Source organism: Marisediminicola sp. UYEF4 (genome assembly GCF_040546025.1).
Classification (GTDB): Bacteria; Actinomycetota; Actinomycetes; order Actinomycetales; family Microbacteriaceae; genus Marisediminicola.
In genome coordinates this window covers 1-453,686 of sequence record NZ_JBEPNA010000001.1, presented here as the reverse complement: position 1 = coordinate 453,686, position 453,686 = coordinate 1, and the positions used below count along the sequence as shown (strand labels likewise).

Below are 453,686 nucleotides of genomic sequence, written 5' to 3'. Positions count from 1 at the left end.
TGGCAGGTGATCTTCCTGCTTGTGCCCTTCCTCAGGTTCTTCAGATCGCTCCAGGCCCTGCGCCTGTTTCGCCTGGCACGCGTGGGGCGCCTGGGCGGCATCGTGTCGGCGAGTGTCCGGGGCACGCGCTCCGCCGGGCGGCTGCTGACAAGCCGCATCGGGTGGTTGGTGGCGGTGACTGCTGTCGTCGCGCTCGGATCAAGCCAGCTCCTGTACGCGACGGGCACGTACGACAGCTACGCGGATGCCCTCTTCGAGGCTGCCCTGACAACGGTGACAGGATCGGGAATCACGTCGACCGACGGGTTCCCGAGGGTGCTGCACATCACGTTGGCGACGCACTCGGTCGCCGTGTTCGCCACCCTGGCGGGAACTCTGGGGGCCTTCTTCCTCCGCGGAACAGCCCCGGTCAGCGAAGAGCCCGATCCCACATAATTCATGGGCGCTCGGCGGATGCCCGGAGCGCCTCATACACCGGACGCAATACCTCGGCGAGCGGACGCGAGCGCACCGTGACGTCCACCGGCGGAAGCTGATCCACCAGCAGCGCGCCGCCCCTGGAACTCCGTCGCACGGGAACAGGCGTGGGCGAGACAAAGAAGGTGTCGAGCACTTCCGTGAGGGGAGCACCCGCGCGTGCCTCGTTCCCGCTCACGGAGTCTGCCTCGTGCATCCGCCCCAGCAGATCCTCTCGTTCGCGTCCGCGCCAGGCAAGAATGCGGAACGGGTCATCATCGAACTGTTCGGCCAGCAGATAGAACACTGCCGCCAGATGCTTGCACGGCACTTCCCAGTCGGGGCAGGAACAGTCCAGACTCAACTCATCGGCGCCGCGAGGAAACAGCGACAGACCAACCGCGGTGAAGACCTCTTCAATATCGGAGGGCATCTCGCCGGCCAGCAGGGAGGCCACGTACCAGGCGTTCCCGGCGAGAGCCTCCTCCACCGATGCCCACTCGGCCTTACCGAATGCCGTGATACCGATGCGAACCCGGTACGGCTTCGCCCGCGACCCCTGTACCCTCGCGACGACAGTGCCGGCATCGATGTCGAGGGAAATCACCTGCCCGCGTCGGGCGTAGTTGCGACCGCGCTGCAAGCGGCCTCCCACGCCCAGCCCTTCCAGCACCTCGATGAATCGCCCGGACCACCAGCTGGTGCCGATGGCGCCGCGAACGCTCCGGGCCCTGACGCCACCTTCGACACTGCGGGGGGCCGACGGCGGGAAGAAAGGAGAATCGTAGCGGCGCCTACTCACCGACGGCCTCCTTCGACAGGGCGAACAGGTCGCGCAGTCTCGCGGTCGACAGCTCGGTGAGCCACCCCTCGCCATCACCGACAACCATATTCGCCAACGCTTTCTTCTCTTCGATCATGGTGTCGATCCGTTCCTCCAGCGTGCCCCGGCAGATGAATTTGCGCACCTGCACGCTCCGTTTCTGCCCGATCCGGAACGCCCGGTCCGTGGCCTGATTCTCGACGGCGGGGTTCCACCAGCGATCGAGGTGAATGACGTGGTTAGCGGCCGTCAGGTTGAGTCCCGTACCGCCGGCCTTCAGCGAGAGCAGGAAGATGGGTGGCCCATCGCCTGACTGGAATCGTCGCACCAACTCTGTACGGTTCTGCCGGGAGGTGCCGCCGTGCAGATAGGCGACGTCGGTGTCGAAGCGGGCCGCGATGTGCGGCATCAGCATCTCGGCGAACTCGGTGTAATGGGTGAAGCACAACACCTTGTCGCCCTCGGCCAGAATCTCCTCCAGGATCTCCTCCAGCCGGATGACCTTGCCGCTGCGCTGACCGATAGCCGAGCGATCGTGCAGCAGCTGGGCCGGGTGGTTGCAGATTTGCTTGAGTTTCGCCATCGCGGCCAGCACATTTCCGCGACGTTCGATTCCGTCCGATCCTTCAATCTTTTCCATCATGTCGTCGACGACCGACTGGTAGAGCGATGCCTGCTCGCTGGTGAGCGTGTAGTACTGCTTGATCTCGATTTTCTCCGGCAGGTCATCGATGATGGCAGGGTCGGTCTTGACGCGCCGCAGGAGGTAGGGCCGGGTGATCGCGCGCACCCGCTGGGCTGCCACGTCGTCGCCGTACCGTTCGATCGGGATCGCGTAACGGGTGCGGAACAGCTCCGCCGAGCCCAGTAACCCGGGGTTCAGGAAGTCCATGATCGACCACATCTCGGCGAGCCGGTTCTCCACCGGGGTGCCGGTCAGGGCGATCCGATGGTCCGCGGTGAGCCGTTTGACGGCCTTCGCCGCGCGGGACAGCCGATTCTTCACCGCCTGGGCCTCGTCGAGTACGATGCGGTTCCAGGTGTGAGCTTCGAACTGCTCGACATCGCGGGTCAGCGTCGCATAGGTGGTAACCAACATATCGATGCCATTCAGGGCTCCGTCGAAGTCGTCGCCGCTCAGCCGGTCCGAACCGTGGTGCACGTGCATCCGCAGCCCGGGAGCGAATTTTGCGGCCTCGGCCTCCCAATTGCCGATCAGCGACATCGGACACACCAGCAGCGTAGGGCCGGCCTCGCGATGCGCCTGCCGGCGCACAGCCTCCAGTGCCAGTAGCTGAACAGTCTTACCGAGCCCCATGTCGTCGGCCAGGCAGCCGCCAAGGCCGAGATCCGCGAGAAAATGCAGCCACGCCAACCCGCGTTCCTGGTAGGGGCGCAGAGTCGCCTGGAAGCCCTCCGGCGGGTCGACAGGTTGGATGCTCGCGTCGACCGAGCCGTCCAGCAGTGCCCCCAGCCACCCCTCGGCGCTGACGTCGATGACGTCCAACGGCAGTTCCAGGTCGTCGGGATGAGTGGCGACCAGACGCAACACCTCCGCGACCGTGCCACGCCCCTCGCGCTCGCGCTGGAGGAACTCGATGCCCCGGCGCAGTTGATCGGAGCTGAGCGTGACCCACTGGCCGCGCAGCCGCACCAGCGGAGCCTTCGCCTCGGCCAACGCTGCGATCTCCTCTTCGGTGAGGGTGTGCTCGCCCATGGCGAGGCTCCAGGTGAAGTCACAGAGCTGATCCCGCCCGAACGTCGCCGGCCGGCCCGTGTCATCGCCCATGGGGCTGGCTGCCGACAGCTTCAGACCCAGTTTCGCCCGACGATCCCACCATGAGGGCAGCAGTACCCCGAACCCCGCCTCGTCCAAGGCGGGCGCGGCCTCGTGAAGAAACGCGAATGCGGATTCCGAGTCAAGGTCGAGCGCCGTGGGTCGCGACTGGCGCAGCCCAGGTTCCAGGCCGGGGTAGATACGGGCGGCCTTACCCAGTTCTCGGAGCAGCACTTCCTGTGGGCGCCCGAGCCAACGAGTCAGTGCCCCGTCGTCCTGCCAGACCTGTTCGGCCCGGACCATCAGGCTGGGGTCCGCGGAGGACTGCAGCAGAAACTCCAACCGCCATGGTGGCGTGTCCTCCGGGGCTGTGATCGCTGCTGCTGCACCATCGGTGTCATCGGCCCGCGGGAGTCCTTCGTCCTCAACGTATTCTGCGCCGGGAGCCTCACTGAGCCGGAAGGTTGCGCGGGCCGGGGCGTCTGCCTCCCGCGCATACTCGGCCCAGGGTGCCAACGACCGCTCCAGCTCGGCCAGCGCCGTCTCCGGAACACGGATGCGTGCATCGGCCGTGCGCAGCGCCCCCAGCCAAGCTTCACCGGCGCGAGGTTGCAGGGGCTTTGGTCCACGACGCGGCGGCAACATCGGCAGATCGTCCGGCAATCGGCGGCGAACCGCGGCGTCGGTGAGGGTGTCGAGCGCCACCGCGATCAATTCACTAGAGTCTTCAGAGCCCGGCTCTGCCCGAAACGCGGGCGGTGTGGCAGCTACCAGGTCGCCGAAAACGAGCGCGTCAGGCCCACGCAAGACGGCACGCCACCGCGCGTCGGCCACGGCGGACGCATCGGTGACGTGGGAAGCCCAAGTGATCTGCGGGAGCACCCGGCCTCGTTCCGCGAGCTCGTCTGCGAATCGCGCCAGCTCGCCGAGGAATCGCGCCGAAGGCGCAATACGCACGTCATGTAGCGGCGTCGGCTCATCGTCCGGGAAGTCCTCGGGGAACAGTGCCGAGGCCAATTCCGCGCCACCAGGCTCAGCCGCGATGGCAGCATCTCCGACAGCACTGTCTGTGAAAGGCGGAGGAGCAATGGCCGTGAGCGCCGCCGGTTGGACCCATACGACGGGCACCGTCCACGGCAACAGGGACGGACCGGTCGAACTCAGCGGTCGCGGAGTGATCCGCACGAGTTCGGGAGAGTCCAGTGGCGAGCGCCGGAGCGAGGGCAGCAACAAGGTGGTGGTGCCGGCCTCGCCGGCTTGTATGGCCGCGACGACATCTGCCGAGGCCGCGAAGGGATGTGGCCGGGCCGCTTTCAACGCTTGACTGGGGGTCTTGACTGTCTTTTCGGAGTCTTCGGCCCACAGTCCGAGGCCATGGTCGAGCGACCAGAACGCGTGAAGCACCAGCAAGCGCATCGCCTCTCATGACGGGGGAGGCTTTCAGGCTAGTCGAGGTGCGGGGTTCGCGAGTCGGGAACGTAACTAGTCCGATTCTTTCTCGGAATCGAATCGATAGTGGATCGGGCAGAGGGTAGGCAGTTGGCCTAGATCACGATCGCTTGTTCGGGAGTCCGATCTGGCCTACGCGCTACTCGCCCGGACCGAACTCCGAGACGAAGCGCAGCATCCGCGCTTGCTCAACGACGCGCTGAGGGCCGCCTCGAACAACAACACCGCGGAACAAGAGTCCGAGACTTTGCCCCGCATTCAAACGGAGCAAAGTTCGGACTTCTCACTTTGGGTGGACCCTAGGAGATTCGAACTCCTGACCTCCTCGATGCGAACGAGGCGCGCTACCAACTGCGCCAAGGGCCCGCAGTGCCTTTACGATATCAGGATTCCGAGGCGCCGATGCGCGCCCCGGCGCCGTGGCGAGCCGGTCGAGCTCAGACGGCGCGACGGCGGCGCAGAGCCTCGTCGAGGTTGGTGATGGTGCTCGCGGTCTCGTCGACGATGCCCATTCTCGCGAACCTGCTGTCGGCGGCGGCGGGACGGACGATCGGGATGACCTTCTCGCTCCGCTCGGCCGCGCGCGCGGCACGCTCGGTCTGCTCCGCCTCGGCGAGCAGCCGGGCGCGGGTCTGCGCGATCGCAGCATCCGAAACGACGGGCTGCGCCGGCGGCTTCGACAGATAAAGCGGCTTGGGCACCGGGACGGGCGTCCAGGCCGGCGCGCTTGCGGGGGTCGACTGCTGCTGCTCGAGCGAGAAGTCGACCAGGCGGCGCGGCGCCGGGCGGTCACGCAGCTCGAAGGCGAGGCGGTGCCGGTCGCGAGCGACCGCGGCCATCGTGCGCAGCAGCAGGCCGGATGCCGTGGCGGCGAGCGACCCGCTGGCGACGAGGATCGTCGAGACGCCGGCGGCGATCGGTGCGAATCCGAGGCCAACGGTCGCGAGCGACAGGGCGAGCAGCACCGTCGTCGCGGCGCGGGAGCGTTGCAGGCGCCTCGCGGCGGGCGACGTCGCCACAAGCGTCGACGCGATCGCCGGCTTGAGGGTTGCGAGTGTCTGCGCCGCGGCGCGGCTCATCGCCGTCTCGCGGGCACGTTCGACCGCTCGGGCCCGCTCGAACTCCTGGCGGAGCAGCTTCTGCTGGGCAGCGACGCTGCGGGCGGTCGCTTCCACGCGCACCGGCTCTGGCAGCTCGGCCGTCTCGGCCAGAATCCGCAGGGTCTGCTGCAGCCGCACGGCGTTGCGTTCGGTGGAGAGGTACTCGCGCCGACGAAACCAGGTCGGGATCAGGTAGACGAGCCAGAGCACCGCGGCGAGGGCAATGACGACGCTTGATCCAATACCCTCGAGTCCCATGACTACACGGTAGGTGCCGGGAGCGAAATACTGCCCGATTCGTGAAGGTGTGTCAGCCCGACGCGCCGAGCCGCAGCGGAACCCCCGCCGCGCCGCGGTCGCTCTCCGGAATCACGGCGTTCGCCGCGGGAACGCGGCCATCCATCCAGCGCCTGAGCACGCCCGTCGGGAGCTCCTCGACGACGAGCGCGAAGCAGAAGTGGTCGCGCCAGTCGCCGTTGATGTGGATGTAACGACGGCGGAGGCCCTCGTAACGGAAGCCGAGCTTCTCGACTACCCGCAACGAGGGAACATTCTCCGGCCGGATGCAGATCTCCATGCGGTGCAGGCCCGCACTGAAGAAGCAGAAGTCCGTCGCGAGCGCCACCGCGGTGGGGGTGACACCCTTGCCTGCAAACCGCTCCGACACCCAGTATCCGATCGTCGCCGACCCGAGCGAGCCGTAGGTGATCGACGATACGTTCAGCTGGCCCGCGAACTCGCCGTCATATTCGATCGCAAACGGGAGCCCCAGACCGGCGCGCGCGTTTGCTTGCAGGCTGCGGATGCTGGCCCGCGTGTCGAAGCTCATCGGGCCGTGCGGGTTGGTCGCTTCCCATTTGCGCAACCAGCCACGGTTGTCGAGCAGCTCGCGTTCGAGCGCGCGCGCGTCACGAAGACGGATTGGTCGGATCGTCACCGCACCTTCACGCAATGTGGGAATCGGCGTCGCCATTTCGTCAGTCTAGGTTGCCAGCGAAGTCCTTCAACCACGGACGGAGGTCGGGCCCGAGATCCTCGCGCTCGACCGCAAGCTGCACGATCGCTTTGATGTAATCGAGCCGATCTCCCGTGTCGTAACGGCGCCCGCGGAAGACGACGCCGTAGACGCCGCCGGTCTCCGGTGCCGCCGCCATCGTCTCGAGAGCGTCGGTCAGCTGAATCTCGCCGCCCTTGCCGGGAGGAGTCTCCTCGAGGATGTCGAAGATCTCCGGTCGCAGGACGTAGCGCCCGATGATGGCGTAGTTCGAGGGCGCGGTACCCGGTGCCGGCTTCTCGACGAGTCCGGTGATACGCACGACATCCTCGGTGTCGGTCGCCTCGATCGTCGCCACGCCATACATGTGGGCGAGCGACGGGTCGACCTCGAGCAGCGCGACGACGCTCGCGTTGCGCTTTCCCGACTCCTCGATCATGCGCGTCAGCAGCACGTCGCGGGGGTCGATGATATCGTCGCCGAGAAGCACGGCGAACGACTCCCGCCCGACGTGCATCTTCGCGCGGAGGACCGCGTGGCCCAGCCCCTTGGGGTCGCCCTGGCGCACATAGTGCATGTCCGCGAGGTCTGTGGAGAAGTTGACCTTCTGCAGACGGTCCGTATCGCCCTTACGTTCGAGGGTCGCTTCGAGCTCGCCCACGCGGTCGAAATGGTTCTCGAGGGCGTTCTTGTTTCGCCCCGTGATCATCAGAACGTCGTGCAATCCTGCACCAACGGCCTCCTCGACCACGTACTGGATGGCCGGTTTGTCAACAACCGGGAGCATCTCTTTCGGCATAGCCTTGGTTGCGGGAAGGAACCTCGTTCCGAGTCCCGCTGCGGGAATAACTGCCTTGGTGATCTCAAATGCCATGGCCCAAGGGTAGTCGCTCGAAGGTTTCTCGCGAATGAATACTTCCGTCTGCCCTAAGATTGCGAGCATGACGGGCGACGCGGGCCACCAGAAACGCGCCCTGAGGGTCGAACTTCGAGAACGTCGCCGCCAGTTGACCGACCGGGATCGCGACACCACCACGGCCGCCCTGACCAGGCATCTGGTCACGCTCGCCACCGACCTTGGCGTCACGTCGATCGCCGCCTACCTGTCCACGAACGACGAGCCCAACACCCGCCCCTTCGTGGAGTGGGCGATCGGCCGGGGCATCCGCGTGCTCGTGCCGGTCTCCAGGGACGACGGCCTACTCGACTGGGCCGTGACCGACGGGCGGCAGGAGACCGAGGGGCTGCACGGCATGCCGGAGCCTGTGGGCGAGTTGCTCGGGCCGATCGCGATCAACGACGTCGACCTCATCGTCGTGCCTGCGGCGGCCGTCGACCGGTCCGGTATGCGAATGGGCTGGGGCCGAGGATACTTCGACCGCACCCTCGGATCGATGGAACGCTGCCCGCCGGTCTATGCTGTGGTATTCGACACGGAGCTGGTCGACTCGGTGCCCATCGAGGTGCACGACAAAAGCGTGGACGGTGTCATCACACCGAGCGCGATCGTCACCTTCTAGTTCCCACCGGCATCAACACGGAGGTCCTCGTGCCCACCTATTCCTATCGCTGCACCGAGTGCGAGAACGCATTCGACATTCAGCAGGCGTTCACCGATCACTCGCTGACCGAGTGCCCCGCCTGCCACGGCCGACTCCGCAAGGTGTTCAGCGCGATCGGCGTGAGCTTCACCGGCTCGGGCTTCTACCGCAACGACTCGCGCGCCGACCAGACCTCCGCGGCCAAGAAGTCCGAGTCCTCGGGGTCGAGCAAGTCGGATGCCGGCGCCGGCAAGTCGGATTCCGGATCAGGTAAGTCGGATGCGGGCTCGGGCGGCTCGGGGTCGTCAAGCTCCGGCAGCTCCGGCTCGTCTGGCTCGTCTGGCTCGTCTGGCTCGTCTGGCTCGTCTGGCTCGTCTGGCTCGTCTGGCTCGTCTGGCTCAGGTTCGTCCTCGTCGGCCAAGCCCACCGCATCCGTCACGAAGTAGGGGTATTCATGATCAACGGTTTCAAGGAATTCATTCTGCGCGGCAACGTCATCGACCTGGCCGTCGCGGTGGTCATCGGCGCGGCCTTCACGGCGATCGTCAACTCGCTCGTCGCCGGCATATTCAATCCGGCGATCGGCGCGCTGTTCAACGCGAAGAGCCTCAGCACGGCACTGGTGCTCACCATTCCGACCACCTCCGGAGAGCCGGCGAAGCTCATGTTCGGCGCGGTCATTGCTGCGGCGATCCAGTTCCTGATCGTGGCCGCCGTCGTCTACTTCGCTCTCGTGCTGCCGATCAACCACCTCAAGAAGGCCGCGTTCCTCAAGCAGAAGCACGAGGAGGAGGCGACTCCCGCCGATCTCCCGCCGACCGAGGCGGAGCTGCTCACCGAGATCCGTGATCTCCTCGCCGGGCGCCCCTCCCCCGAGGGAAACCACAGCCAGCAGGTCTCCCACTAGGCGGGCAACCGGTCGGCAGTCGACGGTGGCGGTCACAACGCGCCATCGCCGACACACGCGCCTCCAGGCGAGGTTCAGCCGTCCTGATGTCCGCCCGTTCCATGTGTTCGAAGTGCAATTCTCGGCGAGAGTACGGGTTGTGGCTCTTGCGAGACGCACGGAAGCACCGATTCACGTACTCTCGGCGACGGCGCCCGGCAGCGACGACGACGCTGGCGGTCACAACGCGCCATCGCCGGCACACGCGCCTCCCGGGGAGTTTCAGCCGTCCAGATGTCCGCCCCTTCCATTTGTTCCGCGTGCAAGTCTCGCCGAGAGTACGGGTTGTGGCTCTTGCCAGACTCACGGAAGCACCGATTCACGTACTCTCGGCGACGGACTCGTCAACCCCCAGTGGGGTGTCAGCCCCAGTGGGGCGGCTTGTCGGCCTTCAGCCGCTCGTCGTTCTCGTTGTCGAGGTGACGCGCGGGCTCGCTCTGCGGCGCCGGATCGCTGCCCGGGACGGCCTCGGTCGTAACGCGCCGACGCCTGCGCGTTCCGGATGCTCGCGCGACGCCTGTCGCGTCGCCGCCGGCCGAGGGTCCCCCAGAAACACCGCCCGACACGGCTGCGGAGCCTGGCTCGTCGCTACTGGAGTGGGCGGTCAATGATCCGGATCGGCTCGGTGCGCGGCGCCTCGCTCACGCCGAGCATCGTCGCGATGCGGTCGGCGACGGCGTCGGGGTTGCTGAAGAGCTCGAAGGAGTGCACGCGCAGGTAGTGCCAGCCGAGCCGACGAAGCATCTCGGGGCGCAGTCGCAGCGACTCGCGCAGGCTCGACGCCTGACCGCCCGATCCGCTCATGAGCCGCGAGTCGGTCTCGATCGTGAGGCACATGCCGCCGTGCGAGGCGACGAGTCCGAGTTTGCCGCGGTGCCCGACGGCCACGCGGAGGCCGCGAACACGCAGGCGGCGCGCGAGGTCCACGAGCATCGGATCGGTGCTCGGGGTCGCGATCTCGTCCAGGCGCCGTGCGGACGCGTCCGCGAGGATCTCGGCGAGCGCGACCGCGCCGTAGTTCATGCGCGATTCGTCGATGTCGGATGGCTCGAAGCAGGTCACGATCACCATCGAGCGCCGGGCGCGGGTCATGGCGACGGAGAGCAGTCGCTCGCCACCCGGATGCCCGAGGGCGCCGAAGTCGGACAGCATCCGTCCGTGGGGTGTGCGTCCGTAGCCGATCGAGAAGATCACCCGGTCGCGGCTCTCGGCCACCGCCTGGTCGATCGTCGTGACCGTGAATGGCTCCTCGGAGTCGCCGAGGAGGAACTCGTTGAGCTCCGGGCGGGTTGCGACGGCGGTCAGCACCGCCTGCTGAACCCGCACGACGTGCTTGGCGCTCGCGGTGATCACCATGAGGGATTCGCGGGGACGGGTGGCGGCGTGCTCGAGCACGAGCTCGACGACACGCTCCACCTCGGCGTCGACACTCTCGACCGCCCCGGAGTCGGGATCGGGCATTCCGTGGCCGTTGGGCACGAAGTCCAGTCGCAGGCTCGGGTGGCCGAGGAACGACCCCGCCCACGGCAGCGAGTCGATCTTGCCCGCATAGAATCGTCGGTTGACGAGCTCGGCGAGGTCCTCGCCGCCAGCCCGGTAGCTGCGGGTAAGCGAGAGGGTGGGGAGCAGAGCGCCGAGCCGGGCAAGCGCGGAGTCGGCGTGAGTGGCGTCGAGGTCGGGCTCGGCCGGGGGCGGCTCGGCCTGCTCGAAGTCGTCCGCGATCGAGATGCGGAACGGCACGGGCGTCTGCGTCACGGGGTCGCCGAACGCGACGGCCTGCTTCGCCCGACGAATCGACCCGACGCTCTCGGCGAGGCTCATCGCGCCGGCATCCACGAGGATCACCGCGTCGATGGACATCGCGTCGGTGATGCTGTCGACCTCGTACGGCGAGGCGAGCCAGACGGGCGCGATGGCCCGGGCGAGGTGCGGCGCGACATCCTGCAGGATCGACGACGTGATCGCCGGACGCCGCAGTGCCATCTTGAGCGCGGCAGCCTCGTCCGGCCAGTCGACGAGCCCGATCTTCCAGTTCTCCGCGAGCTGCCAGCCGAGCAGCTGGGCACTGCCCGCGGCGTGTGCCTCGTCGACGAGGCGGAAGTCCGCCTCGAGCCGGTCGAGCACCGACGTGTTGGCGCCGAGCAGGGCGCGATCGGATTCGAGCAGCGACTCCAGGGCCGACTGCCACCACGCCAGCTCGAGTTCGGACGCGACCTCGTCGGCCGGCACGTGCCGCGAGGCGAGGTCGGCGATGAGGCCGTCCAGCTCGAGCATCCGCAGTCGCTGGCGAATTTCCACGCGCTCCTGCAGGTTGTGCAGCACATCGGATTCCGCGGCGAGGGCCGTCAGCCGGTCGCCGAGCTCGGCGATGGGCAGGTTGACGAGCTGTTCGCTCGGCACGGTGACCTTGAGTGGGCGGTCGAGCGACGCGAGGTCCTGCTCGACGCGCTGCCAGGCAGCCTGCACGTCGGCGATGCCCACGGGGATCTCCGGCGGCGCCCCCTCGGCGACGAAACGCTGCCAGAGCAGCCGCTGCTGCTGGATGCGCACGAGGCTGTCATGAAGATCGCCGATGTGCACACCGGGGCGCACGTACTCCCGGGCGAGCTTCTTCAGGCGGCGGCGGTTCGCACCGGACATCTCGGGCGAATCCCGACGCGCCGCGGTGGCGGTGATGAGCTCGCTCAGCGAGCGGTCGAACACGACGGGCAGGAACCGGTCGAGAGTGTCGCGGATCTCAGTGAGCAGGCGCAGATAGACGCCGAGCTGCGAGATGTTCGCGAACGGGCGCATGTGGGTCGCGCCGATGAGCTCGCCGGCGCGCACCAGCAGCCGGGGCAGGTCGGTCTGGTGCAACCGCTTGGCGAGGGCATGGGCACCGCTCGCCTCCTCGCTCGTCACGAAGGTCGCCCCGTACCAGGGCGAGTCGCCCGGCCCGTACTTGAACTCACCGAGCTGCGCGGCGTGCACCATCGCGTTCGCGGCTTCGACGCGCTCGCTGGCGAGGGCCTCGACCGAGCTGCGGCTGAGGCGCACCGTCGTCGACGGCGGCTGGGGCAGGAGGGCGAGGCGGGACAGCTCGCTCAGGCAGTCGAGCACCGAGATGCTGAGCACGGCGTCGTCCTTGGCGATGGCGCCCCGGTAGTCGAGCAGCACGCGGCGCAGTCGCACGAGCGCCTCGTCGACCTCCCCGATCTGCGGGTGCTTCGCCTTCTCGTTGCGCCCGATCGACTTGATCAGGTCGCGCCGGAGTGTCGACGGCGCGACGGCGAGGCCGCCAAGTCCGATGTCGCCGAGACGCGCGCGGATGCCGGACAGGCTCGAGCGGCGAGGGCTGACCACGAGCACGCGCTTGTTCTGCGCGACGAGGCTGCCGATCGCGTTGACGATCGTCTGGGTGCCGCCGGTGCCGGGAAGCGTCTTGACGACGACGGAGTTGCCTGCGGCGATCTGCGCGACGACATTCTCCTGCTCGGCGTCGGCGTCGAGTAGCAGCGTGTCGGTCTCGGGCGAGCGGAGGTCCTGGTGCTGGGGCTCGACCGGAGCGAAGCCCTGCTTCACGCTCCAGCGGGCGTTGGCATTGCCCGCGAGCGCGTCCAGAATCGGATGCTCGAGTTCGGCGGCATCACGCACCATGCGGTTCTGCACGTCGGCGAACGACGAGACGACGAGCCTCGGCTGCACGTTGAACCACTCGAGGTGCGAGGTGAGCCCGCGCAGCCGGTCGATGACCGGGTTGGGCTTGAACGAGCCGTCGGACTCGGCGAGCGCTGCGAACGCGGCGGCGTCGAGCTCGATGTCGAACTGGGCCTTGAGGGCGCGCTCGAGCTCGGGGTTCAGGACGGCGACACCGCGCAGGCGCACTTCGAAGTCGCGGCCGTAGCGGCGGATGGCGAGCGGGCGCAACAGGATTGGCGCACAGAAGTCCTCTGACGCGAATTGCCACTCGGCGATGCCGATGCCGAGGTGCACGGAATCGATGCCCCGGGCAGTGGCGAGCTCGACGCCCTTGGTCGCGATCGCGCCCGCGGCCATCTTCGCCGCGCGGAGGGCGAGATCGTCGCGGATGAGGCTGGAGAGCAGGGTCGTCTTGCCGGTGATGAACTGCGCGAGCCCGCCCGGGTGGGTGGTGCTCAGCTCGATTCGGGTACGGGGGGCATCGACGAAGTGGAGCAGCGGCGAGCGACCGCCGACGCGGGACAGCTCGTCGCGCCAGCCCGTCCAGGTCGGCTCGGCGACATTTCCGAGCCGGTAGGACGGGTCGCCCGACACGAGGGAGTGGGGAGTGGTCACTTGTCTCTCCGCATGGGTGGGGTTCTCGTCGGATTCGGACAGGGAGTCCCCGGTCTCTTCTCGTTTCTCAGCACGCCACACACCGATACCTTAAGGGGGGAACGCGCAATCCGCTGGGAGCAGGCGTGGAGTTTCTCAGGACACGTAAAATGCTCGGCATGCTGGCACTCACCATTCTCGAGTTGACCGCGGTCGGCGCCTCCAGTGCGGTCGTCGGGGCCGGCGTCGGGGCCATCACCATCGGGCTGCTGTTCGCGGCCGCGCTCGCGGTCGGTTTCGTCGTGCTGGTGCGGCGCGGCCGGGCCGCACGCACCGCCCCGAAACGGGATGAGATCGGCCGCCGCGCGAACATCGCGCTGGTGCGTCTCGACGACGAGGTCGCCTCGATGCGGGACGAGCTGGGCTTCGCCGTGGCGCAATTCGGCGATGCGCGCGCCTCCGCGCTCGCGGCGGCGTTGGACAGCGCGAGCGCGAACCTCGCGAGCGCCTTCGCGCTCAAGCAGCAGCTCGATGACTCCGTTCCCGACACCCCCACCCAGCAGCGCGAGTGGAACGGCCAGGTCCTGATGCTGTGCGAGACGGCGAGCGAGCGGCTCGCGGCCGAGCGTGCGGTCTTCGACGCCCTTCGCGGCTCCGAGCGCGACGCCCCGCGCGACCTCCAGGCGGTGCGCGAGCTGATCGACCGGGAGCAGAGCCGGCTTTCCGGGGCCCGCGAACTTCTTGCTCGCCTGCACTCCCGGTACGCGCCGGCCGCCATCGCGCCGGTGCGCGACACCCCCGACGAGGCGGAGCGGCTGCTCCACGCCGCCCGGACCAGCGCCGCCAGCGCGGCGGAGAACCTCGACGAGACGGGGGCGACCGCAGTGTCGGCGTCGATCCGCTCGAGTGAGCAGCACGCCCGCCGCGCGGGGCAGCTGCTGGACGACATCGAGCGGCACGCCGCCGCGCTGGAGTCGGCGAGCACCCGGCTCGCGTCGCACATCGACGAGGCACGCTCCGAGGTCGCCGCGGCCAGGGCGGTGCGCGACGCCCCGCCCGACCCCGCGACCGGTTCGGCCATCGTCGAGGCGATCGCGTGGGTCGAGCGCACCCTCGCGGAGGTGACGACGAACGGTGCCGCGGATCCGGATGCCGCCATCGCGCGTATCCAGACGACCGTCGACGCGCTCGACACCGCCCTCGCGGGGGCACGCACCCAGCAGCAGCGGCTGACCCACGCCCGCGAGGCCCTCGACGGCGCGCTGCTCACCGCGCGGAGCCAGATCGACACGACTCGCGCCTACATGGCCGGGCGGCGGGCGGGCGCCGAGGCGCGCACCCGCCTGGCCGAGGCCGAGCGACTGCTCGCGCTCGCCGAGGCCGAATCCGACCCCGTCATCGCGCTCGACACGGCACGCAGCTCGGCCACCTATTCGCGGGATGCCGACGCGCTCGCGCGCTACGACCTGCTGTGAGCGGTCCAACCGCATCCGCCCCGCACGTCGTGGTCGCGCTGCGCGAGCGCGCGACGACGCCCGCCGGTGACCGCGCGCTGCTCGTCGGCGTCGTGGCGGAGGCAACGGGCGTCACTCTGGCCGAGGTGGAGGTCTCACGGCGGTGCGCGCGATGCGGGGGCGACCACGGCCGGCCGGTGCTCGTCCGCTGCGGCGAACGCGGCATTGAGGGCATCGACCTGAGCCTGAGCCGTGCCGGGCGATCCGTGGCGATCGCGGTGTCGTTCGCCGGGCCCGTCGGCATCGACATCGAGAGCGTCGACGCGGCCGCGCAGTCGGGGTTCGACGACGTCGCGTTCGGACCGGCCGAGCGCGACCGGCTGGCCACGGCCGGCCCCCCGGAGCTCCGCACGGCGATGTGGACCGCGAAGGAGGCAGTGCTGAAGGCGACGGGCGACGGCCTGCGGGTGGACCCGCGCGAGCTCGAGGTGGCGTTCGCGGGCCGAATGCGAAGTGCGCCGCCCCGCCCCGCCCTCGTCGGTTGGCCGGGCTCTCCGGTCCCCGTCGGGTCATTTCAGCTCAGCGCGCTCGACGCCGGCCCCGGCCTGGTCGGCACGATCGCCGTGATCGCCGACGCGCGGCCGGAGATCCACCTGCTCGCGCCTGACGCGCAGGCCTGATCAGAGCGGCGGCAGCGCCCTGCTGAACACCCAGCGGTCGACGAGCTGCTCGATGACACCGTCGTCGGCGTAGCCTGCGAAGAAACTCACGAATCCGGCGGTGGAGATGCCGGCATGGCGGTGCGCAGCGACGAACGCACGCAGCGCCTCGAAGAACCTCCGGTCGCCCAGCTGCACCCGCACGGCATGCAGGGCGAGCGCCCCGCGCTTGTAGATCCGGTCGTCGAACATGTCCGCCGGACCCGGATCGCCGACCACGAGGTCTTGGGGCAGCGCGGCGACCACGCGGTGGTGCTCGGCGACGCTCCTCCCGATCGTCGGGCCGCCACTCTCCTCGGCCCACAGCCATTCGGAGTAGCAGGCGAAGCCCTCGTGCAGCCAGATGTCGCGCCACCGGGTGATGGTGAGGCTGTTGCCGAACCACTGGTGGGCGAGCTCGTGGGCGATGAGCCGGTCGCTGCTGTGGGCGCCGTCGATGTGGTTGCGCCCGAAGACGGCGAGGCCGTGCGCCTCGAGCGGGATCTCCAGCTCGTCGGCGGTGACCACGACGGAGTACGACGAGAACGGGTACGGCCCGAACCGGTCGCCGAACAGCGCAAGCATGTCGCCGAGGCGCTCGAAGTCGACCGCGACCACGCGGGCGAGGTTCGGCGGGAAGTAGGCGGTCTGCACTACCGGCACGGTTCCGAGTTGCGCGGAGGTGTACCGGCCGATCTGGATCGTCGCCAGGTAGCTCGCCATCGGCTCGAGCGTGTCGAAGACCCAGGTCGTGCGGCCGGAGCGTGCCGTGCGGGAGATGAGTTCCCCGTTCGCCAGCACCGTGTAGGGCGACTCGCAGGCAAGCGAGATGCGGTAGGTCGCCTTGTCGCTCGGATGGTCGTTGCAGGGGAACCAGGATGACGCGCCGTTCGGCTGGCTCGCCACGAGCACTCCGTCGGTGAGCTCCTCCCACCCGAGGTCGCCCCAGCGGCCGCGGATCGGGCGCGGCGCCCCGCGGTAGCGCACGACGATCTCGAACTCGTCTCCATCGTCGATCGCGGTGTCGAGCGTGACGGTGAGCTTGCGGCTCGCGTGTGTGGTCTTGCGCGGCCGCTCCCCGTCGACGGTGACCTTCTCCACGCTCAGGCTGGCGAAGTCCAGGCTGAATCGCTCCAGCCGCATGGTGGCGCGAGCCGTGATGACGGCCGTCGCGGAGAGCCGGTTCGTGGCGACGCGGTAATCGAGGGCGAGGTCGTAGTGCTCGACGGTGTAGCCGCCATTGCCCGTCGCCGGAAGGTACTCGTCGCCGAGGGAGGCGGAGCCGTGGCTCGATGATCTGGACGGCACAGGGGTCAAGTATTCCATGGCGGCGCGTGCCACGGCGCGATCGGGTTGCCCGCCCAGAGCGACCCGCCGGGCACCCGCTCGCCGCGCATCACGAGCGAGGCGGGTCCCACGGTCGCGTTCTGGTCCAGCGACGCGGCCGGGAGGATGACGGTGTGCGGGCCGAGCGTCGATCCGGCGCGCAGCTCCACGCTGTCGAGCTGCATGACCCGGTCGTGGAACAGGTGCGTCTGCACGACGCATCCGCGGTTCACGGTTGCCCCATCCGCGATGGTGACGAGGTCGGCCTCCGGCAGCCAGTACGACTCGCACCACACGCCGTGGCCGACCGTCGCGCCGAGCGTGCGCAGCCAGATCGCGAGCGCCGGGGTGCCGGTGGCGGCCGAGGCGAACCAGGGGCGGGCGACCATCTCGACGAACGTGTCGGCGACCTCGTTGCGCCAGATGAACGATGACCAGAGCGGATGCTCCGAGACCGTGATCCGGCCGACGAAGACCCACTTCGCGCACGTGGTCACCCCCGCCGCGACGGCGCCGGCCGCGAGCATCACCACTCCCGAGAGTGCGACGGCCGCGCCGAGCCCGAGCACCGACCAGAGCACGTCGAGGGTGACGAGCACGCCGAGCGCGATGAGCGCCGTCACGATGACCGGGACGATGCGCAGCACCTCCCAGAGGGCACGCGCCACGCGGAGGCGTGTCGGGGGGTGGAAGGTGCGCGCCTCGTCGAAGTCGGTGACGGTGCGTCGCAGCCGCACGGGCGGGTTGCCGAGCCAGCTTGAGCCCCGCTTGGCCTTGCGCGGGGTCGCGGACAGCACCGCGACGAGGCCGTTGCGGGGCACCGTGCGGCCCGGGCCGATCATCCCGCTGTTGCCGAGGAACGCGCGCCGGCCGATCTTGGCGCGTCCGATGCGCAGCCATCCGCCGCCGAGCTCGTAGGTGGCGACCATGGTGTCGTCGGCGAGGAAGGCCCCTGGCGCGATTGTGGTGAGCGCCGGGATGAGCAGCACGGTCGAGGCCTCGACGTTCGCGCCGACCTTCGCGCCGAGCGCCCGCAGCCAGAACGGCGTGATGAGGCTCGCGTAGAGCGGGAACAGCAGGGTCCTCGCGCTGTCCAGGATCCGCTCGGTCATCCACACCTGGCATCCGATGCGGCTGCGCACCGGGAAATGTCCGTCGACGAGGCCGATTCCGAGCAGCCGCACGACCGCGATGACGGTGAACGCAAAGGTGAGCCCCGCGACGACCGTCGCGAGCGGGGTCGCGAGAACGGCGCGGGTGACCGCCTCCGCCGGGCTCTGCGCCTGGCCGATCGCGGCACCGACGATGACGACGCCGAGCAGGGCGGCGGATGCGGGCATCGCGGCCATCGTCACCGACCCGACCGTGTAGGCGATGAGCCAACGGGTGCCGCGCGGCGGTCGCTCCGCCGGCCAGGACTTCTTCGCGGAGCCGACTCGACCGGCCGGGGAGCCAGCCCAGCGCTCCCCCGCCGGTACTCGGCCGGAGACGGCGGAGCCCGGCTCGACCTCGGAGCCGCGGCCGATGCTCGCCCCTCCGAGCAGGGTGCTGCGCGAGCCGACCCTGGACTCCGCGCCGATGTGCACGTGCCCGAGGCGCAGAATGTCGCCGTCGACCCAGTACCCGGAGAGGTCGGCCTCCGGTTCGACCGACGCCCCCTGCCCGATCGACAGCATCCCGGTCACCGGCGGCAGCGTGTGCAAGTCGACGCCGACGCCGATCCGGGCGCCGAGCGCCCGCGCGTAGTAGCTGATCCAGGGCGCCCCGGCCGCGCTCGCGGGGTTCACGAGCAGCGCGACCTGCTCGGCGAGCCACAGCCGCAGGTGCACCGATCCGCCGCGGCGGTAGTCGCCGGGCACGAGTCCGCGCAACAGCAGCCGGGCGGCCACGACGGTGAGCGCCATCTTGCCGGGCGGGGTCACGAACACGACGAATCCGACGCCGATCCACCACCACGACAACTGCGGCACGAACTCGAGCTGCCCCCAGGCCGCGAGCAGGTTGTTCGCCGCGGCGAGGTAGACGAGCCACCTCGCCCCGGCGAGGATATGCAGCGGGATGCCGAGGAGCGTCTGCGCGATCCGGCTCGCCATCGGCGTCGGCAGCACCTCACGCGACGTCGCCCGGATGTGCGGCACCCGACCGTCGAGCTCGTCCGCGAGGGAGCCGATCCGCGGGTGGTCGTAGATGTCCGAGACACGGGTGTCGGCGAAGCGCTCGCGGATGGCGGAGACCAGCTGGGCAGCGGAGAGGGAACCGCCGCCCTGGGCGAAGAAGTCGTCGTCGGGACCCGCCACCGGAACGCCGAGGATCGCGGTCCATTTTTCGGCGAGCCAGCTCGCCGTCGCGGTCAGCCCCGTATCGGCCGGCTCCCCCACGGTGGTCGGGAGCGGCCAGGGCAGGGCCGCGCGGTCGACCTTGCCCGAGGTCTTCGTCGGGAGGGAGTCGACGATGGCGAGCAACGGCACGAGCGCCGCCGGGAGCTCGGCGCGGAGGCGCTCGACTGCGGCGACCCGGTCGAACAGCACCGCGGGTTCGGTGAGGGCAAGATAGCCGACGAGAAGATGGTTGCCGGATGCCGAGGTCTGCACGGCCGCCGCCGCGCCGGCGACGCCGTCGAGACCCTGCAGGGCGGCCTCGACCTCGCCGAGTTCGATCCGGCGCCCGCCGAGCTTGACCTGGTCGTCGGCGCGGCCGACGAAGACGAGCCCGGCGGCGTCGAAGCGCACGAGATCGCCGCTGCGGTAGGCGCGATCCCAGCCGAGCGAGGGCATGGCCGCATACTTCACGGCATCCATTCCGGCGTCGAGATAGCGGGCGAGGCCGACCCCGCCGATGATGAGCTCGCCCGTCTCCCCCTCGGCGACCCGCTCACCCTCGGCGTCGACCACGGCGAGGTCCCAGCCGTCGAGGGGCAACCCGATCCGCACCGGGCCGTCGCCGCCGAGCAGTGCGGCGCAGGCCACGACGGTCGCCTCGGTGGGCCCGTAGGTGTTCCACACCTCCCTGCCGCGCACCGAGATGCGGTCGGCGAGGTCGGGCGGGCAGGCCTCACCGCCGAAGATGACGAGCCGCACGAGTTCGAGCGACTCCTCCGGCCAGAGGGCGGCGAGGGTCGGCACAGTGGATACGACGGTGATGCCGTGGGCGATGAGCCACGGTCCGAGGTCGACTCCGGAGCGCACGAGCGAGCGCGGGGCCGGAACGAGGCACGCGCCGTTGCGCCACGCAAGCCACATCTCCTCGCAGGAGGCGTCGAACGCGACCGAGAGCCCGGCGAGAACGCGGTCGCCGGGACCGATCGGCTCCTCGGCGAGGAAGAGCCCGGCCTCGGCGTCGACGAACGCGGCGGCGGAGCGGTGGGTAACGGCGACCCCCTTGGGCACGCCGGTTGACCCGGAGGTGAAGATCACCCAGGCGTCGTGGTCGGGCGTCGGCGTCTCGATCCCCGCGGGGCGGGGCTGGTCGGATGCCTCGGCGCTCGTCGGTCTCGCGACGCGCGCCGCGATGGCGCTCGTCCGCTTCGTCATGCCGGCCAACCCGGCATCCGGCAACTCCGCGCCGGCCCAGCCGTCCGCCGACCCGGCAGCCGGCGCGCGACCCGCGCCGTCACCGTCCGGGCGAGCCTCTGCGCCCATCGCGTGCGGGTCCGGCGCGAGCATGCCGTCCGCACCGATCACCCCCACGACGCCGGCCTCCCCGAAGACGAGCCGCGCGCGCTCCTCGGGATCGTCCGCGTCGACGGGAACATAGGCGGCTCCGGTGACGAGCGTCGCCAGAATCGAAACGTACAGTTCACGCGATCCGGACGGGATCCGAATGCCCACCCGGTCGCCTCGGCGCACGCCGCCGTGAGCGAGTTGCGCGGCGCGGTCGCTGACCATCCGCACGAGCTGGCGGTAGCTCACTCCCCCGTCGGCGTCGAGCAGCGCGAGGGCATCCGGATGCCGCACGGCGGTCTCGGCGAGGATGTCGACGAGGGTGCGGGCCTCGGTCGCGCGGGCTCCGGCCTGAAGCACGGTCTGGTCGTTCGGGATCACGCTCATCTCGCACCCCTCCGGTCGGCCATCAGGTCAATTCTGGCGCATCGGTACAGGCCGCCCGGACGGCCGGTCCCCCATTGCCGACCCAGCATGCTGGTCGCTCGACGAGCCCGGCGATGCGACACAGCATCCACTCGCCCGACAGCATCCACTCGCCACGCCGAAAGCAGGCATTCCAACGCACGCAACGCAGGAGAATCGGCGACATGCCGAGTCGTACGACGGCCGAGACCGGCGTGTCCGCAGCGACTCCTCTGTTAGACAACCGAGCCGCGACAAACCGACCACCCGTCCAACGTGAGCACGCCGGGCGGACCGAGCGCGCCGGGCGGACCGACCCAGCGTGACCCCCGCGCTAAGCGCCCTACTCGCGCGCGAGCTCCCCGAGCAGTGCGGTGACCCGTGCGCTGATCTCGTCGCGGATGCCGCGCACCGTTTCGACCGACTCGCCGGCCGGATCGGCCAGCCCCCAGTCGAGGTAGCGCTTGCCGGGGTAGATCGGGCAGGCGTCGCCGCAGCCCATGGTGACCACGACATCCGCCGCCTGCACGACATCGTCGGTGAGCGGCTTCGGAAACTCCTCGGCCATATCGAGGCCGAGCTCCTCCATCACCGCGATCACCGCTGGGTTCAGCTCGCGCGCCGGAGCGGAACCCGCCGAGCGCACGTGCACGCTGCCGCCGGCCAGGTGCTTCGTCAGCACCGCCGCCATCTGCGACCGACCGGCGTTCTGCTCGCAGACGAAGAGAATCTCGGGCACACCGACGCCGAGAGATCCCTTCGCCTGCGCGAGCGCCGTCAGCCGGTCGGTTGCGAAGCGCACGGTCCGCGACGCGAGGTGGGCGGTGACCGTGGACGTGCGAAGCAGGGCCGTGTACGACTCGAGCACGTAGCGCTCGACGGTCTCGGCGCCGAAGACGCCGGCGAACTTCGCAGTGAGCTCGCCCGCGAGCCGCTTGAGGTACTCCTCGGGGTAGCTCAGCCCGGGTAGTGCCCGCCTGGCCCCGATTCCGGCATCCGTCATCGTCAGACTGTCGCGGGGAGGAGCTCGTCGAGCAGCTTCACGATGCGCGCCTTGATGTCGTCGCGGATCGGGCGCACGGCCTCGATGCCCTGACCCGCCGGGTCGGCCAGCTCCCAGTCCTCGTAGCGCTTTCCGGGGAAGATCGGGCACGTGTCGCCGCAGCCCATGGTGATAACCACGTCGGACTCCTTGACCGCGTCGGTGGTGAGGACCTTGGGAACGTTGCCGGTGATGTCGACGCCGTCCTCGGCCATCGCCTCGACCGCCGTCGGGTTGATCTGGTCCTTGGGCTCAGAGCCCGCCGAGAGCACCTCGACAGCCCCAGCAGAGAGGTGCTTGAGGTAGCCGGCGGCCATCTGGGAGCGCCCGGCGTTGTGCACGCAGACGAACAGGACGGTGGGCTTGTCGGACATGGTGACTCCTCGGCTCGGTGTATCTCTAAGCATAGATGGCCGTCTATGCAATGGGGGCGAGGCGGCGACAGTTCAGCAGGAGTTCACCTGACGGCCGGGAGATCCATCTGCTCGAGCAGCGCGCGGACGAGCCGGTCGACCTCGTCGCGCACCGCCCGCACCCCCTCGAGCGACAACCCGGACGGATCGTCCAGGTTCCAGTCGAGATACCGCCGCCCGTCGTACACGGGGCAGGCGTCGCCGCAGCCCATCGTGATGACAACGTCGGCGGCGCGCACCACCTCATCGGTGAGCGGCTTGGGGAACTCCCCCGCGAGCGGCACCCCGATCTCGTCGAGCGCCGCGACGACCCGCGGACTCACAGCCTCGGCCGGCGCCGAACCCGCCGTTCGCACCCGCACCCGATCGCCCGCGAGCGAGCGCAGGATCGCGGCGGCCAGCTGCGACCGGCCCGCGTTCTGCACGCACACGAACAGCACCTCGGGTGCGTCGCGCGGGAGCAGGTCCTCCGCGCTCGCGAGGGCACGAAGCCGATCGGCGGCAAACCGTCCGGTGAGAGAGGGCAGGTAGCGGGTGATCCGCGCCCGACGTGCCAGCAGCTCATAACTCTCGCGCACGTAACGGTCCACCGTCTCTGTCGAGAAGATGCCGCGGAACTGCAGTGCGAGATCGCTCGCGATGCGCTCGAGCACTCGCGGCGCGGTCGGCGCCGACGACACCGGGTTGAGCAGCTCGGACACCTCGTCCACTCGGTCGGGCGAGACGGAATACCAGACGAGTCGGCCATCCCGGCTCCGCTCGAGCAGCCCCTCCTCGGCCATGACCCGCACATGATGACTGACGGTCGGCTGGCTGAGCCGCAGTTCGTCGGCGAGCTGGCCGACCAGAGCGCGCCCGTCTGCGCTGTCGAGAATGAGGCTCAGCAGCTGGATGCGGGTCGGGTCGGCCATCGCCTTGAGGGTTCGAGCAATCTGCTCCGCGGCGTCCCGGTCGAGCGAGGCGGGCGAATCGCCAAGGCTGGGCATGGCGGCGAGTCTATGCGACCGGCGGAGTCACACGCGGAGGCCCGCCCCCGGCCGGACCGTGGCGCTCAGGCGCAGCATCCGCCGCCCGAGCCCCCCGCATCGTCCGTCGAGCACACGCCCGTCGCCGGAAGCACCAGCTGCACGGCGGTGGCCGCGGCCACGTCGCCGGAGAGCCAGGCCACGATCGAGCGGACCTGCTCGTAGCCGGTGCCGAGCAGAAAGGTCGGCGCGCGCCCGTAGCTCTTCATGCCGACGATGAAGAAGTTCGGTTCCGGATGCCGAAGCTCGACGAACCCGTGCGGCGGGGCGGTGCCGCAACTGTGGAGGTTCGGGTCGATCATGGGCGCGAGCCGTCGGGGAGCCTCGACGATGTCGTCGAGGTCGAGGCGGATCTCTCGCAACATAGACAGGTCAGGACGAAAGCCCGTCGCGCCCACGATGTTGTCGGTCGCGATCTCGAAGGGCTCGCCGCGGCGGATGCCGACGATCACGACCTCGCCGCCGGGCGAAGAACCGGCCGGGCGCAGCCGCGCAATTTCGAATCGGTCCACGAGCGCGACCTCCCCGTCGGCGACGAGCGCGGCGACCCGCGCGCCGATCGAGGCGCGCCCCTGAAGATCGTCATCGGGCGACGCGGAGACCCGGGCGGCACCCGACCTGCGCACGACCCAGGTGACACGCGTGGCCGGCTCCCCCCGAGCCAGTTTCGCGAGGGCGATGAGGGTATTGGCGGCGGAGTGCCCGGCGCCGACGACGGTCGTGTGCCGACCGGCGAAGCGCGCGCGATCGGTGCCGAGAACGTCGGGCAGGGCGTGAACGAGCTGGCCGGCGATCCGATCGGCACCCAGCGGCTCGAGGCCGTTCGACGAGAGGCCGTTCGGCGAGGCGTAGGTGCCCGACGCGTCGATCACCGCGCTCGCGGTGACCTCCTTCAGCTCCGCTCCGGTGCGGATACGCAGCACGAACGGCGTCGTCGACCGGCCGGCCGAGCGGGTGCGGTCCATCCCCTGTCGGCTCACGGAGACCACGGTGGATCGCGTGTGCGTGCGCGAGGCGACGGTCTCAAGCGACGCGAGCGGGGCAAGGTAGCGCTCGATCAGCTCCGCGCCAGCGGGCAGTCGATCGGCGTCGGGCTCGACCCAGTCCGTTGTGGCGAGAAGCCGACGGGCGGCCGGATCGATGAGGAAGCGCCACGGGGAGAACAGGCGCACGTGCTTCCACGCGGCGACGCTGTTCGCGGCGGAGGCGCCCGCCTCGTAGATGCGGAAGTCGATGCCGCGCTCGAACAGGTGCGCTGCTGCTGCGAGGCCGACGGGCCCCGCGCCGATGATCGCGACGGGTAGCCCGCCGAGGAGCGGTGTGCGCAGCACGGGCCGGCTGAGTTCTCGGAGCGTCATGCGTCCCGCCTTCCATCGAAGTGCGTCGATGTTCGGCATCGACGTTCCGAGTCTCGTCAGCACATCGATCTTTGTCAATATCGAACAAAATGAATATTGAGGAGCATCAATGTCAGTAGGCTCCGTGACATGTCCTTCACGAACATGCTTCCGGTCTCCGACGTCGTTGCGTGCTGCGCACCGCTCACCCGCGAGGCGATGACGGCCGAGCACGCCGACGACCTTGCCCGGTCGCTGCGGGCGATCGCGGACCCGGCTCGGCTCCGCCTCATCTCCATCGTCGCCGCGTCTGCGAACCAGGAGGCCTGCGTGTGCGACCTCATCGAGCCGATCGGCCTGAGCCAGCCGACGGTGTCGCACCACCTTAAGATCCTGACGGATGCTGGATTCCTCAGCCGCTCCAAACGCGGCACGTGGGCGTTTTACCGGCTCGTTCCCGGTGCCCTGGACTCCGTGGCACGCCTGCTTGTGACCGCGTGAGCCTCGGGCGGCGATTGATCGCGGAGTTCCTCGGCAGCCTCCTCCTGGCGGCGATTGTCGTCGGATCCGGCATCGCAGCCCAGACGCTGTCGCCGGGGGATGTCGGGCTCCAACTGTTCGAGAATGCAATCGCGACGGCGTTCGGACTGTTCGCGATCATTCTCATCTTCGGCCCGGTGAGCGGCGCGCACTTCAACCCCGTTGTCTCACTTGTCGATTCCGCCCTCGGCCAGCGCCCGTGGAGCCAGACCCTGGCCTACATCCCCGTGCAGGTCGCGGGCTGCATAACGGGCGCCGTCGCGGCGAACCTGATGTTCGACGCGCCACCGGTCTCCTGGAGCGAAACCGACCGGTTGACGGGCGCGCACTTCCTCTCCGAGATCGTGGCGACCGCCGGGCTGGTGCTCGTGATCTTCTCCCTCGTGCGGTCCGGCCGCGCACAGTTCGCCCCCGCAGCGGTCGGCGCGTACATCGGGGCCGCGTACTTCTTTACCAGCTCGACAAGCTTCGCGAACCCCGCAATCACGGTCGGCCGAATGTTCAGTGACAGCTTCGCCGGCATCGCACCGGGGTCCGCCCCCGGCTACATCGCGGCCCAGCTCCTCGGCGGCGCGGTCGGCTGGTTCTTCGTCCTGCTTCTCTACCCGAGCGATAGTGCGGCCACGCTCTCGGCCGCCCGGCAGGACGCCGCGACCGCCTCCAGCGCGTTGGCACCGGCGCGGGTAGATCGCGAGAGCACGGTGCCGCCCATTCCAGGTCGCGAGAGCACGTTGCCTCCCGGCCGCGAAAGCGGGTTACAGCTCACCCCAGACCGCGACGGCGCCTGAGTCCGTTCGCGGCAGCACGGCCCCATGTCCGACGCGGGCTCAGACGGAGAGGGCGCCCCCGGCCGCCTCAGGAGCGCCCGCGTCCTCGCCTTCGGCGGCCGTCTCGCGGACCAGGAAGTTCTCGATGTCGAAGAGATTGTCGGCGCGGCGGACGATCGCGAGCAGCGTCGACATCGATGCGACCTCTTCCACCTGCTCCTTGAGGAACCACAGCATGAACTGCTCGCCCAACGCGTCGTTCTCCCTACGCGCCGCGGCGAAGAGGGCCTCGATCTGCTCGGTCACCCTCCGCTCCTGCTCGAGCGCCAGTGCGATCGGCTCGGTTTCGGTCGCGAAGTCGTTCACGACCGCGGGTACTCCGGGAATCTGGATGCCGAGGTCGCGATCGAGGCGGTACTGCACGAGCATCATGGCGTGATTGCGCTCTTCGAGCGACTGGCGATAGAAGTGCTTGGCCAGCTGCGGGAGGTCGCGGTTGTCGAACCAGACAGCGATGGCGATGTACTGCTGCGAGGCAGCGAACTCGTTGCCGATCTGTTCGGTGAGCAGCTGGTCGAAGGTCGAGTTTGTCATGGTGACGACGCTACTCGGTGCGCTCGCCGAGGTCAGCCAGCTCACTCCCCTCCCGCTTCCCGACGCCAGCCCGCTCCCGCCCCCCAATCCCCACGCCAGCCCGCTCACTCCTCCGCGGCTCTTCCCCGCTCGGCGCGCCAGTCACGCATCGCCGAGCTCGTGCTCCGCATCTCGATCGGCACCTGGCGGGGGTCGATGTCGGGCGGCGGGATCAGCCAGTAGCGCGCGCCGCGTCGGACGACCTCCCAGTGCGCGTTGTGGAGCAGCAGATGGTGATGCTTGCAGAGGAGTATGCCGTCAGCGACATTGGTCTTGCCCCCGTCGCGCTCCCAGTGCTCGATGTGGTGGCACTCACACCACGAGGGCGGTCTCTCGCATCCCGTGACCATGCAGCCGCCGTCCCGCACCGCGAGGGCGATGCGCTGGGCGCGGGTGAACAGCCTCTGCTCCCGCCCGACGTCAAGCGGCTGCCCGTCTCCGTCGAGGCGGATCATCGTGGTCCCTCCGGCGCACGCGGCCCGCTCGATTGTCTCGATGGACACCGCGTCGGCCTGCGCCTCGAGACGTCCGTGTCCGGCGCGCTCGGTGAACGCCGTCGCCGTGACAAGGACGCGCACTACCGGCGCCCCGCTGCCGAGCAGTTGGCTGGAATCGGCATCCGCCCCCTGTCGCAGCAGCTGGACGAAGACGTCGGAGGCGAGCTGCTCCGTGCTGCGGGTGTCGGCGAGAATGCGCTGCGCCTGCATCTCGGACTCGCCGCTGACGAAGCGCGGACCGCCCCGTCTCGGCGAGGTGGCGCGGTCGTAGAGTTCGCCGACGGCGGCACTCGTCTCGGGATCCATGTCCCACACGAGCCTCGACATCCCATTGGGAAGCCTCCGGAACCGTAACGACCGCTGCTCATGGCGCGCCGCCTCGCGGTCGGCGATGCCCGCCTCGTCGAGCTCATCGCGCAACTCGCGCGCACGTCGGAAGAGGCGGTCGGCATCGAGCGCGCGCGCTTCGTCACACAGGAGCGCCGCCGCCTCGGCGAGGCGCTGCTGCGGCACGTTCTCGCTCGGCCGCCCGAGACCATTGCGGATCGCCTCCGCCGCCGCAACCGGGAGCGTGCCCGCCGTGACCGCTCGGCCGACGCAGTGTAGCCACGGGAGAAGCGACTCGACCAGCTCGCCCGTGGCCGGGTCGACGACGGGAACGCCAGCCGCGGCGTCCGCCGCGTCAGAGGCGATCTGGCCAATCTTGATCGCCGTGACAGCATCGCGTGCGGTCGATCCGGTTGTCACGCGGACCAGCTCCTCGGGTGTGCGGTGCCCGGTACGCTGCGCGAGGCCCAGCTTTCCCAGAGCGGGAGCAGAACGCCGCGCGACCTCGCCGGCGAGAACCGCGGACAGTGAGTTCGCCAGCCGCTGCTGGTTCGCGCTCAGTCGCGTGAGCTCGAGGAGCGTGGCATCGTCGACCTCGCGATAGTCGGCGACGTCGAGCGACAACGCCGATTGCGCTTGGATCACCGCACTGAATGCGGGGGCGAGGGTCGCGGTCGGGGACATGAATCAATGATCCCAGTTCGAAGATACGTTCGAAAGTCTTTCGAATAACTTCGGAAAAAGTGGGGCTGGGGAGGAGAAGTCAGGCGCCCCCGATCGCCGCCTCCGCCGCGACCCAGCCGAGCATCGCGCACTTCACGCGCATGACGTACTTCGACGTTCCGTGGAACGCGATCGCGTCGCCGAGCACATCCTCGTCGGGCTCGCCCACGCCTTTCGAGCGCATCATCTCCCGGAAGACCGCGACCTTCGCGACGAGTTCCGCGGTTGTCAGCCCGGGTGCGATCTCGGCGAGCATCGACGCGGATGCCATCGAGATGCTGCATCCCGCGCCCTGCCAGCCGAACTCGGCGATCCGGTCGGAGCCGGGCTCGAATGCGATCTGCACCGTGATCTCGTCGCCGCAGGTCGGGTTGCGTTCGGACCGCTCCACGTCGGGCGACGAGAGCACCCGATCGCCGACGCGACGGCGCGAATGGTCGAGGATGATCTCCTGATACAGACCGGCGAGCGGATCGGCCATCACGCCTTCCCGAGGTCGGATGCGGCCAGGTCGGATGCGGCGAGGTCGGATGCAGCCGGAGCGGGCGCACCGAAATAGGCGCGCACGTCGGCGACCACCGAGAGCAGCAGGTCGACCTCGGCCGCGGTCGTATAGAGGTAGGCGCTCGCCCGCGTCGTCGCGATCAGTCCAAGCCTGCGGTGCAGCGGCTGGGCGCAGTGGTGTCCGACGCGCACGGCGAGCCCGCGCGAGTCGAGAAACTGCCCCACGTCGTGCGCGTGAACCCCGGCGACGTCGAACGCGACCAGGCCGGCGCGCGACGATCCGGCGCCTCTCCCGACGATACGGATGCCGGGAATCGCGGCAAGCCCGCGGAGCATCCGCTGGGCGAGCTCCTCCTCCCACGCCTCGATCCGCTCGAGGCCGACCGACTCGAGATACTTCACGGCCTCGGCCAGCGCGACAGCCTGCGACACGGGCTGGGTGCCCGCCTCGAACCGCTGCGGCGCCGGGAGGTACTCGGCGGAGTCCATCGTCACGGTCGTGATCATCGACCCGCCCGTGCGGAACGGCGGCAGCGCGTCGAGCAGCTCCCTGCGCCCGTAGAGCACGCCGATTCCGGTCGGACCGAGCATCTTGTGGCCGGAGAAGGCGAGGAAGTCGACGTCGAGCTCGGCGACATCGAGTCGGCGGTGAGGCGCGGACTGGCAGGCGTCGAGCACGACGAGAGCGCCGACCGCGTGGGCCATCGCGCTGAGTTCGGCGACGTTCGCGACGAACCCGGTGACGTTCGACACGTGCGAGAAGGCGAAGACGCGGGTGCGGTCGGTGATGAGGTTGCGCGCGTCCTCCACCTCCCAGGTGCCGTCCACGCGAACCGGCACGAAGCGCAGCGTCGCCCCGGTGGTCGCCGCGAGCTCCTGCCACGGGACCAGGTTCGCGTGGTGCTCGGCCTCGGTGACGAGGATCTCGTCGCCCGCGGCAAGAGCGAAGCGGGCCGCACCCGGCCCGCCGCGCCCGCGGCTCGCGTTAGCGAACCCGTACGCGACGAGGTTGATGGCGTCGGTCGCGTTCGAGGTCCAGACGATCTCCTCCGGCGCGGCCCGGATGAACGCCGCGACGGTCGCGCGCGCGTTCTCGAACAGCTCGGTCGCCTCGCCCGCGGTGGTGTGCGCGCCGCGGTGCACCGCCGCGTTGTGGTGCAGCAGGAACTCGCGCTCGGCGTCGAGCACCGAAAGCGGGCGTTGGGCTGTCGCCCCGGAGTCGAGGTAGGCGAGCGGCTCTCCGTTCACGGTCGCCGTGAGCGCGGGGAAGTCCCGGCGGATCAGTTCGACGTCGTGGTGGGTGAGGTGTGGGGCTGTGGAGAGCACTGACTACCTTCTCTTTGCGGGCGCATTTGCTAGCAACCAGTCTCCCCCGGATTCCATTCCGGGAGAACGCCCCCGAGCCGCGAATGCGCTCAGTAGACGGTGTAGCCGCCGTCGATCGTGAGCACCGACCCGGTCATGAACGACGAGGCGTCGCTGGCGAGGAAGACGATCGCGGGGCCGAGCTCGTGCGGCTCCCCCACCCGCTGTTGCGGGGCGTCCTCGATCCAGAACCGCCGGTTTCTCGGATCGTCGACGGGCGACATGTCGGTGCGCATGTAGCCGGGCGCCAGCGCGTTGACCCGCACCCCGAACGGCGCCCATTCGGCCGCGAGGCTCTTCGTCAGGTGGTGCACCGCCGCCTTCGAGGCGTTGTAGGCGGGTTGCCACTGCGGACGGTTGACGATCTCGGCCGACATCGAGCCGATGTTGACAATCGCGCCCGCGCCCTTCGCGACGAGGTGCCCGCCAATCACCTGCGAGCAGAGCCACACCCCGTCGACGTTGACGCTCATCACCTCGCGCCACTCCGCGTCGGTAACCTCGAGGGCTGGTTTGTGAATGCAGGTGCCGGCGTTGTTGATGAGAATGTCAACGCCGCCGAACGCGTCGATCGCGACCTGCAGAATTGCCTCGACGTCCGCCCGCACGGTGACATCCCCGAGGGCCACGACGGCCCGCGAGCCGACCGCCTCGACCTCGGCGACGACGGATGCTGCCGCCCCGGCATCGCGTCCGACGATCACGATGTCCGCTCCCGCCTCGGCGAGTGCAACAGCGAACGCGCGACCGAGGCCGCGGGTCGATCCGGTGACGACCGCGACCCGGCCGTCGAGGCGAAACTTCTCCATCATGAGGACTCCCTTGTCGAACCGCGCGGAGTGCGCGCTTCTGATCGTACGACCGGGTCGGCCCGGCCGTGCGGCCTTGGCATAGCGGAGTGGGGTGCCCGTGATGACGATGGCCAGCGAGGTCATCGTGCAGATCATATTTCGGCAAGACCATCGCGCAGGTAGTGCATCGGGCCGACCGTGCCCGACACGGCCGTCGCGAGCGCCTGGAGGTGCGACACTTCGCCGGCATCCTTCGGGTCGGAGGCGTTGCCGCGGACGAGGTCGAGGGCGTGCCTGGATCCGCTCGCCTGCTGCGACGATTTGCATCTGGTTGAACGCGACGGCCCGTCTGCTCGACGAGCACTTGTCCACTCCAACGGGCAGGATGACACAGTGATTTCCCGTCGTCCCGCCGCGACGCTGCAACTTCCGGCTACTTGGGGGTCAACCCTGGGGCGGCCGCGCCGCCCAACCCGGAACGTAACTCCTTCTCAACACGACCCTCTGGCGCCCAGACCGCTTGCCTGCGGTCCATGATCGACACGACGACGACGTGCGGCAGAGTGAGCGCCGAGATCAGCACGAGGTACAGGCCCAAGAGCGCCCCACCGTTCAGCCCGGCGCGGGGCACCACGAGGAACAGGACGACGAGCAAGACGAGCGCCACGATGGTGATCGGGGCGGACTGCACCGCGAACCGGCGCGCCACCACCGAGAATCGTCCCGCCGACAGAGGCTCACGCGATCCCGGATCCAGCAGCGACAGGCGCACGATGTGGCGCAGTGAATGCCACAGGCAGAAGTAGAGGCCGATCGCGAGGATCGGAGGCACGACAGCGAAGAACACCGCCAGGAGCGCCACCTCGCCGAGGTCACCCCACCACGCGCGCCGGCCCTCTGGCGTGCCCCAGCGGGCGCGGGCGGTTGCGGCGAAGGTGATCGTCCCGAGCGCCAGAAGGCCGGCAATGATCAGAATGCGCAGCAGCTCGCTCTCGAAGAACGGGGTCAGGTCGCCGGCGGGTGCGGAGATCACACCGGTCGTGTCTTGGAACACCCCGAGATATACAGCGGGCGCCGCGACGAGCGGCACGACCATCGGCAGGGCCCCGCGCACCGTGAGCATCCCCGCCCTCGCCAGGCGGGAGGGCAGACCCGTCCCCATCCGCGTCCCCTCGACGAACAGGTCGCCCTGCCCCCAGTGGAACCAGGTCGTGAGGATGAACAGGGCGAACGCGAGCACCGGGTGCAGGAACCACAGCAGCACGACCGCGCCCCCGACGAGAAGATAGAGCAGCACGACGAAGGCCATCCCCCTCGGCTCGGGTGCGCGCCGCGCGAGCCGCGAGGGCACTAGGTGGTCGAGCGCGCCGTGCGGCAGCCCGAGCAGCACGAGGCTGATCGCGAACGGCACGTACTGAACCACCTCCGGGATGCGCACGCCCGCCGCGACGACAACGATGAGCGCCGCAAACAGGGCGTCGACGGGGCGGAACAGCCGCCGGCGTGCCGTGTGCCAGAGCGCGCGATCACCGTCGATGAGCCGTACCCAACGCCCCGAGGGAGCGGACCCCCCTCCTCGCGAGCACCTTCGCCGCCGACCGCAGGAACGGCAGCTTCGGCAGGGCGAGGATCAGCCGAGCGTGATCGAGTGCGCCGCTGCGCTCGGTGAGGAACCGCACGAGGCTCGCGGTGCCGACCCGCCCGAACATCAGAGCGAAGATGTGCGGTGCGCGTTCCGGGTGATCGGCGAGGAACCGCAGGAAGACCGCGTCGAGGAGGGAGCAGGTGGGGTCGGCCACGGCCCGTGTCGGGCGCACTCCGCCGGCAGAGTGTGCCCGGCCTCCGGCATCCGCTCGGCCACCGGCGTCCGGCTGCGCAATGCCGTGCCGCACGGCGACCCGTCGCTCGCGGATCAGCCGATCCACGAGTTCGCGGCTGGCCCGCTGGATGCCGAGGAAGGTGTAGCCGGTGCTCGGCCGGGTGGCGCCGCCGCGCATGCCCGCGGCCGTGACCCGCGCAGAGATCCGGCGCCCGAACCGGTGGTCGGTCATCGGGATGTAGCCCCGCTCGGCGCCGGCGACGACGAACTCGGTCGACTCCAGCCCGAACTCGGCGAGCAGATACTCCTCGATCTCCCGGCGATAGCTCCCCTCCCCGAGGCGCGGCTCAGACATGTAGACGTTCTCGACGAGCGCCTCGAACGGTGAAGACGGCAGCACGTACATGAAGCGGAGTCCGCGGGACTGGTCGACCGCGAAGTCCATCAGACGGCATTCGCCGGGGTCGAACACCGGCCTGGTGGCCACAATATGGAGCCCGACGAATTGCTGCGGCACCCAGGTCGAGGTCTCCTTGACGGCCACGACTGTCTCACTCGAGAGCGAGAGCCCCCGGCTGTCGATGACCTCACGAGCCCAGACGGTCCCTCCGGCCGTCGACACCGCCACCAGATCGACGGCAATTTCCGCGGCCGGGCCGTCTGCTGCGGGATCCCCCGCATCCCGGTACTCCCCCGCGCGTTCGCCGAGGCGAAGCTCGACGTTGCCGAATTGCGCGATCGAGGCGAGCGCGAAGGTGTAGAAGTCGTTGGCGGCGAGGCACAGGTAGGGCGTGGCCGGCGCTGCGGCAGTCACGGTCCCTGCCGCCGTCCGCACCTGCCACTCGTCCCACCGGGAACGGGCGAGGTGGGTGAACGGGGTGGGTTCGACGTCCCAAAAGCACCAGGTGCGGTCGTCCGCGTAGTGCGTGCGCGCGTCGATCATGAGGATCGGCCCGGCCACCCCGGCCTGCAGTAGCGCGAGGCAGGACGAGAGACCCGCGCACCCCGCTCCGAGGATCACGACGTCATAGATGGTCGATGTGCGCCGGAGCATGAGAGACTCTGGCACGGTGGCGGGCGTGCCCCGGGGGGCGGTGCCGGATGCTGTGAGACCGCTGAGAGCGGATCCCTCCACCTCGACAGCGCCACCCCGTTGCACGTCAGTAATCCGCTGCGGCTAGCGCGTGCGCGGGGCCGTGACGAACTCGTCGTGCGACGATTCGACGCGGGCGAACTCGGGGTCGTCCGCGAACGACTTGATCCTCGCCACCTGGAAGATGATGATCGCGTACGCCGCCTTCGCGATGATGTCGGCGACTGAGTACCCGATCTGCTTGCCGACCCAGGCATCCGCTCCGGAGATGTTGAGCATAGGCAGCAGGTAGGCGATCGGGTAGACGCCCCAGCTGAGCAGCAGCAGCCACCGCAGGTTGCTGAGCGAGCGGCGAACACCGTCCGGCTGGAGGTCCAGCGACTTGGTGAGCTGCACGAACAGCACGTAGAGGATGTAGAGGAACGGGAGGGTCGACAGCAGGCCGAAGATTCCGCGCACGCCGTTGTCGCCACTGATCTCGCCGGGGTACCCGAGGATGATCATCAGGGCCGCGGCCGGGACGAGCTTGAACAGGAGCTGCGACTGCACCTTGCGCGCGAGGGCGAGCACGGCGACGAGTTCGACGAGCAAGAGCGGCACCGTGAGCAGCCAGTCAACGTAGCGGTAGCCCTCGTTGAATGACGCGCCCGCTGCCTGCGTGTAGGTGCCCGCGCCACCGGCGGCGTCGGTCACGAACGCAGCCTTGAACGAGTCGAAGATGCGGAAGTAGTGGTAAGCCGCGATCCCACAGACGATGATCGCGACCGTGATCGCGTTGCGATAGCGGGGAAGGATGCGCGGGAGCGATATGAGCAAGAACAGCGCCGTGAACAGCTGCGACGCGATCACAAGCGAGAGAAAGTTGTAGACGGTGTCGAATTGGCCCTGCGACAAAGCGTCGGGAATCACGTAGTCCTCCATCGGACGATCGAGCTTCCAGCGGGATGCGTGGACACGGACTCGACCAGTTACCTTAGATACTAAATGATTTACATACTCAGGCAACTATCTGTTTCGCTCTCGAACTATCGGGCTAAAGTTGATGTCTTACCAAGTGGGAGCGGCCTCCGATCGCCCCCGGAAGGGGTCATGGCCGAGGACCGCATGCGCAGGCACACCCTCACGGGATTCCCTGACGCTGCCATCCGCCTGCTGCTGGCATTCGAGGACGACCGCCAGCACATCGCCTCCGATCACGGAATCTCCTCGATCGAGCTGAAGAGCCTGTTCCGCATTGCCGCAGCGGGCAGCCTCACGCCCAAGCAACTGGCGGAGAAGCTCTCCATGACCAACGGGGCGATCACGGGCATCTCGACCCGGCTTGTTGCCGCGGGGTTGCTGCACCGGGTCGCTCACCCCAATGATCGGCGGAGCCTCTACCTTGAGCTCACCGAGGCCGGACACCGCGCAATGGCCGCGATCCACGCCGACTTCAACGAAATGGTGAGCGACGCCACGACCGGCATCACGGCCGATGAGCTCGAAGTGACCGTGGAGACGCTACGCCGCGTCACTATCGCGATCCGGGCGCGCCTGCAGGCCGACCTGGGTTAGGCGTCGCACCGGGCAGAACTCGCTGTCACCCGACGGCATCGGTAGCCTGTGGGGATGCCGCCGCCCCCAGCATCCGCCCTGTCGTCCGATCTTCCGCTGCTCGGCCGTGGCGCGATCGTCACTGGTGTATCGCGGCGGCGCGGCATTGGATTCGCCGTCGCCGTTCGGCTTGCCGAGCTCGGCGCGAACGTGTTCATCCACCACTACTCGCCGAATGACGCCGAGCAGCCGTGGGGCGCAGACGACCTCGATGAGGTGCGCGCCGGCATCCGCTCCGCGCTCGTCGATGGGGCCTTGTTCGGCGACCTCGGCGCCGACATGGCCGATCCGCTGGCTCCGTCGCGCATCGTGGATGCCGCCGTCGCGGCCATCGGCCCCGTCCGCATCCTGATCAGCAACCATGCCAAGAGCGGAGGTGACGGTTCCCTCTTCGATATGACGCCCGACAGCCTCGATGTCCACTGGCACGTCAACACGAGGTCGACGCTCCTGCTCACCCGACACTTCGCCGAACAGTTCTCCGGGGCGGCTGCGGGCGAGCGCATGACCGCGCCCGGCGTGCGCTCCGCATCGCTGCGCCCTGTCGACGAGTTCGCGACCGGACGGGTGATCTGGATGACCTCCGGCCAGCACGACGGCCCCATGCCCGGCGAGGTCGCCTATGCCACAAGCAAGGCCGCGCTCGCCGGGATCACCGCGACCGTCGCGAGCGAGCTGCTCGACCGCGGAATCCTGCTCAACACCGTCAACCCGGGACCCGTGAACACGGGCTACCTTGACCCGGAGACAACCGACCGACCGCTCGACGACCTGCTGGCGCAGCTCGCGACGACCCCCTTCGGGCGCTTCGGGCTGCCGGGCGACCCGGCACGCCTGATCTCCTGGCTCGTCAGCGATGAGGCACGCTGGGTCGTCGGCCAGGTACTGACGACGGACGGCGGATTTCGGCTGTAGCGCCGCGGCCCGCCGTCTGATGAGAATCTGACGTGAGGACGCACCGACTCGCTGCGGGCTCACCTCGGTTGGTCGCGCAGCGGACGACGGGCGACGAAGAAGGGAACAAGTCCATAATTTCCGGCTCCGAGCATCGCTGGGGCCTTCCTCCACGAGACTGAGAGCGCCAACTCCGACGCCCAGCAGAGTAGAAGAACTCCCCCAAATATCAGCCACGTCGGCACGGTGGCAGCAAGACCGCTGTCGATGTCATTCCGAAGAATAATGCCGGACGGAAGCTCATCACGCCACCTCGGCACCGTCACGACAACGATCACGACGAGAGGAGCCACACCGATCCGGCGGCAATCGCATCCCGAGCCCGCACCAATCGTCTCCGCGTAGGCATCGAGTCAGGCTATCGACGTGTGGACCTCGGGCCGACATGCCCGCTCACGCACACATTCAGCAGCCGCCCACCGAAAAACGGTGCCCCTGGAGGGACTCGAACCCCCAACCTAATCCTTAGGACGGACTTGCTCTTCCATTGAGCTACAGAGGCCAGCGAGTCGAGTTTAGCCGTTCACGGATGCCCCTTACTCACCCCGCTCACTCAGCTCACGCAACAGGCGGCGCGCTACGCCGCTGGCGCCAGGTACTCCTCCCATTGCGGCAGAGCCCGCTCGACCCCGCGCACCAACCAGGTGGTGCCGTGCGGGGGCCGGGGGTGCACGCGCAGGGTCCAGCCCATCTCCGCCGGAGTGCGGTCGCCCTTGGCGTTGTTGCATTTGAGGCAGCAGGCCACGAGGTTCTCCCACGAGTCCGCTCCCCCGCGCGACCGTGGGAACACATGGTCGATCGTCGTCGCCGACGCGGCGCAGTAGGCGCAGCGCTGGCCGTCGCGCCGCAGCACGCCGCGGCGGCTGACCGGAACGCGTCGGTTGGACGGGATGCGCACGTACCGCCTGAGCAGGATCACCGATGGCCGATCCCACGACTCGGTCAGCCCGAACACCGGGTGCTCGGCATCCGCGGCGATGATCGTCGCCTTGCCATTCATGACGAGCACGAGGGCTCGCTTGAAGGAGACGACGGCGAGGGGCTCGAACCCCGCGTTGAGGACCAATGTGCGCATTCTCATCCAATCGACAAGTCCCCGCACGGCTTGCGGGGATTCGAAGCGTCGAGGGGTACCTCCGGTGGGGAGCATGCAGGCAACAAAAAAGGCACCGTCGAGTAGACGGTGCCTAGGTGGTTGCGCGCAGTTGAACGCTGCGCTGGCTGCTGTGCCGTATGAAGTGCAGGGCGCGAACATCCACGGTTTGGATGCTGCGACTGTGTGACATTCGGCTCTCCGATAGAACTGGTGGAACTCCAAGGAGTTTAGAATAACCCAGAAATCTGCCCCCCGTTCCCGCGGGCGCGCCGGTTCACCGGCCGTTCACCGCGGGGGCGACCCGACGACAAGAACTGCCTAGATGCCGACGTAAACGTGGATGGCGACCTCGTTGGGCAGCTCGAGGCCGTCGCCGAAGCCGTCGACCTCGACCAGCACGTACGAACCGGCGGCCGAGAACTTCGCCTTCGCGCCGGGCATGACGCCGGCGGTACGCAGCTGCTCGAGCAGCTCGCTCTCGTACTGCACCGGCTCACCGAGGCGGCGAATCACGCCCGTGACGGGGCCGACTGCGCCATGGACGAGGTTCACGATGTTCACGACCCCGTCGTAGAACTTGGCGGAGGCGGGCTCCCCCAGCTCCTCGAGCCCCGGAATCGGGTTGCCGTACGGCGAGTAGGCCGGGTGATCGAGCATCTCGATGATGCGACGCTCAACCGATTCGCTCATCACATGCTCCCAGCGACAGGCCTCCTCGTGCACGAGCGCCCAGTCCAGGCCGATGATGTCCGCGAGGAGGCGCTCGGCGAGGCGATGCTTGCGCATAACGTGCACGGCCCTCGACCGTCCCTCGATGGTGAGCTCGAGGTGGCGATCGCCCTCGACCACGACGAGGCCGTCGCGCTCCATCCGGCCGACTGTCTGGGACACGGTCGGCCCGGAGTGCCCGAGCCGCTCGCTGATCCGCGCTCTCAGCGGAACGATTTTCTCTTCCTCGAGCTCGAAGATGGTGCGCAGGTACATCTCGGTGGTGTCAATGAGATCTGTCATCGAGCCCTCTCCATTGCCGAATGCACACAGGTAAGCCTAACCTGACGGCCGCCGCGCCCGGCTCGTGGGCTGCCGCGCGCGGCTCGATAGAATCGGTGCATGTCGCAGATCACCATTCCCACCGACCTCCTGCCCGCCGATGGACGATTCGGATGCGGCCCCTCGAAGGTCAGGCCGGAGCAGCTGGCCTACCTCGCCGGCGCGGGAGCGGGCATCCTCGGCACCTCGCACCGGCAGGCGCCGGTGAAGAGCCTCGTCGGGCGAGTGCAGGGCGGGCTCGCCGAGCTCTTCCGCCTGCCCGACGGTTACGAGGTTGTTCTGGGCAACGGCGGGTCCACCGCATTCTGGGATGCGGCGGCGTTCGGGCTGATCGAGAAGCGCAGCCAGAACCTCACCTTCGGCGAGTTCGGGTCGAAGTTCGCCGCAGCTGCGGCAGCCCCGTTCCTCGAGGCGCCACACGTGATCAACGCCGCGGCAGGATCGCTCAGCCAGGTCGAGGTGCAGCCGGGAATCGACGTGTACGCATGGCCGCACAACGAGACCTCAACGGGTGTCATGGCCCCGGTCGAGCGGGTGCACGGCGACGCGGGGGCCCTCACCGTGGTCGATGCGACGAGCGCGGCGGGCGGCATCGACTTCGACGCGGCCCAGGCCGACGTCTACTACTTCGCCCCGCAGAAGAACTTCGCGTCGGACGGCGGGCTGTGGTTCGCGCTGTTCTCCCCCGCCGCGCTCGAGCGGGTCGAGACGGTCGCCGCGAGCGGCCGCTACATTCCCGAGTTCCTGAGCCTCAAGAACGCGGTAGACAACTCGCGCCTCAAGCAGACCCTGAACACCCCCGCGCTCTCGACCCTGCTGCTGCTCGAGAACCAGATCGAGTGGATCAACGGCAACGGCGGACTCGCCTGGGCGAACGCGCGCACCACCGAGTCGTCGTCGGCGCTCTATGACTGGGCTGCGAGCGTCGACTACGCGACACCGTTCGTCGCCGACCCTTCCTACCGCTCGCAGGTCGTCGTCACGATCGACTTCGACGAGCGCATCGACGCGGCAGCAGTCGCCAAGGTGCTGCGCGCGAACGGCATCGTCGACACGGAGCCCTATCGCAAGCTCGGCCGCAACCAACTGCGGGTCGCGACATTCGTCGCGATCGAGCCGGATGACGTGCGCCAGCTCATCCGCGCGATCGAGTTCGTCGTGGGTAGCCTGTAACTATGCGAATCTGGCTCAAGGATGCCGATCGGCGGCCCGACCCGGCGCCAGTGAAGACAGACGATCGCAAGGCAGTGCTCGTGGGAACGGGCGCCTGGGTCGTCGCGCTCGTCGCGCTCCTCGTCGTGATGCCGACCGCGGAAGGCGACAACCGATGGTGGCTGCTGACCTGCGCGATCGGCGTCGGGCTGGGGCTTCTCGGGCTGATCTACACCCACCACCGCCAGCGCTGAGGACTATCCCCGGACGATCTCGTCGTCGTCCATGACGTGATCGTCGAGGTCGCCGACGACCGGGTCGTCGTCGTCTGACTCGTCGTCATCATCATCATCGTCGTCGTCGTCGTCGTCGACGGCATCCACGTCGATATCGTCGATGTCGACCCCATCGAGGTCGCCGGCATGAAGCACGGATCCGCGCGAGACGGCTTCGTCCTCGTCGCCGTCGGACTCGTCCTCGTCCGTCTCGTCGTCGGACTCCTCATCATCGGAGTCGTCGGATGCCGCGGCATCCTGCGACGCCCGGTACTCCGCCAGTCTGTCGACCCACGGCACCCAGTCGGGCGCGAGAATCGCGTTGTCGCCTGGCATGAGCTCGACCTCGAGCACAGTCGGCTCGGCACCCTCGACGTGGGCGATGCTCGCGGTCCAGTGCCAGCCGGGGTAGCCGACCATCTCGCATTCGAAGAACACCGAGATTGCACCGTCGCCCTCGTCCGCGAAGCCCGCCGGGGCCCCGATGGTGTCGGCCGACGTTATCTCGAGGAGAGCCTCGCGGGCCAGGTCGAAGTCGGCCTGGGTCGCCTCGCGCTCAGGCATCAAGCTCATCGGCTACCCGGCGTAACATCGCCGCGATCTTGTGGCTGTGGCTGGAGTCGGGGTAGCGGCCGCGCTTGAGGTTCGAGCCGATGCCGTCGAGGAGCTTGACGAGATCCTCGACGATGATCGCCATGTCGTCGGCCGGCTTGCGGCTCAGCTTCGCCAAGCTCGGCGGAGCCTCGAGCACGCGCACCGACAGCGCCTGAGCACCGCGCTTTCCGTCGGCGATGCCGAATTCGAGCTTGGTACCGGCCTTGACCGTCGTACCAGCGGGCAGCGCGGAAGCGTGCAGGAAGACCTCCTGGCCTTCATCCGACGTGATGAAGCCGAAGCCCTTGTCGTCGTCATAAAACTTGACCTTGCCGGTTGGCATGGCTGCACCTCTTTCTTGTGGCTGGAACCTCCAAGCCTACGGGCACTGGCGTACCTCTATTCTTGTGCTTGTGGCAAAACAAATTCCGGTATCCGTTAATCGCGCTGAGCGAGTCCTCGCATACATGATGGTGGCGGTGATCGTGATCTCGATCGCAGCGTTCCTCGCGATCATCATCGGAACAGCCACGGGCATGGTCGGGGCGGACTTCGCCACCGGCGTCTGGCCCGCCGTCTTCGTTGCCCCGTTCTTCGGCCTGCCATTCGCGATCGTGCTTCTGGTCGCCCTCGTGATCGTGAGCGCGAAGCGCCGGTCACGCGAGGCCGCCGAGGCGCAGGCGCGAGCGCCCCAGAAACGCCAGCGCCCATCGCAGGGCAGATAGGCGTGCTCGATCCGACGATGGCGACGGATTGCCGCGGGCCTCGCCCGTGAGCGACACCTTCTCGCTCGCGACTCGTCTGCGGGCAATAGACAACGCGCGGCTCGCCGCGGCGGCCCGGGCACGGGAAATCCGCGTGAGCGGAATCAAGGACTTTTTCGATCTCGCCGAGGCGCTGCTCGATCGGACAGCCGTGCAGCAGCAGCTGACCCACCTCGACCGCGGCACCCTCGCGACGATCGCGGCCATCGCCGAGCTGGGGTCGCGCTCGGGCGGCTCAACGGCCGCGGAGGTCGCGGCGCTGCTCGACAGCTACGCCGAGGCACCGACTGAGTCCGACATCGCGATGCGCGCGTCGACGGCGGTGTCGCTGCTGCTCGCCGACAGTGAGACGGACGCCGCGGGGATCGAACGATTCACCGCCTACGACAGCGTCGCCGAGCAGGTGCGCTCCTGGCCTGCCTTCGGTCTGCCCGGTCTGCCCGAGCTTGCGGCCGGCCTGCCTCTCGCGGCGCTCGAGCCTGCCGCGGAGACCGAGTTGCGCTTCATCGACCGCGTTGCCTCAGAGCGCGCGTTCGCGGCGACCACCGGCATCACCGAGCTCCTCGTCGAGCTCGAACGTGAGCCTGCACGTGAGCTGGCCAAGGGCGGCATCGCCCTGCCCGACACCAAGCGGCTCGCCAACGCAATGGCCGTCGACCTTGCCGGTGTCGGCCGGCTGCTCGCGATCGCCGACGACGCTGGACTCGTCGCCCGCGAGGGCGGATTCTGGCTCATCACCGACGCGGGTGGGGCGTGGCTGATGGAATCCTCCGGCGCACGGTGGCGCACGCTCGCCGCCGGCTGGTACGAACGGCTCCCCGCCGACATCCGCCGGCTCCTCGGCGAGCGCAGCCATTCGCTCTGGGGCGCTGGCCTCCGCCGGTTCGTCGACTGGCTCTACCCGGCGGGCGGGGACTGGATGGACGAGCGCATCGCCGCGTACACCGGAGCCGCCGAGCTCCTCGGCATCACCGCCAATCACGCCCCGAGCAGCCCGGGCCTCGCCCTGTTCGCGACGGGGCTGGATGCCGCGCAGACGGCCATGGCGCCGCTCCTGCCGCGCGAGGTCGAGCAGGTCTACCTGCAGCACGACCTCTCGATCGTCGCCCCTGGTCCCCTGACGCCGCAGGTCGACGGTCGCCTTCGCTCCCTCGCGGATGCCGAGAGCCGCTCGCTCGCGTCGAGCTACCGCGTCTCGGCCTCGAGTATGAACCGGGCGATGGCGGCCGGCGAGTCGGCCGCGAGCGTGCGCGAGTTCCTCACGGGGATCTCGCTCACGGGCATCCCGCAGCCGCTCGACTACCTCATCACCGAGGCATCCACCCGGTACGGACTGCTGCGTGCCGGCGCGCTACCCGAGCGAAACATCAGGGATGCGCTCGAGGTGAAGAGCTATCTCCGCAGCGACGACGCGCAGTTGCTCGACACCGTTCTCGTCGACCAGAACCTCTCGGTGCTCGGCTTCACCCGGGTCGCGTCCGACCGGCTGGTCAGCCGCTTCCCGCTCGAAACCGTGTTCTGGACCCTCAGCGACGCTCGCTACCCGGTTGCGGCCGAGAACTCCGACTCGGAGATCGTCGCCCTCCGCCGCCGGCGCCACGCGAGATCGGCCGGCGCGGTCGGGCCCGACCCCATCGAGGAGCTGATCGAGCGGCTGCGACTCGGCGGCGACAGCGAACTGGGGGAGGCGGCGGATGCCTGGCTCGCCCGGCAGCTCGACACGGCGATCCGGCTCAAGGCCGCCCTCACCGTGAGCGTGACAATGCCCAACGGGACTGTCGTCGACTACCAGCTCGAACCGACGAGCATCGCCGGCGGTCGGCTCAGGGCGCGCGATCGTCGGTCGGCGATTGAGCGCACCCTGCCGCTGTCGAGCATCGCGAGGGTATCCCCTGCGGCCGACGCTCCCTGACAATCCTCAGGACGCGGCATTCGCCACACGCGGCGCGGTTAGACTTCCGGGGTGAATTCAGCAGCCGAGCCCGCGACCGCGCCACAGCTGCCCGGACCCCTCATCGTTCAAAGCGATCGCACCGTCCTGCTCGAGGTGGCGCACCCCCAGGCAGAGGATGCGCGCCACGATCTCGCGGTGTTCGCCGAGCTTGAGCGGGCCCCGGAGCACATCCACACCTACCGCATCACGAGGCTCGGCCTGTGGAACGCCCGCGCGGCGGGCCACGAGGCCGCCGACATGCTCGCCACCCTCGAGCGTTATTCGAAGTTCCCGATTCCGCAGGCCGTGTCGATCGACATCGCCGAGACGGTGGCCCGCTACGGCCGGCTCGTAATCGAGCGGGACGCCGACGGCGTGCTCACCCTCACCGCAACCGATCGTGCCGTGCTCGCCGAGATCGCGCGCGGGCGGAAGGTCGCGAACCTGCTGCTCGAGCGGCGCGGCGACAACGGCTTCGTCATGCAGCCGTGGGCGCGTGGCGAGCTCAAGCAGGAGCTCCTCAAGCTCGGCTGGCCCGCGGAGGACCTCGCCGGCTACACGCCGGGCACCCCGCACGAGATCGAGCTCGACCACTCCGGCGGGTTTCACCTGCGGGAGTACCAGAACGAGGCGGTCGAAAGCTTCTTCAAGCACGGCTCCGGCGTTGTGGTGCTTCCATGCGGCGCGGGGAAGACCCTCGTCGGCGCCGGCGCGATGGCAGTCTCGAAGACCACCACCCTCATCCTCGTCACCAACATCGTCTCCGCCCGCCAGTGGCGCTCGGAGCTCCTGCGCCGCACGACGCTCACCGACGACGAGATCGGCGAGTACTCCGGCCAGTCCAAGGACGTGAAGCCGGTGACGATCGCGACGTATCAGATCCTCACGGCCCGCCGGAAGGGCGAGTACGCGCACCTTCAGCTGCTCGACGCGCTCGACTGGGGCCTCGTGATCTACGACGAGGTGCACCTTCTGCCCGCGCCGGTGTTCAAGCTCACCGCCGACCTGCAGGCCCGGCGCCGCTTGGGCCTCACGGCGACGCTCGTGCGCGAGGACGGGCGCGAGGGCGACGTGTTCAGCCTCATCGGCCCGAAGCGGTTCGACGCGCCCTGGAAGGAGATCGAGGCCCAGGGCTTCATCTCCCCGGCATCCTGCTACGAAGTGCGCATCAACCTGCCCCAGCAGGAGCGGCTCGAGTACGCGGCGGCGGCGGACGACGTGCGCTACCGTCTCGCGGCGACGGCGCCGGCGAAGCTCGACGTGGTCCAGCAGCTCGTCGAGCGGCACACCGGCGAGCGTATTCTCGTGATCGGGCAGTACCTCGACCAGATCCAGGAGCTCGCCGATGTGCTGGATGCGCCGCAGCTCACGGGTGCGACGCCCGTCGACGAGCGGGAGCGGCTCTACCAGGAGTTCCGTGAGGGCATCACCAAGATCCTCGTCGTCTCGAAGGTCGCGAACTTCTCGGTCGACCTGCCGGAGGCGACCGTCGCAATCCAGGTGTCCGGCTCGTTCGGGTCCCGGCAGGAGGAGGCGCAGCGCCTCGGCCGGCTGCTGCGCCCGAAGGAGAGCGGCCTTCCGGCCAATTTCTACACGCTCGTCGCACGGGACACGGTCGACCAGGACTTCGCCCAAAATCGGCAGCGCTTTCTTGCGGAGCAGGGCTACAGCTACACGATCCTCGACGCGCACTCGCTCGACGAGGCGGCGGCCTAACCGTCAGGTGCGGCGCTCGTAGCGCAGGAAGAGCATGTCTCGCGCGGTGAGCACGTGCAGGAGCGCCATCTCGCGCGCCGTCGCGGCCTCGCCGTGCGCGATGCGGCCCGCGGGACCACCCTCGAGCACCGGGCTCATCGTCAGGCAGATCTCATCGACCCTGTCGGCCTCGATGAGCGCGCCGAACAGCTGCGGCCCTCCCTCGCAGAGCATCTGGGGCAGACCCCGCGCGGTGAGCTCCGCGACCAGGCGGTCCGGCTCCACCCGCTCCTCTCCGCAGACGAGGACGTCGGCGACGTCGGCGAGCGCCTCTCTCGCCGCGGTCGGAGATGCGGCCGAGGTGATGACGATCGGCCGCACGACGGCATCCGCGAAGAACGGATGCGACGGCGCGAAGTCGAGCCTCGACGTGACGAGCGCGACGGGCGGCTGGGCCGCGAGAGCGTGCGCGACCCGCCAGGCGGCATCTTCGTCGTCCACCCGCACGCCGCTGTAGCCCTCCGCCCGCACCGTTCCGGCACCGACGACGATGACGTCGCACAGCATCCGCAGGGTGTCGAACACGAGCTTGTCGTCGTCGTTGTTGAGGCCGCCGCTGACCCCGTCGCGAGTGACGGCCCCGTCGAGGCTCTGGATGAAGTTCACGCGCAGCCGCGGCATCGCGCGGTCGGCGACGCGGTAGCGCTCGATGAGCTCGTGCCGGTCGAGCATCAGGCGATGTTGTGGCGCAGATACACCGGCTCACGGAATCCGAGAATCCCCTCGGTCATTCGCACGGCGTCGACCGCGGCGCGCACGTTGTGCATGCGCACGATCCGGGCGCCCTGCAGGATGCACGCGACGGCGGCAGCGATCGACCCCTCGATGCGCGCGCCGCGGTCCCTCCCGATGGTCTCCCCGACGAAGTCCTTGTTCGACACCGCGACGAGGGTCGGCAGACCGAGCGCCGTGATCTCGGCCAGGCGACGGGTGATCTCGAGCGAATGCCGAGTGTTCTTGTTGAGGTCGTGGCCCGGGTCGACGATGATCCGCTCCGGCGGCACCCCGAACCCGGTGGCGAGCGCCACCCGCTCCTCCAGAAAGGCGAGCACCTCCGCGACGACGTCGCCGTACTGCGGCGCCGGGTAGGCGGTGCGCGGAGCCGCGAGGCTGTGCGTGATGACGAGCGTCGCCTCGCTGTCGGCGACCACCTCGGCCATGCGCGGGTCGCTCACGCCGGTGGTGTCGTTGATGACGTGGGCTCCCGCGCGGATGCCCGCGAGGGCGACTTCCGGATGGAACGTGTCGACGGAGATCACCACCCCCGTGCCGCTCAGCGCCTCGACGACGGGGACGATCCGGTCGATCTCCGCCGCGATCGGCACGGCGGGGCCAGGAGCGAATTTGACGCCGCCGATGTCGACCCAGTCGGCGCCCTCGGCGATCGCGGCCAGCGAGGCGGCGATGGCGGCGTCGAGCGCGAAAGTCGCGCCCCTGTCGTAGAACGAGTCCGGGGTGCGGTTGATGACGGCCATGACCGCCACCTCGCGGGAGAAGTCGAAGGCGCGGCCCCCGATGGTGCGCAGCGGCTGGCGGAGCTCTGGGAGCGTTATCCCGGAGGCTGGTGAGAGGTGCATGGGGCCATGCTCCCACTTCTCGGCGCGCCGCGAGACGCTGGCAGAACGCACACCGATCGTCCACAGAAATATCCCAGCTAACGCGCAGATACTACGTACATGAGCGATGGCCCCAGAATCCTGATCGTCGATGACGAACCCAACATCCGTGACCTACTGACCACCAGCCTCCGCTTCGCCGGCTTCGCTGTGCGGGCGGTCGGAAATGGCGCCCAAGCGATCTCGGCGGTGCTCGAGGAGGAACCCGACCTCATCATCCTCGACGTGATGCTGCCCGACATGAATGGCTTCGGCGTGACCAAACGCCTCCGTTCCTCCGGGTACACGTCGCCCATCCTGTTCCTCACCGCCAAGGACGACACCGAAGACAAGATCACCGGCCTCACCGTCGGAGGCGATGACTACGTCACCAAGCCGTTCAGCCTCGACGAGATCGTCGCGCGCATCAAGGCGATCCTGCGCCGCACGATGGCGGACGAGGAGGACGCCGTCATCCGCGCCGGTGAGCTGACGATGGACCAGGACACCCACGAGGTATCGATCGGCACGGAGCAGATCGAGCTCAGCCCCACCGAGTTCAAGCTGCTGCGCTACCTCATGCTCAACCCGAACCGGGTGCTGTCGAAGGCGCAGATTCTCGACCATGTCTGGGAGTACGACTTCAACGGCGACGCGGGAATTGTCGAGAGCTACATCTCCTATCTTCGCCGCAAGCTCGACCAGTTCTCGGCCGAGCCGGTCATCCAGACCAAACGGGGCTTCGGTTACATGCTGAAGGCAGCCAAGGTCTGACCCGGCAAAGGCTGACCCCCAGTTTCGTGGCCTAGCCTGACGTTCTATGTCCGATGCCCTGAGCGACCGGTGGAACTCGATTTCGCTGCGCACCAAGATCACCAGTGTGACCGTCCTGCTGGTCACTCTCGGCCTGCTTGTCGCGGGTGCCGGCACGATGACGGTGCTGCGCAACTACCTGCTCGAGGGTGTCGACAGCAAGATTGCCGAGACTGTCACCCAGCTGCGGGTCGATGCGCTGTTGATGACAGAGTGCGCGACCCAGGGTCCAAACGACTACTACGTTGCGATCGTCAACGACACCGGCCGGGTCGTGTGCCACAACGGCCAGGACGACCCGCCCATCCTCGCCGAGATGACGAGCGACGACATGAGCCGCGACGAGGTGCGCGCCTTCACCCTGTGGGATGACGACCGCAGCACCCAATGGCGCGCTGTCGCGGTGCCGCAGCGCAACGTGCAGACGAGCGAGTCAGTCGGACTCATCGTCGCTCTCAATCTCGACGAGACCAATAGCATCATCGCGCGATACGCCGGCATCTTCCTCGGCTTCGGGCTCTCGGTCGTGGTGCTCGGTGCCGCCCTGACGAGGCTGCTCGTGACGACAACATTCGCGCCGCTGCGTCAGGTCGAGGCCACCGCCGCGGCGATCGCCGACGGTAACTTCAGTGAGCGGCTGCCCGGCGCGACGCCGAACACCGAGGTCGGTCGCCTCAATGGCTCGCTCAACACGATGCTCGCGCGCATCGACCGGGCGTTCGGCGACCGCGCGAAGACCATCGAGCAGATGCGGCGGTTCGTCGGCGACGCGAGCCACGAGTTGCGCACCCCGCTCGTGTCGGTGCGTGGCTACGCGGAGCTGTACCGGATGGGCGCACTGACGACCCCCGACGAGGTCGCTCAGGCGATGGAGCGCATCGAGAAGGAGGCGATCCGAATGGGCGAGCTCGTTGAGGACCTGCTCGAGCTCGCGCGCATCGACGAGGCGAAGCCGCTTCAGATGAAACCCGTCGACCTCGTCCCGATCGCGTACGACGCTGCCCTCGACGCCATGGCCTCCTCCCCCGATCGCCCGATCAACGTCGTCTTCACCGAGCCGGAACTCGAACCGGAACCGCTGGGTGCCGCGGAAGCCGTAGAGGAGTCCGTCACAGCGAGCAGGACCGCCGCCGTACTCACGAGCCCGATCTCCTTCGCCGGGGCTCAACTCTCGCGCCTGCGCTCGCGACGCCCCCGTCAGGCGCCCGCCGAGGACGTCGTGCACACACCCGACCTGCAGCAGACTCTCGACACCCCGGCGATCGTGCTCGGGGAGGAGAACAAGATCCGCCAGGTAGTCACCAACCTGCTCGGCAACGCCCTGCGATTCACCAACCCCGGCAGCCCGATCGAGATCGGGGTGTCGGTCGACCCTGTCCGCCAGGTCGCCTTGCTCGACATCATCGATCACGGCGAGGGGATCCCCCCGCAGATCCGCGACAAGATCTTCCAGCGGTTCTGGCGCGCCGACACCTCGCGCACCCGGGAAACTGGCGGCAGCGGCCTCGGGCTCGCGATCGTCTCGGGCATCATCATCGCGCACAAGGGATCGGTCGACGTCTTCGAGACGGAGGGAGGCGGCGCCACCTTCCGGGTAGAGCTTCCTCTCCTCCCCGAGAACTAGACGCCACCGCCGCCCACAGCGCGCCCCTGACCGCGGCATTCCTCTTCCGCCACGCCTAGCGTGTGGACAGCCAGGCGGGCCCGCCCGGCGCCAACGAAGGAGGCGTGATGACCCGCTACCAGGTCGACAGCGAGGCAGTTTTCACAACGACGGGGGCAGTGCGCTCGTCGATGGGGAGGATCGAGGCAGAGGTGGGCGGGCTGCTCAGCCAGCTCGTGAACCTGCAGGCATCCTGGAGCGGCGAGGCCGCCACCGCGTTCCACGGCGTCGTCACCGAGTGGCGGGCGACGCAGCAGCACGTCGCCGAGGCGATGGACTCGATCAACAGCGCACTCGCGCAGGCGGGGCAGCAGTACGCCGATATCGAACAGTCGAACGCACGGCTCTTCCTGCGCTGACGCACTGGCCTCGGCAGTCGTCGCAGCGCCGTTAACGCACGAATGGGCGGCACCCGCGAGGGAACCGCCCATTCAGGTGCTCTGGACTTAGAAGTCCATGCCACCCGAGGGGTCGCCGGCCGGGGCCGGGTGACGCTCGGGCTTGTCGGCTACAACGGCCTCCGTGGTGAGGAACAGGCCCGCGATCGACGCTGCGTTGAGCAGCGCGGAGCGGGTGACCTTCACCGGGTCGTTGATTCCGGCAGCCAGCATGTCAACGTACTCGCCGGTCGCGGCGTTGAGGCCGTGTCCGGTGGGCAGGTTGCGCACGCGGTCGACCACGACGCCGGGCTCGAGGCCGGCGTTGAGGGCGATCTGCTTGAGCGGCGCGTCGATTGCGACACGAACGATGTTCGCACCGGTCGCCTCGTCGCCCGTGAGGCTCGTGACGGCTTCGCTCTCGAACGCGACCTTGCCGGCCTGGATGAGTGCGACGCCACCACCGGCGACGATGCCCTCTTCGACGGCGGCCTTCGCATTGCGAACGGCGTCCTCGATGCGGTGCTTGCGCTCCTTGAGCTCGACCTCGGTCGCGGCTCCGGCCTTGATGACTGCAACGCCGCCGGCCAGCTTGGCCAGGCGCTCCTGCAGCTTCTCGCGGTCGTAGTCGGAATCGGTGTTCTCGATCTCGGCGCGGATCTGCTTGACACGTCCGGCGATGGCGTCGACTTCGCCGGCTCCCTCGACGATCGTGGTCTCGTCCTTGGTGATGACGACCTTGCGGGCGCGTCCCAGCAGGTCGAGGGTCGCGTTCTCGAGCTTGAGGCCGACCTCCTCGGAGATGACCTGGCCACCGGTGAGGATGGCGATGTCCTGCAGCTGCGCCTTGCGACGATCTCCGAAGCCCGGGGCCTTGACGGCAACCGACTTGAAGATTCCGCGGATCTTGTTCACGACGAGGGTCGCGAGTGCTTCGCCGTCAACGTCCTCGGCGATGATGAGCAGCTGCTTGCCCGACTGGATGACCTTGTCGACGATCGGCAGCAGGTCCTTGATGTTCGAGATCTTGCCGTTGACGATGAGGATGTAGGCGTCTTCGAAGACGGCTTCCTGGCGCTCGGGGTCGGTCACGAAGTACGCCGACAGGTAACCCTTGTCGAAGCGCATGCCCTCGGTCAGCTCCAGCTCGGTGCCGAACGTGTTCGACTCCTCGACGGTGACGACGCCTTCCTTGCCGACCTTGTCGATCGCCTCCGCGATCAGTGCGCCGATCTCGGGGTCGCCGGCAGAGATGGACGCGGTGGCCGCGATCTCTTCCTTGGTCTCGATTTCCTTCGCGCCGGTGACGAGCGCCTCGATGACCGCGTTGACGGCCTTCTCGATGCCGCGCTTGAGGGTGATCGGGTCGGCGCCAGCGGCGACGTTACGGAGGCCTTCGCGAACGAGGGCCTGGGCAAGGACGACCGACGTGGTCGTTCCGTCTCCGGCGACGTCGTCCGTCTTCTTGGCTACCTCTTTGACCAGCTCGGCGCCGATCTTCTCGTACGGGTCGTCAAGTTCGATCTCCTTGGCGATGGAGACACCGTCGTTCGTGATGGTGGGTGCGCCCCACTTCTTCTCGAGCACGACGTTGCGGCCGCGTGGGCCGAGGGTCACCTTGACTGCGTCGGCGAGGATGTTGAGGCCGCGCTCGAGGCCGCGACGGGCCTCTTCGTTGAAAGCAATGATCTTTGCCATGTGTGTTTCTCGTCCCTCCGGGGCGTCGTAAAAGCTGCAACACGGTTGGCACTCCCGTGGAGGGAGTGCTAAACGATTCTGGCACTCTCCCCCGGAGAGTGCAAGTGAGCCCGGGGAGGGTCAGCCGACTGCGGGCGCGGGATGCTCGACCGACCCGGCCAACGGAATCAGCTCGATCCACGAGTTGCCGGGCGCGAGCTTGATCGCGACGCCGCTGTCGGCGACGAGCGCGATCGTGCCCGTCGCGGACTTCTTCGTCCAGGTGCCATGCACCGTGGCGCCCCCGGAGGAGACCCAGGCCTCGCCGGAGCCGATCAGCTCGGTCTTGGGGATGTCGAACGCCTCGGTGATGGGCACGCGCAGAACGACGACGTTGGTCGCCTTCAGCTGGGCGCCGTTCGCGTCGACATCCACGGCGCCCCGCTGGCTGCGGAGGAACGCGGAGGTCGACGCATCCCACGCCCAGGTGCCGAAGCTGTAGTCCGAGAACCGGTAGTTCACGGCGCCGGTGGGGGTGCCGATCCGCACGGCAGTCGACGACGGGAGGTCGACGGCGAAGCCGAACTGCCGGCGCGGAGCCGCCAGATCGGTGTGCTCGGCGAGCAGCTCCTTGGCCTTCACGTGCACGTTGTGCGGTGCGGGCTTCGCGCCGGAGCGGTAGAAGGTCGCCTGGGTGTCGGGCTGACCGTGGATGGCGTTGTACACGGGTGTCTGGCGCATGAGCGCGACAAACCGCTCCTGGCCGCCCGAGTAGGCGACGATCCCGCCGAGGGGCGAGATGATGTCGGGATCCATCGGCCGGATCGACCGCACCGGGCCCAGCACATCGGGGATGTCAGAGTGCCACACCCCGACGTAGCGGGTCATCCCGCCCTCGACCAGTTCCTCGAACACGAGGTCGGTGCGGTCGAGCGCGATTTGCGGACGCGCGAGGGGATGGTTGTCGATCTTGGCCGCGATCGAGGCGTGGTCGAGCGTGCCCTCCGGGACGATGAGCCCACGCAGCGGGGCGGTGTCCGTCGGCGGTGGTGTCTCGCGAGGCGCTGTGGCGCTCGGGCGAGGGCTGGGCCGCGCCCCTTGGGTCTTCGCCGGCTCGGGGTCGGCGGCGCAGCCCGCGAGCATGGCGACGCAGAGCACAACGGCGATGATCGCACCGTGGCCGGAGTTCCTGCGGAGCGGGCGCATGGCCATACCCCCGTCAGCCTGCGATTTCCAGGTAATCCGAGCCGAGCAGAACCGTGATCGGCGACTCCGGGTAGTCCGCGCTGAGCTGCGCCTCTCCGATGCCGAGGCTCGCGACGAGCGCTAGCGCTGCACCCTCGTTCGCAGGGTCGCCGTAGTAGACGACCGTGGCGGTGACGTCGTTCGATGCCGCGTTGTCACGGCTTCCGACGGCGGTGCTGTCGGCGCACGGCCCCTCGGCGACCGTGTCGGGGCCCGCCGCCCCGCACCATCCCTCGGCGACGAGCGTGTCGCCCGCCGACGCGGCGAGTCCGGCCGTGGAAGTTCCGTTGAGCACGGCGATCGAGACGGCGGGGTCGAGCAGGGGCTCGACCGGCGCGGCAGTCTCGGACGCCTCGGGCTCCGCAGGCTCTTCGCCCTCGCCTGTCGCAGGCGCGTCACCGGCTGGCGCCTCACTCGCCGTGAACGGGAGCTCGAGGTTGATCGAGTCGGTGAACGCCGCAAGCGCCACGACTCCGGCCAAGACGAGCACGCCGGTAGCGAGCGCGGCCCAGGCGAACCCGATCCAGCCGCGCCCCTGCCGGGCCGGGGCCCGGTGGGCGCCCACCCGCGTGAGGTCGTCCGGGATCTCGTCGAAGCGATCGGTGGGAGTTGCCTTGGCCATAGAGCACGTGGTCCTAGTCTTCGATTCGCCCGCGGCCGGCTGCCTGTCGGCCCGACTGGGCCCGGCTCCCGGTGTGGGTGGAGCGTTCGCTCGTTCGAGCGTCCCTGACCCGCTGCAGTCTCCTGACAAGCATCGGGTCGTGAACGATCGCGGCCGGGGAGTCGATCAGCGAGTTCAGCAATTGATAATACCGGGCCGCCGACACCCCGAACTCGCGGCGGATTGCTTCCTCTTTTGCGCCGCCGTGGCGCCACCACTCGTGCTCGAAACCGAGGATCGCTTCGTCCCGACCGCTCAGCGGTGCCGCGTCGACAGCATCCGGCACCTCGGCCGGCTCAGGCTGTGTTTCCACGCGCTACCTCTCGATTGCGGACCGGTCGGGCGCCCGGGGCCAGCATAGGGCGCGCCCGCTGATTACTCGTGCTCATCCGAGCCCGTGGCGGCCCGGTACATCATGACGTGCGGCAGCCCCGCCTCGACGTAGATCTCGCCGAACGCCTCGAAGCCGTAGCGCGCGTAGAGCGGAGCGATGTACTCCTGCGAGTGGAGCAGCATCGACTCGTGGCCGTGCCGTTCGATCACGCGGTCGATGAGCAGCCGCGCGAGTCCCTCGCCGCGACGGTCGGCACGCACGACCACGCGGCCGAAGAGCCTCCTCGCGTCGAGGTGGCTCGCTTCCCCGTCCACGATCACACGCAGGTAGGCGGCGATACCGCGCTCATCCGCGACCCACAGGTGTCTCGTCTCGGGTTCACTGTCGCGGTCGTCGAGCTCCTCCTCGTCGATCTTCTGCTCGAGAAAGAAGACATCCGTTCGGAGCTTCAGGAACGAATACAACTCGGAAGTCGTGAGTTCGCCCCACGACTTCTCTACTACGGAACAATCGGGCACGCAGCCGAGTTTAATGGGCGTACGGATCATTCTCGAAAGGCATAGGCAGATGACCACCCACGAAGGCAATTTTCCCCTCCAGAAGACCGAGGACGAGTGGCGCGCGGAACTCGACGCGACACGGTACTCCATCCTCCGTGAGGCCGCGACCGAGCGCCCGTGGTCTGGCGCGCTCCTCGATGAGAAGCGCGAGGGCGTCTACACCTGCGGCGCGTGCAACGCCGAGCTGTTCCCGAGCGGCACCAAGTTCGACTCCGGCTCGGGCTGGCCGAGCTTCTGGGAGGCTGTCAACCCCGACGCCGTGGGGCTCATCACCGACCGCAGCCTCGGCATGGTGCGCACCGAGGTCGTCTGCGGCACGTGCGGATCGCACCTCGGCCACCTGTTCGACGACGCGACGCAGACGCCGACCGGTGACCGCTACTGCATGAACTCGCTGTCGCTGAACTTCAAGGAAGAGACGAAGTAAGCACCCGGATGACTGCCCTGGATGCCGCGAGACGGCGACGCTCTCGTCCGCTCGTCACCGCAGCCGCCCCGAGCACGGATGAGCTGCTGCCCCTGATCGAGGGTGCGGCGAGCGTTGCCGACCACGGGGCGCTGCGACCCTGGCGGATCATCGAGCTGCGCGGCGACGCCCGCCGGCGGCTCGGCGACGCACTTGCGGCGGCCGGCGGTGCGACCGGGGCGGGGGCGGCAAAGATCGCGGCGAAGCCGCTGCGTGCGGAGCTGTTGCTCGCGATCGTCGCGTGCATACGCACGAGCCCCAAGGTCGCGGCTTGGGAGCAGGAGGCGACGGCAGCCGGCGTCGGCCACCTGCTCTCCCTCCTGCTCGACGAGGCCGGCTGGGGCGTCATGTGGCGCACCGGACCGCTCACCCGCAGCGAGGAGGTTCGCTGCGCCCACGATCTCGCCGACAATGAGCAGCTGCTCGGCTGGCTCTACGTCGGCGGCATACCCGACGAGCCGAACGAGGCCCCGAAGCCGCGCATCGATCCGCGGGAGTTCGTCAGCGCCCGGTGACGTCGGCGTGCGTCGACCGGCTGCCGCCCCGCCGGTCGGTCCCTGTGACTCAGCGCCGCCCGATCGGGCGCGACGGGATCGTCGCGATCCCGACCGCTACGAGCGTGAGCGCGGTGCCGAGCACGGTCGTCCAGGCGATCGGATGCCCCGCGACCGGGACGACAATATCGAGGGCGAGCGACGCGATCAGCTGGCCGGCGACCGCGCCAAGCCCGAGCAGCAGCACCCCCGTGTGCTTCACGACGATGATCGCCAACCCGATGAACAGGACGCCGATGAGCCCGCCCGAGTACAGCCAGGGGTTGGCGGGCCGCGACGACGGCCACTCGGCGAACGCGAGGTGCACGGCGCCGGCGAGCATGAGCACGAGAGTCCCCGCCACGAAGTTCATGAGGGTCGCGGTCATCGCAGAGCCGGCGACCACACGCACCTGCCCGTTCGCGGCCTGCTGCCATCCGAGGCCGATCCCGGCGAGCAGCGGCAGCAGTACCACCCAGAACTCCGTGTCGGCACGCAGCTGTGCCGACACCGCCCAGCCGACGGCGATCAGCGCGAGGATCGACCCGGCGAGACGCGTGACCGTGATCGCGGTTGGAGCCATGGTACCCAGTCCGAGTCGGTCGACGACGAGCCCAGAGGCTGTCTGCCCGCTCACGACCGCGATCGTGAACAGGGCCACGCCAAGCGCTGCGGCCGACAGACCCTGGGCGAGTACGAACGCGCCGCCAGCGACTCCCCCGCCGAGGTACCACCACGGGGTGGCGCCGGAGCGAACCGCCCCGATGAGGCGCCGTGCTCCCGTGCGGCCCGGCGGCCACACGGCGAGCACGATGAGCAGTATCAGCAGTCCCGAGCCGAACGAGATGATCGCGGTGAGATAGCCGTCTCCGAGACCCTCTGACAACTCGCTGTTGACGCGCGACTGGGTCGCGGTGAGCACCCCGACGAGCACGGCTCCCGCCACGAAAACGATGAGCGCCGGCGAGCGATCCGGCACGGACAGTCCCGCCACAGCGCCCCTCATTCCCCATCGCACTCGCCGCCGCGGCTCGCGGCGAACGGAATCCCAACCTACGGCCTCGTGGGTACGATGGAGTGCTGCACCGCGCGATGCTGCGTCCGCCCCCTTAGCTCAGTTGGCCAGAGCACCGCTCTTGTAAAGCGGGGGTCGTCGGTTCGAATCCGACAGGGGGCTCTTCAAAAAAATGGTGTTCAGGCCGTGCTTTTGTTGAAATTGATCTTGCCGCACGTCCCTGTTTCACGCCCGCGCCGGCCACTGAACCCATAGCCACCCCAACGCCCGCAGCTTCCACCTTTCCCCATCTTCCCTGACACGAGAATAGAAGTGGTTCAGGCTGCTGTGGGTGTGAGGGTGACGTCGTAGCCGAGGTCGCGGAGTTGTTTCAGGGCTCGGTTGGCGGTCCTTTCGGGGTTGAGTGTGGCGTGGTGGTTCGGGCCGAGGTCGAGGTAGGTTTCCCCGGTTTTGGCCATGTTCCAGACGGCGATGAGGATGGTGTGCTCGATCGCGACGACGGCCTTGATCGGCCCTCGGCGGGCGGCGATGCGCCGATATTTCGCGGCGAGGTGGCTGTCCTTCTTGCGTGACGCGCTCATCGCGGCGATGCCGAGGGCTGCTTTCAGGTGCCGGTTCCCGGGTCTGGTGCGGGTGGATTTGACTCGGCCGGCGGACTCGTTCGAGCCGGGACAGACCCCGGCCCAGGAGGCGAGGTGCCCGGCGGTGGGGAACACGCTCATGTCGGCGCCGGTCTCGGCGATGATGACGTCGGCGACGCGGGTGGAGACTCCGGGGATCGTGGTCAGGGCGTCGCGGAGGACACGAAAGGGTTCCATCACCACCTCGATGCGGGCGGTGAGCTCGTCGATCATCGCGGTGTGCTGGTCGAGTGCGGTCAGGTGCAGGCGGATCAGGAACGCGTGGTGGTCGCGGAACCAGCCGGTGAGGGCCTCGACCAGCTCCGGGGTCTTGGACCGCAGGCGCGCCTTGGCCATCCCGGCCAGGACCTGCGGGTCGCGTTCCCCGGCGACCAGCGCGTCGAGCATTGCCCGGCCGGAGACGCCGGTGAGGTCGCTGGCCACCGAGGACAGCTTGATCCCGGCATCCTCGAGGACCTTCTCGATTCGTTGGATCTCCCTCGCCCGCTCCCGCACGATCGTGGCCCGCATCCGGGTCAGATCGCGCAGCTCCCGGACCGGTTCCGGCGGCACGAACGAGGAACGCACCAGCCCGTGGGCGGCCAACTGCGCCAGCCAGGCCGCGTCGGAGACGTCGGTCTTCCGCCCCGGGAGATTCCTCACGTCGCGGGCATTGACTAGGGTCACCGGCAGCACCTCCTCGAGGAGGTAGTAGAACGGCTTCCAATAGTCCCCGGTCGCCTCCAGCACCACCGTGCTGACCCGGTTCGCGAGCAGATGCTCCCGCAACTCCAGGATCGCCGACGCGGTCGAGCCCCACGTCGTCACCTTCTGCTCGAACGTCCCGGAGCGTTTCCCGGGAACCCGAACACATACCTTCGCGTCACGCTTGGAGATATCGATCCCGGCGGCGCGTTCGTGAATCACGTCCATCGCTGGCCTCCTCGCCATCAACCCAACTGTTCAAGGTCGCCAGCCGCGGGAGGGGTTAGGGATATTCAGGAATCTGACACTCGTGCTCGAAGCAACAATCCACGGTTCCCGTGGGAAACCCCTCCTGCCACGCTGAATTACAAGCTCACAGCATCAAGGAAAACCCGGCATCACCACGGCAAGCAGCACCATCATCCGCCCACCGACCCCGCCGCGCCAGACCCGAAAACGCAAGCCGACAACAAATTCTCCCCACCCACGGCGCCGCGCAGCGGCTGCACCGCTGAATTGCGAAAGCAATTGAGCTGGCGGCGCCGCACGCCGCTCCCAGCGTGCTTGGAACGAACCCGCCGGCAAAGAGTGCAGCCTGAACAGCGGGATTGTCCGTTTGGCGAACCCTGCATGTCGGACCAGCCAGAAGCTCCACTGGCGCGACAAAGGAAGCGCCCGATCCAATCGCAGAGGGTAGTTTTTTATATCTACTTAGATATACTGAGCGTAAGGAGGTTCTGATGGCTGCGTCAACATTGCTACGTTCATCCCGCCTCACCAGCGGGATTAGCCAGGGTGATCTTGCGGCGCGCGCGAAGACAAGCCAACCGGAGATCTCGACGATCGAGAACGGCAAGCGAATCCCGACGGTTGATACGCTCGAGCGACTTCTTCGCCAGACTGGCCACCGAATCATCGCCGTCCCCGGTTCAGGAACGGATGCTGCCGAGACCGCGGATCGCATCGCATCCGCAAACTCGAAGGACGAAGCGCTGCGCGCCTTCCTCGACTACTCCGACAGTTTGGCTCGGGCGGTCGGTGTCGATCGGGTCGTCCTCGGCATCGCCGAACCCCACTCGACCGGCTCGCTCGCATGGGATGCAGCATTAGCCGCCCTCGTCGACTACTGGTTGAACAAGTCCAGACTCCCGAAGCCCGATTGGATCACGGCGGCATCCCGCACGCTGACTAACCCCCAGTCGCCTCAGCTCGGTGAATACGACCTCGCGCCCCAGCCGGTCGAGGTGCCCCGAGAGTTTCTCCGCAGAAATGTATTGCTGGAGCGATCGACCCTCGAAAGCGTCTGAGCTCATGCAACTGGACCGACAGGACCTCATCGACGGCCTGAGCGAGCTTGTGCGCAAGGCTCGGACGAATGGCCTGACTGGGGTATCCATTCGCATCCTCGGCGGAGCTGCGTTGCGGCTCGGCCACTTCGATCGCGCGACGACCTCCGACATCGATGCGCGGATCGAACCTCTAGAGCCACTGGTTCCGATCATCGAAGAGATCGCCCGAGATCGGGGTTGGCCTATCGATTGGCTCAACAACAAGGCAGTGATATTTATCCCGACGTGGGGGCAACAGGTCGATTGGGAACCAATCTTCGACGACCCAGACGTGTCCATCGCGATCGCTCCCATTGATGCGCTCTTGGCGATGAAGCTAAACGCGGCCCGTCCCGGTCGGGACACCGAAGATATCGCCAAGCTTCTCGCACTCAACGACATCAATTCGGTGTCGGCCGCCGAGGATCTGTTCGAGAGCTTTTACCCCGGCGACGGCCTACCCGAGCTCACGATTCGACTGCTCGAGCGCATCATCCAGCTCGGACTTCCCGCCAAGCCACAATCGCCGCCAAAACCGGACTTCACCTAGGACCGCGCCCGGCCTCACCTGGCGCGTCGTACTCTCTAAGCAGAATCCACTGTGACCCATCCAAGGAACGGGCGTGACGAACGCGCCGACCCATTTACGATTTCGCGGATGCCATCCAAGATTCGATCGCACCACTGGGCGACTTCAGGTGATGTGCCGGTAGTCAACTCACCAGCTAAGAACTCGTTGACCTCATCCGCACTCGACATTGACAAATAGATGACGGTCTGATGCCAAGCAAACGGAGCATTGTTGTCTGAGACCGCTCTGCCCACGCTTTGCCCACACCTCTGTGGGCGCCATAGTTATCGAGAAGCATCCACGTCAACCAACAACGTTAAATTTCCGGGGTTTTGATCGATTCGTGCGCCGTTTCAGCCGTCCAATCCGCTCTTGTAAAGCGGGGGTCGTCGGTTCGAATCCGACAGGGGGCTCACACAACGGGCCAAAGATTTGGCGCGTTGTGCGAGCCCGTCTTTTCACATGGTGTGAACTCCTGATCTCACGCCCGCGACTGAGTTCCCACCCCGGCCCGTCCACGCTGATGCCGAGGCGCAGGCTACCCGGCAAATACCCGGCGTGATCTGGGCGAAAGCCCAGCAGCGCGAGCTATCGTCGCGGAAGGCGCCGCACTCGGAGTGGCTCCGTACTGTCGCCCCGGGAGGGCCCTCTCATGCCACACGACACCGTCACTGGTCGCCGCATCTCCACCTCCGTTCTCGTCATCGGCACCGGAGGTTCGGGGCTACGGGCCGCGATCGAGCTGTCCGAGCGGGGAGTCGACGTTCTTGCCGTCGGGAAGCGCCCCAAGAACGACGCACACACATCGCTGGCGGCGGGCGGCATCAACGCCGCCCTGGCCACGATGGATGCCGAAGACAGCTGGCAGCAGCACGCAGCAGACACCATCCAGGAGAGCTACTTTCTCGCCAATCCACACACGGCCGAGATTGTGACGAAGAACGCAGGCCGCGGCATCCGGGACCTCGAGCGATGGGGCATGCCGTTCGCGCGCGAGAATGACGGGCGCATCAGCCAGCGATACTTCGGCGCCCACAAGTACCGTCGCACCGCTTTCGCGGGGGACTACACGGGTCTCGAGATCCAACGCACTCTCGTCGCCCGCGCCGCCCAACTCGAGGTGCCCATTCTGGATTCGGTGTACATCACCCGAATCCTGGTGCGTGACAACGTGGTGTTCGGCGCTTATGGCTTCGACCTGCGCAACGGCAGCCGGGTGACGATCATCGCCGACGCAGTCATCATTGCTGCCGGCGGACACAACCGCATCTGGCGTCGCACCTCCAGCCGCCGAGACGAGAACACGGGCGACTCCTTCAAGTTGGCGGTGGATGCCGGCGGCCGACTGCGCGACGCCGAGCTGGTTCAGTTCCACCCGAGTGGCATCCTCGAGCCGGAGAATGCCGCCGGCACCCTGATCAGCGAGGCGGCACGGGGCGAGGGCGGGGTTCTGCGGAACGCACTCGGCGAGCGGTTCATGGTCAACTACGACCCCGAGCGCATGGAACTGTCCACCCGCGACAGGGTCGCGCTTGCCGCCTACACCGAGATCAAAGAGGGGCGCGGCACAGCGAAGGGCGGCGTGCTGCTCGACATTTCCCACCTGCCCCGCGAGACGATCATGACGCGCCTGCCGCGCGTCTACCAGACCATGCTCGAATTGCAGGTACTGGACGTCACCACCACCGCGATCGAGATCGCCCCGACCGCCCACTACTCCATGGGCGGCGTGTGGGTGCGACCGGACGACCACTCCACCGATGTCGTCGGGATGTACGCCATCGGCGAGGCATCCAGCGGTCTGCACGGAGCCAATCGGCTCGGCGGCAACTCGCTCATCGAGCTGCTCGTCTTCGGCCGCATTGTCGGACAGGCTGCGGCCGAGTACAGTGCGGGGATCGTCTCCCAGAATCGATCGCAGGATGCGATCGACGCGGCCGCGCGCGAGGTGACCGACACTCTCGCCTCCGACGGCCAGGAGAATGTGCGGGCGTTGCAGCGCGACATCCGCAACACCATGACGGACTTCGGCGGCGTGGTGCGCGACGAGGCGGGGCTGCTGGAAGGGCTGCGCCAGTTGGACGACCTCGACGATCGCCAGAGCCGAATCGGCGTGCATCCGGATGTCGCGGGCTTCTCCGGCCTCGCACACGCCTTCGACCTGCGCGCCTCCCTCATGGCCGCGCGGGCAACCCTGGCCTGCGCGCTGGAGCGCCGGGAAAGCCGCGGTGCTCACAATCGCAGCGACTACCCGGGCATTGACCCCGCCCTGCAGGTGAATCTGGTGTGGTCAGCCGATGGCTCTATTACGCACGAGCAGATCCCGCCGGTGCCGGCCGAGATCGCGGCACTCATGGAAGACGTCACCCAGACCGGCAAGTTGCTCGAGTAGCAGAGCACCGCATGACGTTCGTTGCCACTCGCGCCGCTGGCCTCGCCCGGCTCGCCGACTTTGTTCCGCGTGCCGGTCGCGCCTACGCCGCCGAGCGCAATCTCGACCGAGGCCCCGAGGATCGCACGAACGTGTCGACCCTCTCCCCCTGGGTGCGACACCGGCTCGTCACCGAAGCAGACGTGGCGGAGGCGGTACTGCAGCGGCACTCGCTCGATGCGGCCTCGAAGTTCGTGCAGGAGGTCTACTGGCGCACCTACTGGAAGGGCTGGCTCGAGCTGCGACCGAGCGTCTGGGCCCGATACGCCGCGGCCGTGGAGCCCGCGCTCGCGGGGCTGAGCGCCGCACAGCGCACGAGCTACGACGCGGCCGTGACCGGGCGCACGGGTATCGAGGGCTTCGACGACTGGGCACGCGAGCTGGTCGGCACCGGCTATCTGCACAACCACGCACGCATGTGGTTCGCGAGCATCTGGATCTTCACACTGCGTCTGCCCTGGTCGCTCGGAGCCGACTTCTTCATGCGGCACCTGCTCGACGGCGATCCCGCCTCGAATACGCTCTCCTGGCGCTGGGTGGGCGGGCTGCAGACTGTCGGCAAAACCTACCTTGCGACGACTCAGAACATCGAGTTCGCCACCGACGGGCGGTTTCACCCACTCGGGCTCGCCACACACGCCATCGCGATCGACGACGACGCGCCACTGCCCACGCCCCTGGCGGCGCCGCAGCCCGAGCCTCTGCCCGCCAGCCGGGTGGCGTTGTTATTGCACGAGGACGACCTCCACGCCGAGAGCCTCGCATCGGCCCTCGGGGCGGCCGGAGCGCAGGTCGTCGCGGTGGCGGCGCCGAGCGCCGGCGAGCCGCGGTCGCCGTTGCGAGCCGATGATTCCACGGCTGCGTCCGTGCCTGCGCCGTCATCGCCACTCGTGGACGCGTTCACGGCCAGCGCACTCGCTGATGGCCGCGACCGCGCCGCCGCGTACTTCGCGACCGACGCCACCGCACTCGACGCTCTCACGACATCCGCCGTTCTGCCCTGGCTGCGGGCACACAACGTGACGGCGCTCGTCACCCCGTATGCGCCTGTCGGCACTGTGCGCGATCGGCTCGATCGACTCGCCAGCGACCTCGCCGCTGAGGGGGTCACGCTCACCCGCCTGCTCCGCCCGTGGGACGGCCGAGCCTGGCCGCATGCCACGCGTGGGTTCTTCTCCTTCCGCGAGCGAATTCCGGCACTTCTGCGCGAACGGGAGATCGACGTGAACCCGTGATGATGGTGGGCATACTCCCCTCCCAGCGGACTGCCGCTCTATTTCACGGCGATGATCTGCACGAGGCGGATGTCCGGATCCGCGCCGAGCAGCTCCGGACCATACTCTGCGAGTGCGGCCGGGATCGCACCGTTGAGGTGGGCCTGGCGGGCATCCTCAGACTCGAAGGTGTCGAAGATTCCGAAGGTCTTCTCGTCGACCCTGAAGGCGTACCACGTGACAGTGCCCGGCTCGCCGTTCACGATCTCTCGACCGCTCTCGAGGAAATCCCACACCTGCTGCTCCTTGCCCGGCTTGGCTTCCACCAGTGCCAGTACTCCCAAGCTCAGCGCCATTACCATCTCCTTTGATTCGCCGCGCGGGTCGCGCGCAATCGAAGTCTAGGGAGGCAGGATGCGACCGGCTAGGGAGCCGGAGCCGGAGACGGCGAGGGCGAGCTCGACGACTTCTCCGAGAACATCGCGCCGTCCGCCTCGGCAATGAACTGCGCGAACGCGGTCGCATCGTTCGGGACGCCCGTGTATCGCACGCCATTCACCAGCACGGTGGGGGTTCCGAACTGGCCCTGCTCGTTGAGCAGGTCGGGGTTGCTGACGGCCCGCTCGGTCACGGACGCGGTCCAGCTCTCGAATCGGTCCTCTTCGATGCAGTCCGCGACGCGCGACGCCCGCGCGACTCCGGCATCCTGAGCGAGCTTGATGAGCTGTTGGTCGTCGAGGCCGGCGGTCTGCTCCTCCGGCTGGTTCTCGAACAGCGACGTGTCGAAGGCGAGGAAGTCGTCGGGAGCGTAGTTCGCCACGCATGCGGCGGCATTCATCGACCGGCTGGAGTAGCGGGAGCCGAGCGAGGCCCGGTCGAGGATCGCCACAGGGTGGATCTCGAGGGTCGCCGCCCCCTGCTCCACGAGGGTCTCAATCTGCTCGCCATTGGTCTCGTCGAAGATCGCGCAGACGGGGCACTGGTAGTCGACCCAGATCTGGATTTCGAGCGCCTCGCTCTCGGGATCCGGGCTGCTGACGGTCGGTTCTTCCCCGGCCTCCAGCGCGGGGGTCCTCTCGACCTCGAAGTTCTCCCCGACCAGCACGCCGTCGCTGGCCATGTTCAGCGGGCCGGATGCCGGGGGCTTGATCGAGTTGATGATGACCAGGGTGACCGTCGCGACGATCGCCAGCGAGACGAGAATGAGTCCGCCCTGAAGGAACAGGCGCCCGCGGCGCTCCTTCTTCCTCTGCAGGTCACGCCGCGCCTTGGCCTTCTCACGTGCGGCCACTCGCCTCTGATTCTTGCTGAGCTGGCCTTCGCCGGTGCCGTCGTTTGTCATTAACCCTCACCTTGAAACCAAAGAACTGCCGGCTCAGCCTAACCACCCCGACTGGGAGCGACCTACCCCAGTTCGGGCAATCCCTGCCATAATGGGGATGTTGAGCACTGTCGCTCGCACCGGGACGCCACGTCGTCCCACATCCATTCACGAAGGATCGTCCGGCACGTACCTGCCGGTGAAGGAGAAAGATAACCATGGCCACAGTCACTTTTGACAAGGCAACCCGCCTCTACCCCGGCTCCACTATTCCGGCAGTGGACGCCCTCGACCTCTCGGTCGCCGATGGCGAGTTCCTCGTCCTCGTCGGACCGTCCGGCTGTGGCAAGTCCACCTCGCTCCGGATGCTCGCCGGACTCGAAGAGGTCAACGACGGACGCATCCTGATCGGCGACCGCGACGTCACGGACGTTCCGCCGAAGGACCGCGACATCGCGATGGTGTTCCAGAACTACGCGCTGTACCCCCACATGACCGTCGCCGAGAACATGGGCTTCGCGCTCAAGATCGCCGGTATCAACAAGGATGAGCGTGCCAACCGCGTTCTCGAGGCCGCCAAGCTGCTCGACCTCGAGCCCTACCTCGGCCGCAAGCCGAAGGCACTCTCCGGCGGCCAGCGCCAGCGCGTTGCCATGGGCCGCGCGATCGTGCGCCAGCCGCAGGTGTTCCTCATGGACGAGCCGCTGTCGAACCTCGACGCCAAGCTCCGCGTGCAGACCCGCACGCAGATCGCGTCGCTCCAGCGCCGTCTCGGCGTGACCACGGTCTACGTGACCCACGACCAGACCGAGGCGCTCACGATGGGCGACCGCATCGCGGTTCTCAAGGACGGCATCCTCCAGCAGGTCGGAACGCCCCGCGACCTGTACGAGAAGCCGAACAACGTGTTCGTTGCCGGCTTCATCGGCTCGCCCGCGATGAACCTCTTCGAGGCGAACATCGTCGACACCGGCATCTCGTTCGGCACGGCGATCGCTCCCGTCGAGCGCGAGGTTCTCCAGACGAGCACCGGAAAGAAGGCCACGATCGGCGTCCGCCCCGAGGACATGATGGTCTCCACGACGGGCGAGGGCCTCTCGGTCGAGGTCGACCTGGTCGAAGAGCTCGGAGCCGACGGCTACCTCTACGGTCACGCGGACATCGAGGGAAGCCGCGTCGACATCGTCGCGCGCGTCGACGGACGCATCCACCCGCACGCCGGCGACACGGTCTTCATCACCCCGGAGCCCAAGCACATCCACGTCTTCGACGTGGAGTCGGGCCTTCGCCTCAACAAGCCGATCACCGTCTAGCAGCACAGCACCACCGGTCGAGCCTGTCGAGATCTGCAGTACACGAGATCTCGGCAGGCTCGCCTTCGTTCGGCCCCTCAACTCAGTCAGGATCATTCCATGAGCGGCTCGCTCAACATCACGTCGGCCATCGTCGACCCCGCATTGCTCGACCTGCCATGGAACCGTCCGCTGGACACCTGGCCTGAAGACAGCATCGCCGCGCTGCCCAAGGGGATCTCCCGGCACCTCGTGCGCTTCGTTCATCTCAGCGGCTACGTCATCGCCATCAAGGAGACCTCGGTCGAGCTCGCCCGCCGCGAGTACGAGCTGCTCCGCAGCCTGCAGCGACTGGATGTGCCCTGCGTCGACCCGATCGCGGTCATCACCAACCGAACCGACGACGACGGCGAGCCCCTCGAGGCCGTTCTCGTGACGCGGCACCTCAAGTTCTCGCTCCCCTACCGGGCCCTCTACTCGCAGCGCCTGCGCGACGACACCGCCACCCGCCTCGTCGACGCCCTCGCGGTGCTGCTTGTGCGCCTTCACATGATCGGCTTCTTCTGGGGCGATGTGTCGCTGTCGAACACCCTCTTCCGTCGCGACGCCGGCGCGTTCGCCGCCTACCTCGTCGACGCCGAGACGGGCCAGCTCTACAACGGGCTCTCGAACGGGCAGCGCGAGAACGACCTCGAGATCGCCCGCGTCAACATCGCCGGCGAACTGCTCGACCTCGCCGCGGGCGGGCGCACCGACGACTCCCTCGACCCGGTGGAGGTGAGCGACGGCATCGTCGCGGCGTACCGCAGCCTCTGGACGGAGCTCACCGGATCCGAGTCGTTCGCGTCGTCCGAGCGCTGGCGCATCAGCCAGCGCGTCGAACGCCTCAACAACCTCGGCTTCGACATCGAGGAGCTCGCGATCAAAACGGACGACACGGGCACCCAGGTGCGGATCCAGCCGAAGGTCGTCGACGCCGGGCACCACTCCCGGCGCCTGCTGCGGCTGACCGGCCTCGATGCGCAGGAGAACCAGGCCAGGCGGCTGCTCAACGACCTCGACTCCTACGCCGCGACCCTCACCGGTAGGGACCTCGACGAGGAGATGGTCGCGCACGAGTGGCTCGCGACGGTGTTCGAGCCCGTCGTGCGCGCGATCCCGAGGGATCTCAAGGGGCGCCTCGAGCCCGCGGAGATGTACCACCAGATGCTCGAGCACCGCTGGTACCTGTCGCAGAACGAGAGCCGCGACGTGCCCCTTGCCGAAGCGGTCGGCTCCTATATCGAGAACGTTCTGAGGTTCCGCCGCGACGAGGCGACCATGATCGATCCAGTGACGGACACACTGACGCTGCCCGTCGAGGTCATCGACGAGGACGACTGGCGCGCGCGGGTCTGACGCCGCAGCCGCTTCACCCGCGTCACCGTTCGCGCCCGCAGCTTTCATCATTCAGGAGTGACAGGGCGGCCAGCCGCAGTATCTTCGGCCAGATGACTCACATCCGACAGAAAATGCGCCAACCCACCTGTGTGACGCATTTCATGAGGCTGCCGGTCTCGTCGGCGTCACTGCAACCGCCAGACTCCTGAATAATGAAAGCCCAGTCGAGCGCGGGCTGGGCGCTACTTCTTCTTGGCCCGCAACTTCGAGATCTCGTACAGCGTGACGGATGCCGCGATGCCGGCATTGAGCGACTCGGTCGACGAGTTGATCGGAATCGACACGATCGCGTCGCAGGTCTCGGTCACGAGGCGCGACAGGCCCTTGCCCTCGCTTCCGACGACGATCACGAGCGGTTCCTTGGCCCAGGTCAGCCCGGGCAGCTCCACGTCTCCCCCGCCGTCGAGGCCGAGCACGAACACGCCGCGCTCCTTGAGTGCCTTGAGGGTCTGGGTGAGGTTCGCGGCCATCGCGACGGGCGTGCGTGCGGCGGCGCCGGCGGAGGTCTTCCACGCGGATGCCGTGAGCCCGACCGACCGGCGCTGCGGCACGATGACGCCCTGGCCGCCGAAGGCCGCGACGGACCGGATGATCGCGCCGAGGTTGCGCGGGTCGGTGATGCCGTCGAGGGCGACGAACAGCGGCACCTGGCCGCGGGAGATGACCTTGTCGAGCAGCTCGATGGGGTGCGCGTACTCGTACGGCGGCACCTTGAGGGCGACGCCCTGGTGCACCGAGTCGAAGCCCGCGAGGCGGTCGAGTTCCGGGCGCATGACCTCGAGGATCGGCAGGCCGCGCTTCGTGGCGAGGTTGAGGATCTCCTTGACCCGGTCATCCACCTCGATCCGCGTGGCGACGTAGAGGGTGGATGCGGGGATGTTCGCGCGCAGCGCCTCGACGACCGAGTTGCGGCCGGTGACGACCTCGATGTCCGCGGCGGCTCCCGAGGAGCCGGCCGGCTTGCCGCGACGCTGCTGCGGGCGCTGCGTGTTGTCAGTGCGCGGGGCGCCGCCCGAGCGCCCGCCGGCACCGACGAAGCGCTCCTGGGCGGCCTTGCGCTTGCCCGCGGGGTGGTACGGCCGGTCCTCGGCCTTGGGGGTGGGCTTCTTGCCTTCGAGCGCCTGACGCCCCTGGCCGCCCGAGCCGACCTGCGGGCCCTTACGGGTCTTGCGCACTGCTCCGGCGCGTGGCTTGTTGCCGCTGCTCTTCATTATTCAAAACTCCAATTGGGCCCCGTCGGGGTGTCTTCGATCTGGATGCCGGCGGCGGCCAGGTCATTTCTGATTCGGTCGGCCGCGCCGAAGTCGCGTGTGGTGCGTGCGGCCTCTCGCTGCTCGAGTAACGTCCGCGCGAGTGCATCGAGCGCCGAGGCTGCGCGCGAGTCGTCGTCACGCTGCCATTCGGGCGAGAGTGGGTTGATGCCGAGCACCTCGGTCATCGCGAACACCTCTCCGCGCAGCGTTGCGGCGACGGCGAGGTTCTCGGAGTCGAGGGCGGCGTTCCCCGCCCGGACGTGCTCGTGGAGCACCCCGAGCGCCTGGGGAATGGCGAGGTCGTCGTCCATCGCGAGGGCGAAGGCCGCGGGCACGATCTCGACCCCACCGCCCTCGAACCGGGTGCCCGCGAGTCGGCGTTCGGCGCGGTGCAGGAATACCTCGATGCGCTCGAGGGCCGCTTCCGCCTCGATCAGCGAGCCATCGTGGTAGTCGATCGTGGACCGGTAGTGGGCGGAGCCGAGATAGTAGCGCACGACGAGCGGCGCCGCGTACTCAAGGAACTCGGCGGCGAAGATCGAGTTGCCGAGAGACTTCGACATCTTCTGTCCGGTGACGTTGACGAGCCCGTTGTGCACCCAGTAGTTGGCGAACGGGCGGCCGGCGGCGCTCGACTGGGCGAGCTCGTTCTCGTGGTGCGGGAAGCGCAGGTCAAGGCCTCCGCCGTGGATGTCGAACTGGTCTCCGAGGTACCGCGATGCCATCGCGGAGCACTCGATGTGCCAGCCGGGTCGGCCTGCACCCCAGGGCGACGGCCACGATGCCGAAATCGGCTCGCTGGGCTTCGTCCCCTTCCACAGGGCGAAGTCACGCTCGTCGCGCTTGCCCCGCGGGTCCGCGTCGGCGGCCGCAATCATGTCGGCGGGCCGCTGGCGGGTGAGCTCGCCGTAGGCGGGCCAGGAGCGGGTGTCGAAGTACACGTCACCGGAGGCGTCGTCGGCCGGGTACGCGTGCCCCCGCTCGACGAGCTCGACGATGAGATCCTGCATCTGCTGCACGCTCGCGGTCGCACGCGGCTCGTAGGTCGGGGGCAGGATGCCGAGGCGGGCGTACTGCGCGCTGAATTCCAGCTCGTAGCGGTAGGCGAGCGCCCACCACTGCTCGATCGTGCCGGAGGCGCGGTCGAGGATCTTGTCGTCAATGTCGGTGACGTTGCGCACGAGGGTCACATCGAAGCCGCGGTAGGTGAGCCACCGCCGCCACTGGTCGTAGACGAGGGCGGAGCGGAGGTGTCCGATGTGCGGCGAAGACTGCACCGTCGGACCACAGACGTAGATGCCGACGTGCCCCGGGGTCACCGGTGCGAAGTCGAGCAGGGTCTGTGACTTGGAGTCGTAGAGGCGCAGGGTCACTGGGACAGCTTAACGACTGCGCTGCACGAGGGCGGTAGCGACGACGGCGATGCCGTCCCCCCTGCCGGTGAAGCCGAGCCCGTCGGTCGTCGTCGCCGACACGCTCACGGGCGCGCCGACGAGGCCGCCGAGGTGGGCCTCGAGCTCGGCCCGGCGGGCGGCGAGCTTCGGGCGGCGCGCGACGACCTGCACCGCAACGTTGCCGATCTCGAATCCCGCGCCGGTCAGGATGGCGACCGTCTCGCGGAGGAAGATGTCGCCGTGCGCGCCCGCGTAACGGTTGTCGTCGGTGCCGAACCGCGAGCCGATGTCGCCGAGGCCGGCGGCCGACAGGAGCGAGTCGCAGATCGCGTGACTGAGCACGTCGCCGTCGCTGTGGCCGGAGAGCCCGGGCTCGCCGGGCCAGTGCAGGGCGCCGAGCCAGAGGGGGCTGCCCTCGTCGAAGGCGTGCACGTCGATCCCGACGCCCGTGCGGACGGCCGCGATGCTGCCGCCGGACTCGCGGGCCAGTGCCTCGGCGCGGCGGAGATCCCACGGGGTGGTGATCTTGAAGGCGAGCACGTCGCCCGCGATGATCGAGACCGGATGCCCGGCTGCCGCGAACAGTGCCGCGTCGTCGGTGTACTCCTCGGTCGCGGCGGCGTAGGCGGCGACGAGGTCGGCGCGGGGGAACCCCTGCGGGGTCTGCGCGGCCACGAGTTCGGACCTGTCGAGGCTGCGCACCACCGCGCCGGCGGCATCCGCCTGTTTGATCGCGTCGCTGATCGGGAGGGTGGGGATGACTCCGGCTCCGGTCTCCTCGACCGCCGACGCGACGAGCTCGAACTGGATCGACGGGGTGAACGCACGGGCGGCGTCGTGCACCAGCACCGTGCGCACCGACCCGTCGAGCGCAGCGAGGCCGGCAGCGACAGACTGTTGCCGGGTGCTGCCGCCAGCGACGACCGTGAGGTGGTCGCCCGCGTCGCCCGCGACGCCCTGGCAGAGCACGCGCGCCTCGGCGAGCTGCTCTGCGGGCGCGACGACGACAACCTGCGCCGGTGCGCGCATGCCGAACACCGGGCGCAGGGCGCGCTCGAGGATCGACGTGCCCACGACCGGGACGAGCGCCTTGGGCGTGCCGAGTCCGAGGCGGGTGCCGCTTCCGGCCGCGACGATGATCACGCCGATCGCCCACTCGGGCACGTGCTGTTCGGTCGGGATGGTTATGACGCGAGGACCTCGTCGAGAACGCTCGAGGCCTTCTCTTCGTCGGTCTTCTCTGCGAGCGCGAGCTCGGAGATCAGGATCTGGCGTGCCTTCGCGAGCATCCGCTTCTCGCCGGCCGACAGCCCACGGTCCTGGTCGCGGCGCCACAGGTCGCGAACGACCTCAGACACCTTGATGACATCCCCGGAGGCGAGCTTTTCCAGATTCGCCTTGTAGCGCCTTGACCAGTTGGTCGGCTCCTCGGTGAACGGCGCGCGGAGCACGTCGAACACGCGGTCGAGGCCTTCCTTGCCGATGACGTCGCGGACGCCGACGAGGTCGACGTTGTCCGCGGGCACTTCGATGGTCAGATCACCCTGGGTCACGTTGAGCTTGAGATACAGTTTCTCTTCGCCCTTGATCATGCGGGTCTTCACTTCGGTGATTGTTGCTGCACCGTGGTGGGGGTATACGACGGTTTCGCCGACCTCAAAAAGCATTGATGGAACTCCATTCTGCGGAGCCTAGTTTACCACAGCGATTTCCCAGTAAGGATGGCCTTACCTCGAGGCTTGACAAAACCCTCGGTAGGCTAAACTCGGGCTCGAATTCTCTTGCGGAACGGCGGCTGAATTCCCACTCTCGATTTTGCCTATCGACTATCTGTCTCCGGAGGGACCTGTGCGACTACGCGCGACATCCATTGTGCTTGCGGGCCTCATTGCGGCAAGCCTGTCCGGGTGCACATTCGGCGCGGTCCAGGCCACGCAGCTCACCTATGACCCCAGCGACGGGATCGGCGCCGAGGTGGGCGACGTGCAGGTGCGCAACGCACTCCTCCTCACCGAGGACGGTGAGACAGCGGCACTCGTGGTCGCCCTGGTCAACTCCGGCGACACGGGCGTGCAGCTCGCCGTGTCGTGGGACGCCGAGTCGGGACGCGTCGAGCGAACCGTCTCCGTGCCCGCTGGCGAAACAGTATCGCTCGGCGCCGAGGCAGACGTGTTGGCCCTCGAGGGCGTCGACGCCCAGCCGGGCTCGCTCTTCCCCGTCTACTTCCAGTACGGTGACGAGGAGGGCCAGGAGCTGGACGTTCCCGTGCTCGACGGTGCGCTCAACGAGTACGCCGACCTCGTCCCCGGCGAGTAACAGGCAGCGGGAGGCGGGCATCCCGCCTGCTCAGCCCTCGAAGCGGTAGCCGAGGCCGCGCACGGTCACGAGCATGACCGGCTCGCTCGGCACGCGCTCGATCTTCGACCGGATGCGCTTGATGTGCACGTCGAGGGTCTTGGTGTCGCCGAAGTAGTCGGCGCCCCACACCCGGTCGATGAGCTGGCCGCGGGTGAGCACGCGGCCGGAGTTGCGCATCAGCAGCTCGAGCAGCTCGTACTCCTTCAGCGGCATCGCGAGCTCCCGACCGCTCACGGCGACGGTGTGGCGCTCGAGGTCCATGCGCACGTCGCCACCCTCCAGAACATCACCGCGGTCCTCTTCGAGGTCGATCCGGCGACGCATGACCGCCCGGATGCGCGCGAGCAGCTCCCGGGTGGAATAGGGCTTGGTGACGTAGTCGTCGGCGCCCAGTTCGAGGCCGACGACGATGTCGACCTCGCTGTCCTTCGCCGTGAGCATGATGATCGGCACCTGCGAGCGGGTACGGATCTCCCGGCAGACCTCGGTGCCGGGAAGCCCGGGCAGCATGAGGTCGAGGAGAAGGAGATCGAAGGCGCCGCGGTCGAAGGCGTCCAGGCCCGCCGGGCCATCCTTGGCGATCGCCGTCGTGTAGCCCTCCCGTTCGAGCAGGAAGGCGAGGGGCTCGCTGAGCGATGATTCGTCTTCGATGATGAGGATGCTGGTCATCTCTTGTCTCCTGCTGTTGCCATGGCGCGGGATGCTTCCGGCAGTCGAATTGTGAAGGTGGAGCCGCGCCCGAGCTGGGACCACGCCCGCACGTCGCCGCCGTGGTTCTCGACGACGTGCTTGACGATGCTGAGCCCGAGGCCGGAACCGCCGGTGCGGCGGGACCGGGCGGGGTCGGTGCGGAAGAACCGCTCGAAGACCCGGTGGAGCTCGTCCTCGGGGATACCGACACCCTGGTCGGTGACCGCGATCTCGACCACGCCGTCGGAGTTACGCACCCCGACACCGACCCTCGAGCCGCGCGGGGAGTACTGGATCGCGTTGGCAATGAGGTTGTGCAACGCGGTCACGAGGAGCGCCTCGTCCCCGTAGACGAGCGCGCCGGTGTTCTTCCCGCCGACGACCGTGACGTTGTTGGCCTCGGCGGCAACCTTCGTCTCGTCGAGGGACAGGGAGACGACCCGGTCGATGGAGACGATCTCGGCCTCGGTGAGGGCGTCAGCGGCCTGCAGGCGGGAGAGTTCGATGATCTCCTGCGTGATCCGTGCCAGCCGCTCGGACTCCTTCGTCAGCCGCTTGGCGAATCGGCGCACCTGGTCGGGTTCGCTCGAGGCGGCCTGCAGTGCCTCGGCGAGCAAGCCGACGGCGCCGATCGGGGTCTTGAGTTCGTGGCTGATGTTCGCAATGAAGTCGCGGCGCACGGCGTCGAGTCGGTGCGATTCGGTGCGGTCCTCGGCCAGTAGGAGCACGTAGCGCGAGCCAAGCCGGGCCACCCGGACCGACAGCACGATGTTGGCCTCGCCGAACGGGCCGCGGGAGAGTTCGACTTCGTCGGTGAGCGCCTCGCCGCTGCGCCGCACCCGGTTGACCATCTCGGTGAGCTCCGGATGCACGAGGGAGTTGTTCCCGACGAGCCCGAACGCGAGCGCCCCCGGCGACGCCTTGACGACGACATTGGAGGGGTCGACGACAATGCCGGCAGATTCGAGTGCGTCGATGACCGCGTCGACCCCGTCGGGCACGCTGGAGTTCACGACGTCGTGCGCGCGCTCGCCCCGCAGTGCGGCGAAGTGCATCAGGCTGACCAAGCCGGTGCCCACGAGGAATCCGAAGGCCAGCGACACGGGCACCAACCAGGTGGAGTCCATGTGAACAGATTAGTAACTCTGCTCGGCCCGCCTGACTGCCGATGCCCGGCCGACCGGCTACTTTGGGTAAAGTTCAGCCGAGCATCACCAAATGTTAACCGGCATCGCGCAGGGTAGGTTGGATTGGTCGGGTGCCGTACGTCCGCCACGAAGGGGAAACATGCGCGAAGTATTCCAGCAGGAACTGCGCGAGGTGCAGGACCGTCTCGTTGAGATGGCCACACTCGTCGAGTTCTCGATCGAGAACGCGACCCGCGCGTTCAATGAGTCAGATGTCACGCTCGCCGAGAAGGTCATCGCGGGCGACAGCAGGATCGACAGCGCCGCGAAGGCCCTCGATGAGCTCGCCATCAACATCCTCGCGCGGCAGCAGCCCGTCGCCCGGGACCTCCGCATCGTGGTGAGCGCCCTGCGGATCAGTGCGTCTCTCGAGCGGATGGGTGACCTCGCCGAGCACATCGCGCAGCTTGCCCGGTACCGCTTCCCGGAGAAAGTCATTCCGAAGAGCCTTCGCTCGACGTTCCACGAGATGGGCACGCTCGACGTCGCGATCGCGAAGAAGCTCACCGAGCTGCTCAAGTCGGAAGACGTGATGCTCGCCGAGGAGATCCGCAACGAGGACGACCGTATCGATGAGTTGCACGTGAGCGTGTTCGACGCGGTACTCGGTGAGACCTGGAAGGGCGCGGCGGTCGACACTGTCGACGCGACCCTCGCGAGCCGGTACCACGAGCGCTTCGCCGACCACGCGGTCACGATCGCCAAGAACATCCAGTACCTCGCGACCGGCGACCTCGTCGGATCCGATAGCTGAGCACACACCGCCCCCGGGCGAAAAAAAAGGGGAGAGACGCACGCGGCGTCCCTCCCCTTTTTCGTGCTGCTGGCTACTTCTTGCCCTGCGCGGCCACCGCGGCGGCCCCGGCGGCGGCGGCCTCCGGGTCGAGGTACCGGCCCGGCTTCACGGGAGCGAAATCCGTATCGAGCTCATAGAGCAGTGGGATGCCGGTCGGGATGTTCAGGTCGGCGATGTCGGCGTCGGAGATACCGTCGAGGTGCTTCACGAGGGCGCGCAGCGAGTTGCCGTGGGCGGTCACGAGCACGTTCTTGCCCGCGGCCAGGTCGGGCTTGATGTCGGACTCCCAGTACGGCAGCATCCGATCGATCACGAGCTTCAACGACTCGGTGCGCGGAAGGTCGTCGCCGAGAGTCGCGTAGCGGGGATCGTGCGCCTGGGAGTACTTGTCGTCGTCGTCGAGGGGAGGCGGCGGCACGTCGAACGAGCGGCGCCAGGTCTTGAACTGCTCCGGTCCGTACTCGGCGAGGGTCTGCGCCTTGTCCTTGCCCTGCAGGGCGCCATAGTGACGCTCGTTCAGGCGCCACGACCGGCGCACGTCGATCCAGTCGCGGTCGGCGACGTCGAGGGCGATGTTGGCGGTCTGGATCGCGCGCTTGAGCACCGAGGTGTGCAGGACGTCGGGAAGCATGCCGGACGACACGAGCAGCTCGCCTGCGCGGCGGGCCTCCTGCGCGCCGAGGTCGCTCAATGGCACATCCACCCAACCGGTGAAGAGGTTTTCCTGATTCCAGGTGGACTGCCCGTGGCGCAAAAGAATGAGGGTGTAGGTCATGCGGCAAGCTTATCGACGGCCCGGGTTCCGATCGCGAACCGGTCGCAGGGGAGAATGGGGCAATGCCCATCGGTTCAGTCACTCGCGGCACGACGGGCACGAACCGCCTGCGGCGCGTGGACCGGTGGATCGCGCAGCTCCCCGCGTTCCTGAGCGAGCCCGCCCCCCTTGTCGTCGACCTCGGGTTCGGCGCGTCGGCCACGACCACGCTCGAGCTGCACCACCGCCTCGCCCGGCTGCGCCCTGCCGTCGAGGTCGTCGGGGTCGAGATCGACCCCGAGCGGGTCGCGCGGGCGACGGTGTCTGCCCGGCCTGGAGTCGCGTTCCGACTCGGCGGGTTCGAGGTTCCACTCGGCGGCCGCTCGGCGAACGTCATCCGCGCCTTCAACGTGCTGCGCCAGTACGACGAGTCGGGGGTTCTCGAGCAGTGGCGACGGATGACCGCGCGGCTCGCGCCGGGCGGCGTGCTCGTCGAGGGCACCTGCAACGAAGTCGGCCGGGTCGCCAGCTGGGCGAATGTCGGGGCAACCGGCCCGACCAGCCTCACGGTCAGCCTCCGGCTCGACGGGCTGGAGAAGCCCTCGATCGTCGCCGAGCGGCTGCCGAAGGCGCTGATCCACCGCAACGTGCCGGGCGAGCGCATCCACGATTTCCTACAGGGCCTCGACCGCCACTGGCAGTTCACTGCGGCGCTGGCGAGCTTCTCGCCGAGGCAGCGCTGGATCGGCACCGTGCGCGGTCTCGCCTCCGACGGCTGGCCGGTGCTCGGCGGGCTCAACCGGTGGAGGCTTGGCGAGCTGACCGTGCCGTGGTCGGCGGTCGAGCCGCTCGACTTCGACTGGCACGCGCGGTAGCTGCGCCCACCCGGAGGACCCCTCGCTAGGGCTCGGGGAGCGACTTCCTCGCGTCGCTGGCGTTCATGCCCGTCGCGGTCAGGAGATCGACGATGAGCGGGCGGATCAGCAGCACGAGCACCGACTCGGTCAGCTCCGACCCGGGCAGGACGGCCTCCGGCGACAACCGCCAGGCGACCTCGGTGAGATGCTCGCGCGCCTGCTCCTGATCAGTCCGCAACAGGCGGATGCCCGTCCGAACGTCGGTGATGAGCGTCGCGAGTTCCGGCCTCTCCCTGCCGTCGCGCACGAGGAAGTCGGCTCGGCGGGTGATGATCCGCAGATGCCTCGAGGCGAGATCGAGGCAGCTCAGCAGTCGCCACTGGGCGCGCAGCTCTGGCAGGTGCCGACGCAAGAACGGGGAGATTCTCGCGATGCCGATCGCCGAACCGAGCGACGTCGTCCACTCGTCGATGATCTGCTGCGTGCGGCGCAGCCGGGTGAGCGCGAGGTCCGCGGCCGGCTCGTCGGCAGTCTCGAGCGCGACGACGAGGGTGCCGAGCGCCTCGTCGAGCGTCGCAAACAGCTTCTTCGCGTCGCGCTCGGCCGCACGCCGGGGGTCGCGCGGAATGAGCGCGGTCACGAGGAGCGCCACGACGCCGGCGACAACGCCATCGAGGCTCCGGACGAAGACCCCTCCCTCCGGCGGCGGAAGCACCATCACGAGCATCGACTGCACCCCCGCCGCGACCGCGAACGCCGCGCTCGGCGAAATGAACCTCGCCACGAGCAGGGTCATCACGAGCACGAGAGCGAGCTGCCAGGTTCCCGACCCGACGAGGATCAGCATGAGCTCGCTCAGGCTGATGCCGATCAGGATGCCGACGACGATGTCGAGAACCCGCCGCGGGCTCGCATCCCGGGCGAAACCGAGGGCGGTGATCGTCACGGTGACCGCGACGACCGGGGAGTCGTGGCCGAGCAGGAAACGGGCGATCAGAAACGACGCGGTGGCGGCGACCATGATCTGCACGGCCGCGGGGATCGAGTTGCGAACCCGGCGCAGTCGCTGGGTCAGCTCGATGCGGCGCCGCAGGGACCGTTCGAGCCGTCGCATCGCGCCATCGGCCGAGCGGGAGGCCGCCATGTCAGCGGCGCACGGCACCGAGCCGCGGGATCCGCGGAACACCGGCCGTCGCACCCGCATCCGGAGGCACGATGATCTCCTGCGCCGCCGCGACCCTCGTGTCACCCGTGGCGACCGTGAGTGTGCTGGCCGGGTCGGCGGAGCGCTTGAGCACGGCGAGAGCGATCGGCCCGAGCTCGAAGTGGATCGCCGAGGAGGTGACCTTTCCGACGGACTTGTCGCCGAGCATCACCTCGTCGCCGGGCTGCGGCAACACGGCATCCGATCCGTCGAGGTGCAGCATCACGAGGCGGCGGGGCGGATGCCCGAGGTTGTGCACCTTGGCCACGGTCTCCTGGCCGCGGTAGCAGCCCTTCGTGAGGTGCACCGCGGAGCGCAGCCAGTCGAGCTCGTGCGGGATGCTCCGCTCGTCCACCTCGGTCGCGGCCCGCGGGCGCCAGGCTGCGATCCGGAGCGCCTCGGCCGCGAGAAGCCCCGCAGCGGGCCGCGTCGCCGCGATCTCGGCGAGGGCGGTGCGGGGGACGATGGTCTGGGTCCAGTGCCAGTCGGCAGCCGGATGCCCGTCAGCCGCGGCGTACTGGTGCCCGCCCGGCGCGACCGACGTCCACGGGTCACGCCAGATGAGCGGCACCCCGGCGGGGGCAGCGGCCGGGAGGCCTGCGTCGCCAACGGCGCCGATGACGGCGAACTCGGCGGAGCGGTCGGTCGGCTCGACCCTCAGCATGAAGCGCATTTTGGTGAGCCAGTCGAGCAGGCCGGGAGCCTCGGACGCTTCGAGCAGCATCCACAGGGTCTCGCCGTCGTCGAGCAGCCCGACCGCGTACTCGAGGTGTCCGTGCTGGTCGAGCAGCAGCGTCTCGCTCGACTCGCCCGGCCGCATGCCCGTGACCGCCTGGCTGGTGATCGAGTCGATCCAGCTCAGCCGGTCACTTCCCGAGACCGAGAGCACGGCTCGGTGCGACAGGTCCACGACCGCCTCGCCGCGGGCGAGCGCCCGCTGCTCACGGAACGGGTCGCCGTAGTGGGCGGCCACGCCCGCGTCTGCTCCGGTAGCCTCGACGGCGCCGGGGAGCCCCAGAAATTCACTCGTCACGGGACAGCCTTCCTGAGGCGTGGGTGCGCAAACCCTGGCCGAGCGCGGCGATGTCCCAGGCCCAGAGCAGGTGGTTCTCGACGAGTCCGTAGAGCCGCGTCGAGGCCGCGTGCTCCTTGGAGTTGACCGAACGCAGCACCGCGTCGGTCGCGAGGTCGATGCGGGGCCCTTTGACCTCGCCGATGTAGAGCTCGCTCACGCCACCGGGGTGGAGGATCGACACCTCGATGTCGAACGCATTGCCCGGGTTGCGCAGCGTCTCGACGGCGCTCGCGGTCGTGAACGGCGTCACCCCGACGCCGGGCAGGAGACCGGGGCCGGGGTCGGCCTCGGTCGCGGGGCGACTGAGCCGCCAGTAGCCGGTCTCGGTCGCGAGCGGCGTCAGGCCCTCGTCGAGGAGCCAGGTGTACGAGGTGTAGTTGAGGTGCGGGAGGCCGTCGTGGCTGAAGCTCAGCCGGTGCCCGAACTCGTAGTTGCGGAGGCCGTCGCCGGTGTCGTAATTGACCACGCCGGTGCCCTCCCAGACGCCGAGGAGCCATGAGAGCGGGACCAGCTCGGCGGGAAGATTGGAGTCGAGTTCGATCATGACAACTCCCGGATTGCGGTGGGCGTCAGCGCTGGCCCTTGTAGAGGTTGTAGACCACGAGCACCGAGATGTACCCGATCGACAGCGACGCGAGCACAAGAAGGCCGACGAAGAACAGCTCGATTGCGAGGAGAGACATGATCCGATTCTAACCTCACCCGGCGGCGACGAGGCTCAGCACGCCGGTCGCGGCGGCGAGCACGAGGATGGCGCCGCCAACACTGAGCATGATCCGGTCGACGAGCCCCTTCTTCTGGGTCGTCGCGACCTGGATGACGAAGGTCATCAGCACGGCCGATGCCATGGCGACCGGAATCCAGACCAGGTACTCGTCGGTCGGGGCGAAAACCCCGATGAGGAGCGCTCCGATCGCCGCCGCAACCCACACGGGGATCGCCGTGCTGAGGTGAGCCGCCATGCTCCAATTGTGCCCTACCGCCCGCACTTCGGTGTGCGGCGGCGACTTCGCCGCGATGCCGGGTCTCCCTGGACTTATAGACTGCAGACTCGGCCCTTCTGGAGGACGCGTGGCACAGCTGTTGATATTGACCCCTGCGGTCAACAGCGAGGTGCTCCCCGCCCTCGGCCTGCTCAGCCACAAGACACGCCAGATCCCGGCGGAGCCCGCGCAGCTGATCAACGCGCCGAGCTGCGACCTGCTGCTGGTCGACGCCCGCCAGGACCTTGCGAGTGCGAAGTCGCTGTGCAAGATCCTCAAGACCACCGGCATCAACGTGCCGCTGCTGCTCGTGCTCACCGAGGGCGGGCTCACGGCCGTCAACGCGGAGTGGGGCATCGACGACGTCATCCTCGAGAACGCCGGTCCGGCGGAGGTCGACGCCCGCATCCGCCTCGTCATCGCTCGCCAGTCGCAGGACCAGATGAGCCATAAGATCCACGCCTCGGGCGTCGTGATCGACGAGGCGAGCTACTCAGCGAAAGTCCACGGGCGTCCGCTCGACCTCACCTTCAAGGAATTCGAGCTTCTGCGCTTCCTCGCCACGCACCCGTCGCGCGTGTTCACCCGCGAGCAGCTGCTCAGCGAGGTGTGGGGCTACGACTACTTCGGCGGCACCCGCACCGTCGACGTGCACGTGCGGCGCCTGCGCGCGAAGCTCGGCGACCTCGAGTCGCTCATCGGAACCGTGCGCAACGTCGGCTACCGGTTCAACCTGCACGACGACGACGAGCTCCGCGGCCAGTCCGTCCATGCCTGACCTGCTCATTCCGCTCGACCCGACCGTGGCCGAGCACGCCAACCGTCTCGCGCTGCTGATCGCTGCGGCGACACGCGCCGACGGGCAGCCGCCGTTCTCCGACCAGTCCCTCGTGGACCTGTGGGCGGGGGCGAGGCTCGGCGCCGCCATTGAGGTCGACGGCGTGATCTCGGGCATCGCGATTATGACGACGGGAGCTGCGCCGGCGGAGGCCGAGATCGTCGTGAGCCCGGACCGCCGACGCCGCGGGCTCGGCGCGCGCCTGCTCGCGGATGTGCTGGCCCGGTCGGGCGGCAACGCATTGATCTGGGCCCACGGCGACCACCCGGACGCCCGCAGCCTCGCCGCCCGCTCCGGCCTGGAGCCGGTGCGCGAACTGCTGCAGCTGCGGCTGAGCCCGGTGCGCGCGCCCGGCGGCGCCACCGAGGTGCGCGCCTTCCAGCCCGGCGCCGATGACGCCGAGTGGATCGCACTCAACGCGCTGGCCTTCGCCGACCACGCGGAGCAGGGCGCCCTCAGCCAGGCCGACCTCGACGCGCGCAAAGCCGAGTCGTGGTTCGAGCCGGCCGACTTCCTGATCGCCTCGGGCGACGACGGCTCGATGATCGGATTCTGCTGGCTCAAGGTCGAGGGCGGGATCGGCGAGTTCTACGCCGTCGGGGTCTCCCCTGCCGCCCAGGGCCGCGGCCTCGGCAGGGGCCTCGTCGCCGCCGGTCTCCAGCGGCTCGCAGCGCGCGGCATCCGCGAGTCGAACCTCTACGTTGAGGCGGAGAACACCGCGGCCGTTGCCCTGTACCGTTCAGTCGGTTTCGTCGATCACTCGATCGACATCCAGTACTCGTCGCGGCCCGCCAGCGCGAGCTGAACGGCACCTGCGCGCGCGGTTCACACCCCGTTAGCGAATTCGCACAGGGGCGGCGGCGGCATGCTGTCATGATGGTCGGATGGACAGCGACATCTATCCCGTGGTCGCCGCCGTCGGCGCGGACTTCCTTGACGACGAGTACGACGACGAGTGGACCTGGTCCGACACGGGCGCCCTCGCGCCCGACCGGTTTCTCGACCGCGAGCTGAGCTGGCTTGCGTTCAACACCCGGGTTCTCGAGCTCGCCGAAGACCCCGACCTGCCGCTCCTCGAGCGGGCCAACTTCCTCGCGATCTTCGCGGGCAACCTCGACGAGTTCTTCATGGTGCGCGTCGCTGGCCTCAAACGCCGGATCGTGACAGGCCTGGCCGTTCCGACGAACGTCGGCCGTGCTCCGGGCGACGTGCTGAGCGACATCGCCGCGCGCGCCCACGAGCTGCAGACCCGGCACGCCGCCGCCTTCACCGACCTCGTGAAGCCCGCCCTCGACGAGGCGGGCATCCACATCGAGACCTGGGCCGACCTCGGCCCGGCCGACCGGGTGCGAGTCGAGGAGATCTTCTCGTCGCAGATCTTCCCGGTGCTCATGCCGCTCGCCGTCGACCCGGCACATCCGTTCCCCTACATCTCCGGGCTCTCGCTGAACCTGTCGGTGCGCATCCGCAACCCCAAGACCGACCGCGAGGAGTTCGCGCGGCTCAAGGTGCCGCCCGTGCTCGCGCGCTTCGTGCAGCTGCCGGATGACGGAAGCGGGATGCTGCGCTTCATCCCCCTCGAAGACCTCATCTCGAATCACCTCAGCCACCTCTTCCCCGGAATGGAGATCCTCGACCACCACGAGTTCCGGGTGACGCGCAACGAAGACGTGCAGGTCGAGGAGGACGAGTCGGAGAACCTCATCCAAACGCTTGAGCGCGAGCTGCTGCGGCGCCGCTTCGGCCCGCCGATCCGGCTCGAGATCACCGACGACATGGACCCGGTCACCCTCGACCTGCTCGTGCGGGAGCTCGGGATCACCGACCAGGAGGTCTACCGGCTGCCGGCGCCGCTCGACCTCGCCGGCCTGTTCGACATCACGAAGATCGACCGCCCGCAGCTGAAGTACCGCAAGCATGTTCCGACGACGGCGACCCAACTCATGCCGACCGAACCCGGTGCTGGCGCCGACATCTTCGCGTCGATCGCCCGGCAGGACATCCTGCTGCACCACCCCTACGAGTCGTTCGCGACAAGCGTGCAGGCGTTCCTCGAGCAGGCCGCGTCCGACCCCAATGTGCTCGCCATCAAGCAGACCCTGTACCGCACGAGCGGCGACAGCCCGATCGTCGAGGCGCTCATCAACGCGGCCGAGGCCGGCAAGCAGGTGCTCGCCCTGGTCGAGATCAAGGCGAGGTTCGACGAGTCCGCGAACATCAACTGGGCCCGCAAGCTCGAGAAGGCAGGAGTGCACGTCGTGTACGGCATCGTCGGCCTGAAGACCCACTGCAAGCTCGCGCTCGTCGTTCGCCAGGAGGACGGGCGCCTGCGGCACTACAGCCACATCGGTACCGGCAACTACAACCCGAAGACCTCCCGCCTGTACGAAGACCTCGGCCTGCTGACGGCGGACGACGTCGTCGGCAAGGACCTCACCAGGCTGTTCAACGAGCTCTCCGGCTACGCGATCGAGAAGAAGTTCAAGCGCCTCCTTGTCGCCCCTCTGCACCTGCGCAAGGGGCTCATCAAGGCCATCAGGGCCGAAACTGCGGCCGCGCTGGCCGGCTCCCCCTCCGGCATCCAGATCAAGCTCAACTCGATCGTGGACGAGGCGGTCATCGATGCGCTGTATGAGGCGAGCAACGCCGGTGTGCCCGTTCAGATGGTCATCCGCGGCATCTGCACGCTCAAGCCCGGCGTGCCCGGGCTCAGCGAGAACATCACGGTGCGCTCCGTTCTGGGGCGCTACCTCGAGCATTCCCGGATCTTCTCCTTCCACAATGGCGGCGACCCGAACGTCTATATCGGCAGCGCCGACATGATGCACCGCAATCTCGACCGCCGGATCGAGGCGCTCGTTCGGCTCACGAGCCCGGAACACCTGCGCGCCGTCGAGAGCCTCTTCGCCCTCGCGATGTCGGAGGACACCGCCGCGTGGAAGCTCGCGGGCGACGGCACCTGGACCAGGCACCACCTCGCCGCCGATGGCACGCCGCTGCGCGACATGCAGAACGTCATGATGAGACGGATTTCCCAGCGCAAACGCCCGGGGGTGCGCCGGTGACCCTGACCGTGCCGTCGACGGTGGTCGCCGCGGGCGTCGTGTGCTGGCGGATGACGGGCGGCAAGGCACGCGTGCTGCTCGTGCACCGCGCCAACCGCGGAGACATCTCCCTCCCGAAGGGCAAGCTCGAGCCCCGCGAGTCGCTGCCCGAGGCGGCCGTGCGCGAGACGCTCGAGGAGACGGGCCTCGCGGTCACCCTCGGGGCGCCGCTCGGCGAGACCGAGTACCCTCTGCCGACCGGTCGCGACAAGATCGTGCACTACTGGGCCGCGGAAGCGACCGAGGCCGCCATTGCGGCGTCGAACTTCGTGCCCAGTTTCGAGGTCACCTCGACCGAGTGGGTCACCCTCAAGGCGGCCCGCGCGATGCTCAGCTACGAGCGTGACAGGGAGCTCATCGACCGGTTTGCCGCGCGGGTCGAGAACGACACCCTTCGCACCTTCGCGGTGGTCGCCCTCCGCCACGGCAAGGCCGTCCCCGCGAGCTCCTGGAACGGCCCCGACTCCACGAGGCCGCTCGAGCATGCCGGCATCGAGGAGGCCAGGGCAGCGGCACGCGCGATCGCCGCCTACCGACCGACGAAGCTCATCAGCAGCACCGCCGCTCGCTGCATCTCCACGATCGAGCCGCTGGCGACAATGCTCTGGCTCGACGTCAAGGCGACGGCCGCGATCAGCCAGGACGCGCACGAAGACGGCGTCGCGAATGTGCACCGCGTCATCAGCAAGCGCGTCGCGAAGAGGGACACCGCTGTGCTGTGCAGCCATGGGCCCGTGCTTCCCGAGATCATCGACGAGATCGCTGCGTGCGCCGGCAGCCCCCGCGGCGCGGAGCTGCGCCACGCGTCATCCCTCGCGACGGGCGACTTCGCCGTCGTGCACCTGTCGGTCGCCGATCCGACCGCCGGGATCGTCGCGGTCGAAGTGCACTCCCCCGCCAGTTTCTGACGCCCGTAGCGGGTACGGCGTTCGCGGGTTGTTCACCTTCCGTTCACCAAAACAGTCGAACGTGGTCATGGGCACTGAGTAACGTCACGTCGTGGGCCAGCACCGGCCCACCACAGCAAACAGCACCTCCCGAAGGGAACATCGTGAACTCCACACGTCTCGGCCGCGCGGCCGTCATCGCCATAGCCGGCACCATCCTGCTCTCCTCCTGCGCAACCAACGAGGGCGGGGCCACGCCGACCGAGTCCGACTCGGGCTCCGAGCTCACCGGCACCCTGGTCGGCGCGGGTTCGTCCGCCGTCGGCGCGGCGCAGGAGACCTGGATCGCCGAGTACCAGACGGCCAACGAGGGTGTCACCATCAACTACGACCCCTCCGGCTCCGGAGCCGGTCGCGAGACCTTCCTCGCCGGCGGCAGCGACTTCGCGGGAACCGACCGCGCATTCAACGACGAAGAGGTCGCCGCCGGCGGCTTCGCCGCGTGCGCACCCGACAGCGGCATCGTGCAGCTCCCGCTCTACGTCTCGCCGATCGCCGTGATCTTCAGCCTCGACGGCATCGACTCGCTCAACCTCGACCCCGCGACCATCGCGGGCATCTTCGCCGGCGAGATCACGTCGTGGGATGCGCCGGAGATCGCCGCGCTGAACGAGGGCGTCGAGCTCCCGGCGACGAGCATCACCCCCGTACACCGCTCGGACGACTCCGGCACGACCGAGAACTTCACCGACTACCTCGCTGCAGCCGCCCCCGATGTCTGGACCTACGAAGCCGACGGCGTCTGGCCGATCGAGTCCGGCGAGGCCGCACAGGGCACCTCCGGTGTCGTCGACGCGGTGACCAACGGAACCGGCACCATCGGCTACGCGGATGCCTCGCGCGCCGGTGAGCTCGGAACCGTCGCCGTCCAGGTCGGCGCCGAGTTCGTCGAGTACTCCCCCGAGGCCGCAGCGGCCATTGTGGACGCCTCGCCGTTCATCGAGGGACGCCCCGACTTCGACCTCTCGATCGAACTCGACCGCACTCCCGACAGCGACGCCTACCCGGTTGTGCTCGTCGCCTACCTCGTCGGCTGCGAAACGTACGCCGACTCCGACCAGGGTGCGCTCGTGAAGGACTACTTCACCTACATGGCGAGCCCCGAGGGCCAGGCGGTCGCCGCGGCAGATGCCGGTTCGGCTCCGATCTCCGACACGCTCTTCGAGAAGGTGACGGCTGCAATCGACATCATGAGCTAGTAGCGTAAACCGCGTCGACTGGCTGCGGCGACCGTGTCTTCGACACGTGTCGCCGCAGCTTGCCGATTGGGCCCCGCCCCTCAGCCTCCCCCCACCCCCAGCAGACGGGCCGCAGGAAGAACCACCATGACAGCAGCGATACCACGCGCGAAGGTCCGCCCCGCAGACCGCATCTTCTCCGGCAGCACCCTCATCGCCGGGGTGCTCATCCTCGTGGCCCTCGCGGCCGTCGCCCTGTTCCTCATCGTTCAGAGCATCCCCGCACTCGTTGCCGACCCGGCCGAACTCGAGGGATCCCCGACGAGCTTCTGGGCCTATGTCGCCCCCCTCGCTTTCGGAACGGTCTGGGCCGCCGCCATCGCGCTCCTCATCGCCTTCCCACTGTCAATCGGCATCGCTCTCTTCATTTCGCACTACGCCCCCCGCCGCATCGCCCAGGGGCTCGGCTATGTCATCGACCTCCTCGCCGCAGTTCCCTCGGTCGTCTTCGGTCTCTGGGGCATCAAGGTCCTCGCCCCGTTCCTCACGCCGTTCTATGACTGGCTCGTCACCAACTTCGGCTGGTTCCCGCTGTTCGCGCCGCCGGTCTCCGGCACCGGCCGCACCGTCCTCACCGTCGCCATCGTGCTTGCCGTCATGATCATCCCGATCATCACCGCGCTCTCGCGGGAGATCTTCCTGCAGACCCCGCGACTGCACGAGGAGGCGGCGCTGGCCCTCGGCGCCACCCGTCTCGAAATGATCCAGATGGCCGTGCTTCCCTTCGGCCGCGCCGGTATCGTCTCGGCCGCGATGCTCGGGCTCGGCCGAGCACTCGGCGAGACGATGGTTGTCGCCATGGTGCTCTCGCCCGCGGTGGTGATCAGCTTCGTCCTGACGAGCTCGACGAACCCGTCCACGATCGCAGGAAACATCGCGCTGAAGTTCCCGGACGCGTACGGTGTCGGCGTCAACGCGCTCATCGCGACGGGCCTCATTCTCTTCATCATCACCCTCGTCATCAACTCGATCGCCCGATTTGTCGTCAATCGCCGCAAGGCGTTCTCTGGAGCGAACTAGTGACCACCTCCATCGCACCGGCGACCACCGGCATAACCAACACGCTCACCGCCAGCAGGCTGCCCAAGTGGGCCACGTGGGCGATCCTCGCCGGATGCTGGGCGGTCGCGGCCGGGGTCTTCGCGATCGTTCAGCTCAGCACAGGCGGCGACTACTCGATCGTCGGTGCGGTCTTCTTCGGCACCGTGCTGTTCAACATCATGCTTTTCGTACTCTCCTTCCTGGTCGAGGGGGGCCGCCAAGCGCGCAACAGGCTGGTCACCTCGCTCGTCGTCACTGCGTTTCTGATCGCCCTCATCCCGCTCCTGTCGCTCGTCTCGACCGTGCTCGGTAACGGGCTCTCCCGGTTCGACCCCGCGTTCTTCAGCCAGTCGATGCGCAACGTCGTCGGCGAAGGCGGCGGCGCACTGCACGCAATCACGGGCACACTCCTGATCACCGGCATGGCCACCGTCATCTCGGTTCCCGTTGGGCTGCTGACCGCCATCTACCTCGTCGAGTACGGGCAGGGTGCCGTCGCGCGTGCAATCACCTTCTTCGTCGACGTGATGACCGGCATTCCGTCGATCGTCGCCGGACTGTTCGCGTTCGCGTTCTTCTCCCTGATCACGAATGATCCCGGCATCCGGTTCGGATTCGGCGGCGCGGTGGCACTGTCGCTGCTCATGATCCCCGTTGTCGTGCGGTCGTCGGAGGAGATGCTGAAGATCGTTCCCAACGAGCTGCGCGAGGCCGCATATGCCCTCGGCGTTCCGAAGTGGCTGACGATTCTCAAGGTGGTCATCCCCACGTCGATCGCGGGAATCACCACGGGCGTCACGCTGGCGATCGCCAGGGTGATCGGAGAGACCGCACCGTTGCTCATCATCGCCGGCTTCACGGCGAGCATGAACTACGACCTGTTCAACAACCGAATCATGACCCTGCCCGTGTTCGTGTACACCCAGTACTCGACGCCAGGCACCGACGTGCAGTCCTACCTCGACCGGGCCTGGGCCGCAGCCCTCACCCTCGTGCTCATCGTCATGGCCCTCAACCTCATCGCCAGGCTTATCGCGAAGTTCTTCTCGCCCAAGCTCGGCCGCTAACACTGCACCCGTCAGACCTAAAGGAAACCTGTGTCAAAGCGCATTGAAGTGAACGACCTCAACGTCTACTACGGCAAGTTCAAGGCCGTAGAAGACGTCACCCTCACGATCGAGCCGCGAACGGTCACGGCATTCATCGGCCCGAGCGGGTGCGGCAAGACCACGTTCCTGCGCACGCTCAACCGCATGCACGAGGTGATCCCCGGCGCGTATGTCGAGGGTGAGGTCATGATCGACGGCAACAACCTGTATGGCCCGGGAGTCGACCCCGTTCTCGTCCGCCGCCAGGTCGGCATGGTGTTCCAGCGTCCGAACCCGTTCCCGACGATGTCGATCCGCGAGAACGTGCTCGCGGGCGTCAGGCTCAACAACCGGCGGATGTCGAAGTCCGACAGCGACGGCCTCGTCGAGGAGTCGCTGCGCGGAGCGAACCTCTGGAATGAGGTCAAGGACCGCCTCGACAAGCCCGGCTCCGGCCTGTCCGGCGGCCAGCAGCAACGCCTGTGCATCGCGCGCGCGATGGCCGTCTCGCCCGAGGTCATCCTCATGGACGAGCCCTGCTCGGCGCTCGACCCGATCTCGACTCTCGCGATCGAGGACCTCATTGAGGAGCTCAAGAAGGACTTCACGATCGTCATCGTGACCCACAACATGCAGCAGGCGAGTCGTGTCTCCGACCGCACCGCGTTCTTCAACATCGCCGGAACCGGCTACCCCGGCAAGCTCATCGAGTACGACGACACGACGACGATCTTCTCCAAGCCCAGTATCCAGGCGACAGAGGATTACGTGTCAGGCAAGTTCGGGTAGGCCCCGGCAGACGAATGCCCCCGCGACCTCATGGGCACGGGGGCATTGCTGCGCTGCGGGTCAGGCGTCTTCGATTACCACGATCGGCGTCGTCGTCGGCTGCTCGGAGCCGCCCTTCGGCTCCACTGTCACGCCGACGGCGCTCGCCTCGCCGATCGAGCCCTCGAGTATTCGCCAGTCCTGCTCTGCCGACGCACTGAAGGTGCCTGCGCCGACGGCGCCGGATTCGCCGATGTACCAGAGCTGGTAGACGCGGTCCCCGGTGAGCTCGGGGAGGGCGTCGAACATCATCGCCGAACGCTGGAGCGACTCGGACCAGACGAGGGTGGCCGTTCCGCCGCCGCTCACCGACGACTCGGAGCGTTCGACATCGGGCGCGGCTGTCAGTTCCGCGAGGTTCGCGGCTTGGGCCATCGCGTCCTGGTAGGTCGCGTCGGTGAACTGCTGCCCCACGACAGTCCCGCCGGCGAACAGCGCGACGGCCGCCGCGGCCGCAACGAGCATCGTCATGGGCCTGCGGTACCAGCGGGCGTGTGCGCGTGTTTCGGCGCTGCGGCTGGTGCCTGCGGCAATCTTGCGGATGCTGGCTTGGTGCTCGTTGGTGGGGACGGCGTCGGCCGCGACGGTCGGAAGCGGGGGCACGGCGACAAGCGGCGTGACCGCGGCATCCGTCTCCGCGTGCGAGGCCCGTTCGTTCCCGAGCTGAGGGGTGGCTGAAATCAGCGCCATCAGGTTGGCCTTGAACTCGGGCGATGGGGTCACCGGCGGGGACGCGAGTCCCAGCATCATTGCAGTGTTAGACAATTCGGTCACCTCCGTTCGGGCTTCTTCTGATTGGGCAAGGTAGTTTTCGACGGCAGCCCGTTCGGACTCGTCAAGGGCGTTGAGTGCATACGCCCCGGTGAGGAGGTGCAATTCATCGCGTTCGGTCACGATGCGACTCCCAGTTCATCGCGAAGTCTGATCATGCCGTCACGAAGGCGGGTCTTCACCGTGCCGATTGGCACCTTGAGGAGCGTCGCGACCTCGCTGTGGCTGTAGCCGCCGTAGTACGCGAGGGAGACGGCCTGACGTTGCAATTCGGTCAATCGCGCCATGGCCTCCTTCACCCTCTCGTGCTCGATGGTGACTTCAACTGTTTCTGATACGTGATCGTACTCCGGGGCAAAGTCCCGGATTCCGACTTTGGTGTCGCGATCCCGGGAGGACTGCGACGATCGGATTCTATCGACGGCACGCCTGTGCGCCATTGTCAGAATCCACGTTGACGCGCCACCCTTGTTCTCGTCGAAACGAGAGGCGGTCTGCCAAATCTCCAGGAAGACTTCCTGGGCTACTTCTTCGGACTGTGCGTGATCAATGAGCAGACGACGGATGAGACCGAGAACTCGGGGGGCAACGTCGTCGTACAGCCGACTGAACGCCTGCTGATCGCCGTCCGCGATGCGATGCAGAAGTGCCTCCTTCGAGACGCTCTCCACGTCGGACGCAAAGTCCTTACTGGGTTCACTGATGCTGGGCACGAGTCTAAGCATGCCAAACATTCCCCACCATCGCGTGCGCCGCGGGTGCACCACACGCGATTGTCATGCTCTTGATTCGCAGCGGACGCCAGATTGGATTGGTCGGCGGCACGCATGAGCAGGCTGTGAGGGTGTGGCCGAACCGCAGAACGCCTCTCGGCGTGCGGCCGCTCTAGGCGGCGAATATTGGAGCCCGGGGTTACTGCGGTCCGGCCATGGCCCGAAGGCCAAGTACCAGTCTAAGCACAGCCGGCTGCGTCAATCCAGTGTGCCGCTTCGCCACGAGCGAGCGCACGCGGTGAACTCGCTCGCAGTGTGCGAGAGGCGCAGCGCCTTGGTCGTGAGCTCCGTCGCGCGCGCCGGATCAGTGACCTCGATGTCGTCCGCGACGCTCGCCGCTCCGGTCGACGTGACGCGGCAGAACGCGGCCGCGCGGTCCAGTGCGATGCCGAAGTCGCCGTCGAATACCCCTCGCAGGATCTCGTCCGCGAGTTGGATGATCTCGGCCGGCCCGGTCGGGCTCGTCGCCCCGGCGACCACGGGGTCGATTGTCGCGGCCATCTCGGTGCCGCGCTGGTAGTAGAAGCTCGTGCCCTGGGCATCCTGTCGGATGAGGGCCCGCATGAGGTAGATGCGCCAGAGCGCCCCCGGCAGCGATCTCGCGCTCGCGCGCGACCAGAGTTCGGCGATCGCATCGATGCCGTGGTCGTCGGTGTAGGCGACGAGCCGCTCGACGACTCCGGGGTCGGAGCTGAACCGCACGCGGGCGAGCAGCGCGTGCGCCGTCTCATGGGCGACACGGCTGATCTGGGCTGGGTCGTCGCCGCCCATCATGCTCTCGAACTTTGCGCCCGAGAATTGGGTTGGCTTGTGGAACTCGTCGGTCATCGCAGTCCAGACTATGCCAGTCGCCGCGCGGCCCGAAAAAGCCCGGTAGATTTGTCTGGCAGGGGCCTCTAGCTCAGTTGGTAGAGCATCGGACTTTTAATCCGCGGGTCGTCGGTTCGAGTCCGACGGGGCCCACCCTCTCGACCGTGTCGAAACCACATACCTCTTTGACACACATCGAATAAGTGTGACAATGGCGCTATGCCCAAGTCGCTCCCGGTCCTCGACGACATCTCGCCGATCTGCTGCGCGCCGCTCGCCTCCACGCCCGAGTTTCCGGTCGAGGATGCCGTGCGGTTGGCGATCCGGTTGAAGGCGCTCGCCGACCCGACGCGGCTCAGGCTGATCGCGTTCATGCTCAGCCAGCCCGGCCGGGAGGCGTGCACCTGCGACCTCGCTCCCGTCGTGGGCCTATCGGAACCGACCGTGAGCCATCACCTCAAGACGCTCGAGAGAGCCGGCCTGGTCTCGAAGGAGCGCCGCGGCATGAGCGTGCACTACGCGGTAGAGACCAACGCCATCCGCGCCATGGGCGTCGCCATCCAACTGGATGACGGCGACCAGACCGACAGCCGATCATGCAGCGCATGACCCAACGAGCATGACCTAAGGAGAACACCGTGCCCACAATCCGTATCTACGAAGCCGCCCTCTGCTGCGACACCGGCGTCTGCGGAGCCGACGTCGACAAGTCGCTCGTCGAGGTCACCGCGAACGTGCGCAACCTCCAGGGCCTCGGCGCCGACATCGCCCGCCACAACCTCGCCGGCGACCCGACTGCCTTCACGAGCGACGAGACCGTGCGCGGATTCATGCACACCGTCGGGTCGAAAGGCCTGCCCCTCACCGTCGTCGATGGCGTCACCGTCGCCACGGGCGCCTACCCGAGCCTCGAACAGCTGCGCGAGCTCGCCGGCCTCGGCGGAGCAGCCAACTCCACGGGCGCAGCCAGCTCCACAGGCGCCATGCCGCGAACGGAGCTTGGCCTGACGGAATCGTCCGGCGGATGCTGCGGCGGCGCGACCGGCTGCTGCTGACACCGATGAAGTTTCTGGAGCACCCTCCGAGGTTCCTGTTCTTCACCGGCAAGGGCGGTGTGGGCAAGACCTCTGTCGCCTGCGCCACAGCACTGGAACTCGCCGGCCGAGGACTAAACGTGCTCCTCGTGAGCACCGATCCGGCCTCGAACATCGGCCAGGTCTTCGGCATCACGATCGGCAATACGATCACGCCGATCGACGGGATCCCGCGCCTGGCCGCGCTCGAGATCAACCCCGAGCAGGCCGCCGAGGCCTATCGCGAGCGCATCATCGCGCCAGTGCGCGGGCTCCTTCCCGACAGCGAGCTCGCTGGAATCGCCGAAAGCCTCTCCGGTTCGTGCACGACGGAGATCGCGTCGTTCGACGAATTCACCAGCCTGCTCACCGATGACACCTCCTACGGCGAGTACGACCACATCGTCTTCGATACGGCGCCGACCGGTCACACGATCAGGCTGCTGCAGCTGCCCGGCTCCTGGACGGAGTTCCTCGATGCCGGCGAGGGCGACCCGTCCTGCCTCGGCCCGCTGTCCGGGCTCGAGAAGCACAAGACCGTCTACGCGCAGGCGGTTCGCGCGCTCGCGGATCCGTCGCGCACCCGTCTGGTGCTCGTCAGCCGCGCGCAGGCGTCATCCCTCGCCGAGATCGATCGCACGTTCAGCGAACTCAACGAGATCGGTATCGCCGGCGGTTTCGTCGTCGTCAACGGCATCCTGCCGACGCTTGCGGGCGAGGAACCCCTTGCTCAGGCCGTGCAAGATCGCGAGGCCGCCGCGATCGCGGCGATGCCCGACACGATCGCCGGACTCCCCCGCGACCTCCTCGAACTGAGGTCCGGCAACATGGTTGGCGTCGCCGCGCTGGGCCAGCTCTTCTCCGCGGCGGTATCCGCCGAACCCCCCGCCGGTGACCGCGATGTGCGGGAGCTTGCCGACGCGCCACTGCGACTCCTCGTGGACGACCTCGAACGCGACGACCACGGCCTTGTGCTGTGCATGGGCAAGGGAGGAGTCGGCAAGACCACCATCGCCGCGGCGATCGCGGTCGCGCTGGCCGAGCGCGGGCACGACGTGCACCTCACCACGACAGACCCGGCCGCCCATCTCACCGACACCCTGCACGGCAGCATCCGCGGGCTCACGGTTTCACGCGTCGACCCTGTCGAGGCGATCAGGGACTACCGTGAGCACGTCATGGCCACGAAAGGCAAGGATCTCGACGCCGACGGCAAGGCCGCGCTCGCCGAAGACCTGATGTCGCCCTGCACCGACGAGGTCGCCGTCTTTCGGGAGTTCTCCCGTGCGGTCCACGAGTCCCGTCGCAAGTTCGTCGTGGTCGACACCGCACCGACCGGCCACACCCTCCTGCTACTGGATGCTACGGGCTCGTACCATCGGGAGATCGCCCGCCAGGTCGGCGACAGCATGCCGTTCGTGACGCCGCTCATGCGACTGCAGGATCCGGATCTGACCAAGGTGATTCTCGTCACCCTGGCCGAGACGACGCCGGTGCTCGAGGCGGAGGAGCTGCAGCAGGACCTCGAGCGGGCCGGAATCCATCCCTGGGCGTGGGTCGTGAACAACTCCATTGCCGCCGCGCACCCCTCCTCGGCGTTCCTGCGCCAGCGCGCCGCGAATGAGCTCGTACAGATCGACCGTGTTCGCGCAATCACCAATCACGTCGCCATCGTGCCCCTTCTCGCGGTTGAGCCGATCGGCGAGGCGCTCCTGGCCGACCTGACTGACGGCCTCGCCCAGCCGGCGTAGCCCGTGAATGGACACACCTCTCTTCGGGCGGCCTGCTCACCCGGCTGAGCTTCAGCTGGTTGAGCAGGCCGCGCAGCGACCGTGTCGAAGCCACGCGACTGCGGTCGGTTTCGACACGCACGCCAGGGCGCGCTGCTCAACCGGCAGAACCCGGCCCCTTGTTCAGGACGGGTGTGGCATCGGCAATCTTCCGCCGCGCCTCGGGGTGCGGGTCGGGTCGATGCGTGCAGGTGGGATCAACCAAGGCACGTTGTCGATGACCTGCACTGTCCAACCGTTGTGGATCACGTGGTGGTGGCCGGTGCACAAGAGGATCCCGTTGTTCAAATTCGTTGGCCCACCGTTCGACCACCAGTGAATGTGGTGCGCCTCCGTGTAGGACGGAGGTTTCCCGCAGCCGGTGACGGCGCAGCCGCCGTCGCGTTCAGCGAACGCGATCCGCTGGGCGCGGGTGAACAGTCGTTTGCCGACGCCGAGGTCGAGGACCTGGCCTTTTCCGCCGAGGACCGCAGGAATCAGCTCTGCGTCCGCGGCGAGAATCCGGGCGGCACTGGCGGTGATGGGCTCCTCGACGCCGTCCAGCTGGGCGACACCAAGACCGGTCTGGAGCTGCTCCAGGGTCATCCGGATGACCAGGGTGGTGTGCGGGAGGGTTCCGGGGGCGGTGGTGCAGCCCATCATGTGCCGGGCCACATCAATGAGGGCGTCGGCCGCGATCCTCGGGATGGTACGCGGGTCCTGGAGCTCGATGTGGTCGGCCGAGCAGTTGTCGCGGTCCACCCCATCGTCGCCGTGGCTGTGGCCGCCCTTGGCTCCCGCCGCGCCGTTCACGGCGGACTCCGCCTCGAACCGCACCGTGCGCAGGGCGTCGCCGACCATCGCGTCGATCATCGTGCGCACATACCCGGCACCGAGCGGGTCGAGGTCGATGGTGCACCGCTCCAACCCGTTGCCCTGCTTGGACCACCGCAGCGACCGCAGCGCGATCAGCGCCTCCTCCCTCGGTGCGACCCCGTCGGTGTCGAGCGCGTCACGCCAGGCGACCGAGAGCTTCCGCACGGTGTCCGCTGGATGGGCGGCGGCGAAGTCGACCAGCTCCGACTCGGCGGCGACCAGGTGCTCCGGGAGGGCGCGTGGGGCGGCCTGGGTCAGGCTGGTGATAATCGCCTGCGCCGCATCGACCTGCACCGCACCGGTGTTGACGGCGTCGGCGACGAGCGGGAACGGGGCCGGGAGACGCTCCCCGAGCAGGGACACCGGGGCGGTGGTGGCCTCGCCCAGCCGCACTGTCTTCCCGGCCTCAGCGAGGGTGATCCGGCCCAGCTCGGTGAGCAGCGCCGCGGGGGAGGTATGCCCGGAGGACTTCGCGAGCCCGCCCTGGCCGAGAGAGGGGCGCGACCGGACGCTGAGTTCTCCGGCGGCCCGGACCAGGAGGGCATCGACCTGGCGTTTCAGGTCGTAGCCGGACCGGATCGCCCGGAGCAGGCCCGCGTCGGACATGGACTCGACATCCAGTTGCGCAGGAGCTACCACGATGGCCTCGCCGAACGAGCCCGTCACCGGATCCGGGTGCTCACCGACTTGGTCACCGAATCCGGTCAACGCACCGGCCCAGACTGACACGCACGAGTGAGCACTCGCGGCGAGGAGATCGGTTGCTTTGGACATACCCACACATTGACAGATGCCACCGACATTGCTGACGGACTGTAAACCATAGCCTGATCTGGGGTAATGCCTGTGGATAACCCTCGCGACGGGGGACCTGTGGAGGAGGAGTCACGGGCGTCCGGCCCGCATTCCAACACGGCCACGGGCGGCCTGCTCACTCAACCGCGCTAGCGCGTTTCGGGCAGGTGCGCCTCGACGGCGCCTGCGACGACCCGCGTGCCGAACATGGGCTGGTGTGCGGTCGCGGGGCCGCCACCACGTCACCGGAGATCAGCGGGAACGTACTCCCGTGCCACGGACACTCGACGCACGGCTCGGCGCTGGCGGTGCGCTCGCCACTGGCTAGGCTCCCGTCGCTCAGCGGCCCGGAGAGGTGGCTGCAGGTGTCGGAGAGCACCATCACGTGCTCGCCGCGCCGATAGACGACCAGCAGCAGCTCACCGACCGTGCACCGAATCAGGCGCCCCTCAGCGAGGTCGGACAGAGCACCGATGGCGTGCCACCCTCGCGGAAAACGGTCGACGATGTCGGCGGCGCGGTTCATCCCGGCAGCCTGCCGGTAGCTGAGGTGCCCGCCCGGGAAGGCGGCCGCCGACACGAAGGCGAGCCCCGTGAAGCTCAGCACCTTGCCGCTTCCGTGGCGCCCCCTCGCCCGCTGAACGAACGAGGCCGCGAAGAGGCCAGTGGCGACGAGGTTGGCGGCCGAGTGCACGATGCCGACCCGCAATTGGCGATCGTGCAGCCGCGCCCAGTCTGCGTATCCGGCCAGTCCGCGGGAAGCGCGCCGGCAGCCCCCACGCCGACGACCACCCGGGCGGCCCGGGTCGTGGGTTGCATCAGGTCGAGGATTGCCGCCACACCCACACGCCGTGCAGCGTGTCGCGCACCCACTGCGGCCGGTCGACGCACGGCGCGAACGGCCCGCTACTTCGTATCGCGCTGCTTCTCGTCGCTGTGATCGGCGTCGACGTATTCGCCAGCTTCCTCGTCAGCGTCGATCTCAGTGCCGGCGCCGTGGTCGACCGGAGTGACGTAATCACCCTTCTCATCCATCGTCATCGGTACGGTGTCCTCGCTTGGTACGTGCTCGTGCACGGCCCCGCTCACATAGCTGCCCTGGTCTTCGCTGGCGAGCGGCTCCTCTATCGTGCCGTCGCCCCTGTCAACCGGATGCACGTAGTCCGCGGCTTCGTCGGCGGTCGGCACCGCTGGCTCGTGGGTGTGCTCTGACTCGTTTCCATCGTGATGTGTCATGGGATCCACGGTACGCCAGCCGCCTGATCATCAACAGGGCTTGCCGAGGAGAGGTCAATCAGGGCAAGCAACGCCCGTCCGTAGGCGTCGGCGGCATCCGACCCGGTGAACGACACCGTCTTGCCCGCAATGACCGCCTCGACCCGGTACACGGGATCGTCGTCCTCGCGGTCTGTGGCTCGCTGGAGGCTGCGGAACGTTGCGCGGAGCAGGTCGCGCAGCTGGTCCTCGCGGGGAAGCCACAGGGCATCCTCGAGGTCGACCGAGTCAAGCGCCCACTCGGTTGTGCCATTGAAGCCGAGGATCGTGCCGGTCGGATGCTCGTAAGCCTCCACTGTCATCTCGCTCACCGTGAAGACGTCGGCGTCGACCTCGGGTCGGTCGATGCGGAACGCGTCCCCCGAGGCGGGATGCCACACGAGTCCGGAGTCGTGCAGCGCCCTGGCCAGTTCGGTGGAAATCATGGGCAATTATGCCCACACGAGGCTGGATGTCGGATGGCCGGTCGACGACGTCGCCGGTCAGCCGACCACCGTGCCGAACGCGAGGCCGAGGAGGTAGGTCGCGGCCGCGGCGCCGTAGCCAATCGCGAGCTGCCGCAGGGCGCGCTTGAGCGGCGGACCGCCCGACAGGATGCCGACGACGGCGCCCGTCGCGAGCAGAGCGACACCGACGAGCACGGCGGCGATGACGAGCGCCGCGATGCCGCTGATGCCGAACAGGAACGGGATGATGGGGATGATCGCGCCCGACGCGAAGAAGCAGAAGCTTGTCGCGGCGGCCTTCATCGCGGTGCCGACGGCCTCGTGGTCGTCGCCGCCGTCGCTCGAGTCGCGCAGCGCGTGGTCGGCGAGCATCTCGCCCGCGCGCGCGGCGGCCTCCTCCGGGGTCATCCCGCGGGCCCGGTAGACCAGCGCGAGCTCATTCGCGTCGACGTCGAGGTCGGGAACGACGTTGCCCGCGCTCGGGTTGGGTGTAGATGATTCGAGCAGTTCGCGCTGCGACCGCACCGAGACGTACTCCCCCGCTCCCATCGAGAGGGCGCCGGCAAGCAGCCCGGCCACGCCGGTGAGGAGTACCGCGCCGGGGGCAAGGCCGCTCGCGCTGACCCCGGCGACCAGGGCGAGGTTGCTGACGAGCCCGTCGTTCGCGCCGAAAACGGCGGCACGGAAGCTTCCCGAGAGCCGGCTTCGGCCGCGCGCGGCCAGTCCGCGCACGACTTCCTCGTGGATCCGCTCGTCCGCGGCCATCGCGGCCGTCGCATCCGCATCCATCTCATAGGGCGACCGCGACTCGGCCCGTTGCGCGAGCGCCAGCACGAAGACCGACCCGAACTGGCGGGCGAGGAAGCCCAGCACCCTGGTGCGCGTGTCACCGCCACGGCGCGGTTCCGCGTCGTCGCCGAGCAGGGCGATCCAGTGCTGCTGGTGGCGCCCCTCGGCCTCGGCGAGCGCAAGGAGGATCTCGCGCTCCTCGCCGGAACGCCGCCGCGCGAGATCGCGGTAGACGGCCGCCTCGGCGCGTTCGTCGGCGAGGTAGCGCCTCCACCGCCGGATGTCGGACGGGCTCGGCTCGCGAGCCGTTCCGCCGACCTCAGGACTGGAGGGCAGTGGCGCTACGTTCATGGTCCTCCGGTCGAACACGGCGGCGAGGAAACTGGCCCCCGATCAACTACCCAGAATAACGGATGCCCCAACCCAAGCTCCACGTCTGCCCCGGTTCCAGCCAGCGCACCCCCTCACCGCTATTGAAGGCGTTCGCTGGTGCGGTCATCGGCTCGACCGCGATCGCGAGGCCGAGCTCCCCGTCCCGCGGGAACTTTCTGTTCGTGAACACCTGCACCCAGGCGAATTCCGGGTCGCGCGAGAGCTCGACGAAGCGGCCGTCCGGCGCGGTCAGCCGATGGGTGGCACCCGAGCCGACCCCGCCGAAGCCGTCATCGAGCTGGAGGTCGCCGACCCGGCCGCCGGCCCTGAGGTCGTGGCCGGTGCCGTCGACCGCGGTCACCGTGACCGGGTTGAGACGGTCGTCGACTTCGATGTGGGTCGTCGCCGGGAGTGTGAGGGTGAGGTCCTCGACGGGCACGTCGCCGAGGCGCAGGTACGGGTGCGCGCCGACGGCGACGGGCGCGCTCGCTGTGCCGACGTTGTGGATGCCGTGCGTGACGGCGATCCCGTCGTCGGTCAGCGCGTAGCGCACGGTCGTCTCGAGCTGGAACTTGTAGCCATGCTGCGGGAACACGGTCGCCGCGAGGGTCACCGCGTCGTCGCTGCGTTCGGCGACACGGTAGCCCGTGTTGCGCAGCAGTCCGTGGATGGCGTTGCCCCGCGGGGCCTCGGTGAGGTCGAGCTGCTGCGCGCTGCCATCCAGCATCCACGCGCCGTCGCGGACACGGTTCGGCCACGGGACGAGCACGATGCCGGAGCCATAGGGAGGGAGGGCAGTGTCGGGGTAGGTCTCGACGAGATCGATTCCGTCGACCGAGAGGGCGCGAAGGCCAGCCGCCAGCTCCGTTATGATTGCCCGTGATTGCCGATTCCCGCTCGTCCTCGTGAGTGCGAATTGTTCCCCGGTGGGTGTGCTCATGCGCCCAAGACTAGGGGAATACCGGCGCTCGTCTGTTGAGAGAAACAAGGCTGATGGCTCCCATTACGAAGCGCGAATATGTTCTTGCCGACGGACGGGAGTTGATCTATTTCGATGACGCCGATTCGACGCTGAGCCCGCATCGCAAGCCGGACGCGCGCGTGCTCGATCCTCGTCCGGCCACCGCGACGATGCGCCAGGACGTCCTGACCGGGGAGTGGGTGTCGATCGCCTCGGCGCGGCAGAACCGCGTATTCCTGCCGCCGGCGCACCTCGACCCGCTCGCTCCCGCAACCGACACGAACCCGTCGGAGATCCCTGACAACTACGACGTTGCGGTGTTTGAGAACCGGTCGCCGTCGTTCGGTCCCGAACTGGGCGACGTGCCCGCCGCCGGGAGTGTCGGCATCGGCCGCACGCATCCGTCCATCGGCCGCTGCGAGGTCGTCTGCTTCAGCCCCGAGCACGAGGGGTCGTTCGGCAGCCTGACCCAGTCGCGCGCGCGCACGGTGATCGAGGCGTGGGCCGACCGCACCGCGGCGCTCTCGGCGCTGCCGGGCATCGAGCAGGTGTTCCCGTTCGAGAACCGCGGCGAGGAGATCGGCGTGACGCTGAGCCACCCGCACGGCCAGATCTACGCCTACCCCTACGTCACCCCGCGCACCCGCCGCCTGATCGACCAGGTCGACGCGGTGGGTCCCGACCTGTTCGAGCAGATCCTCACGAGTGAGCGCGCCAGCGAGCGGGTCGTCCTGAGCGGCGAGCACTGGACGGCGTTCGTGCCGTTCGCGGCGCGCTGGCCCATCGAGGTGCACATGCTCCCCCACCGCCACATCCCCGACTTCGCCGCCACCAACGAGGCCGAGCGCGACGAGCTGTCGAGCATCTACCTACGCCTCCTGCGCGGCATCGATGCGCTCTACGACACTCCGACGCCCTATATCGCCGCCTGGCACCAGGCACCGGTCACCGAGAAGCGCGACGAGATCCGTCTCATGCTCCAGGTCACGTCGCCGCGACGCGCCGAGAACAAGCTCAAGTACCTCGCCGGGTCCGAAGCCGCGATGGGCGCCTGGATCGGCGACGTCGCGCCGGAGCAGGCCGCCGCATTCATCCGGGAAGGAATCGCGAAAGCATGACCGACATCAGGGACGAGGTTCGAGCGGGCTTCGCTGAGACCTTCGGGTATGAGCCGAGCGGCCTGTGGTCTGCCCCCGGCCGGGTCAACCTCATCGGTGAGCACACCGACTACAACGAGGGCTTCGTGCTGCCGTTCGCGATCAACCGGCGCACAATCCTCGCGCTCGGCCTCCGCTCCGACCGGATGCTGCGCATCGCGAGCTCATTCGCGGACGAGCTCGTGGAGCTCGACCTCTCCGAGCTCGACACCGACAACCTGCACGGCTGGTCGGCCTATCCACTCGGCGTCGCCTGGGCGCTCGGCGAGCACGGCGCCGACCTCGCAGCCGTTCCCGGCTTCGACATCTTCATCGACTCCGACGTTCCCGTCGGTGCCGGGCTCTCGTCGTCGGCCGCGATCGAGAGCGCCGTCGCGCTCGCCCTCAACGATGTCTGGCATCTCGGGCTCGACCGGCGCACTCTCGCGCGCGTCGGACAGCTCGCCGAGAACAAGGCCGTCGGCGCCCCAACCGGGATCATGGACCAGTCGGCATCGCTGCTCGGCGAAACCGACTCGGCCGTCTTCCTCGACTGCCGCACGCTCGAGTCGGAGGTCGTCGACCTCGGCTTTGCCGCGGCCGGGCTCGAACTGCTCATCATCGACACGGGCGTCAGCCACTCCCACGCGACCGGGGGCTACGCCGACCGCCGCGCGTCCTGCGAGCTGGGCGCGAAGCTGCTCGGGGTCACCTCTCTGCGCGAAGTCACCGTCGACGACCTCCCACGCGCTCGCGAGGTTCTCGACGAGGTGACATTCCGTCGGGTGCGGCACATCGTCACCGAGAACGAGCGCGTGCTCGATACCGTGCGCACCTTGCGCGAGAAGGGCCCGCGGGCGATCGGCGACCTGCTCGATGCATCCCACCGCTCGATGCGCGACGATTTCGAGATCTCGGTGCCCGAGCTCGACCTCGCCGTGGAGACCGCGACGATGAACGGCGCCCTCGGCGCCCGGATGACCGGCGGCGGGTTCGGCGGTGCCGCGATCGCGCTCGTACCGACGGATGCCGTGTCGAGATTGCAAGTCGCTATCGATGGGGCGTTTGCCGAGCACGGATTCGGGCAGCCTGATACTTTCGTGGTGAGCGCTGCCAAGGGAGCCAGTCGCGACTAGCGGCGCGCTGCGCCACAATCCTGGAGACCCTTGTGGCCATTTCCCTTGCTCGTTCCGTTCGCGTCGCCGTGTCGATCGGCGCCCTGTTGGCGCTCGCCGGCTGCACAAGCGCTCCGGCGACCGCGCCGGAACCCGAGCCCAGCGCCACGGTCGAGCCGTCGCCGGAACCCACACCCGAGAAGACGGCGAAACCCGACGACGTGCTCTTCACGGTGTCGGCGAAGGTGCGCGCGATCGACGGGACGACGCTGGAAATCTCGATCACCGGACGTGAGCCGGTCGCCTCGACCGACACCGCGGCCGCGCCACTCGTCGAGGACTTCGTCGAGCAGTGCACAGCCCTGGAGGGGCGAAGCGTGTCCGACGCATCCGCCCCGATCTCGGAGGAGTCCCTCGCGAAGTTCGGCAGCAGCCTGATGCGCATCGACCTCGCGAGCAGCCCTGAGGGCGAGACTTTCGTTGCCCCGGTCGACCTTGCGCTCGGCAGCCCGTACTACGCGAAGGTCGCCTCCGGTGACAAGGTCCAGGCGATCGACACCACGACGACGTGTACGGGGCGCTATCAGATGACCGGGTCCGGGGCGGGCACCGCGATCACCAACTACGAGAGCGGCCGCACGCTACCGGACCTCAGCCAGTGGGCCTACGGTCACTACGGATTCACCGTGCCATTCGAGTCCGGCGCCACGATCGAGGCCTGCCGGGTCGTCGTGACCGAGCTCGCGACGCCGGCCGTTGAGGATGTTCCCGGCTGGGATCCGGGGTCCGACGCCACGGGGATCTCCTGCGGGATCGGCTACCGCGGCGAGTAGAGTCACCGCCGCTGACCACGCCGGTTTGCGTCGCGCGCGAACGCAACCGAGGAGATCCGGCACACACGCCGAGTTTCTGGGCGTCGCAACACGGTGAGTCGCCGGATCTCCTGCGTTGCGTGCGGTTGCCGCGAGCCAGACAGCGTCAGCGAAGCCGCTCGGCCGCCTCCACCACGTTGACCAGCAGCATGGCGCGCGTCATCGGACCGACTCCGCCGGGGACCGGCGAGAGGTACCCGGCGACACCGGGAACAAGCCGCCCCGGTACATCGGGTGCGGCCCATCTGCATCCTTGTCCGGACCCATCCGCTCCGACCTAGCCGAGCCCCTCGGCGTAGGGATCGGCGATGCCCACATAGCGGGTCTCGAGGTACTCCTCGATGCCCTCCACGCCGCCCTCACGCCCCATTCCCGACTGCTTCACACCCCCGAACGGCGCCGCAGGGTTCGAGACGATTCCCGTATTGAGGCCGAACATCCCGACCTCGAGCTCCTCCGCCAGCCGCAGGCCCCTGTTGAGATCCCTCGTGAACGCGTAGGCGACGAGCCCGAACGGGGTGTCGTTGGCGAGGCGGATCGCCTCGGCCTCAGTCGAGAACGTCACGATCGGCGCGACCGGCCCGAAAATCTCCTCCCGCAGGATGCCCGCGTGCGCGGGCACGCCCGTGAGTACCGTCGGCTCATAGAAGTACCCATCACCGTCGATCGGGTGTCCGCCGAGTGCGAGGGTCGCCCCATCCGCGATCGCGGAGGTGACGAGCTCGTGGACCTTCTGCCGGGTCCCCTCGTCGACGAGCGGACCGAGCTTCGAGGAGGGGTCAGTGCCCCGCGCCACGGTGTGCGCCCGCATCCGCTCGACGAGACGGGCGGTGAAGTCCTTCGCCACTCCCTCCTGCACGAGGATGCGGTTGGCGGCGGTACAGGCCTCGCCGCCGTTGCGGAGCTTGGCGAGCATCGCCCCGTCGACGGCCTTGTCAAGATCGGCGTCGTCAAACACGATGAGGGGGGCGTTGCCGCCGAGCTCCATCGACACTCGCAGCACCTGCTGCGCGGCATCCGCGATGAGGCGCCGACCGACCTCGGTGGAGCCGGTGAAGGAGAGCTTGCGCAGGCGCGGGTCGCGGATGAGCGGACCGGTCACAGCGCCCGCGCTCGCGGTGGGGATGACATTGAGCACGCCGGCCGGCAGCCCAACATCGGCGAGCACCTGAGCGAACAGCAGCGACGTAAGCGGGGTGAGCGCGGCCGGTTTGAGCACCATCGTGCAGCCCGCGGCGATCGCCGGGGCGATCTTGCGCGTCGCCATCGCGAGGGGAAAGTTCCACGGCGTGATGAACAGGCTCGGCCCGACGGGGCGCTTCATGACCAGCAGTCGGCTCGTCCCATCGGGCGCCATCGCGAACCGCCCGCTGATGCGTGCGGTCTCCTCCGAGAACCAGCGCAGGAACTCCGCCCCATAGGCGACCTCGCCCCGTGACTCGGCGAGGGGCTTCCCCATCTCGAGCGTCATCAGCAGCGCGAAGTCGTCGGCCCGCGCGGTGACGGCCTCGAATGCGCGGCGCAGGATCTCGGCCCGCTCGCGTGGCGCGGTCTTCGCCCAGGCCTGCTGGGCGGCGACGGCGGCGTCGAGGGCCGCCGCTCCGTCGTCGGCGGTCGCGGAGGCGATCGTGAGCAGCGTGCGACCCGTAGAGGGGTCGATCACGTCGAGGGTTCCGCCGTCGCTCGCGTTGCGCCAGGCCCCGCCAATGTAGAGGCCGGTGGGCAGCGACGAGAGAAGGGCCGCCTCGGTGGCGGGGGTGGGCGGATTTGTCACAGGGCGGCCTCCAGGATGCGGATGATGTCGGATGCGACCGGCACGCGCGGGTTGTTGCCCGTGACCGAGTCAGCGAGGGCGTCGTCGGCGAGGGATGCGAGGTCGGCGCCGGTGACCCCGAAGGAGCCCAGCGTCGCGCGCATTCCGACGCGCCGGGCGAGGCTGGCAACCTCGACGATCGCGGCCTCTGCGTTGGCGGCCGTCGAGGCTGCCGTGTCGCCGACGCCGAGGGCGAACGCCACGCGGGCGAGGCGCCCCTCGCGTTCGGGGAGGTTGAAGCGCAGCACCTCCTCGATCACGATGCAGAGCGCGAGGCCGTGCGGGATGTCGAACCGGCCGCCGAGCGGGTGAGCAATGCCGTGCACGAGCCCGAGGCCCGTGTGCGAGAACCCGACCCCGGCTATGTGGGAGGCGAAGAGCAGCTGCGAGCGCGACTCGATGTCGGCTCCGTCGGCCACCGCGCGTGGCAGATACTCGGCGACGGTCGAGATGACTTGCAGAGCGATGCCGTCGCTGTAGGGATTCGTGCGCAGCGCGATGTACGACTCGAGGGCGTGGGTGAGGGCGTCCATGCCCGTTGCAGCGGTCGCGCGCGGCGGGAGCCCGACTGTCAGCTCCGGGTCGAGCACGGCGGCCCTCGCGAGGGCGCTCGTCGATCCGACATAGAACTTGCGGTGCCCAACGACGTCGGTGATGACGCCGAAGGCGTTCACCTCGGCACCGGTCCCCGACGTCGTTGGAACCGCAATGATGGGCAGGGCGTCGTTCGCGAACTCGTTGCGGTAGTCGAGCTCGATGCCGCGGTGCGGGTTCACGGCACCGAGCGCGATGCCCTTCGCAGCATCCATCGACGATCCGCCGCCGACGGCGACGAGCGCGTGCACGTGGAGGTCACGGGCGAGGTCGCTGCCCGCATCCACCGAGGTCGTGGTGGGGTTCGGACTCACGCCGTCGAAGACCGACACGTCAACGCCGGCCGCCTCGAGCGACGCGCGCACGGCCGCAACGACGGGAGAGGCCGCGAGGAATGAGTCGGTGACGATGAGGGCGCTCAAGGCGCCCGTCGCCGCCGTGATCCGGCCGACCTCGGTGACTCGGCCGCAGCCGAAGTAGGCGAAGGGCTTGGGGTCGAGATTGAGTTCCATGTCGCCGAGCGGGACGCCCTGAGGAGGAAGGATGCTCATGCGGACACCTCCGTCGCGCGGCGCAGCGGAGTGCCAGCGAGGTCCTCGTAGAGCTTGAACGGCGTCATCTCCCCGGCGCTGTCGCCGTATTGCGCCTTAGCGCGGCGATAGATCTGCTCGACGAGTCCCGACAGCTCTGCCGGAACACCAACAGAACGGGCGAGGTCGATCGAGAGCCCCAGGTCTTTGCAGGCGAGCGCGATCGCGAACCCTTCGTCATAGTCACCATCGTCGAGGATCGACAGCACGTCGTTCTGCACGAAGTTGCTGTTGGCGGGGCTCGCGATGAGCGACCGGCGCAGCACCTCGAGGTCGACGCCGGCCTTCGTGCCGATCGCCAGCACCTCCGCCGTGGCGACGAGATGCGAGAACCAGAGCTGGTTGATCATGAGTTTGACCGCATAGCCGGTGCCGGCCGCGCCGACGTGCAGGATCCGCTCCGGATCGCCCATCGCCTCGAGCACGGGGCGCACTCGCTCGACGTCGCTGGGGTCGCCACCCACGAAGATCTGCAGCATGCCGCTCGCGGCGCCGACCGACATCCCCGAGACCGGGGCGTCGAGGATCCGCAGGCCGCGATGCGGGTTCTCGGCGCGAACGCGCTCCGTAACCTCCGGCACCGACGTCGACATGTCGATCCAGGTGCCGCCGTCGGCAATACCCGCGAGGATGCCACGCGCGCCGAACGCGACCGCTTCGACGTGGCGGGGAGTTGGCAGCATCGTGATGACGATGTCGCTGCCGGAGGCGACCTCGGCGGGGCTGTCCGCCCATGTCGCGCCGCCCGCGACGAGCTCATCGGCCGATCCGCGCCGGATGTCGTTGACGATCAACGGGAAGCCTGCCTTCTGCAGGTTTCGTGTCATCCCCGATCCCATATTGCCGAGTCCGATGAATCCGATGGTCATCGAAGTGGGTTCAGTCATTTCTCTCATTCTTTTTCTGCGAAGGGTTCCGTGCGGATCGGGCGTCCGGCTCAGCCGACGTTGATCCAGGTGGTCTTGAGGAAGGAGTACGCGTCGAGGGCGTGGAGCGAGCGGTCGCGACCGGCGCCCGACTGCTTGATGCCGCCGAAGGGGGTGATGACGTCCGAAACGTCGTAGGTGTTGACCCAGACTGTGCCGGCCCGCAGGTCGCGGGCCGCGCGGTGGGCCACCGAGCCGTTCGCCGTCCAGACGCTCGCGGCGAGGCCGTAGTCACTGTGGTTCGCGACACGGATGCCCTCGTCGACCCCGCGCACGGTCGTCACCGAGAGCGCCGGCCCGAAGATCTCCTCCTGACCGATTCGCGACGCGTTGTCGACGCCGTCGAAGATCGTCGGCTCGACGTAGTAGCCCTCGGCGAGTCCGTCCGGGTGCACGCGGTTGCCGCCGTGTACCGTCGCGCCCTCCGCGCGCGCGACCTCGATGTACTCGAGCACGCGGGCGAGCTGCACCTTGCTCGCAATCGTTCCGATCTGCGTGGCCTCATCCAGCGGATCGCCGAGTACGAGCGAGCGTCCGACCGCGATCACCTCCTCGAGGAGCTCGTCGTGCACGCGCTCGTCGACGATGAGACGGCTGCCGCCGTGGCAGGTCTGCCCGGCGTTGTAGAAGATGCCCCACGCGACGGCGGAGGCACACGCCTTGATGTCCTCGACGTCGGCGAGCACGAGTTGCGCGGACTTGCCGCCGAGCTCGAGTGACACCTGCTTGCCGTTGGACTCCCCCGCATAGGTGAGGAATCCCTTTCCAACCTGGGGTGACCCGGTGAAAGCGATCTTGTCGACGAGATCGTGGCGTCCGAGCGCCTGGCCGGCGACGCGGCCGAGTCCGGGGATCACCGAGAACACCCCGGCGGGGATGCCGGCCTCCCGCCCGAGCTCGGCGAGCTTGAGCGCGGAGAGACTCGTGAGTTCGGCAGGCTTGAGAACGACGGAGTTTCCTGCGGCGAGCGCAGGGCCGACCTTCCAAGCGGAAATGATGAGCGGATAGTTCCACGGCACGACTGCTCCGACGACGCCGAGCGGCTCGCGGCGCACCAGGGCGATCGCGTTCTCGGGCGTGGGGGCGATCTCGTCGTAGACCTTGTCGAGCGCCTCGGCGTACCAGCGGATGGTGCGGGCGGCGTTCGGCACGTCGACACGGCGCGCATCCCCGATCGGATGCCCGGAGTCGATCGACTCCAGAAGCGCGAGCTCATCGAGGTTCTCGAGCATGAGTTCCGACAGCCGCACAAGAACTCGCTGGCGCTCGCGGCGGTCGGCCCTCGACCAGAGGCCGGACTCGAACGCGGCACTCGCGGCGCGCACCGCGTCGTCCACGTCGATGTCGCTCGCGGCGCTCACGTGGGCGAGCAGCCCGCCGTGCCGAGGGGCGATGGATTCGAAGGTTCCCCCGTCACGCGCGTCGCGGAACTCCCCATTGATGAACAGCCTGGTCTCGGGGGTGAGCGCGTCGGCCGCCGCGTGCCAGCGGCCGATCGGATGCTGCGGTGTGCTCATACGGTGTAGCGCCTTACTGCGTCGTAGTCGATTTGGGCTCCGAGCCCCGGGTGCTGGGGAACGAGCAGGTCACCGTGCTCGTCGATCATGAGCGGGGCCATGAAGAAGTCTCTCCGCTCCGGGGTCCACCCCGGCGGGTCGAACGGGAACTCGATGTACGGTCCGGCATCCACTCCAGCGGCGACATGCAGGTTGGCGAGCAGGCCGAGCCCGTTGCTCCAGGTGTGCGGGGTGAACTGACGGTGGCGCAGGTTGGCGCACTCGGCCACCTGGCGGGCGCGATACATCCCCACCGCGAGAACCACGTCCGGCTGGTAGATGTCGAAGGCGTCGCTCTCGACGAGGGTCATCATCTCGCCAATCGAGCGCACCATCTCCCCGCCCGAAATTTGGATGCCGACCTGGGCGCGCACGCGTTGTGCGCCGGCGACGTCGACCTGCGGCAGGGGTTCCTCGAGCCAGAGCACTCCGAGGTCGTGCAGCTCGGCGGCGACACGCTGCACCTTCGCGAGCGGGAGGGCCGCATCGATGTCGCCGGACATGCGCCACATCTGGTTGAGGTCGACCATGAGGTCGAAGTCGTCGCCGACCGCCTCCCGCGCGGCGCGGACCGCGCTGATGCCCTCGGTGAGGCGGTTGCGCGCAATGCGGATTTTCATGGCCTTGAAGCCGAGCTCGCGTGCGGCGAGCGCTGACTCCGCACGGGCTCCGGGAGACAGCAGCTCCCCCGATGAGGCGTAGGCGGGCAGCCGGTCCCTCGCCCCGCCGAACAGCGTGCTCACCGGCACACCGGTGACCTGCCCGATGATGTCCCACAGCGCGGCCTCGAGCGGCCAGTAGCGACCGCCGTGAAAATTAATGGTCTCGATGCGGCGCACCTGGTTGAGGATCTGCAGCGGGTCGGTGCCGAGGAAGAGGCTCTCGAAGGCCTCGAAACCGTCCATGGTGTCGCCGGACCCGACACCCGTGATTCCCTCGTCCGTCTCGACCTCGACGAGCGTCGCGGGGAATGACGTGCGCGGCGTCGGATCCCACGCCGCGTGGAACGGCGGATCCAGCGGGAGGCTGAGCCTCGTGAGCCGGATAGCAGTGATTCTCATGTGTGTGCGGTGCTCCTGGTTGTGTTCAGGCTCGAGGCGTGAAGAACGGGTTGGTCGGGGTGTTGCGGGCGGCTATCACATCAGCGGTCGCGGGGAGTGAACGCGACCCGTTCTGGATCGCCGTGCGGGCAGATTCCCGGTTGTTCGCGTAAACCTGTTCCGCGTCGTCGGCGGCGGGGTTGACCCAGACGGCTGCGATGATGACGTGGCTGTCCGCCTGCTCGGGGCTGATGGTGCCGTCGGCAAGGGCATCCGCGACTCCGGCGGCGATCCCCGCCTGCGCCGGGCCCCAGATGAGGAGCCCGTGCGCGTCAGTCGCCGGAGCCGCCTTCGTGACGAACAGGGTGAGGGGCTTGACCGGCAGCGACGGGCGCAGCACGGTCACGAAAGGCACGTGCCCATGGCTGGGGGTGGCGAGGGCAGTCGCCCACGCCACCCCCGCCGGCCCCTCGCGGTGGCCGAAAACCGTGTTGACGTGGGCGGCGTTGACGCCGGCGCCAATGAAGCTCTCGCCGAGCTGAAGGGCCTGGGCCATTTAGATCAGACCCATCTCTTCGAGCCAGTCCGTCGCGATGTCTTCCGGGTCTTCACCATCGACGTCGGCGAGGGCGTTGAGGCGCTGCATCTCCGCCGTGGTCAGCATCGGGGCGACCTCGGCCATCACGTCGGCGATCGCGGGGAACTCATCGAGCGTGCTCTGCTTGAGAGTGAATCCCCCCTGATAGACGGGGAAGAAGGACTCGTCGTCCTCCATCACCGTGAGGCCGAGGGCGCTGATGCGGCCGTCGGTCGCGAAGACCTCACCGAAGTTGCAGACGTCTCCCTTGGCTGTGGTGTCATAGATGACGCCGGTGTCGAGAAGCGCCACGTTGGAGTCGGGAACGTCGATTCCATACGCGGACTTGAGCCCGGGCCAGCCGTCGTCTCTCGTCGAGAATTCGGATTCGATGCAGAATGTCTGCTCGTCCTCGGGAAGAGCGGCGATCTCGCTGAGCGAGGTGACTCCGAGCTCGTCGCCCTTGTCGGAGAGGATGGCGAACGCGTAGGTGTTGTTGAACGGTGCCGGGTCGAGCCAGGCGATGCCGTTTGCAGCATCCGCTTCTTTCGTCGCGTCGAACTGGGCCTCTTCGCCCACGACCGGCGCCGTGTTTCCGTTGTAGGTGATCCACGACGTGCCGGTGTACTCCCAGTAGCCGAGGAACTCGTCGCTCTCGAGAGCCGAGCGCACGTTCGCCGAGCCGACGACCGTCGTGTTCGCGGAGGTGTCTGCCCCATTGGCGTTGAGCAGCTGGCTCGTGATGTGCGCGAGGATGTACTGCTCCGAGAAGTCCTTCGCGCCGATCTCGCCGCTGAGACCGCTGAGTTCGCCTCCCGCACTGCCCTCCTCGGCGGCGGGCGAGCCGGCCGAGCAGCCTGTGAGGGCGACGGCGCCCGCGGCGAGCACGCCGATCAATGACATGGTTCGGTTGTTCATGTGTTTCTCCTTGGTTTTTCGGGAACTGTGATTGGTGGAACTTCTCAGATGCCACGCGGACGCAGAAGGTCCTCCGCGATGCTGGCGATCCAGTCGATGAGCAGCGCGATGCAGGAGACGATGACGGCCCCGGCAATCAACACGGGAAAGCGCTGCAGTTTGAGGCCGTTGACGATCATGTCGCCCAGCCCGCCCGCGTTGATGAACGTCGCGACGGTGGCCACACCGACCGCGAAGACGAGCGACGTGCGCAGCCCGGCAAGGATGACGGGGACCGCGAGCGGCAGCTCGATGCGCGTCAGGACCTGGCCCGGCGTCATGCCCATTCCCCGCGCGGACTCGGTGACGTTGGGGTCGATCTGCGCCAGCCCGACCATGGTGTTGCGGAGCACGGGTAGGAAGGAATAGGCGACTAGCGCGATGAGCGCGGTCTGGAATCCGATCTGCCAGATGATGGCGAGCAGGATGATGAACCCGATTGCTGGGGTGGCCTGCCCGATGTTCGCGACCGTGAGAATCGTGCCCCGCAACAGCCGTGACGTCGTGCGGCTCGCGATGATACCGGTGGGGATTGCGAGGATTGCGACGAGAAAGGACGCCGCGAAGGTGAGCACGAGGTGTTCCCGGGTGCGCAACAGGATGTAGTCCCAGTTGAGGGTGCGCTGCATGATCGAGTCGAGTGGGATAGACGCGATCCAGAGGTAGAGCGCGAGCAGCACAGCGACGATGACGATCGGCGTGAGCATCCGGCGCAGGGACCAGAACCGGACGCGCACCGGTGTCACCGTCGGGATCGCACCGGTGAGCTGGACCTCGACTGCGGTCTGGACGGCCACGGTCAGCGCTCCCCGGCGGGGATCGCGTCGGCGCCGAGCACGGCCGAGATCTGGTCGACCGAGATCGACGCGACCACCCGCAGTGCGTCGTCGGTCACGCCGATCGCCGGCGCCCCGGTGAGCACGAGAGCGTCGAGTGCGTCGCGCAGGGTCTCGCTGGCGGGCACCGTGACCCGTCCGACGGCGGCGCTCGCGGGCCCCAGCCTGGCTTCCGTGACGGGGATGAGAGCGAGCCGCTTGAGCGCCGCTCCGTGCCCGATGAACGACGCCACGTAGTCGTTCGCGGGCGTGGTGAGGATGTTGGCGGGCGTGTCGAACTGCTCGATTTGCGACCGGTCGCTCAGGACCGCGATCCGGTCGCCCAGTCGGACGGCCTCATCGAAGTCGTGCGTGACAAAGATGATCGTCTTCCCGATCGTCTCCTGCAGGCGCAAGAACTCGATCTGCAGCTTCTCCCGGGTAATCGGATCGGTCGCACCGAAGGGCTCGTCCATAAGCATGACGGGCGGGTCGGCGGCCAGGGCCCTGGCCACACCGATCCGCTGCTGCTGCCCGCCCGAGAGCTGCTTGGGGTACCGGTCAGCGAAGGTACCGGGATCGAGCTGCACGACCGACAGGAGTTCGTCGACGCGACTGGCGATCTTCGCCTTGGACCAGCCGAGCAACCGGGGCACGACGCCGATGTTCTCGGCGATCGTCATGTGAGGGAAGAGCCCGATCTGCTGGATGACATAGCCGATGTGGCGACGCAGCTCGTTGGGGTCGAACGAGAGAACATCCTTGCCATCGATCTGTATCGACCCGGAGGTCGGCTCGATGATGCGGTTGATCATCTTCATCGTCGTCGTTTTACCGCATCCGGAAGGACCGACGAACATGATCAGCTCGCCCGGCCGAACGTCCATGGAGAAGTTCTCCACGGCTGGCGCCGCCTGGTTCGGATAGACCTTGCTCACCCCGCTCAGCTCGATGTGCGCGCCACTCGTGTTCTTCACGGTCGTGATCGACGTCGTGGTGGCGATCGTGGCGGCCGCGGAGGAGGAGCCGATGAGCTTATTCGGGCGGGTGTCGTCGTGGGGGTGAGTGGGGCCGGCGGGAGTCGAGTCGGTCATGTCAGGCACGCAGCCCCTTCGAAGTCGTGTACTTGGTGATTGTGTTGAAGATCGCGTCGACGAGCAGCGCGAGGAGGATGACACCGACGGTGCCGGTGAGTGCGTAGTTCAGGGCGTTGCGTGAGCCCAGGGATGACAGGCCCTGGAAGATCATCTGACCCAGCCCCGGCCCCCCGACGTACGCGCCGATGGCGGCAATGCCGATCGTGAGCTGAGCGGCGACCCGCACACCGGTGACGATCACCGGCCATGCCATCGGCAGTTGCACCGACATCAGCACTTTGACCGGACTCATGCCCATCCCCTTTGCGGACTCCATGATCGCCGGCGCGACCTCGCGAAGCCCCACGACGGTGTTCCGGATGATCGGCAGCAGCGAGTAGAGGGTGAGACCGATGAGGGTGGGGATCCAGCCGAGGCCGAAGATCGGGATCATCGCGGCGAGCAGCGCGAGCGAAGGGATGGTGAGGATGACGGCGGCCGAGGTCACTGCGAGGGAGCGCCCGATCGGGCGGTCCCAGACGAGCAGGCCGACGCCGACGCCGATGATCGTCGCGAAGGTCAGGGCGAGGGCGACGACGAGTAGATGCTCGCCGACAAGGGCGAGGATGTCGTCGTACTTGCGACCCCAGAAGGTCAGCAGTGCGCCGAAATCGAATTCCGTCACGGCCGTGGTGCTCCTCACTCGTCATTGAGCACGGCGTCTGCGGCGAAGTGGTCCCCCGAGCCGATTCCGTGAATGAGGCGAGACTACGGGGACTGCGACATTATGCGCAACTCTCGTTGTGCGAATGTCAACTGGCCTCTAACGTGAAGGTATGAATGATCAACCTGCTCCCCCGCGGCGCAACTCAGCTGGCCTGCGCCGCGACCTCGACCTGCTCGAAGTACTCGGGTCGCCCGAGGGCCAATCCGCCGGCGGGCTCGGCGTCGTGCGCATCGCCGAACTCGTCGGTCGCGACAAGGGGCAGGTATCTCGCACTCTCGCGACCCTCGCGGAAGCGGGCCTCGTTGCGCGCGACGAGCACAGCCTTGGCTACCGACTGGGTTACCAGCTTTACGCGCTCGCGGCACGCACGCTCGAGTCGCAGCTCGTGCGCGAGGCCGCGCCATTCCTACGCCGGGTCGTCACCGCCACGCACGAGACCGCGCACCTCTGCGTGCTTCGTGGCGACAACGTGCTGACCCTGGCGAGCGAGCTGAGCGAATATGCGTTCAGGGGCATAGGTTGGGAGGGGGTCAGTGTGGCCGCCTGGCGAACGTCGTCGGGGCGAGTGCTCATCAGCGATTGGCACAAGGATGACTTGAGCCGATGGTACGACCTGCACGGCCACGACCGCGCCGTGACGGGACCCGTCTCGCCGGTGGTGCGGCAAGCCGAGGCGTTCGCGGCCGCGCCTACGGTGGAGGGCACCCCGGTGATCACCGACTTCGCAAGCCTGCTCCACGAGGTCGAGCGGATTCGGTCGAGAGGCTTTGCCACGGTCGACGAGGAGTTCGAACTGGGCGTCGTCGGCGCCTCCGCACCCGTCTACGACTTTCGGGGCAACATCGTTGCGGCCATCAATCTGAGCGCGCCCAAGGTGCGTCTCGGTTCGCACCTCGACGAGGTCGGTGCTCTGCTCGCGCGGATCGCCGGCGAGCTCTCGATCCATCTCGGCGGGACGCCGCGCCGCCGCTGACCACGCGGGTTGGCGTCGCGCGCGAACGCAACCGAGGAGATCCGGCACACACGCCGAGTTTCTGGGCGTCGCAACACGGTGAGTCGCCGGATCTCCTGCGTTGCGTGCGGTTGCCGCGAGCCAGACAGCGTCAGCGAAGCCGCTCGGCCGCCTCCACCACGTTGACCAGCAGCATGGCGCGCGTCATCGGACCGACTCCGCCGGGGACCGGCGAGAGGTACCCGGCGACATCCGCGACGCCAGGGTCGACGTCCCCGCGCAGCCGCGCCGTGCCGGTGCTCTCGTCGACGACGCGGGTGATGCCCACATCGAGCACCGCAGCGCCAGGCTTGACCCAGTCCGGCTGAATGAGCCCGGCGACGCCGACCGCCGCCACGACAATGTCGGCGCGACGCACCTCGCTCGCGAGGTCCACCGTGCGGGAGTGGGTGAGGGTGACGGTCGCGTCGATGCCCTTGCGGGTCAGCAGCAGCCCGAGCGGACGTCCGACCGTGAGCCCACGCCCCACGACGACGACGTGCTTTCCCTCGATCGGAACGTCATAACGGCGCAGCATTTCGACGATTCCTGCCGGGGTACACGGCAGCGGGGAGTCGAGCTCCCCGGCGACGCCGAGCACGAGCCGCCCCAGGTTCGTCGGGTGCAGCCCGTCGGCATCCTTGTCCGGATCCATCAGCTCGAGCATCGCGTTCTCGTCGAGACCGGCGGGCAGCGGCAGCTGGATGATGTAGCCGGTCACCGACGGATCGGCGTTGAGCGCCGCGATCGCGTCACGAACCTCCGACTCGGATGCCGTGGCGGGCAGGTCGACGCGGATCGACTCGATTCCGACCTCGGCGCAGTCCCGGTGCTTACCCGCGACATAGGAGAGGGAGCCGGGATCGCTTCCGACCAGCAGCGTGCCGAGGCCCGGCGCGATGCCGGCGGCCTTCAGGGCGCTGATCCGACCGGTGAGTTCGGCCTTGACAGCAGACGCGGTGGCGACGCCGTCGAGCCGAACCGCTACCACTTCTCGAGACCGGGGTAGAGCGGGAATCCCTCGGTGAGGGTGAGCACGCGGGCGCGAAGTGCCTCCACGTCGGGGTCGGGCAGAAGGGCGAGGGCGATGATGTCGGAGACCTCGGTAAACTCGGCGGCCGCGAACCCACGGGTGGCGAGGGCCGGCGTGCCGATGCGGAGACCGGAAGTGACCATCGGCGGGCGCGGGTCGAACGGCACCGAGTTGCGGTTGACCGTGATGCCGACCGAGTGCAGCACGTCCTCGGCCTGCTGGCCGTCGAGCGGAGAGTTACGCAAGTCGGCGAGCACGAGGTGCACGTCAGTGCCCCCGGTGAGCACGTCGACCCCCGCCGCGGCGGAGTCGGAGGCCATGAGGCGGGCGGCGAGCAGCTGCGCGCCTTCGATCGTGCGCTCCTGGCGGTCGCGGAACTCCGGCTGCGCGGCGAGGAGGAACGCGGTCGCCTTCGCCGCGATCACGTGCATGAGCGGTCCGCCCTGCTGGCCGGGGAACACATTCGAGTTGAGCTTCTTGGCCAGGGCCATGTCGCGACTCAGGATGACACCGGATCGCGGGCCCGCGAGCGTCTTGTGAACGGTCGACGACACGACATCCGCGTAGGGAACGGGCGACGGGTGCAGGCCCGCCGCGACGAGACCGGCGAAATGGGCCATGTCGACCCAGAGCACCGCGCCGACCTCGTCGGCGATCGCACGGAAGGCGGCGAAGTCGAGCTGGCGCGGATAGGCGGACCATCCCGCGATGATCACCTTCGGCTTGTGCTCGATCGCCTTGTCGCGCACGACGTTCATGTCGACGAGGAAGGTGTTCGGGTCGACGCCGTAGGAGACGGAGTTGTAGAGCTTGCCGGAGAAGTTGAGCTTCATGCCGTGCGTGAGGTGGCCGCCGTGCGCCAGCTCGAGGCCGAGGATGGTGTCCCCCGGCGTCGCGATCGCCGACAGAACCGCCGCGTTCGCGGTGGCTCCGGAGTGGGGCTGCACGTTGGCGAATTCCGCGCCGAACAGGCTCTTCGCACGCGAGATCGCGAGGCTCTCCGCGATGTCGACGAACTCGCATCCGCCGTAATAACGACGCCCAGGGTAGCCCTCGGCGTACTTGTTGGTGAGCACCGAGCCCTGCGACTCGAGTATGGCGCGGGAGACGAAGTTCTCACTCGCGATCATCTCGAGCGTTCCGCGCTGGCGGCCGAGCTCCTGGCTCAGCACGGCGGCGATCTCGGGATCGACGACCGACAGGGGCTCTGTGAACGTGGAGGGAAGGCTGTCGGACACGGTGGTGACTGACTGTGAAATGGACACTGGCGGCTCCTTGTGACGGATCGAGCCCGAACAGGCTCGAGTACTCTTCGTCGTGGCCCAGGCGTACGGCCACCAACCGTGTCAGTCGCTCCCCGATGGATGCCCATCTCAACGCCAGTTGCGACGAGACGACTCTACCGGCTCGCGCCGTGTCGGGCCACTTTCGCAGCCACGGACGAGCATCTATGCCGGAGACTGTCAGGGTGCCCAGTGAGCAGAATGTGACCCCCCGCCGCTCGCCGGTGGGTTTCCGCCGAAATCTCATGCGGCCGGAGGACTCCGAGCGCACCGACCGGGTGACCTACATCGAGCTGTTTTTCGATCTCATCTTCGTCTTTGCCCTCACCCAGCTCTCCCGCCACCTCTACGAGAACCAGTCGATTCTGGGCGCGGTGGAATCCGCGGTGCTCGTCCTCGCCCTGTGGTGGGTGTGGGTCTACACGACCTGGGTGACAAACTGGCTCGACCCCGCACGCCTGCCGGTTCGCGGCGTGGTGATCGGGCTCGCCCTCGTCGGCCTCGTCATGAGCACGTCGATCTACGAGGCGTTCGGCGACCGCGGCCTCGCCTTCGCGCTCGCCTACGTGACGCTGCAGCTCGGGCGTACGGTGTTCATGGTGCTCGCGGCCGCCCGTCACGACGCGGAGCTGCACCGGGACCTCGCGCAGGTGCTCGTCTGGCTGTCCATCGCGAGCGTCTTCTGGATCGCCGGGGCGCTGCTCCCGCTCGCCTACCGGCTTCCCGTCTGGGTCGCGGCCCTCGTGGTCGAGTACCTGTCGGCCACCCGCAGCTTCCGCATCCCCGGTATGGAACCTGGGCGCCTCGGCGACGGGAGGGTGTCCGGAGCCCACATCGCCGAACGCAGCGCCCTGTTCGTGATCATCGCCCTCGGCGAGTCCTTCCTCGTCACAGGCTTCGCCTTTGTCGAGCAGGAGTCCTCCGTTGCTGGCGTCGTCGGCGTGATCACGGCCTTCGTCAGCGCCGTCGCGATGTGGTGGCTGTACTTCGACCACGGCGAACGGGCGGGGAGCATCTCGATTGAAAACGCCGACCGGCCCGGCAGGCTCGCCCGCGTCGCCTACACCTACGTGCACGCGCCGATCATTGCGGGCATCGTTCTCGTCTCGGTCGCCGACAAGGAGGTGCTCGGGCATCCGGATGCCGAGATGGAACTCGCCACGGCGATCACGATCATCGGCGGCCCGGTGCTCTACCTGGTCGGGTTGCTGCTGTTCCGCTGGGTCGTGGCCAGGGAGCTGCTGGGGTCCTACCTCGTCGGCGTCGCTGGGCTGCTCGCCCTGTTCGCCGTCGCGTTTGCGTTGACCCCGCTCACGCTCGGCGTCGTCGTCACCCTCGTGCTTGTCGCGGTCGCATCGGCAGAGACAATCGTCCGGGTGCGGCACGGCACCGACGACGCCGAGGCCGGCTGAGGGTCAGGCGTTGCGCGCCGCAGTCATCCGGCGGCGGCGCAGCACGCGATCGCTCACGAGGATGAGCACGACGGCGGCGGCGATGACCGCGGCCTCGATGAAGGGCAGGATGCCGAGCCCGAAGCCGTCGTAGATCAGGCCGCCGATGAGGGCGCCTCCCCCGATGCCCACGTTGAACGACACCGTGAACCAGGCCGATGCGAGGTCGCGGACCCGCGCGGACGCGGTCTGCAGCATCCGCGTTTGCAGCAGGGCCGGTCCGCCCCCGAAGGCGATCCCCCAGACGACGATCGCGGCGATGACAAGCCAGGTCGTCTCGGGGAACAGCCCGATCACGAGCACCGCCAGTGAGGCGACCGCGAAGCTCACGGCGAGGCTGGCCCGGGGGAACCGCGACGCGACGAGCCCGACGAGGACGAGCCCGACGGCTCCGGCGCCGCCATAGACGAACAGGAGCGCACTCACGCTGTCGGGGCTGAAGCCGGCGACGGCCGTGTAGTACGGAACGATGAAGGTGTAGAAGAGGTAGTGCCCGATCATGAGCGTCGCGGTGATGGCGCAGATCACCACGACACCGAACACCGAGGGGTCCTTGCGCCCCGGCAGCCGGATCTCACCCGTGTGTAGATCTTCGACGTGCGTGACCGGCGGAAGGAAGATCACCACGAGCACGGTGAGAATGGCAACGAGGCCAGCCATCGCCGTGAAGGCGAGCTGCCAGCCCAGCGCCTGCCCGAGCGCGGTGCCGAGCGGAATCCCCAGCACGAATGCCGTCGTGGCGCCGGAACTCGTGATCGCGACGGCCCGCCCGAGCTGCTTCTTGGGCACGAGGTAGCCCGCGTAGGCGCCGACCACGGACCAGAACAGCCCGTGTGCGAGTCCGCCGACGACCCGCGCGATGACCACCACAGCGTAGTTCGGGGCGATCGCGACAACAAGGTTGGTGATGGAGAACAGGCACAGCACGATCACGATCAGCGTCTTGCGTGGAACGCGACGGGTCATCGCCGTGAGGAGCGGCGCGCTCAGCACGACCGTGCCGGCATAGAAAGTCACGAGCAGGCCGATGCGGGACTCGGAGACGCCGAGCCCCTTGGCGAGGTCCGGCAGGAGGCCGGTGGGCAGGAACTCGCTCGTCACGCAGACGAAGATCGCTCCAGCGAGGATGAACAGGCCGATCCACGGGAACGGCTTGTCAGCATCCGTCAGTCCGGTGGGGCGAGTGTCGGGCGCGGTCATAGGAAGAGGAACTTTCCTGTGGGTGTGGAGCGTGACGCCGTCCGCGGGATGGAGCGGTGTGGCGCCATCGTGACAAGAGTACCGCAGGGGCCAATACGCTGGGCAGGTGACTCACTCCCCGACCCACTGGATCCTCACCCTCGTCTGCGAAGACCGTCCAGGGATCGTGCACGCGATCAGTGGCGCGATCGTTTCGGCCGGAGGCAACATCACCGAGTCGCAGCAGTTCTCCAGCGACGGCACCGGCACCTTCTTCATGCGCCTGCAGGTCGAGTCCGACGCGCCGCGCGAGCGATTCGAGGCGGCGCTGTTGCCGGTCACGCAGCGGTACACGATGATCTGGCAGCTCGACGTCGTCGGACGCCCGCTGCGCACGCTCGTGCTCGTCTCAACCGCGGCGCACTGCCTCAACGACCTGCTGTTCCGGCAGCGGGCGGGCCAGCTGCCGATCGAGCTTCCGCTCGTGCTCAGCAACCATGGCGAACTCGCCTCCCTGGCCGAGTTCTACTCCGTGCCGTTCGAGGGGCATCCGGTCACGAATGCCGCCGAGAAGGCCGAATTCGAGGAGCGGATCCTGCGCGCCGTCGACGAGCACGACATCGAGCTCGTGGTGCTCGCCCGGTACATGCAGATCCTGTCGCCGGAGCTGTGCGCGCGACTGGGCGGCAGGATCATCAACATCCACCACTCCTTCCTGCCCGGGTTCAAGGGCGCGAACCCTTACAAGCAGGCCCACCAGCGCGGCGTCAAGCTCATCGGCGCGACGGCACACTTCGTCACGAGCGACCTCGACGAGGGACCGATCATCGAACAGAACGTCGTGCGCGTGGACCACTCGCGCTCGACGCTCGAGCTCGTGGCGATCGGTCAGGACGAGGAGTCGAGAACGCTCAGCCAGGCGGTGAAGTGGTTCGCTGAGAATCGAGTTCTGCTCGATGGGGACCGCACGATCATCTTCAAGTGAGCGCCGCGCACGACCCTCACCACCCTCGAACTGCCCACTTATGTCGCCTCCAAGCCCCCTGAAGGAGTTCCCTGAAGCAGCGTTTTCGGGCAACTCGCGCAGATCGCTGGGCGGCACAGGTGGCCGCGCACACAGAAGCGGCGGGGACCGAAGTCCCCGCCGCTTCAGGATGCTGCTACTTGATCGTCACCGGCGCCGAGGTGGCGGTTCCGTCCGGAAGGTCATTCGCGGTCGCGGTCACGACGACCGTGAGCGCTGCGCCCTTGTCGGCCGAGGCGACCTTGTACGTCGACTTCGTCGCGCGCGGGATGTCGACCCCGTCGCGCTGCCACTGGTAGCCGTACCGGAGGCTGTCCGCGTCCCACTCGCCGGCGGTGGCCTTGAGCTTGCCACCGACCACCGGGTCGCCGGAGATGACCGGCAACACCGTGTTGGCTGGGCCGACCGGGTCACCGGTGACAACCTCGAGCAGGGTGGATGCTCCCGTGCCGCCGTAGCTGATCTCGCCCAGGTAGCTCGTCGACGGGGTGAGGCCCGACCACGATGCCGTGACGGTCGTCGTGACGCCCTGCTGGCCCGCGATCACCGGCGGCGCGAGCGTGAGCGGCGCGCCTCCGGGGGCGACCGCGAAGGTCGTCAGGTCGAACGCGGTCGCCGTGCTGGCGGAGTACACGTCGACATAGACGAGGTAGGTGCCGGCGGCCGGGTCGGAGATGTCGACACGCTCATCGGCGTCTCCCGTCGCTGACTGCCAACCGGTGATCGGCGTGCCCTTCTTGTCGACCAGGTACACGGTCAGGTCGAGGTCGGCCGTGTCGTCGATCGAGTCGAGGTCGAACCTGGCGAGGGATGTCCCCGCCGGAATCGCGACGCTGTAGTCGAACGCGGCTCCCGTGACGCCGGAGCCGGAGTGCTCCTTCTCCACACGGTTCGGGTCTGCCTGCAGTGTTCCGGCGGTGAGCCCGGTTGTCGCGAGCGCGATGTCGCCGTTGCCACCGGGGGTGACCTCGATGTCGACGGAGCCGGATACGCCCTCGCCGCTGGCGTTGCCCGGCGACACGATCGTCACCGGCTGCACCGCGACGGGGCTGTGCACGACAGTGTCGCCGCTCACCCAGTCGATGGCGCCGGTCGCGAACGTGTCGAGGGCGGCATCCGTCCTCGCGAACGTCACCGTGTACGACTTGCTCTCTCCCGCCGCGGCGAAGTCGAGCGTGGCGGGCTCGACCGTCGCCGAGATACCGGAGAGTCCCGAGACGGATGCGCTGAAGCTGCCGGCCTGGGTGGAGGTGACCGTGCGGGTGATCGTCTCGGGGGCGGTGAGGGCCCCGATGGCGATCGACGCCAGGTTCAGATTGCTCGGGTCGATCGGCAGCACCGTCGGGTCGATGACGTCGTACCCGGCGCCCTCGATGTACGACAGCCAGTCGCTCGTGCCGTTCAGGTAGAGCAGGCCCGGCGCGAAGAACTTCGTCGGGTCAACGTGGCCGGCGCCCTGGGCGAACGGATCGGTGATGCCATTGTCGTTCTCGTCGACCGTGTTGTACGCACTCGTCATCATGGCGGACTTGATCTCGGCGGGCGTCGCGTTCGGCTTCTCACCGAGGTACAGCACGGCGAGACCGGCGATGTGCGGTGACGACATCGACGTTCCGGAGAGGAACGCCCAGGTCGGCGCCGCGCCCTCGGCGTTGGCTCCCGAGGCGAGGATCGCCACGCCGGGCGCGGAGATGTCGGGCTTCAGAATGTCGCTGCCGTCGGCCAGCACCGGTCCCCGCGACGAGAATCCGGCGACCTGTGGGGTCGGAACACTCTCGGCGGTGAGGTTGTCAGGCTGGAATGTCGCTGTCGCCCCCGGCGTCGCGGCGTAGGCCGAGATCGCCGAGTAATACTGCGCGTTGAGGTGCACGGTCGGCACCGAGTGCGCGTCGAGGTCGAGCGAACTCGGCGTGACGTTCACGAGAACCATGCCGATGCCGCCCGCGCGCTTGACCTCGGCCGACTTGTCGACCCTGGCAATGACGCCACGCTCGCAGAGCACGATCTTGCCGGCGGTGAGAGCCGGGTCGAGCCCGCCGGGGAGGCAGAGCGCGGGAGTCGCGGCGCCGTTGACGGCGACGGACGTCGCCGTGACGAGCGGGCCGGTGAGCGCCGGGGAGCCCGTGCGGTCGACGGTGACGGATGCTCCCGCGTAGCTCGCTCCGTTGCCGAGCTGCACCGTCGCTTCCCAGGTGGGAATCGTCGAGGCGGCGACGGTGGTGATCCACGGCGCGGCGTTGTCGAGGGTGGATGCTCCGGGGCCGGAGTTACCAGCGGAGGCGGCGACAAAGATGCCGGCCGCGGCCGCCCCGAGGAAGGCCTGGTCGGTCGAGGACACCGTCGACGTTGCCGCCCCGCCACCGATCGAGAAGTTGATGACGTCGACGCCGTCGGCGACGGCCGCGTCGATTCCGGCGAGGAGGTCGCTCGACGCGCATCCGTCATCGTCGGTCGCGGCCGGGTCGGCACCGGACCAGCACACCTTGTACGCGGCGATCTTCGCGGCCGGGGCGACGCCCGAGACCTGGCCGAAGGCGGCGCCGGCGACGAACGCGTCGACGTTGGTGTTGCCGACCGCGGTCGAACCGGTGTGCGAGCCGTGTCCGTCTCCGTCGCGTGGAGAGAGGTATTCCCCCGCCTCGGCGCTGCCGATGTTGGCCTGGCCGAAGCCGTTCACGAAGTAGCGGGCTCCGATGATCTTGGTGCTGCAGTCGTCCGTGCCGAACTGGGGGCCGGTCTGGCAGACACCGGCGAAGGTGCCGCCGTCGGCCTTGGCGAAGGAGGTGAGGCCCGCGCCCGAGTAGAACGGGGCGGTGCCCGCCGAGGTACCTAACGGGGACCCGGCGAATGAGGGGTTCTCGGGGGCGATGCCGGTGTCGAGCACACCCAGCACGACGCCCTCGCCCGCGGTGGCGACGCCGCCGGTCGCGTTCCAGACGCCGTTCTCACCCGACAACCCGAGGAAGTCGGTCGAGGTGGTGGCTGCGGTGATTTTCTTGAGCTCATCCTTCTCGAGCCCGACAACGTTCTTGTCGCGGGCGAGGCGCGCGGCCTGCTCGGCGCTGAGCGTGGCCGAGAAGCCGTTGAGTGCGAGCGTGTACGAGTACTCGACGCTGGCGTCGACGGAGGCTGCGACGTCCTTCTGCTTGCCGTTCAGGTACGCCTTGTAGTTCTTCACCGAGCGCTTGCTCGCGTTGAGCTGGTCGCCGTCGCTGGGAGCGGTGCGCTCCAGCGAGCCGGTGCCACCCGTGTACGTCGCGGCGGGCGCGTCGGCCAGCGTCACGATGTAGCGGCCGGGCTCGAAGGCCACCTGGCGATCGCTCCGGATGAGGCCCTCGGATGCCGAGGCGGACAGCGCTCCCGTCGAGGCAAGCCCCGCGGTGAGCAGGGTGCTCGCCGCGAGGGTCGCAATAATTCGACGGAAACGAACGCGGGAGGGCGCGAGGCCCGGATATGTGCTCACTAACAGTCCTTAGAAATGACGAACGGTGATGTCGAGCAACAGTCGGGTCTGTGCGCTGTCCACACGATAAGCACCTGCCCCCCGAATGTGGGTGGAACGTGACCTGTTCGTTACGTGAGATCTTCTTCGCCGGAGCCATTGTCAGGCAATTGCGAGCACTGCACCGGAATGATGTTCATGGGGGCTCCCACCACCCCTCTCGAGGAGACACCGTGAACATCGCGCATCGACGTCGAGCCGCCTTCGCTCTCGGCGGGCTATCCGTGGCGGCGACGCTCGTGGGCTGCACACCGGCATCCGGCACCGCTACCCCGGGCGCGGCCGATGCGTCGACGGCCACCGGCAGCTATGCCGACGGCGAGTACTCGGCCACCGGCGAGTACCAGAGCCCGGGCGGCGCGGAGTCGATCGAGGTGACGGTGACGCTCGAGAGCAACGCCGTCACCGAGGTGACGGTCACCGGTAATGCGACCGCTGGCAACGCGCTCCGCTACCAGACCGAGTTCGAGGACGGCATCGCCGCCGAGGTCGTCGGCGTGAACATCGATCAGCTGGCGGTCGACAAGGTCGCCGGCTCCTCGCTCACGAGCGACGGATTCAACGATGCCATCGCGCAGATCAAGGCTGACGCCGACGCCTAGCGTCAGCTTCGACGCGATCGGCACGCGCTGGCAGATCGACAGCGCCGAACCGCTCGGAGCACCACTCGAGGCCGCCGTGCGCGCCCGCGTCGAGGAGTTCGACCTCGCCTGGTCGAGGTTCCGCAACGATTCCCTCGTGCACCGGATCTCGGTCTCCAGCGGCAGCTTCGAGCTATCGCACGACGCGCCGGCCATCCTCGACCTGTACCGCACGCTCTACGAGTGCACGGACGGCGCCATGACGCCGCTGGTCGGCCGGGCGCTCGAACAGTGGGGCTACGACAGCGCCTACTCGCTACGGCCGAGCGGCGACATCTCCCCCGTTCCCCGCTGGGAGGAGGCGATCTCCTGGGACGGCCGCTCCCTGCACACCGCGCGCCCGGTGACGCTCGACATCGGCGCGGCCGGCAAGGGCTACCTCGTCGACCTCGTCGCCGAGGTCCTCGTCCGGGGCGGGGTCACCGCATTGACGATCGATGCGAGCGGCGATCTCCTGCACCGCGGCGGGCGGCCCCTGCGGGTCGCGCTCGAGCATCCTCTGGACCCGAGCAAGGCGGTCGGCGTGGCCCTCCTCGGCGACGGGGCCCTGTGCGCATCCGCCTCAAACCGGCGCGCGTGGCCGGGCGCGCACCACCTCATCGACGCGCTCACCGGGGCGCCGACCCGGCGGGTCATTGCCACCTGGGTGACCGCGAGCTCGTGCCTCGTCGCCGACGGGCTCGCGACCGCGTTATTCTTCGGAGAACCGGAACGGCTCGCCCGCGAGTTCGACTTCGAATGGGTGCGGATGCTGCAGGGCGGTTCGCTCGAGCAATCATCCGCATTCGACGGGGAGATCTTCGCATGACCGCCTGGCTCGATCGCGTCACCGGACGCGTCACGATGTACCGCCTCGTGACACTGCTGCTGGGGATCACCGGCATCGCGGCGCTCGTGTTGTCCGTGCTCGGCGAGCTGTTCTATACGCCGCTCGAGCTGATCGCGAGCGCCGCTGTGGCCCTCGCGAGCACGGTCGTGGCCAATCGCGTCTTCGCCCTCGTCTTCCGCACGATGCCACATCTGGAATCGTCGATCATCACGGGACTCCTGCTCTTCTTCCTGTTCCTCCCGTCCCTCGAGCCGGCCGAGCTCGGCACGCTCGCCATCGCGGGAGTGCTCGCGACGGCATCCAAGTACCTGATCGCCGTGCGCGGCCGCCACATCCTCAACCCGGCGGCGGCCGGCGCGAGCCTCGTCGCCGTGCTTCAGCTGCCGTCGGCCGGCTGGTGGGTCGCCACCAGCTCGCTGCTGCCGGTCACCCTCATCGGCGCATTCCTCGTGCTCTATCGCACCAGACGGCTGAGCATGGGCCTCGTTTTCGTGGCCGTGAGCGCGTCGATCCTCGTCGCGCGGCTGACCGCGAGCGGGCAAAGCGTCGCCGAGTCGGTGTCGACCACCTTCGCGTCGTATCCGATCATCTTCTTCGTCGGCTTCATGCTCAGCGAGCCTCTCACCATGGCACCCCGACGGTGGCAGCAGCTCACGATCGCGGCGCTCGTCGGCGCGTTGTTCACGGTGCCGTTCATGATCGGCCCGGTGTTCCTGTCGTTCGAAACCGCGCTCGTCATCGGCAATGCCCTCGCCTTCCTCGCCGGGCAACGCCGCGGGATCCGACTCTCCTACCTCGGCAAGACGCAGCTCACGCCGACCTCGTGGGAGTTCAAGTTCCAGCCGGAGCGGCCGGTCGCGTTCCGTGCCGGCCAGTACATGGAGCTGACCGTGCCGCATCAGCGGGCCGACGCACGGGGCAGCCGGCGCTTCTTCAGCATCGCCTCGGCACCGACGACCGACGGCCCCGTCGCCTTCGCGCTGCGGGTGGCGCAGCCGGGCAGCAGCTTCAAGCGGGCGCTCCTCGACCTGAAGGCGGGCGCGCGCGTGCGTGGAACCGCGGTCGGCGGCGACTTCCTGCTCCCTCGCGATGCCTCGAAACCCGTGCTCCTCATCGCCGGCGGCATCGGTATCACCCCGTTCCTGAGCCAACTCGGCCGCGATCACGCGGCGGGCGTCGAGCGCGACACCGTGCTCGTCTACGCCGTCAGCACGCTCGAGGAACTCGCCTTCCGCGAGGAACTCCGCGAGGAGCGCGTACTGCTCGTGAGCCCGGCCCGGCCGGACGACCTGCCGTCGAGCTGGCGTTGGATCGGCGCCGGACCCCTCTCGAGCGAACTGCTTGCCGCCGAGGTGCCCGCCTTGACGGCTCGCGCCGCCTTCGTCTCCGGCTCGCCCACCTCGATCGCACGGGCTCGCGCGGCGCTGCGCGGCGCCGGTGTGAGACGCGTGCGGACGGACTACTTCACGGGGTACTGACCCGGCAGACCGGCGTCACCACCCGACCCCGGAAGTCGCATTCGGTCACAAATTGCCCCACTTCGTCACCTGCGCGCGCGGCCGCGGCGCGGTGCGTAGGGTCGGACAACCGCGGGTCGGATAACCGCGACAGCCAACCGATGGGACGAGAATGACCGCCACCACAGCAACCGCCACCGCAGCATCCGCCCTCTCCGACCGGTGGCAGGGCCAGCGACCTCCCGCGGCCGCCGAGGCGTGGCTGGACCGCGCTCGGGAGGTGGCCGACATCCTCGCGGCGGACGCCGTCGAGCGGGACCGCGCCAATCTCCCGCCGAGGGCCGAGGTCGACCTGCTCAAGCGCTCCGGGCTCGTCACGCTGCTCGGCCCGATCGGGCACGGCGGGGGCGGACAGACCTGGGAGACGGCATACCGGGTCATCCGGATCGTTGCGAGCGCCGACGGCTCCATCGGCCAGTTGCTCGGCTACCACTACCTGTGGGCATGGGCCGCGCGGCTTGTCGGGACCGACGCCCAGATCGCGGCGGTCGAGGAGCTCTACACCGCCGGCAACTTGCTCTTCGGCGGTGCCGTGAACCCCCGCGACGGCGACCTGACGATCACCGACGACGGCGATGAACTCGTCTTCAACGGCCGCAAGTCGTTCTCGACCGGCGGACGCATCTCGGACCTGACTGTGCTCGAGGGCGTGCTCACTGGCACCGACACCCACATTTTCGCCATCGTGCCGACGGACCAGCCCGGGATCGCGTTCGCGGGCGACTGGGACAACCTCGGCCAGCGCCTCACCGAGTCTGGCTCGGTCGAGATCCGCGACGTGCGCGTCGACTGGGCCGCTGCCGCCGGGTTCACCGAGAAGGTGTTCCAGCCACTCGTCTACAACACCCTCAACGTGCCCACCATTCAGCTCGTCTTCGCGAACCTCTACCTCGGGATTGCCGCGGGTGCAATTGCCACGGCCGCCGGGTACACCCGCACCTCGACGAGGGCCTGGCCCTACGGCGGCGACGACAAAGAGCGCGCCACTGAGGAGTGGTACATCCTCGAGGGGTACGGGCAGCTGCAGTCCACGCTCTGGGCGGACGAGGCGCTCGCGGATCGCGCCGGATCGCAGATCAGTGCCGTGCTGCACGACGATCGGGGCAACCTCACCGAGCGTCGGAGGGGCGAGATCGCCGTTCTCGTGGCCGCGGCGAAGCTTCGCGCGAGTGAGGACGGGCTCGAGGCGGCCGCACGCGTGTTCGAGCTCACCGGGGCCAGGGCGAGCGCCAACAGTGTGGGACTGGACATCTTCTGGCGCAACCTGCGCACGCACAGCCTCCACGATCCGCTGCCCTACAAGAAGCGTGAGGTCGGCCAGTATGTGCTTCTCGGCGAGATCCCGGAGCCAAGCTGGTACACCTGATCGGTTAGTGTGGGCCCGCACTCCGGGCCCACGCCTGTCGCTGGGAAGTCAACCCCGCGATGCGTGTCAGTGGCCGGACCTAACCTGTGTGACGGACCACCTGATCAGGTGGTCGCCCGTCGGAGAGAGCCATCAATGTCGATACTGCACGACCCCTTCCTGGAAGTGATCGCTGTGGGCGCCGAGGCATGGCGAGTGTGCGACGGGCGAATTGACCCCGCCGACGCGACGCGAATCCTCGGATTCGTCGAACGCCGACATGACCACTTCGAGCTCCTCCGCATCGGTGGCGCCTCGGCCGTCTGCGAGCGCTTCGACTGCCTCGACGCCGCCCTCGACGACCTCAGTCGTCGACTGAGCGGCGTCGCTTCCGCGCCCGCCGCCTGAGCCGCAGTCGGAGCCGGACCGCCGACCCCCGCGTCGCTCCGGCTTTCATCATTCAGGAGTATGGGGCCAGTTTCGGCTGTCGAGCCCCGGGATTCCGGGGTAGGTGCCCGTCATAACCCCCACAACTCCTGAATAATGAAAGCTGCTAGATCAGGCCGAGATCGGTGACCGCGGCCCGCTCATCGGCGAGTTCCGCGGTCGAGGCGTCGATGCGCCGGCGGGAGAATTCGTCGATCTCGAGCCCGGAGACGATCTGCCAGTCGCGGCCCGACGAGGTGACCGGGAACGAGCTGACCAGCCCCTCCGGTACTCCATAGCTGCCGTCGGAGGGCAGCGCGGCGGAGGTCCAGTCGCCCTCTGGCGTGCCGTGCACCCAGTCGCGCACGTGGTCTATCGCCGCATTCGCTGCGGAGGCGGCGGAGGAGGAGCCGCGCGCCTCGATGATCGCGGTCCCTCGCCGCGCGACCGTCGGGATGAACTCGTTCTCGACCCACGTGCGGTCGAGCTCCGGAGCGCGGCCGTCGATGAGCGCGTGGCTCAGGTCGGGGTACTGCGTCGCCGAGTGGTTGCCCCAGATCGTGACCCGGGAGATCGCCGCGACCGGGGCGCCCGTCTTGCGCGAGAGCTGGGACACGGCGCGGTTGTGGTCGAGCCTGGTCATGGCGGTGAAGCGCGACCGCGGCACATCCGGCGCGTGCGAGGCGGCGATGAGCGCATTCGTGTTCGCCGGGTTGCCGACCACGAGCACGCGGATATCGTCGGATGCCGCGGAGTTGATCGCGCGGCCCTGCGGCCCGAAGATCGCCCCGTTCGCGGCGAGCAGGTCTGCGCGAGCCATGTCGGCGGTGCGCGGGCGGGAGCCGACGAGCAGGGCCACGTTGGCGCCCTCGAAGGCGAGGCTGGCGTCGTCGAAGACGTCGACGGATTCCAGCAGCGGGAAGGCGCAGTCATCCAGCTCCATCGCGACGCCGGACGCCGCGGCGACTGCTTGCGGAACCTCGAGCAGACGGAGCCGCACGGGAGTGCCGGAGCCGAGCATCGCGCCGGACGCGATGCGGAAGAGCAACGCGTAGCCGATCTGCCCGGCAGCCCCCGTGACGGTCACCGTCGTCATGGTGTCAGCCCAACCGCGCGGCGAGGTTCTTGTCGAGCGTGTCGAGGAACTCCTCGGTCGTCTGCCACTTCTGCTCCGGGCCGACGAGAAGCGCGAGGTCCTTCGTCATGGCGCCGGACTCGACGGTCGTGATGACGACGTCCTCGAGGGTCGCGGCGAAGTCGATGAGGGCCTGGTTGCCGTCCAGCTTTCCGCGGTGCGCGAGCCCGCGTGTCCACGCGTAGATCGACGCGATCGGGTTGGTCGAGGTGGGGCGACCGGCCTGGTGCTCGCGGTAGTGGCGGGTGACGGTGCCGTGCGCCGCCTCGGCCTCGACGACGCTGCCGTCGGGCACGGAGAGCACCGAGGTCATCAGGCCCAGCGAGCCGAAGCCCTGCGCGACGGTGTCGGACTGCACATCGCCGTCGTAGTTCTTGCAGGCCCAGACGTAGCCGCCCTCCCACTTCATGGCCGAGGCGACCATGTCGTCGATGAGGCGGTGCTCGTAGGTCAGGCCGGCCGCGGCGAAACTGTCCTTGAACTCGGCCTGGAAAACCTCCTCGAAGATGTCTTTGAAGCGACCGTCGTAGGCCTTGAGGATCGTGTTCTTCGTCGAGAGGTACACCGGGTAGTTGCGGCTCAGGCCGTAGTTGAGCGAGGCGCGGGCGAAGTCGACGATCGACTCGTCGAGGTTGTACTGCACCTGGGCGACACCGTCTCCCGGCGACTGGTACACCTCGAACTTGAGCGGCTCGGAACCGTCGTCGGGGGTGAACTCGACGGTGAGCTTGCCCTTGCCGTGGAAGCGGAAGTCGGTGGCCTTGTACTGGTCGCCGAAGGCGTGGCGGCCGATGATGATCGGCTTGTTCCAGCCCGGCACGAGGCGCGGGATGTTCGAGATGATGATCGGCTCGCGGAAGATGACGCCGCCGAGGATGTTGCGGATCGTGCCATTCGGGCTCTTCCACATCTTCTTCAGGCCGAACTCCTCGACGCGCGCCTCGTCGGGCGTGATGGTCGCGCACTTGACGCCGACGCCGTGCTTCTGGATGGCGTGGGCCGCGTCGATCGTGACCTGGTCGTCGGTCGCATCGCGGTGCTCGATGCCGAGGTCGTAGTACTCGAGGTCGATGTCGAGATACGGGTGGATGAGCGTGTCTTTGATTGCCGTCCAGATGATGCGTGTCATCTCGTCGCCGTCGAGCTCGACGACCGTACCTTCAACTTTGATCTTCGACAAAAACGCGTCTCCCTGAGTCTGTTGTTCCGTCATGCAATGGGCCGCTGGTCAGCTTACCGGACGGCGTAACTATCTCGACATCGAGATAGTTACGAGGGCCTGGGGCAGGCCAGCGCGACGTCATCCGGCGAACATCCGCTACCCCCCGTTCACCGAGCCCCACTAGCCTGTGAGGATGGGTGCGCTGAAACTGGAAGAACTGTCCGCGAAAAACGCCGTCGAGGCGAACAACCTGTCCCTCAAGCCCGGGCAGGAACAATTCATCGCCCCCGTGTCGTACGCGATGGCCGGACCGTTCCTCGACCCGAACACCGGATGGTCGCGGGTGGTGACCGACGAGGACGACGGAGTCGTCGGGTTCATCATGGCGAACTTCGATCCGGACGTGCTGGAAGACGAGTTCCGCAGCTGCATCTGGAGAATGAACGTCGACGCGGGCGCCCAGGGCAAGGGAGTCGGGCGCTTCGCCGTCGAGGCAACGGCCGACGAGGCGCGAAAGCGCGGCTTCGACCGCCTCACCGTGCTGTGGGAGCCGGGCGAGGACAGCCCGGAGGAGTTCTTCCTGCGTGTGGGTTTCGTCGTCGTCGGCGACACACCCTACGGCGAGAAGATCGGCGCGCTCGCGCTCTAGTGGTGCTCGCGGATGACTTCGTGTCGCGCGTGGTCGAGGTCGTCGGGTCGATCCCGGCAGGGCGGGTCATGACCTACGGTGACGTCGCCGCCGCGATCGGTTCGCGCGCGGCGCGCGGAGTCGGCTCCGTGCTGGCGCACTACGGCTCCGAGCTGCCGTGGTGGCGGGTCATCCGTGCATCCGGGCATCCGGCGCTCGACCACGAGGCCGAGGCCCTCGAGCACTTCCGCGCAGAGGGAACGCCGCTCGTCGCCCATGCGGGCTCCGGCAGCTACCGGGTGCGGCTCGACCTCGCGCGGCACACGCCCGAGTAGGCGGAGCCGGTCAGCACTCCACGATGTTCACGGCGAGGCCGGCCCGCGAGGTCTCCTTGTAGTTCTCCGACATGTCCCGGCCCGTCTGGCGCATGGTCTCGATGACCGTGTCGAGCGACACAAGGTGGGTTCCGTCGCCCATGAGCGCCAGGCGGGATGCTGAGACCGCCGTCACTGCCGCGATCGCATTCCGCTCGATGCAGGGCACCTGCACGAACCCGCCGATCGGGTCGCAGGTGAGGCCGAGGTGGTGTTCCATCGCGACCTCCGCGGCGTTCTCGACCTGGGCGGGGGTGCCGCCGAGGTGCGCCGTGATCCCGGCTGCGGCCATAGAGCAAGCGGATCCGACCTCGCCCTGGCAGCCGGCCTCGGCACCCGAGATCGACGCGTTCATCTTGCAGAGCGACCCGATGGCGCCGGCGGTGAGAAGGTAGCGGCGGGACTGTTCCGGGGTCGTCATCCCCCTCATCGTCATCGCGTAGTAGCCGACGGCGGGGATGATGCCCGCCGCCCCGTTCGTCGGCGCCGTGACGACGCGAGCCCCGGCCGCATTCTGTTCATTGACGGCGATGGCGTAGCACTGCAGCCATTCCACCGCGGTGTCGGTGTCGCCGGTCGATTCCCGCTCGCGCAGGTGCGCGGCGATCCCCGCGGACCGTCGCGGCACCCGCAGCCAGCCGGGAAGCACTCCCTCGGTCGCCATGCCGGCCTCGACGCACTCCCGCATCGCCCGCCACATGGCATCCAGTCGGGCGTTGACCTCGTCCTCCGTGGCGACCGCGAGCTCGTTGGCGAGCGCGATGTCGGCGATCTCGAGCCCGGTCGCGGTGCAGTAGGCGAGCAGCTCGGCCGCCGTGCGGTACGGGTAGGGCCCGGGTGCGCGCTCCGGCGCGGGGCCGCTGCCGTCGCGCTCGATGAATCCGCCCCCGACCGAATAGTAGAGCACGTCGTGGAGCACATGGCCCGCCCCGTCGATGGCCTCGAACCGGATGCCGTTGGGATGCGCCGGCATCCGGGTGAACGGTTCGTAGCGCATATCGGTCGCGGTGAGCGCGATGGCGGGGCCGCCGAGCAGCGCAAGACCGCCCGCCACCAGAGCCTCGTCCCACGCCCGCGCGACGAGGGCGGGATCGACGAGCGCCGGGTCCTCACCCCTGAGTCCCGCGGCGAGCGCGCCGAGGGTTCCGTGGCCGACGCCCGTCGCGGCGATCGATCCATAGAGAGTCATTCGGAGTCCGGATGTCTGCGGCAGCAGGTCGCCGGACTCCAACTCGCGGGCGAATGCGGTTGCGGCCCGCATGGGGCCGACGGTGTGCGAACTCGACGGTCCGATGCCGATCGAGAACAGGTCGAGAGCCGAGACCCGCTGCACTAGAGCACGTCCGCTCGATGCCCGGACCGGCTGACGCCAGCACCCTCACCCATTGGCTTAATCATCTCGTCCGACTCCCTCGTCCCAGACAGGCTATCCCGGCAGCCGCCGGACCCCGCGCCGGCCCGGGCGCGAAGTGGGACTTTCGACCGATGACTGCCCGCTGCCCGGCCGATTGACTGGTCCCACCCAACCCGGAAGGCGGTGATCCTCGTGCGCGCTCTCCTTGTGGCCGCCGCCCTCGCCGCGGCAGCGCTCGCCCTCAGCGGATGCACGATCGCCCGGCAGTTTCTGCCGTCGCAGACCGAGTCGCGCTTCCAGGACTTCACGTCCTTCCAGAGCGAGGCCGGGGAGGAGTTCACGTCGCTGGTCTGGGTGCCGACTGATGCGATCCTGCTGGCCACGAAGGACTCCGACCATGAGCCAGGGCGGATGCTGAAGTTCAACAGCGAGACCGGGGTGACCGCCGATGGCTGCGTGCCCGGCCTGCTCGATGGGGAGGCACCGTTCGAGACGGTCTGGTGGCCATCGGGTGAGGCGCTGACCGGGATCGTCTGCAACGAGACCTGGCGGGTGTTCGGGGTCGGCGGCACCTGGTACGCCTGGACGCAGTGACCGGTCAGACGAGCGAGTCCCGCCAGGCCGCGTGCAGCTGCGAGAAGCGACCGGTGCCGGCGATCAGGTCGCGCGGCGTGCCGTCTTCGACGATACGCCCGTGCTCCATGACCAGAACGCGGTCGGCGATCGCGACCGTCGACAGGCGGTGGGCAATGATCACGGCCGTGCGGTCGGCGAGCAGGGTCGTGAGGCCCTCCTGCACGAGCCTCTCGCTCGGGATGTCGAGCGACGCCGTCGCCTCGTCCAGGATCAGCACGACGGGGTCGGCGAGGAATGCCCGCGCGAACGAGATCAGCTGCCGCTGGCCGGCGGACACCCTCCCACCGCGCTTGTTCACGTCGGTCTCGTAGCCGTCGGGCAGCGCCTCGATGAACTCGTGCGCTCCCACGGCCGTCGCGGCCGCGACGATCTCCTCCCGCGTCGCCTCCGGCTTGCCGAGCGCGATATTCTCGCTCACGGAGCCGGAGAACAGGTACGCCTCCTGGGTGACCATGACGATCGCGCGACGGAGATCCTTCGGGTGCAGCATCCGCAGGTCGAGCCCGTCGAGCGACACCGCGCCGGAAGTCGGGTCGTAGAAGCGCGAGATGAGCTTGGCGAGGGTCGACTTGCCCGCCCCGGTCGAGCCGACGAGGGCGACGACCTGCCCGGCCGGCAGCTCGAGGTCGAACTCGGGCAGCACGACGCTGCCCTCCTTGTAGGCGAACTCCACGCCGTCGAAGCGCACACGCCCCTTCGCCCGCCACAGGTCGACGGGACGGGTCGGGTCGGGCACGCTCGGGGTCTCCTCGAGCACGCCGGAGATCTTCTCGAGCGCCGCGGCCGCGGACTGGTACGAGTTGTAGAACATCGCCATCTCCTGCGCCGGGGCGAAGAATTGCCGGGTGTAGAGCAGCGCCGCGAGCAGCACGCCGATCGCGAGCCCTCCGTCGGCGACGCGGAGTCCGCCGGCGAGCAGCACGATCCCGAGGGCCACGTTTCCGATGAGCACGAGTCCGGGATCGAACACCCCGAACAGCTCGATGACGCGGGCGTTGCGCTCCCGGTACCCCTCGACGAGCTCGGCGAACTCCTCCTCGTTGCGCTTCTCCTTGCGGAACGCCTTGACCGCGCGGATGCCGGTCATCGTTTCGACGAAGTGCACGATGAGGCGCGCCGACGCGACCCTCGTCTGACGGAACACTCGCTGCGACTGCACCTGGAACCAGCGGGCGAGGAATGCCAGCGGCACAAGGAAAACGACCAGCACAACACCGCTCACCCAGTCGATCGAGAACAGTGCGGCCGCGATGAAGATCATGTACAGGGCGCCCTGCACGAGCTGGCTGATTCCCGAGTCGAGCAGCTCCCTGATCGCGTCGAGGTCGCTCGTTTGGCGCGCGATGATCTTGCCGGAGGTGTAGCTCTCGTGGAATTCGAGGCTGAGCTTCTGGGTGTGCAGGAAGACACGCTTGCGCAAGTCGATGAGAATCGCCTGGCTGACCCGTGCGGCCAGCACGGTGTACCAGGCAATAAGCCCAGCGCCGATGACGCCGGTCAGCAGGTAGGCGGCGACGACCAGCACGAGGGGCGTCGCTCGGCCCTCGAGCAGAGCCGGGAGCCCGCGGTCGATGCCGATCGCGATGAGCCAGGGCCCGGCGACCTGCGCGATCGTGCTCACGACGACGACCGCCATGGTGAGCACGAGCCTCGCCGTGACCGGGCTGAGCAGCGATCCGAGGAGCCGGATCGACCGGCGGCGGATGTGGCGGCTCTCCGCCGCGGAGAAGTCTCCGCGCTCCTCACCATTCACTCCGACGACGCTCATGCGTGCGCCTCCTTCAGTTCGCGTGCCTGTTCGTCTTCGAGACTGGAGATCACGAAGCGGTAGTGGTCGTTGGTGGCGAGCAGGTCGGAGTGCCGCCCGACCGCGGTCACCCGCCCGCGCTCGAGCAGGGCGACACGGTCGGCGAGCATGACCGTCGACGGCCGATGGGCCACGATGAGGGCCGTCGTCGACGCGAGCACCCGGCGCAGCGCGGCCTCGACGAGCGCCTCCGTGTCGACGTCGAGCGCCGAGAGCGGATCGTCGAGCACGAGCACCCGTGGCTTCGCCGCTACGGCGCGCGCAAGGGCGAGCCGCTGGCGCTGCCCGCCCGACAGGCTCAGCCCCTCCTCGCCGACCATGGTGTCGACGCCGTCGGGCAGGTCGTCGACGAACCCTGCCTGCGCGATCTCGAGCGCCTCGGCGAGCTCGGCGTCCGTGCCCTCCGGCCGTCCCAGCAGCACGTTGTCCCGCACGGTCGCCGAGAACAGCGTCGCGTCTTCGAAGGCCATTGCGATGTGGCGGCGCAGCTCGGTGCGCTCGAGGTCGCGGATGTCGACGCCGTCGAGGGTGATCCGCCCGCACGTCACGTCGTACAGCCGGGTGGTGAGCGCCGTCATCGTCGACTTGCCAGACCCGGTGAGGCCGACCAGCGCCATCGTCTGCCCCGGCTCGAGCGCAAGGTCGATGCCGTCGAGCAGGTCGGCGTACTGGGCGGGCGAGTCCGGGTAGCGGAAGTGCACGTTGTCGAAGACGAGGCGCCCCTCTGGCGAGGCGATCGTCGCCGGGCTCTCGGGATCGGTGATGGTGTTGATCTCGTCCATCACCTCGAAGAAGCGATCGGCCGCGGTGCGCGCGTCGAAGGTCATCGACAGCAGGTAGCCAATCGACTCCACCGGCCAGCGCAGCACTGTCGCCGTCGCGAAGAACGCGACGAGCTCGCCCGGAGTGAGCTGTCCGTCGGCGGCGAGCCAGACCCCGCCGAGCAGCGAGAGGGCGAAGGTGACGTCGGGGACCAGCAGCAGCCACAGCCAGATGCCGGCGATCGCCCTGGCCTTCTCGATCTCGGTGCCCCGCAGGTCCTCGGCCTGGGAGGAGAAGTTCTTGAGCGCGTGGGAGCCGCGCCCGAACGCCTTGAGCACGCGGATGCCGTGCACCGACTCCTCGACGGCCGTCGCGAGGTCGCCGGACTGGTCCTGGCTGCGCCGGGACACGATCGAGTACTTCTTCTCGAACACGTAGCCGTACACCCAGAGCGGGATCGAGCAGGCCGCGAACAGTACCCCCAGCATCCAGTTGATGGAGATCAGGAACACGAGTCCGATGAGGATCGTCAGCACGTTGACGACCAGAAGTACCAAGCCGAACGAGACCCAGCGGCGGATCAGGTTCAGGTCGCTGATGGCCCGCGAGAGCAGCTGGCCGCTCGGCCAGCGATCGTGGAAGCTGACCGGGAGATCCTGCAGCTGCGCGTAGAAGCGGTTGCGCATGCCGGCCTCGACGTGGGTGCCCGGCTGCAGCACAAACCAGCGGCGCAGCCAGATCATCGCGGCCTCGAGCACGCCGAGGGCGAGGACGATCGCGACCGGCCACCAGATCTGGCTGGAGTCGCCGTCCTGCAGCGGTCCGTCGACGAGGCCGCGAAGAACCTGCGGGATCGTCAGGGCGACGAGCGCCGCGACCATCGCGGCCCCCATTCCGAGGTAGATGCGCGGCAGGGCGCTCTTCGCGTACGGGTAGAGCCTCACGATGGAGGCGAATGTCGTGGCTTTCTTGCGTGGCCCTGGCAGGGTAGGCACAGTGGTTCCTAGCGTCATCGGCCCCGGGATCGCCGGGGATTCGAAGTGGTGCGGTGTAAGGGAGGTGCGTGCGGCACGGACGGTCGGTCCGGCTGGCGCACGTGCCGCGGACGGCGGCTAGATCGAACGGCTGGCCACGTTAGAGGCCGGAGCGTCGACGCGCGGCGGCGGGCACGATGGGTGCGGTGGCGTGTGCGATGCTCGTCATGGCGTCCTCCTGGTCACGTATATTCTTCCGTTGGCCACCAGTCACGCGTCACTCCCGGGCAGCCCTCCAGAGTATTCCTCTGCATGCCGAGGATGCAACCTTTTTCTCGGTGGGGCTGCTGCCCGCGTCAGCGGATCCGCACCGACAGGCAGGTGACACAGCCCTCGAGCTTCTCGAATTCGCTGATGTCGACCGTGACGACGCGGTAGCCCCTGTCGGCGAACAGCCTGGCGGTCAGGGGGGCGGATGCCGCCATCAGCACGGCATCCGGGGCCAGCACGACAACAGCCGCCCCGGTCTCCTCCGGCACCTCGAGGAAGCGGTCGAAGAGTTCCGGATGCTCGACGAGCGGGGCGTGCCCGATGGCGGTGCCGTCGGGCAGCGCAGTGACGGCGCTCTTGAGGTGCAGCACGCGGGTGACCGGAACCGTGACGACCTCGAATCCCTCGTCGGCGGCGATGGCCGTGAGCTGGCGGATGCCCTCGGCGTTCGTCCGGCCGCCGCGACCGACGTAGACGTTGCCGCCGATCTTGAGCACGTCGCCGCCGTCGAGGGTACCCGGGAGGTCGATGCGGCGTTCGACGAGCCCCAGACCCGCGATGACAGCTTCGACGCCCGCGATCTCGGGGCGCCGGGACAGCGCGCCGGGACTCGTGAGCACGGCGACCCGGCCGAGCATGACCACGGCGTCCTCGACGAAGACAGAGTCGGCGAGGGTGTCGTCGGCAGCCACCTCGATGATCTCGAAGCCGGCATGTGCGAGCGCATCGACGTAGCCGCGCCACTGCTCCACCGCGAGGGCGACGTCGACCGGGGTGCGTGCGATGTGGGTGACCTCGCCGCGCGCGAGAGCGACCGCCGGAGGGCGCACGAGCGCACGAGGCGAGGGAGCGACGACATTCTGGGACATGCTGCGACACTACCCACCCCGCAGGCCACACGAGGAATGCAACGAATATCGTCGCATTCTTCGCGTTCCACAGTAGTTTTGAGTAGTTTTGAGTCATGAACACGACGGTATTCGAACGAAATGCGCCGAGCGCGGCCGCGATCGACCATTCCCTGGCCGGGGTGCGGCGTTCGCCGTTCTGGCTCGAGGATGCCGCGGCCCCCACGTACCCGCGCCTCACCGGCGGGCTCGAGTGCAACCTCGCCGTGGTCGGCGCGGGCTACTGCGGCATCTGGACCGCGATCAAGGCCAAGCGCGCCGACCCGTCACGCCGCGTGGTCGTGCTCGAGGCGAAGACCGTCGGCTGGGCCGCATCCGGTCGCAACGGCGGCTTCGTCGAGGCGAGCTTGACCCACGGCGAGGACAACGGCGCCTCCCGGTTCCCCGCCGAGATCGACCGACTCACTGAGCTGGGGCTGGCGAACCTCGACACGATCGAGACGACGGTCGCCGAGCTCGGCATCGACTGCGATTGGGAACGCAATGGCGCGATCGACCTCGCCGTCGAGCCATACCAGCTCGAGGCGCTGCGAGAGCGGGAGCTCACACCCGACCAGTTCTTCCTCGACGCGTCCGAACTCGCGCGGGAGGTGCGCTCCCCCACCTATCTGGGCGGCGTCTGGAACACCCGCACCTCGGCGCTCGTGCATCCCGGCAAGCTCGCCGCCGAGCTCGCGCGGGTCGCGTCGGAGCTCGGCGTGGAGATCTTCGAGCACAGCAAGGTCGACGCCGTCGTCACCCGCGACTCCGCGCGGGTGACCCTGCCGACGCGCACCGGCTCGGTGGTCGCGAGCTCGGTGGCACTCGCGACGAACGTGTTCCCGTCGCTGCTGCGGCGCAACAGGCTGCAGACCGTTCCCGTCTACGACTACGTGCTCATGACCGAGCCGCTCTCCGCGGAGCAGCGTGCGTCGATCGGCTGGTCGAACCGGCAGGGGCTCGGCGACGGCGCCAACCAGTTCCACTACTACCGGCTCAGCGCCGACAACCGCATCCTGTTCGGCGGGTACGACGCGATCAACCACTTCGGGCAGCGGGTCGACCCGCGCTACGAGAACCGGCCAGAGTCATACCGCCGGCTCGCGAGCCATTTCCTGACGACGTTCCCCCAGCTGGCCGGCATCCGCTTCTCGCACCGCTGGGCCGGACCCATCGACACGAGCACGCGATTCTGCGCCTTCTTCGGCACCGCGCGGCAGGGGAGGATCGCCTACGCCGCCGGCTTCACCGGGCTCGGTGTGGCGAGCACGCACTTTGCCGCCGACGTCATGCTCGACCTGCTCTCGGGCACGCCGAGCGAGCTCACCGAGCTCGAGATGGTGCGCTCGCGACCGCTGCCGTTCCCGCCGGAGCCGGTCGCGTCGATCGGCATTCAGCTGACCCGGTTCTCGCTCGACCGCGCCGACCACAACAATGGGCGCCGCAACCTGCTGCTGCGCGGGCTCGACGCGGTGGGCCTCGGCTTCGACTCCTGAGTGGGGCGGCTCGCGCCCGGTCGGCGCTGGCGGCTGCATCATTCAGGAGTCGGACGGCGAGGGCGGCTGCATCATTCAGGAGTCGGGCGGCGAGGGCTGCTGCATCATTCAGGAGTCGGCGCAGGAAGTCGCCGATCCTGCGGTGCTGGAACAGCTAAATCAACGGGTGCCGCGCTAAACACGGTCGCCGCCGGCATCAGACTCCTGAATGATGACAGTCCCACCAGGCCTAAACTCCTGAATGGTGAGAGTCCGGCCGGGCCTGAACTCCTGAATGATGGGAGTCCCACCAGGCCTGAACTCCTGAATGATGGGAGTCCCGCCAGGCCTGAACTCCTGAATACGGATGCAGCGGCCGCGCGGCCCTAGTGGTAGAAGTGGCGCTCGCCCGTGAAGTACATGGTCACGCCGGCCTTCGCCGCCGCGTCGATGACCTCCTCGTCGCGCACCGAGCCGCCGGGCTGCGCGATTGCCTTCACGCCGGCCTCGAGCAGGATCTCGAGTCCATCGGCGAACGGGAAGAATGCGTCGGATGCCGCGACGCTGCCGGCCGCGCGGCCGCCCGCGCGGTTCACGGCGAGCCGGCAGGAGTCGACCCGGTTGACCTGTCCCATGCCGACGCCGACGGACGCGCCGCCGGCGGCGAGCAGGATTGCGTTCGACTTGACCGCGCGCACCGCTCGCCAGGCGAACTCGAGGTCGGCGCGGGTGGCGGCATCCGCCTCGGCGCCGGCGACGAGCTGCCAGCCGGCGGAGGAGAAGTCGTCGAAGACGTCAGGGTCCTGCACGAGCAGCCCTCCGGAGATCTGGCGGAACTCGCGCTCGTCGCGCCGGTAGCCGTCAGGCAGCTGCAGCAGACGCAGATTCTTCTTCGACGCGAGCACCTCGAGGGCGGCCGGCTCGAACCCGGGCGCGATGACGACCTCGGTGAAGATGTCGCGCACCTGCTCCGCCATCGCGAGCGTCACGATGCGGTTGGCCGCGATGACGCCGCCGAATGCCGAGACGGGGTCGCACTCGTGGGCGCGGATGTGCGCAGCGGCGATCGAGCCGCTCGAGCCGCCGGCAACGGCGATCCCGCATGGCTGGGCGTGCTTGATGATCGCGACGGCCGGCTCCGAGAAGTCGTAGGCGGCACGCACGGCCCCGTCGGCGTCGACGTAGTTGTTGTACGACATCTCCTTGCCCTGCAGCTGGGTCGCCTGGGCGACGCCGGGCCACTCGCGCGTGTAGAGCGCGGCGGCCTGATGCGCGTTCTCGCCGTAGCGCAGCACCTGCTTCAGCTCGTAGGTGGCGGAGACGGATGTCGGGAACGCGGCCTCCATCACGGGGTGGGCCGCGCGGATGCCGATGTTCGCGGCGAAGAACTCGGCCACGGCGGTGTCGTACGCGGAGGTGTGGGCGAACGCCTCGCTGGCGAGTCGCTGGCGCTGCGCGAGGGTCGTGCCACCGAGGGTCACGGCCTTGATGATCTGCGGGTAGCTCGCGGGTGAGACCGCGATCGCGATGTTGGCGTGGTTCTTCGCCGAGGCGCGCATCATCGCGGGGCCGCCGATGTCGATCTGCTCGACCGCGGCGTCGCCCGTGACACCGGAGGCGACGGTCTCGACGAACGGGTAGAGATTGACGACGACGAGCTCGAACGGGCGGATGCCGAGTTCGGCGAGCTCCGCCTCGTGGCTCGCGAGACGCAGGTCGGCGAGGATTCCGGCGTGGATGAAGGGGTGCAGTGTCTTCACTCGCCCGTCGAGGGACTCGGGAAAGCCGGTGACCTGGCCGACCTCGGTGACCGGATGCCCGGCATCCGCGATCGTCTTCGCGGTCGACCCGGTCGAGACGATCTCGACTCCCGCCCCGGCGAGGGCGGCCGCGAGTTCGAGCAGTCCGGTCTTGTCGCTCACGGAGATGAGTGCGCGGGTGATCGGGATCGCGTCGCGTTCCCGGTAGTCGGAGGGGGCGTGGCTGGGGGCACTCATGAGTGGGATAGCTCCTCGAGGTTGACGGTTCCGTTGGCGATGTCCAGCACGGCCTGCACGAGAAGCTCGCGCTCGACGAGTTTGATGCGGTCGTGGAGAGTCTGTTCGGTGTCGTCGGGCGCGATCGGAACGCGCCGCTGGGCGATGATCGGCCCGCTGTCGACGCCGTTGTCGACGACGATGACGCTCGCGCCGGTCTCGGCGACACCGGCCGCGATGGCGTCGCGCACCCCGTGCGCCCCGGGGAACTGCGGGAGGTAGGCCGGATGCGTGTTGATCAGCCGGGGGGCGAGCGCCGCGACGACGCGGGGCGGGAGCAGGCGCATGAAGCCGCTGAGGATCACCAGGTCGGGGTTCCAGAACCGCACCTGCGCGAGCAGCTCATCGCCCCACGAATCACGGTCGGCAAAGCTCGTGAAGGGCACTGTGAACGAGGGGATTCCGAACGCCTCGGCATGTTCGAGACCATCGGCCTGGCGGTCGGCTCCGATCGCCACAACCCGGGCCGGGTACTCGGCATCTTCAGCCGCTTCGAGGAGGGAGCGGAGGTTGGATCCCGCGCCGGAGATCAGAACAACCAGTGACAGCACCCGCCCAGCCTACCGACACCGGCGGGGGCGGCCTTCACCGGATGCCGGGTGGATGCGGTGAGGGGCGCGGTTTCACAATCGCGATCTCCTCCGTGCTGGCGTCCGGCTCGGCGGAGTGGGGGCGCGGGGAGCCCGACTCTGAGGGGTCGGCGGCATCCGCGTCCGCGGCGTCCCGCTCGGCGGCATCCGCGTCCGCGGCATCCGACTCGGCCGTGCCCCGCTCGCCCGGGTCAGGGTCGCCCACATCCCGACGCACGCTGTCGCTGTCCTCCGGCCAGTGGCTCCAGCGCGGCCGCCGCGCGGCCATCTCCCCCGCCCGCAGGCTGCCCACAAGCAGCGCGATCGCGGCTGGGACCCCGATCTCGAGCGCGGCGAACCCGCCGACCAGAAGCCATGACGCGCCGACATCCGCGAGCCGACCAGGGCCCGCCGCGCCCGCCGAGACCCACGCGAGCGCGCCGAGCAGGGCGCCGCCCGCGACGCCCATGGCAAGGCCTGTGCCGATGAGCCAGCCGTACGAGGTGAGGCCGGCACGCACGAGGCGCGGGCGCAGCACGATGGCCGCGAGGAATCCCGCGAGCACCGGAACGAGCAGGCCGACGAATCCGTAGGCGGTTTCGCCGGTAGGGAGCGCGCCGAGCAACGGAACCGCGGGCACCGGGCCGAGCACGGTGCCGAGCGGGCTCACCGTCGAGCCGGTGCCGATCGCGAATCCGGGGCCGATGAACCAGCTTGCCGCCCAGATGACGAGGTTGGGGAGGAGGGCAAGCTGGGCGACGGTGAGGGCGGCGCCGCCGAGCACGCCGGACTGCACACCCTCGTAGATGGCGATGATCTGTCCGTAGCTCACGGCAATGAGCGCGGCGACCGCGAGGGCCGACACCGCGAGGATGATGCCGGATGCGGCGGCTCCCCCGGTCAGGGCGAGCGTGGCAGCGGGCCTGAGACGCCTCTGCCGTTCGTCGATCCAGGCCACGATGCGCGAGAGCGTGACGCCTGTCGCAGCGGGACGGTCGCGGCGGCGGCTCACCTCGGATCCGACGGCGATGCCGAGGGCGAAGACGAGAGTGGGCAACACAGTGCCCTGTGCGATCGACGGGGTCGCCGCAGGGTGCAGCGCGGTGAGGGTGACCCCGAGGCTCAACACGGCGAACGCGAGGATCGCGACGATGTGTCCGACGTGGCGGTGCTCGGTCTCGCCGATGCGGCGTCCGGCCCGCACGGCGAGCAGCACGGTGATCAGGGCGAAGCCGAGCGGCGCGATCGTGAGCACGATCGTCTCGCCTGCCGCAGCGAAGCCGATGGAGGCTGCCACCAGCGGATCGAGCACGAAGGCCATGTCGGTGCCGTGGCCGAGCAGCCAGACGTCGACGGCACCACGCCAGAAGACCACGTAGTCGACTTGCAGCCCGTATTGGAACGCCCACATCAGGGTGAGCGGGGCGAGCGGGATGCCGATGCCGACACCGACGACGAGCAGGGCCTCGAGTGCGGCGAACAGGGCGGTGAGCGGACGATTCATCGCCTGCGACCCTACCCGCGCGACGCGTCGACTCAGTGGCGGCTCGCTCGGGATCGGCACATTTCCGCTCGAGCGCCCCGCCCGTGCCACGCAGAAGGGGCCGGCGCGACGCCGACCCCTTCCCGTGCTGCCGTGCTGCCGTGCTGCTACAGGCTCGCGAAGACCTCACGCATGATCGATGCGGTCTCGGACGGCGTCTTTCCGACGCGCACTCCGGCGGCCTCGAGGGCCTCCTTCTTTCCCTGCGCTGTGCCGGCACCGTCGGAGACGATCGCCCCGGCGTGCCCCATGGTCTTGCCCTCCGGCGCGGTGAACCCGGCGACGTAGGCGACGACGGGCTTGGTCACGTTGGCCTGGATGAACTCCGCCGCACGCTCCTCGGCGTCGCCGCCGATCTCGCCGATCATGACGATCGCCTTCGTGTCGGGGTCGGCCTCGAATGCCGCGAGGGCGTCGATGTGTGTCGTGCCGATGATCGGGTCTCCGCCGATCCCGATCCCGGTGGAGAAGCCGAGGTCGCGCAGCTCGAACATCATCTGGTACGTCAGCGTGCCCGACTTGGAGACGAGTCCGATCGGGCCCGGTCCGGTAATCGTCGACGGGATGATGCCCGCGTTCGACTTTCCGGGGCTGATGATGCCGGGACAGTTCGGCCCGATGATGCGGGTCGCGTTGCCGTTCGCCTTGGCGTGCGCCCAGAACTCAGCAGAGTCGTGGATCGGGATGCCCTCGGTGATGACGATCGCGAGCTCGATCTTCGCGTCCACCGCCTCGATGACGGCGCCCTTCGCGAACGCCGGCGGGACGAAGATGACCGACACGTTGGCGCCGGTGGAGGCCATCGCCTCGGCGACGGAGCCGAAGATCGGCAGTTCGTGCCCGCCGATCGACACCGTGGTGCCCGCCTTGCGCGGGTTCACCCCGCCGACGATGTTGGAGCCGGACTCGAGCATCCGTCCGGCGTGCTTGGTGCCCTCCGAGCCGGTGAGGCCCTGAACGATGATCTTGGAGTTCTCGTCGAGAAAAATCGACATGCTGTTCCCTATTCCTTCGGTTCGACGGGTGCGCTCAGCGAGCGGCGTAAGCGAGCTCGGCGGCCTTGTCGGCAGCTTCGTCCATGGTGTCCACGACGGTCACGAGCGGGTGCCCGGCGTCAGCGAGGATCTGGCGGCCCTCGACGACGTTGTTGCCGTCGAGGCGCACGACGAGCGGCTTGGTCGCCGCGTCGCCGAGAACGGCGAGTGCGCCGACGATGCCGTTCGCGACGGCGTCACACGAGGTGATCCCGCCGAAGACGTTGACGAAGACGCTCGTGACCTGCTCGTCGCCGAGAATGACGTCGAGGCCGGCGGCCATGACCTCGGCGGATGCTCCGCCGCCGATGTCGAGGAAGTTGGCCGGCTTCACGTGGCCGTGCTTCTCTCCGGCGTAGCTCACGACGTCGAGGGTCGACATGACCAGGCCCGCGCCGTTGCCGATGATGCCGACCTCGCCGTCGAGCTTCACGTAGTTGAGGTTCGCCTTCTTGGCCTTCGCCTCGAGCGGGTCCTCGGATGCCGTGTCGACGAGCGCCGCGTGGCCCTCGTGACGGAATTCGGCGTTCTCGTCGAGGGTGACCTTGCCGTCGAGCGCGACGATGTCGCCCTCCTCGGTGAGCACGAGTGGGTTGACCTCGACGAGCGTGGCGTCCTCGCCGACGAAGACCTCGTAGAGCTTCACGATGACGGGCGCGATCTTCGGCACCAGCTCGGCCGGGAAGCTCGCGGCGGTCGCGATCTCGGTCGCCTTCGCGAGGTCGATGCCCGCGATGGGGTCGACCTCGACCTTGGCGAGGGCCTCGGGGCGCTCGACCGCGAGAATCTCGATCTCGACACCGCCCTCGTAGCTTGCGAGGGACAGGAACGAACGGTTTGCCCGGTCCAGCAGCACCGAGAAGTAGAACTCCTGCGCGATGCGCGCTCCGGCGGCGACCATCACGCGTCGCACGACGTGGCCCTTGATGTCGAGCCCGAAGATCGCCTTGGAGACCTCTTCGGCATCCTGCGGGTTGTGGGCGACCTTGACGCCGCCGGCCTTGCCGCGTCCGCCGATCTTCACCTGCGCCTTGACGACGACGGTTCCACCGAGCTTCTCGGCCGCCGCACGTACTTCTTCGGGGCTGTCGGCGATGACGCCGGCCAGCACGGGAACGCCATAGGACTCGAATACGTCCCTGGCCTGGTACTCGAAAAGATCCACGCTGTTTGTCCAATCCGCGGGTCGGTAATAACGAATGTGCCACCGTCCGGACGTCACAATACCTTGACGTCGAGATACTTGGGCCCTTGGAACTCTACTCTCCTCGCCGCGACCGGCCGGCTCATGCCGCCACGCGGCACACAGCGGCACCGGCTACGGTGTCAGCCATGACCGCGGAGCGAGCTGGGCGAGGTCTTGCCGACATCGGAGCCGAGGCCGTTCTGATCGCCGGTGGTGGGCGCGCGATCCTCCTTCAGGTGGCCAACCCCGCGATCGGCCACGCGATCGCCCGGCACAGCCGTTTCGCCGACGGTCCCATGGATCGCCTCCGGCACACTCTCGGCTATGTGTACGCCATCGTCTATGGCAGCCCCGCCCAGGTAGCGGCGGTGCGGGAGCGGGTCAACCACAGGCACGCGGCGGTGCATTCGGAGCCCGGCGCCGCACCCCCGTACGACGCGACGGATGCTGCGCTGCAGCTGTGGGTCGCCGCGACGCTCTATGACACCGCCATGCTCGTGCACGAGCGGCTGATCGGAACTCTGTCCGACGCCGACCGTGACCGGGTCTACGCCGACTACGCGGCCATCGGAACGGCGCTGCAGGTTCCGCCGGAGCTGTGGCCGGCCGACCGGGCCGCGTTCGCGGAGTACTGGCGATCGCAGCTGGCCGGCCTGCACGTCGACGCGACGACCCTCGGCGTCGCCGAGTCGCTGCTCTACCCGCGGACCGGTCCCCTCTGGCTGCGCCTGGCCATGCCGCTCGCGCGACTGGTGACGGCGGGGCTGCTGCCCCCGGGCATCCGGAACCAGCTTCGCTTCGCCTGGGGTCCGCGGCGGGAGCGGCGCTTCGAGCTCGCGGTCGCGGGAATGCGGGCGGTCAACCGCCTGCTCCCGCGCCGGCTACGCCAGTGGCCGAAGAACGCCCTACTGCGCCAGATCCACTGAGCCGACCCGGGCGCGCTGCTCGATCGGCAGCATCATGCTGAACTTCGTGCCAACGCCCTCTACGCTGCGCACACCCATCTCGCCACCGTGCGCGGTCACGATCGCCTTGGTGATGGTGAGCCCAAGCCCCACCCCGGGCACCGCATTGCGCGTCGCGGTCGAGGCGCGGAAGAAGCGTAGGAACAGCTGGTCGATTTCGGCCTCGGGGATGCCCATGCCGGTGTCACTGACGGTGACGACGACACGGTGTGCCTCGCCGTTCAGCGAGACGGTCACGGTGCCTCCCGACGGGGTGAACTTGATCGCGTTCGAGATGAGGTTGTCGCAGGCCTGCCCGAGCCGCACCGAATCGCCGCGCACCATCCCGCCGTCGACCATCTCGACACTGAGGTTGACACCGGCGCGGGCGGCGGCCGGGCGCGCGGAGTCCACAGCGGCCGACACGATCGGTGCCATCGACTGCACGTGCGTCTCAAGGTTGAACTTGCCCGACTCGACCTGCGCCGTGAACAGGAGGTCGCCGACGAGAGTCAGCAGGCGGTGTGCGTTGCGCTCTGCAACGCCGAGGTACTGCAGCTGCGTCTCGGTGAGCTCCTCGTCATCGTCGTCGCGCATCAGCTCGAGGTAGCCGAGGATCGAGCTCAGCGGGGTGCGTAGCTCGTGCGAGATTAGCCCCACGAAATCGTCCTTCAGCTTGGCGACCTCGTGCGCCTTCGTGCGGTCGTGCGCGACGAACAGGTAGCCCACGGTCTCACCGTCGTCGTCGAGCCTCGGGGTGACACTCAGCTCGACCGGGAGCTCGCTTCCGTCGGCGCGACGGTAGGTCCACTCTCGCACCTCGGCACTGCCGAGCCTCGCCTCCTCGACCAGCGCTGAGAAGCCGGGGTTGAGCACGGTCGCCCCCGCGGGGTAGTTCAATTCGCGCGCACGGTCTTCGAGCTCGTCGGCGAGATGGAACTCGTCGACGTGCCGCTTGTCCTCGACCTGGTCGGCGTCGATGCGGAGCATGAGCGCCGCTCCCGGATTCCACGCGTCGATCATGCCCGTGAGATCGGTGCCGATGACCGCCTGCTCCGTGACGGCACCCCAGACCCCGCGGAACATCCGCTGTGCCTGCCGCAGGCGCGCCTCGCTTTCGGCGAGCTGGTTCGTTCGCAGCTCGTTCGACTCCAGTGCGCTCTTGCGCTCCTCGGCGAGGCGCCGCACCGACGACAGCCGCAGCCTCGCCTGGCGGGACAGCTCGTTGATCACCGCCGCCGCAATCGTGAACACGGCGGCCGAAAAGGATGCGCGCAACAGCACGGACAGCGTCGAGCTGTCGCTCTGCCCGGCGACCGAGGGGAAGATCAACACGATCGCCGTGCCGATGAAGGCGAACCAGATGTGCTCCCGGCCCTCCTCGGCGGCGAACCAGATGATCGGCAGGATGATGAGCGCGGAGTAGCTGGAGAGCCCCTCCCCCGTGCCGAAGCGCAGGAAGCCGATAGCGATGAGATCGATCGCGGGCACGAGCAGCGCGAACTTCGCAGTCGGTGAAATGGCCGTGAGCACACCGGCGAGCACCGTCGCGAGCACCACGGCGACAGCGGCGGCGACTATTGAGGCGAGGCTCGTGACCGACTCCGGCATAAAGGCAACGATCACGACAGCGACGCCAAACAGGATCGTCGTCGGCGCTTGCTTCAGCAGCGGCGACGGATTCGGTGTGGCGAGGCGGTTGGCAACGGCCGTGAGCGTCACAGCCTGGCCGTCGACGACTGGGTAAGTTCGACGAGTCGATCGGCCAGTTCGCGTGGGCTGAACGGTTTGATCAGGTACTCCACGGCTCCCGCATCCCGGCCGGCGGCGTGCGCTGGCTCGTCGGCGGCGGCGGACAGCATCACGACCCGCGTGCCGGAAAGCTCGTCGTCATCGCGGATGAGGCCGCACAGCTCGAGACCGCTGAGGCCGGGCATCGAGACATCCGTCACAAGCAGGTCGGGTTTCAACGCGCGCACGAGCTCCCACGCCTCGGTGCCGTCGACCGCTGCGCCGACAAGTTCGAGTCCGGACTTGCGCACGGCGATCCCGACGAGAACGCGAATGTCGGGATCGTCGTCGGCGACGAGTACCCGTGCCTTGCGTGGCGGCACTGCCTCATGCGAATCTGACATCCCAGCCCCCCAGCCAACCTACTGACGCCAAATATACGCGCGTCGCCCCCTCTCGCGCCGGCACCGCACCGCCGTTGCCGGTGATCCCGGGCATCACGACTCGAGGTTGCGGGAGATCCGCCAGTGGTTGAGGTCGTCGCACCTGTCGTAGTCAACTTCGTCGACGAGGGCGTGGATTATCGACAGGCCGCGGCCCGACTCCTCGAGTTCCCCCGGCATGGAGGGGGCGACGAGGCTGATGTTGCCAGCGAGGCCGGAGTCGGTGAGGCTCGCGACGATCCGGTCTGCGGTGATCTCCACCGTGAGGGCACAGCTCACTCCCTCCCCGCCGTCCGCATGCCGGATAACGTTCGAGGCGAGCTCGATGAGCGCGGTCTCGAAGCTGAACCGATCGCGCAGCGAGATCTGCGGCGCGCTCGACCACACCGACTCGAGCATGTCGTGCACGGTGTCGACGTCGTCCGGAGGGGCGAGCATCGACAGCGTGTGCACGCTGATCTCAGTCATCGTTGAACGCCGTCTCGGCGCTGTCGTACGCGGTGAGCAGGCGCTCCATGTTGGTCAGCTGCAGGACGAGCTTGACTTGGTCGTTCGGCGCCGCTATTCGCAGGTCGCCGCCGGCCTGCCGCGCGGTCTTGAGCCCGTTGATGAGCGCGCCGAGCCCGGACGAGTCGATGAACTCGATCCCCGCGAGGTCGACGGCGATGCGGTTCTGTCCGCTCGAGACGGCCGATCCGACGTGGTCGCGCAGGCACGAGGCGGTGACCATGTTCAGCCTGCCGTCGAGCTGCAGCACCGCCACGCCATCGCCGAGATCCTTGACTGTGATGTCCATTAGTGGGGTGACTCCTCCGATAGGTAACCCGAGTAGCGGGCAGCGGGAAACAGGACGCTGAGAATGATGAGGTCGAACACGACCCAGACCACGTTGACGATCGTGCCGACTGGTTCACCGAAGCCGAGAATCAGCCGCACAATTCCGACGACCGCGGCGATCGCAAGGATTGCCGCGACGATGATTTGGAGGCGAATGAGCTTCCAGTTCGCACCGCCCTGGCGGGTCTTCTCCGTCACAACGAAGTCGAGCGGCCGCTGGAAATACACGTTCGCGACGGCCGTCGTGCAGGCCCGAATCCAGACGGGGAACAACGCGAGGCTGTACTGCTGGCCGCGCCAGGTCGAGATTCCCCGCCCGGTCACGGCGAACAGCACCTGGCTCGCGATGATGAAGGGCAGGAACCGCAGGAAGAACTCGAACGCCGTCGTGCTGACCGGGAGCACCCCGAAAACGAGGAAGATGACCGGGGCGGCGAAGTAGGCGATCGCGGCGAATCCGCTCAGATAGCTCCACATTGTGGAGAAGTACATGAGGCGCTGGGCGAGCGACATGCCGCGCTGAACGAGCGGGTTCTCCCGCAACAGCACCTGCATGGTTCCCTGAGCCCAGCGCAGCCGCTGCTTGAGGGCGGTGCCGAGGTCCTCCGGGGCGAGGCCGATCGCGAGCGTCTCGTGGTGGTAGGCGCTCTTCCACCCCATTCCGTGAAGCCGCATCGAGGTGGCCATGTCCTCGGTGACGGAGATGGTCGCGAGCGGCATGAGCGGCTGCGCCTCATCCGAGCGGTCGACGTCGATGGAGCGGAGGAGGGCCTGCACCGAGGTGAGCGCTCCGAGCGGCGACAGGTCGCGTGACGCGAGAGTGTCGACGTTCTGGTTCACATCGATGAGGGCATCCCAGTCCCCGTCTGTCTCCATGCGCAGCGCGTCGATCGCCTCGATGTCGCGGGCCATCAGTTCGAGGTCGTCGGCGACCAGTTCACGGGAAACCTCGGTGATCTGGCGCTGCAGTTGGTATGTAGCGCTGCCGAGCGGCTCTCCGGCGGCGATCGCGGCGCGTGTGGCGGCGATCGCGGCCGAGACCTTGCCGAGCGCGGCGTCGACGGTGGCGTCGGCGGCGCCATCGGTGCGACGTGCCTCCTTGAGCACCCCCGCGGCTCCCTTGAGCGCCTTGAGCACCGCGCGCTCGACCTCACGCACGTACCGCACGATACCGAGTTGCATAAGCGCCTCCCGGCGCAGGATCGCGTTCGAGCCGCAGAAGAACGCCGCATTCCAGCCGTCCTTGCCCTGCTGGATCGGGCCGTAGAACAAGGGGGCCTGGCTGCCGAGGGCATCTCTGTCGTCGACGTTCCCGAACACCTGCGGCGTCTGCACGAGGGCGACGAGCGGGTCGTCGAAGTAGCCGAGGGTGTTGTCGAGGATCTCGGGCAACGGGATCTGGTCGGCGTCGAGAATGAGCAGGAATTCGCCGGATGTCGCCATGAGCGCGTTGTTGAGGTTGCCGGCCTTCGCGTGCAGCGGGCGATTCTTCCAGTCGTCGCTGCGGGTGATGTACCCCAGTGCGGCCGCCTCGGCCGCCTCGCGCATCTCGTCGCGCTTGCCGTCGTCGAGGATCCAGGTCGAGTGCGGATAGCGGATGTCGAGCGCGGCGCGCGCGGTGCGGATGACGAGCTCGACGGGTTCGTTGTAGGTGGTGATGAACACGTCGACCGTGACGCCCGGCCGCGCGGCCGCGGGAGCGTCCCTGGGGAGGGAGCGCCACATCGTGAGTCCGTAGAGGCTCACGTCGATGAGGCTGTAGGTCTCGGCCAGGACGAGCGGCAGCGCGACCCACCACGCGTCCCAGTTGAGCGAGAAGAACAGGCGCCAGGCAATGTAGTTGATTCCGACGATCACGGTGACGACGATAAGCAGCCGCATCAGGAGGAGCCTGGCGAGATCGCGCCGGTCCGTCGCTGTTGTCTGGTCCACCACGACCATGCCGTCCCCCTTGGTGCAGCACTCGTCCCCCACGAGTGATGCTTAAGATTAGCCGCTCAGCCGTCGCCACGCGGGAAATTGCGACACCCCGTTCGGGGGCGCGGCCGCAGGTTCAGTCGGCGTCAGGCGTCGCGCCGCAGGGCGACGATCGTCACGTCGTCGGGATTCTGCTCGAGCCGCGCCACAGAGGCGATCGCGTCGACGAGCTCCCGCGCGCTGCGGGTCGACCTGGCAATCGCGGCGACCTCATCGACGGCGGTCAGGGTTCCGTCGTACAGGTCGAGCACTCCGTCGCTGAAGCTCACGATCGTCTCTCCGCGCCCGAGCACGGTTTCGAGCCTCGCCCAGCCGTCGTCGGCGAGCGCGCCGAGCGGGAAGTCGAGCGACGAGAGCCGCTCGGCCGTTCCATCCGCTCGCACGACGAGGGTCAGCCCGTGGCCGGCATCCGCATAGCTGACCAGGCCGTCAGCCGCGCGCACCCGCGCGTGGAAGAGTGTCACGAAGGTGGCCGCTTCGCTCAGCTCTGTTGCGAGGCAGGTCGCGAGGCGCTCCAGCGCGATGATGGGGTCGTCCCTGCGAGCGGCGCTCCGTACGACTGCCCTCGCGGTCGCGGCGATCATGCCGGCTCCGACCCCCTTGCCCATCACGTCGCCGATCGTCAGCGCAATTCCGCCGTCGATCGGATACCAGTCGAAAAAGTCGCCGCCGACGCTCTTCGAGGGGATGCACACGCCAGCGACCTCGTAGCCGGCGAGCGACCCTCCGTCCTTGGGCAGAAGGGCACGCTGCACGACAGCGGCCTGGCTGAGCTCACTGGCGGCCGCCTCCTCCCGCACCCGCACGATGCGCAATTGCTTTCGAGCCTGGCGTGCCAGCTCGTTGACAACCGCGGCGGCGGCACCGAACGCCACGGGGTTGAAGGCGGCCCGGAAGAGCTCGTTGGGGTTGCTGTCGACGTCGGCCGCAATCAGGAGAGGCACGATCACTGAGACGAGGGCTCCGAGAGCGGCGAAGGCGATGAAACGGCGGCCCTCCATTGCCGCGACCCAGACGACGGGGAGAATCGCGAGCGAGGCGAAGATCGACTGGCTCTCACCGGTGGCAAAGCGCAGCACCCCGATCGCGACGAAGTCAGCGGCCGGGATGAGGATCTCAAGCCGTTTGAGGGCCGGACGTGCCGTGATGACGACCGCGAACACGGTGTTGGCGAACATGATCACGGCTGCGGCGGCTAGGCCGGGCACGCTCGTCACCTCGAGTGACGGCACGACGACGCTCATGATGACGGCGACGCCGAAGAGGGCGAGGGTCGGAAGCTGTTTGACCAGTGGCGACGGTGCATCCAGCCCCAGGCTCCGGAGCATCCGCACGCCGTTCAGCCTGACCCCGGCGGCGAGGGCGGACGGCACCGTAACCGTCACGTCAGATCTTCTCGATCGGGCTGATCTTGATGAGCAGGCGCTTGCGGCCCGCGACGTCGAACTGCACCTCGGCGATGCTCTTGGTACCACTCCCGCTCACCGCGCTGACGCGGCCTTCGCCGAAGTCGAGATGCCGGATGCGGTCGCCGGGCTTCAGGGTGAGATCGCCGTTGTCCCGAACGGTGTTCGTCACCCCGCTTGTCCACTCGGTCTTCGGCCGCGCGGCGTTGCGGGCGGCGCGCGCGAGGGCCGTTGCGCCCGGCGCACCGGCGTCGAGGGAGTAGTCCGAGGTTCCGCTGCCGAGCGCGGGACCGGTGCCGAAGCCCGCCCGGTTCGCGTTGATGGCGCGCGGCTGGGTTCCCCCGCGGCTGTTCGCCATTCCGGGAGACTGCCGCCAGTCGATCAGCTCGGCCGGGATCTCCTGCAGGTAGCGGCTCGGCATCGCCACGTTGACCTCGCCGAACTGCGCCCTGGTCATCGCGAGTGACAGGTACAGGCGCCGCCGGGCGCGGGTGATCCCGACGTAGAAGAGGCGGCGCTCCTCGGCCGGCCCTCCCGGCTCGCCCGCCGACATCCGGTGCGGAAGCAGGTCTTCCTCGACGCCCGTGAGAAACACGGCCTCGTATTCGAGTCCCTTCGCGGTGTGCAGGGTCATGAGCGAGACGGTGCCGCTCGAGTCGTCCAGATCGTCGGCGGCCGCGACGAGCGAGGTCTCCGTGAGGAAGTCGATGAGGGTGCCCTCGGGGTTGTTCTTCTGGAATTCCTTGGTGACCGCGACGAGCTCCTCGACGTTCTCGGCCCTCGCCTCGTCCTGCGGGTCGCGGCTGGCCCGCAGCGCCTCGACGAACCCCGTCTTGGTCAGCAGGGCGGTGAGGATGTCGGAGACCGGCGCGGTGTCGGCGGTGAGCGCAACCTCGTCGAGGATCGCGCCGAGCCGCAGGATCGCGCCGGTCACCTTCGGGCCGAGGCCGAGCTGGTCTGCCTCGCGCATCGCCTCGCGCAGGGTCTTCTCCGACTTGTCGGCATGGCTCTGCAATGCGGCCTCGGTCGCCGGGCCGATCCCGCGCTTGGGCGTGTTCATGATGCGGCGCAGCGCCATCGGGTCGGCGGGGTTCGCGACGGCGATGAGATAGCCCATCACGTCCTTGATCTCGGCCCGCTCGTAGAACTTCGTGCCGCCGAGCACGCGGTAGGGCAGCGCCGAGCGGATGAACACCTCCTCGAGCGCTCTCGTCTGGGCGTTCGTGCGGTAGAAGACGGAGATGTCGCGGTACTGCACACCGGTCTCGTGGAGGGTGACGATCTCGTCGGCGATGAACTGTGCCTCGTCGTGCTGGCTGTATCCGGTGAACCCGACGATTTTCTCGCCGTCCCCGACGGTTGTGAACAGCTTCTTGTCCTTGCGGTCGAAGTTGTTCGAGATGACGGCGTTCGCGGCGCTGAGGATGTTCTGGGTCGAGCGGTAGTTCTGCTCGAGCAGCACGACCTTGGCGCCGGAGAAGTCCCGCTCGAACTCGACGATGTTGCGGATGTCCGCTCCGCGGAAGGCGTAGATCGACTGGTCGGAGTCGCCGACGACAGTGAGCGAGGCGGGCGCGAGCTCGCGGGTCGCCTCGCGCAGCTCCCGTCCGTCGAATCCGGTCGCGCCGGCGAGCAGGTCGGTGCGCGGCGCCCGGGTCAGCTCGCGGATGAGGGCGTACTGGGCGTGGTTGGTGTCCTGGTACTCGTCGACGAGGATGTGCCGGAAGCGCCGCTGATAGAGCGCCGCGACCTGGGGGAAGGCCCGGAACAGGTAGACGGTCTGCCCGATGAGGTCGTCGAAGTCGAACGCGTTCGCGCTCGAGAGGCTGCGCGTGTAGGCCCGGAAGATCTCAAGGAACATCGCCTCGGTCGGGTCGTTGAAATTGGCGCCGCGGGCGAACGACTCCACATCCTGCAGCTCGTTCTTGAGCTTGGAGATCCGACCGGATGCCGAGCTCACCGTGAAGCCGAAGGTGTCGGCGTTCAGGTCCTTGATGATCCGTTTGAGCAGCGCGCGGCTGTCGGCGGAGTCGTAGATCGTGAAGTTCTTGGTGAAGCCGAAGTGCTCGGCCTCACGCCGGAGGATGCGCACGCAGGCCGAGTGGAACGTCGAGATCCACATTCCCTCGGCACCCCGGCCGACGAGTTCCTGAACGCGCTCGCGCATTTCGGCGGCGGCCTTGTTGGTGAAGGTGATCGCGAGGATCTGGCTGGGCCACGCCTCGCCTGACTCCAGCAGACCGGCGATGCGGCGGGTCAGCACGCTCGTCTTGCCCGAGCCTGCCCCCGCGACGATCAGCAGGGCGGGGCCGCGGTACTCGACGGCGACGCGCTGCGCCGGGTTGAGTCCCTCGAGCAGGCGGGACTGTCCGTTGCCGGGCTGGGCGGGGTCGAGGATGAAGGTCATGACCGGTCAATTCTAGGCGGGGCCTCCGACACCGCCCCGCGCGGTGGGCAGCGAGACTCTGCGCTGTGCTCTTTCATTATTCAGGAGTGACGGGCAGGCAGCGGCTGCATCATTCAGGACTTGAGGGACGGAAACCGTTCCCATTGGTCGCGATTACAGCCAGGCCCCCCGAGAACTCGGGCCAATGCGGTCACCGCCACATCCTGTCGGCCCGGTACCTCCTGAATGATGAAAGCAGAGTGGCCGCAGATCTCCTGAATAATGAAAGTGGGGGTCAGGCTGGGGTGACCAGGTTCCTGCGCACCTGCAGGGCGAGGTCGGGGTGGTCTGAGAAGACCCCGTCGATTCCGGATGCCAGGATCAGGCCGAACTCGGTCGGCCAGTCACCGTGGTCCGACGCGGCCCCGTCGCCGCGATGCCCGAGGTGCAGGAATTGGTTCTCCGCCCGCAGCGTCCACCCGTAGATGAGCAGTCCGGCCGCGTGCGCCCGCTCGACCAGGTCGGTGGAGCTCACCACGCCGGCCTCGTCCTTCTGCAGGAGCAGTTTCTTGCTCACGCTGATGCCGTCGACGTGCCGCCGCAACTCGCCGAGTCCCTCATCGGTCAGCGACGACGCGTAGCTCGCGTGCGGCCGGTCGAACGGCACCCCCTTCGACTCGACGAGGTAGATGAAACGCCCGCCGACCCCGCGCTCCCGGAGCCTGTCGAAGAAGGTGAGCTCGAAACTCTCGATCGTCAGCCGCGGGTCGTTCGTCCATCCGGCGGCCTCGAGCGCACCGACCAACAGCGCGTCGAGGGGCAGGCCGATCCCGGCGAAGTAGCTCGCGTGCTTGATCTCGAGTACGGCGCCGACCTGTCGCTCCTGCTCGTCGAGCAGGGCGAGCAGATCTTCGAGCCGCATGATCGGCTCGGTGCCGCTGTGCACCAGGCTGGCGAAGCGGATGCCCGGCAGCGGCTCGGTTGCGCGCAACGTGCTGAGCTCGGCCCAAGTGAAGTCCTCGGTGAACCATCCCGTGCGGGAGACGCCGTCGATGCTCTTTGTCGTGCGGCGGTCGGCGAACTCGGGCTGCTCCGCGACATCCGTCGACTTCGACATTTCGTTTTCGTGCCGGATAACGAGCACTCCGTCGCGCGAGGCCACCAGATCGGGCTCGACCGCGTCTGCGCCGTGCTCGATCGCCACCCGATAGGCCGACTCGGTGTGCTCCGGGTGGTAGCCGCTGGCCCCGCGGTGGGCAATCACGAGGGGCGCGTCGGGTCCGAGAAGGTTCACCCCACCAGCGTATGGGCAGGCAAAGGCTTGCTAACCTGCACGTCATGGGCGTTTGCGTGAATTGCGGGGGTGCGCTTCAAGACAGGTGGAAGTTCTGCATCTTCTGCGGCACACCGGTCTCGAGGGCGCCGATCGGCGACCCCGCCGTAGATCCCGCCGCAGATCCCGGGCGTGAGCCGGATAGCGACCCCGCCGCAACGACCGACGCCGACGCCGAACCGGAAGCGGAACAGCCCGCCGTTCATCTCGGTCGCAAGCCAGAGATCACCGGGCCGGTCCACGATGGACCCGACTGGGAGCCTGAGCCGGTCCGCCCGCCGATCCCCTCCGCGATCCGCACTTTCGTGCCGGTCGAGATACCGAACGAGGACGAGGACGACCCGGCCACCCGCCAAATCCGGCCGAGGTTTCGGCCGCGCCGCATCGACATTCCGCTGCTCCTCGGCATCGCGCTCGGCATCGCCGGCTTCGCGCTCATCATTTACATGATCGCCGTGCTGAGCGGGCAGGGGTAGCGTGCCCTCCACCGCGGCGCACGAGCCGACGCTCGAGATCCCGCTGCGCTTCGGCACCTACCGTGCGCGCTATCTCCTCGCGATCGGCCTGCTGTTCGCGGGCGGCATCGCACTGCAGCTCTCCTCCGCGTACACCCTCGGGTTCACTCTTGCCGGCGCGGCGGCGACGGTCGCCGGGTGGATCGTCGTGCCCGCTCCCGGCTGGCGGCGTGCGTTAGTGGCGGGCCCCGCCCTGTTCGGCGTCATCGCGTTACTCGGTGGCGCCCAGTCAGGAGGGCTCCTCGCGCTCACTCTCGGCGGGTGGCTCATCGTGCGGATGCGTCCACTGGTGAGTTTCGTGGTGCTCGGCGCACCGGTGGCGGCCGCCTACGGACTTGCCGGGCTGTTCCCGCAATACGGTTACGGCGCAGTGGTCGGCGGCGTGCTCGGGCTGGTTCTCGTCGGCTCCGCCTGGCTGGCCCGGATGATCGCGGCATCGCCGTTCGCTCAGCGCCGAATCCTCACACACGGAATCCGAACAAACGTCCCGTAAAATAAATCTCGACGATGGGTCCCCCCCACTCACAGCGAAAGAGGAATCGATGGCCACATCAAATCCCGCCTTCAAGAACACGCCAGCTTTCTCCGCCGGCGCCACCAAGGGCATCCAGCTCTCCCAGAACCTCAGCGCCGGGCAGCTCGATGACCTCTACGGTCGCCCCTCCGCCACCTCGGTCGACACCGACCGGATGACCTACGAAGACACGATCGTCAAGACGGTCATCTCGTTCGGATTCGTGCTCGTGGGTGCCGCCGTCGGCTGGTTCATCCCGCTGCTGATGATCCCCGCCGCGATCGCCGGCTTCGTGCTTGCCCTCGTCAACATCTTCAAGAAGAAGCCGTCTGCGCCGCTCGTGCTGAGCTACGCGGCCGTGCAGGGCGTCTTCGTCGGCGGCCTCACGATGTTCTTCGAGTCGCAGCCGGAGTACTCAGGAATCGCCGTGCAGGCGGTGCTCGCGACCTTCACCGTCGTCGGTGTGACGCTCGCGCTGTTCGCGAGCGGCAAGATCCGCGCCTCGGCGAAGGCCACAAAGATCTTCCTCATCGCGATGGTCGGCTATGCGGCGTTCTCGCTGATCAACTTCGGCATGATGATCTTCGGAGCCACCGACCAGCCGTTCGGCATGCGCAGCATGGAGATCTTCGGAATTCCGCTCGGCGTGATCCTCGGTGTCTTCGTGATTTTGCTCGGCGCCTACTCCCTCGTGCTCGACTTCGACGGTGTGCAGCAGGGCGTGCGCAACGGTGCTCCCCGCGCGTACGCGTGGAAGGCAGCGTTCGGCATCGTTCTGACCGTCATCTGGCTGTACATGGAGATCCTGCGTCTGCTCGCGATCCTGCGCGGCAGCAACTAGAAAGCAGCGCACGTCACACCGAAAGGGCCGCCCCTCGGGGCGGCCCTTTTTTTGTGTGCTGATGACCAGTCAGCGACCGCGGACGGCGCCGTCGGTGCGGAGCGCCGCAGCGTACCCTGCGGTATTGCCGAGCGCGTTCGGGTGGAACGCGGCGGGGCTGGCCAGGTCGAAGCTGATGTACGACTCGGCCGAGCCTATGCCGTGCCCGGCGAACTCGTCCGTGACGTCGGTGAGCGACACCCTCGGGTTGCCCGTCGCGGCGACGGCCCCGGCGATGACCGAGTTCAGCGCGTCGGTCGCACTGTTCACGGGGCCCACCAACGGGCTCGGGAAGCTCGGGTCGAACAGCCGCGGATAGTTGAGCACGACGATCCGCGCCTTCGGGAACGCGGCGGCGACGGCGGAGTAGGTGCCGACGAGCTTGGTACCGACGCCCGGCAGGTTGGCGCTTGCCGTGTTGACCGCGAAGGCGCAGAGCGCCGATGTCGGATCGGGCGCGCAGGCCGCAAGCACCTGGTTGGAGCCGGCGTCGATGCCGCCCACCGTGATGGTCACGAGTGACGCCTTCGATTCGACGCGGTCGTCGATGTCCGCGAGCTGCGCAATCGTGGCGGTCGTGTCCGCGCCGGAGCAGGCGAAGTTCAGAGCCTCGCGATAACTGCTCGATCCCGCGGTGATCGCCGGGTAGCTCGAGGACACGCTCTGCAGACAGGGCCCCGGCAGCCACGGGGCCGCACCCTGGCCGGAGGTGAACGAGTCTCCGATGGCGACGTACGAGCCGCCGGCGGAACCGTTCGGTGCGGCGCCCGGCGAGGCGGAAACGGGGGCGACGGATGCGGCCACGACCAGGCCGAGGGACAGGAGCGAGACGGCGCCGAGGCGCGGCATGAAGCGGATTCGGGATCGCTGAGTTTGGGTCATGCGCTCAAGCTATTCCTCCGGGCGCGCCCGCCACAACGGGTAGCTCGGCCGGAACAGGTCTAGCGCATCGCCCCGGCGGCTACTCCCACTCGATCGTGCCCGGCGGCTTGGACGTGACGTCGAGCACCACACGGTTCACACCGGCCACCTCGTTCGTGATCCGGTTCGAGATGCGCGCGAGCACGTCGTACGGCAGGCGGGTCCAGTCGGCCGTCATGGCGTCTTCCGACGACACGGGGCGCAGCACGATCGGATGCCCGTAGGTGCGGCCGTCACCCTGCACTCCGACCGAGCGCACGTCGGCGAGCAGCACGACAGGGCACTGCCAGATATCGCCGTCGAGCCCAGCCGCGGTGAGCTCGGCGCGGGCGATCGCGTCTGCCTTGCGCAGCAGCTCGAGGCGATCGAGGGTGACCTCCCCGACGATGCGGATGCCGAGGCCGGGGCCGGGGAACGGTTGGCGGCCGACGATGACCTCTGGCAGCCCGAGCTCGCGGCCGATCGCCCGCACCTCGTCCTTGAACAGGGCGCGCAGCGGCTCGACGAGCTCGAACTTGAGGTCTTCCGGCAGTCCGCCGACGTTGTGGTGGCTCTTGATGTTGGCGGTGCCGGTGCCGCCGCCGCTCTCGACGACGTCGGGGTAGAGGGTGCCCTGAACGAGGAACCTGATCTCGTCGCCGCCGGCCGCCGCCTCCCGCGCGAGCGCCTCGGCCGCGCCCTCGAAGCTGCGGATGAATTCGCGGCCGATGATCTTGCGCTTCTGCTCGGGGTCGGTGACCCCCGCGAGGGCGTCCATGAACTGCTCGACAGCATCCACGGTCACGAGGCGGACGCCGGTGGAGGCGACGTAGTCCTCCTCGACCTGCCGGCGCTCGTCCTGCCGGAGCAGCCCATGGTCGACGAAGATGCAGACGAGCTGGTCGCCGACGGCCTCGTGCACGATTGCGGCGGCGACGGCGGAGTCGACCCCACCGGAGAGTCCGCAGATGACCCGGGCGGTGCCCACCTGCGTGCGGATGCGGGCGACCTGCTCGGCGATGACGCTGCCGCTGTTCCAGTCGGCCGGGATACCCGCGGCGGTGTGCAGGAAGTTCTCGAGCACCTTCTGGCCGAACTCGGAGTGCTTGACCTCGGGGTGCCACTGCACGCCGTAGAGCCTGCGCTCGTCGCTCGCGAAGGCCGCGACGGGGGTGGATGCACTGGAGGCGAGCACGTCGAAGCCGGCCGGCGCCTTCGACACGGAGTCGCCATGGCTCATCCAGGTGGTCTGGGCGGCGGGCTGACCGCCAAGCAGGCTGCTGTCGTCACCGGTCAGAGTGACCGCGGTGGCACCGTATTCGCGCAGGCCGGTGTTGCTGACCTCGCCGCCGAGCTGCTGGGCCATGACCTGGAACCCGTAGCAGATTCCGAGAACGGGGATCCCGAGGGCGAGGATCCCGGCATCCAGAGTCGGGGAATTCTCCTCGTACACGCTGGACGGCCCGCCGCTGAGCACGATGCCGACCGGGTCCTTCGCCATGACCTCAGCCGCGGTGATCGTGTGCGGCACAATCTCGCTGTACACGTTCGCCTCGCGCACGCGGCGCGCGATGAGCTGCGCGTACTGGGCACCGAAGTCGACCACGAGGACGGGTCTCTGCTGGGTCTCGCTCAATTGTTTGCCTCCACGCGCGCCGCGCGTTCTTCGAGTTCGGTGATTTCGATGCGGGTGCGACGGGTGATGAAGTGTTCGACGATGAACGACAGGAACGGCACGACGCCGCCGGCCGCGATCGCGAGGAAGCGGGAGAACGGCCAGCGCATGATGCTCCACAGCCGGAAGTCGGCGAAGAGGTAGACGACGTAGAGCCAGCCGTGGGCGATGAGGATCGCCGTGCTGAGGTTGAACGCCGTCACCGTGTCGACGGGAACGAGCGCGAAGAACCCGTTCGGGCCGCCGAGTTCCATCTCAAGCTGCAGGGGCGTGTACTTGAACACGACCTCGAACACGAGCAGCAGCAGGAGGGCGCCGGTGGCGTACGCGGTGACGCGGTAGAACTTCAGGGCCCCGCGAATTCGCGGCAGATCAGACGTTTTGGGCGTGAGAGGCATTGCCTTAGTTTACTTCTGCGCACGCGGGTCGGATTCGCCGGCCGGCTCAGTCTTGAGCGCCGCCTCCTCCGTCTCCCGCTCCCACGCATCCCGCACCAGCCGGTACCACATGAACACGGCGAATCCGGCGAAGACGACCCACTCGGCCGCGTAGAAAACGTTGAGCCAGTTGAGGGTGACGGTCTCGATCGGGGTGGGCGAGTCGATGGTCGCGAGGTTTCCCGGGGCCGAGTCCTGCACGATGTATCCGCCGTACGCGCTGCCCTCGAACCCGTCCCACTCGTTGATGAGCGCGGAGGGGGCGAGAGCGCTCCGCTCGCCGTCCTCGAACTCGGTCTCCTGCGGGGCTTCCCCCGCCAGGTAACGCCCCGTCACGCTGGCGGGCCCGCCCGAGAGGGACCGCAGGGCCGCGTCGGCCGCCGCCTCGGTCGGCGCCCAGCCGACCGCGACGGCGACGGATGCCGAGTCGGCTGTGACGAGGTGCCCGACGACCCAGAATCCCGTTTCGCCTCCGTTGACCCGGTTGCTGATCACCGAGAAGTCTGCCTCGATGAGCTCGCCGCTCACCTCGACGAGCTGGCCGTTGGCGCGCTGCGTCGTCGGCTTCTGCGGCTCTGCCACCTCGGACAGCGGCAGGACCGTCTCGGACTCCCGCTCGACGACCTGTCCGGAATCGATGCTGCGGGAGAGCTGCCACTGCCCGAGCGCGGCAAACGCCGCGGCCACGACCAGGGCGAGCACGAGCAGGGCGATCCACTTGGGACGGCGGGCGACACTCCACATGGTCAGTACTCCGGATCCGTCGGGCGCCGGCTGGGCATGTCCGACTGCTGTGCGGCCTGCTGGGCGACGGTGTCGTTCCGTCCGTCGTCGAAGTCGTCGGATGCCTCGTCGCGGTCGGATGCCTCGTCGGCCGGTGCCGAGCGGGACGCGTCTGAGACCTGGGCGACGGTGGGAGAGAACTCGTCCGCGGGCACGGGTGCTCCTGACATCGCGGCTTCGACGAGGGCGATCGCTCCGGCCCTCGCCTCGGCCCGGGCCTGGTCCCTCTCGCGCACCTCCCGGCGGGTCTTCGTGGTTCGGAGCACGACGGCGCCGATCCGCTCGGAGTTCGCGGCGAGGATCGGGCCCATGACCGACATGATGAGCACGTAGAGGCCCGCGAACGGCACAATGCGCTCGTCGAGGCCCGCGCTGAGCGAGAGGGTCGCGAGGATGAGCGCGAACTCGCCGCGGTTCTGCAGGATCACCGTCGCGTTGATGCCCGCCTGCGGGCCGAGCCCGTTGATCCACGCGATGAACTGGCCGGCAGCGATATTGAGCACGACGGTCATCAGCACGGCGAGCGCCACAGTACTGAGCACGGAGCCGAAGGTCGAGACGTCGAGGGTGAGGCCGAAGTTGAGGAAGAAGAAGGCACCGAACAGGTCGCGCATCGGCAGTGAGAGCGACTCGATCCGCGCCCGCCAGCGGGAGGCGCCGAGCACGAGCCCGATCATGAACGCACCGATCGCATCCGTCACCCCGAGGATCTCGCCGATTCCTCCGAACAGCACCGCGAGCCCGAAGAAGAGGATGGTGAACAGCTCGTCGTCCTTCGTGCGGATGAGGCGCGAGACCACGCGACCGCCCCAGCGGGCGATCGAGAACATCACGATGATGAAGAGGAAGGCGATGCCGAGCTTGACCACGACCGGCCAGATCTCGGTCTCGCCGCTGAGCACGACGGAGACGATCGCAAGGTAGACGGCAATGAAGACATCCTCGACGACGGTGACGCCGAGGATCATGGGAGTCTCGCGGTTCGGGAGCCTCTTCAACTCGATCAGGAGCTTCGTGACGATGGCGCTCGACGAGGTCGCGGTGATGCCGGCGATGATGAGGGCCTCGCGGGTGCCCCAACCGACCAGGAATCCGAAGGCGAAGCCGACACTCATGTTCACGAGGATGTACGAGCCGCCGGAGATGAGGAGCTTGCCTGCGTTGCCGACGAACTCGTCGAGGTCGAATTCGAGGCCGAGGTTGAACAGCAGGAGGATGAGGCCGAAGACCGCGATGAACTCGATGTTGCCGGAATCGAAGTTGAGCGGGAACCAGCCGGTGGACGGGCTCGCCGCAAGCCCGACGATCATGTAGATCGGGATCGCGGGCAGCCCGACGAGCTTGCCGACCCGGCCGAGCACGTACGCGATGAGCAACAGCAGACCGAGAACGATCAGCTGTTCACCCAGGTGCATCGCCTAGCCGCCGGGCGCGGAGTCGACGGCGACCGGGGGGCGTGGCGCGAATTCTCCGGATCGGTAGAACTTGAAGGCCTTCGCGACCTTCTCCGGTGAACCGGCCACGACGAGGGTGTCGCCGGGGAAGACTGTGAAGTCGTCGGCGGGGGCCGGGTTGGCGGAGTCCCCGCGCACGACCGCGACGACCATGAGCCCGACGACCCCGCAGGCCGCGAGGGCACCGACGTGCTTGCCTGCGATGTGGTCGTCGTAGTCGACGGTGAACCAGTCGATGCTCAGGCCGGGGATCTGGTCGAGGGCGTCGATTCCCTCCGTGATTCGTGTGCCGCCGAGCAACTCGGCGAGCGTGTGCGCCTCGTCCTCGCTCAGGCGCAGAGAGACCTTGGCCGCATCGGATGTGTCGTCCTCGTCGGCGAAGGTGATGAGGTCGCTGTGGCCTGACCTGTGGCTGATCACGCCGACCTTGCCACCGTCATCACTGACAAAGGTGTGCAGCACTCCGACTCCGGGTAGTTTGACCCGTCGAACATCGACCATGGGGGCAGGACTCCTTGCGGGTGGTTGGGAACCCGTCGAGTCTACCCGGCGCCGTCTGAGCGGATCCTGCCGCTACGTGGCGCTCACGATGTCGGGAGCCTCGAGCCGCACCCGGTCTGCTGAGGCGTCGTCGGGCATGGTCTGGCTTTCGCGTTCCGCGGCAACCCGCTTGAGGTAGTTGTTCACTTCCTTGTCGACGCGCTCCTGATCCCAGCCGTGCACACGCGCCATCAGCGCCGCGGCGACGGGCGCCGCGGAGACGCCGCGGTCCCACGCCTCGATCGAGATGCGGGTGCGACGGGCAAGCACGTCTTCGAGATGGAGCGCACTCTCGTGCGAGGCGGCGTAGACGACCTCGGCGCCGATGTAATCGTCGGCGCCCGGCAGCGCCTCGCCGAGCGAGGGGTCTTCGCGGATGAGGTCGAGAAGCTCGTCCGTCATCGTGCCGTAGCGGTTGAGGAGGTGCTCGATCCGCACCTTGTGCACGCCGAACGCCCGCGCGATCTTGGCCCGCTTGTTCCACGCGGCCGTGTAGCCCTCGGCGCCGAGCAGTGCGATGTCCTCCGTCGCGCTCGGCGGCACGTTGGCATCGAGCGCCGCGACGGCCTCGTCGATCGCATCCTTCGCCATGATCCGATAGGTCGTCCACTTGCCGCCGGCGACGACGACGAGGCCGGGAACGGAGTGGGCAACGATGTGCTCGCGCGAGAGCTTCGATGTCTGGTCGGACTCGCCCGCGAGGAGCGGCCGCAGCCCGGCGAAGACGCCCTCGACATCGTCGCGCGTGAGCGGCACCGCGAGCACCGAGTTGACGTGCTCGAGGATGTAGTCGATGTCGGCGGCGGTCGCAGCCGGATGCGCCTTGTCGAGGTTCCAGTCGGTGTCGGTCGTGCCGATCAGCCAGTGGCGGCCCCAGGGGATGACGAACAGCACGCTCTTCTCGGTGCGGAGGAGCAGCCCGAGCTTGGACTGGAAGCGGTCGCGCGGCACGACGAGGTGGACACCCTTCGAGGCGCGCACCTTGAACTGGCCTCGCTCGCCGACCATGGCCTGGGTGTCGTCCGTCCACACGCCCGTCGCGTTGACGACCTGCTTCGCGCGGATGTCGAACTTCTCGCCGGTCTCGAGGTCGTGGGCATGCACGCCGACGACGCGCTGGCCGACCTTGATGAACCCTTCGACGCGCACTCGAGACGCGACGTGGGCGCCGTAGAACGAGGCAGTGCGCGCGAGCACGGAAACGTAGCGGGCGTCGTCGACCTGCGCGTCGTAGTAGGTGATGCCGCCGATGAGAGCGTCGTTCGCGAGGCTCGGCGCCATGCGCATAACCTGGCGCTTGCTCAGGTGCCGGTGGTGCGGCACGCCGGGCGGGCGGCCTCCGGTGTAGCTGAAGATGTCGTAGAGCAGCATCCCGGCGCCGACGTAGACGCGTTCGATGACGCGCTTCTGAAGCGGGTACAGGAATCGCACGGGCTTGACGAGGTGCGGGGCGAGCCGCTGCAGCAGCAGACCGCGCTCCTTGAGTGCCTCGCGCACGAGTCGGAAGTCGAGCTGCTCGAGGTAGCGGATGCCGCCGTGCACGAGCTTCGAGGACCGGCTGGAGGTGCCGCTCGCCCAGTCCCGCGCCTCGACCATCCCGACCCGCAGGCCTCGGGTCGCCGCATCGAGCGCGCTCCCGGTGCCGACGATCCCGCCGCCGACGACGAGGATGTCGAGTTCTTTATCTTTCAGCGCGTTGATCGCGGCCGCGCGGTCCTCCGGGCCGAGCTTCGATGATCGGGTAACCGTCTTGAGCGTGCTCACTGCTGCCTCCCGGTGCTTGACGCCCGGCCTTCTGTTGCCGGGGCTCCCATCCAACCTATCTGGCGCTATACGGTGCGACAACGACTTCGACGCGCTGGAACTCCTTGAGGTCGGAATATCCGGTGGTCGCCATCGAACGACGAAGTGCGCCGACGAGGTTCATGGTGCCATCCGCAACTGTGGACGGGCCGAAGAGGATCTTCTCGAGAGGAGCGACCGAGCCGACAGACACACGGTGACCGCGCGGCAGTTCGCCGTGGTGCGCCTCGGCGCCCCAGTGCCAGCCGCCGCCGGGAGCATCCGTGGCGCGGGCCAGCGCCGACCCGAGCATCACGGCATCCGCACCGACCGAGAACGCCTTGGCGATGTCGCCGGAGGTGCCCAGCCCGCCGTCGGCGATGACGTGCACGTAGCGGCCTCCCGACTCGTCCATGTAGTCGCGGCGCGCGCCCGCGACGTCCGCGACGGCGGTCGCCATCGGGGCATGGATGCCGAGGGACTTGCGCGTGGTGGAGGCGGCGCCGCCGCCAAAGCCGACGAGCACGCCGGCTGCGCCGGTGCGCATGAGGTGCAGCGCCGGGGTGTACCCCGCGGCGCCGCCGACGATGACGGGCACGTCGAGCTCGTAGATGAACTTCTTGAGGTTGAGCGGCTCGTGGGTCTTGGACACGTGCTCGGCACTCACGGTGGTGCCTCGAATGACAAAGAGGTCGACGCCCGCAGCGACGACGGTTCCGTACAGTTCCTGGGTGCGCTGCGGTGAGAGAGCGGCGGCGACGGTGACGCCGGCGGCGCGGATCTCGGCGAGCCTCGCGGTCACGAGCTCCGGCTTGATCGGCTCGGAGTAGATGGCCTGCATGCGCGCGGTCGCGGCGGCGGCGTCGAGGGTGCGGATCTCCTCGAGCAGCGGCTCCGGGTTCTCGTACCTCGTCCACACCCCCTCGAGGTCGAGCACGCCGAGGCCCCCGAGCTGGCCCATCCGGATGGCGGTCGCGGGCGACACGACCGAGTCCATCGGGGCCGCGAGGAACGGGATCTCGAACTGGTAGGCGTCGATCGACCACCCCACCGACACATCCTGGGGATCTCTGGTGCGGCGGCTCGGCACGATGGCGATGTCGTCAAAGGCGAACACCCGGCGGGCGCGCTTGGCACGGCCGATTTCTACGTCAGTCACGGGCCCAGCCTAGTTGCCCTCGCGTTTGGCTCCGGCATCCGCTCGTCCCCTGGGGCAGGGCCGATCGGGCAAGCTGGGGTGATGACCGACCTGACCTGCGACCCGCTCGACGCACTCCGCGCACGCACGAGCGCGAAGTGGACCACCTTTCCCGGCGACGTGCTCCCCCTGTTCGTCGCCGAAATGGACTTCCCGATCGCCGCGCCCATCGCCGAGGCCATCATCGCCCGGGTGCTCGCCTCAGACACGGGCTATGTCGGGTCGCCGGCGCCCCTCGGCGCCGCCTTCGCCGGGTTCGCCGCGCAGGCCTGGGACTGGCAGGTCGACCCGGCACGGGTGCGCACGACGACGGATGTCAGCGTCGCGATCGTGGAGACGCTGCGCCGGGTGCTCGACCCGGGAGACGGTGTGATCATCACCCCGCCCGTCTACCCGCCGTTTTTCGACCTCGTACCCGAGGCGGGCGGCACGGTCGTCGAGGTGCCGCTCGTCGACGACGGCGTCGCCCACACGCTCGACCTCGACGGAATCGACGCGGCCTTCGCCGCCGGCGCCCGCGCTCTCCTGCTCTGCAACCCGCACAACCCGCTCGGGCTCGTCCACTCCCGCGCATCCCTCGAGGCCCTCGCGGAGCTCGCCGACGGGTACGGCGCGACGGTCGTGAGCGACGAGATCCACGCGCCGCTCGTGCATGCCGGCGTGCGGTTCCATCCGTTCCTCTCGGTGTCGGATGCCGCGCGCGAGCGGGGCGTGTGCGTCACCTCGGCGAGCAAGGGCTGGAACATCGCCGGCACCAAGTGCGCGATCATGGTCGCCGCGAGCGACCGGGGCATGGCGACCCTCGACTCGATGCCGTACGAGGTCGGGTTCCGCACGAGCCTGCTCGGCCTGCACGCCTCGGTCGCCGCGTTCGAGCAGGGGCGGCCGTGGCTGGATGCCGCGCTCAGGGCCATCGAGTCCAACGCCGACCTGATGCGGGAGCTGATCGACGAGCACCTGCCCGACGTCGTCTTCCGCCGGCCCGCTGCGAGCTACCTCGGCTGGCTCGACTTCCGGCCGCGAGGCTGGGGCGACGATCCCAGCATCCGCGCCCTCGAGTCCGGGCGAGTTGCCCTCAACGCGGGGCGCACCTTCGGCCGGCAGGGTGTTGGGTTCGCACGGATCAACCTCGCCTGCTCGAGCGAAGTGCTGGTGGAGGCGGTCCGCCGCCTCGCCGCCGCCTGATCAGCGGCCGGGTGTCCGCGGGCGAGTGCTTTCATTATTCAGGAGTGAGGGCTGATTGCTGGCCGAATCGGCCTCCTTGGGTCCACGCGCGGCTTTCATTATTCAGGAGATTGGGCCTGCGGCGGCCGCCGTCGTGTGAGCCGGATGCCGGATTCCCGGGCAATTACCGGACGGGCCGCGCTGCAGCATCCCGAATCGGCCGGCTGACTCCTGAATGATGAAAGCCGCCCCGGCCGGCTGACTCCTGAATAATGAAAGAGAAGCGGGGGTGGGGATTAGCGCTGGTAGTTGGGTGCCTCGACGACCATCTGGATGTCGTGCGGATGCGACTCCTTCAGCCCCGCGGCGGTGATCCGCACGAACTTGCCCTTCTGCTTGAGCTCGGCGATCGTGCGCGCACCGGTGTAGAACATCGACTGGCGCAGCCCGCCGATGAGCTGGTACGCGACGGCGGACAGCGGACCGCGGTAGGGAACCTTGCCCTCGATGCCCTCGGCGATGAGCTGATCGTCGCCCGACACGTCCGCCTGGAAGTAACGGTCGCGCGAATACGAGGTCTTCTTGCCGCGGGTCTGCAGCGCGCCGAGCGACCCCATGCCGCGGTAGCTCTTGAACTGCTTGCCGTTGAGGAAGATCAGGTCGCCGGGGCTCTCGTCGCAGCCGGCGAGCAGCGAGCCGAGCATCACGGTGTCGGCTCCGGCCACGAGCGCCTTCGCGATGTCGCCCGAGTACTGCAGCCCGCCGTCGGCGATGACGGGGATGCCGTGCTCGCGGGCGGCGAGGGATGCCTCGTAGACGGCGGTGACCTGGGGAACGCCGACTCCGGCGACCACCCTGGTCGTGCAGATCGACCCAGGACCGACGCCGACCTTGACAGCATCCGCCCCGGCCTCAATGAGCGACTGCGCGCCGGACCTCGTGGCGACGTTGCCGCCGATGACGTCGATGTGCGCGAAGCCCGGGTCGGATTTCATGCGGCGGATGATGTTGAGCACGCCGGAGGAGTCGCCGTTCGCGGTGTCGACGACGATGACGTCGACGCCCGCCTCGGCGACCGCAGTGGCCCGCTCCCACGCGTCGCCGAAGAAGCCGATCGCGGCGCCGACCCGCAGGCGGCCCTCGGGGTCCTTCGTCGCGTTGGGGTACTTCTCGCTCTTGTCGAAGTCCTTGACCGTGATGAGCCCGCGCAGGCGGCCGTCGGGGTCGACGAGCGGGAGCTTCTCGATCTTGTGCTGGGCGAAGATCGCGAGGGCCTGGTCGGGGTCGATGCCGACAGGGGCGGTGATGAGGTTCCGCGTGGTCATGACGTCCCGCACGAGCGTCGTTTCCTTCTCGAACGGCGAGACGAAGCGCATGTCGCGGTTGGTGATGATGCCGACGAGCCGGCCGTCTCCCTCGACGACGGGCAGTCCCGACACGCGGAACTCGCCGCACAGGGCATCCACCTCTGCCACGGTCGACTCCGGCGTCGTCGTGACCGGGTTCGTGATCATGCCCGACTCGCTGCGCTTGACCTTGTCGACGTGGGTCGCCTGGTCCTCGATCGAGAGATTGCGGTGCAGGATGCCGATGCCGCCGTTTCTGGCCATCGCGATGGCCATTCGCGACTCGGTCACCGTGTCCATGGCGGACGAGAGCAGAGGAGAGGAGAGCGTGATGCGGCGGGTGAGCCTGGAGGACGTGTCCGCTTCGCTCGGGATCACGTCGGTGTGGCCCGGAAGCAGCATCACGTCGTCGTAGGTGAGGCCGATGAAGCCGAAGGGATCTGGCTGGTCCATGAGTCTCCCGGGGATTGCGAGCGGTGGGTGGATGCTCCGGTATGCGGCGTCGAATCCGGTATTTGATCTTAACGGTTTACCGATCCACCTATTCCCCGTCCATAATGAGCGAACACGTTTATGTCCCTCCCTGAAACATGAGGGACACATTCACTCGATAACGTCAACGACGACGGCTGGCCTCAATCCGAGAGATTCCCTTGATCTCGGTCGCCTGCTCCTGGAGGTTTTGTGCCACTCACCATTCGACGAGCAACGTCTCTGATGAGAATCATCGGAGTCGTGCTCGGAACAACGATCGCAATGCTGATCCTGGCTCTCTCTGTCGGCCTCGCGCCGGCGAGCGCCGAGTCGACTCCGAGCCCCAGCCCGTCGCCAAGCGGCGACTTCACCAGCACGTTCACGATCGGCGGGCTCATCCGCGACGGGGACACGCCTCTCGAGGGCGTCGAAGTGCGGGTCGAGGGTCAGGGATTCGACGAGATCGGCGTGACCGGTCCGGATGGACGTTGGGTCGTCCCCGTTCCCGAGCAGGGCGAATACACCGCGACATTGCTGCCCGACACCCTCCCAGAGGGCGTCGCCCCCCGCGACCCGGACAACATCACCCGGGACGTGAACCTCTCCACGACCAACACCGTCAACGTGCTCTTCCCGACCGGCGAGGGCACGGTCGCGCAGAACAACATCGCCCAGACGATTCTCACGAGGTTCATCTACGGGCTCAACTTCGGCCTGCTGCTCGCCCTCGGCGCGATCGGCATCTCGCTGATCTACGGGACGACGAAGCTCAACAACTTCGCGCACGGCGAGATGGTCACCTTCGGAGCCGTCATCTTCTTCCTGTTCGGCACCTCGCTCGGCATCCCGCTCATCCCCGCGATCGCGATCACGCTCGTGCTGAGCGCCTTCACCGGCTATGCGCAGGATGCCTGGCTGCACCGGCCCCTGCGGAAACGCGGGGTGGGACTCGTTCAGGCGATGATCGTGACGATCGGCCTGTCGATCTTCGTGCGCTACGTCTTCCTCTTCTTCCTCGGCGGAAACATCGAGACTCTCGACACCGGGCTCACCCAGAACGTGACCATCGGCCCGGCAACGATCACCCTCGCCTCGCTCGTCAGCATGGGCGTCAGCATCGTGATGCTCGGACTCGTCGGCCTGTTCCTCACCCGCACCCGGGTCGGCAAGGCCACACGGGCCGTGAGCGACAACGCGTCTCTCGCCGCAGCATCCGGTATCAACGTCGACCGCATCATCCGCATCGTCTGGATCCTCGCCGCAACCCTGACCGGGCTCAGCGGCATCCTGTACGGCATCTTCCGCCAGGTCAACTGGAACATGGGGTTCCAGATCCTGCTGCTGCTGTTCGCGGCGGTCACCCTCGGCGGCCTCGGCAGCGCGTTCGGCGCCCTCGTCGGGTCGCTCATCATCGGGATAGTCACCGAGGTGTCCACCGTGTGGATCCCGAACGACCTGCGCTACGCCGTCGCGCTACTCATTTTGATTCTTGTGCTCCTCGTGAGACCCCAGGGCGTACTGGGTCGCAAAGAGCGAGTGGGCTAGGAGGCCATCATGGACTGGGGACAGATTCTCGATACGGCCGCCGGTGAGCTACTCAGCCCGGTCACGGCTGCGTACGCACTCGCCGCAATCGGCATCGGCGTGCACTTCGGCTACGCCGGACTTCTCAACTTCGGCCAGGCAGGATTCATGGCGATCGGCGCCTACGGGTTCGTCGTGCCGACGCTCGTTCTCGACTTTCCCGTCTGGGCGGCGTTCCTCACCTCGATTGTGGCGAGCGTGCTCTTCGCTTTCCTGCTCGGCATCCCGACCCTCAGGCTCAGAGCGGACTACCTCGCAATCGTGACGATCGCGAGCGCCGAGATCGTGAGGTATGTCGTCTCGACGACCGGCCTCACCGATGTGACCGGTGGCGCGGCGGGCCTCTCTGGCTTCAGCGGCGGCTTCAACGCGCTCAACCCGTTCCCCGACGGCATCTACGGCTTCGGCCCGTGGACCTATACCGAGAACCAGCTCTGGGTCCGCGTCGTCGGCTGGAGTCTCGTGGCCCTTGCGTCGGTGCTCGTCTTCCTGCTCATGCGCAGCCCGTGGGGTCGCGTTGTCAAGGGCATCCGGGAAGATGAGGATGCCGTGCGCAGCCTCGGCAAGAACGTGTATGCCTACAAGATGCAGGCCCTCGTGCTGGGAGGCGTCTTCGGTTCGCTCGCCGGCGTGATCTACGTGCTCCCCCGTGCAGTGCAGCCCGCCAACTACGGCACCACGCTCACGTTCTTCATCTGGACGATGTTGCTGCTCGGCGGGGCCGCCACCATCTGGGGCCCGATCGTCGGCGCGATGATCTTCGCGGCACTGCTCACGCTGAGCGACGGTATCCTGCGAGGGCTCATCAGCGCCGACATCGTCACTTTCATCAGTGGCACTCAGGCCGGCCAGATACGTTTCATGATCATCGGGGTCGTACTCATGCTGCTTGTGATCTTCAGACCCCAGGGAATCTTCGGGAACAAGAAGGAGCTGTCGTTCAATGTCTGACACGATCGTGACTCATCCGCTCGTCGACGGGGCTGTCGGGCCCGGCTGCAAGAAGGTCGACCCGATCGTCGTCGCCGACGGCGTCACTCGCACCTTCGGCGGCCTCACCGCCGTGGATGTTGCACACGTCGAGATCCCGCGCCACGCGATCACCGCGCTCATCGGGCCTAACGGAGCCGGCAAGACCACGTTCTTCAACCTGCTCACGGGCTTCGACAAGCCGAATACCGGCGAGTGGAGCTTCGAGGGCCACAGCCTCGCCCGGGTGCCCGCGTTCCGCGTCGCCCGCAAGGGGATGGTGAGAACCTTCCAGCTCACGAAGTCGCTCGGTCGGCTGAGCGTGCTGCAGAACATGCTGCTGGGCGCGACCAAGCAGCCCGGTGAGAACGTGTTCACCGCGCTCATCAAGCCGCTCTGGAGCAAACGCGAGCAGGCGATCACGTCCAAGGCCGAGGAACTGCTCGCCCGCTTCAAGCTGCTCGAGAAGAGCGAGGACTATGCGGCATCGCTCTCCGGCGGTCAGCGCAAGCTGCTCGAAATGGCGCGGGCCCTCATGAGCGACCCGGTGCTGATCATGCTCGACGAGCCGATGGCCGGAGTGAACCCGGCGCTCACCCAGTCGCTCCTCGGCCACATCAAGCAGCTCAAGTCCGAGGGCATGTCGGTGCTCTTCGTCGAGCACGACATGCACATGGTGCGCCACATCTCCGACTGGGTCATCGTGATGGCCGAGGGCAAGGTCGTCGCGGAGGGTCCCCCTGACCAGGTCATGAACGACCCGGCCGTCATCGACGCCTACCTCGGCGCGCACCATGACACCGACCTCGGCGACATGACGGGGGTCAACCCCGTGATCGAGGCGAATGACGCCGCCGCGGAGCACGCGGCCAAGAAAGAGGGCGCGATCTGATGTCGGACACAGTCAGTACGACCACGGGAACGGCCCCCACCATGACGGGCGAGCCGGTGCTGTACAGCACTGACCTCGTCGCGGGGTACATCCCCGGAGTGAACATCCTCAACGGGTGCAACATCACGGCCTACCCGGGCGAGCTCATCGGCATCATCGGCCCCAACGGAGCGGGCAAGTCGACGTTCCTCAAGGCCGTGTTCGGCCAGGTGAACATCCGCAGCGGCACGATCCACCTCAAGGGCGACGACATCACCGGCCTGAAAGCCGACAAGCTCGTCACCAAGGGCGTCGGCATGGTTCCGCAGAACAACAACGTCTTCCCGACGCTGTCGATCGAGGAGAACCTCGAGATGGGCCTGTTCCAGCGCCCCAAGGTCTGGGCGGAGCGCTTCGAGTTCGTCACGGAGCTGTTCCCCGAGCTCGCGAGTCGCCGTAAGCAGCGAGCGGGCTCGCTCTCGGGCGGCGAGCGCCAGATGGTCGCAATGGCCAGGGCGCTGATGATGGACCCGTCGGTGCTGCTGCTCGACGAGCCGTCCGCCGGCCTCTCCCCTGTCCGTCAGGATGAGACGTTCCTGCGGGTGCACCAGATCAACCGCGCCGGAGTCTCGGTCATCATGGTCGAGCAGAACGCACGACGCTGCCTCCAGATCTGCGACCGGGCCTACGTGCTCGACCAGGGCAAGGACGCCTACACGGGAACCGGGCGAGAGCTGCTGAAGGACCCGAAGGTGACCGAGCTGTACCTGGGTACCCTCGCAGCCGACGTCGACGCCGACAAGAAGGCACGCGGGGTCTGAGCCGCTCCTGACGCCTCGAAGGCCCCACGACCGAGGTATCTCGGTCGTGGGGCCTTTTCTGTGGGCTCAGGCGGGCACGGAGCAGCGTGCCGTGCGCACGACAGAGGGGCCCGACCTCTCGGCCGGGCCCCTCCGGGGTTCGTGCGTGGTGCTGGTGCGAATTACTCCGCGAGGCTACCGAACTCGGCGTTCAGCGGCACGTAGCGGTTGTCCGCTCCGTACTGGTAGATACCGACATACGCCTCGGTCGGGTCGCCGTTGTCATCGAAGGTGATCGGTCCCGAAGGGCCGTCGTAGTCGATGTCTTCGCCGTCGCCGATGAGTGCGAGGCAGTCCGCGAACGTCTCGCACTTCTCGCCACCCTCGGAAACCGACTTGAGGTTGTCGCGGATCGTGGTCGGGTCGTCGCTGCCGCCCTGTGCCGCGGCAAGCGCGGCGAGGATGACGGCGTCGTAGGACTCGGCCGAGTAGCTGAAGTCCGTGAGGGCCGGGTCGATCTCGAGCAGACGCTCGCGGAACTCGTCGCTGGCGAAGTTGCCCGGAAGGGTTCCCTTGGCGCCATCGAGGGTTCCCTCGGGGAACTCGTAGCTGTTCGAGAGGTTTCCGTCGACGAAGTAGACCTTGTCAGACGCGAAGCCCTGCGTGTTGACGAGCTCGGGGATGATCGAGGCGGTCTCGGCGAAGGCGATGACGGCAACCGCGTCGGGACCGCTCGCGAGCACCTCGTCGACGATCGACGTGAACTGCGTGTCACCGGTGTTGTAGGGGACCGAAGCGGTCACCTCGCCGCCGGCGTTCTCGATGGCGATCGTGGCGTTCTCTTCGAGGCCGGTTCCGTAGGGGTCGTTGATGTAGATGATGCCGATCTTCTCGGCACCGTCACCGACCATGAGGTTACCGAGCACGCGGCCCTGGAGCACGTCGCTCGGGGCGGTACGCCAGTACCATCCGTCGTCGGCGTACTCGGAGAAGTCGGGCGAGGTGTTCGCGGGCGAGATCTGCACGACACCAGCCGCGATGAGCTGGTCGACGAACGTGAACGACACACCGGATGAAGCGGCGCCAACGACGATGTCAGCGGCCGCGTCAACGAGCTCGCCGGCCGATTGCGTTGCGATGTCGGTGTCACCATCGCCGGAGTCCTTGTGGATGACCTCCACGTCGAACTCGAAGTCTGATTCGCCGATCTCGGCTGCGGCCAGGTCGACGCCGGCGAACTCGGGCGGGCCGAGGAACGCGAGGTTACCGGTCTGCGGAAGTACCGTTCCGACCGTCAGTACGCCGTCAGCGGCGCGACCGGAGGTTGCGGGACCGTCGCCCTCGTTGTCTTCGGCGGGCGTGCTGGCACAGGATGCCAGCAGCATGATGCTCGCGGAAGCCACCGCGAGTGCCTTGATGCCCGTCGCGAAGGCGTTCGAGCGGGAAGGATGTGAGCCCTTCAGGAATGCGCTCATTGTGCTCCTTGATGTTGTGATTGCAGGCATAGAAATACCACGCCTGTTCTCTGAAGGTATAGAGGCGGGCGCGCGGGCACAATACAACGGCGTTACAGGCGTGTAACGCGACTAAATCGTTACATTTCATCATCCGGATGATCAACCGCGGCGGTACTCGGCTGTCCGCACCGCGAAACTCGACATTTTCGTGCGTCGTCAGGTGAGCAGGGGAACGTTGCGCCGTGCAGCCCTGCCGCTCCGGATCATGTCGAAGGTCAGAACCGTCAGGGCCACCCAGACGAGGCCGAATCCGACCCAGCGCTCCGGCGGCATCGCCTCGCGGAGCACGAACACCCCAAACGCGAACTGGATCAGTGGGGCGAGGTACTGGATCAGCCCAAGCGAGATGAGCGGAAGCCGCCGTGCCGCGCCCGCGAAGAGCAGCAGCGGAACGGCCGTGATGACCCCCGAGCCGACAATCAGGATCGTGTGCGCCACGCTGACGGTGCCGATCGTGAGGCCCGTGGTCGCCGCGACGAGCGCGAGTTGGAGGATGGCGACGGGGGCCAGCCACGCCGTCTCGAGGGCGAGCCCGCTCACGGCGTCCACCCGGGGGCCGACGCGTTTCTTGATGAGTCCGTAGAACCCGAACGACAGCGCGAGGGCAAGCGAAATCCAGGGGAACTCGCCGTACCCGATCGCGAGCACGAGCACCGCGACGAAGCTGATGCTCACCGCGACCCACTGCAGCGGCCGCAGCCGCTCGCGCAGCACGAGCACGCCGAGCAGAACCGTGACGATCGGGTTGATGAAGTACCCCAGCGCACCCGCGAGCACGCGGTCGGTGAGCACCGCGAAGATGTAGACCTGCCAGTTGACATAGATGAACGCGCCCGCGAGCGCCATCGTGAACAGGAGTCGCGGCGTGCGCACGATCAGCGCGACGGCCGTCCATCGCCTCGTCGCGCTGAGCAGGATCGCGCAAAAGACGAGCGAGAACAGGATGCGCCCGGCGACGATCTCGAACGGGCCGGTCGGGGCGAGCAGCAGGAAGTAGACCGGGAGCAGACCCCACAGCCCGTAGGCGGAGACCGCCTGGATGAAACCGGCCCGGCGCGTGGCCGCGATCGACTCCAGCGGGGACTTAGGTGTAGCGGCAACCGGCACTCCGAAATGCTACCCCGGGTACGACGAAGGCCCGCCCGGCGAACCGGACGGGCCTTGCGAAGAGGTGCTGGTGTTAGCGGACGACGACCGCGAGCACGTCGCGAGCCGAGAGCACGAGCAGGTCGTCCCCGCCGTACTTCACCTCGGTTCCGCCGTACTTGGAGTAGATGACCCTGTCGCCGACGGCGATGTCGAGGGGAACGCGGTTGCCGTTGTCATCGATGCGACCCGGTCCGACCGCGACGACCTCGCCCTCTTGGGGCTTCTCCTTCGCGGTGTCCGGGATGACGAGACCGGAAGCAGTTGTCTGCTCCGCCTCGACCTGCTTGATCACAATGCGATCTTCGAGCGGCTTGATGGAGACCGACACAGTTGACCTCTTTCTCAGTGCTAAATGGCTTTTGGGTTGGCACACTCATGGTGAGAGTGCCAGAAGTAGCTTACGGGTTTCGTTAGCACTCCCGCAATCGGAGTGCCAGTGAGAGGGTCGACCGGAGTGGAAGAATGGGGCGATGGAGACCTCCGAGCTGCTCGAAGTGCTGTCCGCCGACGGGCTTCGGCTGCTCGACTCGCTCGCCCCCTACGACGCCAAGGCCGACGTCGTGCGCGCGGTGAGCGAACTTCGTGCGGCGGGGCACTCCCCCGGCATGGTCGCGGCGGTGCTGAACCAGTCGAAGCTGCGGGCGAAGGCCGGCGCCAAGTTCGGGGCGTTCGCCGAGCGGATGCTGTTCACCGAGGCCGGACTTGAGCAGGCCACCCGCCTGAGCGTCGCGGCACTTCATGCCGGGCGTTTCCGCGACGCGGGCGTCTCCTCGGTCGCCGACCTGGGCTGCGGGATCGGCGCGGATGCCCTCGCCCTGGCCGCGCTCGACCTGCGGGTGACGGCGGTCGAGCGCGACGAGGTGACCGCGGCGATCGCCGCCTACAACCTCGCCCCGTGGGACAACGTGACCGTGGTGCACGCGGATGCTGTCGCCGTGCCGCTCGACGACGTCGACGCGGTGTTCCTCGACCCCGCCCGCCGCACCGCCGGCCACCAGAACACGTCGCGGCTGCGCGACCCTGCCGATTTCTCGCCGCCTCTCGATTTCGCGTTCGGCCTCGGCGAGCGGATGCCGACGGGCATCAAACTCGGCCCGGGTGTCGACCGTGACCTCATTCCGGCCGGCGCCGAGGCCCAGTGGATCTCCGTCGACCGGGAGGTGGTCGAGCTCGGGGTGTGGTTCGGCGGGGCCGCCCGGCCCGGCATCGGGCGTGCCGCGCTCGTCATCGGCGACCACGGCACCGCGGAACTCACCGCCGCCGCCGACAGCGAGGATGTCCCGACGGGCGGCATCGGCCAGTACGTCTACGAGCCCGACGGCGCCGTCATCCGGGCCCGGCTGATCGGCGACCTCGCCCGGCAGATCGGCGCGCGCATGCTGAGCACCGGCATCGCCTACCTGACCGCAGACGAGCTCGTTGCGACCCCGTTCGCACGCGCCTTCACAGTCATCGAGGTGCTGCCCTTTGACGAGCGCACCCTCAAGCGGGAGCTCGCCGCACGCGGCATCGGATCCTTGGAGATCAAGAAGCGCGGCGTCGACGTCGATCCCGCGCAGCTGCGCAAGAAGCTCGCCCTCAAGGGCAGGTCAAGCGGCACACTCATCGTCACGCGCGTCGCGGGGCGGCACTGCGCACTGCTGGTCGAGCGGGCGTAGCGCGCGCGGGCTGCGCCGCGCCGTCACGTCACGCACGCGCCGCGCCGTCACGCGCCGCGCCGTCACGCGCCGCGCCGCCCCGCGCCGCCAACGAGCGTGCCTGTTCGCGTCGAGTGTGCCTGTAGGACAAGTCACACTCGGCGGCATCAGTCGCCCTCGGCGCAAGGAGGCACACTCGCCGCAAGGAGGCACACTCGCCGCCAGCGGCCGGGCCGGGGCGGCACCGCGCACTGCTGGTCGAGCGGGCGTAGCGCGCGCGGGCTGCGCCGCGCCGCCCCGCGCCGCCCCGCGCCGTCACGTCACGCACGCGCCGCGCCGTCACGCGCCGCCAACGAGCGTGCCTGTTCGCGTCGAGTGTGCCCGTAGGACAAGTCACACTCGGCGGCAACAGTCGCCCTCGGCGCAAGGAGGCACACTCGCCACCAGCGGCCGACCCGGGGCGGCACCGCGCGCTGCTCGTCGAGCGAGCGTAGCGCGCGGTAGCCGACCCCGCTGAGCGCGGATTAGTAGTCGTAGTTGAAGCCGTCGGAGCTGCCCACGCTGAAGACGATGATCCAGAACACGAGCGCGACAAGCGCGATTCCGACGCCGATGAAACCGGTGATGAGCGCGGTGAGCCAGAACGGACGAGCCGGGGCTCCCTCGCGGTTCTTGCCGAGGAAGCCGAGCACGATGGCGGCTGCGGGGATGAACAGCCCGAGGATCGAGCCGATAATCGGCAGAATCGCGATCCCGGAGCCGAGTAGTCCGACGATTCCGGCGATCATTCCGATGAGGCTGAGTGTCTTCGTCGGGGCCGGCGAGCCGTAGCTGGGCTGCCCAGAGCCGCTGGGCTGCCCAGAGCCGCTGGGCTGCCCGTAGCCGCTGGGCTGCCCATAACCGCTGGGCTGCGCATACCCACCCGGCTGCGCCGGCTCGGAGCCGTAGGGCACCGAGCTGGGCTGCGCATACCCGCCGCCCTCGGGCGCGGGGGGAACCGGCGGTGGAGTGGTGGACTCGGGGGGTCGATTCGGATCGACAGGACCGTCGTCGCGGGGATCAGACATGTGAGGCTCCTTACAACGGCAATAAAAACTCAAAGGTTCTCACAGCATTCCCTAGGTCCGTGCGACTGTCAAACGCTTGCAACGCCTCGGGCGCGACGCCACTCAGGCCTGGATCGAGGTGACCGGAAGCGTTGAGTCTGCCGAGAAGCCGAGGCCGGACGGCGCGTGCCCCGCCATGATGAGCTGCGCCCCGAGCGCGGCGATCATCGCCCCGTTGTCGGTGCACAAGGCCAGTGGCGGGATGCGCAGCTCGATGCCGGCCTCGTCGCAGCGTTCCGCCGCGAGCTCGCGCACGCGCGCGTTCGCCACGACGCCGCCGCCGAGCAGGAGCCTCGGCACCCCGAGATCGAGGCACGCGGCGACCGCCTTCGCCACGAGCACGTCGGCCACCGACTCCCGGAAGGAGGCGGCGACATCCGCAATGGGCACGGTCTCCCCCGCATCGCGCTTCTGCTCTACCCAGCGAGCGACGGAGGTCTTGAGCCCGGAGAACGAGAAGTCGTAGCGATGCCGCTCGAGATCCTTCGCCTGGCTGAGCCCGCGGGGGAACCGAATGCTGCGCGGGTCGCCGCCGACGGCGGCCCGGTCGATCTGCGGCCCGCCGGGGTAGGGCAGGCCGAGAAGCCTCGCGACCTTGTCGAAGGCCTCCCCCGCCGCGTCGTCGATCGTCTCGCCGAGCAGCTCGACGTCGGAGACGAGGTCACGCACGAGCAGCAGCGAGGTGTGGCCGCCGGAGACCAGCAGCGCCACGGTGGGTAGTTCGATCGCTGTTCCATCCTCGCGGAGCACGTCGGCGCCGACGTGACCGACCAGGTGGTTGACGGCGTAGAGCGGGCGGTCGAGCGCCACGGCGAGCGCCTTCGCCGCGCCGACCCCGACCATGAGTGCGCCGGCGAGCCCCGGACCGCTCGTCACGGCGACGGCGTCGATCTCGTCGAGGCCCACGCCCGCCTCGGCCAGTGCGGCGGTGATCGCGGGGCTGAGCGCCTCGAGGTGCGCCCGCGCGGCGATCTCGGGCACGACCCCGCCAAACCGGGCGTGCTCCTCCATGGAGGAGGCGATGACGTTAGCGAGCAGGGTGCTGCCACGCACGATGCCGACCCCGGTCTCGTCGCAGCTCGTCTCGATGCCGAGCACGAGGGGCTCGGCGGCAGGCTTTGGCATCTCGGCGGCGCTCACGCGAGCACCGTTCTCGGGCTCTCGAGTCTGAGGCGCATCACGATCGCATCCATTCCGTCCGGCTGGTAGTAGGCGACCCGGACGGCGATTTTCTCGAAGCCGAGCGAGGCGTAGAGCGTCTGCGCGCCCGGGTTGTCGGCGCGCACCTCCAGGAAGACCTCCTGCACTCCGCGGCTGCGCGCCTCGGCGACCAGCGACTGCACGAGGAGGCGGCCGAGGCCCTCCCGGCGCGATGCCTCGCCAACCGCGATCGTCTGCACATCCGCCTCCCGGGCGCCGCGGGGAGCGAACAGGCCGGCGTAGCCCGCGATTGCCTCGGGCGTCTCCGGTCGAAATGCGACGAGGTAGTAGCACTGGCGGTTCGCGAGCTCCGAGCGCATCCCGTCGCGCGACCAGGCGTCGCTGAGGAAGCTGCTGTTCTCGATGAGCATGATCCGGTCGAGGTCGCCAGCGCCGGCCCGCCGCAGCTGCCACACCATCAGCTGACCCGCTTGGGGCCGGCCGACACGACCGCGTCGGGGGCGCGGAGGTACAGCGGTGCGGCGCCTGCGAACGAGCGGCCAGCGGCGAACATCGCCTCGGCGAGCAGGCCGAGGGCTGCCGCCGACACCTCGGCGGCGTCGAGCCGCTCGTAGGAGCCGTAACCGGCGACGGCGGCCGCGAGGTCGTCCGGCCGGACGAGTCCCGCCGGTTGCGCCCTGTCCGGGATCCCGGCGTCGTCCACGCCGCGGTAGGCGGACCAGTAGACCTCGCGCCGCCGGGCATCCGTCACGACGAGCACCGGCCCGGTCGCCCCGGCCGCGTAGTGGGCGAAGGCGATCGCGTCGTGGCTCACGACGCGCACGAGCGGAGCATCCGCCCCGAGGGCGAAGGCCTGCGCCGCCGCGATGCCCACCCGCAGCCCCGTGAACGGCCCGGGGCCCATGCCGGCGACGATTCCGGACAGCGCCGCGATCGGCACCCCGCACTCGGCGACGCACTCGGCGATGAAGGTGCCAATGATCTCGGCGTGCCCCCTCGTATCGGCCGAGGAGCGTTCCGACAGCACACCGCGCGTGCGGTCGACGACCGCGACGGACGTTCCGGCTGAGGTGTCGATCGCAAGGAGCATGCCGCCAGTTTAAGCGAACGGATGCCGCTCCCAGCGCGGCCCGAGCGGCCGGATGCTGACCTGACGCGGCTCGGGCCCACCGAGGTCCTCCGCCTGCACGGAAGCACCGCCCGCGCCCGTCGGCCGCGCGATCGAGACCTCGAGCAGCGAGTCGCTGATCCCGTCGAGCATCCCCGCCGCCCATTCGACGACGACGATCGAGCCGTCGAAGTCGATGTCGAGGTCATCGAGTTCGGCCGCGCCGTCGAGCCGGTAGGCATCGACATGCACGAGCGGGGCGCCGCCGTCGGTGCGCGGATGCGTTCGGGCGAGCACGAAAGTCGGGCTCGTCACCGCGCCGCGCACCCCGAGCTCGTCGCCGAGCCCGCGAGTCAGGGTCGTCTTTCCCGCCCCGAGCTCGCCGTTCAGGGCAACGATGTCCCCCGCCCGCAGCTGGCGGGCGATGCGGCGCCCGAGTCCGGCCATCTCCTCCGGCGTCTGGATCTCGAGCCGGATCATGAGGTGTAGCGCCGTTCGATCCGGCCGCCGAGCCGGGTGACGATCTCGTAGTTGATGGTGCCGGCCGCGTCTGCCCAGTCGTCGGCCGACGGAACTCCCGTGCGCGGGTCGCCGAAGAGCACTGCACGGTCGCCGACCGCGACGGCCGCGTCGCCGACGTCGACGACGAACTGGTCCATCGCGACCGTGCCCGCGATGCGGTAGGTCGTCCTGTTGATCGAGACGGGGCCGATGCCGGATGCCTGCCGCGGGATTCCCTCCGCGTAGCCGAGCGGCACAAGCGCGAGGGTTGTCTCCCGTGCCGTGCGATAGCGGTGGCCGTACGAGACGCCGGTGCCGGCCGGCACCCGCTTGACCGACACGATCCCCGCGCTCAGCTCGAGGGCGGGACGCAGGCCCAGCTCGACCGAGCGCCCGTCGTCGTAGGGGGTCAGCCCGTAGATTCCGATGCCGAGCCGCACGAGGTCGAAGCGGGCCGACGGCATCCGCAGGGCAGCGGCGGTGGAGGCGAGGTGCCGCAGTTGCGGCGTGAGCCCCGCCGCGCCGGCGAGCGCCGAGGCGTGCTCGAAGGCCTCAAGTTGTGCGAGGTCGTCGGTGTCCCCGGCGTTTGCGAGGTGGCTGAACAGGCCGCGGACGCGCAGCGCACCGCCGCGCTCATGCGCCGCGGCCACCGCGAACAGCGCCTCGCACTCCGCGAGCGGCACTCCGCCGCGGCCGAGGCCCGTGTCGACCTTGATGTGCACGAGCGCCGGTGCTGCCCGGGATGCCGTCGCCGCAGCCTTGTCGAGCTGCGCCAGTGAGCCGATGCCGATGTCGATGCCCGCATCGATCGCCGGCGCGAAGTCGGCGTCCGGAGCGTGCAGCCAGGTGAGGATCGGGGCATCGATGCCTGCGGCGCGCAGGGCGAGGGCCTCGGCGATCTCGACGACGCCGAGCCAGTTCGCTCCGCCCTCGATCGCGGCCCGCGCGCTCGGCACGGCGCCGTGGCCGTAGCCGCCCGCCTTGACGACGGCCATCGTGTGCTCGGCGCCGATCCGGCCACGCAGCAGCTCCACGTTCGCCGAGATGGCGGACAGGTCGACGCGCGCCTCGCGCAGCGGCCGGGCACTCACGAGTCGTGCCCCTCCGCGATGACCCAGGCGAGCGCGATGCCCGCGTCATGGGTCAGCGTGAGGTGGATGCTGGAGATGCCGCGCTCGGCCGCGATCGCCGCGACAGCTCCGTGCAGTTCGAACGAGGGGTTGCCGAGCTCGTCGGCGACGACCCGCATGTCGTGCCAGCGCACGCCTGCCGAGTCACCGATGGCCTTGATCAGTGCCTCCTTCGCGGCGAACCGGCCGGCGAGCGAGCGCAGCGACAGCATCCGCTCCGGGGTGGATCGCTCACTCTCGGCAAACAGGCGCGGCACGAGGCCGGGGGTGCGGGAGGCGGCACGCTCGAACCGCGCGAGCTCGACCACGTCCACCCCGATTCCCACGATCACGGAGCCATCCGCATCACTCGACCGTGACGGACTTCGCGAGGTTGCGCGGCTGGTCGACGTCGAGCCCCTTGGCGGCGGCGAGCTCCATCGCGAAGATCTGCAGGGGCGCGACGGCGAGCAGCGGCTCGAACAGCGTCGAGGCGAGCGGGATCGGGATGACGACGTCGGCGTAGGGCAGCACGGCGGCGTCGCCCTGCTCGGCGATCGCGAGGATGCGCGCGCCCCGTGCCCGGATCTCCTGGATGTTGGAGACCACCTTGGGGTGCAACGAGTTCTCGCCGCGCGGGCTCGGCACGACGACGAACACGGGCTGGCCGGGTTCGATGAGCGCGATCGGGCCGTGCTTGAGCTCGCCGGCGGCGAAGCCCTCGGCGTGAATGTAGGCGAGCTCCTTGAGCTTGAGGGCGCCCTCGAGCGCGACCGGGAATCCGGCGTGGCGGCCGAGGAACAGCACCGCGCTCGTGTCGACCATCCAGCCGGCGAGCTCCTTGATCTTGTCGTGCTGCAGGAGCACTTCCGCGAGCTGTTCGGGAACGGCCTGCAGCTCCTCGAGGAGCCCCGCGATCTCGCCCGTGGTGAGGGTGTTGCGCACGGCGGCGAGGTGCAGGGCGAACAGGTAGAACGCAGCGATCTGCGCCACGAAGGCCTTTGTCGAGGCGACCGCGACCTCGGGGCCGGCGTGCGTGTACATGACGGCATCCGACTCGCGCGGGATCGTCGCACCCTGGGTGTTGCAGATCGACAGGGTGCGGGCCCCGGCGTCGACGGCGTACTTGACCGCCATGAGGGTGTCCATGGTCTCGCCGGACTGGCTCACCGAGATGACGAGGGTCTTCCCGTCGAGAATCGGGTCGCGATAGCGGAACTCGTGCGAGAGCTCCACATCGACGGGGATCTTCGCCCACTTCTCGATCGCGTACTTCGCGAGCATGCCGGAGTAGGCGGCGGTGCCGCAGCCGAGGATCACGATGCGGTTGATCTCCGCGAGGGAGTCGCGCAACGGCTCGAGCTCCGCGACGTGCACGGCCCCGTCGGTGATGCGGCCGAGCAGTGTCTTGGCGATCGCCTCCGGCTCCTCGCTGATCTCCTTCGCCATGAAGCTCGACCAGCCGCCCTTTTCCGACGCGGAGGCGTCCCAGGCGATCTCGAACTCGTGGGAGTCCACCGGGTTGCCGTCGAAGTCGGTGATCGTGACGGACTCGGCTCGGATGCTGACGATCTGGTCCTGTCCGATCTCGACGGCGCGGTGGGTGTGCTCCACGAACGCCGCGACATCCGATCCGAGGAAGTTCTCGCCGTCGCCGAGCCCGATCACGAGCGGCGAGTTGCGGCGCGCGCCGACGACAACACCAGGCTCGTCGGCATGCAGCACGAGCAGGGTGAACGCGCCATGCAGCCGCGCGACGACGTTGCGCAGGGAAAGTGCGAGGTCGTGGGTCTTCTGGTATTCGAAGCCGACGAGGAACGCGGCGACCTCGGAGTCGGTCTCGCTCGTGAAGACGGTCTCCGGGTGCTGCTCGATGAGCTCGCGCTTGAGCTCGGCGAAGTTCTCGATGATGCCGTTGTGGATGAGGGCGAGCCTGCCGTCGTCGCCGAGGTGCGGATGCGCGTTCTGGTCGGTCGGACCGCCGTGCGTTGCCCAGCGGGTGTGGCCGATGCCCGTTGAGCCGTTCGCCAGCGCCCGGCCGTCCAGATCGTCGATAAGCATCTTGAGCTTGCCCGCCCGCTTTCGCGTGTGCAGGGCGCCATCCGGATCAATGACCGCGATTCCGGCGGAGTCGTATCCGCGGTACTCGAGGCGACGCAGGCCCCCGAGCAGGACCTCCACCGACTTGGCGCTTCCGACATATCCCACGATTCCACACATGGAGTCGATGTTACGGGAGCAAACCCGGCACTACGCGCTCGGGCTAGTCTTGGGGCCTATGGCTGAGCACGGATCCGGGCACGCGCCGAGCAACGGCAACGGCTCCCCCTTCATCGAAATCGATCGAGCGAGCTGGGCGGAACTCGCGCCGGCCACGCCGCTCCCCCTCACCCCGAACGAGATCGTCGAGCTGCGCGGACTCGGCGATGTGCTCGACCTGCGCGAGGTGAGTGAGGTGTACCTGCCGCTCAGCCGGCTCATCAATCTGTACGCAGCGAGCGCAAAGCAGCTCCACCGGGCCACAAGCGACTTCCTCGGCAAGCGCGCCGAGAGCACCCCGTTCGTGATCGGAGTGGGCGGCTCCGTCGCGGTCGGCAAGTCGACGATCGCGAGGCTGCTGCGGGAGCTCCTTGCCCGCTGGGACGACACCCCCCGGGTCGAGCTCATCACCACCGACGGCTTCCTCCGCCCTAACGCCGAACTCGAACGGCTTGGCCTCATGGGCCGCAAGGGCTTCCCCGAGTCGTACGACCGCCGCGCGCTGCTGCGATTCGTCAGCAAGATCAAGAGTGGCGCGGAAGAGGTGCGGGCACCGTTCTACTCGCACCTGAGCTATGACATCGTGAGCAATGCCGAGATCGTCGTGCGCCGCCCCGACATCCTCATCGTCGAGGGCCTGAACGTGCTGCAGCCCGCGACGAGGACGCACCGCCTTGCGGTGAGCGACCTGTTCGACTTCTCGGTCTACGTCGACGCGCGCAGCAACGACATCGCCCGCTGGTATGAGGAGCGTTTCCTGAAGCTTCAGCAGGGCGCATTCGCGAACCCCAAGTCGTACTTCCACCGTTACGCGACGCTGTCGCCGGACGAGGCGCGGGCGACGGCTCGGGACATCTGGGACCGGATCAACGGTCCCAACCTGGCCGAGAACATCCTGCCCACCCGCTCCCGGGCGACGCTTGTGCTGCGCAAGAACGCGCAGCACGCCGTTGACCACGTGCTGGTGCGTAAGATCTAGCCGCCCTCACTCGCCGAAAGTGCTCACTCGCTCCGAAAGTGCCCGTTCCTGCGGGCACACTCGGCCGCGACAGGCACGCTCGGCGGAATACCCGCGTGACTGTTAGCGCGGCGGGCACCGATGGCGCACTCAGCCACCCAACCGCGGCTGTACCCGCACCACCCCTGCGCGGCGGCACTACCCGCGCCACCCGCACTCGGCACTACCCGCCCCACCCTCGCTCGGCTCTACCCGCACTCGCCGAGAGTGCTCACTCGCTCCGAAAGTGCCCGTTCCTGCGGGCACACTCGGCCGCGACAGGCACGCTCGGCGGAATACCCGCGTCACTGCGCGTCAGCGGCGTCAGCGGCTACAGAGCGAGCTGGTCCCGCACGATGTCGGCGAGCTCGTGGGCGATGCGGTCGGCGGTGGACTGCTCGTTTGCCTCGACCATGACCCGCACAAGGGGTTCGGTGCCGGATGCGCGCAGCAGCACGCGCCCGTTCGTCCCGAGCTCGGCCTCCGCCGCCATGACCGCCGCCGCGACGACCTCGTTCGCGGGGAGGGCACGCCGGTCGACACCCGTCACGTTGATCATGATCTGCGGATAGACCGTCATCACCGAGGCGAGCTCGGCGAGCGACTTCCCGGTGCGGGCCATCTCGGCCATGATGTGCATTCCGGTGAGAATGCCGTCGCCGGTCGTGGCGAAGTCGCTCATGATGACGTGGCCGGACTGCTCCCCGCCGAGGCTGAGCCCACGCTCGTTGAGCGCCTCGAGCACGTAGCGGTCGCCGACCTTCGTCTCGACCATCGTGATGCCGTGCTCCGCCATCGCGACCTTGAGTCCCAGGTTGCTCATGACTGTCGCGACGAGGGTGTCCTCGCGCAACAGGCCGCGCTCCTTCATCGACAGCGCGATGATCGCCATGATCTGGTCGCCGTCGACGACCTTGCCGGTCGCATCTACGGCGAGGCAGCGGTCGGCGTCGCCGTCGTGGGCGATCCCGAGGTGTGCGCCGTGCTCGAGCACCGCCGCGGCGACGCCTTCGAGGTGAGTCGAGCCGACACCATCGTTGATATTGAGGCCGTCGGGGTCCGCTCCGATGACTGTGACCTTCGCACCGGCATCCGTGAACACCTCGGGCGAGACGCCGGCGGCGGCGCCGTGGGCGCAGTCGAGAACGACGTGCAGCCCGTCCAGGCGGTGCGGCAGTGCACCGAGGAGGTGCAGAACGTAGCGGTCCTCGGCATCCGCGAACCGCTGGATGCGTCCGACCTGCACACCGGTCGGCGCGAGCTTGGGTGCGCCGAGCGCCGCCTCGATGCGGTCCTCGACGACGTCGGGCAGCTTCGTGCCGCCCTGCGCGAAGAACTTGATCCCGTTGTCGGGAGCCGCGTTGTGCGACGCGGAGATCATGACGCCGAAATCCGCGCCGATGTCACCGATGAGGAACGCCGCAGCGGGAGTGGGCAGCACTCCGGCATCCAACACGTCCACGCCGGACGACGCGAGCCCCGCGGCCACCGCCGCGATGATGAATTCACCCGAGATCCGTGGATCCCGCGCGACCACCGCGACGGGGCGGCGCCCTGAGGCGCGCCGCCCGTCCGCGATGCTTCCTTCGCCGAGAACGACCGCCGCCGCCTGCGCGAGGCTCAGCGCGAGTTCGACCGTGAGGTCAGAATTCGCGAGTCCCCGAACGCCGTCGGTACCAAACAGACGTGGCATGAGAGGCGGCCGTTGCCCGAAACGCGATTAGCGCTTCGAGAACTGAGGAGCCTTACGCGCCTTCTTGAGTCCGGCCTTCTTGCGCTCCTTGACGCGAGCGTCACGGCTGAGGAAGCCGGCCTTCTTCAGGATCGCGCGGTTGTTCTCCTCGTCGATCAGGTTGAGCGAGCGGGCGATGCCGAGGCGCAGCGCGCCGGCCTGGCCGGAGGGGCCACCACCGGTGATGCGCGCGATGACGTCGTAGCTGCCGACGAGGTCGAGCACCTTGAACGGGTCGTTGATCAGCTGCTGGTGCAGCTTGTTCGGGAAGTAGTCCGCGAGCTCGCGGCCGTTCACCGTGAAGGTGCCGGAGCCGGGAGTGATGCGCACGCGGGCGATGGCCTGCTTGCGGCGGCCGACGGCCGCTCCGGGAACGTTCAGCACCGCGCGGGGCGCCTTGGGAGCCGTGTCAGCAGCGCTTTCGGTCGAGTAGTTGTCCTGTGCGACCTCGCCGAGAGCGGCGCTGTCGAGGGAGTCTGAAATCTTCGCCATGAGTAAAGGAATCCTTTTGCTTTATTACTGGCGGCGCTACTGCGCGACCTGGGTGAGGGTGAAGGTCGTCGGCTGCTGTGCCGAGTGGGGGTGCTCCGGGCCTGCGTACACCTTGAGCTTGGTCAGCTGGGCGCGTCCGATCGAGTTCTTCGGGAGCATTCCGCGAACGGCCTTCTCCACTGCACGGGTCGGGTGCTTCTCGAGCATCTCCGCGTAGGTGGTCGCCGTGAGTCCGCCCGGGTAACCCGAGTGGCGGTAGGCCTTCTTCTGCGCGAGCTTCGAACCCGTGAGGGCGATCTTCTCGGCATTGATGATGATGACGAAGTCGCCGGTGTCCATGTGGTTGGAGAAGATCGCCTTGTGCTTGCCGCGCAGCAGCGAAGCCGCGTGGGTCGCGAGGCGGCCGAGGACGATGTCGGTCGCGTCGATGATGAGCCAGTCGCGCTGGATGTCATCGGGCTTCGGGGAATAGGTGCGCGTCACAGTAGTGCTGCTTTCTGTCGAAATGAGGTGTTCGTGAATCCCACTCCGTGGAACGTTCCCGATGGGAACCTTGCCGGTGGAGGGCTCAACTTCGGATGTCGCGCTAGATGAGCGCAGGCACCAAGGGTCAAGGTTAGTCCCCTTCGGCTCACCCGGTCAAACTCGCCCCGGCGCCGAGCGCCCGACGTCGAGCTTCGGGCGTCGGTTGCGCGTCAACTCGGCGCGCACCTGGAGACCATCCGCCGTTTCGGGGTAGCCGACCTCGACGAGCACGAGGCCCTTGGCCGGCATCACCTTGAACTCGCTCCCGCGGGCCAGCTCGTCCCGGATGCCGGCGAGCCGCTCGACCGGGAGGTTGCCCTGCCCTGCCGCGACGCAGGCGCCGACGAGCGAGCGCACCATGCTGTGACAGAAGGCATCCGCCTGCACTCGCGCAACGAGCACGCCGTCGGTGTCCCGGTCCCACCAGAACTCCTCGAGGTCGCGCACGGTCGTCGCCCCCTCGCGCGGTTTGCAGTAGGCCGCCCAGTCGTGCAGGCCGAGCAGCGAGGCCGCCGCCTGGTTCATGAGCCCGACGTCGAGGGCGGCCGGGTACCAGAGGGTGCGGTGCCGGTCGAGCGGATTTCGCGGAGCCGCGGTGTCGGCGATGCGGTATTCGTACCGTCGCCAGAGGGCCGAGAACCGTGCGTCGAAGCCGGGCAGCGCCAGCGCGCTCCGCGCCACATACACGTCGCCGTCGAGCCCGGCGATGCCGTTGATGCGCCGGCCGAGCGACGCCGGCCCGTCGTAGACCCGCCCGGCGAGCTTGCCGCGCCGGGGCCGGTCGAGGCTGCGCAGCTGGGCGGGGGTGAGGTCGAGGTGGGCCACCTGGCCGGTCGCGTGCACTCCGGCATCCGTTCGTCCCGCGACCACGAGCGACGCCACGGGAGCGTGCCGGCGCAGGATCACTGCGAGGGCGTCTTCGATCGCGCCCTGCACGGTTCGCACAGTCGGCTGCGTCGCCCAGCCGGTAAAGTTGCCACCGTCATACGCGATGTCGAGGCGGATGCGGGTGGTCGGCGGTTCCGACCGCGGCTCGCCTGCGTGCTCCGGATTCATCACGCGAACGAGTCTATTGGCGCCTGAGGGGTGATCCCGCAGGGACCAGGGGGAAGGGGTGAGCGGATGTCCGTGCTCGCAACCGCCCCCCTGCCGACATCGAATCGGGCGGCCCGGTTCGCCGGTCTCGACGGGCTGCGTGCGATCGCGGTCGGCGCTGTTCTCGTCTACCACCTGACGCCCGGGGTGCTGCGCGGCGGCTTTCTCGGCGTCGACCTGTTCTTCGTGATCAGCGGGTTCTTGATCACCTCGCTGCTGCTGCGCGAGCGCGGCGAGACGGGTCGCATCAGCCTCGTGACGTTCTGGCGGCGCCGGGCGAGGCGGCTGCTGCCCGCGCTCGGCCTGCTGCTGCTGGCGACCTGCTCCGCGGCCTGGCTCATCGGCGGCGACGTGCTGGTCGACCTCTCCCGCCAGGTGCTCGGGGCGCTGACCTTCAGCAGCAACTGGCTCGACATCACGGGCGACCGCAGCTATTTTGACACCACCTCCCCCGAGCTGTTCCGCAACCTCTGGTCGCTCGCCGTCGAGGAACAGTTCTACGTGGTCTGGCCGCTCGCCGTGCTGGCCCTCGCGCTGCTGCCCGGCCGGGTGTGGCGGCTGGCCGCGGTGGGGCTGCTGGCCGCGGCATCCGTCACGGCCATGGCGGTGCTCTACGTTCCCGGGGGCGACGCCACCCGGGTCTACTTCGGAACCGACACCCACAGCTTCGGGCTCACCATGGGCGCCCTCGTGGCCCTCGCGGCGCACGAGTGGGTGCCGCAGCGGTCGGGCTGGTCGCGGACTGCCCCGCGCTTCGCCCCTGCCGTCGCGGCCATCGGTCTCGCCGGAATTGCGGCGGCAATGGTCTTCCTGTCGGAGGATGCGCCGTTCGGCTACCGCGGCGGCCTCGCGCTGGTCTCGGTCCTTGCCGCGCTCACGATCGCCGCGGCGATCGTGCCCTACTCCCCCGTCGGTCGGATGCTGGATGCCGCCCCACTGCGCTGGGTTGGCGAGCGGTCATACGGCCTCTACCTCTGGCACTGGCCCGTGTTCATCCTCGTGCTGAGCGCGCTGCCGACCTGGCCGCGTTCGGGCGCGAGCGGCTGGGCGCTCGGAGGGATCGCCCTCGCGATCACGGTCGCCGCCGCCTGGTTCTCCCACCGGTTCGTGGAGCAGCCGGTGCGGCGCCACGGGTTCCGGGCGAGCCTGGCGGCGGTGGTCGGCCCGCTGCGCGGCTCGACCGGCGCATCCACCAGCGCATCCCGCCGACGCATCGTCGCCACGACCGGCGCGCTCGCCCTTGTCGGCGCGGGACTGGTCGGCACCGTCGCCGCCGTCGCCGCGAACCCGGTCACCAGCGACGCGCAGGCCAGAATCGAGCAGGGGCTGGATTCAATCGAGCGGCCGGGTGCTCCGGGCCGGCCGGGTGCTCCGGATGCCTCGACACCGCGGGACCAGACGACTCCCGCGCCGCTGCCGGGCGGGGACCAGATCACCGCGATCGGCGACTCCGTCATGCTCGCCTCCGCTCCCGAGCTGCAGGCCGCGTTCCCCGGCATCCAGATCGATGCGGTCGTCTCGCGCCAGCTCGCCCAGGCGCCGGCCCTGCTGACGACGCTGATGGATGCGGGCACTCTGCGTCCGGTCATACTCGTCGGGCTCGGCACCAACGGCCCGATCGACCGCGCGACGCTCGACGAGCTGCGCACGCTAGTCGGGCCGGCCCACCAGATTGTGGTGGTGAACGTCTACGCCCCGCGCGGCTGGACCGACGGCGTCAACGCGGCACTGACCAGCTTCGCGCGGCAGCACCGCGACGTGGAGCTCGCCAACTGGCGCGATGCGATCGCCGGGCAGCTGCCGCTGCTGGCACGGGACCAGATCCATCCCGGTTCCGAGGGCGGCGAGATCTACGCTGCCGTCGTGCGGGATGCGCTGCAGCGGCTCGCCGAGATCCCGCCGCTGCTGCGGCCGAACGACTACGGGCTGGCGCCACAGCCCGAGTAGCGGGTGCCCCGCACGGTTCCCCCGCGCGCTCACGCGCACGCTGTTCAGCCGCGTGTGTGAAATCGCACCAGCGCGACTGAACAACGCCCGCGTGAGCCGCCCCACGGCAGACGCCACGACACAACGCGAAAGCCCCGCGCCTCCCAGGGAGGCGCGGGGCTTTCGGTGCTCGTGTGAGCGTGCAGCGGATTCTACTTGGCGTCGGGGTCCGACGCGGTCTCGGCCGGAGCCCCGTCCGTTGCGGTCTCGTCGGCGGGAGCCTCGTCGGTCGCGGTCTCGTCAGACGCGGCGGCCTCCTCGGAGGGCTCCTCCTCGACGGGCTCCTCGACGACGACGGCCTTGGCCGGCTTGTCGGCCTTGGCCTTCGGCTTGGCGTTGACGGGCTCGAGAACGAGCTCGATCTGCACCATCGAGGCGTTGTCGCCCTTGCGGAAGCCGAGCTTCGTGATGCGGGTGTAGCCGCCCTCACGGTGCTCGACGAGCGGCGCGATCTCGGTGAAGAGCTCGTGGATGACGCTCTTGTCGCCGATGATGCCGAGGGCACGACGACGGTTGTGCAGATCGCCCTTCTTGGCGAAGGTGATCAGGCGCTCGGCGACGGGGCGAAGGCGCTTGGCCTTCGTCTCGGTCGTCTTGATGCTCTTGTGGGTGAACAGGGCGGCGGCGAGGTTCGCGAGCATGAGACGCTCGTGAGCCGGCCCTCCACCGAGGCGCGGACCCTTAGTAGGTGTAGGCATTGTGTTCTATCTCCGTCAATCTTGAATGTGAGTCGTCGCGAGCGACGAGACTAGTTGGTCTCTTCGACGGCGTCGTCATAGCCGCTGTAGAAGTGGGCTCCATCGAAGCCGGGAACGGTGTCCTTGAGAGACAGTCCCATCTCGACCAGCTTGTCCCTGACCTCATCCACCGACTTCTGTCCGAAGTTGCGGATGTTCATGAGCTGCGTCTCCGACAGTGCGACGAGTTCGCTCACGGTGTTGATGCCCTCGCGCTTGAGGCAGTTGTAGCTGCGCACGGAGAGGTCGAGGTCCTCGATCGGCATGCTCAACTCGGTGGAGAGAACGGCGTCGACCGGCGCGGGGCCGATCTCGATGCCCTCTGCGGCCGTGTTGAGCTCGCGCGCCAGACCGAACAGCTCGGTGAGGGTGCGGCCGGCGGATGCGATGGCGTCGCGCGGGGTGATCGCGGACTTGGTCTCCACATCGACCACGAGGCGGTCGAAGTCGGTACGCTCACCGGCACGAGTCGCCTCGACGCGGTAGGTGACCTTGAGCACGGGCGAGTAGAGCGAGTCGACCGGAACCTGGCCGGCCTCGCTGAATTCGCTGCGGTTCTGGGTCGCCGACACGTAGCCGCGGCCACGCTCGATCGTCAGCTCGAGTTCGAACTTCGCCTTGTCGTTGAGCGTCGCGATGACGAGCTCCGGGTTGTGGATTTCCACACCGGCCGGCGCCGAGATGTCGGCAGCGGTGACCTCACCGGCGCCCTGCTTGCGCAGGTAGGCGGTGATCGGCTCGTCGTGCTCGCTGGAGACGACGAGGCCCTTGATGTTCAGGATGACCTCGGTGACGTCTTCCTTCACCCCGGGAACCGTGCTGAATTCGTGGAGCACTCCGTCGAGGCGGATGCTGGTGACAGCGGCGCCGGGGATCGAGGAGAGCAGGGTGCGGCGAAGCGAGTTGCCGAGCGTGTAACCGAAACCGGGTTCGAGCGGCTCGATGATGAACCGCGAGCGGAACTCGGTGATGTTCTCTTCGGTAAGAGTTGGACGCTGTGCAATCAGCACTGTTGATTCCTTTCGGCGAAGTGTCCGCTATTTGACACTTGGGGCTCCCGACTGGATGGCGGCCCAGTCGTGTATTGAGTTGTGGTGAAGTACGGGGCATGCCGGGTAGTGGGGCGCGTGCGCGCTCCCGCCACCCGGCAGCCAAGGAAGAGCAGTGTTAGACGCGGCGACGCTTCGGCGGACGGCAACCGTTGTGCGCCTGGGGCGTCACATCGTTGATCGAACCGACCTCGAGGCCAGCGGCCTGAAGCGAACGGATTGCGGTCTCGCGACCCGACCCCGGTCCCTTCACGAAGACGTCGACCTTCTTGACACCGTGCTCCTGCGCCTGGCGGGCGGCGGACTCCGCCGACAGCTGCGCGGCGAACGGGGTCGACTTGCGCGAACCCTTGAAGCCGACCGTGCCGGAGGATGCCCAGCTCAGAACGGCCCCGGTGGGGTCGGTGATGGTGACGATGGTGTTGTTGAACGTCGACTTGATGTGGGCCTGGCCCACGGCGACGTTCTTCTTCTCTTTACGACGCGGCTTACGAGCGGCCGATTTTGGTGCTGCCATTGTTTTCTCCTAAAACTTGTATGGCGATACGAGCAATGCTCGCTATCGGGCCTTCTTCTTGCCGGCGACGGTGCGCTTCGGGCCCTTGCGGGTACGAGCGTTGGTCTTGGTGCGCTGTCCGTGGACCGGAAGTCCACGACGGTGACGGATGCCCTGGTAGCTCCCGATCTCGACCTTGCGGCGGATGTCGGCTGCGACCTCACGACGAAGGTCACCTTCTACCTTGAAGTTGACCTCGATGTAGTCACGAAGTGCGATGAGCTGGTCATCGGTCAGATCCTTGACGCGGATCTCGCCGCTGATCCCGGTGTCGGCGAGCGTTTTGAGGGCGCTCGTACGGCCAACGCCGTAAATGTAGGTCAGTGCAACTTCCACGCGCTTATCGCGCGGAATGTCTACGCCTGCTAGACGTGCCATGGTGGCTTCTCCTGCTGTGTGAATGGAGGTCTGTAGCGGTTCCTGTGCAGTGGCCTCCAACCACTGGTGTCCCCCTCGTGAAAGGGATCCGGACCGCTATTTTCTGTGTTCAGTTGCGTACTGCGAGCCGCGTTCCGGGGGTATTAGCCCTGGCGCTGCTTGTGGCGGGGATTCTCGCAGATGACCATGACGTTGCCGTTGCGACGGATGACCTTGCACTTCTCGCAAATCGGCTTGACGCTGGGGTTGACCTTCATAGTGATTCCTTGTGTTCGCTGTCTTCGTACCCGCCGGAACCCGGCTGGCCGTTACTTTCCAGCATCCGCACCCGAAGGCCGGCTACTTGTAGCGGTAGACGATCCGGCCGCGGGTCAGGTCGTACGGGCTCAGCTCTACGATCACGCGGTCCTCAGGAAGGATCCGGATGTAGTGCTGGCGCATCTTTCCCGAGATGTGGGCAAGAACACGGTGGCCGTTGGTCAGCTCAACGCGAAACATCGCGTTGGGAAGAGCTTCGACTACTGCGCCCTCGATCTCGATGACACCGTCTTTTTTCGCCATATCCTCTTCGTCGCTAAAATATTGTGTTTGCTGGTCGTGCGTTGGATTATGGTGGCCGCCACGGCGGGAAATCCCGAACGTGGAGCGCGCGTGAACGCGCCCAAGACACCAAAGAGCAAGCTTAGGCGATGGTGGCCCGTTTCGGCAACTCGCCTTTATACTCACCCCCAGGCAATGCGGCCCGGGGCGCGCCGTGCCGGCCGAATCAGCGCGCTGCGGCCTGTTCGGCCGCGACAACCTCGACGACCGGGCCGTACGGCTCAGTGCCGGGCTCGAGGCCGGTGACCGTGGAAGTGAAATCCGCTGCACTGAGGTCGCGGAGCAGTTCCCGCATCCGCACGCTCTCGGGGTCATCGGGCAGGTCGAACCGCAGTGCGGCTCCCATCGCCCGCACGAGCGCGGCGGGTGTTCCGCCCGCGGCGGCGAGCTGGGTGGCGGGCGAGACGAACCGTTCGTTGCGGCCGAGTTTGCGCAGCGGCTGGCGGCCAACCCGTGCCGGGGTGTCGGGAAGCTGGGGGTTGGCGAAGCGCACGAGCGTGCGAGCGACGTAGTCGGCATGCTCCGCGGGGTCGAAGCCGTGTTTGCCGACGAGCAACTCGGAGGTCTCGTCGAGCACCGCGCGCACCTGGGCGAGCACCTCGGGAATGGCGACAGCCTGCGCGAGCGACTCCGCGCCGTGCACGAAGCCGTGGTACGCGACCGTCGCGTGGCCGGTGTTGACGGTGAAGAGCTTTCGCTCGATATACGGGGCGAGATCGGCGACGAAGTGCGCGCCAGGAATGGAGGGAACGTTGTCACCGAACGGCGGGCTCTCGATCGCCCACTCGAAGAAGTCCTCCACCGTGACGTCGAGGCCGCCGGCGCCCGCGACCTGCGGCACGATGCGGTCGACGGCGGTGTTGGCGAAGATCGCCCGAGCGGCCAGCCAGACGTTCGGGCGATCTCCCAGCACCTGGCCGACCTCGCGCTCGAGCAGGTCGGTGGCGCCCAGGGCGTTCTCGCACGCCATGACGGTGAGCGGCGGCATCCCGGCGGGCCGCGTCTCGATCCCCGCGGCGATCACCGGGGCGACGAAGCGGAGGATGTTCGCACCGACTGCGGTGGTGACGACCTCGGCCGTCGCGATCTCATCGATGACCGCCAGCTCGTTCGAGCGGCTGTTGAGGGCGCGGTAATTGTTCACGGTGCGGGTCGCCGCGTTCGCGCCGACCTCGTGCACCTGGTAGCTGGGCGCCGCCGCGAGGGCGTCGATCACCCCGGCATCCACATCGGCGAAGACGACCTCGTAGCCCGCGTTGTGCAGGATCAGGCCCACAAAGCCGCGCCCGATGTTGCCGGCGCCGAAGTGCACCGCCTTCATGCGTTCACGTCGCCGAGCAACTCGAGCATGGCATCGGCCGAGTCGGCGTCCAGAAGCTTCTGCACCTCGTCGTCGTCACTGAAGATGATGGCGATCTTCGAGAGGATCTCCATGTGCCCGCCCTCCTTGCCGGCGATGCCGACGACGAAGCGAACCTCGTTACCGTCCCAGTCGATCGGGGCGGCGTAGCGCACGAACGAGAGCGCGGAGCGGAGGATCGTGTCCTTGCCCTCGTTCGTGCCATGCGGGATAGCCAGAAAGTTGCCCATATAGGTCGAGGTCATCGCCTCTCTCTCGAACATGAACGCGAGATACTCGTCCGTCACGGCCCCGGCCTCCAGGAGGATGGCGCCGGCCTCCCGGATCGCCTCCTCCTTGGTGGAGGCCGATCCGGCCGAGACTATCTGTGACTGGTCGAGCACGTTCTCGTTCATTTTGTTCCTCACTCGCTTGCTTGTCTGGCTATCCCGGACTGCCCGCTAGAGCTGCTGCTCTGTGACTAGGCTAACCACCTCGTCATACTTCGGGCTGGACATGAAGTTGTCCACCGAAATGTGCGCGGCCCTGGCGTTCTTCTGCTTGGCCCGGTCCGTGAGGTCGGCGTGGGTGATGATCAGGTCCTCGCTGCCGTCGAGGTTGGCGATCGACATGTTGGTGACCGTCACGCCCTCCACTCCGGCCTTGGTGAGCTTGTTGCGCAGCACACTGGCACCCATCGCGCTCGATCCCATTCCGGCGTCGCAGGCGAAGACGATATTGCTGATCCTCGTCTGTGTCGTTCCGGATCCGGCGAAGAGGGTGCTCGTGACCGAGCTTTCCTTGCCCTTGAGGTCGTTCATCTTGGCGGCTCCGGCGACGAGGCCGTCGTTGCCCGACTCGAGCAGTTCGAGGTCGCGCTTGCGGCTGGCTCGCAGGATGATCGCGGCGATGAGGAACGAGACCGACGCGGCACCAATGACCGAGAGCACCACACCGACGTAGCTGTCAGTCGGCGTGTTGATCAGCACCGCGAAGATGCTGCCCGGTGATGCCGGAGCACGCAGGCCCGAGCCGAACGCGACGTTGATCGCGATGCCGGTCATGCCTCCACCGATCATGGCGGCGATGAGGATCGGCTTCATCAGCACGTACGGGAAGTAGATCTCGTGAATACCACCCAGGAACTGGATGATGATCGCGCCCGGTGCGCTCGCCTTGGCGATTCCGGTTCCGAAGAACATGAACGCCGCGAGGAGGCCGAGGCCGGGGCCGGGGTTCGCCTCGAGGAGGAAGAGGATCGACTTGCCGGTCTCGGTCGACTCCTGCACACCGAGCGGCGTGAGGATTCCCTGGTTGATGGCGTTGTTGAGGAACAGCACCTTGCCGGGCTCGATCAGCAGGCTGGCAAGTGGCAGCAGGCCGGCGGTGACGAGGAAGTCCACCGCCGAACCGATGGCGTTGCTGAGCGCCGTGACCGCCGGTGCGATTCCGAAGAACGCCCCGAGGGCGACGAGCATACCCAGGATGCCGGCGGCGAAGTTATCGACGAGCATCTCGAAGCCGGGCTTGATCTTCCCTGCCCAGATCTTGTCGACCTGCTTGATGAGGTAGGCCGCGAGCGGTCCCACGATCATCGCGCCGATGAACATCGGGATGTCGGTGCCGACGATGACACCCATGGTGCCGATCGAGGCCACGACACCACCGCGGGTGCCGTAGACCATACGGCCGGCAGTGTTCGCGATGAGCAGCGGCAGCAGGAAGATGATCATCGGGCCGACGAGCTCGGCGAGCGACTCGTTCGGGGTCCATCCTGTCGGGATGAAGAAGGCGGTGATGAGGCCCCAGGCGATGAAGGCCGAGATGTTCGGCATGATCATCCCGCTGAGGAAGGCGCCGAAGCGCTGGATTCCTACCCTCCAGCCCGGCTGCGCGTTCACCTCGCCGGTCTTTGTGGTTGACGTCGTCGTCATGGTGTGGCTCCTCTTTCTAGGGTGTGCTGTGGATTGCGGGGTGGAATTAAGCGGCGTCGTGGTCGGTCGCAAGCAGCGCGACGAGTTCGGCGATGGCCTCCTCGGCCCCGTCGCCCTCGGCCGTGAGGGTGACCTCGTCGCCCAGCTCGATGCCGAGCGAGATGACGCCGAGGATGCTCGCGGCATTGACCGACTTGCCGGCCTTCGCGATCTGCACCGCGAAGCCCGACTTTGAGGCTGCCTGGGTGAAGAGCGACGCCGGTCGGGCGTGAAGGCCGTGAGCGGATGCGATGATGACAGACTGTTCAGCCATGGTTGCTTTCTGTTGGGGCGCCCTGTTCGAGCACGAGATCGACCGCGACGGCGGCGCCGGTCGCGTTGAAGGCCAGTGACGGCAGAAGCGTGACGGGGACTCCGGCGGTCGCGCTCGCGGCGCGGATCGACGGGAACGCCGCGGCGAGGTGATGCCCGACGAGCACGAAGTCGGTGTCGGCGAGGGACGCGGGGAGGTCGTCGGTGCTTCCGGCCCGGATGGTCAGGGCGAGGTCGCGGGCGGATGCGTCTTTGCGCATCCAGTAGACGAGGAACGAACTCGAGGCGCCAGCCCCGCAGACGACGAGTATTCGTGTCATTGCACGCCTCCTTGCGTCCGGTCCATCCCGTTGCCCAATACTGGCCCGGCAGCCGCATCCGGGGCCAGCAGGTTTTCTTCCGCTCCCCCGGAAGGTGCCCGCATGCGGCACGATGACCCCGGGAGTGGTTGACTTGTCTACGAGGGCTTTCGACAACGTCGGCGCAACGATCAAAGGAGATCTCCGGATGCAGCCCCCGGAGGGCAGCAGATGAGCGACAGGCACGAGAGGCTACTGGGCTACCTGTCGCTCAGCGACGGCTGGGTGACCGCCGCCGAGCTCTCCGACCACCTCGGCGTGAGCACGAGAAGCGTGCGCAGCTACGTGACTGCGGTCAAGGCATCCGCCGCCCCGCTCGAGGTCATCGCGTCGTCGACGAGCGGCTACCGGCTCAATCGCGACCTCTACTCCTCCTTCCTCGCCCAGCGCACACGCGCGCCGGAGAGCGAGTCGCCGCGCGATCGCATCTACCACCTGCTGCGCCGGCTCGGCGACGCCCCCGCCGGACTCGACATCTACTCCCTCGCCGACAGCATGTACGTGAGCGAGTCGACCATCGAGTCGGACCTGCGCAAGCTCAAGGCCGAACTCGACGGGTCCGAGCTCGTGCTCTCCCGGCAGGAGGCGATCGTGCGCATCTCCGGCTCCGAGCTGGACCTGCGCCGGCTGCTCAGCCGCATGTTCCGCGACGAGGGCGCCCAGGGGTTCCTCGAGCTCGAGAGCATCGAGCAGGAGTTCGAGTCGTCGAATCTGCGCGGCTTCAAGACCGACCTGATCGAGATGCTCGACTCGCACGGCTATTTCGTCAACGAGTACGGCATCAACAACGTTCTGCTCCACGTGGCGATCGCCGTGGACCGAAGAAAGAAGAACCAGCTGGCCAGCGCCGTGCCGGGGACGGACGCTGCGCCGCAGGACATCGCCGCCGAGCTCGCCCGCCTCATCGAGCGGCACTTCGATGTCGCGCTCGGGCAGGATGACGTCGACTACCTCGTGCTGCTGCTCACCACAAGGGTCGTCACACGCAGCGCCCGCGGCAACCTTCCGCCATTCGCCGCCGGAACCGTGTCCGACCCCCATGTCGAAATCGTCACCCGCATCGTGGAGCGTGTCAGCGAGGAGTACCTCGTCGACCTCGACGACAACGACTTCATCGCGCGACTGGCACTGCACGTGGGCAGCCTCATCGTGCGCGCGCAGGACAAGTCGTACTCGCGCAACCCGATGACCCGCTCGATCAAGACGGCGTACCCGATGATCTACGAGCTCGCGGTCTTCATCGCGAGCGAGGTGCAGCGCGAGGCGACGATCGTCATCAACGACGACGAGATCTCCTACATCGCGCTGCACGTCGGGTCGTACCTGGAGCGGGAGTCGCGACGCGAGGAGCGCGTGACCTGCGCCATCGTCTGCCCGAACTACTACGACATGCACCTGCTGCTGCGCGAGCGGCTGGAGGCAGTACTCGGCACCGAGATCCAGATCGACACCGTGATCACCCGCACCGACGTCGACTGGTCAACACTCGCGACCGACCTCGTGCTGACGACAATCTCGCCCGGCACCTTTGCCGACAACGTCGTGCCGATCCAGCCGTTCCTCACCGACAACGACATCGACTCGGTGCGCCGGGCGATCAGCCGGGTGCGCCGACAGCGCCGGCGCGCGCGGCTCAAGGAGGACCTGCTTCTGTTCTTCGACGAGGCCCTCTTCGTGCGCAACGTGAGCGGCACCGACGAGGAGTCGGTGATCCGCGAGCTCGGCGGCCGGATGGTCGCATCCGGCATCATCGACGAGGCCTATCTCGATGCCGCGATCGAGCGCGAGCGGATGTCATCGACCGCGTTCACCGACAATCTCGCGGTGCCGCACGCGATGACCATGACAGCCAAGCGGACCGCGATCTGCATCGCCGTGAACGAGACCCCGATCAGCTGGGGCGAGAACCGCGTGAACGTCGTCGCCCTCGCCGCGTTCAGCGCGACCGACCGCACCACCTTCCAGGCGATCTTCGACCAGTTCGTCTCAGTCTTCGCCGACCGTGACGATGTTCACCAGCTCGTGCGCCGCGCGGTCGACTTCCCCTCGTTCATCGAGGAGATCGTGCGCGGAATCGACAAGTAGGCCGCCTCTGCCGGTTGAGCAGCTCGCGCGGCCCCTGCCGGTTGAGCGGGTCGTGCAGCGACCGTGTCGAAACCCGTGCCGGGACGGATGCACTTGGGCGGGGTTCGGGGCCGTGGGCGGCCGCCCCGGTTCCCGCCGAGTCCCCTGTGTCGCGAAAGTCGGAACCCCGGTGGATCTGCCGGTCCGCATCCGCCGAAACACGTCAATTTCCGCGATGACTCCGACTTTGGCGACACCGGCCGGACTCTACCAACGCCGACTACGGAGTAGGGGTTCCTTGCCGGCGCATCCGAACGACCACCACTGCGACTCGGCGCGATCCTGGCGCAGGCACGGGTTTCGACACGCGCGCCAGAGCGCGCTGCTCAACCGGCAGGGAACGATTGTGCCCGTTTGTGACATCCGCGCCCGGACGAGTGGGCGCAATTGTCACAAACGGGCGCTCACACCACGCGGCCTCCGCGCGTTGAGCAGGTCGCGCAGGTCCCGCAGGTCGCGCAGGTCCCGCAGGTCCCGCAGGTCCCGCAGGTCCCGCAGGTCCCGCAGGTCGAGCAGGTCGCGCAGGTCCCGCAGGTCCCGCAGGTCCCGCAGCGACCGTGGCGAAACCCGCCGCAGTAACGAGGTTTTGACACCCGCCCCAGAGCGCGCTGCTCAACCCGCAGAAATTGCCAGAGCGCCGCAGAAACCCTCAGGCGATCGGGGTCGGCGTCACGCCGAACGGCGCGAGCCCGGCCGCCCCGCCGTCCTCCGCCGTGAGCACCCAGATGCCGTCCTTGTGCACGGCGACGGAGTGCTCCCAGTGCGCTGCCATCGTGCCGTCGGCGGTCGCGACGGTCCAGTCGTCCTCGCGAGTCCGGGTGTCGATGCCGCCAAGGGTGACCATGGGCTCGATCGCGACGACCAGGCCGGGCTTCACCGCCGGGCCTCTGCCGCGCACCCGGTAGTTGAACACGGGCGGGTCCTCGTGCATCGAGCGCCCGATGCCGTGTCCGGTGTAGTCCTCGAGGATGCCGAAGGTGCCGTGGCCGTCGACGTAGTCTTCGATCGCGGCCCCGACCTCGTTCAGGTGGCGGGCACGCGAGAGTGCGGCGATGCCGGCCCAGAGCGACTGCTCGGTCACCGACGAGAGGTTCTCGCGCTCGCGCACGACCCCGGGCCGGGAGGCATCCGGAACCACCGCGGTGAACGCGGCGTCGCCGTTCCAGCCGCCGAGCTCGGCCCCGCAGTCGATTGACACGATGTCGCCGGGTGCGAGCATGCGCCCTCCGGGGATGCCGTGCACCACGTCATCGTTCACCGAGGCGCAGATGGTGTGCCGGTAGCCCACCTCCAGCATGAAGTTCGGCGCGGCACCCGCGGCTCTGATGCTGGCCTCGGCGATCGCGTCAAGCTCGAGCGTTGTGATGCCGGGGCGAATCGCGTCGCGCACCGCCCGCAGCGCCGCAGCCGTGATGAGCCCGGGCTGCACCAGGAGCCGCAACTGCGCGGGCGTCTTGTAGATCGAGCGAAGCGCCACGCCTAGACGGCGGGAACGGCGCCGGGACGCTGGATGCCGTGCGCCGCGAGTGCCGCGGTGATGCGGCCCTCGACCTCGTCGATCTCACCGATGCCGTCGACCTCGACCAGGAGGCCCTTGTCGCTGTAGGCGGCGACGAGCGGCGCGGTCTCGCGGGCGAAGACATCCTGGCGGTGACGGATGGCCTCTTCCGAGTCGTCCATCCGGCCCTGTTCGACGGCGCGCTTGCGCAGCCGCGTGACGACCTCGTCGGTGTCCGCGACGAGCTGGATGACGCCGTCAAGGCTCTGCCCGCGCCCGGCCAGCAAGTCGGTGAGGTACGCCACCTGGTTGAGCGTGCGCGGGTAGCCGTCGAGCAGGAAGCCCTCGAGGGCATCCTCCTCCGAGAGGCGACTCGCGACGAGCTCGTTGGTCAGGGAGTCGGGAACGTAGTCGCCGGCGTCGACGATCGCCTTGACCTGAGTGCCGAGCTCGGTGCCGGTACGGATGTTGTGGCGGAAGATGTCGCCCGTCGCGATCGCGGGAATGCCGAAGTCGGCGGCCAGCTTCGCCGCCTGGGTGCCCTTGCCCGCCCCGGGGGGACCGACGATGAGCAGACGGGGCTTGGTGCCCTGGGTGAACGCGATCATCGGAGCAGCCCTTCGTAGTGACGCTGTTGAAGCTGCGAGTCGATCTGCTTGACCGTTTCGAGCCCGACACCGACGATGATCAGGATGCTCGCACCACCGAACGGGAAGTTCGCGTTGGCCCCGACCGTCGCCAGTGCGATGAGCGGGATGAGGGCGATGAAACCGAGGTAGAGCGAACCGGGCAGCGTCACGCGGGTGAGCACGTAGTCGAGGTATTCGGCCGTGGGACGTCCGGCACGGATTCCGGGGATGAAGCCGCCGTACTTCTTCATGTTGTCGGCGACCTCCTCCGGGTTGAAGGTGATGGCCACGTAGAAGTACGTGAACCCGACGATCAGCAGGAAGTAGAGCGCCATGTACAACGGGTTGTCGCCCGAGGTCAGATTGTCGGAGATCCACTGCACCCACGGCGACGGGGCTCCTCCGCCGGCCGGCTGGTTGAATTGGCCGACGAGCGCGGGCAGGTACAGCAGCGACGAGGCGAAGATGACGGGCACGACGCCTGCCATGTTGACCTTGATCGGGATGTAGGTGTTGTTGCCGCCGTAGGTGCGGCGACCGACCATGCGCTTGGCGTACTGCACCGGGATGCGTCGCTGCGACTGCTCGACGAATACGACGGCGGTCATGATCACGAGGCCGACGGCGAGGACGAGGAGGAAGACCTCGAAGCCCTGCGACGCCTGGATGCCCCAGAGTGCGGAGGGGAACGTGGCGGCGATCGAGGTGAAGATCAGCAATGACATTCCATTGCCGACGCCGCGCTCGGTGATGAGCTCACCCATCCACATGATGAGGCCGGTGCCCGCAGTCATCGTGATGACCATCAGCAGTGTCGCGTACCAGGACGGGTCGATGATGAGGTTCGCACACTCGGGAGCGCCGCTCGTCGAGGGGAACAGCGCGCCGCTCCGGGCGACCGTGATGAGGGTGGTCGACTGCAGGATGGCGAGCGCGATGGTGAGGTAGCGGGTGTACTGCGTGAGCTTCGCCTGGCCGGACTGGCCCTCCTTGTGGAGGGTGTCGAAGTGCGGGATGACGACGCGCAGCAGCTGCACGATGATCGACGACGTGATGTACGGCATGATGCCGAGCGCGAAGACCGAGAGTTGAAGGAGGGCGCCACCGCTGAAGAGGTTGACGAGCTCGTAGAGGCCCGTCGTGCCGTCATTCGAGGCGATACACGCCTGCACGTTGCCGTAGTCGACAAACGGTGCGGGGATGAAGGAGCCGAGTCGGAACAACGCGACGATACCGAGCGTGAACCCGATCTTCCTTCGAAGGTCGGGCGTGCGGAAGATCCGCGCTACGGCTCTGAACACGAGTCCTCCAGGTTAGTTCTGATGAAGCAGGAGGGGTGACCCTTGCGGGCCACCCCTGAAACTTGCGTCTCTTGCGACTACTTGACGGAACCGCCGGCAGCAACGATCTTCTGTTCGGCAGAGCCGGACACCTTGTCGACTGCAACTTCCAGCTTAACCGCAATGTCACCCGACCCAAGAATCTTGACCTTCTCGTTCTTGCGCACGGCACCCTTGGCGACGAGGTCGAGGATCGTGACCTCACCACCGGAGGGGTAGAGCTCGGCGAGCTTCTCGAGGTTCACGACCTGGTACTCGACGCGGAACGGGTTCTTGAACCCGCGCAGCTTCGGAGCACGCATGATGAAGTTGATGTTTCCACCCTCGAAGCCGGGGCGCATCGTGTAGCGCGCCTTCGTGCCCTTGGTACCGCGACCCGCGGTCTTACCCTTGGATCCCTCACCACGACCGACACGCATGCGGTCTTTCTTCGCGCCGGGGGCCGGGCGAAGGTGGTGCATCTTGAGAACCTGCGGGCGAGCCACGACCTCGGCGGCCGGAGCCGCCTTCTTCTTGGCCGGAGCCTTCGTGGCCGGAGCCTTCGTCGCCGTCGCCTGCGCGGCAGCGCCCTCGGCAGCATCCGACTTCGCGGCGGCGGGCTTCTTCGCTGCGGGCTTCTTCGCTGCGGGCTTCTTCGCGGCGGGCTTCTTCGCGGCGGTCGCCGCGGTGTCTGCCTTGGCGGTTGCCGGCTTCTTGGCTGCAGCCTTGGGGGCGGCGGCCTTGTCAGCGGTGGCCTTGGCCGGAGCCTTGGCGGGTGCCTTCTTCGCGGCTGGCGTGGTTTCTTCAGCCATTAGTCAATCTCCTCGACGCGAACCAAGTGAGCGACGGTACGGACGTAGCCGCGATTCTGCGAATTGTCTTCGCGAATCACGACCGAGCCGATGCGCTTGAGCCCGAGGCTCCGCAACGTGTCGCGCTGGTTCTGCTTTTCACTAATTTTGGACTTGATCTGGGTCACCTTCAGGCGCGCGGCCATCAGACACCTGCCTTCGTGTCAGCCTGGGCGCGCAGGAGGCGCGCGGGCACGACATGCTCGACCGGAAGGCCACGACGTGCGGCGACCGCAGCGGGCTCTTCGAGCTGCTTGAGGGCAGCAACGGTGGCATGAACGATGTTGATCGTGTTCGACGAGCCGAGCGACTTGCTCAGGACGTCGTGGATGCCGGCGCACTCGAGCACCGCGCGGACCGGACCACCGGCGATAACACCGGTACCGGCGGATGCGGGACGCAGCAGCACGACGCCGGCTGCGGCCTCACCCTGCACGGGGTGCGGGATCGTCGCGGCGACGCGAGGAACGCGGAAGAAGTTCTTCTTCGCCTCCTCGACGCCCTTGGAGATCGCGGTAGGCACTTCGCGCGCCTTGCCGTAGCCGACTCCAACGAGACCGTTACCATCGCCGACGACGACGAGAGCGGTGAAGCTGAAGCGACGACCACCCTTGACGACCTTCGACACGCGGTTGATCGTGACGACACGCTCGAGGAACTGGCTCTTCTCGCTGTCGCGCGATCCGCGCTGCTGGTTCGGGTTGCGCTCACGGCCGCCACGACGAGCCTCGCGAGGCTCGGCGGCGTTGTTGTTCTCAGTTCCGGCTGCCGTCTCGACAACCGCGGTCTGAACGACTGCGGTCTCTGTCGATTCGGGCGCCACGACTGCTTTGGGCTCCACGGCCTGCTCCTTGTTTGTCGATGCGTCGCTCACAGGTCCAACCCGCCTTCCCTGGCGCCGTCCGCAATGGCCGCAACGCGACCCGCGTACTTGCTGCCACCACGGTCGAACACGACGGCGTCGATTCCGGCGGCCTTCGCGCGCTCGGCGACAAGCTCGCCGACCTTGCGTGCCTTGGCGGTCTTGTCACCGTCGAAGGTGCGCATGTCGGCCTCGAGGGTCGACGCCGACGCGAGGGTGAAACCCTTGCTGTCGTCGATGACCTGCACGAAGATGTGACGAGCCGACCGGGTGACGGAGAGACGCGGACGCGCCTCGGTGCCAACGACCTTCTTGCGAAGACGTGCGTGTCGGCGGCCCTTGGCGGCCGACTTGCTCTTGCCTCTAGTTCCGAGAGCCATTTCTACTTACCACTCTTTCCGGCCTTGCGGCGGACTACCTCGCCTGCGTAGCGCACACCCTTGCCCTTGTAGGGCTCTGGCTTGCGCAACTTACGAATGTTTGCGGCGACCTCTCCGACGGCCTGCTTGTCGATGCCGTGCACCGTCAGCTTCGTGTTGCCTTCGACAACAAAGGAGATGCCGGCGGGGGGAGCGACGACGACCGGGTGCGAGAAGCCGAGGGCGAACTCGAGGTTCGCGCCCTTCGCCGCCACGCGGTAACCGGTACCGACGATCTCGAGACCCTTGGAGTACCCAGTGGTCACACCGATGATCTGGTTGGCGATGAGCGTGCGGGTCAGGCCGTGCAGCGAGCGCGATTCGCGCTCGTCATTCGGACGCGTGACGAGCAGCTGACCGCCGTCGAGGCTGACCTCGATGGGCTTCGCGACGGTGAGGTTCAGCTCACCCTTCGGACCCTTGACGGTGACGGCAGAGCCGTCGACCTTGACGTCGACCCCAGCAGGGATCTCGATGGGGAGTCTTCCGATTCGTGACATATTCGGCTACCACACGTAGGCGAGGACTTCCCCACCCACGCCTTTCGAAGTTGCCTGGCGGTCCGTGAGGAGGCCAGAGGAAGTCGACAGGATCGCGACGCCGAGGCCACCGAGAACGTGAGGGATCTCCGTGGACTTGGCGTAGACGCGCAGTCCGGGCTTCGATACGCGCTTGATGCCCGCGATCGAACGCTCGCGGTTCGGGCCGTACTTCAGGTCGATGGTCAGGGTCTTGCCGACGCGGGCATCCTCGATCTTCCAGCCGGCGATGTAGCCCTCTTTCTTGAGGATCTCCGCGATGTGGGACTTGAGGTTGCTGCTCGGGAGCGACACGGAATCGTGGTACGCCGAGTTCGCGTTGCGCAGTCGGGTCAGCAGATCTGCGACCGGATCTGTCATTGTCATTGCGTTTGTTTCCTAATCTCGTCTGGTTTCGACGCCCGTTACGCGGGCGCCGACCTGGTCGATCGGTGGTGCAGGGGTGTTACGGAGTGTTCTCTGCAGTGCGGAACGGGAAGCCGAGCGCCTTGAGCAGCGCGCGACCCTCGTCATCGTTCCTCGCCGTGGTGACGACAGTGATGTCGAAACCGCGGACGCGGTCGATCTTGTCCTGATCGATCTCGTGGAACATCGACTGCTCCGTGAGGCCGAACGTGTAGTTGCCGTGACCGTCGAACTGCTTGTCCGACAGGCCGCGGAAGTCGCGGATACGCGGGAGCGCGAGCGACAGGAGCCGGTCGAGGAACTCCCAGGCGCGGTCGCCACGAAGCGTGACATGGGCGCCGATCGGCTGGCCTTCGCGCAGCTTGAACTGTGCGATCGACTTGCGAGCGTTCGTGACGACGGGCTTCTGGCCCGTGATCGCGGTGAGGTCCTTGACGGCCCCATCGATGACCTTGCCATCGCGCGCGGCCTCGCCGACACCCGTGTTGACGACGATCTTCACGAGTCCGGGCACCTGGTGCACGTTCGTGAACCCGAAGTCCTTGAGCAGCTGGGCCGAGATCTCGGTCTTGTACTTCTGCTTGAGGCGCGGCTCGATCTTCGCAGCCTTCTCCGCAGTTGTCGTGTCAGTCATTACAGGTCCTCACCTGACTTCTTGGCGTAGCGAACGCGCACGGTCTTGCCGTCGTCGTTCTTCTCCACGCGGAAGCCGACGCGAGTCGGCTTCTTGGTCTTGGGGTCGACGAGGGCGACGTTCGACACGTGGATCGGTGCCTCCATCTGCTCGATGCCACCGGTCTTGCTGCCGCGCTGCGTCTGTCCGACGCGAACGTGCTTGGTGACGAAGTTGATTCCCTCGACGATCACGCGGTTGCGCTCGACGAGAACCTCGAGCACGCGCCCCTGCTTGCCGCGGTCGCCGCCGCGGTCCTGCCGGCGGCCGTTGAGGACCTGAACCAGGTCCCCCTTCTTGATGTTCGCCATGATTAAATAACCTCCGGTGCGAGCGAGATGATCTTCATGAACTTCTTGTCACGAAGCTCGCGGCCGACCGGCCCGAAGATGCGGGTACCACGGGGGTCCCCATCAGCCTTCAGGATGACGGCGGCGTTCTCGTCAAACTTGATGTACGAGCCGTCTGAACGGCGCGTCTCCTTCTTGGTGCGAACGATGACGGCCTTGACGACGTCACCCTTCTTGACGTTGCCGCCCGGGATGGCGTCCTTGACGGTGGCGACGATGACGTCGCCGAGGCCGGCATAGCGGCGGCCGGAGCCACCGAGAACGCGAATCGTGAGCAGCATCTTGGCGCCGGTGTTGTCGGCGACCTTGACTCTGGATTCCTGCTGAAGCATCTTGTGTCCTTATTTTCTAAGCAAGCCGAGGCTTACTTAGCCTTCTCGAGGATCTCGACCAGGCGCCAGCGCTTCGTGGCGCTGAGCGGACGGGTCTCACTGATGAGAACGAGGTCGCCGATGCCGGCCGAGTTGGCCTCGTCGTGGACCTTGACCTTGGACGTTCGGCGGATGACCTTGCCGTACAGCGGGTGCTTGACGCGGTCCTCGACCTCGACGGTGATGGTCTTCTCCATCTTGTCGCTGGTCACGTAACCGCGACGCTCCTTGCGCTGTCCGCGCGCGTTCACGTCCTTGACGTCGTGAGCGGCGTGCTCGCCCGCGGTAGTTTCCGTGGTCTTAGCCATTACTTCGCCTCCTCGTTCTTGTCAGTGGACGCTGCCTCGTCGGCGGGCGCCTCTACGGCGGCATCCGCCTTGGACTTCTTCTTCGCCTTGGTCGCCTTGGGAGCGACCTCGAGCGGAGCAGGGGTGGCACGGATGCCGAGCTCGCGCTCGTGGATCACCGTGTAGATACGGGCGATGTCGCGCTTGACGGCGCGCAGGCGACCGTGGCTCTCCAACTGTCCCGTGGCGGACTGGAAGCGCAGGTTGAACAGCTCTTCCTTGGCCTTCTTGAGTTCGTCGACGAGCCTGCCGTCTTCAAAAGTATCGAGCTCGACTGTGGCGAGCTCCTTGGAACCGATCGCCATTATGCGTCGCCCTCCTCGCGCTTGATGATGCGTGCCTTGAGGGGCAGCTTGTGAATGGCCCGGGTGAGGGCTTCGCGCGCGACATTCTCGGGAACACCGCTGAGCTCGAAGAGCACGCGTCCCGGCTTGACGTTGGCGATCCACCACTCGGGGGAACCCTTACCGGAACCCATGCGGGTCTCGGCGGGCTTCTTGGTGAGCGGGCGGTCGGGGTAGATGTTGATCCACACCTTTCCACCACGCTTGACGTGACGCGTCATCGCAATACGAGCGGCCTCGATCTGGCGGTTGGTGACATAGGCGGGGGTGAGCGCCTGGATGCCGTACTCGCCGAACGAAACCGTCGTGCCACCAGTCGCCTGGCCACTACGGCCGGGGTGGTGCTGCTTGCGGTGCTTGACCTTGCGGGGAATCAACATTACTTTTCTGCTCCCACTGCTGCCGGGGCAGCTTCGGTTCTCGGAGCTGCGGCACCGCGACGCGGTCCACCATCACGGCCGCCGTCACGGCGGTCGTCGCGGCGGTCCGGACGCGAGGACTTGGCGTTGGCCTGCTCGCGAGCGAGCTCCTTGTTGGTGATGTCGCCCTTGTAGATCCAGACCTTCACGCCGATGCGGCCGAACGTCGTCTTGGCCTCGTAGAAGCCGTAGTCGATGTTGGCGCGCAGGGTGTGCAGCGGAACGCGACCCTCACGGTAGAACTCCGAGCGGCTCATCTCCGCGCCGCCGAGGCGACCGGAGACCTGGATGCGGACACCCTTGGCTCCGGCGCGCTGGGCGCCCTGGAGGCCCTTGCGCATCGCGCGGCGGAAGGCCACGCGAGCGGTGAGCTGCTCGGCGATGCCCTGAGCGACGAGCTGAGCTTCTGCCTCGGGGTTCTTCACCTCGAGGATGTTCAGCTGGATCTGCTTGCCCGAGAGCTTCTCGAGGTCGGTGCGAATACGCTCCGCCTCGGCGCCACGTCGACCGATCACAATGCCCGGACGGGCGGTGTGGATGTCGACGCGGACGCGGTCGCGGGTGCGCTCGATCTCGATGCGCGCCACTCCGGCGCGGTCGAGGCTCGTCTTGAGCAGGTTGCGGATCTTGATGTCTTCGGCGACGTAGTCGCTGTAGCGCTGTCCGACCTTCGTGCTGTCAGAGAACCAACGCGACACGTGGTCGGTGGTGATACCCAGACGGAAGCCGTAGGGATTTACTTTCTGGCCCATTACTTCTTTCCTGCCTTCTTCGGCTGCGCTGCACCGGTCGCGACGGCCGTCTCATCTGGCGTGGCCAGGACGATCGTGATGTGACTGGTGCGCTTCAGGATCTGGAACGCGCGTCCCTGTGCACGGGGCTGGAAACGCTTGAGCGTTGTTCCCTCGTCGACGTAGGCCGACGAGACGAACAGGTCCTGCTCGTCCAGGTAGCTGTTGCTCGCGTCGGCTTTCACCTTGGCGTTCGCCATCGCCGAAGCGACGAGCTTGTACACCGGCTCGCTCGCACCCTGGGGCGCGAACTTCAGGATGGCCAAGGCCTCCATAGCCTGCTTGCCGCGGATCATGTTGACGACACGACGAGCCTTGGTGGGGGTGACGCGAATGTGCTTCACGCGAGCGATGGATTCAACCATTTCTCTACTCCTCCTTCCGCCACCGCGTTAGCGGCGGCGACCCTTCTTGTCGTCCTTCACGTGTCCACGGAAGGTGCGGGTGGGAGCAAACTCTCCGAGCTTGTGCCCAACCATCGTCTCGGTGACGAACACCGGGATGTGCTTGCGACCGTCGTGCACCGCGATGGTGTGACCCAGCATTGCCGGGATGATCATCGAGCGGCGCGACCAGGTCTTGATCACGTTCTTGCTGCTGGCGGCGTTCGCGCCGACTACCTTGCGAAGCAGGTGGTCGTCAACGAAGGGGCCCTTCTTGAGACTGCGTGGCATCCTCTACAACTCCTACTTGCGCTTCTTGCCGGCATTGCGGCGACGAACGATGAGCTTGTCGGACTCTTTGTTGATGTGGCGAGTGCGACCTTCTTTCTGGCCCCACGGGCTGACCGGGTGGCGTCCACCGGAGGTCTTGCCCTCTCCACCACCGTGTGGGTGGTCGACCGGGTTCATGGCGACACCACGCACGGTTGGGCGTACGCCCTTCCAGCGCATACGGCCGGCCTTTCCCCAGTTGATGTTCGACTGCTCGGCGTTGCCGACCTCGCCGATTGTGGCGCGGCAACGGGCATCCACGTTGCGGATTTCACCCGACGGCAGACGGAGCTGCGCGTAGGGGCCATCCTTGGCGACGAGTCGCACGGATGCTCCGGCGGAACGCGCCATCTTGGCGCCGCCACCCGGCTTCAACTCGATCGCGTGAATAACGGTTCCCGTGGGGATGTTCTTCAGCGGCAGGTTGTTGCCCGGCTTGATGTCGGCGGATGCGCCCGACTCGACGATGTCGCCCTGGTTCAGCTTGTTCGGCGCGATGATGTAACGCTTCGAGCCGTCGAAGTAGTGCAGGAGCGCGATGCGCGCGGTGCGGTTCGGGTCGTACTCGATCTCCGCGACCTTGGCATTCACGCCGTCTTTGTCATTGCGCTTGAAGTCAATGACGCGGTACTGGCGCTTGTGGCCACCACCGATGTGACGGGTCGTGATGCGGCCGGCGTTGTTACGTCCACCGGTCTTGGGGAGCGGGCGAAGCAGCGACTTCTCCGGGGTCGAACGCGTGATCTCGGCGAAATCTGCTACCGAGGATCCGCGACGACCGGGGGTCGTGGGCTTGTACTTGCGAATTGCCATGAGTTATCCCTTTTCCCTAGCCGACAGCCGTGAAGATGTCGATGGATCCGGACTTCAGCGAGACAATGGCGCGCTTGGTGTCCTTGCGCTTGCCCTGGCCGAACTTGGTGCGCCTCGTCTTGCCCTTTTTGTTCAGGGTGTTGATCGATGCGACCTTGACGCCGAAGATCGACTCGATCGCCAGCTTGATCTCGGTCTTGTTCGAACGGGGGTCCACGACGAACGTGTACTTGCCCTGGTCGATCAGACCGTAGCTCTTCTCGGAGACGACGGGCGACAGGATGATGTCGCGCGGGTCCTTGTACGTTCCGGTCATGCGCTGACCTTCTCCTTCTCGGCGGTGGCCTTTTCGGGGCTGACGCGCTTCTTGCCGCTGCTCATCGCGTCTTCCTTGACCTTCTTCGTCGACACGGGGCCGGCGATGAAGCCATCGAAAGCAGCCTTCGTGAAGACGATGTCGTCGGAGACGAGAACGTCATACGCGTTGAGCTGGTCGTACGGAAGCACGTGGACGGACGGGATGTTGCGAACGCTCTTGGCGCTCAGCTCGTCGTCACGGGTCAGCACGATCAGAACGTGCTTGCTCGTGGCGATGCTGGCGAGCAGTTCGACAATGGTCTTGGTCGACGGAACATCTCCGACGGCGAGCACATCGACAACGTGCAGGCGTCCACCGCGGGCGCGGTCGGACAGTGCGCCCTTGAGCGCCGCGGCGATCATCTTCTTCGGGGTGCGCTGCGCGTAGTCACGCGGCGTCGGCCCGTGGACGATGCCACCACCGGTCATCTGGGGTGCGCGGATCGAGCCCTGGCGGGCGCGACCGGTTCCCTTCTGCTTGAACGGCTTGCGGCCGGCTCCGGACACCTCGCCGCGACCCTTGGTCTTGTGCGTTCCCTGGCGTGCGGCTGCACGCTGGGCGACGACGACCTGGTGGATCAGCGGGATGTTGGTCTGGACGTCGAAGGTCTCGGCGGGAAGCTCGACGGTGTCGACCTTCTTGCCCTTCGAGTCGATGACGTCGAGCGTGGCGTTTGAGTCAGCCATGCGTTACGCCCCCTTCACTGCGTTGCGAACGAAAACGATGCGGCCGCGGGCTCCGGGAACAGCACCCTTGACCAGGATGAGGCCCTTGTCGAGGTCGACGGCGTGAACCTTGAGGTTCATCGCGGTGACGCGCTCGCCACCCATACGACCGGCCATGCGCATGCCCTTGAAGACGCGGCTGGGGGTCGAAGAGGCGCCGATGGAGCCGGGCTTGCGGTGGTTACGGTGCGAACCGTGGGACGAGCTGACGCCCTTGAAGTTGTGACGCTTCATGACGCCGGCGAAGCCCTTGCCCTTGGAGGTACCGACGACGTCGACCTTCTGGCCGGCCTCGAAGATGTCGACCGCGATTTCCTGTCCGAGCGTGTACTCGGCAGCATCCGCGGTGCGGACCTCCGTCACATGACGGCGCGGCGTGACGCCGGCCTTGTCGAAGTGACCGGTCTTGGGCTTGTTGACCTTGCGCGGGTCGATCTGGCCGTACGCGATCTGAACGGCCGAGTAGCCGTCGATCTCGGGCGTACGCAGCTGCGTCACGACGTTGGGGCTGATCTCGATGACGGTGACCGGGATGAGCTTGTTGCTCTCGTCCCAGACCTGGGTCATGCCGAGCTTCTTGCCCAGCAGGCCCTTGCTTGTCTTGGTGATAGACATCCGGAGCCTCCTAGAGCTTGATCTCGATGTTGACGTCGGCGGGCAGGTCGAGTCGCATGAGCGAGTCGACGGCCTTCGGCGTCGGGTCAATGATGTCGATCAGGCGCTTGTGGGTGCGCTTCTCGAAGTGCTCGCGGCTGTCCTTGTACTTGTGGGGTGAACGGATCACAACGATCACGTTCTTCTCAGTAGGAAGGGGCACCGGGCCAACGACAGTCGCGCCGGCACGAGTGACCGTGTCAACGATCTTGCGCGCCGAGCTGTCAATGACCTCGTGGTCATACGACTTAAGTCGAATGCGGATCTTCTGTCCCGCCATGTGTGACTCACTCTCTTTAATGCATCGTGGCTCTGGGCTATTGGATGCTTGGTTTGCTCAGCTCTCGCTGTCGCACCACTGTTTTGGTGTCAATTACTGCTTGAGTCTCACCGACCCCCGCGCTCGGGCGTGTCGCCCTCGCGGACACACGCGTCACCGCACGAGTCTTGAGTTTCGGATGTGTTGTGTTCTGCTACCCGCGGCCTAGAACCGGGCCCGTGGCCTCAGTTCTATGCACTGCCTGGCAGTGATCCGGATTCGTAAACCCGAAAGTGTTGAACTAGGAGAGTTTGCCACAGTCTCGAGTGACCTGCAACCCGGGCGTGTCGCGTTGGGCGTGTCGTGGTGTGGCGGGGATTCGCGGGCTTCGAGTGAGCGACGCCGGGGGCAGATCGCGCCGCACGTGCGGCGCGCGCCGAACGTGGCCGGTGCGGCCGAGTGTGCCCTTTCCAGTAGGCGCACTCGGCACCACCGGGCACAGTCGGCACCAACGGGCACAGTCGGCACCACCGGGCACAGTCGGCACCAACGGGCACACTCAGCACCAACGGGCACAATCAGCACCAACGGGCACACTCGGCCGCTACCCTTGCCTGCCCCCACGTCATCTGACTACAGCCGCATCCGACACGCGCGCCCACTCGCATCCGCCGGGGCAGCCCGCTCGGACAGCCAGCGCGGGCGTCCGCATCCGCGCCGAGCGTGCCCATCCGCGCCGAGAGTGCCCTTTCCAACAAGCACGCTCGGCGCGACAGGGCACACTCCGCGGTCGGCGTCGGCCAGCAGTCGCCAGCCAGCAGTCGTCGCCCAGCAATCGTCGCCCAGCAATCGTCGCCCAGCAATCGTCAGCCAGCAATCGTCAGCCAGCAGTCATCGTCCGGCACTCCACGCGCGGGGCCGCCGATCGCGCGGCACACCTGCCCGGTCGAGCTTGCGGATGAGCGGACCGCCTTGCCACGCGTCATCCCATCCCCAGCGCACAAAGGCGGAGGACTGCTCACGCAACTCGTCCTGGCGTACCTTCTCCTGCCAGAGCGCCTGTTCGGGGGTGCGCCCGCGGAGGTACTCGGGGTCCTCAAGCTTGATTCGGCCGTCCGCTTCACCGATCACCGCGAGCCCCCTCTTCGCAATGTCGCGCCAACTGAAATCAGCGAAATACTCCTCGCCATGTGCTCCGAGGTAGCGCACCTGTTGCTCGGGCAGCACATATCCGAAGTCGTGAAAGCGAACCATGCTGACCGACTCCAGCGGTGAGCCGGACATCCCGGTCGCGAAGTCGATCACCGTGACGGCTCGGCGAACGTTGCGGAACGGCCGGAACTCGTCGACGTACTCCCACAGCTCGTCCTTCGCCAGGCCAAATACGCGCTTCTCGCGAAGGATGTGGTCGAGCGATGCGACGCCACTCATCATTGGCCGCGACGCAATCAGATCGATCGCTGTGCGCAGGGGCGACGTCACCAGGAAGCCGCTCCTCTCGACGACGTCCTCCTCCCTCAGGTCGACCGAGTGACGGATGACGCCGTGCCTGCTGCGCCGGCCGTCCAAGGACGGGGCCGTGATCGATGGCAGCACCGATCGTGAGCCGACGATGGGGATGCCCCATATTGCCGCCGCCGATTCGTGTGAAAAGACCAACCTGTTGCTCGCCGTCGCCTGCGTCGCTTCAATTTGAAGCAGATATCGGTTTCGTGCGTTCAGCCCGGCCCACTCGGCGGAGCCGACGTACACACCGCGCCGAAGGCGCACCAGCTCGCCACCACTCACCCCCCGCTGCAAGTTCCGTGGGGATTCCCCCAGTCTGGACCGGGCGGACGCCTTATCTAGTCGGGGCAACGGTGACAACGGCATAGTCGGAGCTTGCCCCCGTTGCTGAGGGTGGCGGGCTGTCACGGCGTGCTTAAGAGAGCCACCACTCCCGGTGAAACCTGTGCAGGAGGAGTGGCCGACGGCCACGCCGGCGGTAGGCGCGAATGTGAGTGCCGTCAGTTCGACCCGCCGAGTGTGCCTGCTCGCGGCGAGCGTGCCTGTTCCAACGGGCACACTCGGCAACGGCGGGCACGCTCGGCAACCGCGGGCACGCTCGGCAACCGTGGGGGCGGCGTCCGCGGAGCGGAGCGCCCGCGGAGCGCACGCGGAGCGCACGGTGCTGGGGCTAGCGAGAGTGCCTGTACGCGTCGAGCGTGACTGTCCCAACGGGCACACTCGGTGTCAACAGGCACGCTCGGGGATTGATACGCGGAACAGCGGAAATGCCGGGCGCCGCTGCAGGGATCGGCCGCGCGAGCTAGCGCAGCGCGAGTTAGCGCAGCGCTAGCTAGCGCAGCACGAGTTAGCGCAGCGCGAGTTAGCGCAGCGCGAGTTAGCGCAGCGCGAGTTAGCGCAGCACGAGTTAGCGCAGCACTAGTTAGCGCAGCACGAGTTAGCGCAGCGCGAGTTAGCGCAGCACGAGTTAGTGCGGCACCGATGAGTGTCGCCCGCCTGTACTCCGCACGCGTGCCGCAGCATCCGCGGCACGCTCACCAGCTCACGAGCGAGCGGCCCGACGCGCGTCACCCTGGCACACAGCTACCGGTACAGCAGCGCGCGCAGCTCCGACTCCGCCGACTCGGTGCGCGCCGGGTCGATCGTGGTCCCGGCGTTGTAGAGGTCCACCACCCGCGGGTCGACATAGCTCGACTTGGCTATCGCCGGGGTGTTGCCGAGCACCTCCGCAGCATCCCGCATCGCCTGCGCGAGCGCTTTCGACCTCGCGGTCTTCGTCCTCTCCGGGCCGTTGTTCGCCAGGCTCACCGCTGCGGCGACCGTGCCGCGCAGGGTACGGAAGTCCTTCGCCGTGAACTCTCCCCCGGTCTGCTCCCGCACGTAGTCGTTGATGTCCTCGGCGGAGATCGGACGCCAGCCGTCGTCCGCGCGGTAGGCGAGCAGCCGGGCGCGCGGGCCGCGCCGCTTGAGCGACCGCACGACGGCGGCGAGGTCGGCGTCGGTGATGTCCGATTCCCACGGCTGCCCGCTCTTCGCCGGGAAGCTCAGCGCTACCGTCGCCCCGCTCACGGACGCGTGCGCGCACAGCAGCGTCGACAGCCCGTGGCTCCCGTTCGACTCCACGTACCTCTCGGAGCCGACGCGGAGCGACCCCGCGTCCAGCATCCGGAACGCCGTCGCGAGCGCCCGCTCCTTGGTGGGTTCGTCGCCACGGAGGTCGATCGTGACCCGTCGGCGGGCGGTGGGGAGCGACTCGGCCAGCCGCAATGCGCGGTCGAACTTGATGCGGTCCTTCTGCTCGCGCCAGGTCGGATGGTAGATGTACTGGCGGCGTCCGGCGGCGTCGATACCCGTCGCCTGCACGTGGCCGTTCGGGTACGGGGCGATCCAGACGTCGGTCCACGCGGGCGGGATCGCGAGCTGCTCGATGCGGGCGCGAAGGTCGGGGTCGGTGATCGGGTGCCCGTCGACGTCCTTGTAGGAGTACCCGCGCCCGGCGCGAACCCGCCGCAGCCCGACAGCGGAGGAGTCACTGCGACGAAGCCTCGGCATTCGTCCACGGTACGTGATGAGGGGCGGATGCGGCGGATTGTCGCCTCGAGTGGGCTGCCGCCGCCCCATTCCGTGTCCACTTCCGCCGAGTGTGCCGATTGGCGCCCAGTGTGCTCGCTGTAACAGGCACCGTCGGCAGGAGCGAGCACACTCGGCGCAGTGCGAGATCGCGAGCGCATGCCCGCGGCACCCCACGGGCTACTCGGTACTCGACGCGATCACGCGATGCACGAGAGGAACTCCCGGACGGTAGGCGAGGTGCACGTAGCTCGGGGCATCGAGCAGCACGATGTCGGCGGCGGCGCCCACGCGGAGGTGTCCGATGTCGGTGCGGCGCAGCGCCTGGGCCCCGCCGAGGGTCGCGGCCCGCACCGCCTCGGCGGCGGTCATGCCCATCTCGCGCACCGCGAGTGCGATGCAGAACGGCATCGAGCTCGTGTAGCTCGATCCCGGGTTGCAGTCGCTCGCGAGGGCGACGCACACACCGGCGTCGAGCAGGCGGCGGGCATCGGGATACGGCGACCGCGTCGAGAACTCCACGCCGGGCAGCAGCGTGGCGACGGTGCCGGCCCAGAGCGCGCCGTCATCGCCCCGTGCGACCGCGACCACATCGCCAATCGCACCCGCACCCGCACCCGCGCCCGCGCTCACCGCGACCACATCGCCAATCGCACCCGCACCCGCGCCCGCGCTCACCGCGCCCACATCGCCAATCGCACCCGCGCCCGCGCCCGCGCTCACCGCGCCCACATCGCCAATCGCACCCGCGCCCGCGCTCCCCGCAAGCGCCTCGACATCGTCGTCCGCGAGGTAGGTGCAGTGGTCCACGCTCGCCGCCCCGAGCTCCACAGCAAGGCGAATGCCGCCCGAGATCCCCAGCTGGCCCGCGTGCACCCGCGCGCCGAGACCCCGCGCGATGCCAGCCATGAGTATCGAACGTGCCTCGTCGACCGTGAAGGCGCCCTCGTCGACGAACACGTCGATCCAGCGGGAGTGCGGCGCGCAGGCGTCGAGCATCTCCCCCTTCACAAGGGCAACGTACTCGTCGCGCCTCCCGGAGTAGTCGGCGGGCACCACGTGCGCGCCGAGGTACGTAGTCTCGGCGGTGAGCGCGCGAGCGATCGAAAGGATGCGGGACTCGTCAGCCACCGTGAGGCCGTAGCCGCTCTTGATCTCGATGGTCGTCGTGCCTTGCGCGCGCGCCTCGCCGAGCAATCGCCGCGCCCCGGCGAGCAGCTGCTCATCGGTCGCCGCCCGCGTCGCCGCGACCGTGGAGCGGATGCCGCCCGCCTCGTACCGGCTCCCGGCCATGCGCGCCTCGAACTCGGCGGCGCGGTCGCCCGCGAAGACGAGGTGGCTGTGGCTGTCGACGAAGCCGGGGATCGCGCAACGACCACCGGCGTCGATGCGCTCGTCGGCATCAGGGGCGCGTGGCGAGTCCCCCACCCACGCGACGCGTCCGTTCTCGATCACGATCGCGGCGCCGCTCCGCTCCGGGCGCTCGGCGTCGTGCGTCACGAGCAGACCGATGTTCTCGATCAGGATACTGGAGGCGGCCGCGCCAGCGGCGCCGGCCGCACCAACCGCGCTCACCTCTCCGCCCATCCGGCCGCCGCCTCGAGCACGCACAGCGCGACGAGGCGCACGGTGCGGCCGTCCGGGGAGTCCGCCGCCGCATCCACCTCGGTCAGGTCGATCGACTCGACGAGCGGATGCCGCCCCGCCACCCGAGCGGCCGCCCGCAGCTCCGCCGCCGAGATGCCGCCGGGAACGGATGCCGGACAGCCCGGCGCCACCGCGCGGTCGCACACGTCGACGTCGAGGTCGACGTGCACCGGGCCGCCCGCGGCGCCGGCGATCTCGAGGGCCTCGGCGACGGCATCCGCGATGGGGCGCCGCGCCAACTCCCCGCGCGTGATCACGGTGATCCCCAGCTCCGCGGCCCGCTCCGAGTACAGCGCGGAGTTGGCGAAGTCGGCGATGCCGACCTGCACGACGCGGTGTCCGTCGAGTCCGGCCTCGAGCAGCCGGCGCACCGGCGAGCCGTTACTCACTCCGTCGCGGAGGTCGTGGTGGGCGTCGAGGGTGACGAGGCCGGCGGTGTCGAGGCGGTCGCCCCAGGCGCCGAGGGCGGCCGGCACGGTCGCGGCGTTATCCCCGCCGAGCACGATGAGCAGCGACGAGTGCTCCGCCGCACGGCGGGCTGCGACGGCCGCGACAGCCTCGCCGTCGCCATCCGGCTCCGGCACGTCGCCCCAGTCGGCGATGGTCGGCCAGCGCGAGCCGCCCGCCCACTGGCTGTAGTAGCGCAGCGCCGCGCGCACCGCGGCCGGGGTCGCGCCGGCCCCGGTCGGCGAGAGCGACGTGCGCCACGTCGGGATGCCGAGGATCGCGAGGTCGGTGTGCGCGCCCGTGAGTCCGGCGGGCCAGTCTCCCGCGCGCGGCCAGAGCGGGTCGTGCGACAGTGCGGCCATCAGTGCTCCTCGACTAGACCCGAGCGGCCCCGGCAACACCAGGCCGCCTCTGCACCAGCATCCGCGCCCCGGACCCGCACGGCAATCATCCCTCCCGCATCGGCACGCGCACCGCGAGCCGCTCGGCGACCTCGAGCGCCTCGCCGTAGCCCGCGTCGACGTGACGGATCACGCCCATCCCCGGGTCGTTGGTCAGCACCCGCGCGATCTTCTCGCCGGCGAGCGCGGTGCCGTCTGCGACGGTGACCTGGCCGGCGTGGATGGAGCGTCCGATTCCGACTCCCCCGCCGTGGTGGATCGAGACCCAGGTGGCGCCGGATGCCGTGTTGACGAGCGCGTTGAGCAGCGGCCAGTCGGCGATCGCGTCGGAGCCGTCCTTCATCGCCTCGGTCTCGCGGTAGGGCGAGGCGACCGAGCCGGAGTCGAGGTGGTCGCGTCCGATGACGAGCGGCGCCGTGACCTCGCCGGAGGCCACCATGTCGTTGAAGCGCAGCCCCGCGCGGTCGCGTTCGCCGTAGCCGAGCCAGCAGATGCGGGCGGGCAGCCCCTGGAAGTGCACCCGCTTCTGCGCGAGCGGGATCCACTTCTGCAGCGACCGGTTCTCCGGGAACATCTCGAGCACTGCACGGTCGGTCGCCGCGATGTCGGCGGGGTCGCCGCTCAGCGCCGCCCAGCGGAACGGGCCCTTGCCCTCCGCGAACAGCGGACGGATGTACGCGGGCACGAATCCGGGGTAGGCGAAGGCGTCCGCATAGCCGGCCGTGCGCGCCTCGGTGCGTAGGTTGTTGCCGTAGTCGAAGACCTCGGCGCCCGCCTTCTGGAACCCGACCATCGCCTCGACCTGCCGGGCCATCGAGTGCCGGGCGGCATCCGCGAACCCGGTCGGGTCGGCCTCGCGTGCCGGATGCCACTGGTCGAAGCCGAACTCGAGCGGGAGGTAGGCGAGCGGATCGTGCGCGCTCGTCTGGTCGGTGACGATGTCGATCTCGGCGCCGCGGGCGAGCAGGTCGGGGAAGACGGCGGCGGTGTTTCCGAGCACCCCGATCGAGAGCGGGCGGCGGGCATCCCGTGCATCCAGCGCGAGCTCGAGCGCGTGCTCGACCGAGCGTGCCTCGACGTCGAGGTAGCCGTGCTCGATGCGCCGGGCGATGCGGCTCGGGTCGACGTCGACGACGATCGCGACGCCGTCGTTCATCGTGACGGCGAGCGGCTGCGCCCCGCCCATGCCGCCGAGTCCGCCGGTGAGGGTGATGGTGCCGGCGAGGGTGCCGCCGAAGCGCTTCTCGGCGACCGCGGCGAAGGTCTCGAAGGTGCCCTGCAGGATGCCCTGGGTGCCGATGTAGATCCACGACCCTGCGGTCATCTGGCCGTACATCGTGAGGCCGAGCTTCTCGAGCCGGCGGAACTCGTCCCAGTTGGCCCAGTCGCCGACGAGGTTGGAGTTCGCGAGCAGCACGCGCGGCGCCCACTCGTGCGTCTGCATCACGCCGACCGGACGTCCGGACTGCACGAGCATCGTCTCGTCGCCGCGCAACGTGGTGAGGGTGCGCACGATCGCGTCGTAGCTGGCCCAGTCGCGCGCGGCCTTGCCCGTGCCGCCGTAGACGACGAGCTCGTCCGGATGCTCCGCCACCTCCGGGTCGAGGTTGTTCTGCAGCATCCGGAGCGCGGCCTCCTGCGGCCAGCCGAGCGTCTGCAGGGAGGTGCCGCGGGCGGCGCGGACGGGGCGGGGAGCGGACATGTGGCTGTCTCCTTCTGTGTTGTTGGGGGGCGGATGCGGGGGGGTCGGGCTACACGAGCCCCGGCGCCACCCCGCGCGCAGCGGCCACGAGCTCGCCGCTCACGACGAGGTCGACGGCGGCCTGGATGTCCGGGGCGAGGTACCGGTCGGGCCCGGGCCCGGGCACGCTCTCACGCAGGCGGCCGATGACCGCCGCGGTGCTGGGCGCTGGCGGCATCCGGCGCATGTCGATTCCGCGGGCGGCGGTGAGCAGCTCGATCGCGACGACCCGGGTGAGTCCGTCGACCCCGCGGCGCAGCTTGCGGGCGGCGCTCCAGCCCATCGAGACGTGGTCCTCCTGCATGGCGCTCGTCGGGATCGAGTCCACCGACGCCGGCACCGCGAGCCGCTTCAGCTCGCTCACGATGCCCGCCTGGGTGTACTGGGCGATCATGTGGCCGGAGTCGACGCCGGGGTCGCCGGCGAGGAACGGGTTGAGCCCGCCGCTGCGGGCCTGGTCGAGGAACCGGTCGGTGCGCCGCTCGCTCATGCTCGCGAGGTCGGCGACGGCGATCGCGAGGAAGTCGAGCACGTAGCCGATCGGCGCCCCGTGGAAGTTGCCGTTCGACTCGACCCTCCCGTCGAGCGTGACGACGGGGTTGTCGATCGCGCTCGCGAGCTCCCGGCCCGCGACGGTGGCGGCGTGGGCGATCGTGTCGCGCACGGCACCGTGCACCTGCGGGGCGCAGCGGAGCGAGTAGGCGTCCTGCACGCGGGTGCACTCGTCGGTCTGGTGCGAGGCGACGATCGGCGAGCCGGCGAGCAGCGCGCGGATGTTCGCGGCGGAGTCCGCCTGACCCGGATGCGGCCGCAGCGCCTGCAGGTCGGCCGCGAACACCGCGGTGCTGCCGAGGAGGCCCTCCACGCTCATCGCGGCAGCGAGGTCGGCCGCGGTCACGAGCGCGCGGAGGTCGGTGATGGCGAGCACCAGCATCCCGAGCATGCCGTCGGTGCCGTTGATGAGTGCGAGGCCCTCCTTCTCGCGGAGCTCGAGCGGACGGATGCCGGCGGCGGCCAGCGCGTCGGCGGCGGGCAGCATCCGTCCGGTCGCGTCGCGCACGTCACCCTCGCCCATCGTCGCGAGCGCGCAGTGGGCCAGCGGCGCGAGGTCGCCGGAGCAGCCGAGGCTGCCGTACTCGCCGATGACCGGGGTGACGCCGGCGTTCAGGAGCGCCGCGTAGGTCTCGGCGACCACGGGTCGCACGCCGGTGCGACCGGTGGTGAGGGTGGACAGGCGCAGCAGCATCGTGGCGCGGGTGACCTCGCGCTCGATTTCGGCGCCCGAGCTGGCGGCGTGGCTGCGGATGAGGGAACACTGCAGGGCAAGACGGTTCTCGACCGGGATGAACCGGGTCGCGAGGGCGCCGAAGCCGGTGGAGACGCCGTAGTGCGGGGTCGTGTCCTCGGCGAGGGACTCGATCACCGCGCGCGAGGCGGCCATGGCCTCGAGCGCAGCCGGGGAGAGGACAACGTGCGCGCCGTGGCGGGCAACCGCGACGACCTCTGCGAAGGTGGGGGCGGCTGAGGTGAGGGTGACCGTGGCGAGCCTGGCGATCGTAGTGACATCCATGTCCCCATTAGATGTTTTCGCGGGGCACCGCGGGAGACGTCCACGCGATAAAGTGTCTGGGATACCAGACGGGAGCATGATGGCCGACATTCCTGCCGCGCGCGGCGCGCTGCGAATTCTGACGCACCTTGCGCGGCAGAGCGGACCGGTCGGGGCATCCGCCATCGCGCGCGACCTCGGGCTGCCACGGTCGTCGACCTACCAGCTCATCCGGGTCATGCAGGACGAGGGCTACGTCGTGCACTATCCCGAGCTGCGCGCCTACGGGCTCGGCTCGCTCGTGTCGGAGATCGGGTCGTCGGTGCTGCGCGCCACCCGGCTCGGGCGGCTCGCGCAGCCACTCATCGACAAGCTCGTGCTCGAGGTCGGCGTGCCGGCGGTCGCGCAGCTCGGCGTGCTGCACGGGTCGGACGTCTCCTACGTCAGCAAGGCCGCCGGTCACCGCGCCCCAACGACGGTCGCGAGCGTCGGAGTGCGGCTGCCCGCGCACCTGACCGCGACCGGCCGGTCGATGCTCGCGGTGCTGCCGGCCGGGCAGGTGCGGGCGCTGTTCCCACACCGGGAGTCGCTCGTGACGAGGCGCGGTCTCGGACCGACGACGCTGCGGGCGCTCGACGAGATACTCGCGGCGACCGTGCGCCGCGGCTTCGCTGTCGAGGACGGCGAGATCACCCAGGGCTACGCCTCCGTCGCGGCGACGGCGACCGACCGCCACGGGTATCCGGTGGCGGCGATCGGGCTGACCTATCTGAGCGTCACCACCGTTTCCCCGGACGAAATCGCGCGGCTGGGGGCGGCGGTCGTGGCAGCATCGGCGGCGCTGACCGCGCGGCTCGGCGGGGCCTGACGCGCCGACGGGCGCAGGGTGTGCCGACCGCACGCAACACAGGAGAATCGGCGACACTCCGGATCGCGCGACCACCACAACCGGCGTGTCCCCACAAACACCTCGGTTACGGGCCCGCTGAAGACCTCCAGCCCCGCGGATGCTGCCCCACAGGCATCCGCACGGCTCCACGAGCACGCGAGCCAGCAGCATCCTCACGCAACACAGGAGAAACGGCGACACTCCGGATCGCGCGACCACCACAACCGGCGTGTCCCCACAAACCCCTCGGTGACCGCCCCCCAAACGCACAACGGGGCCGGCCCCGAAGGACCGACCCCGTCTAGTACAGCGGGTATTACTTGAGGATCTTCACAACCGTGCCGGCGCCGACGGTGCGTCCACCTTCGCGGATAGCGAAGCGGAGGCCTTCCTCCATGGCGATCGGCTGGATGAGGTTGACAGTCATCTCCGTGGTGTCGCCGGGCATGACCATCTCGGTGCCCTCGGGCAGCGTGATGATTCCGGTGACGTCCGTGGTGCGGAAGTAGAACTGCGGGCGGTAGTTCGCGTAGAACGGGTTGTGACGGCCACCCTCATCCTTGGACAGGATGTAGGCGTTCGCCTCGAACTCGGTGTGCGGCGTGACCGTACCGGGCTTGACGACAACCTGGCCGCGCTCGACGTCCTCGCGCTTGGTTCCACGAAGCAGCAGTCCGACGTTCTCGCCGGCGCGTGCGTCTTCGAGGGTCTTGCGGAACATCTCGATGGCGGTGACGATCGTCTTCGACGACTTTTCCTTGATGCCGACGATTTCAACCTCGTCGTTCGGCTTCAGGACGCCACGCTCGACACGACCGGTGATGACGGTTCCACGACCGGTGATCGTGAAGACGTCCTCGACGGGCATGAGGAAGGGCTTGTCGGTCTCGCGGACGGGCTCCGGGACGAACTCGTCGACCTGGTCCATGAGGTCGGCAACGGTCGCTGCCCACTTCTCGTCGCCCTCGAGCGCCTTGAGCGCCGAGACGCGAACGACGGGAGCGTTGTCGCCGTCGAACTCCTGGCTCGACAGCAGCTCGCGAACCTCGATCTCGACGAGCTCGAGGATCTCCTCGTCGTCGACCATGTCGGTCTTGTTCAGTGCAACAACGATGTACGGCACGCCGACCTGGCGGGCGAGCAGCACGTGCTCACGCGTCTGGGGCATGGGGCCGTCGGTCGCCGCAACCACGAGGATCGCGCCGTCCATCTGGGCCGCACCGGTGATCATGTTCTTGATGTAGTCCGCGTGGCCGGGAGCATCGACGTGAGCGTAGTGACGCTTCTCCGTCTGGTACTCGACGTGCGAGATGTTGATCGTGATTCCACGCTGCTTCTCTTCGGGCGAGTTGTCGATCTGATCGAACGCCGAAGCAGTGTTCAGGGTGGGGTACTTGTCATGCAGCACCTTGGTGATTGCCGCGGTCAACGTGGTCTTACCGTGGTCGACGTGACCAATGGTGCCGATGTTGACGTGCGGCTTAGTCCGCTCGAACTTTGCCTTCGCCAATGGGTCCTCCTCAGGACTTCGTCGTAAGAGCACGCGAATGACGGATGTCGATCGCTCGTCTTACTGGTTTGGGGGTTGTATTGATGTTACTAGAAAGGCTATTGAGCCCTAATTCGTGGGTGTTACTCGCCCTTGTTCTTCTGGACGATTTCCTCGGCAACCGCGCGCGGCACCTCGGAGTAGCTGTCGAAGGTCATCGAGTACACGGCGCGGCCCGAGGTCTTGCTCCTCAGGTCACCGACGTAACCGAACATTTCCGACAGGGGGACGTTGGCCCGGACGACCTTGACGCCGGTGGCGTCTTCCATCGACTGGATCTGTCCACGACGCGAGTTGAGGTCACCGATGACGTCGCCCATGTACTCCTCGGGCGTGCGCACCTCGACGGCCATCAGCGGCTCGAGCAGAACGGGGTCGGCCTTGCGGGCCGCTTCCTTGAACGCCATGGAGCCGGCGATCTTGAACGCCATTTCCGACGAGTCGACATCGTGCGCCGCGCCGTCGAGCAGGATCGCCTTGACGCCCACCATCGGGTACCCGGCGAGGATGCCGACCTGCAGGGCATCCTGGATTCCGGCATCCACCGACGGGATGTACTCGCGCGGGATGCGACCACCGGTCACCTTGTTCTCGAACTCGTACGTCTTGTCAGGCGTGACTTCGAGCGGCTCGAGCGAGATCTGGACCTTAGCGAACTGTCCCGATCCACCCGTCTGCTTCTTGTGGGTGAAGTCGTGCTTGGCGACGATGCGGCGAATGGTCTCGCGGTACGCGACCTGGGGCTTGCCCACGTTGGCCTCGACGTTGAATTCGCGCTTCATCCGGTCGACGAGGATGTCGAGGTGAAGCTCGCCCATTCCCTTGATGACCGTCTGGCCGGTGTCCTGGTTCTGCTCGGTGCGGAACGTGGGGTCTTCCTCGGCGAGCTTCTGGATAGCGATACCCAGCTTCTCCTGGTCGGCCTTGGTCTTCGGCTCGATGGCCACCTCGATGACCGGCTCCGGGAACGTCATCGACTCCAGGACAACCTGGTTCTGCGGGTCGCAGAGGGTGTCGCCGGTCGTGGTGTCCTTGAGGCCGATGACCGCGTAGATGTGGCCGGCGGTGACCGAGTCGACGGGGTTTTCCTTGTTGGCGTGCATCTGGAAGATCTTCCCGATGCGCTCCTTCTTGCCCTTGGTCGAGTTGACCAGCTGCGCACCCGAGTCGGCACGACCGGAGTAGACGCGGATGTAGGTAAGGCGACCGAAGAACGGGTGAACCGCGACCTTGAACGCGAGGGCCGAGAACGGCTCCGTCGAGTCCGGGTGGCGCAGGATGACCTTCTCTTCGTCGCGCGTGTCGTGTGCCTCGATGGCAGGAACGTCGAGCGGCGTCGGAAGGTAGTCCACAACAGCATCCAGCATCGGCTGCACGCCACGGTTCTTGAACGCCGAGCCGCAGAGCACCGGGTAGATCTCGCTGTTGACCGTGAGCTTGCGGATCGCGTGCTTGATCTCGGAGACGGTGAAGTCGGTGTCGCCGTTCATGAAGCGCTCGAGGAGCACGTCGTCGGTCTCGGCGACAACCTCGATGAGGGCCGCACGGTACTCGTTGGCCTTCTCGACGAGGTCGGCCGGGATCTCTTCAATGGTGTACTTCGCGCCGAGCTCGACGTCACCCTTGGAGTCTCCGCGCCAGGTCAGCGCCCGCATCTCGACGAGGTCGACGACACCTTCGAAGGTGTTCTCGAACCCGATCGGGAGCTGGATGACGAGGGGCTTGGCGCCGAGGCGCTTGATGATGGTGTCGACCGTGTAGTAGAAGTCGGCGCCGAGCTTGTCCATCTTGTTGACGAAGCAGATGCGGGGCACGTCGTACTTGTCGGCCTGGCGCCAGACGGTCTCCGACTGGGGCTCAACGCCCTCCTTGCCGTCGAAGACGGCAACGGCGCCATCGAGCACGCGCAGCGAACGCTCGACCTCGACGGTGAAGTCGACGTGGCCGGGGGTGTCGATGATGTTGATCTGGTGCTTGTTCCAGAAACAGGTGGTCGCGGCAGACGTGATCGTGATGCCACGTTCCTGCTCCTGCGCCATCCAGTCCATAGTGGCTGCGCCGTCGTGAACTTCACCGATCTTGTGAGTGATCCCCGTGTAGAACAGGATGCGCTCGGTGGTCGTCGTCTTGCCCGCATCGATGTGAGCCATGATGCCGATATTGCGGACCTTGTTCAGGTCGGTGAGCACGTCTTGTGCCACGGAGTTCCTCCGAAAGATTGTGGATGTGAGTGCTGGGTGAGGGAGCCTGAGACCTCGGTGTCAGGCTCCCTCGGCGCTTCGGCGAGCCAACCGCTTGTGCGATTGCCCGAGAAGCGGTGGTTACCAGCGGTAGTGCGCGAAGGCCTTGTTAGCGTCGGCCATCTTGTGGGTGTCTTCGCGACGCTTGACTGCGGCGCCGAGACCGTTCGACGCGTCGAGGATCTCGTTGGTGAGACGCTCGGTCATGGTCTTCTCACGACGACCCTTGGCGTAGGTGGTGAGCCAGCGGAGGGCAAGCGTGTTAGCGCGGTGAGGCTTGACCTCGACCGGCACCTGGTACGTCGATCCACCGACGCGGCGGCTCTTGACCTCGATGGTCGGGCGCACGTTGTCGAGCGCCTTCTTCAGCGTGACGACGGCATCCGCACCGTTCTTGGTCGAGACTCCGGCGAGGGCGTCGTAGACGATGCGCTCGGCGAGGCCCTTCTTGCCATCAAGAAGAATCTTGTTGACAAGCTGGCTGACAATGGGGGCTCCGTAGACCGGGTCCGCAACTACGGGACGCTTCGGTGCTGGTCCTTTACGTGGCATTACTTCTTATCCATTTTCGCTCCGTAGCGGCTACGCGCCTGCTTACGATTTTTGACTGCCTGGGTGTCGAGCGCGCCGCGCACGATCTTGTAACGCACGCCGGGGAGGTCCTTCACTCGTCCGCCGCGGACGAGCACCATCGAGTGCTCCTGCAGGTTGTGTCCCTCGCCGGGGATGTAGGCGGTGACCTCGGTACCGTTGCTCAGCTTGACACGAGCGACCTTGCGCAGAGCCGAGTTCGGCTTCTTCGGGGTGGTCGTGTAGACGCGGGTGCACACACCGCGCTGCTGGGGGTTGGCCTTGAGGGCGGGCGCCTTGGTCTTGACGACCTTAGGGGTGCGACCCTTCCGGACCAACTGCTGAATGGTTGGCACTACATACTCCTTGTGATGACTGCACGGTGACAGTTGTTGCTTGTTTCGCATTCGAGCACGTGCGTCACCGCGCGGTTCGAGTTCAGATGGACCCGACTGGTGAACACAGAGGAGGCCTCTGTTTTCGCCGGTGGGTATGCCGTGGGGGCTGAATGTTGCCCAACATGGAGAGCGTTTCTCGCGGCCCGCAACTAGTGTTTCGTTACGAGCGCACGGCAAAACGCACACCGGTAAACCTTAGCCCGTGCACGCGTCGCGGTCAAATGACGACGGGGTTCAGGATGCTGGCCGCGCGCGTTCCGCCAGGCCGGCGAGACCCACCACGACTCCGGCGATCAGGGCCGACGAGATCACGAAGGGGCTCAGCAGGTAGGTGCCGAAGAACACGGGGATCACGGCGAGGTTTTCCCGCACGATCGAGTAGACGATCGAGCCCGCCGCCGGCGAGGCGATGAGCGCCCAGAGCGATGCCGAGCCAGCGCGCATCCCGAGGCTGTGCGGCAGCCGCCGGAACACGAAGGAGAACACGACGCCGCAGGTTGCGACCGCCATGGCCGGGCCGACAAGCGTTCCGGCATCCGGCAGCTCGACGAGGTCGCGGTCGAGGAACAGGCTGAGAAACCCACCGACGAAGACGAGCAGCGCGACCGCGAGCACCGTGGCACCCAGCGCCAGGAGCCCGCGGCCGGGCGGCTCAGGCGGCGTAGGAGCGGTCATACTCCGCGCGGTGTGCGGCGGTCGCCTTGTCGTACTCGTCGCGCGCGGTGAGGTTGCGCTCCTTCATGCGGCGTCCGCGCGAGCTGATCGCGGCACCGATCCACATCGAGGTCTCGCGGGCGACGAGCGCCGCGGCGATGACGAATGGGTTGACGGCGTAGGCGGCGAATGCGGCCGCCGCTGCGGACGGGGTCATCGCGACAACGTTCTCGGTGAGCAGCTGCACGCCGATCGTGCCGAAGTAGACGATTGCTCCGACGATGAGGCTGCCGAGAACGAAGGCCCACCAGGCGGCGCGGTTCACGAGCAGCACGACGAGGACGAACCCGACGACGAACAGGATGCCGGGAACGTAGAACACCGGGTCGGTGAGGAAGCGGGTCAGGGTCGTGAGCAGGTTCTGACCGGGGGCGGCAATCGCGACGATGATCGTGGCGACGAGCGCGTAGAGGATGCCGAAGATGACGACCGACACGACTGCGATGAGCGAGCCGATTCCGCGGTTGCCCTTGCGCTTGGGCGCGACGGGCGCCGGCGGCACGAAGATGCGCTCCGGCTGCTGCGCGGCGGGCACCGTGGGAACGGTCGGCTGCACGCGGGTCGGCTCGTCGCGCTGGACCACGGCGGTGGGCTGGGCGGCGGTGTGGGCGACGGGCTGGGCAGCGGTTTCGCTCGCGACGACGGGCGGGGCGGCAACCGTCCGCTCGGTGTCGGAGTTCCTGACGTCGTTCGTGACGTCGCGCTCGCCCGTCGCGGCCGGCACCGAGCCGGTGTTGCGCGAGGCGTCAGGCGCGAAGCGCGAGTCGTCCGACGACACCACGGGGGTCTGTTCTGCGGAGTTGTTGTCGGCGCGCGCCGAAACCGGCTCGTCGACACTGAGACCCGAGTCACGCTCGGCATCGACCGACGTCTTCTCGCCAGAAACGGTCTCGTCTGAACGGGTCTCCGGAGCGCGCACCGGCGGCGGTACGAGCGGCGGCGGCGTGTTGGATGCTGGTTCGTTGCGGTCTTCGCTCACGGGATGACACTCCTAAGTAACTGGGTGGCATTGCTGCCGGATCAGGATCAGCCTACCAATGGAGTGTCACCCCGCCGCGTGGGCGCGCGCTGCCGCGGTGTTAGTCGCCTTCTGCGGGTGCGTTAGTCGCCTTCTGCCGGGGCGGTCTCGTCCGCGGCCGGGGGATCGGTGAGCACGTAAACGAACCCGTCGATCTTGACCTTGCCGCCACCGCCGTCATAGGTGATGTCGAGCGCCTCGACCAGAAAGAGACGAGTGCCGTATTGCACCTTCTCAACGAACGCCAGGAGTGCCACGGGATCGCCGGTGAACTCGACGGAGATGGGCACCGCGACGAAGTTCTCCGGTGCCGGAGCGGCCGTTTCTGTGTCGGGAGCGACCGTTTCTGTGTCGGGAGCGACCGCCGCAGTGTCGTCACTCTCCTCGGGCGCCGGTGCCTCCACAGGTGCCAGGGCCGCCGCGGCTTCGGCGGCTGCGCCGAACTTCTCGGGGACCCCAGCCGTAATCGATGTCAGCTCTACCGCACTCTCGGCAGCTAAGGCGTTCAGCTGTCCGAGCAGGGTGGAGACCTGGGCATCCGGCGGAAGCGCAGCCTCCAACTCGTCGAGCTGCTGGGTGAGTGCGGGAAGGTCCTCATCCAGTTCCTTGAGTTTGACGAGAGTCTGCTCATACGTCGCATTGAGCGTTTCGACGCCGACGCGTTCCTCATCGGCGGCGCGCGCTTCGGCGAGCTGCGGCTCCATGCCGAGAATCCAGCCGAGTGCCACGAGCAATGCCATCACGAGTACCGCTCCTGCGGTCCACCATCGAGTGATCGTCATGTCACTCCTCCTCTTCGTTCTGGAATCGCAGCGAGTAGGCCTCGTCGTTCACAAGCAGTTCGAGGCTGACGATGTAGCCGTCCGCCGGGCTGCCCGCCACTGTGGCGGGCGGGGCGATTCCCGCGAAACCCGTGATGCCGGCGAGATCATCGAACCAGGCCTCGACATCCGGCACCGTCACGCTCGTCGCGGTGATGGTGATCGTGGCAACCGCTGCCTGCTGCAGCGGATTTTCGACCGCCTCCGCTCCCTCGGCCGCGACGACGGGGGCAATCACCAACTGGGTCAGCCCTACTCCATCGGGCAGTGTCGTGCTGACCTCGTCGAGGTAGGCTCTCCAATCGATTTCGGTTGTGGTTGCCAGAGCGCGCGCGGCAATGGCCGCGTCGACCTTGTTGGCGATCTGCCTGGCCTCGGCGAAATCGAGCTGGCGGGCCAGCAGATCCAGGCTGCGGTCGCGTTCGAGCTGCAGCACGGTCTGGCTCGTGATCGAGCGGAGGGTCGCGTACCCGACGCCGCCCGCCACAATGACGGCCACCGTCACGACAAGGATGACGAGCATCCGCACCACAGCCTTGCCCTTGTAGGCGGCCCTGACTTCGGGTGGCAGCAGGTCCGCGCGAGGGGTGCCGCCAATCGCGAGCGGTGCGGAAGCCGCTTTCCGCCCGGACGAGGACTTCGGTGCCTTGGACGCCTTTGGAGTCTGAGGCTCCTGTGCCTCCTTGGCCGGCGCTTGGGCTGTCGCGGTCATGCTGCCCTCCCCAGGACGAGTCCGAGTGCTACTGCTGCGCGTGCGGGCGAGCCCGCCAGCTGCTTGGCATCCTTGCCGAGTTGGACCTTCGCGAAGGGGTCGGCGATGGTGACGGTCATCGAGGTCATCGACGCCAGCGTCTCGGCGAAGCCAGGCAGGCGGGCCGCCCCGCCGCTGAGCACGACGTGCTCGACCTGCCGATTTTCTCGAGTATTCGCGAAATAGTTCAGGGTGTTGCGCAAACTGTTGAGCAGCTCCCTGGTGACCTCGTAGATCACCTCGACCGCCGGTCGGTTCTCGGGCAGCACGCTCCCGTTCGCCATGCCGATGCCGGCCTTGACCCGTTCGGCCAGCTCGCGGTCGATACCGAGTCGAGTGATGAGTGCGCGGGTCAGGTCGTCGCCCCCTGCCGGAATGATTCGCACAAACTGGGGCACACCACCGGTGGAGATGACGATGTTGGTGGTCGTCGCGCCGATGTCGATCACCGCGGCGGTGCCGGGGATGTCGGCGCCTATCGAGCGCTGCAGCGCGAAGGGGATGAGGTCCACGTCGACCGGCCACAGGCCCGCCTTGCGCACCGCGTTGACGTTGGCCAGCACGGATGCCTTGACCGCAGCCACCAGAAGCCCACTGACGGCAGGCCCCGTTTCGCTGGCGACCTCGGCGACGGGGTAGAAGTCGAGCAGCGCCTCGGCGACGGGTACGGGGATCAGATCCTGAACCTGAAACGGCAGCGCTTCGCGGATGCTTTCGATCGAACCACGCGGCACGACGAGGTCGCGCGCCAGCACCTTCTGATTGCCGAGTCCAATCACGACATCGCGGGTGCGGAACTTGCCCTCGGCCCACAGTTGCTTGAGGGCCGTCGCGACCGTGTTCTCCTCGACGACCTCGCCGTTGCGGACAGCGCCCTCCGGCAGAGTGACCTCGTGATAGCGCATCACCACCGGCCGCTTCTTTGCGACATACTCCAGCTCGATGCCGCGAAGCACCTCGTTGCCGATGTCGAGTCCGACTATTCGTGTCGCCACGTCGTTCCCCCTAGACCAATCCGAACAGTGCCAGATACGCGGTCGCGATCTGTTCTCCAGCAAAAATCCCCACCCAAGCCCCCACAATCATCCAGGGGCCGAACGGAATGGCGGTGCGGCCGGTCGCGCCGCGCGTCATCACGAGCACCAGACTAAAGAGTCCACCGAGCAGAAAGGCGGCGAACGCGCCCACCGCGAGCGGACCCCAGCCCAGCCAGCCGAGGAAGAGTCCGATGACGCCGGCGAGCTTGACGTCACCGAATCCCATTCCGCCTCGATACAGGCTTGCCATCGCGAAGTAAGCCACGAAGAGACTGAGTCCACCGACCGCCATCGTGAGCAGCCGCTCCGGCGCACCCGCGGTGAGCGCGGCCGCCGTGAGCAGCACCGCTGCGACCGGGTAGGCCGGCAGCACGATGCTGTTGGGCAGGCGCTGGGTGTCGAGATCGATGAGGGCAAGGGCCACGCTGATTGCGGCGAAATACAAGAACGCCACGAGCGCGAGAATCGTCGCCACGATCTGTGCCGTTCCGCCAGCTCCGGTTGCCACCGTGGCGAGAACGAACCACGCGACCGCGGCGAAGAACAGGGCTGTTCCCAGCTCGACCAACGGGTAGCGCGCGGAGATCGGAGCACGGCAATCACGGCATTTGCCGCGCAGCACCAGCCAGGAAACGACAGGCAGGTTGTCGAGGGGTCGCACTCGAGCGCCACAGCTTCCGCAGGCACTCGGCGGCGACACGATCGATCGCCCGGCCGGCACCCTGAAGATCACCACATTGAGAAACGATCCAATGAGGCTACCGAAAACCCCGACGCCGACCGCGATCATCAGCTCAGCTCTCGAAAGCTCACCCTGCCACCCAGCTTCGAGCTGGTCAGCACGAGGATGGGAGGAAGGCTCGCGTCGAAGTTCACCCCGGTCACTCCCACCGGCACGTAGGTGAGCTGCGCCTGCTGCCGAAACTCCATGGTTCCGCCATAGAGCTGCCCGCGCCAGTTGTTGCGGTCGCTGATGATCTTGCACGGTGTGTAGGCCATCGCGGCGATGGTCGGCGCGATGTCTGCCTCGTTGGTGAGGGTGATGGTTCCGACCGGGGTGGCAGGGTTGACGACGGCCGGGCACGTCGGCTGCCCGGCCGGAGTGGTGTAGTTGTCGGGAACCATGAACCACAGGTAGCGGGTGGCAGACGAGTTGGTGGTGGCGACGAGCTTGTCGACGTTGAACTTCCAGGCGATGAAAGTGATGTTTGCGCTCAACTGGATGTTTCGGATGTTGTTCTGAAAGTCCAGGCCAGCAGCACCGCACGAGCGGGCATCGACCACGATGTTGCCGAGGCTGGCCGATTGTGCATTGAGGGAGTCCCAGAAGGCATTCGAGTTGCCGATGTTGCAGCTGCTGGTCGACGGCCAGGTGAGCACGGTGTACCCGTTCCACGCGGTCGGGTGCGGGTATGGGATGTCGGTCCAGTCCGGAACCCTCGGAATCGGCAGCGGCGCAAGCCCGGTGAAGTTGGTGCTCGTCGTGCCATCGATGGCACCGCTTCCGGTGACGGCGACCGTGCCGCTCGATACCACGTTGCCCTGCACACGGCCGCCACTACCGACCTTGACCGAGTTGCTGGATGTTCCCGGAAGCGAGACGCTCCCCTGCACGAGGTCGTCAATCTGCACATTTCCCGCAGAATTAACGCTTCCTCGAACCTCTCCGATTCCGCTCCTCAGTTTGACGACATCGCTGCCTGCCGCGACGCCCTGACCAAGTGCGATGACGTCCTTCTTCACCACGGTGCCGGTCCCGCCGATGTCGACGTACTTGGACACATGGATTGCGCCGTTGACGTCACATCGATTGAGCTCGATGTAGCCGTTGGCCAGGAGCACGCTGCCGTCGATTGTCGCGCCGTTTTCGCACACGACGTTGCCGTTCTTGATCTGCACGTCAGCCGCGATGCTCGCGCTCGAGGAGTTGAGCACGAAGTTTCTGAAGACGCCCTCCATCGTGTAGGCGTAGACGGCGGGCTGGATTGCCGGTGCGGGCACGTAGATCGGCACGTTCGCGTAGACGGCTTCGACTGTGCGGCTGTCGCTCGGCGACGCTCCGGTGACCGTCGTATTCGCGGCGTAGCCGGTGGCCGTGATCTTGATCAGCGTGGCCGCGTTCGTCGGGCATCCGGTCACCCAGATCGGGTTGACCGAGTTGATGGAGTGCTTGAGTTCGTACTTGTAACGCGGAACGGTGGTCGACTCGAACGTGGTCACGCATCCGCTCTGGATGGCGACCAGCGCACGATCCACGCCTGCCTCCGCGGCGGCTCTCGCCTGAACCCCCGCGCGCGTTGAACTTGTCACGCCGAGGCCGTTGATCGTGGCGGTGACGACGGTGACGCCGATCACGCTCGTGACGAGCGCGAGGCCCAACACCGCGAGCATGGTGCTGCCCCGCTCGTCGCGCTGAGGGAATAGTCGGTTCAGGTTCAGAAACATATCGGGCTGTCCGCTCCTGCTGGTGGTGGTTGCCGGCTGGATGCCGACGTCTTGATGAGAACCGCTTTGCTGGTGCCGTTCTTGGATTCGAACGTGAGGTCGATTCGCCGGGCAGTCAGTGCGAATACCGGAGCAGTGCCGGAAACCTTCACGTCGGCGTTGAGCACGGTCCAGGTGGCCAGCTGCGCTGCGGTGGGAGCCGCAATGGCCGTTGCCGATTGCTTCCACCGGATCTCGCCGTTGCCGAAGTACCAGGCGTTGCACGCCCAGACGGGCGCCGCGGCCGAGCCGACCGAGCGGGTCATCAGCAGTTGGGTGCCCGACGACGGGGCGGTGAGATTGATGTTGCTCGAGTTGCGCACGCCGTTGGTCACGGACTGGGCCACGAGTTGGCCCGTGTTGGTCGCGCTGTTGACTCCGCGCACCGTGCGCTCGGCATTGACCGAGTTGAGGAAGATGCCGCCGACGATGAGCAGCACGACAACGGACAGGCCAATGTAGACGAGAAGTTCGACGAGAGTAAAACCGTCGTCCGAGTCCTTCACGGCGCCGCCGTCTTGACGTAGAAGAGGGTCGTGGCGTCGGCGAGCGGCTGGGTGACTCCCGTTCGGGTGACCCAGACGCGCACGCTGACGACTCCCGGATAAGTTGTGGGGCACGCGGCGACCTGGCGGTGCGGCTGGTACACGGTGCCGCGCTCGTCGGTCGATGCTGCCGGTATGGCGTCGTCGAAGACACTGACTTCGGAGCAGGTCGTGCCGAGCTCGCGAAGCTTGTCGAGCTGCTGGCCGGCGAGCTGGCTCGCGGTGGCGATTGTGGTGGTTCGCACCGACGTGCTCATGCCCTGGATGAGAATCGGCAGAAAGGCTGTGGCGAGAAGGGCAAGAAGGAACATCGAGATGATGATCTCGACGAGGCCGATGCCAGCTTCGCGGATTTGCGTCTCGCGCACAGCGGGTGTCATCGGTTCTCCTTTCGTCTGCACGTCGATAGATGAAAAGTCGACGGAACGCCCGTAGGGCGCCCCGTCGACTACTCGATTTTGACTAGACGCAAGCCCCGGCAACAACGCCGCCAGTGTTCGTGATCGAGAAGGGCTTATCACCCGTGCTCGTGCTGACCGCATCAATGCAGAATGCCGGACCCACGCCACTCGCGATCGTGACCGACGCCACGTTCGACGACTTCACGAAGTCGAGGAGCGTAATATCGGTGGTCCCGAGCGGCTCGTCGACCAGGTAGCTGACGTAGGCAACCTTTGCATTGGCGAGGTCGGACTTCGCAGCCGAGTCCTTCGCCTTGTCCTGCTGGCCGAGGAAGACGGGGATGGCGATCGCGGCGAGGATGCCGATGATGATCACGACGACGAGGAGCTCGATGAGGGTGAAGCCCTTTTCGTCGTTCCTGATGCGCTCGTTGCGAGCCTCGAAGGCCTTGGTGAGTGAAAGCATGTGCGGTTCCAATCCTGTGATGTGTGAAGTGATGAACAGGTGGCCCCCGGTTGTGTGCCCCCTGAGAGCAACTCTGACAGCCGGCCCCAAGGCTGTGTATCCCCCCTACGGGGCGAAACAGCCCCCAGAACACGGGGCACAACGGCCTATTCGATGAGAGTGAAGATGCTGAAGATCGGCAGGTAGAGCGCCACGATCATGCCGCCGAGCACGACGCCCATGAAGGCGATCATGAGCGGCTCGATGAGTGCCGTGAGCTGCTCGGTGGTGGATTCGACCTCTTGGTCGTAGAAGTCGGCGATCTTGCCCAGCATCGTCTCCAGTGCGCCCGAGTCCTCCCCCACCGAGATCATCTGGGTGACCATCGACGGGAAGATCGATTCCTCGGAGAGCGGTCCCGAGACCGTCTTTCCCTGGCGCACCGACTCCTGCACCGCGATCAGCGCCTTCTCGATCACATAGTTGCCGGAGGTCGAACCCACAATCGAGAGCGCCTGCAGAATGGGCACGCCCGACTTCATCATCGTCGAGAAGTTCCTCGTGAATCGCGCGATCGCGATCTTGGTCATGAGCGCGCCGAAGACCGGCAGCTTGAGCTTGATGGGATCGACGACCTTGCGCACCCGCTCGGTGTTCTTGTTCCTCGCCCACCAGAACGAGAACGCGACGAGCACGACAACGAGCACAGGGCCGAGCCATTGCAAAATGCCCGACAGCCAGACGAGGACGAGGGTGGGCAACGGAAGCGTGCCCCCCAGGCCGTCGAACATGGTCTCGAACACCGGCACGATGAAGATCAGCATTCCGACGACGCCCAGCAGGGCCATGATGAGAACCACCACGGGGTAGGTCATCGCCGACTTGATGGTGCCGCGCAGCTTGACTTCCTTTTCGTAGTTGTCAGCAATCGATTCCAGCGATCCCTCGAGGAAACCGCCCGTCTCGCCCGCCCGAACGAGGTTGATCATGAGCGGGGGGAAGATCACCTCGTGTTTCGCGAACGCCTCAGATAGCGATGCGCCGGCCTCGACGTCCAACCGAACCCGGTCGAGCGTCTTCTTCAGGGTCAGATTCTCGCTCTGGTCCGTGAGAATCGTCAGCGCCCTGATCAAGGAAAGACCGGCAGAGATCATGGTGGCCATCTGCCGGCTCATGACGGCGAGGTCCTTGAGACCAACCCGCTTCTCGAATAGCCCGCCGAGGGAGATCTCCTTGTTCAGACCGGCCCCACTCCCCGCCGGAGCAATCGACGTTGGCGCAATACCCATAGTCCGCAGCCGCGAGGCGACGGCGGTCTCGCTGGCGGCATCCACCTTGCCCTTGACGATTTTTCCCGACGAGTCGCGCCCCTTGTAGGCGAAGCTGGTGGCGGTAGCCATGGCCTACTCGCGCCCGGCGGAGTAGCGGTCGCCGAAATCAATGCCGCCGGTCATGCCGCCACCGTCCTGGGTTTCCTGTCGGGAGATGAGGCGCTTGAGCGTCTCGTCGTCGTGGCACTTCTCATACGCCGCCCGCACGGTGATCTGGCCACTGTTGACGAGCTCGGCGAGGTGCTGGTCCATCGTGAACATGCCGTGCTCGCGACCGGCCTGCATCGACGAGCTGATCTGGTAGGTCTTGCCCTCGCGGATGAGGTTGTTGATGGCGGGCGTGGCCACGAGCACCTCGGTCGCGACGACTCGGCCCTTGCCGCTCGCTCTCTTGATGAGCGTCTGGCAGACGACGCCCTGCAGGGTGGCGGCGAGCTGCGCCCGCACCTGGCCCTGCTGGTGCGGCGGAAAGACGTCGATGATGCGGTCGATCGTCTGGGCGGCATCCTGCGTGTGGAGGGTCGCGAACACGAGGTGCCCGGTCTCCGCCGCCGTCAGCGCGACCGACACGGTCTCGAGGTCGCGCAGCTCGCCGACCAGGATCACGTCGGGGTCCTGGCGCAGCACGTGCTTGAGCGCGGCCGCGAAGCTGTGGGTGTCGTTGCCGACCTCGCGCTGGTTGACGAGCGACTTGTGGTTGCTGTGCAGAAACTCGATCGGGTCTTCGACCGTCATGATGTGGTCGGCGCGCGTGCGGTTGACGAGGTCGACGAGCGCGGCGAGCGTGGTCGACTTGCCCGACCCGGTCGGGCCGGTGACGAGCACGAGGCCGCGGGCGAGCTTGGCGAACTGGGCGACCGTGTCGGGAACGCCGAGATCAGCGAGCTGCTTGATCTCGGTCGGAATGATGCGGAACGCCCCGCCGATCGCGCCGCGCTGCTGGTAGAAGTTCACCCGAAAGCGCGCGTTCTCCGAAATCGTGTAGGCGAAGTCGAGTTCGAGGAGCGTGTCGAACGTCTCCGCCTGCGCGGGCGTCAGGATGCTGCGCAGCGCCGAGGTGACCTTGTCGATGTTCCACGGGGTCGTGAAGGCCCCGGGCACGAGTCCGCCGTCCATGCGCAGCATCGGCGGTGCGTTCGTCGTGACGTGGAGGTCGGATGCGTTGGTGCGCAGCACCTCTTCGAGCGCCAGGATCAGGTCGGGGTCGGGTCCGTCGGTGGTCGGGATGACGGCGCGGCGGCGGGAGCGCGTGTTCGCCTCGTCGAGGTTCGGGAACGCGAGGGTTGGCGGCATGACCGCCTCGTCGACGATCTGTGGGCGCGGCGGCTGGTAGTCCGGTTCATCGGCAGCCGAGAGGGTGTAGACGGGCATGGCGACGGGGACCTCCTCGTCGGTCATCTCGTACACGGGCGGCGGCGCGAGCACCGCCGGCACGAGAGCGGCCGGGATCTCGAACTTCGGCTCCTCGTGGGGAGCCGGCGTGTAGACCGGCTTCGCGAACATGGTGCTGCTCTCAACGACCGGCAGCTCGTACACCGGGGCGCCATAGCCCGAGTCGGTGGGCGGGTTCGCGTTGCTCACCGGGCCGCTGTGGGCCGGCGGCGGCGGGAAGCCCCACGACTTGTTGCCCCCGGTCACCGGAATCTCGTACACAGGCTTGTCCATAGTCATTTCCCCCCGTGGCCTAGGCCACTACCCTCAAGATTTCTTCGATCGATGTGTATCCCAGCTTCGCCTTCGACCAGCCGTCCTCCCGCAGCGTGAGCATCCCCTGCTCGCGTGCGGCCCGTGCGATGTCGGCCGCGGATGCCCGGGCGACGGCGAGCCTCTCGATCTCCTCCGAGACGATCATGAGTTCGTGGATGGCGATGCGTCCGCGGTAGCCCGTGTTCGAGCAGTGCGTGCATCCGACCGGCTGGTGAAGAGTCGGAACCGGTGTCGACGGGTCGTAGCCGACCCGCAGATTGATGAGGTCTTTCGCCTCGGGCTCGTAGGGCACCTTGCAGCGGCTGCAGAGCCGGCGCGCGAGGCGCTGAGCAACGACGCAGTCGAGCGCGGAGCCGACCAGGAACGGCTCGATCCCCATCTCGGTGAGCCGGGTGACGGCGCTCGGGGCGTCGTTGGTGTGAAGGGTCGAGAGAACGAGGTGGCCGGTGAGCGAGGCCTCGATCGCGATCTGCGCGGTCTCGTGGTCGCGGATCTCACCCAGCAGCACGACATCCGGGTCCGAACGCAGAATCGAGCGCAGCGCGCTCGCGAACGTCAGCCCGGCCTTGGGGTTCACCTGCACCTGGTTGATGCCGGCCATGCGGTACTCGACCGGGTCTTCGACGGTGATCACGTTGATCTCCGGACGCGAGACGGTGTGCAGCGTCGTATAGAGCGTCGTCGACTTACCCGAACCGGTGGGGCCGGTAACGAGGATCATGCCGTACGGCTTCGTGTACGAGCTGCGGTACGCCTCGGCGTTGCGCTCGAGCAGGCCGAGGTCGCTGAGCTTCATGTCGGACTCGGCGTTGTCGAGAATTCGCATGACGATCTTCTCGCCCCACACCGTGGGCAGTGTCGCAACGCGGAGGTCGATCTTGCGGCCGGCGTGCATGACCGACATGCGGCCGTCCTGAGGCTTGCGACGCTCGGCGATGTCGATGTCGCTCATGATCTTCAGCCGTGAGATCACGCCGTTCTGGATCGACTTCGGCGCCCGCTGCATCTCGTGCAGCACGCCGTCGATGCGGTAGCGCACGCGCAGGTCGCGTTCGGCCGGCTCGATGTGGATGTCGGATGCCCTGTCTTGGATGGCCTGGCTGACGATGAGGTTCACGAAGCGCACGATCGGCACATCGTCGTCGACGGCGTCGCCGAGGCCATCGGTGTCGACCGGGCCGCTCTCCTCTTCGAGGGCGTTGGTGAGGTCGCTCAGCTCGCCGTCGGCGCGGTAGTAGCGCTCGATCGCGGCGAGCAGGTCGACCTTCTCCGCGACGACCGGCATGACGCTCATCCGCGCGGCTGCGCGCACATCATCGAGGGCGAACACGTTTCCGGGATCGACCATCGCGAGAAGCATCCGGCCGTCTTCGATGGCGATCGGGAGCACGTTGTAGCGGCGGCAGACGCTCGCGGGAACGACGCTGATGGCGACGCGGTCGACCTGGTACTCAACCAGCTCGACGAAGGGAAGATTCAGTTTCTCAGCGAGCGCGGACGCGAACTGCGCCTCAGACACGATTCCCTGGGCGACGAGAGCACGAACGAGTGGTTCGTCGTCTTCGTCTGCCGAGAGGTTGTCGAGGTGCTCGATCGGCAGTACACCGCGAACGATGAGGATGTCTGTCAGGTAAGCCACAGATCCCCCTTGGGTTATAGTTCAGCCCCGCCAGAATTCGGGTCTGGCGTCAGCATATGGGGGACAACGTTCGTGTATACCCACTTGAGTTCCTAGCTAACCGGTTGATCGGGCACGGCACCATACCCGCAAGGTGGGGGTACGCGGGGGCAGTGTCACGTTGTGCACGCTTCTGCCCCGTCGCAGGTAGAGCAGGTCGCGCAGCGACCCCGTCAAAACCGGCCCTGTGCGGCTCGCGCGGGTGTTGTTCACTCATGCTGGTGCGATTACGCCCGCGGGGCTGAACAGCGTGCGCATGAGCGTCACACGGGGCTCCGCGAAACACGAAAGGCCCCCGCATTTCTGCGGGGGCCTTCGTGGTGCGGACTACTGGTTACAGGTAGGTACCGGGCGTGTAGTCGTCCGAGCTGAAGCTCTCGAAGTCGACGAACGACAGGTCGGACTCGCTGAACACGGACTCTTCGGTGAAGATCCGGTTCGGGTAGCGCTCGGCCTTGGCTTCTTCCGTCGCCTCGACGCTCACGTTGCGGTACTTCGGGAGACCGGTTCCGGCCGGGATCAGCTTTCCGATGATCACGTTCTCCTTGAGACCCATGAGCGGGTCGGACTTGCCCTCCATGGCGGCCTGCGTGAGAACACGCGTGGTCTCCTGGAAGGATGCGGCCGACAGCCACGACTCTGTTGCGAGCGAGGCCTTTGTGATACCCATGACCTCCTGGCGGGCCGAGGCGGTCTTCTTGCCCTCGGTCAGCGCGGCGCGGTTGATCTCGTTGTACTTGAGACGGTCAACGAGCTCACCCGGCAGCAGGTCGGTGTCGGCGTGGTCGACGACGGTGACCTTGCGGAGCATCTGGCGAACGATGACCTCGATGTGCTTGTCGTGAATCGGTACACCCTGCGAACGGTAGACACCCTGCACTCCACCGACGAGGTGCTCCTGAACCGCACGAACACCGCGAACCCGGAGAACTTCCTTCGGGTCGATCGCGCCGATGTGCAGCTGCTGTCCGAGCTCGACGTGCTCGCCATCCTCGATGAGGAGGGTCGCGCGCTTGAGCACCGGGTAGGCGATCGCTTCGTCACCGTTGTCGGGAGTCAGGATCAGCTTGCGGCTGCGGTCCGTGTCCTCGATCGTGATGCGTCCGGCGGCCTCGGCGATCGGGGACGCACCCTTGGGGGTACGCGCCTCGAACAGCTCGGTCACGCGGGGCAGACCCTGCGTGATGTCGTCGGCGGAAGCGATACCACCCGTGTGGAAGGTACGCATGGTGAGCTGCGTTCCGGGCTCACCGATCGACTGGGCCGCGATGATACCGACGGCCTCACCGATGTCGACGAGCTTGCCGGTGGCCAGCGAACGGCCGTAGCAGGCCGCGCACACACCGACGGCGGACTCACACGTGAGCACCGAGCGAACCCGGGCGTGCGTGACTCCGGCGGCGATGAGCTCCTCGATCAGAACGTCTCCGATGTCGTCGCCGGCCTTCGCCACGACCTTGCCCGACGCGTCGACCGCGTCTTCGGCGAGGCTGCGGGCGTAGAGGGTGCTCTCGAAGTTCGGGTCGAGGACCAGCACTCCGTTCGCATCCGGCGTCGCAACCGTGAGGTTGAGTCCACGGCTGGTGCCGCAGTCGTCCTCGCGGATGATGACATCCTGCGACACGTCGACGAGACGACGCGTGAGGTACCCCGAGTCGGCCGTACGGAGGGCCGTGTCGGCCAGTCCCTTGCGGGCACCGTGCGTCGCGATGAAGTACTCGGCGACCGAGAGTCCCTCGCGGTAGCTCGAGATGATCGGGCGAGGGATGATCTCACCCTTCGGGTTCGACACGAGTCCACGCATACCGGCGATCTGGCGAACCTGCATCCAGTTCCCACGGGCACCGGAGGTGACCATGCGGTTGATCGTGTTGTTCTCGGGCATGTTCGCTTCCATCGCCGTGGCGACTTCGGCGGTGGCCTTGTTCCAGATCTCGATGAGCTCCTGGCGACGCTCGGCGTCGGTCGTGAGGCCCTTCTCGAACTGCGACTGCACCTTCGCGGCCTGCTTCTCGTAGCCACCGATGATCTCGCGCTTGTTCGGCGGGGTCAGGATGTCGGAGAGCGCGACGGTCACACCGCTGCGGGTCGCCCAGTAGAAACCGGCGTCCTTGATGCGGTCCAGCGCCGCGGCGACCTCGACCTTGGGGTACCGCTCGGCGAGATCGTTGACGATCGCGGAGAGCTGCCCCTTGTCGGTGACGGCCTCGACGTACGGGTAGTCGGCGGGGAGCGTCTCGTTGAAGAGAGCGCGACCCAGCGTCGTCTCGGTGGTGATCGTCTTGCCGGCAACGTACCCGGCAGGCTCCTCCCCCTCGGCGAAGACCACGTCGGACAGACGGATGCGCACCTTCGCGTTGATGTCCAGCGAGTGCTGGTCGAACGCGAGGATCGCCTCGGCGACCGAGGAGAACGCGCGGCCCTCGCCGACGACGCCTTCCTTGAGGGTCGTGAGGTGGTGCAGACCGATGATCATGTCCTGCGTGGGCAGGGTGACCGGGCGGCCGTCCGACGGCTTCAGGATGTTGTTCGACGCGAGCATCAGGATGCGCGCCTCGGCCTGGGCCTCGACCGACAGCGGAAGGTGGACCGCCATCTGGTCGCCGTCGAAGTCGGCGTTGAACGCCGCACACACGAGCGGGTGGAGCTGGATGGCCTTGCCCTCGACGAGCTGAGGCTCGAACGCCTGGATACCCAGACGGTGAAGGGTGGGCGCGCGGTTCAGCAGCACGGGGCGCTCGCGGATGATCTCCTCGAGCACGTCCCAGACCTGCGGACGCGAACGCTCGACCATGCGCTTGGCACTCTTGATGTTCTGCGCGTGGCTGAGGTCGATGAGGCGCTTGATCACGAACGGCTTGAACAGCTCGAGCGCCATCTGCTTGGGCAGACCACACTGGTGCAGTTTGAGCTGCGGGCCGACGATGATGACCGAACGGCCCGAGTAGTCGACGCGCTTGCCGAGCAGGTTCTGGCGGAAACGACCCTGCTTGCCCTTGAGCATGTCGCTCAGGGACTTCAGGGCGCGGTTGCCGGTACCCGTGACGGGGCGGCCACGACGACCGTTGTCGAACAGCGCGTCAACGGCCTCCTGCAGCATCCGCTTCTCGTTGTTCACGATGATCTCGGGGGCACCGAGGTCAAGGAGGCGACGGAGGCGGTTGTTGCGGTTGATCACGCGACGGTAGAGGTCGTTGAGGTCGGAGGTTGCGAAGCGGCCACCGTCGAGCTGCACCATCGGGCGCAGCTCCGGCGGGATGACCGGGACGACCTCGAGCACCATGGCGGCCGGCGAGTTGCCGGTCTGCAGGAAGGAGTTGACCACGCGCAGTCGCTTGATCGCGCGGATCTTCTTCTGGCCCTTGCCTTCGGCGATCTGGAGGTGGAGCGACTCGCTCTCCGCCGCCAGGTCGAACGCCTGCAGGCGCTTCTGGATCGCTTCGGCGCCCATGTAGCCGCTGAAGTAGATGCCGAAGCGGTCCTGGAGCTCGTGGAAGACAGCATCCTCCGCCTTGAGCTCGCCGACCTTGAGGCCACGGAAGTCGTCCCAGACGCGCTCGAGGTGGGCGATCTGCTCGTCGAAGCTCTTGCGAGCCTGACCCATCTCCTTCTCGGCTGCATCCTTCGTGCGACGCTTCTGGTCGGCCTTGGCACCCTCGGCCTCGAGTGCGGCGAGGTCGACTTCGAGACGTGACAGGCGCTCGGCGATGCGCGAATCGCGCTGTCCCTCGAGGGCCTTGATCTCGAGCCGGAGCTCGTTCTCGAGTCCGGGCATGTCGGCGTGACGTGCCTCTTCGTCGATCGAGATGATCATGTACGCGGCGAAGTAGATGACCTTCTCGAGGTCCTTCGGCGCCATGTCGAGCAGGTAACCGAGACGGCTCGGCACACCCTTGAAGTACCAGATGTGGGTGACCGGTGCGGCGAGCTCGATGTGGCCCATGCGCTCGCGGCGCACGGAGGACTTGGTGACCTCCACGCCACAGCGCTCACACACGATGCCCTTGAACCGGACTCGCTTGTACTTGCCGCACGAGCACTCCCAGTCACGGCTCGGCCCGAAGATCTGCTCTCCGAAGAGACCATCCTTCTCAGGCTTCAGCGTGCGGTAGTTGATCGTTTCGGGCTTCTTGACCTCACCATGCGACCAGCGACGGATGTCGTCGGCGGTAGCGAGACCGATTTTGATTTCGTCAAACGCGTGAACGTCGAGCAATGTTTACTTCTTTCCTTGGAAAACGAAAGTCTTTATCGGGCCGGGCTTTAGATGTCGTCGATGGACGAGTTCTCAAACCTGGTGGAGATGTTGATGCCGAGTTCCTCGGCGGCACGGAAGACCTCGTCGTCCGTGTCGCGCAGGCTCACCGCGCTGCCGTCGGCCGAGAGCACCTCGACGTTCAGGCACAGCGACTGCATCTCCTTGATCAGAACCTTGAAGCTTTCCGGGATGCCGGGCTCCTGGATGTTCTCGCCCTTGACGATCGCCTCGTACACCTTGACGCGGCCGAGGATGTCGTCGGACTTGATCGTGAGCAGCTCCTGGAGTGCGTAGGCGGCGCCATAGGCCTCGAGGGCCCAGACCTCCATCTCTCCGAAGCGCTGTCCACCGAACTGTGCCTTACCACCCAGCGGCTGCTGCGTGATCATCGAGTACGGTCCGGTCGAGCGAGCGTGGATCTTGTCGTCGACGAGGTGGTGCAGCTTGAGGATGTACATGTATCCGACTGCCACGGGCTGCGGGAACGGCTCACCGGAACGGCCGTCGAACAGACGGGCCTTTCCGGACGAGTCGATCAGGCGGTCGCCGTCGCGGGTGAGCGTGGTCGAGTCCAGGAGGCCCTCGATCTCGGCCTCCAGCGCGCCGTCGAACACCGGGGTGGCGACCTTCGTGCCGGGAGCGGCGGAGAACGCCTCTTCCGGAAGGTTCGCTGCCCACTCGGGCTTGCCCTCGACCTCCCAGCCCTGCTTCGCGACCCACCCGAGGTGGGTCTCGAGAACCTGGCCGAAGTTCATTCGTCCCGGGATACCCAGCGGGTTCAGCACGATGTCGACGGGGGTTCCGTCGGCGAGGAACGGCATGTCCTCGACCGGCAGGATGCGGGAGATGACGCCCTTGTTGCCGTGACGACCGGCGAGCTTGTCACCCTCGGTGATCTTGCGCTTCTGGGCGATGTAGACGACAACGCGCTGGTTGACGCCGGAGCCGAGCTCGTCGTCGTTCTCGGTGTTGAACTCCTTGACGGCGATGATCGTGCCCTGCTCGCCGTGGGGAACCTTGAGCGACGTGTCGCGCACTTCGCGGCTCTTCTCGTTGAAGATCGCGCGCAGCAGGCGCTCCTCGGCGCTGAGCTCGGTCTCGCCCTTCGGCGTGACCTTGCCGACGAGGATGTCGCCGGGGCGGACCTCGGCGCCGATGCGGATGATGCCGCGCTCGTCGAGGTCGGCGAGCAGCTCCGGGGAGACGTTCGGCAGGTCGCGAGTGATCTCTTCCTTGCCGAGCTTCGTGTCGCGGGCATCCACTTCATATTCTTCGATGTGGATCGACGACAGCACGTCGTCCTTCACCAGGTTCTGGCTCAGGATGATCGCGTCCTCGAAGTTGTAGCCCTCCCACGACATGAACGCCACGAGGAGGTTCTTGCCGAGCGCGAGCTCGCCGTTCTCGGTCGCGGGACCGTCGGCGAGGACCTCGCCGACCTCGACGCGGTCACCCGCGCTGACGATCACGCGGTGGTTGTAGCTCGTGCCCTGGTTGGAGCGGTCGAACTTGCGAAGGTAGTAGTCCTGCGTGCCACCCTCGTCGAGCATGACGGTGACGACGTCGGCGGAGACCTCGGAGACGACTCCGGCCTTGTCGGCCGTGAGCACGTCGCCGGCGTCGATGGCCGCGTAGCCCTCCATGCCGGTTCCGACGAGCGGGCTCTCGCTGCGCAGCAGCGGGACGGCCTGGCGCTGCATGTTCGCACCCATGAGGGCGCGGTTTGCATCGTCGTGCTCGAGGAACGGGATGAGCGAGGTCGCGACCGACACCATCTGGCGCGGGGAGACATCCATGTAGCCGATGTCCTCGACCGGGATGAGGTCGACCTCTCCGCCCTTCTTACGTGCGAGCACGCGAGGGTCGGCGAAGTGGCTGTCCTTGGTCAGCGGGGCGTTGGCCTGCGCGACGACGAACTCGTCTTCCTCACTCGCGGTGAGGTAGTCGATGTCGGTTGTGACCTTGCCGCCGACAACGCGACGGTACGGGGTCTCGATGAAGCCGAACGCGTTGATGCGTGCGAACGACGCGAGCGAACCGATCAGGCCGATGTTCGGGCCTTCCGGGGTCTCGATCGGGCACATGCGGCCGTAGTGAGAGGGGTGGACGTCTCGAACCTCGACGCCGGCGCGCTCACGCGACAGGCCGCCGGGCCCGAGGGCCGAGAGGCGACGCTTGTGGGTCAGGCCCGCGAGCGGGTTGTTCTGGTCCATGAACTGCGACAGCTGGCTCGTTCCGAAGAACTCCTTGATCGCGGCGACGACGGGGCGCACGTTGATCAGGGTCTGCGGCGTGATCGCTTCGATGTCCTGCGTGGTCATGCGCTCGCGAACGACGCGTTCCATGCGGGACAGGCCGGTGCGCACCTGGTTCTGGATGAGCTCTCCGACGGCGCGGATGCGACGGTTGCCGAAGTGGTCGATGTCGTCGATGTCGAGACGGATGTCGACGGCCTTGCCCTCGCGGACGCCCTCGATGGTCTTGCGCTCGTCGTGGAGTGACACGAGGTACTTGATCGTCGCAATGATGTCGGAGACGGTCAGGACCGAGTCGCTCAAAGCGGCTTCGATACCGAGCTTGCGGTTGATCTTGTAGCGACCGACCTTCGCGAGGTCGTAGCGCTTGGAGTTGAAGTAGAAGTTGTCGAGGAGTGCACGCGCGGCCTCGGCGGCAACCTGCTCTCCCGGACGGAGCTTGCGGTAGATGTCCTTGAGCGCCTCATCCTTGGTCAGGATGTTGTCCTTCTCGAGGGTGAGCTCGATCGAGGCGAAGCCCTTGAACTCCTCCATGATCTCTTCGCTGGTCAGGCCGAGCGCCTTGAGGAACACGGTGACCGACTGCTTGCGCTTGCGGTCGATGCGAACGCCGACCTGGTCGCGCTTGTCGATTTCGAACTCGAGCCAGGCACCGCGGCTCGGGATGATGCGTGCGGAGTAGATGTCCTTGTCGGAGGTCTTCTCCTGCGCGCGGTCGAAGTACACGCCGGGGCTGCGCACCAGTTGGGAGACGACGACACGCTCGGTGCCGTTGATGATGAACGTTCCCTTTTCGGTCATCAGGGGGAAGTCACCCATGAAGACCGTCTGGGTCTTGATCTCACCCGTGAGGTGGTTCATGAACTCGGCCTCGACGTAGAGAGGAGCGGAATAGGTCTTGCCGCGCTCCTTGCACTCGTCGATCGTGTACTTCTCCGGCTCGAGCTCCGGCTTGGCGAAGGAGAGCTGCATCGTCTCGCCGAGGTCCTCGATGGGGGAGATCTCCTCGAAGATCTCCTCGAGTCCGCTGCGGGTCGGCAGATCCTGGCGACCGGCGGCCTGCGCGTCAGCGACGCGCGTCTTCCACAGGTCGTTGCCGACGAGCCAGTCGAAGCTCTCGGTCTGCAGTGCGAGCAGATCGGGAACCGTCAGGTTGTCAGTGATCTTGGCGAACGAGAGACGCGATGCGGTGCGTCCGTTCTTGAGTGAATTGCTGGTGGTTGCGTTTTTCGCAGCAGCCAAGGAAATAACCTCCGGTGGGCCGTTGGGCCAGTTACAGTCGGTGTGATTGTTGCTTCGCAGGATGGCTGTACGAGACGTGTTCGTACAGGCAATGCCGACCGCAATATGAAGGCGTGGGGTACTGGAAGCGCAAGGATCAAGCATAGGCCTCTTTGGCGCGCCGTGTCCACTCGTTTCTTGACCTGATTCTCGGAATCGGTTATAAGCACTGCGAACTCTCAGCGTGGGGAGGGGTGCTGCGGGGCGGAGCGGATGCCGGCCGAGAGCGCATCCGCCGACTCCACGCCCCCCATCGGCCGAGGAGTGTCCCCTCGCGCCGAGAGCGCCTCCTCGCGCCCAGCGTGCCTGCTGCAACAGGCACACTCGGCGACGACGAGCACACTCGGCGAACAGGTTGCGGAATGCCGTCTGGCCGGTCAGTAAACCAGCGGCACCGGCACACCCTCCATCGCCGCGACCGGCGCATGCCCGGCGACTCGACCGACACCGCCGCAGCAGAGCCCGCGGATGCCGGGAGTCACCACGACTCCCGGCATCCGCCCGCCCGGTTCTACAGGTGCGACCCGAAGACCTGCGCCGCGACGAGCGGCTTCACCACACGCTCGAACGGCTTGTCGACGAAGTACTCCTTGAGGCGGTCGTCGAGCAGCTCGTTCGCGATCCCGGCCATGACCATCGACTGGTCGAGCGAGAGGTAGCGGTCGGCGACCGTGCCGCTCTCGGTCGCGACGGCGTCGTAGAAGCCGCCGGGACCGTAGGCGCCCAGCTCGCTCTTCATCGCCGCGAGGTTATCGAGGGCGCCCGCCTTGTCGTACGGCAGGGCGAGGAACGACGCGTGCGCCGTGACCACTCCGTCGCCGAAGGTCGGGTCGGGGTTGGTCGCCTCGCGGCATCCCTCGTAGCCCTTGTCGACGTCGGTCTTCTCGGCATCCGAGCCGTAGCCGTCGGAGCTGATTCCGATCTCCTCGACGCCGTACTCCCGGTACTCGGCGAACGGGTCGCTCGCGGGCGAGAAGCCCCAATAGCCGTAGCCGGCCTCGTCGAGGCCGTGCTCCTTCTGGGCGCGCACGGTGGCCGGGTGGTTGACGGCCCAGGACTTCTCGCCCCAGCTCGACTCCGGAACGAACAGGTCGGGCATGAGCGCCTCGAACATGCTGCCGCCCCACGCGGGAACGAGCGACATGCCGCGGTATTCGTAGGTGCCCTCATAGACGGGGACACCGAGGTACTCGCGCGTCACGCCGGTCGGCTTCTGCTCCTGCCAGGAGTAGTCGCAGCCCTGCTCCGGCATTGTGCGCCAGGTTCCGTAGTAGGACTTCTCGGGGATGTCGCCCTTCGCGATGCCGATGTAGGTCGCGATCCGGGCCTCGCTCACGGTCGTGTCATACCAGTGGCAGGTGTAGTACAGCTCGCTGGTGTCGCCGCCGTAGTTGCCGGGGATGTTGCACCCGGGCGGCGGCTGCACCCAGAATCCGCCGCGGTTGAGGCCGACGGTCGGGCGCGCGTCGAGGTCGTGGAAGTAGGCGAAGTCCATCTCGTCGTAGAGGGACTGCGCCTGCGCGGCGAGCTTGGGCTCGGCCTCGACGACGACGCGGAGCGCCGACGCGAGCCATCCGTTGTCCACCGTGCTGACGAACGGATAGACCGGATCGCCCGAGCTCGGCCACGTCGTGAGCTTCGCGCCGTCGGTCGGCGAGTACCAGTTGTAGTACATCCCGCTCGGCTCGTGCCGCTCGAGTGCGGCGATCGACGCGAGCGTCTTCTTCATCCGCTTGAGGGCGTCCTGCTTGCCGATGATGCCGAGGTCTCGCGCCGAGACTACCGACCACAGGTATCCGCCGATGTTGGTGGGACTGGTGAATCCGCTCGGGGCGGTGAGGTCGCCCTCGATGTTGTCGGCCGGCAGCCCGGTGTCGGGGTCGGTCATCGCGTCGAGCGATGCCCAGGTGTCGGCGGCGTAGGTTTTCAATGTGGCGTCGTCGGCGGATGCGACGGGCGTGCCCGGGGCCGCCGGCTTTCCCGCGTTGGCGGTGGCGGCCGGGGCGATGATGAGCGCCCCCGCGATGAGTGCCGTGACCGTGACGACGGCCCGGCGTCTGACTGCGAACATGCGAAACTCCCTTGTTTGCTCACGTCAGGGTCACACAAAAACTTAACACCTGCAAGGTTTCTGATGGATTGGGGCGAGGCTGGGCGGCGGATGCTGGGGCGGCGACGGCAATGGCCGGGGTGGCGGCTAATGCTCGGGGGCGGGGGCGGCAATGGCCGGGGTGGCGGCTAATGCTCGGGGGCGGGGGCGGCAATGGCCGGGGTGGCGGCTAATGCTCGAGCGTGCCTGTTCGTGCCGAGCGTGCCTGTTCCACCGGGCACACTCGACGGAAGCGAGCACACTGGGCGAGCGCGAACGCGAGCCGTCTCGGCGAGCGCGGTCATGGGCACTACCCGTGCTCACCCGCGGCCCAGCGCAACGGGCACACCGGGCGAGCGCGACTGTTGACTCGGTCAAGCACGGTGCCAATTCGCGTCGAGCGTGCCTGTTCGCGTCGAGCGTGCCTGTTCGTGCCGAGCGTGCCTGTCCCACCAGGCACACTCGGCGTCAGCGGCCTCACTCGGCGGCCGCGAGCCGCCTCGGCGAGCGCGGTCACGTGCACTGGTCACGCGCACTACCCGCGGTCACGCGCACTACCCGCGGTCACGCGCACTACCCGCGCAATGCCCGCTCAGCCACCACAGTCGGCGAGCGCACTCACGCGAAGTACCCGCGCGCTGGGCATCCGCGGTCCCCGCATTCGTGAAACGCGGGACGAGCGCGCAGTCGCTGGCGGTGTGCCACCGGCAACTTCGCGTGCAGCCCGCGTCGCGCGGGAACACCCGCGCGACGGACGTTAGCTGTTATCGCGACCATCCCCGGCGCCGCCTCGTGCCCCGCGACCACCACCGGCTCGTCGAGCGCACTGCGCACTGCGCACTGCGCACTGCGCACTGCGCACGAATCCCAGCGCGCGGCTACTCCCCCGGAGCCGGAGTCACCTCACCCGCCCGCGCGGCGTCCCGCTTCTTCCAGGCGAGCGCGGCGAGCGCCTCCCAGATCAGCCCATGCGCGTTATTGACGGTCACATCGGCGTGGTCGTACGGCGGGCTGACCTCGGTGACGTCCATGGCGATCACGTTCGTCTCGAGCACGATCTGGCGCACCATGCGCAGCAGGTCGATGGGTGCGAATCCGCCGGGCGCCGGCGTTCCGGTCGCGGGCGCGAACGCCGGATCGAGCACATCGATGTCGATCGACAGGTACACCGCATCCGCCCGCTTCCGCGCCGCGGCGATCACGTCGGTCATCACGGAGCGAACCCCGCGCTCCCAGAACTCCTGCATCATGAAGTGCTTGAGGCCGTTGTCGCGCATCCACTTCTGGTCCTCCTCGCCGGGCCAGTATCCGCGCAGGCCACACTGGATGAAGTTCGGCCCGGGGATGGCGCCCGACTCGATGAGGCGGCGCATGGGGGTGCCATGGCTCGCAAGGTTGCCCTCGATGATGTTCGCGGTGTCGGCGTGCGCGTCGAAGTGGATCATGACGACGTTGCCGTAGCCGTGGTGCTCGGCGACGGCGGTGGCCGCCGGCCAGGTGATCGAGTGGTCGCCGCCGATGACGACGGGAACGATGCCGCGACTCGCGACATCCTGAACCCGGTCGTACACGGCCCTCTTTGACAGCTCCCACATTCCGTGGCTCGTGACGGCGTCGCCGTAGTCGACGACCTCGAGGTGGTCGAACATCTCGATGCCGAGGTCGAGGTGGTAGGTGCCGGGATCGTAGGCACTGGCGCGCAGCGAGCGCGGGCCGAACCGGGCACCGGGGCGGTTGGTGGTGTTGTCGTCCCACGGCGCACCGACGATCGCAACGTCGGGCTGCCACTCGTCGAGCTGCTGCGGCTCGGTGAGCAGGGGCCGCATACCGAACGTCGCCGGCCCGACATAGGACTGCGCGTCGAGCTGCTTGCGGAGGCCGGCGGGAATGTCGCGCTTGGGAGCTGTCATGCACGAATGCTAGTCGTGGCGGGCGCGCGGGTGTGGCAGGGTCGGAGCGTGACCGATCTTCCCTCCGCCCACCTGAAGCTCAGCGGCTTCCACACCGTGATCGAACCCGATCGCTGGGTGCCGGGCGCGTTCACCCTCATCGTCGACGGCACTCCGCAGTCGCATGTGAACGTCGACGATCCGAGCGAGCTGTTCTTCGAATATGTGCAGCGCATCGGGCACGTGATCGACCAGCTCGGGATGCCCGGCGAGCCGATCACCGCGGTGCATCTGGGCGCGGGGGCGTTCACCCTGCCGCGCTACATCCACGCGACCAGGCCGGGCTCGCGGCAGCAGGTGATCGAGCTCGAGATGGAGCTCGTGGACCTCGTGCGCGCCGAGCTTCCGCTGCCCAAGCAGGCCTCGATCCGGGTGCGGCACGGCGACGCGCGCGCGGTCGTCGAGAAGCTGCCGCCGGGGCTGCGGGGCAGCGCCGACCTCGTTGTCGTCGACGTGTTCTCCGGGGCGCGCACGCCGGCGCACGTGACGAGCATCGAGTTCTACAGGGAGGTCGCGACACTTTTGGCGCCGGGTGGCGTCGTGGCGGTGAACGTCGCGGACGGTCCGGGGCTCGCCTTCGCTCGCGGCCAGGCTGCGACGCTGCTGTCGGCGGTCGTCGAGGTCGCCGCGCTGGCCGAGACGCAGATCCTCAAGGGGCGCCGCTTCGGCAACGTGGTGCTCGTCGGCTCGAACCAGCCGCTTCCGCTCGACTGGATGCCGCGGCTGCTGGCCGGCGGGCCGCATCCGTCGAAGGTCATCGCCGGACGCGAGCTGACCGACTGGATCGCCGGCGCCCCGATCGTGACCGACGCGACCGCGATCCCGTCTCCGCCGCCCGCGAAGAATATATTCCAGACCCGCGCTGGCTCCTGAGTCGATGGGTGCGGCCGCGGCTGGCTGCGGCTGTCGGTGGCTTTCATTATTCAGGAGTCAATTGCCGCGGCATCCCTCCCTCCGCCGCCGCTCGCCCGAAAGAGTCGCCCTTTCCGGCGATTCGCGCCGGGAGCGGGCCTCCCAGCCGAGGGACTCGCTGTCAAATCCCCCGCGTGGCCCTCACCTCCTGAATGATGAAGGGATGACAACGATGTGGCGCAGCGCGTGGGGGGCGGGGCTTGTCGCGGCCGTCGTCGTACTGGCCGGATGCTCAGGACCGACCGAGGAGCCGACGCCGGTTCCTCCCGCGCCGAGCGAGACAGGCGACCCGGAGGCCGGGCCCGTGCAGCCCGTCGGCGACACGACCGTGATCGCGACCGGCCTGACCGCGCCGTGGTCGATGGTGCGGATGGCGAGCGGCTCGACCCTGATCAGCGAGCGTGACTCAGCTCTGGTCAAGGAACTGACCGCGACGGGCGAGGTGCGTGATGCCGGCGTGGTCGGCGGGGTCGTGCCCGGCGGCGAGGGCGGGCTGCTCGGGCTTGCGGTGCTCGCGGCGGAGGGAGCGGCGGAGGGCGCGGCGGAGCGACCGGCGGAGGGCACGGCGACCACCTGGCTCTACGCCTACTTCACGGCGTCCGAGGACAACCGCATCGTGCGGATGCAGCTCGAAGGCGACCCCGGCACCTACCGCCTGGGCATCACGGAGGACGTGCTCACCGGCATCCCCAAGTCCACCACCCACAACGGCGGCCGCCTCGCGTTCGGCCCCGACGGCATGCTCTACGCCACTGCCGGCGACGCGGGCGAGCCCGACCGCGCGCAGGATGTGGCGTCGCTTGGCGGCAAGATCCTGCGGATGCTGCCCGACGGGGCCGTGCCCGAGGACAACCCGTTCGCCGACTCGCTCGTCTTCTCGCTCGGCCACCGCAACCCGCAGGGACTCGCCTGGGACAGGGACGGCCTGCTCTGGGCCGCCGAATTCGGCCAGAACCAGTGGGACGAGCTCAACGTGATCCTCCCCGGCCAGAACTACGGCTGGCCGGAGGTCGAGGGCATCGCGAGCGTCAACGACTTCGTCGACCCGGTGCAGCAGTGGGCGACCTCCGAGGCGAGCCCGAGCGGGCTGGCGTTCGTGCGCGACACGTTCTTCCTCGCCGCGCTGCGCGGCGAGCGCCTCTGGACGATCTACCCCGGCGAGGAGACGATCGATTCCGTCGCCTACTTCCAAGGCGAATTCGGGCGGCTGCGCGACGTCGCGGCCGGCCCCGACGGCACCCTCTGGATGCTCACGAACAACACGGACGGCCGCGGCGAGCCGACGGAGGGCGACGATAAAATCATCGAGGTCCGACTCGCGCCTCCGGTCGAGGGGTGAACAGCCGAGTCGGGGATATCCTCGTGTCAATGATCAGCAATAGCCTTCACGATACGCCGGACCTGCGCACTGCCCAGTCTCGACTCGACGAGCTCGGCACCGCGAGGAGCACCGCTGCCGTCGCCGAACGCGCCGATCTGCTGCGCGTGCTCGGCCGGCTCGACGAGGCCCTCGCGACCGCCGAGGAAAGCTACCGGCTCGCTTTCTTCACGGGCGATCGGGAGGACGTGACCGCCGCCCGACTGCGGCGCGCCCGCGTGCTGCAGGACAAGGGATCGCTCGATCGCGCCCTCACCGAGGTCAAGGCCTGCAGCCTCGCCGCGCACACCGAGGCCTGGGGCGAGCTCGAGGCATCCGCTCTCTACCAACTCGCGAGCGTGCTCGTCGACCTGCGCCGGCTCGAGGAGGCACGCTCGACCATCTCGGAGCTCGTCAAACTCCGTGCGAGCCAGGGCGCTCCCCCGGAGCAGCTCACGGCCCTCGACGAGGCGCTCGAGACCATCATGCGGCGGATGCTGACCGAACCGGCCTGAGGCTCGTCGCGGGTTCTGGTGCACAGCCTCTTGTCGAGGGCGTAAGTCCACAGGCTGCGAGGCGAGATGGCCAATGTCGGCGGAGCCGGGTTATCTTCGAGGCGTGGCAGAACTAGATCGCGTGCGGCGCTGGGCGGATGCCCTCATCACACTGCACCTCGATGCGACGTGGTCGTTCGGGTTCGACGCCGCGAAGACGCGCGCCGGGCTGTGCAACTTCACCCATAAGCGCATCACCGTGTCCCGCTATCTCGCCGCCCGCTACGACGACGACGAGATTCACCAGGTGCTGCTGCACGAGGTGGCGCATGCGATCGCGGGGTCGGCGGCGGGCCACGGGCCGCGCTGGAAGCGGATCGCGCACGACTTGGGCTACGAGGGAAAGCGGCTGCACGACGGGGCGATCGCGAATGATCTCGCCCCGTGGGTCGGCCTCTGTCCGGGCGGGCACGAGCATTACCGGTACCGCAAGCCCGCCCGGGCACTAGCCTGCGGGCGGTGCGCGAAGAAGTATGACCCGGCCAACCTCATCGCCTGGTCGGAGCGGATCATTTCGCCTGCGGCGCGGCGGAGCGCGGCGGGATAGCGCTCGAGTCCGACCGGGCAGACCGGGCAGACCGGGCAGACCGGGCAGACCGGGCAGACCTGCACGCCGCCCGGTCCACGCGTGCCACGCGTGCTACTCGGTGACCTTGACCTCTTTCCAGAAGGCCACGTAGCCGCTGAAATCCTTGCCGACGCGGTCGAACGCCGTCGGGTAGGGGGTGGGGTAGCTGAAGGCGCGGTCCTGCAGCGAGGTCTCGCCGTCCTGAACGTTGAAGTACTGGCAGTCGCCCTTCCACGGACAGTGGTACGGGCTGGGGCTCTTGGTCAGAAATTCCTCGTTGACACTCGAGGGCGGAAAATACCAGTTGCCCTCGATCGAGATGAGATCTTCCTTGGGAGCTTCGGCGACGACGGTGCCGTTGACAGTTGCCTTCATGGGTGTACCTCCGGAGTTGATGCGAACGAATGCTGTCCTTGGCCGAACAGTGCGACTTCGCGACGAATTCCCGAGTACGCAGCAGATGGGGGCGACTCACGGGTGACACGCCACCCACCGCGTTGTACTCGGTGGCCGTGACGACGAGACTGGCCACATGCGTGTTCTCCTCAAACTGATCCTCGACTGCGAACCGGATGCCGCGTGGCGCGCGATCAGGTCCCCGGCCGGACTGCGCAGCGTGTCCGCGCCGCTGATGGTCTTCCACTCTCTCGAGCCCGACGGCTTCCAGGAGGAGTGGTCAGAAGGCGAGCATCCGGTGCGGGTCGCGGGTCTCGGCGTTCTCCCGCTGGGAGAGCAGGTCATCGCGATTTCGTATCCGCCGACGCACGGCCACACGAGGCTCGTGCGCGATAGCGGCTACGGCGTGAGCGGCATCTTCACCGCCGTCAACTACTGGGAACACACGATGGCCGTGGCCCCGGCGCACGGCGGCGGCACGCTCTACCGCGATCAGCTCGTCTTCGATGCGGGCCCGCTCAGCCCGCTGCTGTGGCCGATGTACTGGGTGTTCTGGCAGTACCGGGCGCTGCGGATGAGGGCCCTCGCACGCACCTGGTAGCCGTCGATCAATGCTCGGAAGCTGCGTTGGCCGACTTGTCAATGGCTTGCCCGAGCTGCGGCGCAGAGGTTTGACTCCTCTCATTCGCTGGTCGAGGCGGCACTCCCGCTCGACTGTCTCATGAGGGGGAAGCATCCGAATGACAAAAGCATTCTTCGGCGACGCCGGGCCCACCGTCGTGCCTCCAGCAACCGGCCCCATCCCGGTGCAGAAGGCGTTACGGTCGACCGTGCCGGGCGCGGCCACTCCGTCAGCGGGAGCGATGACCCCATTCGCCGTCGGCTCGACGACAGTGCGACTCAACGACGCGAGCGTGCGAAGGTTCTTCGCGCGACGCCACACGGCCGCCGGCTGACAGTTACGGCCGCGGGGCGACCGGCATCCGCTCGTCGGCCTCCGCGAGCCGCCCACTGCAGTCGCCTCCGCCGCCCCAGACGACACACATTCGGGCAACTCGCGCAGCTGTGGCGGGCCACCAGGCAGATCGCGACACTCGCGCCGTGCACGCCCAGCGCCGCGTCACAGCCTGCCGCGGTTAGCCTCGAGTCATGACCGCCCTCGAGATCGCCGACTGGCGCCGCCGCGTGTTCGCCCTCTACGCCGAGGTGCGTCACGCCACCGACCTGTACGCCGCCCACGATCTGTGGCGGCGGGAGCGTGATCGGTTGTTCGCGGAGCATCCGTCCACTCCCCTGCTTCCCGCGGACCTTGCAGAATTCACCGGCCTCAAGGTGAAGCCCTACGACCCTGACTGGCGCTTCGAGGTGCAGGTTGCCCCCGCCGAGCCCCGGCGGTTCGAGGTCGAGACGGGAACCGACGGCATCGTTCCGTTCGACCTCGTCGGAGTCGTGGATGTTCCGGCTGTCGGCCCGCTCGACGTGTGGAGGCTGGCAAGCTACGGCGGAGGGCTGTTCGTTCCGGTGAAGGATGCGCTCGCGGGCCGACCCGGCGGCACCTATGGCGGCGGACGCTACCTGCTCGACACGGTCAAGGGTGCGGATCTCGGCGCTGGCAGCGCCCCCGACTCGCTCGTGCTCGACTTCAACTTCGCCTACAACCCCTCCTGCGCGTACGACCCGGCGTGGGCCTGTCCGCTGGCCCAGCCGGGCAACACCGTCGCGGTCGAGATCCCGGTCGGCGAACGGTACTAGGAGGCGGCTCTCACGCCGCCGCGGAGGCCACCTGCTAGGCTGGGGTCACTTGCGAATCCGCTGTCGGGTTCCTTGCGTCGGAGAACGCTAACTCTTCTCATCGGAAACGCCTCACACAGGCATCCGGTTCGTAGACATTTTCTTACGGCGAACGGATGTGGCCATTGCCATCTTCGCCATTATGGGTCCACTTGCGCGCCAGCCGCGCTGCCGGACCAGCATCTGCCCGAAAGGCACCTTCTTGTCTGAAACAACCACGCTCGAAACCACGTTCGCCGCACTCGGCGTCCCGGCGCCGATCGTCGCCGCGCTGTCCAAGGCCGGCATCGACTCGCCCTTCCCGATCCAGCAGGACACCCTGCCCGACACCCTCAACGGCCGCGACGTCCTGGGCCGCGGAAAGACGGGATCCGGCAAGACGCTCGCCTTCGCCATCCCGATGATCGCGCGCCTCGGCGGCAAGCTCGCCGGCGGCAACCGCCGCCCCGGACGCCCGCTCGGCCTGATCCTGGCCCCGACGCGCGAGCTCGCGACCCAGATCACCACGGCCATGGAGCCGCTCGCCGCCGCCTACAACCTGAAGCTCACCACGATCTTCGGTGGCGTCTCGCAGCAGCGCCAGGTCGCCGCCCTCAAGTCGGGCATCGACATCGTCGTGGCCTGCCCCGGCCGTCTCGAGGACCTCATGAAGCAGGGCCTCGTGTCGCTCGACGCCGTCGAGATCACCGTGCTCGACGAGGCCGACCACATGGCCGACCTCGGCTTCCTGCCCGTCGTCACGCGCATCATGGACAAGACGCCGAACAACGGGCAGCGGATGCTGTTCTCGGCGACGCTCGACAACGGCGTGGACAAGCTCGTGAAGAAGTACCTCCACAACGAGGTGCTGCACTCGGTCGACGAGGCCAACTCCTTCGTCTCGGCGATGACCCACCACGTGTTCGAGGTCGAGTCGGTCGAAGCCAAGCGCCTGCTGATCGAGAAGCTCGCCTCGGGAACCGGCCGTCGCATCCTGTTCATGCGCACCAAGCACCACGCCAAGAAGCTCGCCAAGCAGCTCAGCGACGCCGGCATCCCCGCCGTCGACCTGCACGGCAACCTGTCCCAGCCGCAGCGCGACCGCAACCTCGCCGCCTTCGGCGAGGGCAGCGTGCGAGTGCTCGTGGCGACGGATGTTGCGGCGCGCGGCGTTCACGTCGATGACATCGAACTCGTCATCCACGTCGACCCGCCGGCCGAGCACAAGGCGTACCTGCACCGCTCGGGCCGCACCGCCCGCGCTGGCAAGGAGGGCGAGGTCGTCACGCTCGTGCTCCCGACCCAGCGCAAGGACACCGCGGCGCTGCTGCGCAAGGCGGCCATCACGGTCACCCCGCAGCAGGTCACCGCAGCATCGCCCGCCGTCGCCGCGCTCGTTGGCGACGTCGCCGCCTATGTGAAGCCGGTGCCGCGCGCCGAGCAGCCCGTTCGCGGGCAGTCGCAGGGCGGACGCTCACAGGGTGCCAACGCGCAGCGCAAGCGCGAGAACCGCGACGGTGCTCCGGCCCGTAGCGGCGGCGCACGCTCCGGCGGCGGCCGCTCCGGCGGCGCCTCGAGTGGCGCCGGTGGCGGCCGTCCGGCCGCTGGCGGATCGCGCAGCTTCTACAGCACCGCGAGCGGCGAGGGCGCAGCGCCCACGTCGTCCGCGCGTCCGGCCGGTGCCGATGGCGGAAGCCGCAGCGGCAGCCGTAACGGCGGCGGCGCTGGTCGTGCCGGATCTGGCGGCGGGCTCGTCGGCATGTCGCAGGGCGGCGCCGGACGGCGTCGCGGCGGCGGCCGCTAGCTGACCTGGCGGCCGGGCGCTTCGGCGCACGGCCGCACCATACTTCGGCGGGGCGCTCGCGCGTCCGGCCGGTACGACGAGCTGGGCTGACTCCGCGAGCGGGGCAGGTCCAGCATCCGCGAGTTTCCCTCTTGTGCTGGATGCCTCTGGTATCGCACGACACAATCGGGCAACTCGGCGGCAGTGCCACTCGGTGGCACCGCCGATGACGGTGCCGCTGGTTTGCGACCCGCCGCTGCCCTAACAGGAGCGCATGTCGCGAACCGGCGGATTACCCGTTAACGACCCCGCCGGTCCAGCAGGTCGCACGCGACACGCGAGGCAGAGCGCGCTCCCGATCCACTCGGAGCGCCACGACCGCTACGCCCGTGACCCCCAGCCGGAGGACTCGCCCGCCGGGCCGCGACGCTGCGGCACATCCCAGGGATTGTCGTCGCGCAGCGGCTCTGGCAGCAGCTCGGCCGGCGCACCCTGGTAGCTGACCGCCCGCAGGAACCGGGAAATCGCCGCGGTGCCCACCGACGTGCCGGAGTCGCTGGTCGTCGCCGGCCATGGTCCGCCGTGCTGCATCGCCGGAGTCACCGCGACACCGGTCGGCCAGCCGCCGAACAGCACGCGTCCGGTGTGACGGGTGAGCCAGTCGACCAGTTCGCGCAGCGGCAGGCTGCTCTCGCCCGCGGCGGCGTGCACCGTCCCGGTGAGGTTGCCCGCGAACAGCTCGTCGGCCAGGTCGGCGAGTTCGTGGTCGTTCTCGTATTCGACGACGATGGCGAGCGGGCCGAACGCCTCGTCGAGGAGCGCGTCCTCGGCATCCACGAGCCCGGCGGCGCTCACGCTCACGAGCGTCGGCGTGGCCCAGCCCTGTCCGGCGTCGTCGAACCGCAGCGACCCCTCGGCGATGACGCTGACCCCCGGGGTTGCGAGGATCGTGTCGCGTCGATCACCGAACCCCTTCGCGATGCCGGGGTACAGCAGCCGGTGCTCCGGCACCCGTGCTGCACGCTCGGCGAGCCCGGCAGCGAGGCCATGGCCGGTCGGCACGAACAGGAATCCGGGCTTGGTGCACAGCTGCCCGGCCGATCCGCTGACGCTCGCAACGAAGCCGTCGGCGATCTGCTCGGCGCGCTCGGCGAGGGCGTCAGCGGTCACGAATACCGGGTTCACGCTGCCGAGCTCCCCGTAGAACGGGATCGGTATCGGCCGGCCCGCGGCGATCCCGGCGAGCAGCTGCCCCGCATGGATCGACCCGGTGAAGCTTCCGGCCTGAATGCGCGAGTCCTGGAGAAGCGCGACACCGGCATCCTGCCCCATCACGAGCTGCAGGATGCCGTCGGGCGCCCCGACCCCCGAGAGGGCGTGGTTGACAACCCTGGCAGTGGCCTCGGACAGCCGCGGATGCCCGGAGTGCGCCTTCACGATGACCGGGCAGCCGGCGGCGAGGGCCGAGGCGGTGTCGCCACCGAGCACCGAGAACGCGAACGGGAAGTTGCTCGCGGCGTAGTTGAGCACGGGGCCCAGGGGGATCAGGTAGCGGCGCAGGTCCGGACGCGGTCCGAGAACGAAGTCGGGGTCGGCCTCGTCGATACGGACGTCGAGGTAGCCGCCATCGAGCACGACCTCGGCGAACAGCCGCAGCTGCACCGCGGTGCGCTTGAGCTCACCCGCGAGCCGCGCCTCGGCGAGCCCGGTCTCCTCCATGGCGATGGCAATGAGCTCGCCAGCGGATGCCGTCAGGGCGTCGGCCGCCGCCACGAGTGCCGCGGCACGGTCGCTCGGCGAGGTCTCCGCCCACTCGGCCGCGACGTGCTCCGCGCGGGCGGCGATGATCTCGAGCTCGTCCAGGGATGTGCTGGTCATGGTGCTCCTCACGGTCGGATGCTGCGGATTCAGAACTGGAACCCGGTCGGGAACGGATCGCTCGGATCGAGCAGGTACTGCCCGATGCCGGTGACCCAGGCCCGCCCGGTGATGGTGGGGATGACCGCGGGGATGCCCTCGACGGTCGTCTCCCTGATCAGCCGGCCGACGAAAATCGACCCGATGAACGATTCGTTGACGAAGTCGGTGTCGAGCGCGAGCTCGCCGCGCGCCCAGAGCTCGGCCATGCGCGCCGAGGTTCCGGTCCCGCACGGGGAGCGGTCGAACCAGCCGGGGTAGATCGCCATGGCGTGACGGCTGAAAGTGGCGTCTGATCCGGGGGCGATGAACTCGACGTGGTGGCAGTGGTCGACGCCGTCGATCGTCGGATGCGAGGGCGGATCGGTCTCGTTGATCGCGGCCATGATCGCCAGGCCGGCCGCGAGGATCTCCTGCTGCTGCGACCTGTCGAAGGTGAGCCCGACCGCGTCGAGGTCGACCATCGCGTAGAAGTTGCCGCCGAACGCGAGGCTATAGGGCACGGAGCCATAGCCGGGCACCTCGACGGTCGCGTCGAGTCGCACGCAGTAGGAGGGCACGTTCTCGATCGTGACGGAGTCTGCGTGGCCGTCGCGCACGGCCACCCGCGCGATGACGAGGCCCGCGGGGGTATCCAGCCGGATCGTGGTGACCGGCTCGACGACCTCGACCATTCCGGTCTCCACCAGCACGGTCGCGACGCCGATCGTGCCGTGGCCGCACATCGGCAGGCATCCGGAGACCTCGATGTAGATCACGCCCCACTCGGCGTCTGGCCTCGTCGATGGCTGCAGGATCGCACCGCTCATCGCCGGATGCCCGCGCGGCTCGTTCATGAGGAACAGCCGGATGTCGTCGAGGTGCTCGATGAAGTGCAGGCGCTTCTGGTTCATGGTGGCGCCGGGGATCACGCCGACACCGCCCGTGATGACGCGCGTCGGCATCCCCTCGGTGTGAGAGTCGACGGCGGTGAGCATGCGGGTGCTTCGCATCGGGCAATCCTTTCACTGCGACCGGGTCTCCGGTCACATCACCTCAAGATCCAGTCAAATTGCGTCGACGGTGCTCTGGTGCGCCGAGCGAGCCTCCATGAACGGGCACGCTCGGCGCGGACGGGCACACTCGGCGCGGACGAGCACACTCGGCGGCCAAGCTGCGCACCTAGCGGCAAGGTGCGCGCCTAGCGGCGGGCGGCGAGGAAGTCGAGTGCGCGCTGCGTGTCCGCGCGCACCTGCGCCTCGTTCTCCGGGCTCAGCGGACCGCGCGGCGGGCGGGTCGCCCCGCCGTAGCTGCCGCCGGCCATATCGACCGAGAGCTTGATTGCCTGCACGAACTCGGTCTTCGAGTCCCAGCGGAACACCGCGACGAGCGCCGTGTAGATCTCGAGGGCGTCCGCAATGCGGCCGGCCTTGACGAGGTCGTAGATTTCGACTGCCTCGCGCGGGAACGCATTCGGGTACCCGGCGAACCAGCCCGTCGCGCCCGCGACGAGCGACTCGAATAGCAGGTCGTCGGCGCCGCAGATGACGTCGATGTCGCACAGCTCCTTGATCTCGAGCACCCGGCGAATATCGGCCGAGAACTCCTTGATCGCCACGACCTCGGGAATCTCGGCGAGCTTCGCGACGAGCGAGGGTACGAGGTCGACCTTGGTGTCGAAGGGGTTGTTGTAGGCCATGATCGGCATCCCGACCTCGGCGACCCTCGTGAAGTGCTCGATCACCTCGGACTCGTTCGCCCGGTAGATCGTCGGCGGGAGCAGCAGCACGCCGTCGGCGCCGTCCTCCTGGGCGTATTCGGCCCACTTCTTGGCCTGGTGCCAGCCGACACCGTGAACTCCCGCGACGACGAGGCCGCGGTCGCCGACGGTCTCCACGGCGACCTGCACGACCTTGCGGCGCTCCTCATCGGTGAGCGACGAGTACTCGCCGAGCGATCCGTTTGGTCCGACGCCGCGGCATCCGTTGTTGATGAGCCAGTCGCAGTGCGCCGCGAACCTGTCGTAGTCGACGGCGAGTCCGCCGGGCGCAGAGGCGTCGTCTTTGAAGGCGAGGGTGGTCGCGACGATGACGCCTCCCAAGTCGAATGTTTTGTCGGTCATTGCGTCCCTTTCGCTTTATCGGTCGTGTGGTCGGTGTCGGGGTGCGCGGTGGTTCCCGCGGCGAGTTCCCCGAGACGGATGGGGGCGGCGATCGGCCGCCGGTCGGTGGATGAGCCGTCGCCGAGACCGCCGGTGCGCGCCTGCAGCAGCTCCTCGACGGAACGCCCGCAGATGCGGCCCTGGCAGATGCCGAGCCCGGCGCGGGTGCTGAGCTTCAGCGCACGCAGCGACCGGGAGGCGGTGCTGTCGGCGACCCCGCAGAGGCGGCCGTAGGTGACTTCCTCGCAGCGGCAGACGATGGTGTCGGGCTCGAGCATGGCGGGCCAGCCGGGACGGATGCCATGGGCGGCCTCGATGCGGCGCGCGAAGCTCGCGAACACGCGGCGACGGCGGACGGCCCCGGCGACCGACGGGTCGGCGGCGGTGCCGCCCGCAGCGACATGCCCGGCGATCTGGCCCTCGGCCAGTGCGAGGTCGACGCCGCCGATTCCGGTTATCTCCCCCGCGGCGTGTACGCCGGCGACGGTGGTCTGCTGACCGTCGTCGACCGTGACGAAGCGCTCCGGGCCGAGCGCGCACCCGGCGGCGATGGCGAGCTCGAGGCGCGGGGTGAACCCGTGGCTGACGCACACGGCATCGGCGGCGATGCGCCGTCGCGTACCGGGGATCGGCACCCAGTCGGCGTCGACGTCGGCGATGGTGACTGCCTCGACCCGGTCGGTTCCGTGCGCGGCGACGACCGCGCGGCCCGTGGAGTAGGGGATGCGGTGCCGGAGCTGCCCGGCGACGTAGCCCGCGAGTTCGAGGGCCTTGCCGCCCGCGCTGACGAGCTGCCAGGGCTGGGGTAGCCAGCCGCGAACGAGGGTAGGCGCGCCGCTGGCCTCGAACACCCCGACGACTCCCGATCCGGTCTTCGCGAGTGCGGCGGCGACGGGAAGCAGGAACGGTCCGGCGCCGGCCACGACAACCCGGTCGCCGACGACGATGCGCTCCCCCTTGGCAAGGGCCTGTGCGGCACCGCCGGTGAAGACGCCCGGGAGGTCCCAGCCGGGGAAGGGCAGGGTGCGGTCGTGCGCGCCCGTGGCGAGAACGATGCGGTCGGGGCGCACGACGAGGCGCTCGCGGTTCTCGCCGTCGGGTTCGCCGAGGAGCACGTGCACGGTGCCGGGCCCCGCGGATGCGCCGGGGAGGCTGCCGGCGTTGGCGGATGCCGCCGACCCCTGCTCGATCGCCCAGACCTGGGCGTTGCGAAGGATCCGGCAACCGGGATCCTGCTCGAGCTCGCGACTCAGGGCCTGGAACTGCCGGAAGTGGTGGTGCAGCGTGTGCTCCCGCGTGGAGGGGCGCTCGGCCGGGAGGTGGCGCCAGTACTGGCCGCCCAGCTGGTCGCTCGAGTCGAGGACGATGACGGATGCGCCGCGCCGGCGGGCCGCGCGGGCGGCGGCGAGGCCGGCGGGTCCGGCTCCGATGATGAGCACCTCAGTCATCGCGGCCGCCCCGTTCGGAGCCCGGCGGCACCGGTAGAGCGTCGTGCTGCGTGACGACCACGTTGCCGTCGACCGCACGGCGCTGGCAGGCGCGCACGTCGCGGGCGCCGTCGACCTCGACCAGGCAGTCGAAGCAGACGCCGATTCCACAGAAGATGCCCCGTGGGCGGCCCGCGGCGGAGGTACGGCGGAAGCCGAGCCGGCCGCTGGCGAGGATCACCCCGGCGATGCTCTGCCCGGCAATGCCCTCGAGTCGCTCCCCATCGAGGGTGATGGCGAGCGCGGTCGGAACTGCAGGGCGGATCGGGTCGTCGCCGGCCGGCAGCATCCGCGGGCTCACGCCGCCACCCCGGTGAGGTGCGGCAGCAGCGAGGCACGGGACGCCTGGAACGGGGCCGCATCGATGCGCGTCGGGGTTCCGAGCATCAGGTCGCGCACGAGCTCGGCGGTGGCGAGGCTGAGGCCGATGCCGGCGCCCTCGTGGCCGGTCGCGTGCCAGAGTCCGGGCAGGCGCGGGTCCTCCCCAATGAGCGGCAGGTGGTCGGGCATGAACGGGCGGAAGCCCCCGTAGCTGCGCATCACCTGGGCTCCGGCGAGGAACGGGAACAACCGCAGTGCCTTCGCGGCGAGCTGGCCGAGCACCTCGACCTCGAGCCGCGAGTCGAAGCCCTTCTGCTGGCGGGACGAGCCGATGAGCACGGTGCCGGCGGCGGTGGACTCGACGACGCTCGACACCTGCAGGTCGCCGGCATCCGACCCCACGGCGCCAACGTAGTCGCCGTCGTAGACCTTGTGGAAGATGCGATGCGGCATGCGGGAGGTCACGAGCAGCTCGCCGCGACGCGGGCGCACGGGCAACGCGACGCCGAGAAGTTCAGCGACCTCGCCCGACCAGGGGCCGGCCGCGATGAGCACGCGCGAGGCGCGCAGCGGGCCCTGCGGCGTCTGCACCCCGACGAGGGCGCCGGAGGAATCGCGAATGCCGCCGCTGACGGGTGTGTTCTCGAGCAGCCGGGCGCCATGCTGCTGGGCGGATGCCATCAGGGCGTCGGTCGCGATGGCCGGCTGCACCTGGGCATCCTCCGGATAGAAGACGGCTGCCTGGAACGAGTGGGTGAGGTCGGGTTCGAGCTCTCTGGCCTCGGCGGCGTCGAGCACCCGCGCTTCGACTCCCGCGCCGCGCTGCAGGGCCGCGAAGTCAAGCAGCGGGCGGGCACCTGCGGCGGTCGTTGCGACGACAAGGCCGCCCTTGCGGTCGAATTCGAGCGAGGGGAATCCCCGCCCGAGCTCCTCCCGGAGCCGGGCCACGGTGCCGTCCCAGAGGGAGGAGGCGTACTGCGCGAGCTGGAGCTCATAGCCGGGCCCCTTGTCGGAGACCAGCAGGTTGCCCTCGCAGGCCGCGGACGTGCCGCTCGCGGTTGTGCCGCGGTCGACCACGGTGACCGCTACGCCGGCGACGGCGAGTGCCCTGGCGCAGGCGGCACCGATGATGCCCGCGCCGATGACGATCACATCGTTCGCCACGCGCCTCCCCTTCCGATCGACTTATAGTATGTTACACACTACTAGCGCCGGGCGGGTTCACGGCGCCCGTCATGCGCCGAGGTAGGCGTCGATGATGCGGGAGTCCGAGATGAGGTCGGATGCCCGCCCTTCGAGCGTCGTCGCACCGTCTTCGATCACGTAGGCGCGGTCGGTGACCTTGAGCGCAGCTCGAGCGTTCTGCTCGACGAGCAGCACGGTCGTGCCCTGGTCGCGAATGTCGCTGATGACCTGCATCACCTGGGCGACGATGAGCGGCGCGAGCCCCATGGACGGCTCGTCGAGCATGAGCATTTTCGGACCGGCCACGAGCGCCCGCCCGATCGCGAGCATCTGCTGCTCGCCGCCGGACAGCGTTCCGCCGTGCTGGGCGCGGCGTTCCGCGAGCAGCGGCAGCAGTTCGAAGACCTGCTCGATCCGCTTGGCGACGAGGCCGCGCTCCTTGACGAGGTAGCCGCCGAGCTGCAGGTTCTCGAGCACCGAGAGGGTGCTGAAGATGCGTCGGCCCTCCGGCACGTGGATGAGTCCGGACCCGACGACGTTCCAGGGCTGGGCCTTGGAGATGTCGGTGCCGTCGAAGGTCACCGAGCCGGAGTGCACGCGCACGATGGCGGATGCCGTCGAGAGGGTCGTGGTCTTGCCGGCGCCGTTGTTGCCGAGCAGGGCGACGATCTCGCCCTCGTCGACCCGCAGGCTGATTCCGCGCAGTGCCTGCACCTTGCCGTAGAACACCTCGACGTTGTCGAATTCAAGCATCGCCACGAGAGGGCACCTCCTCTTCGTCGTCCTTGCCGAGGTACGCCTCGATCACGGCGGGGTTTGCCTTCACCTCGGCGGGGGTTCCCTCGGCGATCTCCTTGCCGAAGTTCATCACCACGATGCGCTCCGACACCTCCATCACCAGGCCCATGTCGTGCTCGATGAGCACGACAGCGGTGCCGAGGTCGCGGATGCGCCGAACGAGTTCGAGCAACGTCTGCTTCTCGTTGTGGTTGAGTCCCGCGGCGGGCTCGTCGAGCAGCAGCAGCTCGGCCTTGCGGGCGAGAGCCCGGGCGATCTCGACCTGCTTCTGTTGGCCGTAGGCCAGGTTGCGGATCGGCACGCCGCGCTGCCCCTTGTAGCCGACGAAGTCGAGCCAGTAGTGGGCCTCGTCGGTGTAGAGCGTCTCGCTGCGCTTGAACCGCGGGGTGTGGAAGATGGCGTCGAGGAAGTTCTGGCCACCGTAGAGGTGCATGCCTGCGCGCACGTTGTCCAGCACGGTGAGGTCGGGGAACAGCCTCAGGTTCTGGAAGGTGCGCGAGACTCCGCCGGCAGCGATGTCCGCCGGGCGCTTGCCGGTGATCTCGGCCCCGTTGAGTGTCACGCTGCCGCCGGTGGGCTTGTAGAAGCCCGTGATGCAGTTGAACGCCGACGTCTTACCGGCCCCGTTGGGGCCGATGACGGCGATGATCTCCTTGGCGTTGGCGACGAACGAGAGACCGTCGACAGCCTTGACCCCGCCGAACTGGATCTGCAGGTCTGTGACCTCGAGCACGGCGCTCATCGGCTTCTCCCCTCGGCCACTGCGGCATCCACCGCGGTTATCTTACGTTCGGCCTCCTGTCCGCGCGCGGGCCAGAAGCCCTGCGGGCGGAACACCATGACCACGACGAGCAGCACGCCGAAGACGAGGTAGCGATATTCGGCGAAATCGCGGAGCAGCTCGGGCAGCAGGCTGATCACGAGGGCGCCGAGAACGACTCCCTTCATGTTGCCCATGCCGCCGAGCACGACGGCCATCAGCACGAGGGCCGACTGCAGGAACAGAAAGCTCTGCGGCGACACCGCCGACAGGTGGGATGCGAAAAGGATCCCTGCGAACCCGCCCCAGACCGCGCCGAAGATGTAGGCGAGCAGCTTGACCTTGTAGGTGTGGATGCCCATCGCCTCGGCGGCGTCCTCGTCCTCCTTGACGTAGCGCCAGGCCCGGCCGAGCCGGGACTTGCCCAGCCGCGCCGCGGCGAGAACGAGCCCCGCCACGATCAGCACGGTGATGTAGTAGAAGATCACCGGCTGTTGCAGGTCGAACTCGCCGATGGTGAGGAAGCTGGGGATGCCGAAGATTCCCGACGGCCCGCCCGTCACCTGGAGGTTGTTCGCGGTGATGCGGGTGATCTCGCCGAACCCGAGCGTGACGATCGCGAGGTAGTCGCTGCGCAGCCGCAGCGTCGGGGCCCCGATGAGGAGCCCAGCGAGCACCGTCATCACGATCACCGCGGGAAGGGTGAACAGCACGGGCAGCTCGAACATCTTGGACAGGATGCCGGCGGTGTACGCGCCCACCGCGAGGAAGGCGATGTAGCCGAGGTCGAGCAGTCCGCAGTACCCGACGACGATGTTGAGGCCGGCCGCGAGCACCACGAAGATCAGGGCGGTGGTCATCACGTTGAGCGAATAGGCGGATGCCGTGATGAATGGCATCAGCAGGGCAATGCCGAGGGCCGGCAATCCGATGTATTTGTTCTCGAAAATCGCCGTGACGCGCGCGCCCAGCGTGTTCGTCTTGGGCGGCGGGGGCGGCGCGAATGTGGTGTCGGTGTTCTCGCTCATGTCAGACACGCTCCGTAACGCGCTCGCCGAGGATTCCGGTCGGGCGCAGGGTCAGGAAGAGGATGAGAACGGCGAACGCGAATGCGTCACGCCACTGCCCGCCGACCAGCTCGGACCCGAAGGCCTCGACCAGGCCGAGCACGAGGCCGCCGAGCATGGCGCCGCGGATGTTGCCGATCCCGCCGATGACCGCCGCGGTGAACGCCTTGAGCCCGATGATGAAGCCCATCAGGAAGTCGATCTTGCCGTAGTAGGCCCCGGCCATCACGCCGGCGGCGCCCGCGAGTGCCGAGCCGATGAAGAAGGTGCGGCTGATCACGGCATTCACGTTGACTCCCATGAGCAGCGATCCCTTCATGTCGAGGGAGATCGCCCGCATTGCGCGGCCCGTCGAGGTGCGGCGGATGTAGGTGTCGAGCGCGATCATCAGCAGGCCGGCGATGATCATCAGCACGATCTGCGGCAGCGTCACCCGCGCGCCCAGCACCACGAAGACGTCGCCGGTGAGCCGGATGGGGAATCCCCTGGGGTTCGGGCCGGCGATGGCGGCGATGCCGTACTCGAGGGTGAAGGAGGCGCCCACCGCTGTGATGAGCACGGCTAATCGCGGGGCCCCTCTCAACGGTCTGTAGGCGAGGCGCTCGATGACCACTCCGACGGTGCCGGTGATCAGCATGCTCAGCATCATCACGATGACGAGGGCGAACAGCCCGAGCGAGGTGGCGAGGCCGCCGAACGACGCGAGCACGGCGAAACCGATGAAGGCGCCGAGCATGTAGAGGTCGCCGTGGGCGAAGTTGAGGAGTTTGATGATGCCGTAGACCATGCTGTAACCCAGCGCGATCAGGGCGTAGAACGAGCCGACGAAGAGCCCGTCCCAAATGATTTGACTCATGAGCTACCTGTCCAGTGAGGGGATTGAGACGGGTGCCGCGGCCGGGTCTCGGGGACCCCGGCCGCGGCATCCGTCAATCAGACGGTCAGGACAGGGAGTCCTCGAGAACGAACTTTCCGCCCTCCATCTTGAGGATGACGAACCCGCCGTTGGACAGCGTGTGCTCGTCGGTGAACTCCAGCGGGCCGGAGAACATGTCGAAGCCGCTGATGCCCTCGAGCGCCGCGATGACCTCGTCGCCGCCGGTGCCCCCGGCGCTCTCGATCGCCTCGGCGGCGAGACGCACGGCGTCGTACGACTGGGTCGAGTACGGGCCGGGAGCGGCGCCGAACTCGGCCTCGTAGTTCGCGATCCATTCCTCGGCGCCCTCGAGGGTGTCGGGGGTCGGCGTCATCGTGGCGAAGACGCCCTCGGCCGCGTCGCCGGCGATCTCGGCGAGCGTCGCGTCGGCGCTGCCGTCGGCGACCATGATCTCTCCGGCGTAGCCCGCCTGGCGGAGCTGGTCGATGATCAGGCCGCCCTCCTGGTAGTAGCCGGTCCAGTAGACGATCTCCGCACCGGACCCGGTGATGTCGCGCACGACGGCGGAGTAGTCGCTCTCACCCGCGTTGACGGAGGTGTTGAGCACGACCTCGGCCGTGCCATCCTCGGTGATCTGCGACTCGGTCTCGGTGGTGATGTCGGTCGAGTAGCTCGTGTTGTCATCGACCAGTGCGACGGTGGCGTAGCCCGACTTCGTGATGAAGTCGAGGGCCGCGGTGGACTGCTGGAGGCCGGTGCCGTTGATCAGGAACACGTTCTTCAGGCCCTCGCGCACGAGGTCTTGGGAGTTGGCGGCCGGAATGATCATCGGGATGTTCGCGCCGCCGAAGATCGGCAGCTGCGGCAGCGTCGCGCCGGAGCAGTATCCGCCGACCGAGACGACGACCTCGCTCGAGACGAGCTTGTTGGCGCTCGCGACTCCCTGCTGGGCGTCGCAGGCCTCGTCCTCGACGAGGAGTTCGAGCATGCGTCCGTCGAGGATTCCGCCGGCGTCGTTGATCTCCTTGACGGCGAGCTCGGCGCCGTTCTGCATGTACTCGCCGGTGGGGGCGCTGCTGCCGGAGATCGGGATGACCATGCCGATCTTGATCGGGCCGGTTGCCGCTTCGCCGTCGTCCTCGGCCTCGCCGCCGAGTAGTCCGCCGCTGCATGCCGTGGTGGCCAGCAGCACGGCTGCGGCGATGCCCAGTAGGGCTGTGGTGCGCCTGGGGGTTCTCATAATCTGCCTCTCCTTGGATGGGGACACTCCGCGGGCGCTTCCACAGAATGCTTCGCCAGGAAAGACTCAGCTTGGGAGCAGCACCGCTCCAGTAAAATATGACATGCCACTCTTTGGCGTGTCAAACATTAGAAGGTCACGATTTGGCGGCGGGCCGCGGCCGGGCGCCCACTCGCCACGGGCCTATTCGGCGGGTGATTCCGCCCACCACGCGAGCACGTGGCCGAGATGGGCGATCGTCAGCTTCTCGAGCGCCTCGGCATCACCGGACTCGATCAGGTCGAGCATCTGGTGGTGTTCCGCCGCCGACACCGACAGCTCGGGGCTGTGTGCCATTCTCGCGAGGTTCACCATGCGGGTCTGCGACCGAAGTTCGCGCACGAGGGTGACGAGGCGCTCGTTGCCATACTCCGCGAGAAGCGCGAGATGGAAGTCGCGGTCGGACTCGATGAACTGGGTGAGCTCGGCAGCCTCGGCATGAGCGCCGATCTCGTCGGCCATCGTGCGCCACTTCGGCATCCGAGCGGGTGGAACCTTGCCCGCGATTGCTCCCGTCGCGGGCGCCTCGAGCAGCTGACGGAGCTCGACGATCTCGCGCAGGTCCCGAAGGCTCACCTGGGTCACCCGGAAGCCCTTGTTGCGCACGGACTCGACGAAGCCGCGCTGCTCGAGATCGAGCATGGCTTCGCGGACGGGGGTCGCGGACACCTCGAACTCGGCGGCGAGCGCGGGCACCGAGACGAGGGTGCCCGGCGCGAGCTCGCCCGAGATGATGGCAGCCGATAGGGCCTCTCCGATCCTGTCGCGCAGGCTCGCCGTCTTCTCGACCTTGCGGATGGTCGACGCACTCATCTGGGTTCCTGCTTTCGGCGACAAGCTCGATTCTCGAGCGTTCGTGGATAGCATCATGATATGTGGCATATTACGAATCACGTGAGGACAATCGACTACCACACGGCGGGTGAACCGTTCCGAATCGTCGTCGAGGGCACCCCGGACGTCCCCGGTTCGACCGTCGCCGAGCGGCGAATGGCCGCGGCCGGCTCCCCCGAGATCGACGCCGTGCGCCAGTTCCTCTGCCAGGAGCCGCGGGGCCATGCCGACATGTACGGCGGTTTCGTTGTGCCTGCCGATGACGACGGCGCCGACTTCGGCGTGCTCTTCTGGCACAAGGACGGCTACTCGACGGCGTGCGGCCACGGCACGATCGCGCTCGGCGTCTGGGCGGTGGAGACGGGACGCGTCGCATCGGAGCCGACCGGCGAGACCGCGGTGACGATCGATGTGCCCTCCGGACGCGTCGTGGCCCGGGTGACCCAGGTGGACGGCGTGGTGATCGGCGTCGTGTTCGACAACGTCGAGTCGTACCCCATCGCCCGCGGGGTCGAGGTAGAGACCTCAGCGGGCCGGGCATCCGTCGATCTGAGCTACAGCGGCGCCATCTACGCGAGCGTCGACGCCGGCAGCATCGGCCTGGGCGTCACGCCCGAGAACTATCCCGAGCTCATCAAGGTCGGGCGCGAAATCAAGTGGGCGCTCAACGACCACTCGCTCGCACGCCATCCGAGCGATGCCCGGCTCAGCGGCGTCTACGGCACCATCCTCTACGACGACCTTGGCGACACCGCCGATGGCCCGCACCAGCGCAATGTCACGGTCTTCGCCGACGGGGAGGTCGACAGGTCGCCGTGCGGCTCCGGCACCGGGGCGCGGCTGGCACTGCTCGCCGCGTCGGGGCGCCTGGCGCCCGGGCAGACACTCACCCACGATTCGATCATCGGAACCCGGTTCCTCGGGCACGCGACGCCGGCGCCGGGCGGTGAGGACCGGCGCGGCATCCTGCCGACGGTCGAGGGGATGGCGTACAAGACGGGCGAGCACAGCTTCACGCTCGACCCGAGGGACCCGATCGGCACCGGATTCGTGCTGCGATGAGCGGCACGGGGGCTGAGGTGGGCGGCACGGACGGTCCCCCGTGGATCTCGGCCGAGCAGGTGTTCGGGCGGGTCGGCTTCGGCGTCGCGGCCGCTGCCATCGGGCGCGCGCTGAAGGAGGGACTGGAGCCGGCGAGCGACTTCGCCCGCAGCATCCTCGACGTCGAGCGTGGGCATCTGCTGATCATGCCGAGCGCGTCGAGCGCGTTCGTCGGGGTCAAGATCGCGACCGTTGCGCCGGGCAATCCGGCGCTCGGCAGGCAGCGCATCCAGGGCGTCTACCTGCTCATGGACGCCGCCACCCTCGCCCCCGTCGCCCTCATCGACGGGGCCGCGCTCACGACGCTGCGCACTCCCGCGGTGTCGGCGGCGGCGACGGACCTGCTCGCGCCCGAGGTCGTCGACCACCTGGTGGTCTTCGGCTCCGGCCCGCAGGCCTGGGGTCACATCCAGGCGATGCGGGCCATTCGGCCGATCGGGCGGGTCACCGTTGTCGCGCGCGACCGGGGCAAGGCCGAGGCGTTCGCCGCGCGGGTGTCGGCGGGGGCGCCGAATGCCGAGGGGCAGAGCCGCGGCGGCGACGGTGGCATACCGGCGACTGTCGGCTCGGCATCCGACGTGCGTGATGCGCAGCTCATCGTCTGCGCGACGACCGCGCGCACTCCCCTGTTCGACGGCACCCTCGTGCCGGCCGACTCCTGCACGATTGCTGTCGGATCGCATGAGACGGATGCCCGCGAGCTCGACTCCGCCCTGATCGGCCGCGCCCAGATTGTCGTCGAAGACATCGCGGTGGCGCTGCGGGAGGGCGGAGACGTCGTCATCCCGATCGGCGACGGCACGCTCGACGCCGACGCGCTCGTGCCGCTTGCCGCGATCGTCACCGGCGCCGCACCGGTCGACCGCGACCGGCCGCGTGTCTTCACCAGTTCGGGCATGTCGTGGGAAGACCTTGTCATCGCCGCTGAGGTCTTTCGGCGCGGCTGAATAGCGGGTCCGTGCGCACGGTTGCGCGGCGGCCAGGGTACATCGAGGCCCTTTTCGGGGTACAGGTGCGTGCAATTCGGGGGACAATTAGGGTACAAAAGCATTCAGCTTCTGGCATTTGACCCCCATTCGGGGCTATAGTTGTGAGCTTAGTGTTTCTCCCGACGATGCCAGCGCAATGACTGCCCTGGCACGGGATTGAGACCTCACCACCGCAACCCCCCACCGACGCCAAGATCGCCGTCATCGCTCCCCAGCCTCATGACGCGCGCCCCCGCGTGCCTCTGCGGCGGATCGGAATCACCGAACGCATGGCCTTTACCCGCACCAGGCGCCCCTACCGCGGGCCGCGCCGCACCGAACGCGAGCCTCTCCCCGCCCGAGTGGAGAACACCGCGGTGCACTCGCCTACCCTCGTGCTCTTCGTGCTCATGGCCACGATCGGTGTGCTCGGCTACACCTGGTTCCTGCTGAACCCCGACAACCGGGGCGACTGGCTGCCCTATGCACTCGTCATCACCGCCGAGATCGTGCTCGTCACGCAGGCCCTCGTCTCGATGTGGACGATCCTGTCCGGCGGCAGGGACCCCCGCGACTTCTCCTTCCACCACGCCCAGGAGCGACTGTTCGACGGCGAGTCGGTCGACGAGCACAACCTCGAGGATCACCCCCAGCACTGGCCGATGATGCTCGAGGAGAAGCCCGTCGGAGTCGACGTGTTCATCACCGTCTACGGCGAGCCCGTCGAGAAGATCCGCACGACGGTCGTCGCCGCCCTCGCCATGCGCGGAGAGCACACGACCTGGATCCTCGACGACGGACGCTCGGATGCCGTGCGCGACCTCGCCGACGAGATCGGCGCCCGATACGTGCGCCGGCTCAGCAGCAACGGCGCCAAGGCCGGCAACGTCAACCACGCGCTGACCATCTCGAACGGCGAGTACTTCGCGATCTTCGACGCCGACTTCGTGCCCGAGCCGGAGTTCCTCTACGAGACCGTGCCGTTCTTCGTCGACGAGAAGCTCGCCTTCGTGCAGACGCCGCAGGCCTACGGCAACATGCACAACCTGGTCTCGCGCGGGGCCGGCTTCATGCAGTCGGTGTTCTACCGGTTCATCCAGCCCGGCCGCAACCGATTCAACGCCGCGTTCTGCGTCGGCACCAACGTCATCTTCCGCCGGACCGCGATCAACGATGTCGGCGGCATGAGCACGGACTCCAAGTCCGAGGATGTCTGGACGTCGCTTCGCCTCCACCAGGCCGGCTGGAAGTCCGTCTACATCCCGGTGACGCTCGCGACCGGCGACGCCCCCGAGACGATCGAGGACTACACGAAGCAGCAGCTGCGCTGGGCATCCGGAGGATTCGAGATCCTCATGCAGTCCAACCCGCTCAGCCCGCGCGTTCGCCTGACCGCCGACCAGCGCCTGCAGTACTTCGTCACCGCGACCCACTACCTCGTGGGCATCACCCCGCTGCTCCTGCTGCTGGTTCCGCCGCTCGAGATCTACTTCGACCTGCGGCCGGTGAACCTCACCGTCACCTGGCTGACCTGGGCGCTGTTCTACCTGGGCTTCTACGGCCTGCAGATCCTGCTCGCGTTCAACACCATGGGCTCGTTCCGGCTGGAGACCCTCGTGATGGCCACCGTGTCGTTCCCCATCTACATCCGCGCGTTCATCAACGTGTTCGCCGGACGGGAGCAGAAGTGGCACGTCACCGGGGGCAGCGGCAAACGGTCGTCGCCATTCAACTTCATCATTCCGCAGGTGCTCGTGTTCCTGTTCCTGGTGCTGACCTCGCTGGTGGGCATCTACAAGGACTACCTGCACCAGGTGCTCACCCTCGCGACCGGCTGGAATCTCACCAACACCATCGTGATGGGCGTGTTCATCGTCGCCGCGCTGCGCGAGCCGCGGGCGATGCGCCTCGCGGCGACGCGGGACGAGGCGGATGCCCGCGACGCCGCGGCCGCACGAGCGGCGTCGGCCGGCCGCGCTCGCCTCAACCCCGAGTTCGGTCGGGCGGCGTACATCACGGCGCGACCCGATGCAGAACCCGCACTGGCCACCGCCGCCCCCGTCATCATGACGGCGAGCGCGACAGCGACTGCGACCGACCCCACACTCACTTATCCCACCCGTAGGAGCCTCAAATGACTTGGTCCAACCGATTCAGACTTCTCGGCGGCGCGCTTCTCGTGCTCGTCATCGTCGCCGCCAGCACCATCGTCTTCACTCAGCGGGAGGGCCAGGTCGCCAGCGAGACGGCCTCGTTCGAGGCCGTCTCCTATTCGGTCGGCTCCGACTACGCCGGAACCGTCACCGAGCAGTTCGTCGAGGAGGGCGCCGCCGTCACCAAGGGCGACAAGCTCCTGAGCGTGCAGAGCGCGACCCTGCTGAGCGCCCTCGAGTCGGCGCAGGGCGTGCCCGAGAACACGGCCTACATCGTGGCCGATGACGGTACGCTCACCCTCATCGCCACGGAGCCGGGCATCCTATCCACGGTCGAGGCGCAGGTCGGCGGATTCGTCGCCGCCGGGCAGCCGCTCGCCACGGTCGAACGCGACGCGTCGATTTTCGTGCTCGCCGACTTCACCATCGACCCGTACAACTTCACCCGCGTTGAGGACGGCGCCAGGGTCGAGATCGTACTGCCCGACCACCAGCGCCTCGAGGCGACCGTCGCCAAGAAGTCCGTCGACACCGTCGACGGCAAGGCCAACGTGCAGCTCGAGATCACGGGCGACGACTTCGTCGCGGGCGCGATGGACGGGCTCGTCGCGAGCGGCACCCCGGTCACCGCGATCCTGCAGTTGCGCGAAGAAGGCCCGCTCGCGGGCATCGCGGACTCCCTCTATCTACTCCTGGAACAGGTGGGCATATGACTCCGAATGTGACGAAACGATCCATCAGCGCGGGCATCGCCTCGGGCCTCGCCCTCGCGCTCCTCGCCGGCTGCACAACCGGTGAGGGCGAGAGCGGCGCGGCCTCGGCGCCCGGGGAGGGCATCTTCCCGGACTCCCGCATGCAGAGCCTCGTCGACGGCATCGTGCAGCGCAGCGTCGCCCCGGCGCCCGAGTCGCGGCTCGCCGAGGGGCTCCTCCCGCCGACGAACCAGTGGTTCTCGGGACTTGCCTTCGGCGAGGAGCCCCTGCCGGTGTTCCCGCTGCCCCTGTCGTTCAACCTCACCGAGCCGGGCTTCGCGTTCGGCCTGCCCGAGGTGACCACCGGCGCGCAGACGATCAGCGCGCCGTTCACCCCGTCGATCACGGTGGATGCCGGCGCCTCGGCGAGCGAGATCAGCGCCTACGACGAGGCCTCGGTCACGATCGACCAGCTCGACTCGAACGGCGACACGATCGGCGCGGTCACAATCGCCCAGGGGTCCCCGCTCGTGAGCTTCACGGCCGAGCAGGACGTCGAGCTCACGCTCGGTGCACCGTTCGAGCCCGTCGACGGCGAGCTCGCCTCGGCGACCGTCGCCGACACCGAGTATGGCCTGACGACCGCCGGCGAGCTCGACGGATCGACCCTCGCCCTGGCCAGCGGCGAGAGCGCCGTGTGGTTCGCGGTGCCGGGCGACGGCGACATCGCCGAGCTCGCAGCATCCGCCGCCCCGGTCGAGTCGACGAGCATCGAGTACTCCGTCGACGGCGAGACCGCCTCGACGACACTCGGCTACCAGGCCGCGGGCGACACGCTTATCGCGGCAATGCCGCACCAGCAGGCAGAAGGCGCGGATGCCGGCCTCGGCAGCTACGAGTCGGCCTACGGCTCCATGACCCTGCAGTCCGGCACGAACCTGTCCTGGACCTCGCCGGCGATCGAGCCGAGCTCGAGCGTCGATGTCAGCACTCTCGACGACGACCAGCGCGCGACGCTCGCCGAGCAGGTCAAGAAGGATGCCGCGGGCGAGATCGAAATGCCCGCCGACACCTACTTCGGCGGCAAGGCGATGTACCGCCTGGCCAACATCCTCGACTTGGCCGAGCAGCTCGGCGACGAGGAGTCGGCCGCGGTGCTGTCCAAGCGCCTCAGCGGCGCCCTGGCCGAGTGGATGGAGCCCGGCGGATGCGACGAGCGGGAGGAACGCTGCTTCGTCTACGACCCAGAGGGCAAGGGAATCGTGGGCCTCGCGCCCTCGTTCGGCTCCGAGGAATTCAACGACCACCACTTCCACTACGGGTACTTCTTCTTCGCTGCATCCGTCGCGGCAAAGTACGACGACGCGCTGCTCGAGAAGATCGAGCCCGTCATGACACTGCTCGCGGCTGACGTCGCCACAAGCGGCGAGTCGACCCTGTTCCCCGAGCGCCGGGCGTTCGACGCGTACGCGGGCCACTCGTGGGCATCCGGTTACTCGCCGTTCGCCGACGGCAACAACCAGGAGTCAAGCTCCGAGGCGGTGCTCGCCTGGAACGGTCTCGCCCTCTGGGCGGCGACCACCGACGACGCCCCGCTCGAGACGCAGGCACGGTGGATGCTGGCCGCCGAGGCCGACTCGGCGAACGCCTACTGGACAAACTTCGACCGCACGGAGAGCGTCTACGAGGGCTATGAGCACTCGATCGCTCCGCTCAACTGGGGTGCCAAGCGCGACTACGCCACGTGGTTCAGCGCGGAGCCGGCCGCGAAGCTCGCGATCATCGCGCTGCCGATGAGCCCGGCCTCCGAGTACCTCGGCACCGAGCCCGAGCGGGTCGACGAGAACGTGGCCGCGGCCACTCCGGGCGGGTTCGACGTACAGTACGGCGACTGGCTGCTCATGTATGCGGGACTCGGCACAGCCGACAACGCCGAGCTGGTCAGCGCAGCCAAGTCGATGCCCGAGGAGCTGCTCGACGACGGCAACTCGCGCAGCTACATGCTCGCGTGGTTGATGACGCGGTAGCCCGCACGACGTTGTGCTGGGTGCCGCGGCGACCCCATGGCGGTTCAGTGCCGCTGCTGTCACAATTCAATTCGAGTACCCGAGTTCCTTCACCTCACACGGAGACCACCGTGACCGACGGCACCAAAGACTCCCCGTGGCAGCTCACGACCGCGCCGGGCACCTCGCAGTACACGATGTATGTGGACGGCGACGAGCTCATCTGCCAGGTCGGGTCGACCACCCTGAAGTACCACGCGCGCGCCATCGACGATCTTCACGCGTGGCTCACCGAACAGGGCGACTGGGTGCCGCTCGGCGCCGCCGACGAGAAGAAGCCCGTTACCGAGGGCACCGTGGAGGAGTGGGGGCGCTCCGGCAGCAACCCCGTCGGTGGGTGGTACGGGCTTCGCAACGGCTACCGCGGCCGGTTCGGCATGTACCTGCCACCACTGCTCGAGCACCTCGGGCTCGTCGAGCTCACCCATGACCCCCGGAACAATTCGGTGCGAGCGCTCTGATGAACGAGGTGCCGCGAGGGCCGAGAATCCGGTGACGGAGTGGTCGCCGCTCGAGTATCTCGAGCGCAAGCCGAGCGGAGCGCTCGACACGATCGCCGAGCGGCTGTGGTACTTACGCGCTCCGTCTCCGCAACAGTTCGAACGGATTCTGCCGCTGCCGTTTGTGCACCTCATCATCAACCTCAGCGATCCGTACACGGTCCGCCAGCTGGATGGCGCGAGTGTTGCCCAGCGCGTCGAGGGTGCATTCATCGCCGGAATCCAGCACACCGTGCTTGTCAATGAGAATCCCGCAGTGCTCCGCCATGTCGCGATCAGGTTGCGGCCCAGTGGCCTGATCGCGCTCACCGGTCGCAGCGTCGGACATGACGTGGTGGATGCTGAGCCGCTGATACCCGGCATCACAGCACTTCGGGCCTCGATTCTGCACGCATCGTCGGCCGTCGATGCGCTCGACCAGTTAGAGACTCAGCTCCGGGCATGGATACGACCCGGGTGGTCTCTCCACCCCGCCCTCGAGCGCGCCCTCCGCATGATCGATGGCGACCCGAACCTGCGCATCGCCGAGGTCGCCCGCGCGGTCGGCATCTCCGGCAAGTCACTGATCGACCTCTTCACGATGCACTGCGGCATCACCCCCAAGCGGTACTCGGAGGTCGCTCGGCTGCACCGATTCGTCAACTCGATTCCGTCGCTGGCCCCCATTCCGACCTGGACCGAACTCGCCGCCGAGACCGGCTACTACGACCAACCCCATTTCATCCGCACGTTCACTCGCTTCACCGGCCAGACTCCACAGCGGTACCTCGAATCTGTGAGGAGCACCGTGGGCGCGGCGCCATCGTTCCTGCCAACCGGGTCGATCGAGACGGGTTAGTTTTCTACAATCGCGGGCTCCGTGCTCTGGCGCAGACTCAGGTCCTAGCCCTCAGGAGGAAACGTGGACATCGTCATCAACCCACTTGCTGTCGCACTCGCCGCGCTGTCGACCTTCGTTATCGGCGGGCTCTGGTACTCGCTGCTCTTCGGAAAAAGGTGGCAGCGGGCGGCGGGGGTCACCGGTGAGACACTGCGCACCGGGTCACCGCGGGTGGTCATCGGGTCCTTCGCTCCCGCCCTTGTCATGGCCGCGAGCCTCGCTGCGTTCATCGGGTCCGGCGGCGCGCTTTTGGGCACCGCCGCCGGTCTCGCTGTAGGCGTCACCTGGATCAGCGCCGCTTTCGGCACCAACTACCTGTTTGAACGACGACCGCTGATCTTGTTCGTCATCAACGCGTCCTACAACATCGTGGCCTTCACCATCATGGGGGCCATCATCGGCACGATGCAGGGCTAAGGAAGCCGGGCCACGATGAACCTCGGCCAGTGCCAGCGCGAATGCACTGGCACTGCCGCCCCACGGGTCGCCCGCCCTCGGCTAGAAGAGTCGGCCGACGGATGCGAGGCCGGCGCGCAGCAGTGCGCCGCGCCCGCCCTCCATCTCGGCGGCGATGGCGTCAGATGCGGCATCCGCGGGGCTCATCCAGGTGAGCTCGAGGGCATCCTGACGCGGATCGCACGAGCCGGTGACGGGCACGACGTAGGCGAGCGACACGGCGTGCTGGCGGGCATCGCTGAACTGCGTTCCCGGGAACGGAAAGTACTCGGCGACCGAGAACGGCACCGTGCTCGCGGGAAGCAGCGGGAAGGCCATCGGCCCGAGGTCCTTCTCGAGGTGCCGGAAGAGCGCGTCGCGCAGGGACTCTCCGAACATCACGCGACCCGAGACAAGGGTGCGGGTCATCGCGCCCTCGAGGTTCGCGCGGAGCAGGATGCCGACCTCGGTGACCTCGCCGAGCCCATTGACACGCACCGGCACCGCCTCGACGTACAGCAGCGGCAGGCGGCGCCTGGTCTCGGCCAGCTCCTCGTCGGACAGCCAGCCGGAATTCGGGTCAGGTGTGCCTACTGAGCTCATGCTTCATTCTCACTCACGAAACAGTGTGCGCGCGTCATCCGGCGCGGGCGGGCTCAGCCGGAGCTGCGCATTGCCCGGGTTACCGCGACCCATTGGCCGAACGGATCGCGGCCGTCGAGCAGCCGGCCGTACTCGTGCGACTCGACGCCGTAGAGCGCGAGACGCCCGTCGGCGTCGGCGTGGATGCCCCAGCCATACCGTTTGCCGAGATCCGACGAGCGCAGGCAGGCACGCGGCTCGGCGTAGAACTCCTCTCGGGCCGCGGCGCGATCGGCATCCGGGATTCCCCGCCGCACCGCCATCACGGTGAAGATGACATCGCCCGAGGTCAGCTCGTACGGATGCGCGTTGATCAGCTCGTAGGTGAGCGCGGCGACGGTCGGGATGGCGACGGTCAGCTCGGTCGAGCTGCCGCGGCGCGCTGGCGGTTTCACCCCGCGCACCGCCCGGTTGTCGGGCGCGACCGCGATAAAAGTGTTGACGTAGTCCACCCGATCCATCCCCCGATGCTAGGAGGCACACCAGTCGGGCGCCATGGGCTTGCGCGGCGCCACGGTCGTATGCGCGCACATGTTCGAACCCGGCCCACTCCGCCCGGCGGATTATCGGCGCGGTGGGAGAAGATGGGGCAATGGGTTCGCCGCTCGACCTCTTTTCCCGTGCCACCCGCGAATGGTTCACGGGGGCGTTCGCCGCGCCCACCACCGCGCAGGCGGGCGCGTGGAGCGCGATCGCCAGCGGAGCGCACGCCCTCGTCGTCGCGCCGACCGGCTCGGGGAAGACCCTCGCCGCGTTCCTCTGGTCGATCGACCGCCTCGCATCCGCGCCAGCACCGTCCGAGCCGAACCGACGCACCCGCGTGCTGTACATCTCGCCGCTCAAGGCCCTCGCGGTCGATGTGGAGCGCAACCTGCGCGCGCCACTGGTCGGCGTCACCCAGACCGCCCGCCGGCTCGGGGAGGCCCCGCCCGACATCACGGTGGGCGTGCGCTCGGGAGATACGACTTCCGGCGACCGGCGGACGCTGCAGCGCACGCCTCCGGACATCCTGATCACGACCCCGGAATCGCTCTACCTCATGCTCACGGCCTCGGCGAGGGAGACCCTCCGCGGGGTGGATACCGTCATCGTCGACGAGGTGCACGCGGTCGCGTCGACGAAGCGGGGCGCGCACCTCGCGATTTCGCTGGAGCGGCTCGACGCCCTGCTCGACAAGCCGGCGCAGCGCATCGGACTCTCCGCGACCGTGCGCCCGCACGAGGAGGTCGCGCGGTTCCTCGGCGGCAGCGAGCACGTGAGCATCGTGGCGCCGCCGTCGACGAAGAAGTTCGACCTGACGGTCGTCGTCCCGGTCGAGGATATGACCGAGCTCGGCACCGCGCCGATCCTCGAGGGGTCCGCCGCGGGAAGCGCGCCGACCCAGGGCTCGATCTGGCCGCACGTCGAGGAGAATATTGTCGACCGCATCCTCGAGCACCGGTCGACGATCGTGTTCGCGAACTCTCGGCGGCTCGCCGAGAGGCTGACGGCGCGGCTCAATGAGATCTGGGCGGTGCGCACAGCGGAGCCGGAGCTCGTCGGTGTGGGAGCGAGTGTCGACACGCTCGCCGTGCCTCAGCCCGCGGTGGGGGAAGACCCTCGGTCGCAGGCTCCCTCGGCGCTGGGGTCGCAGGATCGCTGGCGCGATCCTCAGAGCTCCACCGCGCTCGCCCGCGCCCACCACGGATCCGTCTCCAAGGACCAGCGCGCCCTCATCGAGGACGACCTCAAGAGCGGGCGTCTGCGCTGCGTCGTCGCGACCTCGTCGCTCGAGCTCGGCATCGACATGGGCGAGGTCGACCTCGTCATCCAGGTCGAGGCGCCCCCGTCGGTCGCGAGCGGGCTGCAGCGGGTCGGCCGTGCCGGCCATCAGGTCGGCGAGGTGTCGCGCGGCATCATCTTCCCGAAGCATCGCGCGGACCTGATCCACTCCGCGGTCGCGAGCGAGCGGATGTCGTCGGGCCAGATCGAGGCGCTGACGGTTCCGACGAACCCGCTCGACGTTCTCGCGCAGCAGACCGTTGCCGCGGTCGCCCTCGACACCCTCGATGTGGAGGAGTGGTTCGACACCGTGCGCCGGGCGGCCCCGTTCGCGAACCTGCCGCGCGGCGCGTATGACGCGACCCTCGACCTGCTGAGCGGGCTCTACCCGTCGGACGAGTTCGCCGAGCTGAGGCCGCGCATCATCTGGGACCGCGTGAAGGGCACGATCACCGGACGCCCTGGCGCCCAGCGCCTCGCGGTCACCAGCGGCGGAACAATCCCCGACCGCGGGCTCTTCGGCGTTTTCATGGTCGGGTCGACCGGGGCTTCGACAGGCCCCACGGGCGGAGGAGGTGGCCGCGTCGGAGAGCTCGACGAGGAGATGGTCTACGAGTCCCGGGTCGGCGACGTCTTCGCGCTCGGGGCGACGAGCTGGCGCATCGAAGACATCACCCACGACCGCGTGCTCGTCACCCCCGCCTACGGCCAACCGGGGCGCGTGCCGTTCTGGAAGGGCGACGGCATCGGCCGCCCCGCCGAGCTCGGCCGCGCGATCGGCGCGTTCACCCGCGAGGTCGCGACCGCGTCGATCGAGGATGCCCGCGCCCGAGTCGGCGCCGGTGGTCTCGACTACCGCGCGGTCAACAACCTCATCACGTTCATCGACGACCAGAAGAAGGCCACCGGCCACGTGCCTTCCGACCGCACGCTCGTCGTCGAGCGGTTCCGCGACGAACTCGGTGACTGGCGGGTCATCCTGCATTCCCCCTACGGCATGCAGGTGCACGCGCCCTGGGCGCTGGCCGTCGGCGCGCGAATTCGCGAGCGTTACGGCATGGAGGGCGCCGCGATGGCGAGCGACGACGGTGTTATCGCTCGCATTCCCGACACCGACAGCGAGCCCCCGGGAGCAGAGTTGTTCGTCTTCGATGCGGACGAGCTGAGCGACATCGTCACCGAGGAGGTCGGCGGATCGGCGCTGTTCGCGTCGAGGTTCCGGGAGTGCGCCGCGCGCGCCCTGCTGCTGCCGCGCTACAACCCGGGAAAGCGGTCGCCGCTCTGGCAGCAACGGCAGCGCTCCGCCCAACTCCTGGCGGTCGCGGTGAAGTACCCGAGCTTTCCGATCGTGCTCGAGGCGGTGCGGGAGGTGCTGCAGGACGTCTACGACCTGCCCGCCCTGACCGCGCTCGCGAAGCAGATCGAGAGCCGGCAGATTCGCGTCGTCGAGTCGCAGACCGAGCAGGCCTCGCCCTTCGCGCGGTCGCTGCTGTTCGGCTACGTCGCCGCGTTCATGTACGAGGGCGACTCCCCGCTCGCGGAGCGGCGGGCCGCCGCCCTGTCGCTCGACTCGACCCTGCTCGCCGAGCTCCTCGGGCGTGCCGAGCTGCGCGAACTGCTCGACCCCGACGTCATCGAGCGCACCGAGCTCGAGCTGCAGCGCCTCGCCCCGGACCGCAAGGTCAAGGGTGGCGAGGGTGTCGTCGACCTGCTGCGCATCCTCGGCCCGCTGTCCGTCGAGGAGATCGAGGCGCGGGTCCAGCCGGCGCCGAAGTCGGTGGGGGGTGCGGCGGGTGCGGATGCTGGTGGCGCCGTTGCGGATGCCGGGGTCGCAGCGGACGCGGAGGCCGAGACCGCCGTCGCGGCATCCGACACCTCCGACGTGCCGCGCTGGCTCGCGGAACTCGCCCGCGCCAACCGGGTCTGGCGGGCGGGCGCCGACCGGTGGGCCGTGATCGAGGATGCCGCGCGCCTCCGCGACGCGCTCGGCACCCCCCTACCCATTGGCATCCCGGCCGCCTTCATCGAGCCGGTCCAGGATCCCCTCGGCGACATCGTCGGACGCTACGCCCGCACCCACGCCCCGTTCACCGTCGCCGCGGCGGCAGAGCGGCTCGGCGTCGGCACCGCCGTCGTGCTCGACACCCTGCGCCGGCTCGAGAAGCAGCGCCGGGTCGTGGAGGGCGAGTTCCGACCGATGCAGACCGGCAGCGAATGGTGCGACGTCGAGGTGTTGCGCCGCTTGCGCAGCCGGTCGCTCGCCGCGCTCCGGCACGAGGTCGAGCCGGTGGATGCCGCGACTCTCGGCCGCTTCCTCCCGGCCTGGCAGCACGTGACCGAGCCGCTGAGGGGGGTCGACGGCGTCGCGCAGGTCATCGACCAGCTCGCCGGGGTCGCACTGCCGGCATCCGCGTGGGAAAGCCTCGTGCTGCCCGCCCGGGTGCGAGACTACTCCCCCGTCATGCTCGACGAGCTCACCGCGACGGGTGAGGTCATCTGGTCGGGCGTTGGCGCGCTCCCGGGAAGCGACGGCTGGATCAGCCTGCACCTCGCGGAGTCGGCACCGGTCACCCTCGCCGAGCCCACCGGCGATGAGACCACCGAACTGCAGCGCTCGATCCTCGCGGCGCTCGCGGGCGGCGGGGCGTACTTCTTCCGGCAGCTGTCGAACGCGGTCGGCGGCGAGCTCGGAGTACTCGACGACAAGCAGCTCGCGGCCGCGATCTGGGACCTGGTCTGGTCGGGCCTGATCACCAACGACACGTTCTCGCCGCTGCGATCGTTCCTCGGCGGGGCGGCCCCGGCCCGTCGCGGGGTGCCGCGCAGCCGCTCCTACCGCGGACGCGCCCGACCGGCCCTGCCGACGCAGAGCGGACCGCCGAGCGTCGCCGGGCGCTGGTCGCTGCTGCCCCTCGCCGAGCCGGATGCGACGGTGCGCGGCCTCGCGACCGCGGAGCTGCTGCTCGAGCGGCACGGCGTCGTTACGCGTGGCGCGGTCGCGAACGAGGGCGTCCGCGGCGGTTTCAGTCTCGTCTACAAGGTGCTGAGCGGCTTCGAAGACACCGGACGCGCCCGCCGCGGCTACTTCATCGAGCATCTCGGCGCCGCGCAGTTCGCCACCGGCGCGACCGTCGACCGGCTGCGCTCCTTCACCCGCGAGCCCGACGATTCCACCCCGCCCGTCGCGATCACTCTCGCCGCCACCGACCCCGCGAACCCGTACGGGGCCGCGCTGCCGTGGCCGGCTGCGCCCGTGGCGGATGCTGCGGTCGGCGCCGCGGTCGGTGGACCAGGCTCCGGGTCGGCGGGAGCCGGCGGCACCGGGTCCAACGCGGCCGGGTCCGAGTCGGCCGGCTCTGGCTCGGCTCGCTCGCGCGCGACGGTGACGCCGATCCCGGCATCCGCCCCGCCCGAACCCACCGCGCGCGGCCACCGACCGGGGCGCAAAGCCGGCGCGCTCGTCGTGCTCGTCGACGGCCGGCTCGCGCTCTACATCGAGCGCGGCGGCAAGACCGTGCTCACCTTCGGGGCCGACGAGGCGACCCTTGTCGTCGCGGCGGCGTCGCTCGCGCAGACGATCCGCCGCTCGGTCGGCAAGCTGCGGATCGAGAGGGTCGACGGACGGTTCGTGATCGGCACCCCACTGGGCGACGCGCTCACGGACGCCGGATTCCAGACCACGCCGCAGGGCCTGCGGCTGCGGGGGTGATCCGATGCCAGAGGGCGACACCGTCTACCGCACCGCGAAGAACCTGCGCGCGGCGATCGAGGGCGCGCAGCTCACGCGGTGCGACATCCGCGTTCCGGCGTTCGCGACCGTCGACCTGACCGGCCAGCGGGTCGACGAGGTGGCGAGCCGCGGCAAGCATCTGCTCATGCGCATCGGCGAGCACACCATTCACACCCACCTCAAGATGGAGGGCTCCTGGCACCTCTACCGGCACGGCTCGAAGTGGCGGCGTCCGGCGCACTCGGCGCGCATCGTGCTCGAGACGAGCGACTGGGTCGCGGTCGGATACGCGCTCGGCATCGTCGAGGTGGTGCCGCGTTCCGAGGAGCACACCGTCGTCGGACACCTCGGTCCCGACCTGCTCGGCCCGGACTGGGATGCTGCGGAGGCGCTGAGCCGGCTGAGGGCCGACCCGGCGCGCGCGGTCGGACTCGCGCTGCTCGACCAGAGCGTGCTCGCGGGACTCGGGAACGTGTATCGCAACGAGTTGTGCTTTCTGCGCGGCATCCTGCCGACGCGTCCGGTCGGCGACGTCGTGCAGCCGGAGCGGCTGATCGCGCTCGCGCACTCGCTCATCGATGCGAACAAGGACAGGGTGGAGCGCACCACGACGGGCACCCTGCGCGGTGCCACCGACTGGGTCTACGGCCGGCGCGGGCAACCCTGTCGGCGCTGCGGCACCCGGATTCTCGAAGGACGCCTCGGCGTCAACGAGCTCCAGCTTCGTGAGACGTTCTGGTGTCCGAGCTGCCAGAGCTGACGGGGCTGCGGCGCCCATTCCAGGTCTGGGCGTGGAGGAAGACGGTCAATGCCGCCACGGCGAGCCCCAGCACGATGAAGAGCGGGCCGGACTGTTGCAGCATGTAGCTGAGTTGGTAGTCGGCCTGGCCGGCAGTAGTGCTGGTCTGCAGTTCCTCGGTCAACGCGAACGACCAGCGCACCATCGCAATTCCCACGAGGGTGACGAGCACGCAGATCATCCAGAGGACGAGCACGAACGGGTTGCGGCGCTGCGGTGCGTCGGCTGACTCGTGTGTCATGTCGGCGAGGTCATCCGCGGCCTCGGTACGGGCGGCGGCGGTGCGGGCCGCGCCATCGGCGGCGGCGTCGGTGCGGGCCGCGCTCCTTGTGCCTCCGGTCCCACCGGCACCGGCGGGTGTGTCCGACCGGAGGCCGGGGACAGGGCTCGGTGCCCGGCCTGTGGCCGCAACTGCCTCCAATCCGCTCGGTTCCACGGCGAGTGGGCGATATCCGGGCTGGAACGCCGGATCGAACCGCGGATCGAACCCGGCCACTTCACCGCTTCGCTCAGTCATCCTCACCTTTCCGATGTGGAGCGAGTCTAGGACTACTGGTGGCCACGAAACAGCCCACCGCAGCAGGTTCGGCAGGAGAATCGGCAGCACGCCGTCGGCCGGCGACACCGATCACGGAGTGGCTGCACGAACTCCTCCGTTACAGTCACCGCGGTCGCGCGAGCCGCGACCGCACCGCACCCGCGACCGCACTGATCTACCGCCGCTTCCGCCACCGCACCGCGTGCACGAACAGAATCCCGGTGGCCGTCGCGACACCGAGCACCATCAGCAGCGGCGCACCGAAAATCAGACTCTGCACGAGGAAGTAGTCGTACGGCGCCGAACCGGTGCGCTGGGCCTCCGCCGTCAGCTGCCCGACCGACTGGAACAGCCCGACACCACCGAACACCATGAGCGCGCTCGCGACCCACAGCACCAGCAGGAATGGATTCGTCGAGCGAGCGGGCGGTGCGGCATCCGTCTCCTCGACGTCGACGCCACCGGATGCGCCCGGGCCCGTCTCGGCGTGCGCGAAGGGAAGCGGGGGTCCGGGCGGGCGCGGGCCGGCCCCGCTCGGTGCGACGTCCGACTGCGAACCAGCGGCGCGCTGCCCGGCGGTGGGGCGGCCAGCACTGAGTGGATCCGCATCGCGCTGAATCGCATCGCGCTGATCCGAGGGCGTAGCGGCCGCAGCATCCGCGATGCCGGGCCCGGGCGCTCCGCCGTTGGATCGCTGCCGCGTCGCCGCACCGTCGTACCCAGGCTGGAACGCCGGATCGAACCGGGGGTCGAACCTGCTCGTCTCACCGCTTCGGTCGGTCATCGGCGCCCTTTCCCTGTGTGCGGAGAGCTTACGCGCGCCGGCTTGGTGATGAGAGAGCGCGTGGAGGGCTGATCGCTTCGGGGCGTCCGGAACCCTGTGCGAGACAGTCCGCCTCAAACGGTTGCATCGTCGTGCCAAATGTTAGGGTTCCCTAAGTTGAGCTAGTTAAAACGTGCTAGTTCTCTTACCGAAAGGCGCATTCTCCCAAATGAGCTACATCAAGTCCGCCCTGCTCGATGAAAAGGGCTTCGTCATTTTGGATCGCTACGACCAGGCCGTCGACCCGCAGGAGTGGAATGACCTCGAGTACGTCGATTGGAAGTCATCCGGCGTCACTCAGTTTGCCCCTCTGGCCAGCGCCTTCGGCGAAATCGAGGCCAACGGGTTCTGGAATCACATCCCGCCTCGTACCGACAAGGACGGTGTCTGGATCGACTCCCAGGTCGCCGCGGCGCCGCATCTCACGGCCCGCGCGAAGGAGCCCGGCGCGAACGTCGGCCGCTGCCGCGTCATCGAGCTGCAGCCTAACGACTACGCGAATACGCTCTACAACCTCCACCAGGACGACAACAACCGTCTGAATCCCGATGGCAGCGGGTGGATCGTGCGCGGGTTCTTCAACCTGACCGATGACCCCGAGTCGTTCATGACCCTGCGCGAGGACCGCTGGGACCCGACGACCGAGATCCGCATCCCGCTGCCCGCTGGCGCGCAGATCATCGTCGACACGCAGCGATTCTGGCACGCCGTCTGGCACAAGGGGCCCGAGCCGCGCTACTGCCTCATCACCTCGTGGGAGTCGGGCCCGGCGCTCGACGCCTACATCGCGAAGCATCACGGCCACAACAACCACGTGAACCCGCCGCTCGACCAGAAGATCATGGACGACGCCCAAGCCGAGGTGCACCGACGTTATGCCGAGCGCTCCGCGACACTCGCCGCGCAGGGCCGGGTCGACAGGGATTCGGTCGACTCCGAGGCATAGGCCCGACTTCGTCCACGCCGTCCGCCCCCGGTCGACTCCGGTTGCGGGCGGCGCCACATCAGCGCCGCTTTGCGTCAGCGCCTCTGCGTCAGCGTCCCGGTGTCAGCGTCGCGGTGACCGCCGGTTCGCAGTCGGTCGGGTGCGCCCGGCCGACTGCTCCTTCTTGCGCGGCTGCACAACCTTCTTCGGCGGTGCGACCTTCGGAGTCGGCGGCGTCGGCGTGCTTCGGGAACTGTGCGCTGTGCGGCCGCGCACGATGCCGACGAACTCCTCGACCCGCTCGGTCGTCTGAGCCATGAGCCAGGCGATCGCGATGCGCGTCTCGGCAGCATCCGTCACGGGAACGGCGGCGACGTCTTTGCGGGCATGCAGGCGCGCGATCGACTGCGGAACGATCACGACGCCGACATTCGCGGCGACGAGTTCGATCGCGTCTTCCCATTCGCCGGCGAGATGATTCTCGGGATCGAGATCGGCAAGCGTCACGGAGTCGAGCTCGGCGATCGGATGTCCCTTCGGCACAACGACGACGGGGGCCTCGACGTAGAGCGTGATTGCACTCAGGTCGTCGTCGCCGAGCGCGTCGAGCGCGCTCCCGGCATCCTCGCCGCCGGCCAGCCTCACGAAGCTCACGTCGGCCGATCCGTCATGCAGAACAGAGGACTGGGTCTCACCGGTGCTGCGCAGCACCTGCAGCGGAGCGTCTGGGCGGCGTTCCTGCCACGCACGGGTCCACTTCGTGAGGGTCACGCCGGGCACTGCAGCGATGCGGAAGAAGTCCTGCTCGTCGTCCACGCGGATCCTCCCACCTGCCGCGACGCATTCGCGGCAGCTCTCAGGCTAATGCAGGCGCCACCGGCGGGCGGCAGCGCAGAGGTGCCCGACACCCGGCGGACCGGACGCGCGGAGTACGATTATCGGATGACTTCGCCCAAGACCCCGCAGACCATGAAACCCGAGACCGCGGCGAAGAAGCTCGGCATCCTGCTGGAAGCGGCGCCAGCCGAATTCCGCGACCAGCCCATCACCCGCGACGCGTACAACGAGATGCTCGCCAACCCGCCAGCCTGGCTCACTGAACTCCGCGCGACCGGACCGCACCCGCGCCCCGTCGTCGCCGGAAAGCTCGGCGTCTCGATCAGCGGTCTCGCGCGCGGCGAGATCACCGAACCGCTCACGTCGGCCGAGATCCTGGCGCTGCTACAGGCCCCGCCCGCCTGGCTCGTCCAGGAACGCGCCACCCAGTTCGAGGTTCGCGCCGAGAAGGAGCGCGTCGCCGCTCGCGATGCCGAGCGCCGGGCCCGCCAAGCGAAGTAGCGCGGCGAGCAACCGGAGCGACGGCCGACCATCCGCGCTCCGGCAACCCGTTGCCCGGGTGGGGCTCCGGGCGTAGTTTCCGGCCGATGAGCCAGTTCCCGAATGAGTGGTTCGGCGCACACCTCGCCCCGCGATCGGATGTCGGGCCCTGACTACGACGGCCATCCGTCGACGCTCGGCCGACCGCCGTCCCGAGTGACGCCGCCCGCTTCGGCACCGCGCCAGGTGCGCTCGTAACTCAGGAGAAAATGCGAATCGCCGTGCTCCGACGCCGCGAAAACCGGCGTTTCCGCCGGATCCCCGGAGTTACGACCGCTGATCGGCCGGGGCGACCGGCCAGCAGCGCACCATTAGGAGGCGCCACTCAGATCAGGCTGAGCGCGTGGTTCTTCTCGAGCGCCTGCGGCGACGAGAGCGGCGAGCCCGACCGTGAGGCTGCTGCCGCTGGCGCCGAAACGGGCGCCGAAGCCGGCCGCCCCGCAGTAGCCGAATCATCCGCCGCCACATCCACCACGGCATCGCCCAGCGCCGCCTCGAGCGCCCGCAGAATGTCCTCCATCAGGTCATTCGCGTGCTCGAGCCCGATCGAGATCCGCACGATCCCGGCACCGGGACGCGCGCTCGCCTCGACCGGGCGGTGCGTCAGCGAGGCTGGATGCTGCACGAGCGAATCGATCCCGCCCAGCGACACCGCGTGGGTGATCAGTAAACACGCCTCGGTGAAGCGGGCCGCCGCACCGAATCCGCCGGCCAGGTCGAGCGCGATGAGCGCCCCCGCGCCGGACGACTGGCGCCCGATGAGGCCCAGCGGATCCTGCCCCGGAAGCCCCGGATAGTGCACGCGCGCAATTGCGGGATGCCCGACGAGACGTTCCGCCACGAGCGCCGCCGTGGTCTGCTGCGCGCGCACCCGCACCGGCAGGGTGCGCAGGCCCCGCTGCAGCAGGTACGCGCCAAACGGATGCATAAGGCCGCCGGTCAGCGCGCGCAGCTGGCGCAGGCGCACCATCCACTCCCCGGGTCCGGAGATGGTGCCGCCCATCGCGTCACCGTGTCCGCCGAGGTATTTCGTGGCGCTGTGCATCACGAGGGTCGCGCCCGACTCGATGGGGCGTTGCAAAACGGGCGTCGCGAACGTGTTGTCGACCATGACGGGAACGGTGCCCGCGGCATCCGCAACGGCGCGAATGTCCGTCATCTCGAGCGTCGGGTTCGCAGGCGACTCGAGCAGCACGAGCCCCGTGTCGGGACGGATGGCGTCGGCAACACCATCGGCGTCGACCCAGCTGACGGTCGTTCCGAGCAGCCCGGTCGCGAGCACGTGATCGGTGCCACCGTAGAGCGGACGCAGCGCCACAACGTGCGGCTTGCCCGCGGTCACGCAGGCGATCAGCACGGCGGTGAGCGCGGCCATCCCGCTCGCGAAGGCGACCGTGCCGGCGGAGCCCTCGAGCGCCGACAGCCCGTCCTCGAAACGGGCGACGCCGGGCTGCCAGAGCCGCTGGTACACGGCGGAGTCCCCGGGGGTCGGCGTGCCCCCGGTCGCGAGGTTCTCGTACGAGTCGCCGCCCGACTCGATTCCGGTCAGCGGGTTCGTGGTCGACAGGTCGATGGTCGGGACGTGGGAGCCGGATGCTGTGACTCCGGCCATCCCCGCATGCACCGCGATCGTGTCGATGTGGTGGGCGGGTGCGGGCTGAGACGCAGACTCGGACGAGGACGGCAGCGATGGCGACATGGGTCGAGGCAAACAGATGCTGGCTCAATCCGCAAGTATCTTCGCAGCACCTTCGATGAATAGCTGTTCTAGCGCATAAACTGTAGGAATGACCGAGCACGCTGCCAGTGGGCCGAAGAAGCCCGAACTCGACCGCGTCGATCGCGCCCTGCTGCGCGCGCTGTCGATCAACGCCCGCGCGTCCGGGGCCACCCTCGCCACCGAGATTGGGGTCGCGGAGTCAACGGTGTCGACGCGGTTGCGCCGGCTGCAGCAGCTGGGGCACATCCGCGGATACCGGGCGATCGTCGACCTCACCGCGCTCGGCGCGTCGCTGCAGGCACTCATCTCGGTGCGGCTCGGCCGGCATGCACGCGCGCAGATCGATGACTTCCGATCGAAGGCACCGCACTGGTCGGGGGTCATCGGCCTGTTCCACACCGGTGGCGCGGACGACTACCTGCTGCACGTCGCCGCTCGCGATGCCACGGGCCTGCGCGACTTCGTGCTCGAGCACCTCGCGGAGCATCCGGCGGTCGCCCATACCGAGACGAACATCATTTTCGAGTATGTCGAGGGCGACGGCTGGCAGGACCTCGTGGACGAGACCGCCGCGGCGCGCAGTACCCTTCGACCCTGAACGCGCGATCGCGTGCGCGCCTAGGCTGAGTCACGAGTGACCCGGACCACCGAGATTGGGGACCAGCGCATGGCGGATGCCCCGATCACCGACCCATCCCTCGTCGACGCCGCCGACGTCACAGCCAGCTACAAGGTCGACGCCGCCGTCGGGCTGTCCGCCGCGGAGGCCGCCAGGCGTCTCGACCGCGACGGACCGAATGAGTTGCGCGGCACACCCCGGGTACCGACGTGGCGCCGGATCCTCGAACAGTTCCGGGATTCTCTCATCTACCTGCTCCTCGGCGCGATTGCGGTCTCGCTGATCGGCTGGCTCATCGAAGGCGCGGAGGGTTGGCCGATCGACGCGGTCGTCATCGCGGCGATAGTGCTGCTCAACGGGCTGCTCGGCTGGGTACAGGAGGGACGCGCCGACGACGCGGTCGCCTCCCTGTCGACCATGACCGCCGCGTCGTCGACGGTGCTGCGCGATGGCCGGCTCGCGACCGTGCTCAGCTCCGAACTCGTGCGCGGGGATGTGCTCGTGCTCGGCGAGGGCGACCAGGTGGGTGCGGATGCCCGGCTCATCGAGGCGAACGCGCTGCGCATCGCCGAGGCCTCGCTGACCGGCGAGAGCCACCCCGTAGCCAAGAACGCGAACACCCTCGCCCGGCACGCCTCGATCTCCCACCGATCCTGCATGGCCTTCAAGGGCACGGCCGTGTCGCAGGGCGTCGGGCGCGCCATCGTCACCGGTATCGGCATGAATACCGAGGTCGGACAAATCGCGACGATGCTCGATGCGACCACGGAAGGTCTGACCCCGCTGCAGAGGGAGATCGGCCGGGTGGGCCGGGCTCTCAGCGTGGCGGTGATCGTGATCGCGCTCGTCGTCATGGTCACGACCGTGCTCGTGCAGGGCGTCACGACGCCGACCGGTCTCGTCACGGTCTTTCTCCTGGGTGTCTCGCTGGCGGTCGCGGCGGTTCCCGAGGGCCTGCCCGCGATCCTGTCGGTGGTCCTGTCGATCGGTGTGCAGCGAATGGCCAAGCGCAATGCCGTGGTGAAGCAGCTCAAGTCGGTCGAGACGCTGGGCTCGGCGTCGGTGATCTGCGCGGATAAGACCGGTACCCTCACTCGCAACGAGATGATGATCCACAGCGTCATCACGGCATCCGCCCGCCTCCAGGCCACCGGCGCCGGCTACCAGCCCGACGGCGCTCTGCTCGACGATGGCGAGCCGATCACCGACCCGGGCGCGCTGTTCGAGGTTCGGTTGCTGCTCGGCGCGGGGTCACTCGCCAACAACGCGCAGCTCACCCAAACCGACGGAGAGTGGACGATTCAGGGCGACCCGACCGAGGCGGCCTTCCTCGTCGCGGCGGGCAAGCTTCCCGGCACGCATGAGGTCGTCGCCCGGCACGAGCGCATCGACGAGATCCCGTTCACTTCGGAGCGCAAAATGATGTCGACGGTGCATCGCGAGACGCGCGACGGCGCCCTCGTTCTCTTCAGCAAGGGCGCACCGGATGTTCTCCTCGAACGGTGCGATCGGATGCAGCGGGGCGAGTCGGTCGTGCCGATGGACGAGGGCATGCGGCGGCAAGTGCTGGCCGACATCGAGGCGCTGTCTGACCGCGCCCTCCGCACGCTCGGCGTCGCGTACCGGCCGATCGGCGCGGCGAGCACGGACGCGACGGCGGGCGCGGATGCTGCGGCGGGCGCGGATGCTGCGGCGGGCGCACTCACCGCTGTGCCCGGCGATGCCAACGACTGGGAGAGTGACCTCATCTATGTCGGGGTCGTCGGCATCATCGACCCGCCGCGCGAGGAGGCGAAGTCCGCGATCCGGGAGGCGCAGCGCGCGGGTGTGCGGATCATCATGATCACAGGCGACCACCCTGCCACTGCTGCGCGGATCGCGGCCGACCTCGGAATCACCGGGCCGGGCCCGGGCCCCACTTCGCTCGAAGGCCGGGCACAGGCCGAGGCCCTCGCCGGCGACGACCTTGACACCCTCGACGACGTCGAGCTTGAGGACGCGGTGCGTACGACATCGGTTTTCGCCCGGGTCTCGCCGCGGCACAAGCTCCGCATCATCGACGCGTTGCAATCCAATGGCGCAATCGTGGCGATGACCGGGGACGGCGTCAACGACGCGCCCGCGCTGAAGTCCGCGGACATCGGCATCGCCATGGGCATCACTGGCACCGAGGTGACCAAGGACGCAGCGAGGATGATCCTCGCCGACGACAATTTCGCAACGATCATCGTCGCCGTTCGCCAGGGGCGCGTCATCCTCGACAACATCAAGAAGTCGTTGCGCTACCTGCTCTCCTCGAATATGGGGGAGGTCTTCACGGTCTTCTTCGGTGTACTCCTCGCCGGAACGCTCGGCCTGGCCGGCGCGGACGACGGCGGGGTCGTACTTCCCCTCCTGGTGACGCAAATCCTCTGGATCAATCTCGTCACCGATTCCGGTCCCGCCCTGGCGATGGGAATCGATCCGGAGATCGACGACGTGATGGCGCGTGAGCCTCGAGGCGTGAACGACCGGGCGATCGACGCGGCGATGTGGGCGGGCATCCTGAGCACCGGTCTGGTAACGGCGATCGTGACGCTCACCACGATCGACCTGTTCCTTCCGGGCGGGCTGCTCGAGGGCGGGGACACGCTTGCTGTCGCCCGCACCGCCGGGTTCACCACACTCGTGTTCGCGCAGATGTTCAATGCGCTCAATGCTCGGTCCGCGTCGAGCAGCGCATTTCGTCGGCTCTTCGTCAATCGATGGCTGTGGGGCGCGCTCGCGATGACCGTGGCACTGCAGGTGGCAGTCGTCGAGTTACCGCTGTTGCAGACGGCGTTCGGAACGGTGTCGATGGATGCCGAGCACTGGCTGGCCTGCGTCGCCCTGGCGTCCGTCGTTCTGTGGTTCGAAGAACTGCGCAAGCTCGGCATCCGGCTGCGCGCCGGGATGATCGCACGCTCGGGCTGACGGCTGACGGCTGATGCCGGTCGCGCGCTGGCCTCAATCGCGGAGTCGCTCGATCGGGTCTTTCTGCCCTTCATGGCGGTTCGGAATGCGACGTACCGTTGCCGCGCGAGCAAACGGAGGACCCCATGATTGCTGAACGAGTGGAACTGGAACCCCGCACTTTCATCGGTCTGCACGACGTCGTGCCGATGACCGACTTGACCGGCTTCTTCGGCAGGGCGTACACGGTTATCGGCGCCGAGATCGAGAAACAGGGGGTCGAACAGGCTGGACCGCCGATCGCGCTCTACCACGGCATGCCGACCGACACGATCGACATCACTGCTGGCTTTCCGATCAGCCAGCCGATCACCCCGGCGAACGGCACGGTCGTGGCCACCCTGCCGGGAGGTCCGGCTATCGAGACGATCCATACCGGCACATACGACAGTATGGCCAGTACTTACAGCGAGCTCATGGCCTGGCTGGAGGAGCAACACATCGACCTACCCGAGGACATGTGGGAGGAGTACCTCGTCGGTCCGGACACCGAGGCCGACCCGGCCAAGTGGCAGACGCGAATCGTCGTCCCTCTGGCCTGACAGAGCTCTCCCCCGCGCCTCATCCGGCTCGCAACCACGGCGGGAGCTTGTTCGGCATCGGGCGTGGGGTGCGCTCGGGATCGACCGAGGCTGGCGGGATCAGCGCGTAGCCGTCTCCGGTGCGCTCGATGCGCCAGCCGTGATCGTGCAACAGCATGTGATGTCGGCGGCACAGGAGGATGCCGTTGTCGAGGTCGGTCGGGCCACCAGGGTCGTAGGGGTCGATGTGGTGCGCCTCGCACCAGCTGGCGGGCCTGTCGCAGCCGCCGAACATGCATCCGCCGAACTTTCCTGCGAGGGCGACTCGCTGAGCGCGCGAGAACAGTCGACGGGTGCGGCCCAGATCGAGCACCTCGCTCGCACCGCCGAGCACGATGGGCAGTGCCCCCTGGTCGCACAGGATGCGGCGGGCGGTTGAGGCCGGCATCGGCTCGGAGCAGCCCTCGAGCCACGCGACGCCCGAGTCGGTCTCGGGGTGCTCACGACCGTGCTCGTCGATCGCGCGCGTGAGGTCGTCGAACGAGATCGTGACGCGCAGCCCGGGTTTGATCGAGCCGAGAATGGTTCCGTCGTCGCGATCGACGCCGATGCGCACGAGCTCGGTGAGCGCATCGAGGGCCATCTGCTCGTTCGTGCGGTCGTCGTCGAGGAGTCCGGCGGCCCGGTCTTTGTCGTCCTCGTCGGTGAACCGGGGCCCGCCGAGCCGGGGGCTCATCGCCGCGTCGATCGCCCCCGTGATGATCGCGTCGGACTCCGGATCGAGCACGAGGCTCACCCGGCGCAGGCCGTCGATGAGCCGGCCGCGGCGGAGCGAGCGCTTGGCGCGGAGGAAGCTCGCGCGGTCCACAACACCACGCCGATCGAGGGTATCGCGCAGTGCCCGCGCCATCCTCGTCAGGTCGTCGGCGTTGGCGCTCTCACCCTCGTGAGCGAGCGTCGCGGTGGCCGCACGGAGCAGTTCGGGGTCGATCTCGTCGACGACCGGCACGAGAGCCCGATAGACGCCGTCGGCGGCCTCCACACCGATGCGCCCCTCGCGCACCGCGGTCGACATCTCATCGAACGGCGTGCCCTCCTCGCCGGCTGCCGCCGACTCCGCGAGCATCGTTCCGACTCGGATGCTGCGGCTCGCCTCCCGCAGGCCGGACCGGGTGAGAGAGCGCACGAGCGACTCCTGGTTCACGAACCCCTGACGGGATGCGAGCCCCGAGTGACCGAGCTCCCGCCGCGAGCGATGGGCTACCTCGAAGGCGAGCTGCGCGACCAGCACCTCCGCTTGGCGGACGACCCCCTCCACCGCGGGCAGGGCGGCGAGAAGTTCGGCTTCGGTCATGAGCGCGGCGTCAGCATCCGTCGGCAGCACCTGCTCGAGCGCGTGCCGCGCCTCGATCAGGTAGTCGCTCGGCGTCGTCATGGGGTCAGTCAACGGCAGGGGGCGGTGCCGTGGGACTAGTCGCTGATCCGAGCAGTCATCGGTGCACAGCTTCTGCCTGGGGAGGAGAAGTGGGTCAGTCTTCGAGCTCCAAACGCATACGGAAGTTCGTCAGCAGCACCCCGTCCCGCTCGACGTGCTGCTGGGCGACAACGACGAAGCCGTTCCGCTCGAAGAATGCGCGGGCGGTCAGGCTTGCGTCAACGGTCACGGCCGTGAGTCCCGCCTGCCGGGCATCCGCGAGCACGGTCTCGAACAGGGCGCTCGCGATGCCGCGACGGCCGAACGACGGGTGAACGAACAGCATGTCGACGTGTCCGGCACCGTCGAGGTCGGTGAATCCGACGACCCGGCCGTCGATCTCGGCGACGCGGGTGGCCACGGCAGCGCGCCCGCGGGCCCACTCGGCAAGGTCGATGTCGTCCGGCGCCCAGACCGCAATCTGGCGCGCGTCGTAGTGCGCCGCCGCCGTCTCGCGCACCGCGGGAAGGAACACGGCGAGGGTTCCGGATGCGTCGGCGTCCCGATAGGGACGGATCAACCCGCCGTCAGCGAAGGGACTCACAGCCTTTCAGCCGCGACGACGCACACCACAGCACCTGCCCGGGCGCAGCACCTCCCCTGCAGCTCCGAACCAAGCGTGTCTCTCACACCACGTCGCTGGACTCGGCCCACAGGTTGATGTCCATGTCGACCGCGAACTCGTCGATCGCGGTCAGCTCGTCCGCCGTGAACTGAAGCGTGCCGACCGCGGCGAGGTTGGCCTCGAGCTGCGCGACCGACGAGGCGCCGACGAGCGCCGAGGTCACGTTCTTGCTGCGCAGCGTCCACGCGATAGCGAGTTGCGCCAGGGTCTGTCCGCGGCTCTCCGCGATCTCCGTCAGCCCGCGGATCGACGTGAGCGTCGCCTCGTTGACCATGTTCTTCTGCATCGACCCCTCACGTGCCGCGCGCGCGTTCGCGGGGATGCCGCCGACGTAGCGGTCGGTGAGCAGCCCCTGGGCCAGCGGCGAGAACGCGATGCATCCGGCACCGAGGTCTTCAAGGGTGTCGAGGAGGTCCTCCTCGACCCAGCGGTTGAACATGGAGTATGAGGGCTGGTGGATGAGCAACGGCGTGCCGAGGTCGGCGAGGATCAGTGCCGCCTCACGGGTGCGCGACGGCGAGTATGAGGAGATCCCCGCGTAGAGCGCCTTGCCCGAGGTCACCGCGGTGTGCAGTGCACCCATGGTCTCCTCGAGGGGGGTGTCGGGGTCGGCACGGTGCGAGTAGAAGATGTCGACGTAGTCGAGCCCCATGCGGTCGAGCGACTGGTCGAGGCTCGCGAGCAGGTACTTGCGGGATCCGTTGTTGCCGTACGGGCCAGGCCACATGTCGTAGCCGGCCTTCGACGAGATCACGAGCTCGTCCCGGTAGGGCGCGAAGTCGCGACGCAGGTGCTCCCCGAAGTTCTCCTCGGCGCTGCCGTAGGGCGGCCCGTAGTTGTTCGCGAGGTCGAAGTGCGTCACGCCGAGGTCGAACGCGCGGCGCAGAATCTGCTGCTGCCGCTCGAACGGCACATCCTGCCCGAAGTTCTGCCACAGGCCGAGCGACACCGCTGGCAGCAGCAGGCCGCTCTTTCCGGTGCGGCGGTAGGGCATGGAGTCGTAACGGGTCTCGGCGGCAACGTAGGTCATCGCCCCATGCTTTCACGAGGCGGCCCCCGGGCAGAACTCGGATGCCTGCCCCGGGCAGAACCCGTATGCCTGCCCCGCGCGAACCCGGATGCCTGCCCCGCGCGAACACCGCATCACCCGTGCCGGTCGAACTGCGCCGCACGGCGGTCCTCCCTGAGCTGCAGCCGCGCCCGGCTGATCGTGGCGTCGACCTCCATCACCGCGCAGGCGAAGTCCTCCGGCCCGAGGTATCGGCTGACGACGAGTGTTGCGAGCCCTGCGACAAGGTCGATCTGGGCTTTGCGAAGCAGAAGGTTCTCCTGGAGCCACGGCGGCTCGATGAATCCGGGGAGGGTGTAGATCAGGTCGTCGGCATTCATGATCCGGGCGAACGCGCCCGCGGGCTCGAACTCGCGCTCGATCGCGAGCTGCGCGAGAAGCGGGGTGGTGAGCGAGCGGGATCCCTCGGTTTCGAGGTACCGCCGCAGCAGCGGATCGAGGAAATGCAGCCGACGTCGCCCCACTCCGGTGGCTGGCTGCCGGGCGAAGAACTGGGTGAGGATCTGGTCGATAGACGGTCGTGGAGTTGTCATGGCGTCAGGATGGTTTCGGCCACCGACATCGCAGCGCTCCCCGCGAAATACGGAGGACAACTCGCTCGCGGGCGCCTGTGGGGAGGAGGGCCAGCATCCACAACAGGGCCCCACGCCCCCACCTCGCCGCGCGTCCATCGGCTTGGCTCGCGAGCATGCCACCGCCTGGATAGCCGACCATCCGATCGTCGCCTTCTTCCTCGCCTACGCGATCTCGTGGACCCTCTGGGCCTCTCCGCGCGCGGCGGCGGCCAGGTCCTGTTCTTCCTCAGCGGGCTCGGGCACTTATCGGCCGCACTCATCGTGACCCCCGACCTGACCGAGCGCCAGCTCGACCCCTGCGAGACTGGTCCCATCGACCTTTTCTCGCTCCCCCCTGACTGGTCCGCCCTGTTTTCCCGCGCGGCCCCGGTCGAGGTGCCACCGACGGTGCTCCTCGGAATTCTCGCGGTGGCAGCGGCCCTCAGCATCCCGCGCGTCACCTGGCAGCAGTTCGGGCTGTTCACGACTCTCGTGCACGAGCTCGGCCACGCGGTCGCCGGGCTGCTGACCGGGCGCGCGGTGACGGGCATCCGTATCCGCCGCAACCACTCCGGGGAGGCGCTCAGCACCGGGCGCGGCTCGATCGGTGCGGTTGTCAGCGGCATCTTCGGCTACCCGGCCCCGGCGATCGTCGGCGCCGCTCAGCTCTGGAGCGTCTTCAACGGCTACACCGCGATCGCCCTGTTCGCGGGCGGCATCGCGCTGCTGCTGACCCTGCTCGTGATCCGCAACCTGTTCGGCGTGCTCGTCGTGCTCGCCTCCGCCGGGGTGAGCGCGGCGCTGTGGTTCTTTGCGACGCCCCAGCAGCAGAGCTACGCGCTGCTCGTGCTCGGAACGGCGCTGCTCGTCGGCTCGGTGCGCGCCCTCGTGAGCGTGATCCGGGTGCACACGCGGCGCGGGCGGCTCGGCTCCTCCGACGCGTACCTGCTCTACAAGCGCACCGGGGTGCCGTCGTTCGTGTGGCTGCTGCTGTTCGCCGCTGCGATTGGCGGATGCTGGTGGATCGCCGTCACCGCGTATCTCACGCGCTGACGTTCCAGCATCCGCGCCCGCTCAGTTGCGGACCGAGTCCCGGAGCGCCTCGGGAGTGATCGTCGGGATCGTGTCGGTAATCGTCGGGATCTCGGCGACCACCGGGATGGTGTCGGTGACCAGCGGCACCTGCGGCACCATGAGGGTGCCGTCGTCGCGCCGGGTGCCGCCGCTCGGTATCTGGCGCGGCTTGCCAGGGCGAACGGTGCCCTGGCCGTCGAGCGGGATGAGCGCGTCGACGCCGGCGGAAACGGTGTACGAGGTGCCGCGCACAAGGAACGAGATGGGATTCTGGCCCTCGAGAACACTCACGTGCATCGAGTCGCTTCTGAGCGTGACGAGCACGCGGGTGCCGTGCCAGATCATGCGGTAGCGCAGCTCGGGCCAGCTCTTCGGCAGGCGCGGGTCGAAGGTCAGCACTCCGTCGTGGTCGCGCATCCCGCCGAAGCCCGAGACGAGCCCGCTCCAGACGCCACCGGCAGAGGCGACGTGCACGCCGTCTGCGGTGTTCTTGTGCAGGTCGGCGAGGTCGACGAACAGGGTGTGCACGAAATAGTCGAGCGCGAGGTCCTGGTAGCCGATCTCGGCGGCGATGATCGACTGCACCACGTTCGACAGGGTGGAGTCGCTCGTCGTCAGCGGGTCGTAGTAGTCGAAGTCGGCGAGCTTCTCCTCGAGGGTGAACTGGTTGCCGTGCAGGAACAGCGCGAGCACCACGTCGGCCTGCTTGAGCACCTGGAAGCGGTAGATCACGAGCGGGTGGAAGTGCAGCATGAGCGGCTTCTGCTCCGGCGGCGTGTTCTCGAGGTCCCAGACCTCGCGGTCGAGGAAGTGCGAGTCCTGCGGGTGGATCTGAAGCGCATCCGAGAACGGGATCAGCATCGCGTCGGCGGCACGGGTCCACTCGTCGAGCTCCTCCTTGCGCAGGCCGAGCCGCGCGACCATGCGCTCGTAGGCATCCGGACGCTCGATCGCGAGGTCGCGCACGGTCTGCGCCGCATAGCTCAGGTTGAACCGCGCCATCACGTTCGTGAACAGGTTGTTGTTGACGACGGTCGTGTACTCGTCTGGCCCGGTGACCCCGTGGATCTCGAAGGTGTCGTTGCCGTTGGAGCGCCAGAACCCGAGGGTGATCCACATGCGGGCCGTCTCGACGGCGATGTCGATCGCGCCGTTGGCGAGGAAGTCGATGTCGGCGGTCGCGTGGATGAACTTCGCGAGCGCATAGGTGACGTCGGCGTTGATGTGGTACTGGGCTGTGCCCGCGGCGTAATAGGCGGATGCCTCTTCGCCGTTGATCGTGCGCCACGGGAACAGCGCGCCGGCCTCGTTGAGCATCCGGGCGCGCTGCCTCGCGAGCGGGAGCATGTCCTGGCGCATGCTCAGCGTGTTCCGCGCCCAGAGCGGCGACGTGTATGCGAGGAAGGGCACCATGTAGATCTCGGTGTCCCAGAAGTAGTGGCCGCTGTACCCGCTGCCGGTCACGCCCTTCGCGGGGATGCCCAGCCCGTCGGCGCGCGCGGTGGCCTGGGCGAGCTGGAAGAGGTTCCAACGGATCGCCTGCTGCAGGTCATCGCGGCCGGGGATCTCCACGTCGGAGCGACTCCAGTAGGCGTCGAGCCACTCGCGCTGATTCACGTGCTGCATCGCGACGCCCTCGACGGCGATCCGGTCGAGGGTGCGGCGACACCGGTCGATGAGCTCGCTCGTCGGAGTGGTGCGCGCGGTGTGGTAGCTGACGACCTTGGTGACCTTCACGGGAACGCCCCGCTTGGCCGAGACCGAATACGCGTTCTTGGCGATGTCGGGGTCGATGTAATGGTCGGTGGTGTAGTCGTTGGCGGTCTCGATCGTGTGGTCGGCGACGACCGCGACCGACATCCCCGAGTTCGCGACGCGGTAGCTGAGCGCGCTGCGCTCGCTCTGCTGCCAGTGCTGGCCCGGGACGAAGACCCGGTCGGCGATGCGCTCGGCCTTGCGCGGGTCCGTGGATGCCGTACCCGGTCCGGCCGATCCCGCATACTCGTCCTCGCCGTCCTGCCGGTTGAGCATCTGGCAGGAGATCGTGACGGGGGCATCGGAGTCGATCATGGTGACTTCCATGGTCATCACGGCGAGGTGGCGCTCGGGGAACGACACCATGCGCGTTGCCGAGACCCGCACGCGCTTGCCGGATGGCGTCAGCCAGAGCACGGTGCGGCGCAGCACGCCCTCTTTGAAATCGAGGGTGCGGTTGTAGTCGAGCAGGTCGGCGGTATCGAGCGCCAACGGCTCGTCGTCGACGTAGATGCGGATGACCTTGCTGTCGGGAGCGTTGACGATTGTCTGGCCGACCTCGGCGAAGCCGTAGGCCTGCTCCGCGTGGCGGATCTTCCAGGTCTCGTGCAGGCCGTTGATGAAGGTGCCGTGCTCGTGCGCCTTACGACCCTCCGCGTTGTTGCCGCGGAGCCCGAGATAGCCGTTGCCGAGCGCGAACAAGGTCTCGTGCGGGCCGGTGTTGGCGGGGTCGTACGCCGTCTCGACGAGGCGCCAGGGATCGACGGGGTAGCGGTCGCGGTCAAGCATGTCGGTGTTGTGGGTCATTTCGAGTCCTCAATGAATACGGCGAGATCGTCGATGACGATGTCGGCTCCGGCGTCGAGAAGGGCCTGCTCGCCCACGCCGCGGTCCACACCGACGACGAGCGCGAAGGCTCCGGCGTGGGCGGCGGCAACGCCGGAGATCGCGTCTTCGAACACGGCCGTTTCGGCCGGGTCGACGTTCATGGCGCGGGCGGCGTGCAAGAACATGTCGGGTGCCGGCTTGCTGCCGAGCCCCTCTTCTACCGCGACGACGCCGTCGACGACCACGGGAAACGGTTCGAGGAGGTTCGCGGCGGTGAGCACCCAGACCGCGTTCTTCGAGCTGGAGACCACACCCATCGGCATCCCGATCGCCCGCAGGGATTCGACCAGGGCAAGCGAGCCAGGGTACGGCGCGATGCCGTCCTGCTCCAGCATCCGCGCGAACACGTCGTTCTTGCGGTTGCCGACCCCGCTCACGGTGTCGACGGAGCCGGCGTCATCGGCCTCGCCTGTTGGCAGGTCGATGCCGCGCGAGGCGAGCATGCTCGCGACGCCGTCCATGCGCTGCTTGCCGTCGAGGTGGCGGTAGTAGTCGTCGTCGGTGTACTTTTCGGCAACACCCTTCTCGGCGAAGAGCTCGGAGAACATCGTGCGCCAGGCGTGCATGTGGATGTCGGCGGTCGGTGTGAGCACGCCGTCGAGGTCGAAGAGAACGGCGCTGAACCCCGCAAGGCTGGGCAGAGTGGCAGGCACGGTGAAACTCCAAGTGCAATATCAGGGGGGCCGGGGCTGACGCTAGCCCCTTGAAATTCTACTCGTAATGCATATTCATATGATTTCGGAGGAGTAAACAGAATGGAACGCGTCGCGCCGTCTCACAATTCCTCCCCGGCGACGATTTTCGCGGCGAGGCTTTCCTCGTGAGCCGCCTCCCAGACCTCTTTCGCGGCCGTCACATTCACCACGATGATGACGAGCCCGAGCACGATGTCGGGCCAGCCGGACTGCAGCCACAGGGTGAACAATCCCATCGCGATGATGGCGATGTTGACGACGACGTCGTTGCGGGCGGCGAGGAACGCGGCGGTCGACATCGATCCGCCGTGGTGCCGGATGCGGGCGAGCAGCAGCGAGCAGGTGAGGTTCACCACGATCGCGCCGGCGGCTGTGACGATGAGGGCGAGCGGATCGGGCGTCTCGGGGTTCGCGAATTTGGAGATCGCCTGCCAGGCCGCGGCGAGCGCGGGGATCAGGATGATGCCTGCCATGACCTTGCCCATCCGCGCGCGGTTGGCGAGGCTCCAGCCGAGGGCGAGGAAGATCAGCAGGTTCACGGCGGTGTCTTCGAGAAAGTCGACACTGTCGGCGAACAGCGACACCGAGCCGATCGAGAGCGCGACCGTCACCTCGACGAAGAAGTAGCCAAAGTTGAGCAGTGCGACGACGAGCACGGTGCGGCGCAGTCGCCGCTTGAGGGTTTCGTCGATCTCCACGCCAGCAGTCTGCCACCGGTTCCGCCGGTCGAGAGCGCGCGAACGTATCCCGCGTCGCGACGCCGCGCCTCCTACGGCAGCACGAGAACCCGCTCGCGATCCGCCGGCTCCAGCATCCGCTCGATCCCGCGATCGAGTGTCGCGAGAACCGCCCCCGATGCCGCGGCGAGATTCACGAGGTGCACATCGGTCACTTGGCGCGAGGTCACAAGCCGGGCGACCGAGATCGTCGGCGTCGCGAGGCTCGAGGCGTCCGGCATGAACGTGTGACCCGCGACGCCGCGGATGGCGGCGAGCACCGCGAGCGCCTGGGTCATCGGCACCGCCTCGCCGACGACATTCGCGTTGGTGGACAGCCGCAAGAACCCGGCCTCGGTGATCGGAGTCGTGGCCCACTCGTCGGTGAGCGTGCCGAACCACTCGCGAGCGCGATGGTGATGCACGTGCTGTGGCCACGTCAGCGCGATCAGCACATTGAGGTCAAGCAGGTAGGTCCTAGTCGCCATCGCGGTGTTCGTTCACGAGATCGACGGTGATGGGCGCGGCACCCGGAGCCGGCGTGAACATCGGGAAATCGCCCGCATGCGCTGCCGCTCCGGCGCCTTCGAGCCCCTTGCGGGCCAACCGCGACAAGACGACGCCGATCGATGTGCCCTCGTCCCGGGCGATCGCCTTCGCCGCGTCAAGCACTGATTCTTCGATATCCACAGTGGTGCGCATCAACGCATCATAACATCACGGTCTCCATTGGGCTCAGCAGGCGATGCCGTCGCCATCGCGATCGAGGTCGTAGATGTCGGTGCCGACAACCGTGACCGGGCCCTGCACGTACGCGGGGCCATTGCCGCTGCCACCCTCGCAGTCGACGTCACTCGCGATCGGCACGCATCCGCCGCCGTAGTTCGAGTCGCACCCCGAGGGAGCGGGCGCCGGTGCCGGAGCCGGAGCGGGCGCGGGAGCAGGCGCAGGCGGCGCAACCAAAACAACCGGCACCGGCGTGAACACCGACGTCACCGCCGGCTCGCTCGTGCAGCTCCCGAGCACGCGCGCCATGGCGTCGTGTTCGGCCTGCGTCACCCAGAGTCCGTAGGTCGCCTTCACCGACACCTGCCGGGCGACATAGCTGCAGCGGAACGCCTTGTTCGACGGCAGCCAGGTTGCGGTGTCGCCGTCGCCCTTCTGGGCGTTGGACCGTCCGTCGACGGCGAGCAGGTTCATCGGATCGTTCGCGAACGTGATGCGCTGCGCCTGCGTGAGCTGCGCCGCGCCGGTCTGCCAGGCGTTCGACAGTGCGACCACGTGGTCGATCTGCACGAGCGAGGAGGTGTCCTGGCCGCGCACGAAGGCGATCGCCTCGGCGGTGAAGGGCGAGACGAGGTTGCCGGTCATGACCTTGCACGGCCCGGATCTGCCGATCGCGGTGAGGTCGCGGGCGAGAATATCGTTGCGCTGGTCGCATCCGTTCCGGTCCACGTCGAGCCAGGCGGTGCCGAACTTGCCGGTGCGCTCGTACCCGGTCTTCGGTGACTTGCCCTTGATCGGGATTGTCGCGAGCAGCGCGAGCGCGGTGGTGTCGGTGGTCGTCGTGTCGGGGGCGACGACCGAGGCGTCGGATGCGGGTGGCGATGCCTCTGACGGTTCCGCGGGTGCCTCATCCGTGAAGAGCGAGGCGGGCGAGGGCGTCGGGGACGGCGTCGGCTTCGGCCTCGGCGACGGGGTCGCGCTGGGCACCGTGAGCGCGACCTCGGCCGATGCCGGGGCGGGCGTGCTGGCCAGGAAGAGAGCCCCGGCAACCCCGCCCGATACCAGCAGGAGCGTCGCGACGAACCCGCCTACGATCCAGGTACTGAGCGTCGGCCGGAACCATCCGGTCGCGGTCGCCACGGGCTCGCTGGTCGCCTGCAGTCGTGCGGGAACTTCGGGCTTCGGCAAGGCGTCCTCTCCGGGGGTCTCGCCGAGCTTAATTCATTACTGCCGTGCGCCTCGACTCCCAGTAGAGGGGCCAGTCGAACGATCAGGCGTCGACAATCTGCTTGCCCAGCGGCAGCAGCGCCACCGGCACCAGCTTGAAGTTGGCGATGCCGAGCGGGATGCCGATGATCGTCAGGCACAGCGCGATGCCGCTCACGATGTGCTCGAGCGCAATCCACCAGCCGGCAAGAAGCACCCAGACAATGTTGCCGAGCATCGAGCCGATGCCGGCCGTCGGGGTATCGATGACGCGCTTGCCGAAGGGCCAGAGCGCGTAGACGCCGATGCGCGCCGCGGCAATGCCCCACGGAATCGTGACGATCAGAACGAACATGATGAGCGCCGCGAACATGTAGCCGAGGAACAGCCAGAACCCCGACAGCACGAGCCAGATGAGGTTGAGGAGAGTATTCATGGTGACTCCAGTCTCGCACCGCCGGCCCCACGCGCGATGCTGCGGGCTCGCTCTGCCTCCGCGCTGGAGTGCGCCTCCCGGGAGTCGTGTCGGTACCGGCACCTAGGCTGGTCGGATGACTGATCTCGAGACAGCCGACCTTGCGGGAGCCACCGACCCCGCCCAGCGCATCACGATGTTCGGTGCCGATTGGTGCGGCGACTGCCGTCGCTCGAAGAAGCTGCTCGACGTTCTGGGCGTCGACTACGACTACATCGACCTCCTGCTCGCCGATGATGGCGCGGACCGCGCCACGGCCATTAGCGGCCGAACCCAGATCCCGGTGATCGTTTTCCCGGACGGCACCCATGTGGTGGAACCCAGCGACTCCCTCCTCCACGCGAAGCTGACGCAGCTCGGCAGCATCGGGTAGCCACCCGCCTCGACATTCGCGTGCGCTGAGGTGTGCGCGAGGTGGGAAACTGGTGAGCGTGACCGACGACAGACTCCGCCTTCCCACCTCCCGGCTGACCGTCGTGCTGAACCTCGGCGCGAAGTCCGCGTCGCGGCTGCCGTTGCCGCCTGCGCTCCGGCATCCGGAACTCGATGCCGAGTGGGACGAGGAGAGCAACTCGACCGCCATCTACGTCGAATACGACCGCGGGCAGCTGCACCTCGACGCAACCGACGACGGCGTCGAGTACCACTTCCACAACATGCGCGGCGAGACCTCCGACCGCAGCCCGTTCGCCAAGGCCGACACCCCCGCGCTGCTCGACTGGGCGCGCGCGTTCGCCGCCGACGTGCACGCGCTCCTGCCCGAGCTCGAGGAGGACGCCGCGGAGGCCGCCGCGTGGCACGAAGAGGGCTACAGCATCTACGTTTGCGAGACCGAGCCGGCGCAGCTCGACCTGCTCGAGATCGAGATCGAGGGAGCGATTCTGACCCTCCCCTGGCTCGGCTCCGGCCAGGTAGATCAGCATCACGTCGAGGGCGAGAACCATCCGATCGAACTGCTCTGGAACCCGCAGGGCGAGGCCGACCGTCCGATAGCACGGGCCTGGCTCGACCCGCGCACCGACCAGCCCAAGTGCGCCGGGCTGCCCGGCGTCAACTGGGACGAGGTTGGGCTGTCCGAGTCCGAGGTGCTGACCTGGCTCGAGGGCGTGTACCTCAACAACCACGTGATCGAGGATCCGGCGTCCGCGGTGTTCATCGCGGCGCTGGAGCGCGTCGGCGGGCTCGGCGGCACCGGGGCCAGCAGCGGGAAGTAGCCGCTTCGCGGCCTTGGCCGTGCCGAGAGTAGGCGTTTCGGCTGCTCCGGGCTGGGTTTCAGAGCCGGGCGGCCCCGAGAGTACGCGTTTCGGCTGCTCCGGTCGGCTCGAACGAGCCAATTCCCGTACTCTCGAGGTCGGCGCGGTGCGCTTCGGCGGGCGGATGCTGCAATTCCAGGTGCGCCCGAGCCCCAACTGACTTGTAGTTCCGGTTCGAACCTGTTGGGGGCCCGCATGGCAAGCGAGCCGAAACCGTTCGAGGCCGGATGCCCCCGAAGAGCGCTTCCGGACTGCCGGCCGCACTGTTTAGTCGCTAAACTTAGGCCGTGAAGTCGCGTGACGTGAACCGGCGGATTGAGAAGAACGGCGGATTCATCCTCCGCCAGCGCGGCTCGCACCGGTTCTACACAGTCACCATCGACGGCGTCACCGGGCAAACCACGGTGCCGCAGCACACCGGAGACATCCCGATCGGGCTGCTCCGCAAAATCGAGAAGGATCTCGAACCAGTTCTCGGGAAAGGATGGCTCCGATGAGCTACACCGTCGAAGTGACGCGGGAAAAGGACGCCTGGATCGCGGATGTCGTAGGCCTACCCGGCGCCCACACCTACGCTCGCAACCTGACTGCTCTTGACAAGGCCGTCCAGGAAGTAATTGCACTCGTCGCCGACCTCCCCGTTGACGCCGAGCCCCAGAGCATCAGATACGTGTACCGCAACGTCGGCGAGGACTTCCTCGAGGCCGCGAAGATCGGTGAGCAACGCGACATGGTCGAGGCAAAACAGCGCGAGCTGGCCGCCCCCACCGTCGATGCGGCACACAAGCTGTCGAGCCTCGGATACTCCGTTCGCGATATCAGCGGAGCCCTGCGGATGTCGCCGGGTCGCGTCTCCCAGATCATGAAGGCACGGGAGTAGTCCGCAGCCGGCGCGGGAGGCTAGGGCGATGCGGCTTCGGGTGCTTCGTTCGGCGCCGCGACAGTCGCGGCGGCCTTCTCGTCCCGCTGTTCTGCATAGAGCGTCAGAGCGGAGACCGCGAGCCAGGCTATTCCGGCGAGCGCCCCGAAATTGAAGAGTGTGCCACCCAGACTGACCCAGACAAGCGCCTCCGCGGGGTTGTAATCCCACGCGTTCGGGTCGCCGCCAAGGCTCGCGTTCGCCACCCCGACGATGATCGCGCCGATCAGGATGCCCGCAGCCGCAAACACACCGAGCGCTGCCCGGTACCCGTTGTGCCATTTCATGGCCCGAGCATAGTGGCGAACAGAGCCTTACTCACGGACCGGTGGGCAGAAAGTGCGGCAGCGTTATTGATCCCCAGCGGCCACACGCCGCACCGCCGCCAGCAGGAACTCCTTCGGACGGGCATCCGGCAGCGCCGCGATGGCCTCGGCGAGCGCGTCGTCGATCGGAACGCCGAGGTGCCGCGCCGCATATAGCGCCCCGACCGACGGCGTGCGACTCTGCGCCTGAACGCAGTGCAGCAGCACCGTCTTACCCTCCGCACGGAACGCCGCCACGGCATCCGCCGCATCGGCCAGCACGAGATCGAGGTTCAGGTTCTTTGCCGGATCGGGGTCGTCGACGAGCCAGACCTCGACGTGGTCGCCGGCCGGCACGCGCGCCTGACCGCCACCGACCCGGCAGAGCGAGACGACGGCATCCGTCTCAACGATGTCGAGAGCGCCGACAGCGCCGAGCCACACGCCGTCGTCGTGCGGGTGCCGCACCAGGGCCGTGACGTCACCCCAGTCCGAGTAGTCGAAGCGGGCGGCGCTCGGCCAACCATTGCGATCGGGTAGCCCGGCGTTCGCTGCAAGCACGCCCAGGTCGATGAGCCCCCGGGCACGTAGACCGGACCAGCCATGCACGATGCGCCGCCAGCGCGACGGCACGGCGGATGATCCGAAGCTGGCTCCCGCGAGCGCGCCGGCGATCGCCGCGACGGTGTCGGTGTCCCGCCCGCCGCGCACCGCCCGCTCGAGGATGTCGACGAGGCCGCTGCCGTGAGTGATCGCTGACCACGCCCCCTGCAGCGCCTGCACGACCCAGCCGTTGCGGTCGAAGTCCCGCGGATGCTGCGCCTCGGCCTCATCGAGGCGCGCCGCCCACAGGTCCCGCCGCTCCACGGGCAGCGCGGTCAGCCCGACGCGCACATCGAGCGTCCCGTCGAGCACGGCCGATCGGATCGCGAGGCACCAGAGCACGCAGGCGTCGCCGGTATCCGCCTCGAAGTGGGTCAGGTCACTCACCCGCCGGGCGGCGAGCGCGAGGCCTGCCGGATCGTCGAGGTAGGCGAGGGCGAGCGGACCGGTGCGCATGAGCGAGCCGTTGCCGCCGGAGCGGCCGCTGGACTCGTGCACCGCGCGGGCAACATCCCTCGCCGCGGCCTCGGTCGGCGCGGCCATCGCCTTCAGCACCCGCCGGGTCTGGATGCCGACGTCGGTCGCGGTGCGCGCCCAGTCGACCCATTCGTCGACGATGCGGTCGAGCACGGCCGGGTCGTCGAAGCGATCGCCGCGGGAGGCCGCCCTCGCGATCGGTCCACTCCCCCGGTGCCCAGCCGAATCCGCCGCCGCCCTTCATGCTGACCGGTGCGTCGTCGGCGAGCGGGTCGCCGAACTCGTAGCCGGCGCCGAGGGCGTCGCCGCAGGCGAGTGCGAGCAGCACTCCCGCGGCCCGGTCGTTCTGTGCGGAGTTGAGATTCATGAGGCCTCCCGAGTTAGCGCTGATTTGATCTAACTCCACAATAGCTCAGACGTGCGACAATCGTCGAGTGACCGACCCCACTGACAGCCACGGCAAGCGCCTGACCGACTACCCGCGCCCGTCGGTCGCCGTCGACACCGCGGTGCTGACCGTGCGCGACGGCGTCCTCTCGATCGCCCTGGCCGACACTGCCGGCGGGCGCCGACTGCCCGGCACATTCCTGCACGAGGGCGAGACGCTCGCAGATGCCGTGCGCCGCTCGCTCGAGGTCAAGGTCGGCATCCGCGGGCTCGTGCCGCAGCAGCTGCACGTCTTCGATGCGCCGGGGCGCGACAGCCGCGGCTGGGTGCTGTCGGTCGCGCATCTGCTGGCCGTGCGCAGCGACGCGCTCGAGCACGTCGATCTCGTGCCGGTGGCTGATGCCGTCGGGCTCGCCTTCGACCATGACGAGATCGTGCGGCTTGCGCTCACCCGGCTGCGCGAGGTGCACCGCGAGCATCCGGACCCCTTCGGCCTGCTCGGCGAGGAGTTCACCCTGCTCGAGCTGCAGCGGCTGCACGAGGCAATCGATCCGGCCACGCCGAAGCGCGACACCTTCCGCCGCACGATGCTCCGGATGCTCGTCGAGACGGGCGAGATCCGGCAGCGCACCGTCGGCAAGCCCGCGCGGCTGTTCCGGCACGCGTAGGGCACGCGCAATGGAACAGCCGCGACCTCGTTAGCTCTTCGACTCGGACGAGCTCGATTCGCGCGGCGTGCGCGCGGGACGCGCGGCTTCACGCATCGACTGCAGCCGCTCGCCCGAGTCGAACCCGCGCTTGGTCTTGCTGCGCACGTCCTTCACATAGCGGCCCATCGAGGCGCTCATGCCCGCGACGCCTTCGGCTCCGGCCGCGTACGTCATCGAGCTGTCAGCGTCGAAGCCCATGCGCTGGCCGGCGAAGACGGCATCCTGGTTGGCGCCGAGGAACACGAAGTCCCAGGCGTACTGCTCCTTCTGCTGCGTGACGAGAGCGCGCACGGCGTCGCGACCGAACTCGCGGCTCGAGTTCTCGTCGCCGTCGGTGACGACGACGACCTGCACGGTCTCCGGGCGGGCGTGCTCCGGCAGCGCGGCGAGCACCCGACCGAAGGCGGTGACCGACTGGCCGACCGCGTCGTACAGCGCCGTTCCGCCGCGGGGGTCGAGGGTCACGGTGACGGTCTTCGGGTCGGCCATCGAGCACTGCAGCTCGATCTCGGTGTCGAAGGTGACGATGTCGACCGTCAGCAGCCCGGGCTCGGCGGCCTGCTCGGCGAGCATCGCGGTGAGTCCGCCCACCATGTCGTCGCGGATGCTCGCCATCGAGCCGCTGCGATCGATGACCAGCAGCATTGCGGTGTAATTCGGATCAGTCATGGTGTTCCTCTCGGCCAGGGCACTCCCGGGTTGGGAGTGAGATGAGTGTCTGTCATGCCACTGACATTGGTGTCCGCAGTGGGGCATGGGCCAGACGATCACCTGCGCGGAGCGGCAGGAATTGACGGATGTTGCCGACGGATTCAGCGCCCGTAACTACGCGCTGACAGGGATGAACCGCTGAAGATACGCCCGCAACCCCGGATCACACACGTACACGAACGTCCCCCGAATCCCTCGGGTCAGCAGCACCGCATAGATATTCGTGATGAACCGCAGCAGGTCGTCATCGGTGTACACCTTGCCACTGACGCGATTGTTCTCCTTGCCCTTCGCATCGAAATACGATCCGCGATCGACGAACAGCTTGCCAGCAACCGCGTCGTACCGAAGGTCGGGCCCCATGATGACGCCGGCGTAGTTCAGGTCGTAGCCCTGCACCGTGTGGATGGAGCCCACTTCGTCGAGCGACTTCGGCGAGGCAATCCAGTCGCGCTGCGTGCTGTTCCAGCGCAGCTGGCATCCGTCGACCTCGATGTCGTACGCGGTCTTGTCTGTCTTCGTCTTCCATGGCCAGGCGAATCCGGCGAGCAGGCGGGAGAGCCCCGACTCGGCGTCCTTGCGGCGGACCTCCTCGCGCATCTCGCCGAGGCTGCCGAAGAGGCGGAAGTCGTAGCCTTCGAAATCCTGAGGGGTGACCGGCGTGCCAGCGAGAATGCCCCTGACATAGCCCACATAGTCCGCGCCCGCCTGCACGCGCATCTGCGACACCAGCGGGTAGTGCCGCTCCGTGCTCCGTGCGCCGAGCACGAGCTCGCGGAGCAGCTCGGCTGGCACGTCGGCCGGGCGCACGCTCTGCGCGGCATCCAGCAGGAAGATCTGGTGCTTGCTCTTCGCCCGGATCCAGTCGAGCTGGGTCTTCGATGTGTCATCCCAGCCGAAGAGCTTCTCGGTGATGTCGCGGAACTTCTTGTTCTGCACACCCGAGGGCTGGTTGGCCCGCTGGTTGAGCCGGTGCGACTCGTCGACGACGAGCAGGTCGAAGTGCTCATCCGCCATCCCGACATCGAACGCGGTCATCACCATGTCGTCGCGCAGCCCGGGTGTTTTGCGGAACACCTTCTTGATCGACTCGCGCAACGACTGCTGCGGCACGACGAGGCCGATCCGGATGCCCGTGAGCTGGTCCCGATACTCCTCGGCGAAGAAGTCGGAGAACATCGTGTCGCTGTCGAGGTCGTCGGCGGGGGTCGAGCCGGCGATGTCGACAAGCAGCTTGATCAGGTAGATGGCGATGACCGTCTTGCCCGTGCCCGGGTCGCCCTGCACCACGATGGTGCTGTTGGTGTCGGCCGCGAGATCCTCGAACAGTCCCTCGAGGATCCCCTCGACCGCCACCGCCTGGTCGGTGGTGAGCGCCTTGAACGGCGAGAGTTTGAATAGGTCGCTGTTCTCAATCTGCGGGATGCTGCGGGTGAAGACACCGTCGCGCGCAAGCTCGTCGAACACCTCGCGAAAGGTCTCGCGGTACTTGTCGCGATCGTAATAGTCAGCCTCAGTGATGCCGTCGTTGCGGTTAAGCACCCGGTACGAGCCGTCGCCGGCCAGCATGCGGATGAGGTACGACTCCAGGTCGAGGCAGACCGACTTGTTGAATGTCTCGTCGACGATGACCCGGATCGTGCTCAGGTGCTTCTTCTCGGCGGAGCCGAAGTGCTGGCGCATCCGCGCCGCTGCGTTGCGCGATTCTCCGACGTAGACGTCGTCGAGTCGCTCGCCGCGGACCACTTTGCGCCCGCCCTGGGCGTCGTCCAGCACGTAGACCACTGGCCAGTTGGTATTGCGATGATCGATCGGGGCCCAGTTCGCTACGGCACTCGGGGTGAAGGCGATCCGTGCGATGTCAAAGGGCGTCATACTTCGCGCTTCGCCCCCGCGCCTTGTCGGCCGGATACTTCGCCCGCGTCACGGCGAGCTTCTCGCGAACGAGTTGATCCGGATCCGCCCCGAGGCGATCGGCGAGCAGGATGCAATAGGTGAGCACGTCAGCAAGCTCGCCGCGCACTCGATCGGTGTCGGCATCTGCGCTCCACTGAAAGCACTCGAGCAGCTCGCCGGCTTCGATCGCGATGCTCTTCGCGAGGTTCTCGGGGGTGTGGAACTGCGCCCAGTCACGCTCGGCGACGAAGGCGGCTAGTTCGTCGCTGAGCGAGGGGTCGGGCATGGCGTCAATTTAGCAGGTGAGGGGTTCTCGGCCCCGCTCAGCGCGTCACGGTTCGGTGAAAGTAGTCGAACAGCCCGGCATTGATGGGTTCATCGAAGTGAAGATTCATGGTGACGACGGAGAGCGGTCTACCGTCAGCCCCGGGCATGGTCGTTTGTACGGCGTCGGCCGACTGGGCCAGGCCGAGGTAGTAGAAATCCGCTCCTTCGGCATCATCCTTCTTCGCAAATACGTGAAGGTCCACCACGTTTTCAACGATCGGGCGCACATCAGGGCTCACGAGCGTTCGCTTGCTCTTCGTGAACCACAGCATGGTGCGCGGGTCTATCAGCTCGTCTTCATAGGCGGTGCCGGCCGAGACCTCGTGCGACTTGTCGAGAGTAACGAAGATTGGGCACGTGGCCGTGCGCGAATCCACCTTGTAGCCATAGACGGTCGAATACATGTTGCTCGACCAGTTGAGGAGGCGACATGCGTCCTTGCGTGAATATTGAAGCCCAGGCGTGAACGGACGATCCGGACGATAGCGGTGGGCGATCAGAGCCAGACCTGTGGCTATGACGTCGTCCATGTCGCGCCGGAATACCGCCGAATCCTGGTAGGACCGGGCGACTTCCGCCGAAAGGCGCAGTCCGCCGACCGCGGTGGTCTCAGCGAGCCCTTCGACTTGGAGGTTCTGCCGCTCGGTCGCGGTATTGAAGTCAAGCGTGAGGCTCCGCATCGCGCTGGCGGCAGTTACCTCCGCGGGCACAGCGGCTTCGGCGAGAGCCGTCACGATTTCACCCGAATTAACCTCGCCGTGCCTCAGTAGCTCCCGCAATAGAAGCAATTCGTGCTGGCGCTTGGCCGTGAAATATTCCTTGGAGATGGCACTGAGGATGCGCGACTCGGCGGGCGTTAGTCCGGACGCTTCCTTGAACAGCTTGACGAGCAGTTCAGGGTAGTTGCCCACCTTCGTCGCGAGCAGGACAGGGTCCACGGACTCGAAGCGCAGAAAGTCCAGGAGCAGTGGCATGTGCCCCACGCGGTGGCGCACGACTTCGATGGCTGCCTTCAGATTGTGGAGGCTGTCGAGTTTGGCCGTCGCGAGAGATTGCAGGACTCGCTCCTGGGCGATGCGATCGAATCGAACGCTCGAGAGCCCTGCAATCACGCCAACCTCCTCTGCCGCGATCAGGTTCTTGCGCAGCGATTCCCGGTTCAGCGAGTCGTCTCCGAATAGCGCGATGGGAATCATAAAGTTGTTCGCGTAATTACCGATGAAGTCGATGACGACCAGATAGTCCTTGCCATCGGCATTCCGCAGGCCTCGCCCCAGCTGTTGAACGAACACGATGCTTGATTGCGTTTGGCGCAGCATGACGACCTGGTTGATCGTCGGTATGTCGACCCCTTCGTTGAAGATGTCGACGGTGAGGACATAGTCGAGCTCGCCGGCTTCGAGCAGCTCAACCACGCGTTCACGTTCTTCGATCGAGTCGTCGCCCGTGAGCGCGACAGTTCTGAGCCGTGCGCCATGAAGGGTGCGCTCGTTGAGCTCGCGGGAGAGGGCATGAGCTTCGTCCTTCCGGCTGCAAAAGATCAGGCCGCGAGGAGCGACCCCTGCCTGCCCATATGCCTCCAAGGCGCTCATGACGTGCTCAACTCGCTTGGACCCCACGAGGTGCTCGAGGGACGTGATCTCCGATGTGGTGAATCCGTCGTCAAAGGTGACATCGGCTACGCCGTAGTAGTGGAATGGCGAGAGCATATTGAGTTCGAGTGCGCTCTTCAGCCGGATCTCGTAGGGCACGTTGTAATCGAAGATCTCGAATATGTTCACCCCGTCGGGTCGTTCCGGGGTGGCTGTCATACCAAGCAGGAATTCCGGTCGAAAGTGCTCAAATACCCGTTCGAAGCTCGACGCTCCAGCGCGGTGAACCTCGTCGATCAGGATGTAGTCAAATGCCGAAGGATCGAGTCCGTCGAGAACGTGACGCTGCGAAAGCGTCTGCACGGTCGCGAACACGTACCGTCGGTCAGTCTGCCGAGTGGCGCCGGCCAGTTTGCCGAAGTCGGTATCTGGCCCCCCGAGCACCCGTTGAAACTCGCGGATGGCCCTGTCGAGAATCTGCTCGCGATGCGCGACGAAGAGGAGGCGTTTGGGATTGACCGCGCGCACGTCGAGCGCCGAGAGGATCGTTTTGCCGGTTCCAGTGGCGGAGATGATGAGAGCTTTGTCATTCCCCATCGCTCGCGACTCCGCGATCGCACTTAAGGCTTCAATTTGCATCCCGTTCGGCTGGATGCCTGGTCCAATGGCCGCTGGAGCACCTCGGGGCGAAAGGGTGCGCGACGCGGGAACCTGCGGCTCCCAACCGCTCGCGTACGCGTCAATCCATTCCTGAGTCAGGGGAACTGAACGGAATAGCTCGTCATCGAGCAGATTGGTGAATTGCTCCGCAAGGTCGCCATCGCGCGCTGCCGAGACCCGCAGGTTCCACTCGTGGTTGCGCACGATGGCGTTCTCGGTGAGATTCGAGCTCCCCAGAATGGCTGTGACGCCGTCCGGGCGCTGGAAGACGTACCCCTTCGGGTGGAATGCCGAATCCGAGTGCAGTCGGACGTCGATTCCAATTCGCCGCAGGTTGAGCAGCTCAGCGAACACCTGCGGAGAATTGAAGCCGAGGTAGTCTGAGGTCACGATTCGACCGACGCCCTCGAAGTCGACCAGCTCCTGCTTCAAAAGTGCGATCGCTCGCGGGGTCACGAATGCAACCGAAAAGGTGAACGAGGTCGCGCGCTTCAGTTCATTGCGCAGCGCACGCAGCATCGAGTTGTTGGCCGTATTGAGCACGAGCTTTGGCTGCATCTGGCGGGGTGCGATGACGTCTCGATCAATGTAACCGAAGCTGACATCCTGCCCGAAACCGACGTCGTCCCGCCCGATAGTCACCGCGAGACGAACTTGTGCTGAATGAGCTCGACGGCAGGGATATCGGCGGGAGCCCACTCGACAGACTGAAACTCACCGGGGAGTAGCCATGCCAAAGCTTCGTGCTCCGACACTTCGGGTACACCCTCGGTGAGCTCGCAGTAGTACGTAGTCAGCGACACGACCGCAAACTCATACTCATGGGTGGTCGACGTGACTTCGTCTCCCACGCTGACATGGCAATTCAGCTCTTCGAGAATCTCGCGGGCCAGAGCGGCGCGAGGAGATTCACCGTTCTCGACCTTGCCGCCGGGGAACTCCCACATGCCCGCAAGTAAACCCGTTCCGCGTTGAGCGCACAGCACTGATCCGTCCCGCACAATTACGGCACCAACAACTTCGAGGTGCTTCTTCATTCTGGGTCCTTTCGGCGCGAGGAGAGCGTCCGAGTCGCACGCAGGAACGCACCAGTCGCCATCGGTTCCCAGCCTATTGGGGCACTGAGAACAATCGGAGCCACGCTCATAACCAGACCGGCTATCGAGCTCAAGCTCTTCCGGCGCCAAAAAGTGCCATATCCCACCCCGGAAGCGCGGGTCACGACGAAGGTGACCTACACGAGTCCCAAAGGGCAGAACTCCTACTCAAAACAACTCGAATGGGATTTCAGCCAACTGGCAGTCGGACTTCGAACGGCGCAGCTGAACCGAGCACGTCAATCGACCACGGCGGCTCTACGCCAGCGGGAGCGATCCCGCATGACAGATCGCGTACGGTCGGCAATTATGCGCCGGGACAACTATCCGTGCCGAATGTGCGGTGCGTCTCGGGTTGATGGCACCAAACTGCATGTTGATCACATGAGGCCCGTAAGCCGCGACGGACTGACCGAGGAAAGCAATTTGCAGACCCTCTGCGAGGCTTGCAACCTCGGCAAGAGCAACGTAACCATTGGCTGACATGAGCTCTGACGCAAGGACCGCGCTCACGCATCAATCAGGTCGCCCAGCGACCGCATCAAATTGCAGCCAGTAACTCCGATGTCACCGGACCTCGTCGCGCGATAGGCGTCGACGGTGCCTCGCAAATCGCGGGCAGGCTCACTCGCTCGGCTCGAAACTCAGTTGAGGGAGCTGCAGTGCCCCACTGACAGCAGCGATATGCCCAGCGGCGGCCCCTTGGCACCTCGGACTTCTCGGCGAGCGCCGCATCGCCGGAATTCTCGCCCTGCTCGGTGCCGGCACGACCGTGCTGCACTCCGTGCCGGTCGAATCGAAATTCAGCGACATTGACCATGTCGTCATCAGCCAGGCGGGCATCTTCACCATTAACACGAAGAATCACCCCGATCAGCCGGTGTGGGTGGGCGGCCGCGGGATGATGGTCGGCGGCAGCAAGGTGCATCATCTTGGCAACGCAGTTCATGAAGCGAAGAGGGCCTAGCGGCTGCTCTCGTCCGCAACCGGTCTGACCCTCCCGGTCACCGCGGTCATCGCCTTGGTCGGTGTGCGTCAATTCACAATGCGCCAGCCGCCCATCGGCGACGGCGTCGACATATCAGTGGTTCACGGAGGGCACCTACTGCCGCTGCTGTCCGGTCGGCCCGTCTTCAGCCCCGAGGAGGTGCAGCGGATCATGGATGCCGCCGTTCGGCCGCGTACCTGGAGCATCACGACACCGAGGGAGCCGGGAGTTGCCCAGCTCATCAGCGTCTAAGAGGCCTTCGAGTCGCTGACTGTCGCCCCGACCACCCCGCCGGCGTACCAAGGCAGCAGGCTCCTCCATCCTGCCGTTGTGGTTTTGCTCGCCTTGGGTGCGACGCCGGCTGGCGGTGTAATACTGCTCCTTGGTTCGGTGGCGCTCGCAGCATTGTTCAGCGCACGCTGACCCATTGGGGAACCAAGCAAAGTGCACAAGCAATTCGTGGTTGGCCTGGCGCATGCGACCTACGCCGCCGCTCCGCCTTAGATTCGATGGATCGACTGGCGCCTCTCCCCCTAAACGAGTGTCTATCATTTTCCCCCGCGCCTCGATACGTTGATCCCATGAACCCAGACGACATCATCGGCATTGCCGGCTACGGCGGCTTGGCGATCCTGTTCTGGATCGTTCTCCTAGTTGGAGGCTTCATCCTCTCGGCGTGGATCATGAGCCTTTACATCCGGTTGATCCTCAAGTTCTCTCGCAGCGCGCTCGATCGCGAGTACCGCTACATGCGTGGTGACTACTACGTTCCGGCTCGCGCGAACCGGCAGTAGACACGCACCCGGTCAAGGCATTCTCCGCGAGTTCCAGAAGCACGAAGGACACATCCGTGACTACACCTGTCTCAGGCTGGTATCAGGACCCAGCAGACCCGTCCGATCCTGAACAGTTCCGATGGTGGAACGGAATCAACTGGTCGGAGGAAACCCGGCGCCGAGTGCCCCCGCCGATCGAGCCAACGCCTGCGCCATTTCGGCCGCCATCTCCATCGTCGAGTGCTGTGCCATATGAGCCCGTTGCCCGCGTCTACGCACCCATGTCTGGCTACACACCTCGAGACATCCACGTTGAGACTGGGCCGTCCGCACCCCTGTCACGCAAGGAGAAAGACCGCGAACGCCGTCAGAGCAACCCGATGGCGTACACGGGACTTCTTTTGTCTCTTGTGGGGATGCTATTCAATCCGCTCGCACTGCTGAGCATTCTTGGGCTCGTGTTCTCGGCGGTCGGCCTTGCCTCGTCGTACCGCCTGGAGAGATTGGGCGCACGGACGACGGGACGCGGAACCGCGGGTGTGGGCATTGCACTGGGAGTCATCGGGGTCGCGCTCTTCCTGTGGTTGATCATCTAGTCAGCTAGCAGCCCCGGACAACCTCAACGGGAGCGCGGTACCCCTCGAGTGACGTCCCGCACTGAAAGAACACCAGCGGCAGCCCCCGCCAACGAGAGGAACTCCATGGCCGACCCCGTCGGACGCAGAGACATTGCCGTCTTCATCGACCTGGAGAACCTGTTCGGCGGGTACGGGGCGGATGTCTCTGGCGTGCCGCTCTCCCGCATCCTGAGCGAGATCCGGGCGGAGGTGAAGAGTCTCAAAGTCGGCTCTCTCGCCGCCACCACCCGGGCCTACGCGAATTGGGGATTCAAGGGGATGACGACCTACCACCGTGAGGTGCTCGAGAACGGGGTGGAGCCCGTTCACATCTTCTCGAACGACGGCCGCGCATCCGCCAACACCGACGGCCGGCGCAAGAATGCGGCGGACATCCAGCTTGTCGTCGACGCGCTCACGGTCGCGGTCGAGGCGCCTTGGGTGAAGGTCTTCGTCATCGTGAGCGGCGATGGTGACTTCGTGCCCCTGGTGCGACGCCTGCAGTACCTCGGGAAGGTCGTGATCGGGGTCGGCCTGAACGACGGACGCGCGGGCGGCGTCAGCAAGCTCCTGCGAACAGTGGTCGACCACTTTCTGGAGGTGAGGGTTGGCGACGACCTGCTGAGTCCAGTGCCGCCCCTGGCCCGCGCGAAGGCTGATGCGACGGTCACGAAAGCGGTGGTAGCGGCTCTGCCCTCGGTGCCATCCGACAGGATCCCGTCACTCAAGGAGTACGTCGCGACTGTGGTCCAGCTCACCAAATCGCACCCGAATGCGCTGAAGTCCGGCGCGGTGGATGGCGCGGTGATGGGCGGTCTGCTGCGCCGCCGCTGGCCGCGGGTCACCTACTCGGACTTCGATTACAGAACGCTCGGCAGTTTCATCGAGGACGCCTGCAAGCTCCCGATGTTCCGCCCCAACCTTGTGAACGCCTCGCCCACCGCCGCCCCGGCCGCCCAGCCCAAGGAGGCGACCCCTCCGTCATTGCGGGCAGAGCTCGAGGCGGTCCCGCCGCGCATCTCCTATCCCGAGATTGGGCCGCTGACGAAGGTGTTGACCGAGCTGACGCTCCAGTTCGAGCCGCTGCCGTTCGACGATCTGTCAGACCGCGTCGGGGGCGAGCTATCGGATGTGCCGGCCGAGCAGATCCGTCTTGCCCTGCGGCTGCTCCTCTCCATTGGGGCGTTCAGCGAGGTCGGCATGGACGGCCTCAACTTGAGCGACGACGTCGCATCCGTCGAGGACGGCATCAGCCTCGTGCTCGACGACGCACAGCGGCGGGCCCGGACGATCGATCGCAGCGTGACTAGGGCCGAGGTCGAGGCAGCTCTGTTTCCTGAGTGAACGGCACGTCGGGATGGACTTCACCTGCGCCAGCCCGATCGAATGAACCTCGCTTGAAACTCCCTGTCTAGGCCGTTGTCCCGAGTGCCCCCGAGGAGTACCTTGCCCGAAGGTGGGGCGGGACGCTGGCTCACTCGACGCCATGCGGGTCGCCTCTTGTTGAGAGGAACAACCATGAAACGCATGACTGTTGGGTGCGTCGTTGCACTCGGGCTCGTCTTCTTTGGCGCCAGCTCAGCTCAGGCAGGCGAGACCGCCGGCAACGGGAAGCCGATCCCCGGCGCACTGAACGCCAGTTCGGCGTGCGCCTATTCGGGTCAGGACCTCCCCGACGCCCAGGAGAACCAGCCGCCCCAGTTCAACGACGACTTCGTCACGGACGGGCGCGTGCAGAGTTATGGCCGGTACGTCAGCCACGGCCTAAAGGATGCGGTGCCGAGCCCGGGCGAAGCCTGCCGCGGCAACGTGGACTTCGGGGAATAACCTGCCGATCCATCGACGTAACGGAATTTGTGAGCGACGCCGCCCGAGGGAGCGCGTCGCTCACTTTTATGTTCGGTAGTTCCTCACCCGCCGCACAAAAATGGCAGTATTGCTCAATGGACCTGAACCTCACTCGAAAGACTGCACTCGTCACCGGCGGAACCAAGGGAATCGGGCGGGCCATCGTCGACGCATTCGTCGCCGAGGGCGCCAATGTCGCCTTCTGCGCGCGCGACGCCGATGAAGTCGCGGCCGTCGAGGCCGCCTACAAAGATGCCGGGCCGACGGTGCTCGGCTCCGTGCTGAACGTGCGCGACGCCGCCGACCTCACGGCCTGGGTCGACGACACCGCGGTGCGGCTCGGCGGCATCGACATGATCGTGGCCAACGTGAGCGCCCTGGCGATCCCCGACACGGCGGAGAACTGGGTCGAGTCGTTCGAGGTCGACCTCATGGGCACCGTCAACCTCGTCAAGGCCGCGCTCCCTTATCTGGAGAACAGCCCCGCACCCTCCATCGTCGCGATCTCGAGCGTCTCCGGGAGGGAGGCGGACTTCGCATCCGGCCCCTACGGCACCGCCAAATCCGCGATCATCGGCTACATCTCGGGGCTCGCCCTGCAGCTGGCCGACAAGGGAATCCGCGCCAACGTGGTCTCCCCCGGCAACACCTACGAACCCGGCGGAGTATGGGCGGGCATCGAGACCGGCAACCCCGACCTGTTCTCCCTGGCGATGGGGCTCAACCCGACCGGCCGCATGGGCACCCCGCAGGAGATCGCCGACAGCGTGGTGTTCATCTCGAGCCCGCGGTCGAGCCGCACGAGCGGCACGAACCTGGTCGTCGACGGCGCGCTGACCCGAGGCATGCAGTTCTGATGGATATCGCCTGATGGAGATCATCGAGTTCACCCCGGAGCGGTCGCAGTACGTCTACACGTTCGGCGGGGCCGAGCCGGTGATGCGTGTGAACCCCGGCACGGCTCTCGCCCTCTGGTCGGAGGACGCCTACAACCACGCCCTCCGCTCGGTCGACGACCTCGCGAGCGCGAACCTCGACGTGCGCTACCTCAACCCACAGACCGGCCCGTTCTACATCGTCGGCGCCGAGGCCGGCGACACTCTCGCCGTGCACATCGTGAGCCTCACCCCGGCGCGCAGCTGGGGAGCATCCGCCACCATCCCGTTCTTCGGGGGCCTTACGAGCACCGACCGCACAGCGATGCTGCAACCCGCGCTGCCCGAGGCCACTTGGATCTACGAGGTGGACACGGATGCCGGAACCGTCGGCTTCCAGTCGCGATTCGGCGACTTCGAGGTGGCGCTGCCGCTGGCCCCGATGCTCGGAACGGTGGGCGTGGCACCCGCCGGCAGCGAGGTGCGGTCATCGCTCGTCCCGGAACGGTTCGGCGGCAACATGGACACCCCCGAGATGAAGGCTGGCACCACCGCCTACCTCGGCGTCAACGTGGAGGGCGCCCTGCTCTCGATCGGCGACGGGCACTACCGGCAGGGCGAGGGCGAGGCCTGCGGCACGGCGGTCGAGGGCGCCATGAACTCGGTGATCATCGTCGAGCTGATCAAGGGCGCGGGGCCGCTGTGGCCCAGGCTTGAGAACGACGACTACTGGATGGTCGTCGGCTCGTCGCGTCCGATGGAGGACGCCTGGCGGATCGCGCAGCTGGAGATGACGCGGTGGATGTCGGAGATGTTCGACCTGCACGAGATGGATGCCTACCAGCTGCTCAGCCAGATCACCGAGACACCGATCGCGAACGTGGTCGACACGAACTACAGCGTGGTGGTGAAGGTTCCGAAGAAGTACTTCACCCGCGTGCAGGCGTTCGACGGAATGCACCGGGAGCTGCGGGGGCGCGCGCGGCGCGTGTGAGTATCTACCGGCAGCATCCGTCGCGCTCGCGCTGGTGCTGTTCACTCATGCCGTCAGCCGCGGGATGGCGCATCCTGAACCCTTTGACCCCCTCGACTTCTCCAACCATCGGGAGATATCATCTGATTGCATCAATCGAGAGGAGCCGGAGTGGCCGACATTCTGATCCGAAACCTGCCGGATGCGGTTGTCGCCGACATCGATGCGGATGCCGCCCGCCTGGGGCTCTCCCGAGTCGAGTACGTTCGGCGACAGCTCATCCGAGAGTCGCAGCGTTCACGTCTTCGCGTCACCGTCGAGGATCTTGTCGCATCGTCGAACCTGATGAACGACTTGCTCGATGACGACCTGATGGAGCGCGCCTGGCGGTGACCGGGTGGCTGATCGACAAGTCTGCTCTTGTGCGACTTGGCGCGAGCCGGGACCGAGCGATCTGGGCCGAACGAATCGAACGCGGGCTCGTCAGCGTGTGCTCCGTCACCCGGCTTGAGATTGGCTACTCCGCTCGGTCCGAGGAGGATCTGCGGACCCTGCTCGCGTCCGCCCCAGTGGCGGCGCTTCTAGTCGAGTACTTCACTCCCGACATTGAGGAGCGAGCCATCGAGGTGCAGGCCGCGCTCGCCGCGCGATCCCAACATCGTGCACCCTCGTTGGCCGACCTCCTGCTCGCAGCGATGGCCGAGCGTCGACGGCTCACCATTCTGCACGTAGATAAAGACTTCGACCTTATCGCCGCGGTCACCGGCCAGCAGGTCGAAACGCTGGAGATGTGACGGCCCTCAGCACGCGCCATCTCGCTAAGCCGTTGACTTCCGCTCACCGGTGGGCCGCCCGGCCAACAGATTCTCCGTGAACCCCGCGATGTCGTCCCGCAGCGTCGGATGCGCGCCCGCATCCGGTGTCTCCCCCTTCACAAACGCCGCGACCGCCTCAAGCACCTCCATGACCATTCCACGAGCCGAACCGAGCTTCCAGGACTCACCCTCGGCGATGAGGTCATCTGCCGTGATCGCGGCGTGAAGATACGTGCCGTTGATCGCCAGCGCCATCCGCCCGCCACTATCGAGGTGCGTCTGCGGAACGATGTCGTAGGCCGGGGCGATCGTCGTGGAGCCGTCGAGCAGGTGCAACATGCTGACGTTCTTTCCGTGCATGTCGAGGTTGCCGAGCGCCTGCGACAGGGTCAGCAGCCGCAGCAGCTGTTCGACGGATCGCCGATCGCCGCTGCGCCCCAGCACTCCGGCGATCCGTCGCAGCGAAACCTTGCCGCCGAACTCCTGATACTTCTCGTTCTTCGATGCCCCGAGGGCCTGGTTCATGTCCTCCTGGTGGATGCGGCCCTGCGGCGCCTCGTCCGACCTGTCGTAGCGTTCGATGACGAGGCCGCGCACTCCACCGAAGTCCTCCAGCCAGGCGTCGAAGCTGGAGAGTCCGACGGCCCTGGCCGCGCGGAAGCCGTACTCCTCGTCGAACGTGATGGTGGGATGCCGCAACGACGGCGGCTTCACGATGTGGGTGGACGGGTAGCCGTCGAGCACCTGGAACCAGTGCCCGTCCGCGCGCGCCAGCACGATCTTGTCCTGCACGCCGGCCAGCGAGGTGCGTCCGACGCCCGGCCGGTTTCCGAGCGGGGCGGCGCCGGGGTTGGCCAGCATCCGTCCCACCTCCTCCGTCTCGACCGGGGCGAGCCTGGGGGTGCGCGGCTCGCCCGGCGCCTCGGGGTCGTATATCTGCACGGCGCCGGCGACGTCGCGGCCGTACTGCGCCAGCAGCGGGATGATGTCGTCGTCCGAGACCCGCAATTGGGCGGCGAGATTGTCGAGCGCCGTGCCCTCGGGAAGCAGCTCGGCGAAGAAGTTGCGCCGTCGGCCCGCCCTGCTGCGGTTCGCGACGAGCTCGAACGGAACCGACTCGGAGAGCACCGTGCTGCCGAGCCCGAACGTCCCGATGGCGTTGGGGTCGGTGACGAAATCGAAGCTTCGGCGGTCGGTGCCGACGAGGTGGCCCACGAGCTCGCCGTAGAGCTCCACGCGCAGGTCAGCCATGCGTGTCGTCTCCGGGTTGCGTGGCGGGATCGACCTCCATGTACATCCGGATGCCCGTCTCCCGCATCATCGCGAAGATGCGCTCGAGCACGATCGTGTTCTTGCCCGACTCCAGCGCCCAGATGTACTTCTGGTCTGTTTCGAGCCGTTCCGCAAGGTCGCGCTGGGTGAGCCCGCTGACGAGGCGGCCCTGCTGCAGCATCCGCCCCAGAGCCTCCGGGCTTCTCACTTCTCCGCGTGCGGCCACGCTGCACCTCCTGACGGTGTTATTGACTTCACTGTATCTGACGGCGTTATCGCCGTCAAGTGGCCTGACGGAGTTTTTGCCGTCAGACCGCTCGTGCTGCAGGTTGACGGCATCCGCACGCTCGTGCTGCAGGTTGACGGCATCCGCACGCTCGCGCTGGTGCTGTTCACTCATGCGGGTGCGATTACAGGCGCGCGAGTGAACAACGACCGCATGAGCGGGCGGGATGCACGTGCGGGAAGCCTCTGCCGAATTCACAGCGTCTCGACAGCGGGATGTGTGCATCGGGTGCATCGATGCACTTAGTGTAAGTAGGTGACATCGACCACCCCCGCCCTCGATCGACGGGCCGCCCTCAAGGCGCGGCACCGCGAGGCGATTCTGGATGCTGCGGACGCCCTGATCCGCGAGCGCGGCAACTCGCGGTTCAGCGTCGACGAACTCGCCGAGCGCGCCGACGTCGCCCGGCGCACGGTCTTCAACCACTTCGCCTCGCTCGACGACATCGTCGTCACCACCTGCACCCGGCTGCTGACCGGCACCGCCGAACAGTTCCGAGTGCTCACCGGGGAGACCCTCATCATCGAGGGCAGCCGCGCCACCTTGCTGCCCGACCTGGTCGCGGGCATCTCTCGCATCGACTTGCCCTCCGTGATCTCCTACCTCGCCGGCGTGCTGCACGACGAGGGCGCCGACGGTCGCTCGCACGCCGTGATGAATGACGTCTTCACCCGCACCACCGAGCAGCTGTCACGCGAGATGGCCGCGCGCAGCGCCCCCGCCCACCAGCTCGAGGTGGAGATTCTCGTCGGCTCGCTGATGCACGGGGTCAGCGTGATCGCGCGGCACTGGGTCGAGCGCACCGGCGGCACCGTCGACGCCGACTCGCGAGCACTCTGGGCCGAACTGCTCGACCGGCTCGTCACCACCCTCCGCTCCGGGCACGGCACCCACCCCTGATCCGTCCCCGGCTCGTCCCTCCTTCTCAATGACGCGCTGAGACAGAAGCATCCATCGCACCGCTCACATCGCAACATAAGGAAACCTGAGAAACATGGCATCCCTCCTCTACCGGCTCGGTCGGTTCTCCGCCCGCCGGGCCTGGCTGGTTATCGTTTCGTGGGTGGTCATTCTCGGCCTCAGCGGCGGCGCATTCGCGATATTCGGCGGCGCGCTCAGCTCAGCCGTGAGCATCCCGGGCACGGCGACGCAGGAGGTCAGCGACGAGCTGGCCGAGAAGTTCCCGTCCGCGAGCGGCGGGCGCGGATCCGTCGTCTTCACCACCAGCGACGACTCCGCGTTCACCGACGCGCAGAAGGCGGCGATCGGCGAGCTGCTCGCCGACGCCACCGACCTGCCCGAGGTGAAGTCGACGCTGAACCCGTTCGAGACGCAGGAGCAGATCGACGCGCAGGCGCAGACGATCGCCGACGGTCGCGAGCAGATCACCGAAGGCGAAGCACAGCTCGAGGCGGGACAGGCGCAGATCGACGCCGCCCAGGCACAGCTGGACGCCGGTCAGGCGCAGCTCGACACCGCCCGCGCCCAGGCCGAGGCGGCCGGACAGCTCGCCGCAGCACAGCCGCAGCTTGACGCGCAGCAGGCCCAGCTCGACGCCGGCGCCGCGCAGATCGCGGAGCAGCAGGCGACACTGGATGCCGGCCGCGCCGAGCTCGAGGCCCAGAGCACGACCCTCGAGGAGGGCGCCGACCTGCTCGGCCTCGCCTCGGCCATCCGCCAGGTCTCCTCCGACGAGACCACTGCCGTGGCCAGCATCCAGTTCGACACGTCCCTCAACCTCGTCAGCGCCGAGTCGAAAGAGAAACTCATCGAGGTGATGAACGACGCCGACATCGACGGAGTCGAGGTCGAGGTGTCGAACGACCTCGCGTCGACAATTCCCGAGATCCTCGGCCCAGGAGAGATCGGCGGAGTCATCGTCGCCGCTGTCGTGCTGTTCGTCATGCTCGGCACCCTGATCGGGGCGAGCCTGCCGCTGATCAACGCCATCATCGGCGTGGGAGTCGGCGTTCTCGCCTCGCTCGCCCTCTCCGGCAGCGTCACCATGCTCTCGATCACCCCGGTGCTCGGTGTGATGCTCGGCCTCGCGGTCGGAATCGACTACTCGCTCTTCATCCTCAACCGGCACCGAACGCAGCTGAAGAACGGGGTGTCGCTCGAGCACTCGATCGGACTCGCGAACGGCACATCGGGCAACGCCGTCGTCTTCGCGGGATCGACCGTGCTGATCGCGCTGATCGCGCTCAACCTCACGGGCATCCCGTTCCTTGGGCTCATGGGCACGGTCGCCGCGGTCTGCGTCTTCGTCGCGATCCTCATCGCGATCACGCTGACTCCGGCGGTGCTGCGCCTGGTCGGAACGAGAATCCTCACCACGAAGGCGCGCGCCCGTGTCGGCAGCGCCGACCACAGCGCACGCGTGCCCAGCAAGCCGATGAGCACGGTCCGCGCGGTCGTCACCGTGCTCGCGGGCGTCACGGTGCTGCTCATCATCGCCATTCCGGCACTGTCGATGCGCCTCGGACTCCCCGCCGGATCGTCCGAGCCGATCGGATCGAGCGCGTACAACGCCTACAAGCTCGTCGACGACAAGTTCGGTGCCGGGGTCAATGGGCCGTTGCTCGTTGTGGCCGACCTCGACTCCGCCATCACCGACGAGACCCTCGTCGCCGAGCAGGTGCGCATCGGCACCGAGCTCATGGCCGTCGGCGACATCGTGGCCGTCGCGCCCATCGGCGCATCCGACGACGACCTGCTGCTGGCCTTCCAGGTGATTCCGGAGGAGGGACCGACGAGCGAATCGACCGAGCAGCTCGTGCGCGACCTGCGCGGCCTCGAGGTCGAAGGGGTGAGCTCGCTCGGCGTCGCCGGCAACGCCTCGGGCAACATCGACGTCAGCGAGAAACTGGCCGACGCCCTGCCGCTCTACCTGCTCGTCGTCGTGGGACTCTCGCTGATCATTCTGATCTTCGTGTTCCGCTCGATCCTGGTGCCGGTCACGGCGACCCTCGGGTTCGTGCTGTCGCTGTTCGCCGTGTTCGGCGGCATCACGGCCGTGTTCCAGTGGGGCTGGCTCGCGCCGGTGTTCGGGGTGCACGACCCGGGACCAATCCTGAGCTTCCTGCCGATCCTGGTGGTCGGCATCCTGTTCGGGCTCGCGATGGACTACCAGCTGTTCCTGGTGAGCGGCATGCGGGAGTCCTACGTGCACGGCACACCGGCACGGCTCGCGGTGCAACGCGGGCTGCATGCCGGACGCGCGGTGGTCATCGCCGCGGCGCTGATCATGATCTCGGTCTTCGGCGGGTTCATGTTCTCGAACTCGGTGATGATCCAGTCCATCGGGCTGGGGCTGGCGCTCGGCGTGCTGCTCGACGCGTTCGTCGTGCGACTGCTGGTGATCCCGGCCGTGATGCACCTGCTCGGCGACGCCGCGTGGTGGATGCCCAAGTGGCTTGACCGCATCCTGCCCAATGTCGACGTCGAAGGGGCGTCGCTCGAGCGGGCGAATCCGGGCGTGGCGCCCGAAGCCGCGACGGATGCCGAGAAAGTTCGAGTCTGATCGGTCGGCGGGTTTCGAGACGCGCCAGGCGCCGGGCTCAACCGGCATCCGCAACGCACGCGAGAGTGCCCGGCTCAACCGGCATCCGTCGCGCTCGCGCTGGTGCTGTTCACTCATACGGGTGCGATTTCATCCGCGCGAGCGAACAACGACCGCATGAGCGGGCGGATGTCCGCGCGAGGAGGTCCCGCCGTCCCTCGATGTCGCAGGGGTTCGGTAGCCTCGATCCATGACCCGCAGCGATGCCGCCCTGGTGCAGAGCGCGGCCCGGTTCGACCGGGTTCGCCGAGACTCCGCGTGGTCGCTGCTGCGCGCCAGCCAGGCCCCCATCGTGCTCGCGATCCTGCACGCGAACTTCATCGGTTCAGGCGAGGCGCGGGTGCAGGCGACCGTTCTGTTCGAGCGGATCGGCGACGACCTCGAGGCGCTGCGGGTGGCCGGGCACGAGCTGCCGCAGTCGCCCCAGCGTTACGTGGCGGACTGGCTCGACGCCGGTTACCTCGAACGGCGCACCGGCGCCGCGAGCACCGGAAGCACCGCAACCAGCGCGGCCGAGACCTACGAGCTCTCCGCGGACGCACTCGCGGCGCTGCGGATCGCGAACGAGATCGTCTCACCGCCGCGGTCGGTCACCGAGAGCCGGCTGACCACGGTGATGGGCCAGCTCGAGCAGCTCGCGATCGACACCGACACCGACGTCGCTTCCCGTCTCGAGTCCCTCACCCGGGAACGCGAGCGGCTCGACCAGCGCATCGCGAGCATCCGCGAGGGGCGCATCGACGTCGTCGCCCCGGATGCTGCGCTCGAACGCATCCGGGACATCCTGCTTCTCGCCGAGCAGCTCCCCGCCGACTTCGCCCGGGTGCGCCGCGACGTCGAGTCGCTCAACGTGCAGTTCCGGCGCGACATCATTGAGAGCGACGGGGCGCGCGGCGAGGTGCTCGATGCGCTGTTCCGCGGCGTCGACGTGCTGCAGGACAACGAGGCGGGCCGCAGCTTCGGCGCGTTCTACGCGCTGCTGATCAACCCCGAGCGCAGCGCCGGGCTCGACCGCTCGATCGACGACGTGCTCACGCGCGATGCCCTCGGCTCGCTCAGCCCCGGCGAGCGCATCGCCCTGCGCACCCTCGTCGAGCGCCTCACCTCCCGCGGCGGCGAGGTGCACGAGGTCTACGCCTCCCTCGCCCGCAGCCTGCGCACCTTCGTGCAGCAGCGCGAATACGTGGAGGAACGCCGCGTCAGCCGGCTGCTCAAGCAGGCGCAGCGCGCGTTCGGCGAGCTCAGCGGCGAGGGCAGCCTGATCCGCCCGACCGGGTTCACCCTCAGCCTCAGCAAGGCGCAGCTGAGATCGGTCAGCCAGCTCACGATGACCGCGCCCGACACCGAGCGACCGCCGGGGCTGGTCGACAACGCCCCGGTCGAGCTCGACCTCGACCGGGTGCGCGAGCTCATCAACGAGAGCGACATCAACCTCTACGAGTTGCGCCGCAACGTCGACGCGACCCTCGACGACCTGCCGGTGGCGAGCATCAGCGATGTGCTCGACCGGTATCCGGCGACGCAGGGACTCGGTAGTCTCATCGGGCTGCTGTCGATCGCGCTCGAGCGCACGGTCGACGGTCGCGCCGTGCTCGTCGAGAACGAGCGCGACCTGGTGGCCTGGGGCGACGCCGGGCTCGCCGCCCGCGTGCCCACCATTCTCTTCACCCACTCGAGCGAGGAGCACCCATGACCCCGGCCCGCACCGCCGCGAACGACACCGCCAACCCGATCGAGGGCGACGACACCGCAGCATCCACCCTCTTTGTCGGCGACACCGGAACCCTTGACCTCGACACCCGCCTCGCCCTCGTGAAGCTGCTGCGCGGACCCTTCCTCGACGGCAGCCGCGAGCCCGCGCGATGGGCCGCCCTGAAGCGCTCCAAGGTCGCGGTGCGACGCTACCTGAGCGAGATCTTCCTGCTGCTCGTCATCGACGACGGCGAGCGGATCGCCTTCACCCAGCAGGCGAGCGAATCGGATGCCGTGATCCCCAGCGTGCTGCGCCAGGTACCGCTCACCATGATCGACAGCGCCCTCGTGCTCTTCCTGCGCGGGCAGCTCTCCGCGGTGGCCGGCACCGGGCAGCGCGCGATCGTCGGCTTCGACGACATCACCGCGCAGCTCACTCCGTACCGCCGCGAGGGCACGACCGACGAATCCGCGCACCTCAAGCGCATCAACGGCGCGGTGCGCAAGATGATCGACGCCGGCGTGCTCGCGAACACCTCCACCGAGGGGCGCTTCGAGGTCTCGCCGGTGCTGCGCATCCTGTTCCCGGCCGAGCAGATCGCCGCGCTGACCGCCGCGTACGAGGCGCTGCGCGGGGCGGATGCTGGGGACGCGCGGCTCGACGGATTCGACGCGGCACCAGGCTCCGGCAGCACCGGCTCCGGCAGCACCGACGACGACGCGACCGACGGCACACCCGACACCGACGACACCGAGGACGACGCATGAGCGACGACACCCTGTTCGACGACCTCGACGGCGCCCTGCGGAGCAGCCGCGGGCAGCATCGACTCACCGGAATCCAGCTCGTCAACTGGGGCACATTCGCCAACCACCACCGCATCGACGTGGCCGAGAAGGGGTTCCTGATCACCGGGGCATCCGGATCGGGCAAGTCCACGATCCTCGACGCGATCTCGGTCGTGCTCGTGCGCCCGAAAGATCTGAACCTCAACGCCGCCGCGGGTGACGCCGGCCAGCGGGTGCGCGACCGCACCGTGCTCAGCTACGTGCGCGGCTCGTGGTCGATCAACGCCGACGAGATCACCGGCGAGGTCGCGACCCAGCAGCTGCGCCCGGGGACCACCTGGTCGGCCATCGCCCTGGACTACTCCGACGGCCGGGGCGTCGAGACCACCCTGGTGCGGGTGTTCTGGGCGGCCCGCGGGGTCACGGACCCGAGCGGGGTGCGCAGCGTCAACCTCATCCTGGACCGCCGGTTCGACCTGACCGAGCTCGAGGCGGTGCTCGCCGACGGCCTCAGCCTGCGCACGGTGAAGGCGCTGCTATCACCCTGGTACGCGGGCGACCAGTACCCCGCGTTCCAGGAGAAGTTCGCCCGCAGGCTCGGCGTCGGCGGCGAGCGTGCCCTGCGCCTGCTGCACAAGACCCAGGCCACCAAGGGGCTCACGAGCCTCGACTCGCTGCTGCGCGACTTCATGCTCGACGAGCCCGAGACCTTCGCCATCGCCTCGCGCATGGTCGAGCAGTTCGACGAACTCTCCGCCGCGCACGAGGCGGTGCAGACCGCCCGCCGGCAGGTCGCCCACCTCGAGCCGGTGCGCGGGCTCAACGCCGACCTCGGCACCCTCACCGCGCGCGCCGCCGACCTCGAGGCCGAGAACGAGGCGACCGACTGGTACGTCACCGAGCGGGCCATCGCGCTGCACCACGACGAGATCGCCCGCACCCAGCGGGAGCGGACGGATGCTGCGGCCGAGGAGGCCACCTTCGAGGCCGACCTCTCACTGGTCACCGACCGCATCGACGTGCTGCGCGAGCAGCACCTCACGGCGGGCGGTGGCCGGCTCGACGGCATCCGCTCGGAGCGGGACGGCGCCGCCGGCGAGCTATCGTCGCGCACCCGCCGCCAGGGCGCGCTGCGCTCGCACCTGACCGTGCTCGGCGCGACCACACCCGCCACCCAGGGTGACCACGCCGAGCTGGTGAACCAGGCGCAGTCCGAGATCGACGCGATCTCGGCCAGCGGCGCCGAGGTCGACCGGGAGCAGTACGACGCCTTCGCCGGCGCCGACGACGCGAAGCGCAGGCTCGCCGCGGTGCGGGCCGAGATGGCCACCCTTGCCTCGAGCCGGTCGAACATCGACGGCGCCGACCTGAGGCTGCGCGACGAGCTCGCCGCCGCCGCCCGGGTCGACCCGAAGCGGCTGCCATTCGTCGCGGAGCTGCTCGACGTTCCCGAGGAGCACGCCGAGTGGCGCGGAGCGATCGAGCGGCTGCTCGGCGGGTTCGCGCGGTCGGTGCTCATTCCCGAATCGGTCTATGCCGCGGCATCCGCTTACATCGACAGCACCCACCTCGGACGCAAGCTGCTCTACTACCGGGTGCCGCGCGAGGTGACCCAGAAGCCCCGGGCCATCGGGCCGGACTCGGTGGTGCACCGGATCGAGGTCGCCGACTCCCCCGCCGCCAACTGGCTGCACGCCGAGCTGAGCCAGCGGTTTGACTACGCCTGCGCCGAGAGCCTCGCCGCGTTCCAGCGGGCCGAGAAGGCGATCACCCGCAACGGGCAGGTGCGGCACGGCAGCTCCCGGCACGAGAAGAACGACCGCTCGCGCATCGACGACCGGCGGCAGTGGGTGCTCGGCTTCGACAACGCCGCCAAGCAGCAGCTGTTCGCCGCCGATGCGGAACGGCTGCAGGCGGAGCTGGACGTGGCCGAGGCGCAAGTGACGGCCGTGCTCGGCCGGCGCACCGCCGCGCAGGCGCGACTCGACGCGTGCCGCCGCATCGTCGAGACCCCGTGGGACGACATCGACACGGCGAGCGCCGCGCAGCGACTGCACGGCCTCGACAAGCTCATCGCCGAGTTCGCGTCCACCCACCGCGACCTCGCCCGGCTCGACGAGCAGATCGCTATGCAGAAGGCGGAGGCGGCGGCGCTTGAGCAGCAACTGCGGGCAGCGGGCGGGCGCGTGCACGCGGCATCCGACTCGCTGAAGCGGCTCGCGCGCGGCCTCGAGGAACGGCAGGCGACGCGTGCCGAGCTGCAGCCGGCGGGGGCGACGGCGCTGTCGCGGCTCGAGGCCCGGTTCGCGGCACGGTCGCGCAGCCTGACCCTCGACCGGCTCGGCGACCTGCGCGCGGACGTGCAGAAGGAGATCGCGGGCGAGACGACGGCGGTGGAGCGCAGCATCCGCTCGATTCGGGAACGCCTCACCCAGCTGTTCACCGAGTTCAAGGCGGAGTGGACGGCGGAGGCCGCCGACGTCGACACGGACGTCGAGGCGACCGGAGAGTACCTGCGCATTCTCGAGCGGATCGAGCACGACGGGCTGCCGCAGTTCGAGACGAAGTTTCTGAACATGCTGCAGGACCTCTCCACGATGTCGCTCGGGCAGCTGCGCCGGCAGATCGACCAGGAGCGGCGGCAGATCCGCGACCGGATCGCGCCGATCAACGAGTCGCTCGCGCTGAGCGACTACGGGCACGGCACGATTCTGCGCATCGACGTGAAGGAGCGGCAGCTCGCGCTCGTGAACGACTTCAAGCGCGATGTCGCGGCGGCGACCGACGAGTCCCTCGTCAACGATCCGACCCGGGCGACCGAGCGGTTCGAGATTCTGCGGCGGCTCGTCACCCGGTTCGGCAGCCCAGAGCCGGAGCATCGGCACTGGCGCGAGCAGGTGCTCGATGTGCGCCGGCACGTGGAGTTCGAGGCGCGCGAGATCGGCGAGGGCGGCGAGACCGTCGAGATCCACACGTCCGGGGCCGGCCGCAGCGGCGGGCAGCGCGTCAAGCTTGTCACCTTCGCTCTCGCGGCGGCGCTCCGATACCAGCTCGGCGGGCGCAACGCGGAGCGCCCCGACTACGGCACCGTCGTCATCGACGAGGCCTTCGACAAGGCCGACGCCGACTTCACCGAGAAGTCGATGCGCATCTTCGAGCAGTTCGGGTTCCAGATGGTGCTCGCGACGCCGATGAAGCTCATCCAGACCCTCAGCCCGTTCATCGGCGGGGCGACCGTCATCCACATCCGCGACCGCAAGGAGTCGTCCGCGTTCCCGATCGATTTGGTCGAGCTGACCGCGACGCCTGCGCAGGAACGAGCCGATGCGCTCGATCGCTGACGCCCGGGCCGAGGCCCGGCGCGTGTGCGACCGCAACCTGGCCGGCTGGGCGTGGGCGACGGTGCGCGGCGAGCCGGCCACGCGCAGCCCGCTCACGATCGCCCTGCAGCCGCCGACCGGCGACGAGGCCCTCGACCGGGTCGCGGAGTTGCGTGAGTGGTCCGCGGCCTGGCACGACTTCGCCGGGCCGGGCCGGGTGGAGTTCGCGGTGCGCCGGTTCCGGTATGTGGGCGCGCAATCGGTGCCGGTGCGCCTCGTGCTCGAACAGCCGGCCGACGTGGCGGTATTCGTCGGCGCCTCCTCGCCGTGGGGCATCCTGGTGCGCCGGCTCGCGGAGCTCGTCGCCTCGTGGCCCGAGCTGTCGCGGCCGGATGCCGGTGCCATGCGCCGCCTGCTCGAGGCCCCGGCCTCGTCGTGGTCGCACGTCGTCGGATTCCTGCGCTGGTCGGCCGACCTCGACCTGTCCGAGCTGCTGCCGCGCCAGATCGCCTTCCCCGGAGTCGACAGCAAGTGGTTCGGCCAGTACCGGCCCCTGCTCGTGGCGCTACGGGCCGCGGGGGCGGGCGACCGGCCGCTCGAGACGCGGCGGATCGACGCGCGGATGCTGGTGCGCGTGCTCGACCCCGCGCTCCGCGCACACATCGGCGGCCTCGGCGAGTTCGCCGCCCCGGTCACCGAGCTCGCCCGGCTCGACTGGCAGCCGACCGAGGTCATCATCTCGGAGAACCTGCAGAGCGCCTACTCCTTCGACGACCGCCCCGGATGCCTCGTGCTGGCGGCACAGGGCTACGCGGTCGACGTCTACGGCCAGCTGCCCTGGCTGCGGCGCGCGCGCATCCGGTACTGGGGCGACCTCGACACGCACGGCTTCGCGATTCTGAACCGGCTGCGGCACCAGCTGCCGCGGGTCGACTCGGTGCTCATGGACGCCGCCACCCTGCTCGCGCATCGCTCCCTGTGGGCGAGGGAGGAGAAGCCGCAGTCGGCGCAGTTGCCGCTGCTGACGGCATCCGAGCGGGAGGCGTACGAGGTTCTGCTGGCCGAGCCGAACGCGCGGCTGGAGCAGGAGCGATTGCCGTGGGGCGTGGTGGAGGAAGCCTTCGGGGCCCGCTCTGGCCGCGAATCGACGGGGACGCTCGATGCTCGCCCGCAGCTAACCTCATTAGGGATGCCCCCAGACCTCGCCTGACCCTCTTCGCCGCACTCGACTCCACCCATCCGATCGGTCAGGTTCGCGCCCAGACCGCCTTCTCACGCTCCGCGAACTGGGCGAAGGTCGTCGCCGGCCTGCCCGTCAGGCGCCGGATGCTGCGGTTCGGGAGCGCCGACACGTTCGCCCGCACCACCCGGTAGATCATCTTCTGCACCTCGATGTAGTCCGCGGGGGCACCCTGCCCGGTGAGGCGCGCGACATACTCCTGGGCCGACGGTGCCGCGTAGCGCACCTCGTAGCCGAGGGCGGCGGTGAGCTGCCGGGCTACCCCGTAGTAATCGTGGGACTGCTCGCCCGACAGCGTATAGGCCTTGCGCAGGTGCCCGGGCCGGGTGAGGACCACTGCCGCCACCGCGCCGAGGTCGTCGGTGTCGACGAAGGCAGTGCGGCCGCGAACCGCCGGAACGAAGATCTCGCCCCGGTCGCGAATGTCGTCGCGGTACGAGGTCGACAGGTTCTGCATGAAGAAGTTCGGGCGCAGGAACGTGAACGGAGCCGACCGCGCCCTCAGATACTTCTCGACGGCATGGTGCGGAGTCTTCGTGTTGAACTGCACGCCCTGCAGCGAGAGGAAGACGATTTTCCGCACTCCGGCATCCAGCGCACTGTCGATCAGGGGGAAGAGATACCGCGCCACGTCGGAGATCTGCGGGGGTCGCAGCAGGAACATCCGGTCCACGCCGGAGCCCGCCGTCGGGTCCGCGGTATCGGCGCGCACCCCCGAGATCACCGTCTCCCCGGCGAGCACGAGATGCCGGGCGACCGCCCGCCCGACGTTGCCGGTCGAACCGGTGACGAGCACCGCACCGCGCGGGCCGCGCCGGCTCACTGGGTGTCCGGGTCGCGGAGCAGCGACAGGATGCGGTCGAGCTCGACGATCTCAGCGACGCTGAGCGCATCGAACCGTGGGGCGATGCCGTCGAAGTAGGCCCGCTGAAACTGGTCGACCTCGACGCGCGCCGCGTCGGTGAGCCGGATGATCCGGCTCCGCCGGTCGGCGGGGTTGGTCTCGCTCGTGACGAGGCCGACGGCGCGCAGCGCGTCGACCGTCTGGCTCACCGCGCTGCTGGTGACCCGCAGCCCGTCGGCCAGCTCGGACACGCTGGCGCCGTCGGACTGCGAAAGTGCGAAGAGCAGGTTCATGGGGCCGCGTCCGAGGTCGTACGACTTGAACGGGTATGCCCCGCTCGCCGCGAAATCGCGGGTGACGACACCAATGCGCGCAACCACCCGGTGCAGCGACGCCTCGCGCTCGCCGGTGGTCACCGGCTGGTCGCCCGGGGTCACCGGCTGACGAACGGCAGCTCGCGCACGAACTGCCGGTCATCCACTTGACTCAGGATGAACCTCGCAAGGTCCCCACGTGAGATCTGAGTGCTGGCGTTCACTCCGACCCAACCGACGCGGTACGTGCCGGTCACCGGGGCGTCGGTCAGGCGCGGCCCCCGAACGACGGTCCAGTCGAGGCCGCTGTTCTTCAGCACCTCGAGGTGCCGCCTCGCGTCGTCGAGCACCTGCGGCGCGAGTGTCTTCAACAGGAACCGGATGACGCGGTCCGCCACCCCGGGACGATCGTGCTCCTCGGCGGGCAGCCCCCCGCCCGACAGCGAGATGATGCGAGTGATCTGCTCCCGCTGCATCGCCTCGACGATGTTCCGGGTGCCATCGGTCTGCACCGTCGGCGGAGAACCCTTCACATGTCCGAACACGCTGATCACGGCATCCGTTCCGCGCAACGTTCGCTCGACCGCGGCGGCGTCGAGAACGTCGCCCGGCACGATCGTCAGGCGGTCGGATGCCTGGGTGATCGCCTCGGGACGTCTGGCGAGGGCCCGCACCGTGTGCCCATCCGCGAGCGCCTGGGCGAGCACAAGCCGACCGGTGCGCCCGGTCGCGCCGAAGAGGGCAATGGTGGAGTTGGTCATGGATTTATGTTAGCAACTTAAGCAAATGCGGCTCAGAAATCTCGATAAGCGCGCCCGTCTGTGGCGGTTCGCAGGGCTGCGGGTGGCGCTGGCTGCCGGGATCCCGCAGACAACAGCGCCCCAATCACAATCGCAGCCGGCGCAGCCGAAATGTCCGGCGGCGCACTGGCTCGTCGCCAAATCGGGCCCCCGCGGTCGTTATTCGCTCGCGCCTATGCGATTACAGCCGCTCGGGCGAACAACATGCGCGCGCGCGATCGGACCGCCGCCTGCGCTGTCCGCAGCATTCGCGCGAGCGAACAGCATCCGCTCAGCGCGGCGCGCGCCCCACCCGCGGACGCACCAGCGCGTGGCTGTCCCGCACCAACTGCTCCACGAGCTCGCCCGCAACCTCTCCCCCGACCACGATCGTGAGCCAGTGCTTCTTGTTGAGGTGGTAGCCGGGCGTGATTTCGCTGTGGGCAGCGCGGTGCGCGAGGGCCTCCTCCGGGTCGCACTTGACCGAGATCGTGAGGCGGGCGTCATCCAGCCCGGAAAGCGCGAAGATCTTGCCGTTGCCCGAGGTCTTGAACACCGACGTCTCCTCACCGAACGGGAACGTCTCGACGGCCTGCGGAAGAGACAGGCACAGGTCGCGGAACTCGTCGGGCGTCATCGCGCCACGGTAGCGCGGGCCACGCTCGTGCGCCACACGTCGCGCGGTGCGCCACACGTCGCGCGGTGCGCGACCTACGGCGTGAACAACTCGATGTACCCCGCGGTCAGTTGTGGTGCGTACTGGGCCAGCACCAGGATCCCCGCGACCGCCGCCGCGGTGAGGCCGGCGACCCACAGCATCCGTCGCCCTCTCGCCGCGCGCACCTCCCGGTCGAGGCGCTCGAATCGCACCAGCAGGTCGGGATCGGGTGCCGTGGCCACACGCCAGTTCGCGGGGGCGTCGAGCACCGCCACGACGTCGAGCACGACCTCGGGCGACAACACCTCCGCGCGCCGCGTGAGCCACCGGCTGAGGCGGCGCGCATCCACGACCTGCACACGCTTCGGCGCCCGTTTGATGGTGATCGACCTCGGATCGACCAGCGCGATCATGGGGACCACGGGCGAGGCGAGATCCCGCTCGAAAAGAAGACGCTCGACCCGGTCAGCATCGAACGCCGAATTGCGCAGGTGGGGCTTCGAGTGTCCGGACACCATGAACGTGCCCCCGGCGATCCAGACCGGCTTGTTGTTGTGGTGTTTGGTATTGATGACGAAGACGCCAGCGGGTCCGACGACGACGTGGTCGATGTCGGAGTCCCGCTTGCCGACCGGAAGCGCGTGAAAGACCGCCCACTCCGCGGGTAACGCCGCGAGCACGCGACCGACGGCGATCTCGCCCAGCGCACCGAGGTACCACGACAGGTTGTCGTCGGCGAGCGGCGAGATTCCCAGGAATCGGGCGATCCTCGAACGCGGGCGCGCTCCACTCTGCAGCTCGAGCAGCCGCTCGATCACGAGCTCGCCTGGTGCTCGGGCGCGCATAGTAGTTATCGGAATGGTCATCGTGCTCCCCGGGTTCCCTACAACGTACTGACGGCGCATGCCGTCGCGGCAGTCCCACAATTGGGGCGGGCTGCCCTCCCGGGCGCGCGGGTGCGGCAGTCGCAGCGAGCGGGGGCCGGCGGCCGCCAGCGCCGCGCCGCTGTCGGATGCCGGGTGCCGGGCATCGGCGCGGTCATTGTTCACTCACGCGCATGCGATTACCAACGTGTCAGCCTGTGGTGAGACAAACCGCGCGAGCGATCAACATGCGCGCGAGCTGACGTTGCGCGCCAACACCCGCGCGAGCGCTGCTCCTACCCGCCGGAGCGAGCGACGCCGACAGGCGCCCCGCGCGCCTCGGCGACCAGCGCCGCGAACGGCACCGGATCCGCCAGCATCCCGACGAAGACGCCATCCTCCAGATTGCGAAAGGCCAAGAACTGCCAGTCCCCCGCGCGGTCGCGCACGATGCGCCCCGCGTACCGCGAATCATCCGTCAGCTGAACCGCGCCGGCAATGTCGAAGGGGCCCGATGCCGACTCTCCGGTCGCCGCCCAGACGCCGCCAGTCCCGGCATCCGCATGCCGACGTGAGGCGATCTCGCTGCGCAGGCAGGAGAACAGCAGCATCCATTGGCCGTCGACGAACTCGACCTGCGGAACCTCGAGCTGGCCGAATCCGCCGTCCGGGGTGGAGACGGGCTCGCGCACGGTCCAGTCGAGCAGGTCGGGCGAGGTCGCGTGTCCGATTACCCCGCGCTCGCGCGCGGAGCCGGCGTTCGACCGCGCGGTAATGAGCATGTGCCACTCGTCCGCTCCGCGGTACACCCACGGGTCGCGCCACGCTTCGTCGAACCAGACGCCCGAGTCGCTTTTCTCGTACCAGGTCGGATCCGCCTCGATCACGAGGTCGTCGACCTTGGTGAACGTGACCAGATCGTCGGAGACCGCCACGCCGATGCGCTGCGTCGTGTGCGTCGGCACGTCGTTGCAGCCGGTGTAGAAGAGGTACCAGCGTCCGTCGTCGCCGCGGACCGTCGAGCCGGTCCAGGTCGCAACCTCGTCGAAGGCCGGGGCATCGCCGCGCACGAGCGCGTCGGGCAGCCGGGTCCAGTCGGTGAGGTTCGTCGACACGGCGTGGCCGATGGATGCGCGGCGATGGCGGCGGTCGGGGACGTGCAGGGCCTTCGAGGCGAACAGGAAGAACAGGTGATACTCGTCGCCGGTGTCGGCGATCCAGAAATCCCAGGTCCAGGAGTCGGGCAGCTGAAGCATGTTTCTATCCCTTCACACCGCTGGACGCGATGCTGTTGACGAATGAGCGTTGGAACGCGATGAACAGGGCGACCACCGGCAGCGTGATGAGCGAGGTGTACGCCATCACCTCGCCCCAGGAGACGTTGAGCTGGAAGAAGTACTGCACGCCGACCATGACCGGCCGCAACTCCTCGCTCTGAACGACCATGAGCGGCCACAGGTAGGAATTCCACGCGGGAAGGAAGGTGAGGATCGCAACCGTGGCGATCGCCGGCCCCGACAGCGGCATGACCACCTTGCGGTAGATGCGGAACCAGCCGGCACCATCCATCCGGGCGGCCTCGTCGAGCTCCTTGGGAATCGACTCGAAATATTGATGGAATAGGTAGATCGAGAAGGCGTTGGCGATGAAGGGGATGATCTGCACCTGATAGCTGTCGAGCCAGCCCTGCGTGAATGCGAAGCCGGAGGCATCCAACTGGAACGCCGGAAGCTGGTTCACCCACCACACGAGCGGCAGCGCGAGGGTCTCGAAGGGCACGATGAGCGTCGCGATGATGAGGGTGAGGATGACCGACTTTCCGCGTACGCGCATCCTCGACAGGGCGAACGCGGCGAGGCTGTTGATGAGCACCCCGAGGGCGACCGTGACGACCGAGATCCCGATCGAGTTGATCAGGAACCTGGCGGCCGGCACCCGGTCGAAGACGGCCACATAGTTGTCCATCGAGATGTTGCCGACCGGCAGGAAGGCGGCGATCGACGAGAGGTCGCCGAAGATCTGCTGGTCGGGTTTGAGCGACGAGACGAACATGAACAGGATCGGGAACAGGAAGACCACGGCGAGTGCGATGCGCGCGAGCAGGCTCAGGACGCCGGGACGGGAGCCGCGCGTGCGGGCCGACCTTGTCGTGCGGCGCCGTGCCGGTGGGCCGACCGGGGACGCGACCGGCGGGGCGGCGACAGGGTGGATGACGACCATGTCACACCTTCTCTCGGGTCAGGTAACGCTGGATCGCGGCGATGGCGAGCACGATCGCGAAGAAGACGAGCGAGATCGCGGATGCGTATCCCGTTTCCTGCTGCCTGAACCCGGATTCGACGGCTTCGTACACGACCGTCGTCGTCGAGTTGAGCGGGCCACCCTGGGTCATGACACTCACCTGGGTGAACAGGCTCAGCGCGCCGATCGTGATGGTGACGAGGATGAGGCTCCTGGTGGCGCTGAGGCCCGGCCAGGTGATGTACCGGAATCGCTGCCAGCGCGTCACCCCGTCGATGTCGGCCGCCTCGTACAGCTCGGCCGAGATCGTCTGCAGGCCCGAGAGCCAGATGATCATGTGGAACCCGACCCCCTGCCACACGGACATCAGGATGATCGCGGGCATCGACGTGGCGGTGTCGTTGAGCCAGTCCGGGCCTTCGATCAGCCCGAACGAGAGTCGTCCGATGATGATGTTCACCAGGCCGTCCTGGCGGTACATGAACAGCCAGAGGAGCGACACGACGACCATCGACGTGACGACGGGCAGGAAGTACACCGTGCGGAAAAAGGTGGTGCCCTTGGTCTGAACGTTGATGAGCAGCGCCATAACGAGCGCGAGACCAGCCTGCAGAGGCACGACGACGATCGCGAAATAGGCCACATTGAGCAATGCGCGGAAGAACGCCTCGTCGGCGAACAGGCGGGCGAAGTTCTCGAGGCCGCTGAACGATGCGGGGTACGGCGAGACCAGGCGCGCGTTCGTGAAGGCGAGCCCGAAGGCGAGCAGCGCCGGCACGAAGATGAAGACGACGAGCAGCAGCACTCCCGGCGCAAGCATCGTGAGACCGACGATCTCCTCGCGGCGTTCGCTCCTGCCGCGCTTGCGCTTGGTGCTGGTCGGGGCGGATGCCGAAGGTGTTCGCGCCAACTCTGGCGCCGTTGCGGAAGTCATGGTTTTCCTCTCAGCCGGAGTCGAGGGCGCGCCATACCTGACGCGCCCTCGAGACGGGCTATTCCTGAGTGAATCCGTCGTTGGACTTGATGTTCTGGTCGATCGCCTTCGCGGCGGCGTCCAGGGTCTTCTGCGGGTCTCCGCCGTTGATGATGTCCTGGGTCGCCTTGGCGAACTCGGTCGCGATGAACGGGTACGCCGGGGTCTCCGGGCGCAGCACCGCATAGGCCTCGGAGAACTCCCGGAACACGGCGAGCTCGCCACCCTCCTCATACCCGGGCACGAGCGCGGCGGCCTCGACCGTGGCGGGGATCGTGCCGGTCGCCTCGGACACCGCGGCGATGTACTTCGGCTGCAGCGAGAACGACAGGTAGTCCATGGCGGCTTCGGCGTCCGCGCATCCGGTCGTCACGCCCCACTGCCACGAGCCGCCGCCGATCTTCGGACCGGTGCCGAAGTCGACTGTCGGCATGACGACGAGGTCGTCGCCGAGCACCTCGCGGGTGCTGGTGGCGGCCCAGCTGCCGGTGTAGAGGATCGCGCTTTGGCCGTTCTGGAAGTCGAGCGTGGAGTCCTCGCCGCTCTTCGCCGCGGCGTACTCGTTCTCGATGACGCCCTGGAACCACTCGGCCCAGGCGATGGCCTCCTCGCCGTTGATCACTCCCTCGGCGCTCTGGAAGTCGGAGCGGTCGATCAGGTCGCCTCCGAAGGACTGGAGGAACGGCGAGTAGGCGTAGGGCAGCCATTCCCCGGTGCCGGCGGTGCCGAGGTCGAGCGGGTAGTCCCAGCTCCCGTCCGCCTTGAGGGTCTCAAGCGCGTCATCGAACTCCTCGGCAGTCCACGGCTCCTCCATCGTCGCGATGCGGATGCCGGCGTCCTCGAGCACGGACTTGCGGGCGAAGGTGGCCAGGGCCACGTCGTAGTAGCCCACGGAGTAGGTCTCGTCGTTCCAGACGCCGAGCGTGCTCGGCAGGTTCTTGTCGAGGTCGACGCTGAGTTCGAGGGGTGCGAGGTACTTGGCCCAGGCCCAGTTGGGCACGTTGGGCCCATCGATGTCGACGATGCAGGGCAGCTTGTTCGCGGCCGCGGCGGCCACGACGGAGTCATTGTAGGAGCCCTGCGGGAACGCCTGCACCTCGATCTTCGTGTCGGCCTGGCTGGCGTTGTAGTCCGCGACGATCGCCTCGATCGCCTCGAGCTCTGCCGGGTTTCCGGCATTGTGCGTCCACAGGGTCAGCACGCCGTCGGCGCCATCCGACCCGCCGGAAGGTGTGGTCGCGCAGCCGGCCAGGGTGGCGACGACGGATGCCGCGGCTAGACTTGCCGCGATCAGGCGCTTCTTTGCGAGCTTCATTCTTGGTTCCTTTGGTTGGGTGTCAGGGTGGATCATCGGCGGGAGTGGCCGATCGTCACGGTCGTTTCAGCGGCCGTGAAGCTAGTGCGGTTGCCCCGCGCTCGCGTCATCGCGGGGCGGGGCAACCGATTCTCGTTGCACAAGGGGACAGACGAGGCGCGCGTGTTCCGGCTGGAGGGTGTCGTCGGCATCGAGCTCGGCGCGGAGTCGACGGATCGCCCACTGCCCCATCTCGAAGTGCGGAAGTGCGACGGTGGTCAGCCCGGGGAACAGTGCGCCGGCGATCAGTTCGAAGTTGTCGACGCCGACGAGCGACAGGTCGTGCGGGATGCTGAGCCCGGCGAGCGATGCAGCCTGGTACGCGCCCATGGCCATCTGGTCGTTGAAGCAGAAGAGCGCGGTCGGCCGCTCGCGCCGAGACAGCAGGGCTGATGCCGCCGCGCGACCCCCTTGGGCGGTCGACCCACTCGTCGCGACGAGCGACTCGTCGAAGGCGATTCCGTTGGCGTTCAGGGTGTCGCGGTAACCAGCGAGGCGGCTGTGGGTCGCGGGGATGTCGTCCTCATTGGCGAGGTACCCGATGCGACGGTGGCCCGCTGCAATGAGGTGCTCGATCGCGATCCGCGCCGCGCCCCACTCGTCGGGAACGACCGAGGAGATCGCCACCGCATCGCTCTCCGCGTCGAGCAGCACGGTCGGCACGCTCGCGAGCGTATCGGGAAGAACGACCTTCTGGTGGTACATGCGGGCGTAGACAATGCCGTCGACTTGGTGCTGGAGCAGGGCGCGGATCTCGCGACTCTCGAGATCAGGATCCAGATTGGAGTTGACGACCATGAGCACCCAATCGAACTCCGCCGCTGCCTCCTGCGCACCGAGCACGACGCGGCCGGCGAACGGCGTGGTCGCAATTTCGTCGCTGACGAACCCGATGGTTTGCGACCGGCTGCTGCGCAGTCCGCTCGCAAGGCGGTTGGGGGCGTAGCGAAGATCCCTGGCGATGGCCCGCACACGCTGGCGGGTTCCCTCGCTGAGAGCGCCGCCGCCGCTCAGCGCGTGCGACACGGTGGTGACAGACACGCCGGCCGCGGCCGCCACGTCCCTGATTCCCACTCGGTTGCTCATCGTCGAACTCCTCCAAAAACGTTTTTGTGGTTGGTGGATTGAGGTTACATGAACGTTTTTGTAGATGTCAATGGAAATGTTTGCTCACTGCGCGTGTGCCTATCCCTTGACGCAGTTCGCCGGTCGATCCGGGGGCGCTCCTCGGCGACGATGTCCCGCACGACAGCAGATGGCGGCGGCACCGCAGTCGGTGCCGCCGCCATCAGCCGATCAGCGAGCCATTCGCTTCCTCATTCGGTGCAGTACACGTCGACGAAGTACGTGGCGTTGCCCGCGCTGTGGTTTTTTACAACGACCGGGACCAGCACGGTTCCGCCGGCGGGAATGTACGTCTTCCCATTCGCCCCAAGAACATAATCGATCGTGCAGCCGCTCTGGTCGCTCACCTGAATCGTGTGAGTTCCCTGCTCGGCAGCCTCGACGTGGGCCTCGTGGAAGGCGAGGATAGCCGGGTTGTACTCGGAGTACTTGTCGTTGCTGGCGCCGTTGGTGTCGGTCCACACTGCGAGCAGTCCGTCCACCGGCTCGGGAGAGCCGTGCTTCCAGAAGCGCGTGTCGATCTCCACGATTCGCGAGTCACGGACCTTGAAATTGTCGGTCTTGCTGAATCTCGGCACAAAGCAGTTTTTGTTGCCGGGTGCGGAACAATCCAGTTGCGAGGTCGGTGTCACCCAGACCTTGTAGACCCCCCCGTTGTTCGGAGTGTCGGCGTAGGGGAACATTTGCACCGTTGCACCGCCGTCCTCACCGTCGGAACCCGTGGCATGCACACAGGCACCGACGACGTCGTCTATGACGCCGAGGGCGTTGACGCTGAACTGTCGGCAGGAGACTGCATCGCTGGAGAGAAGCGTCCTGCCCGAGGGGTCAGTGACTTGGAACGAGTAAATGTCCGCGGGGAGCCCGGCGGCACTGTCCGGCGCGTTGATTCCGGGTCCGCCGTTCAGATAGACGTCCTGCTTATCCTGGTAGATATTCAGATTGACCGGTGTGCCGGAACTATCGGTCGTGAAGATGGCTCCGGAGAGTGGTGCGGCATACGCGGGAAGCGCGACACTCATCAATGCGACGGTCGCGACGCCGGCGGCCAAGGCTAGCTTTCTGAACATGGTTGTAATCCCATCTGGGTCAGCCCGATCCTGCGTGAGGTCGGGTGGCCCAGAGACAGGATCGGAAGCGCCACCAGTGTATTCTCGGCGCGGACTGTGGCACATGGGGTTGTTGAAAACTTTTTGACGATTCTCGTGCGGCCGTGACCACGGCCGGCGACGTGGGCGCAGGAGAATGGACGGCGTTCCCCTTGCCGACGCGCTCTGGCTGCGGGGAGGCCGTGACATTCGTGTGGGCGCCGGAATCCTCTGCCCGGGCCGACTGTCAGGTGCGAGTTGCGCCGCCTCGCTACCGGTTGACGAAGTCCGTGCCGCACGCGGCGATCGCAGCGGGCGAGCCCAGCACGTAGAGTTTCTGCTGCTCACCGGGTGTGCCCAGATGCACCAGGACGTGCAGCGGGTGCATCCGCCCGGCGACCTGGCCGACGTCCACGTTGGGGTTGTTGTCGAACACGGCCGCGGGAAGTTCGACCGAGGCCTCACCCGAGCCCTCGGCGATCACGACGCAACTCCCGTTGCCTAATTTCATGACGTGCGTGTGGGCGGCCATCGCCGGAGTTGCGCCGACGAGGACGAGTACCGCCGAGGCGACGGCGACGAGTCCCGCCGCTCCAATTGCCTTCATGGATTTCATTTTGCAACATCCCTTTCCTGGATCATGGAACGGGCATCCCGCGCATCCCCCCGAGCCGAACGGATGCCGATAGCGCACGGTAGCACCGCGCTCGGGGGGCCTGTCAAGGAGGAGGGAACTCGGGTCTTGACTCCGCTGCCCCGGCATCCGCCTACGCTGATTCCTGTGCCCCACCCGAACAGCCGCGCCGCCAAGGCCGCCCGCCGCCGCACGCGGCGCATGGCCCTGGTCGAGCACGACCTGACTCCGGAGCAGTGGGCGACCCTGCAGGAACTGTGGGGCGGATGCGCGTATTGCGGGGCATCCGACCGGGCGCTGCAGCGCGATTGCGTGCAACCCATCTCGCGCGGCGGGCGCTACACGCTCGGCAACATCGTGCCGGCCTGCGGGCCGTGCAATGCGAGCAAGAGCAATGACGAGGTGACGAGCTGGATGCGACGCAAGAAGCTCGACGAGCGCCGCTTCCTGGTGCGGTTCGTCGAGGTGCGGGCGGCGCTGGCTCCTGGCGATGGGCTGGCGTAGGTCCGCGGATGCGCAACGCTCGCGCGCATGCTGTTCACTCATGCGGGTGCGATAACAGCCGCATGAGTGAACAGCGCCCGCGGGAGCGGTCGCGGCCCGCGCGACAGCACCCGTGCGGACGAGCGCCGCGTCCGCAGCATCCGCTACCCGGCGCCCACGATCAGCATCGTCGCCGCGAACACGAGCCCCGCGGCCAGAAACGTCACAGTCGTGTAGCCCAGGATGTCGCGGATCTTCAAACCCGCGATCGCGAGCAGCGGCAGCGCCCAGAACGGCTGGATCATGTTCGTCCACTGGTCGCCATACGACACGGCCATGATCGCGACCGACGGATCGACGCCGAGGCGCTCCGCGGCATCCAGCATGATCGGCCCCTGCACGGCGAACTGCCCGCCTCCGGAGGGCACGAAGAAGTTGACGAGTCCCGCGGAGAGCAGCGCGAGCAGGCCGAACGTGGCCGGCGTCGAGATGCCGACGAAGAAGTCCGAGAAGACAGCGATCAGGCCGGAGCCGGTCATCATGCCGAGGATTCCGGCGTACAGCGGGAACTGCAGAAGGATGTCGCCGACGTTCGACGCGGCATCCTTCACGAGGCGGATCAGCTCGAAGGGGTTGTGCACCAGCAGGAAGATCAGGCCGAGGAACGTCCAGTTGACGATGTCGAGGGTTGGGGTGCCTCCGCCGACGAAGTGGACGACGAGGTAGGCCACGAGCGCGAGCCCGATGATGAGGGTCGGGATACGGCTCGCGTCGAGCCGGTCGGCGGGCGTCACGACCTCGTCGGGCGCGGCATCCGCTTCGCGGGCGTCGAAGGCCAGCTCGAAGATCGGCGCGTCCTTGCGCGGGGCGACGAGGGTGAGCGCGAGCGCGACAACAATGATGGTCGCGACGGCCGCACGGATGTTCCAGGGCGAGAAGGTGGTCTCGGTCAGCGGGATCGTGCGGCCGATCTGCTCGGCGAGGAACGAGCCCTCGGTCGCGGCGGTCAGCGGGGCCGATCCGGAGTAGCCCATGTGCCAGACGACGAAGCCCGAGTATCCGGCGGCGACGAGCAGTGGGAAGTGCAGCGGCACGCCGCGGGCCCGCAGCTGGGCTGCGACCTCCTTGGCGAGCAGTCCGCCGACGACGAGGCCGAGACCCCAAGTGATGAGCGAGGCAATGGATGCGACGATGAAAACGAAAGCATAGGCCTGAACGGCGTTGCGCGGCACGCCGCCGAGCTTGGTGAGCAGCCTGCGCACAAGCCGAGTGTTGGCGAGGGTGCGCCCGAGGAGGAGGACGAGCGCCATCTGGGTCATGAACGCGAGGAGGCCCACGAGGCCGTCGCCCCAGCTGCGGATGACGTCGACCGGGCCGGCGTCGGCCAGTGTGAGGGCCAGAATGGCCACCAGCACGGTCAGCACGATCACGAAGACAAGGGCGCTGGGGATGAATCTCTCAACGAGCGAGTTGATCGGCCGCATGAACGCGGCGACCGGCCCGGTCGCTCGCTTCTCGCTGCGTGTTGACATGGAAATCCCCCAGAATTGCTACGACGGTGTAGCTTCAGGGCATCCGCGCTGACCCTCGACGGTAACAGGGTGCTCTCAGGTTGATCGATTCGGGCCTCGCCCCGGCCCCGTCCACTCGCAGAGAAAGCGCACATGACCCACTACCTCGGCATCGACCTCGCCTGGGGCGAGGGCACCGCGACGCGCCCCGCGAAGGAGACCGGTCTCGCGCTCATCGACGAGACCGGCACCGTGCTGCACGCCGGCTGGGCGCGCGGCATCGACGCGGTCGCCGAGTGGATCGTCAAGGTCGCGACGCCCGGCGCCGTGATCGCGATCGATGCGCCGCTCGTGGTGCATAACGCTTCCGGCATGCGACTGTGCGAGCGGCAGGTCGGCATGGGCTACGGGCGCTGGCACGTCGCCGCGAACGCCAGCAACACCGCGCTGGGCTGGCAGGGCGGTGTGGCGCTGCGGATGAAGCTCGAAGCGCGCGGGTTCGTTTACACCGACGGCATCCGCCCGCCCGCCCCGCTCGAGCGCACGATGTTCGAGTGCTACCCGTACACGACCATCGTCGGAATGGCCGAGCTGGGCTATGAGGAGAAGCGTCCGCGGTACAAGCGATTCGACAGGTCGCTGCCCTCAGCGCTGCGGCGGCAGGCGAGGGCGGATGCGTGCGATGAGCTCATCCGGCGGATGGCCGAGCTCGGCACGGCCACTCCCCCGCTGCACCTCGCCTCGCACGAGGTGTCGCGGTCGCTGCTCGAGCCGTCGCCGCTGGTCGATGCCGCCTACAAGCACCGGGAGGACATGCTCGACGCGGTGCTCTGCGCGTGGACCGCCGCGATCTGGCACCAGCACCGCGAGCGGGTACAGGTGCTCGGTGCCGGAGACGCGCCGGATGCCGCGGGTCGGCGCGGGACGATCATCGCGCCCGCCCGGGATGGGCAGCGGGTCGCGGGGCGGGTGATGCGGGTTCTGCCCGAGGCGACGGCGCCGCAATTGGATGCGGCGGTGCGGCAGCGGCCGGCGGTGCGGCAGTGAGGGGCGGGTGGCGGGGCAGTGGCGGGCGGGGCGGGAGCGAGGGGCGGCCCGACAGTGGGGCGGGTGTTGTTCACTCACGCTGGTGCGATTACATGCACGCGGATGAGTAACACCCGCGCGAGCGGGGGGAAACCGTCACTCACCGAGCTCGCGAGCTACGGCTGCTCGAGCGGGTCGTGCCCCGCCGCGCTCTCGAGGTCTACTTCGATCGAGACCATGACGTCAGCGAGCTCCTCCGTGGAGGCGTCCACCTCCGCTTGGGGCACCGGCACGGCGACGGCGCCCAGAGTGGGGAACTTTGGCATCGGAAAGCGTTCCTCTTCGACGGCGTCGACCGGACCGTCGATCTCCGAGGTGACGAGCGCGCTCGCCGAACCGAGAAGTATCGTGTGCACCGCCACCGCGCCGTCATCCTCGAGCACCGGGATATCGATGGCCACGCGCTTAGCCCACCGCCCCGTCCGCGTTGCGTACTCAACCAGGGCGTCGGCGACTGCGCTCCCCGTGACGATCGATCCACCCGCGTGCGTGACCTTCTTCATTCTCGCCACGATAGACCCTCGAGCACTGACACCCTGCCCCTTGCAATCGCGTCGGTGCGTCTGGATGAATCGACCCCCGCGGGCGACGTATGGCCCTCAGCTGTCGTCGTTCGAAGCGAACCACACCGTCGATTCGCCGGGGAGCACGCCCTCGCGCGGCGCGGCACTGAAGATCAGGGCGTCGTCGCGGTCAAGCGCGAACGGTTCCGAGCCGAAATTCGTCACGACCTCCCATCCGTTGGGGCGACGGTAGCGGAGCACATCGGTGCGCCCGGTCCCGATCCATTGCAGCTTCTCGTCGGTCTGCAGAGCGCGACGCAGCTCGAGGGCGCGGCGGTAGATCGACAGCGACGACGCGGGGTCGCCCTGCTGGCCCGACATCGCGTAGCCGGCGAACCACGGCGGCTGCGGGAGGTGCGACCCTCCGTCACCGAAGCCAAATGCCCGCCCGTCGGCGTTCCACGGGAGGGGCACCCGGCATCCGTCCCGGCCCCGGTCGGCACCCTTGCTGCGGAAGAAGGTCGGGTCTTGCCGCTCGGCATCCGAGATCTCGGCGACCTCGTGCAGGCCCAGCTCCTCCCCCTGATAGATGTAGCTCGACCCAGGCAGGCCCAGCATGAACAGCGTTGCGGCGAGCGCCCGCCGGCCCCCGACCTCGCGGTCGAGCTCGGACGTCGCGCCGCCCGAGCGCAGCCACTCGAGACCGTGCTTGAGGGCGGGCCGCCCCTCCGCATCGCGCTCGGGGTGGGCGAGGCCGTAGCGGGTCGCGTGCCGCACCACGTCATGATTCGAGAGCACCCATGTGCTCGAGGATCCGGATGCCGCCGCCAACTCGAGGTTCGCCGTGACGACGCTGCGGAACTGGTCGGCGTCGAAGTCCGCCTCGAGGAGGTCGAAGTTGAAGGCTTGCCCGAGGCTCTCCGGGTGCGCGTAGAGGGGAACCCTGCCCTTGTCGACCCAGGCCTCGGCGACCGCCGTCCTAGGCGGGTCGTACGAGTTAAACACCTTTCGCCATTCCGCATAGACGTCGTGCACATCGTCGCGATCGACCATCGGATGCTGGCCGTCCCGCGGCATCGCATCGAGCGCGGCCTGCGAGGGCAACGGCTCGGTCAGGTCCTTGGTGAGCATGTGCGCAACGTCGATGCGGAACCCGTCGACCCCGCGATCCGACCAGAACCGCAGCGTCGTCACGAAGTCGGCGCGGACCTCCGGGTTCGACCAGTTGAGGTCCGGCTGCTCGATGGCGAAGTTGTGCAGGTACCACTGGCCGTCCTCGACCCGCTTCCACGCAGGTCCCCCGAAGCTCGAGTCCCAGTCGGCGGGCGCCTGCGCACCATCCGGCCCCGTGCCCTCGCGGAAGATGTAGCGTTCGCGGGCAGCCGACCCTCGGCCGGCGGCGAGCGCCTCCTGAAACCAGACGTGCTGATCGGAGCTGTGATTCGGCACGATGTCGACAACTACCTTGATCCCGCGGGAGTGCAAGGCGTCAACGAGGTCGTCGAAGTCCGCCAGAGTGCCCAGCCGGGGATCGACGCCGCGGTAGTCGGCAACGTCGTAGCCACCGTCGGCGAGAGCCGACGGATAGAACGGGCTTAACCACACCGCATCGATGCCGAGTTCGGCGAGGTAGTCGGCCTTCGAGATGATGCCGGGGATATCGCCCAGGCCGTCGCCGTTCGCATCCGCGAAGCTCCGAGGATAGATCTGGTAGACCGCGGCCTGGCGCCACCAGGGCGACACCTCGCTGATATCACGGCGGTTGGGGGTGTTCTGCACGTCGACGATGCTCACGGGCTCGGCTGCTCCTTAGCGTTCTTGCGGTGGTAAAGGCGAACCCGCCCGACGCGGGATGCGTCGGGCGGGTTGATGCCGGGTCAGCCCTTCACGGCACCCTGCGTCACGCCCTCCATCACCCATCGCTGAGTGAAGAGGTAGACGATGATGGCCGGCGCCATCGCCATGAGGTAGGAGGCGAACGAGACGTTGTAGTTGTTGCTGAACTGGGTCTGGAAGATGCTCTGCACGACCGGCAGGGTCTGCAGCGCCGGATCTGAGGTGATGAGCGACGGCATCATGAAGTCATTCCACGACGCGAGGAACGCGAAGATGCCGACGGTCGCGCTCATCGGAGCCAACAGCGGGAAGATCAGGTGCCAGAAGGTCTGCCAGGTGGTGGCCCCGTCGATCCGCACGCTCTCCTCCAGCTCGGCCGGGATCGAGCGGAGAAAGGCGGTGAACAACAGGATGCTGAAGCTCAGCTGGAACATGATGTGCAGGATCGTGACCCCCAGGGGGTTGTCGAGACCCACCAGCCCCGTCAGCTGGATCTGTGGGAGCGCGACGACCGGGAAGGGAATGAACATCGCGGCGAGCAGGTAGTAGAACGACCAGCGGAACAGTCGTCGATTCCAGTTTCGCGAGATGGCGAACGAGGCGAGAGCCCCGAGGATGATCGTTCCCGCAACCGATCCCGCGGTGATCAGGATCGACACGAGGAACGCCGTCGGGTAGTCCGTCAGGTTCCACGCGGTGACGAACCCGTCGACGCTGAAGGGGGCCGGCAGCGAGAAGGCATTGCCATCGACCGCCTGCCCCTGCGTCTTGAAGGCCATCGAGACGGTCACGTAGAGGGGGATGATCACGGTGACGGCGCACAGGAGCAACACAATGGTGAGCGACCAGCTGGACTTCCCACCACCTCCCTGGGCGCGATACTTTCTTCTTGCCCCCTTCCCCTCGAGGGTGGCGGCGGCGTCGATGTCCCTGGCGATGAGAGCGGGCTGTACAGACATCAGCGTGCGTTCCTTCCACGAGTGAGCCGGAGCTGGATCAGAGAGATCACCACGACGATGACGAAGAACATCGTTGCGTTGGCCATCTGATAGGCGTAGTCGCCTCCGGTGAATCCGGTGACGATCGTCATCGGGATGCTGCGGGTCGCCGTGCCGGGCCCGCCATTGGTGAGGCCCACGATCACGTCGTAGGCGTTGAGGAAGTTCTTGAACCCGAGGATCACGTTGATGACGATGTACCCGGCGACGAGCGGCACCGTGATCCGCAGTAGTTGCTGCCACTTGCCAGCGCCGTCGAGGTCGGCCGCCTCATACACCTCGCTGGGAATCGAAAGCAGTCCGGCTATGTAAATGAGCAGCGTGCCCGGGATGGCCTGCCAGGCGGTGACGATCACGATCCCGACCCAGGCGAGGTCGGGGTTGGCGAGGATGCTCTCGCTCAGTGCGTCGATCCCAAGCGCCTGCCCGGCCGCCGGCACCGAGTTCGAGAAGAGGAAGTTGAACACGTACGCGATGATGATGCCCGACACAACCATCGGGATCACGAAGATCGTGCGCAGCCCGGTCTTGATCTTGATCTGAGCCGTTAGGCCCACCGCGAGCAGGAACGCGATCGCGTTCACGAGGATCACTGTGACCGTCGCGAACCCAAAGGTGAAGAAGTAGCTCTGCAGGATGGCGGGGTCCGAGAACATCGCCACGTAGTTGATCAGGCCGACGAACTCCCAGTCGCCGAAGCCGATGGAGTTCGTGAAGCTGAAGAAGATCCCGATGACCGCGGGAACGGTGATGGCGAGGGTGAAGATGATCAGGCTTGGGAGAAGGAAGACGTAGTAGATTCCCTCGACCCCCCGTCGCTTCCTCGGAGTCGCCGCGTTGGCCCCCCTGGCGCGTGTGGCCTGCGGCGGCGCCGCTGTCGTCGTTGTCATGCTCGGCTCCTTCTAGATCGTCTCAACTGGGGGGTGGCTCGTGAAGAACTCGTGTCGCGGATCATTGGCGGAGCGCCAGTCGCGCCCAGTCCCCGTCGAGGGTGCTGAGGGTGCTCTCGACTCCCGCGCCGAGCGCGATGCCCTGCGTGTAGTTCTCTGTGGGAATCGTGAGCGGGATTGCCTTCGAGGCCCCTTGGTAGAAGTCGGCGTTGTCGTAGTACTCCTTCATGCCGAGGATCCGCGGGTCGGTGACCGGCGCCGCGTCGATCGTGGTGCCATAGCCGAGCTGCGCGGCGTTGTACTGATCCATCACGTCCTGCTCGAAGAGATAGCTCAGGAACGCCCGCGCACCCTCCTTGCTCTCCGAGGCCTCGGGGATCCAGGCGGCGAGGTCGATGTTGACACGCACCTGAAGGTCGGCCGGGTCGTCGGTCATCGGCAGGGGGAAGGTGCCGAGGTCGAGGTCGGGGCTCGTCTTCGCGATCTCGCCGAACGCCCAGGGGCCCTGCAAGTACATCGCGGCCTCGCCCTTGGCGAAGGCGAGGTTGCCGTCGCCGTAGCCCTTGCTGGCCGCGTCGCGGTTTGCGTAGCTGTCGATCAGCAGCTGCATCCGCTCGACCGGCTCGGCGAGCGTCTTCTCGAACGAGACCGGAGAATCGGGACCGACCTCGGTGCCCAAGGCGTTCATCTCCTCGTAGAAGCCGGCCACGTCGACCTGGCCGCCGACGGTGTAGTCGAACCAGCCCTGCGCCACTGTCCATGGATCCTTGAAAGTGCCGTAGAACGGCGTGATCCCCGCCTCGGCGAGCTGGTCGCAGGCGGCGATGAGCTCGTCGTAGGTCTCCGGAACCTCCACCCCCTGCTCCACGAAGATCTCCTTGTTGTAGATGACGGAGGCGGCCATCACCGAGTAGGGCAGCACGCTGGTGCGTCCGGGGTAGCTCGCGTACTGGTCGACCAGCTCCTGCACCTCGGGGAGGATGCGGTCGGCCTCCGGCATGTCGGAGAGGTCGCTCAAGGCGCCCCGCTCCATGAAACGGGCCATCTCCATGTTGTAGTTCAGCAGCCCGAGGTCCGGTGGGTTGCCGCGGAGGAAACCAGCCTGGAGATTCGACGACGAGTCGAGCACCACCTCGACGTCGTCCTGCGAGGCGTTGTACTCGCTGATGAGTTCGCGGAAGTACGGGATGGCTTCGGGCTTGCTGAGGTGGAAGCGGACCGTCTCAGGACCACCGCCTCCCGCACAGCCAACCAGACCGGAGCCGATCATGAGGAGGCCGAGTGATGCGGCCAGCACACGGGGTGTGCGGCGGGGGTGTCTGGGCACGTCGTTGTCCTTTTCGAGTCTCATCGTCGAGAGGCGCTCGTTTGTTCGTCGATTAGATTTAGCTATCAAATCAACTGCGCTGCAATAATAATGCAACAAGAGCACGAAAGGGTCAAGTACTTTGTCGACACCGCCGCACCCATCCCCCGCGCCCCCACGGGCGAGCCTCGACACTTTGCTGGCCTTCGCCTGGGAAGCGGGCGTCTTCGTGAGCACGGATGCCATGGCCGCGACCGGGCTGACACGCTCCACGGCGATCGACGCGCTCGACGAGCTCATCGATATCGGACTCCTACGTGAGTTGCCCAACGCGCGGGCCGTGGGCGAGTACCGCAAGGGACGCCCGTCGCGGCGGTTCGAATTGCGCGCCGACGCGGCCGTCGTCATCGGCATGGACGCTGGCCGTTCGCACCTCACAACGACAGTCGCCGACCTCCGCGGCGAGGCCATCGCCAGCGAGACGCTCGAGTTGGACACGACCCACGACAGTGCGGACGAGCGACGGGCTGCGGTGCTTGCGGCCGTCGACTCGGCCCTCCGGGCCGCGGGACGCGACCGGGAGAGCGTGCTCGCCGTCTGCGTTGGAGTGCCAGCACCGGTCGATTCCCGCGGCGAGTCCCCCGACCACCGCGACGGCTTCTGGCAGCGAATGAACCCCGCCCTGCGAAGAATGCTCGAGGAATGGGTGCCGATCGTCCGTCTCGAGAACGACGCCTCGCTCGCCGCCGTCGCCGAGGGGGCTGTCGGTGCGGCGATCGGTTGCCGCGACTACGTCGTGCTTCTCGCCGGCGATCGGTTCGGGGCCGGGGTCGTCATCGACGGTCGGCTGGTGCGTGGCGCCCATGGTGGAGCGGGCGAAATGGTCGCCCTCGACAACGTTGTCGGAGTTGAGAGTGCCGAGGGCATGGGTCTGAGGCTCACCGGCTGGGCGCGCGACGCGGCCGCCGCAGGCGAGATCCCGGCCGGCCACCCGCTCGCCGACGTGCCACCCAGCCAGATCACCGGGCGCGTAGTGCTCGAGCTGGCGAGAGCGGGCGACACCTGGGCGGGAAGCATCGTCGAACGCGCCGGCGCGTTGCTGGCGCGCATCTCGGCTGTCTTCGGCAGCGTGTACGATCCCTCCCGCGTCATTGTCGCCGGGGCGGTGGCAGAGAGCCTCGACCAGGTCGCCGAGGTGGCGCGCGCGCTCCTGCCGGGTGAGGTCGACCTCGCAGTTCCCGAGCTCGTCCTCTCCTCGCTTGGAGCGGGCTCCGTGGCCGCCGGCGCTGTCTGCGCCGCGGTCGAGTCGGCACGGGCGGGGGTGTTGCACCTCGGCGCATCCGGGCCGCGCCTGCTCGGCGAGGCCGTGTAGTTCCTCAACGTCGGCATCACAACTGCACTCCCGCCCGGCCGGGGCGCAACGGGTGGCCGGGCCCAACCTCTCTGCACCGGCCCTGTGGAGAAGTTCTTATCCCCATTTGGCCAAACCTCTTTCGAACATACATTCGAATGTGCGAAAATTGTGACATGGACGAAACCTCGCTCTCACCCTCGGAGACACTGCCGGAACCACTCCCGCAGTCGCTTTCCGAGTCGCTCTCGTCGTCACTTCGCGAGTCCGCTGCCCGGGTCGCCTCACTTGGCGATGAGTCGTTCGCCCTCCGCTGCCTCACCTCCGCCGACCTGCTCACCGCGCAGTCGGCCATCACGACCCTTCGCCGCTGCGTCGACCGGTACGCCGCCATGGCCGCGGGCGAGATCGCCCACCGCTCGACCCCCGAGTACGGCCACTCCGGACTCGCCCAGAAGGCCGGCTTCGTATCGCCTGAGGCGATGTTGCAGTCCATTGCCAACATTTCGCGCATCGAGGCCGTGAAGCTGATGCGGATCGGGTCGTTCATCGCCGAGTCCGAGGCCGCAGCGGAACTCGCGGCGAGCGCCGCCCGTCTCGATGACGCGGATGGCGCAAATGACGACGGAGCAGTCGCTGCGGCCGGCGGTCCGGATGCTGGGCTTGACGGCACCGGCGACGGCACCGGCGACGGCAGCATCGACGGCAGCGGCCGCTTCCTCCCGCAATTTCCACCGCCGCCGCCGTGGCAGGCGCCTCTCGCCGCCGCGCTCGCCGCCGGAACCCTGTCGATCGACGCGGTCGAGTCAATCAGGAGGGCGCTCGGTGACGTCGACCCCGCCGTTACCCCCGAAGCGCTCACGGCGGCGTGCGAGCACCTCATCGCGACCTCGACCGGCCTGACTCCCGAGCAGCTCTACCGCAGGGCTCGCCAGCTCCGCGACTCTCTCGACGAGGCTGGCATCGAGCGGCGCGAGAAGGAGCGGCGCGACCTCCGATCCGTGCGCACCTGGTGGGACCCGGCCGGCATGTATTGCGGTAGCTTCCGGCTGCCTCCCGAGGAGGGCATGATCGTGGCTACCGCGTTCGACGAGATCCTCTCCCCGCGGCGCGGCGGACCACGGTTCGTCGACCTCACGGCGAAGGCCTCGGCCGAGGAGCTGCTCAACGACCCGAGGTCAACCGAGCAGATCGCCGCCGACGGCCTTGTCGACCTGATCCGTCTCGCCGTCGACGCCGACCCCGGCACCATGTTCGGTCGCCGCCGCCCCGCCGTGCGCGTCATGGTCACCGACCAGCACCTTCATGCCGGGGCCGGACATGGCCGACTCGAAGGCCACCCCGACCCGGTGTCCTTCGCAACCGTGGAACGCCACCTGTGCGACACCGGCACGATCGCCGTCGGCTTCGACAACGACGGCCAGTGCGTCAACGTCGGCCGAAACCAGAGATTCTTCACCGAACGTCAACGGATCGGAATGACCCTCAGGGACGGCGGATGCATGTTCGCCGGCTGCGACCGTCCGCCCTCCTACTGCGAGGCTCATCACATCGATGAGTGGCTCCGCGACGACGGCAAGACCGACATCGCAGACGGAATCCTCCTCTGCCGACGTCATCACCTCCTCCTGCACAACAATGGGTGGCAGGTGATCCGAGAGGGGGCCGACTACTACATGCGACCGCCCGCCGATGTCGACCCCAACCGGGAGCTCATCCTCCTCGCCAGTCGAAACCCGGACATGCGGGCGCTCAAACAACGATCCGCCCAGCGTCGAGCGCAGTAGTCTGCCCACCGGCAGCCGGCGCCAATCGCGGCCCCGGCCCCGGCACCGGCACCACCCGCGATCACCCGCGATCACCCGCGATCACCCGCGCCGGGTGCGCGCGACCTGGCAAACGGGCGCGACCCGGCAAACGGGCGCGACCCGGCAAACGGGCGCGACCCGGCAAACAGGCCTGATCGAGGAGCCTCTCGACCTTCCATGCTGCAATTCCGAATCATCCGGACAAACGCGGGACGGACGGCGGCTTCTGACTGGTGTCTAGCGGAGTTGGGTTCGGGATTTCGCTCGTCACCATGCGCTTTCCACTACCCGAATGAAAAATCGTGATGAAGAAATCGCTGGACGCGGCCGGAGGCAAAACCGGAACCCCACCGTGATCCGGCGGGGTTCCGGTACTCGGCACTGATTTCCCCAGCACGCTCTGCGCGTGGCACGATGAGAATTGACGGCATCGGCTGCCCTCACTCATCCAGCACAGCAGAGGGTCCATCGTGAGTTCATCCGCAGCATCCGCCCCCGGCAGCGCCGCATGAGCTGGATCGAGGTCGTCGTGCTGTTCGTCTCGGGCACCCTCGCCGGGATCATCAACACGGTGGTCGGATCTGGCTCGCTCATCACGTTTCCCGTGCTGCTCGCCCTCGGGTATCCCCCGGTACTGGCCAACGTCACGAACAACGTCGGCGTCTTCCCCGGCTCGATCAGCGGGGCGATCGCCTACCGCAAAGAGCTCAAAGGACAACTCAAGCCGGTGCTCGCGCTTGCGACCTTCTCCGCGTTAGGCGGGCTCGCCGGTGCACTACTTCTGCTGCAGCTTCCCGCGGAGGTGTTCGACGGAGTCGTGCCAGCGCTCATCGTGCTCGCCCTGCTGCTCGTCGTATTTGGTCCCCGGATCAAGCGCACGATCGCCGCGCGCCGGCTCGCTCGCGACGAGGCACCGAAGAACCGGGTCGCGCTCTTCACAACGACCGCGCTCACCGGCGTCTACGGCGGGTACTTCGGGGCAGCCCAGGGCGTGATCCTGCTGTCCTCCCTGTCGATCCTGCTGCCGGGATCACTGCAGCGCGCGAACGCCTATAAGAACGTGCTCGCCGCCACCGCGAACGGCGCCGCGGCCATCGTGTTCGTGCTCATCTCGCAAGTCGCCTGGCTCGCGGCCGGCGTGATCGCCATCGGCGCGATCCTCGGTGGACAGATCGGCGGCTGGGTCGGCCAGCGCCTCCCCCCGCTTGTGCTGCGGATCGTGATCGTCGTCGTCGGCCTCGCCGCCATCGCGTACTTCATCGTCAACTAGCCGGCAACATCGGACCAGCGGGCCGCGCACAAGGCTCAGCGACATCCGGTCACCCTGTCGACGAGCTGCAGATCTGAGCTACCGGGCCGCGAGCCGCGTTTCCCAGCGCAGGTTGAGCTCGCGCATCACCATCGCGGCGAGATCCTCGAGCGTTGCGATCTCGTCCGCCGTCACCGTGCGCGGCTTGACGTCCATCACGCACAGGGTGCCGAGGCTGAAGCCGTCGCTGGTAGTCAGTGGGACTCCGGCGTAGAACTGCATCCCGAACTCGCCCGCGACGAGTGGGTTCGCGAGCGCGCGCGGATCGGTACGGGCATCCTCGACGATCCACGGCTCGTCTTGCAGGATCGCCGACGCACACAGTCCCGGGTCCCGCCCAATCTGCTCCGCATCGACGCCGTGCCTCGACTTGAACCACACGCGGTCGGTGTCCACGACGCTCACGATCGCGAAGGGCACACCGAACACCCGCGCGGCAACAGCGGTGATCCGGTCGAAGGTGCCGTCCGGAGGGGTATCGAGCAGGTCGTAGCGGAGAACGGCGTCCATCCGGCCCGCCTCGTTCGGCGCATCCATCGGGCCGGCGTGGCGGCCCGACTCGGCCGAGACCAACTGCCGGAACGCCTTGACCAGCTCGCCGGCATCGGGTCGATCGGCAGGCTCGCGCGCCGTCATCGCGGCGAGAACCTCCCGCCACTCCGGCGAGAGCACCGCATCGAGGCTCGGGGGTCGGATGAGCCGCGCGACGGCGGACTGCACCGCCGGGCCGGGGTACTCGAGCTTTCCGGTGAAGCACTCGAGCAGCACGAGGCCGAGCGAGTAGATATCGGTCGGAGCTCCCATCGGCTCGCCGAGCGCCTGCTCCGGGCTGATGTAGGCGACCGAACCGGTCACGGCGTTCTCCGCCGAGATGTGGGTCGACTCCGCGCGCAGCGCGATCCCGAAGTCGGTGAGCCGCGCGCGGGCCGTCGTCGCGTTGTCGTCGTAGTCGACCATGAGAATGTTGGCCGGCTTGATGTCGCGGTGCACGATGCCTCGATTGTGCACGAACTCGAGGCCTTCGGCGAGGTCGCTGGCGATCTGCGCGATGTGGCGCGACGAGACGGGCCCGCCCTTCTCGATGCGCTCGCGAAGGTCGATGCCCTCGACGAGTTCCATCACGAAGAAGATGCGGGGCTCAGCCGGAACCGTCTTGTCGACGGCGGCATCGAGCAGCGTCACGAGGCTGTGGTGGTTGAGCCCGGCGAGCACGTTGATCTCGTCCTTCTGGCGGCGCAGGTCGTTCTCGGCGACGGCATTCGACCGGAACACCTTGACCGCGACATCACGTCCGAGAAACTCGTCGTGGGCCTGGAAGACCTTCGCCATCCCGCCCTGACCGAGCAGCTTCAACAGGCGATACCGGCCATGCAAAAGTCCGCGGATCTCACTGCCCGACTGCTCGCCCATGCGGTCCTTTTCCCATTTGTTTGCATAATCATAGGCAGAATTCCGGATGCCGCCGCACGCGCTCTTCCCGCACGGGCACAGCCCGCTCGGGACCTTTGTCACTGGCCGCGCCCGCCGGTGCTGCGCAACATGGTTAACGGGTGTTGCACCCGAACGATCCCCCGCCAACGGTGCCGCGGTGTTGCGATCTCGATGCGGAGATTGCGGTATCCGTCGGCATCCGCATTCACGACCCGACGTGGTTGCCACGGCGGGGGATCAACGGGTTCCCTTTCGATCGTCGTGGCGGCAGGTCTGTGAACAGGCGCCGCCACGACTCTCGATCTGCGAGGCCCGCGGCCGCCGCCGCTCACGCTCCGTCGAGGTAGACCCAGCGGCGCCCCTCCCGCACGAAGCGACTCATCTCATGCTGTTCGCTCGCGGTGCCGGCGGCGCGAGAGTACGCCCGGAACTCCACGGTGCCCTCGGTGTCGAGCATCCCGCCGCGGCTCGTCGCCTCGATCTCGAGCCGATACCAGCGCTGGCCCGGATCGAGCTCGAGCTCGGACGGCCGGGTCTTCGGATGCCAGGTCGCGAGCAGATAGCCCGCGTCGCCGACAGCGAAGGCGGAGTAGCGCGAGCGCATCAGCCGCTCGGCCGTCGGCGCAAACGCCGAGCCATCGTGAAAGGGGCCGCAGCACTCGCCGTACTGCAGAGCACTGAGGCACGGGCAGCGGGCGGTTGCCGCGAGGCGCCACTCGGAATCGGTCACTCCCCCATTATCCGGGCAGGCGCTACTCCCGCGCCGCGAGCGCTGCGCCGAGAGCGGCCGCGGACGCGGACGAGCTGTCGATGCGCCAGTCGGTCTCCTTGTTGTGGTGGAACCAGACGAATCCGGTCACGTCGGGCTGCGCGGCGAGGTAGCCGACGAGCGCGGTGTTCCAGTCGGCCTTCGACCCGCCCGCCTCCGCCGAGGCCGTCTCCGCGATCAGGATCGGCGTTCCCGGCGCGATCGCGCGCAGCTGCGACAGTCCGGGGCCGAACAGGGCCGACGGAGATGTCCACGTGCTCCACGACGCGGACGCGCCCCAGTTGTAGCCGTCGAGGCCGACCGTGTTCACGTATCCGGCTCCGGGGTAGAGCTGGGTGAGCGGCGTCGACCCGGTATACGGCACGTTCGGACTCCACAGCCAGCTGACGTTGCTGGCGCCGGCCGCGGCAACGACGTCGTGCACATGCCGCCAGGCCGCCACGTAGTCGCCGGGCGAGTTGCCGTTGGCGGCGTCGGCCCACGGGTACCAGTTGCCGTTCGCCTCGTGCGCGTAGCGCAGGGTCACGGGCTTGCCCCAGGCCGCGAGCGCCGTTCCCCAGCTGGAGAGGTAGGCGTCGAAGTCGCCGGCGGCGATGCGGTCGGAGGTGAAGGCGGGCTGGTTCACTCCGTTCCCCCACCGCCACGGCTCCCACGTGATGATGCTCGTTGCGCCGCGGGCCGCGACGGCATCGAGCTCGGCGATCGGGGCCGGCTGGGTGAAGTCCTTGTACGACATCACGATCGACGGGGCCTCCCCGACGACGGATGCGACGTGGTCCAGTTCCGCGGACGCCGCGGCACCTCCCGGGGTTGTGACCCCGAACCGCAGCAGCGAGGCGCTGACCTGTGGGGCGGTGCCGGGCGCCGGGGTCGGCGACGGTGCGGGAGCGGGCGTCGGCGGCACCTCGACAGATACCGGGCTGAACGTCACCGTGAAGGTGGCGGTTCTCGAGACGGTGCCAACGGTCGCGGTGGCCGCGACGAGGGCAGCCGTCGTCTCGGGGATGACCCAGGTGACCGAGAACCAGCCGCTCGCTGAGGTGGTGAACGCCATCGACGACCACCCGTCGGTCAGCGTGCCCTGCTTCTTCTTCGGAAACCCGCTGCCGGTCACCGTCACGGCGGTGCCGACAGGCCCGCTGGTCTGGCTCAGCGAGACGGATGCCGATGGGGCCGCGTGCGCGGCCTCCGATGCGAATCCACCACCGAGCACTGCCCCCAGAATCGACATGACGAGCCCAAATACGCTCAGTTGAGCGCGATGCCTCTGTGTCACTGTTCCCCCAGGATGCCGTTCGCCACGGCAGCCCCCGCTGCCGATCCAGGCGACGGCCCCCGCCGGCACCTGGACAGTTCAACAGTAGACCGATCTGTCGCCCCGGGTGGTAACGATTTGCGCGAACAGATACCCCCATGGGTATAGTGAAAGTCATCCACCCAGCGAAGGAGTACTGAATGTGCCGAGCGGTTACCTGTAAGAAGTGCGGAAAGACGACCTGGGCAGGCTGTGGCCAGCACGTCGATCAGGTCATGCGCGGAGTCTCCAGCGCCCAGCGCTGCCGCGGACACCAGAACGACGCCCCCACCCCCGGCTTCTTCGCGCGCCTCTTCGGCCGCTAGAGTCCGAACGAGCGGCCGAGCCGGCCCAGCACCTCCTTGGGGTCGACCCCGAACTTCTCGAGCAGGCCCCGATCCTTGTCGGTGTCGACTTTGTCGGGGAGCTCCGAATCGGCCCTCGCCGCCTCGTCGTTCTTGCCGAGGCTCTTGAGGAAGTCGATGATCTGTTCTTTGTCGAAGAGCATGTCAGTGTCCTTATCGCGATCAGTGCGTGAGACCGACCCTAGGCGCACGCAATCCAGCCGAGTAGGGGTGGACCGGATGCCGCGCAGCCGTTAGGCGGCATGCGTTCAGACGGGGGAGCGGTACGCGGCCGCGGTCGAGACAGCCTCCGCGATCCGAGCCGACCGGGTTCCCTCGCGCTTGGCCTTCGAGATGCGGTAGAGCGCCAACTTGCGGATGGCGTCCGGCAGCGCGGTGAAGTTCCTCTCCGCCAGCGGGTCCGCGGCGAGCGCGGCAGCGAGGTCGCCGGGCACGATCATCGCCTCGCCGTCGTCGAGCGCGGTCCACGACCCGTCGGCCTTGGCGCGCTCGATCACCGCGATCCCGGCGGGGGCGAGTCGGCCCTCGCGCTCCAGCTCGGCGACCCGCGCCTTGTTACTGGGCGCCCAGTCGCTGCCGCGTTTGCGCGGTGTCATCCGCTGCAGGAAGCGGTCCTCGTCGAGCGATCGGGCCAGACCGTCGATCCAGCCGAAGCAGAGGGCCTCCCTCACCGCACTGTCGTAGTCGAGGGCCGTCACCGCGTTGCCCTTCTTGCCGATCGCGACCCACGCGCCGCGCGCATCGGCGTGGTTCGCGGCGAGCCAGTCCCGCCACTCCGCAACGGTCGCCGGCTGCACGAGCGGGAGGTCGGCGGATGCCGCGGGCGCCGGCTCGGGCTCGGGCTCGGGCTCGGGCTCGACATTGTCGGGGGTCGGATGCTGCTCGCGCGCGCTCACCGGCGACTCCTCGAGGGTCGTTCAGACTGCTTCTGATCAGCCACGATTTTACCCGCGGGCGCAGACCCCGCCAGCCCCCGGCATCCGCTCGGCCCCTCAGCCGATCGCCCCTTCAGCCTCTCAGCCCCTCTGCCCTTCAGCCCCTCAGCCGGTCAGCCCCTCAATCCCACAACATCGGGCAGGTCCGCCCCTCCCCCGCGCCGGATCGTGTGTCGGGTGACGTCTCCGTCGAGGATGTGGCCGTGGAACTCGATCAGGTCGCTGGTGCGCAGGTTGTCCGGCGAGGGGGCGAGCACGACCGCGTAGTTGGGTACGAGGCGCGTCTGCACGACCTGGCACCACCGGTAGACCTTCTTGCCCCGCACCCACTCGAGCTCGGTCGCGGGCGCGATGCCGATCAGGATGCTGTAGGTGCCGCCGGGGTCGACCTCGTGGGCCTGGTCGATCATCCGATCGATCGAGAGTTGCAGTTGCATGTCTTTCCTATCGGGTCGGCCCTCAGTGGGCGAAGTTGCCGCGAAAGTACTCGAACTGCCATCCGATGATCGTGATGAGCAGCAGCGGGAGGGAGAACATGGCGATCCACGGACTGATCGCCAGGCCGAGCACGACGGCTGAGATCGCGCCGCCGAGCAGCACCGGCCACCAGCTCCAGGGGCTGAAGAAGCCAGCCTCGGCATCGCCGTCGTCGATCTCGGCGTCGAGGCGGTCCTCGGCGAGATTGGCGCCGTCGCCGCGGAGCACCTGGCCGAAGTAGAACGCCAGCATGACGCACATGACACCCGAGAGCCCGATGGTCAGCAGTCCGACGAGCTCGAAGTTGTCGTCGGCGAGACTCCAGATCAGGTAGGCGGCGTCGACGACGAGAAAGCAGATGCCGACCACGTAGAGAACTGTCTTCATGCTCTTCACTGCGCCACGGTCCCAACTATTGATGAGTTCATAAATTCATCATATCGTGGATTCGAGGAAGCTCGGTTCGCGGACGCTTGCCGCCGCTACGCCCGCTCGAAGATCGCCGCGAGTCCCTGCCCGCCGCCGATGCACATCGTCTCGAGCAGGTAGCGGCCGCCGTCCCTCTGCAGCTGGCGTGATCCCGTCGCGAGCATGCGCGCTCCCGTGGCCCCGACCGGATGCCCGAGCGAGATGCCGGATCCGTTGACGTTGGTGCGCTCCCAGTCAGCCTCGGTGAAGCCCCACTCGCGGCTGACGGCGAGCACCTGCACGGCGAAGGCCTCGTTGAGCTCGATGAGGTCCATGTCGCCGAGCACCAGGCCGGCCCGTTCGAGCACTCTCGCGGTCGCCGGTACCGGTCCGATGCCCATCCGCGACGGCTCGACACCGGAGCGTGCCCAGCCGACGAGCCGCACGATCGGGGTGAGGCCGAGCTCGGCCGCACGCTCCGGGGTCGTCACGATGCAGGCGGCGGCGGCGTCGTTCTGGCCGCTCGCGTTTCCGGCCGTGACCGTCGCCTCGGCATCCGACTTGACCAGGATCGGACGCAGCCCCGCGAGTACCTCGAGGCTCGAGTCGGCTCGGGGCGTCTCGTCGGCGTCGATCACGACGGCACCCGTGCGGCCGGGCACGGTGACGGGCACGATCTCGTCGTCGAAGCGGCCCTCGGCCACGGCGCGCACCGCACACTGGTGGGAGCGCAGCGCAAGCGCATCCTGCTCCTCGCGGCCGATCGAGTACTCGCGGCGCAGGTTCTCGGCTGTCTCGAGCATGCCGCCGGGCACCGGGTAGTTGCGTCCGCCGGCGGTCTCGCGCCCGCGGCTGAGGGCGTCACGGAGCTGGATGCCGGCGGTGCCGGTAACGCCAAACCGCGAGTCGACCGTGTAGAACGGTGCCTGGCTCATCGAGTCGACCCCGCCCGCGATCGCGAGGTCGCTGACGCCGGTCTGGATCTGCATCGCGGCGTCGAGTACTGCCTGCAGGCCGGAGCCGCAGCGTCGGTCGAGCTGCATGCCGCCGACCGTGACGGGCAGTCCGGCGTTGAGCGCGGCGACGCGTGCGACCGACGCGGCCTCGGCGGTCGGGTACCCCTGGCCGAGGATCACATCGTCGACGACGGCGCCGTCGATGCCGGTCCGCTCGATGAGGGCGCGGATGACCGTCGCCGCGAGATCTGCGGGCGCGACGGAGCTGAACATGCCGCCGAAACGCCCGATCGGGGTGCGCAGCGGCTCGCAGATCACGACCTCCCGCAGGGTACGAGGGCCGCTCATGCCGCCGACCCTTCCGTCGCCAGCGTCGGGCCGGAGCATGTCACTCATTCGCCACCTCGATTGCGCGCAGCAGCAGCGCCGCGACGGTGTCCGGCCGTTCGAGTGCGGGCAGGTGCGCCACTCCCGAGATGGTCACGTGCCGGGCGCCGGGGATGGCGTCGGCGAGCTCCTGCAGTTGCTCCGTCGGGGTCGGCAGGTCGAATTCGCCGGACACGCACAGGGTCTTGACGCGGATGCCGGACACGGCGTCGGTGACGTCGAACGCCGCGAGCGCCTCGCAGCACAGGGCATACGACTCGTCGTCCACGTCGATCAGGCTGCGTAGCGCGGCTGACCCCGCGGCGGGGTCGCGTTCGAAGAATCCGGGGGCAAACCACCTGTCTGCACTTCCGGCAACAACCGACCCGGTGCCGCTCGCGCGGATCTCGGCGGCCCGCTCGATCCAGCCCTCGGCGGCGCCGATCTTCGCGCCGGAGCAGATGACGGCGAGTCCCCGCATCCGGTCCGGGTGGCGGAGCGCGAGCTCGAGGCCCACGGCGCCGCCGAGGGAGATGCCGGCGTAGTAGAAGGGGCCCCCGCCGACGGAGTCCACGAGCGTGATGACCGCGTCGGCGATGTCCGCGATGCTGAACTGCCCGGTTGCCACTGGGCTCAGGCCGTGGCCGGGAAAGTCGAAGCGCACTACCCGGTAGTGCTCAGCGAGGGCGGGCACGGCGCCGTCCCACAGCGAGGCGGTCATGCCGAGGGAGGGCCCGAGCACGATCGTCTGCGGCTGGACGACACCCCCCGCGACCTCGTGGATCGTGCCTCGAATGGTGGGCTTGGTCATGCTGCCGGGGTCCCTTCGTCGTCGGTCGGCGGTGCCACACGCTCGGTCGGCGCGCCTCCGTGGTGCTGCCGGATCACGCGGTGCTGCCGGAGCACGTGGTCGATGCCGACAGCCGCGATGAACCCGAGGGATCTCGGCGAGGCCTGCTGACCGAGCGTGCGCCCAGCCAGACGGGTGTCGCGGTTCTCGTCGGCGAGCAGCGCGAGGCGGTCGGACGCCGCGCGACGAGGCGGTGGGTAGTCGAGAGCGGAAGCCCGGTGCGCCGGGTGTCGTCGCCGCCGGACGTACCCGTCCGCGCTGGCTTTCCCGACATGGGTCCACGGTACTCGGGATGGTTCGGGGCCGACTGTCGGGTCTCACCCAGTTCCAGCGATCGGCGGCAACGAAAAAGCCCTCGACTACTCGAGGGCTTTTTGCTGCGAATCTGGCGGAACCGGTGGGATTTGAACCCACGGTGGGCTCTCACCCACACAACTTTTCGAGAGTTGCACCTTCGGCCGCTCGGACACGGTTCCGTCGTCAATCTTAGTACAGACTCGCGCGCGCCTCGGCGACGCTCCCGTAGCCGGGCGCGACGTGCCGGAGGATCCGGTCCCACTGCCGCGCGATGACGAGGTGCCCGGCGCCGGGAATCAGTTCGAGCTCGGAGTGCGGCACCTTGGCCAGGTGCCAGCGCCCATGCTCCTCGCCGGCAACCGAGTCGGCCAGACCGTAAACGAGCAGCGTGCGGGCGCGCACGTCGCCCTCGTCGAAGCCGAGGTCGCGCGCCGAATAGCTGACGATGTCCGCCGCCATGCCGCGCACCGAGTGCAGCACAGCCCTGTCGAGCATGGCGACGATGCGGTCGCGGATCTGCTCGAGCAGCGCGGCATCCGCCTCGTCGGCCGCGAGCATGCCCACGATGTCGGCGCCTCGCGGGTACTCCCCCACGAACCCCGCGAACTGAGCCCGGAGCGCGGCGGTGGCCTCGGCCGGCGGCAGTTCGGCGAGCCGGGCGTTCATCGCCCGGTTCTCCTCGCCGACCCAGGGCACCTCGACATCCGGCGCGGGGGTCGCGACGACCGCGATGCGGTCGACGACCTGCGGATGCCGGGCGGCGAGCGCGAGCGCCACCCGACCGCCGGCCGACCAGCCGACCGCGCCCGCCCGGACGATCCGGTGCGCCGCGAGGTACTCCGCGATGTCGTCGGCGGCATCGGCGACGGTGCCGGCCGATCCGTCCTCGTGCAGGCCCGAGGTGCCGTACCCGGGGCGGTCGAGGGCGATGAGGCGGATGCCGTGAGCCTCGGTCACCTCGGGGTCCGGGTCGAACAGCGCGGACCCGGGGGCCGGGTGCGACAGGACGACCGTGCGGGCGGCATCCGGATCCCCGAACTCGACCACGCCGATCAGCCGGCCGGAACTGTGTGCGAACTCCGTCATTCTCATGCGGTCACGATAACCGCTGCTGCGGCGACGGAACACGGGTGGCACTCGCGGGCCCGGGCCTCACGCGGAAGTCGGGACCGACACCCGTGGCAGTGCCGCCGCCCATCCGCCGCGGCTACAGTTCTCGCATGCCCTCCGCCCGCTCGATCGCCGCCGCCGCGGTCGGCTCGCTCGCGCTGCTCACGGGGGCCGCCGCGGGCGCGCGCTACCTCGTGATCCGCCGCCGCACCGCGGGGATGGTGCGCCTGGCCGACATGATCCCGGTGCACTCGGCGCACTGGCGGGAGCAGCAGAAGGCGAAGGGCGAGCTGCTCTACGTCGCGATCGGCGACTCCGCGGCGCAGGGAATCGGCGCGAGCCAGCCGGGCCGCTCCTATGTGGGGCTGCTCGCGCGCAGCATCCGCCGGGAGACCGGGCGCACGGTGCGCGTGGTGAACCTCAGCCAGTCCGGCGCGCGGCTGCGGGAGGCGCTCGAGCACCTGCTGCCGCGGCTGGCGAAGCTGCACCCCGACATCGTCACGGTCTCGATCGGCGCGAACGACATCGCGACCTTCGACCCGGAGCAGTTCGAGCGGGAGCTGCGCGCGCTGTACTCCGCACTTCCGCCCGGCGCGATCGTCGCGGACCTGCCCTCGTTCTACCTCGGCGAGTCCGAGCGCCGGGTGCGCGTCGCGAACGAGATCGTGCACCGGGTCGCCGCCGAGCTATCGCTCGAGGTCGCGCCGCTGCATCGGACGACCCGGTCGCGCACCGCCGCCCGCACCGCCTTGCGCGATGTGGCTGCGGACTTCTTCCATCCGAACGACCGCGGGTACGCGGTGTGGGCATCGGCGTTCGAGCCGCCCGTGCTGCGGACGGTGCGGAAGCTCGACCGCGGCACGCCGGCGCCGCCCGACTGAGCGGCGCGGGCCGCGGCGCGACCTCCCCCGGATACAGTCGGACAATGATGCGCGGACTGCCCACGTGGTCGAAGCGGCGATACGCCGAGTCGTGGCGCACCCGCGCCGCCGCCAGCCGCCCGAACGAGATCCGCTACGTCGCCCTCGGCGACTCGGCGGCGCAGGGCATCGGCGCGACCGCGCCCCGCAACGGTTACGTTGGACTGCTCGCGAGCCTCGGCGAGCGGCATTCGGCGCGGCCCGTCCGGGTGATCAATCTCAGCGTCAGCGGCGCGAAGACCCGCGACGTGATCGAGGGGCAGCTTCCGCGGCTCGCCGCGCTCGGAGCCGACATCGTCACCTGTGCGATCGGCGGCAACGACATCCGCCGGTTCGACGCGGACCGCTTCGAAGTCGAGATCCGGGAGATCGCCCGCACGCTCCCGGCGCATGCGCTGCTCGCCGACGTGCCCTGCTTCTACAGCGGACGCGGCGAGGTCCGCTCGCGAGAGGCGACCGCCATCGTCCGTCGCGAAGCGGATGCCGCCGTCCGCACGCTCGTCGAGCTGCACGCCGCCACCGAGAATCGCACCCGAGCCGAGGTGCGCGGCGACTTCGCCCTGGACATGTTCCACCCGAACGACCGCGGCTACACCGTGTGGGCCGCCGCGTTCGAGCCGGCGTTTCTGACCCGGCTCGACACGCTCGCATCCGACACGGCGCCGCTCTGAGCTGGACGCTCTCCGGCATTCGACACGGCCGCGCGGGCCCAGCGCGCACCCATCCACGCGCCGCGCTGTCAGAGCACCGCCGGAACCCTCGCCGCTGTGGAGTGCCGCGACCGGATGTCTGCGGGGTTCCCTAGGCTGGGGGGATGGTCAAAACCCAATCGAACTTCACCTGCACCGAGTGCGGTTGGGCGACCCTCAAGTGGGCCGGGCGCTGCGGCGAATGCCAGGCCTGGGGCACGGTCGTCGAGGCCGCCCAGAGCACGGGCGGCCTGCGCGCGGTCAAGCCGGTCCGGGTCAGCGAGGCGCGCATCGCCCGCTCGATCATCGACATCGAGTCGGACTCCGTGGCGCACTGGCCCAGCGGGATCAACGAGTTCGACCGAGTGCTCGGCGGCGGCATCGTGCCCGGCGCGACCATCCTGCTGAGCGGCGAGCCCGGTGTCGGCAAGTCCACGCTGCTGCTCGAGGTCGCCTCCCGTGCGGCGGCCGGCGGCGCGAAGGTGCTCTACGTGACCGCCGAGGAGTCGGTGAACCAGGTGCGCCTGCGCGCCCAGCGTACGAACGCGCTGCAGCCGTCGCTGTTCCTCGCGGCGGAGACCGACCTTGCCACCATCCTCGGACACATCGACCAGGTGAAGCCGCAGCTGCTCATCGTCGACTCGGTGCAGACGGTGTCATCGTCGCTGTCGGACACTCTCGCGGGCGGTCCGTCCCAGGTGCGGGAAGTCGCCGCCACGCTCATCCGCGTCTCCAAGGATCGCAACCTGCCGATCCTCCTCGTCGGCCACGTCACCAAAGACGGCACGATCGCAGGTCCCCGCCTGCTCGAGCACCTCGTCGACGTGGTGCTGCAGTTCGAGGGCGACCGGCAGACGTCGCTGCGTTTCGTGCGCTCGCACAAGAACCGGTTCGGATCCACGGACGAGGTCGGATGCTTCGAGATGACCGGCGACGGCATCGCCGAGGTCGCCGACCCGAGCGGCCTGTTCCTGTCGCGCGGCAAGGTCGCCGTGTCGGGCACCTGCGTGACGATCGCCGTCGAGGGGCGCCGTGCCCTCCCGGTCGAGGTGCAGGCGCTCATCGTCAAGTCGTCCGCGCCGCAGCCGCGCCGGGTCGTGAACGGCGTCGACGCCTCCCGGGTGGCGATGCTGCTCGCCGTGCTCGAGCGCCGGGCGGGCCTCGCGCTGAGCGGCTATGACGTCTACGTGTCGACGGTCGGCGGCATCCGCGTGACGGAGCCGGGGGCCGACCTCGCCATCGCCCTCGCGATCGCGAGCGCCTACAAGGACAGGCCCTTCGCCGGCAGCCTCGCCGCCGTCGGAGAGATCAGCCTCGCCGGGGAGGTGCGCGAGGCGTCGTCGTCGAAGCAGCGGGCCGCCGAGGCCGCGCGGCTGGGCTTCTCGACCGTCGTGGATGCCTCGGCCGGGCACCTCGGCGAGGCCGTGCGCCTGGCCTTCGCCACGGCGAGCGCCGCGGTCGAGCGGGTGGCGATCCCCGACTTCTAGGACCCACGGATCGCCGACCGGCCCGAGGGGGCTGACCCAGCGGGCCGCGCAGAGCCGCTGCGGGCCGCACGGAGCCGGTGCGGGCCGCAACGGAGGAGAAATGGCGACACGCCGGGTCGCGCCGTTCGCGACACCGGCGTGTCTGCGGAGTCTCCTCGGTTGCGTACCCAGCGGGTCGCGCAGCCCTATCGTGACTGCAGGTAGTCGTGGGCGGATGCCCGCAGCCGCGCATGCACGCCGCCGTACGCCTGCGCCGTCCCCACGCTCCACTTCGGGAGCTTCGCGACCATGGTGTAATTCGGGTCGCACACGTTCGCGGCCGGCGCCAGACCGAGCTGGCTCACGAGTTGGTAGGAGTCGAGAGCATCCATTCCAGTGAGGTCGCTCGTCCAGTCGACGAGTTCCTTCTGGCTTATCCGGAAGGCGTCCTCAAGCGGACGCACCGAACCGGTCGTCATCAGGAACTCGTCGCTCTCGAGCCGCGGCCAGGCGGGAGCGCCACCCTTGATCAGGTCGATCGCGATGACCGAATTCATGGCCGACTCGAGTCCGGTGCCGCAGACCTCACCCTCGCCCTGTCTGGCATGCCCGTCGCCGAGGGACAGCATCGCCCCCGCCACGTTCACCGGCAGGTAGAGCGTCGTCCCCGCCCGGACTTCGGGAGTGTCCATGTTGCCGCCGTGCGTCGACGGGGTCACGACCAGGCGCACCTCGCCGCTCGCCGGCGCGACGCCGACGGTGCCGTGCATCGGATCGAGCGGGAGGTCGATACGGTAGTCGGAGTTCCGCGCCGAGAACGTGGCAGTCCACGCCTTGAGGTCGATGTCGTAGAACCACACGCGTTCCTCAAGCGGAGCGCCGAGCATCGCCGTCTCGTGGGTGCTTGTGAGCGCCCCAAAGAACGGGAAGGTACACGAGATCGCCTGCGGCCGCGCGGGCACGATCGAAACGAAGTGCACGGCGAGCATGTCGCCCGGCTCCGCCCCGCGCACCTCGATCGGGCCGGATACCGGGTTCAGCTCGGCGAACGGCACCACCTCGCTCGGACGATCGTTGGGCGAGGTGACGCGGCCGCCGAAGCAGTCCTCCGTCGACACCTCGACGAGGTCACCCGGCGCGACCGAGAGCAGGGGCTCCCGCCCTCCGAACACGTACGAGTACTGGTCGGGGAGCGGGGCGAGGCGGTGAACCGTCATGGAACTAGCGCACCACCGGGCGGTCGGCGGGAACCTCGGCGAGCGGATCCCGGAGGCGTCCTCGCCGCGAAAGCACCGCGGCGAGGATGATTCCGACGACGAGCCAGATGACGCCGAGCAGCTGCGCCTCGGCCCGGGCGTTGTAGAGCACCACAGCCAGGATGAGGAACCCGAGCACGGGGAATACCAGGTGCACGAACCAGCGCCGCGACTTCTGCTTGACGACGTACCACCACACCACGGTGAAGTTGAGCGCGAGGAACGCGGTGAGGGCGCCGAAGTTGACGAGCGCCGAGATCGCGATAAGCCCGTCGGGGAGGATCGTGAGGTAGATCCCCAGCACGAGGGAGACGCCGGCAACGAGGAACGTCGCGTTGATCGGAACCCCGTGCTTCTTGTCGACCTTGCTCAGGAACTTCGGTAGCTGGCGGTCGCGGGCCATGGCGAAGAGGAGTCGGGAGGTCGCTGCCTGGGCGACGAGCGCGTTCGCGAATCCCCAGGCGATCGCGGTCGATGCGGCGGTGAGGATGAACATGAACTGCCCGCCCGCGTTTCCGGCGGCCTGGTAGAACGCGACGCCGGTCGGGTCGCCGTTGGCGATGAGCGCGGCGGGGTCGTCCACGAGCATGGACGCCACCCAGGTCTGCACGATGAAGAGCACACCGACGAGGATCAGCGCGGCGAACATCGAGCGGCCGAGGGACTTGCTGCTCCCGGTGTTCTCTTCCGCGAGGGTCGAGATCGCGTCGAAGCCGAGGAAGGACAGGACGGCGATCGAGGCGGCTCCGAACAGCAGCGGCATGGAGAACGTGTCCGGGTTGAAGAACGCGTCAAAGCTGAATCCCTGGCCACGGCCCTGCGCGATGGCGACGATGCCGACGACGAGGAAGATGGCGAGCACGACGAGTTCCAGGGCCAGCATGTACTTGTTGACGAGGGCCGTGAGCTGGATGCCGAGGTAGTTGATCACCGTGTTGAGGCCGACGAAGACAATCAGCCATGCCCAGAGCGGGATACCGGGGATGATGCCGTTCATCGCGAGAGCCGCCGCTAAGTACAGCAGGGCGGGGATAAGGATGTAGTCGAGAAGGATCATCCAGCCGGCAACAAACCCGACCGGGCCGGCGATGCCTCGCCCGGCGTACGTGTACACCGATCCCGAGATCGGGAAGGCCTGCGCCATTTGTGCGTAGGAGTTCGCCGACAACAGCATCGCGACGAGGGCGATCGCATAGACGAGCGGCGCCATTCCTCCCGAGGCCTGGAACACACCGCCGAAGATGGCGAACGGCGCGATGGGCACCATGAAGATGAGCCCGTACACCACGAGGTCACTGAATTTCAGCGTTCGCTTGAGTTCTTGGGTATAGCCGAACTGCTCGATTCCGGAGGCCCGGGTCTCGGGTACTCCTGCGGTCGTTGAGGTCACGCGATGTCCGTCCTGGTCCAGAAAGTATTTCCATGTGGAAATTTCTGCCAGACTAGCGCGCCGATTGGTCTCCTACAACGTGCAGCTCAGTATCGAGCGCCTGAGCGAGCATTACCGAACGTCGCGTGCCGAGCTCGCGAGGGCCCACGCTCATCCGATTCCTCGTCCCGCTCCCAGCAAACAATTGGCCGACAGCACTGGCCGGGGCGGTCGAGGGCAGCAGGCCACTCATCAGGAGAGCCGCCAGAATATTTACTCCGTCGTAACATCCTTCGGCGAAGGAACCGGGCAGCGGGGCCGTCTCCCCGAACCGGGAGACGTAGGACTCAAGAAGGCGCAGGTGTCTCTCATCCGCTTGCAGGATGAACGAAGGCATGGCGGCGAAGAGCCCGCCCGAGGTGTCACCACCGGCGGAGACGAGGCAATTCTCGTCGAGCGCCGTGCACAGCCGCACGAAAAGACCGGCGGCGTCGAGCTCGACGATACCGCGCTGGAATTCGATGAGATCGCGCCCGACGAGCGAGACGAGCATTGCGTCCGCCCCGAGAGCTCGAGCCGAATCGACGAGCTCGGGCACGTCGACTCGCCCGACGGGGACGAGGCGGTCCATCACCACTCGCTGATGTAGACCACGGAGTATCCGGGACGCTGATTCGTGAACCCGCCGCGGCCAGACATAGTCGTTGCCAATGAGGGCCCACCGCCCGACCTTGCGGTGTCGCGTGATCCACGCAAGAGGCTGACGGATCTGCTCGTCCGGATCGTTTCCGAGGAAGATCGCGCCCGACGCGCGGCGGGTCACCTCGTGAGACGGAGTAAAGATGTACGGCACCCGGTCCCCCAGCACCGCCTCGACCGCCGCGCGCACGTTGGAGGTGTGTGTGCCGACGAGCCCGTCGACCAGGCGGGCATCCACCAGCTGGCTCACCTCACGCGCGACCTCGGCAGCGTTCCGGCCTGCATCGATGAGGACCAGCTCGAGCGGGATAGGCGCGAGGTCGTTCGCCTCCTCCGCCGCCAGGATCGCGCAATTGAGGATGGCGGGGCCGGCGACGCCCATGAGCCCCGAGAGCGGAACGAGGAGTCCGATCGTGCGCGTTCGGCCCACGGGTCCACGCAGCAGCACATCTGCGGGGAGCAGTAGGCTGACGGAGGACATCACCTGCCCCAGTATTCACCCACTGTGGTCAGGAACACGCCACGGGAGGCAGCGATGCGAGCCACGAGTGACGACGGTGACGAACCGGCCATCGCGCCGTCGCTCGCCGAGATCGTCGGGCTGCTCCGCGAACTCGAGCTGGCGCTGTCGGCGGGTCTCAGCGTCACACTCTCCGAAGAACACACCACCGTTGACCAATGGCGGGTTCTCGAGGCCATCGCGCGTCTCGAATACCCCACCATGGGCGAGATCGCGGCCGAAACCGGAATGCCCAACGCGAGCCTGAGCCGCATTGTCGATGGACTCGAAGACGCGGCGCACGCCTACCGCCTGCCGGACGCTGCCGACCGGCGCCGGATCACGGTCCGCCTCACCGACCGTGGCCAGTCATTGCTCTCGCGCGTGACCACGATCGTCACGGACTGGGAGCGGGCGACCGCCCGCCGGCTCGGCGCCAGCACGGTCGCCGCGTTGCGCGACGGTGTAGTCGCGGGTGTCACCGCGATAGGCCTGCGGCAGGATCAAATACCGGCTTCGTAGTACACATGGGACTCGCCTCCCGACCCGCCCAGCATATTCCGCGTGAGCGCCTCACGCGCCGAGAGCAGGTCCTCGAGGGATGCCTGCAGGTCGGCATCCGTCACCTCGCGCGCATTCTCCGCCGCAGACAGCACCGCACGCCGCATCAGCTCCTTCGCGAATGACCCGGTCACCCCGTCGGCCCGGTCGGCTGCGGCATCGATCGCCGCCACCGACAGCGGCAGGTCGCGCGCGTAGAGCGCGAACAGCCGCCGGCGCGCGGCGGCATCCGGCAGTCCGATCTCGACGGCGAGGTCGACCCGGCCCGGGCGCTCGGCGAGCGCGCGCTCGAGCAGCTCGACCCGGTTGGTGGTGAGCAGGAAGGTCACGTCGGCGTCACCGTCGAGGCCGTCGAGCGCGTCGAGTACCGCGAACAGCAGCGGCTGCGGCCCGCCGTGCATCGAGCGGTCGCCGGCGACGAGGTCGACGTCTTCGAGCACGACGATGGCGGGCTGCATTGCGCGCGCGAGCTCCGCCGCCTCGGTGATGAACTGGATGCTCGCGCCGGTCAGCAAGACCGCCGTCGTTCCCGGGGTGCTCGCGAGCAGGTGCCGCACGGTGAGGGTCTTGCCGGTTCCGGGAGGCCCGTAGAGCAGCACGCCGCGCTTGAGGTGCTGCCCGGCCGCGGTCAGCCGGGCCCGCTGCTCGCCGATCCCCACCACGTGCCGCTTGACGTGCTCGAGCACCCCGTCGGCGAGCACGATCTCGTCGGCCGCGACGGAGGGCCGCGCCAGGAATGTGGCCCCGGCCGCCCCCTGCCCATACTCGTTGCCAGTCAGGGAGAGCACCTGGCCGCGCAGCACGCTCAGCCGGATCATCAGTTCCCGGATCTCGTGGATCACGGCGCTGGCGACGTCGGGGCTCGCCGCGAGCACTTCGATTCGGGCGTGCACCTGGCCGAAGTCGGGGCGGGCGGAGCGCTGCAGCAGGGCGATCCGGTGTCCGTCGAACTCCAGCATCCGCAGTCCGAAGGTCACCATCTGCCGCTCGCTGTCGGGGCCGGACGCGACCGACGCGTAGTCCACCGGGCCCGGAGCGAACGTCGCCCGGCTGACCAGCAGGCCGGGCAGGTCCTCCTGCCAGCGCATCTGCCCATTGGTGACGCCGACCAGGCGGGACTCCCCGCGTGCCGCGAGATGCGCCAGCGCGATGTCGGCGTCGATGAGGCGATGCCCGCCGATCGTCTCGGTGACGGCGGGCAGAGTCGCGATGTCGACGCCCAGGTAGTCCTGGACGAGCTCGCCGAGAGGGGTCAGGGCGCTGTCGCGCACCGACGTGAAGACAACCTCTTCGAGGAAGGTTCGGAAGAGCTCGATGAATGAGCGTTGCTCGGCGTCCATTACGACATCCTGCCCGTCTCGCGGAGATTAAGCGACTATCGCTCGGGTGACGCCGGATGCTGCGTCGCGCTAGCGCTGTTCACTCGCGCGGCCTCGATCGCATGCACGCGAGTGAACAGCGACCGCGCGCGGCCCGGGGCCGCGCGCCGACCGGTCGCCTACAGCGTCAGCGCCGCCAGCAGCTCCACGGGGTCGGCCTGCATCGGGTGCGGTCCGGCCACATCGAACCAGACCGTGCCGAGGGTGTCGAGGTGCTTCTCCATGAACTCGATGAGCTGTGCCCGCCCGTACCTCAGCACCCGCAGATCGGTCTCCTCCGGCAGCATCCGCACGTAATTCTCGGCGGACGAGAACAGGAGCAGGGTGAACGGGTCCTCGACGGATGCCCGGAAGACGCGCACCTGCGCGGGACCGTCGATCGGCAGCAGCGGCACGATCACGGCGTCATTGCGCAGCGCGAAGGCGACGGCGGCGGTGTCGGCGGCGGCAAGCGCCTCAGCGAGTTGCTTCGCGGCGGGCAGCTTCGGCTGCGGCCGGCGGGGATGGGGATGGCGTGACGCGTTCGGCATAGCGTCCAGTACAGCAGTCGGGGTGGGCCTACTGCGAATCAGCGCCCGCATTCGGACCGGCCGTCTGGGTGAATCGACCGTGGATCGACTCCGGCCCGACCGCGGATCAGTACAGCAGGAACGATGTCGGCACGGCCGGCGACGCCGCGCCGACGGTCACGTTGAGGCTGAAGGTCGCGCCACCGCCCGGTGCTGCGGGACGTGCACTGTCGCAGGTGTCGGCGGAGGATCGGGTGCGGTCCCAGGGGATCGGCGCGGACGACTGCGCGAGGTTCGGCTCGAGCAGGATGGGGGCATCCACCGCGCCGCTCTCACAGTCCTTCGACGACCAGTACTGGTCGGCGCCGCTCGTCACGGTGAACAGTTGCTGGGTCGTGCCGACGTTGTAGGTGCAGGAGACAACGCTCGTGTTGGTGATCGAGAACGACAGCTGCGGCTGCTCCCCCGCGGCATAGCTGGCCTTGTCGGTGATCGCCTCGACCACGATGTTCGCCGGGTCGCAGTCGGCACCCTCGACGGGCTCCTCCTCGGGCGGGGCGCTCGGCTCGGCCTCGGGTTCCGCGGCGCCCTCGGCATCCTGCGTCGGGGAGGGCGAGGGGGTCGGGATGCCCGACGAGGCCTCACCGGAGCCCGGCCGCACGATCAGGAAGACCACGAGCACGATAACGGCGACCAGGCCGAGGAAGACTACCAGGCGCCGACGCCAGTAGACACTCCTGGGCTGCGGGCCGACGGGATTGCGAAACGTCGACATGCGAACAGGCTAACTACAAGACTTTGATCATGCGGGTATTGCCGAGCGTGTTCGGCTTAACTCGCGCGAGATCGAGGAATTCGGCAACGCCCTCGTCGGGGCTGCGCAGCAGTTCCGCGTAGACCTCTGGAGCCATCTGTTCCTCGCCCATCGGCACGAACCCGTGCCCCGCGAAGAAGTCGACCTCGAAAGTGAGGCAGAACAGCCGGCTGAGGCCGAGTTCGCGGGCATCCGCCTCGAGCTGATCGAGCAGCGCGTGACCGACGCCGCGGTGCAGCCACTCGGGCTGCACCGCGAGGGTGCGAACCTCGGCGAGATCCTGCCACATGACGTGCAGCGCGCCGCATCCGATCGGAGTGCCGGAGGCGTTCTCCGCGATGCGGAACCCCTGGATCGTGCCGTAGAACACGACCGAGTCCTTGCCGAGAAGGATGCGTCGATTGACGAGCGGCTCCACGAGGGTCTGGATGTGCGGCACGTCGCTCGTGCGCGCCCACCGCACCGAAAACCCATTGTCGACCACGTCACGAGCCTACCCGGCGGCCCCTTTCGCCAGGGCGCCGGCCGGATGCCCTCCCCCGGCCCGTGGGACCGAACGGGAGTGGAGCGATCTAGGATCGAGGAATGGAACTGGCGTTGTTGATCATTGGCGTCGGAGTCGTTGGCGTCACGCTCCTTGTTGCGGTCCTGGTCGTCAGGTCCAATGCTCGCGCCGCTCGCCAGTTGCTCGCGCAGGAGCAGAGTGCCACCGACGAGCTCGCGGAGCTGACCCGGACGGCGGGTTCCGCCCTAGTGAGAGCGGATGAACGGGCCCGACTCGCCGACGATGAGCTTGGCTTTGCCATTGCCGATTTCGGCGAAGCGGCGACCGCCGAGTTCGCGGTCGCGATCCAGCGCGCACGACAGCGACTCGGTGAGGCGTTTCAGCTCAATCAGCAGCTCAGCGACCATGTCCCCGATACGAACGCGCAGCGGCGCGAGTGGACCGAGCGGATCATCTCGTTGTGCCAGTCGGCCGAGACCGTGATCGCAGACCAGCAGTCCGCGGTCACGGCCCGGCGCGCGGCGGTGCGCCGGGCACCATCCGATATCGAGAAGGTGCGTGCCGACATCCGGCGTGTTCGCGAGCTACTCCCGGACGCCAGGATCACGGTCGTGCGGCTGGCCGTGCGGTACACGGATGGCGCGCTCAAGCCGATTGCGGAGAATCCCGATCAAGCGGAGCAACTGCTCGAATTCGCCGAACGCACCGCGGCGGTCGCCGAGTCCCGGCTCGCTGCCTCCCGCATCTCCGAGGCTGACACCGTCGTGCACGCGGGCACCGAAACCGTGCGGCGGGCGGAGGCCCTCCTCGCCGCGGTCGGCGCCTTCGAGGTGGAGGCACTTCAAGCGGAGTCCACGCTCGCAGCCATGGCGGCAGAGTCCCGTGCCGAGCTCGCCGAGGCACGGTCTATTCCGGAGCCCGAGCGGCGGGGGCAGATCGATTCGGCGATCGCGGCCCTCGACCGCGAGCTTGTCGCCGTGCCCATCCCAGGATCCCGCCTCGACCCGGTCGGGTCCCTCTCCACCCTGCGCGGGGCGAACTCCGCACTCGACGACGCCGTCGCCGATCGCGCCGATCGCGCCGAACGGTCGGAGCGTCTGAGGACGCAACTGATGACCGCGATCAACGACGCCGAGCGGCAGATCGCCGCCGCCCGGGAGCTGATCTCCGACTACCGGGCACCGATCGGCCCGGACGCCCGCACCCGGCTGGCCGAGGCGGAGCGAGAACTCGCGGCCATGACCGATGAGCTCCAGCCGGAGCCCGCGATCGCTCGCGCGCGCCGGGCAGCGAGCCTTGCGGCCGACGCCGCGGCCTGTGCACGCGCGGACGTGGAGAGAGCCAGACGCAACGACGGGGCCGATCCGCGGCACGGCAATTACGGGCGCGGGGGACAGAACCTGCTCGGCGGCATCCTCGGCGGGCTTGTCATCGGCGGACTCCTCGACGATCTCGGCGACCTGGACGACCTGTTCGACTGATGACCGCGGCAGCCCGACCGGACCCGCCGCGGTGTGGTCGCGTACTGGTACGGCCTCGCACACGGAAGGGCCGGGAGCGTCACGCTCCCGGCCCTTCTTCACACGCGTCGGACCACTACGCCTCGAGGGCGGCGATCTCTTCCTCGAGCGAGGCGCGGCCCGGCTGGCGGCCGGTCGTGAAGACGAACTGGCCGTCGACGAAGTCCACGTGCACGTGGTCGCCGGCGTTGAGCTCGCCCTGCAGGATGCGCTCGCTCAGTCGGTCCTCGACCTCGTGCTGGATCGCGCGGCGCAGCGGCCGGGCTCCGAGCGACGGGTCGAATCCGACCTTGATGAGCTGCTCCTTGGCGGCGACGGTCAGGTCGGCCGTCATGTCGCGGTCGAGCAGGCGGTCGCTCAGTCGTTTGATGAACAGGTCGACGATCTGCAGCAGCTCCTCGGGGGTGAGCTGCGGGAAGACGATCGTCTCATCGACGCGGTTCAGGAACTCCGGCTTGAAGTGCTTCTTCAGCTCCTCGACAACCTTGCCGCGCATGCGGTCGTAACCGGTGGCGGTGTCGGTCGACGAGGTGAAGCCGATCGGCGTGCCCGAGATGTCCTTCGTGCCGAGGTTCGTGGTCATGATGATCACGGTGTTCTTGAAGTCGATCACGCGACCCTGGCCATCCGTCAGGCGTCCCTCCTCCAGAATCTGGAGGAGCGAGTTGAAGATGTCGGGGTGCGCCTTCTCGATCTCGTCGAACAGCACGACGGAGAACGGCTTGCGCCGCACCTTCTCGGTGAGCTGGCCGCCCTCCTCGAAGCCGACGAACCCGGGAGGGGCACCGAACAGCCGCGAGACGGTGTGCTTCTCGCCGTACTCGCTCATGTCGAGGGAGATCAGGGCGTTCTCGTCGTCGAAGAGGAACTCGGCGAGCGCCTTGGCGAGCTCGGTCTTACCGACGCCCGTCGGGCCGGCGAAGATGAACGAACCGCTGGGGCGACGCGGGTCCTTCAGTCCGGCACGGGTGCGGCGAATCGTCTTGGAGAGCGCCGAGATGGCCTCCTCCTGACCGATGACGCGCTGGTGCAGGGCCTTCTCCATGAAGACGAGACGACTCGTCTCCTCTTCGGTGAGCTTGAAGACGGGGATGCCGGTGGCGGCGGCGAGGACCTCGGCGATGATGCCTTCGTCCACGGTGCCGGTCGCGCCGGACTCTCCGCTCTTCCACTTCTTCTCCAGGCGCAGCCGCTCGCCGAGGAGCTTCTTCTCCTCGTCGCGCAGGCTCGCGGCCTTCTCGAAGTCCTGGTCCTCGATTGCGCCTTCCTTCTGGCCGCGCACGGCCGCGATGCGGTCGTCGAACTCACGCAGCTCCGGCGGGGCCGACAGGATCGACAGGCGGAGGCGCGCGCCGGCCTCGTCGATCAGGTCGATGGCCTTGTCGGGCAGGAAGCGGTCGGCGACGTAGCGGTCGGCGAGGTTCGCCGCCGCGACGATCGCGCCGTCGGTGATCGACACCTTGTGGAACGACTCGTACTTGTCGCGCAGTCCCTTGAGGATGTTGATCGTGTGCGGCAGGGACGGCTCGTGCACCTGCACGGGCTGGAAGCGACGCTCGAGCGCGGCATCCTTCTCGAAGTGCTTGCGGTACTCGTCGAGGGTCGTCGCGCCGATCGTCTGCAGCTCGCCGCGAGCGAGGAGCGGCTTCAGGATGCTGGCCGCGTCGATCGCGCCCTCTGCAGCACCCGCGCCGACGAGGGTGTGGATCTCGTCGATGAAGGTGATGATGTCGCCGCGGGTGCGGATCTCCTTGGTGACCTTCTTGAGGCGCTCCTCGAAGTCGCCGCGGTAGCGGCTTCCGGCGATGAGCGACCCGAGGTCGAGCGTGTAGAGCTGCTTGTCCTTGAGGGTCTCGGGAACGTCTCCGCGCACGATGGCCTGGGCGAGGCCCTCGACGACGGCGGTCTTGCCGACGCCGGGCTCACCGATCAGCACGGGGTTGTTCTTCGAGCGGCGGGAGAGGATCTGCATGACCCGCTCCATCTCCTTCTCGCGCCCGATGACGGGGTCGAGCTTGCCGTCGCGCGCGGCCTGGGTGAGGTTGCGGCCGAACTGGTCGAGAACCTGGCTGCCGGCCTGCTGTGCCTGCGAATCGTTGCCGCCCACGGCGACCTGCTCCTTCCCTTGGTATCCGGAAAGCAACTGAATCACCTGCTGCCGAACCTTGTTCAGGTCGGCGCCCAGCTTCACGAGAACCTGGGCTGCGACACCCTCGCCCTCGCGGATGAGGCCGAGCAGGATGTGCTCAGTGCCGATGTAGTTGTGGCCGAGCTGCAGAGCCTCGCGCAGGCTCAGCTCGAGCACCTTCTTGGCGCGCGGGGTGAAGGGGATGTGTCCGGTCGGCTGCTGCTGGCCCTGGCCGATGATGTCCTGGACCTGCTCGCGAACGGCATCCAGCGCGATGCCGAGCGACTCGAGCGCCTTCGCGGCGACGCCTTCGCCCTCGTGAATGAGGCCGAGCAGGATGTGCTCGGTGCCGATGTAGTTGTGGTTGAGCATCTTGGCCTCTTCCTGGGCCAAAACGACAACGCGACGAGCTCGGTCGGTAAATCTTTCAAACATGATTGCTCCCTAAGCACGGTGCAGGTTTCCGTGCCGATACATAAGAGAGTAACTACGCCAACCCCCCATTACTGCCCCTGTTCGCCCTAGGCGTGACGGTTAATGGCCTGCGCTCAGGCGGCGGGCTACCGGGTCGGCTGCGCCCCTCGCGCCCGGCTCTGCCCGCCAGTTCGACAGCGACGCGCTACGCGTCGGTCTTCGGTGCGGCGATGTCGGCCGGGAGTCCGCGGCGGGCACGCTCGGCCGATTCCATCTCGGCGTAGACCTTGCGCTCCGTGCGGTCGGCGCGCATGATCGTGCGCATCACGAGCCAGAAGATCAGGCCGACAAGGATGGTGGGCGTCACCGAGAAGGCGGCATTGGCCCAGAAGTTCTCTAACACCGTCTCAGGATACGCGGGCCTGCTGGGAACCGGCACCGGCACAGCATCCGGGCACCGCCGCATCCGTCCGTCAACCGCCAGCCAGGCCGCCGAGCACACCGGAGATCACGAGATACAGCCCGATGCCGCCCACGACGATCCACAAGATGATCCGGTTCTGGCTGATCTTCTTCGGATCCTTCTTCTCTGGCGGCAGATAGCTCATGGCCGAAACCCTACTTGATGCCGGCGGAGGGGAATGCGCTACTTGACCAGCGGGAACAGGATCGTCTCGCGGATGCCGAGGCCCGTGAGCGCCATCATCAGCCGGTCGATGCCCATGCCCATGCCCCCGGTCGGCGGCATCCCGTGCTCGAGCGCGCGCAGGAACTCCTCGTCGAGGCGCATTGCCTCGACGTCTCCTCCGGCGGCGAGCTGTGCCTGTTCGACGAAGCGCTCGCGCTGGATGACGGGGTCGACGAGCTCCGAGTAGCCGGTCGCGAGCTCGAACCCGCGGATGTAGAGGTCCCACTTCTCGACCACGCCGGCGGTGGTGCGGTGGTCGCGCACGAGAGGCGACGTGTCGACGGGGAAGTCGAGCACGAAGGTCGGGCGCACGAGGCCGGGCTTCACGTAGTGCTCCCACAGCTCCTCGACGAGCTTGCCGTGGGTCGGGTGCGGCACCTCGATCTCGAGGCGGGCAGCGTGCGCGAGCAGCTCGTCGAACGGGGTCTGCGGGGTGATCTGCTCGCCCGCGGCGGCGCTGAGCGAGTCGTACATGCCGATGCGGTCCCACTCGCCGCCGAGGTCGTACTCGGTGCCGTCGGCCCAGGTCACAACGTGCGATCCGGCGACGTCGAGGGCGGCGTTCTGCACCATCTCCTGCGTGAGGGTGGCCATCTGGTGGTAGTCGGCGTAGGACTGGTACGCCTCGAGCATCGCGAACTCGGGCGAGTGGGTCGAGTCGGCGCCCTCGTTGCGAAAGTTGCGGTTGATCTCGAACACCCGGTCGATGCCACCGACGACGGCGCGCTTGAGGAACAGCTCGGGCGCGATCCGCAGGAACAGTTCGGTGTCGAAGGCGTTGCTGTGGGTCGCGAAGGGGCGGGCGGATGCTCCCCCGTGCATGGTCTGCAGCATGGGCGTCTCGACCTCGACGTAGTCGTGCCGGGCGAAGGTCGTGCGCAGCGACGCGACCGCGGCGGCGCGCGAGCGCACCATCTTGCGGGCTCCCTCACGGGCGATGAGGTCGAGGTAGCGGCTGCGCACCCGCGTCTCCTCGCTGAGGTCGGTGTGCAGGTTGGGCAGTGGACGGATCGCCTTAGCGGCGATCATCCAGTCGGTGACCATGATCGACAGCTCGCCGCGGCGGCTGGAGATGACCTCGCCCGCGACAAAGACGTGGTCGCCGAGGTCGACGAGGTCCTTCCAGCCGTCGAGCTTCTCCTGGCCGACCTCAGCGAGGCTCACCATCGCCTGGATGCGCGATCCGTCGCCGGACTGCAGCGACGCGAAGCAGAGCTTGCCGGTGTTGCGGGAGTGTACGACGCGGCCGGCCAGGCCGACGATGTCGCCCGTCGCAGCATCCGCCTCGAGGTCGGGGAACTTCGCGCGCACCGCCGGGATCGTCGTCGTGATCGGCACCCCGACCGGGTAGGCCTCGCCGCCGGACGTGATGAGCCGCTCCCGCTTGGCCAGCCGCACGGCGGTCTGCTCGGAGATCTCCTGCAGCTCGGCGAGGGCCTGGGCTGCGGCTTCGGCTTCGCTCGGCTGGGGCATGGTGTCGGTCATGGGGGCTCCTGCACGGTTGTGGGTCGGCACGGCGGCGCGGTGGCGCGAGGGGCGCGGTGTCAACCGTCCCATGGTAGTCGGGCGGCGGCGGCGCGGCCGATTCGGGGTGTGTGGGCAGCCGGGTTGCGGGTGTGGCGCCGCGCCTCGCGCTGTCATTGTTCAGTCGCGTGAGTGTTATCGCATGCGCTCGAGTGAACAGCACCCGCGTGAGCGGAGCGGCGGATGCTGCGGCTCAGCCGAGGTGGATCGTCGCGTTGTCGATGAGCCGGGTGTCGCCGACGCGCGCGGCGACGAGGACGAGCGCCGGGCCGTGGTGGTTGTCGTCAACGGGCAGGAAGGTCGCCGGGTTGACGACCTGCAGGTAATCGAGCTGCACGGCAGTGTCGCCGGTGAGCACGGACTGGGCGGCCGCGAGCACAGCATCCGGACCCCGATCCGCCGAGGACTCCGCGGCCTCCAGCGCGCGGGGCAGCGCTCGGGCAGCGATGCGCTCGCGAGCGTCGAGGAAGCGGTTGCGGCTCGACAGTGCGAGACCGTCGTCCTCGCGCACCGTGGGCACGGTGGCCACCTGCACGTCGAAGTTGAGGTCGGCGATCATGCGCTTGACCAGGAACACCTGCTGGGCATCCTTCTTGCCGAACACGACGGTGTCGGGGTTCACGATGTGGAGCAGCTTGGCCACGACGGTGAGCACGCCGTCGAAGTGTCCGCGGCGGGAGCGTCCCTCGTAGAGGTCGCCGATGTCGCCCGCCGTGACCTTGGTCGGCAGGTCGCCGGCCGGGTACACCTCACTGAGGGTCGGGGCGAACACGAGCTGCACGCCGTGGGCACGCAGCCGCTCGACGTCGGACTCGACCGTGCGCGGGTAGCGGTCGAGGTCTTCGCTCGCACCGAACTGGAGCGGATTGACGAAGATCGACACGACCACGATCTCGGCGCGCTCCTGGGCGCGTTCGACCAGTGCCATGTGCCCCTCGTGCAACGCGCCCATGGTCGGAACGAGGGCGACCCGTGGCCGGGCGGGGCCCTCCGAGGCGGCGTGGGCCTTGGCCTGACGGAGCTGCGAGCGCAGGCCCGCGATGGTTTCGACGACGACGGGCACGACTGAATGCTACTCGCTCGGCGCACGGCGACCGAGCCGGGGCAACGCCGGCACCGGCTACGGCGCCCTGCGCAGCGCGTTCTCGACGGAGGTGCGCACGAGCGGCGCGAGCAGGCGTCCGGGCGCCTCGATGCCGATCTCGGACAGGATGCCGGTGGCCTGCTCAACGATCGCCGCCGAGAAACTCGTCGCGGTCGCAATCGCCTCGGCGTACGCGGGGCGGTCCGCCTCGGCGACGATGACCGGCTCGCCGCCCATCTCGACGACGAGCGCCTGGCCGATCGGCTGCACCGGGGCCGCCGCGGTCACCGCGAAGTGGCTCTCGACGAGCCGCGCCAGATCGACCGAGGTTCCCGTGAACGCCATCGCCGGGTGGATCGCCAGCGGGATCGCGCCGAGTGCCATCGCCGGAGCGAGCACGCCGGCGCCGAACCGGGCGACGGTGTGCATCACGAGCTGACCGGGCTGCCAGGCCTTCGTCGCGGCGAGGCCGGCGACGAGTGCCTCGAGCTCCGACTCGGGCACGGCGAGGATCACGAGTTCGCTGCGCTCGACAAGCTCCGGCACCGGCAGGATCGGCACGCCGGGAAGGATGGCGTCGGCGCGTTCCAGGCTCGCAGCGGAAATCGCCGAGATGCCGACGATCGCGTGGCCGGCGCCCGCGAGGGCCGCGCCGAGAATCGGGCCGACGTGTCCGGAGCCGACAATGCCGACGCCGAGGCGTCCGGACCGCTGGTGCGGGGCGGGGGTCACGGGAGTGGCCGGTCGCGTGAGTGCGCAGAGGGGGCAACCCAGCCGCCAGCATCCGCGCCGGGGGCCCGATCAACCAGACTCGCATCCAGCCCGTCGCGGTACTCAACCCCCTCCGCGGAACGCCACCGGTGCGAGGTGTCGCTGCCGGAGGCGCGCACAGCGGCCTCGGCCGTCAGCATGAACATCTTCACGGCGGCGTCCTCGTCGATGGCACCGAGCTCGGCGCTGATCGGGCCGGCGACCGTGTGCAGGCGCACCGCGGCGAGGCGCAGCATCCGCAGCACCGGTCCCTGCTGAACCGACACGCTCTGCAGCCGCGGGTGCGGCACGAGCACGAGCTCGCGCCAGATCGCCCCCTTGCGCAGCAACACCGCGGTCGGCGTGACGGCGAACCCGTTGCGCCGCCAAGAGAACCAGCGCAGCACGCCTGCGCGACGCGGGGAGTTCGTGAAGCCGTCGTCCGGCGCACCCGGTCCGGTCAGCCCGACGACCGCGAGACCCTCGTCGAGCAGGTCGGGCAGCACGAGGGTGAGCACGCGGGTGACGTCGGCGAGGTTGCCCACCGGCAGGATCGTCGTGTTCTGCTGCCCGGCGGCCCCATCCGTGGAGGACTGGCTGGCACGGTTGACCTTGATCTCCCACCACCCGGGTCCGCGCCAGAGCAGCGGCTGGCTCACCTTGACCGAGTGGATGCGGCCGGGCGGCAGCGTCTCGTTGCTCGTCGTGAGCAGCCCGAAGCCGACGCGCACGCCGTCGGGGGTGCCCGCGATGGAATAGCGCAGCGACTTCAGGAACCGCTGCACGTAAAACCCCGCAACACCCAGCACCGCGGGAACGAGGCCGAAGAAGGCGATAAGCGACCTAGGGGCGAAGACCGAGGCGACGATGACCACGATGACCGCGACGGCAAGGAAGATGGACGCGCCGCTCAGCAGGATCGACCCGATGAGCCGCCCGGTGCCGAGCTTGACGACTGACTCCGGCTCGGCGGCGTCGGGCTCGAGCTCGGGCGCGAGGAACTCGTGCATCCGCTGCTCGACGATCGAGGCGGCACCGCCGAGGGACGGGCCGGCCCCGACAGCGGGTCCGGCGCCGTTCGCGCGGGAGACGGATGCCGCACGCGTTCCCGACGCGAGCCGCAGGATCTCGCGGCGCAGGTCGTCGGCCGCGGTGGAGGCGAGGTAGTCCAGGCGCACGTTGGCGTCCTGTCCAGCCTGGTTGACCTCGAGCCGCGCAGCCCCGAACAGCCGCGCGAAGAACGGCCTCACGATGTTGATGCCCTGGATGCGGTCGAGTCGGGCCTTTCGGTTGGTACGGAACAGCACGCCGGAGCGCACCTCGACGACCTCCTCGGTGATCCGGAAGGTGTGCATGCGCCAGGAGATGTAGAAGCCGAGAACGAGCACTGACAGCACCCCGAGAAGGGCGAGGAGCGCCCAGCCGAAGACGCCCTCGCGGAAGAGGAGCTCGATCGGGTCGTTGCCGCGGAAGTTCGCGCCCGGCATGAAGTTCTCGAAGAAGCGCTCGCGCAGGTTCGAGATCACGATGCCGATGACCGCGATGAGCACAATGCCGCCCTTGAGCAGCGGGGAGGCCGGATGCAGGTGGCGCCACTCACCGTCGCTCAGCGAGGCGGCGAGCGCCGTGACGGGCTTGCCGCGGTCGAGGGGAACACCGGCCGCGCGCCGGCCGTGTGCCGGGCGCTCGCCTTCGTCGGTCACAGCCCCGCCCGCCTGCTCTCGGCGAGCTCGACGAGGGCGTCGCGCAGTTCCTCCGCCTCGGCGGCGGGCAGCCCGGGAATGGTCACGCCGGTCGAGGCGGCGGCGGTGACGAATCGCAGCTCACTCAGGCCGAGCGCACGCGACAGGGGTCCGCGGTTGATGTCGATGAGCTGCATGCGCCCGTACGGCACGGCGACGAACCGCTGCTGCAGCACCCCACGGCGGAACACGAGGTCGTCGTCGCGCAGCTGGTACCCGATGGCGCGTACACGGCGAGGCGTGAATGCCGCGAACAGCAGCACGAACCCGACCGCGGCGAGCGTCGCCAACGGGGCAGCGTCCCAGCCGATGATGTAGAGCGGGGCGGTCGCGCCCGCGAGCACGACCGCGGTGACGACGAGTCCGAGCAGCTCGGCGACGACATACTTGCCCGACACGCGCCGCCAGGTGATCCCCGGCAGGTCGACTCGATTGGTCACGGTGCTCACGGTGTCCTCACTGGGGTTCTGCTCGGTCACGCCTCTGGGCTCGCGCGGAGGGGCTTGTCATCATCGTTGTCGGCGTCGGGCGGGATGCGGCACATGAATTCGGCGATGAGGCCGCCGGCTAGCAGCACCCCAGCGCCGACGAGCGCGGCGATCGTCAATCCCAGCGAGCCTACCCCCGGCGCGACCGATCGACTCAGCAGGTAGACAAGCAGCCCGATTCCGCCCCCGGTGAGGAGCCCGCCGCCGAGAGCGGATGCCTTGGCGAGCATCGCGACGCGGGTCGCGTAGAACGGGTCGACCGGGCCGCGTGGGCTCGAGGTGCCCCGCACCATGCGGCTGATCGGTACAGCCATCAGCACCACGATGACGCCGATCGCGGCGAGCGCGACGGGCAGCGTGAACGGCGGGATGATGATGGGCCGGCCCACGGAGGCGAGCACCGCTTGCAGCAGTCCGGCACCCGCCGCGCCGATCGCGACGAGCAGCAGAAGCGTCGATACCGTGGTGCGCTTCACGTGCGGACCGCCGCCATGAGGGGTGCAGCGGGATAGGGCAGGACCACGTCGCTCGTCGCGGCGGCGAGCTCGGCGACCGGGCCGTGGCCGGGCAGCTGCGCGCCGGGGTTCATCTGCGCCCACGGCACGAGCACGAATCCGCGCTGCCACGCCCGCGGGTGCGGCAGGGTGAGCCGTTCGCTGTTCTCGTGCGGCCCGGCCGCGGTGATGATGTCGAGGTCGATCGTGCGATCGCCCCAGCGTTCGGTGCGCACCCGGCCGAGCCGCTGCTCGATCTCGTTGAGGCCGTCGAGGAGCTGCTCCGGGCTGACCGCGCTGCGCACGGCGATGACCGCGTTGAGGTAGCTCGGGGCGCTCTCGTCGACGCCGTCCGGCTTCAGCGCGGGCGACTCCACGATCTCTGACGCCGCGCTGACGACAACGCCGGGAAGCGCGTCGATCGCGTGCACCGCATCCCGCAGAGCCTGCTCGCGGTCGCCGAGGTTGCTGCCGAGGGCGATCACGGCCGGAAGCTCGACCCGCATCCGCTCCTCGCGGATCACGGGCGCGCCCGCGTGATGGTCACGGCGACGTCAGCGAACGGCACCGTGATCGGTGCCGACGGCTTGTGCAGTGTCACGCGCACGCGGCGGGCCTGCCGGTGCTCGAGCACGACGGCGGCGATGCGTTCGACGACGGTTTCGATGAGGTCGACCGGGTCTCGTTCCACCGCGGCGACGACCTCTTCGGCGAGCACTCCGTAATGGATCGTGCGCTCGAGAGCGTCGCTCGCCGCTGCCGCCGCAAAGTCGAGCCACACGGTGACGTCGATGACGAACTCCTGGCCCTCTGCCCGCTCGTGCTCGAAGACGCCGTGGTGTCCTGCCGCGCGCAGCCCCGTGAGGGTGATGGAGTCGAGCGGCAGCGGTCCGGATTCGGGCTCGGGCCCCTCGCCGGTGGGCTCGGGCCCGGTGAGCTTCGGGGATTCTCCCTGGCTCGCGGTCACCGCGTTGCTCCGTTCATGGCGCTCCACACGTCAAGGGCCGCCTTCGTCGCGGGCACGTCGTGCACGCGAACACCCCAGGCGCCCGCCTGGGCCGACAGTGCGCTGATCACGGCGGTTGCCGCGTCCCGTTTGCGCGGCTTGGCGCCCTCGGGAAGCAGCTCGCCGAGGAACCGCTTGCGGGAGGCGCCGACGAGGAGGGGGTGGCCGAGGGCGCGCAGTTCGCGCAGGCCGCCGAGCAGCTCCCAGCTCTGCGCGGAGTCCTTGGCGAAGCCGATGCCGGGGTCGACGATGATCTGCCGCGGGTGAACCCCCTGCATGATCAGCGCGGCGACGCGGTACTCGAGCTCGAGGCGCACCTCGCCGACGACGTCGCGGTAGGTGGTGCGCGCGTCGCTCGGCCCGCGCGAGTGCATCGCGATGAACATGAGACCGGTCTCGGCGGCGACCCTGCCCATGTCGGCGTCGGCGGTGCCGCCGGACACGTCGTTGATGATCGCGGCCCCGCGCTCGGCGGCCGCCGCCGCGGTGCTCGCGTTCATCGTGTCGATGCTGACCGGGATGCGCCGCTTGGCCAGCTCGTCGAGCACGGGCAGCACTCGGCGCTGCTCCTCGTCGATCGGGAGGCGCTCGGCTCCGGGCCTCGTCGACTCGCCGCCGACGTCGATGAGATCGGCGCCGCACTCGCGCATGTGGACCGCATACTCCACGGCCGCGCCGACGGAGCCGTGAGCTCCGCCGTCGCTGAACGAGTCGGGGGTGACGTTGAGGATGCCGAGGATGAGCGGCCTGACCGGGCCGGTCGGACGGGATCCGGCCGGCTTCGCGCGCCGGGACCGCTTGGGTGCCGCAGCAACGTGGGTGTCGGACTGGTTAGTCACGGGGCGCTCCGATCATCATGATGATTTCGGCTCGCCCGACGGGGTCCGCGAGCGTGCCGCGCGCTGCCATCGTCACCGTCGAACTCCGCGTTTGGCGCACACCGCGCGCCGAAACACACTGATGGGCCGCGTCGATGACGACGAGCACCCCACGGGGATCAAGACCTGCTTGAACAGCATCCGCAATCTCCTCGGTCAATCGTTCCTGGAGCTGCGGGCGCGAGGCAAGCGTATCGACCACGAGGGGTAGACGGCCAAGTCCGATGATCTTCTCTCGCGGAACGTAGGCGATGTGGGCCACTCCCGTGAACGGGAGGAGGTGGTGCTCGCACATCGAGCGCACCTCGATGTCGCGCAGCAGCACCAGATCGCCCGTCGCGGAATCCACCGGAAGCGTGTCGGCGAGGTGCTCGAGAGGATCGCGGCCGAGCCCGGAGAAGTATTCGGCGTGCGCCAGCGCGACCCGGCGCGGGGTGTCGACGAGCCCGGGCCGCGTCGGATCCTCGCCGATCGCCGCGAGAATCTCTGCCACCGCGGCGGCGATGCGATCGGTATCGATGCCGGCCACGGGGCTAGGCCGGGGCGACGCCGGGCGACGGGCGGCGCGGGGCACGCTTCGCCGCCGGCTTGGGCGTCGAGTCGATGGCGCCCTCGGTCGAGCCGGCGTCGATCGGTGCCTTCTCCGGCATCAGGATCGGCGGACGATCAGACACGGGCCGCTTCGTGCTCGAGAGCCACTGCGGGCGCGGAGCGAGCTTCTTGACTCCGGCGAAGATCTCCTTCAGCTGGGTCTGGTCGAGCGTCTCCCGCTCGAGCAGCTCCTGGGCGAGGGTGTCGAGGATGTCCCGGTTCTCATTGAGCACTCTCCACGCCTCGTCGTGCGCGTTCTCGATGAGGGTGCGCACCTCGGCATCCACCTGCTCGGAGAGCCGCTCGGAGTAGTCACGCGTTCCGCTCATCTCGCGACCGAACATCTCGTTGTGGTTCGAGCCGAGCTTGACCGAGCCGATGCTCGCGCTCATGCCGAACTCGGTGACCATCTTGCGCGCGGTCGCGGTGGCCTTCTCGATGTCGTTCGACGCGCCGGTGGTCGGGTCGTGGAAGACGATCTCCTCGGCAACACGGCCGCCCATTGCATAGGCGAGCTGGTCGAGCAGCTCGTTGCGGCTCACCGAGTAGCGGTCCTCGAGGGGCATCACCATCGTGTAGCCGAGGGCTCGGCCGCGGGGCAGGATCGTGATCTTGGTGACCGGATCGGTGTTGTTCATCGCGGTCGCCACGAGCGCGTGCCCACCCTCGTGGTACGCGGTGATGAGCTTCTCCTGGTCGCGCATGACACGCGTGCGGCGCTGCGGGCCGGCCATGACGCGGTCCACGGCCTCATCCAGCGCACGGTTGTCGATGAGCTGCGCGTTCGAGCGTGCCGTCAGCAGCGCGGCCTCGTTGAGCACGCTGGCGAGGTCGGCGCCGGTGAAACCGGGGGTCTTCCTGGCGAGCACCTCGAGGTCGACGCCGGCGGCCATCGGCTTGCCAGCGGCGTGCACCTCAAGGATCTTCTTGCGACCGATCATGTCGGGGGCGTCGACGCCGATCTGGCGGTCGAAGCGTCCGGGGCGCAGCAGGGCGGGGTCGAGGATGTCGGGACGGTTGGTCGCGGCGATGAGGATGACATTGGTCTTGACGTCGAATCCGTCCATCTCGACGAGCAGCTGGTTGAGGGTCTGTTCGCGCTCGTCGTGGCCGCCACCCATACCTGAGCCGCGGTGCCGACCGACGGCATCGATCTCGTCGACGAAGATGATCGCGGGCGAGTTCTCCTTGGCCTGGGTGAACAGGTCGCGCACGCGGCTGGCTCCGACGCCGACGAACATCTCGACGAAGTCCGAACCGGAGATCGAATAGAACGGCACGTTCGCCTCGCCCGCGACGGCGCGGGCGAGCAGGGTCTTGCCGGTTCCAGGAGGGCCGTAGAGCAGCACCCCCTTGGGGATGCGGGCGCCGACGGCCTGGAACTTCGCCGGCTCCTTGAGGAAGTCCTTGATCTCGCGGAGCTCCTCGATGGCCTCGTCGGCCCCGGCGACGTCGTCGAAGGTGACCTGCGGGGTCTCCTTCGAGACGAGCTTGGCCTTCGACTTGCCGAACTGCATTACCCGGTTTCCGCCGCCCTGCATGCGGCTGAGCAGGAACCAGAAGATGAGCCCGATGATGATGAACGGGATGATCAGCCCGAGCAGCGAGGTGAAGAAGTTGGTGGTGGCGACCTCATCGTCGAACGTCGTCACATTCGACCCGTTGATGGCGGTGATGACCTCTTCGCCGCGGGGAGTCGCGTACTTGAACTGCACGTTCTCGCCGTCGTCGCCGGCGCTCTTGAGAACGAGGTCGACCCGCTGCTCACCGTCGATCACGGTCGCGGTCGCGACCTTGTTGTCCTTGAGGAGCTCGAGGCCCTCCTGGGTCGTGATCTCCTTGAAACCGGACCCGGTGAGCAGGCTGAACCCGATCGACACGACGACGACCGCCAGCAGGATGTAGACGAGCGGTCCGCGCAGGAACTTCTTGAAATCCATAGTGTCCCGGGTGTCGGCCCGGCGCCTTCCTTCAAGGTGTGAGGTGATTTCTGCAAGGCTACCGCCGCCCGGCTGGGTGCCTCCCACGTGTTTGCTGGCGGCGTAATGACGTGGCCCCGCGGTCAGTCTCGGTAGACATGGGGCGCGAGCACGCCGATTCCGCGCAGGTTGCGGTACTTCTCGCCGTAGTCGAGCCCGTAGCCGATCACGAACTCGTTGCCGATCTCGAAGCCCGCGTAGCGCACGTCGACGTCGACCTTGGCCGCCTTGGGCTTGCGCAGCAGGGCGCAGATCTCGACGGATGCCGCGCCGCGGCTCTCGAGGTTGGCGCGCAGCCAGGAGAGGGTCAGCCCCGAGTCGATGATGTCCTCGACGATGAGCACCTTGCGCCCGGTGAGGTCGGTGTCGAGGTCCTTGAGGATGCGCACGACGCCTGACGACTGCGTGCCGGAGCCGTATGACGACACCGCCATCCAGTCCATCTCGATCGGCAGGGTGAGCGCCCGCGCGAGGTCGGCCATCACCATGACCGCGCCCTTGAGCACGCCGACGAGCAGGAGGGTCTCCCCCGCATAGTCGGCGTCGATGCGGGCGGCGAGCTCGGCGATCTTGTCGTGGATCTGCTTCTCGGTGTAGAGCGTCGAGTCGAGGTCGTCGGCAATGTCGGTGAGTTGCATGTTGCTCCGGTGGGTCGTGTCAGCCGTGAGGGTGGATGGCGCCAGCGCTGAAGACGATCAGACCGTGTCGCCGTTCCACCCTAACGCCGGGCAGGTCCAGCGGCCCCTGCCCGTGCCACTCGGTGACGAGGCGGGCGACCTCGAGTGTGTGCGCGCGGCCGAGCGAGACGTCGAACTCGGCCCGCACGGCCAGGCGGATGAGACGCTGGCGCAGCGCGGGCGGGTTCGCCGCGAGCGCGGCGACGGGCAGCGAGATGCCGGCCTCGGCGGGTTCGGCCAGTTCCTCGATGATCTCGGATGCGAAGTGGTCGAGCGCCTCGGCATCCTCCCGCAGCTGCTCGGCGGTGCGCGCGAGCGCCTCGGCGACCCCCGGCCCGAGCTCGTGCTCGAGCGTGGGGAGCACACGTTGGCGCACGCGCACTCTCGTGTACACGGAATGGGAGTTCTGCGGGTCGTGCCAGGGCTCGAGCCCGGCATCCGCGCAGGCCTGCTCCGTGATCGGGCGGCGGATGCCGAGCAGCGGGCGCAGGTAGGCGCCGGATTCGCGGGCCATGCCCCAGAGGCTCGAGGCGCCGCTGCCGCGCGCGAGGCCGAGCAGCACGGTTTCGGCCTGGTCGTCGAGGGTGTGGCCGAGGAGCACGCGGGTGGCTCCGGTCTCGACGAGTGCGGCGTCGAGGGCGGCGTAACGGGCGTCGCGGGCGGCCGCCTCCGGTCCCCCCGCGCCGTCGACAGTCACCTCGCGAACGAGAACCGGGTCGAGCCCCAGGGCGGCGGCGGCACGGGCGGCCTGCGCCGCGACCTTCGCCGATCCGTGCTGCAGCCGGTGATCGACGATGACGGCGCCGGCCCGCAGCCCGAGCCGGGGCGCCTCGAACGCGGTCGCCGCAGCGAGGGCGAGCGAGTCGGGGCCACCGCTGAGGGCGACGAGGACGAGGGGACGGCGGGGTTCGGTCGACTCGGCCGCAGCGGGCAGCGCCGCCGTGATCGCCTCGCGCACCGCGCGGCGCACATCCGCGATCGCGGGAGTCAGACGGCGGCGGATGGTCATCCAGTAACGTTATTGCAGCGCGCCGCCGGTCGGTCCCGCGCATCCGCTTCCCGAACCAGCATCCACTTCGCCGTTCCACGAAAGGTCCAGCCATGTCTAGCTACGACGCCGTCATTGAGATTCCCAAGGGGAGCCGTAACAAGTACGAGGTCGACCACATCACCGGTCGCGTGTACCTCGACCGCGTGCTGTTCACCGGGTTCGTGTACCCGACCGACTACGGCTTCTTCGAGAACACTCTCGGGCTGGACGGCGACCCCGTCGACGTGCTCGTGCTGCTCGACTACCCCCTGTTCCCGGGCGTCGGCGTGAAGGTGCGCCCCGTCGCCGTGTTCAACATGACCGACGACGGTGGATCCGACGCCAAGGTCATCGCGGTGCCGGCAACCGACCCGCGATGGTCGCACATCCAGGATCTGAACGACATCCCGGAGTACACCCGCAAGGAGATCGAGCACTTCTTCGAGCACTACAAGGACCTCGAGCCCGGCAAGTGGGTCAAGACCGAGGGCTGGGGCGATGCGGCCGAGGCCGACGCGATCGTCGTCGCGGGCATCGAGAAGCTCGCCGTCGAGGGCGCGCACTAGGCACCGCGCCGCAGGTCGGCGGCGGGGCTCTCGCGTCGTCGCCGCGCCGCGCCGAGTGTGACGGTTCGCACCCAGAGTGCCCGGTGCAGCAGGCACGCTCGGCGGAGACGAGCACACTCGGCGGCGGGGGTCCCGTCCGGCGCCGCGAAGCACCGCGTCGCACCGCGTCGCACGTCGGCGGCGGGGCAGTCGCTCCGTCGCCGTCGCCGCGCCGAGTGTGACAGCTCCCACCCAAAGTGCCCGGTGCAACAGGCACACTCGGCGGAGACGAGCACACTCGGCGGCAAGCGGTCCGGCCCGGTCGCGCTCAGCCCACGCTGCCCAGCACGTTCAGACGCTGGCCGGCATCCGTCCTAGAACGAAACGCCCTGCCCCCGCATGAACTGCACGGGGTCGACGGTGCCGCCGCCGCGGCGCACCTCGAAGTGGAGGTGGCATCCGGTCGATCCGCCGGTGGTGCCGGCGAGCGCGATGAGCTGCCCGGCGGCGACGGACTGCCCTCGAGAGACGAGCAGCCCGCCGTCGAGGAGATGTGCGTACGCGGTGGACATGCCGCCGCTGTGATTGATCGACACGAAGTTGCCGTAGCGGCCGTTCGGGCCCGAGTAGGTGACCGTTCCCGACGAGGCCGCGTAGATCGGGTAGCCGCAACCAGCGCCGACGTCGGTACCCGCATGGAACGCGTAGATGCCGGAGTACGGATTGACACGGTTGCCATAGGAGCTGCTGACATACCCGGAGGACGGACGCACCCAGGCGCCCGACGGCGACGGCGCTCCGCCCACTGCTGCGCCGCCTCCACCGCCGCCTCCACCGGCCGGCGAGCTGGGGCCAGCCTTTGCGGCGGCGGCAGCTGCCGCCGCGGCGGCGGCGGCCTCGGCGGCGCGCGCGGCGGCGATGGCAGCCTGGCGTGCCGCTTCGACGCGCCTCGCCTCCTCTTCGCGGGCTCGCACGCCTGCCTGATAGTCGGCCTCAGTTGCCACACGGTTCTCCGCGAGCACCGAGAGCTGCGCGCGCAGCACGGCCTCGTTCTCCAGCTGCTCGGCGAGGGCGGCGGCGGCGGCATCCGCGGCGACGGTCGCAGCCTCGAGGGCGGCGGCGGCAGCATCCGCGAGGCCCTGCAGGGCGTCCTTGGCGACGTTCGCCTGGTCGGTGAGCGACTGCGCGGTGTTCTGGTCTTCGATGGCCTTCTGGTAGATGCCGGCCGACTGGTCGGTGATCTTGCTCGCCATGCCGAGCTGGGAGAGCAGGTCGGCGGCGGACTCGCCGTCAAAGAACAACGAAGCCGAGACGTCGCCGGCGCCCGAGCGGGCGAGACGCGCCGCGAGCTGACCGGCACGGAGCTTGGACTCCCCCGCCTTCAACTGGGCCTCGTCGGCCTGCAGCTGCAGCTGACCGGCCTTGTAGTTGGCCTCGTCGAACGCGAGCTGGGCCTTCTCGTAGTCCTCGCCGCGGGCAATCGCTGCAGCCTTGGTCTCCTCGACCTTGGTTGCGAGCTCCGCGAGCACCGCCTCGATGCGGGCGACTTCAGCCTGCTTCGCGCTCTCGTTGTTGCGTGCGTTCTCGACATCGGCCCACGTGGGGTATTCGATCGCGAACGCGGGCTCGGATGCGTTGCCCGTGATGCCCGCGGTGGTTGCGACCGCGATCGCGGCGATGACGGACAGGATGCGCACGCGCGCGCTCATTCGTGTCCCCGTGTGGCTACGTGAGCCCGTCGCCCCCCGGCGGCGTTCAGCGTTTGTCATATATCCCCGATTTGTGTGATTCCGATGGATCGATATCACGCGGTCACTTCTCTCAAACGCCGCCAATCATGGCAACGCCGGCGCACAGAGCACCACAAAACTCTCAACAAGCACTTGAATGTATCGCGTGCCGTGCAGAAGCGCCAACTTCTCATCAGTGTGGCGTCAATCGCGTCGCCACACCACGGTTTTGCAATTCGCCTCAGCCCACGTATGCTTACGTCTCGGTTGCTACGAAGTTCTTTTGCTTCATGGCCCCATCGTTTAGTGGCCTAGGACGGCGCCCTTTCACGGCGTTAACACGGGTTCGAATCCCGTTGGGGTCACAAAAACATCAGAACTAAATAGCATGGCCCTGTAGCGCAGTTGGTTAGCGCGCCGCCCTGTCACGGCGGAGGTCGCCGGTTCAAGTCCGGTCAGGGTCGCAAAGGCACGGATTTACTCTCGCCAGTAGTCCGTGCCTTGTTGGCTCTGTAGCTCAGTTGGTAGAGCGCACGACTGAAAATCGTGAGGTCACGGGATCGACGCCCGTCGGAGCCACCAACTCAACCCTCGCTCAGCGGGGGTTTTTTTCGTTTCCCCGCGCCACGTGGCCTCGCGCGGCGCCGTGCGCCAGTCCCCGATCTGGGGCGGACCCACAACTGGGGGCACGATCACGCGCACGCAGCCCCGGGCGCCACGGCTCGCGGCAGGATCATTCGCCGTGTTCGCGGTCGTGCCGGGACAGGCACGCGGCGATCGCCTGCGGTACGGGCTGCCCGGTGCGGTCGCTGGCGAACAGGTACTCCCCTCCCGGGTTCACCTCGAGGAACACGTGCTCGCCGTCGGGCGTCACCCGGAAGTCGGACGCCCCGTAGGCCAGGCCGAGCCGATCATGCAGGGCAAGAAGCGCCGCTGCCACCTCGTCCGGCAGCTCGTATGTACTGAACTTCGCCGACCCGATACCGGGGCGATAGTCGGTGCGGTACTCCGGCTCCGAGAGGATCGCGGCGGCGAAGATCTCGTGCTCGACGACGATGACCCGCAAGTCGAGGTCGGCCGGTACAAATTCCTGGAAGGTGACCGGCGCGTACCGCACGTCGTCGAGCCGCGCCCGGTCGTCGGCCGTGACGACGGCGGTGGACCGCGGCGCCTCCGCGATGTTGCGGAATGCCTTGCGAATCACTCCCCCCTCGTCCCGGGCGGCGATGAACTCCAGCGCCGCGGCCGGGTCGTTGGTAATGAGGGTCTCCGGCACCGACAGCCCGACCTGGCGGGCGACCTGCAGTTGGCGGATCTTACGCTGGCCGGCCTCGTCGCCGGCGGGCGGGTTCATCCAGAAGCACTCCATCGCGTGCCACAGGCCGGTCAACGCCTCGGTGCTCTCCGACCACGCGAACAGGCGGCTCGTGGCATCCGTCAGTGCGGGGTCAAGCCCGATCGGCCGCACACGCCGGTACCAGACCGCACCGATCTGATCGATGGGGATCGCGCCCTGCCCGTGGGGCGTGAGGGTTATCCGGTCGGCGGAGGTCCCGAATCGCACGTCGAGACGGGTGCGGTGCGGAAAGTCGGCGATGTCGAAGACGACCGCTGGCCGGTCGAGATGCTCGAGTACCCGCTCGACGTGGGCGTTGTCGGGAAAGCTGACGATGAGGATCATCGCGCCCTCCCCGGCACCACGAGCGCGCGCCTGGCGCGACCCGCCACGGGAGGGCGGATGCTCCCTCCCGCGGCGTGCATCGTGTCGACCCGCTCAGCCGAGCAGCGCAATGATCTGCGCGTAGACGCCAGCGAGCTGCTGCCAGCGCGCGACGTCGGCCGGCGACAGCTGCCCCTCCGCCGCTGCGCTGCTGTACTCAGACAGCATCCCCCCGAGCTGCTCGGCGATGACCGCGAGCGGCGAGACCTCCTCGGGCTGGCCCGCGCCGTACTCCGTCTCGTCCCGTCCGCCGATCACGAACGGCGTCGCGCCGCCGCCGAACAGACCGCCGAACCCACCGCCGCCGAGCGCCGGGTTGATGAGCGGGCCCGGGTCGATCGGTCCGATCTCCCCGCCGAGCTCCTTCACCGGATCGCGCAGCTGCTTGGGAATGTCGTCGGCGAAATCCTTGATGCCGTCCTTCGGGGCGTCCTTGATCGCATCCTTTGGAAGATCTTTTATCCCCTCCTTTCGCGGATCCTTCATCGGGTCCTTCGCGAAGTCCTTCATCATGTCTTTGCCGTAGTCCTTCGGACCGTCTTTGCTGAGGTCCTTCGGCCGATCCTTGATGAGATCCTTCGGCCTGTCCTTCACCCCGTCCTTCGGCTGGTCCTTGACGAGATCCTTGGGGTTGTCCTTGATGAGATCCTTCGGCCTGTCCTTCGGGAAATCCTTCACCCTGTCCTTCGGCTTGTCCTTCACCCCGTCCTTCGGGATGTCCTTGGCGACATCCTTCGGAATGTCCTTCGCGCCGTCCTTCGGGAAGTCCTTGATGCCGTCCTTCGGCTGGTCCTTGATGACGTCTTTCGGAAGGTCCTTCGGCAGGTCCTTGACGAACTCCTTGACCGGCTTCCCGAGACAGGGACCGCTGACGCCGATGCTCGACCGTGGCCCGTCGAGCGCCGCCTGCATGCGGTCGACCTGTCCCCTGGTGAACATGAACATCGCCGCGTCGTCCGTGTAGTCCATGTAGTTCATGAACAGGTCGCCGTTGGGGCCATTCGAGCACGACGACGACGGGAAGGTGGGCGTGCCATAGTTCGGTCCGCCCTGATTCGGGGTGTCGGCCACGAAGTCGCTTCCGGAGCATCCGGTTCCGTCGTCGCCCCAGATGTGGCGGAGGTTGAGCCAGTGGCCGATCTCGTGCGTCGTGGTGCGGCCGAGGTTGAATGGGGCGGCCGCGGTGCCGGTGGTGCCGAACCCGCTGTGGATGACGACGACCCCGTCGGTGGCGGTGGGCCCTCCCGGGAACTGGGCGTACCCGAGGAGCGACTGTCCGGACCCGCTGCGCAGATTGCCACAGACCCAGAGGTTGAGGTACCTGTCGGACGGCCAGGCATCCGCCCCGCCCGTCGCCGCGGACTTCACGTTGTCGGTGGCCGAGTTGAACGGCGTGGTGGTGGTCGAGGTGCGCGTGATCCCATCGGTCGGGTTGCCGTCAGGGTCGGTGGTCGCGAGCTTGAAGGTCACTCTCGCGTCGCCGATCAGTCCCTGGAAGGCCGTCGGGGTGGATGCCTTGTCGGCGTTCGTCGCCCGGAAGTCGGCGTTCAAGACGGCGATCTGGCTGTCGATCTGGGCGTTGGAAATGTTCTCGGTGGCGTTGCGGTAGACGACGTGCACGACTACGGGGATCTGCGTGCATCCGGTGCGCAGGGCGACCTGGGCGTCGAGCACGCGGGCGGTGCGGTTCTCGATCTCGGCTCTGGACTCGGCGTAGCCCTCGACGGTGCGGAGCAGTCTCTCGTTGACCTCACCTGTCGCGCAACTGCGATGCAGCGGCGCCTCGGTGGGCGATTCTTCGGCCTTGTCGGCTTTGGTGACCATTGCGGTTCACTCCTTCGGTGGGGAGTCAGTGCGGTCGCAGCTCCAGGTGGCTCGGGTCTGCGGAGAGCACGTCGTACGTCGCAGACCCGCCGGGGCTGCGAATGGTGAGAACGGCACCGTCGATTCTCCAGCTGCCGCCGCCGGTCACGCCTCGGTCATCGGGGCCTGGTTGCCCGGTGATCGCGCTGCCGTCGGCCCGCAGTGTGAACGACATCCGTCCGCGTGATGGCGGGAATTCGTACTCCTGAGTGCGGAATACCTGCACCCCGTCGCGGCCTTCCTCGTGGGAGTCAATCCACGTGCCGACGAGCTCGTCTGCCGTCATGGGGACCTCCTCGTCGCGCCCCGCCCACGCGGGTCGCGTTGATCCTCACATAGCCGTTCGCGCACGGTCAAGGGGTCGAGAATTCAAGGGCCATCGGGGGCGGCCGCCACAGTTCCTTGGGACGGGCGGGCGAAAATGGCCAGCAGTTCTCCAACCCGATGGTCGCTGTCCAACGGGTGCCGCAACGGCATCGCCGTGTGCAACCGGTAGCTGTTGCGACGACCTTCGCGCTCGCGCTCCAGGTAGCCGGCCTCTTCGAGCTCTGTGACGATCCGCTGGGCGGCGCGCTCGGTGATCCCGACTTGCACCGCCACGTCGCGCAGCCGCACGTTGGGATTCTCCGCCACGCACATCAGCACGTGCGCGTGGTTGGTGAGAAACGTCCATTGGGCCATCGGTGCAGCCTAGCCGTCACCTGTCATGAGACTCAGCACAGCGTATTCACGCTCTCCATTACCTGCTATCGTTTTCGTGTATTGAGTTTCAGGAAAACGAGGTAAGTGTGGACAACTGGTTGTTGGTGGCATCGGTCGTCACGTTGCCCTTCGTCGCCGCCCTGTCATCAGCGGTCGGAGGTCGCGCTGGCATCGACCGTGACCTGCTGGCTCGAGTCGCGTGCGGGCTCGTCGGAGTCGGATTCGTCGCCGCGCTGGCCGCCGGCTGGCTCGTTCTCGCCACCCGACAGCCGGGCATCGATGCCGGCTCCGGCCCGGTGCGACTGGACCCGCTCGCCGTAATTATGGCGATCCTCGTGCTGGGGCTGAGCGGGCTCATCCAGTGCTTCGCAGTGCGCTACCTCCGAGGCGACCTCCGGCAGGGATGGTTTGTCACGATGACGAACCTGCTCACCGGTTTCACCGTGTTGCTGGTCTGCGCCGGCTCTGTGCTCACCTTTGCCGCAGCGTGGGTCGCCGCGGGCGCCGCACTCGTGCTTCTGCTGGCGACCTACCCGTCGGCGCCACTGGCCCGGGCCGGCGTGCGGCGAACCGCCGTGCAGTTGGCCATCGGCGACACGGCCGTCCTGTCGGCCGCTGCTGTCATTACCGTCGGGGCCGGTGGGGACGTGCCGTTGAATCGTCTGGGATCGCTCCTGGCCACGCTGCCAGAGCCGGTCCAGATTCTGGTGGCGCTCCTGCTCGTCACCGGGGCACTGGCGCGTTCCAGCCAGATCCCGTTCCACACGTGGTTACCCAGTACTCTCTCGGCCCCCACCCCGGTTTCGGCGCTCATGCATGCCGGGGTGGTGAATGCGGGGGCGATTCTGCTGATCCGATTCGCCCCGGCGATCACTGTGCACCAGTCCGTGATGACGGTGGTCTTCCTTGCGGGTGCGGCAACGCTTGTGTACGCCTCCGCGGTGCGCATGGTCAAACCCGACGTCAAGGGCCGCCTGGTGTTCTCGACCATGGCCCAGATGGGGTTCATGGTGATGGCGTGCGGCCTGGGTGCCCTCGCCGCCGCGATCTTCCACCTGATCGCCCACTCCCTGTTCAAGTCCACTCTCTTTCTTGGCGCCGGAATGGGGGTGCGTACGCATGCCGCATCACGCGATCTTCCCGTGCGCCCGCCGACCCGGCGGCGGGTGGTCGTCGCGGCCGTCGCCGGCTCCGGTCTGCTCACCCTCGGCGCGCTGTTCGCCGCGCAGGCGACGATCAACCCCGGGGTGTCCCCGGCGAGCATCGGGTTGCTCCTCTTCGTTGCCGTCACCGGAATCGTGACGCTGGCGGTCGGGCTCGCGACGAACTTCTCTCGCCTGACCGTCGGTCTCGGCGTGCTGTCCATCGTGGGGATTGGCTTTGGCTACACCGCATTCCTTGCCCTCTTCGCGTCGGTGCTCGACGCCGAGGCCTCCGTCGCGGCGGCTCCCGTGTGGATGCTGGTCCTCCCGGCGCTGGGCCTCGGCGCCGTCGGACTGCTGACCCGCACCGGCAGGCGGTGGGGCGGCCTGCGCGATCTCGCATACAGCCGCGCGCTCGCCGCCTCGCTTTCCCCCACATCCTTCTCGAAAGGAACACCGTGAGCCTTCTGCTTCGCGTGGCCGTGGCCTCCGCCGCCCACGACATCGTGCCCTCCTGGCCGTTGGACTCCTTCATCGCCGTCAATCCGCTTGCCGGCAGCGAGTCTCGACCATTCGAGTCCGCGCGGTCGCTCGGTCCGCTCACACGGCAGCGGACCGACTACCTGGCCGACCACAAGCGGGGTCGAATCGTGCTCGCAGATCTCGAGGCTGCGGTGCGTCTGCGGATCCCCGAGCTGACGGGCACTGTCACGATCGGCGAGACCACCCTGCCCGCCGCTCGCCTGGCCGCACTGGAACTGGAGCTCGACCAGTCGCACGACACCGGCGCGAGCCTCCGCACCTCCCCGCTGAGCCGCCTTGACGAGATAACCAGCCGGTGGGTTGCGGCGTTCCTGACCCCTGATCCCCTCTGGCCGATGCCGCACCGGCAACACGGGCTCTACGCGGCGTGGCGCACGCTCATCCGTCACGACCCCTCCCTGGCGCCGGGAGCGCGGCGTCGCCTTCGCGGCTTGCCGGAGGGGCCGGATGCCGGGCTGGGGTGGGCGCTGGACCAGCTCGGAGTCGAAGCGGATGATGTTCAGAGGGTCCTTGCGCTCGAGCTTCACCAGCTGCCCGGGTGGGCCAGTCACATCAAGTGGCGCGCCGAGAAGGTCGGCGACATCGACCTCACCTCGTTTCTGGCGGTCCGGTTCGGCACCAGGCACGCCCTGCAGATCCCGCCGTCGCTCACCGGCCCGATCCCGCGCGAACACGAGCCAGCCACCGAATTGCAGCGTCGAGCCGAACTGCTGGCCGGCCGCCTCGTCGGCACCCACGTCGGCCCCGTCGATATTTCGACGGTGGCCCGGGTGCTGGCGGCGCACCCGACCCGGGACCACCTGTTCACCTGGCAGCTCGCCTACGAGTTGAACTACCGCAGCCGGCTCCTCTCTTCGCTGTCCACCGCACACGCACCCACCGAACGCCCGGGAATTCAGGTCGTCATGTGCATCGACCCGCGGTCCGAGGGTGCCCGCCGGCACCTCGAAACGGCCTCGACCATCGAAACCTTCGGCTTCGCCGGATTCTTCGGCGTTCCGATCCGGTTCGTGCGCCACCGCGGGAAGGGCGCCGTCAATTCCCTGCCGGCCCTCCTCACACCGCGGCACACCGTCACGGAGGCTCCCCGCGACGACGCCACGGCGACGAGGCGGGTCACCGCCGCGCGTCGACGCGACGCCGTTGACCGGGCGCTGCACGCGGGGGAATCCGGCACCGCGACCTCCTTCGCATTCGCCGAGACCGCCGGCTGGTTCTACGGGCTGACGAGCGTGCTTCGCACGTTCGCACCCGGACTGCTGGCGCGGATCCGGGAGGAGCGGCTCGCCGGCCGGGCGCTCGAGTCGAGCGTCACCGTCGCCGATGCCTTCACTCTGGAAGAGCGCGCGGTGCTGGCCGAGACGTCCCTGCGGATGATGGGGATGGCGCGGTTCGGCCGGCTCGTGGTGCTGGCCGGGCACGGGTCGGACAGCCGGAACAACCTCTACCAGTCCGCCTTGGACTGTGGAGCGTGCGGCGGAAACCCGGGGGCAGCGAACGCCCGCGCGGCCACCGTGATCTTCAACGATCCCGGCGTGCGCGAGCTGCTCGAGGCTCGCGGGATCAGCATCCCGAAGGACACGGTGTTCATCGCCGCCGAACACAACACCGTCACCGACGCGATCACGCTTCTCGACACCCACTCCCTGCCCGCCTCCCACCGCGCTCTGGCGGACGACTTCCTCCGGCGGCAGAGCACGGCGGCGGACCGTCTGGTTCGTGAACGCGCCCGCGACCTGCCCGGGGCGTCCCCGCGTCACTCGACGACACGCCTGCGCCGGCGCGCCCACGACTGGGCCGAGGTCTACCCGGAGCTCGGGCTGGCCGGCAACGCCGCGATGATCATCGGTCCGCGCGAGCTGACACGCGGCGTGGACCTGTCCCGCCGCGTATTCCTTCACTCCTATGTGCCGGAGTTCGACGCGCACGGCACGGGACTGGAGACCGTCCTGACGGCGCCGGTCGTCGTTGCCCAGTGGATCAACCACCAGTACTACTTCTCCAGCATCAATCCCGACCTTCACGGAGCCGGCACCAAGACGGTCCACAACGCCATCGGCACCATCGGCGTGCTCGCGGGCCAGGGCGGAGACCTGCGGCGGGGGTTGCCGTGGCAATCGGTCGGCGTCGGCACTGCCCTCCTGCACGAGCCGCTCAGACTGGCCGTCATCGTGCAGGCACCCCTCGAGACCATCGGCCAGATCATCTCCCGCAACCAGGTGCTGCGAGACCTGTTCGACAACGAGTGGATCACCATCACCGCTCGCGAACGGAGAACCGACCCGTGGATGCACTACACCCGGTATGGCTGGCACACGGCACCCCTGCCGCCAGCAGAAGGAGCACAGCAGTGAACAACCTCACCAAGATGACGAGAATCGAGATCGTCGTATCGGCGCGAGAGGCGCCAGCCATCCGCGACCTGATCACGTCGGCCGGAGCCACCGGATACACGGCGGTCTCCGGCGTCTCCGGCATCGGGCATCACGGCCAGCATTCCGGCGCGCTGCTGTTCAACGAGTACGACACACTCACGATGCTCATCACCGTGCTGCCCCCCGACAAGGCCGGCGACCTCATCGATGCGGTGCGCGAAATGCTTCACAGCTCAAGCGGGGTCATGTTCGTCGCCGACACCTACGTCAGCAGGCCCGAATACTTCCGCTGACGGTCGCCGGCCAGGCGATGCGTGCGCGGTCTGAGCCCGCGACCGAAACGTGGTCGACTCACCCGCTGGATAGTGTGGGCGTGCCCGTCGGGTTCGGGGCCGCAGCGGAAGGAACCGGATGCTCACCGCGATCCTCGGGCTGGGCACAGCCGTCTTCTTCGGTGCCGCGGACTTCCTCGGCGGGCTCGCCGCCGGCCGGATCCTCGCGATCCGGGCATCCGCTCTGAGCGCTCTCGCCGGGCTCATCCTGCTGACCGTGGCGCTGCCGATCTTCGGCGGCACCTGGTCGACGGGAGCGCTCGTCTGGGGAGTCATCGCGGGAGTCGTCGCAGCCTGCACCGTGGCACTGCTCTACGCGAGCCTCGCGATCGGGCCGATGAGCATCCTCGCACCGCTCCTGGCCGTCGTCGCGGCGATCGTGCCGGTCGCCTACGGACTCGCGAGCGGCGAGCAGCTCGCTCTCACCGGCTCTGCGGGCATCGTGGTCGCCCTCGCCGCGGTGGTCCTCGTCGGCGTCGTGCCACACACGGAGGCCGTGCGCCCTCTGGCCAGCGGCATCCTGCTGGCGATCCTTGCCGGTGCGAGCATGGGCACCGGCATCATCGTGCTCGACAACACCCCGGGCGACTCCGGCATCCTGACCCTCGTCGTCGGCCGCGGCGTCGCGGTGACCGTGCTGCTCGCCGCGGCCGCCTCGGTGGCCGCACGGGGCCCGCGTCGTTCGGGCAGTTGGCGCGGCGGCTGGGCCGGGGGCGTTCGCCTGGGCCTGGCCGGCGGGGTGCTCGCCGCGGCCGCCGATGTCTTCATGCTGACCGGCGTGCGCGTCGGCGACGTGTCGATCATCGGGGTTCTCGCCGCGCTCTGCTCGCCCATCACGGTCGTGCTCGCCGCGCTGGTCCTGCGCGAGCGGCTCGCTCCCCCGCAGGTCGTCGGCCTCGTTCTCGCGGTCGCCGCGGCGGGGCTGTTCGCGAGCGGCTGACCGCGCCGCCTTCTACCGGCGGAGCTTCCCGACGCCGGGAATGAAACGGCCGACGTCGGCGGCGTAGTTCTGATAGTCCGGATGCTCGTCGAGCAGCATCCGCTCCTCCCACCGCGACTTGAGCGCGAGCAGCACGAAGAGCCCCAGCCAGAGCACGAGATGCCAGACCGAGGCGCCGAGCAGCACGAGGCCGCTGCCGCCGACGAGGAGGCCGGTGTAGATCGGATGCCGCACCCATCCGTAGAGCCCGCCCGTGACGAGCGGCGCCCGGTCGCGCGGGATCGGGCTCGCGGTCAGGGCCGGTCCGAGGCCGAGCACGCCGAGAATGGCGATCACCAGTCCGGTGATGCCGAGCAGGATGCCGAGCGTCAGAACGGCCGGCGAGAGAGGCCAGAGCGCTCCGTGCGGGATGAGCACGAGCGCGGCGATGAGAAGCAGTTGCACGGCAACGAGCCCGGCGGCGAGCGAGCGCTTCATGGGTCGAGGCTACGCCCTCCCGTGCCCGTGACACGCGACGGCAATCCGGCCGGTGGCGGCCGCCGGCCCGACACCGCGCGGCGCCGCGTGCGCACGGTCTGCTCGCCGCCCAGCAACTGGTGACAGACTGGGGCTACAAACAGGCTAAGGAGACACCCGTGCCAGATTCCGCAACCACCGCGTTCACCGAAGGCTCCGTCGCAACGGCGGGCACGCCGAAGCGCCACTTCGATCTCGCCGAGACCGACGCCGCTGCCACCGCCTCCGCGCGCGACGACGCGCCGAGCGTCATCCGTACGACGGCCAAGCCCGCACTACCGGAGGCCGCCCCGGTGACCCCGGCTGTCGTGGCACGCAAGCCCGTCACGATGATCCCGCTGCTCGCGGCATCCGCGCCTTCCGCCGCGACCTCCGACGCTGCGTCCGACGCTGCGTCCGACGCTGCGTCCGACGCTGCCGACGACAAGGCCGAGGGCGGATGCTGCGGAGGCGGCTGCTGCTCCTGAGCCCGGTGGGCCGCTGACCTGCGGCACCACCGCTACAGCTGGTCGGCGCTCACCGCGAACGTGTCGCACGCCGCCGGCCCGTTGTCGTACCCGGTCATGAACCACCTCTGCCGCTGCTCGCTCGACCCGTGTGTCCAGGTCTCGGGGTTCACCCCACCGCCGGCCGACTCCTGGATGCGGTCGTCGCCGACCGCGGATGCCGCGCTCAGCGCATCCTGAATCTGCTGCGGGGTGACGGGGTCGAGGTAGGGCGTTCCGGACTCGTCCTCGGTCTCGGACGCTCCCCGGACCCAGGCACCCGCGAAGCAGTCGGCCTGAACTTCGAGGCGGATCGCGTCGGAGCCGGGTCCGGTGTCGGAGCGATCGGTTCCCTCGAAGAAGCCGGCGGTCTGCTGGATGTGGTGGCCGTACTCGTGGGCGACGACGTAGAGCTCGGCGAGCGGGCCGCCGCTCGCGCCGAACCGCTCGCGCAGCAGGTCGTAGAACGTCGTGTCGATGTAGATGGTCTCGTCGGGCGGGCAGTAGAACGGACCGACGGCGCTCGTGGCGTTGCCGCAGGCGGTCGTGGTGGCGCCGTCGAACAAGACGAAGTCCGGCTCGCGGAATTCCACGCCGATCGCCGGTGCGGCCTCGATCCAGTAGTCGTCGAGCGACAGCAGCGCTCCTGCCATGCGGCAGTCGACGCTCTCATTGGCGTCTGCACCGGTCTGGCACTCGCTCAGCGCGGAATCCTCCGGGGCGGGGCCGCCTGCGCCGCCGCCAGCGCCTCCTCCGAGGATGCCCGACAGGTCGACGCCGAGCAGCTGCGACAGGAGGAGGATCGCAACTACCCCGATGCCGCCCCCGCCCACCGCAAGTCCGGTCGTGCGGCCGCGGCGTCGCACACGGCTATTGCTGATGTTCGAGTCGTCGTTGAACGTCATGGATGCACGTTACCGACTGCCGGCCCACTTTCATCACTTTCATCATTCAGGAGTCAGGCCACCCCGGCGACTTTCATCATTCAGGAGTCAGGCCACCCCGGCCTTCGCGCTCACGCAGGAATTTGCCGACTCGGGGCGAATAGCCGCCTGAAGCGCGGTATCGCGCCAGATTGTTGCCCGAGCCACCGGCATCCGCCCCCCGGCTCCTGAATGATGAAAGCCGAGGACCAGCGTTGACCAGTACTGGCACACCCAAACTCCTGAATGATGAAAGCCCAGTGGGGAAGATTTGACCGACCGCCGCCGTTGTTGTGGACTAGACACCCGAACATCCACAGAAAGGAGGACACCATGGCCACCGTCGAACTGACAAACGAAGTGTTCGAAAAGACCGTCACGAGCCCCGGCATCACCCTCGTCGACTTCTGGGCGGAGTGGTGCGGGCCGTGCAAGGCCTTCGCCCCGATCTACGATGCCGCGAGCGAGCAGCACTCCGACGTGACCTTCGCCAAGGTCGATACCGAGGCCGAGCAGGCGCTCGCCGGCGCCGCGGGAATCACCTCGATCCCCACGCTCATGGCGTTCCGTGACGGCGTGCTCGTCTTCTCCCAGCCCGGAGCCTTGCCTGCCCCGGCGCTCGAGCAGGTCATCACCGCCGTGAAGCAGCTCGACATGGACGTCGTCCACGCGGAGATCGCCAAGCAGCGCGGCGCATCCGAGGGCACCGAATAGTCACCAGCGCCTCGCGGGCGATGCCGCGATGATGTCGAGCAGTGCGCGCCTGAGTTCCGCTGTCTCCGGCGCCGGCGGAAACATGTTCGCCTCGAGGTGCTGCGCTCTCTCCCAGATGACACTCCCCGCTGGCGTGCGCGTGACCAGGCGTCGGCGGGCATCGCCCGGCGAGCGCACCCTCGCGATGTAGCCGTCGTTCTCGAGCCGCTCGAGAGTGCGAGACAGGTTCTGGTTGTTGACTCGCGCGCGACGGGCGAGCTCGGCCTGGCTCAGCGGCTGCTCGCCCAGATGGTGCAGGGCCACGAGGCCGGCGTGGCTGAGCCCGAGGTTCTCGAGCGAGTCGTACCACGCGTGTTCGACGAGCCGCGCCGCCGTGGAGAGCAACCGGCCGGTGGGCCACGATTCGATGCTCGCCGCCCCGAAGACCTTGGCTTCTGTCGATATTCTGTCGTTCACTGTGCTCTCCCTTACAGGATCGTCACTGGGCTACCGTCAATGCTAGCTTCGTTCCGCAGCCAGATCACGGACGGGGACGACATGACCAGCTCCATGGTTCACACGGGCCGCGACCTCCTCCGCCAGTGCGTGGTGGCGGCGAGCGCCGTCGCCGCGATCGTCGGGTCGTTCATCGGCTCGGGGGCTGCGGGCGGCACCCCCATCCAGGATGCCGCGGGCGGCGCGCTCGCGACGGATGCGACCCCGATCGCCCCCGGCGGCGCCGCCTTCGGCATCTGGTCGGTGATCTATCTCGGCCTCATCGCCTACGCGATCTGGCAGTTCCTGCCCGCCCAGAGGTCCGACCCACGCCAGCGTCTGCTCGGCTACCCCATCGCGGCGAGCCTCATCCTCAATGCCGCCTGGATCCTCAGCATCCAGTTCGACCTGCTGCCGCTCAGCGTTCCCGTGATCGTGCTGCTTCTCGCCGTTCTCGTCTACACCTTCCGACTGACGATCGTGACGCGGCCTCGCACGCTCATCGAGGCGCTCGTCGCCGACGGCACCGTCGGCCTCTACCTGGGCTGGGTCTGCGTGGCGACGGCCGCGAACATCACCGCGTGGCTCGTCACGACCGGATTCGATGGGTTCGGCCTCGGCTCGGATGCCTGGGCCGTCGGGGTGATCGCTGTCGCGGGCCTGGTCGGCGTGCTGCTCGCCTTCCGCGGCCGCGGCCGGCTCGGCCCCGCGATCTCCCTCTCCTGGGGACTCGCCTGGGTCGCCGTCGCCCGCGTCACGGGCGACCTCGTCTCGCCGCCCGCCGCGGCCGCCGCGCTCGTCGCCGTGCTCGCGGTCATCGGCTTCACCGTGGCGCTGCGGCTCATGACCCCGAAGCTGTCCGCATCGGCCGTGACCGCGTGAGCGAGATCGTCGCGCTCCCTCGGGTGCAGTCCCCGCGGGCTCGCTGGATAGGCCTGCTCTTCATCAGCATCGCCGTCGCCGTGATCATCGTCGACTCGACCATCATCAATGTGGCCATCCCGTCGATCGTGGCCGATCTCAGCATCACCTCCACCCAGGTGCAGTGGGTGCAGGAGAGCTACACCCTGGTCTTCGCCGCGCTGCTACTGGTGTTCGGCACCCTCGCCGACCGCTACGGCCGACGACGGATTCTACTGACCGGCGTCGTGGTGTTTGCCGCGGCATCCGTCCTCGCCGCCTTCGCCTCCAGCGGAGATCTGCTGATCGGATCGCGCGTGATCCAAGGCGTCGGAGGAGCGATGGTGCTGCCGACAACACTGTCGATCATCAACGCGACGTTCCGCGGTAGGGATCGGGCGATCGCCTTCGCGATCTGGGGCTCGACGATCGGCGGCATGGTCGCCGTCGGGCCGCTGTTGGGCGGCTGGCTGACCACCTACTACTCGTGGCGGTGGGCGTTCGGTATCAACGTGCCGCTCGGGATCATCATCATCGTCGGCGTGCTCCTCTATGTGATCGAGACGAAGGATGCCGGCGAGCCGCGACGCATCGACGTGGTTGGCGCGATCCTGTCGGTGATCACGAGTGCGAGCCTGGTCTTCGGACTCATCGAGGGGCGCACCTTCGGCTGGTGGACCACGAATGATGCACCGACGATCGGAGCCTGGACCTGGCCGTTCGCACTCTCGCCGATTCCGCTGGTGTTCCTCGTGACCGTCGTCTCGGGAATTGCCTTCGTACGCTGGGGCATCCGCCGGGAACGCGCCGGAGCGTCCACCTTGCTCGCCTTCAAGCTGTTCCGCATCGCCTCCTTCCGCAACGGCAACATCGCCGCGCTCATCGTGTCGCTGGGCGAGTTCGGCATCATCCTCTCGCTCCCGCTGTGGCTTCAGAACGTGCTCGGGTACACGGCGCTGCAGACCGGGTTCGTGCTGCTCGCTCTCGCGATCGGCTCCTTCGTCGCGAGCGGTGTCGCGGGGGCGTTCGGCAACCGTGTCTCGCCCGAGACCATCGTGCGCATCGGCCTGATCGCCGAGATCGTCGGTGTGGTGGGCCTGGGCGTCGCCATCTCGCCCGGGGCGACCTGGCTCAGCATCGTGCCGTTCCTCTTCGTCTACGGGCTGGGCGTTGGCCTCGCCACGGCGCAACTGACGAGCGTGGTGCTGAAGGACGTTCCGGTCGCCCAGAGCGGGCAGGGATCCGGTACCTCGAGCACCGCGCGCCAGATAGGCTCGGCACTCGGCATCGCCGTTCTCGGCACCATTCTGTTCACCTCTGTCGGCACCTCACTCGATGCGAAACTGAGCGACCTGCCCGCCGAGTCCCGCTCGCAGATCGTGGCCGCCGTCGTCGACAGCGCCGGCGCCGCGATTCCCTCGCTCGATGCTCGGGGCGCCGAGGTCGCGGATGCTGCCCGAGCGGCGTTCAGCGACGGCACCAGGTACTCCGCGTTCGCCGCCGCGGGGTTCCTCGTCGTCGGGCTGATGGCGACACTCCGGCTCTCGGCTCGCCGGCACGAGCCGGGCGAACCGGACGGGCCCGGCGAGCCTGCGGCCACCGACGAGCAGAGGGGAACGGTAACCACCTGACCCGGGCGTCACCCGATCGCAACCGCCACAACGCGGGCCAGCCGTTTGCGCACGAGGTGATCGCTCGCGTCGACCCTGTGCACGGTCACGTGCCGCATCTGCTCGACGATGCGCAGGCCCCCGGGCATCAGGAACGGATCGAGCGCGCCGTAGACGATCTCGACCGGCACGGTCACCGAGGCGATGTCGCTCACCGTGGTCTGCGACTCGATCGAGTTCTCGAGCGAGAGCACGAATGCCGTCCAGTTGCGGGCGTTCACCTCGAGCACGTTCTTGATCGGCGAGATGCGCGCGAGCATCGCGGCATTGCGCATCGTGAAGTTCTGGTTCGTGCGCAGAAACTCGTACGCCTTGAGGTACAGCCCCATCGCGGCACGCTCGATGGGATCGCCGAGGGCCTCCGGGTTCACATACACGGGCGGGCTCACGAGCACGAGCTTGGAGATGCGCTTGCGGTTGGTCGCGGCGTAGCGGCTCGCGATCAGGCTCCCCATCGAGTGCCCGACGAGCACGAAGGGATGCCTGAGGCGCAACGCGTCGAGGGTATCCTCGAGCGCCCTGACGTGCTCCTCGATCGTGAAGGTTGCCGACGCCGGGGCCACAGACTCGCCGAAGCCGAGCAGGTCGACCGCGATCACGCGGTGCCGGTCGGTGATCAGCGGAATCAGGTTCTCGAACGTGACCGCCGACGACGCGATCCCATGCACGAGCACAACGACCGGGCCGGTGCCCTCATCGATCGCGACATGCAGCGGCGGGGTCTTCACCCGCCGGAGTCGATCGAAAAAGGTCACTGCTCGATTATGTCTGCCGCGCGTTGACTAACGGTTCGTATCGCCTCGTAGGGTGGAGGGGTGGACAGCGGCGGAACGAACTCACGGCCGCCCGGTCTCGTGCGGCGGTTCCTCGGCGGGATGGGCTACCTCGTTCGCGGGCTCCGACTCTGGGCCACGTCACCGCGGCTGATGCTGCTCGGCGCGCTCCCCGCCCTCGTCGTCGGCCTCGTCTTCGCCGCGGCACTGGTGCTGTTCGCGATAAACCTCGAGGCGCTCGCCGCCTGGATCACCCCGTTCGCGGACCGCTGGGAGGACCCCCTCCGCGCCGGCACCCGGTTCGCCGCCGGCACCGCGCTCGTCGCGGTGACCGTGCTGCTCGCCGTGTACACCTTCGTCGCCGTGACGCTCGCGGTCGGCGACCCGTTCTACGAGCGCATCTGGCGTGCGGTGGAACAGCGGATGGGCGACGCCCCGGCAGAGATCGACGAGCCGTTCTGGCGGTCGGCGGCGCGCGGCATCGGCAGCGGCATCCGGCTGTTCGCCCTCACCGCGTCGGTCGGCCTCTCGCTCTTCGCCGTGAGCTTCATCCCCGTCGTCGGCCAGACGGCGGTCCCAGTGCTCGGCGCCCTGCTGGGCGGGTGGTTCCTCACGCTCGAGCTCACCGGTTTCGCGTTCGACGCGCGCGGCCTGCGACTGCGCGACCGGAGACGGATGCTGGGTGCGCGGCGCGCCTCGACGCTCGGCTTCGGGGTGCTCACCTACCTGCTCTTCCTCGTTCCGTTCGGTGCGATCGTCATCATGCCCGCCGCCGTAGCCGGCGCGACGATGCTCAGCCGCGACGCGCTCGCCTCCCAGTCACGGGCGGCCCTGCCTGCCGGGTGAGCAGGTCGCGCTGGGGCTGGGTGAGCAGCTCGCGCAGCGGCGTCGGTCAGTCGTCGGTCGGCACCGCGAACCACGGCGGGTGCACGGCGACGCGCGGCGCGTGGGTCGAGCCCGCGAGTGCCAGCTTCACGGCGTCGCGGGCCCGGTCGTGCGGCACGCCGATGAGGGTCACCGCGTCGAACGTAACCGAATCCTTGACGAGGAATTCGGCGCTCAGCAGGGCATCCGATTCGTCGTCGGAGATCAGCCGATACAGCATCCGCTTCCAGGTCTCGTCGGTCGCGGCGAACCGGGTGAGCTCGCCGGCCGGGTCGCCGTCGGTCATGACGATGGAAGCCTCGTCGGTCGCGACGGTCTTCACGGTGCTCACGAGGATGACGAACTCGGCGGCAGCGAGCCCATGGGCGGTCGGCGCGAGGCGGGGGTCCGTTGATCCCGCGCGCATCGACTCCCAGAGCCTCGCGTTCGGCGAGAGGTAGAACGGCACATGCTCAGCGACGGTTGCGCTGTCCGGGCCCGCGACGGTCGTCGCACGACGGGCGGCGCGCGCCTGGTCCGAGGAGATGTCGGTGACCGGGCTCGCCTCGGCGTTCAGCGCGCCGCTGCCGAGAATGCCGGGGAGGTTGCTCGCGTGGGTCACGTGGTAGATGCGCTGCTCGCCGAGGTTCGGCACGGGCTTCGCTGGAGCGGCGGGGGCGGCCCGCTTGGCCGCAGGGGCCTTCTTGACCGGAGCCCTCAGGCTGCTTGGAGTGGTGCGGAGGCTGGTCGTGGTTCGTGCTGCAGCCCGTTTGACGGGCGGCTTTGCGGAGGCTGGCGTGGGGGGCGCCTTAGGGCTGCAGGCGTCGCAGCGGTCCCGGTCAAGTCCATGGATACATTCGTCGATCACAACGAAACACTACGCGCGTCGGGCGCCTCCCCGAGGCGCTGTTCCCTCAGTTTGCGGTGACGGCGGTGGCGGGGCACGGGTCATGAGCGAGCCCGGCACGGCCTGGTAGCGGCCGTCGGAAGGCGATCCGAATCGCTTCAGCGCAGGAATCCTGTGCGGCATTCCCCACCGGGTGCTGGCATGCTTGACGCATGGTCACGGTTCAACCAAAGGTCAAGCAGCAGTTGTCGTGGGGGCTCATTCCGGCGGCGGGGGTCTCGGCATCCGCGGTCCTCCTCTTCGGCCTGCTGAACCTGCCGGCCGGGTACGCGGTGCTCGTCGGGAGCCTCATCCTCGCCGTCGTCATCGACCGGTCGCTCGCGAGCGACCTGCTGCTCATAGGGATCGGCATGGGCATCATCTCGACCATCTCGGTCGCCGCCGACATCAGCTACGGAAACATGCTGCTCATGGGCACCGTGCTGACGCTCGCGGTGCTCGTGCCGTTCCTGATCGACCGGTACGTCTACAAGCGGCGCACCATCGTGTTTCCGATCCGCACCGGCCAGAAGTGGTCGACGCTCGAGCGCTCCTACCTCGCGATCGTGCTCGTGCTCGGCTGGACGATCCTGCCGTTCTACTTCATCGGCTCCGGCTCGTACCAGAACTGGCCGGCGGTCAGCGCGCCTGACGAGATCGCGCGATTGTTCGTCGGGGTCAACGCGGTGGGCATCTGGGACGAGCTGTTCTTCATCTGCACCGTGTTCGCGCTGTTGCGCCGCCACTTCCCGATGTGGCAGGCGAACATCCTGCAGTCGGTGATCTTCGTGTCGTTCCTGTGGGAGCTCGGCTACCAGTCGTGGGGGCCGCTGCTCACCGCCCCGTTCGCGCTGCTGCAGGGCTACATCTTCTCCAAGACGAAGTCGCTCCCGTACGTCGTGAGCGTGCACCTGTTGTTCGACCTCGTCGTGTTTTTGGTGCTCGTGCACGCGCACAACCGCGGGTGGTTGCAGGTCTTCTTCTACTAGGAAAGCCGTCGCCAAAGTCGGAACCCAGCCCTCGGACTCCGGATGCTGCGCGGCAGCCACCTCCGAACGACGGGGCCTCACCTCGCCCGTCCCTCCAGCTTCCGACTTTCGCGACATCCGACCGCTCCCGGCCCGGCCCTCGCGCCACGGCCCGATGCCCGAGCTCCCGCGCCGGGCTCCCGCGCCGGGCTCCCGGTCCGATACTGTCGAGTCCGACCCATCACGGGCGCGGCAGCGGGCATCCGCTCCCCGACAGGAAGCGGAATCAGATGGCACTCCCCTGGAAGCTCCATGGCGACGGCAAGAATGTCGCCGCGAACGAGATCGTGCAGCCGGAGGAGCGCCTCACCTGGCCACGCACCATCGGCTTCGGCGCCCAGCACGTCGTCGCGATGTTCGGCGCGACGTTCCTGGTGCCGCTCATCACCGGGTTCCCGCCCGCGACGACTCTGCTGTTCTCGGGCGTCGGCACGCTGCTGTTCCTGATCATCACGAAGAACAGGCTGCCCAGCTACCTCGGCTCGTCGTTCGCGTTCATCGCGCCGATCGGCGCGGCGGTCGGATCCGGCGGGCAGTCCGTCGCCCTCGGCGGTGTCATCGTCGTCGGCGCGCTGCTCGCGCTCGTCGGCGTGGTCGTGCACCTCAGCGGCACCCGTTGGATCAACGTGGCGCTGCCGCCCATCGTGAGCGGCGCGATCGTCGCCCTCATCGGCTTCAATCTCGCCCCGGCCGCCCGCGACAACTTCGCGGCATCTCCCCTCATTGCGACGATCACGCTGCTGTCGATCATCCTCGCCGCGGTGCTCTTCACGGGCCTGCTCGGGCGCCTCTCGATTGTTGTCGGCGTCGTCGTCGGCTACGTCGCCGCCGTCATCGCCGGGCAGGTCGACTTCTCGGGCGTCGGCGCGGCCGCCTGGGTCGGGCTGCCGCAGTTCACGACCCCGAGCTTCTCGCTCGAGTACGTCGGCGTGTACCTGATGTTCCTGCCGGTCGTGCTCGCGCTCATCGCCGAGAACGTCGGACACATCAAGGGAGTCGGCCAGCTCACCGGGCGCAACCTCGATCCGCTCACCGGGCGCGCCCTCTTCGCCGACGGACTCGCCACCGTCATCTCCGGCATCGGCGGCGGCTCGCCCACCACGACCTACGGCGAGAACATCGGCGTGATGGCGGCGACCCGCGTGTTCTCGACCGCCGCCTACTGGGTCGCCGGCATCACCGCGATCCTGCTCGGCCTGTCGCCCAAGGTCGGCGCCATCATCTTCTCCGTTCCGCCGGGGGTGCTCGGCGGGGTCACGACCGCGCTCTACGGCCTGATCGGCATCATCGGCGTGCGCATCTGGGTCGAGAACCGCGTCGACTTCAGCCTGCCGAAGAACCAGCTGACCGCGGGCATCGCCCTCATCATGGGAATCGCGAACTTCACCATCGTGCTCGGCGACGTCGAGTTCACCGGCATCGTGCTCGGCACGGTCGCCGCGATCGTCGTCTACCACCTGATGAACGGCCTCGGACAGCTGCGCGGCACTGATGGCGCACGGGCGGATGCTGGTGCTGACGGTGCTGCTAGCGGTGCTGCCGACACCGACGAGCGCGCGGCTACCGGCGAGCGCGCGGCTACCGGCGAGCGCGCGGCTACCGGCGAGCGCGGGACTACCGACGAGCGCGCGGCTACCGGCGAGCGCGGGGCTACCGGCGAGCGCGGGGCGTAGGCGGCCGGGCCCACCAGCATCCGCCCGCAACCCCCGCGCATCGGCGCCCACCCGCGCTCACCCGCGTTCGCGCGGGTGTCGTTCACTCGTGCGGGTGCGATTCCGCCGCACGAGTGAACAACACCCGCATGAGCGCCGCGCACGCGGCTGCGACGACGCTCGTACCGCGCCAGCACCCGCATCCGCTCATCCGAAGGCCGCCAACCGCTCGCGCCGCGGGACCGGCCGTTGCGCGCAACACCCGCGCGGGCCGCGCCCTGTCGTCCGCCACCAAGCCACAACCGCAACGGTGGTTTGTCTCGCCGGCCGTGCCTTTTAGCGCCGAGTGTGCCCGGTACAGAAGGCACACTCGGCGCTAAAAGGCACACTCGGCGCTAAAAGGCACACTCGCCGCGAACGGGCACACGCGCCGCCAGCGGGCACCCGCAGACAAGCACACGCGCCGCCATCCGGCGCTCGCCCGCGTTCATGCGGGTGTCGTTCACTCGTGCGGCTGCGATTACGGCCGCACGAGTGAACAACACCCGCATGAGCGGGGACGCGGGCGGCTCGATGCCGCCCCTACAGCGCCACCACCCGCATCACGCCCGCATCGACGGCACCGCGCACGTGCCCGAATTCGGCCGCCGCCACCGCCTGCACGAAGTCGATCAGCTCGCGGGTGATCTCCTCCCCCGGCATGACGTTCGGGATGCCGGGAGGGTACGCGGCGAGGGAGTCCGCGGCGACGCGCCCCACGGCATCCCCGGCGGCCACGATCTCGTTCGGCGCGAAGAAGGCGTCGCGCACGGTCATCCGCGCCGTGCCCCAGGCCGGAAGCGGCGGCATCCGCGACTCGCGGCGCGCGACCGGGTCGACCGGGAGCGCGTGCAGGGCGGCGACGAGCCCGTCGATCGACGGGGCCGCGGATGCCGCAAACAGCGCGACAATGCCGGCATCCGTCGCCATCTCGACGAGGATGCCGTGCTCCTCGGCGAGGATCGTGCGCGCCCGGTGCCCGTTGATGCCTCCCACGCGGGTGTCGATGGGGATGCGGAGCGGGTCGACGCCGCCGAAGCCCGGCACGATCGGGAACCCGTCGGAGACGATACCGAACCGCCCGCCCGAGCGCACCCGACCGCGGAGGGACTCCGCGACGCCGAGCGCGTCGCCGATCTGTGCGGCGCCCGTCGCGAGCCGACAGCGGGCCAGGTCGAGCGACGCGAGCAGCAGGTTGCTCTCGCTCGTGCTCTGCACGATGCTCCGAGCGCGGTCGACCTGCGCCTCGAGGGCGCCGGCGAACGGACCATGCCCGAGGTGGAGCATCGCCGACTGGGTGAGCGATCCGCCGAGCTTGTGCGTCGACGACACCACGAGGTCGGCACCCTGGCGCAGCGCATTCTGGGGCAGTGAGGGGTGGAATCCGAGGTGGGCGCCCCATGCCTCGTCGACGACGAGGGGCAGCCCGGCCGCGTGGGCGACCTCGGCGAGCGCTGCGATGTCGGAGACGAAGCCGAAATAGCTCGGGCTCACGACGTAGACGCACGACAGGGTGGCGCCCCCGGCAGCACCGATCGCCGCCGCGACATCCGACGCGACCAGGCCGTGAGCCATCCCGTCGAGAACGACCGGCGCCACGAACCGGGCCGAGCCGCCCGTGAGCACGAGCGCGTCGATGACCGAGGAGTGCACCGACCGTTGCACGAGCATCTGGCCGCCGGGGCGCAGGCCCGCGATCGCGAGGGCGGCGATCTGGTTGCCCTGGCTGGCCCCGTTCGCGAGGAACCAGCTGCGCCGTGCTCCCCACGCCGCGGCCGCGAGCCGCAACGATCGCTCGAGCGGGGTTGGCGTGGCACCCATGTCGATGCCGTGCATCATCGGCATGAGGTCGAGCGACAGCATCCGCTCGCCGAAATAGTCGCCGAGGCTGTCCCCGGCGCCGCCGTGACCCGGCAGGTGGAAGCGGGTCGGATGCGACGTGGCATACGCCCGCATGGCGTCGGCGTAGGGGGTCTCGCGCTGGTCCATGCCTGAAGCTTAGGATCGCGTCGGTCAGCGCCCCGCCGCGCCGACACTCTTCAGCACCTCTCCGATGAGCAGCGGATGCCCGAGCGGCCGGAAATGCCCGACGAGCGGAAGCCGCACGTTCTCGGCCCCCTCGAGGGCGCTGCCGCCGGGAATGTACTGGTCGAACGAGCTGAACAGCGACGTGATGCGGGAGTTCACGCCGTCCGCGCGCAGGAGCGTCAGCACGATCGGATGCTCCGGCCGGAACTCGCGCATCGCCCGGCCGAGGGCGTACCTGGCGAGCGGCGACCCGGAGAATGGCGTGTTGATCGCGATCATCCGCTCGATCCGTCCCTCGACGTCGTCGACGGTCATCATCCGCTTACCGATGAGCCCGCCCTTGCTGTGCGCGACGACGATGACGCCGGTCAGTTGCCTCTCGCGCAGGAACTGCTGTGCGAGCGTCGCCGTCTCGTCGATGGCGCGACCGTTGAAGCCGAGGGCGTGCACGAAATGGACCGGATGCCCGTGGGCGTTGAGCGCGTCGGCGAGCCGGTCGAGATAGTGCCAGGTCTCGAACACGCCGGGGATGAGGAGCACCGGGGCCTCGGTGCCCTCGTGCAGCTGTGGCGGGCGCAGCCCGTGCCGCACGCTGCGCGCCCTGGCCTGCGCGACATAGCCGTAGTCGCGCAGCAGCCCGCGGGCGAGCATGCGGTTGCGCGCGCCGAGACTGGCACCGATCGCGCCACCGCCGATCGCAAGGCGCGCACCAATCGGCGCCCGCGCACCACCCTGGTCCCGCTTACCGGGAGGCGTGATTCTCGATTTCTTCGGCGAGGTCCTCGACCTCCTCCGGCCGCACCTCAATCCCGGCCCGGCGCAGTCGCTCCGCGAGCACGTTCGCGACGTCGTCGTCGATGTGTCCCAATTGGATGTCGGCCAGAAGGTCGCCCACGATCCCCTTGATGGTCTGCCCAGTGCCGGTCTGCCCAGTGCCGGTCTGCCCAGTGCCGGTCTGCCCAGTGCCGCCACCGCTCACGCCCCGTCCCGTCATGGCCTCACCTCTCCCTGTTGCCCTTTAGAGTGCGCGCCGTTTGCATCGGCTTCAAGCCCCTTGGCCGAAATCGGTAACCGCCGCGCGCAAGATACTGCGACGATGGACCATGGCTGACTTGCAGAACGAACCGATCCAGGATGGCACCGGCGCCACCGCCGACGAGAAGACGCAGGGGATCGCCGACCAGGTGAAGGCCGACGTCGACCTCGGCAGCGCGGATGCCGATGTTTCGGCCGAGCTGCAGCAGCGCGCCACCGAGGCGGGCGTACCGATGACCGCGACCGACGCGGACGCCATCGCCGACGATATCGCCGACTCGCGGTAGCGCATCTGCCGGCCGCCCCGCTACGGCTGCGAGAGACGCGCGACGAGCTCGAGAAACTCCGGCGAGCTGAACGCGATGAAGGCCGTGACGTTCAGCGCGACCGTGCCCCAGAACGCCAGCTGGAAGCTCATCTTGCGGGTCTTGTGGCGCAGCGTCTGCTGGGCGACGACGGCTCCCGGCCAGCCGCCGACGAGTCCGAGCGCGAGCAGCGAGCCCTCCGGAGTGCGCCAGCGCCCGGACGCCGCGGCGGACTTGTCATCGGCGTAGACGAGATACGTGAGGACACTCGTGCCGGCGTAGAGGCCGATCACCCAGCCGGGCAGGTCCCGCTCGGTGGCGATGAGGGCGAACAGCACGACGAAGGCGGCGACGGCGAGGTAGCCGGCAAAGCCCAGATTGAGCGAGCGTTTGATCGGCGGAGGAGTGTCGTCGAGCGTCTGGCCGAGCGCGAGCACGCGGCGAGCCCTGATCTTCCCCTCCGGCGTCGCCCCCATCTCGAAGGTGAACGTCTCACCGAGGAGCGGCCGTCTGCTCGCATCGACAAACTCGGAGATGTGCACGAACACGTCGGCGCCGCCGTTCGCCGGTGCGATGAAGCCGAAACCGCGCGAGTCCTTCCACGAGACAAGAGTGCCTTCCATGCGCTCTGCTCGGGATGCCATCCGCCGATGCTATCGCCGCGCGGCGGCATCCGTGAAAGTGACCGGCGCGCTCCCGCCGCCAGTGTCGGCCGTGCGGGTTAGCGTCGGACACATGCGAATCCTCCACACCTCCGACTGGCACATCGGGCGCACCTTCCACGCGCATTCGACGGTCGAGAGCCTCCGCGTCGTGCTCGCCGCGCTCGTCGACGAGGTGCGGCAGCGCGCGATCGACGTTGTCGTGGTCTCCGGCGACATCTTCGACTCGGCCACGCCGGCCGCGGACTTCTACACTGTGCTCACCTCCACCCTCCGACAGCTGCGCGAGGCCGGAGCCACGGTGATCATGACGAGTGGCAATCACGATTCGGCCACGCGGCTGGGCTTCCAGTCCGAGTTCGCCCAGCTGGCCGGCATCCACGTCATCACGAGGCACGACCAGCTCGACATCCCGGTGACGCTCTCCGACGAGCACGGACCGGTGCACTTCTACGGCATCCCGTACCTCGAGCCTTCGCTCGTGCGACACCACTACCCCGACGCGAAGCTCGGCACACACGAGCAGGTTCTCGGCTTCGCGATGGACCGGGTGCGCGCCGACCTCGCCGTCCGCGGCGGACGCTCGGTCGTGCTCTCGCACTGCTTCGCGGTGGGCGTCGAGGCGAGCGACGTCGAACGCGACATCACCTCGGGGGGCATCGACTACGTGCCAGCGGGAGTCTTCGGCGGACCCGACTACGTCGCGCTCGGCCACATCCACTCCCGCAACGCGATCAGCGAGCGCGTGCGCTACTCGGGCGCGCCGCTGCACTACTCCTTCGGCGAAGCGGACCGCCCGCGCGGGGCTTGGCTCGTGCAGCTCGACGCCGCCGGGCTCGACCAGGTGACCTGGGTCGACCTCCCGATCCCGCGCCGGCTCGCCGTCCTGACCGGCACGATCGAGGAGCTGTTGACGGATGCTGGTCTCGACGCCCACGCCGACGCCTGGGTTTCGGCCGTGCTCACCGACCAGGTGCGGCCGCTCGACGGCATGCGGAGGCTGCAGCAGCGGTTCCCGCTCTGCGTGAACCTCCAGCACCGGCCGCTGGTCACTTCCGACGCCGGAGACGACAGCTACGCCGAGCGGGTGCGCGGAAAGTCCGACAACGAGATCGTCGCCGACTTCCTCACCTTCGTGCGCAATGGTTCCGGGCCGAGCGACTACGAGCGGGAGAGAATCCGCGACGTGATCGCCGTTCAGGCCGCATCCGACGTTCTCGATGAGGCAGTCGCGTGAGGATCCGCACGCTCGAGATCGAGGGGTTCGGCCCGTACAAGCAGCGTCAGCTGGTCGACTTCGACCGGTTCGCCGGGGATGGCCTCTTTCTCATCACGGGCAAGACCGGGGCGGGCAAGTCGAGCATCCTCGACGCGATCTGCTTCGCCCTCTACGGCAGCGTGCCCCGCTATGACGGCACCGAGTCGAACCTGCGCAGCGACCACTGCGCCGACGATGATCCGACCCGGGTCGAGCTCGTCTTCACGGTGCACGACACCGACTACCGGCTCTCGCGCAGCCCGGCGTACGACCGTCCGAAGAAGCGGGGCGTCGGGATGGCGCTGGAGAAGGCCACCGCGGAGCTGGCCGTCCGCCGCGACGACCACTGGGAGGGCGTCGCCGCCATCCCGGCCCAGGTCGGCCCCGAGGTGCTGCGCATCGTCGGGCTCACCAAGGACCAGTTCCTGCAGGTGATCCTGCTTGCCCAGAACCGGTTCCAGGAGTTCCTGCTCGCGAAGAACGACGACCGGCAGAAGGTGCTGCGCAGCCTATTCGGCACGCACCGCTTTCTCGACATCGAGACCGCGCTCGTCGACCAGCGCAAGGCTCTCGAGGTGCGCCTTGCGGCCGCCCGCGAGGCCATCGCCGTCGACGCGGCCCACGCGGCCGCACTGCTCGGCGTCTCCGAGGCGGGAGGCGGGCTCGACGAACCCGACTCGTCGGCCGGAGGAACCGGTGTGGCCGGCACGAGCATCCCGACGCCACTCGATCCCGACCTCCCCTGGTTCGAGCAGGGGCTCGCCGCGATGACCGACCGGCTCCTCGCCGCGACGGATGCCGTGGCGCGAGCCGACGCCGAGTTCACTGCCGCCGACGTGGCCCATCGCGCACTCGAGAGGACGCGCGAGCAGCAGGACCGGCGCGACGATGCGCGGCTGCGTCTGGCCGAGCTCGAGGCCGAGCGCGACACTGTTGCCCTGGACCGCGAGGCGCTCGACCTCGCGCGCCACGCGGCCGCCGCGACGCCGCAGGTGACCGCGAGGCGCACCGCCGCCGCCGCTCTCGACTCAGCCCGGGCCATCGAAGCCGTCGCCGGCGAGGGGTATCACGGTCGCTTCGCAGACGATCACTCCCCGAGCACAGGCGACCTTCGCGCTGAGATCGACGACCTGAGGCAAACGCTCGGCACGCTCTCCGACGCTCTCGACGACGAGGCGGCGCTCCCCGCGCTGACCGCCGCAACCGGCACGCTGCAGCGCGGGCGCGACGACCTCGCGACCGAGGTCGCCGAGCGGGAGGCCAGGGCCAGGTCGCTGCCTGCCGAGCTCGAGGAAATCCGCTCCCGACTGGGCGAGGCGAAGGGGCTCGCCGCGACAGCGCCTGACGCCGCCGAGCGCGTCGAGCGGCTCACCGCCGCCGAGAAGGCCGCCTCGACGGTGGACGGCCTCGAGCCGAAGCTCGCCGCCGCGCTTGCCATCGCGACCGCCGCGAGCGGCGAGGCCGCCGCGTCCGCCACGCTCGTCCACGATCTGATGACCCAGCGGCTCTCCGGGCATGCCGCCGAGCTCGCCGGCCAGCTGCGGGAGGGCGAAGCGTGCTCCGTCTGCGGCTCGGCGGAGCACCCCGCCCCGGCTACCTTCGACGGCGCCCCGGTCACCCCGGAGGACATCGAGCGCGCCCGCACCGCCGCCGCCGCGCGGCAGGCCGACCTCGACGCCGCGCACGAGGCCACGACGGATCTCGACCGACGGGTGGCGGAGGCGCGCGCGGCAGCGGGCGGCAAGGCGAGCGACCAGCTGCGGGTCGAACTCGCCGAGGCACGCGACCGGCTGGCCGTCGCCGTGGCCGCCGCCACAGACTCGAGGGAGCTTGAGCTGGAGCTGGCGCGCCTCACGACCGAGCTCGCGGACGCCACGACCGCCCTCGACCGGATCCGGTCCGACCGCGACGACGCCGAAAGGCAGCTGGTCGAGAGCCACACCCGGTGTTCCTCGCTCGAGGCGCGGATCGCGACCCACCGCGGCGACTTCGACTCCGTCGCGGCCCGATCTGCACAACTGCGACAGCAGCTGGACGCGGCGTCAGCCCTCGCCGACGCGATCGCGGCGGTTTCCGCGCGACTCGAGACTCTTGACACGGCGACCACGGCGGTTCGCGAGGTGCTCGACGAGCATGGCTTCGCCGACGAGTCCTCCGTCGTCGACGCACGACGCGACGTCGACGTGGTCGCGGCGATCCAGGCGCGCATCCGCCGCTTCGACGACGCCCTCGCCGCCGCGGCCGCGACTCTCGCGGAGCCCGCGATCACGGCCGTGCCCGACGACGCGGTCGAGCTCCTCCCGGCCGAGGCCGCCCGCGACGCCGCGGCGGCGGCACGGGACGCGTCCCTCGCCACGAGCACCGCGCTGGGCACCCGGGTCGAGCAGCTCGGCACCATCGTCGCCTCCGCGCGGCGCCGGATCGCGGCATCCGGGGCGCTGCTCGACGAGCAACGCCAGCTGCGGGAACTCGCGAACGCTGTCGAGGGCAAGGAGCCCAACGACAAGCGGATGCGTCTCGAAACCTACGTGCTCGCCGCCCGCCTGGAGGAGATTGTCGCGGCCGCGAACGCGCGCCTGCGCACCATGACGAGCGGTCGGTACGCGCTTGAGCACGACGACGCGATCGCCTACCGCAACGTTCAGTCCGGGCTCGGCCTCGCCATCCGCGACGAGCACAGCGGACGCGCCCGAGCAACCCACTCCCTCTCCGGCGGCGAAACCTTCCTCGCCTCGCTCGCGCTCGCTCTGGGCCTCGCCGAGGTCGTGCAGAACCAGGCCGGTGGCATCCGGCTCGACACGCTCTTTATCGACGAGGGCTTCGGCTCGCTCGACGGCGACACCCTCGAGATCGCCATGAGCACGCTCGACTCCCTGCGAGCGGGCGGGCGAACGATCGGCCTGATCAGCCACGTCGAGGCGATGAAGGAGCAGATCACGGCGCACCTCGAGATCACGGTGTCGGGCAACGGATGGAGCGAGATCGCGGAGGCCAGGGCTTTCGCCTGACCGGACGTGCCGCCCCTCCCCGCCACACACCCGGCCGGAGTTATGCACACATCGCCGCCGCGCTGCCCCCGCGCAGCGCCCCCGGGCGACTCTGGGCCAATGAAGCCGCAACAGTATGACCCCGACCAGCTGCTCCCGCTCTCGACCCCCGAACGCATCGAGGGCCGCGTGCTCTCCCTCATCGGACGCGCCACCCGGCGCGAGATCTGGTTCCTCTTCGTCAACCATCGCGATACCCAACTGCCGATCATCCTGCCCCTCGAAGACCACCCCTCGCTCCCCGCGCCCGGAGACCCCGAGCGGTTCACCCGCATGCTGTCGCACGTCGGCGAGGCCACCGGTGCCGCCGGCGTCATCGTCGTGATCGAGCGCTACGCCGACCCCCGGCTCTCCCCCTCTGACCTCGCCTGGGCCAGCACCCTGCACGCCGCGGCGGTCGAGTCGACTTTGATCCTGCGCGGGATGCTGCTGAGCCACGCCCGCGGGGTTCGCTGGGTTGCACCAGATGACTATCTCTTTCCCGCCGGCGGCGCGACGGTCTGACGGTCGAGAGGCAGCGCCGCTAGCATGGGCCGCATCATGCCCTTCCTCTCCGAACCCTCGCGCGCGGCACTCGATCGACTCGCCCAGGACGAGTCCGCCGCGACGCCACCCGATCCGCTCACACGGGTGCGCGGTATCCGCGCGCTCACCGTCGCCCTGGAAACCGAGTCCGCGATTCTGCAGAGCGTGCGGGAGGCGCTCGAGGGCGGAAGCTCTTGGAACGAGGTCGCCGACGCTGCCGGGCTCGGACCGGCGGCAGCCAAGTGGCGTTGGCAGGGCACCGACAGCGAGATCGAGGCACGCCACGAGGCAGGGCGCAAGCGTGCCGTGAGGCCGAGCAGCGTGCCCACCGACCTGCCCGGGCTCTCGGTCTCGGATGCCGCGGCTCGGCTCGGGGTGACCCCGCAGGCCGTGTACCTCAAGGTGACCCGCGGAACGCTCACCGCCCGAACGGTCGATCTCGCCGACGGCCGCAAGTACAAGCGGGTCTTCCTCCCGGACGACCCGGAGGCCTAAGGGCGCCCGAGGCCTTCCCCGGCGAGCGCACACCCGGCCGCGCGCCGTCAGCCGACCGGTGCCAGGAACGCCTCAATCGCGCCAGTCAACGCTGCGGGGTCGTCGACGCCGCAGAGCTCGCGGGCGGAGTGCATCGACAGAAGCGCGATTCCGACATCGATGGTGCGGATACCGAGCCTGGTCGCGGTGAGCGGCCCGATCGTCGAGCCGCACGGCAGCGAGTTGTTCGAGACGAACTCCTGGTACTCGACCCCCGCCTGACCGCAGGCGCGCGCCCACTCGGCGGCACCGAGCGCATCCGTGGCGTACCGCTGGTTCGGGTTGATCTTCAGCAGTGGCCCGCGGCCGACGACAGGGCGATTCGCGGGGTCGTGCCGTTCGGGGTAGTTCGGGTGCACGGCGTGCCCGGCGTCGGCAGACAAGCACCAGGATGCGGCGAGCGCGCGCGCTTGGTCCGAGACCGAGACACCCTCCTTGATGCGCGCGAGCACGTCCGACAACAGCGGGCCGCTCGCCCCCGACCGCGTCGCCGAGCCGACCTCCTCATGGTCGAAGGCGGCGAAGACGAGGATGCGCTCCGGGTCCTCCGGCATTCGCAGCAGCGCGGTCAGACCGGAATGCACCGAGGAGAGGTTGTCGAGCCGCCCCGACGCGAACAGGCGCCCACCGATGCCGAACACCGTGGGCGGTGCGGTGTCGGCGACAACGATGTCGTAGCCGACGACGGCCGATCCGCGCCGGCCGGCGAGCTGCGCGAGGTGGTCGACCACATCGGCATCTGCCGGGTCACCGACGCCGATCACCGGGTTGAGGTGGACCTGTGGATCGAGCTTCAGCCCCTCGTTGACCGCACGGTCGAGGTGCACCGACAGCTGGGGGAACCGCAGGAACGGTCCGGTGCGCACGAGCACGGTCGAACCGTTGTCGAAGACGAGCCGGCCGGCGAACTCCAGCTCGCGGTCGAGCCAGGAGTTGAACAGCGGGCCGCCATACACCTCGACCCCTGCCTGGACCCAGCCGTGCGAGCTCGTCGTCGGCTTCGGCTTGAGCTTGAATCCGGGCGAGTCGGTGTGCGCGCCGAGTATGCGGAACGGGGTCGTCGCGGTTGCCGAGGCGGGCTCGATCCAGGCGATGATGGCACCGTCGCGGATGACGAACCGCTTGCCCGCGCCGCCCGCCCAGGCATCCGTCTCGTCGACGGCACTGAATCCGGCGTGCGTGAGCCGCCTGGAGCACTCGGCGACCGCGTGAAACGACGATGGGGATTCCCGCACGAAGTTGGCGAGGTCGTGCAGGTGGTCCAACGAATCGCTCATGTGGCCATTCAAGCACCCGCCGGCCCGGCCACTGCCCTGCCGTCCTCGGCCCGCAGGCGCTCCAGCACGCAGGTGTGCGTGAGGACGAGGATCCACAGCGCGGCCCAGCCGCGGTACCGCTCGCCGAGCGGGGCCGCCTGCCAGATAGCAACGAACACGTCCCGCACGATGTCGTTCGCGAGCGCGTCGTCGATCGTGAATCGGCGCACGAGCGCGAGCACGTCCCGCACGGTGAGGTCGTAGACCAGCGCGAAGGCAGTCTGGTCGCCGTGGCCGGCGCGAATGAGTAACTGCTCGAGCAATCCCGTCGCCGCTCGTTGATCGACGGTCTCAGTAATTTGCTCGCTGATAACCCACCCCCGGGACAATCGTGAAAAGTTCACGTCTGACAGCGGGGTCCGGGCTGCAGGCTTACTCAATTATGCGCGCAAAGCCGCTACGCGCGACGAATGCGCGTGAATTCGTATGGTCCGGTTGCCGAGATGCGCACTGCCCGCGAACTTTCCCCCCGGCGATCGCGAACAGCGCGCGTTGCAACGGGGTCCCGGCTGCGGCCGGATCCGGCTCCGATCGTGACCCCTCTGCGGTCCTGATGGAGTCGAATCCTGCTCCGGGGCCAGAGTACTCCTGCCAGTAGCCTGAAACCATGACCGAGTACCTGAGTCTTCCGATCGACGACGAATCAGCCGAACGGATGCGCGCGGGCGGGCTGCGTCTACACCTGGTCGACACGAGCGACGGGGCCGCCTTCGGGCACTGGCTCGAGGCCGATTCCCGCGGGTTCCACCAGCCGAGACCGTCGGCGGAGTCCCTCGCGGCCCAGATTCGGGGGCTCGCCGACCGCCGCACGACCGGCGTCTACGACGACTCGGCCGCCGACTCCGCATCGCCCGTCGCGACGGTGAGTTCGTGGCTGGCACGGCTCACCGTGCCCGGCGGGACGGACACCTCGGCGTGGGCGATCAGTGCCGTCACCGTCGCGTCGACCCACCGGCGGCGCGGCATTGCGAGCGCGATGCTGACGGCGGAGCTGCGCACGGCGCGGCGCCTCGGCGTCGCCGTCGCGATCCTCACGGTGTCGGAGGCGACGATCTACGGCCGCTTCGGTTTCGCACCGTCGGTATTTGCGGCCGACTGGAAGATCAATACCCGCAAGGCGAAGTGGGCGGGGCCGGCGGCATCCGGTCGCATCCACATGGTTCCGCTCGAGCGGGCGCGCGAGGACGGGCAGGCCATCATGGAGCGGATCCGGCTGAACGGGCCGGGCGAGATCGACCTGCGCGGGCACCTCTGGGACCGGCTGTTCGGGCTCGCCGGCGACCCGGACCGCAAAAAGTTGCTGCGCGCGGTGCGCTACGACGACGCCGACGGTGTGCCGCAGGGCTTCGCGATCTACTCGTTCACGCAACCGAACCCCGACTTCTCGGCCCAGACCCTCAACGTGGAGTATCTGGCCACCGCGACGGACGACGCCTACGTGGGGCTGTGGCACTACCTGCTCGAAATCGACCTCGTGTCGACGGTCGCCGCGCCGCTGCGCCGGGTCGATGAGCCCATGGTCTGGCAGTTGACCGACTTCCGCTCCGCCAAGAAGGACGACGAGCAGGACCACCTGTGGACCCGCATCCTCGATGTGAAGGGTGCGCTCGAGGCCCGCCGGTACCGCGCGCCCTGCCGCATCGCGCTCGAGGTGAGCGATCCACTCGGCTTCGCTCACGGTCGCTTTCTGCTCGACGTCGCCGCCGACGGCACCGGGGTTGTGTCCCCGCTCGACGGAGAGGCTCCGGATGGCGCGGCCGCGGTCGCGCTGGGTGTCGCCGAGCTGGGCGCGCTGTACCTCGGCGGCGTCTCCGCGGCGGTGCTCGAGCGGGCGGGGCGGATCACCGAGCTGCGGCCGGGATCCGCGGATGCCATCGACGCGGCCTTCCGCAGCGCGGTCGCCCCCTGGCTGAGTATCTGGTTCTGAGGGCCTCGCGGTTCGCGTGATCGTTGTTCATTCATGCGGGTGCGATTTCTGCAGCGCGAGTGAACAACGGCCGCGCGAGCGAGGGGTGCGTCGGCTGGCGGCCGCGCGAGCGAGGGGTGCCTCGGCTGGCGGCGACACGAGCACGGCGCGGCTGGCGGCGACACCAGCGTACGGTGCGGCTGCCGGCTGCGAGAGCCCGACGGCCCGGTGTGCGCGTTACCGCCCCGAAACCTCCACCGCGAATACTGGTCTCATGAGCGCGCCACGAGCAGGCTTCCCTTCGTCCTCCCCCGTCACCGTGTCGATCACACGCAACGTCGACCCCGAGCGGGTTCCCGACGTGACCCGATGGGTGCAGGCCGGCGTCCGGCTCGCGAGCACCTGGCCCGGATTCCTCGGCTCCGGCTGGGTGCGCACCTCGGCGGGCTCCCGCGAGTGGCACATGCTCTACCGTTTCCAGGATGCCGCGACGCTCGACGCCTGGGACACCTCCGCCCAGCGCGCCGAGTGGCTCGAGACCGGGACCGGGCTCGTCGAGGACCGCCAGGTTCGCCGACGCACCGGCATCGAGGGCTGGTTCGACACCCCGACCGCCGCCCTCGACCTCCGCGCGATGCAGGCCGGCCAGGGCGAGGCGCGGCCCCCGCGCTGGAAGCAAGCCGTGAGCATCTGGCTCGGCTTCTTCCCGGTCAACCTGGCGTTCACGCTGCTCGCGGTCGCGTTCATCCCGGGCTGGGACGACCTGTGGACGCTCGCCAAGGTGCTTGTCACAACGCTGGTTCTCACGCCAATCATGGCCTACTGGGTGCTTCCCCTCGTGACGCGGATGCTGCGGCCCTGGCTCACCGCGCCGTCGAAGAGCCGCCGCGCCTGAGCATCCGCGGGATTGCGGCGCCGACGGCACGGCCCAGCGCTAACTCGCCGAAAGTACGCGTTTCGGCTGCTCCCAGTGAATCCGAGGAGCCAACATGCGTACTCTCAATGGCGTGCCGAACATGCACGGCCGCCACGCGACCTCGGCGCAAGATGTCCTCGGCGCCAGACGTCGGGTGCGCTCAGCAGCAGGCAGATCGCCCCACTTCGCGCCGACTGTGCCCAGACGCGCCGAGAGTGCCCGGTCGATCAGGCACACTCGGCACCAACAGGCACACTCGGCACCAACAGGCACACTCGGCACCAACTCGGCACCAGCTCGGCGACGCCGCCGCGCACCAGAGCAACCTTCGCGCCGACTGTGCCCAGACGCGCCGAGAGTGCCTGATCGACCGGGCACACTCGGCACCAACAGGCACACTCGGCGCGCGGACGCACGCGCCCGCGGGCGCGGACCCGCCGCGGGTGAGCACCCGCCCGCCTACTCCTCGAGCAGCCCGCGGATGTCGTCGGCCGTGAGTGACTCGCCGAACTCGGCACCGTCGTCGAGCACCGAGTCGAACAGCTGCGCCTTGCGCTGCCCCAGCGCCACTACCTTCTCCTCGATCGTGCCCGCCGCGACGAGCCGGTAGACCATCACGTTGCGGGTCTGCCCGATGCGGTGGGTGCGGTCCACCGCCTGCGTCTCGGTCGCGGGGTTCCACCACGGGTCGAGCAGGAACACGTAGTCGGCCTCGGTGAGGTTGAGCCCGAACCCGCCGGCCTTGAGGCTGATCAGGAACACCGGAGCCGCCCCCGCCTTGAACCGCTCCACGATCTCGGCGCGCCGCGTGCTCGACCCGTCGAGGTAGCAGTACTCGATCCCGGCAGCATCCAGCCGCGCCGCCGCCTTGCCGAGGAACGACGTGAACTGGCTGAACACGAGCGCCCGGTGCCCCTCGGCGACGACGTCGTCGAGCTGCTCGAGCAACGCGTCGAGCTTGCGCGAGCCGATGCCGGCGTACTGCTCGTCGATGAGCGACGGGTCGAGGCTCAGCATCCGCAGCAGGGTCAGCGAGCGGAAGAAGATGATGCGGTTGCGGTCGATGTCGTCGATCAGCCCCATGAGCTTCTGCCGCTCGCGCTGCAGGAACGTGTCGTAGAGCTGCTGATGGGCGGGGCTGAGCTCGATGCGCAGCTCCTGTTCCTGCTTGGCCGGCAGCTCCGTCGCGACGAGCGCCTTCGTGCGGCGCAGCATGAGCGGACGGATGCGACGGCGCAGCCTCGCGAGCGCCTCCGGGCTGCCGCCGTTCTCGATCGGGTTGCGGAACTGCTCGGTGAACAGCCGCGCCGACGGGAACAGTCCCGGCGCCGTGACCGCGAACAGCGACCAGAGCTCGAGCAGGTGGTTCTCCATCGGCGTGCCGGTGATCGCGAGCTTGAACGGGGCGCCGAGGTCGCGGGCGCACTCGTGCAGCCGGGAGGCGTGGTTTTTGACGAACTGCGCCTCGTCGAGGATCAGCCCGGCCCACGCGCTCGCCTGGTACGCCTCGAAGTCCAGCCGGAAGAGCGTGTACGAGGTGACGACGATGTCCGCTCCCGCGATCGCCTCCGCGAGCGCGGTGCCGCTCGTCGCCTGGGTGCTGCCGATCGTGTGGACGACAAGGCCCGGCGTGAAGCGGGCGGCCTCCAGCGCCCAGTTCGCGACGACGGATGCCGGGGCGACGACGAGGAACGGGGGCGCGGTCACGGGTGGCGCCGCGTCACGCGCGACGGGCGCATCCGCTGAGGCCGCCGCCGCATCCGCCGGCTCCCGCGCGTGCAGGATCAGCGCGAGCGCCTGCAGCGTCTTGCCGAGCCCCATGTCGTCGGCGAGGATGCCGCCGAGCCCATGCCGCCAGAGGAATGCGAGCCACTCGAAACCCTGCACCTGGTACGGGCGCAGGGTGGCGCGCAGGCCGGTCGGCAGCGGCACGGCATCCACGGTCCCCTGCGCGCCGAGCGCCGACACGGCCGCGCGCCAGCTCGCGGCCTGCTCGGTCTCCTCGGCGAGATCCTCGAAGTCGGACCAGAGGCTCGCCTGGTAGCGGCTGATGCGCACCCCGGTCTCCCATTCGGGCAGCGCGCGAGCCTCGGCGATGAGGTCGAGCAGCCGTTCGAAGATCGGCTGCCGCAGCGACAGGTAGCTGTGGTCGATGAGCAGCAGCTTCGTCTTGCCCTTCGCGAGCGCCCGGAAGAGCGGGCCGAACGGCACGTCGCGCCCGTCGATCGTGACGACGACACCGAGGTCGAACCAGTCCCGATGGTCACTCTCGACGGTGCGGAAGGTCAGGCGCGGTGTGGCGGTGAGCTCCCGGTAGTCGGGGCGCTCCCCCACGGCGTCGACCCGCACTCCGTCGAGGGCCTCGAGCGCGGGCAGGGCGTGGGTGCAGAATTCGGCGGCGTCGATGCCGCGCAGGATGCCGGTGGACAGCGTCGGCGTCACTGCGGCCTCTGGCGCGTAGTCGAGGGCGGATGCCGCGAGTTGCCGGCCGGCCCGGTCGAGGAGGTCGTGTTCGGCGGCGGTGTCCCTCTCGGTGCCGGATGCTGGCTCGGAGAGCGCCGGCAGCGGCATCCGCCTCGCCTCTCGACCCTCGGCGTATTCGAGATGCCAGGCGAGCCGCAGGGTCTGTTTGGGCTCGAACGTCGCGGTGAGGACCAGCACGGGGGCGGCAGGCGGCGGGAATCCGACCGAGCCGTCGGAGCTGGCGATCGGGATCGACCGGCGCATGCGCGGATAGTAGTCGCCGAGGAACTCCTCGACCTCGCCGGCCGGCACGGTGAGCGTGCGCGCGTCGCCCACGAGACGGCGCTGCTCCGGCGACAGTCGCTCCCGCGTCGGGGCGAGCACGAAGGCGGCGCCGCGGTTCGGCGCTGCCGCCCGACCTGTACCCGGCCCGGTGCTCCGGCTGGGCGCGCCCTCGATTCCGGCCTCGTAGCAGTAGACACCGTGGTCGCCGATCGCCGCGGTCGCCGCGATGGCGTGGGTGCGGGAGTCAATCGTGACGCGGGGTACGAGCTGCAGGCCGGTGGCTGGTGCGTCGGGGGCGGTTGCGGCAGCGACGCGCACGGCATCCAGCGTCACCTCGGCCTCGGCGCCGACGAGAACACTCACGCCCTTGGTCGTCGAGACGAGCTCGATGCCGAGCCGACGCGCCTCCCCGAGCAGGTGCCAGAGCAGCGGGCTCGCGAAGTCGTCGAGGTACAGCCAGTCGACCTCCTGCCCGAGCTGCGCCTCGGTGCTCGCGCGATGCAGCGGCACGAACTGGCAGAACCAGCGGTGCTGATGCGGATCGAGGGCGAGACGGTTGAGCTGGTGGGTGACATTCGCCCAGGTCAGGGTCGACTTGGTCCACCCGGTGGTGCCGCTGCGGATCACGGGGCGCACCGCGAGCCGGTAGTCGGCGTGGCCGGTCCAGGTCGGCGCGGCCTTCTTCGCGGTCGGTCCGTTCCAGCGGTCCGGTGTGCGGGGCGTCAGCTCACGCAGCTCGAACTGCAACGCCATCGCCGTGCGACCGCGTATGCCATCGATGGAATGTGCGCCGGGCACCGCCGTCTCGTGAGCGGTGAGCGCCTCGAGGGCCGCCTTCCAGGAGGGCTTCGGCATCCGCCCATGCTCTCACGGCCGCGCGGTACCGGTTGCGCAGGTCGCACGGCGACCGTGCCGGGATTCGCCCGACTCGCTCAGAGACACAGTCATCCTGGTCACGCGCGGGCATCCCGCGGCGTCGGTGGTGCGCGCTAGCGTTGCCATCATGTTCCTCCTGGATGACCGCGCCGTCACAAGCGCAAGCGATCTCACCACCGCCTCCCACTGCGAATTCGCGTTCCTCCGTGCCCTCGATGCCAAGCTCGGCCGCACTCCGAAGGTCGTTGAGAAGCCGGATGCGATGCTCACCCGGGCCGCGGAGCTGGGGGATGTGCACGAGAAGCGCGTGCTCGAGGCGTTCAGAGTGAAGTTCGGCGCCGGCGTCGTCGAGATCGAACGACCAGACATCCGGGTCCCTGGCGCACTCGAGGCCGCCGCCGCCGCGACCGAGCGGGCGTTCGCCGACCGCGCCGACGTCGTCTTCCAGGCCACCTTCTTCGACGGCACCTTTCTCGGGTTCGCCGACTTCATCGTGCACCTCGGTGACGGCGTCTATGAGGTGCACGACACCAAACTCGCACGCTCGGCGAAGATCACCTCGCTGCTGCAGCTCGCCGCGTACGGCGACCAGCTGCACCGGCTCGGCGTCAGCACGGGAGAGTCCGTGCGCCTCGTACTCGGCGACGGCCGCGTCAGCGAGCACCGGCTACGCGACATCCTGCCTGTCTACCTCAATCGGCGGGCCCGGCTTGCCCGGCTCGTCGAGGAGCGGCTCGCCGCCGACCGAGCGGTCGCGTGGGGTGACACCCGGTACAGCGCGTGCGGCGCGTGCGACACCTGCACACCCGAGGTCGAGGCCAGCCACGACGTGCTCCTCGTCGCCGGGATGCGGCTGACCCAGCGCAAGCGACTGCGCGAGGGCGGCATCACGACGATCGAGCAGCTCGCCGCAGCATCCGCCCCCGTCGCCGGCCTGGCCGACGCGACCCTCGCGTCGCTGCGCGCGCAGGCGAAACTGCAACTCGACGGCGCCCTCAGCTACGACGTCTTCAACCCCTCCGCGCTCGCCGCGCTGCCGACGCCCGACGCGGGCGACATCTTCTTCGACTTCGAGGGCGACCCCCTCTACAGCGAGAACGGCGGCCCCGAGTGGGGGATCGACTACCTGTTCGGACTCGTCGAGGCTCCCGGGCAAGGCGGGTCCACCCCGTTCCGCGCATTCTGGGCGCACACCCACGAGGAGGAGCGCCAGGCGCTTATCGACTTCCTCGACTACCTGCGCGAGCGCCGCCGGCGGCATCCGGCGATGCACATCTACCACTACGCCTCCTACGAGCGCACCCACCTGCTCTCGCTCGCCGCCCGGCACGGGGTTGGCGAAGACGACATCGACAACCTGCTGCGCGAGCACGTGCTCGTCGACCTCTTCCCGATCGTCAAGAAGAGCCTGCGAGTCGGCTCACGCAGCTACTCGATCAAGAAGCTCGAGCCGCTCTACATGGGCGACCACCTGCGCCACGGGGTCGACAAGGCGGCCGACTCGATCGCCGAGTACGCCCTCTCCCGCGAGCTGTCGGCGAGGGGCGAGACGGATGTCGCGAGCGCGAAGCTCGCCGACATCGCCGACTACAACGAGTACGACTGCGTCTCGACGCTGCGCCTGCGCGACTGGCTGCTCGCCCGCGCAGCCGAGGCCGGCACCCCGCTCGCGTCGCCCCAGGACCTTGAGCTCGACCCGGCGTTGATCGAGAACGTGGTGCGCGAGCCCAGCCCGGTCTACCTCGCCCTCGCGGCGGCCGTCGCCGAGATCCCTCCGGTCGACCGCACCGCCGACGACACCGCCATCGCGCTCGCCTCCGCCGCGATCGACTACCACAGGCGCGAGGGCAAGAAGTTCTGGCAGGAGCACTTCGACCGGCTGCGCAACCCCATCGAGCAGTGGTGCGACACCCGCGACGTGCTCGTGGTCGATGCCGACAGCACGACAGTGCACCGCGACTGGGGCCTCGCGCCGCGCGCCCGCAACGAGTCGCGGGTGCTCGCGATCCGCGGCGAGGTCGCCCCAGGAAGCTCCCTCAAGGTCGGCCACAAGCCCTACCTCGTCTACGACGAGCCGTTCCCGCCGATCGAGCAGAGCAGCGAACCGGGCGCCCGCTACGCGCACGCCCGCGCCGAGATCACCGCCATCGAAGACGACATCTTCTACCTCACCGAGAGGCTCGCGAACGGCGCGCCGGCCTACGACGAGCTGCCGATGGCACTGACCCCCGGCACTCCGCCGAACCCCGGCAGCCAGGTCGAGGCGATCGCAGAGTGGGGCGAGAGCGTACTCGATGCCCTGCCCGGGATGCTGTCGGATGCCGCGCTCGACATCCTGCGCCGCCGTCCGCCCCGCGGTGAGCTGGCGACGCTCGCCGCGATCGCCGCCGATTCCCGCGGCGGCGAGATCACCGCGGCGATCCGCGACAGCCTGCTCGGCATCGACCACTCCTACCTCGCCGTGCAGGGTCCCCCCGGAACCGGGAAGACCTACACCGGGTCGCGCGTGATCGCCGACCTCGCCGTCAACCACGGCTGGCGGATCGGCGTGGTCGCGCAATCGCACGCCACGGTCGAGCACATGCTCGAGGCCGTCGTGAAGGCCGGGGTCGACAAGCACCTCGTCGGCAAGAAGCCGAAGGACAAGACCGACGCCACGGCCGTGCCGTGGACGCGGCTCGACCCAAAGGATTTCGCCACCTTCACCGCGCAGGAGGGTTTCGTGCTCGGCGGCACCGCCTGGGATTTCAGCAACCCCGCCCGCGTGCCCCGAGGCAGCCTCGACCTGCTCGTGATCGACGAGGCCGGCCAGTTCTCGCTCGCCTCGACGATCGCGTCGGCGGTCGCCGCGACCCGGATGCTGCTGCTCGGCGACCCCCAGCAGTTGCCCCAGGTCAGCCAGGGCACGCATCCGGAGCCCGTCGACGTCTCCGCGCTCGGCTGGCTCGCCGACGGCCACCAGGTACTGCCGCCGGAGTTCGGCTTCTTCCTCGCGAAGACCCACCGGCTGCATCCGGCCCTCTGTGCGCCCGTGTCGCGCCTGTCCTACGAGGACAAGCTCCTCTCGGTGGCCGTCGAACGGCACCTCGACGGGATCGACCCCGGGCTGCATCCGGTTCCGGTGCATCACACCCTCAACTCGACCTCGTCGATCGAGGAGGCCGACCGGGTCGTCGAGATCGCACAGTCACTGCTCGGGCGGCCCTGGGTCACGGGCCAGCGCGCAGGCGAGCCGGCGGCCTCCCCGGTACCCCTCAGCGAGAGCGACCTCATCGTGGTCGCCCCGTACAACGCGCAGGTCGACCTGATCCGGCAGCGGCTGCAGCATGCCGGGCTCCGCGCGATCCCCGTCGGTACCGTCGACAAGTTCCAGGGCCACGAGGCCGCGGTCGCGATCGTGTCGCTCGCGGCGTCGTCGGCCGAGGAGGTGCCGCGCGGACTCGAGTTTCTGCTGATGCCGAACCGGCTCAACGTGGCGATCTCGCGCGCCCAGTGGGCGGCGTACCTGCTCTACTCGCCGGCGCTCACCGAGCACCTGCCCACCAACGTCACGGTGCTCGCCCGGCTGAGCGCGTTCATCGAGCTGGTCCGCTCCTAGGCTCGCCCACCGAGCAGCGCCGGGATGTCGATGGTCTCGAGCTCGTTGAGGCGCTCGAAGCGGTTGATGAGATAGTCGGGCTCGTGCTCGAAGCCCTGCGCGATGAGCCGCGAGGTCAGCGCCTGGGCGATCTCATCGCCGGCGTCGACGCGCGCCGTCTCGACCAGTGCCGCGATCCGCTCCTCATCGACCGAGGCGGCACGCAACGCCCTCGCCAACGCCTCGTAGACCCGGCGGCGCAGGGCGAGCTGCCGCACGTCGCCGCGCCGGAAGTCGCCGAGCGATTCGGTCCAGCGCAGGTTCAGCAGCTTCTTGCGGGCCCGAACCACGCGCCGGGCATCCGCCTCGTTCTGCCGGGCAATCCGGCACAGCTCCTCGCGGGCGGCGCGCGCGTAGTCCTCCGGGCTGAAGTCGTTGTGCTCGCGCAGGGCGCCGACGATGATGCGGTTCTTCACCGCCATCCTTACCGCGAAGAGCGACATGAGCAGGCCCTCCTCGATGATTTCGTTGAGGGTCGGATGCCCGGGCGCCGTCGTGGGGCGCTCGCCGCGGCGCGCGTCGCGCAGCTCTCGCATCCCCACTCTCATGATCGCGCCACTTTCCAAGCCTTCCGAGCCGTTCGTCGAGTACTCCATCATTTTAAGCTGTCATGGCAAGCTTGAGCGCACGTTAACACGAACCACCGACCAGGCGGAGGAGCCCCATGTCGCGCAAGACCCGGCACACCGCCTCGTCGACCGAGGTGTCGGTCACCCGCGTCTACGACGGTTCGACCTACGCGCGGGTCAATTCGATCGGTCACGACGGCGAGCGCGCGTTCGTGCTGGTGCCCGGCATCGGGGTGTCATCGAGCTATTTCGAGCGCCTGGCGCCGATCCTCAACGGGTTCGGGCCCGTGCACGCGCTCGACCTTCCAGGATTCGGCGGGGTGCCGCATCCGGGGTCCGCCCTGTCGATCCGCGGCTACGCCGACCTGCTCGACAAGGTCATCGACGAGCTCGGGCTGCACGATCCGGTGATCGTCGGGCACTCTATGGGAACACAGATCGTGACCGACCTCGCCTCCCGTCGTGCCGGGCTCTCGACGATCGTGTTGATCGGTCCCGTGGTCAATGCGGCCGAACGGCACATCGGGCGGCAGGTGCTGCGGTTCGCGCAGTCCGCCTGGCACGAGACTCTCCGGGTGAAGGTGCTCGCGGTGAGCGGGTACATCTTCTGCGGTCCGAAGTGGTTCTCGCGGGTGCTGCCCGAGATGATGCGATATCCGATCGAGGAGCAGTTGCCGCGGGTGACCGCGCACACCCTGGTGATCCGGGGCGAGCACGACGCCGTGTCTCCGCGGGACTGGGTCAAGCGCATCGGCGAGCTCCTGCCACGTTCGCGCTCGTGGGAGATGCCGGGCGCAGCGCACTCCGTCATGCACGCGCACGCCGAGGAGGTTGCCCGGCTCTGCGTCGACCACGTCCGCCAGCCGCCAGGCGACGACGACAGGTTGCATCACTTCCCCGAACACGCCCTCGACCCGGGAGACGACTCGCTCACCCTCGGGCAGGCGGTGCGCGCCACCCGGGCCCGGATCACCGAGACGATCGGCATCCTCGCCGGCGACGACGAGATGCTCGAGCGGGGCAAGACGGCGCACGCCGAGGCGCTCCAGGAGCCGCGCGAGGACTGAGCCCCCGCGCATCCGGGCGCCCGCGAGTCAGGCGGGCCTCACTCCATGTCCTGCGCCGTGGTGACCCGGTTGCCCCGGATCAGTGCGTTGGGGTTGTGCTGACTGGGCCCGGTCGACCCTGGCCGGTCGTGCTCGGACCCGTGGTCGTCGGAGTCGCTCGGGTTGCCGTGCGCGGTCGATCCCGGAGACAGGGACCCCTCAATCAGCAGTGCACGCTCGTCGGGATCGTCGGTGCGGCCGGAGCCCGCGGTTCGCTCCCCCTCCGGGGCGGTCTCGTCGACCATGCCCGCCTCGGTGACGTCACCCGAGTTCTCGTCCCAGTTGTGATTGCCCATATCTGTACGATATGCATTCCGAGGCGCGACGGCACCCCCCGAGTAGAGGTGTGCCGCACCGCCTCCCAGCCGGAACTCCCGCGTGACCCCCGGCGCGAGCACGGCCTCCCGTCCGTCGACCACGACAGTGATGGGAGCGGCGTCTCCGGCGCTGAGGCTCAGCCGCGCGGTCGTCGCGGTCACCTCGATGCGCACCGGCTGGTCGCGATAGGTGATCGTGAAGGCGACCTCGCCGAGCTCGGGCGGGATGAGCGGATGCAACCAGAGCCGGTCGCACCTGATCTCGAGGCCCGGGTAGCAGCGCACGACCATGTCGACAGCGCCCGCCATCGCGCCGAGGTGAACGCCCTCGTTGGTCGTGCTGTCGTCGCCGTGGGCGAGGTCGCTGTCGAGTGCTCCTTCGAGGAACTCCCACGACCGTTGCCGGTCGCGGCGGGCCTCCACCCAGGAGTGCACGACGTTGCTGAGCGTCGACCCGTGCGTCGACCGCGCCCCGTAGAACTCGACCGTTGCCACGACTGCCTCGGGCGGGAGCGGATAGCCCATGTCGGCGAGCAGCTCACGCAGCTCCTCGGCCGAGAAGAGGTAGAGCAGCATGAGCACGTCGGCCTGCTTCGAGATGCGGTAATTGTTGGTGGAGTCGCCCTCGGCGTTGAGAATGAGATCGAGCCGGCGCAGCGACGGGTACTTGGCCCGGTAGGCGTGCCAGTCGAACTCGGCCAGATTCTCGTAGCCCTCGAACTGGCTGATCACCCCGTCGGCGTGGAAGGGCACTCGCAGCCTCGTGCTCAGGCGGGTCCAGCGTTCGGTCTCGTCCGGCCGCAGCCGAAGACGATTCAGCAGCGGGCGAGCGTAGCGCGTGCCGATCAGCGCGACGGTGTCGACCGCGCGGCGCAGCATCCACGCCGTCATGACGTTCGTGTAGGCGTTGTTGCGGAGCCCCTCGCCGGGCGCCGCGGGGTAGCCGTCGTGGAACTCGTCCGGGCCCATCACCCCCGAGATGTCGTAGCGATCGGATGCCGCGTCGTACTCGGCGATGCTCGCGAAGAACCGGGCAACCTCGATGATCAGCTCGGCGCCCTGCCGGATCATGAACTCGGTGTCGCCCGTCGACTGGTAGTACTGCCACACGCTGTAGGCGACGGCGATTCCCACGTGGCGCTGGCGGGACGACCTGTCGGCCATCCATTTTCCGGAGCGCGGGTTGAACAGCTCGGTCGGGGTCTCCTCGCGGCCGTCGATTCCGCTCTGCCACGGGAACATGGCCCCCTCGAACCCGGCCGCCCGCGCGGCCTCACGCGCCTCGTCGAGCCGACGGTAGCGGTAGCCGAGCAGGGCCCGGCTGAGGTCGGGGCGGCGCAGCGTGAGGATCGGGTACACGAACACCTCGTCCCAGAACACGTGCCCGCGGTAGGCCTCGCCGTGCAGCCCCCGCGCCGGCACGCCCGCGTCGAGGTCGCTGTCGACGGTCGCCACGGTCTGCAGCACATGGAAGATGTCGAGGTTGAGCGCGAGCCGCTGCCGTTCGCTCGTGTGCAGGTGCACCCCGAACTCGTCCCAGAGGATCTGCCACGCCCGCTCCTGCTCGGCGAGCAGCGTGTCGGCGTCGGCGGCGCGGGCGATCCGGGTGGTCGCCGCGATGGCGGCGGATGAGATGGCCCGGTCCCTGGAGGTCGCCACGGTCACCGTCTTCTCGATCGTGACCGGATGCCCGGGCTGGAGCTGCAGGTCGAACTCGTGGCCGATCATGCCGGGCTCAGTGAGCAGGCGCCGGTGCGTGGGCACGGCACGGTCGCCTCCTCCCGCCGGCGGCTCGCGCCGCACTCGCGTTCGGGCAGCCATGGCGATGTGAATTCCGGACTGGTTCGTCTCCATGTCGAGCAGCACGGTCTCAGCATCCAGCTCCCCCTGCCCTCGCGCGAGGAGGTGGCGATCGGCGAGCAGCCAGTACTCGGCGACGTTGCGGTTCGCGACGCGGCCCTCGAGCGCGGACCGCACGGTCAGGGTGCCCGCCCAGTCCTCCGCTTCGACGGTCGACTCGAGCACGGCGATGCCGGGCGCGGCGGCCGAGAGGAAGCGGCGGTCGGTGACGCGTGTCGTGCGTCCGGCCTCGTCGCGGTAGCGGATGCTGCGGCTCAACAGCCCGCGTCGCAGGTCGAGCTCCTGGCTGTAATCGAGCACTCGACGGTCGGGGCGAAGCCATTCGCCCCCGTCGATTCTGAACCTGAGCGGAAGCCAGTTGGGCGCGTTGACGAGGTGCTCGCCCTCCACCTCGTGGCCGTCGAGTGCGGTGCGCACCCGGTTGTAGACCCCCGCGAGGTACGTGCCCGGGTAGTGAACGGCATCCGAATCGCACTCCGGCGCGGCACCCCTGGTGCCCCAGTAGCCGTTGCCAAGCGCACACAGCACCTCACGAAAGCCCTCGGTGGCTGGGTCGAAGCTGTCATAGCGCAACACCCAGGGGTCGCTTCCGCTCTCCCCTCCTGCCCAGCATGCGGGCCCGCCGGGCTGCCCACCCGGCTCCCCGCCGCGGCTCCCGCGGGGCTCCCCGCCGAGGCTCACGTCGAGGTCGCCGAGGTCCGCCAGCACCCGGTCGGCCCCCGCGATGCGCAGGCGGTCGCCGCCGGTGCGATCCAGGGCGACGACGAGTCCGAACCTGCCCTGCGCCGCCGCCCGAACACCCGCCTCGGCATCCTCCACGACGACGACGAGGCTGGGCGTCACGCCGAGCCGCCGGGCCGCCTCGAGGAAGATCGCCGGGTCCGGCTTGCCGGGCAGGCCCAGTCGCGCGGCCTCGTTGCCGTCGATCCGCACGGCGAAGAGATCGGCGACCCCCGCCTTCTGAAGCACCCGGTCGGCGTTGCGGCTGGAGGTGACGAGGGCCACGGGGATGTCGGCGGCCCGCAGCCGATGCAGCAGCGCCACCGCATCAGGAAACACATGAGCGCCGAGCGTGCCCAGCTTCTGCTCGAACAGCTGCTGCTTGCGGGCGGCGAGGCGAGAGATCTCGTCGGGATGCGGGTGGATTCCCCTCGAGGCGAGGAAGGCGCGGATGCCGTCCTCCCGCGGCCTCCCATCCACGAACCGCTCGTAGTCGAGCACGTCGTCGAACGGGGGCTGCGGGGGATCCGTCCGCTGCCGCAGCACCTCGTCGAACAGCGTCGTCCACGCCGCGGCGTGCACGATCGCGGTGTCGGTGACGACACCGTCCATGTCAAGGATCACTGCGTCGTAGAGCGACTTCGCGCGTGGCGGGTGTGCGGGCGGCGGTGCTGTGTCGGGCGGGTGCTGGCGCGGGGCGCGCGCAACCGAGAGTGTTGCATCCGGTGTCGTGCCTGACTCCATGGTTGCTCTCAGCGTCGTGGTGGCGCCCATACTACGAACTCGGGCGCGTCGGGCGACAGTGCCGTTCGACTCCTGCGCGGCGACACCCGGTCCTGCGGTAACCGGGTCAACCAACACAGGAGAATCGGCGACTCGCCGCCTCAACTCGCCACCGATACCGGCGTGTCCGTCCGATCTCCTCGGTTACGCGCGGACCAGCATCCGAGCGGCGGCGGACCAGCCCGATCCTCAGCCAGACCGCGACTCAGCCGGCCTGATCCGGGGTCGAAATGCGACTCAGGCGCGCGCGAGGCCCGACTCGATCGCCGCGATGACCTCAGGCGCATCCGGCTGGGTCGTCGGGCGGAACCGCTGCACGTCGCCAGTCGGCGAGATCACGAACTTCTCGAAATTCCACTTGACCCGGCCGGCCTTGCCGGCGGAATCCGCGGTCTTGGTCAATTCCGCGTAAAGGGGATGCGCCGATCGTCCGTTCACCTTGGTTTTCTCGAACAATGGGAACGTCACGCCGTACGTCATCGAGCAGAACTCCTGGATCTTCTCTGCACTTCCCGGCTCCTGCCCGGCGAACTGGTTGCAGGGAAAGCCGAGCACGGTGAACCCGCGGTCGCCGTAGGTCTTCTGCAGCTCCTCGAGCTTCTCGTACTGAGGAGTGAGGCCGCACTTCGAGGCGACATTCACGACGAGCACGACCTGGTCGGCGTAGGCGGCGAGCGTGGTGGGCTGGCCCTCGGCGGTGGTGAGCTCGATCTCATTCAAAGTCATACGCCGACGATAGGCGCCCATCCTGAGGCTCCGCCGGTCGTGTCCCGCGAGCGGCCCGACCCCTCCCTCACCGATACGCACCCTCCGCCGTTCTCCACCGGAACTGCCGGATGCCCGCCGCGAGAGTTCGCGAACGCCTAATTTCGCTGCATGGCGAGAAATCAACGAGCGAAGCGCACCGGCCCGACGGAACCCCTCGTCGAGGGGGAATCGGCGCGGCTGATCATCGATACCCTCCGAAGCTTCCCGCTCACCGTTGGGCCGACCGGCAGGGTCGTGATTCACGACACCGCGACCGGCGAGGCCAGAGCGGCTCTCGACCGCGCCTACCTGCGTGCCGAGCTGACCTTCATGACTGACACCGCCAACTGCAGTTGTCCCGGAGAACACCGCACTCTCGACCCCGATGAGTTCCGCAGCCTCGTCATCAGCATTCTTGCGGACGACGCGCGAAAGGCCCTCGGCGAGGAGGAGTACCTCGATCCCCTGTGGATGCCGTGGCCAATGGGACCTGCGCCACCGCTTCCGCCGAGGGTGCCGTGGTAGCCGTTGTATTCGTGGTAGCCGAGGGTAGCCGTGGTAGCCGTGGTAGCCGAGGGTAGCCGTGGTAGCCGAGGGTAGCCGTGGTAGCCGAGGGTAGCCGTGGTAGCCGAGGGTAGCCGTGGTAGCCGAGGGTAGCCGTGGTAGCCGAGGGTAGCCGTGGTAGCCGAGGGTAGCCGTGGTAGCCGAGGGTAGCCGTGGTAGCCGAGGGTAGCCGTGGTAGCCGTGGTAGCCGTGGTAGCCGTGGTAGCCGTGGTAGCCGTGGTAGCCGTGGTAGCCGAG

At 68.2% G+C, this 453,686-nt stretch carries 432 protein-coding genes, 9 tRNA genes, 4 pseudogenes and 1 riboswitch (1 of these 446 running past the window's edge); of the genes and pseudogenes, 155 read left to right on the top strand and 290 right to left on the bottom strand.

Annotated elements, in window-relative coordinates:
- Positions 1-435, top strand: partial view of an ion transporter gene (locus tag ABIB15_RS02215; protein WP_354474889.1) — the 3' portion only. The gene continues 261 nt to the left of window position 1, outside the view; the window shows 435 of its 696 coding nt (coding positions 262-696); the start codon falls outside the window, past its left edge; its stop codon occupies positions 433-435.
- Between the two features lies 1 nt (position 436).
- Here the strand turns inward: ABIB15_RS02215 and ABIB15_RS02210 are convergent, their stop codons facing one another.
- The 6 genes from ABIB15_RS02210 to galU form a co-directional block, all read right to left on the bottom strand.
- The gene (locus ABIB15_RS02210) at positions 437-1,258 is read right to left on the bottom strand and encodes an SWIM zinc finger family protein (RefSeq protein WP_354474888.1); all 822 of its coding nucleotides are present in this window, start codon (positions 1,256-1,258) and stop codon (positions 437-439) included.
- Positions 1,251-4,472 (bottom strand): SNF2-related protein, encoded by a 3,222-nt coding sequence (locus ABIB15_RS02205; protein WP_354474885.1) that lies wholly within the window; start codon positions 4,470-4,472, stop codon positions 1,251-1,253. Before ABIB15_RS02205 ends, ABIB15_RS02210 begins: the two co-directional genes overlap by 8 nt.
- Positions 4,473-4,798: 326 nt before the next feature.
- Positions 4,799-4,871: transfer RNA gene (locus ABIB15_RS02200), tRNA-Ala, on the bottom strand.
- A gap of 71 nt (positions 4,872-4,942) precedes the next feature.
- On the bottom strand, positions 4,943-5,863 hold the full coding sequence (locus ABIB15_RS02195; protein ID WP_354474884.1) for a hypothetical protein: 921 nt from the start codon (positions 5,861-5,863) through the stop codon (positions 4,943-4,945).
- Positions 5,864-5,915: 52 nt separating this feature from the next.
- Entirely contained in the window at positions 5,916-6,578 is a 663-nt protein-coding gene (locus ABIB15_RS02190) for a GNAT family N-acetyltransferase (protein ID WP_354474883.1), read from the bottom strand.
- Positions 6,579-6,582: 4 nt separating this feature from the next.
- A complete protein-coding gene (gene galU / locus ABIB15_RS02185) occupies positions 6,583-7,473 on the bottom strand; it encodes a UTP--glucose-1-phosphate uridylyltransferase GalU (RefSeq protein ID WP_354474882.1) in 891 nt (296 codons plus the stop codon).
- Positions 7,474-7,540: 67 nt separating this feature from the next.
- Here galU and ABIB15_RS02180 point away from each other — a divergent pair, with 67 nt between their 5' ends.
- The 3 genes from ABIB15_RS02180 to mscL are packed head-to-tail and all read left to right on the top strand — an operon-like array spanning position 7,541 to position 9,047.
- Entirely contained in the window at positions 7,541-8,119 is a 579-nt protein-coding gene (locus ABIB15_RS02180; RefSeq protein ID WP_354474881.1) for a 5-formyltetrahydrofolate cyclo-ligase, read from the top strand.
- Positions 8,120-8,148: 29 nt separating this feature from the next.
- On the top strand, positions 8,149-8,586 hold the full coding sequence (locus ABIB15_RS02175; RefSeq protein ID WP_354474880.1) for an FmdB family zinc ribbon protein: 438 nt from the start codon (positions 8,149-8,151) through the stop codon (positions 8,584-8,586).
- A gap of 11 nt (positions 8,587-8,597) precedes the next feature.
- On the top strand, positions 8,598-9,047 hold the full coding sequence (mscL, locus tag ABIB15_RS02170) for a large conductance mechanosensitive channel protein MscL (protein ID WP_354475130.1): 450 nt from the start codon (positions 8,598-8,600) through the stop codon (positions 9,045-9,047).
- Between the two features lie 627 nt (positions 9,048-9,674).
- On the opposite strand, the gene ABIB15_RS02165 is transcribed toward mscL, so the two are convergent.
- Positions 9,675-13,460: an AAA family ATPase gene (locus ABIB15_RS02165; RefSeq protein WP_502908897.1), complete on the bottom strand. Its 3,786-nt coding sequence runs from the start codon at positions 13,458-13,460 to the stop codon at positions 9,675-9,677.
- Positions 13,461-13,537: 77 nt separating this feature from the next.
- Between ABIB15_RS02165 and ABIB15_RS02160 the strand changes: the two genes are divergently transcribed.
- Positions 13,538-14,833, top strand: coding sequence for a hypothetical protein (locus ABIB15_RS02160; RefSeq protein ID WP_354474878.1), 1,296 nt, complete (start codon positions 13,538-13,540; stop codon positions 14,831-14,833).
- A complete protein-coding gene (locus ABIB15_RS02155) occupies positions 14,830-15,492 on the top strand; it encodes a 4'-phosphopantetheinyl transferase family protein (protein WP_354474877.1) in 663 nt (220 codons plus the stop codon). Before ABIB15_RS02160 ends, ABIB15_RS02155 begins: the two co-directional genes overlap by 4 nt.
- Here the strand turns inward: ABIB15_RS02155 and ABIB15_RS02150 are convergent, their stop codons facing one another.
- From ABIB15_RS02150 to ABIB15_RS02125, 6 genes are all read right to left on the bottom strand, one after another.
- On the bottom strand, positions 15,493-16,818 hold the full coding sequence (locus tag ABIB15_RS02150) for a M1 family metallopeptidase (RefSeq protein WP_354474875.1): 1,326 nt from the start codon (positions 16,816-16,818) through the stop codon (positions 15,493-15,495).
- A 5-nt stretch (positions 16,819-16,823) separates the two neighbouring features.
- On the bottom strand, positions 16,824-20,882 hold the full coding sequence (locus ABIB15_RS02145; RefSeq protein ID WP_354474873.1) for a Pls/PosA family non-ribosomal peptide synthetase: 4,059 nt from the start codon (positions 20,880-20,882) through the stop codon (positions 16,824-16,826).
- A gap of 361 nt (positions 20,883-21,243) precedes the next feature.
- Positions 21,244-21,903 carry an arsenate reductase ArsC gene (locus ABIB15_RS02140; protein ID WP_354474872.1) on the bottom strand — a complete coding sequence of 220 codons (660 nt, stop codon included), beginning with the start codon at positions 21,901-21,903 and terminating at the stop codon, positions 21,244-21,246.
- 2 nt (positions 21,904-21,905) lie between these two features.
- Complete coding sequence (locus ABIB15_RS02135) at positions 21,906-22,316, bottom strand: arsenate reductase ArsC (RefSeq protein ID WP_354474870.1); 411 nt, start codon at positions 22,314-22,316, stop codon at positions 21,906-21,908.
- 83 nt (positions 22,317-22,399) lie between these two features.
- Positions 22,400-23,341, bottom strand: coding sequence for a metalloregulator ArsR/SmtB family transcription factor (locus ABIB15_RS02130; RefSeq protein WP_354474869.1), 942 nt, complete (start codon positions 23,339-23,341; stop codon positions 22,400-22,402).
- 65 nt (positions 23,342-23,406) lie between these two features.
- Positions 23,407-24,738, bottom strand: coding sequence for an NAD(P)-binding domain-containing protein (locus ABIB15_RS02125; RefSeq protein ID WP_354474867.1), 1,332 nt, complete (start codon positions 24,736-24,738; stop codon positions 23,407-23,409).
- A gap of 129 nt (positions 24,739-24,867) precedes the next feature.
- Between ABIB15_RS02125 and ABIB15_RS02120 the strand changes: the two genes are divergently transcribed.
- Both ABIB15_RS02120 and ABIB15_RS02115 read left to right on the top strand, forming a co-directional pair.
- Positions 24,868-25,218 (top strand): metalloregulator ArsR/SmtB family transcription factor, encoded by a 351-nt coding sequence (locus ABIB15_RS02120; protein WP_354474866.1) that lies wholly within the window; start codon positions 24,868-24,870, stop codon positions 25,216-25,218.
- A 14-nt stretch (positions 25,219-25,232) separates the two neighbouring features.
- Complete coding sequence (locus ABIB15_RS02115; RefSeq protein ID WP_354474864.1) at positions 25,233-26,045, top strand: MIP/aquaporin family protein; 813 nt, start codon at positions 25,233-25,235, stop codon at positions 26,043-26,045.
- Between the two features lie 39 nt (positions 26,046-26,084).
- Here ABIB15_RS02115 and ABIB15_RS02110 read toward each other — a convergent pair whose 3' ends face one another.
- The 9 genes from ABIB15_RS02110 to ABIB15_RS02070 form a co-directional block, all read right to left on the bottom strand.
- Positions 26,085-26,618, bottom strand: a complete 534-nt coding sequence (locus tag ABIB15_RS02110; protein ID WP_354474863.1) for a ferritin — start codon at positions 26,616-26,618, stop codon at positions 26,085-26,087.
- Between the two features lie 104 nt (positions 26,619-26,722).
- Complete coding sequence (locus ABIB15_RS02105; RefSeq protein ID WP_354474862.1) at positions 26,723-28,165, bottom strand: DUF222 domain-containing protein; 1,443 nt, start codon at positions 28,163-28,165, stop codon at positions 26,723-26,725.
- A gap of 79 nt (positions 28,166-28,244) precedes the next feature.
- Positions 28,245-28,685 carry a Fe-S cluster assembly sulfur transfer protein SufU gene (gene sufU, locus ABIB15_RS02100; protein ID WP_354474861.1) on the bottom strand — a complete coding sequence of 147 codons (441 nt, stop codon included), beginning with the start codon at positions 28,683-28,685 and terminating at the stop codon, positions 28,245-28,247.
- Entirely contained in the window at positions 28,685-30,034 is a 1,350-nt protein-coding gene (locus ABIB15_RS02095) for an aminotransferase class V-fold PLP-dependent enzyme (protein WP_354474860.1), read from the bottom strand. The genes sufU and ABIB15_RS02095 overlap by 1 nt, the downstream gene beginning before the upstream one ends.
- An 89-nt stretch (positions 30,035-30,123) precedes the next feature.
- Positions 30,124-31,008 (bottom strand): SDR family NAD(P)-dependent oxidoreductase, encoded by an 885-nt coding sequence (locus tag ABIB15_RS02090; RefSeq protein WP_354474858.1) that lies wholly within the window; start codon positions 31,006-31,008, stop codon positions 30,124-30,126.
- An 8-nt stretch (positions 31,009-31,016) separates the two neighbouring features.
- Positions 31,017-31,241, bottom strand: a complete 225-nt coding sequence (locus ABIB15_RS02085; protein ID WP_354474857.1) for a hypothetical protein — start codon at positions 31,239-31,241, stop codon at positions 31,017-31,019.
- A 56-nt stretch (positions 31,242-31,297) separates the two neighbouring features.
- The gene (locus ABIB15_RS02080) at positions 31,298-32,287 is read right to left on the bottom strand and encodes a Brp/Blh family beta-carotene 15,15'-dioxygenase (RefSeq protein ID WP_354474856.1); all 990 of its coding nucleotides are present in this window, start codon (positions 32,285-32,287) and stop codon (positions 31,298-31,300) included.
- Positions 32,288-32,390: 103 nt separating this feature from the next.
- Positions 32,391-33,842 carry a lycopene cyclase family protein gene (locus ABIB15_RS02075; RefSeq protein ID WP_354474855.1) on the bottom strand — a complete coding sequence of 484 codons (1,452 nt, stop codon included), beginning with the start codon at positions 33,840-33,842 and terminating at the stop codon, positions 32,391-32,393.
- 18 nt (positions 33,843-33,860) lie between these two features.
- Positions 33,861-34,685 carry a bacteriorhodopsin gene (locus ABIB15_RS02070; RefSeq protein ID WP_354474853.1) on the bottom strand — a complete coding sequence of 275 codons (825 nt, stop codon included), beginning with the start codon at positions 34,683-34,685 and terminating at the stop codon, positions 33,861-33,863.
- Between the two features lie 180 nt (positions 34,686-34,865).
- On the opposite strand from ABIB15_RS02070, the gene ABIB15_RS02065 reads away from it, so the two are divergent.
- A complete protein-coding gene (locus ABIB15_RS02065) occupies positions 34,866-35,330 on the top strand; it encodes a MarR family winged helix-turn-helix transcriptional regulator (RefSeq protein ID WP_354474851.1) in 465 nt (154 codons plus the stop codon).
- Positions 35,331-35,384: 54 nt separating this feature from the next.
- The gene (locus ABIB15_RS02060) at positions 35,385-36,284 is read left to right on the top strand and encodes an SDR family oxidoreductase (RefSeq protein WP_354474850.1); all 900 of its coding nucleotides are present in this window, start codon (positions 35,385-35,387) and stop codon (positions 36,282-36,284) included.
- A gap of 469 nt (positions 36,285-36,753) precedes the next feature.
- On the opposite strand, the gene ABIB15_RS02055 is transcribed toward ABIB15_RS02060, so the two are convergent.
- From ABIB15_RS02055 to ABIB15_RS02045, 3 genes are all read right to left on the bottom strand, one after another.
- Positions 36,754-36,825: transfer RNA gene (locus tag ABIB15_RS02055), tRNA-Arg, on the bottom strand.
- Positions 36,826-36,900: 75 nt separating this feature from the next.
- Complete coding sequence (locus ABIB15_RS02050; protein WP_354474848.1) at positions 36,901-37,398, bottom strand: HNH endonuclease; 498 nt, start codon at positions 37,396-37,398, stop codon at positions 36,901-36,903.
- Between the two features lie 339 nt (positions 37,399-37,737).
- Entirely contained in the window at positions 37,738-38,430 is a 693-nt protein-coding gene (locus ABIB15_RS02045; protein ID WP_354474846.1) for an iron-dependent transcriptional repressor DtxR, read from the bottom strand.
- A gap of 99 nt (positions 38,431-38,529) precedes the next feature.
- Here ABIB15_RS02045 and serC point away from each other — a divergent pair, with 99 nt between their 5' ends.
- Together serC and ABIB15_RS02035 are read left to right on the top strand one after the other, a co-directional pair.
- On the top strand, positions 38,530-39,642 hold the full coding sequence (serC, locus tag ABIB15_RS02040; protein WP_354474844.1) for a phosphoserine transaminase: 1,113 nt from the start codon (positions 38,530-38,532) through the stop codon (positions 39,640-39,642).
- Positions 39,643-39,644: 2 nt separating this feature from the next.
- Complete coding sequence (locus ABIB15_RS02035) at positions 39,645-39,875, top strand: DUF2530 domain-containing protein (RefSeq protein ID WP_354474842.1); 231 nt, start codon at positions 39,645-39,647, stop codon at positions 39,873-39,875.
- A gap of 3 nt (positions 39,876-39,878) precedes the next feature.
- On the opposite strand, the gene ABIB15_RS02030 is transcribed toward ABIB15_RS02035, so the two are convergent.
- Positions 39,879-40,469 carry a DUF3027 domain-containing protein gene (locus ABIB15_RS02030; protein WP_354474841.1) on the bottom strand — a complete coding sequence of 197 codons (591 nt, stop codon included), beginning with the start codon at positions 40,467-40,469 and terminating at the stop codon, positions 39,879-39,881.
- Complete coding sequence (locus ABIB15_RS02025) at positions 40,453-40,833, bottom strand: cold-shock protein (protein ID WP_354474839.1); 381 nt, start codon at positions 40,831-40,833, stop codon at positions 40,453-40,455. The genes ABIB15_RS02030 and ABIB15_RS02025 overlap by 17 nt, the downstream gene beginning before the upstream one ends.
- 124 nt (positions 40,834-40,957) lie before the next feature.
- Here ABIB15_RS02025 and ABIB15_RS02020 point away from each other — a divergent pair, with 124 nt between their 5' ends.
- From ABIB15_RS02020 to ABIB15_RS02010, 3 genes are read left to right on the top strand one after another with little or no spacing between them, the layout of a single operon-like run.
- On the top strand, positions 40,958-41,215 hold the full coding sequence (locus ABIB15_RS02020; RefSeq protein WP_354474838.1) for a multidrug ABC transporter ATPase: 258 nt from the start codon (positions 40,958-40,960) through the stop codon (positions 41,213-41,215).
- 46 nt (positions 41,216-41,261) lie between these two features.
- Positions 41,262-43,166 carry a helicase-associated domain-containing protein gene (locus ABIB15_RS02015; RefSeq protein ID WP_354474837.1) on the top strand — a complete coding sequence of 635 codons (1,905 nt, stop codon included), beginning with the start codon at positions 41,262-41,264 and terminating at the stop codon, positions 43,164-43,166.
- 51 nt (positions 43,167-43,217) lie between these two features.
- Entirely contained in the window at positions 43,218-44,903 is a 1,686-nt protein-coding gene (locus ABIB15_RS02010) for a DNA repair helicase XPB (RefSeq protein ID WP_354474835.1), read from the top strand.
- A 3-nt stretch (positions 44,904-44,906) separates the two neighbouring features.
- Here the strand turns inward: ABIB15_RS02010 and ABIB15_RS02005 are convergent, their stop codons facing one another.
- Both ABIB15_RS02005 and folP (ABIB15_RS02000) read right to left on the bottom strand, forming a co-directional pair.
- Complete coding sequence (locus ABIB15_RS02005; RefSeq protein WP_354474833.1) at positions 44,907-45,614, bottom strand: pyrimidine reductase family protein; 708 nt, start codon at positions 45,612-45,614, stop codon at positions 44,907-44,909.
- Positions 45,614-46,519 carry a dihydropteroate synthase gene (gene folP, locus ABIB15_RS02000; RefSeq protein WP_354474831.1) on the bottom strand — a complete coding sequence of 302 codons (906 nt, stop codon included), beginning with the start codon at positions 46,517-46,519 and terminating at the stop codon, positions 45,614-45,616. Before folP (ABIB15_RS02000) ends, ABIB15_RS02005 begins: the two co-directional genes overlap by 1 nt.
- A gap of 99 nt (positions 46,520-46,618) precedes the next feature.
- Here folP (ABIB15_RS02000) and ABIB15_RS01995 point away from each other — a divergent pair, with 99 nt between their 5' ends.
- The 3 genes from ABIB15_RS01995 to ABIB15_RS01985 all read left to right on the top strand — a co-directional run bounded on the left by ABIB15_RS01995 (position 46,619) and on the right by ABIB15_RS01985 (position 49,372).
- A complete protein-coding gene (locus tag ABIB15_RS01995; protein ID WP_354474829.1) occupies positions 46,619-47,311 on the top strand; it encodes a response regulator transcription factor in 693 nt (230 codons plus the stop codon).
- Positions 47,312-47,357: 46 nt separating this feature from the next.
- On the top strand, positions 47,358-48,974 hold the full coding sequence (locus tag ABIB15_RS01990) for a sensor histidine kinase (RefSeq protein ID WP_354474827.1): 1,617 nt from the start codon (positions 47,358-47,360) through the stop codon (positions 48,972-48,974).
- 107 nt (positions 48,975-49,081) lie between these two features.
- Positions 49,082-49,372: a WXG100 family type VII secretion target gene (locus ABIB15_RS01985; RefSeq protein WP_354474825.1), complete on the top strand. Its 291-nt coding sequence runs from the start codon at positions 49,082-49,084 to the stop codon at positions 49,370-49,372.
- Positions 49,373-49,459: 87 nt separating this feature from the next.
- Here ABIB15_RS01985 and groL read toward each other — a convergent pair whose 3' ends face one another.
- The 5 genes from groL to ABIB15_RS01960 form a co-directional block, all read right to left on the bottom strand.
- A complete protein-coding gene (gene groL / locus ABIB15_RS01980) occupies positions 49,460-51,088 on the bottom strand; it encodes a chaperonin GroEL (protein WP_354474823.1) in 1,629 nt (542 codons plus the stop codon).
- Positions 51,089-51,208: 120 nt separating this feature from the next.
- A complete protein-coding gene (locus ABIB15_RS01975) occupies positions 51,209-52,273 on the bottom strand; it encodes a DUF3048 domain-containing protein (protein ID WP_354474822.1) in 1,065 nt (354 codons plus the stop codon).
- Between the two features lie 13 nt (positions 52,274-52,286).
- On the bottom strand, positions 52,287-52,934 hold the full coding sequence (locus ABIB15_RS01970) for a LytR C-terminal domain-containing protein (RefSeq protein WP_354474821.1): 648 nt from the start codon (positions 52,932-52,934) through the stop codon (positions 52,287-52,289).
- Positions 52,935-52,947: 13 nt separating this feature from the next.
- Positions 52,948-53,286 carry a DUF3263 domain-containing protein gene (locus tag ABIB15_RS01965; protein WP_354474820.1) on the bottom strand — a complete coding sequence of 113 codons (339 nt, stop codon included), beginning with the start codon at positions 53,284-53,286 and terminating at the stop codon, positions 52,948-52,950.
- A 62-nt stretch (positions 53,287-53,348) separates the two neighbouring features.
- Positions 53,349-53,825 (bottom strand): GNAT family N-acetyltransferase, encoded by a 477-nt coding sequence (locus tag ABIB15_RS01960; RefSeq protein WP_354474819.1) that lies wholly within the window; start codon positions 53,823-53,825, stop codon positions 53,349-53,351.
- Between the two features lie 49 nt (positions 53,826-53,874).
- Here ABIB15_RS01960 and msrB point away from each other — a divergent pair, with 49 nt between their 5' ends.
- On the top strand, positions 53,875-54,294 hold the full coding sequence (msrB, locus tag ABIB15_RS01955) for a peptide-methionine (R)-S-oxide reductase MsrB (protein WP_354474817.1): 420 nt from the start codon (positions 53,875-53,877) through the stop codon (positions 54,292-54,294).
- An 8-nt stretch (positions 54,295-54,302) separates the two neighbouring features.
- Entirely contained in the window at positions 54,303-54,848 is a 546-nt protein-coding gene (locus tag ABIB15_RS01950) for a nitroreductase family protein (RefSeq protein ID WP_354474815.1), read from the top strand.
- A 49-nt stretch (positions 54,849-54,897) separates the two neighbouring features.
- Here the strand turns inward: ABIB15_RS01950 and ABIB15_RS01945 are convergent, their stop codons facing one another.
- The gene (locus ABIB15_RS01945; RefSeq protein ID WP_354474813.1) at positions 54,898-55,860 is read right to left on the bottom strand and encodes a DMT family transporter; all 963 of its coding nucleotides are present in this window, start codon (positions 55,858-55,860) and stop codon (positions 54,898-54,900) included.
- A gap of 109 nt (positions 55,861-55,969) precedes the next feature.
- Between ABIB15_RS01945 and ABIB15_RS01940 the strand changes: the two genes are divergently transcribed.
- Positions 55,970-56,043 (top strand) — tRNA-Thr (locus tag ABIB15_RS01940).
- A 155-nt stretch (positions 56,044-56,198) separates the two neighbouring features.
- On the opposite strand, the gene ABIB15_RS01935 is transcribed toward ABIB15_RS01940, so the two are convergent.
- Entirely contained in the window at positions 56,199-57,434 is a 1,236-nt protein-coding gene (locus ABIB15_RS01935) for an IS110 family RNA-guided transposase (RefSeq protein WP_354474812.1), read from the bottom strand.
- A gap of 153 nt (positions 57,435-57,587) precedes the next feature.
- On the bottom strand, positions 57,588-57,890 hold the full coding sequence (locus ABIB15_RS01930; protein ID WP_354474810.1) for a hypothetical protein: 303 nt from the start codon (positions 57,888-57,890) through the stop codon (positions 57,588-57,590).
- Between the two features lie 56 nt (positions 57,891-57,946).
- On the opposite strand from ABIB15_RS01930, the gene ABIB15_RS01925 reads away from it, so the two are divergent.
- The 5 genes from ABIB15_RS01925 to ABIB15_RS01905 all read left to right on the top strand — a co-directional run bounded on the left by ABIB15_RS01925 (position 57,947) and on the right by ABIB15_RS01905 (position 62,771).
- Positions 57,947-58,513, top strand: a complete 567-nt coding sequence (locus ABIB15_RS01925; RefSeq protein WP_354474809.1) for a helix-turn-helix domain-containing protein — start codon at positions 57,947-57,949, stop codon at positions 58,511-58,513.
- Between the two features lie 4 nt (positions 58,514-58,517).
- Complete coding sequence (locus tag ABIB15_RS01920; protein ID WP_354474808.1) at positions 58,518-59,084, top strand: hypothetical protein; 567 nt, start codon at positions 58,518-58,520, stop codon at positions 59,082-59,084.
- 368 nt (positions 59,085-59,452) lie between these two features.
- Positions 59,453-59,518: transfer RNA gene (locus ABIB15_RS01915), tRNA-Ser, on the top strand.
- Positions 59,519-59,757: 239 nt separating this feature from the next.
- Positions 59,758-61,497, top strand: a complete 1,740-nt coding sequence (locus ABIB15_RS01910) for an FAD-binding protein (protein ID WP_354474806.1) — start codon at positions 59,758-59,760, stop codon at positions 61,495-61,497.
- A gap of 11 nt (positions 61,498-61,508) precedes the next feature.
- A complete protein-coding gene (locus tag ABIB15_RS01905; protein ID WP_354474805.1) occupies positions 61,509-62,771 on the top strand; it encodes an FAD-binding domain-containing protein in 1,263 nt (420 codons plus the stop codon).
- Between the two features lie 38 nt (positions 62,772-62,809).
- Here ABIB15_RS01905 and ABIB15_RS01900 read toward each other — a convergent pair whose 3' ends face one another.
- Both ABIB15_RS01900 and ABIB15_RS01895 read right to left on the bottom strand, forming a co-directional pair.
- Positions 62,810-63,106: a putative quinol monooxygenase gene (locus tag ABIB15_RS01900; protein WP_354474803.1), complete on the bottom strand. Its 297-nt coding sequence runs from the start codon at positions 63,104-63,106 to the stop codon at positions 62,810-62,812.
- A gap of 68 nt (positions 63,107-63,174) precedes the next feature.
- On the bottom strand, positions 63,175-64,092 hold the full coding sequence (locus ABIB15_RS01895; protein WP_354474801.1) for a DsbA family protein: 918 nt from the start codon (positions 64,090-64,092) through the stop codon (positions 63,175-63,177).
- Between the two features lie 197 nt (positions 64,093-64,289).
- On the opposite strand from ABIB15_RS01895, the gene ABIB15_RS01890 reads away from it, so the two are divergent.
- Complete coding sequence (locus ABIB15_RS01890) at positions 64,290-65,384, top strand: ABC transporter ATP-binding protein (RefSeq protein ID WP_354474799.1); 1,095 nt, start codon at positions 64,290-64,292, stop codon at positions 65,382-65,384.
- A 99-nt stretch (positions 65,385-65,483) separates the two neighbouring features.
- The gene (locus tag ABIB15_RS01885; RefSeq protein WP_354474797.1) at positions 65,484-66,761 is read left to right on the top strand and encodes a DUF4032 domain-containing protein; all 1,278 of its coding nucleotides are present in this window, start codon (positions 65,484-65,486) and stop codon (positions 66,759-66,761) included.
- 224 nt (positions 66,762-66,985) lie between these two features.
- Here the strand turns inward: ABIB15_RS01885 and rlmB are convergent, their stop codons facing one another.
- Genes rlmB through ABIB15_RS01865 form a run of 4 tightly spaced genes read right to left on the bottom strand, consistent with a single transcriptional unit; the run spans position 66,986 to position 71,117 of the window.
- Positions 66,986-68,014, bottom strand: a complete 1,029-nt coding sequence (gene rlmB / locus ABIB15_RS01880) for a 23S rRNA (guanosine(2251)-2'-O)-methyltransferase RlmB (protein WP_354474795.1) — start codon at positions 68,012-68,014, stop codon at positions 66,986-66,988.
- A complete protein-coding gene (cysS, locus tag ABIB15_RS01875; protein ID WP_354474794.1) occupies positions 68,014-69,429 on the bottom strand; it encodes a cysteine--tRNA ligase in 1,416 nt (471 codons plus the stop codon). Before cysS ends, rlmB begins: the two co-directional genes overlap by 1 nt.
- A gap of 9 nt (positions 69,430-69,438) precedes the next feature.
- Positions 69,439-70,614, bottom strand: a complete 1,176-nt coding sequence (gene ispD / locus ABIB15_RS01870; protein ID WP_354474793.1) for a 2-C-methyl-D-erythritol 4-phosphate cytidylyltransferase — start codon at positions 70,612-70,614, stop codon at positions 69,439-69,441.
- A 20-nt stretch (positions 70,615-70,634) separates the two neighbouring features.
- Positions 70,635-71,117, bottom strand: coding sequence for a CarD family transcriptional regulator (locus ABIB15_RS01865; protein WP_161885543.1), 483 nt, complete (start codon positions 71,115-71,117; stop codon positions 70,635-70,637).
- Between the two features lie 181 nt (positions 71,118-71,298).
- On the opposite strand from ABIB15_RS01865, the gene ABIB15_RS01860 reads away from it, so the two are divergent.
- Entirely contained in the window at positions 71,299-71,766 is a 468-nt protein-coding gene (locus ABIB15_RS01860) for a hypothetical protein (RefSeq protein ID WP_354474791.1), read from the top strand.
- Positions 71,767-71,796: 30 nt separating this feature from the next.
- On the opposite strand, the gene ABIB15_RS01855 is transcribed toward ABIB15_RS01860, so the two are convergent.
- Positions 71,797-72,477 (bottom strand): winged helix-turn-helix domain-containing protein, encoded by a 681-nt coding sequence (locus ABIB15_RS01855; RefSeq protein WP_354474790.1) that lies wholly within the window; start codon positions 72,475-72,477, stop codon positions 71,797-71,799.
- Positions 72,474-73,625 carry a sensor histidine kinase gene (locus ABIB15_RS01850; protein WP_354474789.1) on the bottom strand — a complete coding sequence of 384 codons (1,152 nt, stop codon included), beginning with the start codon at positions 73,623-73,625 and terminating at the stop codon, positions 72,474-72,476. The genes ABIB15_RS01855 and ABIB15_RS01850 overlap by 4 nt, the downstream gene beginning before the upstream one ends.
- Before the next feature lie 160 nt (positions 73,626-73,785).
- Between ABIB15_RS01850 and phoU the strand changes: the two genes are divergently transcribed.
- Positions 73,786-74,439, top strand: a complete 654-nt coding sequence (phoU, locus tag ABIB15_RS01845; protein ID WP_354474787.1) for a phosphate signaling complex protein PhoU — start codon at positions 73,786-73,788, stop codon at positions 74,437-74,439.
- 73 nt (positions 74,440-74,512) lie between these two features.
- On the opposite strand, the gene ABIB15_RS01840 is transcribed toward phoU, so the two are convergent.
- Positions 74,513-75,256, bottom strand: a complete 744-nt coding sequence (locus ABIB15_RS01840) for a phosphoglyceromutase (RefSeq protein WP_354474786.1) — start codon at positions 75,254-75,256, stop codon at positions 74,513-74,515.
- Between the two features lie 62 nt (positions 75,257-75,318).
- Between ABIB15_RS01840 and ABIB15_RS01835 the strand changes: the two genes are divergently transcribed.
- Positions 75,319-76,110, top strand: a complete 792-nt coding sequence (locus ABIB15_RS01835; RefSeq protein WP_354474784.1) for a class I SAM-dependent methyltransferase — start codon at positions 75,319-75,321, stop codon at positions 76,108-76,110.
- A gap of 25 nt (positions 76,111-76,135) precedes the next feature.
- Here ABIB15_RS01835 and ABIB15_RS01830 read toward each other — a convergent pair whose 3' ends face one another.
- The 4 genes from ABIB15_RS01830 to ABIB15_RS01815 form a co-directional block, all read right to left on the bottom strand.
- A complete protein-coding gene (locus ABIB15_RS01830) occupies positions 76,136-77,206 on the bottom strand; it encodes an FUSC family protein (protein WP_354474782.1) in 1,071 nt (356 codons plus the stop codon).
- Positions 77,207-77,237: 31 nt separating this feature from the next.
- Positions 77,238-78,329: a CAF17-like 4Fe-4S cluster assembly/insertion protein YgfZ gene (gene ygfZ, locus ABIB15_RS01825; RefSeq protein ID WP_354474780.1), complete on the bottom strand. Its 1,092-nt coding sequence runs from the start codon at positions 78,327-78,329 to the stop codon at positions 77,238-77,240.
- Positions 78,319-78,915, bottom strand: a complete 597-nt coding sequence (locus ABIB15_RS01820; protein ID WP_354474779.1) for a heme-binding beta-barrel domain-containing protein — start codon at positions 78,913-78,915, stop codon at positions 78,319-78,321. Before ABIB15_RS01820 ends, ygfZ begins: the two co-directional genes overlap by 11 nt.
- A 154-nt stretch (positions 78,916-79,069) precedes the next feature.
- A complete protein-coding gene (locus ABIB15_RS01815; RefSeq protein ID WP_354474778.1) occupies positions 79,070-79,333 on the bottom strand; it encodes a hypothetical protein in 264 nt (87 codons plus the stop codon).
- A 109-nt stretch (positions 79,334-79,442) separates the two neighbouring features.
- On the opposite strand from ABIB15_RS01815, the gene ABIB15_RS01810 reads away from it, so the two are divergent.
- The 8 genes from ABIB15_RS01810 to pstB all read left to right on the top strand — a co-directional run bounded on the left by ABIB15_RS01810 (position 79,443) and on the right by pstB (position 88,399).
- A complete protein-coding gene (locus ABIB15_RS01810; RefSeq protein WP_354474777.1) occupies positions 79,443-80,132 on the top strand; it encodes a response regulator transcription factor in 690 nt (229 codons plus the stop codon).
- On the top strand, positions 80,125-80,997 hold the full coding sequence (gene mshD / locus ABIB15_RS01805) for a mycothiol synthase (RefSeq protein ID WP_354474775.1): 873 nt from the start codon (positions 80,125-80,127) through the stop codon (positions 80,995-80,997). Before ABIB15_RS01810 ends, mshD begins: the two co-directional genes overlap by 8 nt.
- Positions 80,998-81,076: 79 nt before the next feature.
- Positions 81,077-83,257, top strand: coding sequence for an RNA degradosome polyphosphate kinase (locus ABIB15_RS01800; RefSeq protein ID WP_354474774.1), 2,181 nt, complete (start codon positions 81,077-81,079; stop codon positions 83,255-83,257).
- Entirely contained in the window at positions 83,254-84,204 is a 951-nt protein-coding gene (locus ABIB15_RS01795; protein WP_354474773.1) for an NUDIX hydrolase, read from the top strand. The genes ABIB15_RS01800 and ABIB15_RS01795 overlap by 4 nt, the downstream gene beginning before the upstream one ends.
- A 143-nt stretch (positions 84,205-84,347) precedes the next feature.
- Positions 84,348-85,442 (top strand): phosphate ABC transporter substrate-binding protein PstS, encoded by a 1,095-nt coding sequence (locus tag ABIB15_RS01790; protein ID WP_354474771.1) that lies wholly within the window; start codon positions 84,348-84,350, stop codon positions 85,440-85,442.
- A 126-nt stretch (positions 85,443-85,568) separates the two neighbouring features.
- Positions 85,569-86,501, top strand: a complete 933-nt coding sequence (pstC, locus tag ABIB15_RS01785) for a phosphate ABC transporter permease subunit PstC (protein ID WP_354474769.1) — start codon at positions 85,569-85,571, stop codon at positions 86,499-86,501.
- A complete protein-coding gene (gene pstA, locus ABIB15_RS01780) occupies positions 86,501-87,589 on the top strand; it encodes a phosphate ABC transporter permease PstA (protein WP_354474768.1) in 1,089 nt (362 codons plus the stop codon). The genes pstC and pstA overlap by 1 nt, the downstream gene beginning before the upstream one ends.
- A gap of 30 nt (positions 87,590-87,619) precedes the next feature.
- The gene (gene pstB / locus ABIB15_RS01775; protein WP_354474767.1) at positions 87,620-88,399 is read left to right on the top strand and encodes a phosphate ABC transporter ATP-binding protein PstB; all 780 of its coding nucleotides are present in this window, start codon (positions 87,620-87,622) and stop codon (positions 88,397-88,399) included.
- 60 nt (positions 88,400-88,459) lie between these two features.
- Here pstB and ABIB15_RS01770 read toward each other — a convergent pair whose 3' ends face one another.
- The 3 genes from ABIB15_RS01770 to ABIB15_RS01760 all read right to left on the bottom strand — a co-directional run bounded on the left by ABIB15_RS01770 (position 88,460) and on the right by ABIB15_RS01760 (position 90,810).
- Positions 88,460-89,332: an anti-sigma factor gene (locus ABIB15_RS01770; RefSeq protein WP_502908896.1), complete on the bottom strand. Its 873-nt coding sequence runs from the start codon at positions 89,330-89,332 to the stop codon at positions 88,460-88,462.
- A complete protein-coding gene (locus ABIB15_RS01765; protein WP_354475127.1) occupies positions 89,329-89,934 on the bottom strand; it encodes a sigma-70 family RNA polymerase sigma factor in 606 nt (201 codons plus the stop codon). The genes ABIB15_RS01770 and ABIB15_RS01765 overlap by 4 nt, the downstream gene beginning before the upstream one ends.
- Before the next feature lie 246 nt (positions 89,935-90,180).
- Complete coding sequence (locus ABIB15_RS01760; RefSeq protein ID WP_354474766.1) at positions 90,181-90,810, bottom strand: DNA-directed RNA polymerase subunit beta; 630 nt, start codon at positions 90,808-90,810, stop codon at positions 90,181-90,183.
- Between the two features lie 62 nt (positions 90,811-90,872).
- Between ABIB15_RS01760 and ABIB15_RS01755 the strand changes: the two genes are divergently transcribed.
- The 4 genes from ABIB15_RS01755 to arsA all read left to right on the top strand — a co-directional run bounded on the left by ABIB15_RS01755 (position 90,873) and on the right by arsA (position 93,616).
- Positions 90,873-90,945: transfer RNA gene (locus tag ABIB15_RS01755), tRNA-Lys, on the top strand.
- Positions 90,946-91,011: 66 nt separating this feature from the next.
- Positions 91,012-91,401 carry a metalloregulator ArsR/SmtB family transcription factor gene (locus ABIB15_RS01750; protein WP_354474765.1) on the top strand — a complete coding sequence of 130 codons (390 nt, stop codon included), beginning with the start codon at positions 91,012-91,014 and terminating at the stop codon, positions 91,399-91,401.
- 29 nt (positions 91,402-91,430) lie between these two features.
- Positions 91,431-91,847, top strand: coding sequence for an arsenite efflux transporter metallochaperone ArsD (gene arsD, locus ABIB15_RS01745; RefSeq protein WP_354474763.1), 417 nt, complete (start codon positions 91,431-91,433; stop codon positions 91,845-91,847).
- A complete protein-coding gene (gene arsA, locus ABIB15_RS01740; protein WP_502908895.1) occupies positions 91,817-93,616 on the top strand; it encodes an arsenical pump-driving ATPase in 1,800 nt (599 codons plus the stop codon). The genes arsD and arsA overlap by 31 nt, the downstream gene beginning before the upstream one ends.
- Before the next feature lie 162 nt (positions 93,617-93,778).
- On the opposite strand, the gene ABIB15_RS01735 is transcribed toward arsA, so the two are convergent.
- From ABIB15_RS01735 to ABIB15_RS01710, 6 genes are all read right to left on the bottom strand, one after another.
- Entirely contained in the window at positions 93,779-95,284 is a 1,506-nt protein-coding gene (locus tag ABIB15_RS01735; protein WP_354474761.1) for an HNH endonuclease signature motif containing protein, read from the bottom strand.
- Between the two features lie 157 nt (positions 95,285-95,441).
- Complete coding sequence (locus ABIB15_RS01730) at positions 95,442-96,014, bottom strand: Rieske (2Fe-2S) protein (RefSeq protein WP_354474759.1); 573 nt, start codon at positions 96,012-96,014, stop codon at positions 95,442-95,444.
- A 197-nt stretch (positions 96,015-96,211) separates the two neighbouring features.
- Positions 96,212-96,541: a hypothetical protein gene (locus ABIB15_RS01725; protein WP_354474758.1), complete on the bottom strand. Its 330-nt coding sequence runs from the start codon at positions 96,539-96,541 to the stop codon at positions 96,212-96,214.
- The gene (locus tag ABIB15_RS01720) at positions 96,538-97,005 is read right to left on the bottom strand and encodes a pilus assembly protein CpaE (RefSeq protein ID WP_354474757.1); all 468 of its coding nucleotides are present in this window, start codon (positions 97,003-97,005) and stop codon (positions 96,538-96,540) included. The genes ABIB15_RS01725 and ABIB15_RS01720 overlap by 4 nt, the downstream gene beginning before the upstream one ends.
- Before the next feature lie 57 nt (positions 97,006-97,062).
- Entirely contained in the window at positions 97,063-98,166 is a 1,104-nt protein-coding gene (locus tag ABIB15_RS01715) for a VIT1/CCC1 transporter family protein (RefSeq protein ID WP_354474756.1), read from the bottom strand.
- A 46-nt stretch (positions 98,167-98,212) separates the two neighbouring features.
- On the bottom strand, positions 98,213-99,127 hold the full coding sequence (locus ABIB15_RS01710; protein ID WP_354474755.1) for an aldose 1-epimerase family protein: 915 nt from the start codon (positions 99,125-99,127) through the stop codon (positions 98,213-98,215).
- 53 nt (positions 99,128-99,180) lie between these two features.
- Between ABIB15_RS01710 and galT the strand changes: the two genes are divergently transcribed.
- Genes galT through ABIB15_RS01695 form a run of 3 tightly spaced genes read left to right on the top strand, consistent with a single transcriptional unit; the run spans position 99,181 to position 102,232 of the window.
- Positions 99,181-100,266, top strand: coding sequence for a galactose-1-phosphate uridylyltransferase (gene galT / locus ABIB15_RS01705; protein WP_354474754.1), 1,086 nt, complete (start codon positions 99,181-99,183; stop codon positions 100,264-100,266).
- Positions 100,263-101,420: a galactokinase gene (gene galK / locus ABIB15_RS01700; RefSeq protein ID WP_354474752.1), complete on the top strand. Its 1,158-nt coding sequence runs from the start codon at positions 100,263-100,265 to the stop codon at positions 101,418-101,420. The genes galT and galK overlap by 4 nt, the downstream gene beginning before the upstream one ends.
- Positions 101,421-101,452: 32 nt before the next feature.
- A complete protein-coding gene (locus tag ABIB15_RS01695; protein ID WP_354474751.1) occupies positions 101,453-102,232 on the top strand; it encodes a hypothetical protein in 780 nt (259 codons plus the stop codon).
- A gap of 145 nt (positions 102,233-102,377) precedes the next feature.
- Here ABIB15_RS01695 and ABIB15_RS01690 read toward each other — a convergent pair.
- From ABIB15_RS01690 to ABIB15_RS01640, 11 genes and pseudogenes are all read right to left on the bottom strand, one after another.
- A pseudogene (locus ABIB15_RS01690) lies at positions 102,378-102,494 on the bottom strand (bifunctional methylenetetrahydrofolate dehydrogenase/methenyltetrahydrofolate cyclohydrolase); the annotation flags it as partial.
- Positions 102,495-102,548: 54 nt separating this feature from the next.
- Complete coding sequence (locus tag ABIB15_RS01685; protein ID WP_354474749.1) at positions 102,549-104,045, bottom strand: NAD-dependent succinate-semialdehyde dehydrogenase; 1,497 nt, start codon at positions 104,043-104,045, stop codon at positions 102,549-102,551.
- Positions 104,042-105,229 carry an iron-containing alcohol dehydrogenase family protein gene (locus ABIB15_RS01680; protein WP_354474748.1) on the bottom strand — a complete coding sequence of 396 codons (1,188 nt, stop codon included), beginning with the start codon at positions 105,227-105,229 and terminating at the stop codon, positions 104,042-104,044. Before ABIB15_RS01680 ends, ABIB15_RS01685 begins: the two co-directional genes overlap by 4 nt.
- Positions 105,226-106,164, bottom strand: a complete 939-nt coding sequence (locus ABIB15_RS01675; protein ID WP_354474747.1) for an NAD(P)-dependent oxidoreductase — start codon at positions 106,162-106,164, stop codon at positions 105,226-105,228. Before ABIB15_RS01675 ends, ABIB15_RS01680 begins: the two co-directional genes overlap by 4 nt.
- Positions 106,165-106,205: 41 nt before the next feature.
- Positions 106,206-107,711, bottom strand: a complete 1,506-nt coding sequence (locus tag ABIB15_RS01670) for an aldehyde dehydrogenase (RefSeq protein ID WP_354474745.1) — start codon at positions 107,709-107,711, stop codon at positions 106,206-106,208.
- Positions 107,708-108,811: a mandelate racemase/muconate lactonizing enzyme family protein gene (locus ABIB15_RS01665; protein ID WP_354474744.1), complete on the bottom strand. Its 1,104-nt coding sequence runs from the start codon at positions 108,809-108,811 to the stop codon at positions 107,708-107,710. The genes ABIB15_RS01670 and ABIB15_RS01665 overlap by 4 nt, the downstream gene beginning before the upstream one ends.
- 25 nt (positions 108,812-108,836) lie before the next feature.
- The gene (gene fae / locus ABIB15_RS01660) at positions 108,837-109,346 is read right to left on the bottom strand and encodes a formaldehyde-activating enzyme (RefSeq protein WP_354474742.1); all 510 of its coding nucleotides are present in this window, start codon (positions 109,344-109,346) and stop codon (positions 108,837-108,839) included.
- Positions 109,347-110,285 carry a glycine betaine ABC transporter substrate-binding protein gene (locus ABIB15_RS01655; protein WP_354474741.1) on the bottom strand — a complete coding sequence of 313 codons (939 nt, stop codon included), beginning with the start codon at positions 110,283-110,285 and terminating at the stop codon, positions 109,347-109,349.
- Between the two features lie 44 nt (positions 110,286-110,329).
- Entirely contained in the window at positions 110,330-111,121 is a 792-nt protein-coding gene (locus ABIB15_RS01650; RefSeq protein ID WP_354474739.1) for an ABC transporter permease, read from the bottom strand.
- A 2-nt stretch (positions 111,122-111,123) separates the two neighbouring features.
- Positions 111,124-112,233, bottom strand: coding sequence for an ABC transporter ATP-binding protein (locus ABIB15_RS01645; protein ID WP_502908901.1), 1,110 nt, complete (start codon positions 112,231-112,233; stop codon positions 111,124-111,126).
- A 1-nt stretch (position 112,234) separates the two neighbouring features.
- Positions 112,235-112,900 (bottom strand): ABC transporter permease, encoded by a 666-nt coding sequence (locus tag ABIB15_RS01640; RefSeq protein WP_354474736.1) that lies wholly within the window; start codon positions 112,898-112,900, stop codon positions 112,235-112,237.
- Positions 112,901-113,051: 151 nt separating this feature from the next.
- Between ABIB15_RS01640 and ABIB15_RS01635 the strand changes: the two genes are divergently transcribed.
- Entirely contained in the window at positions 113,052-113,915 is an 864-nt protein-coding gene (locus tag ABIB15_RS01635) for an IclR family transcriptional regulator (RefSeq protein ID WP_354474735.1), read from the top strand.
- A 130-nt stretch (positions 113,916-114,045) separates the two neighbouring features.
- On the opposite strand, the gene ABIB15_RS01630 is transcribed toward ABIB15_RS01635, so the two are convergent.
- Positions 114,046-114,924: a bifunctional methylenetetrahydrofolate dehydrogenase/methenyltetrahydrofolate cyclohydrolase gene (locus ABIB15_RS01630; RefSeq protein ID WP_354474734.1), complete on the bottom strand. Its 879-nt coding sequence runs from the start codon at positions 114,922-114,924 to the stop codon at positions 114,046-114,048.
- Positions 114,918-116,204, bottom strand: coding sequence for a serine hydroxymethyltransferase (gene glyA, locus ABIB15_RS01625; protein WP_354475124.1), 1,287 nt, complete (start codon positions 116,202-116,204; stop codon positions 114,918-114,920). Before glyA ends, ABIB15_RS01630 begins: the two co-directional genes overlap by 7 nt.
- 75 nt (positions 116,205-116,279) lie before the next feature.
- A riboswitch (ZMP/ZTP riboswitch) is annotated at positions 116,280-116,363 on the bottom strand.
- Positions 116,364-116,434: 71 nt separating this feature from the next.
- On the opposite strand from glyA, the gene ABIB15_RS01620 reads away from it, so the two are divergent.
- A complete protein-coding gene (locus tag ABIB15_RS01620) occupies positions 116,435-117,661 on the top strand; it encodes a low temperature requirement protein A (RefSeq protein WP_354474733.1) in 1,227 nt (408 codons plus the stop codon).
- A 3-nt stretch (positions 117,662-117,664) separates the two neighbouring features.
- Here the strand turns inward: ABIB15_RS01620 and ABIB15_RS01615 are convergent, their stop codons facing one another.
- Positions 117,665-118,900, bottom strand: coding sequence for an MFS transporter (locus ABIB15_RS01615; protein ID WP_354474732.1), 1,236 nt, complete (start codon positions 118,898-118,900; stop codon positions 117,665-117,667).
- A 106-nt stretch (positions 118,901-119,006) separates the two neighbouring features.
- Between ABIB15_RS01615 and purU the strand changes: the two genes are divergently transcribed.
- The gene (purU, locus tag ABIB15_RS01610; protein ID WP_354474731.1) at positions 119,007-119,864 is read left to right on the top strand and encodes a formyltetrahydrofolate deformylase; all 858 of its coding nucleotides are present in this window, start codon (positions 119,007-119,009) and stop codon (positions 119,862-119,864) included.
- A 175-nt stretch (positions 119,865-120,039) separates the two neighbouring features.
- Here purU and ABIB15_RS01605 read toward each other — a convergent pair whose 3' ends face one another.
- Complete coding sequence (locus ABIB15_RS01605) at positions 120,040-123,366, bottom strand: S8 family serine peptidase (protein WP_354474730.1); 3,327 nt, start codon at positions 123,364-123,366, stop codon at positions 120,040-120,042.
- 212 nt (positions 123,367-123,578) lie between these two features.
- On the opposite strand from ABIB15_RS01605, the gene ABIB15_RS01600 reads away from it, so the two are divergent.
- From ABIB15_RS01600 to ABIB15_RS01580, 5 genes are all read left to right on the top strand, one after another.
- On the top strand, positions 123,579-124,007 hold the full coding sequence (locus ABIB15_RS01600) for a hypothetical protein (protein WP_354474729.1): 429 nt from the start codon (positions 123,579-123,581) through the stop codon (positions 124,005-124,007).
- The gene (locus ABIB15_RS01595) at positions 123,970-124,854 is read left to right on the top strand and encodes an FAD:protein FMN transferase (RefSeq protein WP_354474727.1); all 885 of its coding nucleotides are present in this window, start codon (positions 123,970-123,972) and stop codon (positions 124,852-124,854) included. Before ABIB15_RS01600 ends, ABIB15_RS01595 begins: the two co-directional genes overlap by 38 nt.
- Complete coding sequence (locus ABIB15_RS01590; RefSeq protein WP_354474726.1) at positions 124,851-126,353, top strand: FAD-dependent oxidoreductase; 1,503 nt, start codon at positions 124,851-124,853, stop codon at positions 126,351-126,353. The genes ABIB15_RS01595 and ABIB15_RS01590 overlap by 4 nt, the downstream gene beginning before the upstream one ends.
- Positions 126,354-126,504: 151 nt before the next feature.
- Positions 126,505-127,758: an acyl-CoA dehydrogenase family protein gene (locus ABIB15_RS01585; RefSeq protein WP_354474725.1), complete on the top strand. Its 1,254-nt coding sequence runs from the start codon at positions 126,505-126,507 to the stop codon at positions 127,756-127,758.
- A 135-nt stretch (positions 127,759-127,893) separates the two neighbouring features.
- A complete protein-coding gene (locus tag ABIB15_RS01580; RefSeq protein ID WP_354474723.1) occupies positions 127,894-128,145 on the top strand; it encodes a hypothetical protein in 252 nt (83 codons plus the stop codon).
- A gap of 145 nt (positions 128,146-128,290) precedes the next feature.
- On the opposite strand, the gene ABIB15_RS01575 is transcribed toward ABIB15_RS01580, so the two are convergent.
- Positions 128,291-129,259 (bottom strand): malate dehydrogenase, encoded by a 969-nt coding sequence (locus ABIB15_RS01575; RefSeq protein WP_354474721.1) that lies wholly within the window; start codon positions 129,257-129,259, stop codon positions 128,291-128,293.
- Between the two features lie 4 nt (positions 129,260-129,263).
- Positions 129,264-130,478: an NADP-dependent isocitrate dehydrogenase gene (locus ABIB15_RS01570; protein ID WP_354474719.1), complete on the bottom strand. Its 1,215-nt coding sequence runs from the start codon at positions 130,476-130,478 to the stop codon at positions 129,264-129,266.
- 175 nt (positions 130,479-130,653) lie between these two features.
- On the opposite strand from ABIB15_RS01570, the gene ABIB15_RS01565 reads away from it, so the two are divergent.
- A complete protein-coding gene (locus ABIB15_RS01565; protein ID WP_354474718.1) occupies positions 130,654-131,109 on the top strand; it encodes a GNAT family N-acetyltransferase in 456 nt (151 codons plus the stop codon).
- Between the two features lie 20 nt (positions 131,110-131,129).
- Entirely contained in the window at positions 131,130-131,423 is a 294-nt protein-coding gene (locus tag ABIB15_RS01560; protein WP_354474716.1) for an MGMT family protein, read from the top strand.
- Positions 131,424-131,433: 10 nt separating this feature from the next.
- On the opposite strand, the gene ABIB15_RS01555 is transcribed toward ABIB15_RS01560, so the two are convergent.
- Positions 131,434-132,795 carry an L-serine ammonia-lyase gene (locus ABIB15_RS01555; protein WP_354474715.1) on the bottom strand — a complete coding sequence of 454 codons (1,362 nt, stop codon included), beginning with the start codon at positions 132,793-132,795 and terminating at the stop codon, positions 131,434-131,436.
- A 213-nt stretch (positions 132,796-133,008) separates the two neighbouring features.
- Here ABIB15_RS01555 and ABIB15_RS01550 point away from each other — a divergent pair, with 213 nt between their 5' ends.
- On the top strand, positions 133,009-133,410 hold the full coding sequence (locus tag ABIB15_RS01550) for a hypothetical protein (protein ID WP_354474714.1): 402 nt from the start codon (positions 133,009-133,011) through the stop codon (positions 133,408-133,410).
- A 4-nt stretch (positions 133,411-133,414) separates the two neighbouring features.
- Here ABIB15_RS01550 and ABIB15_RS01545 read toward each other — a convergent pair whose 3' ends face one another.
- From ABIB15_RS01545 to ddaH, 3 genes are all read right to left on the bottom strand, one after another.
- The gene (locus tag ABIB15_RS01545; RefSeq protein WP_354474712.1) at positions 133,415-135,220 is read right to left on the bottom strand and encodes an ABC transporter ATP-binding protein; all 1,806 of its coding nucleotides are present in this window, start codon (positions 135,218-135,220) and stop codon (positions 133,415-133,417) included.
- A complete protein-coding gene (locus ABIB15_RS01540) occupies positions 135,217-137,034 on the bottom strand; it encodes an ABC transporter ATP-binding protein (protein WP_354474710.1) in 1,818 nt (605 codons plus the stop codon). Before ABIB15_RS01540 ends, ABIB15_RS01545 begins: the two co-directional genes overlap by 4 nt.
- A gap of 317 nt (positions 137,035-137,351) precedes the next feature.
- Positions 137,352-138,134 carry a dimethylargininase gene (gene ddaH / locus ABIB15_RS01535; RefSeq protein ID WP_354474709.1) on the bottom strand — a complete coding sequence of 261 codons (783 nt, stop codon included), beginning with the start codon at positions 138,132-138,134 and terminating at the stop codon, positions 137,352-137,354.
- Between the two features lie 95 nt (positions 138,135-138,229).
- Between ddaH and ABIB15_RS01530 the strand changes: the two genes are divergently transcribed.
- Positions 138,230-139,648 (top strand): NAD(P)/FAD-dependent oxidoreductase, encoded by a 1,419-nt coding sequence (locus ABIB15_RS01530; RefSeq protein ID WP_354474708.1) that lies wholly within the window; start codon positions 138,230-138,232, stop codon positions 139,646-139,648.
- A 365-nt stretch (positions 139,649-140,013) separates the two neighbouring features.
- Here the strand turns inward: ABIB15_RS01530 and purH are convergent, their stop codons facing one another.
- The 5 genes from purH to sucC form a co-directional block, all read right to left on the bottom strand.
- Positions 140,014-141,624, bottom strand: coding sequence for a bifunctional phosphoribosylaminoimidazolecarboxamide formyltransferase/IMP cyclohydrolase (gene purH, locus ABIB15_RS01525; protein WP_354474706.1), 1,611 nt, complete (start codon positions 141,622-141,624; stop codon positions 140,014-140,016).
- Positions 141,621-142,214, bottom strand: a complete 594-nt coding sequence (gene purN, locus ABIB15_RS01520; protein WP_354474705.1) for a phosphoribosylglycinamide formyltransferase — start codon at positions 142,212-142,214, stop codon at positions 141,621-141,623. The genes purH and purN overlap by 4 nt, the downstream gene beginning before the upstream one ends.
- A gap of 34 nt (positions 142,215-142,248) precedes the next feature.
- Positions 142,249-143,736 carry a cell division protein PerM gene (locus ABIB15_RS01515; RefSeq protein ID WP_354474704.1) on the bottom strand — a complete coding sequence of 496 codons (1,488 nt, stop codon included), beginning with the start codon at positions 143,734-143,736 and terminating at the stop codon, positions 142,249-142,251.
- 146 nt (positions 143,737-143,882) lie between these two features.
- The gene (sucD, locus tag ABIB15_RS01510) at positions 143,883-144,770 is read right to left on the bottom strand and encodes a succinate--CoA ligase subunit alpha (RefSeq protein WP_354474702.1); all 888 of its coding nucleotides are present in this window, start codon (positions 144,768-144,770) and stop codon (positions 143,883-143,885) included.
- A gap of 34 nt (positions 144,771-144,804) precedes the next feature.
- Positions 144,805-145,974: an ADP-forming succinate--CoA ligase subunit beta gene (sucC, locus tag ABIB15_RS01505; RefSeq protein WP_354474701.1), complete on the bottom strand. Its 1,170-nt coding sequence runs from the start codon at positions 145,972-145,974 to the stop codon at positions 144,805-144,807.
- A 167-nt stretch (positions 145,975-146,141) separates the two neighbouring features.
- Here sucC and ABIB15_RS01500 point away from each other — a divergent pair, with 167 nt between their 5' ends.
- Positions 146,142-146,921, top strand: coding sequence for an oxygenase MpaB family protein (locus ABIB15_RS01500; protein ID WP_354474700.1), 780 nt, complete (start codon positions 146,142-146,144; stop codon positions 146,919-146,921).
- Here ABIB15_RS01500 and ABIB15_RS01495 read toward each other — a convergent pair.
- The 8 genes from ABIB15_RS01495 to ABIB15_RS01460 all read right to left on the bottom strand — a co-directional run bounded on the left by ABIB15_RS01495 (position 146,901) and on the right by ABIB15_RS01460 (position 157,013).
- Complete coding sequence (locus tag ABIB15_RS01495; RefSeq protein ID WP_354474699.1) at positions 146,901-148,661, bottom strand: sensor histidine kinase; 1,761 nt, start codon at positions 148,659-148,661, stop codon at positions 146,901-146,903. The two genes, ABIB15_RS01500 and ABIB15_RS01495, sit on opposite strands and share 21 nt — an antisense overlap.
- Positions 148,658-149,074: a response regulator gene (locus ABIB15_RS01490; protein ID WP_354474697.1), complete on the bottom strand. Its 417-nt coding sequence runs from the start codon at positions 149,072-149,074 to the stop codon at positions 148,658-148,660. The genes ABIB15_RS01495 and ABIB15_RS01490 overlap by 4 nt, the downstream gene beginning before the upstream one ends.
- Before the next feature lie 93 nt (positions 149,075-149,167).
- The gene (locus ABIB15_RS01485) at positions 149,168-149,581 is read right to left on the bottom strand and encodes an ATP-binding protein (protein WP_354474696.1); all 414 of its coding nucleotides are present in this window, start codon (positions 149,579-149,581) and stop codon (positions 149,168-149,170) included.
- On the bottom strand, positions 149,574-149,909 hold the full coding sequence (locus ABIB15_RS01480) for an STAS domain-containing protein (protein ID WP_354474694.1): 336 nt from the start codon (positions 149,907-149,909) through the stop codon (positions 149,574-149,576). The genes ABIB15_RS01485 and ABIB15_RS01480 overlap by 8 nt, the downstream gene beginning before the upstream one ends.
- The gene (locus ABIB15_RS01475; protein WP_354475122.1) at positions 149,909-151,831 is read right to left on the bottom strand and encodes a glycosyltransferase; all 1,923 of its coding nucleotides are present in this window, start codon (positions 151,829-151,831) and stop codon (positions 149,909-149,911) included. Before ABIB15_RS01475 ends, ABIB15_RS01480 begins: the two co-directional genes overlap by 1 nt.
- Before the next feature lie 182 nt (positions 151,832-152,013).
- Positions 152,014-153,312, bottom strand: coding sequence for a PP2C family protein-serine/threonine phosphatase (locus tag ABIB15_RS01470; protein ID WP_354474692.1), 1,299 nt, complete (start codon positions 153,310-153,312; stop codon positions 152,014-152,016).
- A gap of 1 nt (position 153,313) precedes the next feature.
- Entirely contained in the window at positions 153,314-155,740 is a 2,427-nt protein-coding gene (locus ABIB15_RS01465) for an ATP-dependent helicase (RefSeq protein WP_354474690.1), read from the bottom strand.
- A gap of 274 nt (positions 155,741-156,014) precedes the next feature.
- A complete protein-coding gene (locus ABIB15_RS01460; protein ID WP_354474688.1) occupies positions 156,015-157,013 on the bottom strand; it encodes a glycerophosphodiester phosphodiesterase family protein in 999 nt (332 codons plus the stop codon).
- Positions 157,014-157,057: 44 nt separating this feature from the next.
- Between ABIB15_RS01460 and ABIB15_RS01455 the strand changes: the two genes are divergently transcribed.
- The 3 genes from ABIB15_RS01455 to ABIB15_RS01445 are packed head-to-tail and all read left to right on the top strand — an operon-like array spanning position 157,058 to position 158,922.
- On the top strand, positions 157,058-157,528 hold the full coding sequence (locus tag ABIB15_RS01455; RefSeq protein WP_354474686.1) for a hypothetical protein: 471 nt from the start codon (positions 157,058-157,060) through the stop codon (positions 157,526-157,528).
- Position 157,529: 1 nt separating this feature from the next.
- A complete protein-coding gene (locus tag ABIB15_RS01450) occupies positions 157,530-158,060 on the top strand; it encodes a hypothetical protein (protein WP_354474685.1) in 531 nt (176 codons plus the stop codon).
- Positions 158,061-158,109: 49 nt separating this feature from the next.
- Positions 158,110-158,922, top strand: coding sequence for a Bax inhibitor-1/YccA family protein (locus ABIB15_RS01445; RefSeq protein WP_354474683.1), 813 nt, complete (start codon positions 158,110-158,112; stop codon positions 158,920-158,922).
- Between the two features lie 69 nt (positions 158,923-158,991).
- Here ABIB15_RS01445 and ABIB15_RS01440 read toward each other — a convergent pair whose 3' ends face one another.
- The 8 genes from ABIB15_RS01440 to ABIB15_RS01405 all read right to left on the bottom strand — a co-directional run bounded on the left by ABIB15_RS01440 (position 158,992) and on the right by ABIB15_RS01405 (position 167,691).
- On the bottom strand, positions 158,992-159,843 hold the full coding sequence (locus tag ABIB15_RS01440; protein WP_354474681.1) for an SGNH/GDSL hydrolase family protein: 852 nt from the start codon (positions 159,841-159,843) through the stop codon (positions 158,992-158,994).
- A gap of 79 nt (positions 159,844-159,922) precedes the next feature.
- Entirely contained in the window at positions 159,923-161,497 is a 1,575-nt protein-coding gene (gene guaA, locus ABIB15_RS01435) for a glutamine-hydrolyzing GMP synthase (protein ID WP_354474679.1), read from the bottom strand.
- Complete coding sequence (locus ABIB15_RS01430; protein ID WP_354474677.1) at positions 161,494-161,934, bottom strand: DUF3817 domain-containing protein; 441 nt, start codon at positions 161,932-161,934, stop codon at positions 161,494-161,496. Before ABIB15_RS01430 ends, guaA begins: the two co-directional genes overlap by 4 nt.
- A 9-nt stretch (positions 161,935-161,943) precedes the next feature.
- The gene (locus tag ABIB15_RS01425; RefSeq protein ID WP_354474676.1) at positions 161,944-162,717 is read right to left on the bottom strand and encodes an SURF1 family protein; all 774 of its coding nucleotides are present in this window, start codon (positions 162,715-162,717) and stop codon (positions 161,944-161,946) included.
- Between the two features lie 2 nt (positions 162,718-162,719).
- Positions 162,720-164,171 (bottom strand): cation:proton antiporter domain-containing protein, encoded by a 1,452-nt coding sequence (locus ABIB15_RS01420; RefSeq protein ID WP_354474674.1) that lies wholly within the window; start codon positions 164,169-164,171, stop codon positions 162,720-162,722.
- 3 nt (positions 164,172-164,174) lie between these two features.
- Entirely contained in the window at positions 164,175-164,711 is a 537-nt protein-coding gene (locus ABIB15_RS01415; protein ID WP_354474673.1) for a cation:proton antiporter regulatory subunit, read from the bottom strand.
- A gap of 72 nt (positions 164,712-164,783) precedes the next feature.
- Complete coding sequence (locus tag ABIB15_RS01410) at positions 164,784-166,514, bottom strand: glycerol-3-phosphate dehydrogenase/oxidase (protein ID WP_354474672.1); 1,731 nt, start codon at positions 166,512-166,514, stop codon at positions 164,784-164,786.
- Between the two features lie 55 nt (positions 166,515-166,569).
- Entirely contained in the window at positions 166,570-167,691 is a 1,122-nt protein-coding gene (locus ABIB15_RS01405; RefSeq protein WP_354474671.1) for a GuaB3 family IMP dehydrogenase-related protein, read from the bottom strand.
- A gap of 81 nt (positions 167,692-167,772) precedes the next feature.
- Between ABIB15_RS01405 and ABIB15_RS01400 the strand changes: the two genes are divergently transcribed.
- On the top strand, positions 167,773-168,915 hold the full coding sequence (locus tag ABIB15_RS01400) for a MalY/PatB family protein (protein ID WP_354474670.1): 1,143 nt from the start codon (positions 167,773-167,775) through the stop codon (positions 168,913-168,915).
- Between the two features lie 275 nt (positions 168,916-169,190).
- On the opposite strand, the gene guaB is transcribed toward ABIB15_RS01400, so the two are convergent.
- Positions 169,191-170,693, bottom strand: coding sequence for an IMP dehydrogenase (gene guaB, locus ABIB15_RS01395; RefSeq protein ID WP_354474669.1), 1,503 nt, complete (start codon positions 170,691-170,693; stop codon positions 169,191-169,193).
- A 264-nt stretch (positions 170,694-170,957) separates the two neighbouring features.
- Here guaB and ABIB15_RS01390 point away from each other — a divergent pair, with 264 nt between their 5' ends.
- The 4 genes from ABIB15_RS01390 to ABIB15_RS01375 are packed head-to-tail and all read left to right on the top strand — an operon-like array spanning position 170,958 to position 174,959.
- A complete protein-coding gene (locus ABIB15_RS01390) occupies positions 170,958-172,259 on the top strand; it encodes a branched-chain amino acid ABC transporter permease (protein ID WP_354474668.1) in 1,302 nt (433 codons plus the stop codon).
- A 9-nt stretch (positions 172,260-172,268) separates the two neighbouring features.
- Positions 172,269-173,249, top strand: a complete 981-nt coding sequence (locus ABIB15_RS01385; RefSeq protein WP_354474666.1) for a branched-chain amino acid ABC transporter permease — start codon at positions 172,269-172,271, stop codon at positions 173,247-173,249.
- Complete coding sequence (locus tag ABIB15_RS01380) at positions 173,242-174,159, top strand: ABC transporter ATP-binding protein (RefSeq protein WP_354474665.1); 918 nt, start codon at positions 173,242-173,244, stop codon at positions 174,157-174,159. The genes ABIB15_RS01385 and ABIB15_RS01380 overlap by 8 nt, the downstream gene beginning before the upstream one ends.
- 41 nt (positions 174,160-174,200) lie before the next feature.
- The gene (locus ABIB15_RS01375) at positions 174,201-174,959 is read left to right on the top strand and encodes an ABC transporter ATP-binding protein (protein WP_354475120.1); all 759 of its coding nucleotides are present in this window, start codon (positions 174,201-174,203) and stop codon (positions 174,957-174,959) included.
- A gap of 161 nt (positions 174,960-175,120) precedes the next feature.
- Here ABIB15_RS01375 and ABIB15_RS01370 read toward each other — a convergent pair whose 3' ends face one another.
- From ABIB15_RS01370 to groES, 3 genes are all read right to left on the bottom strand, one after another.
- Positions 175,121-176,413, bottom strand: coding sequence for an ABC transporter substrate-binding protein (locus ABIB15_RS01370; RefSeq protein WP_354474663.1), 1,293 nt, complete (start codon positions 176,411-176,413; stop codon positions 175,121-175,123).
- Positions 176,414-176,611: 198 nt separating this feature from the next.
- Positions 176,612-177,562 (bottom strand): EamA family transporter RarD, encoded by a 951-nt coding sequence (gene rarD, locus ABIB15_RS01365; RefSeq protein WP_354474661.1) that lies wholly within the window; start codon positions 177,560-177,562, stop codon positions 176,612-176,614.
- A 73-nt stretch (positions 177,563-177,635) separates the two neighbouring features.
- Complete coding sequence (groES, locus tag ABIB15_RS01360; RefSeq protein ID WP_354474660.1) at positions 177,636-177,932, bottom strand: co-chaperone GroES; 297 nt, start codon at positions 177,930-177,932, stop codon at positions 177,636-177,638.
- A gap of 142 nt (positions 177,933-178,074) precedes the next feature.
- Between groES and ABIB15_RS01355 the strand changes: the two genes are divergently transcribed.
- Positions 178,075-179,262, top strand: a complete 1,188-nt coding sequence (locus ABIB15_RS01355) for a class I SAM-dependent methyltransferase (protein ID WP_354474658.1) — start codon at positions 178,075-178,077, stop codon at positions 179,260-179,262.
- Between the two features lie 503 nt (positions 179,263-179,765).
- On the opposite strand, the gene ABIB15_RS01350 is transcribed toward ABIB15_RS01355, so the two are convergent.
- The 8 genes from ABIB15_RS01350 to glmS form a co-directional block, all read right to left on the bottom strand.
- Positions 179,766-180,308 (bottom strand): hypothetical protein, encoded by a 543-nt coding sequence (locus ABIB15_RS01350; RefSeq protein ID WP_354474657.1) that lies wholly within the window; start codon positions 180,306-180,308, stop codon positions 179,766-179,768.
- Positions 180,309-180,410: 102 nt separating this feature from the next.
- Positions 180,411-181,472, bottom strand: a complete 1,062-nt coding sequence (gene tsaD / locus ABIB15_RS01345; RefSeq protein WP_354475118.1) for a tRNA (adenosine(37)-N6)-threonylcarbamoyltransferase complex transferase subunit TsaD — start codon at positions 181,470-181,472, stop codon at positions 180,411-180,413.
- 11 nt (positions 181,473-181,483) lie between these two features.
- Entirely contained in the window at positions 181,484-181,966 is a 483-nt protein-coding gene (gene rimI / locus ABIB15_RS01340; RefSeq protein WP_354474655.1) for a ribosomal protein S18-alanine N-acetyltransferase, read from the bottom strand.
- Complete coding sequence (tsaB, locus tag ABIB15_RS01335) at positions 181,966-182,598, bottom strand: tRNA (adenosine(37)-N6)-threonylcarbamoyltransferase complex dimerization subunit type 1 TsaB (RefSeq protein WP_354474654.1); 633 nt, start codon at positions 182,596-182,598, stop codon at positions 181,966-181,968. Before tsaB ends, rimI begins: the two co-directional genes overlap by 1 nt.
- 9 nt (positions 182,599-182,607) lie before the next feature.
- Positions 182,608-183,096 carry a tRNA (adenosine(37)-N6)-threonylcarbamoyltransferase complex ATPase subunit type 1 TsaE gene (gene tsaE / locus ABIB15_RS01330; RefSeq protein ID WP_354474652.1) on the bottom strand — a complete coding sequence of 163 codons (489 nt, stop codon included), beginning with the start codon at positions 183,094-183,096 and terminating at the stop codon, positions 182,608-182,610.
- Complete coding sequence (alr, locus tag ABIB15_RS01325) at positions 183,093-184,208, bottom strand: alanine racemase (RefSeq protein ID WP_354474651.1); 1,116 nt, start codon at positions 184,206-184,208, stop codon at positions 183,093-183,095. The genes tsaE and alr overlap by 4 nt, the downstream gene beginning before the upstream one ends.
- Positions 184,205-184,579: a holo-ACP synthase gene (locus tag ABIB15_RS01320; RefSeq protein WP_354474649.1), complete on the bottom strand. Its 375-nt coding sequence runs from the start codon at positions 184,577-184,579 to the stop codon at positions 184,205-184,207. Before ABIB15_RS01320 ends, alr begins: the two co-directional genes overlap by 4 nt.
- Before the next feature lie 13 nt (positions 184,580-184,592).
- Complete coding sequence (gene glmS, locus ABIB15_RS01315; protein WP_354474647.1) at positions 184,593-186,446, bottom strand: glutamine--fructose-6-phosphate transaminase (isomerizing); 1,854 nt, start codon at positions 186,444-186,446, stop codon at positions 184,593-184,595.
- A 58-nt stretch (positions 186,447-186,504) separates the two neighbouring features.
- Here glmS and coaA point away from each other — a divergent pair, with 58 nt between their 5' ends.
- The gene (coaA, locus tag ABIB15_RS01310; protein ID WP_354474646.1) at positions 186,505-187,464 is read left to right on the top strand and encodes a type I pantothenate kinase; all 960 of its coding nucleotides are present in this window, start codon (positions 186,505-186,507) and stop codon (positions 187,462-187,464) included.
- A gap of 349 nt (positions 187,465-187,813) precedes the next feature.
- Here coaA and glmM read toward each other — a convergent pair whose 3' ends face one another.
- From glmM to truA, 4 genes are all read right to left on the bottom strand, one after another.
- Complete coding sequence (gene glmM, locus ABIB15_RS01305) at positions 187,814-189,175, bottom strand: phosphoglucosamine mutase (protein ID WP_354474645.1); 1,362 nt, start codon at positions 189,173-189,175, stop codon at positions 187,814-187,816.
- A 27-nt stretch (positions 189,176-189,202) separates the two neighbouring features.
- Positions 189,203-189,706 carry a 30S ribosomal protein S9 gene (rpsI, locus tag ABIB15_RS01300; RefSeq protein WP_354474643.1) on the bottom strand — a complete coding sequence of 168 codons (504 nt, stop codon included), beginning with the start codon at positions 189,704-189,706 and terminating at the stop codon, positions 189,203-189,205.
- Positions 189,707-189,742: 36 nt separating this feature from the next.
- A complete protein-coding gene (gene rplM / locus ABIB15_RS01295; protein WP_161885432.1) occupies positions 189,743-190,189 on the bottom strand; it encodes a 50S ribosomal protein L13 in 447 nt (148 codons plus the stop codon).
- Between the two features lie 156 nt (positions 190,190-190,345).
- Entirely contained in the window at positions 190,346-191,287 is a 942-nt protein-coding gene (truA, locus tag ABIB15_RS01290; protein WP_354474641.1) for a tRNA pseudouridine(38-40) synthase TruA, read from the bottom strand.
- A 66-nt stretch (positions 191,288-191,353) separates the two neighbouring features.
- On the opposite strand from truA, the gene ABIB15_RS01285 reads away from it, so the two are divergent.
- Positions 191,354-193,273 (top strand): acyltransferase family protein, encoded by a 1,920-nt coding sequence (locus ABIB15_RS01285; protein ID WP_354474640.1) that lies wholly within the window; start codon positions 191,354-191,356, stop codon positions 193,271-193,273.
- A gap of 191 nt (positions 193,274-193,464) precedes the next feature.
- Here ABIB15_RS01285 and rplQ read toward each other — a convergent pair whose 3' ends face one another.
- From rplQ to ABIB15_RS01230, 11 genes are all read right to left on the bottom strand, one after another.
- Positions 193,465-194,010, bottom strand: a complete 546-nt coding sequence (rplQ, locus tag ABIB15_RS01280; protein ID WP_354474638.1) for a 50S ribosomal protein L17 — start codon at positions 194,008-194,010, stop codon at positions 193,465-193,467.
- A gap of 50 nt (positions 194,011-194,060) precedes the next feature.
- On the bottom strand, positions 194,061-195,059 hold the full coding sequence (locus tag ABIB15_RS01275) for a DNA-directed RNA polymerase subunit alpha (protein ID WP_161885429.1): 999 nt from the start codon (positions 195,057-195,059) through the stop codon (positions 194,061-194,063).
- Between the two features lie 157 nt (positions 195,060-195,216).
- Complete coding sequence (gene rpsK / locus ABIB15_RS01270; RefSeq protein WP_161885428.1) at positions 195,217-195,615, bottom strand: 30S ribosomal protein S11; 399 nt, start codon at positions 195,613-195,615, stop codon at positions 195,217-195,219.
- A gap of 42 nt (positions 195,616-195,657) precedes the next feature.
- On the bottom strand, positions 195,658-196,032 hold the full coding sequence (gene rpsM, locus ABIB15_RS01265; RefSeq protein WP_161885427.1) for a 30S ribosomal protein S13: 375 nt from the start codon (positions 196,030-196,032) through the stop codon (positions 195,658-195,660).
- Positions 196,033-196,175: 143 nt separating this feature from the next.
- Complete coding sequence (rpmJ, locus tag ABIB15_RS01260) at positions 196,176-196,289, bottom strand: 50S ribosomal protein L36 (protein ID WP_354474636.1); 114 nt, start codon at positions 196,287-196,289, stop codon at positions 196,176-196,178.
- A gap of 82 nt (positions 196,290-196,371) precedes the next feature.
- The gene (infA, locus tag ABIB15_RS01255; protein WP_055811571.1) at positions 196,372-196,593 is read right to left on the bottom strand and encodes a translation initiation factor IF-1; all 222 of its coding nucleotides are present in this window, start codon (positions 196,591-196,593) and stop codon (positions 196,372-196,374) included.
- A gap of 205 nt (positions 196,594-196,798) precedes the next feature.
- Positions 196,799-197,953 (bottom strand): mannitol-1-phosphate 5-dehydrogenase, encoded by a 1,155-nt coding sequence (locus tag ABIB15_RS01250; protein ID WP_354474635.1) that lies wholly within the window; start codon positions 197,951-197,953, stop codon positions 196,799-196,801.
- Positions 197,950-198,387: a PTS mannitol transporter subunit IIA gene (locus ABIB15_RS01245; RefSeq protein ID WP_354474633.1), complete on the bottom strand. Its 438-nt coding sequence runs from the start codon at positions 198,385-198,387 to the stop codon at positions 197,950-197,952. The genes ABIB15_RS01250 and ABIB15_RS01245 overlap by 4 nt, the downstream gene beginning before the upstream one ends.
- Positions 198,388-198,432: 45 nt before the next feature.
- The gene (locus ABIB15_RS01240; protein ID WP_354474632.1) at positions 198,433-199,905 is read right to left on the bottom strand and encodes a PTS mannitol transporter subunit IIBC; all 1,473 of its coding nucleotides are present in this window, start codon (positions 199,903-199,905) and stop codon (positions 198,433-198,435) included.
- A 46-nt stretch (positions 199,906-199,951) separates the two neighbouring features.
- Positions 199,952-200,218 carry an HPr family phosphocarrier protein gene (locus ABIB15_RS01235; RefSeq protein WP_354474630.1) on the bottom strand — a complete coding sequence of 89 codons (267 nt, stop codon included), beginning with the start codon at positions 200,216-200,218 and terminating at the stop codon, positions 199,952-199,954.
- Complete coding sequence (locus tag ABIB15_RS01230; protein WP_354474628.1) at positions 200,211-200,537, bottom strand: PTS sugar transporter subunit IIB; 327 nt, start codon at positions 200,535-200,537, stop codon at positions 200,211-200,213. Before ABIB15_RS01230 ends, ABIB15_RS01235 begins: the two co-directional genes overlap by 8 nt.
- Before the next feature lie 210 nt (positions 200,538-200,747).
- On the opposite strand from ABIB15_RS01230, the gene ABIB15_RS01225 reads away from it, so the two are divergent.
- Positions 200,748-202,661, top strand: a complete 1,914-nt coding sequence (locus ABIB15_RS01225; protein ID WP_354474627.1) for a BglG family transcription antiterminator — start codon at positions 200,748-200,750, stop codon at positions 202,659-202,661.
- A gap of 688 nt (positions 202,662-203,349) precedes the next feature.
- Here the strand turns inward: ABIB15_RS01225 and map are convergent.
- The 29 genes from map to hutH form a co-directional block, all read right to left on the bottom strand.
- Positions 203,350-204,177, bottom strand: a complete 828-nt coding sequence (gene map / locus ABIB15_RS01220) for a type I methionyl aminopeptidase (RefSeq protein WP_354474626.1) — start codon at positions 204,175-204,177, stop codon at positions 203,350-203,352.
- Positions 204,178-204,179: 2 nt separating this feature from the next.
- Complete coding sequence (locus ABIB15_RS01215) at positions 204,180-204,806, bottom strand: adenylate kinase (protein WP_354474624.1); 627 nt, start codon at positions 204,804-204,806, stop codon at positions 204,180-204,182.
- A complete protein-coding gene (gene secY, locus ABIB15_RS01210; protein WP_354474622.1) occupies positions 204,803-206,128 on the bottom strand; it encodes a preprotein translocase subunit SecY in 1,326 nt (441 codons plus the stop codon). The genes ABIB15_RS01215 and secY overlap by 4 nt, the downstream gene beginning before the upstream one ends.
- A 77-nt stretch (positions 206,129-206,205) precedes the next feature.
- Positions 206,206-206,958 (bottom strand): 50S ribosomal protein L15, encoded by a 753-nt coding sequence (gene rplO / locus ABIB15_RS01205; protein WP_354474620.1) that lies wholly within the window; start codon positions 206,956-206,958, stop codon positions 206,206-206,208.
- Complete coding sequence (gene rpmD, locus ABIB15_RS01200) at positions 206,958-207,143, bottom strand: 50S ribosomal protein L30 (protein WP_354474619.1); 186 nt, start codon at positions 207,141-207,143, stop codon at positions 206,958-206,960. The genes rplO and rpmD overlap by 1 nt, the downstream gene beginning before the upstream one ends.
- Complete coding sequence (gene rpsE / locus ABIB15_RS01195) at positions 207,143-207,820, bottom strand: 30S ribosomal protein S5 (protein WP_354475116.1); 678 nt, start codon at positions 207,818-207,820, stop codon at positions 207,143-207,145. Before rpsE ends, rpmD begins: the two co-directional genes overlap by 1 nt.
- A gap of 47 nt (positions 207,821-207,867) precedes the next feature.
- Complete coding sequence (gene rplR, locus ABIB15_RS01190) at positions 207,868-208,239, bottom strand: 50S ribosomal protein L18 (protein WP_161885414.1); 372 nt, start codon at positions 208,237-208,239, stop codon at positions 207,868-207,870.
- Between the two features lie 2 nt (positions 208,240-208,241).
- Entirely contained in the window at positions 208,242-208,778 is a 537-nt protein-coding gene (rplF, locus tag ABIB15_RS01185) for a 50S ribosomal protein L6 (RefSeq protein WP_354474618.1), read from the bottom strand.
- Positions 208,779-208,784: 6 nt separating this feature from the next.
- The gene (rpsH, locus tag ABIB15_RS01180) at positions 208,785-209,183 is read right to left on the bottom strand and encodes a 30S ribosomal protein S8 (RefSeq protein ID WP_354474617.1); all 399 of its coding nucleotides are present in this window, start codon (positions 209,181-209,183) and stop codon (positions 208,785-208,787) included.
- Between the two features lie 79 nt (positions 209,184-209,262).
- Positions 209,263-209,856 carry a 50S ribosomal protein L5 gene (gene rplE / locus ABIB15_RS01175; RefSeq protein ID WP_354474615.1) on the bottom strand — a complete coding sequence of 198 codons (594 nt, stop codon included), beginning with the start codon at positions 209,854-209,856 and terminating at the stop codon, positions 209,263-209,265.
- Positions 209,856-210,206, bottom strand: a complete 351-nt coding sequence (gene rplX, locus ABIB15_RS01170) for a 50S ribosomal protein L24 (RefSeq protein ID WP_161885410.1) — start codon at positions 210,204-210,206, stop codon at positions 209,856-209,858. Before rplX ends, rplE begins: the two co-directional genes overlap by 1 nt.
- A 2-nt stretch (positions 210,207-210,208) precedes the next feature.
- Positions 210,209-210,577, bottom strand: coding sequence for a 50S ribosomal protein L14 (gene rplN / locus ABIB15_RS01165; RefSeq protein WP_354474614.1), 369 nt, complete (start codon positions 210,575-210,577; stop codon positions 210,209-210,211).
- A 32-nt stretch (positions 210,578-210,609) separates the two neighbouring features.
- Positions 210,610-210,924 carry a 30S ribosomal protein S17 gene (rpsQ, locus tag ABIB15_RS01160; protein ID WP_354474613.1) on the bottom strand — a complete coding sequence of 105 codons (315 nt, stop codon included), beginning with the start codon at positions 210,922-210,924 and terminating at the stop codon, positions 210,610-210,612.
- Complete coding sequence (gene rpmC / locus ABIB15_RS01155; RefSeq protein WP_161885407.1) at positions 210,924-211,268, bottom strand: 50S ribosomal protein L29; 345 nt, start codon at positions 211,266-211,268, stop codon at positions 210,924-210,926. Before rpmC ends, rpsQ begins: the two co-directional genes overlap by 1 nt.
- Positions 211,268-211,687, bottom strand: a complete 420-nt coding sequence (gene rplP, locus ABIB15_RS01150; RefSeq protein ID WP_161885406.1) for a 50S ribosomal protein L16 — start codon at positions 211,685-211,687, stop codon at positions 211,268-211,270. Before rplP ends, rpmC begins: the two co-directional genes overlap by 1 nt.
- On the bottom strand, positions 211,687-212,478 hold the full coding sequence (gene rpsC, locus ABIB15_RS01145) for a 30S ribosomal protein S3 (protein WP_161885405.1): 792 nt from the start codon (positions 212,476-212,478) through the stop codon (positions 211,687-211,689). Before rpsC ends, rplP begins: the two co-directional genes overlap by 1 nt.
- On the bottom strand, positions 212,478-212,882 hold the full coding sequence (gene rplV, locus ABIB15_RS01140) for a 50S ribosomal protein L22 (RefSeq protein ID WP_354474610.1): 405 nt from the start codon (positions 212,880-212,882) through the stop codon (positions 212,478-212,480). The genes rpsC and rplV overlap by 1 nt, the downstream gene beginning before the upstream one ends.
- A 27-nt stretch (positions 212,883-212,909) precedes the next feature.
- On the bottom strand, positions 212,910-213,191 hold the full coding sequence (gene rpsS, locus ABIB15_RS01135; RefSeq protein WP_161885403.1) for a 30S ribosomal protein S19: 282 nt from the start codon (positions 213,189-213,191) through the stop codon (positions 212,910-212,912).
- Positions 213,192-213,203: 12 nt separating this feature from the next.
- Entirely contained in the window at positions 213,204-214,043 is an 840-nt protein-coding gene (gene rplB / locus ABIB15_RS01130) for a 50S ribosomal protein L2 (RefSeq protein ID WP_354474608.1), read from the bottom strand.
- Between the two features lie 16 nt (positions 214,044-214,059).
- Positions 214,060-214,359 (bottom strand): 50S ribosomal protein L23, encoded by a 300-nt coding sequence (gene rplW, locus ABIB15_RS01125; protein ID WP_354474606.1) that lies wholly within the window; start codon positions 214,357-214,359, stop codon positions 214,060-214,062.
- Entirely contained in the window at positions 214,356-215,087 is a 732-nt protein-coding gene (rplD, locus tag ABIB15_RS01120; RefSeq protein ID WP_354474604.1) for a 50S ribosomal protein L4, read from the bottom strand. Before rplD ends, rplW begins: the two co-directional genes overlap by 4 nt.
- Positions 215,088-215,090: 3 nt before the next feature.
- Positions 215,091-215,741: a 50S ribosomal protein L3 gene (gene rplC, locus ABIB15_RS01115; protein WP_354474602.1), complete on the bottom strand. Its 651-nt coding sequence runs from the start codon at positions 215,739-215,741 to the stop codon at positions 215,091-215,093.
- Between the two features lie 10 nt (positions 215,742-215,751).
- Positions 215,752-216,060, bottom strand: coding sequence for a 30S ribosomal protein S10 (rpsJ, locus tag ABIB15_RS01110; protein WP_147783478.1), 309 nt, complete (start codon positions 216,058-216,060; stop codon positions 215,752-215,754).
- A gap of 870 nt (positions 216,061-216,930) precedes the next feature.
- On the bottom strand, positions 216,931-217,911 hold the full coding sequence (locus ABIB15_RS01105) for a type IV toxin-antitoxin system AbiEi family antitoxin domain-containing protein (protein ID WP_354474601.1): 981 nt from the start codon (positions 217,909-217,911) through the stop codon (positions 216,931-216,933).
- Between the two features lie 717 nt (positions 217,912-218,628).
- Positions 218,629-219,597 carry a DNA topoisomerase IB gene (locus tag ABIB15_RS01100; RefSeq protein ID WP_354474599.1) on the bottom strand — a complete coding sequence of 323 codons (969 nt, stop codon included), beginning with the start codon at positions 219,595-219,597 and terminating at the stop codon, positions 218,629-218,631.
- A 198-nt stretch (positions 219,598-219,795) separates the two neighbouring features.
- Positions 219,796-221,190 (bottom strand): amidohydrolase family protein, encoded by a 1,395-nt coding sequence (locus ABIB15_RS01095; protein WP_354474597.1) that lies wholly within the window; start codon positions 221,188-221,190, stop codon positions 219,796-219,798.
- Positions 221,187-222,071, bottom strand: a complete 885-nt coding sequence (locus tag ABIB15_RS01090) for an arginase family protein (protein ID WP_354474595.1) — start codon at positions 222,069-222,071, stop codon at positions 221,187-221,189. The genes ABIB15_RS01095 and ABIB15_RS01090 overlap by 4 nt, the downstream gene beginning before the upstream one ends.
- 85 nt (positions 222,072-222,156) lie before the next feature.
- On the bottom strand, positions 222,157-223,812 hold the full coding sequence (gene hutU, locus ABIB15_RS01085) for a urocanate hydratase (RefSeq protein ID WP_354474593.1): 1,656 nt from the start codon (positions 223,810-223,812) through the stop codon (positions 222,157-222,159).
- A gap of 49 nt (positions 223,813-223,861) precedes the next feature.
- A complete protein-coding gene (gene hutH, locus ABIB15_RS01080; protein WP_354474592.1) occupies positions 223,862-225,421 on the bottom strand; it encodes a histidine ammonia-lyase in 1,560 nt (519 codons plus the stop codon).
- Positions 225,422-225,500: 79 nt separating this feature from the next.
- Between hutH and ABIB15_RS01075 the strand changes: the two genes are divergently transcribed.
- A complete protein-coding gene (locus ABIB15_RS01075) occupies positions 225,501-226,268 on the top strand; it encodes an IclR family transcriptional regulator (RefSeq protein WP_354474591.1) in 768 nt (255 codons plus the stop codon).
- A gap of 337 nt (positions 226,269-226,605) precedes the next feature.
- On the opposite strand, the gene tuf is transcribed toward ABIB15_RS01075, so the two are convergent.
- From tuf to speB, 21 genes are all read right to left on the bottom strand, one after another.
- Positions 226,606-227,799, bottom strand: coding sequence for an elongation factor Tu (tuf, locus tag ABIB15_RS01070; protein ID WP_354474589.1), 1,194 nt, complete (start codon positions 227,797-227,799; stop codon positions 226,606-226,608).
- Between the two features lie 122 nt (positions 227,800-227,921).
- The gene (gene fusA / locus ABIB15_RS01065; RefSeq protein WP_354474588.1) at positions 227,922-230,039 is read right to left on the bottom strand and encodes an elongation factor G; all 2,118 of its coding nucleotides are present in this window, start codon (positions 230,037-230,039) and stop codon (positions 227,922-227,924) included.
- 120 nt (positions 230,040-230,159) lie between these two features.
- Positions 230,160-230,630, bottom strand: coding sequence for a 30S ribosomal protein S7 (rpsG, locus tag ABIB15_RS01060; RefSeq protein WP_161885390.1), 471 nt, complete (start codon positions 230,628-230,630; stop codon positions 230,160-230,162).
- On the bottom strand, positions 230,630-231,004 hold the full coding sequence (gene rpsL, locus ABIB15_RS01055) for a 30S ribosomal protein S12 (protein WP_055857271.1): 375 nt from the start codon (positions 231,002-231,004) through the stop codon (positions 230,630-230,632). The genes rpsG and rpsL overlap by 1 nt, the downstream gene beginning before the upstream one ends.
- Positions 231,005-231,280: 276 nt before the next feature.
- Positions 231,281-231,721, bottom strand: a complete 441-nt coding sequence (locus ABIB15_RS01050) for a DUF6121 family protein (RefSeq protein ID WP_354474586.1) — start codon at positions 231,719-231,721, stop codon at positions 231,281-231,283.
- Positions 231,699-232,739 (bottom strand): hypothetical protein, encoded by a 1,041-nt coding sequence (locus tag ABIB15_RS01045; protein WP_354474585.1) that lies wholly within the window; start codon positions 232,737-232,739, stop codon positions 231,699-231,701. The genes ABIB15_RS01050 and ABIB15_RS01045 overlap by 23 nt, the downstream gene beginning before the upstream one ends.
- A 122-nt stretch (positions 232,740-232,861) precedes the next feature.
- A complete protein-coding gene (locus tag ABIB15_RS01040; protein WP_354474583.1) occupies positions 232,862-233,560 on the bottom strand; it encodes a type 4a pilus biogenesis protein PilO in 699 nt (232 codons plus the stop codon).
- Position 233,561: 1 nt separating this feature from the next.
- The gene (locus tag ABIB15_RS01035; protein WP_354474581.1) at positions 233,562-234,311 is read right to left on the bottom strand and encodes a PilN family protein; all 750 of its coding nucleotides are present in this window, start codon (positions 234,309-234,311) and stop codon (positions 233,562-233,564) included.
- Complete coding sequence (pilM, locus tag ABIB15_RS01030; protein WP_354474580.1) at positions 234,308-235,345, bottom strand: type IV pilus assembly protein PilM; 1,038 nt, start codon at positions 235,343-235,345, stop codon at positions 234,308-234,310. The genes ABIB15_RS01035 and pilM overlap by 4 nt, the downstream gene beginning before the upstream one ends.
- Before the next feature lie 10 nt (positions 235,346-235,355).
- Positions 235,356-236,177: a prepilin peptidase gene (locus ABIB15_RS01025; protein WP_354474578.1), complete on the bottom strand. Its 822-nt coding sequence runs from the start codon at positions 236,175-236,177 to the stop codon at positions 235,356-235,358.
- Positions 236,177-237,832, bottom strand: a complete 1,656-nt coding sequence (locus tag ABIB15_RS01020; protein WP_354474577.1) for a hypothetical protein — start codon at positions 237,830-237,832, stop codon at positions 236,177-236,179. The genes ABIB15_RS01025 and ABIB15_RS01020 overlap by 1 nt, the downstream gene beginning before the upstream one ends.
- On the bottom strand, positions 237,823-238,377 hold the full coding sequence (locus ABIB15_RS01015; protein WP_354474576.1) for a PilW family protein: 555 nt from the start codon (positions 238,375-238,377) through the stop codon (positions 237,823-237,825). The genes ABIB15_RS01020 and ABIB15_RS01015 overlap by 10 nt, the downstream gene beginning before the upstream one ends.
- The gene (locus ABIB15_RS01010) at positions 238,374-238,796 is read right to left on the bottom strand and encodes a hypothetical protein (protein ID WP_354474575.1); all 423 of its coding nucleotides are present in this window, start codon (positions 238,794-238,796) and stop codon (positions 238,374-238,376) included. Before ABIB15_RS01010 ends, ABIB15_RS01015 begins: the two co-directional genes overlap by 4 nt.
- Before the next feature lie 82 nt (positions 238,797-238,878).
- The gene (locus ABIB15_RS01005; protein ID WP_354474574.1) at positions 238,879-239,283 is read right to left on the bottom strand and encodes a type IV pilin protein; all 405 of its coding nucleotides are present in this window, start codon (positions 239,281-239,283) and stop codon (positions 238,879-238,881) included.
- Positions 239,284-239,429: 146 nt separating this feature from the next.
- Complete coding sequence (locus tag ABIB15_RS01000) at positions 239,430-240,662, bottom strand: type II secretion system F family protein (protein ID WP_354474572.1); 1,233 nt, start codon at positions 240,660-240,662, stop codon at positions 239,430-239,432.
- Between the two features lie 3 nt (positions 240,663-240,665).
- On the bottom strand, positions 240,666-242,258 hold the full coding sequence (locus ABIB15_RS00995; protein WP_354474570.1) for a type IV pilus twitching motility protein PilT: 1,593 nt from the start codon (positions 242,256-242,258) through the stop codon (positions 240,666-240,668).
- 19 nt (positions 242,259-242,277) lie between these two features.
- Positions 242,278-243,939 (bottom strand): GspE/PulE family protein, encoded by a 1,662-nt coding sequence (locus ABIB15_RS00990; RefSeq protein WP_354474568.1) that lies wholly within the window; start codon positions 243,937-243,939, stop codon positions 242,278-242,280.
- Positions 243,940-244,312: 373 nt separating this feature from the next.
- Positions 244,313-248,194 carry a DNA-directed RNA polymerase subunit beta' gene (locus ABIB15_RS00985; protein ID WP_354474566.1) on the bottom strand — a complete coding sequence of 1,294 codons (3,882 nt, stop codon included), beginning with the start codon at positions 248,192-248,194 and terminating at the stop codon, positions 244,313-244,315.
- Between the two features lie 47 nt (positions 248,195-248,241).
- Positions 248,242-251,733: a DNA-directed RNA polymerase subunit beta gene (gene rpoB / locus ABIB15_RS00980; protein ID WP_354474564.1), complete on the bottom strand. Its 3,492-nt coding sequence runs from the start codon at positions 251,731-251,733 to the stop codon at positions 248,242-248,244.
- Between the two features lie 550 nt (positions 251,734-252,283).
- Positions 252,284-253,843, bottom strand: coding sequence for a glucoamylase family protein (locus ABIB15_RS00975; RefSeq protein WP_354474562.1), 1,560 nt, complete (start codon positions 253,841-253,843; stop codon positions 252,284-252,286).
- Positions 253,844-254,739: 896 nt separating this feature from the next.
- Positions 254,740-255,771 carry an agmatinase gene (speB, locus tag ABIB15_RS00970; protein ID WP_354474560.1) on the bottom strand — a complete coding sequence of 344 codons (1,032 nt, stop codon included), beginning with the start codon at positions 255,769-255,771 and terminating at the stop codon, positions 254,740-254,742.
- 6 nt (positions 255,772-255,777) lie between these two features.
- Here speB and ABIB15_RS00965 point away from each other — a divergent pair, with 6 nt between their 5' ends.
- The 4 genes from ABIB15_RS00965 to ABIB15_RS00950 all read left to right on the top strand — a co-directional run bounded on the left by ABIB15_RS00965 (position 255,778) and on the right by ABIB15_RS00950 (position 259,180).
- Positions 255,778-256,683 carry a spermidine synthase gene (locus ABIB15_RS00965; protein WP_502908894.1) on the top strand — a complete coding sequence of 302 codons (906 nt, stop codon included), beginning with the start codon at positions 255,778-255,780 and terminating at the stop codon, positions 256,681-256,683.
- Between the two features lie 202 nt (positions 256,684-256,885).
- Positions 256,886-258,061, top strand: coding sequence for a PQQ-dependent sugar dehydrogenase (locus tag ABIB15_RS00960; RefSeq protein ID WP_354474556.1), 1,176 nt, complete (start codon positions 256,886-256,888; stop codon positions 258,059-258,061).
- A 29-nt stretch (positions 258,062-258,090) separates the two neighbouring features.
- Complete coding sequence (locus tag ABIB15_RS00955; protein ID WP_354474554.1) at positions 258,091-258,594, top strand: hypothetical protein; 504 nt, start codon at positions 258,091-258,093, stop codon at positions 258,592-258,594.
- Positions 258,595-258,697: 103 nt separating this feature from the next.
- Complete coding sequence (locus ABIB15_RS00950; protein ID WP_354474552.1) at positions 258,698-259,180, top strand: SprT-like domain-containing protein; 483 nt, start codon at positions 258,698-258,700, stop codon at positions 259,178-259,180.
- 93 nt (positions 259,181-259,273) lie between these two features.
- On the opposite strand, the gene ABIB15_RS00945 is transcribed toward ABIB15_RS00950, so the two are convergent.
- Positions 259,274-259,576, bottom strand: coding sequence for a DUF427 domain-containing protein (locus ABIB15_RS00945; protein WP_354474550.1), 303 nt, complete (start codon positions 259,574-259,576; stop codon positions 259,274-259,276).
- Between the two features lie 157 nt (positions 259,577-259,733).
- On the opposite strand from ABIB15_RS00945, the gene ABIB15_RS00940 reads away from it, so the two are divergent.
- The 4 genes from ABIB15_RS00940 (at position 259,734) to ABIB15_RS00925 (ending at position 263,171) form a co-directional block, all read left to right on the top strand.
- Entirely contained in the window at positions 259,734-260,198 is a 465-nt protein-coding gene (locus tag ABIB15_RS00940) for a hypothetical protein (RefSeq protein ID WP_354474548.1), read from the top strand.
- 139 nt (positions 260,199-260,337) lie between these two features.
- Positions 260,338-260,553 (top strand): hypothetical protein, encoded by a 216-nt coding sequence (locus ABIB15_RS00935; protein ID WP_354474546.1) that lies wholly within the window; start codon positions 260,338-260,340, stop codon positions 260,551-260,553.
- Positions 260,554-260,746: 193 nt separating this feature from the next.
- Positions 260,747-261,349, top strand: coding sequence for a DUF1684 domain-containing protein (locus ABIB15_RS00930; protein ID WP_354474544.1), 603 nt, complete (start codon positions 260,747-260,749; stop codon positions 261,347-261,349).
- A gap of 181 nt (positions 261,350-261,530) precedes the next feature.
- Positions 261,531-263,171 (top strand): DEAD/DEAH box helicase, encoded by a 1,641-nt coding sequence (locus ABIB15_RS00925; RefSeq protein ID WP_502908900.1) that lies wholly within the window; start codon positions 261,531-261,533, stop codon positions 263,169-263,171.
- Positions 263,172-263,531: 360 nt separating this feature from the next.
- Here ABIB15_RS00925 and ABIB15_RS00920 read toward each other — a convergent pair whose 3' ends face one another.
- From ABIB15_RS00920 to ABIB15_RS00865, 12 genes and pseudogenes are all read right to left on the bottom strand, one after another.
- Positions 263,532-265,028 (bottom strand): aldehyde dehydrogenase (NADP(+)), encoded by a 1,497-nt coding sequence (locus tag ABIB15_RS00920; RefSeq protein ID WP_354474539.1) that lies wholly within the window; start codon positions 265,026-265,028, stop codon positions 263,532-263,534.
- 29 nt (positions 265,029-265,057) lie between these two features.
- Entirely contained in the window at positions 265,058-266,059 is a 1,002-nt protein-coding gene (locus tag ABIB15_RS00915; RefSeq protein ID WP_354474537.1) for a proline racemase family protein, read from the bottom strand.
- A 188-nt stretch (positions 266,060-266,247) separates the two neighbouring features.
- Positions 266,248-267,168: a dihydrodipicolinate synthase family protein gene (locus ABIB15_RS00910; RefSeq protein WP_354474535.1), complete on the bottom strand. Its 921-nt coding sequence runs from the start codon at positions 267,166-267,168 to the stop codon at positions 266,248-266,250.
- Entirely contained in the window at positions 267,165-268,655 is a 1,491-nt protein-coding gene (locus tag ABIB15_RS00905) for an FAD/NAD(P)-dependent oxidoreductase (RefSeq protein WP_354474533.1), read from the bottom strand. The genes ABIB15_RS00910 and ABIB15_RS00905 overlap by 4 nt, the downstream gene beginning before the upstream one ends.
- Positions 268,648-268,995 (bottom strand): (2Fe-2S)-binding protein, encoded by a 348-nt coding sequence (locus ABIB15_RS00900; RefSeq protein ID WP_354474531.1) that lies wholly within the window; start codon positions 268,993-268,995, stop codon positions 268,648-268,650. Before ABIB15_RS00900 ends, ABIB15_RS00905 begins: the two co-directional genes overlap by 8 nt.
- Positions 268,992-270,179 carry an NAD(P)/FAD-dependent oxidoreductase gene (locus ABIB15_RS00895; protein WP_354474529.1) on the bottom strand — a complete coding sequence of 396 codons (1,188 nt, stop codon included), beginning with the start codon at positions 270,177-270,179 and terminating at the stop codon, positions 268,992-268,994. The genes ABIB15_RS00900 and ABIB15_RS00895 overlap by 4 nt, the downstream gene beginning before the upstream one ends.
- A 69-nt stretch (positions 270,180-270,248) precedes the next feature.
- On the bottom strand, positions 270,249-270,953 hold the full coding sequence (locus ABIB15_RS00890; RefSeq protein ID WP_354475114.1) for an ABC transporter ATP-binding protein: 705 nt from the start codon (positions 270,951-270,953) through the stop codon (positions 270,249-270,251).
- Complete coding sequence (locus ABIB15_RS00885) at positions 270,946-271,740, bottom strand: ABC transporter ATP-binding protein (protein WP_354474527.1); 795 nt, start codon at positions 271,738-271,740, stop codon at positions 270,946-270,948. Before ABIB15_RS00885 ends, ABIB15_RS00890 begins: the two co-directional genes overlap by 8 nt.
- Positions 271,737-272,786: a branched-chain amino acid ABC transporter permease gene (locus tag ABIB15_RS00880; RefSeq protein WP_354474525.1), complete on the bottom strand. Its 1,050-nt coding sequence runs from the start codon at positions 272,784-272,786 to the stop codon at positions 271,737-271,739. The genes ABIB15_RS00885 and ABIB15_RS00880 overlap by 4 nt, the downstream gene beginning before the upstream one ends.
- A 112-nt stretch (positions 272,787-272,898) precedes the next feature.
- Positions 272,899-273,612 (bottom strand): annotated as a pseudogene (locus tag ABIB15_RS00875) (branched-chain amino acid ABC transporter permease); the annotation flags it as partial.
- A 154-nt stretch (positions 273,613-273,766) separates the two neighbouring features.
- Complete coding sequence (locus ABIB15_RS00870) at positions 273,767-274,942, bottom strand: branched-chain amino acid ABC transporter substrate-binding protein (RefSeq protein WP_354474521.1); 1,176 nt, start codon at positions 274,940-274,942, stop codon at positions 273,767-273,769.
- Positions 274,943-275,125: 183 nt separating this feature from the next.
- Positions 275,126-275,794 carry a GntR family transcriptional regulator gene (locus tag ABIB15_RS00865; RefSeq protein WP_354474519.1) on the bottom strand — a complete coding sequence of 223 codons (669 nt, stop codon included), beginning with the start codon at positions 275,792-275,794 and terminating at the stop codon, positions 275,126-275,128.
- 81 nt (positions 275,795-275,875) lie between these two features.
- Here ABIB15_RS00865 and ABIB15_RS00860 point away from each other — a divergent pair, with 81 nt between their 5' ends.
- From ABIB15_RS00860 to ABIB15_RS00825, 8 genes are all read left to right on the top strand, one after another.
- A complete protein-coding gene (locus tag ABIB15_RS00860; RefSeq protein WP_354474517.1) occupies positions 275,876-276,877 on the top strand; it encodes a proline racemase family protein in 1,002 nt (333 codons plus the stop codon).
- Complete coding sequence (locus tag ABIB15_RS00855) at positions 276,874-277,863, top strand: ornithine cyclodeaminase family protein (protein WP_354474515.1); 990 nt, start codon at positions 276,874-276,876, stop codon at positions 277,861-277,863. Before ABIB15_RS00860 ends, ABIB15_RS00855 begins: the two co-directional genes overlap by 4 nt.
- A gap of 311 nt (positions 277,864-278,174) precedes the next feature.
- Complete coding sequence (locus tag ABIB15_RS00850; RefSeq protein WP_354474513.1) at positions 278,175-280,022, top strand: glycosyltransferase family 2 protein; 1,848 nt, start codon at positions 278,175-278,177, stop codon at positions 280,020-280,022.
- Positions 280,019-280,750 carry an efflux RND transporter periplasmic adaptor subunit gene (locus ABIB15_RS00845; protein WP_354474511.1) on the top strand — a complete coding sequence of 244 codons (732 nt, stop codon included), beginning with the start codon at positions 280,019-280,021 and terminating at the stop codon, positions 280,748-280,750. Before ABIB15_RS00850 ends, ABIB15_RS00845 begins: the two co-directional genes overlap by 4 nt.
- An 8-nt stretch (positions 280,751-280,758) precedes the next feature.
- The gene (locus tag ABIB15_RS00840) at positions 280,759-282,756 is read left to right on the top strand and encodes a glycosyl hydrolase (protein WP_354474509.1); all 1,998 of its coding nucleotides are present in this window, start codon (positions 280,759-280,761) and stop codon (positions 282,754-282,756) included.
- A gap of 110 nt (positions 282,757-282,866) precedes the next feature.
- Positions 282,867-283,256, top strand: a complete 390-nt coding sequence (locus tag ABIB15_RS00835) for a DUF6855 family protein (RefSeq protein WP_354474507.1) — start codon at positions 282,867-282,869, stop codon at positions 283,254-283,256.
- Positions 283,257-283,287: 31 nt separating this feature from the next.
- The gene (locus ABIB15_RS00830; RefSeq protein ID WP_354474505.1) at positions 283,288-284,133 is read left to right on the top strand and encodes a helix-turn-helix domain-containing protein; all 846 of its coding nucleotides are present in this window, start codon (positions 283,288-283,290) and stop codon (positions 284,131-284,133) included.
- Positions 284,134-284,196: 63 nt separating this feature from the next.
- Entirely contained in the window at positions 284,197-284,592 is a 396-nt protein-coding gene (locus tag ABIB15_RS00825; protein WP_354474503.1) for a DUF1761 domain-containing protein, read from the top strand.
- 81 nt (positions 284,593-284,673) lie between these two features.
- On the opposite strand, the gene ABIB15_RS00820 is transcribed toward ABIB15_RS00825, so the two are convergent.
- Positions 284,674-285,213, bottom strand: a complete 540-nt coding sequence (locus ABIB15_RS00820; RefSeq protein WP_354474501.1) for an NUDIX hydrolase family protein — start codon at positions 285,211-285,213, stop codon at positions 284,674-284,676.
- A gap of 53 nt (positions 285,214-285,266) precedes the next feature.
- A complete protein-coding gene (locus ABIB15_RS00815; protein ID WP_354474499.1) occupies positions 285,267-285,713 on the bottom strand; it encodes a DUF6157 family protein in 447 nt (148 codons plus the stop codon).
- Between the two features lie 131 nt (positions 285,714-285,844).
- Here ABIB15_RS00815 and ABIB15_RS00810 point away from each other — a divergent pair, with 131 nt between their 5' ends.
- Both ABIB15_RS00810 and ABIB15_RS00805 read left to right on the top strand, forming a co-directional pair.
- Complete coding sequence (locus ABIB15_RS00810) at positions 285,845-290,722, top strand: Lhr family ATP-dependent helicase (RefSeq protein ID WP_354474498.1); 4,878 nt, start codon at positions 285,845-285,847, stop codon at positions 290,720-290,722.
- Positions 290,723-290,726: 4 nt separating this feature from the next.
- Entirely contained in the window at positions 290,727-291,503 is a 777-nt protein-coding gene (locus ABIB15_RS00805) for a DNA-formamidopyrimidine glycosylase family protein (RefSeq protein WP_354474496.1), read from the top strand.
- Here ABIB15_RS00805 and ABIB15_RS00800 read toward each other — a convergent pair.
- The gene (locus tag ABIB15_RS00800) at positions 291,451-292,059 is read right to left on the bottom strand and encodes a hypothetical protein (protein ID WP_354474494.1); all 609 of its coding nucleotides are present in this window, start codon (positions 292,057-292,059) and stop codon (positions 291,451-291,453) included. The two genes, ABIB15_RS00805 and ABIB15_RS00800, sit on opposite strands and share 53 nt — an antisense overlap.
- A 196-nt stretch (positions 292,060-292,255) precedes the next feature.
- A complete protein-coding gene (locus tag ABIB15_RS00795; protein WP_354474492.1) occupies positions 292,256-292,864 on the bottom strand; it encodes a hypothetical protein in 609 nt (202 codons plus the stop codon).
- 208 nt (positions 292,865-293,072) lie between these two features.
- Between ABIB15_RS00795 and ABIB15_RS00790 the strand changes: the two genes are divergently transcribed.
- On the top strand, positions 293,073-293,849 hold the full coding sequence (locus ABIB15_RS00790) for a hypothetical protein (RefSeq protein WP_354474490.1): 777 nt from the start codon (positions 293,073-293,075) through the stop codon (positions 293,847-293,849).
- Between the two features lie 102 nt (positions 293,850-293,951).
- Here the strand turns inward: ABIB15_RS00790 and ABIB15_RS00785 are convergent, their stop codons facing one another.
- A complete protein-coding gene (locus ABIB15_RS00785; protein WP_354474488.1) occupies positions 293,952-294,644 on the bottom strand; it encodes a LysR family transcriptional regulator substrate-binding protein in 693 nt (230 codons plus the stop codon).
- Positions 294,645-294,770: 126 nt separating this feature from the next.
- On the opposite strand from ABIB15_RS00785, the gene ABIB15_RS00780 reads away from it, so the two are divergent.
- Positions 294,771-295,166, top strand: coding sequence for a DUF5997 family protein (locus tag ABIB15_RS00780; protein WP_354474486.1), 396 nt, complete (start codon positions 294,771-294,773; stop codon positions 295,164-295,166).
- Between the two features lie 364 nt (positions 295,167-295,530).
- Here ABIB15_RS00780 and ABIB15_RS00775 read toward each other — a convergent pair whose 3' ends face one another.
- Positions 295,531-296,904: a trans-sulfuration enzyme family protein gene (locus ABIB15_RS00775; protein ID WP_354474484.1), complete on the bottom strand. Its 1,374-nt coding sequence runs from the start codon at positions 296,902-296,904 to the stop codon at positions 295,531-295,533.
- 88 nt (positions 296,905-296,992) lie between these two features.
- On the opposite strand from ABIB15_RS00775, the gene ABIB15_RS00770 reads away from it, so the two are divergent.
- The 3 genes from ABIB15_RS00770 (at position 296,993) to ABIB15_RS00760 (ending at position 301,077) form a co-directional block, all read left to right on the top strand.
- Complete coding sequence (locus ABIB15_RS00770; RefSeq protein WP_354474483.1) at positions 296,993-297,523, top strand: Lrp/AsnC family transcriptional regulator; 531 nt, start codon at positions 296,993-296,995, stop codon at positions 297,521-297,523.
- 36 nt (positions 297,524-297,559) lie between these two features.
- On the top strand, positions 297,560-300,496 hold the full coding sequence (locus ABIB15_RS00765) for a cation-translocating P-type ATPase (protein ID WP_354474481.1): 2,937 nt from the start codon (positions 297,560-297,562) through the stop codon (positions 300,494-300,496).
- A gap of 125 nt (positions 300,497-300,621) precedes the next feature.
- Complete coding sequence (locus tag ABIB15_RS00760) at positions 300,622-301,077, top strand: GyrI-like domain-containing protein (RefSeq protein ID WP_354474479.1); 456 nt, start codon at positions 300,622-300,624, stop codon at positions 301,075-301,077.
- Between the two features lie 19 nt (positions 301,078-301,096).
- Here the strand turns inward: ABIB15_RS00760 and ABIB15_RS00755 are convergent, their stop codons facing one another.
- From ABIB15_RS00755 to ABIB15_RS00740, 4 genes are all read right to left on the bottom strand, one after another.
- The gene (locus ABIB15_RS00755) at positions 301,097-302,491 is read right to left on the bottom strand and encodes an HNH endonuclease signature motif containing protein (RefSeq protein ID WP_354474477.1); all 1,395 of its coding nucleotides are present in this window, start codon (positions 302,489-302,491) and stop codon (positions 301,097-301,099) included.
- A 94-nt stretch (positions 302,492-302,585) separates the two neighbouring features.
- Positions 302,586-303,074, bottom strand: a complete 489-nt coding sequence (locus tag ABIB15_RS00750; protein ID WP_354474476.1) for a GNAT family N-acetyltransferase — start codon at positions 303,072-303,074, stop codon at positions 302,586-302,588.
- Positions 303,075-303,156: 82 nt separating this feature from the next.
- A complete protein-coding gene (gene mgrA, locus ABIB15_RS00745; protein ID WP_354474474.1) occupies positions 303,157-304,185 on the bottom strand; it encodes an L-glyceraldehyde 3-phosphate reductase in 1,029 nt (342 codons plus the stop codon).
- 113 nt (positions 304,186-304,298) lie between these two features.
- The gene (locus ABIB15_RS00740; RefSeq protein ID WP_354474473.1) at positions 304,299-304,757 is read right to left on the bottom strand and encodes a hypothetical protein; all 459 of its coding nucleotides are present in this window, start codon (positions 304,755-304,757) and stop codon (positions 304,299-304,301) included.
- A 216-nt stretch (positions 304,758-304,973) separates the two neighbouring features.
- Here ABIB15_RS00740 and ABIB15_RS00735 point away from each other — a divergent pair, with 216 nt between their 5' ends.
- Complete coding sequence (locus ABIB15_RS00735; protein ID WP_354474472.1) at positions 304,974-305,831, top strand: M50 family metallopeptidase; 858 nt, start codon at positions 304,974-304,976, stop codon at positions 305,829-305,831.
- A 21-nt stretch (positions 305,832-305,852) separates the two neighbouring features.
- Here the strand turns inward: ABIB15_RS00735 and ABIB15_RS00730 are convergent, their stop codons facing one another.
- The 7 genes from ABIB15_RS00730 to ABIB15_RS00700 form a co-directional block, all read right to left on the bottom strand.
- Positions 305,853-308,396 (bottom strand): glycoside hydrolase family 65 protein, encoded by a 2,544-nt coding sequence (locus ABIB15_RS00730; RefSeq protein WP_354475112.1) that lies wholly within the window; start codon positions 308,394-308,396, stop codon positions 305,853-305,855.
- Between the two features lie 14 nt (positions 308,397-308,410).
- Positions 308,411-309,148 (bottom strand): HAD family hydrolase, encoded by a 738-nt coding sequence (locus tag ABIB15_RS00725; RefSeq protein WP_354474470.1) that lies wholly within the window; start codon positions 309,146-309,148, stop codon positions 308,411-308,413.
- Positions 309,149-309,270: 122 nt separating this feature from the next.
- Entirely contained in the window at positions 309,271-309,888 is a 618-nt protein-coding gene (locus ABIB15_RS00720; RefSeq protein WP_354474468.1) for a cation efflux transmembrane domain-containing protein, read from the bottom strand.
- 71 nt (positions 309,889-309,959) lie between these two features.
- On the bottom strand, positions 309,960-310,394 hold the full coding sequence (locus ABIB15_RS00715) for a TA system VapC family ribonuclease toxin (RefSeq protein WP_354474466.1): 435 nt from the start codon (positions 310,392-310,394) through the stop codon (positions 309,960-309,962).
- A complete protein-coding gene (locus ABIB15_RS00710) occupies positions 310,384-310,608 on the bottom strand; it encodes an antitoxin (RefSeq protein ID WP_354474464.1) in 225 nt (74 codons plus the stop codon). The genes ABIB15_RS00715 and ABIB15_RS00710 overlap by 11 nt, the downstream gene beginning before the upstream one ends.
- Before the next feature lie 33 nt (positions 310,609-310,641).
- Positions 310,642-311,820, bottom strand: coding sequence for an HNH endonuclease family protein (locus ABIB15_RS00705; RefSeq protein WP_354474462.1), 1,179 nt, complete (start codon positions 311,818-311,820; stop codon positions 310,642-310,644).
- An 82-nt stretch (positions 311,821-311,902) separates the two neighbouring features.
- On the bottom strand, positions 311,903-312,274 hold the full coding sequence (locus tag ABIB15_RS00700) for a YccF domain-containing protein (protein WP_354474460.1): 372 nt from the start codon (positions 312,272-312,274) through the stop codon (positions 311,903-311,905).
- A gap of 115 nt (positions 312,275-312,389) precedes the next feature.
- On the opposite strand from ABIB15_RS00700, the gene ABIB15_RS00695 reads away from it, so the two are divergent.
- The 4 genes from ABIB15_RS00695 (at position 312,390) to ABIB15_RS00680 (ending at position 314,446) form a co-directional block, all read left to right on the top strand.
- On the top strand, positions 312,390-312,686 hold the full coding sequence (locus ABIB15_RS00695; protein WP_354474458.1) for a glutaredoxin family protein: 297 nt from the start codon (positions 312,390-312,392) through the stop codon (positions 312,684-312,686).
- Between the two features lie 58 nt (positions 312,687-312,744).
- Positions 312,745-313,527, top strand: coding sequence for a hypothetical protein (locus ABIB15_RS00690; RefSeq protein WP_354474456.1), 783 nt, complete (start codon positions 312,745-312,747; stop codon positions 313,525-313,527).
- 326 nt (positions 313,528-313,853) lie between these two features.
- The gene (locus ABIB15_RS00685) at positions 313,854-314,063 is read left to right on the top strand and encodes a type II toxin-antitoxin system HicA family toxin (protein ID WP_354474453.1); all 210 of its coding nucleotides are present in this window, start codon (positions 313,854-313,856) and stop codon (positions 314,061-314,063) included.
- The gene (locus ABIB15_RS00680) at positions 314,060-314,446 is read left to right on the top strand and encodes a hypothetical protein (protein ID WP_354474451.1); all 387 of its coding nucleotides are present in this window, start codon (positions 314,060-314,062) and stop codon (positions 314,444-314,446) included. Before ABIB15_RS00685 ends, ABIB15_RS00680 begins: the two co-directional genes overlap by 4 nt.
- A 20-nt stretch (positions 314,447-314,466) precedes the next feature.
- Here the strand turns inward: ABIB15_RS00680 and ABIB15_RS00675 are convergent, their stop codons facing one another.
- The 3 genes and pseudogenes from ABIB15_RS00675 to ABIB15_RS15280 all read right to left on the bottom strand — a co-directional run.
- Positions 314,467-314,772 (bottom strand): hypothetical protein, encoded by a 306-nt coding sequence (locus tag ABIB15_RS00675; protein ID WP_354474449.1) that lies wholly within the window; start codon positions 314,770-314,772, stop codon positions 314,467-314,469.
- A 63-nt stretch (positions 314,773-314,835) separates the two neighbouring features.
- A complete protein-coding gene (locus ABIB15_RS00670; protein WP_354474447.1) occupies positions 314,836-316,023 on the bottom strand; it encodes an ADP-ribosylglycohydrolase family protein in 1,188 nt (395 codons plus the stop codon).
- Positions 316,024-316,126: 103 nt separating this feature from the next.
- Positions 316,127-316,237, bottom strand: a pseudogene (locus tag ABIB15_RS15280) (ADP-ribosylglycohydrolase family protein); the annotation flags it as partial.
- A 67-nt stretch (positions 316,238-316,304) separates the two neighbouring features.
- On the opposite strand from ABIB15_RS15280, the gene ABIB15_RS00665 reads away from it, so the two are divergent.
- On the top strand, positions 316,305-316,925 hold the full coding sequence (locus tag ABIB15_RS00665; protein WP_354474445.1) for an NUDIX hydrolase: 621 nt from the start codon (positions 316,305-316,307) through the stop codon (positions 316,923-316,925).
- Between the two features lie 30 nt (positions 316,926-316,955).
- Here the strand turns inward: ABIB15_RS00665 and ABIB15_RS00660 are convergent, their stop codons facing one another.
- From ABIB15_RS00660 to ABIB15_RS00640, 5 genes are all read right to left on the bottom strand, one after another.
- Positions 316,956-317,636, bottom strand: coding sequence for a vWA domain-containing protein (locus tag ABIB15_RS00660; protein WP_354474443.1), 681 nt, complete (start codon positions 317,634-317,636; stop codon positions 316,956-316,958).
- Positions 317,637-317,792: 156 nt separating this feature from the next.
- Positions 317,793-319,553, bottom strand: a complete 1,761-nt coding sequence (locus tag ABIB15_RS00655; protein ID WP_354474441.1) for a DNA/RNA helicase domain-containing protein — start codon at positions 319,551-319,553, stop codon at positions 317,793-317,795.
- Positions 319,540-319,860 (bottom strand): nucleotide pyrophosphohydrolase, encoded by a 321-nt coding sequence (locus ABIB15_RS00650; protein WP_354474439.1) that lies wholly within the window; start codon positions 319,858-319,860, stop codon positions 319,540-319,542. The genes ABIB15_RS00655 and ABIB15_RS00650 overlap by 14 nt, the downstream gene beginning before the upstream one ends.
- Positions 319,861-319,897: 37 nt before the next feature.
- Positions 319,898-322,795: a DEAD/DEAH box helicase gene (locus ABIB15_RS00645; RefSeq protein ID WP_354474437.1), complete on the bottom strand. Its 2,898-nt coding sequence runs from the start codon at positions 322,793-322,795 to the stop codon at positions 319,898-319,900.
- Complete coding sequence (locus tag ABIB15_RS00640; protein ID WP_354474435.1) at positions 322,792-323,190, bottom strand: (deoxy)nucleoside triphosphate pyrophosphohydrolase; 399 nt, start codon at positions 323,188-323,190, stop codon at positions 322,792-322,794. Before ABIB15_RS00640 ends, ABIB15_RS00645 begins: the two co-directional genes overlap by 4 nt.
- 342 nt (positions 323,191-323,532) lie before the next feature.
- On the opposite strand from ABIB15_RS00640, the gene ABIB15_RS00635 reads away from it, so the two are divergent.
- The 12 genes and pseudogenes from ABIB15_RS00635 to ABIB15_RS00580 all read left to right on the top strand — a co-directional run bounded on the left by ABIB15_RS00635 (position 323,533) and on the right by ABIB15_RS00580 (position 330,121).
- A complete protein-coding gene (locus ABIB15_RS00635; RefSeq protein ID WP_354475111.1) occupies positions 323,533-323,733 on the top strand; it encodes an HNH endonuclease in 201 nt (66 codons plus the stop codon).
- 187 nt (positions 323,734-323,920) lie between these two features.
- Complete coding sequence (locus ABIB15_RS00630; protein WP_354475109.1) at positions 323,921-324,217, top strand: nuclease-related domain-containing protein; 297 nt, start codon at positions 323,921-323,923, stop codon at positions 324,215-324,217.
- A 63-nt stretch (positions 324,218-324,280) separates the two neighbouring features.
- Positions 324,281-324,490 (top strand): hypothetical protein, encoded by a 210-nt coding sequence (locus tag ABIB15_RS00625; RefSeq protein WP_354474433.1) that lies wholly within the window; start codon positions 324,281-324,283, stop codon positions 324,488-324,490.
- A 329-nt stretch (positions 324,491-324,819) separates the two neighbouring features.
- On the top strand, positions 324,820-325,032 hold the full coding sequence (locus ABIB15_RS00620) for a hypothetical protein (protein ID WP_354474431.1): 213 nt from the start codon (positions 324,820-324,822) through the stop codon (positions 325,030-325,032).
- A gap of 56 nt (positions 325,033-325,088) precedes the next feature.
- A pseudogene (locus ABIB15_RS00615) lies at positions 325,089-325,196 on the top strand (DUF2510 domain-containing protein); the annotation flags it as partial.
- A 234-nt stretch (positions 325,197-325,430) separates the two neighbouring features.
- The gene (locus ABIB15_RS00610; protein WP_354475142.1) at positions 325,431-325,610 is read left to right on the top strand and encodes a hypothetical protein; all 180 of its coding nucleotides are present in this window, start codon (positions 325,431-325,433) and stop codon (positions 325,608-325,610) included.
- Positions 325,611-325,715: 105 nt separating this feature from the next.
- Entirely contained in the window at positions 325,716-326,975 is a 1,260-nt protein-coding gene (locus ABIB15_RS00605; protein ID WP_354474429.1) for an NYN domain-containing protein, read from the top strand.
- Between the two features lie 174 nt (positions 326,976-327,149).
- The gene (locus tag ABIB15_RS00600; RefSeq protein WP_354474427.1) at positions 327,150-327,458 is read left to right on the top strand and encodes a hypothetical protein; all 309 of its coding nucleotides are present in this window, start codon (positions 327,150-327,152) and stop codon (positions 327,456-327,458) included.
- A 116-nt stretch (positions 327,459-327,574) separates the two neighbouring features.
- On the top strand, positions 327,575-328,336 hold the full coding sequence (locus ABIB15_RS00595) for an SDR family NAD(P)-dependent oxidoreductase (protein ID WP_354474425.1): 762 nt from the start codon (positions 327,575-327,577) through the stop codon (positions 328,334-328,336).
- Between the two features lie 13 nt (positions 328,337-328,349).
- Complete coding sequence (locus ABIB15_RS00590) at positions 328,350-329,348, top strand: acetamidase/formamidase family protein (protein ID WP_354474423.1); 999 nt, start codon at positions 328,350-328,352, stop codon at positions 329,346-329,348.
- Positions 329,349-329,498: 150 nt separating this feature from the next.
- Positions 329,499-329,720 carry a type II toxin-antitoxin system VapB family antitoxin gene (vapB, locus tag ABIB15_RS00585; RefSeq protein ID WP_354474421.1) on the top strand — a complete coding sequence of 74 codons (222 nt, stop codon included), beginning with the start codon at positions 329,499-329,501 and terminating at the stop codon, positions 329,718-329,720.
- Positions 329,717-330,121 carry a PIN domain-containing protein gene (locus ABIB15_RS00580; protein ID WP_354474419.1) on the top strand — a complete coding sequence of 135 codons (405 nt, stop codon included), beginning with the start codon at positions 329,717-329,719 and terminating at the stop codon, positions 330,119-330,121. The genes vapB and ABIB15_RS00580 overlap by 4 nt, the downstream gene beginning before the upstream one ends.
- 24 nt (positions 330,122-330,145) lie before the next feature.
- On the opposite strand, the gene ABIB15_RS00575 is transcribed toward ABIB15_RS00580, so the two are convergent.
- Together ABIB15_RS00575 and ABIB15_RS00570 are read right to left on the bottom strand one after the other, a co-directional pair.
- The gene (locus ABIB15_RS00575) at positions 330,146-331,393 is read right to left on the bottom strand and encodes a type II toxin-antitoxin system HipA family toxin (protein WP_354474417.1); all 1,248 of its coding nucleotides are present in this window, start codon (positions 331,391-331,393) and stop codon (positions 330,146-330,148) included.
- On the bottom strand, positions 331,386-331,814 hold the full coding sequence (locus tag ABIB15_RS00570) for a helix-turn-helix domain-containing protein (protein ID WP_354474415.1): 429 nt from the start codon (positions 331,812-331,814) through the stop codon (positions 331,386-331,388). Before ABIB15_RS00570 ends, ABIB15_RS00575 begins: the two co-directional genes overlap by 8 nt.
- Positions 331,815-331,955: 141 nt before the next feature.
- Between ABIB15_RS00570 and ABIB15_RS00565 the strand changes: the two genes are divergently transcribed.
- From ABIB15_RS00565 to ABIB15_RS00540, 6 genes are all read left to right on the top strand, one after another.
- Entirely contained in the window at positions 331,956-332,600 is a 645-nt protein-coding gene (locus ABIB15_RS00565; protein ID WP_354474413.1) for a TetR/AcrR family transcriptional regulator, read from the top strand.
- Positions 332,601-332,694: 94 nt separating this feature from the next.
- A complete protein-coding gene (locus ABIB15_RS00560; RefSeq protein WP_354474411.1) occupies positions 332,695-335,223 on the top strand; it encodes an MMPL family transporter in 2,529 nt (842 codons plus the stop codon).
- Positions 335,224-335,452: 229 nt separating this feature from the next.
- Positions 335,453-336,955: a DUF3375 domain-containing protein gene (locus tag ABIB15_RS00555; protein WP_354474409.1), complete on the top strand. Its 1,503-nt coding sequence runs from the start codon at positions 335,453-335,455 to the stop codon at positions 336,953-336,955.
- Positions 336,952-337,722, top strand: coding sequence for a DUF4194 domain-containing protein (locus tag ABIB15_RS00550; protein WP_354474407.1), 771 nt, complete (start codon positions 336,952-336,954; stop codon positions 337,720-337,722). The genes ABIB15_RS00555 and ABIB15_RS00550 overlap by 4 nt, the downstream gene beginning before the upstream one ends.
- Positions 337,719-341,084, top strand: coding sequence for an ATP-binding protein (locus ABIB15_RS00545; protein WP_354474405.1), 3,366 nt, complete (start codon positions 337,719-337,721; stop codon positions 341,082-341,084). The genes ABIB15_RS00550 and ABIB15_RS00545 overlap by 4 nt, the downstream gene beginning before the upstream one ends.
- Positions 341,068-342,273 (top strand): Wadjet anti-phage system protein JetD domain-containing protein, encoded by a 1,206-nt coding sequence (locus ABIB15_RS00540; protein WP_354474403.1) that lies wholly within the window; start codon positions 341,068-341,070, stop codon positions 342,271-342,273. Before ABIB15_RS00545 ends, ABIB15_RS00540 begins: the two co-directional genes overlap by 17 nt.
- A gap of 37 nt (positions 342,274-342,310) precedes the next feature.
- Here ABIB15_RS00540 and ABIB15_RS00535 read toward each other — a convergent pair whose 3' ends face one another.
- From ABIB15_RS00535 to ABIB15_RS00480, 12 genes are all read right to left on the bottom strand, one after another.
- On the bottom strand, positions 342,311-343,126 hold the full coding sequence (locus tag ABIB15_RS00535; protein WP_354474401.1) for an NmrA family NAD(P)-binding protein: 816 nt from the start codon (positions 343,124-343,126) through the stop codon (positions 342,311-342,313).
- Positions 343,123-343,584 (bottom strand): MarR family winged helix-turn-helix transcriptional regulator, encoded by a 462-nt coding sequence (locus tag ABIB15_RS00530; RefSeq protein WP_354474398.1) that lies wholly within the window; start codon positions 343,582-343,584, stop codon positions 343,123-343,125. The genes ABIB15_RS00535 and ABIB15_RS00530 overlap by 4 nt, the downstream gene beginning before the upstream one ends.
- Entirely contained in the window at positions 343,581-344,222 is a 642-nt protein-coding gene (locus ABIB15_RS00525; RefSeq protein ID WP_354474396.1) for an NAD(P)-dependent oxidoreductase, read from the bottom strand. Before ABIB15_RS00525 ends, ABIB15_RS00530 begins: the two co-directional genes overlap by 4 nt.
- Positions 344,223-344,532: 310 nt before the next feature.
- A complete protein-coding gene (locus ABIB15_RS00520) occupies positions 344,533-344,877 on the bottom strand; it encodes an MmcQ/YjbR family DNA-binding protein (RefSeq protein WP_354474394.1) in 345 nt (114 codons plus the stop codon).
- A 74-nt stretch (positions 344,878-344,951) separates the two neighbouring features.
- Positions 344,952-345,947 (bottom strand): nuclease-related domain-containing protein, encoded by a 996-nt coding sequence (locus tag ABIB15_RS00515; RefSeq protein ID WP_354474392.1) that lies wholly within the window; start codon positions 345,945-345,947, stop codon positions 344,952-344,954.
- 110 nt (positions 345,948-346,057) lie between these two features.
- Positions 346,058-347,017: a glycoside hydrolase family protein gene (locus tag ABIB15_RS00510; protein ID WP_354474390.1), complete on the bottom strand. Its 960-nt coding sequence runs from the start codon at positions 347,015-347,017 to the stop codon at positions 346,058-346,060.
- 4 nt (positions 347,018-347,021) lie between these two features.
- Positions 347,022-347,813: a carbohydrate ABC transporter permease gene (locus ABIB15_RS00505; RefSeq protein WP_354475108.1), complete on the bottom strand. Its 792-nt coding sequence runs from the start codon at positions 347,811-347,813 to the stop codon at positions 347,022-347,024.
- Between the two features lie 169 nt (positions 347,814-347,982).
- On the bottom strand, positions 347,983-348,936 hold the full coding sequence (locus tag ABIB15_RS00500; RefSeq protein ID WP_354474388.1) for a carbohydrate ABC transporter permease: 954 nt from the start codon (positions 348,934-348,936) through the stop codon (positions 347,983-347,985).
- 58 nt (positions 348,937-348,994) lie between these two features.
- Positions 348,995-350,290 (bottom strand): sugar ABC transporter substrate-binding protein, encoded by a 1,296-nt coding sequence (locus ABIB15_RS00495; RefSeq protein WP_354474386.1) that lies wholly within the window; start codon positions 350,288-350,290, stop codon positions 348,995-348,997.
- Between the two features lie 81 nt (positions 350,291-350,371).
- Positions 350,372-351,415, bottom strand: a complete 1,044-nt coding sequence (locus tag ABIB15_RS00490) for a LacI family DNA-binding transcriptional regulator (RefSeq protein ID WP_354474384.1) — start codon at positions 351,413-351,415, stop codon at positions 350,372-350,374.
- A gap of 230 nt (positions 351,416-351,645) precedes the next feature.
- On the bottom strand, positions 351,646-352,506 hold the full coding sequence (locus tag ABIB15_RS00485; protein WP_354474382.1) for a hypothetical protein: 861 nt from the start codon (positions 352,504-352,506) through the stop codon (positions 351,646-351,648).
- Positions 352,507-352,813: 307 nt separating this feature from the next.
- Positions 352,814-353,149, bottom strand: a complete 336-nt coding sequence (locus tag ABIB15_RS00480; protein ID WP_354474380.1) for a hypothetical protein — start codon at positions 353,147-353,149, stop codon at positions 352,814-352,816.
- A 174-nt stretch (positions 353,150-353,323) separates the two neighbouring features.
- Here ABIB15_RS00480 and ABIB15_RS00475 point away from each other — a divergent pair, with 174 nt between their 5' ends.
- Positions 353,324-353,680: an HNH endonuclease gene (locus tag ABIB15_RS00475; protein WP_354474378.1), complete on the top strand. Its 357-nt coding sequence runs from the start codon at positions 353,324-353,326 to the stop codon at positions 353,678-353,680.
- A 143-nt stretch (positions 353,681-353,823) separates the two neighbouring features.
- Here ABIB15_RS00475 and ABIB15_RS00470 read toward each other — a convergent pair whose 3' ends face one another.
- Positions 353,824-355,191 (bottom strand): short-chain fatty acid transporter, encoded by a 1,368-nt coding sequence (locus tag ABIB15_RS00470; RefSeq protein ID WP_354474376.1) that lies wholly within the window; start codon positions 355,189-355,191, stop codon positions 353,824-353,826.
- 132 nt (positions 355,192-355,323) lie between these two features.
- Between ABIB15_RS00470 and ABIB15_RS00465 the strand changes: the two genes are divergently transcribed.
- Positions 355,324-356,217 carry a DUF429 domain-containing protein gene (locus ABIB15_RS00465; protein WP_354474374.1) on the top strand — a complete coding sequence of 298 codons (894 nt, stop codon included), beginning with the start codon at positions 355,324-355,326 and terminating at the stop codon, positions 356,215-356,217.
- A 155-nt stretch (positions 356,218-356,372) separates the two neighbouring features.
- Here the strand turns inward: ABIB15_RS00465 and ABIB15_RS00460 are convergent, their stop codons facing one another.
- The 5 genes from ABIB15_RS00460 to ABIB15_RS00440 all read right to left on the bottom strand — a co-directional run bounded on the left by ABIB15_RS00460 (position 356,373) and on the right by ABIB15_RS00440 (position 361,834).
- On the bottom strand, positions 356,373-356,759 hold the full coding sequence (locus tag ABIB15_RS00460) for a hypothetical protein (protein WP_354474372.1): 387 nt from the start codon (positions 356,757-356,759) through the stop codon (positions 356,373-356,375).
- Between the two features lie 96 nt (positions 356,760-356,855).
- Positions 356,856-358,553 (bottom strand): glycoside hydrolase family 13 protein, encoded by a 1,698-nt coding sequence (locus ABIB15_RS00455; RefSeq protein WP_354474370.1) that lies wholly within the window; start codon positions 358,551-358,553, stop codon positions 356,856-356,858.
- Between the two features lie 83 nt (positions 358,554-358,636).
- A complete protein-coding gene (locus ABIB15_RS00450) occupies positions 358,637-359,554 on the bottom strand; it encodes a carbohydrate ABC transporter permease (protein ID WP_354474368.1) in 918 nt (305 codons plus the stop codon).
- The gene (locus ABIB15_RS00445; RefSeq protein ID WP_354474366.1) at positions 359,554-360,483 is read right to left on the bottom strand and encodes a carbohydrate ABC transporter permease; all 930 of its coding nucleotides are present in this window, start codon (positions 360,481-360,483) and stop codon (positions 359,554-359,556) included. Before ABIB15_RS00445 ends, ABIB15_RS00450 begins: the two co-directional genes overlap by 1 nt.
- 61 nt (positions 360,484-360,544) lie before the next feature.
- Positions 360,545-361,834 carry an ABC transporter substrate-binding protein gene (locus ABIB15_RS00440; protein ID WP_502908893.1) on the bottom strand — a complete coding sequence of 430 codons (1,290 nt, stop codon included), beginning with the start codon at positions 361,832-361,834 and terminating at the stop codon, positions 360,545-360,547.
- A gap of 151 nt (positions 361,835-361,985) precedes the next feature.
- Between ABIB15_RS00440 and ABIB15_RS00435 the strand changes: the two genes are divergently transcribed.
- From ABIB15_RS00435 to ABIB15_RS00425, 3 genes are all read left to right on the top strand, one after another.
- The gene (locus ABIB15_RS00435; RefSeq protein ID WP_354474364.1) at positions 361,986-363,161 is read left to right on the top strand and encodes an ROK family protein; all 1,176 of its coding nucleotides are present in this window, start codon (positions 361,986-361,988) and stop codon (positions 363,159-363,161) included.
- A gap of 155 nt (positions 363,162-363,316) precedes the next feature.
- On the top strand, positions 363,317-364,927 hold the full coding sequence (locus ABIB15_RS00430; RefSeq protein WP_354474362.1) for a DUF222 domain-containing protein: 1,611 nt from the start codon (positions 363,317-363,319) through the stop codon (positions 364,925-364,927).
- A 529-nt stretch (positions 364,928-365,456) separates the two neighbouring features.
- Positions 365,457-366,218 carry a sulfite exporter TauE/SafE family protein gene (locus ABIB15_RS00425; protein WP_354474360.1) on the top strand — a complete coding sequence of 254 codons (762 nt, stop codon included), beginning with the start codon at positions 365,457-365,459 and terminating at the stop codon, positions 366,216-366,218.
- Between the two features lie 78 nt (positions 366,219-366,296).
- Here the strand turns inward: ABIB15_RS00425 and ABIB15_RS00420 are convergent, their stop codons facing one another.
- The 3 genes from ABIB15_RS00420 to ABIB15_RS00410 form a co-directional block, all read right to left on the bottom strand.
- The gene (locus ABIB15_RS00420) at positions 366,297-367,667 is read right to left on the bottom strand and encodes a protein kinase domain-containing protein (protein WP_354474358.1); all 1,371 of its coding nucleotides are present in this window, start codon (positions 367,665-367,667) and stop codon (positions 366,297-366,299) included.
- 349 nt (positions 367,668-368,016) lie between these two features.
- Complete coding sequence (locus ABIB15_RS00415; RefSeq protein ID WP_354474356.1) at positions 368,017-368,418, bottom strand: YchJ family protein; 402 nt, start codon at positions 368,416-368,418, stop codon at positions 368,017-368,019.
- Positions 368,419-368,440: 22 nt separating this feature from the next.
- Positions 368,441-369,688 carry a glycoside hydrolase family 26 protein gene (locus ABIB15_RS00410; RefSeq protein ID WP_354474354.1) on the bottom strand — a complete coding sequence of 416 codons (1,248 nt, stop codon included), beginning with the start codon at positions 369,686-369,688 and terminating at the stop codon, positions 368,441-368,443.
- 224 nt (positions 369,689-369,912) lie between these two features.
- Between ABIB15_RS00410 and ABIB15_RS15275 the strand changes: the two genes are divergently transcribed.
- Positions 369,913-370,077, top strand: coding sequence for a DUF8730 family Cys-rich protein (locus ABIB15_RS15275; protein ID WP_502908892.1), 165 nt, complete (start codon positions 369,913-369,915; stop codon positions 370,075-370,077).
- Here ABIB15_RS15275 and ABIB15_RS00405 read toward each other — a convergent pair.
- The 8 genes from ABIB15_RS00405 to ABIB15_RS00370 form a co-directional block, all read right to left on the bottom strand.
- Positions 370,074-370,259 carry a hypothetical protein gene (locus ABIB15_RS00405; RefSeq protein ID WP_354474352.1) on the bottom strand — a complete coding sequence of 62 codons (186 nt, stop codon included), beginning with the start codon at positions 370,257-370,259 and terminating at the stop codon, positions 370,074-370,076. The two genes, ABIB15_RS15275 and ABIB15_RS00405, sit on opposite strands and share 4 nt — an antisense overlap.
- A 105-nt stretch (positions 370,260-370,364) precedes the next feature.
- Positions 370,365-371,012 (bottom strand): YdeI/OmpD-associated family protein, encoded by a 648-nt coding sequence (locus ABIB15_RS00400; protein WP_354474350.1) that lies wholly within the window; start codon positions 371,010-371,012, stop codon positions 370,365-370,367.
- Positions 371,013-371,164: 152 nt separating this feature from the next.
- Complete coding sequence (locus ABIB15_RS00395; protein ID WP_354474348.1) at positions 371,165-371,488, bottom strand: hypothetical protein; 324 nt, start codon at positions 371,486-371,488, stop codon at positions 371,165-371,167.
- 22 nt (positions 371,489-371,510) lie between these two features.
- Positions 371,511-371,915 carry an aa3-type cytochrome oxidase subunit IV gene (gene ctaF, locus ABIB15_RS00390; protein ID WP_354474346.1) on the bottom strand — a complete coding sequence of 135 codons (405 nt, stop codon included), beginning with the start codon at positions 371,913-371,915 and terminating at the stop codon, positions 371,511-371,513.
- A gap of 95 nt (positions 371,916-372,010) precedes the next feature.
- The gene (locus ABIB15_RS00385; protein ID WP_354474344.1) at positions 372,011-373,240 is read right to left on the bottom strand and encodes an acetyl-CoA C-acetyltransferase; all 1,230 of its coding nucleotides are present in this window, start codon (positions 373,238-373,240) and stop codon (positions 372,011-372,013) included.
- Between the two features lie 40 nt (positions 373,241-373,280).
- Entirely contained in the window at positions 373,281-374,069 is a 789-nt protein-coding gene (locus ABIB15_RS00380; protein ID WP_354474342.1) for an alpha/beta fold hydrolase, read from the bottom strand.
- 425 nt (positions 374,070-374,494) lie between these two features.
- Positions 374,495-374,584, bottom strand: a tRNA-Ser gene (locus ABIB15_RS00375).
- Positions 374,585-374,594: 10 nt separating this feature from the next.
- Positions 374,595-375,497 carry an alpha/beta fold hydrolase gene (locus ABIB15_RS00370; RefSeq protein ID WP_354474340.1) on the bottom strand — a complete coding sequence of 301 codons (903 nt, stop codon included), beginning with the start codon at positions 375,495-375,497 and terminating at the stop codon, positions 374,595-374,597.
- 128 nt (positions 375,498-375,625) lie between these two features.
- Here ABIB15_RS00370 and ABIB15_RS00365 point away from each other — a divergent pair, with 128 nt between their 5' ends.
- From ABIB15_RS00365 to radA, 3 genes are all read left to right on the top strand, one after another.
- Positions 375,626-376,396: an SGNH/GDSL hydrolase family protein gene (locus ABIB15_RS00365; RefSeq protein WP_354474338.1), complete on the top strand. Its 771-nt coding sequence runs from the start codon at positions 375,626-375,628 to the stop codon at positions 376,394-376,396.
- Between the two features lie 44 nt (positions 376,397-376,440).
- Positions 376,441-377,106 (top strand): SGNH/GDSL hydrolase family protein, encoded by a 666-nt coding sequence (locus tag ABIB15_RS00360; RefSeq protein ID WP_354474336.1) that lies wholly within the window; start codon positions 376,441-376,443, stop codon positions 377,104-377,106.
- A gap of 143 nt (positions 377,107-377,249) precedes the next feature.
- Entirely contained in the window at positions 377,250-378,611 is a 1,362-nt protein-coding gene (gene radA / locus ABIB15_RS00355; RefSeq protein WP_354474335.1) for a DNA repair protein RadA, read from the top strand.
- A 185-nt stretch (positions 378,612-378,796) separates the two neighbouring features.
- Here the strand turns inward: radA and ABIB15_RS00350 are convergent, their stop codons facing one another.
- Genes ABIB15_RS00350 through ABIB15_RS00340 form a run of 3 tightly spaced genes read right to left on the bottom strand, consistent with a single transcriptional unit; the run spans position 378,797 to position 382,395 of the window.
- Entirely contained in the window at positions 378,797-379,807 is a 1,011-nt protein-coding gene (locus tag ABIB15_RS00350) for an acetamidase/formamidase family protein (RefSeq protein ID WP_354474334.1), read from the bottom strand.
- A 4-nt stretch (positions 379,808-379,811) separates the two neighbouring features.
- On the bottom strand, positions 379,812-381,236 hold the full coding sequence (locus tag ABIB15_RS00345) for an APC family permease (protein ID WP_354474333.1): 1,425 nt from the start codon (positions 381,234-381,236) through the stop codon (positions 379,812-379,814).
- A gap of 52 nt (positions 381,237-381,288) precedes the next feature.
- The gene (locus tag ABIB15_RS00340; RefSeq protein ID WP_354475104.1) at positions 381,289-382,395 is read right to left on the bottom strand and encodes an ABC transporter substrate-binding protein; all 1,107 of its coding nucleotides are present in this window, start codon (positions 382,393-382,395) and stop codon (positions 381,289-381,291) included.
- Positions 382,396-382,449: 54 nt separating this feature from the next.
- Between ABIB15_RS00340 and ABIB15_RS00335 the strand changes: the two genes are divergently transcribed.
- The gene (locus ABIB15_RS00335) at positions 382,450-382,935 is read left to right on the top strand and encodes a MarR family winged helix-turn-helix transcriptional regulator (protein ID WP_354474331.1); all 486 of its coding nucleotides are present in this window, start codon (positions 382,450-382,452) and stop codon (positions 382,933-382,935) included.
- On the opposite strand, the gene ABIB15_RS00330 is transcribed toward ABIB15_RS00335, so the two are convergent.
- The 4 genes from ABIB15_RS00330 to ABIB15_RS00315 all read right to left on the bottom strand — a co-directional run bounded on the left by ABIB15_RS00330 (position 382,917) and on the right by ABIB15_RS00315 (position 386,160).
- The gene (locus ABIB15_RS00330) at positions 382,917-384,314 is read right to left on the bottom strand and encodes an AAA family ATPase (RefSeq protein WP_354474329.1); all 1,398 of its coding nucleotides are present in this window, start codon (positions 384,312-384,314) and stop codon (positions 382,917-382,919) included. The two genes, ABIB15_RS00335 and ABIB15_RS00330, sit on opposite strands and share 19 nt — an antisense overlap.
- A 158-nt stretch (positions 384,315-384,472) precedes the next feature.
- On the bottom strand, positions 384,473-384,883 hold the full coding sequence (locus ABIB15_RS00325; protein ID WP_354474327.1) for a dehydrogenase: 411 nt from the start codon (positions 384,881-384,883) through the stop codon (positions 384,473-384,475).
- Between the two features lie 106 nt (positions 384,884-384,989).
- Positions 384,990-385,637 (bottom strand): hypothetical protein, encoded by a 648-nt coding sequence (locus ABIB15_RS00320; protein WP_354474326.1) that lies wholly within the window; start codon positions 385,635-385,637, stop codon positions 384,990-384,992.
- A 13-nt stretch (positions 385,638-385,650) separates the two neighbouring features.
- Positions 385,651-386,160 (bottom strand): amino-acid N-acetyltransferase, encoded by a 510-nt coding sequence (locus ABIB15_RS00315; RefSeq protein ID WP_354474324.1) that lies wholly within the window; start codon positions 386,158-386,160, stop codon positions 385,651-385,653.
- Positions 386,161-386,261: 101 nt separating this feature from the next.
- On the opposite strand from ABIB15_RS00315, the gene ABIB15_RS00310 reads away from it, so the two are divergent.
- Positions 386,262-387,662: a coiled-coil domain-containing protein gene (locus ABIB15_RS00310; protein ID WP_354474322.1), complete on the top strand. Its 1,401-nt coding sequence runs from the start codon at positions 386,262-386,264 to the stop codon at positions 387,660-387,662.
- A 115-nt stretch (positions 387,663-387,777) separates the two neighbouring features.
- Here ABIB15_RS00310 and ABIB15_RS00305 read toward each other — a convergent pair whose 3' ends face one another.
- From ABIB15_RS00305 to tilS, 16 genes are all read right to left on the bottom strand, one after another.
- Entirely contained in the window at positions 387,778-390,264 is a 2,487-nt protein-coding gene (locus ABIB15_RS00305; RefSeq protein WP_354474321.1) for an ATP-dependent Clp protease ATP-binding subunit, read from the bottom strand.
- Between the two features lie 184 nt (positions 390,265-390,448).
- On the bottom strand, positions 390,449-390,646 hold the full coding sequence (locus ABIB15_RS00300) for a hypothetical protein (protein ID WP_354474320.1): 198 nt from the start codon (positions 390,644-390,646) through the stop codon (positions 390,449-390,451).
- Between the two features lie 70 nt (positions 390,647-390,716).
- Positions 390,717-390,851, bottom strand: coding sequence for a hypothetical protein (locus ABIB15_RS00295; RefSeq protein ID WP_354474318.1), 135 nt, complete (start codon positions 390,849-390,851; stop codon positions 390,717-390,719).
- A gap of 38 nt (positions 390,852-390,889) precedes the next feature.
- The gene (lysS, locus tag ABIB15_RS00290) at positions 390,890-392,416 is read right to left on the bottom strand and encodes a lysine--tRNA ligase (protein WP_502908891.1); all 1,527 of its coding nucleotides are present in this window, start codon (positions 392,414-392,416) and stop codon (positions 390,890-390,892) included.
- Between the two features lie 232 nt (positions 392,417-392,648).
- Positions 392,649-393,518 (bottom strand): pantoate--beta-alanine ligase, encoded by an 870-nt coding sequence (gene panC, locus ABIB15_RS00285; RefSeq protein WP_354474316.1) that lies wholly within the window; start codon positions 393,516-393,518, stop codon positions 392,649-392,651.
- A gap of 57 nt (positions 393,519-393,575) precedes the next feature.
- Complete coding sequence (locus ABIB15_RS00280; RefSeq protein WP_354474314.1) at positions 393,576-394,271, bottom strand: Rossmann-like and DUF2520 domain-containing protein; 696 nt, start codon at positions 394,269-394,271, stop codon at positions 393,576-393,578.
- The gene (locus tag ABIB15_RS00275) at positions 394,268-395,992 is read right to left on the bottom strand and encodes a PH domain-containing protein (RefSeq protein WP_354474312.1); all 1,725 of its coding nucleotides are present in this window, start codon (positions 395,990-395,992) and stop codon (positions 394,268-394,270) included. Before ABIB15_RS00275 ends, ABIB15_RS00280 begins: the two co-directional genes overlap by 4 nt.
- Positions 395,989-396,471, bottom strand: a complete 483-nt coding sequence (locus ABIB15_RS00270; RefSeq protein ID WP_502908899.1) for a PH domain-containing protein — start codon at positions 396,469-396,471, stop codon at positions 395,989-395,991. The genes ABIB15_RS00275 and ABIB15_RS00270 overlap by 4 nt, the downstream gene beginning before the upstream one ends.
- Positions 396,472-396,506: 35 nt before the next feature.
- Entirely contained in the window at positions 396,507-396,995 is a 489-nt protein-coding gene (locus tag ABIB15_RS00265) for a DUF3180 domain-containing protein (RefSeq protein WP_354474309.1), read from the bottom strand.
- Positions 396,992-397,537: a 2-amino-4-hydroxy-6-hydroxymethyldihydropteridine diphosphokinase gene (gene folK / locus ABIB15_RS00260; RefSeq protein WP_354474307.1), complete on the bottom strand. Its 546-nt coding sequence runs from the start codon at positions 397,535-397,537 to the stop codon at positions 396,992-396,994. The genes ABIB15_RS00265 and folK overlap by 4 nt, the downstream gene beginning before the upstream one ends.
- Positions 397,534-397,980, bottom strand: coding sequence for a dihydroneopterin aldolase (gene folB, locus ABIB15_RS00255; RefSeq protein WP_354474305.1), 447 nt, complete (start codon positions 397,978-397,980; stop codon positions 397,534-397,536). The genes folK and folB overlap by 4 nt, the downstream gene beginning before the upstream one ends.
- Entirely contained in the window at positions 397,977-398,858 is an 882-nt protein-coding gene (gene folP / locus ABIB15_RS00250; protein WP_354474303.1) for a dihydropteroate synthase, read from the bottom strand. Before folP (ABIB15_RS00250) ends, folB begins: the two co-directional genes overlap by 4 nt.
- Complete coding sequence (gene folE, locus ABIB15_RS00245) at positions 398,851-399,426, bottom strand: GTP cyclohydrolase I FolE (RefSeq protein WP_354474301.1); 576 nt, start codon at positions 399,424-399,426, stop codon at positions 398,851-398,853. The genes folP (ABIB15_RS00250) and folE overlap by 8 nt, the downstream gene beginning before the upstream one ends.
- 4 nt (positions 399,427-399,430) lie before the next feature.
- Positions 399,431-401,428 (bottom strand): ATP-dependent zinc metalloprotease FtsH, encoded by a 1,998-nt coding sequence (gene ftsH / locus ABIB15_RS00240; RefSeq protein WP_354474299.1) that lies wholly within the window; start codon positions 401,426-401,428, stop codon positions 399,431-399,433.
- Positions 401,429-401,550: 122 nt separating this feature from the next.
- Positions 401,551-402,105: a hypoxanthine phosphoribosyltransferase gene (gene hpt / locus ABIB15_RS00235; RefSeq protein WP_354474297.1), complete on the bottom strand. Its 555-nt coding sequence runs from the start codon at positions 402,103-402,105 to the stop codon at positions 401,551-401,553.
- Positions 402,106-402,124: 19 nt separating this feature from the next.
- The gene (gene tilS, locus ABIB15_RS00230; protein WP_354474295.1) at positions 402,125-403,153 is read right to left on the bottom strand and encodes a tRNA lysidine(34) synthetase TilS; all 1,029 of its coding nucleotides are present in this window, start codon (positions 403,151-403,153) and stop codon (positions 402,125-402,127) included.
- A gap of 92 nt (positions 403,154-403,245) precedes the next feature.
- Here tilS and ABIB15_RS00225 point away from each other — a divergent pair, with 92 nt between their 5' ends.
- Entirely contained in the window at positions 403,246-403,740 is a 495-nt protein-coding gene (locus ABIB15_RS00225) for an inorganic diphosphatase (protein WP_354474293.1), read from the top strand.
- 353 nt (positions 403,741-404,093) lie between these two features.
- Here the strand turns inward: ABIB15_RS00225 and ABIB15_RS00220 are convergent, their stop codons facing one another.
- Positions 404,094-405,428 carry a peptidoglycan DD-metalloendopeptidase family protein gene (locus ABIB15_RS00220; protein ID WP_354474291.1) on the bottom strand — a complete coding sequence of 445 codons (1,335 nt, stop codon included), beginning with the start codon at positions 405,426-405,428 and terminating at the stop codon, positions 404,094-404,096.
- 313 nt (positions 405,429-405,741) lie between these two features.
- On the opposite strand from ABIB15_RS00220, the gene ABIB15_RS00215 reads away from it, so the two are divergent.
- The 3 genes from ABIB15_RS00215 (at position 405,742) to ABIB15_RS00205 (ending at position 406,031) form a co-directional block, all read left to right on the top strand.
- A tRNA-Glu gene (locus tag ABIB15_RS00215) sits at positions 405,742-405,814 on the top strand.
- Between the two features lie 25 nt (positions 405,815-405,839).
- Positions 405,840-405,913, top strand: a tRNA-Asp gene (locus ABIB15_RS00210).
- Positions 405,914-405,955: 42 nt separating this feature from the next.
- A tRNA-Phe gene (locus ABIB15_RS00205) sits at positions 405,956-406,031 on the top strand.
- Positions 406,032-406,182: 151 nt separating this feature from the next.
- Here the strand turns inward: ABIB15_RS00205 and ABIB15_RS00200 are convergent.
- From ABIB15_RS00200 to ABIB15_RS00185, 4 genes are all read right to left on the bottom strand, one after another.
- A complete protein-coding gene (locus tag ABIB15_RS00200) occupies positions 406,183-407,130 on the bottom strand; it encodes an MvdC/MvdD family ATP grasp protein (protein ID WP_354474289.1) in 948 nt (315 codons plus the stop codon).
- A 93-nt stretch (positions 407,131-407,223) separates the two neighbouring features.
- Entirely contained in the window at positions 407,224-408,993 is a 1,770-nt protein-coding gene (locus tag ABIB15_RS00195) for a M43 family zinc metalloprotease (RefSeq protein ID WP_354474288.1), read from the bottom strand.
- 25 nt (positions 408,994-409,018) lie between these two features.
- The gene (locus ABIB15_RS00190) at positions 409,019-409,318 is read right to left on the bottom strand and encodes a hypothetical protein (protein ID WP_354474286.1); all 300 of its coding nucleotides are present in this window, start codon (positions 409,316-409,318) and stop codon (positions 409,019-409,021) included.
- 83 nt (positions 409,319-409,401) lie between these two features.
- Positions 409,402-409,713 carry a helix-turn-helix transcriptional regulator gene (locus ABIB15_RS00185; RefSeq protein ID WP_354474284.1) on the bottom strand — a complete coding sequence of 104 codons (312 nt, stop codon included), beginning with the start codon at positions 409,711-409,713 and terminating at the stop codon, positions 409,402-409,404.
- A 107-nt stretch (positions 409,714-409,820) separates the two neighbouring features.
- Here ABIB15_RS00185 and ABIB15_RS00180 point away from each other — a divergent pair, with 107 nt between their 5' ends.
- From ABIB15_RS00180 to ABIB15_RS00165, 4 genes are all read left to right on the top strand, one after another.
- Positions 409,821-411,338, top strand: a complete 1,518-nt coding sequence (locus ABIB15_RS00180; RefSeq protein ID WP_354474282.1) for a proton-conducting transporter transmembrane domain-containing protein — start codon at positions 409,821-409,823, stop codon at positions 411,336-411,338.
- Positions 411,335-413,773 (top strand): DUF2309 domain-containing protein, encoded by a 2,439-nt coding sequence (locus tag ABIB15_RS00175; protein ID WP_354474280.1) that lies wholly within the window; start codon positions 411,335-411,337, stop codon positions 413,771-413,773. Before ABIB15_RS00180 ends, ABIB15_RS00175 begins: the two co-directional genes overlap by 4 nt.
- Positions 413,770-414,087, top strand: coding sequence for a DUF190 domain-containing protein (locus tag ABIB15_RS00170; protein WP_354474278.1), 318 nt, complete (start codon positions 413,770-413,772; stop codon positions 414,085-414,087). Before ABIB15_RS00175 ends, ABIB15_RS00170 begins: the two co-directional genes overlap by 4 nt.
- A gap of 118 nt (positions 414,088-414,205) precedes the next feature.
- Complete coding sequence (locus ABIB15_RS00165) at positions 414,206-415,066, top strand: EamA family transporter (RefSeq protein ID WP_354474277.1); 861 nt, start codon at positions 414,206-414,208, stop codon at positions 415,064-415,066.
- A 12-nt stretch (positions 415,067-415,078) separates the two neighbouring features.
- Here the strand turns inward: ABIB15_RS00165 and ABIB15_RS00160 are convergent, their stop codons facing one another.
- The gene (locus tag ABIB15_RS00160) at positions 415,079-415,543 is read right to left on the bottom strand and encodes a methyltransferase family protein (protein WP_354474275.1); all 465 of its coding nucleotides are present in this window, start codon (positions 415,541-415,543) and stop codon (positions 415,079-415,081) included.
- 158 nt (positions 415,544-415,701) lie between these two features.
- Between ABIB15_RS00160 and ABIB15_RS00155 the strand changes: the two genes are divergently transcribed.
- On the top strand, positions 415,702-416,049 hold the full coding sequence (locus ABIB15_RS00155) for a hypothetical protein (protein ID WP_354474273.1): 348 nt from the start codon (positions 415,702-415,704) through the stop codon (positions 416,047-416,049).
- A 32-nt stretch (positions 416,050-416,081) separates the two neighbouring features.
- Here the strand turns inward: ABIB15_RS00155 and ypfJ are convergent, their stop codons facing one another.
- The gene (ypfJ, locus tag ABIB15_RS00150; protein ID WP_354474272.1) at positions 416,082-416,972 is read right to left on the bottom strand and encodes a KPN_02809 family neutral zinc metallopeptidase; all 891 of its coding nucleotides are present in this window, start codon (positions 416,970-416,972) and stop codon (positions 416,082-416,084) included.
- Between the two features lie 351 nt (positions 416,973-417,323).
- On the opposite strand from ypfJ, the gene trxA reads away from it, so the two are divergent.
- Positions 417,324-417,704, top strand: a complete 381-nt coding sequence (trxA, locus tag ABIB15_RS00145) for a thioredoxin (RefSeq protein WP_354474270.1) — start codon at positions 417,324-417,326, stop codon at positions 417,702-417,704.
- Here the strand turns inward: trxA and ABIB15_RS00140 are convergent, their stop codons facing one another.
- Positions 417,705-418,160: a MarR family winged helix-turn-helix transcriptional regulator gene (locus ABIB15_RS00140; RefSeq protein ID WP_354474268.1), complete on the bottom strand. Its 456-nt coding sequence runs from the start codon at positions 418,158-418,160 to the stop codon at positions 417,705-417,707.
- 81 nt (positions 418,161-418,241) lie between these two features.
- Here ABIB15_RS00140 and ABIB15_RS00135 point away from each other — a divergent pair, with 81 nt between their 5' ends.
- Both ABIB15_RS00135 and ABIB15_RS00130 read left to right on the top strand, forming a co-directional pair.
- Positions 418,242-419,060, top strand: coding sequence for a TspO-related membrane protein (locus ABIB15_RS00135; protein ID WP_354474267.1), 819 nt, complete (start codon positions 418,242-418,244; stop codon positions 419,058-419,060).
- Entirely contained in the window at positions 419,057-420,709 is a 1,653-nt protein-coding gene (locus tag ABIB15_RS00130) for a DHA2 family efflux MFS transporter permease subunit (protein ID WP_354474265.1), read from the top strand. Before ABIB15_RS00135 ends, ABIB15_RS00130 begins: the two co-directional genes overlap by 4 nt.
- Before the next feature lie 8 nt (positions 420,710-420,717).
- Here the strand turns inward: ABIB15_RS00130 and ABIB15_RS00125 are convergent, their stop codons facing one another.
- The gene (locus ABIB15_RS00125; RefSeq protein ID WP_354474264.1) at positions 420,718-421,503 is read right to left on the bottom strand and encodes an alpha/beta fold hydrolase; all 786 of its coding nucleotides are present in this window, start codon (positions 421,501-421,503) and stop codon (positions 420,718-420,720) included.
- Positions 421,504-421,563: 60 nt separating this feature from the next.
- Between ABIB15_RS00125 and ABIB15_RS00120 the strand changes: the two genes are divergently transcribed.
- Positions 421,564-422,367, top strand: coding sequence for an EI24 domain-containing protein (locus ABIB15_RS00120; RefSeq protein WP_354474262.1), 804 nt, complete (start codon positions 421,564-421,566; stop codon positions 422,365-422,367).
- A 46-nt stretch (positions 422,368-422,413) separates the two neighbouring features.
- On the opposite strand, the gene ABIB15_RS00115 is transcribed toward ABIB15_RS00120, so the two are convergent.
- Positions 422,414-423,040 (bottom strand): DarT ssDNA thymidine ADP-ribosyltransferase family protein, encoded by a 627-nt coding sequence (locus ABIB15_RS00115; protein ID WP_354474261.1) that lies wholly within the window; start codon positions 423,038-423,040, stop codon positions 422,414-422,416.
- A gap of 404 nt (positions 423,041-423,444) precedes the next feature.
- Between ABIB15_RS00115 and ABIB15_RS00110 the strand changes: the two genes are divergently transcribed.
- Together ABIB15_RS00110 and ABIB15_RS00105 are read left to right on the top strand one after the other, a co-directional pair.
- On the top strand, positions 423,445-424,260 hold the full coding sequence (locus ABIB15_RS00110) for a CPBP family intramembrane glutamic endopeptidase (protein ID WP_354474259.1): 816 nt from the start codon (positions 423,445-423,447) through the stop codon (positions 424,258-424,260).
- Between the two features lie 269 nt (positions 424,261-424,529).
- On the top strand, positions 424,530-425,972 hold the full coding sequence (locus tag ABIB15_RS00105; RefSeq protein WP_354474257.1) for a uracil-xanthine permease family protein: 1,443 nt from the start codon (positions 424,530-424,532) through the stop codon (positions 425,970-425,972).
- A gap of 561 nt (positions 425,973-426,533) precedes the next feature.
- Here ABIB15_RS00105 and ABIB15_RS00100 read toward each other — a convergent pair.
- The 3 genes from ABIB15_RS00100 to ABIB15_RS00090 all read right to left on the bottom strand — a co-directional run bounded on the left by ABIB15_RS00100 (position 426,534) and on the right by ABIB15_RS00090 (position 429,012).
- Positions 426,534-427,979 carry an aminotransferase class I/II-fold pyridoxal phosphate-dependent enzyme gene (locus ABIB15_RS00100; RefSeq protein WP_354474256.1) on the bottom strand — a complete coding sequence of 482 codons (1,446 nt, stop codon included), beginning with the start codon at positions 427,977-427,979 and terminating at the stop codon, positions 426,534-426,536.
- Between the two features lie 24 nt (positions 427,980-428,003).
- A complete protein-coding gene (locus ABIB15_RS00095) occupies positions 428,004-428,669 on the bottom strand; it encodes an esterase/lipase family protein (RefSeq protein WP_354474254.1) in 666 nt (221 codons plus the stop codon).
- A 91-nt stretch (positions 428,670-428,760) separates the two neighbouring features.
- A complete protein-coding gene (locus ABIB15_RS00090; RefSeq protein WP_354474252.1) occupies positions 428,761-429,012 on the bottom strand; it encodes a hypothetical protein in 252 nt (83 codons plus the stop codon).
- Positions 429,013-429,121: 109 nt separating this feature from the next.
- Here ABIB15_RS00090 and ABIB15_RS00085 point away from each other — a divergent pair, with 109 nt between their 5' ends.
- Positions 429,122-429,340 (top strand): hypothetical protein, encoded by a 219-nt coding sequence (locus ABIB15_RS00085; RefSeq protein WP_354474251.1) that lies wholly within the window; start codon positions 429,122-429,124, stop codon positions 429,338-429,340.
- Positions 429,341-429,360: 20 nt separating this feature from the next.
- Here ABIB15_RS00085 and ABIB15_RS00080 read toward each other — a convergent pair whose 3' ends face one another.
- Positions 429,361-430,002: a DUF1294 domain-containing protein gene (locus ABIB15_RS00080; protein ID WP_354474250.1), complete on the bottom strand. Its 642-nt coding sequence runs from the start codon at positions 430,000-430,002 to the stop codon at positions 429,361-429,363.
- 91 nt (positions 430,003-430,093) lie between these two features.
- Here ABIB15_RS00080 and ABIB15_RS00075 point away from each other — a divergent pair, with 91 nt between their 5' ends.
- From ABIB15_RS00075 to ABIB15_RS00060, 4 genes are all read left to right on the top strand, one after another.
- Positions 430,094-431,257: an exonuclease SbcCD subunit D gene (locus tag ABIB15_RS00075; protein ID WP_354474248.1), complete on the top strand. Its 1,164-nt coding sequence runs from the start codon at positions 430,094-430,096 to the stop codon at positions 431,255-431,257.
- On the top strand, positions 431,254-434,286 hold the full coding sequence (locus ABIB15_RS00070; RefSeq protein WP_354474246.1) for an AAA family ATPase: 3,033 nt from the start codon (positions 431,254-431,256) through the stop codon (positions 434,284-434,286). Before ABIB15_RS00075 ends, ABIB15_RS00070 begins: the two co-directional genes overlap by 4 nt.
- 99 nt (positions 434,287-434,385) lie before the next feature.
- Positions 434,386-434,829, top strand: coding sequence for a hypothetical protein (locus ABIB15_RS00065; RefSeq protein ID WP_354474244.1), 444 nt, complete (start codon positions 434,386-434,388; stop codon positions 434,827-434,829).
- A 36-nt stretch (positions 434,830-434,865) separates the two neighbouring features.
- Positions 434,866-435,345, top strand: coding sequence for a hypothetical protein (locus tag ABIB15_RS00060; RefSeq protein ID WP_354474242.1), 480 nt, complete (start codon positions 434,866-434,868; stop codon positions 435,343-435,345).
- A 47-nt stretch (positions 435,346-435,392) separates the two neighbouring features.
- Here ABIB15_RS00060 and ABIB15_RS00055 read toward each other — a convergent pair whose 3' ends face one another.
- Both ABIB15_RS00055 and ABIB15_RS00050 read right to left on the bottom strand, forming a co-directional pair.
- The gene (locus ABIB15_RS00055) at positions 435,393-436,661 is read right to left on the bottom strand and encodes a M18 family aminopeptidase (RefSeq protein WP_354474240.1); all 1,269 of its coding nucleotides are present in this window, start codon (positions 436,659-436,661) and stop codon (positions 435,393-435,395) included.
- An 8-nt stretch (positions 436,662-436,669) separates the two neighbouring features.
- On the bottom strand, positions 436,670-436,963 hold the full coding sequence (locus ABIB15_RS00050; RefSeq protein ID WP_354474239.1) for a sigma factor: 294 nt from the start codon (positions 436,961-436,963) through the stop codon (positions 436,670-436,672).
- Positions 436,964-437,307: 344 nt separating this feature from the next.
- Between ABIB15_RS00050 and ABIB15_RS00045 the strand changes: the two genes are divergently transcribed.
- Complete coding sequence (locus ABIB15_RS00045; protein ID WP_354474237.1) at positions 437,308-438,627, top strand: GNAT family N-acetyltransferase; 1,320 nt, start codon at positions 437,308-437,310, stop codon at positions 438,625-438,627.
- A 253-nt stretch (positions 438,628-438,880) separates the two neighbouring features.
- Positions 438,881-439,501 (top strand): antibiotic biosynthesis monooxygenase, encoded by a 621-nt coding sequence (locus tag ABIB15_RS00040; RefSeq protein ID WP_354474235.1) that lies wholly within the window; start codon positions 438,881-438,883, stop codon positions 439,499-439,501.
- Between the two features lie 480 nt (positions 439,502-439,981).
- Here the strand turns inward: ABIB15_RS00040 and ABIB15_RS00035 are convergent, their stop codons facing one another.
- On the bottom strand, positions 439,982-443,125 hold the full coding sequence (locus ABIB15_RS00035; protein ID WP_354474233.1) for a DEAD/DEAH box helicase: 3,144 nt from the start codon (positions 443,123-443,125) through the stop codon (positions 439,982-439,984).
- A 148-nt stretch (positions 443,126-443,273) separates the two neighbouring features.
- Between ABIB15_RS00035 and ABIB15_RS00030 the strand changes: the two genes are divergently transcribed.
- Positions 443,274-446,744 carry a TM0106 family RecB-like putative nuclease gene (locus tag ABIB15_RS00030; RefSeq protein ID WP_354474231.1) on the top strand — a complete coding sequence of 1,157 codons (3,471 nt, stop codon included), beginning with the start codon at positions 443,274-443,276 and terminating at the stop codon, positions 446,742-446,744.
- Here ABIB15_RS00030 and ABIB15_RS00025 read toward each other — a convergent pair.
- Positions 446,741-447,319 carry a hypothetical protein gene (locus ABIB15_RS00025; RefSeq protein ID WP_354474230.1) on the bottom strand — a complete coding sequence of 193 codons (579 nt, stop codon included), beginning with the start codon at positions 447,317-447,319 and terminating at the stop codon, positions 446,741-446,743. The two genes, ABIB15_RS00030 and ABIB15_RS00025, sit on opposite strands and share 4 nt — an antisense overlap.
- Positions 447,320-447,447: 128 nt before the next feature.
- Between ABIB15_RS00025 and ABIB15_RS00020 the strand changes: the two genes are divergently transcribed.
- Positions 447,448-448,419 carry an alpha/beta fold hydrolase gene (locus ABIB15_RS00020; RefSeq protein WP_354474228.1) on the top strand — a complete coding sequence of 324 codons (972 nt, stop codon included), beginning with the start codon at positions 447,448-447,450 and terminating at the stop codon, positions 448,417-448,419.
- A 38-nt stretch (positions 448,420-448,457) separates the two neighbouring features.
- Here ABIB15_RS00020 and ABIB15_RS00015 read toward each other — a convergent pair whose 3' ends face one another.
- Positions 448,458-452,129 carry a beta-phosphoglucomutase family hydrolase gene (locus ABIB15_RS00015; protein ID WP_354474226.1) on the bottom strand — a complete coding sequence of 1,224 codons (3,672 nt, stop codon included), beginning with the start codon at positions 452,127-452,129 and terminating at the stop codon, positions 448,458-448,460.
- Between the two features lie 246 nt (positions 452,130-452,375).
- Positions 452,376-452,864 (bottom strand): glutathione peroxidase, encoded by a 489-nt coding sequence (locus ABIB15_RS00010; protein ID WP_354474225.1) that lies wholly within the window; start codon positions 452,862-452,864, stop codon positions 452,376-452,378.
- 150 nt (positions 452,865-453,014) lie between these two features.
- On the opposite strand from ABIB15_RS00010, the gene ABIB15_RS00005 reads away from it, so the two are divergent.
- Complete coding sequence (locus tag ABIB15_RS00005; RefSeq protein ID WP_354474224.1) at positions 453,015-453,410, top strand: hypothetical protein; 396 nt, start codon at positions 453,015-453,017, stop codon at positions 453,408-453,410.
- The last annotated feature ends 276 nt before the right edge of the window (positions 453,411-453,686 follow it).

Coding starts and splice junctions, on each gene's coding strand:
- ABIB15_RS02205 (WP_354474885.1), bottom strand. CDS start 4,472: ATGCGCTTGCTGGTGCTTCACGCGTTCTGGTCGCTCGACCATGGCCTC.
- ABIB15_RS02195 (WP_354474884.1), bottom strand. CDS start 5,863: ATGGGACTCGAGGGTATTGGATCAAGCGTCGTCATTGCCCTCGCCGCG.
- ABIB15_RS02190 (WP_354474883.1), bottom strand. CDS start 6,578: ATGGCGACGCCGATTCCCACATTGCGTGAAGGTGCGGTGACGATCCGA.
- galU (WP_354474882.1), bottom strand. CDS start 7,473: ATGGCATTTGAGATCACCAAGGCAGTTATTCCCGCAGCGGGACTCGGA.
- ABIB15_RS02180 (WP_354474881.1), top strand. CDS start 7,541: ATGACGGGCGACGCGGGCCACCAGAAACGCGCCCTGAGGGTCGAACTT.
- ABIB15_RS02160 (WP_354474878.1), top strand. CDS start 13,538: ATGCTGGCACTCACCATTCTCGAGTTGACCGCGGTCGGCGCCTCCAGT.
- ABIB15_RS02145 (WP_354474873.1), bottom strand. CDS start 20,882: ATGAGCGTGATCCCGAACGACCAGACCGTGCTTCAGGCCGGAGCCCGC.
- ABIB15_RS02140 (WP_354474872.1), bottom strand. CDS start 21,903: ATGACGGATGCCGGAATCGGGGCCAGGCGGGCACTACCCGGGCTGAGC.
- ABIB15_RS02135 (WP_354474870.1), bottom strand. CDS start 22,316: ATGTCCGACAAGCCCACCGTCCTGTTCGTCTGCGTGCACAACGCCGGG.
- ABIB15_RS02130 (WP_354474869.1), bottom strand. CDS start 23,341: ATGCCCAGCCTTGGCGATTCGCCCGCCTCGCTCGACCGGGACGCCGCG.
- ABIB15_RS02125 (WP_354474867.1), bottom strand. CDS start 24,738: ATGACGCTCCGAGAACTCAGCCGGCCCGTGCTGCGCACACCGCTCCTC.
- ABIB15_RS02120 (WP_354474866.1), top strand. CDS start 24,868: ATGTCCTTCACGAACATGCTTCCGGTCTCCGACGTCGTTGCGTGCTGC.
- ABIB15_RS02110 (WP_354474863.1), bottom strand. CDS start 26,618: ATGACAAACTCGACCTTCGACCAGCTGCTCACCGAACAGATCGGCAAC.
- ABIB15_RS02105 (WP_354474862.1), bottom strand. CDS start 28,165: ATGTCCCCGACCGCGACCCTCGCCCCCGCATTCAGTGCGGTGATCCAA.
- sufU (WP_354474861.1), bottom strand. CDS start 28,685: ATGGCCGATCCGCTCGCCGGTCTGTATCAGGAGATCATCCTCGACCAT.
- ABIB15_RS02090 (WP_354474858.1), bottom strand. CDS start 31,008: ATGACCTCGCTGGCCATCGTCATCACGGGCACCCCACTCCGCTATGCC.
- ABIB15_RS02065 (WP_354474851.1), top strand. CDS start 34,866: ATGGCCGAGGACCGCATGCGCAGGCACACCCTCACGGGATTCCCTGAC.
- ABIB15_RS02060 (WP_354474850.1), top strand. CDS start 35,385: ATGCCGCCGCCCCCAGCATCCGCCCTGTCGTCCGATCTTCCGCTGCTC.
- ABIB15_RS02050 (WP_354474848.1), bottom strand. CDS start 37,398: ATGCGCACATTGGTCCTCAACGCGGGGTTCGAGCCCCTCGCCGTCGTC.
- ABIB15_RS02045 (WP_354474846.1), bottom strand. CDS start 38,430: ATGACAGATCTCATTGACACCACCGAGATGTACCTGCGCACCATCTTC.
- serC (WP_354474844.1), top strand. CDS start 38,530: ATGTCGCAGATCACCATTCCCACCGACCTCCTGCCCGCCGATGGACGA.
- ABIB15_RS02035 (WP_354474842.1), top strand. CDS start 39,645: ATGCGAATCTGGCTCAAGGATGCCGATCGGCGGCCCGACCCGGCGCCA.
- ABIB15_RS02030 (WP_354474841.1), bottom strand. CDS start 40,469: ATGAGCTTGATGCCTGAGCGCGAGGCGACCCAGGCCGACTTCGACCTG.
- ABIB15_RS02025 (WP_354474839.1), bottom strand. CDS start 40,833: ATGCCAACCGGCAAGGTCAAGTTTTATGACGACGACAAGGGCTTCGGC.
- ABIB15_RS02020 (WP_354474838.1), top strand. CDS start 40,958: ATGATGGTGGCGGTGATCGTGATCTCGATCGCAGCGTTCCTCGCGATC.
- ABIB15_RS02005 (WP_354474833.1), bottom strand. CDS start 45,614: ATGCTCGACCGGCACGAGCTCATCGAGCGCTACCGCGTCGCCGACCGC.
- folP (WP_354474831.1), bottom strand. CDS start 46,519: ATGCACCTCTCACCAGCCTCCGGGATAACGCTCCCAGAGCTCCGCCAG.
- ABIB15_RS01995 (WP_354474829.1), top strand. CDS start 46,619: ATGAGCGATGGCCCCAGAATCCTGATCGTCGATGACGAACCCAACATC.
- ABIB15_RS01990 (WP_354474827.1), top strand. CDS start 47,358: ATGTCCGATGCCCTGAGCGACCGGTGGAACTCGATTTCGCTGCGCACC.
- ABIB15_RS01985 (WP_354474825.1), top strand. CDS start 49,082: ATGACCCGCTACCAGGTCGACAGCGAGGCAGTTTTCACAACGACGGGG.
- groL (WP_354474823.1), bottom strand. CDS start 51,088: ATGGCAAAGATCATTGCTTTCAACGAAGAGGCCCGTCGCGGCCTCGAG.
- ABIB15_RS01975 (WP_354474822.1), bottom strand. CDS start 52,273: ATGCGCCCGCTCCGCAGGAACTCCGGCCACGGTGCGATCATCGCCGTT.
- ABIB15_RS01970 (WP_354474821.1), bottom strand. CDS start 52,934: ATGGCCAAGGCAACTCCCACCGATCGCTTCGACGAGATCCCGGACGAC.
- msrB (WP_354474817.1), top strand. CDS start 53,875: ATGACCACCCACGAAGGCAATTTTCCCCTCCAGAAGACCGAGGACGAG.
- ABIB15_RS01950 (WP_354474815.1), top strand. CDS start 54,303: ATGACTGCCCTGGATGCCGCGAGACGGCGACGCTCTCGTCCGCTCGTC.
- ABIB15_RS01935 (WP_354474812.1), bottom strand. CDS start 57,434: ATGGACGTGATTCACGAACGCGCCGCCGGGATCGATATCTCCAAGCGT.
- ABIB15_RS01925 (WP_354474809.1), top strand. CDS start 57,947: ATGGCTGCGTCAACATTGCTACGTTCATCCCGCCTCACCAGCGGGATT.
- ABIB15_RS01920 (WP_354474808.1), top strand. CDS start 58,518: ATGCAACTGGACCGACAGGACCTCATCGACGGCCTGAGCGAGCTTGTG.
- ABIB15_RS01910 (WP_354474806.1), top strand. CDS start 59,758: ATGCCACACGACACCGTCACTGGTCGCCGCATCTCCACCTCCGTTCTC.
- ABIB15_RS01905 (WP_354474805.1), top strand. CDS start 61,509: ATGACGTTCGTTGCCACTCGCGCCGCTGGCCTCGCCCGGCTCGCCGAC.
- ABIB15_RS01900 (WP_354474803.1), bottom strand. CDS start 63,106: ATGGCGCTGAGCTTGGGAGTACTGGCACTGGTGGAAGCCAAGCCGGGC.
- ABIB15_RS01895 (WP_354474801.1), bottom strand. CDS start 64,092: ATGACAAACGACGGCACCGGCGAAGGCCAGCTCAGCAAGAATCAGAGG.
- ABIB15_RS01890 (WP_354474799.1), top strand. CDS start 64,290: ATGGCCACAGTCACTTTTGACAAGGCAACCCGCCTCTACCCCGGCTCC.
- ABIB15_RS01885 (WP_354474797.1), top strand. CDS start 65,484: ATGAGCGGCTCGCTCAACATCACGTCGGCCATCGTCGACCCCGCATTG.
- rlmB (WP_354474795.1), bottom strand. CDS start 68,014: ATGAAGAGCAGCGGCAACAAGCCACGCGCCGGAGCAGTGCGCAAGACC.
- ABIB15_RS01865 (WP_161885543.1), bottom strand. CDS start 71,117: ATGCTTTTTGAGGTCGGCGAAACCGTCGTATACCCCCACCACGGTGCA.
- ABIB15_RS01855 (WP_354474790.1), bottom strand. CDS start 72,477: ATGACCAGCATCCTCATCATCGAAGACGAATCATCGCTCAGCGAGCCC.
- ABIB15_RS01850 (WP_354474789.1), bottom strand. CDS start 73,625: ATGGACTCCACCTGGTTGGTGCCCGTGTCGCTGGCCTTCGGATTCCTC.
- phoU (WP_354474787.1), top strand. CDS start 73,786: ATGCGCGAAGTATTCCAGCAGGAACTGCGCGAGGTGCAGGACCGTCTC.
- ABIB15_RS01840 (WP_354474786.1), bottom strand. CDS start 75,256: ATGACCTACACCCTCATTCTTTTGCGCCACGGGCAGTCCACCTGGAAT.
- ABIB15_RS01835 (WP_354474784.1), top strand. CDS start 75,319: ATGCCCATCGGTTCAGTCACTCGCGGCACGACGGGCACGAACCGCCTG.
- ABIB15_RS01830 (WP_354474782.1), bottom strand. CDS start 77,206: ATGCGACGGCTCGAACGGTCCCTGCGGCGCCGCATCGAGCTGACCCAG.
- ABIB15_RS01820 (WP_354474779.1), bottom strand. CDS start 78,915: ATGATCGAACTCGACTCCAATCTTCCCGCCGAGCTGGTCCCGCTCTCA.
- ABIB15_RS01815 (WP_354474778.1), bottom strand. CDS start 79,333: ATGGCGGCTCACCTCAGCACGGCGATCCCCGTGTGGGTTGCGGCGGCG.
- mshD (WP_354474775.1), top strand. CDS start 80,125: ATGCCTGACCTGCTCATTCCGCTCGACCCGACCGTGGCCGAGCACGCC.
- ABIB15_RS01800 (WP_354474774.1), top strand. CDS start 81,077: ATGGACAGCGACATCTATCCCGTGGTCGCCGCCGTCGGCGCGGACTTC.
- pstC (WP_354474769.1), top strand. CDS start 85,569: ATGACAGCAGCGATACCACGCGCGAAGGTCCGCCCCGCAGACCGCATC.
- ABIB15_RS01765 (WP_354475127.1), bottom strand. CDS start 89,934: ATGCTTAGACTCGTGCCCAGCATCAGTGAACCCAGTAAGGACTTTGCG.
- ABIB15_RS01760 (WP_354474766.1), bottom strand. CDS start 90,810: ATGACCGACGAGTTCCACAAGCCAACCCAATTCTCGGGCGCAAAGTTC.
- ABIB15_RS01750 (WP_354474765.1), top strand. CDS start 91,012: ATGCCCAAGTCGCTCCCGGTCCTCGACGACATCTCGCCGATCTGCTGC.
- arsA (WP_502908895.1), top strand. CDS start 91,817: ATGCTGCGGCGGCGCGACCGGCTGCTGCTGACACCGATGAAGTTTCTG.
- ABIB15_RS01735 (WP_354474761.1), bottom strand. CDS start 95,284: ATGTCCAAAGCAACCGATCTCCTCGCCGCGAGTGCTCACTCGTGCGTG.
- ABIB15_RS01725 (WP_354474758.1), bottom strand. CDS start 96,541: ATGACACATCACGATGGAAACGAGTCAGAGCACACCCACGAGCCAGCG.
- ABIB15_RS01720 (WP_354474757.1), bottom strand. CDS start 97,005: ATGATTTCCACCGAACTGGCCAGGGCGCTGCACGACTCCGGACTCGTG.
- ABIB15_RS01715 (WP_354474756.1), bottom strand. CDS start 98,166: ATGAACGTAGCGCCACTGCCCTCCAGTCCTGAGGTCGGCGGAACGGCT.
- ABIB15_RS01710 (WP_354474755.1), bottom strand. CDS start 99,127: ATGAGCACACCCACCGGGGAACAATTCGCACTCACGAGGACGAGCGGG.
- galT (WP_354474754.1), top strand. CDS start 99,181: ATGGCTCCCATTACGAAGCGCGAATATGTTCTTGCCGACGGACGGGAG.
- galK (WP_354474752.1), top strand. CDS start 100,263: ATGACCGACATCAGGGACGAGGTTCGAGCGGGCTTCGCTGAGACCTTC.
- ABIB15_RS01680 (WP_354474748.1), bottom strand. CDS start 105,229: ATGAGCATCCTTCCTCCTCAGGGCGTCCCGCTCGGCGACATGGAACTC.
- ABIB15_RS01675 (WP_354474747.1), bottom strand. CDS start 106,164: ATGAGAGAAATGACTGAACCCACTTCGATGACCATCGGATTCATCGGA.
- ABIB15_RS01670 (WP_354474745.1), bottom strand. CDS start 107,711: ATGAGCACACCGCAGCATCCGATCGGCCGCTGGCACGCGGCGGCCGAC.
- ABIB15_RS01665 (WP_354474744.1), bottom strand. CDS start 108,811: ATGAGAATCACTGCTATCCGGCTCACGAGGCTCAGCCTCCCGCTGGAT.
- fae (WP_354474742.1), bottom strand. CDS start 109,346: ATGGCCCAGGCCCTTCAGCTCGGCGAGAGCTTCATTGGCGCCGGCGTC.
- ABIB15_RS01655 (WP_354474741.1), bottom strand. CDS start 110,285: ATGAACAACCGAACCATGTCATTGATCGGCGTGCTCGCCGCGGGCGCC.
- ABIB15_RS01645 (WP_502908901.1), bottom strand. CDS start 112,233: ATGACCGACTCGACTCCCGCCGGCCCCACTCACCCCCACGACGACACC.
- ABIB15_RS01635 (WP_354474735.1), top strand. CDS start 113,052: ATGAATGATCAACCTGCTCCCCCGCGGCGCAACTCAGCTGGCCTGCGC.
- ABIB15_RS01615 (WP_354474732.1), bottom strand. CDS start 118,900: ATGACCGCGCCCGACACTCGCCCCACCGGACTGACGGATGCTGACAAG.
- ABIB15_RS01595 (WP_354474727.1), top strand. CDS start 123,970: ATGCCATCGCGCAGATCAAGGCTGACGCCGACGCCTAGCGTCAGCTTC.
- ABIB15_RS01590 (WP_354474726.1), top strand. CDS start 124,851: ATGACCGCCTGGCTCGATCGCGTCACCGGACGCGTCACGATGTACCGC.
- ABIB15_RS01585 (WP_354474725.1), top strand. CDS start 126,505: ATGACCGCCACCACAGCAACCGCCACCGCAGCATCCGCCCTCTCCGAC.
- ABIB15_RS01580 (WP_354474723.1), top strand. CDS start 127,894: ATGTCGATACTGCACGACCCCTTCCTGGAAGTGATCGCTGTGGGCGCC.
- ABIB15_RS01575 (WP_354474721.1), bottom strand. CDS start 129,259: ATGACGACGGTGACCGTCACGGGGGCTGCCGGGCAGATCGGCTACGCG.
- ABIB15_RS01565 (WP_354474718.1), top strand. CDS start 130,654: ATGGGTGCGCTGAAACTGGAAGAACTGTCCGCGAAAAACGCCGTCGAG.
- ABIB15_RS01545 (WP_354474712.1), bottom strand. CDS start 135,220: ATGAGCGTCGTCGGAGTGAATGGTGAGGAGCGCGGAGACTTCTCCGCG.
- ABIB15_RS01540 (WP_354474710.1), bottom strand. CDS start 137,034: ATGACGCTAGGAACCACTGTGCCTACCCTGCCAGGGCCACGCAAGAAA.
- ddaH (WP_354474709.1), bottom strand. CDS start 138,134: ATGTCCCAGAATGTCGTCGCTCCCTCGCCTCGTGCGCTCGTGCGCCCT.
- ABIB15_RS01530 (WP_354474708.1), top strand. CDS start 138,230: ATGAACACGACGGTATTCGAACGAAATGCGCCGAGCGCGGCCGCGATC.
- purH (WP_354474706.1), bottom strand. CDS start 141,624: ATGAGTGCCCCCAGCCACGCCCCCTCCGACTACCGGGAACGCGACGCG.
- ABIB15_RS01515 (WP_354474704.1), bottom strand. CDS start 143,736: ATGAATCGTCCGCTCACCGCCCTGTTCGCCGCACTCGAGGCCCTGCTC.
- sucD (WP_354474702.1), bottom strand. CDS start 144,770: ATGTCGATTTTTCTCGACGAGAACTCCAAGATCATCGTTCAGGGCCTC.
- ABIB15_RS01500 (WP_354474700.1), top strand. CDS start 146,142: ATGACCGCGGAGCGAGCTGGGCGAGGTCTTGCCGACATCGGAGCCGAG.
- ABIB15_RS01490 (WP_354474697.1), bottom strand. CDS start 149,074: ATGTCAGATTCGCATGAGGCAGTGCCGCCACGCAAGGCACGGGTACTC.
- ABIB15_RS01485 (WP_354474696.1), bottom strand. CDS start 149,581: ATGACTGAGATCAGCGTGCACACGCTGTCGATGCTCGCCCCTCCGGAC.
- ABIB15_RS01480 (WP_354474694.1), bottom strand. CDS start 149,909: ATGGACATCACAGTCAAGGATCTCGGCGATGGCGTGGCGGTGCTGCAG.
- ABIB15_RS01475 (WP_354475122.1), bottom strand. CDS start 151,831: ATGCGGCTGCTTATCGTCGTCACCGTGATCGTCGGAATCAACTACATT.
- ABIB15_RS01465 (WP_354474690.1), bottom strand. CDS start 155,740: ATGACCTTCATCCTCGACCCCGCCCAGCCCGGCAACGGACAGTCCCGC.
- ABIB15_RS01455 (WP_354474686.1), top strand. CDS start 157,058: ATGGGCGTTTGCGTGAATTGCGGGGGTGCGCTTCAAGACAGGTGGAAG.
- ABIB15_RS01445 (WP_354474683.1), top strand. CDS start 158,110: ATGGCCACATCAAATCCCGCCTTCAAGAACACGCCAGCTTTCTCCGCC.
- ABIB15_RS01440 (WP_354474681.1), bottom strand. CDS start 159,843: ATGACCCAAACTCAGCGATCCCGAATCCGCTTCATGCCGCGCCTCGGC.
- ABIB15_RS01430 (WP_354474677.1), bottom strand. CDS start 161,934: ATGCCTCTCACGCCCAAAACGTCTGATCTGCCGCGAATTCGCGGGGCC.
- ABIB15_RS01425 (WP_354474676.1), bottom strand. CDS start 162,717: ATGTGGAGTGTCGCCCGCCGTCCCAAGTGGATCGCCCTGCTCGTGCTC.
- ABIB15_RS01420 (WP_354474674.1), bottom strand. CDS start 164,171: ATGCACCTGGGTGAACAGCTGATCGTTCTCGGTCTGCTGTTGCTCATC.
- ABIB15_RS01415 (WP_354474673.1), bottom strand. CDS start 164,711: ATGGTCGATGTTCGACGGGTCAAACTACCCGGAGTCGGAGTGCTGCAC.
- ABIB15_RS01400 (WP_354474670.1), top strand. CDS start 167,773: ATGACCGACCTGACCTGCGACCCGCTCGACGCACTCCGCGCACGCACG.
- guaB (WP_354474669.1), bottom strand. CDS start 170,693: ATGGACCAGCCAGATCCCTTCGGCTTCATCGGCCTCACCTACGACGAC.
- ABIB15_RS01390 (WP_354474668.1), top strand. CDS start 170,958: ATGAGAATCATCGGAGTCGTGCTCGGAACAACGATCGCAATGCTGATC.
- ABIB15_RS01385 (WP_354474666.1), top strand. CDS start 172,269: ATGGACTGGGGACAGATTCTCGATACGGCCGCCGGTGAGCTACTCAGC.
- ABIB15_RS01380 (WP_354474665.1), top strand. CDS start 173,242: ATGTCTGACACGATCGTGACTCATCCGCTCGTCGACGGGGCTGTCGGG.
- ABIB15_RS01375 (WP_354475120.1), top strand. CDS start 174,201: ATGACGGGCGAGCCGGTGCTGTACAGCACTGACCTCGTCGCGGGGTAC.
- ABIB15_RS01370 (WP_354474663.1), bottom strand. CDS start 176,413: ATGAGCGCATTCCTGAAGGGCTCACATCCTTCCCGCTCGAACGCCTTC.
- ABIB15_RS01355 (WP_354474658.1), top strand. CDS start 178,075: ATGGAGACCTCCGAGCTGCTCGAAGTGCTGTCCGCCGACGGGCTTCGG.
- ABIB15_RS01350 (WP_354474657.1), bottom strand. CDS start 180,308: ATGTCTGATCCCCGCGACGACGGTCCTGTCGATCCGAATCGACCCCCC.
- tsaD (WP_354475118.1), bottom strand. CDS start 181,472: ATGCCAAAGCCTGCCGCCGAGCCCCTCGTGCTCGGCATCGAGACGAGC.
- rimI (WP_354474655.1), bottom strand. CDS start 181,966: ATGGTGTGGCAGCTGCGGCGGGCCGGCGCTGGCGACCTCGACCGGATC.
- tsaB (WP_354474654.1), bottom strand. CDS start 182,598: ATGCTCCTTGCGATCGACACCTCAGCCGGAACGTCCGTCGCGGTCGTC.
- tsaE (WP_354474652.1), bottom strand. CDS start 183,096: ATGATCCGGCTCGAGATCCAGACGCCGGAGGAGATGGCCGGACTCGGG.
- glmS (WP_354474647.1), bottom strand. CDS start 186,446: ATGTGTGGAATCGTGGGATATGTCGGAAGCGCCAAGTCGGTGGAGGTC.
- coaA (WP_354474646.1), top strand. CDS start 186,505: ATGGCTGAGCACGGATCCGGGCACGCGCCGAGCAACGGCAACGGCTCC.
- glmM (WP_354474645.1), bottom strand. CDS start 189,175: ATGCCACGTCTGTTTGGTACCGACGGCGTTCGGGGACTCGCGAATTCT.
- rpsI (WP_354474643.1), bottom strand. CDS start 189,706: ATGGCGAAGATTTCAGACTCCCTCGACAGCGCCGCTCTCGGCGAGGTC.
- truA (WP_354474641.1), bottom strand. CDS start 191,287: ATGAATCCGGAGCACGCAGGCGAGCCGCGGTCGGAACCGCCGACCACC.
- ABIB15_RS01285 (WP_354474640.1), top strand. CDS start 191,354: ATGTCCGTGCTCGCAACCGCCCCCCTGCCGACATCGAATCGGGCGGCC.
- rplQ (WP_354474638.1), bottom strand. CDS start 194,010: ATGCCTACACCTACTAAGGGTCCGCGCCTCGGTGGAGGGCCGGCTCAC.
- rpsK (WP_161885428.1), bottom strand. CDS start 195,615: ATGGCAGCACCAAAATCGGCCGCTCGTAAGCCGCGTCGTAAAGAGAAG.
- rpsM (WP_161885427.1), bottom strand. CDS start 196,032: ATGGCACGTCTAGCAGGCGTAGACATTCCGCGCGATAAGCGCGTGGAA.
- rpmJ (WP_354474636.1), bottom strand. CDS start 196,289: ATGAAGGTCAACCCCAGCGTCAAGCCGATTTGCGAGAAGTGCAAGGTC.
- infA (WP_055811571.1), bottom strand. CDS start 196,593: ATGGCGAAAAAAGACGGTGTCATCGAGATCGAGGGCGCAGTAGTCGAA.
- ABIB15_RS01250 (WP_354474635.1), bottom strand. CDS start 197,953: ATGAAGGCGGTGCACTTCGGCGCCGGCAACATCGGGCGCGGCTTTGTG.
- ABIB15_RS01245 (WP_354474633.1), bottom strand. CDS start 198,387: ATGAACGAGAACGTGCTCGACCAGTCACAGATAGTCTCGGCCGGATCG.
- ABIB15_RS01240 (WP_354474632.1), bottom strand. CDS start 199,905: ATGACGACGACGTCAACCACAAAGACCGGCGAGGTGAACGCGCAGCCG.
- ABIB15_RS01235 (WP_354474630.1), bottom strand. CDS start 200,218: ATGGCTGAACAGTCTGTCATCATCGCATCCGCTCACGGCCTTCACGCC.
- ABIB15_RS01230 (WP_354474628.1), bottom strand. CDS start 200,537: ATGACACGAATACTCGTCGTCTGCGGGGCTGGCGCCTCGAGTTCGTTC.
- ABIB15_RS01225 (WP_354474627.1), top strand. CDS start 200,748: ATGAGCGACAGGCACGAGAGGCTACTGGGCTACCTGTCGCTCAGCGAC.
- ABIB15_RS01215 (WP_354474624.1), bottom strand. CDS start 204,806: ATGATCGCGTTCACCCAGGGCACCAAGCCCCGTCTGCTCATCGTCGGT.
- rplO (WP_354474620.1), bottom strand. CDS start 206,958: ATGGCTGAAGAAACCACGCCAGCCGCGAAGAAGGCACCCGCCAAGGCT.
- rpmD (WP_354474619.1), bottom strand. CDS start 207,143: ATGGCCGCGCGCCTGAAGGTGACCCAGATCAAGTCCAAAATTAGTGAA.
- rplR (WP_161885414.1), bottom strand. CDS start 208,239: ATGGCTCTCGGAACTAGAGGCAAGAGCAAGTCGGCCGCCAAGGGCCGC.
- rplF (WP_354474618.1), bottom strand. CDS start 208,778: ATGTCACGAATCGGAAGACTCCCCATCGAGATCCCTGCTGGGGTCGAC.
- rpsH (WP_354474617.1), bottom strand. CDS start 209,183: ATGACAATGACAGATCCGGTCGCAGATCTGCTGACCCGACTGCGCAAC.
- rplE (WP_354474615.1), bottom strand. CDS start 209,856: ATGACTGACACGACAACTGCGGAGAAGGCTGCGAAGATCGAGCCGCGC.
- rplX (WP_161885410.1), bottom strand. CDS start 210,206: ATGGCGAACATCAAGAAGGGGGACCTGGTTCAGGTCCTCAACGGCCGC.
- rplN (WP_354474614.1), bottom strand. CDS start 210,577: ATGCTTCAGCAGGAATCCAGAGTCAAGGTCGCCGACAACACCGGCGCC.
- rpsQ (WP_354474613.1), bottom strand. CDS start 210,924: ATGGCTAAGACCACGGAAACTACCGCGGGCGAGCACGCCGCTCACGAC.
- rpmC (WP_161885407.1), bottom strand. CDS start 211,268: ATGGCGATCGGTTCCAAGGAGCTCGCCACAGTCGAGCTCGATACTTTT.
- rplP (WP_161885406.1), bottom strand. CDS start 211,687: ATGTTGATTCCCCGCAAGGTCAAGCACCGCAAGCAGCACCACCCCGGC.
- rpsC (WP_161885405.1), bottom strand. CDS start 212,478: ATGGGCCAGAAAGTAAATCCCTACGGCTTCCGTCTGGGTATCACCACC.
- rplV (WP_354474610.1), bottom strand. CDS start 212,882: ATGGTTGAATCCATCGCTCGCGTGAAGCACATTCGCGTCACCCCCACC.
- rpsS (WP_161885403.1), bottom strand. CDS start 213,191: ATGCCACGCAGTCTCAAGAAGGGCCCCTTCGTTGACGACCACCTGCTT.
- rplB (WP_354474608.1), bottom strand. CDS start 214,043: ATGGCAATTCGCAAGTACAAGCCCACGACCCCCGGTCGTCGCGGATCC.
- rplW (WP_354474606.1), bottom strand. CDS start 214,359: ATGACCGGAACGTACAAGGACCCGCGCGACATCATCCTGTCGCCCGTC.
- rplD (WP_354474604.1), bottom strand. CDS start 215,087: ATGGCTGACTCAAACGCCACGCTCGACGTCATCGACTCGAAGGGCAAG.
- rplC (WP_354474602.1), bottom strand. CDS start 215,741: ATGTCTATCACCAAGACAAGCAAGGGCCTGCTGGGCAAGAAGCTCGGC.
- rpsJ (WP_147783478.1), bottom strand. CDS start 216,060: ATGGCGGGACAGAAGATCCGCATTCGACTTAAGTCGTATGACCACGAG.
- ABIB15_RS01105 (WP_354474601.1), bottom strand. CDS start 217,911: ATGCCGTTGTCACCGTTGCCCCGACTAGATAAGGCGTCCGCCCGGTCC.
- ABIB15_RS01100 (WP_354474599.1), bottom strand. CDS start 219,597: ATGCCGAGGCTTCGTCGCAGTGACTCCTCCGCTGTCGGGCTGCGGCGG.
- ABIB15_RS01090 (WP_354474595.1), bottom strand. CDS start 222,071: ATGGCCGCACTGTCGCACGACCCGCTCTGGCCGCGCGCGGGAGACTGG.
- hutU (WP_354474593.1), bottom strand. CDS start 223,812: ATGTCCGCTCCCCGCCCCGTCCGCGCCGCCCGCGGCACCTCCCTGCAG.
- hutH (WP_354474592.1), bottom strand. CDS start 225,421: ATGGATGTCACTACGATCGCCAGGCTCGCCACGGTCACCCTCACCTCA.
- ABIB15_RS01075 (WP_354474591.1), top strand. CDS start 225,501: ATGGCCGACATTCCTGCCGCGCGCGGCGCGCTGCGAATTCTGACGCAC.
- rpsG (WP_161885390.1), bottom strand. CDS start 230,630: ATGCCACGTAAAGGACCAGCACCGAAGCGTCCCGTAGTTGCGGACCCG.
- ABIB15_RS01050 (WP_354474586.1), bottom strand. CDS start 231,721: ATGACCGCTCCTACGCCGCCTGAGCCGCCCGGCCGCGGGCTCCTGGCG.
- ABIB15_RS01040 (WP_354474583.1), bottom strand. CDS start 233,560: ATGACGATCACTCGATGGTGGACCGCAGGAGCGGTACTCGTGATGGCA.
- ABIB15_RS01035 (WP_354474581.1), bottom strand. CDS start 234,311: ATGACCGCGACAGCCCAAGCGCCGGCCAAGGAGGCACAGGAGCCTCAG.
- ABIB15_RS01025 (WP_354474578.1), bottom strand. CDS start 236,177: ATGATCGCGGTCGGCGTCGGGGTTTTCGGTAGCCTCATTGGATCGTTT.
- ABIB15_RS01020 (WP_354474577.1), bottom strand. CDS start 237,832: ATGTTTCTGAACCTGAACCGACTATTCCCTCAGCGCGACGAGCGGGGC.
- ABIB15_RS01010 (WP_354474575.1), bottom strand. CDS start 238,796: ATGACACCCGCTGTGCGCGAGACGCAAATCCGCGAAGCTGGCATCGGC.
- ABIB15_RS01005 (WP_354474574.1), bottom strand. CDS start 239,283: ATGCTTTCACTCACCAAGGCCTTCGAGGCTCGCAACGAGCGCATCAGG.
- ABIB15_RS01000 (WP_354474572.1), bottom strand. CDS start 240,662: ATGGCTACCGCCACCAGCTTCGCCTACAAGGGGCGCGACTCGTCGGGA.
- ABIB15_RS00995 (WP_354474570.1), bottom strand. CDS start 242,258: ATGGACAAGCCTGTGTACGAGATTCCGGTGACCGGGGGCAACAAGTCG.
- ABIB15_RS00975 (WP_354474562.1), bottom strand. CDS start 253,843: ATGTTCGCAGTCAGACGCCGGGCCGTCGTCACGGTCACGGCACTCATC.
- speB (WP_354474560.1), bottom strand. CDS start 255,771: ATGACAGCTCCCAAGCGCGACATTCCCGCCGGCCTCCGCAAGCAGCTC.
- ABIB15_RS00965 (WP_502908894.1), top strand. CDS start 255,778: ATGCTAGTCGTGGCGGGCGCGCGGGTGTGGCAGGGTCGGAGCGTGACC.
- ABIB15_RS00960 (WP_354474556.1), top strand. CDS start 256,886: ATGACAACGATGTGGCGCAGCGCGTGGGGGGCGGGGCTTGTCGCGGCC.
- ABIB15_RS00955 (WP_354474554.1), top strand. CDS start 258,091: ATGATCAGCAATAGCCTTCACGATACGCCGGACCTGCGCACTGCCCAG.
- ABIB15_RS00945 (WP_354474550.1), bottom strand. CDS start 259,576: ATGAAGGCAACTGTCAACGGCACCGTCGTCGCCGAAGCTCCCAAGGAA.
- ABIB15_RS00940 (WP_354474548.1), top strand. CDS start 259,734: ATGCGTGTTCTCCTCAAACTGATCCTCGACTGCGAACCGGATGCCGCG.
- ABIB15_RS00935 (WP_354474546.1), top strand. CDS start 260,338: ATGACAAAAGCATTCTTCGGCGACGCCGGGCCCACCGTCGTGCCTCCA.
- ABIB15_RS00930 (WP_354474544.1), top strand. CDS start 260,747: ATGACCGCCCTCGAGATCGCCGACTGGCGCCGCCGCGTGTTCGCCCTC.
- ABIB15_RS00925 (WP_502908900.1), top strand. CDS start 261,531: ATGGGTCCACTTGCGCGCCAGCCGCGCTGCCGGACCAGCATCTGCCCG.
- ABIB15_RS00920 (WP_354474539.1), bottom strand. CDS start 265,028: ATGACCAGCACATCCCTGGACGAGCTCGAGATCATCGCCGCCCGCGCG.
- ABIB15_RS00915 (WP_354474537.1), bottom strand. CDS start 266,059: ATGCGAAGCACCCGCATGCTCACCGCCGTCGACTCTCACACCGAGGGG.
- ABIB15_RS00910 (WP_354474535.1), bottom strand. CDS start 267,168: ATGACCGACAAAACATTCGACTTGGGAGGCGTCATCGTCGCGACCACC.
- ABIB15_RS00905 (WP_354474533.1), bottom strand. CDS start 268,655: ATGACTGAGGTGCTCATCATCGGAGCCGGACCCGCCGGCCTCGCCGCC.
- ABIB15_RS00890 (WP_354475114.1), bottom strand. CDS start 270,953: ATGCTTGAATTCGACAACGTCGAGGTGTTCTACGGCAAGGTGCAGGCA.
- ABIB15_RS00885 (WP_354474527.1), bottom strand. CDS start 271,740: ATGAGCGCCGTGCTCGAGGTCACAGACCTGCAGATCCAGTTCGGCGGG.
- ABIB15_RS00880 (WP_354474525.1), bottom strand. CDS start 272,786: ATGAGCGAGAACACCGACACCACATTCGCGCCGCCCCCGCCGCCCAAG.
- ABIB15_RS00870 (WP_354474521.1), bottom strand. CDS start 274,942: ATGAGAACCCCCAGGCGCACCACAGCCCTACTGGGCATCGCCGCAGCC.
- ABIB15_RS00865 (WP_354474519.1), bottom strand. CDS start 275,794: ATGAGTGCGTCGACCATCCGCAAGGTCGAGAAGACGGCGAGCCTGCGC.
- ABIB15_RS00855 (WP_354474515.1), top strand. CDS start 276,874: ATGAGCGGCACGGGGGCTGAGGTGGGCGGCACGGACGGTCCCCCGTGG.
- ABIB15_RS00850 (WP_354474513.1), top strand. CDS start 278,175: ATGGCCTTTACCCGCACCAGGCGCCCCTACCGCGGGCCGCGCCGCACC.
- ABIB15_RS00845 (WP_354474511.1), top strand. CDS start 280,019: ATGACTTGGTCCAACCGATTCAGACTTCTCGGCGGCGCGCTTCTCGTG.
- ABIB15_RS00820 (WP_354474501.1), bottom strand. CDS start 285,213: ATGAGCTCAGTAGGCACACCTGACCCGAATTCCGGCTGGCTGTCCGAC.
- ABIB15_RS00815 (WP_354474499.1), bottom strand. CDS start 285,713: ATGGATCGGGTGGACTACGTCAACACTTTTATCGCGGTCGCGCCCGAC.
- ABIB15_RS00810 (WP_354474498.1), top strand. CDS start 285,845: ATGGGTTCGCCGCTCGACCTCTTTTCCCGTGCCACCCGCGAATGGTTC.
- ABIB15_RS00805 (WP_354474496.1), top strand. CDS start 290,727: ATGCCAGAGGGCGACACCGTCTACCGCACCGCGAAGAACCTGCGCGCG.
- ABIB15_RS00800 (WP_354474494.1), bottom strand. CDS start 292,059: ATGACTGAGCGAAGCGGTGAAGTGGCCGGGTTCGATCCGCGGTTCGAT.
- ABIB15_RS00795 (WP_354474492.1), bottom strand. CDS start 292,864: ATGACCGACCGAAGCGGTGAGACGAGCAGGTTCGACCCCCGGTTCGAT.
- ABIB15_RS00790 (WP_354474490.1), top strand. CDS start 293,073: ATGAGCTACATCAAGTCCGCCCTGCTCGATGAAAAGGGCTTCGTCATT.
- ABIB15_RS00780 (WP_354474486.1), top strand. CDS start 294,771: ATGACTTCGCCCAAGACCCCGCAGACCATGAAACCCGAGACCGCGGCG.
- ABIB15_RS00775 (WP_354474484.1), bottom strand. CDS start 296,904: ATGTCGCCATCGCTGCCGTCCTCGTCCGAGTCTGCGTCTCAGCCCGCA.
- ABIB15_RS00770 (WP_354474483.1), top strand. CDS start 296,993: ATGACCGAGCACGCTGCCAGTGGGCCGAAGAAGCCCGAACTCGACCGC.
- ABIB15_RS00760 (WP_354474479.1), top strand. CDS start 300,622: ATGATTGCTGAACGAGTGGAACTGGAACCCCGCACTTTCATCGGTCTG.
- ABIB15_RS00755 (WP_354474477.1), bottom strand. CDS start 302,491: ATGACGACGCCGAGCGACTACCTGATCGAGGCGCGGCACGCGCTCGAG.
- mgrA (WP_354474474.1), bottom strand. CDS start 304,185: ATGACCTACGTTGCCGCCGAGACCCGTTACGACTCCATGCCCTACCGC.
- ABIB15_RS00740 (WP_354474473.1), bottom strand. CDS start 304,757: ATGACAACTCCACGACCGTCTATCGACCAGATCCTCACCCAGTTCTTC.
- ABIB15_RS00730 (WP_354475112.1), bottom strand. CDS start 308,396: ATGCTTGACCGCGACCGCTACCCCGTCGATCCCTGGCGCCTCGTCGAG.
- ABIB15_RS00715 (WP_354474466.1), bottom strand. CDS start 310,394: ATGGCGACTAGGACCTACCTGCTTGACCTCAATGTGCTGATCGCGCTG.
- ABIB15_RS00710 (WP_354474464.1), bottom strand. CDS start 310,608: ATGCGCACCACTGTGGATATCGAAGAATCAGTGCTTGACGCGGCGAAG.
- ABIB15_RS00700 (WP_354474460.1), bottom strand. CDS start 312,274: ATGAATACTCTCCTCAACCTCATCTGGCTCGTGCTGTCGGGGTTCTGG.
- ABIB15_RS00695 (WP_354474458.1), top strand. CDS start 312,390: ATGACTGATCTCGAGACAGCCGACCTTGCGGGAGCCACCGACCCCGCC.
- ABIB15_RS00680 (WP_354474451.1), top strand. CDS start 314,060: ATGAGCTACACCGTCGAAGTGACGCGGGAAAAGGACGCCTGGATCGCG.
- ABIB15_RS00675 (WP_354474449.1), bottom strand. CDS start 314,772: ATGAAATGGCACAACGGGTACCGGGCAGCGCTCGGTGTGTTTGCGGCT.
- ABIB15_RS00660 (WP_354474443.1), bottom strand. CDS start 317,636: ATGACTGATCCGAATTACACCGCAATGCTGCTGGTCATCGATCGCAGC.
- ABIB15_RS00655 (WP_354474441.1), bottom strand. CDS start 319,553: ATGACGCCCTTTGACATCGCACGGATCGCCTTCACCCCGAGTGCCGTA.
- ABIB15_RS00650 (WP_354474439.1), bottom strand. CDS start 319,860: ATGCCCGACCCCTCGCTCAGCGACGAACTAGCCGCCTTCGTCGCCGAG.
- ABIB15_RS00640 (WP_354474435.1), bottom strand. CDS start 323,190: ATGAAGAAGCACCTCGAAGTTGTTGGTGCCGTAATTGTGCGGGACGGA.
- ABIB15_RS00635 (WP_354475111.1), top strand. CDS start 323,533: ATGACAGATCGCGTACGGTCGGCAATTATGCGCCGGGACAACTATCCG.
- ABIB15_RS00620 (WP_354474431.1), top strand. CDS start 324,820: ATGAACCCAGACGACATCATCGGCATTGCCGGCTACGGCGGCTTGGCG.
- ABIB15_RS00610 (WP_354475142.1), top strand. CDS start 325,431: ATGCTATTCAATCCGCTCGCACTGCTGAGCATTCTTGGGCTCGTGTTC.
- ABIB15_RS00605 (WP_354474429.1), top strand. CDS start 325,716: ATGGCCGACCCCGTCGGACGCAGAGACATTGCCGTCTTCATCGACCTG.
- ABIB15_RS00600 (WP_354474427.1), top strand. CDS start 327,150: ATGAAACGCATGACTGTTGGGTGCGTCGTTGCACTCGGGCTCGTCTTC.
- ABIB15_RS00595 (WP_354474425.1), top strand. CDS start 327,575: ATGGACCTGAACCTCACTCGAAAGACTGCACTCGTCACCGGCGGAACC.
- ABIB15_RS00590 (WP_354474423.1), top strand. CDS start 328,350: ATGGAGATCATCGAGTTCACCCCGGAGCGGTCGCAGTACGTCTACACG.
- ABIB15_RS00575 (WP_354474417.1), bottom strand. CDS start 331,393: ATGGCTGACCTGCGCGTGGAGCTCTACGGCGAGCTCGTGGGCCACCTC.
- ABIB15_RS00570 (WP_354474415.1), bottom strand. CDS start 331,814: ATGAGTGAACAGCACCAGCGCGAGCGTGCGGATGCCGTCAACCTGCAG.
- ABIB15_RS00560 (WP_354474411.1), top strand. CDS start 332,695: ATGGCATCCCTCCTCTACCGGCTCGGTCGGTTCTCCGCCCGCCGGGCC.
- ABIB15_RS00555 (WP_354474409.1), top strand. CDS start 335,453: ATGACCCGCAGCGATGCCGCCCTGGTGCAGAGCGCGGCCCGGTTCGAC.
- ABIB15_RS00550 (WP_354474407.1), top strand. CDS start 336,952: ATGACCCCGGCCCGCACCGCCGCGAACGACACCGCCAACCCGATCGAG.
- ABIB15_RS00545 (WP_354474405.1), top strand. CDS start 337,719: ATGAGCGACGACACCCTGTTCGACGACCTCGACGGCGCCCTGCGGAGC.
- ABIB15_RS00540 (WP_354474403.1), top strand. CDS start 341,068: ATGCGCTCGATCGCTGACGCCCGGGCCGAGGCCCGGCGCGTGTGCGAC.
- ABIB15_RS00525 (WP_354474396.1), bottom strand. CDS start 344,222: ATGACCAACTCCACCATTGCCCTCTTCGGCGCGACCGGGCGCACCGGT.
- ABIB15_RS00520 (WP_354474394.1), bottom strand. CDS start 344,877: ATGACGCCCGACGAGTTCCGCGACCTGTGCCTGTCTCTTCCGCAGGCC.
- ABIB15_RS00510 (WP_354474390.1), bottom strand. CDS start 347,017: ATGCTTCAGCTGCCCGACTCCTGGACCTGGGATTTCTGGATCGCCGAC.
- ABIB15_RS00505 (WP_354475108.1), bottom strand. CDS start 347,813: ATGTTCGTCTCGTCGCTCAAACCCGACCAGCAGATCTTCGGCGACCTC.
- ABIB15_RS00500 (WP_354474388.1), bottom strand. CDS start 348,936: ATGACTTCCGCAACGGCGCCAGAGTTGGCGCGAACACCTTCGGCATCC.
- ABIB15_RS00495 (WP_354474386.1), bottom strand. CDS start 350,290: ATGAAGCTCGCAAAGAAGCGCCTGATCGCGGCAAGTCTAGCCGCGGCA.
- ABIB15_RS00490 (WP_354474384.1), bottom strand. CDS start 351,415: ATGAGCAACCGAGTGGGAATCAGGGACGTGGCGGCCGCGGCCGGCGTG.
- ABIB15_RS00480 (WP_354474380.1), bottom strand. CDS start 353,149: ATGAAGGCAATTGGAGCGGCGGGACTCGTCGCCGTCGCCTCGGCGGTA.
- ABIB15_RS00470 (WP_354474376.1), bottom strand. CDS start 355,191: ATGTCAACACGCAGCGAGAAGCGAGCGACCGGGCCGGTCGCCGCGTTC.
- ABIB15_RS00465 (WP_354474374.1), top strand. CDS start 355,324: ATGACCCACTACCTCGGCATCGACCTCGCCTGGGGCGAGGGCACCGCG.
- ABIB15_RS00460 (WP_354474372.1), bottom strand. CDS start 356,759: ATGAAGAAGGTCACGCACGCGGGTGGATCGATCGTCACGGGGAGCGCA.
- ABIB15_RS00450 (WP_354474368.1), bottom strand. CDS start 359,554: ATGTCTGTACAGCCCGCTCTCATCGCCAGGGACATCGACGCCGCCGCC.
- ABIB15_RS00445 (WP_354474366.1), bottom strand. CDS start 360,483: ATGACAACGACGACAGCGGCGCCGCCGCAGGCCACACGCGCCAGGGGG.
- ABIB15_RS00440 (WP_502908893.1), bottom strand. CDS start 361,834: ATGAGACTCGAAAAGGACAACGACGTGCCCAGACACCCCCGCCGCACA.
- ABIB15_RS00430 (WP_354474362.1), top strand. CDS start 363,317: ATGGACGAAACCTCGCTCTCACCCTCGGAGACACTGCCGGAACCACTC.
- ABIB15_RS00425 (WP_354474360.1), top strand. CDS start 365,457: ATGAGCTGGATCGAGGTCGTCGTGCTGTTCGTCTCGGGCACCCTCGCC.
- ABIB15_RS00420 (WP_354474358.1), bottom strand. CDS start 367,667: ATGGGCGAGCAGTCGGGCAGTGAGATCCGCGGACTTTTGCATGGCCGG.
- ABIB15_RS00410 (WP_354474354.1), bottom strand. CDS start 369,688: ATGTCGATTCTGGGGGCAGTGCTCGGTGGTGGATTCGCATCGGAGGCC.
- ABIB15_RS15275 (WP_502908892.1), top strand. CDS start 369,913: ATGTGCCGAGCGGTTACCTGTAAGAAGTGCGGAAAGACGACCTGGGCA.
- ABIB15_RS00405 (WP_354474352.1), bottom strand. CDS start 370,259: ATGCTCTTCGACAAAGAACAGATCATCGACTTCCTCAAGAGCCTCGGC.
- ABIB15_RS00395 (WP_354474348.1), bottom strand. CDS start 371,488: ATGCAACTGCAACTCTCGATCGATCGGATGATCGACCAGGCCCACGAG.
- ctaF (WP_354474346.1), bottom strand. CDS start 371,915: ATGAAGACAGTTCTCTACGTGGTCGGCATCTGCTTTCTCGTCGTCGAC.
- ABIB15_RS00385 (WP_354474344.1), bottom strand. CDS start 373,240: ATGAGCGGCCCTCGTACCCTGCGGGAGGTCGTGATCTGCGAGCCGCTG.
- ABIB15_RS00380 (WP_354474342.1), bottom strand. CDS start 374,069: ATGACCAAGCCCACCATTCGAGGCACGATCCACGAGGTCGCGGGGGGT.
- ABIB15_RS00370 (WP_354474340.1), bottom strand. CDS start 375,497: ATGAGAATGACGGAGTTCGCACACAGTTCCGGCCGGCTGATCGGCGTG.
- ABIB15_RS00365 (WP_354474338.1), top strand. CDS start 375,626: ATGCCCTCCGCCCGCTCGATCGCCGCCGCCGCGGTCGGCTCGCTCGCG.
- ABIB15_RS00360 (WP_354474336.1), top strand. CDS start 376,441: ATGATGCGCGGACTGCCCACGTGGTCGAAGCGGCGATACGCCGAGTCG.
- radA (WP_354474335.1), top strand. CDS start 377,250: ATGGTCAAAACCCAATCGAACTTCACCTGCACCGAGTGCGGTTGGGCG.
- ABIB15_RS00350 (WP_354474334.1), bottom strand. CDS start 379,807: ATGACGGTTCACCGCCTCGCCCCGCTCCCCGACCAGTACTCGTACGTG.
- ABIB15_RS00340 (WP_354475104.1), bottom strand. CDS start 382,395: ATGTCCTCCGTCAGCCTACTGCTCCCCGCAGATGTGCTGCTGCGTGGA.
- ABIB15_RS00335 (WP_354474331.1), top strand. CDS start 382,450: ATGCGAGCCACGAGTGACGACGGTGACGAACCGGCCATCGCGCCGTCG.
- ABIB15_RS00330 (WP_354474329.1), bottom strand. CDS start 384,314: ATGGACGCCGAGCAACGCTCATTCATCGAGCTCTTCCGAACCTTCCTC.
- ABIB15_RS00325 (WP_354474327.1), bottom strand. CDS start 384,883: ATGCCGAACGCGTCACGCCATCCCCATCCCCGCCGGCCGCAGCCGAAG.
- ABIB15_RS00320 (WP_354474326.1), bottom strand. CDS start 385,637: ATGTCGACGTTTCGCAATCCCGTCGGCCCGCAGCCCAGGAGTGTCTAC.
- ABIB15_RS00310 (WP_354474322.1), top strand. CDS start 386,262: ATGGAACTGGCGTTGTTGATCATTGGCGTCGGAGTCGTTGGCGTCACG.
- ABIB15_RS00305 (WP_354474321.1), bottom strand. CDS start 390,264: ATGTTTGAAAGATTTACCGACCGAGCTCGTCGCGTTGTCGTTTTGGCC.
- ABIB15_RS00295 (WP_354474318.1), bottom strand. CDS start 390,851: ATGAGCTATCTGCCGCCAGAGAAGAAGGATCCGAAGAAGATCAGCCAG.
- lysS (WP_502908891.1), bottom strand. CDS start 392,416: ATGACCGACACCATGCCCCAGCCGAGCGAAGCCGAAGCCGCAGCCCAG.
- ftsH (WP_354474299.1), bottom strand. CDS start 401,428: ATGGATTTCAAGAAGTTCCTGCGCGGACCGCTCGTCTACATCCTGCTG.
- hpt (WP_354474297.1), bottom strand. CDS start 402,105: ATGCAACTCACCGACATTGCCGACGACCTCGACTCGACGCTCTACACC.
- tilS (WP_354474295.1), bottom strand. CDS start 403,153: ATGACCATCCGCCGCCGTCTGACTCCCGCGATCGCGGATGTGCGCCGC.
- ABIB15_RS00225 (WP_354474293.1), top strand. CDS start 403,246: ATGTCTAGCTACGACGCCGTCATTGAGATTCCCAAGGGGAGCCGTAAC.
- ABIB15_RS00220 (WP_354474291.1), bottom strand. CDS start 405,428: ATGAGCGCGCGCGTGCGCATCCTGTCCGTCATCGCCGCGATCGCGGTC.
- ABIB15_RS00200 (WP_354474289.1), bottom strand. CDS start 407,130: ATGATCCTCATCGTCAGCTTTCCCGACAACGCCCACGTCGAGCGGGTA.
- ABIB15_RS00195 (WP_354474288.1), bottom strand. CDS start 408,993: ATGGTCACCAAAGCCGACAAGGCCGAAGAATCGCCCACCGAGGCGCCG.
- ABIB15_RS00190 (WP_354474286.1), bottom strand. CDS start 409,318: ATGACGGCAGACGAGCTCGTCGGCACGTGGATTGACTCCCACGAGGAA.
- ABIB15_RS00185 (WP_354474284.1), bottom strand. CDS start 409,713: ATGGCCCAATGGACGTTTCTCACCAACCACGCGCACGTGCTGATGTGC.
- ABIB15_RS00165 (WP_354474277.1), top strand. CDS start 414,206: ATGCTCACCGCGATCCTCGGGCTGGGCACAGCCGTCTTCTTCGGTGCC.
- ABIB15_RS00160 (WP_354474275.1), bottom strand. CDS start 415,543: ATGAAGCGCTCGCTCGCCGCCGGGCTCGTTGCCGTGCAACTGCTTCTC.
- ypfJ (WP_354474272.1), bottom strand. CDS start 416,972: ATGACGTTCAACGACGACTCGAACATCAGCAATAGCCGTGTGCGACGC.
- trxA (WP_354474270.1), top strand. CDS start 417,324: ATGGCCACCGTCGAACTGACAAACGAAGTGTTCGAAAAGACCGTCACG.
- ABIB15_RS00135 (WP_354474267.1), top strand. CDS start 418,242: ATGACCAGCTCCATGGTTCACACGGGCCGCGACCTCCTCCGCCAGTGC.
- ABIB15_RS00110 (WP_354474259.1), top strand. CDS start 423,445: ATGGTCACGGTTCAACCAAAGGTCAAGCAGCAGTTGTCGTGGGGGCTC.
- ABIB15_RS00105 (WP_354474257.1), top strand. CDS start 424,530: ATGGCACTCCCCTGGAAGCTCCATGGCGACGGCAAGAATGTCGCCGCG.
- ABIB15_RS00100 (WP_354474256.1), bottom strand. CDS start 427,979: ATGGACCAGCGCGAGACCCCCTACGCCGACGCCATGCGGGCGTATGCC.
- ABIB15_RS00095 (WP_354474254.1), bottom strand. CDS start 428,669: ATGCTCGCCCGCGGGCTGCTGCGCGACTACGGCTATGTCGCGCAGGCC.
- ABIB15_RS00090 (WP_354474252.1), bottom strand. CDS start 429,012: ATGACGGGACGGGGCGTGAGCGGTGGCGGCACTGGGCAGACCGGCACT.
- ABIB15_RS00085 (WP_354474251.1), top strand. CDS start 429,122: ATGGCTGACTTGCAGAACGAACCGATCCAGGATGGCACCGGCGCCACC.
- ABIB15_RS00080 (WP_354474250.1), bottom strand. CDS start 430,002: ATGGCATCCCGAGCAGAGCGCATGGAAGGCACTCTTGTCTCGTGGAAG.
- ABIB15_RS00075 (WP_354474248.1), top strand. CDS start 430,094: ATGCGAATCCTCCACACCTCCGACTGGCACATCGGGCGCACCTTCCAC.
- ABIB15_RS00065 (WP_354474244.1), top strand. CDS start 434,386: ATGAAGCCGCAACAGTATGACCCCGACCAGCTGCTCCCGCTCTCGACC.
- ABIB15_RS00060 (WP_354474242.1), top strand. CDS start 434,866: ATGCCCTTCCTCTCCGAACCCTCGCGCGCGGCACTCGATCGACTCGCC.
- ABIB15_RS00055 (WP_354474240.1), bottom strand. CDS start 436,661: ATGAGCGATTCGTTGGACCACCTGCACGACCTCGCCAACTTCGTGCGG.
- ABIB15_RS00045 (WP_354474237.1), top strand. CDS start 437,308: ATGACCGAGTACCTGAGTCTTCCGATCGACGACGAATCAGCCGAACGG.
- ABIB15_RS00040 (WP_354474235.1), top strand. CDS start 438,881: ATGAGCGCGCCACGAGCAGGCTTCCCTTCGTCCTCCCCCGTCACCGTG.
- ABIB15_RS00035 (WP_354474233.1), bottom strand. CDS start 443,125: ATGCCGAAGCCCTCCTGGAAGGCGGCCCTCGAGGCGCTCACCGCTCAC.
- ABIB15_RS00030 (WP_354474231.1), top strand. CDS start 443,274: ATGTTCCTCCTGGATGACCGCGCCGTCACAAGCGCAAGCGATCTCACC.
- ABIB15_RS00025 (WP_354474230.1), bottom strand. CDS start 447,319: ATGCGAGAGCTGCGCGACGCGCGCCGCGGCGAGCGCCCCACGACGGCG.
- ABIB15_RS00020 (WP_354474228.1), top strand. CDS start 447,448: ATGTCGCGCAAGACCCGGCACACCGCCTCGTCGACCGAGGTGTCGGTC.
- ABIB15_RS00015 (WP_354474226.1), bottom strand. CDS start 452,129: ATGGGCGCCACCACGACGCTGAGAGCAACCATGGAGTCAGGCACGACA.
- ABIB15_RS00010 (WP_354474225.1), bottom strand. CDS start 452,864: ATGACTTTGAATGAGATCGAGCTCACCACCGCCGAGGGCCAGCCCACC.
- ABIB15_RS00005 (WP_354474224.1), top strand. CDS start 453,015: ATGGCGAGAAATCAACGAGCGAAGCGCACCGGCCCGACGGAACCCCTC.